Below are 409,479 nucleotides of genomic sequence, written 5' to 3'. Positions count from 1 at the left end.
ATCGGAGGAGACCCGCCCTGCCTTCACATCCGCGCCTGACGCTGCCGCGTCCATCGCCTCCCGCCCCGCGGATCGTGACGATCGCGAAACGCCCCCCTCATCGGGGCGGGATGTCATGGGTATACGATCCTATAGGAATTTTGTCAAGAGGCGTCGATCGGGTGTGCCGTTGTCCATAAGAGCCTCGGCCGCGCATGTGATGAACGGGTCCGATTTATACTTAAGGATAATTACGTAAGTACCTGTCCGCCTTGTGCAGCCCGGATGAGCGTGCTTAACCGGCCGCAGTACCGGTGCCTCTCGAAGGAGGGGTGAAACGGGAATGCGGTGCGGGACGCTTGTCCCAATGCCGCAGCTGCCCTCGCAACTGTGGGCGGATCGGAGTGTCCTTGATGCCACTGGCCAATGGCCGGGAAGGCGGACGCTCCAAAGATCCGCGAGCCAGGAGACCGGCCGGTACCTCTGAAAGAACTCGTTCGGCGATGGGCCGACGGAGGATGTAGCCGTGAAGAAAATGTTTGCGTCGCGCTGCGGCGGGGAATGCCGTGCGCGTTGCTGAAGGTGCAGCCGCCCCGCTGATCCTCGCGAGTGGCGTGATCGTATTGTTCCTGCTGTCGCTCAGCATTGGCCCGGTCCGGCTTCCGATTGGCGTGGTGGTCGACGCCTTGCTCGGCGGAGGGACGGACGCGGAGCGGTCGATCGTTCAGGAGATCCGTCTGCCGCGCGCGATCCTCGCGGTCGCAATCGGCGCGATGCACGGCCTGGCCGGGGCGGCTTTGCAGGGCCTGCTGCGAAATCCGCTTGCCTCGCCTTCGTTGTTCGGCGCGCCTCAGGCCGCCGCATTCGGGGCCGTGTTGGTGATTTCGGCAGGCCTGGCGGACGCGCTGTCCTTCCTGTTGCCGCTCGCGGCGATCGCGATGGCCTTCGTCTCGGTTTTCATCTTGATCGCGGTCGCGGGGCGCAACGCCAATTTGTTGCTGCTGATCCTGGCCGGTCTGGCGCTATCGAGCCTCGCCGGCGCCGCCACCTCGCTGGCGCTCAATCTGGCGGCTAATCCGTTCGCCGCACTCGAAATCTCGTTCTGGCTGCTTGGTTCGCTGGAGGACCGGAGCTTCCAGCACGTCACTTTGGCGCTTCCTTTCATCGTCTGCGGAGCGGCGTTGCTGTTCACGCGCGGCGAAGCATTCCGTGTGCTCAGCCTCGGTGAGGAAGCGGCGCAGAGCCTCGGGGTCGATGTCGGGCGGCTGCGGCTGCAGGTGATTATGGGGGTTGCGCTGGGAGTCGGCGCGTCGGTCGCGGTATCAGGCACGATCGGTTTCATCGGCTTGGTCGTGCCGCATCTGATGCGGCCGTTTGTCGGGCACGATCCCGGGCGCCTGCTGCTCCCGAGCGCACTCGGAGGCGCTGCCTTGCTGCTCGCTGCGGATATCTCCGTGCGCCTCATCCCATCCAGCAGCGGAATCAAGGTCGGCGTGCTCACGGCTCTGATCGGCGTTCCGTTCTTCCTCTATCTCGTCGTGCGCGAGCGGCGCACGCTCAGCAGCAGCATGACATGACCGAGGCTGACGATTTCGCCGTCAACGGATTATGTGTCCGACTCGGCGGCCGCGAAGTGGTTCGTGACGTTTCGTTCAGCCTGCCGCGCGGCTGCATCGCCGCGATGGTCGGCCCCAGCGGCGCCGGCAAGACGACGCTGCTACGCGCGCTCGCAGGTCTGGTGCCGAGCCGAGGACGCATCCTGATCGGCGGCGAAGACGTCGGCCGGATGCCGGTGCGTCGGCGTGCCCGGCATCTCGCTTACGTGCCGCAAGGCGAGGCCGTGCATTGGCCCTTGCCGGTTCAGGATGTCGTGGCGCTGGGGCGCTATCCGCATGGCTCGGCGGACCCCCGCCGCCTGGGTGCGGGCGATATCGAGGCGGTCGACCGCGCGTTGGACGAAGTCGAGCTGAGGCCGATGAAGGATCGCCGCGTGACCGAGTTGTCCGGCGGCGAGCGGCGACGGGTTGCGATCGCACGGGCGCTGTCGACAGGCGCGCCGATCCTGCTGGCCGACGAGCCGATTGCGTCGCTCGATCCCTATTTTCAGCTCTCGGTGATGGCGCTGCTGCAGCGTCAGGCCCGTGCCGGTGCGCTGGTCATTGTTGTCACGCACGATATCGGTTTGGCGGCACGGTTCGCCGATCAGATTCTGATGTTGCGCGACGGTCATCTTGCCGCAATGGGGCCGCCGAACGCGGTGCTGGCGCCTCCCAGCCTGGCCGAGGTGTTCTCGATCGACGCCTACCGATCCAGTCACGAGGCGCAGCCGGTTCTGGTGCCGTGGGCGATGCGATGACTGGGGTGCTCCAACGCCTTCGGCTGTTGGCGCCGACGCTCGTCTTGTTGGCCCTGGTGATCACCTTGCGACCAGCGGATGCTGCGCCCAAACGGTTCGCGTCCATCAACATGTGCACCGATCAGCTTCTGCTGACGCTGGCGGATCCCGAACAAATCGTCGGGCTCGGCCCCTATGCGCGGGATCCGCACATGTCCTGGCTGGCCAAGGAGGCCGAGCGCTATCCGAAGCTTTCGGGAGAGGCGGAAGATCTCCTGATGCTGGCGCCGGACGTCATCCTGGCCGGGCGATACGGCAAGCGCGCCACCCGTGAGCTGCTGCGGGCGAAGCGATTGCCGGTCGAAGAGTTCGATTCGCCGCGCACCATCGACGACGTCAAAGCGCAGATTTTGCGGGTCGGCCAATTAGTCGGGCATCCGGAACGATCCGAAGCCTTGATTGGCGATATCGACCGAGCCAGCGCGCGGGCAACGGCGATGGCATCGCGGCGCCAAGCGCGCGTCCTGGCGCTGTCGCGGCGCGGCTGGGTGACGGGCGGCGACAGCCTGATCAGTTCGCTGTTGAAGACCGTCGGTCTGTCGAACGCCGCGTCCGAACTCGGACTCGCTTATGGCGGGTTCGCTTCGCTCGAAGCAATCGTTGCCTCCCGACCGGACCTGCTGCTGGTCGCGGAAGACCGACCTGAGGCGGAAGATCAGGGCAAGGCGTTGCTACTTCATCCATCGATCCAGAATGCGTACCCACCGAGCCGCCGAATTGTTGTGCCGGAGCAACTGACGATCTGCGGCGGCGCCATGCTTCCGGTCGCGCTCGATCGCCTGGCGCGGGCGATCGAGCGGATCGAGCGGACAAGGTCCGCCGTCGACGTCGGCTTGCAACGCTGAGCTTCCGGGCTTCGGCGACAGCGTCGCCGACGGGTCATTCAGATGGAGCGTCTTTGATCCGCTTGGGATCCTGATCGCTCCCGTCCCAGATGCGCGGCCGTTCCAGCCATCGTTGAATGAAATTCCAGGAGCGGCGATAGCCATCATGCGGCAGCGTGCAGGCGCTGCAATCCTTGCGTTTCATGCCATTGCGATCAGTAAAAACCTGATACGGCCCCGGACACTCGTAGGCGATCAGTGGGCAGTAGCAGAACAGGCAGTTGAACTCGCGTTCGACGCCCTTGTGGCAGGGAAGGAACGGGCACGCCTCGTTCGTCAAGCCTTTGAAGGCTTCGTTCGTTGTTGTGTCCTTTGGTTCCATGTCGGCCGGGTCCGAGAAATACTTGGTGGAGTTCAATCAGCCACGCTCGCTGCGCGTAGCACGCGCGGCGGGGTGGTGATCTTGAAATGGAGCACGGCCCGACGAAGCCCGCGCCTCGACGACACAAATCGTCGGACGAGAGCTTTTTCGATTCTGATCGAATCAGAATCGGCGCTCTAACTCTTCGGTCTGACGCGTCTTCTTCGCGCGAGCCGGTTCCACGTCGCTCGAAAACGCTCTAGCTGCGCGTGTACATGAAAAGCTCCATCGCCGACCCACCGTCGATCCGAGTTGAACAACGCCTTCGGCCGGTCTCCTGGCTCGCGGAGATTGTCCGGATCGCCTTCCCAAGCATCACTTAGAAGCTCAGTGGCAGTTTGATCCGGACCTATTCCGCTCACAGTTGCGGGGGCAGCTGCGGAATTGGCGATCTCTCGCCGCACCGCATTCCCAGTTTCACCTCTCCGACGAGAGGCACCGTAGGCTGAAGCGACTTCAGCACGCCACGTGACGGCGTGCAAGGCGAATAAGCAGCTGACGCCATCGACAAAGAGCAGTCGATCCCAATCCAGCGCGCCGCCGTTGTGATACTCGATGACACGCGTCTCGATGACGTTTTTTCCTTCTTCAGGTCCATCGTCTCCGACATCCATGGCAACGGGTTGTCCGTCTCCAAATGCGAAACCGACAGACCGACACGCGGCACAGCGATCAAGCGAATGCCGTCGATCTCCCGGATCATTGTTCCGGCTCGCACCGGTTTGATCATTGTCAATGTTGCGCTCCGCAGGATTGGCAATGTGCGCGCATCGACCTTCGGTGCCCTTCTTGGAAGGGTGAAACGGGAATGCGGTGCGGCGAGCAATCGCCTAGTCCGCAGCTGCCCCCGCAACTGTAAGCGGATCGTCTCCGGTCAAATGCGCCACTGAGTTCGGCTCCAGCCACTTGGGAAGGCGATCGGGACATTCTCCGCGAGCCAGGAGACCGGCCGAGGGTCGTTTTGGATGCCATTCGACGGTGGGTCGAAGAAGGACAAAGACATGCAACCACGACGCCTCGCCTGACACGATCCTCATCGGTTTTCGCAGCCGACGCCGCATGATCCGCGCGTGTGAGTTCTCACGCGACAGGTAGTTGCGCGTCGGACGACCGCCATTGCCCCGCTTTGCGGCGGCGGCAGATCCTTGGCATTTTTCGAGACAGCCTCATGCACGTAGATTGCCGGCGCAAGCCACGGTCAGATGTGATGGGCGGACCGTCGATTCCGCGAGAGCGGCAATTCGAATGGGCTGGCGTCCCCGTCGACGTCGCATCCACGCCCGATGCGCGCGATCGCATCGACCATGCGTCCGCCACGGCACAGATAATCGTCCGCCAGGGCGACGATCAGCCGGTTCGGCGTCGCCGTGGGCGAGCGACGCCGCAGATCGTCGGCGATGAGCTGTTCGTCGCCCGGCGCGCGCTCGCAGGCGATCGCATACGCCGCGGCCGGCGACCGGCTCACGCCCATCCAGCAATGGATCAGGATGTCCTGATCGTCCCCACAGCCTCGCCCGAACTCGATGATCTTGCGAACAATGGTTTCGTCCGGCGCGACATGCACGGATGCGGCGACGTCGACATCGTTGAAAGCCAGGATCAGCCGCTCGGCCGGCAGCCAGCTCTCGTCGAACACCACCTTCTGCCACGGCGCCAGCAACGACAGCGACCGAGCCGGGCTGCGTTCGGCAACGAGGCGGGGAGCATTATCGAGTGCGCTGATGAGGATCATGGCGGCGTGCTATCGGCGCGATTGCGTCTGACGTCAAGTCGTTCCGAGGCGACGCTGCTTCATCCTCGTGGCGCGCGGCCTGTTCGCCGCTCGCCACCCAACGCCCGCTCTTTCCACACCCACCGAGTATCAAAATGACGACTGTCGATGTCGATGAACTGGTATCCCGCATTCAATTCTCGCCGCGCCCGCATTCGGGACCGCGACGCGCGCGCGCGCTGATGATCCAGGGCACGAGTTCGGACGTCGGCAAGAGCATGGTGGTCGCAGGACTATGCCGGGCGTTTGCGCGGCGCGGCCTCGTTGTGCGCCCGTTCAAGGCGCAGAACATGAGCAACAATGCGGCGGTCGCCTCCGACTCGGATCTTCCGCCGGGCGCCGACGGGACGCGGATTCGTGGCGAGATCGGCCGCGCGCAGGCCTTGCAGGCGCGCGCCTGTGGCGTGGCTCCGTCGATCCACATGAACCCCGTGCTGCTCAAGCCGCAGACCGATATCGGCGCGCAGGTGGTGCTGCGCGGGCGGGTGCTCGGCAATTGCCCGGCGCGGATCTATCATCACATGCGGCAGCGGTTGATCCCGGCGGTGCTCGACAGCTTCGAACGCCTTGCGGCCGAAGCCGATCTGGTGCTGGTGGAAGGCGCCGGCAGCGGCGCCGAGGTTTATCTGCGTGCCTCCGATATCACCAATATGCGGTTCGCCGAGGCCGCCGATCTGCCGGTGGTGTTTCTTTCCGATATCGACCGCGGCGGGACGATGGCGGCGCTGGTCGGCAGCTACGTGCTGCTCAACGAAGGCGATCGCGCGCGCGTCGTCGGCTATCTCATCAACAAATTCCGCGGCGACTTCTCGCTGTTCGAACCGGGCTGCCGCACCATTACCGAGCAGACCGGCTGGCCGTTCCTCGGCGTGCTGCGGTGGTTTCCCGGCGCCGACCGATTGCCTGCGGAGGATTCGCTTGCGCTCGAACGCGCGGCGGCGGCGAGCCGGGGCCGGCTCAAGGTCGCCGTGCCGCGTCTGCAACGCGTGGCCAATTTCGACGATCTCGATCCGTTGGTGGCCGAGCCCGACGTCGACCTGCGATGGATCCAGCCGGGCTCGCCGATCCCGGGTGATGTCGACGTGGTCGTGCTGCCAGGTTCGAAGGCGACCCGTATCGAACTCGATCTGATCAGGCGCGAGGGATGGGACGTCGACATCCACGCGCATGTGCGTCGAGGCGGGCGTGTCGTCGGCTTGTGCGCCGGCTTCCAGATGCTCGGGCGCGTCGTTCGCGATCCGATGGGGATCGAGGGGCCACCGGGCGAAACGGCGGGCCTCGGACTGCTCGACATCGAGACTGAAATCTCCGGCGACAAACGTCTGGTCGAGATCGATGCCCGTGATCGGCTCAGCGGACGGCGCGTCGCCGGCTACGAAATGCACATGGGAAGGACCATCGGTGCGGGTCTCGATCGGCCGTGGTTGTTGCTCGAGGAGGGCGCCGGCGAGCCTCGTCCGGAAGGCGCGGTGTCTGCGGATGGCCGCGTCATGGGCGGATATCTGCACGGCCTCTTCGGTGGCGACGATTTCCGTTCAGCCTGGTTGACGCAGATCGGTGCGGCGACCTCGGGCCTCGATTTCGAGCACCGCGTAGAACAGACACTCGAAGCCTTGGCCGATCATTGCGAAAGCAATTTGGATCTGGATGCGCTCCTCGCGCTGGCGCGGTGAAGGAGGGTGTGAGCTGCTACCGGTTTGCTGTTCGCACGTGCGACGCTCGTCCCGTCACCTGCGCAGCAGCGCCGTCATGTCCTTCCAATGATAGATCCGCAGCTTGGTCGCGTCGGTCTGCGCCGCCGCGATCATCGCCTGCGCAACGGCGTCGGCGTCGATCCCGCGATAGCGATCGGCGGCGCCGCGCAGCAGCGGGTTGATAACGAGCGCTGCGGCGACCAGCAGCCGTTCCACCGGGCGGCGTTCGGCGCGCTCGCCCATGATCATCGACGGGCGGAAGATGTGCGTCTTGTCGAAATCGAGCGCGATGATGTCGCGCTCAGCCTCGCCCTTGGTACGGAGGTAGAACTGCCCCGACGCGGCATTGGCACCCACCGCCGAGACCAGCAACACCGCTTGCGCGCCGTTCTGCCTGGCGATGCGCGCGGCCTGCACCGGATAGTCATGGTCGATCCGGTAGTACGCCGCCTGGTCGGGCGTTTTCGCGCGCGTGGTGCCGAGCGCGATGAACACCTCGTCGGCCACCAGCTGCGGGGCCAGCGCGGGCAGGGCGTCGAGATCGCCGATCAGCACCGTCAGCCGCGGATCGCTCAGCGTCAGCGGCCGGCGCGCCACCGCGGTCACCCGCGCGTAGTCCGGGCTCGCCAGCAGGCCGCGGACGAGAAGCGAGCCGATCAAGCCGGTCGCTCCGAACACCAGCGCTGTTTTCAGGACGGGGTTTTCGCGGGACGTGGACATGGTGGGGAGGATCGCATGGGGGAAGGGCGAGGACAATGGCGAGGGCGGGCGTTACAGCGGGCGCCGGTGCGGCATCGCCGGCACTTGTAGCCCGGATAAGCGAAGCGCTATCCGGGGCGATGATTCCGCGGCGCGTCCCCGGGTGTCGCCGCGCTCACCCGGGCTACGCTCGCTCGCAATTCGTAGGGCGCAATAGCGAAGCGTATTGCGCCACCGCGTGGTGAGCGGCGGATGACGCTGCGCTAATCCGCCCTACGGGCTACGGTTGCTGCACCAGCCAGGCAGATCAGTTCCAGAACAACCGGACGAGTGCGACGATCGCGGTGGGGACCGTCGAGGCTCCGATCAGAAACATCGCGAGCACGCTGAGGATCGCATTCGCAATCCACCAGCGGCGTTCCGGCGTTGGCAGGCCGAGGGCCGACACGCCCAGATTCATCGCGAATGCCGCCCAAGCAAGATAGTGCGTGGAGCTGATGATGCCCCAATTCCGGAGCTGCGTCGCCACGATCACGATCGCCACGATCACGATCGCCACGATCACGCCCAAGGCGCCCAGCAGCGCGACGGACCGGCGAGACACGGAGTCGAGGAATCGTTGCATGCGGCGACTCTCGCAATTCGGAAGGGCAACAGCGAAGCGTGGTGCCTCGCCGCGCGTTAAGCGGCGGATTACGCTCCGCTAATCCGCCCTACGGGCTACGTTTGCTAACGAATTTCTGCCCGACTCTGTCCATGTTCCTCAAATAGCGACGCGATTTTGGACCAGCTGAGCTTGTATCCGTACACGTTGCCATTCGGGAACCAAACGGCCGATCCATGTGATACTTTTAGTTCTCCAAGCTTTTCGTCGTTTCGTCGAATTTCAAGGCAAACATCTGCCCGACCAATTTCTAACGGAGGCGTCGTTAACAATACTCGGTGAGTAGCCATTCAAATTCTCCAACTGGTCGACAAATATGTCTTTGATTGTAAAAGGATTTGCGTTCGTTCGCAGGTGGCAAATGCATCATACGCAGACTGTGATGAAATTCTGAGCCAATTCAGAAAATTTCGAGTTTAGCAGTCTGATCTGTTCGATTTAATTGTCTGCCCATTTCTTTCGATCGCGTAGTGAGGCTACTTGCTCATGTCTATCCAGATCTCCAAGTGGAACATTTAGCCAGAGGCTATTTTGAATAAGTACGTTAGCGTCTTCGATGTCGCCAATTCGGTAATCGGGCTTTGCTTCCTTGGCGATTGGATCGTAGCGCGTAGGGCGCAATAGCGCAGCGTATTGCGCCACCGCGTGTTGAGCGGCGGATTACGCTGCGCTAATCCGCCCTACGGGCTGTGCGCGCTCTACGCCCGCCTTAAAGCCCGAGGCTACGCACACAACTACGCCCTCGTCGCCTGCGCTCGCAAGCTCCTCATCTACGCAAACACCGTCGTCCAGCGCGGCTCGCCATGGGTTAAAAGCCAGACGGCGCTTTAATGGTTGCTACGGGCTCAAGTATCGCCTTGATGAGATTTTTCAAATCACTCGCCACCTCGAAATTGCTAGGAATAGTAAATCCATCAAGAAGTTTAGGGTCCTTCTTGCTATTCTTTACTTCGACCTTCAATGCCGCCAGAAGCGCTTTTCCTTTCACGGTCGCCGGCGTCTTGCCGCCTGCCTCTTCCCACATTGTCTCAGAATTTGGAGACCCTCCGTTGGGCCAGAGAGTTCTAACTACGGCTTTCCGCTTCTCCAAAAAGGTCTCGCGCGCCTTCGTTACCGATTGAGCCGCTGCATTGCGCCAATGGTTTGCCTCATCAAACGTCACCGAAAACAAGGCAACCAAATACTCAGACTCGCAGAAATACGCCTCGACATCGCAACCCCTCGTTACCCACGGAAAAACACGATCCGTTTTGAAGCTTCGACACCATTTTTCTGTCTCTTCGGCTGTCATAAAATCGCGATCGCGGTGCAAGAAAGCGTCAACCTTTAGCTCGCCGTCCACAAGCAGGCCGCGCAAAAATTTGTCACGTGGCAGATTGTCGATCCCAAAACAGCGACATAGGCTGATCTGGCGAAACAATTCCGGCCATTGACGTAATATTGCACGAAGCGGTTTGTCGTCTTCGTCCTCAATAAAAAAGAGCGCCGCTTTATCGAGGCCGCCCCAGCCCAGAAGGCGCCGGATAGCATCATCATCGTCTGTTTCAATAATGCCGTTCCTCATCCACACAAGTCGCGCCGAGGGGCTGGCTGCCCGAACAATATGAGGGCTATGCGTGGTAAGGATAATTTGAGTCTCGAACTCTGGAGCCGCGCGTTCGAGGGCTTCTATCAGGCGTTCTTGCTTGTCAGGGTGCAGGTGCGCGTCAGGCTCGTCAATCAACATCACCTTCGGCTCAAAAAGAATAAGATAGGCAAAGATCTGTACTACTTGCAAAACGCCGGTTGCCGCGGTCTCCAAGGGGCGTGATTGGCTGATCGTCGAAATTGAGGCTGTGATGTGGTAGTCTTCGCGCTCGTCAAACGAGACATTGATTTCAACGCCGGGATGCACTTGACGGATGAGTTCGTTGAGACGTCGAAGTCTCTCTTTGCCCTGAGTGTCGTCGGTTTCATTAACTCTTCGACTTCTCAGGTTTAACAAGATGTTTCGAAGTACCCCGCCGGCGTCGCCGCTGGCTGCTTGGCGGCGCAACGTCGGCTGTGCCAATATTGATTCTTTCTCAGCCAGGCCAGCGAGGCCGGGAATGTAAGCGGTTATAAATTGATAGCGTTGCTTGTACGGAGTGACGGCGCTTCCCCCATCCATGTACGCCGTGATGCCCCCTCGATTTCGAGCTGCTCGAATGCGGACCGTGGCCTGTGTTACCTCTTCAGCGATGGGGCGGTGTGTAAAGATCACTTCAACAGGGGTCGAGCTTCCATCTGATTTCATTTCGCCGTTGTGAAGCGTGGTCAGGGGGTCACTAGAAGGGACATAGTCCAGTCGCTCAAATGAAATCATCTCTTTGGTGTTTTTAGGCAAAACGTAGCTAGCCGATCGCGCGGCCCAATGTATCGCCTGCAATACAGATGATTTTCCGCAGCCGTTGGGGCCGACCAATATAGTGACGTCTCGGAGGGGGATTGAAGCTTCCTTGGTTGCTTTGAAGTTCTTTACGCAGATTGTCTCCAAGGGGCTCCATCGACGCGCACGGGTAGACCGGGTGTCCGCTATTCCGAGTGTGGACCCATCTGATGGTGCTGATTCGTCGGCGGAAGAATTGGTGAGGTCGCTTTGTAGCGGAGAAACGCTCTCGACGTGACCTTGGGCACTGGCCAGCGCTGGAGCTGGTTTCAGTTCCTGAAGGTCATCAGGCTTGTCAGTAATCATTTGGAGAAACGTCTTTCCTAAGAATGCGAATGCCGAATAACTTCAACATGTCATGAATAGGCCCGACAGCGAGCTTATCGCCGTCGGGCCAAAGTCCTCAAGCGGATAAAAAGTCTCAGCTACACCCCGTCGTGCTTCCGCAAGTATCACACTTCATACAAGTCCCGTTCCGCACCAGCGTGAAATTCCCGCATTCGCCGCAGCTGTCGCCCTCGTAGCCGCGCGCTTTGGCTTCGGCGCGGCGTTCGGCTTTGGAGGCGACGGGCTGCGTGGCGGCGGTGTTGGCCTTGCTCCATTGCAGCGCTTCGAGCTTTTCGGTCGGCGACAGATCGGTCTGGACTTCCTGCTTCAGCGCGGTGGCGCCTTCGAGGACGTCGCCGATGCGGGAGGTCGACTTGGCGTGGGTCTCCGGCTGGGAGTAGGCCATCTTGACCGGAGCCGAGCCGCTGTCGGGCGAGGCCGGCACGCCGCGCATCACCACCAGATTGTCGGTGCGCGAGCGGGTCAGGCCCTTCGACAGATATTTGGTCGCGGCGTGGCTCGACGGCGTGCCTTCCGGCGCCTTGCCTTCGTCGACGCCCTTGCCGATGGCGTCGAAGCCGGTCTCGCTCGGATCGACATGGGCGAGGTCGAACCGGCCCATGTAGCTGACCGCGAGTTCGCGGAACACGTAGTCGAGGATCGACGTCGCATACTTGATCGAGTCGTTGCCCTGCACCGGGCCGGCGGGCTCGAAGCGGGTGAAGGTGAAGGCGTCGACATATTCCTCGAGCGGCACGCCGTATTGCAGGCCGAGCGACACCGCGATCGCGAAGTTGTTGATGAACGATCGGAGGGCGGCACCCTCTTTGTGCATGTCGATAAAGATCTCGCCGATCCGGCCGTCGTCATATTCGCCGGTGCGCAGATAGACCTTGTGGCCGCCGACCACCGCCTTCTGGGTGTAGCCCTTGCGGCGATCCGGCATCCGCTCGCGCTCGCGCATCACCACGATGCGCTCGACCAGACGCTCCACCACCTTTTCGGAGACGTGGGCGGCGCGCGCCGCCATCGGCTTCTCCAGGAAGGCGTCGAGCGCATCATCATCCTCGTCGTCGTCGGAGATCAGTTGCGACGACAGCGGCTGCGACAGCTTCGAGCCGTCGCGATACAGCGCGTTGGCCTTCAGCGCGAGCTTCCACGACAGCATGTAGGCGGACTTGCAGTCCTCCACCGTGGCGTCGTTCGGCATGTTGATGGTCTTGGAGATCGCGCCCGAGATGAACGGCTGCGCCGCCGCCATCATCCGGATGTGGCTCTCGACCGACAGATAGCGCTTGCCGATCTTGCCGCAGGGATTGGCGCAATCGAACACCGCGTAGTGATCCGCCTTCAGATGCGGCGCGCCTTCCACGGTCATCGCGCCGCAGATGTGGATGTTGGCGGCCTCGATCTCGCGCTTGGAGAAGCCGAGCGCGGCGAGCAGGTCGAAGTTCGGCGCGGCGATCGCGTCGGCCTCGATCTTCAGGGTCTGGCGCAGGAAGTCCTCGCCGAACGTCCATTTGTTGAAGGCGAATTTGATGTCGAAGGCGGTCGGCAGCGCCGCCTCGACCTTGGCCAGCGCTTCGTCGGTGAAGCCCTTCGCCTTGAGGGTCGAATGGTTGATCGCCGGCGCGTTGGACAGCGAGCCGTGGCCGACCGCATAGGCCTCGATCTCGGCGATCTGGTTTTCCGGATAGCCGAGGATGCGCAAGGCGGCGGGCACCGCGCGGTTGATGATCTTCCAGTAGCCGCCGCCGGCGAGCTTCTTGAACTTCACCAGCGCGAAGTCGGGCTCGATGCCGGTGGTGTCGCAATCCATCACCAGGCCGATCGTGCCGGTCGGCGCGACCACCGAAACCTGCGCGTTGCGATAGCCGTGCAGTTCGCCGAGTTCGAGCGCTCTGTCCCACGCCGCCTTGGCGTGCGTGATCGCTTCGGGGATCGGGCAGCCGGCGTGGTCGAGCGGGACAGGGGCGACCGACAGCGCCTCATAGCCGCGGCTTTCGCCATGGGCGGCGCGGCGGTGATTGCGGATCACCCGCAGCATGTGCGCGGCGTTCTTCTTGTAGCCGGGGAACGGGCCGAGCTTCGCCGCCATCTCGGCCGACGTCGCATACGACACGCCGGTCATGATCGCCGACAGCGCGCCGCACAGCGCGCGGCCTTCCTTGGAGTCGTAGCTGAGCCCCATGGTCATCAGCAGGCCGCCGATATTGGCGAAGCCGAGGCCGAGGGTGCGGAACTCGTAAGACAGCTCGGCGATCTGCTTCGACGGAAACTGCGCCATCAGCACCGAGATCTCGAGCACGACGGTCCACAGCCGGCACAGATGCTCATAGGCGCCGAGGTCGAACACGTTCGCCGTGGTGTCGTAGAAGGTCAGCAGGTTGGCCGAGGCGAGGTTGCAGGCGGTGTCGTCCAGGAACATGTATTCCGAGCACGGATTGCTGGCCCGGATGTCGCCCGAGGCCTTGCAGGTGTGCCAGTCGTTCATCGTGGTGTTGAAGTGCAGGCCGGGATCGGCGCTGGCCCAGGCGGCGTAGCCGATCTTCTCCCACAGATCGCGGGCCTTCAGCGTCTTCATCACCTTCTTGGTGGTGCGGCCGGTGAGGTTCCAATCCCCATCCGTTTCGACCGCGCGCAAGAAGTCGTCCTTCAGCGACACCGAATTGTTGGAGTTCTGGCCGGAGACGGTGAGGTAGGCCTCCGAATCCCAGTCGGTGTCGTAGATCGGGAAGTCGATCTCCTTGTAGCCCTGCTTGGCGTACTGGATGACGCGCTTGATCATCGCGTCGGTCACCAGCGCGCGGCGCGCGAGCTTGACCTCGCGGCGGAGCGCAGGGTTCTTCTCGGGGTCGAAGCAGTCGTCGCCCGAGCCCTGGCAGTTGACGCAGGCCTTCAGGATCGCCTTGAGGTGCTTCTGATTGAGTTTGGAGCCGGTGACGAGAGCCGAGACCTTCTGCTCCTCCTTCACCTTCCAGTCGATATAGGCCTCGATGTCCGGATGGTCGGCGTCGACCACCACCATCTTGGCGGCACGCCGCGTGGTGCCGCCGCTCTTGATCGCGCCGGCGGCGCGGTCGCCGATCTTCAGGAAGCTCATCAGGCCGGAGGAGCGGCCGCCGCCGGACAGGCGTTCGCCTTCGCCGCGCAGCCGCGAGAAATTGGAGCCGGTGCCGGAGCCGTATTTGAACAGCCGCGCCTCACGCACCCACAGGTCCATGATGCCGCCCTCGTTGACGAGGTCGTCCTCGATGCCCTGGATGAAGCAGGCGTGCGGCTGCGGATGCTCGTAGGCGGATTTCGACTTGGTCAGCTTGCCGGTCTTGTGATCGACGTAATAGTGGCCCTGGCCGGGGCCGTCGACGCCGTAAGCCCAGTGCAGGCCGGTGTTGAACCATTGCGGCGAATTCGGCGCGACCATCTGCGACGCCAGCATGTAGCGCAGCTCGTCGTAGAAGGCGCGGGCGTCGTCTTCGGACGAGAAGTAATCGCCCTTCCAGCCCCAATAGGTCCAGCAGCCGGCGAGGCGGTCGAATACCTGCTTGGACGAATGCTCGCTGGTGAAGCGCTCGCTATCGGGCAGGGCGGCGAGCGCGTCGGTGTCGGGCACCGAGCGCCACAGCCACGACGGCACGGTCTCTTCCTCGACCTTCTTCAGGCGCGCGGCGACGCCCGCCTTGCGGAAATATTTCTGCGCCAGCACGTCGGAGGCGACCTGCGACCAGCTGTCGGGCACTTCGACATTCTCGAGGCGAAACACCACCGACCCATCGGGATTGCGAATCTCGCTCGTCGTCAGCCGGAACTGAATCGCCGCATAGGGTGACTGGCCGTCAGTGGTGTAGCGCCGCTCGATCTTCATCTCGTGCCCCGTTCTGTGCCGGACCCCGCTGGGCCCGAAAGTTGTTGGTCGCGAACCCAAAATTCAATCGGGTTCGCCATGCGAGCCGGTGGTCCGGCCCTGTTGTGTCTCAAAGGGCGACGCGCGATTGCCTTCAATCGCGGCCTCTACCCTACGCAAGTCCCACGCTTTGACGCGAGCCCGTTACGCGGCCCGTCTGTTGCGCCCAAACAGTCGATTTTGAGCACAGATGACCCCACGCCCCGGTGCCGCTCAGGCTTGTCGGAGGTGGTCGGCTCGGTACCCTTCTGGGAGTGTTCGGCGGGACCAAAAACTACCCTCGCTGAACAGTCCTGAAGCTAGGCCGACTCCGTCTGACCCGTCAAGCAATAGTGCGGGTTCCTGAATCAAATACTAAATATGGTGGAACTACGTGGAAAACAGGGGGTGGGGTGGCGTCCTGACGGGGCCAAGTATCGGTGAGTCCTCACGGAATCCAAACAGCAAAAACCCGGCGGCGCGGCCCGGATTCCAGCCTGCACCCGCTGTTCACAGGGCAGGTATTTTTTCGCTCCGGGGGCTTGCCACGCGCGACTCAGCCCGGAATGGCCCGCCGCCGTTTTTGAGGGTGGTGACGGGACGCCAATACCGGCATGGTGAGGCCCGTCCATCCTGCCGGGTGCCCCCATGTCCGACCGATCCTCCGCCGCGGCGCCGCCGCGCGTCGCGACCAGCGGTCTGGTGCTGCTCGCCGTCACCTCGGTGTCGTGGGGGCTGAGCTGGCCGATCACCAAATACGTCATCTCGCAATGGCCGCCGCTGCCGGCGCGGGGCCTCACCGGGCTTGCGGGCGCCCTGACGCTGTTCGCGATCGCCTGGCTGCGCGGCGACAGCCTCGCGGTGCCGCGCAGCCAGCGGCTTCGGCTGGTGATCTCGGCGTTCTTCAACGTGACGGTGTGGATGGCGGTGATGGGCCTGGCGCTGCTCTGGCTGCCGGCCGGCGAGACCGCGGTGATCGCCTACACCATGCCGGTGTGGACGGCGCTGCTGGCGTGGCCGCTGCTCGGTGAGCGGATGACCCTGCTGCGCGTCCTGGCGCTGGCGATGGCGTTCGGCGGCATCGTCGCGCTGCTCGGCGCCCACGGCTTCGCCGCCAGCGTCGCCAAGCTGCCCGGCGTGCTGCTGGCGCTGTCCGGCGCGGTCGGCTTCGCGCTCGGCACCGTCTTCCTGAAGCGGTTTCCGATCGCTTTGCCGGGCACCACCTCGGCGGCGTGGCAGATCGGGATCGGCAGCTTTCCGGTGGTGGTGATCGGATTGGCGTTCGAGGTGCCGCAGCTCGACGCGTTGTCGCCGCTCGGCTGGGCCGGGCTGGTCTATCTGATCGTGATCCAGTTCTGCGTCGCTTATCTGTGCTGGTTCGCGGCGGTGCAGCGATTGCCGGCCTCGGTGGCGGCGATCGGGACCATGGCGGTGCCGGTGATCGGCGTTGTGGCCTCGGCGATCGCGCTGCACGAGCCGCTCGGCCTCGGCCAGATCGCGGCGCTGGTGCTGACGCTCGCCGGCGTTGCGCTGGCGACGCGCTCATAGGCCGACAATTGCGCGACGGGTGCGGCAATTGCGCCGCGTGCCATGCGGCAAACCTCGCCGCCATCGTCATGCAGATGCGGCGCAGTGCAGATGCGAACGCACGTGCGAGCCTTTGCGTAGCACAATTTCCGCGGTGCACCGCGCGGCGATGCTGCTGTGCAAACAACTCCAACTAATCGTCTGATCAACTAACCAATCTGATTTCTCGACAGTTGCTGACAATTCTGATCAGATCGTCGTGACGACAGATACTGCTTCCGTGGCAAAAGCGGCCTTCAGAGTCGCGCCATCAAGAACAAGCGCTTCAAAGCCCAGACCATCGCATTGGCTCACCAGGGAGGAACGCCATGTCTCATGATGACACGTCTCATGATGCCGGTTCTTATGATGCCAAGCCTCATGACGCCAGTTCTCATGACATCAAGCCTCATGACAGTAAGCCTCATCACACCAAATTATCTGCTACGTCTCTTGATGCAATGTCCCGGAGAAGGCTGACCCGACGTCAGTTCGTCGCCGCCACCGCCGCCACAACGGCCGCGCTCGTCACCGCGCCTTACGTCCGCGGCGCCCACGCCGCCGGCAAGCTGACGATGGGCTTCTGGGATCATTGGGTGCCCGGCGCCAACAACAGCTGCACCGAACTCGTCAAGCAATGGGGCGAGAAGGAAAAGGTCGAGGTCTCGATCGACTACATCCCGAGTCAGGGCAACAAGAACCTGCTGACCATCGCCGCGGAAGCGCAGGCGAAATCCGGCCACGACATCCTGTCGATGCCGACCTGGTGGCCGCACGCCAACGCCGAACTGATCGAGCCCGTCAACGATCTGATGGAAGACCTGATCAAGCAGAACGGCAAGGTCAACAATACTGTCGAATATCTCGCCAAGCGCGACGGCAAATGGCTCGCGGTGCCGTCCTGCATCGGCAGCCAGATCAAGGGGCCGTGCACGCGCATCGATCTGCTGAAGAAGCACGCCAATCTCGACATCCAGGCGATGTATCCCGCGGGCAGCGAGCCCAAGGATGACGACTGGACCATGGAGACGTTCCTGAAGGCGGCGGAAGCCTGCCACAAGGCCGGCGTGCCGTTCGGCATCGGACTCGGCGAGACCTCGGACAGCGTCGACAGCGCCGGCGCGTTCTTCCAGGCGTTCGGGGCGCAGCTCGTCAACGCCAAGGGCGACCTGACGGTGAAGACCGACGAGGTCCGCCAGGTGCTCGACTTCTACAAGAAACTGATGGCGTTCCTGCCGCCGGACGTCCCCGCCTGGGACGATTCCTCGAATAACAAATGGATCGTGTCCGGCCGAGGCGCGATGATCATGAACCCGCCGAGCGCCTGGGCGGTCGCCAAGCGCGACGCGCCGCAAGTCGCCGAGCAGCTCTGGACCCACGGTTTCCCGAAAGGTCCAAAGGGGCGCTACGCGCCGTTCCTGCCGTTCTTCTGGGCCACCTGGACGTTCTCCAAGAACAAGGAGGCGGCCAAGAGCCTGCTGCGGCATCTGTCGCAGCCGGAGTCGATCGAGAAGCTGGTCGCGGCCAGCGGCGGCTACGATCTGCCGGCGTTCGCGAACCTCACCAAGCTGAAGGTCTGGGCGGAGCAGGCGCCGCCGGCCGGAACGCTGTTCAGCTATCCCGATCCGTATCAGCGCCAGACGTTGTCGATCGCGGCGTCGCCGGCGCCGCCGAAGATCGCCCAGCAGATCTATGCCCAGGCCACGCTGACGAAGATGTGCGTGCGCCACTACCAGGGCGAGGCGATGGAGAAGACGCTCGCCTGGGCCGAAGGCGAATGCGAGGGCTTCATGCGGAGCTGACGCCGCTCGTGCGGCTGCTGCGGGATGATCTCCGCGGCAGCGCCGACCGGCGCAATGCGTCATCGCCCGGAGCCGCGGATCGCGTCGGCTCCGGGCTCGTTCCCAGCCATTTCGCGCGAGGACGACGCCATCATGGTCGACATTCCGTATCAGCCCGGCCGCGTCGCCGCGGCGTCAACCCGCCGCAAGCGAAGCGGGCTTGCGGCGATGATGCACCGCAAATCCACCATCGCTTTCCTGATGGCGCTGCCGCTGCTCGTGCTGATCGGCGTGCTGGTGGTCTATCCCGCGCTCTACGCGATCCATCTGTCGACGCTGAACAAGACGATGCAGCGCTTCGTCGGGTTCGGCAACTTCCAGTTCCTGTTCAAGCGCGACACGTTCTGGCTGGTCGTGCAGCAATCCTGCCTGTTCGCGATCACCGCGGTGTTCTTCAAGGCGCTGCTCGGCTTCATCGTCGCGCATTTCGTCCACAACGTGCCGGCCAAGGGCCAGCGCAAATGGCGCGGCATGTTGCTGGTGCCGTGGGTGATCCCGCCCGCGATGTCGACGCTGGCCTGGCTGTGGCTGTTCGATCCGTCCTATTCGGCGTTCAACTACACGCTCGGCCTGTTCGGCGCCGGGCCGATCCCGTGGACCGGCGACGCGGCGTGGGCGCGGTTCTCCGTGATCCTGGTGAATATCTGGTACGGCGCGCCGTTCTTCATGATCATGTATCTGGCGGCGCTGAAATCGGTTCCGGAGCAGCTCTACGAGGCGGCGTCGATCGACGGCGCCAATTGGTGGCAGCGGCTGTGGTACGTGACGCTGCCGATGATGCGCAACATCATCGCCATCACCACGCTGTTCTCGCTGATCGTCACCTTCGCCAATTTCGACATCGTCCGCATTCTCACCGCGGGCGGCCCGCTCGACCACACCCACATCTTCGCCACCTGGGCGTTCCGGATCGGAATCGAGGGCTCGGATATTCCGCTCGGCGCCAGCGTCTCGCTGTTCATGCTGCCGATCCTGGCGGTCGCGGCGATCTTCATCCTACGCGACATCAACAAACGCGGGAACGAAAGCTGATGGCCACGCTCACGATCGACAAGACCGGGCCGCGACGCAACCCCGCTTACGGCAGCATGAGCCGCGACCGCGCATGGGCGCTGAAATGGTCCTATGTCTTCCTGACGATCTTCGCGGCGTTTTCGCTGGTGCCGCCGCTGTACATGCTGATCACCTCGCTGAAGAGCAGCCGGGAGATTTCGGCGGCGACCAATCCGTGGTGGGTGTTTCACCCGACGCTGGACAATTACATCCAGTTGCTCACCTCGAACCAGTTCCTGACCTTCTTCTTCAACTCGGCGATGGTCTCGATCTTCGTCGTCACCATCACCATGCTGATCAGCGTGCCTGCCGCGTTCGCGCTGGCGCGGATGCGGTTCTGGGGCTCGGCGACGCTCGCCACCGGCGTGTTCCTGACCTATCTGATCCCGGACACGCTGCTGTTCATCCCGCTGTTCAAGATGTTCGCGTCGTTCGGCGACTGGAGCGGCATCCCGCTGATCAACCGCTGGTACGTGCTGCTGATCATCTATCCGACGCTGACCGTGCCGTTCTGCACCTGGATCATGATCGGCTATTTCGCCTCGATCCCCAAGGAACTCGACGAAGCGGCGATCATCGACGGCGCGTCGTGGTTCCAGACGCTGACGCGGATCTTCATCCCGGTGGCGATGCCCGGCATCATCGCCGCGACGATCTTCGCCTTCACCGTGTCGTGGGCACAATTCCTGTATCCGCTGGTGTTCACCACCTCGGTCGACCAGCTCGTGCTGCCGGTCGGCATCATCACCACGCTGATCAAGGGCGACGTCTTCAACTGGGGACAGATCATGACCGGGGCGCTGCTCGGCGCGGCGCCGCCGCTGATCATCTACGCGTTCCTGATGGACTATTACGTCGCGGGGCTCACCGCGGGCGCAACGAAAGGGTGAGGGAATGGCCGAAGTCAATCTGCGCAAGGTGGTGAAGCGCTACGACGACGTCGAAGCGGTCCGCGGCATCGATCTCGACATTCCGGACAAGGAATTCGTGGTGTTCGTCGGCCCCTCGGGCTGCGGCAAGTCGACCACGCTGCGGATGATCGCGGGGCTCGAGGACATTTCCGACGGCGACATCGTGATCGGCGGCGACGTCGTCAACGACGTGCCGCCGAAGGATCGGGACATCGCCATGGTGTTCCAGAACTACGCGCTGTATCCGCACATGACGGTGGCGGAGAACATGTCGTTCGGGCTGCGGCTGAAGAAATATCCCAAGGCCGAAATCAAGCAGCGCGTCGACGAGGCGGCGCGGATGCTCGACATTACCGACCTGATCAACCGCAAGCCGAAGCAGCTCTCCGGCGGCCAGCGCCAGCGCGTCGCGATGGGCCGGGCGATCGTCCGCAATCCCAAAGTGTTCCTGTTCGACGAGCCGCTGTCCAATCTCGACGCTCAGCTCCGCGTGCAGATGCGGTTCGAGATCAAGCGGGTGCATCAGAAGGTGCGCACCACGACCGTCTACGTCACCCACGATCAGGTCGAGGCGATGACGCTGGCCGACCGCGTTGTGGTGATGAATCAGGGGCGGATCGAGCAGGTCGGCACGCCGAACGAACTGTACCATCGGCCGGCGACGCGCTTCGTCGCCGGCTTCATCGGCTCGCCCTCGATGAACTTCATTCCCTGCACGCTGGAGGACAATTCCGGCAGATTGCAGATCAGGCTGTCGGACACGATCGCGATGCCGATGCCGGAGCAGAAGGCCGCGCATTATCGCGGGATCGCGCGCGACAAGAAATTGCAGCTCGGCATCCGGCCCGAGCACATCACCGATGCGAGGGCGACGCTGGAACCCGGCGTCGCGGCGTTCGACGCCGTGCTCGACATCACCGAGCCGATGGGGATGGAGACGCTGATTTATTTCAATCTCAACGGCAGCGAGGTCTGTGGCCGCGTCAGTCCGAATGCCGGTGCACGGGATGGCGGCATGTTGCGATTGGCGGTGGACCTCAACAATATGCACCTGATAGATGAAGGGACCGGTCTCGTCATTTGAAGGCCGGACAAGAACGATCTGTCCTGGGGCCGGAAATGACGACCAACAAGAAGAAACTGCTGGTGACGGAATCGCTGTCGGAACGGGGCAGGGCGTTGTTCCAGGAGCGCGGCGACATCGAGGTCGTCGAATTCCCCAACATGATTTCCGCCGCCGATTTCGAGACGCTGCTGCACACCCAGGCGCCGGTGCACGGCGTCGCGCTCGGCGCGACGCGGTTCGGCGAGACCGAACTCGCAGCCTCCAAGGACATGAAAGTGGTGGCGCGGATCGGCGTCGGCTACGACGCCGTCGACGTCCATGCGCTGAGCAGGCGCAAGGTGCCGCTGATGGTCGCCGGCACCGCGAATTCGCCATCGGTCGCCGAGCAGGCGCTGTTCATGATGCTGACGCTGGCCAAGCGCGGCGTCGAACTGCATGCGCTGGTCAAGACCGGCGCATGGGCGACGCGGCTCGGGCTGTTGCCGTTCGACCTGTTCGGCAAGACAGTGCTGATCGTCGGGTTCGGACGGATCGGCACTCGCACCGCGAAGCGCTGCCTCGCGATGGAAATGACCGTGCTGGTGTACGATCCGTACAAATCCGTGGATGGGATCGAAGCCGCCGGTTGTGAGAAGGTCGACGATCTCGATGCGGCGTTGCCGCGTGCCGATTTCGTCAGCCTGCATTGCCCGAAGACGACGGAGACCACCGGTCTGTTCGACGCCGTACGGCTGTCGAAGATGAAGGCGACGGCCTATCTGATCAACACCGCACGCGGCGGTATCATCGTCGAAGCCGCGCTGTACGACGCGCTGGTCGCGGGCCAACTCGCCGGCGCCGGGCTCGACGTGTTCGAGCAGGAACCGCCGCCGCTCGGCCACAAGCTGTTCGACCTGCCCAATGTGATCATTGCGCCGCATGTCGCCGGCGTCACCCGCGAGGCGCTCGACCGGATGGGCGAGCAGACCGCGCGCAACATGCTGAGTGCGCTCGACGGCCAGCCGATCCGCGCCAATGTGATCAATCAGGACGTGCTCGGCTGACGCAGCGCTAACACGCCTCCCGCCGTCATTCATCCCATCGGAAGAGAAACCCATGGCCATCAAGGATTACAGCGAGCACGACGGCGTCGGCCTCGCCGAGCTGGTGCGCAACAAACAGGTCAGCGCGCGCGAATTGCTGGATGAGGCGATTGCCCGCACCGACGCGCTCGATGGCAAGCTCAACGCCGTGGTGGTTCGCCACGACGACTACGCACGACAGCAGATCGACGCCGGGCTTCCGGACGGGCCGTTCACCGGCGTGCCGTTTCTGCTGAAGGATCTCGATCTGCTCGCCGGCACGAAGACGACGTTCGGCGCCAGCGTCTACAAGGATTTCGTCGCGCCTCACACCGGCACGCTGGCGCAACGCTTCCTCGCCGCCGGCGTGACGATCTACGGCAAAAGCGCCAGCCCGGAATTCGGCCTGATGCCGACGACGGAATCGCGGCTGCATGGCCCGACGCGGAATCCGTGGAATCTCGATCATTCCTCCGGCGGCTCGTCGGGCGGCGCCGCGGCCGCGGTGGCGGCGCGCATCCTGCCGGTGGCACATGCCAGCGACGGCGGCGGTTCGATCCGGATTCCGGCCTCGGCCTGCGGCGTGTTCGGGCTGAAGCCGACCCGGGCGCGCAATCCGATCGGGCCGGATCGCGGCGAGGGCTGGGGCGGCTTCGCCTGCGGCCATGTCGTGAGCATCAGCGTACGCGACAGCGCCGTGATGCTGGATGCGCTGCACGGTCCCGAACCGTCGAGCCCTTACGTTGCGCCGCCGCCGGAGCGTCCATTCGCGCAGGAGGTCGGCCGCGATCCGGGGAAGCTGCGGATCGCTTTCACCGATGTCTCGACCTATGGCGATCCGATTGATCCCGAGATCGCCGCCGCGGTGCGCGACACTGCGCGGCTGCTGGAGGGCCTCGGGCACCATGTCGAACAGCACGCCCCGAAGCTGCCGGCCGATCCGGCCGCTGTGATCGCGACCATCGTCGCCTGCAACACCGGGCTCACGGTCAAGCTCGCCGAACAGGCGCTCGGCCGCGCCATCACCGATCGCGATTTCGAAGTGTTGACGCTGGCCAGCGCCGCGAATGCCGGTCGCTCCAGCGGCCTCGACTATTGCGCAGCTCAACTCGCCGCATTTCAGATCTCGCGCAGCCTCGCCGATTTCTTCGCGACCTGCGACGTCTTCCTGTCGCCGACGCTGTGCACGCTGCCGCTCAAGATCGGCGAGCTCGATACGATGGCGAGGGATCTGTCCGGGATCAGCCCGCTTCTGCAGCGCTACATTCCCGGCACCAGCCTGTTCAACATGTCGGGCCAGCCGGCGATGTCAGTACCGCTGGCGTGGAGCGGAAGCGGACTGCCGATCGGTATGATGTTCGCGGGTCGGTTCGGCGACGAGGCGACGCTGCTGCGTCTGGCGTCCCAGCTCGAGCAGGAACGGCCGTGGAAAAACCGCCGGCCGCCGCTCTGCGCCTGAATTACCCCGGCTTTTCGCCCGATTTCCCGGAAACAAGCGACCAAGGTCGGCGTTGACGCGCCGGCCCTGTCGTCATTTCGTATTGCTACTCCCAGGGGACTTTGACGTGACTGGAAACGATCCGACCGATCAAGCGCTTGCAGTTATCGCAAGCATCTTCGACAGGCCGGCGCCGAAGCCGGAGCCGCACGGCGAGGAAGGGCCGGACGCATCTGCGCGGGACGCCGCGATGCATGGCGACGCTGCTGTCGATGCGCCGGACAATGACGAGCCCCGTGAATCCGTGGCCGCAATCGAGCGCATCACCGCGGTGAAAATCGAGACCATCGAGATTGTCGACGTCAGCGTCGCGCCGGCCGCCGATGCGGAGCATGAGCACGCGCACGAGCATGAGCATGAGGATCAGCCCGAGCCGACGGTGGCCGCAGCCGTCAGCGATGATGGACCAGAGGATCTCGACGCGTTGACGCGTCACGGCCCCGGGCCGCTCGAGGCGCTGCGCTTCCGATGGAGCGTCCGTCGTGGCGACGACGGCTACTATGTCGACGAGACCATCGGCACCGCGTCGCAGCCGATCACCACCGGCCCGCTGTCGCGCGCCGAGGCGATCGGCTTCATCGACACCCGCGAACGCAGAACCCGCCAGCGCTTCGAACGGCTGCGCAACGAAATCATTTCCGGCCCGTCGGAGCGCGGCGACGAAGACGACGACAGCGAACTGTAGGATGGTGTGCGCAGCCATCGCATCAGCGAGGCTGTGCAGTGGTCCGGAAGGACAAAGGCGCCGCAACGGCGCCTTTGCTGTTCATGATCCCAGCGTGTGCTGTCGGCGATCCGGTGCCGATGATCGGTCAGCTCTTCGAGAACGCCTGAGCGATCCTGCTCCAGGTCTTCTCATAGACCGCTGCCGTTTCATTGAGCCCGGTCTTCAGCGCGCTCCAGGTCTCATCGCCTGCGGCGGAGAGTTGGTTGAGCTTCGGGCCCAGGGTCTTTTCGGTGTCCTCGGCCCATTGCCGCAACGCGGCCTCGACTTCTTTGCGGCCTTGCTCTGCCGCGGCGGCGGCGTTGGCCTGGAACGATTGCATCGAACTCTGGAAAGACTGGCGTTGCGCTTCGGCGCGCGCCATCAGCGCGTCCTTGACGAGGCCGGCTTGATCTCCTGACGTCTTGAGGAATTGCTGGAAGGCCAGTTCGACTTCGGTCCACTGCGCGGTGACTGCCGCGGTCGCTGCCTCGGCGTCCTTCTTGGAGGCGCTGAGATCGGCTTGCAGCGTGTCGACCTTGGTCTGGAAGGCGTCGCGGGCGCTGCGGAACTGGTCGAGGGCCAGCTTGGCCTTGGCGCTGGCCTCGTCGCCGAGTTTGGCCGCCGCTTCATCGAGCTTGGCGAGGGTCGCGGTCGTTTCATCGAGCTTCTGTTTGGCCCATTCGAGGTAGCCCTGGGTGAATTCTGTCGTTGGCATCGGATGTCCTTTCGAGGTTACGCCGAAGGCGGATGTCCACCATCGGCGAGGGAGTGAGAGGCGTGCCGCGGAATGGCTCGGTCTGTCGGCCGATTGCCGAGCAAATGGGCGAGGGCAAATTGCCGGATCGCCGTCTCGAGCCGTGTCCGTCGTTCGACATCGAGCTTGTCCCAGCCGAGTGAACTGAGCATGACGTTGCGCAACGTCCGGAAATTGGCGATCGAGCCGAGCACGATGACGACGCGGATATTCAGGTCCTCATCGGTCGGCGGGACTCCGGTGGCCTGAGCGATCGCCTCGATAAGCTGGGCCTGAAACCGCGCAACGGCCTGGTGATAGATGATCTCGAAAGCGTCGTCGGCGTCGCGCTCGCTGCGGACGAAGAATTCGGTCCAGGCTTCCGGATCGTCGCCGGCGAGGAGTTGAAAGAAGTCGATAATCGACCTTTCGATCCGGCTGACGGGATCGGTCCCCCGATCGTCGCGCAGGGCTGCGATGATCGGATCGACCCGCGTCTGGATGTTGTCGGCGATCGCGCTGGCAGCGGCGAGGTACAGCTCGCGCTTGCCGCCGAAATGGTACGGAATGGCAGCCTGATTAACGCCGGCGTGTTTGGCCAACTGCCTTGTGCTGGCGCCGGCATAACCCAACGATCCGAACACCTCGATCGCGGCCTGGATCATCCGACTTTGGGTGTCCGAACCGGATACAGGTGAAACAAACAGGTAGTCTGCTTGTTCGTCGCGCATGTCTCGAGCCTTTCGAGGCATGTTATTCATTCGAATGAATTAATCTTTGATGTGGATCAAGCGTCCGCCATGTTGGCGGGGCCCAGCAATCGGCCGGCCGCGGATACGCGATTGCGACAGGCGCAGCGGCAACGAAAAAGGCGCCCCGTTGCCGAGGCGCCTGATCCGTCGTCGAATATCGTCCGCGGCGCGGGCCGCGAAGACTGACTTACTGCGAGTAGTACATCTCGAACTCGACCGGGTGCGGCGTCATTTCGAAACGCATCACTTCGGTCATCTTCAGCTCGATGTAGGCGTCGATGAAGTCGTCGTCGAACACGCCGCCGGCCTTCAGGAACGCGCGGTCCTTGTCGAGGCTCTCGAGCGCTTCGCGGAGCGAGCCGCAAACCGTCGGGATCGACTTCAGCTCTTCCTTCGGCAGGTCGTAGAGGTCCTTGTCCATCGCCGGACCCGGATCGATCTTGTTCTTGATGCCGTCGAGGCCGGCCATCAGCATCGCGGCGAAGGCGAGATACGGATTGGCCATCGGGTCCGGGAAGCGGACTTCGACGCGCTTGGCCTTCGGCGAGGTGGTGTAGGGGATGCGGCAGGAAGCCGAACGGTTGCGGGCCGAATAGGCCAGCAGCACCGGGGCTTCATAACCCGGGACCAGACGCTTGTAGGAGTTGGTCGACGGATTGGTGAAGGCGTTGATCGCCTTGGCGTGGCTGATGATGCCGCCGATGTAGTGCAAGCAAGTCTCCGACAGGTCGGCGTACTTGTTGCCGGCGAACATCGGCTTGCCGTCCTTCCAGATCGACTGGTGCACATGCATGCCCGAGCCGTTGTCGCCGAACACCGGCTTCGGCATGAAGGTCGCGGTCTTGCCGTAGATATGGGCGACCTGATGGATGCAGTACTTGTAGATCTGCATCTGGTCGGCCATGTGGGTCAGGGTGTCGAACTTCATGCCGAGCTCGTGCTGGGCGGAAGCGACTTCGTGGTGATGCTTCTCGACCTTGACGCCCATCCGCGCCATCGCGCCGAGCATTTCCGAGCGCATGTCCTGCACCGAGTCCTGCGGCGGGACCGGGAAGTAACCGGCCTTGGTGCGAATGCGGTGGCCGAGGTTGCCGCCCTCGTATTCGGTGTCGGAATTGGTCGGCAGTTCCGACGAATCCAGCTTGAAGCCGGTGTTGTACGGGTTCGCCGAATAGCGGACGTCGTCGAACACGAAGAATTCGGCTTCCGGACCGACGAACACGGTGTCGCCGATGCCGAGCGCCTTGACCTGGGCTTCGGCCTTCTTGGCGATGCCGCGCGGGTCGCGGTTGTAGGGTTCACCGGTCGACGGCTCGAGAATGTCGCAGGTGATGACCATGGTGGTCTCGGCGAAGAACGGATCGATGACGGCCGTCGACGGATCCAGCATCAGCATCATGTCGGACTCGTTGATCGCCTTCCAGCCGGCGATCGAGGAACCGTCGAACATCGTGCCTTCGGCGAAGATCTCTTCGTCGATCATCGAGACGTCGAAGGTGACGTGCTGCCACTTGCCGCGCGGATCGGTGAAACGGAGGTCGACGTATTTCACGTCGTTGTCCTTGATGGATTTCAGGACTTCTTTGGCGGTGGTCATGAGTACCCCTTGTGCTTACGGTCGTCGTGAGTTCGCGGCCGCGATCGGCCGTTTGGTGATGCAACCCGGCGGCAGGTGATAGGCCGGCGGATCAGATGGCGTCCAGTCCGGATTCGCCCGTCCTGATGCGGATGGCTTCTTCGATATTGGAAACGAAAATCTTGCCGTCGCCGATGCGTCCGGTCTGGGCGGCGCGGCGGATCGCGTCGATGGCCTTCTCGACGAGATCATCGGCGATCACGATCTCGATTTTCACCTTGGGCAGGAAGTCGACGATGTATTCCGCTCCGCGATACAGTTCGGCATGCCCCTTCTGCCGGCCAAAGCCCTTGGCTTCGGTGACGGTGATCCCCTGCAATCCCACTTCCTGAAGCGCTTCCTTGACCTCGTCGAGCTTGAACGGCTTGATGATGGCTTCAATCTTCTTCACTTAGAGTCTCCCCGGACTTCCACATCGTAACTCGACATTTGTATGCCAGATTGCGCAGCGCTGCGCAGGACATCGATAACACCGCGGCCGAATGGGTGAGCAGCTCCGTCCGCGGTCGGGACAGGCCCGGAACCGGAAACGGTCGCGCGCAGACCCCGCCAGAACGGCGAGCGCGAGAGATCGAAACATGGCTTACGTAAAAGCAGGGTCCATGCCAAGTTGCCAGGGAGGCTGATTGTGCAGCGTTATCAGTTTATTAAGGCGGCGTCGGCGTCAGATGCGGAGCGCCTGCCTGACTAATACATGGGCAGACAGCTCGTTTATTGGGCAGTCCGGAACGAGCCGTTGGCCGCAAATGAAGCGCTGGCTGCCTCAAGGCGAGGCGAACCTATCGGGAATTGACCATGGAACTGCTGACGCCAGCTGAAATGGACCGCGCGGACCTGTTGACGATCTCCGGCGGATCGTCCGGCTTCGCGTTGATGCTGCACGCCGGACGGCACGTCGCCCAGGCGGCGATCCAACTGGTCGAGACCGGGCCGATCCTGGTGGTCGTCGGGCCGGGCAATAATGGCGGCGACGGCCTGATCGCGGCGACCGAACTGGTTGCGCTCGGCCGTACCGTCCATGTGATGCTGCTCGGCGAGCGCGACGCGCTGAAGGGCGATGCGGCGCTGGCGGCGCGGGAGTGGCGGGGACCGCTGCTGCCGTTCCTGCCGCAATCGATCGGCATGCCGGCGCTGATCATCGATGCACTGTTCGGCGCCGGCCTCAATCGCCCGGTCAAGGATCAGGCGCTGGAGATGATCGAGGCGGTCAACGCCAGCGGCGTGCCGGTGCTGAGCGTGGATCTGCCGAGCGGCATCAACGGCGCCTCCGGCGCGGTGATGGGCGCCGCGATCAAGGCGCGCGAGACGGTGACCTTCTTCCGCCGCAAGCCGGGGCATCTGCTGGTGCCGGGGCGGCTGCATTGCGGCAAGCTGCGGGTGGTCGATATCGGCATCGATCCGGCGGTGCTCGACGAGATCAGGCCGCAGGCGTTCGAGAACGATCCGGATCTGTGGCTGCAGCATTTTCCAGTGCCGCGCGCCGACGGCCACAAATACGGCCGCGGCCATGCCGTGGTGATCTCCGGCGAGCTGTCGCAGACCGGGGCCGCGCGGCTGGCGGCGCGCGGCGCGCTGCGGGTCGGGGCCGGGCTGGTGACGCTGGCGTCGCCGCGCGAGGCGCTGGCGGTGAATGCCGCGGCGCTGACCGCGGTGATGGTTCGCGCGATCGACACGCCGGACGAACTGGCCGGAATGCTGGCCGACCGCCGCTTCAACGCTGTCGGCATCGGTCCGGGCGCCGGAATCGACGATCGCACCCGCGGCAACGTGTTGGGCGCGCTGGCGGCAGGCGCCGGGACAGTGCTCGACGCCGACGCGCTGACGGCCTTTGCGGGCAATCCCGAGGCGCTGTTCGAGGCGATCAAATCCGGTTCCAATCCACAGGTTGCCCTCACCCCGCATGAAGGTGAATTCCCACGCCTGTTCAGTGACATGAGCAACAAAAATCCACTTCGCTCGAAACTTGAAAGAGTCCGCGTAGCCGCACAGCGCTCCGGCGCCGTGGTGCTGCTCAAGGGACCGGACACGGTGGTCGCTTCGCCGGACGGCCGCGCCGCGATCGCCTTCAATGCGCCGCCCTGGCTCGCCACCGCCGGCTCCGGCGACGTGCTGACGGGAATCATCACAGGGCTGCTGGCGCAGCGGGTGACGGCATTCGAGGCGGCCTGCATCGGAGTGTGGATGCATGGGGAAGCGGCCTGCGAGGCGGGGCCGGGCCTGATCGCCGAAGATCTGACCGAGACGCTGCCGGCGGTGATCCGTCGGGTCTATGACGAACTCGGCGTCGAATATTAGAAGCGCGTCCGTCCGAGCCGCATGCGCCGCCGCCGGCAAGCTGCGTCGCCGCCGCCGAGCATCAGTCGTACAGCTTGGCCAGAGCTGCGGGGGACTCGACCACGCCGAGCGGACGGTCGTCGAGATGCGACACCGGCGTGATCCCGAGGCTATTGGTGAGGACCGCCGCATCGACGCTGCGCAGCGCCGACGCCTCGATCGACCTCTGTTCGGCGCCAAGCGCGACCAAGGCTCTGGCGCGGGCGAGCCCCGGCAGCGCACCGTCGTCCAGCGGCGGCGTCGCCCAGCCGTTGCGGTCGCGGACGAAGATGTTGCCGACCGTGCTGCAGGCGACATGGCCGCGGGTGTTCAGCAGCACCGCGTCGGTGGCGTTGCGGTCGCCGGCCTCGCGCCGCGCCAGCAGTGCATCGCCATATGAGAGGTGCTTGACCCGGGTCAGCGGCGAGAACTCGTTGCGGCGGGTGCTGCGGCAGATCACCAGACGCGCCGCCGCCGGCATCGGCACGGCGGCGATCGGCGCGATGCTGCCGAGCAGGGTCGGCTGCACCGGATCATCCGGCGGCCACAGGCCCCGCCGCCGCCCAGGCCCACGCGTCAGGGTCAGGCGCAGCGCGGCCAACGGCGCGGCCGCCCGGTCGGTCAATTCGAGAAGACCCTCGGCGATGCTGTCGTCCGGGAACGGGACCGGAATCCCGAGCAGCGCCGCGCCGGCGCGCAGCCGCGCCAGATGATCGGACAGCCACAGGATTCTCCCGGCCTGCGCCCGCATTGTTTCGAACACGCCGTCGGCCAGCAGCAGGCCGCGATCGGCGGGCGAGATGCTCACCTGCCGCGCTTCGACCACCTCGCCGTTGAACCACAACCACTCCGCCATCGCCGTCACCGTTATTTGTTTGTGCGAGGCGCGATGCCCTCGACCTCGAACAGTTCGTCGGCGAAACCGCCGGTCGCGGCGGTGACGATGGCGCGGATCGAGGCCTGCGCCTTCAACATCATCTCGTCGAACTCCCCCTCGGGCGTCGATTGCGCGACAATGCCGGCGCCGACGCCGAAGCTCAGCTCGTCGCCGCTCTGCACGATCGTCCGGATGACGATGCTGAGATCGGCCGCGCCGTCGAAACCGAACCACCCCAGCGCCCCCGAATACACCCCCCGCGCGCGTCCCTCGAGCTGGTCGATCAGCGCCAATGTCCTCGTCTTCGGCGCGCCGGTCATCGAGCCGCCGGGGAACGCTGCCCTGATCAGATCGATCACAGTGTTGTCCGGCTGCAGTTCGCCGCGGACGGTGCTGACCAATTGGTGCACGGTGGCGTAGGATTCGACGTCGCACAGCTTGGGAACGACCACCGAGCCCGGTCTGCACACCCGCGACAGGTCGTTGCGGAGCAAATCGACGATCATCACGTTCTCGGCGCGGTCCTTGGCGCTGCCCGCCAGTTCGCGCGCAAGCTGCGCATCGCGGATCGGGTCGGGGTCGCGCCGGATCGTTCCCTTGATCGGTTGCGCCTCGACCATTCCGCGGTTGTCGACCTGCAGGAATCGCTCCGGCGAGGCGCTCAGCACCGCGCCGCCCGGCCAGGCGAAATACGCGGCGTAGGGCGCGGGGTTGATCGATCTCAGCACGCGATACAGCGCCAGCGGATCGAGCGCGAGCCGGGTGCGGATGCCGTTGGTCAGGCAGACCTGATAGGTCTCGCCGGCGCCGATCCATTCCAGGCACTGGCTGATGTCGGCGAGGCAGCGGTCGCGGTCGCGGTCGAGGCGGAAGCGAACCGGCGTTGCAACGGCCGGACTCTGCGGCGGATGCTCCGCCCCGTCGCCGATCGCCTGCAGGGCTGCGGCGATCGCCGACAGCCAGCGATGTTCCACGTCGCCATCCGCGGTCGCGACGACGCAGACCGCATACATCCGCTGGTGCTGGTGATCGAAGGCGATGAAGCGATCGACCGACTGCAGCATCATGTCCGGCAACGGGCTGCGGCCGGTGATGGCGCCGCCGAAATCCCGGCCGAGTTCATAGCCGAGATAACCGACCCATCCGCCGGTGAACGGGCAGGGTGGCGGATTGTCGATCTCCGACCGCAACCGCGGCGCCAGCTCGTCCAGCAGCTTGCCGGCGGCGCCGTTATCGGCCTCGCGCGCGATGCTTTCGCCGGACGCGGCGCCGAAATACGACCATCTCGCCCGGCCGGGCTCGGCCAGGCTGCTGTCCAGCCAGAACGCGCACGGCTTGTCGGCGAACAAAAGCGGGAAGGCGGCGGCCGGCGGCGGCGGATTGCGGATTTCGGTCCATGCCAGCCGAACCCGAGGCCGCGGCGCAGCCGGGCGCTGTGGCGCGGGCGCAAAGCCGCTGACCGGTCGTGGCTGTCGCGCAGACGCGAGGTCGCGGAAATTGCGTAGGAGGCGATCGCCATGTTCAGTGATGATCGACTCGGGATGGAACTGCACCCCCCATTGCGGCCGCTCGCGGTGCATCAAGCCCATCACCAGGCCGTCCTCGCTCCAGGCGAGTTCGACCAGGTCGGCCGGCAAGGGGCGATGGACGGTCAGCGAATTGTAGCGGGCCGCCAGGAACGGCGATGGGATGCCGTGGAACAGACCGGCGCCGGCATGGCGGACAGGCACCGCCTTGCCATGGATCGGCTGCGGCGCGCGCCCCACCTGTCCGCCCGCCGCCGCGGCGATCCCCTGATGGCCGAGACAGACCCCCAGCACGGGCTTGGTGGTCTCGTTCAGAAACCGACGGCAGATCCCGAAATCGCCGGCGCGCGTGGGATGGCCGGGGCCGGGCGAGATGATCGCGCTGTCGAAGGCGAGGCCGGCCAAGGCGTCCCAATCGAGTTCGTCGTTGCGGACGACGATCGGCTCCTCCTGGTTCACCACGGCGACCAGATGCGCCAGGTTCCGGGTGAACGAGTCGTAATTGTCGATGATCAGTGTTCGCATCGCAGTCGCCCTGGCGATCGCTTGGCGTGCCGGTGTCGGCGCGGCGCTAGCTGACCAGATAGCTGCGCAGCAGCCGCGGCGCCGACCATTTCGCCGCCATCGCCTCGATCAGCCACAGGCCGGGATGCTCGGCCGCGAAGGCGATTCGCTGGGTCTGGCCGGCGTCGATCGCCAGCGTGTCCAGCCAGAACGGCTTCCAGCCGTCGTCGAGCCGGTCGAGCAGGCGGAAATGATGGCCGTGCAGGTGGAAGACCATCGGCTGCGTGGCGCGGTTGGTCAGCGCCAGCACCACAGTGCGGCCGCGCTTGACCTGGAACGCGGGGCCGGAGGCGGGCGTGAATTTGCCGGGCGCAAACCAGTCGAGCTGAGCCGAGGTCAGGGCGCCGAGCGGAAGCTCGACCCGCAGCGCCGAGCCGAGCGGGAGCTGGGCGGGCAGGCCGCTGTCGGGCAGCGGCGTGGGGAGCGGCAGCGGCGCGCCGCGCAACGGCGGCTCGCCGGAATAGACCAATCGGGCGATCGGAATCGGCTTGCCGCCGTCGAGCAGATTGACCGCCGAGGTCGAGCCGGGCGGCCGGGTCGCGTCGATCAGCGCATCGACGCGGCCGCCGGGCGCCAGCACCAACGTGCCGCCGCGCGCCAAAAACGGCTCCGCCGGCTGGCTGTCGAGGGCGATCACCCGGACGTCGTGATCGTCGATTTTCAGAGCGATCACATTGCGCTGGCAGGCATTGATGACGCGGAGTCTGAGCCGGCCATTGGCGCGCAGCGCGATGTCTGCGGTCGGCTTACCATTGATGGTGTAGAGCCACGGCGTGTCGCCGGAGTCGACGCCGGCGGCGAGCGGCTGGCCGTCCTTGCCGAGCCGGGCATCCTCGATCAGCACCAGTTCGTCGCCGTCGACCTGTGGCGGTGTGGCCTCTCGCACCACCAGCGGCAGCGCCGGCATCGGCGATGGTCCGGCGTCGGCAAGGAGGCGCAAATCGGCGAGCAGGGTGCCGGCGGAGCGCAGCGGCAGCACGAAACTGTCATGGCCGCCCGGCGGGACCGGCTGCCGGCCGACCAGCGGCTCGGCGGCTGCCACGCCGTCGAGGCCGCGCCAGCTCAGGAGCGCCGGCTGCTTCAGCTCGTTCTCGAACCGCACCGAGACCTCGTCGCCGCGGTGCAGCGCAACCGCCTCCGCGAGCGCGAGCACCGGCCGCGCCACCGGTTCGCCGCCGGCTCTCAGAATCGTCTGGCCCATCGTCGCGCGCAGCGTCAGCGCCTTGCGCGGCGCGGCCGCATGGACAGGAGCTCGCAGCGTCAGCCCGGCGAGCGCGACGCCGCCGAGGCTTGCGAGAAGGGTGCGGCGCGATAGAGACGTGAGGTCATTGGTCATCGCCGATGCGGACCATGTTCGGGCCGGCCTGTCCACTGCGGCGGCCCGCCGCGGAGCTTCACAACAACGGGATTTTCTTGATGCACAACCTGTTTGTCATGTTATAAGCCCGCCGCCCGCGGCATCGCGGCCGGACAATGATGCTCTTGCGGGCGTGGCGGAACTGGTAGACGCGCTGGATTTAGGTTCCAGTGACGAAAGTCGTGGGGGTTCGAGTCCCTCCGCCCGCACCACGCAAGTGCTCTTGCTCAAGACGAATTTCCGGTGGGCCGAGTCCGCAAGGACACGCGCCCGCCAAACCACCGGTGCAGGCTTGTCGCTGCGCATCGCAACATTCGACACTTCCAGCCGCCCGGCTGGATCAAGCGGAAGAAGATCGACGCCATGCAGGTCAAGGAAACCGTCGCCGACGGGTTGAAGCGCGAATTCGAAGTCAATGTCCCGGCTGCGGACATCGACGCCCAGGTCGATGCGCGGCTGGTCGATCTCAAGGACAAGGTGAAGCTGAACGGCTTCCGCCCCGGCAAGGTGCCGGTCAGCCATCTGAAGCGGGTCTATGGCCGCTCGGTCGCTGCCGAGACCATCGACAAGCTGGTCCGCGAGACCAATGACGGCATCTTCGCCGAGCGCGGCTTCCGCCTCGCCACCGAACCGAAGATCACGATGCCGCAGGACCAGAAAGTCGTCGAGGACATCCTCGCCGGCAAGTCGGACCTGAACTACACCGTCGCGATCGAAGTCGTGCCGACCATCGAACTCGCCGACTTCAAGAGCTTCTCGGTCGAGAAGCCGGTGGTCGACGTTGGCGATTCCGACGTCGACGAGGCGATCAAGCGCATCGCCGAAGCCAACCGCGCCTATGCGGACAAGGCCGAAGGCGCCAAGGCCGAGACCGGCGACCGCGTCACCGTGTCGTTCAAGGGCACCATCGACGGCGTCGCCTTCGATGGCGGCACCGGCGAGGACATTCCGGTGGTGATCGGCTCGGGCAGCTTCATTCCGGGCTTCGAGGACCAGCTCGCCGGAATCGCCGTCGGCGAGACCCGCACCATCAAGGTGTCGTTCCCGGCCAATTACGCCAGCGACACGCTCGCCGGCAAACCGGCCGAGTTCGAGACTACTGCGACCAAGGTCGAGGCGCCGCAGGACGTCACCATCGACGACGAATTCGCCAAGACCCTCGGCATGGAATCGCTCGACAAGCTGAAGGAAGCCGCACGCGCCCGGCTCGGTGCCGAATATGCCGGCGCCACCCGTCTGCGGGTCAAGCGGCAGCTGCTCGACCGCCTCGACGAGACCCACAAGTTCGACGCGCCGCCATCGCTGGTCGAGCAGGAGTTCGAGGTGATGTGGCGCTCGATCAACGCCGAGATGCAGCAGAACGGCAAGAGCTTCGCCGACGAGGACACCACCGAAGAGGCGGCGCGCGAGGAATATCGCAAGATCGCCGACCGCCGCGTCCGTCTCGGCCTGGTGCTGTCGGAGATCGGCGAGAAGAACAAGATCCAGGTCACCGACGACGAGGTCAGCCGCGCCGTGATCGAGCGCGCCCGGCAGATGCCCGGCCGCGAGAAGGAAGTCTGGGACTTCTACCGCAGCAACAACGAGGCGCTGGCCCAGCTCCGCGCCCCGATCTACGAAGACAAGGTGGTCGATTACATCCTCGAGCTCGCCAATGTGACCGAGAAGAAGGTCACCCGCGAGGAGCTCTACAAGGACGACGACGCCGACAAGACGGCGGCCTGAGCCAGTCTTTCATCTTTTGAGCTTTGATCGCTTTGATCGGCCGCTGTGACCCCGTCACGGCGGCCGTTTCGCATCGTGAGGCGGCGTTAACGATGCGCCATGAAAGCCCGGCGATTCGATCCTGAATCGGCTCTGACGGTTTTGCCGCGACCGGCCGAATCAGTATCAACTCGGCTCAGAAACGGGGCTCGCCCTTGTCGCCGCGCAATCGGCCCATATGTGAGCACTCGCTTCATGTCCTGCATCACGGGACGATCGCTCGCTGCGGAGCCTATATTTTCGGCCCCTCGAGCAGTCGTCTTCGACAACCTCAGGTGAATTATGCGCGATCCGGTGGAAACCTATATGAACCTCGTGCCGATGGTGGTCGAGCAGACCAACCGCGGCGAGCGAGCCTACGACATCTTCTCGCGCCTCCTGAAAGAGCGGATCATCTTCCTGACCGGACCGGTCGAGGACGGCATGTCGACGCTGGTGGTCGCCCAGCTGCTGTTCTTGGAAGCCGAGAATCCGAAGAAGGAAATCTCGATGTACATCAACTCGCCGGGCGGCGTGGTGACATCGGGTCTGGCGATCTACGACACCATGCAGTTCATCCGCCCGCCGGTCTCGACGCTGTGCACCGGCCAGGCCGCTTCGATGGGCTCGCTGCTGCTCGCCGCCGGCCACAAGGACATGCGGTTCTCGCTGCCGAACGCGCGGATCATGGTGCATCAGCCGTCGGGCGGGTTCCAGGGCCAGGCCACCGACATCATGCTGCACGCCCAGGAGATCCTGAACCTGAAGAAGCGGCTGAACGAGATTTACGTTCACCACACCGGCCAGACCTACAAGGCGATCGAGGACGCGCTGGAGCGCGACAAGTTCCTCACCGCCGAGATGGCGCGCGAATTCGGCATCGTCGACAAGGTGATCGACAAGCGCGCCGAAGAGACGGCCTCGGCCTCGGGTCCGAAGGCGCCCTGATCGAGCGGCTGGCTCGGACAAGAGCCTCGTGGAATCCTCAGGAACAGCCTGGATGTTCCGCTTTCGTGCCGATTCACGCGTGGCAAAGGCGCAACTCTGCCCTGATTTCCGTAATGCGGGGTCGCGCAATTGCAGCAAATCACGCTATTGTCACGCGCTTCGGCGTGCTGTCGATTAGTGAATTCTTGATAGACGGGTGACAGCATGGTTGGCTGAACCTGATCGACGAAAGTGTTTGGGGGATTCGAAACGGCCGCGATTGGTGCGGCCACAGAAGTGCGGGGGGTCTTTTCTGGTACGGAATTTGCTCCATTTATACCAAATCTGCCGGGTCCAGCCGGGAGACACGGTCACCAGAGAAGACCGAACTGCGGACGGAGAACGAAATGAGTAAGGTCGGTACGAGCGACTCCAAGAACACCCTGTACTGCTCGTTCTGCGGAAAGAGCCAGCACGAGGTCCGCAAGCTGATCGCCGGCCCCACGGTATTCATCTGTGATGAATGCGTGGAACTGTGCATGGACATCATCCGCGAAGAGAACAAATCTTCGCTGGTGAAGTCGCGCGACGGCATCCCGACCCCGAAGGAGATCTGCAAGGTCCTCGACGATTATGTGATCGGCCAGGGCCATGCGAAGAAGGTGCTCTCGGTCGCGGTGCACAACCACTACAAGCGGCTGAATCACCAGACCAAGCACAACGACGTCGAGCTCGCGAAGTCGAACATCCTGCTGATCGGTCCGACCGGCTCGGGCAAGACGCTGCTGGCGCAGACGCTGGCGCGGATTCTCGACGTGCCGTTCACGATGGCGGATGCGACGACTCTGACCGAAGCCGGCTATGTCGGCGAGGATGTCGAGAACATCATTCTGAAGCTGCTGCAGGCTGCCGACTACAACGTCGAGCGGGCGCAGCGCGGTATCGTCTATATCGACGAAATCGACAAGATTTCGCGCAAGTCGGACAATCCCTCGATCACCCGCGATGTGTCGGGCGAGGGCGTCCAGCAGGCGCTGCTGAAGATCATGGAAGGCACGGTGGCTTCGGTCCCGCCGCAGGGCGGCCGCAAGCATCCGCAGCAGGAGTTCCTGCAGGTCGACACCACCAACATTCTGTTCATCTGCGGTGGTGCGTTCGCGGGCCTTGAAAAGATCATCTCGGCGCGCGGCCGTTCGACCTCGATCGGCTTCGCGGCGCAGGTGCTCGCGCCTGAAGATCGCCGCACCGGCGAAATCTTCCGTCACGTCGAGCCGGAAGACTTGCTGAAGTACGGCCTGATTCCGGAATTCGTCGGCCGTCTGCCCGTCGTGGCAACGCTCGAGGATCTCGATGAGGCCTCGCTGAAGAAGATCCTGACGGACCCGAAGAACGCGCTGGTCAAGCAGTATCAGCGGCTGTTCGAAATGGAGAACATCGAACTCACCTTCGCCGACGAGGCGCTTGGTGCGGTGGCGCGCAAGGCGATCGAGCGCAAGACCGGCGCCCGCGGCCTGCGGTCGATTCTGGAGAGCATTCTGCTCGAGACGATGTTCGATCTGCCGGGTCTCGAAGGCGTCGAGGAAGTTGTGATCTCGCGCGAAGTCGTCGATGGAACAGCGCGTCCGCTCTACATTTATGCCGACCGTTCAGACCGGGCGGCGGAGAGCAGCGCCAGCGCGTAATGGTAACCGACCGCACGGCGTCGTCCGGGCGAATGGGTTTTCAAGACCGGGCTGCCGAGACCTCTCGGCAGCCCGATTTCGTCTGCGCTTCCACGCGCACACGCACGCGTACACGCCGGATTAATCAGCGCCTTTTCCATGACTTGACACCCCCCGGGTGGATAGCCACCTAATGTTCTCGGCGATGACAAGCGTTACCAGGATTCGCCTTCAAACCCGGACGAGTGGGGCCTGAGCCGGCCGAAACGCGCCGGTACACTCGGCACCTTGTGGTGGCTGCGCCGGGGGGCGGGCCGCGTGCAAGGGGGCATAACGAAAGGAACGGGCCATGACCGCCACGAAACCAAGGCCAACCATCGTTTTCGGCGAAAGCCACTCTTATCCAGTTCTTCCGCTGCGCGACATCGTCGTCTTTCCGCACATGATCGTGCCGCTGTTCGTCGGCCGCGAGAAGTCTATCCGCGCGCTCGAAGAGGTGATGAAGAACGATGCGCTGATCATGCTCGCGACGCAGAAGAATGCGTCCGATGATGATCCGGCACCGGGCTCGATCTACGAGATCGGCACCCTCGCCAGCGTGCTGCGGTTGCTCAAGCTGCCCGACGGCACCGTGAAGGTGCTGGTCGAAGGCCTGGCGCGCGCCAAGGTCGAGAACTACACCGATCGCGCCGAGTACTATGAAGCGCAGGCCCAGTCGATCGCCGACACCGACGCGACCAGCGTCGAGGCCGAAGCGCTGTCGCGGTCGGTGGTGTCCGACTTCGAGAGCTATGTGAAGCTCAACAAGAAGATCTCCGCTGAGGTCGTCGGCGTGGTGCAGTCGATCACCGACTTCGCCAAGCTCGGTGACACCGTGGCTTCGCATCTCGCCGTCAAGATCGCCGATCGCCAGGGCATCCTGGAGACGTTGTCCGTCACCGCGCGCCTCGAGAAGGTGCTCGGCCTGATGGAGAGCGAAATCTCGGTGCTGCAGGTCGAGAAGCGGATCCGCTCGCGCGTCAAGCGCCAGATGGAGAAGACCCAGCGCGAGTACTATCTCAACGAACAGATGAAGGCGATCCAGAAGGAACTCGGTGACGACGAGGGCCGGGACGAACTCGCCGATCTCGAAGAGAAGATCGCCAAGACCAAGCTGTCGAAGGAAGCTCGCGAGAAGGCCCAGCACGAGCTGAAGAAGCTGCGCCAGATGTCGCCGATGTCCGCAGAAGCGACCGTCGTGCGCAACTATCTCGACTGGCTGCTGTCGATCCCGTGGAACAAGAAGTCCAAGGTGAAGAAGGATCTCGAGGCGGCGCAGGCCACGCTCGATAGCGATCACTACGGGCTGGAAAAGGTCAAGGAGCGGATCGTCGAGTATCTTGCGGTGCAGTCGCGCGCCAACAAGCTGTCGGGCCCGATCCTGTGCCTCGTCGGCCCGCCCGGCGTCGGCAAGACCTCGCTCGGCAAGTCGATCGCGAAAGCGACCGGGCGCGAGTTCGTGCGCGTGTCGCTCGGCGGCGTGCGTGACGAGGCCGAGATCCGCGGTCACCGCCGCACCTATATCGGCTCGATGCCCGGCAAGATCATCCAGTCGATGCGCAAGGCCAAGACCTCGAACCCGCTGTTCCTGCTGGACGAGATCGACAAGATGGGCGCCGATTTCCGCGGCGACCCGTCCTCGGCCCTGCTCGAAGTGCTGGACCCCGAGCAGAACTCGACCTTCAACGACCACTATCTCGAGGTCGACTACGATCTGTCCAACGTGATGTTCATCACCACGGCGAACACCCTGAACATTCCGGGGCCGCTGATGGACCGCATGGAAATCATCCGGATCGCGGGCTACACTGAGAACGAAAAGGTCGAGATCGCGCGCAAGCATCTGATCCCGCTGGCGCTGACCAAGCATGGTCTGGATTCCAAGGAGTGGTCGATCGACGACGACGCGCTGCTCCTGATGATCCGCCGCTACACCCGCGAAGCGGGCGTGCGTAACCTCGAGCGCGAACTGTCCACGCTCGCCCGCAAGGCGGTCAAGGACCTGATGCTCTCGAAGAAGAAGTCGGTGAAGGTCACCGAGAAGTCGATCGAGGAGTATCTCGGCGTGCCGAAGTTCCGGTTCGGCGAGATCGAGCTGGAAGATCAGGTCGGCGTGGTGACCGGCCTCGCGTGGACCGACGTCGGCGGCGAGCTGCTGACGATCGAAAGCGTGATGATGCCGGGCAAGGGCCGCATGACGGTCACCGGCAATCTGCGCGACGTGATGAAGGAATCGATCTCGGCCGCGGCGTCCTACGTCCGCTCGCGCGCGATCACCTTCGGGATCGAGCCGCCGTTCTTCGAGCGGCGCGACATCCACGTCCACGTGCCGGAGGGGGCGACCCCGAAGGACGGCCCATCGGCCGGCGTGGCGATGGCGACCACCATCGTCTCGGTACTGACCGGGATCCCGATCCGGCGCGATATCGCCATGACCGGCGAGATCACGCTGCGCGGCAGGGTTCTGCCGATCGGCGGATTGAAGGAGAAGTTGTTGGCGGCGGCCCGAGGCGGCATCAAGACGGTGCTGATCCCCGAGGACAACGCCAAGGACCTCACCGAGATCTCGGACGCGATCAAGGGTGGTCTCCACATCATCCCGGTCGCGCGGATGGACGAGGTGATCGCCAACGCGCTGGTTCGCGCGCCGGTGCCGATCGTGTGGGAAGAGGAGACCCCCTCCAAACTCCCCGGCAAGCCGGAGAGCCAGGAGGGCGACGAAGCCGCCGGCGGTCTCACCGCCCACTGAGCGGCGCGAGCCTCATAACGACATCAGCGGCGCTCCTCAGGGGGCGCCGCTTTGGTTTCCGGAGAGGAGAGACGGACAGGAGGGGCGTGGTGGGCGGCGAGAGATTCGAACTCCCGACCCTCTCGGTGTAAACGAGATGCTCTAACCAGCTGAGCTAGCCGCCCGCAGGGCCTATCTAGCCCGCCGGTCGTGGTCTGTGCAAGGCGACCGGGTCGTCCTGCGGCCTGTTGGCGTCGCGGTCGGCGCGGTGATATGCAGGCCTCGCCTGATTGGGAGAACAGCATGAGAGTCTTGTGTGCCGTCGCGATGATCGCTTTGCTGGCCGGGCCCGCTTACGCGCAAACCGCGCCGATCCAGAAATACGGCGATCCCGACAAGGAAAAAACGCAGGGCGAGATCGAGGCCGAGAAGCGCGCGGAAAAGGCCTATCAAAGGTCGCTCGGCAATGTCCCGAACGCCTCCGGACCTGTCGATCCTTGGGGCAATGTTCGCGGTGGCGACGCGCAAAAGACGGCTGCAAAGCCCGCACCGGAAAAGCGCAGCAAACCCGCCAATCCGCCGAACTGAGGCTCGCGCTTTTTCGGTTCTGATCGAATCAGAACCGAAGCTCGAACTTGATGTTCTGCCGCGTTCTCTTGACGCGAACCGGTATCCACTTCGCTCGAAAACGTTAGAGCATGATCCCGAAAAGGGGATACCGGTTTTCGGAAAAGATCATGCTCGAACAAGAACCTAGAGCGGGATGACGATTCGAAGATAAGTCATCCTGCTCTAGAACGCGGCTTACGCCTGCTCCTCGAAGATCATCGCCAGATGCACGATGGTGCGAACGGCGGCCTCCATGTCCTGGCGGCTGACCCATTCGAGCCTTGAATGGAAGGCGTGTTCGCCGGCGAAGATGTTGGGGCAGGGCAGCCCCATGAACGACAGCCGCGAGCCGTCGGTGCCGCCGCGAATCGCGGTGGTGACCGGCGTCAGGCCGGCGCGTCGAATCGCCTCGCGGGCGTTCTCGACCAGCTCGGGATGGCGGTCGAGCACCTGCTTCATGTTGCGATACTGCTGCTTGATCTCGATCGTCGCGGTCGAGCGCGGATAATCGCGCATCACTTCGTCGACGATTCGCTGCAGCAGCGCTTCCTTCTGCTGCAGTCCGGCCTCGGTGAAGTCGCGGACGATGAAACTCAGCGTGGTCTGCTCCAGCGCGCCGGTGATGCCGACCGGATGCAGGAAGCCCTCGCGGCCCTCGGTGGTTTCCGGCGAGCAGGCGTCCCTGGGAAGCCGTTCCACGATCGCCGCAGCGATCTTGATGGCGTGCTCCATCTTGCCCTTGGCGAAGCCCGGATGGGCGCTCACGCCGGTGATGGTGACGACCGCCGAATCGGCGGAGAAGGTTTCGTCCTCGATATTGCCCGCGGTCTCGCCGTCCATGGTGTAGGCGAAATCGGCGCCGAGTTTGGCGAGGTCGACCTTGTCGACGCCGCGGCCGATCTCCTCGTCGGGCGTGAACAGGACTTTGAGCGTGCCATGCCTGATCTGCGGATTGGCGATCAGGAATGCCGCGGCGTCCATGATCTCCGCGATTCCGGCCTTGTTGTCCGCCCCGAGCAAGGTGACGCCATCGGTCGTGACGATGTCATGGCCGATCTGCTGCGCCAGCGCCGGATGCTCGGTCGCGCGGATGACCTGCGTCGGGTCCGCCGGCAGGACGATGTCGCCACCCTGATAGTTCTTCACGATCTGAGGCTTGACGCCTTCGCCTGAACAATCGGGTGAGGTGTCCATATGCGCGCAGAAGCAGATCACCGGGACGTTTTTGTCAGTGGTCGCCGGGATCGTGGCGTAGACGTAGCCGTGCTCGTCGAGATGGGCGTCCGAAAGCCCGAGATCGCGCAGCTCCTGCACCAGCAAGGCGCCGAGGGTCTTCTGCTTCGCGGTCGAGGGGCAGGTCGAAGAGGCGGGATCGGACTGGGTGTCGATCGCGACATAGCGCAGAAAGCGCTCAATGACGCTGTGGCTGAAATCGATTTGGCTGGAGCGGATCGGTGAAGAGTTCACTGCAGGACCGCCAGACCTCACAAAGACCGAAATACCGGGATCGTTACAAATCGCCATCCCGGGCAGCCGCGAGGCGGCCTCCCGGGATCGCGTGGATCGTCCGAAGGGGAAACTTCAGATGGCTTCCTTGAGTTCCTTCGCGGCGCGGAACGCGACCTTCTTGCTGGCCTTGATCTGGATGGTCTCGCCGGTGGCGGGGTTGCGGCCGGTGCGGGCAGCGCGCTTGCGGACCTGCAGGATGCCGAGGCCGACGATGCGGATGCGCTCGCCCTTCTTGAGGTGCTTGGTGATGCGGGCGACGAGGTCGCCGAGGATGGCTTCGGTCTGCTTCTTCGACAGCTCGTGCTCTTCGGCGAGCGCCGCGGCGAGATGCTTCAGGGTGACGGTTGTGGGTGTCGCGGCTTTCGCAACTGCTTTCTTCGCCATATTTAGCCCTCCGGGTTTTGTAGCGGCTTAGGAAACTAAGACGTAGCAGGCCTTAGATGATTCGGGTGGGGACTGCATACGCTGTTTTGCCCGTAAACAGCCCATTATTCGCATCGCGTGCCTGAAAACCGCCGGGATCAAAGGACAACCGCGATCCCGTGTGGGCGGAAACGCAACCTCTCGCGCAACCCGCTTGACTCGGGAGGAACGCCCCGTTAGATCGACCGCCTGCGCGGGACGCAAACCACGCGGGAGTAGCTCAGTTGGTTAGAGCGCCGGCCTGTCACGCCGGAGGTCGCGGGTTCGAGCCCCGTCTCTCGCGCCATTCAGCCTTGTCATTCAGGCGTTTGGCGAAAACTCGCAAATCCCCGAAATCAATCTGTTGATGCATGGTGCCGCTTCGCGCGTTTGCAGGCAGCCTGGTGCTGTTTGAACGTGACCGCCCGCGTCGACTCCGGCCGTGCGCGGGTGGTTCTGCGCCCTGGCCGGTACGGCAGCGTCGACGAGGTCAGATTCGGTTCAGCACGTTGTGGAGAAGTCGCGGCAGCCGCGACGCTTCGTCGCTCTTCGAAATTGTCCGAGGGTGGATGAATCAAAAAGGCCGCTCGAAGGCGGCCGATCTCGACATTCTGTGAAAGGCGTTGCGGGCAGGCGACCCGCCGAAATTATCTCACGATCGAGCTTTCGGAACTCGTGACGGTGATCTGCTTTGTTGCCTTCACGACATGAGCGGTCTGGCTGTAGTCGGCGCTCACCCGGGCGCTGATACCGAACGCGGCGACACCGATGCCGGCAACCAGAGCCACCACGACAATCTTCAGATGGGTCGCCCGATCCGCTGAATGAATTGAGTGATTCATCTGACGCCTCCGCGCGGGGTCTCGTTGCCTTCTTCAATGCACACAGACTTACCCGGCGTGTGTTTCAGGATAGTTTCGCGGGTTCCGAAAATGGTTTCGTTTGACCCAGCTATGGTTTCCGGAAGGTATACGGGGCAATTTCGGGGAGCTGGCGTCGAAGCTTTGAACGTGCGTTTGAAACCGTGTTGCGATCAGCCACGCGGTGTCCACATGGCGAGGTACCTAGGTGTCAACACAGCTTGTCTTGCGCCCCCTGTTGCACTGCGCTAAGCGGTAGAACAATTCAAATGCAAACGAGTCTTCGGCGGTGCAACAACCGCGGGATAGGGAACGGTGATGAGCGGCATTCTGCCGAACTATCTGCCAATCGTTGTGTTCATTCTTGTTGCGGCTGGACTGAGCTTCGTGCTCCTGGTGGCGCCCTTTGCCGTCGCCTATCAACAGCCCGACCCTGAAAAACTCTCAGCCTATGAATGCGGGTTCAACGCTTTCGGCGACGCCCGCATGAAATTCGACGTCAGGTTCTACCTGGTCGCCATCCTCTTCATCATCTTCGACCTCGAGGTCGCGTTCCTGTTCCCTTGGGCGGTTGCTTTCGGCAAGCTAGGCGCCACCGGCTTCTGGTCGATGATGGTGTTCCTCGGCGTGTTGACTGTCGGCTTTGCATACGAGTGGAAGAAGGGCGCGCTGGAATGGGATTGAGTTCATCCTCCATGCAACAGCAAGCGTCGGCACTGCGCCCCGAAGGCGCGCAGCCGCTGATCGCGCGCGCGCCGAGCGGCATCATCGATCCGAACACCGGAAAGCCTGTTGGCGCAGATGATCCGTTCTTCCTGGGCGTCAATCGCGAGTTGTCCGACAAGGGCTTCTTCGTTGCAGCGACCGACGATCTGATCACCTGGGCGCGCACCGGCTCGCTGATGTGGATGACATTCGGTCTTGCCTGCTGTGCGGTCGAGATGATGCAGTTGTCGATGCCGCGATACGACGCCGAACGTTTCGGCTTTGCGCCGCGCGCCTCGCCGCGCCAGTCCGACGTCATGATCGTGGCCGGAACGCTGACCAACAAGATGGCCCCGGCGCTGCGCAAGGTCTACGACCAGATGCCGGAGCCGCGTTACGTGATCTCGATGGGATCATGCGCCAACGGCGGCGGCTATTATCACTACTCCTATTCCGTGGTGCGCGGCTGCGATCGCATCGTCCCGATCGACATCTATGTTCCGGGCTGCCCGCCGACCGCAGAAGCTCTGCTGTACGGCGTGATGCTGCTGCAGAAGAAGATCCGTCGGACTGGCACTATCGAACGCTGAAGAAAGCTGCTTCATGGACGACAACGGGCTCGACACCCTGGGTCAGACGATCGTCGGCGCCTTGCCGGGTGCTGCGATCGGTCACGTGGTCACGTATAGCGAACTGACCGTGACGATCGACGCCACGAAGGTGGTGGATGTGGTGCGGTTCCTGCGCGACGATCCGCGCTGCCGCTTCATCAATATCGTCGACGTCACCGCGGTCGACTATCCGGGCCGCGTGCCGCGCTTCGATCTGGTGTATCACTTCCTGTCGCCGACGCTGAATGCGCGAATCCGGCTGCGCGCCGAAGTCGGCGAAACCACTTTGGTGCCGTCGATCATCAGCGTGTTTCCGGGCACCGACTGGTTCGAACGCGAGGTCTACGACCTCTATGGCATCATCATCACCGGCCACCCCGATATGCGCCGGTTGCTCACCGATTACGGCTTCGACGGCCACCCGCTGCGCAAGGATTTTCCGCTCACCGGCTTCGTCGAAGTCCGCTACGACGACGACCAGAAGCGGGTGGTCTACGAGCCGGTGCGGCTCAACCAGGAATTCCGCAAATTCGATTTCCAGTCGCCGTGGGAAGGAGCGGACTATCCGATCCTGCCGGGCGACGAGAAGGCCGGGGTGAAGCCGTGATCGCATTCGCCACCCGTCATTCGCCGTTGTTGGTCTGCAAGCGGAGCGTGTCCCATGGCTGAAGCTCCCATGGCTCAAGCTCCCACGGCTCAAGCTCCCACGGCTGAAGCCGCTGCCGAGGCCCCGGGCCTGCGCAACTTCACGATCAATTTCGGACCGCAGCACCCGGCGGCGCATGGCGTGTTGCGATTGGTGCTGGAACTCGATGGCGAAGTGGTCGAGCGGGTCGATCCGCATATCGGCCTTCTGCATCGCGGCACCGAGAAGCTGATCGAGCACAAGACCTATCTGCAGGCGATCCCGTATTTCGACCGGCTCGACTACGTCGCGCCGATGAATCAGGAGCACGCGTTCTGCCTCGCGGTGGAGAAGCTGCTCGGCATCGCCGTGCCGCGCCGCGCGCAGCTGATCCGCGTGCTGTATTGCGAGATCGGCCGCATCCTGTCGCATCTGCTCAACGTCACCACTCAGGCGATGGACGTCGGCGCGCTGACCCCGCCGCTGTGGGGGTTCGAGGAACGCGAAAAGCTGATGATGTTCTACGAGCGCGCCTCCGGCAGCCGGATGCACGCGGCGTATTTCCGCGTCGGCGGCGTGCATCAGGATCTGCCGCCGCAGCTCGTCGCGGATATCGACAGCTGGTGCGACAGCTTCATTCAGGTGGTCGACGATCTCGAGACGCTGCTCACCGACAACCGCATTTTCAAGCAGCGCAACGTCGACATCGGCGTGGTGACGCTGGAGCAGGCGTGGGAATGGGGCTTCTCCGGGGTGATGGTGCGCGGCTCCGGCGCCGCCTGGGATCTGCGCAAGTCGCAGCCCTACGAGTGCTACGCCGAGATGGATTTCGACATTCCGATCGGCAAGAACGGCGACTGCTACGACCGCTATTGCCTGCGCGTCGAGGAGATGCGGCAGTCGATTCGGATCATGAAGCAGTGCATCGCCAAGCTGCGCGCGCCGGACGGGCAGGGCCGGGTGGCGATCGACGACAACAAGATCTTCCCGCCGCGCCGTGGCGAGATGAAGCGCTCGATGGAATCGCTGATCCATCACTTCAAGCTGTACACCGAGGGCTTCCGCGTGCCGGAAGGCGAGGTCTATGTCGCGGTCGAGGCGCCGAAGGGCGAGTTCGGCGTGTATCTGGTCTCGGACGGCAGCAACAAGCCGTACAAGTGCAAGATCCGCGCGCCGGGCTTCGCGCATCTGCAGGCGATGGACTTCATCTGCCGCGGCCATCTGCTCGCCGACGTTTCGGCGATTCTGGGTTCGCTCGACATCGTGTTCGGAGAGGTCGATCGGTGATCGCGCCAAAGCCCATTCAGTTCGACCGCGCCACCGGCGCTCTCGAGGGCGCGAACGCTCTCGAGCGCCTGGCTGCGTGCGCGCTGGTGATGGGCGCGCGGGTGTCGTCGGGGTTCTCGTATCGCGGCTACAACGCCGCGGCGAACTTGATGCGCAAGGCGTTGCCGCAACGCGACATCGCCATCAAGCTCAACCCTGACGCCACCTTCGTGTTTCCTTACGGCGACGGCTACTGGAGCAAGCTGCTCGAGCTCTCGTATCGTTACGAGATCGAACTCGATCTGCTGTTCGAAGGCTCCGCCGATGTCGACTACACGCTGATCGATTGCGGCGCTAACTACGGCTACTGGTCGGTGCTGGTGTCGAGCAAGCCGTTCGGCGCGCATCGAGCGATTGCGATCGAACCGTCGCGCGCCAACTTCGCCCGGCTCGCACACAACGCGCATGTCAACAGCGACCGTTTCGAAGTGATGAAATGCGCGATCGGTGCGCAGCGCGGCACCGCGACGCTGTCGGGCACCAAGCACGAAGCGCTCAGCATCGTCGGCAGCGCCCGCGCGGCCGGTGAGGACGTTCCGGTGATCCGCCTCGACGACCTGCTCGACGAAGGCCGGATCGCGCACGGCGGCAAGTATCTGGTCAAGCTCGACGTCGAAGGCGTCGAGATCGACGCGATCCGCGGCGGCGAGCGGCTGCTGCAGGGCGACACCGCAATCATTTGCGAGGAGCACGGCAGCGACCGCGATCATACCGTGTCGCGCTTCATCCTCGAACACACCCCGATGAAGCTCGTGGTCTACGATCCCGGCAGCAACCAGTTCGAGACCGTCGTCGACCTCGCGATCCTCGACCGCATCAAGGTCGCGTCGAATGTCGGCTACAACGTCGTCGGAACTGCGAGCGCGTTCTGGCAGACCCGTATTGAAAACCTGAATGCGAGCGCGGCCAAGCGCTCGATGAGAAACTGATCATGTCCGTTCGTCGTCTGGCTCCCAAGGAGCTGCAGCCCGAAAGCTTCGCCTTCTCCGAGGAAAACCTCGCATGGGCCAAGCGTGAGATCACGAAATACCCGCCCGGCCGGCAGTTCTCGGCGGTGATCGCCATTATGTGGCGGGCCCAGGAGCAATGCGGCGGCTGGTTGCCGGAAGCGGCGATCCGCGTCATCGGCGACATGCTCGGGATGCCGCACATTCGCGCCCTCGAGGTCGCGACCTTCTACACGATGTTCCAGCTCAACCCGGTCGGCAAGAAGGCGCATGTGCAGGTCTGCGGCACGACGCCGTGCCGGCTGCGCGGCGCCGGCGAGCTGATCGAGGTCTGTAAGAGCCGTATCCACCATGACCCGTTGCATCTGTCCGCCGACGGCGATTTCAGTTGGGAAGAGGTCGAGTGCGCCGGCGCCTGCGTCAACGCGCCGATGGTGCAGATCTGGAAAGATACCTACGAGGACCTGACGCCGGAGAGCCTGAACAAGGTGCTCGACGGGTTCGTCTCCGGCAACAAGCCGAAGCCCGGCCCGCAGAACGGTCGCCAGTATGCAGCGCCGATCAGCGGTCCGACGACGCTGAAGACCGGCGGGATCAATGTCGCGACCGACACCCATGACGGGCCGGCGCTGACCGATCAGGAACCCAAGAAGGCGAGCGAATCCGCCAATACGCAGGAGCGTCCCGCGCCGAAGGCGCCGGTTGCCGACGCGACTGAAAAGAACCCGCCATGACCGAGCCGAGCAGGGCGGCCTCGCGCCGCGCGGAGAGGGCCGAAACGATGCGCCAGCCGATCTATATTGCGATGCACGCGGTCATCGCCGCGAGCTTCATTTTTCTACTGCAGCGCTACGCGCTGAGTGCGACACTCGAATCGAGCCTGCTTTGGGCGCTTACCTTCGGTGTCTGCGCCGCCGGCCTGGCTTACATGCAATCCAATCGCTGACAGGGAACGCCGCAAGCCATGCTGGACGACAAGGACCGCATCTTCCGGAACCTGTACGGGCTCGACGACTGGGGCCTCAAAGGCGCGCGCCGTCGCGGCCAATGGGAAGGCACCAAGGCGATCATCGACAAGGGCCGCGACTGGATCATCAGCGAGATGAAGGCGTCGGGCCTGCGCGGCCGCGGCGGCGCCGGCTTCCCGACCGGCCTGAAATGGTCCTTCATGCCGAAGGACAATGCCGACGGCCGGCCGAGCTATCTCGTCGTCAACGCCGACGAGTCGGAGCCCGGAACCTGCAAAGACCGCGAGATCATGCGGCACGATCCGCACACGCTGGTCGAGGGTTGCCTCGTCGCCGGCTGCGCGATGGGCGCCCATGTCGGTTACATCTACGTCCGTGGTGAGTTCATCCGCGAGCGTGAGCATCTGCAGGCGGCGATCGATCAGGCCTACGAGGCCAAGCTGATCGGCAAGGACAACGTCCACGGCTTTCCGTTCGACCTCTATGTCGCGCACGGCGCCGGCGCCTATATCTGCGGCGAAGAGACCGCGCTGCTGGAGAGCCTCGAAGGCAAGAAGGGCCAGCCGCGGCTGAAGCCGCCGTTCCCGGCCAATGTCGGCCTGTATGGCTGCCCGACCACCGTCAACAACGTCGAGTCGATCGCGGTGGCGCCGGACATCCTGCGCCGCGGCGCATCCTGGTTCGCCGGCATCGGCCGGGCGAACAATGTCGGCACCAAGCTGTACGGCATCTCCGGCCACGTCAACACGCCCTGCGTCGTCGAAGAGGCGATGAGCATCCCGTTCCGCGAACTGATCGAAAAGCACGGCGGCGGCATCCGCGGCGGCTGGGACAATCTGCTGGCGATCATTCCCGGCGGCGCGTCGTGTCCGCTGATCCCGGCAGCCGATTGCCAAGAGCTGATCATGGATTTCGACGGCACCCGCGCGGTGAAGTCGAGCTTCGGCACCGCCGGCGTCATCGTGATGGACAAGTCCACCGACATCGTCGCCGCGATCGCCCGCATCAGCTACTTCTTCAAACACGAGAGCTGCGGCCAGTGCACGCCGTGCCGCGAGGGCACCGGCTGGATGTGGCGCGTGCTCGACCGGATGGTGCACGGCCGCGCCCACAAGCGCGAGATCGACATGCTGCTGGAGGTCACCAAGCAGGTCGAAGGCCACACCATCTGCGCGCTCGGCGACGCCGCGGCCTGGCCGATTCAGGGCCTGATCCGCGCCTTCCGCCCGGAGATCGAGCGCCGCATCGACGATTTCTCGCGCAAGGCCACGCTCGACGATCAGGGCGTGCTCGATCCGGCGCATATGGTGGCGGCGGAGTAACAGCCATGATCAAGATCATCGTCGACGGCAAGGAAGTCGAGGTTCCGCCGGAATACACGCTGCTGCAGGCCTGCGAACAGGCCGGCGCGGAGATTCCGCGGTTCTGCTATCACGAGCGGCTGTCGATCGCCGGCAATTGCCGGATGTGTCTGGTCGAGCTGAAGGGCACGCCGAAGCCGGTGGCGAGCTGCGCATGGGGCGTGCGCGATTGTCGGCCCGGCCCGAACGGCGAACTGCCTGAGATCAACACCAAATCGCCGATGGTGAAGAAGGCCCGCGAGGGCGTGATGGAGTTCCTGCTGATCAACCATCCGCTCGACTGCCCGATCTGCGATCAGGGCGGCGAGTGCGACCTGCAGGATCAGGCGATGGGCTACGGCGTCGACTCCAGCCGCTTCGCCGAGAACAAGCGCGCGGTCGAGGACAAGTACCTCGGCGTGCTGGTCAAGACCTCGATGAACCGCTGCATCCAGTGCACCCGCTGCGTGCGCTTCGCCGCCGAAGTCTGCGGCGTGCCGGAAATGGGCGCGACCGGTCGCGGCGAGGACATGGAGATAACCACCTATCTCGAAAGCGCTCTGACCTCGGAGCTGCAGGGCAATCTGGTCGACATCTGCCCGGTGGGCGCGCTGACCTCGAAGCCTTACGCGTTCGCGGCGCGTCCCTGGGAGCTCGGCAAGACGCAGTCGATCGACGTCATGGACGGCTTGGGCTCGGCGATCCGGGTCGACACCCGTGGCCGCGAGGTGATGCGGATCCTGCCGCGCATCAACGAGGCGATCAATGAGGAGTGGATTTCCGACAAGACCCGCCATGTCATCGACGGACTGCGCACCCAGCGCCTCGACCAGCCCTATGTCCGCGAGGGCGGCAAGCTGCGTCCGGCGAGCTGGCCGGAAGCGTTCGGCGCCATCAAGGCGAAACTCGCCGGCGTCGGCGGCAAGAAGATCGGCGCGATCGCCGGCGATCTCGCCGCGGTCGAGGAGATGTTCGCGCTGAAGCAGTTGCTCGAAAAGCTCGGCTCTTCGAACCTCGCAGCCCCGAGCGTCGCGGCGTTCGATCCGAAGGCGGGACGGGCGTCCTACATCTTCAATCCCACCATCGCCGGCATCGAGCAGGCCGACGCGCTGCTGATCATCGGCTCCAACCCGCGCAAGGAAGCGGCGATTCTCAACGCCCGCATCCGCAAGCGCTGGCGCAGCGGCGGGATGCCGATCGGCGTGATCGGCGAGCGGGCGGATTTGACCTATCCGACCGACTATCTCGGCGCCGGCGCCGAGACGCTGGCCGACATCGCGTCGGGCAAACATCCGTTCGCCGAGACGCTGAAGAAGGCCAAGCACCCGATCGTGCTGATCGGCGCCGCGGCGATGCCACGCCGCGATGGCGCAGCGCTGCTGTCGGCGGCCGCCAAGCTCGCCGTCGATGTCGGCGCGCTGGCCGACGGCTGGAACGGTTTCGCCGTTCTGCATCCGGCGGCATCGAGCGTCGGTGCGCTGGACATCGGCTTTGCGCCCGGCGCAGGCGGCATGGACGCCACGCAGATGACGACGCAGGGCGCGATCGACGTGCTGTTCTCGCTCGGCTCCGACGAAGTGAAGCTGCCGGACGGCGCGTTCGTGGTCTATATCGGCACCCATGGCGACCGCGGGGCGCATCGCGCCGACGTCATTCTGCCGGGCGCGGCCTATACCGAGAAGTCGGGCATCTACGTCAACACCGAGGGCCGTGTGCAGATCGCCAATCGCGCGTCGTTCCCGCCGGGCGAGGCGCGCGAAGACTGGTCGATCATCCGCGCGCTGTCGGAAGCGCTCGGCCACAAGCTGCCCTACGACTCTCTGGCTGCGCTGCGAAAGGCGATCTTTGCCGCCGTGCCGCATTTGATGCGGGTCGACCAGATCGAGGCCGGCGACGCCGGCGCCGTGCGCACGCTCGCCGCCGTCGGCGGCAGCGTCGACAAGGCGCCGTTCAAGCCGGCGATTTCCGATTTCTACATGACCAACCCGATCGCGCGGGCCTCGGCCGTGATGGCGGAATGCTCCCGCCTTGCGTCGGGGCAGTTGCTGACGGCGGCGGAGTAGGCGAGACAAATGGCTGAATTCTTCGCGACCAACCTGTGGCCGCTGATCATCGTGATCGGGCAGAGCGTGCTGCTGCTCGTGCTGTTGCTGATCTCGATCGCCTATATCCTGCTTGCCGACCGCAAGATCTGGGCGGCGGTGCAGTTGCGGCGCGGACCGAACGTGGTCGGGCCGTGGGGCCTGCTGCAATCCTTCGCCGATCTTCTGAAGTTTGTCGTGAAGGAGCCGACGGTTCCGTCAGGCGCCAACAAGGGCGTGTTCCTGCTCGCGCCGCTGGTGACCTGCGTTCTGGCGTTAGCGGCCTGGGCCGTCATCCCGGTCAATGCCGGCTGGGTGATCGCGGACATCAATGTCGGCGTGCTGTACATCCTCGCGGTGTCGTCGCTGTCGGTCTACGGCATCATCATGGCCGGCTGGTCGTCGAACTCGAAATATCCGTTCCTGGCCGCGCTGCGCTCGGCGGCGCAGATGGTGTCCTACGAGGTCTCGATCGGCTTCGTGGTGATCTGCGTGCTGCTGTGCGTAGGTTCGCTCAATCTCACCGCGATCGTCGAGGCGCAGAATTCGCAATGGGGCATGCTCGGCTGGTACTGGCTTCCGCTGTTTCCGATGTTCGTGGTGTTCTACGTTTCGGCGCTGGCGGAAACCAACCGCCCGCCGTTCGACCTCGTCGAAGCCGAATCCGAGCTGGTCGCCGGCTTCATGGTCGAGTACTCGTCGACGCCGTATCTGCTGTTCATGCTCGGCGAATACGTCGCGATCGTCACGATGTGCGCGATGGGGACGATCCTGTTCCTCGGCGGCTGGCTGCCGCCGGTGCCTTACGCCCCGTTCACCTGGGTGCCGGGGATCGTGTGGTTCGCGCTCAAAGTCCTGTTCATGTTCTTCCTGTTTGCGATGGCCAAGGCGATCGTACCGCGCTACCGCTACGACCAACTGATGCGGCTCGGCTGGAAGGTGTTCCTGCCGCTGTCGCTGGCGATGGTGGTGATCGTCGCAGCTGTCCTGCAATTCGCGGGGCTCGCGCCGAAATGAGGCCCTCATGAATATCAACGCAACCGCCCGTTCGCTGCTGCTGACGGAATTCGTATCGGCGTTCTTCCTCGCCATGCGCTATTTCTTCAGGCCGAAGCCGACGATCAATTATCCTTTCGAGAAGAACCCGATCTCGCCCCGCTTCCGCGGCGAGCACGCGCTGCGCCGCTATCCGAACGGCGAGGAGCGCTGCATCGCCTGCAAACTGTGCGAGGCGATCTGTCCGGCGCAGGCGATCACCATCGAGGCCGGTCCACGGCGCAACGACGGCACCCGCCGCACCGTGCGCTACGACATCGACATGGTGAAATGCATCTATTGCGGGCTGTGCCAGGAAGCCTGTCCGGTCGACGCGATCGTCGAGGGGCCGAACTTCGAGTTCGCCACCGAAACACGCGAGGAACTCTACTACGACAAGGCGAGGCTGCTGGCGAATGGCGACCGCTGGGAGCGCGAGATCGCGAAGTCCATCGAACTCGACGCGCCGTACCGGTGAGCTGACGCCATGTCCATGCCTGTTCTGTTCTTTTATCTCTACGCCGGGGCCGCAATCGCCGCCGCCGTGATGGTCGTCGTTGCGCGCAATCCGGTGCATTCGGCGCTGTTCCTGATCCTGGTCTTCGTCAACGCCGCCGGCATGTTCGTGCTGATGGGCGCCGAATTCCTGGCGATGATCCTGATCGTGGTCTATGTCGGCGCAGTCGCCGTCCTGTTCCTGTTCGTGATCATGATGCTGGACGTCGATTTCAGCCGGCTGCGCGAGGGCTTCCTCGAATATCTGCCGTTCGGCCTCCTGATCGGAGCGATCTTCCTCGCCGAACTGCTGTTGCTGGCCGGCGGCTGGGTGATCACCCCGACCATCACCAAGACGATCACGGCGCCGATCCCGACCAATGTCAGCAACACCGAGGCGCTCGGCCTGGTGCTGTACACCCGCTACATCCACTACTTCCAGATCTCGGGTGTGATCCTGCTGGTGGCGATGATCGGCGCGATCGTGCTGACGCTGCGCCACAAGAAGTCGGTGAAGCGGCAGAACATCAACGAGCAGAACGCCAGGACCAAAGAGGCCGCGATGGCGATCCGGCAGGTCAAGCCGGGGCAGGGGCTGTCCGAAAGCGACTCCGCGGAGTGGGTGCGATGAACGAGATCGGTCTGGGACACTTCCTGTCGGTCGCCGCGGTGCTGTTCACGCTCGGCACGCTCGGCATCTTCCTCAATCGCAAGAACGTCATCATCATCCTGATGTCGATCGAGCTGATGCTGCTCGCCGTCAACATCAACCTGGTGGCGTTCTCGATCTATCTCAACGACATCGTCGGCCAGGTCTTTGCGCTGTTGGTGCTGACCGTCGCCGCGGCCGAGGCCGCGATCGGCCTCGCGGTGTTGGTGGTGTTCTTCCGCAACCGCGGTTCGATCGCGGTTGAGGATATCAACTTGATGAAGGGCTAGGGCATGATCGGCAATCACCCGTCGCGGGCTCGCGGCGCGATCCGGCTCCGAGCGAAGGCGCGAGCATGATCGAGGCTATCGTTTTCCTGCCGCTGATCGGCGCACTGATCGCGGCCGTCATCGCCCTTGCCGGCGCCCATGCCCGACACCCGAGCGGCGACACCGTCGAGCACACCGATCATGGCCACGGCCATGGCGCCGACGCGCACGGTCTCGATGCTCACGCACACGGCGATACAGCGCATGAAGCCGGACCTGACGATCGCGGCCATCATCATGGCCCGGTCGAGCCGATCGCGATGGGATCGCGCACCGCCGAGGTGATCACCACCGCGCTGCTGCTGGTCTCGGCCGCGCTGTCCTGGGTGACGCTGGTCGATGTCGGCTTCATGCATCACGACGCCCGTGTCGCGCTGTTCCCGTGGATCAACTCCGGCGACCTTCAGGTCGCATGGTCGTTGCGGGTCGACACCCTGACCGCGGTAATGCTGGTGGTGGTGACGACGGTGTCGTCGCTGGTTCACCTGTATTCGATCGGCTACATGCACGAGGATCCGCATCGGCCGCGGTTCTTCGGTTATCTGTCGCTGTTCACCTTCGCGATGCTGATGCTGGTGACCGCCGACAATCTGGTGCAGATGTTCTTCGGCTGGGAAGGCGTCGGTCTGGCGAGCTATCTTCTGATCGGATTCTGGTATCAGCGGCCGTCTGCGAACGCCGCAGCAATCAAGGCCTTCGTCGTCAACCGCGTCGGCGATTTCGGATTTTACCTCGGCATCTTCTCGGTCTTCATGCTGGTCGGCTCGACCGATTTCGAGACCATTTTCGCAGCCGCTCCCGGTCTGACCGGTAAGACCATCAACTTCTTCGGCTGGCACGCCGATGCGCTGACCCTGATCTGCCTGCTGCTGTTCATGGGCGCGATGGGCAAGTCGGCTCAGTTCCTGCTGCACACCTGGCTGCCGGACGCGATGGAAGGCCCGACCCCGGTGTCGGCGCTGATCCACGCCGCGACCATGGTCACCGCCGGCGTGTTCATGGTGGCCCGGCTGTCGCCGCTGTTCGAGCTTGCGCCGAATGCCCAGGCCTTCGTGATGCTGATCGGCGGCACCACCGCGCTGTTCGCGGCGACCGTCGGTCTGGTGCAGAACGACATCAAGCGGATCGTGGCGTATTCGACCTGCTCGCAGCTCGGCTACATGTTCGTGGCGATGGGCGCCGGCGCCTATTCGGTCGGCATGTTCCATCTGTTCACGCACGCCTTCTTCAAGGCGCTGCTGTTCTTGGGCGCGGGCTCGGTGATTCATGCGATGCATCACGAGCAGGACATCCGCCACATGGGCGGCCTGAAGAACCGCATCCCGTTCACCTACATCGTGATGGTGATCGGCACGCTGGCGCTGACCGGCTTCCCGCTGACCGCCGGCTATTTCTCCAAGGACGCGATCATCGAGGCGGCCTACGTCTCGAAAAATCCGATGGCGTTCTACGGCTTCGTCATGACGGTCGTGGCGGCCCTGCTGACCTCGTTCTATTCGTGGCGGCTGATCTTCAAGACCTTCCACGGCGAGCCGCACGACCAGAAGCACTATGAAGCCGCGCACGAAAGCCCGCTGACGATGACGATCCCGCTGTTCGTCCTCGCGGTCGGCGCGCTGGCGGCCGGCTATCCGTTCAAGGAGCTGTTCGCCGGTCACGGCATCGAGGAGTTCTTCCGCACCTCGCTGAAGATGCATCCGGGCATCATCGAGGAGATGCACCACATCCCGGCCTCGATTGCCTTGCTGCCGACGGTGATGATGGTGGTGGGCTTCCTGGTTTCGTGGCTGTTCTACATCCGCCGACCGTATCTGCCGGTCGAACTCGCGACCCAGCACCCGCTGCTGTACAAATTCCTGCTCAACAAGTGGTACTTCGACGAGCTTTACGAGGTGATCTTCGTGCGGCCGGCGAAGTGGATCGGCCGCCAGCTCTGGAAGAAGGGCGACGGCATGTTGATCGACGGCATCGGCCCGGACGGCGTCTCCGCCCGCGTGCTCGACGTCACCCGCGGCGTCGTCAAGCTGCAGACCGGCTATCTCTACCACTACGCGTTCGCGATGCTGATCGGCGTCGCCGGTCTGATCACCTGGTTCATGCTCGGCGGGGGAGGCCGGTAATGTCGGCTTCAATCATGACCTGGCCGGTCCTCTCGGTCGTCACCTTCCTTCCGGTGGTCGGTGCGGCGCTGGTTTATCTCAGCCGCGGCGACGACGAGGCGGCGCGCCGCAATGCGCGCTGGATCGCGCTGTGGACCACGCTCATCACCTTCGCGGTGTCGCTGATCCTGTTGTGGCGCTACGACGCCGCCAATCCGGGCTTCCAGTTCGTCGAGAAAGCGCCCTGGCTCGCCAGCGGCATCGGCTATCACATGGGCGTCGACGGCATTTCGTTGCCGTTCGTGATCCTCACCACCGCGCTGATGCCGTTCTGCATCATCGCGAGCTGGAAGTCGGTCACGATGCGCGTGCGCGAATACATGATGGCGTTTCTGGTGCTGGAAACGCTGATGATCGGCACCTTCTCGGCGCTGGATCTGGTGCTGTTCTATCTGTTCTTCGAAGGCGGCCTGATCCCGATGTTCCTGATCATCGGCGTCTGGGGCGGTCCGCGCCGGGTCTATGCCAGCTTCAAGTTCTTTCTCTACACGCTGCTCGGCTCGGTGCTGATGCTGCTGGCGATCATGGCGCTGTACTGGACCGCCGGCACCACCGACATTCCGACGCTGATGAACACCGCCGTTCCGCGCAATCTGCAGACCTGGGCGTGGCTCGCCTTCTTCGCCTCGTTCGCGGTCAAGATGCCGATGTGGCCGGTGCACACCTGGCTCCCGGATGCGCATGTCGAGGCGCCGACCGCGGGCTCCGTGGTGCTGGCCGCGATCCTGCTGAAGATGGGCGGCTACGGCTTCCTGCGGTTCTCGCTGCCGATGTTCCCGGAAGCGTCGCTGTATTTCGCGCCGCTGGTCTATGCGCTGTCGGTGATCGCGATCGTCTACACCTCGCTGGTCGCGCTGATGCAGGAGGATATCAAGAAGCTGATCGCGTACTCCTCGGTCGCGCATATGGGCTTCGTCACGATGGGCATTTTCGCCGGCAACACTCAGGGCGTCGCCGGCAGCGTGTTCCAGATGATCTCGCACGGCATCGTGTCCGGCGCGCTGTTCCTTTGCGTCGGCGTCGTCTACGACCGGATGCACACCCGCGAGATCGCGGCCTATGGCGGCCTCGTCAACCGGATGCCGATTTACGCCTTCGTGTTCCTGGTGTTTACCATGGCGAATGTCGGCCTGCCGGGCACCTCGGGCTTCGTCGGCGAATTCCTGACGCTGCTGGGGACCTTCCGGGTCAACATTCCGACCGCGACCATCGCCACGCTCGGCGTGATCCTGTCGGCAGCGTACGCGCTGTGGCTCTATCGCAAGGTGGTGTTCGGCACGCTGACCAAGCCGGCGCTGGGCACTATCAAGGACCTGACCTGGCGCGAGGGGATCACGCTGGCCCCGCTGGTCGTGCTGACCATTCTGTTCGGCTTCTACCCGAAGCCGGTTCTGGATATGTCGGCCGCCTCGGTCCAACAGCTCGTCAACAATTACGCCGCCGCCGTGACTGCCGTAAAGGCAGCCGCGCTTCCGTAACCGGCAAGGACTGCACGCTATGAACTTCGAAACCGCCGGTTATTCGTTGCAACCGATCATGCCGGAACTCGTGCTGGTGATCGGCGCGATGCTTCTCCTGATGCTCGGCGCCTATCGTGGCGAGCGCACCACCGGCCTCATTACGACGCTTGCGGTCTTGCTGCTGGTCGCGACCGGCGCGCTCGAACTGATGCTGCCGGCCGGCAAGCTGGTCACCTTCGGCGGCAGCTTCATCGTCGACGACTTCGCCCGCTTTCTGAAGGTGCTGGCGCTGATCGGTTCAGCGGTCACGCTGATCCTGTCGGCCGAAATCCTGTCGAATCCGTCGCGGCGGATTTTCGAATACGCGATCCTGGTGCTGTTGTCGTCGGCGGGCATGATGCTGCTGATCTCGGCCGGCGACCTGATCATGCTGTATCTCGGTCTCGAACTGATGAGCCTCGCGCTCTACGTCGTTGCGGCGAGCAACCGTGAGGATGCCAAGTCGAACGAGGCCGGCATGAAGTACTTCGTGCTCGGCGCGCTGTCGTCGGGCATGCTGCTGTACGGCGCCTCGCTGATCTACGGCTTCACCGGCACGGTGCAGTTCGCTGGCATAGCCGCCGCCGCCAAGGACGGCAGCGTCGGCCTGGTGTTCGGTCTGGTGTTCCTGCTCGCCGGCCTGTGCTTCAAGGTCTCGGCGGTGCCGTTCCATATGTGGACGCCGGACGTCTATGAAGGCGCGCCGACCCCGGTCACCGCGTTCTTCGCCTCGGCGCCCAAGGTCGCGGGCCTTGCGGTGTTCACCCGCGTGACGCTGACGGCGTTTCCCGGGATCGTGCCGCAGTGGCAGCAGATCGTGGTGTTCGTCGCGATCGCCTCGATGGCGCTGGGCTCGTTCGCGGCGATCGGGCAGAAGAACATCAAGCGCCTGATGGCGTATTCGGCGATCGGCCATATCGGATTCGCGCTGGTCGGCCTGTCGGCCGGAACGGTCGAAGGCGCGCAGGGCGTCATCATCTACATCTCGATCTATGTCGCGATGACGCTGGGGGCGTTCGCGGTGATCCTGGCGATGCGCCGCAACGGCCTGCATGTGGAGAACATCAGCGACTTCGCCGGTCTGTCGCGCACCAAGCCGGCGCTGGCGTTCTTCTTCGCGATGCTGCTGTTCTCGATGGCCGGCATCCCGCCGCTCGCCGGCTTCTTCGCCAAATTCTACGTGTTTATGGCGGCGATCAAGGCCGGGCTGTTTGCGCTGGCGGTGATCGGCGTCGTAACCAGCGTGGTCGGCGCCTATTACTATCTCGCGATCATCAAGGTGATGTATTTCGACGAGCCGGCGCCGGGCGTTGATCCGATGCGGCTGGAGCTGCGCGGCGTGCTGGTGATCGCCGGCCTGTTCAACATGCTGTTCTTCATCTATCCGGCGCCGCTGGTGAACGCCGCGACGGCGGCAGCCAAGTCGCTGTTCTAGATGGCTCTGCAACTCGGGCCGAGAGCAAAGGCGGCGGGATATCGTCTCGCCGCCTTCGATGCGATCGGCTCGACCAATTCGGAGGCTCTGGCGCAGGCGCGCGCCGGCGAGCGCGGACCGATGTGGTTCGTCACCACCGAGCAGACGGCAGGCCGCGGCCGACGGCAGCGCGCGTGGATCGCGCCGCGGGGTAATCTCGCCGCCACCGTTCTCGAAGTGTTGGCTGTGCCGCCCGGCGTTGCCGCCACGCTCGGCTTTGCTGCGGGGCTGGCGCTGGAGACGGCGCTGCAGCAGGTCAGCTTCGAAGCGCGGGCGCGGGCAGGCGGGGCGGATTTCGGCTTCCGCCTGAAATGGCCGAACGACGTGCTGGCGGGCGGCAAGAAGCTGACCGGCATCCTGCTTGAAGCCGAAAGCGTCGGCGCCGACCGTCTCGCCGTCGTGGTCGGCATCGGCACCAACGTGGTGGCGGCTCCGGACGATACGCCTTACCCCGCTGCGTCGCTGCACGGCCTCGGCATTCACGTCAGCGCCGAAGACCTGTTCGCGGCCTTGTCGGATGCCTGGGCAGAGACGCGCGCGGTGTGGAACGAGGGGCGTGGATTCGGCGAGATCCGTCGGCAGTGGCTCGCGCGCGCCGCTGGACTCGGCGGGCCGGTGTCGGTCCAATCAGGATCAACGACCATCGACGGCATTTTTGATACGATTGACGAAACAGGCTGCCTGATCGTGCGCACCTCCGACGGCAGACGTGTGCCGGTTTCGGCCGGCGACGTGTATTTCAGAACGGCTGCATCAGCAGGAGCGAATTGATGGCGCGGCCGGACGAACTTACTTTTGCGCCCTTGGGCGGTGTCGGCGAAATTGGGATGAATCTGTCGATCTACGGGCTCGGCAACCGCCATCAGCGGAGCTGGCTCGCGGTCGATCTCGGCGTGTCGTTCGGCGACGAGGAACACCTGCCCGGCATCGATTTGATCATGCCGGATGTCCGGTTTCTCGAGAAAGAGAAGAAGAATCTGGTCGGGCTGGTGCTGACCCACGCCCACGAAGACCATTTCGGCGCCATCATCGACCTGTGGCCGAAGCTGCGCTGCCCGATCTATGCGACAAAGTTCAGCGCGGCGCTGTTCGCCGCCAAGCTCGCGGCCGAGCGCACCACGCTGAAGATCCCGATCACCGAGGTGCCGTCCGGCGGTCGCATCGATCTCGGGCCGTTCAACATCGAGTTCATCCCGGTCGCGCATTCGATTCCCGAATCGCACGCGCTGGCGATCCGCACCTCGGCCGGCCTCGTGCTGCACACCGGCGACTGGAAGATCGACCCGACGCCGGTGGTCGGCCCGCCCACCGACGAAAAGCGGCTGCGCGAACTCGGCGACGAGGGCGTGCTGGCGCTGATCGGCGATTCCACCAATGCGGTGCGCGACGGACGTTCGCCGTCGGAGACCGAGGTGGGCGCGTCGCTCACCGGCCTGATCAAGGCCGCCAAGGGCCGCGTCGCGGTGACGACCTTCGCCTCGAATGTCGGTCGCATTCATGCCGTCGCCCAAGCCGCTAAGGCGGCTGGGCGGGAAGTGGTGCTGGTCGGTCGCGCGATGGACCGCGTCTCGAACGTCGCGCGCGAATGCGGCTATCTCGACGGCATTCAGGGTTTCCGCGGGCCCGAATATTATGGCCATTTCCCGCCGGACAAGGTGCTGGCGCTGTGCACCGGCAGCCAGGGCGAGCCGCGCGCGGCGCTGGCGCGGATCGCGCGCGACGATCATCCCGAGATCACCCTGAACAAGGGCGACTGCGTGATCTTCTCGTCGCGCACCATTCCGGGCAACGAGAAGGCGGTCGGCAGCATCATCAACGGGCTGGTCAACCAGGGCATCGAGGTGATCACCGACCGCGATCATCTGGTGCACGTCTCCGGCCATCCGCGCCGCGAAGAACTGCGCGAGATGATCTCCTGGGTGCGGCCGCAACTGCTGATTCCGGTGCACGGCGAGGCGCTGCATCTCAACGAGCACGCCAAGCTGGCGCGGCAGATGGGTGTGCCCAAGGTGATGGTCTGCCGCAACGGCGATCTGGTCCGGCTCGGGCCGGGTGACCCTGCGATCATTGAACAATTGCCGTCGGGCCGGCTCTACAAGGACGGCACCATCCTCGAAGAGGAAAAGTCGCGCGCGGTGGTCGAACGTCGCAAGATGGCGTTCGCCGGCTGCGCCTTCGTGACGCTGGCATTGACCCAGGCCGGCGAGCTGGTCGACGATCCAGAAGTCGAACTGATCGGCATTCCGGAAAACAATAGCGCCGGCGAGCCGCTCGACGACATTGTGTTCGACGCCGTCGTGTCGACGGTCGAAGGGTTGCCGAAGGCGCGCAGGCGCGATCCCGATGCGGTCGCGGAATCGGTGCGGCGCACGGTGCGCTCTGTGGTGCAGACGGAGTGGGGCAAGAAGCCGTTGTGCTTCGTGCACGTGCTGAAGGTTTAGCGAGCGTTTTCGAGCGAACCGGAGACCGGCTCGCATGAAGACAGCGCTTCAAGGTTAGGAGCTGGAGCTTCGGTTCTGTTTCGATCAGACCGAAGCTCCGAGGATCGAACAACAAGAAACAACAAAGGAGACGTAATCATGCTGGGCCGGCTCAATCATGTGGCCATCGCGGTGAAGGATGCGGAGCAGGCGGCGAAGATCTACGGCGCTGCTTTCAACGCGGAGATTTCCGCGGCCGTGCCGTTGCCGGATCACGGCGTCATCACCGTGTTCGTGACGCTGCCGAACACCAAGATCGAATTCATCCAGCCGCTCGGCGAGGCGTCGCCGATCGCGAAGTTTCTGGAGCGAAACGCCGACGGCGGGATCCATCACGTCTGCTACGAAGTGCCGGACATCATCGCGGCGCGTGACACGCTGATCAAGGAGGGCGCTCGCGTGCTCGGCGACGGCCAGCCGAAGATCGGCGCGCACGGCAAGCCGGTGCTGTTTCTGCATCCGAAGGATTTCTCGGGCGCGCTGGTCGAAATCGAGCAGTCGTAAATGGTCGCCCAGGTCGCGAGTCTGCTGGCGATCTACTTTGTACTGTGGTGGGTCGTGCTGTTCATGGCCCTGCCATTCGGCGTGCGCAATCGCGCCGAGACCGGCGAGACGGACGGCGATGTTGCCGGCGCTGATCCCGGCGCACCGGTGAAGACGCTGATGGCCCGCAAGGTGCTGTGGACCACGCTGATCTCGGCAACGATCTTCGCCGCCGCGCTGTACGCCTATCGCTCCGGCTGGCTCGGCGTCGAACGGCTGTCAAAGCTGATGGGATTTCCGCTGTAGAACCCGCGCGCCAAGTCGATTCGCAGCGCTCATCATCGACCGACGACAATGGGTTCGTCGCGCGAATCGTGTGTGTCGCGTGAGCTGTCCGATGTGCGCGATTCGCTGTTCTGAACACGCCGTCCAAACGACAGGCGCTGAAGCAAAACAACGATAAGCGAGGCTGGAAAAAGAAAAGCAGGGCGGGTGCCCTGCTGAAAACTGTGTCGACCCTAATATTTTCCCGAATGATTTGAAGTTATTGTTTTGTTTGCCGGGCGACGCTGCATTTTTGCGCGTCAGGGTTCCTCCCGAGACTTGGACCACCAGACTTTCGCCCTAGGGCTATGCCTGTTGCTATATTCGTAACCGAAGTTTTTTGACTTGTCACCATTTTCGGCAACGAATGTTCAAATTTAAGGCGCGCGGTGAAATGAACGAAAACTCCCCATTTGCGGTCGGTTGTCGATTGCAGCTGTTATTGCTGGCTTAGAGGCGAGGGGATCTGACCGCGATCGACAGCGGTAAACCTGCGTGTTATTTCGCCACGATGGAGGACAGGCCGTGATGCGCCGACGTCTCTGGCGAGTGATTCCGATCTTTGCAGTTGCCCTGCTGGTGCAGCTGCTGTCGCCGATCGGAGCGTTCCGTTTCGTCGCCTCCGCGATCGCCGATCCCTCATCCTCCGTTCACCTTTGTTCCGTGATGGCGTCCGCCGATAATGGCGAGACCAGCCCGACCGGTGTGCCGCATGACGGCGGGTGTTGCGCGGTTTGCGCCGTCGGCCTCGGCGGAGCGCCGATGCCTGCGGCTGCGCCGCGGGAGTTCGCGGTGGTCGAGCGCACGTACCAGCGGCTGGTCTGGTCGGTGTCCGAACAGGCGCCGCCTGTCGCGCGCGCCGGGCTCAACGCACGGGCCCGCGCACCTCCGTCGCGGGTCGCCGCCTAGATTCTTGATGGAGCATGATCTTTTCCGAAAACCGGCATCCACTTTTCGGGATCATGCTCGAGCGTATTTTCGCCAAGTGCATTCGCAGCGTTCGCGCTGCCATCTTCTGAAGAGTTCATCGGACCGGGGCGGGGACGGATGCGTCGTGCATCCGCGCTGTCGTCGGACCGTTTCATCCCCAGCAAGTCCCATCGAGGATTCGATCATGAACAGACTCATTCGTACATTCGCCTCCGTTGCCGCCGTCAGCCTGCTGTCCGTCGCCGCCGTACAGGCGGCCGAAATCAAGGCCGGCGATCTGGTGATCACCGAAGCCTGGAGCCGCGCGACGCCCGGTGGCGCCAAGGTCGCCGGCGGCTTCCTGACCATCGACAACAAGGGCGCTGCGGCCGACCGGCTGGTGTCGGCGACGGCCGACGTCGCCGGCAAGGTCGAGGTCCACGAGATGTCGATGGACAACGGCGTGATGAAGATGCGGCTGCTGGACAAGGGCCTTTCAATCGAGCCGGGCAAGACCGTCAAGCTCGCGCCGGGCGGCTATCACATCATGCTGATGGACCTGAAAGGCCCGCTCAAGGAAGGCGAGAAGGTGCCGGTGACGCTGCAATTCGAAAAGGCCGGAAAGGTGCCGGTCACGCTCGATGTCGCGGGCGTCGGCGCCAAGGCGCCGGGCGATGCCGGCGGCAGCATGACGAAGACGGACCACAAGGGGCATTCCGGCCACTGAGGCAACCGCAGTGATGAAACGGAATGGGCACGCGTCGCGACCGCTTGGGCGGTCGCGGCGTTGATGGGCGGACCTGCCCCTTGAGCCGGGGCTTGCCCGGTCACGACGCTGGCGTCGCACCTGATCGACGCCAGCCGCCGCTCCAGCGCCGCGACCGACATCGCACGCTGAATCAGTGGTTTTCGCAAAGTTGCGCGGCCTTGCCCTTGTGTTTTGGCGTCCGATCCGGTTTCACTGGCGCAAACCTGATTTCCCCTGATTCTTGAGCAAATCCCATGCGTTTGTCGCGATTCTTCCTGCCGATCCTGAAGGAAAACCCGAAGGAAGCCGAGATCGTCTCGCACCGGCTGATGCTGCGCGCCGGGATGCTGCGCCAGGAAGCCGCCGGCATCTATGCCTGGCTGCCGCTCGGTCACCGGGTGCTGAAGAAGATCGAGCAGATCGTGCGCGAAGAGCAGAACCGCGCCGGCGCGATCGAGCTGCTGATGCCGACGCTGCAGCTCGCCGATCTGTGGCGCGAGAGCGGTCGCTACGACGCCTATGGTCCGGAGATGCTGCGGATCGCCGATCGCCACAAGCGCGAGCTGCTGTACGGGCCGACCAACGAGGAAATGATCACCGAGATCTTCCGCGCCTACGTCAAGTCGTACAAGAGCCTGCCGCTCAACCTGTATCACATCCAGTGGAAGTTCCGCGACGAGCAGCGCCCGCGCTTCGGCGTGATGCGCGGCCGCGAATTCCTGATGAAGGACGCCTATTCGTTCGACGTCGACGAGGCCGCCGCGCGCAAGTCGTATAATCGGATGTTCGTCGCCTATTTGCGGACCTTTGCGCGGATGGGGCTGAAGGCGATTCCGATGCGCGCCGAGACCGGACCGATCGGCGGCGACCTCAGCCACGAATTCATCGTGCTGGCCGATACCGGCGAGTCCGGCGTGTATTGCGATCGCGACGTGCTGAACCTGCCGGTGCCGGGCGAGGACGTCGACTATGATGGCGATCTGACGCCGATCATCCAGCAGTGGACCTCGGTCTACGCCGCGACAGAAGACGTGCATGACGCGGCCCGCTACGAGAGCGAAGTGCCCGAGGCCAACCGGCTCAACACCCGTGGCATCGAGGTCGGCCAGATTTTCTATTTCGGCACCAAATATTCCGACTCGATGAAGGCCAATGTCGCCGGCCCCGACGGCGCCGATGCGCCGATCCACGGCGGCTCCTACGGCGTCGGCGTGTCGCGCCTGGTCGGCGCGATCATCGAAGCCTGCCATGACGAGAACGGCATCAAGTGGCCGGAAGAGGTCGCGCCGTTCCGGGTCGCGATCCTCAACCTGAAGCAGGGCGATGCCCAGACCGATGCCGCGTGTGAGCAGCTTTATCGTGAGCTCGCGGCGAAGGGCGTCGATGTGCTGTATGACGACACCGACCAGCGCGCCGGCGCGAAGTTCGCGACCGCGGATCTGATCGGCATTCCGTGGCAGGTGCTGGTCGGGCCGAAGGGCCTGGCAGACGGCAAGGTCGAGCTGAAGCGGCGCAGTGACGGCTCGCGCGAGACGATCGCGTTGGCGGAGGCGGTCGCACGGCTTGCGCCGTAGAATTTATCCACCGGGGGCTCGGCTAGAATTAGCCTGAATCGTGTGAAATTCGGAGCCTGGATCACAGCATGACCGAGCCTGTTCGAACTCCTCCTTTCGCGCCATTCGAATGGCTCCTGTCCGGGCGCTATTTGCGTGCGCGTCGCCGTGAGGGGTTCATCTCGGTGATCGCCGGCTTCTCGTTCCTCGGCATCATGCTCGGCGTCGCCACGCTGATCATCGTGATGGCGGTGATGAACGGCTTCCGCAAGGAATTGCTCGACAAGATTCTCGGCCTCAACGGCCACCTGTTGGTGCAGCCGCTGGAAAGCCCGCTGACCGACTGGAAGGACGTCGCCGATCGCATCAGCGGCGTGCAGGGCATCAAGCTCGCGGCGCCGGTGATCGACGGCCAGGCGCTGGCGTCGTCGCCGTTCAACGCCTCGGGTGTGCTCGTGCGCGGCATCCGCGCCGACGACCTCAACAATCTCTCCTCGATCGCCAACCACATCAAGCAGGGCACGCTCGAAGGCTTCGACGACGGGCAGGGCGTCGCGATCGGACGCCGGCTGGCCGATCAGCTTTCGCTGCACGCCGGCGACAGCGTCACCCTGGTCGCGCCGCGCGGCGCGGTGACGCCGATGGGCACCACGCCCCGGATCAAGCCGTACAAGATCACCGCGGTGTTCGAGATCGGCATGTCGGAATATGACTCGACCTTCGTGTTCATGCCGCTGAAGGAAGCGCAGGCCTATTTCAACCGTAACAACGACGTCACCGCGATCGAGGTCTACACCACCAATCCGGACCGGATCGACGCGTTCCGCAAGAGCGTGACCGAGGCTGCAGGGCGGCCGGTGTTTCTGGTCGACTGGCGGCAGCGCAACTCGACCTTCTTCAACGCGCTGCAGGTCGAACGTAACGTGATGTTCCTGATCCTGACATTGATTGTGCTGGTGGCGGCGCTGAACATCGTTTCCGGCCTGATCATGCTGGTGAAGGACAAGGGCAGCGACATTGCGATCCTGCGCACCATGGGCGCGACGCAGGGCTCGATCATGCGTATTTTCCTGATCACCGGCGCAGCGATCGGCGTGGTCGGCACGCTGTGCGGCTTCGCCGTCGGTCTCCTGATCTGCATGAACATCGAGTCGATCCGGCAGTTTCTGTCCTGGGTCACCAACACCGAACTTTTCTCGCCGGAGCTGTATTTCCTGTCCAAGCTGCCGGCCGAGGTCGATTTCGCCGAGACCAGCGCGGTGGTGATCATGGCGCTGACGCTGTCGTTCCTCGCGACGCTGTATCCGTCGTGGCGCGCGGCGCGGCTCGATCCCGTCGACGCGCTTCGGTACGAGTGAGGCGCGGATCATGGAGCAGGGCGCGGAAGACATCCCGGTTGTCTACCTTCACGACATCAAGCGGCAATACACGCAGGGCGAAGCCACGCTGACGATCCTCAACGGCGCCAAGCTGGCGCTGTGGGCGGGGCAATCGGTGGCGCTGGTCGCACCATCGGGCTCCGGCAAGTCGACGCTGCTGCACATCGCCGGCCTGCTCGAGCATCCGGATGAGGGGGAGGTCTATGTCAGCGGCGCCGCGACCACGGCGCTGACCGACGCCGAGCGCACCCAGATCAGGCGCACCGACATCGGCTTCGTCTACCAGTCGCACCGGCTGCTGCCGGAATTCACCGCGCTGGAAAACGTGATGATGCCGCAGATGATCCGCGGCCTGAAGCGCAGCGAGACGGTCAGCCGCGCCAAGGAGATCCTGGCCTATCTCGGCCTCGGCGACCGCATCACCCACCGGCCGTCGGAATTGTCGGGCGGCGAGCAACAGCGCGTCGCGATCGCGCGCGCGGTTGCCAATGCGCCCCGCGTTCTGTTCGCCGACGAGCCGACCGGCAATCTCGACCCGCACACCGCCGATCACGTTTTCAAGGCGCTGACGCAGTTGGTGAAGGCGACCCAGGTGGCGATGCTGATCGCTACCCACAATATGGAGCTGGCGGGCCGGATGGATCGCCGGGTATCGATCGAAGACGGCGTCATCATCGAACTGGAATAGTGCCGGTCGCATCCAGCGCCGCGCCGGATTCGCCTTCGCAGCCAGCGGGTTTGTCGGCTCAACGCTGCTGGTGATGTCGCCGGTGAGGGCGCGTCTTCTTGCGTGGCTCCGGGGCTTTGTACCACGGATTGACGATGCACTCGGCGGCGCGTCCCGAGGCCGACATCCGGCACTGCGGGATCGAGGTGTAGCTGCACTCGTCGTACCAGTCGCGGTAGTTGTGGTAGACCCGCAGGCAGACCGGATAGTCCCGCGCCTCGGCGATTCCGGTGAGCCCGAGCAAAGCGAGCATCCCGACCAGCAATGGTTTGCGCATCTTGAACTCCGTCTGATCTGCCGCCGCGCTCAACGCGCGCGATGCCGGCGCGTCGGCTCGGCGGGCGGCTGATACCATGGATTGGTGACGCATTGACCGGCGATGCCCTGTGCGCTCGGCCGGCATTGCTCGATCGAGGTGTAGCGGCACTGGTCGTAACGCACCGGGCCATAAATCCGCAGGCAGACCGGATAGTTGTCGTAAGGCTGAGCGGCGGCCGCGGCCGGCGCGGCGAGGACGGCCAGCAGGATCAAGGGCAGGGTGCGCATCGCATTCTCCCGTTCAACTGATGGTCGCCGTGGCCGATCACCGATCGATGGCGGTGGCACGGCGAGACTGAGCATGTCCGCGATGGCGGTGTGGCGGCTTCGATTTCACCCAGCAACTCGTGCTCCCGGTGCAGGTTCCCGTCAAGGCGCGGATTGGCGGCGCGCGATTCCGCGACCAACCGTTGATCGGGAAGCCATTGCCGGATGGCTGCGCGGTGTACACTGCGACCGAGATTCTGGCCTCAGGCGAGCATCGCCAAATCCTGCGGATCCGAAAGCGACACTCGAATGCCCCGACCGAAACTGCACAGCGACGACGACATTCTCGACACGGCCCAGCTTGTGCTGCTGCGACAGGGGCCATCCCACTTCACGCTGTCCGATGTCGCCAAGGCCGTCGGAATCTCCAGGGCCGCGCTGATCCAGCGCTTCACCGACAAGGCGACGCTGCAACGCAGGATCATGGAACGGATGACGCAGGAGGTTCGGGACTACTTCGATGCCGCGCCATCGCATACCGGGCTCGCGCCGCTTTGGACCATGCTCAAGGACCTGATCGGCGGAATGGGAAGCGGTGAGGATGCTGCCGGCCATCTGCTGTTGTATTGGGGGGACACCCAGGAACCGGCACTTCGGGCGCTGGCTCTCGAGCGAAACGAGTTGGTTCGCGGGGCGATTGAGCGACGTCTCCCATCGGAGCCGCACAACCCGGAACAGGCATCCGGGTTGGTCCAGGCTGTCATTCAGGGGGCCTGCATGCAGTGGCTGATCGCCCGAAACGGACCGCTTGACGCGTTCATGACGGAGCAGACCCGACAGGTTCTGAGCGTTCTCTACCCCGGTCATACGTTCGAATAGGACGCGTTTCATTCTGGCTTGTTTATAACCGTCGCGACGGTTATAAACATCCCGCTACCGCAGCGGGGTCCAGGATGGCAAGCGCACAACGACATTCGACGCCAGATCTGGTCCGCCAGCGCAACCCGGCCGGGGTGTCCGGGCTCTCGCTCGGTCTGACCTCGTCCGAGTTCGCCGGCTTGCATGAAGGTGCTGTCCCCGACGTCACTTACCGGGAGCTGTTCTTCCCTCATGCCGATCCTCCGCGCCGATTGCAGAATTGGGCCCGGTCTCGCGGGGTCCGGCTTCGCACCCTGACCAGGATCGGACGGGACCAGGGTGGCCGCTCTGAAAAGATGCTGTTCGGGCTTCACGACGGCTATGCCGTCGAGAGTGTTTTGATCCGGCGTTTCGATGGCCACACCGCCTGCATTTCATCGCAGGTCGGTTGCGCATTTGCCTGTCGCTTCTGCGCGTCGGGCCAAGCCGGATTGATGCGCAATCTCGAAGCGGGTGAGATCGTCGAGCAGGTCGTCCGCCTCGGGCCAAAGGTCAACCGCATTGTCTTCATGGGAATCGGCGAGCCGCTCAACAACTACCAACAGGTCCTCAAGGCCATCAGGATCCTGCGAGACCGGCAGGGGATGAACTTCCCCACGACCGGCATCACATTGTCGACGATCGGCATTCCGAAGGCGCTGAAGCAACTGCGCGAGGAGCATCTGGCGATCAATTTGACGATCTCGCTGCACGCGACAACGCAGGAGGTTCGCGACCGCCTGATTCCGGGAGCGCGGAAGCACCCTCTTGGTGAAGTGGTCGAACGCGCGTGCGCTTGGGCGAGGCGGCACAATCGGCCGGTGACGTTCGCCTATCTGGTCCTGCCGGGCATCAACGACAGTATCGCAGATGCAAGGCGCCTTGCGGCGATGCTGCGGGATTCTCCGGCCCGCGTGAATCTGATGAGATGGAATCCGGTCGACGGCGTCGGGTTGCAAAGAACGCCCGATCGAAGCCTCGCGCATTTCAGGACGACGCTCGAAAATGCGCTTGTTCCCGTCGTCGTGCGGGATACCCAGGGTCGCGACATCTCCGCGGCCTGCGGCCAGCTCTGGCTGCGCGATCTCAAGGGCCTTCCGGTCGGAAACCGACCTCGGCAAGGCCGGATGACGTGATCGCGGCTCGTATTTTTCCGCTGGGAACGCCGGATCGCGATTGAGGCAGCGCCAAACGTTGGAAGGTCGTGCGGCGTCGATTAACCACGGCGCATGGTTCGGGATGATTGTCAGCTTCGTCCAGATACCGCTGCTTGACGATCGAACATAAAGAGAACATTGTTCTGCTTATGTTCACGTGTCCAGGGAGCGGACGATGTTGAAGATCTTCATCCAGGAAGCTGCAGCGCTGACGTCGATTGCTTTGTTCATCGGGATGGTGGCGGTTTGGGCTCAGGTGCTGCCGCAGCTCTGAATGCAGCGGCGGGGAGCGCTGCGCCAACTACGGGGAGCGCTGCGCCGATAGCGGGGATAAGGTTGCCCGACTGACTTGCGCGGCCGCGTCGGTCGGACCACCATTTCGGTCGAGTCGGCTGCGCTCCGCGCGCCGGCCCTCCACCTTCACCGCTGATCGCCCCCACGATTTGCCGCCCGATCGAGAGCCGCCACGCCGATGAGCAATGCCGGATTCGTCCATTTGCACGTTCACTCGGCCTATTCGCTGCTGAAGGGCTCGATGAAGATCGCGCGGCTGGCGGAACTTGCCAAAGCCGACCACCAGCCGGCGCTGGCGTTGACCGACACCGATAACATGTTCGGCGCGCTGGAATTCTCCGATAAGCTCGCCGGCAGCGGCATCCAGCCGATCGTCGGCCTCGAGCTCGGGATCGATTTCGGCGACCAGGACCCGAACTCGCGCAACACCGCGGTGGCGGCGCCGTCGCGGATCGTATTGCTGGCGACGCGCGAGCGCGGCTATCGCAGCCTGATGCGGCTGAATTCGCGGGCGTTCCTCGAAACCCCGGTGAACCAGCCGCCGCACATCAAGTTCGACTGGCTCGACGGCGAGACCGAGGACGTGATCGCGCTGACCGGCGGGCCGGACGGGCCGATCTCGCTGGCGATGCTGACCGATCCGGCGCTGGGACGGCTGCGCTGCGAGCGGCTGGCGCAGGCGTTCGGCGACCGGCTCTATATCGAGCTGCAGCGCCACAACACCGATTTCGAGCGCCGCGCTGAAGCAGGGCTGATTGACGTCGCTTACGACATGGGGCTTCCGCTGGTCGCCACCAACGAGCCGCATTTTGCGACCTCCGATGATTTCGAGGCGCACGACGCGCTGCTGTGCATCGCCTCCGGCAAGCTGATCGCCGAGACCGATCGCGTCCAGCTCACGCCCGACCACCGCTTCAAGACCCGCGCCGAAATGGCGGTGCTGTTCGCTGATCTGCCGGAGGCGCTGGCCTCCACCGTCGAGATCGCGCAGCGCTGCGCCTATCGGCCGCTGACCCGCAAGCCGATCCTGCCGCTGTTCACCGTCGGCGCCAGCGTCAACGACGCCGAGGAGGCGGCGGCTGCGGAAGCCGCCGAACTGCGTCGCCAGGCCGAGCAGGGGCTCGCCGACCGGATGCGCATCCACGGCCTGTCGCAGGGCATGTCCGAGGAGGACTATCGCAAGCGGCTCGCCTTCGAGCTCGATGTCATCACCCGGATGAAATATGCCGGTTACTTCCTGATCGTGTCCGACTTCATCAAATGGGCCAAGGCGCACGGCATTCCGGTCGGCCCGGGCCGCGGCTCCGGCGCGGGCTCGCTGGTGGCGTATTCGCTGACCATCACCGATCTCGATCCGATCCGCTTCGGCCTGCTGTTCGAGCGCTTCCTCAATCCCGAACGCGTGTCGATGCCGGACTTCGACATCGACTTCTGCCAGGACCGCCGCGGCGAAGTGATCGAATATGTGCAGCAGCGCTACGGCCGCGATCAGGTCGCCCAGATCATCACTTTCGGTACGCTGCAGGCGCGCGGCGTGCTGCGCGACGTCGGCCGCGTGCTGCAGATGCCGTACGGGCAGGTCGACAAGCTGACCAAGCTGGTGCCGCAGAATCCAGCCGCGCCGGTGTCGCTGAAGCAGGCGATCGAAAGCGAGCCGAAGCTGCAGGCCTTTCGCGACGAAGACCCGGTGGTGGCGCGCGCCTTCGACATCGCGCAGAAGCTCGAGGGCCTGACCCGCCACGCCTCGACCCACGCCGCCGGCATCGTGATCGGCGATCGGCCGCTCAGCGATCTGGTGCCGATGTATCGCGATCCCAAATCCGATATGCCGGTGACCCAGTTCAACATGAAATGGGTCGAGCCGGCGGGTCTGGTGAAGTTCGACTTCCTCGGCCTCAAGACGCTCACCGTGCTCGATGTCGCGGTGAAGCTGCTCAAGCAGCGCAATATCCATATCGATCTGGCGACGCTCGGGATCGAGGACGCTCCGAGCTATCAGATGTTGGCGCGCGGCGATGTGGTCGGCGTGTTTCAGGTTGAAAGTCAGGGCATGCGCCGCGCGCTGGTCGACATGCGCCCCGACCGCTTCGAGGACATCATTGCGCTGGTCGCGCTGTATCGCCCGGGTCCGATGGCGAACATCCCGACCTATTGCGCGCGCAAGCACGGCGACGAGGAGCCGGAATATCTGCATCCGATGCTGGAGCCGATTCTCAAGGAGACGTTCGGCGTCATCATCTACCAGGAACAGGTGATGCAGATCGCGCAGGTGATGGCCGGCTATTCGCTCGGCGAAGCCGACCTGCTGCGCCGCGCGATGGGCAAGAAGATCCGCGCCGAGATGGAGAAGCAGCGCGCGATCTTCGTCGAGGGCGCCACCAGAAACGGCGTGCCCAAGGACGCCGCTGACACGATCTTCGATCTGCTGGCGAAGTTCGCCGACTACGGCTTCAACAAGAGTCACGCGGCCGCCTACGCGCTGGTGTCGTATCACACCGCCTATATGAAGGCGCATTATCCGGTCGAGTTCATCGCGGCGTCGATGACGCTCGATCTCAACAACACCGACAAGCTGTCGGAATTCCGCGCCGAGGCGCAGCGACTCGGTATCAAGGTCGAAGCGCCCTCGGTCAATCGGTCCGGCCCGACCTTCGAGGTCGGCGAGAATACGATCTACTACGCGCTCGCTGGCCTGAAGGGCGTCGGCCAGCACGCGGTTCAGATGATCGTCGAGGCGCGGGGCGACAAGCCGTTCAGCTCACTCGCGGACTTCGCCGCCCGGGTCAATCCGCGGGCGATCAACAAGCGGGTGATCGAAAGCCTCGCGGCCGCCGGCGCGTTCGACTGCCTCGATCCCAATCGCGCGCGGGTGTTCGCCGGCGCCGACGCGATCATCGCCGCCTGCCAGCGCAGCCACGAGGCGGCCACCAGCGGCCAGAACGACATGTTCGGCGGACTTGCGGATGCGCCATCGATCGTGCTGCCGCAGGTCGAGCCGTGGCTGCCGGCGGAGCGGCTGCGGCGCGAATACGACGCCATCGGTTTCTTCCTGTCCGGTCACCCGCTCGACGACTACGCCACCGCGCTGAAGCGGCTGCGGGTGCAATCCTGGTCGGATTTCTGCAAGGCGGTGAAGTCGGGCGCGACGGCGGGGAAGGTTGCGGCCACGGTGGTGTCGCGGATGGAGCGCCGCACCAAGACCGGCAACAAGATGGGGATCATGGGCCTGTCCGACCCGACCGGCCATTTCGAGGCGGTGCTGTTCTCCGAGGGGCTCGCGCAGTATCGGGAAGTGCTGGAGCCGGGCGCCGCGGTGCTGCTGCAGCTCGGCGCCGAGCTGCAGGGCGAGGACGTTCGCGCCCGCGTGCTGCACGCCGAGCCGCTCGACGCTGCTGCCGCCAAGACCCAGAAAGGGCTGCGGATTTTCCTGCGGGACACCAAGCCGCTGGATTCGATCTCGAAACGGCTGCAGCCGCCGGAGACCAAGGTCGCGGGAGGCAATATCGCCCTGGTGCTGCGGCTCGACCCGCAGACCGAGGTCGAATTCGAAATTCCCGGCCGGTTTCAGGTGTCGCCCCAGATCGCCGGGGCGATCAAGGCGGTGATCGGGGTCGAGCACGTCGAGACGCTCTGAGTCCGGTCGCTGCTGAAAGCTTGCCCGACCCGTCGGCGGGAGGGGCGGAATTCCTTGCTTTGCTGGGGAATCCGGCTATAACCCGCGCCATCTCACACGGAAGCATGGCTTAAACGCCGTCCGGTGGCACCGGGCCGGAAGGCAGGATTGTCCTGTCCCAACGCCCCTTGCTCACACGCTTCCGGAGGAACAACCGGAGAATAAACCTATGGCGATTCCTGAATTCACGATGCGTCAGTTGCTCGAAGCTGGCGTGCACTTTGGTCACCAGTCGCACCGCTGGAATCCGAAAATGGCTGAGTACATTTTCGGCGCCCGCAACAACATCCACATCATCGATCTCGCCCAGACCGTGCCGTTGATGCATCGCGCGCTGCAGGCGATCAGCGACACCGTCGCCAAGGGCGGCCGCGTCCTGTTCGTCGGCACCAAGCGGCAGGCGCAGGACGCCGTCGCCGACGCCGCCAAGCGTTCGGCGCAGTACTTCGTCAATTCGCGTTGGCTCGGCGGCACGCTGACCAACTGGAAGACGATCTCGGGCTCGATCAAGCGGCTGCGTCATCTCGATGACGTGCTGAACTCGGGCGACGCCAGCGCCTACACCAAGAAAGAGCGGCTGACGCTGCAGCGCGAGCGCGACAAGCTCGACCGCTCGCTCGGCGGCATCAAGGACATGGGCGGCCTGCCGGACCTGATCTTCGTGATCGACACCAACAAGGAAGACATCGCGATTCAGGAGGCCCAGCGCCTCGGCATCCCGGTCGCGGCGATCGTCGATACCAATTGCGATCCGAAGGGCATCACCTATCTGGTCCCGGGCAATGACGACGCCGGCCGCGCCATCGCGCTGTATTGCGATCTGATCGCGCGCGCGGTGATCGACGGCATTTCGCGCGCTCAGGGCGATTCCGGCATCGACATCGGCGCGGCTTCGCGTCCGCTGCGCGAGGATCTGCCGGCTGCGCAGGCGACCGGCTTCCAGGGCCTGTCGGGTCCGCGCGGTACCCCGGATGATCTCAAGAAGCTCACCGGCGTGTCCGGCGATATCGAGAAGAAGTTCAACGACCTCGGCATCTTCCACTACTGGCAGTTCGCCGAGCTCGACCATGACACCGTGCTTCAGATCGGCGAAGAAGTCGGTCTGCCGGGCCGCGCCGACGGCTGGGTCGCCCAGGCCAAGGGGCTGACCGCCGAGGCGGAGTAATGCGAGACGCTGCGGCCGGTCCGTCCGGCCGCAGCTTCGTCCATTGATCGACAGCATTTCCGGCAAGTCGAATTCCAAGGCGCCGGGGAAATGTTCCGGTCGTCGAAATCTGTGATGAATTCCTGATCGCGTGCCGCGGGCTCCAGCCGCGCGGTGCGCCCTGACAGGCAAAGGACTACGAGCATGGCAACGATTACTGCAGCGATGGTCAAGGAGCTGCGTGAGACCACTGGCGTCGGCATGATGGACTGCAAGCAGGCGCTGGCCGAGAACGACGGCAACATGGAAGCCGCGGTCGACTGGTTGCGCAAGAAGGGCCTGTCGAAGGCCGCCAAGAAGGCCGGCCGCGTCGCTGCCGAAGGCCTGATCGGCGCGCTGACCGACGGCACCAAGGGCGTCGTGATCGAGGTCAATTCCGAGACCGACTTCGTCGCGCGCAACGAGCAGTTCCAGGGCCTCGTCAAGATGATCGCCCAGGTCGCGCTCAAGGTCGGCGCCGACGTCGACAAGATCAACGCCGCGCCGGTCGGCTCCTCGACGGTCGCCGGTGCGATCTCGGATGCGATCGCCACCATCGGCGAGAACATGACGCTGCGCCGCGCCGCCGCGCTGGAAGTCACTCAGGGCGTCGTGGCGAGCTACATCCACAACGCGGTGATCGACGGCGCCGGCAAGATGGGCGTGATCGTCGCGCTCGAATCGACCGGAAAGGCCGACGAACTCGGCGTGCTCGGCCGTCAGCTCGCGATGCACATCGCCGCCACCAATCCGCAGGCGCTCGATCCGGCCGGGCTCGACCCGGAGGTCGTCCGCCGCGAGCGCGAGGTGATGGCCGACAAGTATCGTCAGCAGGGCAAGCCCGAGAACATGATCGAGAAGATCGTCGAGAACGGCCTGAAGACCTACTACAAGGAAGTCTGCCTGCTCGAGCAGGCCTACATCCACGACGAAAAGGGCAAGGCCGTCGGCCAGGCGGTGAAGGATGCCGAGGGCAAGGTCGGCGCGCCGATCAAGATCACCGGCTTCTTCCGCTACGCGCTCGGCGAAGGCATCGAGAAGCAGACGTCGGACTTCGCGGCGGAAGTCGCGGCGGCCAGCGGTCAGAAGTAATCGCTTTCGATATGACGTACTCCCGGCCGCTCGGGCCGGGAGCTTAAACCCACCGAGGGGCGCGACCGCATCATGGGTGAGCCGATCTATCGTCGTGTGGTCGTCAAGTTATCGGGCGAGTATTTCGCCGGTCCCCAAAGCTACGGCATCGATCAGTCCACCATCGATCGCGTCGCCGGCGATTTGATCGCGGCGCGCGGTCTCGGCGTCGAGATCGCTGTCGTGGTCGGCGGCGGCAATATCTTCCGCGGCGTCGAAGTCTCCGCGCGGGGCGTGTCGCGACCGACCGGCGACACCATGGGGATGCTGGCGACGGTGATGAACTGTCTTGCGCTCGGCGAGGCGCTGCAGCGCCACGGCCAGAAAGCGCGGACGCTGTCATCCTTCGTGATGCCGCAGGTCTGCGAGCTCTACACCCGCGCAGCCGCGCAGCAGACGCTGGGCGAGGGCGGCATTGCGCTGCTCGCCGGCGGCACCGGCAATCCGTTCTTCACCACCGACACTACCGCTGTCCTGCGCGCCGCCGAGATCGGCGCCGACGCGGTGCTGAAAGCGACCAATGTCGATGGGGTCTATAGCGCCGATCCGAAGCGCGATCCGAAGGCGACGCGTTTCGAGCGGCTGACACATTCGGAAGCGCTCGCCGGCGGCTACAAGGTCATGGATGCGACTGCTTTCGCGCTTGCCCGCGAAACCTCGCTGCCTATCATCGTGTTCTCCATCGCCGAGCCGGGTTCGATCGGGACCGTGCTGGGCGGCGCGGGCAGGGCCACTGTCGTGGCTGGCTGATACGCGGCCGCCATGGCGATGATGGATTGAAATTCTGGAAGGAGTGACTGGCATGCAGTCCGAAAAATTCGATATCAATGAAGTGAAGCGCCGGATGCACGGCGCGTCCCAGGCTTTGCAGCACGAACTCGGCGGTCTGCGCACCGGCCGCGCCTCGGCTTCGATGCTCGAGCCGGTTCAGGTCGATGCCTATGGCACCCACATGCCGCTCAATCAGGTCGCCACCGTCTCGGTGCCGGAGCCGCGATTGCTGTCGGTTCAAGTGTGGGACAAGTCGATGGTCAAGGCGGTCGAAAAAGCGATCGTCGATTCCAACCTCGGCCTCAGCCCCGCGACCGAAGGGCAGGTGCTGCGGCTGCGGATTCCCGAACTGAACCAGGACCGCCGCAAGGAGCTGGTGAAAGTCGCGCACAAATATGCCGAAGCCGCGCGCGTCGCGGTCCGTCACGTCCGCCGCGACGGGCTCGACATCATCAAGAAGCTCGAGAAGGCGCACGAAATTTCCGAGGACGATCAGAAGCGTCTCGACCATGAAGTGCAGAAGGCCACCGACGCCACAATTTCCGAGATTGATCAGTTGCTCGCAAACAAGGAAAAAGAAATCCTGACCGTCTAGCTTTCTGCTTCGGTGCTGATCCGGCCGGCGCAGGAAGCGAACATGCCACGGGGCTGGGCGGCGGTCGGATGTCCGGGACGTGCCTTTGCTGCGATCGCTGCCCCAGCGAGGCATTCGCTAATGCGCGAGAATCAGGCCTAGTGCGATGACGGCGGCATCGAGTCTTGTGATTGAGGCCGCTATAACTTATTGATCTGGAAGAATTTCTGGCGGCGAACGGGTACTTCTTCGCGGGATGACGCTTCGGGAATTGACCTATGTCGAAAGCTGCCGCCACCGCGACCGACCGATCGGATCCTCCCGTCATACCTGCGCATGTCGCCATCATCATGGACGGCAACGGCCGCTGGGCCGCAGCGCGCGGCCTGCCACGCGCCGAAGGTCACCGCCGCGGCGTCGAGGCGCTGCGCCGCGTCGTCCGGGCGGCGAATGAAATCGGCATCCAGTACCTCACCATCTTTTCGTTCAGTTCGGAGAACTGGGCTCGGCCAGCCACTGAGATCGGGGATCTGTTCGGGCTGCTGCGCCGGTTCATCCGGAACGATCTGGCATCGCTGCACCGCGATGGCGTGCGTGTTCGGGTGATCGGGGAGCGCGACCGTCTGGACCGGGACCTGTGCGCGATGCTCGACGAGGCCCAGGAACTGACCCAGAACAACACCAAGCTCAATCTGGTGGTCGCTTTCAATTACGGCTCGCGGCAGGAGATCGCCAACGCCGCGCAGCGGCTGGCGCGCGAGGTTGCCGAAGGCAAGCGTGATCCGGCGACCATCGATATCGAGACGCTCGGCCGCTACCTTGACGCCCCCGACATTCCCGATCCCGACCTGATCATCCGCACCAGCGGAGAGCAACGATTGTCGAATTTCCTGATGTGGCAGGCGGCGTACAGTGAACTGGTGTTCGTGCCGATCCACTGGCCGGACTTCGACAAGGCCGCGCTGGAAGGCGCGATCGCCGAATATGCCCGGCGCGAGCGCCGTTTCGGCGGCTTGGCCGCAAAAACAGGATCGTGACACGCGTGAGCCAGGACAAGGCGGCGCCAGCGCCGGTAGCCGAGCAGGGCTCCCGGAATTTCTTGCTGCGAGTCGCCGCAGCACTCGTTCTGGCGCCGACGGCGATCGCGATCGCTTATGTCGGCGGCTGGGCCTGGGCCGCGCTCGGCACCGCCGTCGCGATCGGTCTGTTCCTGGAATGGCTGTCGATTGTCGGCGCGGCGCGGGACTTCCGCGTGCTGGTGATCGGCTGCCTGACGCTGCTGGTTTGCGGAATCGGGCTGATGTTCGACAAGACCGGGCCGGCAATGCTGGCGGCCGCGCTCGGCGTCGGCGGGCTTGCGGTGCTCGGCGATCAGCCGCGGCGCTGGACCACCTCCGGGCTCGGCTACGCAGCGACGGCGCTGATCGCCTCCATTCTGATCAGGCTCGACCCTGAGTACGGATTTACCGCGCTTGTGCTGGTTCTGCTGATTGTCTGGGGCTCCGATATCGGCGGCTATTTTGCCGGCCGCAGTATCGGCGGCCCGAAACTCTGGCCCCGTGTGAGCCCGAAAAAGACCTGGGCCGGCGCGATCGGCGGGCTGGTCCTGAGCCTGCTGGTGGGGCTCGGATTCGCGCTGGCCGGATTTGGAAAAGTGCTTCCGCTGCTGATGCTTGCGGCAGTTCTTTCAACGGTTTCGCAACTTGGCGACCTGTTCGAATCGGCGGTGAAACGCCGGTTCGGCGTGAAGGATTCCAGCCACATCATCCCCGGCCATGGCGGCTTGCTCGACCGGCTCGACGGTTATGTCGCGGCCGTTGCGCTTGCCGTCCTGATCGGGCTGACGCGTGGATCGCTGGATGGTATTGGTCGCGGTCTTATGGTGTGGTGATCCGATGAGTGCAGTCCCTTTGAAGAATGACGGCGCCGCCCATGCTGGCGTGCGCACCATCAGCGTTCTCGGCGCCACCGGCTCGATCGGCGACAGCACGATGGACCTGCTGCGCGCTGCGCCCGAGAAGTATCGGGTCGAGTCGCTGACCGGCAACGCGAATGTCGCCGGCCTTGCAAAGCTGGCGAAGGAGTTCAGCGCCAAATTCGTCGCGGTGGCCGATCCGGCCCGGCTCGGCGAATTGCGCGCCGCGCTGGCCGGCACCGAGATCGCCTGCGGGGCTGGCGAGAGCGCGGTCATCGAGGCAGCTTCGCGGCCGGCCGATTGGGTGATGGCGGCGATCAGCGGCGCGGCCGGTCTCAAACCTGCCTTGGCAGCGGTCGACCGTGGCGCCACCGTCGCGCTGGCCAACAAGGAGTGTCTGGTCTGCGCCGGCGACTTCTTCATGAGCCGGGCGGTCGCGGCGGGCGCGCGGATCCTGCCGGCCGATTCCGAGCACAACGCGCTGTTCCAGGCGCTGGCCTCGGGCAACCGCCACGAACTCACCCGCGTCATCATCACTGCCTCCGGCGGGCCGTTCCGGACCTGGGCCGCCGCTGATATCGAACAGGCGACGCTGGCGCAGGCGCTCAAGCATCCGAACTGGAGCATGGGCCAGAAGATCACGATCGACTCGGCCTCGATGATGAATAAGGGCCTCGAGGTGATCGAGGCGTCGTATCTGTTCGCGCTGTCGCCCGATGAGATCGACGTGCTGGTGCACCCGCAGTCGATCGTTCATGGCCTGGTCGAGTTTGCGGATCATTCCGTGGTGGCGCAACTCGGCGCGCCGGACATGCGGATCCCGATCGCGCATTGTCTGGGCTGGCCGGACCGGATCGCCGGCCGCGCGGCCAGACTCGACCTTGCCAAGATCGGCCAGCTCACCTTCGAGGCGCCGGACTTCGTCCGTTTCCCGGGGCTGCGGCTGGCTTACGATGCGCTTCGGACCGGCAACGGAGCCACCACGGTCTACAATGCGGCGAACGAGATGGCGGTCGCGGCCTTCATCGCCCAGAAAATCCGGTTTGGAGCAATCGCCCGGCTGGTCGAGGACACTCTCAACGGGTGGGTCCGGGCCGGCAATCTGGCGCCGCTCAGCAGCGCCGACGACGCCATCGCCGTTGACCATAACGCGCGAAAAATGGCTGCCACCCTATTGCCTCAAATTGCCGCAAAGGCATCCTAGAGGTTTGGGGAACAGGGCCGTCGGTTCTGCTTGAGAGGAATGGGATGGCCGATATTTTTATGAATGGGTTCAGCACGTTGAGCCACGGAATCGTGGGTTACGTGGTGCCCTTTTTGTTCGTTCTGACGATCGTCGTGTTCTTCCATGAGCTCGGCCATTTTCTGGTGGCGCGCTGGAACGGCGTGAAGGTGCTGACGTTTTCGCTCGGCTTCGGTCCGGAGATCGCGGGCTTCAACGACCGTCACGGCACGCGCTGGAAGCTCTCGGCGATTCCGCTCGGCGGCTACGTTAAATTCTTCGGCGATGACAGCGAGGCCAGTACGCCGTCGAACGATTCTCTGTCGAAAATGAGCGCGGACGAGCGCTCGGTCAGCTTCCATCACAAGGGCGTCGGTCCGCGTGCGGCGATCGTCGTCGCCGGGCCGCTGGCCAATTTCATCCTTGCAATCGTGCTGTTCACCTTCCTGTTCGCGGTGTTCGGCGTGCCGAGCACCTCGGCTCGGGTCGATGCCATCCAGCCGGGCAGCGCCGCGGAGGCGGGCGGCTTCCAGGCCGGCGACGTGATTCTGGCGATCGACGGCAGCCCGATTCACAGCTTTCTCGACATGCAGCGCAAGGTCGGCGGCGACGCCGGCCGGGAGATGAAATTCACGGTCCAGCGCGGCAGCTCGACCATCGATCTGAAGGCGACGCCGGAGCTGCGCGAGATCAAGGACCGGTTCGGCAACGTCCAGCGCCTCGGCATCCTCGGCATCAGCCGCTCCACGACCGCAAACGAGGCCACGACCGAGCGGGTCAACCCGGCCGTCGCGGTCTGGATGGGAATCAAGGAGACCTGGTTCGTCGTCGACCGGACCTTCTCCTATATCGGCGGCCTGTTCGCCGGCCGCGAGGCGGCCGACCAACTCGGCGGTCCGTTGCGAATCGCCCAGATCTCTGGACAGGTCGCGACCATCGGCTTTACGCCGCTGCTCCATCTGGCTGCGGTGCTGTCGATCTCGATCGGTCTTCTCAACCTGTTTCCGGTTCCGTTGCTCGATGGCGGCCACCTGATGTTCTATGCGATCGAGGCCGTTCGCGGACGTCCGTTGTCCGAGCGGGCTCAGGAAATGGGCTTCCGGATCGGGCTGGGATTGGTGCTGATGTTGATGGTTTTCGCGACCTACAACGACATTCTTCACCTGGCGTCGTCGTAACGCGGGACCCGATCGTGGCCGATGGGCAACGTGTTGGAATGAAAATGAAATCGCAGTGCGAAAGGACGTTTGCCCCGTTGGCAAAATTGTCTACAAGCAAGGCAAGTTGGGGATTCTGCCGGCGCGGGGGCTGCGCGTCGGCAATGGAATGACAAGGGCGCGTTGCGCATGAATGCTGGAATGCGAGTGTTGCGGGGGGGAGTTCTTGCCGCCCTGGTGTTTTTCGCCGTACCGGTTGCCACGACGGCGACCGCTGTATTGACGGCGTCGCCTGCGGCCGCGCAGTCTGCTTCCTCGATTCAGGTCGAGGGCAACCGCCGGGTCGAAGCCGATACCATTCGCTCCTACTTCAAGCCGGGCCCCAGTGGCCGGCTCGACCAGGGCAGCATCGACGATGGCCTCAAGGCGCTGATCGAGACCGGCCTGTTCCAGGACGTCCGGATCAATCAGGGCGGCGGTGGCCGTCTGGTTGTCAGCGTGGTCGAGAATCCGGTGATCGGCCGGCTCGCGTTCGAGGGCAACAAGAAGATCAAGGACGAGCAGCTTTCGGCTGAAATCCAGTCGAAGCCGCGGGGCACGCTGTCGCGTCCGATGGTCCAGTCCGATGCGCTGCGCATCGCCGAAATCTACCGCCGGTCGGGCCGTTACGACGTTCGCGTCGACCCGCAGATCATCGAGCAGCCGAACAATCGTATCGACCTCGTGTTCGTGGTCGACGAGGGCGCCAAGACGGGCGTGAAGTCGATCGAGTTCATCGGAAATCAAGCGTATTCGTCCTACCGGCTGAAGGACGTCATCAAGACCCGCGAATCCAACCTGCTGAGCTTCCTCGGCTCGGGCGACGTCTACGATCCGGACCGGGTCGAGGCCGACCGCGACCTCATTCGCCGCTTCTATCTGAAGAACGGCTATGCCGACGTGCAGGTGGTCGCCGCGCTGACCGAATACGATCCGGGTCGCAAGGGCTTCCTGGTGACCTTCAAGATCGAGGAAGGTCAGCAGTATCGCGTTTCTTCGGTGACGTTCGACTCGGCCATTCCGAACTTCGACGCCAATTCGCTGCGGAGCTATTCGCGCGTGAGTGTCGGCTCGCTGTACAACGCCGAGGCGCTCGAAAAGTCCGTCGAGGAAATGCAGATCGAGATGTCGCGTCGCGGTTATGCTTTCGCGACGGTGCGGCCGCGTGGCGACCGTAATTTCGAGTCCCATACAGTTTCGATCGCGTTTTCGATCGAAGAGGGGCCGCGGGTCTATATCGAGCGCATCAATCTGCTGGGTAACACCCGGACCCGCGACTACGTCATTCGGCGTGAGTTCGACCTGTCCGAAGGCGATGCCTACAACCGCGCTCTAGTCGATCGTGCCGAGCGACGGCTTAAGAACCTCGACTTCTTCAAATCGGTGAAGATCACCACCGAGCCCGGCTCGTCGAGCGACCGCGTGATCCTGGTGGTCAACCTCGAAGAGAAATCGACCGGCGACTTCTCGGTGTCGGGCGGCTATTCGACCAGCGACGGTGCGCTGGGCGAAGTCAGCGTCTCGGAGCGCAACTTCCTCGGCCGCGGCCTGTTCGCCAAGGCGACCGTGCAATACGGCCAGTATGCCCGTGGCTATTCGCTGTCGTTCGTCGAGCCCTATCTGCTCGACTATCGCGTCGCGCTCGGTCTCGACCTGTATCAGCGGGAACAGCTGGCCAACCGTTACATCTCGTACGGCACCAAGACGCTCGGCATCAGCCCGCGGCTCGGCTTCGCCCTGCGTGAGGACCTGTCGCTGCAGTTGCGCTATTCGCTGTATCGGCAGGAGATCACGCTGCCGGGCTACCTGAACAATTGTAACAACAATCAGTTCCTCGCCGATGGGACTGCGAATCCGCTTTACAATCCGACGCCCCAGTACATGAACTTCATCGCGAACAATCCGAACGGGAATCCCGGGTTGGGCTGTTTGGCTGACGGCGAAGCCTCGTTGCCGGTCCGCATCGGCCTCTCCAACGCCGCGTACTGGACCTCGTCGATCGGCTATACGCTGACCTACAATACGCTCGACAACACCCGGAACCCGACCAACGGTTTGCTGGTCGACTTCCGTCAGGATTTCGCGGGCCTCGGTGGCGACGTGAAGTTCATCAAGTCGGCGTTCGACGCGAAGTACTACACCCCGCTGGTTTCGGAAGTGGTCGGCATCATCCGCCTGCAGGCCGGCAACCTCAGCAGCTATGGCGACAACCAGCTCCGGATGCTCGATCACTTCCAGATGGGTCCGAACCTGGTCCGCGGCTTCGCGCCGAACGGCATTGGTCCGCGCGACATCGGCCAGTACGCCTTCTACGGCTATGGCGGCGACGCGCTGGGCGGCACCAATTATTGGGGCGCATCGGTCGAAATGCAGATGCCGTTCTGGTTCCTGCCGAAGGAAGTCGGGCTCAAGGGCGCCGTCTATGCCGACGCCGGTTCGCTGTTCGACTACAAGGGCCCGACGTCGTGGACGCTCACCAACGAAGTCAACGGGGCGGGCTGTTCGAGGGCGACCGAGACATCGATCGGTTCGTGCGCCGGCTTGAACTACGACGACACCAATCTGGTCCGCACCTCGGTCGGTGTCGGCCTGATCTGGGCCTCGCCGTTCGGTCCGCTGCGGTTCGACTATGCTATCCCGATCACCAAGGGTAAGTACGACCGCGTCCAGGAATTCAAATTCGGCGGCGGGACGACGTTCTAAGTCCCGCGGTCGGGACTGCGAACGCAGGATGACCTCGACTTTGTTCTTCAAACCGCGTCCTTCGTCCACGCTGGCTGAAATCGCCGCGTTGACGAAGGCAGAGCTGATCGACCCTTCACAGGGCGACCGCGTCATCACCGGCATCGCCTCGCTCGACGAGGCGGGGCCGATGCATCTCGGATTTTTCGAGAACCTCAATTACGTTGCGGAACTTGAGCAGACCTGCGCTGGTGCCTGCCTGGTGACGCAGCGGCATGAGGGCCGCGTGCCGTCACATGTGGCCGTGCTGCGGGTGAAAAGCCCGGTCCGCGCTTTCGTCACCTATGCGCGGCACATCCACGAAGATGCGATGCGGCCGATGTCGGGCTTCGGCAGCGCCGGCATCGCTCCGTCGGCGGTGATTCATCCCACGGCCCATCTCGAGGACGGCGTGATCGTCGATCCGCTGGCTGTAATTGGTCCAGAGGTCGAAATCGGCGCGGGCAGTGTGATCGGCGCGGGCAGCGTGATCGCGAGCGGTGTCAAGATCGGTCGCGACTGCAATGTCGGCGCCAACACCACGATCCAGTTCGCGCTGATCGGCAACAACGTTCTGATTCACCCCGGCTGTCACATCGGGCAAGACGGGTTCCGCTTCATCTTCGCCCAAACCCATCAGAAGGTGCCGCAGGTCGGCCGGGTGATCATCCAGAACGACGTCGAGATCGGCTCCGGCACCACGGTCGATCGGGGCGGCCTGCGCGATACGGTGATCGGCGAGGGCACCAAGATCGACAATCAGGTCCAGGTCGGCCACAACGTAACAATTGGTCGACATTGCGTGATCGCGGCGCAATGCGGCCTTGCCGGCAGCCTGACGCTGGGCGACAACGTGGCGCTGGGCGCCAAGGTCGGCGTCAACAATCACGTTACGATCGGCGATGGCGCGCAGATCACCGCGATGAGCGCGGTCAAGGACAGTGTGCCGGCTGGCGAGCGCTGGGGCGGGTTCTTCGCGAAGCCGACCAAGCAGTGGTTCCGGGAGATCATTGCGGTCGAGCGTCTGCTGCGGAGCGGTGCAGCGCCGAAGTCCGACGACGGAAAAAATGGGGAACGGGGCTGATGGAATCGCCGATACGTTTCGAGAATGTAGATATCAACACCATCCTGAAGACCCTCCCGCACCGCTTTCCGTTTCTGCTGATCGATCGCGTCAGAAACATCCGCGAGGACTACAGCGGCATTGGCGTCAAGAACGTCACATTCAACGAGCCAGCGTTTCAGGGACACTTCCCGGATCGGCCGGTATTTCCCGGCGTGCTGATGATCGAGGGGATGGCTCAAACCGCTGGCGTGATCGGAATCATGTCGGTCTCCGGCACCGAGAAGCCGCGCGCGGTGTATTTCCTGACCATCGACAAATGCAAGTTTCGCAAGCCGGTGCTGCCGGGCGATACCGTCGAGTATCACATGACGAGTATCGGCCGCCGCAAGACGATGTGGTGGTTCCACGGCGACGCTCTCGTCGACGGAAAGACCGTTGCGGAAGCCGACGTCGGCGCGATGCTGACGGATTGATCGCCATTTCATGAGCAGTATCGACCCAACCGCGCGAATTGAAGACGGCGCCGTGATCGGCGACGACGTGTCGATCGGGCCGTATTGCGTGATTGGTTCGAACGTCAGCATCGGTGCGGGGTCGAGGCTGGTCGGCCATGTCAGCGTGACCGGTCACACCACGATCGGCGACAATTGTACGATCCACCCGTTCGCGTCGCTGGGCGGCGCGCCGCAGTCGACGGGATACAAAGGCGAGCCGACGAAGCTCCTAATCGGCAGCGCCTGCGTGATCCGCGAGAACGTGACGATGAATACAGGCACGGTCGGCGGCGGCGGGGTGACCCGGGTCGGCGACCGCGGCTTCTTCATGGCGGCGAGTCATGTCGGTCACGACTGCATCGTCGGTGACGACGTGATCTTCGCCAACATGGCGACGCTCGGCGGTCATTGCGAGATCGGCGACTACACCTTTATCGGCGGCATGACGGTGCTGCAGCAATTCACCCGGGTCGGTCCCCAGGTGATGATCGGCGGTATGAGCGGGCTGCGCGACGATGTCATTCCCTACGCCCTCGCCAGCGGCATCTATGCGCGGCTCTCCGGGTTGAATATCGTCGGGATGCGCCGGCGTAAATTCACCAGGGAGCGGCTGTCCGTTGTTCGCTCGTTCTTCAGCGATCTGTTCTACAGCCCGGGGCTGTTCGTCGAACGGCTTGAGCGGGTGCGTCCGCGCGCGTCCGAAGACCCGGCCATCGCCGAGATCATCGCCTTCATCGACGACGGCCAGAGCCGCAAGCGTCGCCGCCCCCTGTGCATGGCGGCCGACGGCGCGCGCAGCAGCGACGACCACGATCACGACGACGCCTAGACCAGCAGCGGACGCGCCATGACGGCTCCCGGCCTGCAGATCGGTTCGCCCGTCGGCGTCATCGCCGGCGGCGGCGTATTGCCGTTCGCCATCGCGGACTCGATGCAGGCGAGGCAGATCACGCCGCTGCTGATCGGGCTGCGCGGCTTCTGCGATCCGAGCGGGATTGCGCGCTTTCGCCACCACTGGATCTCGATCGGCCAGTACGGCCGTTTGAAGCGGCTGTTGCGGGCCGAGCATTGCCGCGACGTGATGTTCATCGGCTCCGTGGTGCGGCCGTCGCTGGCGTCGGTTCGGCTCGACTGGGGCGCGGTGCGAGTTCTGCCGAGCGTGATGGCCGCGTATCGCGGCGGCGACGATCATCTGCTCACCAGCATCGGCCGGATCTTCGAGGGCGAAGGCTTTCGCCTGCACGGCGTCAAGGACGTCGCGCCGGAGCTGCTGATGCCACGGGGCGAACTCACCCGGGCTGCTCCCGATGAGGGACATCTCGCCGACATCGCCAAGGGCATCGCGGTGCTGGCGGCGCTCAGCCCGTTCGATATCGGGCAGGGCGTGATCGTGATCGACGGCCATGTCGTGGCGGTCGAGGATATCGGCGGCACCGATGCGCTGCTCGCCAATCTGGCGCGGCTGCGGGCGCAGGGCGCCATCCACGCGAAACCCGGTCGCGGCGTCCTGGTGAAGTCGCCCAAGAGCGGCCAGGACCTCCGCTTTGACCTGCCGACGCTCGGCCCGCGCACCGTCGAAGGCGTCGCGGCCGCAGGGCTCGCCGGCATCGCGGTTGCAGCCGGCAACACGCTGGTCGCCGAACCGCAGGAGACGATCAAAGCCGCAGACGCGGCTGGCCTGTTCGTCACAGGTGTGCCGGCATGATGGCTGCGCGTTCGAGCCCAGGCGCGCAGCACAGGCTGTTTCTGATCGCCACCGAGGAATCCGGCGATCGCCTTGGTGCGGCGCTCATGAAGGAGCTGCAGCAGCGGCTCGGCGTCTCCGTTCGGTTCGAAGGCGTCGGCGGCCGGGCGATGGCGGAGCAGGGGCTGGTCTCGCTGTTTCCGATCGAGGAGCTGTCGATCATGGGAATCTCCGCCGTGGTGCGACGGCTGCCCTCGATCCTCCGCCGGATCCGCAGCACCGCCGAGGCGGTGCATCGCGCCCGGCCCGACATGCTGATCATCATCGACAGTCCCGACTTTACCCATCGAGTCGCCAAGCGGGTGCGGGTGCGTGACCCGTCGATCGCGATCGTCAACTACGTATCTCCGACGGTCTGGGCATGGCGGCCGGGCCGGGCGCGCGCGATGCGGCCCTATGTCGATCACGTGCTGGCGCTGTTGCCGTTCGAGCCGCAGGAATATCGCAGGCTGCGCGGTCCGCCCTGCACCTATGTCGGCCATCCGCTGACCGAGCAGATCGACAGTCTGCGTCCGAGCCCGGCCGAGCAGGCCCGGCGCGATTCCGATCCGCCGGTGCTGGTGGTGCTGCCTGGCAGCCGGCGCAGCGAGATCTTCCATCAGATGGCGGTGTTCGGCGAGACGCTGGGGCGGCTTCAGGCGGAGCAGGGCAATCTCGAACTGATCCTGCCGACGGTTCCGCATCTGCGCGACGCGGTCGAGGCCGGGGTGCGTGACTGGCCGGTGCAGCCGACCATCGTGGTCGGCGATGCCGAGAAAAAGGCCGCGTTCCGGATCGCGCGGGCGGCGTTCGCAAAATCCGGCACGGTGACGCTCGAACTGGCGTTGGCGCATGTGCCGATGGTGGCGGTCTACAAGGCCGGGGCGATGGAGGCGTGGATCGGCAAGCGGGTGATCCGCTCGGCCTCGGTGATCCTCGCCAATCTCGTCGTCGGCGAAAACGTCATCCCGGAGTTCATCCAGGAAGACTGCGTGCCCGACAAGTTGGTCCCGGCATTGCGGGAGGTGCTGGCCGACTCGCCGATGCGGACGCGCCAGCTCGAAGGCTTCACCCGGATCGACGAGATCATGTCGACCGGCGCGCAAACGCCGAGCGCCTGCGCGGCGGATGTCGTGCTGGCGGTGCTGCGCAAGGCGTGACGCCGGCGGGCGGGCAGGGCCACGCTCTCCGCCCTGTTCAGGACTCTCCAAAGCAAAACGGCGAACCGCGGGGCGGTTCGCCGTTTTTTGTCGAGCTACGGTCGAAGCGGATCAGCCGCGCTTGTCGATCGCGACATATTGGCGGCTCGGCGAGCCGGTGAAGAGCTGGCGCGGACGGCCGATCTTCTGCTGCGGATCCTCGATCATCTCGCTCCACTGGCTGATCCAGCCGACGGTGCGCGCCACCGCGAACAACACGGTGAACATGTCGGTCGGGAAGCCCATCGCCTTCAGGGTGATGCCCGAATAGAAGTCGACGTTGGGATACAGCTTGCGGTCGATGAAGTACTGGTCGCTGAGCGCGATCTTCTCGAGCTCCATCGCCACCTTCAACAGCGGGTCGCCGTGATGGCCGGTCTCGGCCAGCACTTCATGGCAGGTCTGCTGCATGATCTTGCCGCGCGGATCGTAGTTCTTGTAGACGCGGTGGCCGAAGCCCATCAGCCGCACCGTGGAGTTCTTGTCCTTCACGCGCGCGATGAAGTCGGGAATGTTCTCGACCGAGCCGATTTCCTTCAGCATCGCCAGCGCAGCCTCGTTGGCCCCGCCATGCGCCGGACCCCACAGACAGGCGATGCCGGCAGCGATGCAGGCGAACGGGTTGGCGCCGGAGGAGCCCGCGATGCGGACCGTCGAGGTCGAGGCGTTCTGCTCGTGATCGGCGTGCAGCGTGAAGATCTTGTCGAGAGCTTGCGCCAGCACCGGATTGACCTTGTACTCCTCGCAAGGTGTGGCGAAGCACATGTGCAGAAAATTGCCGGCAAAGGTCAGCGAGTTCTTCGGGTACATGAACGGCTGGCCGACCGAGTATTTGTAGGCCATCGCCGCCAGCGTCGGGATCTTGGCGATCATCCGGATCGAGGCGATCATCCGCTGGGTCGGATCGTTGATGTCGGTAGAGTCGTGATAGAACGCGGCCAGCGCGCCGACCGACGCGACCATCACCGCCATCGGATGCGCGTCGCGGCGGAAGCCCTGGAAGAATCGGGCCATCTGCTCGTGCACCATGTTGTGGCGCGTGACCCGGTAGTCGAAATCTTCCTTCTGCGCCTTGGTCGGCAGTTCGCCGTACAGCAGAAGATAGCAGGTCTCGAGGAAGTCGCCCTGCTGGGCGAGTTGCTCGATCGGATAGCCGCGATATTCGAGAACGCCGGCATCGCCGTCGATATAGGTGATCTTGGACTGGCAGCTCGCCGTCGACGTGAAACCAGGGTCGTAAGTGAACAACCCCGCCTGGGCGTAAAGCTTGCCGATGTCGACGACATCGGGGCCCACCGTTCCGGTCAGAATGGGAAGATCGTAAGCGTTGTTTCCAACCGTAAGCGTTGCTGACTTGTTGTTTGTCGTTGCGTCCATCGTGTGGTCCCCGATGTTCGTTGTCGAAACCAGCGGCGGCGCACCGAAGATGCGAGCGAGACTGGTTGGCCTAAAAGCGCACGCGGAATGGGTAGCTTATTGCTGTGTGCACCGCAAGACGGCGCATCTCTGTGCCAATCCCGGGGCGCGCTACGCGGCCTGATCGGCGAGGCGGGACAGGCATTCCTCCCGCCCCAAAACCGCCAGAACGTCGAATATTCCGGGTGACGTGGTCCGCCCGGTGAGCGCAACGCGCAGCGGTTGCGCCACCGCGCCGAGCTTCAGCCCGGTCTGTTCGGCAAAAGTCCGCATTGCCGCCTCGGTATTCGCCGCGGTCCATGGCGAGACATCCTCCAGCGCCGCACGCAGACGTCCGATCAGAGCGCGTGTTTCCGGCGTCAGAACCGTCTGGCCCTTGGTGTCGACAGCGAGCGGGCGGTCGGCGAAGATGAAGCCGGCATTGTCGAGCAGTTCGAGCAGCGTCTTGGCGCGTTCTTTCAGCCCCGGCATCGCCTGCAAGAGCTGGGCGCGGGTGGTATCAGTGAGGCGGGCGGCGATCGCCGGCCCCTGCGGGACATAGTGCAGCAGATCCTCCAGCAGGGTCACGAGAGATTGATCGTCGGTCTGACGGATGTAGTGGCCGTTGAGGCTTTCCAGCTTGGCGAAATCGAACCGCGCCGCCGAGCGTCCGATTGCGGACAGATCGAACGCATCGATCATTTCCTGCGTGGTAAAAAGCTCCTGATCGCCATGGCTCCAGCCCAGCCTGACCAGGTAGTTGCGCAGCGCCGCCGGCAGGTAACCCATTGCGCGATAGGCGTCGACGCCGAGCGCGCCGTGGCGCTTCGAGAGCTTCGATCCGTCCGGGCCGTGGATCAGCGGGATGTGCGCCATCACCGGCAGCTCCCAACCCATCGCGTCGTAGATTTGTTTCTGCCGCGCAGCGTTGATCAGATGGTCGTCGCCGCGAATGATATGGGTGACGTCCATGTCGTGGTCGTCGACCACCACCGCGAGCATGTATGTCGGCGTGCCGTCGCCGCGCAGCAGCACCAGATCGTCGAGGTTTTCGTTCTGCCAGACCACGCGGCCCTGGACCTGATCCTCGATTACGGTCTCGCCGGTGAGCGGCGCGCGAAGCCGGATCGTCGGCTTGAGGTCCGCTGGCGCATCGGACGGATCGCGATCGCGCCAGCTGCCGTCGTACAGCTTCGAGCGGCCCTCGGCGCGGGCCTTGTCCCGCATCGCCGTCAGTTCCTCGGCGGTCGCATAGCAGCGATAAGCCTTGCCCTCGGCCAGCAATTGCTCGGCGACCTCGCGGTGCCGCGCGGCGCGCGCGAACTGGTAGACGGTGTCGCCATCCCATTCGATCCCGAGCCATTTCAGCCCGTCGAGGATGGCGTCGATTGCCGGCTGGGTCGAGCGCTGGCGATCGGTATCTTCGATTCGCAGCAACATCTTGCCGCCGTGCTTGCGCGCGTACAGCCAGTTGAAAAGGGCGGTGCGGCCGCCTCCGATATGGAGGAAACCGGTGGGCGAGGGCGCGAAGCGGGTGACGACAGGTCGGGTCATTCGGAGCTGGGTTTGCAAGCGGGCCGGAGCGGCGCGGAGGGTGTATAGCAGGATCGGCGCATAACTAAAGTGGTCCGCGCATCCTTCGGGGGTTGGCGCGGGGCCTCGGATTTGGCAGATACCGCTTCGGGTTCCGACCAGAGCTCGGGTTCTGATAGAACCGGAGCTTCAGGTTCAATTTTCGACGCGTTTTCTTCACGCGAGCCGGCATCCACTTCGCTCGAAAACGCTTCCAGGCAGAAAGATGGATTCATGACGACGGCAGACGCAGCGACTGGCGAGGCAGGGCGCGACTTCATTCGCGATATTGTCCAGGCCGATCTCGAGGCCGGCAAGCACCGCGAGGTCGTGACGCGGTTCCCGCCCGAGCCGAACGGCTATCTGCATATCGGCCATGCCAAGTCGATCGCTCTGAATTTCGGCATCGCCCAGGAATTCGGTGGCCGCTGCAACCTGCGCTTCGACGACACCAACCCGACCAAGGAAGAGCAGGAATACATCGATTCGATTCAGGCCGATGTGCGCTGGCTGGGCTTCGACTGGGGCAGGAATGTATTCTACGCCTCGGACTATTTCGAGCGGCTGTATGAATGGGCCGAACTGCTGATCCGCAACGGCGACGCCTATGTCGACGACCAGTCGCAGGAGGAAATTCGAACGAGCCGCGGCACGCTGACCGAGCCGGGACGCAACAGCCCGTTCCGCGACCGCTCGGTGGAGGACAATCTCGACCTGTTCCGCCGCATGAAGGCCGGTGAATTCCCGAACGGCGCAAGGGTGCTGCGCGCCAAGATCGACATGGCGTCGGGCAACATCAATCTGCGCGATCCGGTGCTGTACCGGATCCTGCACGCGCATCATCCGCGCACCGGGGACGCTTGGTCGATCTATCCGAGCTACGATTATGCGCACGGCCAGTCGGACGCGATCGAAGGGGTGACCCATTCGATCTGCACGCTGGAATTCGAGGATCACCGGCCGCTCTACGAATGGCTGCTGTCGAAGCTGCCGGTGCCGTCGCAGCCGAAGCAATACGAATTCGCACGGCTCAACATCACCTATACGCTGCTGTCGAAGCGGGTGCTGACGGAGCTCGTCCGCGGAGGTCATGTCAGCGGATGGGACGACCCGCGGATGCCGACGATCGCCGGCCTCAAGCGCCGCGGCGTGCCGCCGGCGGCGATCCGTGAATTCGTGAAGCGGATCGGCGTCGCCAAGGCCAACAGTGTGGTCGACGTCGGAATGCTGGAATTCTGCATCCGCGAGGAGCTCAACCGCACGTCGCAGCGCCGGATGGCAGTGCTGCGGCCGCTGAAGGTGGTGATCGAAAACTATCCGGAAGGCCAGACCGAGGAACTCGAGGCGATCAACCATCCGGACGATCCCTCCGCCGGCACCCGCAAGATCACGTTCGGCCGCGAGCTGTATATCGAGCAGGACGACTTCATGGAGACGCCGCCGAAGAAGTTCTTCCGGCTGTTTCCCGGCAACGAAGTACGGTTGCGCTACGCGTACTTCATCAAGTGCCGCGAGGTGGTGAAGAACGACAAGGGCGAGATCGTCGAGCTGCGCTGCAGCTATGATCCCGAGACCCGTGGCGGAAACGCGCCGGATGGCCGCAAGGTCAAGGCGACGATGCACTGGCTGCCGGCGGCCCAATCGGTGCCGGCTGAGATTCGCGTTTATAATCAGCTGTTCGCCAATCCGGCGCCGAGCGCGGCTAATTTCGTAGCCGACCTCAATCCGCAATCGCTTGAAGTGCTGACCAACGCGCGGATCGAACTGTCGGTGGCGGCGAGCAATTCCGCGGAACCGATCCAATTCGAACGTCAGGGCTATTTCGTCCGCGACGCGGATTCCACCGCCGACAAACCCGTGTTCAATCGCACCATCGGACTGCGCGATACCTTCGCCAAGGAAGTCAGCGGCAAGAGCTGACGCTACGCGTCGGCTGTTGCCGGCGATCCCGATCTGCGCCACTCTGGGCGTCGCGCCTCATCAGGAGCGAGCGCCGTGGAGCGGGGCGATCGAGCCAGAGTACCAACCAAGGCACGGACTTGGCCGACGCGCGCCGCGACCCGGGTCGGCGCGCTCGCGTCGTTGGGGGCTTTCTGGGGAGCTTCGTTCTGGCCGGCGCTGTCGGACAGGCTACGCGCATGGGTTCGCGCCGAAGCTGGGCCGGGCCGGCTATTGCCCTTCGTGCCGGTGGCGTTCGGCGCCGGGATCGCGCTGTACTTCGCCGCGGCGCATGAGCCGGTGGCCTGGGTTGTTTGCCTTGCGGCTGGCACTTTCAGCGTCGCCGCCTTTCTGCTGCGCCGGAATCGTGCGTTTCCGCTTGCGCTGCTGATCGCGGCCTTCGCCGCGGGCTTTGCCACCGTTTCGCTGAAGGCGCAGCGGATCGCGCATCCGGTGCTGGCGAAACCGGTGCCGGCGGCGACCCTGAAAGGCTTCGTCGAGACCCGCGAGGAGCGCGAGCGCACTGATCGTTTCGTGCTGCGCGTCACCGAGATGGAGACCGCGGGCCGCGCGCCGACGCTGGAGCGTGTCCGGCTGTCGGTGCGCAAGGGCACAGCGCCGGCAGTCGGCAGCTTCGTGTCGCTGAAGGCGCGGCTGCAGCCGCCGCTGTCGCCGTTGCGGCCAGGCTCCTATGATTTCGGCCGCGATCTGTATTTTCAAGGCATCGCCGCGTCGGGCTTCGCGTTGGGCGCGATCACTGCGCTCGATCCGCCCGGCGACGGCGGTTGGCGGCTGCGCTACACAGCGATCATGCAGGGGCTGCGCGACGCGATCGACGCGCGGATCCGGATGTCGCTCGGCGGCGATCAGCGTGCGATCGCGACCGCGCTGCTGACCGGGCGGCGGGACGCGATCTCGACGCCGGTCAATGATGCGATGTTCGTCTCGGGCCTCGGCCATGTGCTGTCGATCTCCGGTTATCACATGGCGGTCGTCGCCGGCGTGGTGTTCTTCGCGGTCCGCGCGCTGCTGGCGCTGATCCCGGCGCTGACGGTGATTTTTCCGATCAAGAAAGTCGCGGCCGCGGCCGCGCTCGCCGCCGCGGCGTTCTACTTGTTGCTGTCCGGCGCCGAGGTCGCGACGCAACGATCGTTTCTGATGACGGCCGTGGTGCTGATCGCAGTGATGGTCGATCGCCGCGCCATCACTTTTCGAACGCTGGCGATTGCGGCGCTGGTGGTGTTGCTGATCGCGCCGGAAGCGCTGGTGCATCCGAGCTTTCAGATGTCGTTCGCCGCAACGCTCGGGCTGGTCGCGCTGGTGCAGATTGGAATGCCGGCGTTGTTCGCCACGCCGGATAGTTCGACGACCGCGCGCGCCGCGCTGTGGGGCGGGCGCGAGATCATGATGCTGGCGCTCGCTTCACTGGTCGCAGGCCTCGCGACCACGCCTTACGCGGCGTTTCACTTCCACCGCGTCACGCCCTATGGCGTGATTTCCAATCTGCTGGCGATGCCGGTGGTGTCGGTGATGGTGATGCCCGCGGGTCTGCTCGGGCTCGCCGCGATGCCGTTCGGATTGGACGGCGTGTTCTGGCGGATCATGGAAGTCGGCATCGACTGGATGATGATCGTCGCCTTGTGGGTCGCGACGTTGCCGGGGGCGATCGGCAAGATTGCCGCTTTCGGCAGCGGGCCGCTGCTGCTGGCCTCGCTCGGCATCATCCTGCTCGGCTTGTTGCGCACGCCGCTGCGCTATGGCGGACTCATCATAATGATGGTCGCGACCGGCTGGGCGCTGCTGACGCCGCAGCCGGACATCCTGATTGCCGGTGACGGTCGGCAGGTCGCGCTGCGCGGGGCGGATGGCCGGCTGCGGGTGATGCAGAGCGGTGCTGATCACTTCAGGCTGAAGGAATGGCTTGCGGCCGATGCGGATTCGCGCGCGGCCGATGCGGCCTCGCTGCGCGAGGGCGTATCCTGCGACGCCGATGGCTGCGTCGCGGCGCTCGCCGATGGCGCCCTGGTGGCGCTGTCGTTCCGGGCGGACGGTGTCGCGGACGATTGCGCGCGGGCGACGCTGGTGATCGCGCTGGCGCAGCCGCCGCCGGATTGCGCCGCGCGTCTGATCAGCGCCGAGTTGCTCAAGGACAGCGGCGCGCTGGCGCTGTGGCGAAACCGGGGCGGTGATGGCGGATTTGTGATCGAGGCGGCGCGGCCGAAACGGCTCGACCGGCCGTGGTCGCCCGCGCCCGCCGAGGCGTCGGCCAACGATCCGTCGCAGCCCCGCACGCCGCGTCCCGCATTGGTCGACGCCACGCCGGCGCCGCAGGACCAGGACGCCGACGACTGACGACAGCGAGCGAATGACCGCGCGGGCGTCGGCTTAGTACTTGCGATACAACCCGATCAGCTTGCCCTGAATCCGGACGCGGTTCGGCGGCAGGATGCGGACTTCGTAGGCGGCGTTGGCTGGCTCCAGCGCGATCGATGCGCCGCGGCGGCGGAAGCGCTTCAGAGTTGCTTCCTCCTCGTCGATCAGCGCCACCACGATGTCGCCGGTCTCGGCGCTCTCGTTGCGCTGGATCAGCGCCATGTCGCCGTCGAGAATGCCGGCCTCGACCATCGAATCGCCGCGCACTTCGAGCGCGTAGTGCTCGCCGGAGCCGAGCATGTCGGGCGGCACGCTGATGGTGTGGCTGCGGGTCTGCAGCGCCTCGATCGGAGTGCCGGCGGCGATCCGGCCCATCACCGGCACCGCGACATTGCGATCGGACTCGTCCTCGGCATGGGAGTGGCTCGGCGGGCGGACCTTGCCGAGGGTGCCTTCGATGACGCTCGGGGTGAAGCCGCGGCGGCCGCCGCCGGTGTTGCCGCCGAGATCAGGCAGCTTGATCACTTCGATGGCGCGGGCGCGGTTGGGCAGGCGGCGAATGAAGCCGCGCTCCTCCAGCGCCGTGATCAACCGGTGAATGCCCGACTTCGAGCGCAGGTCCAGCGCGTCCTTCATCTCGTCGAAGGAGGGCGGCACGCCGGCTTCTTTCAGCCGCTCGTTGATGAATTTCAACAGCTCGAATTGTTTGCGCGTCAGCATCTCGACCATTCCCCAGTCTGGCGACGATCGCCGCGTCGTCGTGCCGTTCGTTCATCGCGCCGAGAAAAATGGTGACAGGCGAGCGCGATTACTCGAAACAAATCATGAACGAACACTATATGTTCAGTATGTGTTCCGCAACCTCTTAATTTGAGGTCAACGAATTCGCGGATCGCTATAGCGGCAGCTTAAGGATGAGACAGGTCGCGCCCGCCGTCATCGCCGGCGCGAAAGGCGGTCGGACGATCAGGGCCTGCGCCGCGGAGAGCCGCGCCAGCAGCGACGAATCCTGACTGTCGACCGGGGTCGCCGCCCATCGCCCGTCGTCGCGCAGACGCAAATCGGCGCGCAGATAGTCCTCGCGCTGATCGTTGGCGGGAAGGTCGGCGCCGAGCAGCGCCGGCTCGCGGCGGTGCATGACCTCGCGCATTCCCGACAACGCCCGGATCAACGGCACCATGAACAGGAAGGCGCAGACGTAGGACGACACCGGATTGCCGGGCAGGCCCATCACCCGCATCGGGCCGAGCCGGCCGTGCATCATCGGCTTGCCTGGGCGCATCGCGATTTTCCAGAATGCGATCTCGGTGCCCTCGGCCTCCAGCGACTGCTTGACCAGATCATGGTCGCCGGCCGAGGCGCCGCCGGTGGTGACCAGCAGATCGGCGCCGAGTTCGCGGGCGCGCCGGATCGCGGCGGTGGTGGCGTCGACGGTGTCGGCGGCGATGCCGAGGTCGATCACTTCGGCGCCCTCGGCGCGCGCCAGCGCGCGCAGCGCGTAGCCGTTGGAATAGACGATCTGGCCGGGCGCGGGCGTGCTGCCGGGCATCACCAGCTCGTCGCCGGTGGCGAGCATCGCCACGCGTGGCCGCCGATGCACCGGCAGCGACGGGTGATTCATGCCGGCCGCCAGCGAAAGGTCACGATCGCTGAGCCGCGCGCGCGCGCGCAGCAGCACATCGCCCGCGTTGAAATCGATGCCGGCGGGCCGGATGTGGCGGCCGGGCCGCGTCGCCTCCGTGATGGTGACCCGATCGCCGTCGCGCAGCGTATCTTCCTGGATCACGACGGTGTCGGCGCCGTCGGGAATGACGCCGCCGGTGAAGATCCGCAGCGCCTGGCCGGGGCCGATGGATTGTTCCGCGGGGCGGCCGGCGGCGATCTCGCCGATTACGATCAGCTGCGCCGGCGCGGTTGCGACGTCCGCGCCGCGCACCGCATAGCCGTCCATCGCCGACATCGGCTGCGGCGGCTGGGTCCGCAGCGCTGCGAGGTCGCGCGCGAGCACCCTTCCATGCGCCTGATCCAGCGCGATCATCTCTTCAGCAAGCCCGGCGGCGCCGTCGAGCACCGCGGCCAGCGCGTCGGCAACCGGCATCAACGCCATTGGGGCGCTCCGGGACGAGGGACGGACCGATGCGGTCCGGCAAGGCTGGGGCAGCGTGTCATGATCCGGCTTTAGGTGGCTCGCGGCGGTTGCGCAAGACGCACGGCAGCGCACGCTTTCGGTGGCGTCGGGCGGTTGCGTCGCACCGGTCAAACGAAATCATTATTGTGGCCGGCGTGGAGCCGGCGCTAGGACCAATGGGTCGGACGATTCCGGCAGGGCTGGGAGAGTGCGCAGATGGATGATTTTCCGAAATGGCTGTTGCGGATCGTCGGCGTCATCGGCCTGATCGCCTTCGGCACCACCTATGCGATCCGGCACGACTGGAGCAGAGGCTGGATGCCGTCCGCCAATCCGGATTATGCGCCGCCGCCCGTGAGTATGCCTGAGATCGCCGCGCCCGCGGCGCCATCGGCTGCGCCCGCGCCCCAGGCCGGCGTCAGCGTGCAGCCATCCGCGCCTGCCGCCGCCGCACCACCGGCCGCAAGCAGCGCCCGCGCCTATGTGCCGTGCCAGCCGATCGGACGCACCGCCAGGGGCGAACTGGTCTATTCGATGGACTGCCGAATGCAGCCGGCGCAGTAACACGCGCCGCGCGGCTACGCCGGATCGGCTGCCGCCGCGCGTCCGGCTTCGTCCTCCGGCCTCACCATCACCGGCAGATAGACGGCGGCGAATTCCGGCGGCAGGCGGCGCGGGCGGCCGCTCGACATCTCGATGCAGACGAGCTGCCAGCGTCCGCGCATCACGGTGGCTCCGTCGCGCAACCGGATCAGCTGGAAGCGGCGCTCCATCAGCAGCTTGCCGTCGCTGCCATAGACCCAGGTGCCGAGCAGCAGCTCGTCGCCGAGATGGCTCGGCAGCAGATAGTCGTATTCGCCGCGGCGGATCGCCATCGCGCGGTCGATCCGCTGCCAGTCGACGAGCGACAGACCGAGCGCTTCGGAATGCGCCCAGCCGACGCTGTCGCACCAGCGCACATAAACCGAGTTGTTGGTGTGGTTCAGTCCGTCGATATCGGCAGGACCGGGCGCCATCTTCAGCGTGAACGGGTGCGGGTGGTCCCAGTCGAGGGCGGTGGCGCTCATCACTATACGTCTGCAATCGTTCGAGCGGGCGACTACAGCCCGAGTTGATCCAGCGCTCGCGCCACATCCGCGCTGGAGCGGACATGGACGGCCTGCAGCCCGCGCTTGCGCGCAGCCTCGATATTTTCGGCCAGATCGTCGAAGAACACAATGCGCGACGGCGCAACGCCGATCGCGTTCACGACGAAGTCGAAAGCCTCGGCGTTCGGCTTGCGCAGTCCGATCTGCGACGACAGGAACAGTTCCCGAAACGGCTTCAGCAAGCCGCTGTAGCGCTCCGAGAAATGCGCGATGTGCGCATCGTTGGTATTGGAGAGCGCATACAGCGGCAGACGACTCGCGGCCCGTGCCAACAGCGGCGCGATGCCCGCAATTTCGCCGACGAAGATCGCGTTCCAGCCCTCGCGCAGTTGATCGTCGCTGAGATCGAGCCGCAGCGCCGCGCGTACGGAGGCGAAGAATTCCGCGTCGGTGACGTGGCCGGTCTCATAGCGATGGAAAGTGTCGTTGCGCGCCAGCGTCGCCAGCATCGCAGAGGGATCGTTGCCGAGTTCGACCGCCCAGGCTTTGAGCGTGCGCGCGAGATCGAAGTCGATCACGACCCCGCCGAGATCGAACAGCAGTGCGTCGGCGGCCGAGGGAGCGAGAGGACTGGTCATGTAGCCTGCCTAACAGGAACGGACCGTAATGGCGAGGCGGGCAGAAGCGCATAATCGTTAAGAAACATTGTCGCCAATCGACAACCGTTTCTTCATGTGTGCTGTCTAGAACAGACGAGGTAGCGCCGCGACGCACGGATATTTCTCCGAAGGCGTGGCACGGGAAGAGATCAGCGGCGATCCGCTCATGCGCATCGACAGTGACGATAGAGACGGCTCGTCGACAGCGTTGGACTCAGGCCGATGCTGAACGGAAACGGCCGGAATCTCTCGTCCGGCAAACGGAAAAGCACCGAAGAGGCGCATCTCGGCCACGGCTGGTTCGTGACCTTCGCCGACTTGATGGCGCTCCTGGTCAGCTTCTTCGTCATGCTGGTGTCGTTCTCGACGCAGGATCTGCAAAAGCTGCAAATCGTCGCCGGCTCGATGCGCGAAGCTTTCGGCGTGCAGCAGGACTCCCGTTTCGCCGGCGTGGTCGAAACCGACGGCGTGCCGGTGCAAGGCAAGATCCGCAGCAAGACCAACGTCGCGCCCGATCAGGCCAGTAACACGCCGCATCTGGAGGAGACCGGAGGTGCGGGCAGTTCGGCGTCCAAGGCCAAGGCCGAACGTGAGTTCGCCTTGGCGTCGGCGTCGTTGCGCCAGGCGCTGCAGGACGTGCCCGAACTGGCCGAGCTCTCCAAGAACGTGGTGTTCGAGGAAACGCCGCTCGGTCTCAATCTGGAGCTTACCGATCAGGATGGCCGTCCGATGTTTCCGGAAGGCTCGGCGGTGCCGTATGAGCGCACGCGGATGCTGATCGCGCGACTCGCGGCGCCGCTGCGCGCCACCGCGCTGCGCGTCTCGATCGTCGGCCATACCGCGGCCGCGCCGGTCAACGCCGACGACGAATACGATGCCTTCGATCTGTCGACGAGCCGCGCCAACGCGGTGCGTCAGGTCCTGAAACGCGAAGGGCTGGCTACGAGCCGCATCATGTTAGTGGCCGGCAAGGGCGACGGCGAACCGCTGTTTCCAGAAGCGCCGACGCTCGCCGCCAACCGCCGGGTGACGATCAGTCTGCTGCGGGAGAACCCGCCGCTGCCGCCTAGTCTGCAGCGCTGAAAACGCGAGCTCTTCCGGTGCTGATTGAATCAGCAACGAAGTGACTTCGCTCGACAACGCGATAATTTCCAGGATCAGGCTGTCGTCCCGCCGCTTGTCTCGCGCGACATATCAGAACGATACGCCGATCCGGCGCCCGCGCTTCCAGACCATCCGGCACTTCTTCTTGGTGCCGCCGTGGAGCAGCTCGAATCTCGGCGGCAGCGTCGCGTCGGCATTCAGCTCGACGCAGGCGCCGCCGGCAGAGTAGTCCACGACAGAGCAGGGGACCACCGGCAGTTTGGGGCCGACGATCAGGCTGGCCTGGCTTGATACCAGCCCGCTCGGGCGTACGCGTGCAAATCGTCTCGGCTGGGTCATTGCAAAGTCTCGCGTTACCGAAGCTCCGCCATGATCGGCGATTCTGCGGATTGCATCGCAGACTTGTTAAATTCAGGTTTGCAGTCGGCGAAAAATACGCACCATTCCGCGCAGCCGGGCAGTCGGCCCGGGTGTGCGTTCCAGCATCCGGGCCGTTCTGTCGCTGATTGCAACTATCAGTGGTAACGGTCCTTGGTCCGACCGGATCGCGATCCGCTTCGACGTCGACGTCGACGCGACCGGCTCGGCCGAGCCGGTGCACGGATGCCCCGGACCTGAGAAATTTTCGGCAGGCCCCTTGAAAACGTTCCGGCTATTTCTAATTCTCGTTGCGTCCCGTCATGAAAGGAGTAGTTCGGGAGGATTGATATGCACTCGAGGACGATTGAATTTAGGAGACGGCCCCGCGCGATCGCGGGACCGCAAAACGCGGTCACGGTCCACGACCATCCCGATCAGGTGCTGCGCGACGACGCGCTCTGCGCCGCGGAAAAGCGGGCCATCCTCTCCTCATGGGCGTCCGACGCCAACGCGGTCGAGCACCAGCCGTGGCTGCGGTCGTTGCCGGGCTCCGGCCGGACCGTGCCGCTGGCGTCGATCCTGGCGGCCTTGCGCAGGCTCGACGACGACGACGATCCGCCGCCGAAGGGCGGGGCCGCGATCAGGCTGTCCGGTTTCAGCCGGGGCACTGATGGCGACGTCACGTTCGAGCGATTTCGGCCAATGGGGAGGAAGTATTATGGTCTGGGGAAACGACAGATTGACGTTCGATCCCGCGCGCTGCCCGGTCTGCGGCGCGACCATGCAACTCGCGAGGGTCGAGCCGCGGCCGGTCGGACGTAGCTTCGAGTTCGAGCGTCACATCTATCGATGCGTCGACTGCGACAACACCAGCCGGTTTGTCATCGACCGCTATGCCGACGCGCGAATCTCGGCATAGCGGCGGCGCGATCTTCTCCGAAAACCGCGGGCCACTTTTCGGGATCATGCTCGAACAAGCGGCGATCAGCCTCGAGACTGTACTTGGACGGGGCGCTGCGACGCGGCGCTTCCGATCCGGCCGCGCCATAGCGGCTTGATCAGTTCGAGGATGATCAGCGGCGCGGCCGCGGCGAGGGCGGTCAGACCGAGATCCTCCCACGACAGCGGTCCGAACTTGAACAGATCGCGCAGCCACGGCCAGGCGAGGCTGAGGCCGAGCACGCCCGCAACGATCAGCAACACGACCGCGAGCATCGGGTTCGGCCGACGCAGCGCCGTCAGGATCGAGGTGCTGAACGAGCGGTTGACGAAGATCAGGCCGACGAAGTTCAGCACCAGCGCGAAGAAGGTCAAGGCGCGCAGCTCGGTTTCCGGCATCGCATGGGACTGGCCGATCACGAACACGCCGGCGACGACCGCGAACACCAGCAGCCCCTGCACCAGACCCCAACCGATCAGCGCACCGGTGAACAGCGGCTGGTCGGGATCGCGCGGCGGCCGTCGCATCACGTCGTCCTCGGCGGTCTCGGCCTCGAACACGATCGAGCACACCGGATCGATGATCATCTCCAGGAATGCGATGTGGATCGGGCCGAGCAGGATCGGCAGGCCGAACAGCAGCGGCAGCAAAGCGAGGCCCGCGATCGGGACATGCACGGCGAAGATGAAACCCATCGCCTTGACGAGATTGTCGTAGATCCGCCGGCCGAGCCGGATCGCCTTGACGATCGACGCGAAGTCGTCGTCGAGCAGCACGATCGAGGAGGCCTCGCGCGCGACGTCGGTGCCGCGGCCGCCCATCGCGATGCCGATATGCGCCGACTTCAGCGACGGCGCGTCGTTGACGCCGTCGCCGGTCATCGCGACGACTTCGCCGTCGGCTTTCAGCGCCGCGACGATGCGCAGCTTCTGCTCCGGCATGATCCGCGCGAACACGGTGGCGTCGCGCAGCCGCTGCGCCAATGCGGCGTCGTCGAGCTGCGCAATCTCGTCGCCGCTGACGACGGTGTCGGCCGCGATGCCGGCCTGGCGCGCGATCGCCTGTGCGGTCGCCGGATAGTCGCCGGTGATCATCACCACCCGGATGCCGGCGGTGCGGCAATCGGCGACCGCAGCCGGTACCGCCTCGCGCAGCGGATCAGCCAGGCCGACGAGGCCGACAAACTTGAAACGGAAGCCGAGCTGGGTCTCGGGCCAGTCCTCGTCGGGATGGGCGGCGCGGGCGACGCCGAGCACGCGCAGGCCATCGGCGGCCATCGCATCGACGATGCCTGACAATCGGCCGCGTTCGGCGTCGTCGAGGCCGCATATCCGCGCGATCGCTTCCGGCGCACCCTTGGCGGCGACAATGAAATCGCCCGGATCGTCGTGATCGCGCCAGACCTGGGTCATCGCCAGCAGATCGCGGCGCAGGCCGTAGGAATGCACCATGCTGCGTACGCCGCTGCGGTCGGGGAGGTGATCGGCGGAGAGTCGATGCAATGCGCGGTCCATCGGATCGAACGGGTCGGGCGCGGAGGCGAGCAGGCCGGTCTCGAGCAGCAAACCGAACGCGTCGGGCAGATCGCCGACCTCGCGCGGCCGGAACGCCGCGCCGGATGCGAGCCGCAATTCGGCGACCGACATCCTGTTCTCGGTCAGCGTGCCGGTCTTGTCGGTGCACAGCACGGTCGCCGAGCCGAGCGCCTCGATCGCGGCGGCGCGGCGGGTCAGCACGCGGGCCTGCGAGATTCGCCATGCGCCCATCGCCATGAACACCGCGAGCACGACGGGGAATTCCTCGGGCAGCATCGACATGCCGACGGTGATGCCGGCGAGCACCGCGTCGAGCCAGCTTCCGCGCAGCAGGCCGTACAGCACGACGACCAGCAGACTGAACGCGCCGCCGACCACAGCGAACACCCGCACCAGCTTGCGCGTCTGCGTCTGCAACCGCGGCGGTTCGGCCTCCAGCGTGCCGAGCGCCTGGCCGATCTTGCCGATCTCGCTGCGCGGTCCGGTGGCGATCACCTCGGCGATGCCGCCGCCGCGCACCACCAGCGAGCCGGAATAGACGGTGGGTTGATCGTCGCCGCCGGGACGGCCCTGCGGTGCGGCGTTGGCTTCGTCGCGCGCGATCTTGCGCACCGGCACGGATTCGCCGGTCAGCAGCGACTCGTCGGCCTGGATGTCGTCGGCCTGCAGCAGCACGGCGTCGGCGGCGACGCGGTCGCCTTCCGACAGCACCATCAGATCGCCCCGCACCACTTCGCGTCCGGCGATGCGCTGGCGCTCGCCGTCGCGGATCACCAGCGCGCGCGGGCTGGTGAGGTCGCGCAGCGCTTCCAGCACGCGTTCGGTGCGGCTCTCCTGCACCACGGTGATCACCACCGAGAGGCTGGCGAACACCAACAGGATCAGAGCTTCCTTGAGGTCGCCGAGCGCGAGATAGACCACGCCGCCGCCGAGCAGCAGCGCCAGCATCGGTTCGCGCAAGACCTCGAACACGATCCGGAACAGCGTGCGCCGGTCGGGACTCGGCAGTTCGTTGGGGCCTTCGTTGGTCAGCCGCTCGATGGCCTCGGCTTGGCTGAGGCCGGTCAGCGGGGTGGGGCGCGATGGGACTGTCGACATTGGCGTGGTCTGACTCCCGACTACCGCCAATGCTATCCTATTTGGACCTCGCGTCTGCGACGTAATGCCCCGACTTGCCGCCGGTTTTCGCAATCAGATGGATCGCCTCGATCCGCACGCCGCGTTCGACGGCCTTGATCATGTCGTAGATCGTCAGGCAGGCGACCGACACCGCGGTCAGCGCTTCCATTTCGACGCCGGTCGGTCCTGTGACCTTGACGGTGGCGCGGACGATGCAGCCGGGCAGCTTCTTGTCGGGCGTGATGTCGACCGTCACCTTCGACAGCGCCAGCGGATGGCACAGCGGGATCAGCTCCGAGGTGCGCTTGGCCGCCATGATGCCGGCGATCCTTGCGGTGCCGAGCACGTCGCCCTTTTGGGCGTCGCCGTTCAGGATCAGATCGAGCGTGGCCTTCTTCATCACCACGCGGCCTTCGGCGACCGCGACGCGTTCGGTCGCGGGCTTCTCGGAGACGTCCACCATCCGCGCCTCGCCGCTGGCGCCGATATGGGTGAGGGCGGGCGGGGCCGCCTTTGCTGTCTTCGCCATGAGATCGTCAGGCCGCGCGGGCGAGCAGCGTGCGGGTGGCGGCGGCGACGTCCTGCTGGCGCATCAGGCTTTCGCCGACCAGGAAGGTCGACATCCCGACCCGTGCCAGCCGCGCCAGATCGTCGGGCGTGAAGATGCCGCTCTCGCCGACCATCAGCCGGTCCGAGGGGATCAGCGGCGCCAGCGCCTCGCTGGTCGCGAGCGTGACCTCGAAAGTGCGCAGATTGCGATTGTTGACCCCGATCATGGGGGAGCGCAGCGCGAGCGCGCGGTCGAGTTCGGCATGGTTATGGACTTCGAGCAGCACGTCCATGCCGAGATCCAGCGCGGCGTCCTCGATGTCCCTGGCCTCGGAATCGTCGAGCGCGGCCATGATGATCAGGATGCAATCGGCGCCATGGGCGCGGGCTTCGACCACCTGATAGGTGTCGTACATGAAGTCCTTGCGCAGCGCCGGCAGCGACACCGCCGCGCGCGCCGCGACCAGATAATCGAGATGGCCCTGGAATGACGGCGTATCGGTCAGCACCGACAGACAAGCCGCGCCGCCTTGCTGGTAGGCTTTCGCCAACGCCGGCGGATCGAAATCGGGGCGGATCAGCCCCTTCGACGGCGACGCCTTCTTGATCTCGGCGATCAGCGCGTAGTCGCCATCCGCGAGCCTGGCGCGCAATGCGCTGACGAAGCCGCGCGGCGGCGGCGCGGCGCGCGCGTCGGCCTGCAACGCGGCGAGCGGACGCTCGCGCTTGGCGGCGGCGATCTCCTCGCGCTTATAGGCCTCGATCTTGTTCAGGATGTCCGACACCCGATGCTCCTTCACGCGGCCGCGGTAACCGCGATCAGCCGCCGCAGCCGGCCTTCGGCCGCGCCGCTGTCGATCGATTTGGCGCCGAGCGCGACGCCTTCTTTCAGGTCCTTCGCCTTGCCGGCCACGACCAGCGCCGCCGCGGCGTTGAGCAGGGCGACGTCGCGATAGGGGCTGGGCATGCCTTCCAGCACCGAACGCAGCGCCACCGCGTTGGCTTCGGCGTCGCCGCCGCGCAGCGCCTCCGCATGGGCGCGCGGCAGGCCGGCTTGATCCGGAGTGACTTCGAAGGTTCTGATCTCGCCGTTCTTCAGTTCGGCGACCGCCGTCGGGCCGGACAGTGTGATCTCGTCGAGCCCGTCGGAGCCGTGAACCACCCAGATCGACTCCGAGCCGAGATTCTTCAGCACCTGCGCCAAAGGCTGCACCCATTGCCGCGAGAACACGCCGATCATCTGGCGTTTGACCCCGGCGGGGTTGGACAGCGGCCCGAGCAGATTGAAGATGGTGCGGGTGGCGAGTTCGACGCGGGTCGGGCCGACGTTCTTCATCGCCGGATGATGCGTCGGCGCGAACATGAAGCCGATGCCCGCCTCCGTCACGCAGCGCCCGACATGTTCGGGGGTGATGTCGATCCTGACGCCGAGCGCATTCAGCACATCGGCGGCGCCGGACTTCGACGACAGCGCGCGGTTGCCGTGCTTGGCGACCGGGACGCCGCAGCCGGCGACGATGAACGAGGCGCAGGTCGAGACATTGACCGAGCCGGAGCCGTCGCCGCCGGTGCCGACGATGTCGACCGCGTCGGCCGGCGCATCGACCGTCAGCATCTTGGCGCGCATCGTCGACACCGCGCCGGTGATCTCGTCGACGGTCTCGCCGCGGACCCGCAGGCCCATCAGCAGCGCGCCCATCTGCGACGGCGTCGCGTCGCCCGACATCATGCCGTCGAACGCGCTCGCCGCTTCGTCCCGAGTCAGCGTGGCGCCGGTCGCGACCTTTGCGATAATTGCCTTGAAATCAATCATTGTCCGCCATCGGCGACCTGACTCCGGCTCACGCCGTCGTCAATTGGTCGCCGCCCCCGTCGCCTGCGCTACCGCCTGCTGGTTGATCTTGGTGCCGATATCCCGCTCGAGCCAAGCGATATATTCGCCGACCTGTTCGTCGTTCATCCGCTGCAGCAAAGCGTCCTTCAGCTTCTTCGCATCGTCGGAGGCGAGATCGACGGGCGGCACCGTGACGTCGGTGACGCGATAGACGAACCACTCATTGCCGTTGCCGCCCGGGCTCTGGCCGACTCCGTCCTTCGCCGTGCGGAACACCGCCTCGACCACCGTGGCCGGTACGCCCGGCGTCGCGCCCTCGCGCTTCAACCCGGACGCCGTCTCGACCTTGACGCCTTGCGGCGCGACCTCGGCGAGCTTGCCATTGGCGCCGAGCTTCTGCACCAGTTCGGCGGCCATGGTCCGCAGCCGGCTCGTGACCTGTTCGGTGCGCCAGCGCGCCTCGACCTGATCCTTGACCTCGGCGAGGCTGCGCTCGCGCGACGGCGTCACGCCGAGCACGTCGAACCAGACATAGCCGTTCTGATAGTTGATCTGCTCGGTGTCGACGCCGACATCGCTGTTGAACGCCGAGGTGGCGAGTTCGAGACCCTGCGGGATGTCCTTCACCGGCTGACCATCCGGGCCGCGGCCGGAGCGGTCGACCGCCTCGATGGTCACCGCGTTGAGGCCGAGCATCTTGGACGCCTCGATGACGTTGGCACCGCCGGCGCGGGCGTCTTCCATCTTATCGTGCTGGGCCATCACCTGGGCGCGGGCGCGCTCCAGCGCGACGTCGCGCTTGATCGTCGGCGCCACGCTTTCATAGCTCGGTTGCACGCCGGGCTCGATCTTGGCGACCTTGACCAGCGCGGTGCCGAACGCGCCCGGGATCGGCTGGCTGACCTCGTTGAGCGGCAGTGCGAACGCGACTTTCGCCACCGCCGGATCGAGCATCTCGGCCTTGCCGACCAGACCGAGTTCAACGTCCGCCGGTTTCAGCCCGCGCTGATTGGTGATGTCCTCGAACGAGGCGCCTTCGGTGATCCTGGCGCGCGCCGCCTGCGCCTCCTCGGCATTCGGGAAGACGATCTGCAAGACCTGGCGCTTCTCCGGCGTCGACAGTTTGTCCTTGCGCTCGTCGAACAGTTTTCGCGCGTCCGCGTCGGACACGTCGGTCCATTTGGCGATCGACTCCGGCGTCAGCGCGACGAATGCGACCTTGCGATATTCGGGCGCGCGGAATTGCGCCTTGTGATCCTCGTAGAACGCCGCGAGCGCTTCAGCGGAGGGCGGCTCGATCGTTCCGACCTGGGCATCGGTCAGCTTCAGATAGTCGATCGCGCGCTGCTCGTTCTGGAACTGGCTCGCGACCAGCAGCATCGTGTTCGACGGCGCGAGGCCGGCCGTGATGGTGCCGGCGATCTGTCGCCGCAGCGCGACCTTGCGCTGCTCGGCGATGTAACGCTGCTCGGTGAAGCCGAACTGGCGGATCACCTGCTGAAAGCGGCCTGGATCGAATGCGCCATTGGTGCCTTTGAAACTCGGATCGTTGAGGATGCTGCGCATCGTCTCGTCGTCGGACTGGCCGAGCTGGAGCCTTCGCGCGTCCTCGTCGAGCGCCGCTTCCGCGATGACCTGCTGCAGCACCTGGCGATCGATGCCGAAGGCGCGCGCCTGGTCCGGGGTCAGCGGCCGGCCGAACTGGCGGCCGATCTGCTGCAGACGGTCGTTGTAGGTCTGCCGGAATTGTTCGGTGGAAATCTCGGTGCCGCCGATCTGGGCGAGCGTCGACCGGCCGAACCCGCGGAAGATGTCGGCAATGCCCCAGACCGCGAAGCTGATGATCAGCACGCCCATCACGATGATCATGACGGTCTTGCCGAACCAGTTGGATGAGGCGTTGCGTATTCCTCGAAGCATGGAGTCACTTTTGGCAGGAGGGAACCGGCCGCGCTGAAGCGCGCGGAGGCGCAAATTAGCGTCGCCAGCTTGAAAATCCATCATAAAGTGGCGGTGCCAGCGTCGCAACCGGAAGCGGCGCCGCAGTCGAGCTGTTGCCGCCGCATTGCAAGGCAGTCTCGAAGGTAACTTTCGAAGGCGGCTCGTAAGGCGGCTCTTTGGTCGCAGTCGGACGCTGTATGATCACGCGCCCTTGAGCATCGCAAACGGCTCTGCTAGCGGGATTGTGCAACCCCATAACGTGAGAGTGTCCATGCCGGTCCCCGCCGTTCGTTCGCTGATTGCCGGAAACTGGAAGATGAACGGCCTCAAGGCCGCGTCGTCGGAGTTCGACGCCATGCTGGAGGGCGCGACCGAGCTGTCATCGGGGATCGATCTGCTGGTGTGCCCGCCGGCAACGCTGATCGCCGCGTTTGCCGACAGGCTTGCCGCCGCCAACGAGAAGGGCGCGCTTGCGGTCGCGATCGGCGCCCAGGATTGCCATGCCAACGCCACCGGCGCCCATACCGGCGACATCTCGGCCGAGATGCTGGCCGACGCCGGCGCCCGCGCGATCATCGTCGGTCATTCCGAGCGCCGCGCCGATCACGGCGAGACCGACGCGATCGTCCGCACCAAGGCGCAGGCGGCGTGGCGGGCCGGGCTGGTCGCTATCGTCTGCGTCGGCGAGACCCAGGGCGAACGCAACGCCGGGCACACTCTGGACGTTGTCGCCGGCCAGCTCGCCGGCTCGCTGCCCGATGGCGCCACCGCCGCCAATCTGGTGGTGGCCTATGAGCCGGTCTGGGCGATCGGCACCGGCATGACCCCGACCGCGGCTGATGTCGAGGAAGTTCATGGCTTTATTCGCCAGACTCTGACGCAGCGCTTTAACGCCGAAGGCGACCAGATGCGGTTGCTGTATGGCGGCTCGGTGAAGCCCTCGAATGCCCGCGAACTGATGTCAGTCCCGCATGTCAACGGCGCGCTGGTCGGCGGCGCCAGCCTGAAGGCGTCGGACTTCCTTGCGATTGCCGCCGGGTGTCCCTAACTGAGTGACGCGACGCGCATATCCGTCGCGGTTTGGAAGCCGTCCGGGGGTGACAATGCCCCCATCGATCGTGTAGACACCGCGCGACTTCGTTTATCCCGCAAGCCTGTCGAGCAGCCGCGCGCTGGCGCCATGTCGGCCTTTCGGCGATCCGGGCTTGTGATGGAAGGGTACCATGCAGACTGTTATTATCGTCATCCACCTGATGTTGGTTCTCGGCCTGATCGGCAGCGTCCTGCTGCAGAAGTCCGAGGGCGGCGGCCTTGGCGTCGGTGGGGGTGGCGGCGGCGGCTTCATGTCGAGTCGCGGCACAGCTAATCTGCTGACCCGGACCACGGCGATTCTCGCGGCCGGCTTCTTCGTCACCAGCCTGCTGCTGTCGTGGCTGGCCACCTATAACCGCAAGCCGACGATGCTCCCGACGTCGGTGCCGACTCAGCAATCCCCGGCGACTCCGGCCCCGCCGGTATCTCAGGGCGGTGGTCTGCTCGACACGTTGAAGCAGACCGATCAGCAGCAGAACCAGCAGCCGGCAGCCCCGAGCCCGCCGCGATCGCAATAAGCATTGCCGGTATGCACTGACGGCACCTGTCTACGAATCTGAAGTGTCGTCCGTAATCGCATGAAGGCGCTGATCTTTCGGCGTCACCCACAGGCATTCTGACGTTCGCCCGATGGGACCGAATCGCTTTTGCGAATCGGACCGAGGGCCTTAAAGGTAGCCTCCCATGGCGCGGTACATCTTCATCACCGGCGGCGTGGTTTCCTCGCTCGGCAAGGGTCTGGCATCGGCGGCGCTCGGCGCGCTGCTGCAGGCGCGTGGCTACAAAGTCCGGCTTCGCAAGCTCGATCCCTATCTCAATCTCGATCCCGGAACGATGTCGCCGTATCAGCACGGCGAAGTGTTCGTGACCGACGACGGCGCCGAGACCGATCTCGATCTCGGCCATTATGAACGCTTCACCGGCCGGCCTGCGACCAAGCAGGACAACATCACCACCGGCCGGATCTACCAGGACATCCTGACCAAGGAGCGCCGCGGCGACTATCTCGGCGCCACCATCCAGGTGATTCCGCACGTCACCAACGCCATCAAGGAATTCGTCCTCAGCGGCAATGACGGTTACGATTTCGTGCTGGTCGAGATCGGCGGCACCGTCGGCGACATCGAGGGCCTGCCGTTCTTCGAGGCGATCCGTCAGATCAGGAACGATCTGCCGCGCGGCGACGTGATCTATATCCATCTGACGCTGCTGCCCTACATCCCGAGCGCCGGCGAGCTGAAGACCAAGCCGACCCAGCATTCGGTGAAAGAGCTGCGCTCGATCGGCATCCAGCCCGACATCCTGCTGTGCCGCACCGACCGGCCGATCCCGAAGGAGGAGCGGCGCAAGCTCGGGCTGTTCTGCAACGTCCGCGAAACTGCGGTGATCGAGGCGCGCGACGCCGACAGCATCTATGCGGTGCCGGAGGCGTATCACGCCGCCGGCCTCGACGACGAAGTGCTTGCGGCGTTCGCGATCGCGGCCGAAGCGCCGCCGGCGCTGGAGCGTTGGCACAAGATCAACGAACGCATCCGCAATCCCGAAGGCGCGGTGACAATCGCCATCGTCGGCAAATATACCGGGATGAAGGACGCTTATAAATCTCTGATCGAGGCGCTGTCGCATGGCGGCATCGCCAACAAGGTCGAGGTCAAGCTCGACTGGATCGAGAGCGAAGTGTTCGAGAACGAGGACCCGGCGCCGTTCCTCGAACATGTCAACGGCATCCTGGTGCCGGGCGGCTTCGGCCAGCGCGGCGCCGAGGGCAAGATCGAGGCGGCGCGATTCGCCCGCGAGCGCGATGTTCCGTATTTCGGCATCTGCTTCGGGATGCAGATGGCGGTGATCGAGGCAGCGCGCAATCTCGCCGGCATCGCCGAAGCCAATTCGACCGAGTTCGGGCCGACGTCGGAGCCGCTGGTCGGCCTGATGACCGAATGGCTGCGCGGCAACGAGCTGGAGCGGCGGTCGCAGGCCGGCGATCTCGGCGGCACGATGCGGCTCGGCGCCTATCCGGCGGCGCTGAAGCGCGGCAGCCGGGTGTCGCAGGTGTATGGCGGCGCGCTGGAGATTTCCGAGCGCCACCGCCATCGCTACGAGGTCAACACCGCCTACAAGGACCGGCTCGAACAGCACGGCCTGCGTTTCTCGGGCATGTCGCCGGACGGCGTGCTGCCGGAGATCGTCGAATACGAAGATCATCCGTGGTTCATCGGGGTGCAATTCCACCCCGAGCTGAAGTCGCGGCCGTTCGAGCCGCACCCGCTGTTCTCCTCGTTCATCGAGGCGGCGCTGGTGCGTAGCCGGCTGGTCTGAGACCGATTACTTCGGGCAGCCCGCGGTGGCGTCGCCAGCGCGCGCCATCGGCTTGCCGTTGATCAAGACGTTGCCGCCACCGCCGCCGACGATCACGCCGCCGCCAATCCCGCCGCCGCCGCAATGGGTCTGGCCGCCGATGACCGCGGCAGGCTTGCCGTTGATGAACACGTTGTTCGAACCCTCGACGACCGCGCCGTCAGAGGTGGTGTCGGCGGCGCGGGCTGCCGGCTTACCGTTGACCATAACGTCCTTGCTGCCGCCGGTGATCATGCCCGGCGTCTGAGCCGCGGCCGGCGCAATGGCCCATACCAGCAGGGCGAGGCCAGGGAAGCTGCGCATCGGCATTGCTCTCTGTTGCGGCCAAGCGATCGCATCGTATCAAGCAGGTATTCACTGACCGGCACGGTGCAAGATTACCCCGGATTGTTTCGAATTCACGCTGTTCGAACGCCGAATTCCGACTTTCTGGGCAGACATTCGCTCAATGGTGGGGGATGATCTGAAATTCAACCAGTGCGTGTATTGGGCTGATTGGTCGGGGACTGGAAATGACACTGCTTGGCAAGCTCTACGCGTGGGCCATTCCTGCCTGGGAGTCGGAATCGCCTGTCGATCATACCTGGGTCACCAGCTACGACAATCGGATCAACGGTTATCCGACGATCGACGAGGTCAAGGGCGCTCACCAATTCTTCTGGTATTGCTGGGGATCGTTCCACGCCACCGGGGGCACGCCGGTCGATCCCGACGGCGCCTTGGGTCAGCAAGCCGGCGACCTCTCAGTTGCGCAGTGCCTCGTGCTCCCCAACGTCGACTCGCGGACGTCGCTTGCGGCGCGCGGAACCATCTTCGTCTACGGCGTCGAGGGCGTTTGCCACCAATTGGCCAATCAGGTGCTGTACGCGACCCGGGACGGCGCCTCCCATGCGCCCCCCCTGACGGTCTGCAATGCGCGTGGCTATCTGCTGAGCAGCTTCATCTATGGAACCTATGGCCTCAGTCACATCTCATGGGCGGCCAAGGCTGCGTCGTGCACCGGGGCCCATCTGGCGGCGCGGACGGCGCGGTCTGGAGGACTGACGATGGCGAGCGACGCCCCTGAGCCGGACGAGTTCGAGAAGCGGGCCGCCGAAGTGCTGGCGGACGACCCGGCCAAACTGAGCCGCCTGCTGCATCTGCGCGGCGAAGTGCAGCAATTCGCGGCGCGGGCCTGGCCGGGGACCAGCCAACCCCATGCTGTGGCGCTCAACGCCCGCAACCAGCATTTGATCGACGAAGCAGCGAAGCTGCTTGGGCCGGAAAATTTCAAGCGGCTGTTTGGCGTCGATCCCGTCGCGAAGGTCAATCTGGTCGATCCGCATATCGCCGGCTCGGCCGCGGAGATTCCACCCCCGAAGGCGCGGTGAAAATCGACGCGAGTGCTGCGGCCGCGATCGGTCCGCGCGTCATGCAGCGGGCGCGGTGCTGTCCGCCGCGCCCATCGCTTTGACCTTGCCTGCAATTGTTGCCACAAGACGGCTTGGGCCGCGCGTGGCGACAATCGCGGGAGGTTTCGCCATGATCCACGAATCCCCGACGTGTCGTTGCGTGCCCGGCCGTCTGCCGGCGCTGCGGGCGCCGACCGCGGTTTCGGCGATGAAGTAATCGCCGACCGCAACGATGAAAGCGCTGATCTGATGCCCGGCGGACTCGACCATATCGTTCATGCGGTGCGCGATCTCGATGCCGCGGCGGAGGCGTATCAGCGGCTCGGGTTCACCGTCGGCGCGCGTAACCGCCATCCCTGGGGCACGCATAATCGCATCGTGCAGGTCGACGGGTTCTTCGTCGAGATCCTCACGGTCGCCGAACCGGAGAAGATCGCGCCGCATCGCGCGCGCGCATTTTCATTCGGTGCGTTCCACCGCGACTATCTGGCGCGGCGCGAGGGGCTGTCGATGCTGCTGCTCGCCAGCGCCGATGCCAAGGCGGATGCAATGGCCTACGCCGCGGCCGGGATCGGCGATGACGAGGTGTTCAGCTTCGGACGCGACGGGCAGCGGCCCGACGGCAGCGTCGTCAAGCTCGGCTTCTCGCTGGCCTTCGCGCGCGATCCTCTGTCGCCCGACGCCGGCTTCGCGGCGTGTCAGCATCATCATCCCGAGAATTTCTGGAACCCGTCGTTTCAGACCCACGCCAACGGCGCATGCGCAGCGGCGGCTGTGGCGATGGTGGCCGACAATCCGACCGATCATCACATCTTCCTCGGCGCCTTCACAGGTTTGCGCGATCTGCATGCGTCGTCGATCGGCGTGACCGCGCGGACCGAACGCGGCGACATCGACATCGTCGAGCCGGTGTCGTTCCGCGACCAATACGGCGTCAGCCTTGCGACCGACGCCGAGGGCGCGCGGTTCGCCGGATTGCGGATTGCCGTGGAGGACCTCGCCGTGGTTGAACGCCTGTTGAAGCAGAACGGGATCGTGGCGACGCGCCACATCGACCGGCTGATCGCGCCGGATCTGTGCGGCGCGACGCTGATCTTCGAACAAGGAATGGTCCGTTGAACAAGAGCATTGCGCCCGCGCCGGTGGTGGCCGCGGGGGACGTCAAATTCGGCAATTCGCTGCCGCTGTCGGTGATCGCGGGGCCCTGCCAGCTCGAGAGCCGGGCCCATGCGCTCGAGGTCGCCTCGGCGTTGAAGGAGATCGCGACGCGGCTCGGCATCGGCCTCGTCTACAAGACGTCGTTCGACAAGGCCAACCGCACCAGCGCCGCGAGCGCGCGCGGCATCGGGCTCGACGCGGCGCTGGCGATCTTCGCCGAGATCCGCGACAGCGTCGGACTTCCGGTGCTGACCGATGTGCACGAGGCCGAGCAATGCGCCCGCGCCGCGGAGGCGGTGGACATCCTGCAGATACCGGCGTTCCTGTGCCGGCAGACCGATCTGCTGCTGGCGGCCGCCGCCACCGGCAGGATCGTCAACGTCAAGAAGGGCCAGTTTCTGGCGCCGTGGGACATGGGCAACGTCGTCGCCAAGATCACCACCGCAGGCAACCAAAAGGTGCTGGTGACCGAGCGCGGCGCGTCGTTCGGTTACAACACGCTGGTATCCGACATGCGCGCGTTGCCGATCATGGCCAGGACCACCGGCGCGCCGGTAATCTTCGACGCGACCCATTCGGTGCAGCAGCCGGGCGGCAAGGGCACCTCGTCCGGCGGCGAACGCGAATTCGTGCCTGTGCTGGCGCGCGCAGCGGTCGCGGTCGGCGTCGCTGGCGTTTTCATCGAGACCCATCCCGATCCGGATCACGCGCCGTCCGACGGCCCGAACATGGTGCCGCTGCGCGACTTCGAGGCGCTGTTGCGGACGCTGATGGAGTTCGACGCGCTGGCCAAGAAGCGCCCGGGGGCCGGAACGATCTGATGCCGCAGGGCGGCGTGGCAGGCGTTCAGCCGGGCCTGCCGCCCGCGCTCAATATCATTGCGCTGTCGGGCTTCGCGGCGAGCCTGTCGACGCGTGCGCTCGACCCGGTGCTGCCGCGGATCGCCTCCGAATTCTCGGTCTCGATCGCCACCGCCGCCGGTCTCGCGGCAATCACCGCCTTCACCTTCGCCGTGGTGCAGCCGGCGATCGGCGCGCTCGCCGATCTGTTCGGCAAGGCGCGGCTGATGATCGTCTGCCTCGCGCTGCTCGGCTTCGCCAGCCTGCTCGGCGGGATGTCGTCGTCGTTCGAGGTGCTGTTTCTGTGCCGGATTCTCGCCGGCATCGGGGCGGGCGGGGTTTTTCCGGTGGCGCTCGGGCTCACCGCCGATCTGGTCGAGCCGGAGCGGCGGCAGGTCGCGATTGGACGCGTGCTCGGCGGCGCGATGACCGGGAATCTGCTCGGGGCCTCGGCCTCCGGCGTGATCGGCGACGTGCTCGGCTGGCGCGGCGTGCTGCTTGTGCTCGGCCTGCTGGTGATCGTCGCCGCGCTGGCGGTGGCGTTCGGATTTCGCAACAAGCCGATGCGCCCAGGCGCGCCGATGGATCTGGCGTCGCTGCGTCGCGGCTATCGCACCATCTTCAGCAATCCGAATGCGCTGATCTGCTTTGCCGCGGTGCTGGTCGAAGGCACTTGCGTGATGGGCGCGTTTCCCTATGTCGCAGCGTTTCTGCACGAACTCGGGCAGGAGTCGCTCGCGATCGCCGGGCTGGTGATCGCCGGCTTCGCCGTTGGCGGGCTGCTCTACACGCTCACCGTGGGCCGGCTGCTGCCGCGGCTCGGCGTCAACGGCATGATGATCGGCGGCGGCGCGCTGGTCGGGCTTCAACTCGCGATCATCGCCTTCGGGCCGCCGTGGCAGGCGCAGGCTCTGGCCTTCATCGCGATGGGCATGGGCTTCTACATGCTGCACGGCTGCGTGCAGGTGTTCGCCAGCGAACTCAGCGAGACCGCGCGCGGCACCGCGATGTCGCTGCACTCGTTCTTCTTCTTCATTGGTCAGACCACCGGCCCGATCGCCTACGGCTTCGGCCTCGCGCATCTCGGCAAGACGCCGACGCTGCTGATCGCCGGGGTGACGATGCTGGCGCTCGGCCTGGCGCTGGCCGCGCTGCTGCGGCCAAGGCCGCCGGGGGATGCAGTGGGGACCGCCGAGCGGGCCAGCTAACCTCCCTCGAGGTTGATTTCAGCCGCGAACCGCTTGCGCGGGCTGTCGTCGACGAGAGAATCGCGACTAGAATGTGCCGTTCTCCTCGAAGTCGGCGTCGTCGATCGTGCGGTGTTCAGCCAATCAACGATCGCGAGCTGTCATTCTTGCAGGGCCAATGCGGCGGGCAATCCAATCGAGGCAAGGCGTGGGGATTCGATCCAACACTAAGCTGCACGCCATGACGGACCGGCGTATCGGAATTGCGGCCGTCGCAACGTTCGCCGCCTTGGTCACGTGGATCGCGCTGACCGGCGACGCGCTCGCCAAGCGCGCGCGACCGGCTCCGCCGGTCGAGGCGACGGCGCCGCGCGAAGCGGGCGAGCCGATCATGGCGATCGTCTCGATCAAGTCGCAGCAGGTCACGCTGTACGATGCCGACGGCTGGATCCTGCGCGCGCCGGTGTCGACCGGCACTTCGGGGCGGGAGACGCCGGCCGGCGTGTTTGCGATCCTCGAGAAGCGCAAGGACCATCGCTCCAGCATGTATGACGACGCCTGGATGCCGAACATGCAGCGCATCACCTGGAACGGCGTCGCGCTGCACGGCGGCCCGCTGCCGGGCTACGCCGCCTCGCATGGCTGCGTACGGATGCCTTACGGCTTTGCGGAGAACCTGTTCGACAGGACCCGGATCGGGATGCGGGTGATCGTCTCGCCGAACGATGCGGCGCCGGTCGATATCGCGCATCCCGCGCTGTTGACGCCGGACCCGGCCGCGATCGCCGCCGTTCCGACGCGCGCCGTGACGCTGAGCCGCGAGGCCGAGGACGCGACCAAGGCGGCGGACGACGCAAGGAAGGCCGCCAAGGCCGCGGCCCGCGAAATCGCGCCGCTCAAGGCCACGCTCCGCGGGTTCGAACGGGCCAAGGCGCGCGCCGATGCCGAGCTGACGCGCGCCGACCGGTTGCTTGCCGGCGCGAAAACCGACGAGGCCAAGGCGCGGGCCGAAGCGCTGCAGCAGAACGCCGCGCAGCAGGCCGGGGAGGCCGCGGCGCGACTCGCCACCGCCACGGCGGACGCCGAGGCGAAGCGGGCGCTGGCGGACGCGACCAGGGACGCCGCCAAGGCTGCCGAGGCCAAGAAGGCCGACACCGCCAAGGCGGCGCTGGACGCGAAGCTCGCGCAGGAGCCGGTCTCGATCTACATCAGCCGCGCGACGCAGAAGCTCTACGTCCGCCGCAACACCCACAAGCCTGCGCCGGACGGCGGCGGCGAGGTGTTCGACGCGACCATCGAGGTTCCGGTCACGATCCGCGAATCCGACAGACCGATCGGCACCCATGTGTTCACCGCGATGGCGAAGAGCGACGCCGGCCTGCGCTGGAGCGCGGTGACCATCGACGGTCCCGACGACGCCAGAGAGGCGCTCGACCGCGTCACCATTCCGCCGGAGGTGCTGGACCGGATCGGCCCGACCGCGTTGCCGCGCAGCTCGATCGTCATTTCCGACGAGCCGCTGAGCGCCGAAACCAACTACCGCACCGAATTCGTCGCGGTGCTGAGCCATCAGCCGCAGGGCGGCTTCATCACCCGCAAGCCGACGCCCAACGTCGTCGTCGCCGACCGCGACGACCATTGGGACGGCGGTTTCGGTTCGTTCTTCTTCCCGCGCGCGCCTGAGCCGCAGCCGCAACCGCGAAACCCGCGGCAGCAGCGCGGCGGCAGAGGCTATCCGCAGCCGATGCAGCAGCAGGGCTGGCAGCCGGGGTGGCAACCGAGCTGGTAGCAGCCGCCGGGCGAAGTACCGAGCGTATCGAACGAACGCGCGCGCCAGGCGTGCGAACCGGGCCGCTCAGCCCCGCCCGCGATACGGCGCGACGCCCTGGTCAGGCACCCACATGCCCTTCGGCAGTTTGCCGGTCTGCCAGAACACGTCGATCGGAATGCCGCCGCGCGGATACCAATAGCCGCCGATGCGCAGCCATTTCGGCTTGATCTCGGCCGCGATCCGCTTGCCGATCGACACCGTGCAGTCCTCGTGAAATCCGCCATGGTTGCGGAAGCTGGCGAGATACAGCTTCAGCGATTTGGACTCCACCAGCCAGGCGCCGGGCGCGTAGTCGATCACCAGATGGGCGAAATCAGGCTGGCCGGTGACCGGGCACAACGAGGTGAATTCCGGCGCGGTGAACCGCACCAGATAATCGGTGCCGGCTTGTGGATTGGGCACGCGGTCGAGCCTGGCCGCGTCCGGCGTGGCCGGCCATTCGACCGCCTGGCCGAGCTGCAGGGAAGGGGATTTCGGCGTTTTGCGGGGTGATCTGGACATACGCGTCTCCGTTGCCGCGGTCTTAGCCTTTCGTTACGCGCGCGTCATCTGTGCGGTGGCCTTTTCCGGCCCGAAACCATGCTGTAGAAGCGGCGCAAACCTAGTCCCCCAATCCGCAGTGAGGCTTCCATGACCGCCATCGTCGACATCATCGGCCGCGAAATTCTCGATAGCCGCGGCAACCCGACCGTCGAGGTCGATGTCGTGCTCGAAGACGGCTCGGTCGGCCGCGCCGCGGTGCCGTCCGGCGCCTCGACCGGCGCCCACGAGGCGGTGGAACTGCGCGACGGCGACAAGGCCCGCTACCTCGGCAAGGGCGTGCTGAAGGCGGTCGAGGCGGTCAATGGCGAACTGTTCGACGCGCTGGGCGGCATGGACGCCGAGCAGCAGGTGCAGATCGACCAGACCATGATCGAGCTCGACGGCACCCCGAACAAGGGCCGGCTCGGCGCCAACGCCATTCTCGGCGTCTCGCTCGCGGTAGCCAAGGCGGCCGCGTCGTCCTACGACCTGCCGTTGTATCGCTATGTCGGCGGTACCTCGGCGCGGACGCTGCCGGTGCCGATGATGAACATCATCAATGGCGGCGCGCACGCCGACAATCCGATCGACTTCCAGGAATTCATGATCATGCCGGTGGGCGCCGCGAGCTTCAGCGAAGCGCTGCGCTGCGGCTCGGAGATCTTCCACACCCTGAAGGGCGAGCTGAAGAAAGCCGGCCACAATACCAATGTCGGCGACGAGGGCGGCTTCGCGCCGAACCTGCCGTCGGCGGACGCCGCGCTCGACTTCGTCATGGCCGCGATCGGCAAGGCCGGTTACAAGGCCGGCGAGGACGTGATGATCGCGCTCGATCCGGCCTCCACCGAGTTCTTCAAGAACGGCAAATATGTCTACGAAGCGGAGGGCAGGAGCCTCGGCCCGCAGGAGCAGGCGAAATATCTGGCCGATCTGGTGGCGCGCTATCCGATCGTGTCGATCGAAGACGGCATGGCCGAAGACGACATCGAAGGCTGGAAGGCGATCACCGACCTGATCGGCGACAAGTGCCAGCTGGTCGGCGACGACCTGTTCGTCACCAATGTCACGCGGCTCGCCGACGGCATCAAGAATGGCTACGCCAATTCGATCCTGATCAAGGTCAACCAGATCGGCACGCTGACCGAGACGCTCGCCGCCGTCGAGATGGCGCACAAGGCCGGCTACACCGCGGTGATGTCGCATCGCTCGGGCGAGACCGAAGACTCGACCATCGCCGATCTCGCGGTCGCCACCAATTGCGGGCAGATCAAGACCGGCTCGCTGGCGCGCGCCGACCGTACGGCGAAGTACAACCAGCTGCTGCGGATCGAGCAGGAGCTGGGCGCGCAGGCGCATTACGCCGGCAAGGCGGCGCTGAAGGCGTTCCGCTGACAGCGCTGGCGCTGGCGCGACATGTGATCGCCGCGGCGGTCGCATCGTCTTGAACCCTGGGCGCGGCTGCAGCAATCTGCGGCCGCGCTGACAACAACAGGGAGAAGACGCGTGACCGACGCCACCACCGGACTGCAACTGCGCTCGCTCATCAAGGCCAGCGGGGAACTCGAAGTGTCGCTGGCGACGGTCGACATCCCGGAGCCCGGTGCAGACGAGGTCGTGGTCCGGGTCGAGGCGACGCCGATCAATCCGTCTGATCTCGGCCTGCTGTTCGGCGCGGCCGACATGACCACCGCCAAGGCGTCCGGCTCGCCGCAGGCGCCGGTGATCACTGCGAAGGTTCCCGACGCGGCGATGAAGGCGATGGCCGGGCGGCTCGACCAGGCGATGCCGGTCGGCAATGAAGGCGCCGGCACGGTGGTCAAGGCCGGCAGCTCGGCCGCGGCGCAGGCGCTGCTCGGCAAGACGGTGGCGATGATCGGCGGCGCGATGTACGCGCAATTTCGCCTGATCAGGGCCGCCGACTGCCTGCCGCTGCCGGCGGGCACCACCGCCGCAGAAGGCGCATCCTGCTTCGTCAATCCGCTGACGGCGCTCGGCATGGTCGAGACCATGCGCCGCGAAGGCCACAAGGCGCTGGTGCACACCGCGGCGGCGTCCAATCTCGGCCAGATGCTGAATCGGATCTGCCTCAAGGACGGCATCGATCTCGTGAACATCGTGCGCAGCGAAGCGCAGGCGAAGCTGTTGCGCGACATCGGCGCGAACTACGTCGTCGACTCGACGTCGCCCGATTTCATGGCCGACCTCACCAAGGCGCTGGAAGCCACCGGCGCGACCATCGCGTTCGACGCGATCGGCGGCGGCAGGCTCGCCGGGCAAATCCTGACCTGCATGGAAGCGGCGATCAGCAAATCCGCCAAGGAGTACAGCCGCTACGGCTCGAACGTGATGAAGCAGGTCTACATCTACGGCGGCCTGGACACGCGGCCGACCGAGATCGTGCGCAATTTCGGGATGATCTGGGCGGTCGGCGGCTGGCTGCTGTTTCCGTTCCTGCAGAAGATCGGCGCCGCCGACGCCGCGAAGCTGCGCGCCCGCGTCGCCGCCGAGATCAAGACCACCTTCGCCAGCAACTACACGCAGGTCGTGTCACTGCAGCAGGCGCTTACGCTCGACGCGATCGCCGTGTACAACAAGCGCGCGACCGGCGAAAAATTCCTGATCGATCCGAGCAGGTAGTCAGCGCTGTCAGCGCTCCGCCGTCGCCAGTTTCGCGCCGAGCGCGACGAAGGCGGCGGCGAAGCCGCGGCGCATCCAGGTCAGCACCTTCGGCCGGGTGATGACATGGTCGCGCAGCCAGGCGGCGAACAATCCGTAGATCGCGAAGACGACGAACGTCATCAGCATGAAGATGCCGCTGAGTTCGACCATCCGCCCCAGCGGGTGCGCTTCGTCGGCGGCGACGAATTGCGGCAGGAAGGCGAGAAAGAAGATCGACAGCTTCGGATTGAGGATGTTGATCAGCACGCCGGTCACGGTCATTTGCAGCGCCGAGCGCGCGCCGACCTCTTTCTCGATGCTGAGCGGCCCGCGCTCGCCGAGCGTCTTCCACGCCATGTACAACAGATAGGCGACGCCGAGATATTTGAAGGTCTGGAACGCCACGGCGCTGGTGTGGAGCAGGGCGGCGAGGCCGAGGATCGCCGCGGCCATGTGAGGCACGATCCCGATCGTGCTGCCGAACGCGGCAATGACGCTGGCGCGCGAGCCGCGCGAGAGCCCGGCCGCCACCGTATACAGCGCGCCGGTCCCGGGCGAGGCGACGACGATCAACGAGGTGATGAGAAACTCGGGACTGACCATGGCTGTGGTTCCGCTCGTGAAATGGACTTGCAGTCTTCGTCCCGGCGCGGAAACAGTGCCGCGCCGACCGACGCAACGATATCGAAACGGAAATGAAAATGGCGGGGCCACTCGCCGTGGTCAAGGTGATCGAGATCGCGCAGGCGCTGACCAGGCTCCCCCGAAACGCTGACGCTCGCAAGGCGGCGTTAGCCCAGCATTAACCGCGCTGTTCCATGGTCGATCCATGGTCTCCCGCAGCCGCCTCAAATCGATCCTCGCCGGAATCGCGCTCTACGCGATCGCCGCGGCGGCGATCGGTTATTTCGGCATCAACGCCTATACCGGGCGCTACGGGCTCACCGCGCAGCAGGAGCTCGACCAGGAGATCATCGCGCTGACCTCCGAATTGGTGCGGCTGAAGAACGAGCGGGCCGAGGGCGAGAAGCGCGTGGCGCTGCTGCGGTCCGAACGACTCGACCCCGATATGCTCGACGAACGCGTGCGCTATCAGCTCGACTTCGCCAATCCCGCCGATCTGGTCCGCAAGATTCCGGCGCGCTGATCCGCATATTCCAAAAACCCGCACGAACGATTTCGAAAGTTTCACTTCGTTGCAGTGCGGCATACTGATTTGCGTAACGCGGCACAGCGATGCTTTCACGGCCGAATAAGTTACGCTAGAGAGGCTCATCTACTCTCTCATCGGACGAGCCATGGCCGCACCAAAAAAGAGCGCCGCGAAAGAGACGGGGCAGGACAGGAACTCCGGATCGACCAAGTCGAAGGTCCCGGACTTCACCAAGGAGCAGGAGCTGCACGCGTTCCGCGACATGCTGCTGATCCGCCGCTTCGAAGAGAAAGCCGGTCAGCTCTACGGCATGGGTGCGATCGGCGGCTTCTGCCATCTCTACATCGGCCAGGAAGCCGTCGTCGTCGGGATGCAGATGGCGTTGCGCGAGGGTGATCAGGTCATCACCGGCTATCGCGACCACGGCCACATGCTCGCCTGCGAGATGGACGCCAAGGGCGTGATGGCGGAACTGACCGGACGCCGCGGCGGCTACTCCAAGGGCAAGGGCGGCTCCATGCACATGTTCAGCATGGAGAAGCACTTCTACGGCGGCCACGGCATCGTCGGCGCGCAGGTCTCGCTCGGCACCGGCATCGCCTTCGCCAACCGCTATCGCGACAATGGCAGCGTCTGCCTCGCTTATTTCGGCGACGGCGCCTCCAATCAGGGCCAGGTCTACGAGAGCTTCAATATGGCGGAGCTGTGGAAGCTCCCGGTGGTTTACGTCATCGAGAACAACCGCTACGCGATGGGCACTTCGGTGACGCGCTCCTCGGCGCAGACCGACTTTTCCAAGCGCGGCGTGTCGTTCAACATTCCCGGCGAGCAGGTCGACGGCATGGACGTCCGTGCGGTGAAAGCCGCCGGCGACAAGGCGGTGGCGCATTGCCGCGCCGGCAATGGACCCTACATCCTCGAGATGCAGACCTATCGCTATCGCGGCCACTCGATGTCCGATCCCGCGAAGTACCGGACCCGCGAGGAGGTCGACAAGATCCGCAACGATCAGGATCCGATCGAACAGGTGCGCCAGCGTCTGCTCGGCTCGGACATGACCGAGGACGATCTCAAGAAGATCGACGCCGAGGTGCGCAAGATCGTCAACGAGGCGGCCGACTTCGCGCAGAACGATCCCGAGCCCGACCCGTCCGAACTCTACACCGATGTCTATCGCTGACGTATCTCGCGCTGACAGCGCTCTCGTGCCGCCACGCGGCGATCACGCGCATGATTGAATGACTGCGGAGCCCAAATGCCAATTCAAGTTCTGATGCCCGCGCTGTCGCCGACCATGGAGAAGGGTAACCTTTCGAAATGGCTGAAGAAGGAAGGCGACAAGGTCAAAAGCGGCGACGTGATCGCGGAGATCGAGACCGACAAGGCGACGATGGAAGTCGAGGCCGCCGATGAAGGCACGCTCGGCAAGATCCTGATCCCCGAAGGCACCAACGACGTCGCGGTCAACACCCCGATCGCCACCATCCTCGGCGACGGCGAGAGCGCCTCGGACGCCGACAAGGCCGCCGAACCTGCGGCGCAGAACAAGAGCGCGCAATCGGCGCCGCCCGCTGCTGCGCCGGACACCGGCGAGGCGAAATCCGCGCCCGCGCCCGCGCAGGACGCTCCGGAAGCGCCGGCTGTGTCGGTGGCGGACGATCCCGACATTCCCGCCGGCACCGAGATGGTCACCGTCACCATCCGCGAAGCGCTGCGCGACGCGATGGCCGAGGAGATGCGGCGCGATCCCGACGTGTTCGTGATGGGCGAAGAGGTCGCCGAGTATCAGGGCGCCTATAAGGTGACGCAGGGCCTGCTGCAGGAATTCGGCGCGCGCCGCGTGATCGACACCCCGATCACCGAGCACGGCTTCGCCGGCGTCGGCGTCGGCGCGGCGATGACGGGGCTGAAGCCGATCGTCGAATTCATGACCTTCAACTTCGCGATGCAGGCGATCGACCAGATCATCAACTCCGCCGCCAAGACGCTGTACATGTCCGGCGGCCAGCTCGGCTGTTCGATCGTGTTCCGCGGCCCGAACGGCGCGGCGTCGCGTGTCGCCGCCCAGCACAGCCAGGACTACTCGTCCTGGTACGCGCAGATCCCCGGCCTCAAGGTGGTCGCGCCGTCGACCGCCGCGGACTACAAGGGTCTGCTCAAGGCCGCGATCCGCGATCCCAATCCGGTGATCTTCCTCGAACACGAGATGATGTACGGGCAATCCGGCGAAGTGCCGAAGCTCGACGACTACGTGATCCCGATCGGCAAGGCGCGGGTCGCGCGGCAGGGCCGGCACGTCACGCTGATTTCGTGGTCGCACGGCATGAGCTACGCGCTGAAAGCCGCCGAGGAACTCGCCAAGGACGGCATCGAGGCCGAAGTGATCGATTTGCGCACGTTGCGGCCGCTCGACACCGAGACGATCATCGCGTCGGTGAAGAAGACCGGCCGCGCTGTCGCGATCGAGGAGGGCTGGCAGCAGAACGGCGTCGGCGCCGAGATCGCAGCAAGGATCATGGAGCACGCGTTCGACTATCTGGACGCGCCGGTGGCGCGCGTCTCGGGCAAGGACGTGCCGATGCCCTATGCGGCCAATCTGGAGAAGCTGGCGCTGCCCAGCGTCGCCGAAGTCGTCGAGGCGGCCAAAGCCGTCTGCTATCGGTAGATCGATGGCTGGCCCCAAGCAACAGCCGCTGCCGCCCGACGTCGAGGGCCGCGAGGACGCCACCGAGGTGCTGCGCGCCTTCGTGCTCGACGGCGGCCTGTCGATTGCGTTCATGCGCGCCTTCGAGGAGCCCGACATGTGGGGGCTTCTGCTGGTCGATATCGCCCGCCACGCCGCGCGCGCTTATTCGCGCGAGAGCAACTACACCGAGGACGAGGCGCTCGAGCGCATCGTCGAGATGTTCGAATCCGAGATCTCGCGCCCGTCCGATACGGGTCGCACCACCGAACGGCCGCAGTAAGGTTCCCCGTCATGCCGATCAACATCCTGATGCCCGCGCTCTCGCCGACCATGGAGAAGGGCAACCTTGCGAAGTGGCTGAAAAAGGAGGGCGACAAGGTCAAGAGCGGCGACGTCATCGCCGAGATCGAGACCGACAAGGCGACGATGGAAGTCGAGGCCTCCGACGAGGGGACGCTGGCGAAGATCCTCGTCCCGGAAGGAACCCAGGATGTCGCGGTCAATGCCGTGATCGCCGTGCTCGCCGGCGACGGCGAGGACGTCGAGGCGGCCGGGGCAGGGGCCGGCAAGACGGAGGCGCCGAAGGCTGAGGCTGCAAAGGCCGAGGACGTGAAGAAGCCCGCGGCGTCATCCTCGGAGACGGCCGCTGCGCGGGCTCCTCAGGATGACGGCGGTGCGGGCGGCAAGGGCGCTGCAGATGCTGCCCCTCGGCCTGCGGAGGGCGCGAAAGCGCCCGTCTCGAAGGGCGACGCCATGCAGGCCAAACCCGCGCAATCCAGCGACGCCCGGGTGTTCTCCTCGCCGCTGGCGCGGCGGCTCGCCAAGGATGCGGGCATTGATCTGGCGCGTGTCGAGGGCACCGGCCCGCACGGCCGGGTGATCGCCCGCGACGTCGAGCAGGCGAAGGCGGGAGGCGGACTGAAGGCGCCCGCGGCGGCGGCATCGTCCGCTGCGTCGGCGGTCGCGCCGTCGATGTCGGACCAGCAGATCCGCGCGCTGTATCCGGAGGGCAGCTACGAGGTCGTGCCGCACGACGGGATGCGGCGGACGATTGCGCAGAGGCTGACGCAATCGACCCAGACCATCCCGCATTTCTACCTGACGATCGACTGCAACCTCGATCGGCTGATGGCGGCGCGCGAAGACATCAACGCCGCTTCGCCGAAGGACAAGGACGGCAAGCCGGCCTACAAGCTGTCGGTCAACGACTTCGTCATCAAGGCGATGGCGGTGGCGCTGCAACGCATTCCCGACGCCAATGTGTCGTGGACGGAAGCCGGTATGCTCAAGCATAGGCATTCCGACATCGGCGTCGCGGTGGCGATGCCGGGCGGATTGATCACCCCGATCATCCGCAGCGCCGAGACGGCGTCGCTGTCGGCGATCTCCAAGCAGATGAAGGATTTCGCAGCCCGCGCCCGCGCGCGAAAACTGAAGCCGGACGAGTATCAGGGCGGCACCACGGCGATCTCCAACCTCGGCATGTACGGCATCAAGGACTTCACCGCGGTAATCAACCCGCCGCACGCCACCATCCTGGCGGTCGGCGCCGGCGAGCAGCGCCCGATCGTCCGGGACGGCAAGATCGAGATCGCGACGATGATGAGCGTGACGCTGAGTTGCGATCACCGCGCCGTCGACGGCGCGCTCGGCGCCGAACTGATCGGCGCGTTCAAGACGCTGATCGAAAATCCCGTGATGATGATGGTGTAGCTTTTCTTCCCTCTCCCCTTGTGGGAGAGGGTGGCCGCCGCAGGCGGCCGGGTGAGGGGGCATGATCCAGCGTGTGCCGCATCAACAAAGAGCTTTTGCGAAGACGCTTCGCGCGGGCGCTACCGATGCGGAACGCGCTCTTTGGCGGCTCTTGCGGTCGCGACGGCTGGCTCACCTGAAGTTTCGCCGCCAGGTGCCCATTGGCTCTTGGATAGTCGATTTTGTCTGTTTCGAGCAACGGTTGATCGTGGAAGCCGATGGAAGTCAGCACGCTGATAGCGAGAGGGATCAAGCGCGCGATCAGGACTTGATGGATCGCGGCTTTCGCATCCTTCGCTTCTGGAACAACGATATCCTCGCGCGTTCGCAGGCCGTGCTCGAGTCGATTTGGGATGCCGTGCCCGACCCCTCACCCGGCTGCGCGCCTGACGGCGCGCATCCACCCTCTCCCACAAGGGGAGAGGGGAAGACAACAAAGAGCGAGTAGTTATGTCCGACACCGCCTTCGACGTCATCATCATCGGCTCCGGCCCCGGCGGCTATGTCGCGGCGATCCGGGCGGCGCAGCTCGGGTTTAAGACCGCGATCGTCGAGAAGTCGTATCTCGGCGGCATCTGTCTGAACTGGGGCTGCATCCCGACCAAGGCGCTGCTGCGCTCGGCCGAGATCTATCACTACATGCAGCACGCCAAGGATTACGGGCTGTCGGCCGACAACGTCTCGTTCGATCCGAAGGCGGTGGTGGCGCGCTCGCGCGGGGTGTCGAAGCGCCTCAATGACGGCGTAGGCTTCCTGATGAAGAAGAACAAGATCAGCATCATCTGGGGCGCGGCCACGATCGACGCGCCCGGCAAGGTCACGGTCGCCGCGTCCAAGACCGAGGCGCCGAAGGGCGCGCTTCCACCCGGCAGCTATCAGGCCAAGCACATCATCCTCGCCACCGGCGCGCGGCCGCGGGTGCTGCCGGGGCTCGAGCCGGACCAGAAGCTGGTCTGGACCTATTTCGAGGCGATGGTGCCGGAGAAGATGCCGAAGTCGTTGCTGGTGGTCGGCTCCGGCGCGATCGGCATCGAGTTCGCCTCGTTCTTCCACACCATGGGCGCCAAGGTCACCGTGGTCGAGGTGCTGCCGCAGATCCTGCCGGTCGAGGATGCCGAGATCGCGGGGCTCGCCCGCAAGCGGTTCGAGAAGCAGGGCATCACCATCATGACCGGCGCCAAGGTCACCCGGCTCGACAAGAAGGCCGACAGCGTGGTCGCCACGATCGATCCCGGCAACGGTAAGCCCGAGACGCAGGAATTCGACCGGGTGATCTCGGTGGTCGGCGTGGTCGGCAATGTCGAGAACCTCGGGCTGGAAAAGCTCGGCCTGAAGATCGAGCGCGGCACCATCGTCACGGACGGTCTGGGCCGAACCAGCGTGCCCGGCATCTACGCGATCGGCGACGTCGCCGGCCCGCCGATGCTGGCGCACAAGGCCGAGCATGAGGGCGTGATCTGCGTCGAGGCGATCAAGGGCCTGCATCCGCACCCGCTCGACAAGAAGCTGATCCCGGGCTGCACCTACTGCAATCCGCAGATCGCCTCTGTCGGCCTGACAGAGGCCAAGGCGAAGGAGGAGGGGCGGGAGATCCGGGTCGGCCGCTTCCCGTTCGCCGGCAACGGCAAGGCGATCGCGCTCGGCGAGGATCAGGGCCTGGTCAAAGTGATCTTCGACAAGAAGACCGGCCAGTTGCTCGGGGCGCATATGATCGGCGCCGAAGTCACCGAGCTGATCCAGGGTTATGTGGTGGCGATGAACCTCGAAACTACCGAGGAAGAGCTGATGCACACCGTCTTCCCGCACCCGACGCTGTCGGAGATGATGAAGGAAGCCGTGCTCGACGCCTACGGCCAGGTGCTCAACGCCTGACGCTATCCGTCACTAACCGTACATAAGGGTGTCCGCGCGGCAACGCTTGTTGCTGACACGCCACAGTTCCTGATCATTTAACCGTCTTCGACGGTCGCTCTTGCGTGCGCCGCTTTTTAGCCACACCGCTCAATGAGATCATCATCCCCAGCAGAGCCGAGCAACAAAGCGGCTTAGGCGGTTGATTAAATCATCCCCGTCTCGGGCGGGGCCAGACCAGAACGGGTCTGGAAGCGGGTAAGCGATGGACGCGAAGACAACGCTCAAGTCGAAGCTCCCCAGCCGGCACGTGACCGAAGGGCCGGCGCGCGCGCCCCATCGCTCCTACCTCTACGCCATGGGCCTCACCACCGAGCAGATCCACCAGCCGTTCGTCGGGGTGGCGTCGTGCTGGAACGAGGCCGCGCCCTGCAACATTTCGCTGATGCGGCAGGCTCAGGCGGTCAAGAAGGGCGTCGCCTCCGCCGGCGGCACCCCGCGCGAATTCTGCACCATCACCGTGACTGACGGCATCGCCATGGGCCACGAGGGCATGCGCTCATCGCTGCCGTCGCGCGAGGTGATCGCCGACTCCGTTGAGCTCACAATCCGCGGCCACTCCTATGACGCGCTGGTCGGGCTGGCCGGCTGCGACAAGTCTCTGCCCGGGATGATGATGGCGATGGTCCGGCTCAACGTGCCGTCGATCTTCATCTATGGCGGCTCGATCCTGCCGGGCACCTTCCGGGGCCAGCAGGTCACCGTTCAGGACATGTTCGAGGCGGTCGGCAAGCACTCGGTCGGCGAGATGTCGGACGACGACCTCGACGAAATCGAGCGGGTCGCCTGTCCGTCGGCCGGCGCCTGCGGCGCGCAGTTCACCGCCAACACCATGGCGACCGTGTCCGAGGCGATCGGCCTGGCGCTGCCGTATTCGGCCGGCGCACCTGCTCCTTACGAAATTCGCGATGCGTTCTGCACGGCGGCCGGCGAGAAGGTGATGGAGCTGATCGCCGCCAACATCCGGCCGCGCGACATCGTCACCCGCAAGGCGCTGGAGAATGCAGCCGCGGTGGTAGCAGCGTCCGGCGGCTCGACCAATGCTGCGCTGCACCTACCAGCGATCGCGCATGAATGTGGTATCAAGTTCGATCTGTTTGATGTCGCCGAAATCTTCAAAAAGACACCATATATCGCGGATTTGAAGCCAGGCGGCCGTTATGTCGCCAAAGACATGTATGAAGTTGGCGGCATACCGCTCCTGATGAAGACCCTGCTCGATCATGGCTTCCTCCACGGCGACTGCCTGACCGTCACGGGACGGACGATTGCCGAGAATCTGAAAGCCGTGAAGTGGAATCCGCATCAGGACGTGGTGCGGCAGGCGAACCATCCGATCACCGTGACTGGGGGCGTCGTCGGGCTGAAGGGCAACCTCGCACCAGAAGGTGCGATCGTGAAGGTCGCGGGAATGTCGAACCTGAAGTTTTCCGGGCCTGCCCGCTGCTTCGATCGCGAGGAAGACGCGTTCGAGGCGGTGCAGAAGCGGACCTACAAGGAAGGCGAGGTCCTCGTGATCCGCTACGAGGGGCCGCGGGGCGGCCCCGGAATGCGGGAAATGCTCGCCACCACTGCGGCGCTGACCGGCCAGGGTATGGGCGGCAAGATCGCGCTGATCACCGACGGCCGGTTCTCCGGCGCCACCCGCGGCTTCTGCATCGGCCATGTCGGCCCGGAAGCGGCGCTGGGCGGTCCGATCGCGCTGCTGCGCGACGGTGACATCATCGTCATCGACGCCGAGGCCGGAACGCTTGACGTAAATTTGACCGACGACGAACTGGCCGCGCGCAAGTCCGAATGGGCGCATCGCGCGACAAACCACACGTCGGGTGCGCTTTGGAAATATGCCCAGCAGGTCGGGCCCGCAGTCAGCGGCGCTGTGACTCATCCGGGCGGGGCGGCCGAGAAGCAGTGCTATGCGGATGTTTGAGCGTACCAGTCTTGTTGCGTTGGTGATGGCTGCCACGGCCGCCATGGCGCCGGCTTTCGCCTTCGAGGGCACTCCGGTCAATCCGGAGAACACCGCGATCCCGGTGGCCTCGTCGCAGCCCGGCACTGCGCCTGCGCTGAAGAAGGCGATCCCGTCGGAGACCACAACGACCTCGCTCACCGCGCTGCAATACGCCGCCGAAGGCGGCCACCCGATCGCGCAGTGGCGGCTCGGCCGGATGTATGCCGACGGCAACGGCGTGGCGCAGGACGATCTGCGCGCCTTCGATTATTTCAGCAAGATCGCCAATGCCCACGCCGAGGACAGCCCGTCCGCGCCGCAGGCTGCCGTGGTCGCCAATGCCTTCGTCGCGCTCGGCCGCTACTACCTCGACGGCATCCCCAATTCGAAGATCAAGCGCGACCCGGAGCGGGCGCGGGAGATGTTCTCCTACGCCGCCTCGTATTTCGGCAATGCCGACGCGCAATACGATCTGGCGCGGCTGTATATCGACGGCATCGGTATGCCGCGCGATTTCCGCTATGGCGCGCGCTGGCTCGGCCTCGCGGCGCAGAAGGGCCAGCATCAGGCCCAGGCGATGCTCGGCCAGTTGCTGTTCAATGGAGACAAGCTGCCCCGGCAGGCCGCTCGCGGTCTGATGTGGCTGACCCTCGCCCGCGACAGCGCGACGCCGGACGAGATCTGGATCAGGGAAAGCTACAACAGGGCTTTCGCCAAGGCTTCCGACGACGACCGCGCCATGGCTCTGCAGATGCTCGAGCACTGGGTGCAGGGACGGCGGGACTGAACTCGAGCATGATCCCGAAAAGTGGATACCGGTTTCCGGAAAAGGTCATGCTCAAACAATAACCTAGAGCGGTCGCTGTCGCCCCGAGTGTCTCGTTCGACATTCGAAACTGGACGCTCAAGCGGTTTCGAAATCGAAATCCGCCCACACCGGCACGTGGTCCGACGGCTTTTCCCAGTTGCGAACGTGGCTATCAATTCCGACCCCGACCAACCGGTCGGCGGCCTGCGGCGACAGCAGCAGGTGGTCGATGCGGATGCCCCAATTCTTCTGCCAGGCGCCGGCCTGATAGTCCCAGAAAGTGTACTGACCCGGGGCGTCGGTGGTGGCGCGCAGGGCGTCGGTGAGGCCGAGGCCGAGCAGGGCCTGGAAGCTCTCGCGGGTCTGCGGCCGGAACAGCGCATCGTCGACCCAGCCGGCCGGATTGTAGACATCCGAGGCCTGCGGGATGACGTTAAAGTCGCCGGCCAGGATCAGCGGCTCCTCGGTCTTCAGTCGTTCCTTTGAATACTGAAGAAGTCGCGACATCCAGCTGAGTTTGTAAGGATATTTCTCGGTTTCAACCGGGTTACCATTGGGCAGATAGAGGCAGGCGACGCGGACCACGCCGCGCTTCAGCGACACCACGCCTTCGAGGAATCGGGCGTGGACGTCGGTCTCGTCACCGGCCAGACGCGGGGTGGCTTCCTCGAGCGGATATTTGGAGAGCAGCGCGACGCCGTTGAAGGTTTTCTGGCCGTGGGTGACGATGTTGTAGCCGAGCGCCTCGATCGGCTCGCGCGGGAACGCCTCGTCGACGCATTTGATCTCCTGCAGGCAGACCACGTCCGGCTCGCACGCCTTCAGCCAGCTCACCAGATGATCGATCCGCTGCCTGACCGAGTTCACGTTCCAGGTGGCTATCCGCATGTCGTGATCCGTTGAATCAAAATTTCCGAACGCTGGCATACCACGCCTGTCGGGGGTGTGGTAAGTCTCAGAAAAATCGGGCGGATTGACGCCCTGGGAGCGCGCATACGGGCGATGCCGCCCGGCGCGGCAAGAACGCGGGGTGGCATGAGAATACGTCGCTGGATCATCATTGCGATCGTGCTGGGCGCAGCCGCCGTCGCCTTCGTCGCGCTTCGACCGTACTTCTCCGAAAAGCAGATCGCGACCAAGGGCGCGCAGCGTCCGCGCGTGGTGGCGGTCGACATGGTCAAAGCGGTGCGCAAACCGGTCCCGGTCGACGTCGACGCGATCGGCACGGTGACGCCGATCTCCAGCGTGGCGCTGAAATCACGGCTCGAAACCACGATCCTCGCTGTGCATTTCGAGGACGGCGCGCGGGTCAAGGAAGGTGACCTGCTGTTCACCCTCGACGCACGGCAGATCGACGCCCAGATCGAACAGGCCGAGGGCAATCTCGCCCGCGATCGCGCGCAGCTCGCCGGCGCTGAACGCGATCTGCGCCGCTATGGCGAACTGATCGCGAAGGGTGCCACCACCCAGGTCAATCTCGACAACGCCAAAACCCAGGCCGACATCCTGGCCGGCACGATCAAGGGGGCGCAATCGGCGCTGGACAATCTCAAGGTCCAGAAGAGCTTCACGATGATCCGCGCGCCGTTCTCCGGCCGTATCAGCGCGGCCAACGTCAAGATTGGAAACTTCGTTCGCCCCGCCGACACCGCGTCGCTGGCAACCATCAACCAGATGGCGCCGGTCTACGTCACCTTCGCGGTACCTCAGCGCGTGCTGGTCGATCTGCGCGACGCGATGAAGGCGGAATCCACCAAGGTTGTCGCCACCATTCCGGGCAGCGGCCGGTCGGAGGTCGGCAAAATGGCGATGGTCGAGAACAGCGTCGACGCCACCACCGGCATGGTCACGGTCCGCGGCATCATGGACAATGGCAACGAGACGCTTTGGCCCGGCACGCTGGTCAATACCAAGCTGACGATCCGGACCGAGGACGCCGTCGCCGTTCCGACCGTCGCGGTGCAACGCAGCCAGACCGGCAACTTCGTGTTCGTGGTCAAGGATGGCGCCGCGCATGTTCAGCCGGTCACCGTCAGCCGCACCTTCGAGGGCGAAACCGTGATCGCCGCAGGCCTCGCCGGCGGCGAGGATATCGTGACCGACGGCCAACTGCTGCTGTCGGAGGGCACCAAGGTCGAGTCCCGCAGCCGCAAGGCCGGAGCCTGAGACCATGACCCTCTCGGAGCTGTGTATCCGCCGGCCGGTGATGACCACGCTGATCACGGCGTCGATCATCGTCTTCGGGATTTTCGGCTACCGCCTGCTGCCGGTCTCGGCGTTGCCGAAGGTGGATTTCCCGACCATCGCGGTGAGCGCGACGTTGCCCGGCGCCAGCGCCGACACCATGGCGGCTTCGGTCGCCGGCATCATCGAGCGCCAGCTTTCGACCATCGCCGGCATTTCCTCGATGTCGTCGAGTTCGTCGCAGGGCACCTCGGTCATCACCATCCAGTTCGACCTCGGCCGCAACATCGACGCCGCCGCGCTCGACGTGCAGACCGCGCTGACGATCGCGCAGCGGCGATTGCCGATCGAAATGACCACGCCGCCGAGCTTCCGCAAAGTGAACCCGGCGGAGTTTCCGGTGCTGTTCGTGGCGCTGAGCTCGTCGACGCTGCCGCTGTCGGCCGTCAACGAGTATGGCGACATCACGATCGGGCAGGCGTTGTCGCAAATCCCGGGCGTCGCCCAGGTGGTGATCTACGGCACGCAGAAATTCGCGGTGCGGGTTCAGGCCGATCCGGTTGCGGCGGCGGCCCGCGGGCTGTCGCTCGAGGACATCCGCACCGCGGTGTCGCGCGCCAACTCCTCGACGCCGGTCGGCACCATGAGCGGGCCCAAGCAGGACATCGCCCTGCAGGCCTCCGGCCAGATGGACAAGGCTGCGGACTATCGCCACGTCGTGGTGGCGTGGCGCAACGGCTCGCCAGTGAAGCTCGACGAGGTCGCCAAGATCTACGACAGCGTCGAGAACGACCGACTCGCGACCTGGTTCAACGGCGAGCGCGCGATCGTGCTCGCGATCCAGAAGCAGCCCGACGCCAACACCGTGGCCGTCGTCGATGGCGTCCGCGCGATGCTGCCGTCGTTGCGGGCGCAGATCCCGCCCTCGGTCGAGATGAACGTGATGATGGACCGCTCGGTGTCGGTGCGCCAGGCGGTGTTCGACGTTCAGGAGACGCTGGCGATCGCCGTCGTCCTGGTGGTGATGGTGATCTTCCTGTTCCTGCGTAAGGCCTCGGCGACCTTCATTCCAGCGCTCGCGGTGCCGATCTCGCTGCTCGGCACCTTCGCCGTGATGTACATGCTCGACTTCTCGATCAACAACATGACGCTGCTGGCGCTGACGCTGTCGGTCGGCTTCGTGGTCGACGACGCCATCGTCATGCTCGAGAACATCATGCGCCATGTCGAGCACGGGATGCGGCCGTTCGAGGCGGCGCTGAAGGGCGCGCGCGAGATCGGCTTCACCATCATCTCGATCACCTTCTCGTTGATCGCAGTGTTCATTCCGGTGTTGCTGATGGGCGGCATCGTCGGCCGCGTGTTCCGCGAGTTCTCGGTGACGATCGCGGTGGCGATCCTGGTGTCGGGCTTCGTGTCGTTGACACTGACGCCGATGCTGTGCGCCCGTATGCTCAAGGCGCACGATCCGGCGAAGAAGGAGAACATCATCCTGCGCGGCTTCGAGGCGATGTTCAGCGCCTGGCTGCGCGGCTATGAATGGGCGCTCGACCACGTCCTGGCGCACAAATTCCTGATGTTGCTGGTGACCTTCGCGACGCTCGGCGGCACCATCTATCTCTATATGATCGTGCCGAAGGGGTTCTTTCCGCAGGAGGACACCGGCTTCCTGATCGGCGTCACCGAGGCCGCGACCGACACCTCGTTCGAGGCGATGAAGGACCGCCAGCTCGCGCTGGTGCAGGTACTGAAGAGCGATCCCGCGGTCGACTACATCAACAGCACCGTCGGCGCCGGCGGTCCCAATCCCACAGCGAATTACGGCCGGCTGTTCATCGCGCTGAAGCCGATCAAGGAGCGTGACGACGCCGCCAAGGTGATCGCCCGGTTGCGCCAGAAGGCCGGGCAGGTCCCGGGAATGCAGGCGTTCTTTCAGAGCATCCAGAACCTGTCGGTCGGCGGCCGCATCTCCAAGAGCCAGTATCAATACGTGATGCAGAGCGGCGACACCGAAGCGCTGTACCGGCTGGCGCCGGAGATGCGCGACAAGATCGCCAAATTGCCGGGGCTGCTCGACGTCACCACCGACCTGTACATCAAGAACCCGCAGATGACGGTCGAGATCGACCGCGAAAAGGCGGCGGTCTACGGCATCACCGTCGATCAGGTGCGCAACCAGCTCTACAACGCCTACGGCTCGCGCCAGGTCGGCACCATCTACATGCCGTCGAACGACTACCAGATCATTCTCGAAGTGCAGCCGGAGTTCCGCGGCGATCCAAACGACATTTCCAAGCTCTATCTGAAGACGGCCAACAACCAGACGATCCCGATCGACGCGGTGGCGAGGATGGTGCCGAGCGTCGGTCCGCTGCAGATCAATCACCAGGGCCAGCAGCCGGCGGTGACGATCTCGTTCAACCTCGCCGAAGGCCAGTCGCTCGGCGCTGCGGTCGACCGCATCACGCAGATCGAGCAGGCCTCCAATCTGCCGGTGACGATCGTGACCGGCTTCTCCGGCACCGCCCAGGTGTTTCAGGAAAGCCTGCGCGGGCAGGGCGTGCTGATCCTCGCCGCGGTGTTCGCGGCCTACGTCATTCTCGGCATCCTGTACGAGAGCTTCATCCACCCGATCACGATTATCTCCGGCCTGCCGTCGGCCGGCATCGGCGCGATCCTGACGCTGATGCTGTTCAACATGGAGTTGTCGGTGATCGCGATGATCGGCATCGTGATGCTGGTCGGCATCGTCAAGAAGAACGCGATCATGATGGTCGATTTCGCGCTGGAGCGGCGGCGCGTCGGGCTGTCCGCCGAGCACGCGATCCGCGAGGCGGCGCTGCTGCGGTTCCGGCCGATCATGATGACCACCTTCGCGGCGATCTTCGGCACGCTGCCGGTCGCGCTCGGCACCGGCGCCGGCGCCGAACTGCGTCAGCCGCTGGGCGTCGCCGTGGTCGGCGGCCTGTGCGTCTCGCAATTGCTGACGCTGTTCATCACGCCGGTGATCTACATCTATCTGGACAAGATCGACCGGAAGCTGAAGCGCCGGCTCGAACCGCAGCTCGAGGAGCTGGCCGATGGCGAGCGGCGGCGCGCGGTCGCGGCGGAGTAGGACCGGCTCCGGTCTTCTGGCTTGCGAGCCCGGGTGCCGATCCGCGGAGCGGCGTCTCGAGCCGGCCGTGCAGCAGGTGTTGCGGCCGCGAAATCGGCCCGACGCTCCGCGATGACTTGCCCACGCATATCTGTCTCACCCACCTATTGGCGCGCCGTCGTTGTCTCGGGCGTGACGACTTGGTCGGTGGCTGCAGCGTAATAATCTCAGTTCGAACGCGATGAGCAGGCTGCGGAGTATTTGCATGTCGAATCGAGGGGAGAGAATGGTCGAGGCGATGCAACTGCGGGGGATGACAAAGCAGCACGCGCTGGCCTTCGCCATGGGCGTCAACGAAAGCACGATCACCCGCTGGAAGAACAACCGACCGATGTCGATCGACCATGCCGTGCTGCTGTGCCGGACACTCGATGTCTCGCTCGATTGGCTGCTGACCGGGGCAGGCCGGATAGATGCCGTCAGGCCGTGCCGACAGCAGCAGACGCCGGAAGGCGAATCCAGCTTCCTGTCGTGTATGCGCCGCGCGGAAGCGGCCCTCACCGAACAATCCAGCGCGCTGCTGGTCTCTTTCGTCAACTCCCTCCTGGACGAACGCGGTCGACCCTGACCGCGAAAGCAGTCGGCCCTGACCGAGCCGGCCCTTGCGCCTGGCGCAAGTGGTTTCGGATGCAACTTGCTCAACGTGCAACTCAGAGTGGCGTTAACCCTAAATATTCTCGTTAAAGTTGCACAACCTCTGGTTGATTCCGACCGGAGGGAACCGAGGCCGGCGGGGCCGGCGGGAGGTACAAATGACGACGACCATCACCATCAATGTGACGAACAACAGTAACTCGCTGCAGAACTTCTTCTTCTTCCAACAGCCGGCGTCGTATTCCGGCGGGCCGCAGGTCTACACCAACAGCCTGTATAGCCAGGCCCTGTTGCCCTACAGCACGTCGGGCGCGGTGCTCACCTTCACGATGATCCTGCAGTATTATGCAGGCGTCCAACAGCAGGTGGCGCCGCCTGAGGTCGGACAACCCTCGGGTCAGTTGGCCGCCATTCAGGCGATCAATCTGACTTCGGCGGCCGGCGGTCCGCAGACCAACAACACTACGAATATGACCGTCTCGCCCTCGTTGGGGCTGTCCGTTCCGGCCTGGACGGCGGGGCCGCAGTCGGGGTCGTTCCGGATCGTGACGCCGACCTTCAATCCGGTGCTCGCGAACTACAATGCGGGGTCGGCCGTGCAGTCGCTGTCCGGCGCGATCACCCTGTCGAACTTCGTGACGGCTCAGCCGACCTCCAATCTCGACTGTCAGCCGGTCATCAAGTTCTACGTGCAGACGGGGACCTACACGGCGGGCACCGTGATGAATTTCACGAACTCGTCGATCAACGCCGCGATCTGCGACGCGACTCCCGGCTTCACGACGTTCAACGTGACCTACAATATCGACGGCACCTGGACGGTGAAGAACATGGCGGTGAGCCAACTGGCCAACGGCGCGCTGGGCCTGGTCGAGCGGTCCGTCAATTCCTTCGGGCGGGTCCTGGCGGACGCGCTCAATGCGCAGGTCCTGAACGAAGCCGGAACCGGCGTGATCTCGACCGGCACTGCCGGGAACTTCAATCTGCCCACGACGATCACCAACCTCAACAACCCGGGCGGCCTTGCGGTGTTCAAGGAGTATCAGGTCGGGCCGACCGGCGGCCCCTACAAGGGCGCGATGTGTACGGCGCTGGCGGGGACGACGGGTACGTTTTCGTAGCGTCCGCAAGACCCGTCTACGCTGTCGCCCGTTGCGCAGCTAAACCGCCATAGACTATCGCCGGGAGCACCTGATCAAGGCTCCCGGCTTTGTCTCGTTCGCGGCCAGCTCACGCAGGCAGTCCGCGCACCACCAGCGCCAGACAGACGATCACCATGATCGAGGGCAGCGCCCATCGGCTATGCGAGCGTAAGCCGGATGCGAGTTCGTGAAACCGCGAAGCGGGATCGGAGCGCGGCTTCCACAGAAGTGCGTCGATCAGCACCACGATCACCAGATAGAAATAGCCGAGTGAGATGATCTTCGCGATCGGGGTGTTCAACGAGATCGAGCCTGGGAAGCTCGCCTCATAGGTGAAACTGATCGCTGCGAGCGCGAGCAGCGCCGAGAACACCAGGCCGCCATGGTCCTTGGGCGCCGTACCGGGAATCCACAGCACGAACAGCGACACCGCCAGCGTCGACACGATGGGAATGAACAGCCGCAGCAGATAGCGCTCCGACAGCCGTTCGATGCCGACCGTGACGTTGAGCCGCGAATAGCTGCGCGCGTTCCAGCCGGCGGCCTCGTCGTAGAAGAAGCTCAGATCGAGCGGCCGCCAGTCGATCACCGACAGCTTGCTTTCGATCCGCGAGAACAAACGGTCGGATTCGGTGGTGACCAGCATCGCATCCTGCTTGGCGTAGCGCGGCAGCGAAAACGACAGCGGCAGTTTCTGGCGATCGAACGGAAACGCCGACATGTTGATCGGCACGCGGAAGTCGGCCTCATAACGTTCGACCAGCACGATGCCGCCGTCGGCGTAAGCGGAGACCGCCTCGGTCTTGGAGCGCGGCTCGCCGATCTGGTTGTCGATCGCGACACCCGGCGTCCAGATCGAGGCGATGAACTGCGCCGCCTCGTCGCCGACGCGATCGATCCGCGCGGCGCCGACCTGAATCGGGTCGAACCGCCGGCGCGGGTCGGTCCAGCGTTGGGTGACCTCGATAGAGAGCCGGGCGCGGCCGGCGACTTCCTTGACCTCGGTGATGTCCAGGACGCGCAGTCCGATCCGCACCTGCACCGGCAATTCGACGCCGTCCGGCAAGCCTTCTTTGTCGGCGCCGGCCCGAACCGGACCGGCGAGCAGTCCGGCCGCCAACACCAGCAGCAGCGCGAGAACCGTCCGCATCCTAAGACTGACCGCGCATCGCGATCATCCGCGCCAGGACTGAGAAAACGACGAAGGCGAGAATAGCGCCGATCATCGCCGCCGCGATCAGTTCGGTGCGAGTTCGCTGCAGCGCGGCGCCGTGCGCGGGGAAGGTTTTCACCGCAGCGATGTTGCCGATCATCCGGCCGGAGAAATCGATCAGCGGCTGCACCAGGACGGCGGCGCTGCCGCCCTGGAGTTGGTGCGCGCTGACGTCCCGGGTGCGCGTCAGCCGGATCGCGCCGTCACGCAACAGGCCGTTGAAAAGCTGCGTGTCGGTGGAGGCCAGCGCCATCAGGTCGCCGAATGTTTCGCCCGCGCCGTTCTGGCTCGCGCCGCGTGGCGGCAGATCTGCGAGCGACTGGCTGAGCACCACGGCGATATCGGCGTTGGTCAGCGCCTTCACCTGCTCCAGGATCGGTTCGAGGTTGAGGCCGGTCTCCACCGTGCCGACGAAGCGGTCGCCGTCGCGGACCACGGCGATGCCGCGCACGAAGGTGCCGGCGATGCCGATCTCGAGGCCGACCTGCGAGCGGCCGGTCTTGTTGGCCGCGAGCACCATCGGCCGGATTTTGGTCAGGTCGTCGCCGAACTTGTCCGGCAGATGCAGACGGAGCAGGTAGGTCATGTCTGCGGCGTGAAAGCCGAACACCGGAACGCCCTGGGTTTTGAGGTAGGCGTAAGTGCCGCCGGCTAGCTCCGACAGCGCGGCGCGATCGCCGGCCGCCAGGGCTCGGGCGACGGCAGCATGCCGCGCGGTGGTCTCGGCTTGCGTCAGCGCGAAGCGTCCGGCCTGGTCGAGCGCCGCGGTGATCGCCTGGCTGATCGCGCCCATCTGATCGTCGCGGTCATGCGCGATCACCTCGTTCTGCATCGAGAAGGTGATCGCGATCATCGCCCCGAACACAAGCGACAGCACCAGCGCGGTGATCAAGCCGACGCGAAATCCGGTGAGGAGGCGGGGGCGCTGCGAAACCTCAGAGGTCACTGACATCGACATCGACAATTCCACCACGCAAGACCCGTCATCGGCCTGCGCGGGTGACGCAAGCCGTGTCCGTCAAACCTGCTGTCTGGCGATGATCGATGGGCGGGTTGTTTGGGTTCCGCCATAATGGAAGCGGGAACCATCAGCAAGCGCGGGAGATGCAGACGCGTCGTTTCTCTTGACCCAGCGTCTCAACGTCGAAGAACTTTCGGCGCGCGGCCTTCGGACCATCAAGGCAGTCGGACGCCGCGCTGCGTCGCGGCGTTCAAGTCGGCGTCCAACTTACTGTGTCACATCGAGAAGCTGGTGCCGCAGCCACAGCCGGAAGTGGCGTTCGGATTGTTGACGCGGAACGACGCGCCGATCAAATCGTCGACGAAGTCGACTTCCGAACCGGCGAGGAACGGCACCGAGGCGGAGTCGACCAGCACCACCGCGCCGTCGCGCGCGATCACCAGATCGTCGTCGGTCTGGGCGCGATCGACGTCGAATTTGTACTGAAAGCCCGAGCAGCCGCCGCCTTCGACGCTGATCCGCAGCATCGCGCCGTTGCCTTCACCTTTCAGAATTTCGCCGATCCGGCGCGCCGCCCGTTCGCTGATGGTGACGCTGCTGTCCGTCATTTGTCGCTCCATATCCCTGCAGGGGATTGTGCCGTCATTGGATTTCCGTGCAAGCCATAGTTAAGTGCACTGTGCCGCAGAATCAAACAGGTCAGGGATAGCTTCAGCGTGTCGGTCGGAATGGCAGCTCCTCGCGCAGCCTATGGTTGCGATCCGGACCGCAGCCGCGGCCGGCAGTTCGCCGAGCCGCCGAGCAACAACCGCAGTGCTTTTCGGCGTGATTGCGACCGGGTGATCCACTCCAACGCCTTCCGCCGGCTCAAGCACAAGACCCAGGTCTTCGTGTTCCACGAGGGCGATCATTACCGCACCCGTCTGACCCACAGCCTCGAAGTCGCCCAGATCGCCCGGGCGATCGCGCGCCAGCTCGGGCTCGACGAGGATCTGACCGAGACGCTGGCGCTGGCGCACGATCTCGGCCATCCGCCGTTCGGCCATGCCGGTGAGCGCGCGCTCGACGCCTGCCTGCGCGCCCATGGCGGCTTCGATCACAACGCTCAGACCCTGCGGGTGCTGACCGCACTCGAGCACCGCTATCCGGAATTCGACGGGTTGAACCTGACCTGGGAAACGCTCGAAGGCGTGGTCAAGCATAACGGCCCGCTCACCGATCGCGCCGGCCGGCCGCTGCCGCGCTACGCCGAGCGCGGCGTGCCGATCGGGATTGTCGAGTTCAGCCAGCGCTTCGACCTCGAGCTGTGGAGCTTTGCCTCGCTCGAGGCCCAGGTCGCGGCGATTGCCGACGACATCGCCTACGACGCCCACGACATCGACGACGGGCTGCGCGCCGGGCTGTTCCGCGTCGACGATCTGCGCGCCGTGCCGCTGATCGCATCGATCATCGACGGCATCGCGCGGCGCTATCCGGCGCTCGACGAAAGCCGGCGCGGCGCCGAGCTGGTGCGCGAGCTGATCTCGCATTTGATCGGCGCGGTGACCGCCGAGACCATGCGGCGACTGGGCGAGGCCGCGCCGCGCTCGGCCGAGGAGGTGCGTCACGCCAGTTCGGCGATGGTGGCGTTCCCGATCGAGACGGCCGCCGCGGAAGCCGAGATCAAGGCATTCCTCTGGACCCACATGTATCGGGCAAACCGCGTCATGGCGGTGATGCGCGACGCCGAGGCGATCGTCGCCGACCTGTTCCAGCGCTATTGCGACCATCCGGCCGATCTGCCGCCGGACTGGCTGCCGACCGATGGGCCGGTCGCCGAGTGCGAAGCCGACCGGCTGCGACGGATCCGCAATTTCATCGCCGGCATGACCGACCGCTATGCGCTGACCGAACACCAGCGGCTTTTTGACTCGACTCCGGATTTGCGTTAGGCGGCCGGACCGGCCGACAATGGCCATCCCCCAATCAAAACTGCAGCCATGCCCGATCAACCGATCTCGACGCATCTTTTCGCCCATGTCCTCGCGCGCGTGCACGCCGTCTGCGCCGTGCTGACCGACGAGGGCGTGCTGCCCGCGGGGATCAATCTCGCGCGCATCGTGGTCGAACCGCCGAAGGACGCCTCGCATGGCGACATGGCGACCAACGCCGCGATGGTGCTGGCGAAGGACGCCAAGGCGAAGCCGCGCGATCTCGCCGACAAGATCGCCGAGAAGCTTCGGGCCGAGGACCAGATCGCCGAGGTTGCGATCGCCGGTCCCGGCTTCATCAATCTGACCCTGAAACCGGCGGTGTGGGCGCAGGCGCTGCGCGCGGTGCTCGACGAGGGCTCCGCCTACGGCCGCAGCCGGGTCGGCGGGGCCGAGAAGGTCAACGTCGAATACGTCTCCGCCAATCCGACCGGGCCGATGCATGTCGGCCATTGCCGCGGCGCGGTGTTCGGCGACGCGCTGGCGAATTTGCTCGACGCGGCCGGCTATGACGTCACCCGCGAGTACTACATCAATGACGCCGGCGCCCAGGTCGACGTGCTGGCGCGCTCCGCTTTCCTGCGCTACCGCGAGGCGCTCGGCGAAGACATCGGCGCCATTCCGGACGGGCTCTATCCGGGCGACTATCTGGTCCCGGTCGGCGCGGAGCTGGCTGCCGAGCACGGCTCGGCGTTGAAGGAAATGCCTGAGCCGCAATGGCTTCCGCTGGTACGCGCGAAGTCGATCGCGATGATGATGGAGATGATCAAAGGCGATCTCGCCGCGCTTGCGATCACCCACGAAGTGTTTTTCTCGGAGCGTTCGCTGATCGAGGGTGATCGCAATCGCGTCGCCGACACGATCGATTTTCTCCGCGCCAAGGGCGACGTCTATCAGGGCCGGCTGCCGCCGCCGAAGGGCGCGCCGGTCGAGGACTATGAGGACCGCGAGCAGACCCTGTTCCGCGCCACCGCCTATGGCGACGACGTCGATCGTCCGCTGCTGAAGTCCGACGGCTCCTACACTTACTTCGCCTCCGACATCGCCTATCACAAGGTGAAGTTCGACGCCGGCTTCGGCAATATGGTCGACGTCTGGGGCGCCGACCATGGCGGCTACATCAAGCGGATGCAGGCGGCGATCACCGCGGTGACCGAAGGCAAGGGCGCGCTCGACGTCAAGATCGTCCAGCTCGTCCGGCTGTTGCGCAACGGCGAGCCGGTGAAGATGTCGAAGCGGGCCGGCGACTTCGTCACGCTGCGCGAGGTGGTCGACGAGGTCGGTTCCGACGCCGTCCGCTTCATGATGCTGTTCCGCAAGAACGACGCGGTGCTCGATTTCGACCTCGCCAAGGTGATCGAGCAGTCGAAGGACAATCCGGTTTTCTACGTCCAGTACGGCCATGCCCGCGGCCATTCGATCTTCCGCAACGCCCGGGAGGCGTTCCCGGACCTGCCGGAATCGACCGACGCCCGGATCGCGTTCCTGAAGGATGCCAAGACGGAGCGGCTGACCGACCCGGCGGAGCTCGATCTGCTGCGGCGGCTGGCGCTGTTCCCGCGCACCGTGGAGGCCGCGGCGCTGGCCCATGAGCCGCACCGGGTCGCCTTCTATCTGTATGATCTCGCCAGCGAATTTCACGCGCTCTGGACGCGCGGCCGCGATTTGCCTCATTTACGCTTCATTATCAATAATGATGCAGAGATTACCAAGGCGCGACTGGCGATGGTCCAGGGCGTCGTCTCGGTTCTGGCATCTGGGCTTGCCATGCTCGGCGTCACAGCGCCGGACGAGATGCGGTAGGGGGACAGCCGGTCAGATGGGGATCTGGAGCGGCTTTTTGAGAGCAGTCTATCTTCTGCAGTAGCGGGTTTGGCGGCTTTCCCGAATGGGACGCAACAACACATGACCGATCGATATCAGCACCGACCTTACCCGGCGGACGACGACGAGACCGGCTCGGCTCATGCGCAACGCAAGACCGAAACCGACCCGCTCGCCGAACTCGCCCGCCTGATCGGTCAGAACGATCCGTTCGGCAATCAAGCTGCGGCTGGTCGGCAGCACTCCCGCGCGACCGACTTCCGCCCGAGCAATCAGGCGCCGCCGATCGAGGACGATGCGCCGCCGCCGCCGATGCCGGCCTGGATGCAGCATCGCCGCGCCGCCACTCCTGAACCGGCGCCGGAGCCCGAGCCCGATTTCCGCCGTCCGCCGTCCTTCGTCACCGCCGCCGCGCCGCGGCTGGCGGATGCGGGCGGCTACGCTCAGACGCCGTTCGACCCAAGTCCTCTCGATCAAGGTCCTCTTGATCAACGTCCTCTCGATCAAGGTCCTCTCGATCAGAGCCGTCTCGATCAGAGCCATTTCGATTCCAGCCCTCTCGATCCGAGTCATTTCGATCCGCGGCACGTTACCCAACCGCCGCTGCCGCTGCCGTTGGATCAGCCGCATTATGCGCAAGGTCGATATGACGACGCGTTATATGGCCAGCTCGATCCCGCCCAGGTGCGCCCGGACGCGAATTATCCCGAAGCGCCTTACGGCTATGACGACGGCTATGCCGAGGAGCCGGACAGCCGCGCCTACAAGCCCCGCCGCAACAACATGATGACCGTGGCCGCGGTGCTGGCGCTTGCCGTCATCGGCACCGGCGGCGCATTCGCCTATCGCACGTTCAGCGGCGGCGGCCGCAGCGGTGAGCCGCCTGTAATCAAGGCCGATACGAGCCCGACCAAGGTGATGGCGACGCCTTCGGCCTCCGCGGACGCCTCCGGCAAGCCGATCCAGGACCGGCTCGCGGCCGCCAACAACATCGAAGCGCTGGTGTCGCGCGAAGAGAAGCCGGCCGATCCGTCGCGTGCCGGGCAGGGTGCGCGGGTGGTGCTGCCTCAGCTCAATCAGAATCCCAATCCGCCGGGCGTCGCCAGCGTCGCGCCGGGACCGAAGCCGAACCTGCCGCCGAACAATGGCACGATCTCCGGCGAGGAGCCGCGCAAGATCAAGACCTTCAGCATCCGTCCGGATCAGGCCGATCAGGCCGCGGCGCCGGTCAACGCCGCTGCGCCTGCGCGGCAGGCAGCGCGGACGCCGCCGCCGACTCCGGCTGCTCCCGCGCAACGTCCGGCGGCTCGCCAGGTCGAGGACGCCAATGCGTCGGCCGGCAACGCGCCGCTGTCGCTGGCCCCGAACGCGGCCCCTGCGCCGTCGTCCAACCAGCGCGTCGCTTCGCTGCCGCCTGCTGAATCGGCCGGAGCTGGTGGCTACGTGGTGCAGGTGTCGTCCCAGAAGAGCGAGGCCGACGCCAAGGCGTCGTATCGGGCATTGCAGAGCAAGTTCCCATCGGTGCTCGGTCCGCGCGCGCCGTTGATCAAGCGCGCCGATCTCGGCAGCAAGGGCGTGTATTACCGCGCCATGGTTGGCCCGTTCGGAAGCCCCGACGAAGCCCAGCAACTCTGCGGCAACCTAAAAAGTGCCGGCGGACAGTGCGTCGTCCAGAGGAATTAACGGCCGTTTCCTTGACCCTGGAGGCGCGCGCGGGCTAAGCGGCCCTTATGACTTCGCGCGCTTTCATCACCGGCATCTCCGGCCTGGGCCTTACCGACGAGGAGCGCGAGTTTTTGCGCGAAACCCGTCCGTGGGGCTTCATCCTGTTCAAACGCAACGTCGACAATCCCGCGCAAGTCGCTGGATTGGTTTGTGAACTGCGCAAGGAAGTCGGCCAGCCCGACGCCCCGGTCCTGATCGATCAGGAAGGCGGGCGGGTTCAGCGTCTCGGGCCGCCGCATTGGCCGGTCTATCCGCGCGGCGCGGTGTTCTCGGCGCTATACGATATCGATTCGCAGCTCGGGCTCACCGCGGCGCGGCTCAGCGCGCGTCTGATCGCAGCCGATCTGGCCGATCTCGGCATCACCGTCGACTGCCTGCCGCTCGCCGACGTGCCGATCGCCGGCGCCGATGCGGTGATCGGCGATCGCGCTTACGGAACCGACCCCGCCAAGGTGGCGGCGATCGCCCGCGCGGTGACTGAGGGCCTGGAGCAGGGCTCGGTGTTGCCGGTTCTCAAACACATCCCCGGCCACGGACGGGCGACGGCGGACAGCCATTTCCGGCTTCCGACCGTGGATACGGCGCGCCAGGAACTCGAGCGTTCCGACTTCGCGGCGTTCCAGCCGCTCGCCGATCTGCCGATGGCGATGACTGCACATGTTGTGTTCAGCGATCTCGATCCCGCCCAACCCGCGACGACATCTGCGACAATCATCGATCAGGTGATTCGCGGACGAATCGGGTTCCAGGGACTGCTGATGAGCGACGACGTCTCGATGAATGCGCTGGAAGGCACGATCGCCGATCGCACTCGGGCCATCGTCGCGGCGGGATGCGACGTCGTCCTGCATTGCAACGGCAAGCTCGACGAGATGCGGCAGGTCGCCGCCGAGACGCCGGAGCTGGCAGGCCAGGCGCTGCAACGCGCCGAGGCGGCGCTGGCGTCGCGCAAGCCGCCGCAGATGTTCGACCGCGCCGCCGCGCGCGCCGAACTCGAAGCCTTGATCGGCCGCGCAGGGATGAGCGCATGACCGCTGAAATTCTGTCGTTTGAAACCGGGCGGCCCGCTGAGCAGGTCGAACAGGAAGATGCGCTCGTCATCGATGTCGAGGGCTATGAAGGTCCGCTCGATCTGCTGCTGACGCTCGCCCGACAGCAAAAGGTCGACCTGCACAAGATTTCGATCCTGGCGCTCGCCGACCAGTATCTGCAGTTCATCGAGGAAGCGCGCAAAATCCGCCTCGAACTGGCCGCCGACTATCTGGTGATGGCGGCGTGGCTGGCGTTCCTGAAATCGCGCCTGCTGTTGCCGGAGCCGCCGGCGGCGGAAGGCCCGAGCGCCGAGGAGATGGCGACCGCGCTCGCCAACCGGCTGCGCCGGCTTGAAGCGATCCGCGAAGCGGCGGACCGGCTGATGACGCGGCCGCAATTGCAGCGCGATATCTTTCCGCGCGGCATGGCGGAAGCGATCGACGAGGTCCGGCATCCGAGATTCACGGCGACGCTGTACGACCTGCTCAGCGCCTATGCGACGCAGCGCCAGTCGCGCGTGCTCGCGAGCGTGCATTTGGCGCGGCGCACGGTGTGGTCGTTGAGCGAGGCGCGCGCGTCGCTGGAGCGTCTGGTCGGCCTTGCCGAAGACTGGAGCCGGCTCGACGAATATCTGCTCCGCTACCTGGCCGATCCGACGCAGAAGGCGACGGTGCTGGCGTCGAGTTTCGCCGCGGCGCTCGAACTCGTGCGCGAGGGCGAGGTCGAGCTGCATCAGGCCGGGCCTCTGGCGCCTTTGTATTTTCGTAAGCGTCCGCCGTCTCCAGCGATGGAAGCGGCAGCCGTGCCGGAAGTTCCGGCAGGGTAGTGAGTGGAAGAAGGAGAGCGAGCCATGGCAAGTCTGGCGGAGAAGCGCATCGTGGAGTTCGAACCCAAGGTCGAACAATTCGAGGCCGGCACCGAACAGCAGCCGCAAACCCGGCCCGAGGAACTGCGCCTTCTCGAAGCCCTGCTGTTTGCCTCGACCGAGCCGCTCGATCAGTCCGCCCTCGCCAAGCGGATGCCGGACGGCGTCGACATCAAGGCGGCGCTTGCGCAACTGCAGGCGGACTACGCGCATCGCGGCGTCAATCTGGTGCGCATCGCCAATAAATGGACCTTCCGCACCGCAGGCGATCTCGCCTGGCTGATGACGCGTGAGACCACCGAAACCCGCAAGCTGTCGCGCGCCGCGATCGAAATGCTGGCGATCATCGCCTACCATCAACCGATCACCCGCGCTGAGATCGAAGACATTCGCGGCGTGGTGACCTCGAAGGGCACGCTCGACGTGCTGCTGGAGACCGGCTGGATTCGCCCGCGCGGCCGCCGCAAGACGCCCGGCCGGCCGCTGACTTTCGGCACGACCGAAGCGTTCCTGTCGCAATTCAGCCTCGAGGCGCTCGGCGATCTGCCGGGGCTCGAGGAACTGAAGGGTTCGGGCCTGCTCGATACCCGCTTGCCGACCGGCTTCAACGTGCCGACGCCGTCGGACGATCCGACGTTGCGTGAGGACGAGGATCCGCTGGAATCCGGCGATCTCGAACTGGCGCTCGCGCCGATCGCCGACCCGGAGACCGATGAGGCGGCTGCCGGTGGCGCCACCGCCGAGGCCGGGCAGGCCGAGGGGGAGGTGGAGACAGCGTCGATCGGGACCGCTGAAGCGGCCGAGCCGGAAACCGCCGAGCCGGAAACCGGATTCGCCGAGGCCGTTGACGGGGATATCGTCGACGATGAGGTCCGCGACGCCGAGGCCGGCTTGGTTGAGACGGTCGATGAGGCGTCGGCCGATGCCGGGATTGGTCTCGCCGCGACTGATGACGCCGAATCGGACGAGGTTGCTGGAGCCGCCGAACCGGAAGAGGCTGCGTTCGAGTCGCTCGATGACGATCTCTCCGGTGGCGAAGTTGCGGAGTCCGAGCAAGTGGACGAGGAGCCGGCGGAGCCTGATACCGATGAGCCGGACTCAGTTGCGAGCGACGACGAAGACGACGTGCGCAACGGCGATCACGAGCCGAGCTGATTACCGTCGATTGCGATCCGGAACCACTGCCGCGATGGTGATCACGTCGACGTTGTCGCGGCTTAAATCCTTGTTTTTGGCGGCCTTTGCCCCTAGTTTCTTCGACAGGGCAAGGGCTGGCACGCCGGTCGAGTTTCGGGAGATTGCAGGATGGGTTCACTCAGTATCTGGCACTGGATCGTCGTGATTGCGGTCGTCCTGCTGCTGTTCGGTCGCGGCAAGATCTCCGACCTGATGGGCGACGTCGCGCAGGGCATCAAGTCCTTCAAGAAAGGCTTGCAGGACGATGAAAAGACTGCCGAAAAGCCCGATCCGGTGAAGTCGATCGACCACAACGCGCCGACCGCCGCTGCGCCGACCCGCACCGACGTCGGCAGCAAAGCGGTCTGACGCGGGCGTCGCTCGCCGGGCGGCGCCGGGCCACCCTGAAGTGGCGCGACGGCGGTGTGGCGAAGCAAAGGCGCTTGTGGCAGACGACACTTGTCGTCGAGGCACTTGTCGTTGAGGGCACTTGTCGTCGAGGTTACTTGTCGTTGACGGCTCTTGTTGTCGACGGCTCTTGTGGTTGAAGGCCGCCTCGGGCAGGAGTGATCGCTGAGGCGGCTGCCGATGTCGGCCCGCAAGCGCAGTTTGGCATGTTCGGCATTTGTCATGTTCGACATCGGGTGGAGTGAACTGGTGGTGATCGGCGTCGTCGCACTGATCGCGATCGGCCCGAAGGAGTTGCCCGGCGTGCTGCGCACGATCGGGCAATGGATGGGCAAGGCCCGCAAGCTCGCCTCCGAATTCCAGGGCCAGTTTCAGGAAGCGATGCGCGAAGCCGAAATGGCCGACCTCAAGAAATCCTTCGACGAGGTCAAGGAAGCCACCACCGGCCTGTCCACCAACAACATGCTGACCAAGCTCAGCGACGACGTCGCCAGTGCGATGGCGATCGACAAGAAGGACACGATCGACACGCCGCCGGTGATGCCGACCACGCCGGAGCCGCCGACGCCCGAGACTTTCATCGAAGCCGAGACTCATCAGGCGACCGCGGGCGCGCCGCTCGCGATCGTCAGCGAAGCGCAGGCCGCTTCGACGGCCGGGCACAGCACGCTCCCGGTGCCGGCTGAAACCCACGCGCTCGCCACGCCCGATCTGGCGCCGCCCGATCTCGCCCATCCTGCACCCACTCATCCCGACCCCGCCAAGGACGCCAAAGCTTCATGAGCGCCGAGGATATCGAGGCCTCCAAGGCGCCGTTGATGGATCATCTGATCGAGCTGCGCTCGCGGCTGATCAAGGCGCTGCTCGGCTTCGGCGTGGCCTTCATCTTCTGCTTCTTCTTCGCCAAGCAGATCTACAACGTGCTGGTGTGGCCGTTCGTCTGGGTCGCCGGGGCGGAGAATTCGAAATTCATCTACACCGCGCTGCTGGAGTACTTCCTCACCCAGCTCAAGCTGGCGATGTTCGGCGCCGGCTTCATCTCGTTCCCGATCATCGCGACCCAGATCTACAAATTCGTCGCGCCGGGCCTCTACAAGCACGAGAAGAACGCCTTCCTGCCTTATCTGGTGGCGACGCCGGTGTTCTTCGTGCTCGGCTCGCTGCTGGTGTATTTCATCGTGCTGCCGATGCTGGTGCGGTTCTCGCTCGGCATGCAGCAGATGGGCGGCGACGAGACCGCGCAGATCCAGCTGCTGCCCAAGGTCGGCGAATATCTGTCGCTGATGATGTCGCTGATCTTCGCCTTCGGCCTCGCGTTCCAGCTACCGGTGATCCTGACGCTGCTCGGCCGCATCGGCGTGCTGACCTCGAAGCAGCTCCGCGAGAAGCGGCGCTATTTCATCGTCGGCGCTTTCGTCATCGCCGCCGTGCTGACGCCGCCCGACGTCATCAGCCAGATGTCGCTGGCGCTGCCGCTGATGATTCTCTACGAGGGCTCGATCTACGCCGTCGCGATCGTCGAGAAGAACCTGAAGGCGAAAGCGGCGACGGCCGAAGCGAGCGACTCCAAGCCGGCCGAGTAAGGCTCGATCTTCGGTCGTCATGCTCCGCGGATGCGGAGCATCCATTACCGCGGAGCGGTGCGGCTGAAGTCGGGCGCTCTGGGATACGGGGTCGCCCGCCTTCGCGTGCGATGACGGGAGAAGGTGCGGCTGACGCCTTTCAAATCCCGCTTATTCGGGGTACTTGAGCCGCTCTGGCCGACGCGCCTTCAGGACTTGACCCATGCACGACATCAAAGCGATCCGCGATAATCCGACTGCGTTCGACGCCGCTTACACGAGGCGAGGGCTCTCGCCGATCGCGGACAGTCTGATCAAGCTCGACGAGACCCGCCGCACGGCGATTCTCGCCTCGGAGCAGGCGCAGGCGCGGCGCAATGCGGCGTCGAAGGAGATCGGCGAGGCCAAGAAGGCCAAGGACAATGCGCGCGCCGAGGTGCTGATGGCCGAGGTCGCCGAGCTCAAGACCACGATGCCGGCGCTGGAGGCCGCGGTGAACGAGGCCGACGAGGCGCTGAAGACAGCGCTGTCGGAAATCCCCAATTTGCCGCTTGCCGACGTGCCCGAGGGCGCCGACGAGCACGGCAATGTCGAGCGGCATCATTTCGGCGCCAAGCGCAGCTACACGTTCACGCCGAAGCCGCATGACGATCTCGGCGAAGCGCTCGGCATGATGGACTTCGAAGCCGCCGCGAAACTCTCGGGCGCGCGTTTCGTCGTGCTGAAGAACGGCCTCGCCCGGCTCGAACGCGCGATCGGTCAATTCTTTCTCGACGTCCACACCGGCGAGCATGGGTATACGGAAGTGAACCCGCCGCTGCTGGTGAAAGACGACGCGATGTTCGGCACGGCTCAGTTGCCGAAGTTTCGGGATGATCAGTATCTCGCGCGGGCGCCTCTGGGAAGGGAAGTGTTATTTGATGAGTTGTCGCAAGAGCTGAAGAAAAATCCTGAACCAATAGCTCGAATGGCCCTTGCGGCACTAGCGGGCCTCGACCTCGAAGAGCAGTCCAATATGGCTGCGGGAACGATGGATGATTACGTCAAGTTTCGCGAACAGCTGATGTTTAAAGGTCTTTGGCTCATCCCCACCGCCGAGGTCTCGCTCACCAATCTCGTCCGCGAATCCATCCTCGACGAGAAAGAGCTGCCGATGCGCTTGACCGCGTTGACGCCGTGCTTCCGCGCCGAGGCGGGAGCTGCGGGACGTGATACGCGCGGGATGATCCGGCAGCATCAGTTCACCAAGGTCGAGCTGGTGTCGATCACCACGCCGGAGAAGTCCAAGGACGAGCACGAACGGATGCTGAGCTGCGCCGAGGAGGTGCTGCGCCGGCTCGGGCTGCACTACCGGGTGATGACGCTGTGCACCGGCGATATGGGCTTTGCGTCGCAGAAAACCTACGACATCGAAGTCTGGATGCCGGGACAAGGTGAGGGCGGCGCGTATCGCGAGATTTCATCGTGCTCGGTGTGCGGTGACTTCCAGGCGCGGCGGATGGATGCGCGGTCGCGCGGCCCGGACGGCAAGCCGCGTTTCGTGCACACGCTGAACGGCTCCGGCACCGCCGTCGGCCGCGCGCTGATTGCGGTGATCGAGAACTATCAGCAAGAGGACGGCTCGATCGCCGTGCCCGACGTGCTGCTGCCCTATATGGGCGGGCTGAAAGTGATCGCGGCCGCGTGAGGATTCTTCGCACAACGCTGCGCCTGGGGCTGGCTTCGCTGGCGCTGTTCACCTTGCTGATCGCGCCGCCTGGGCCGGCGCTGGCGCAATCCTCGCCGGCTGAATTGATCTCGCAGTTCCGCGCCAAGAACGGCGAGGGCGCGGTGACGATGGACGCGACGCTGAACGCGATCGCGCAGGAGCAGGCCGCGGCGATGGCGGCGAAGGACGTGCTGGATCACGACGTCGCCGGCGGATTTACGTCGCGCGTCGCGCGATCGAAGGCTGCCAGCGCGGCCGAGAACATCGCCTATGGCTACGCCGATTTTCCACGAACGCTCGGGCAGTGGATCAATTCGTCCGGGCATCGTCGCAATCTGCTGCTGAAAGGCGCCTCGAAAGTCGGCATCGCCAATGCCAAGAGCGCCAGCGGCAAGACCTATTGGGCAATGGTGATCGCCGGCGGTTATGACAAGCCGAAACCCAAACCCGATCCCAAGACCAAGCCCGCGAAAGACAAGGCCGGCAAGGATGCTTCAAGCAAGCCGAAGCCGACTGCGCCGCGCGACTGCACCATCCGGATGTTGGGGATGTGTATCTGAGCGCGGCACCCCGATTGCAGCGCTGAGCGCTGCGCCGTTCTCGCGGCGCAGCGACATCGAACTACTGCGCCGCCACCTTGTGCGCCTTCTCGGCGGCGAGGTCGCGGTCCATGACGGCGCGGCAGCCGGTCGAGAGCTTTGTCCGATTGCTGCGCATGCAGGCGGTGATCTTCGGGATGCTCGGGATTTCCGAGGCGCACAGTTTGAAAGCGTCGTCGGTGCACATCTGGGCGGCTTCCGAGCTGTAGGCGAAGCTCGCGGTCGAGGTCACCGGCAGCATCGCAACGACGATCAGCGACAATGCGATACGGCGAATCATGCTGGTGCGGGTGGCGGTCATGGTCGCGGTCCCTTTGCCTGGCCGCTGGTTGCGGCTGTTGATGGCAGAGCCTCCCACGCGCGCGGTCCGGGGACTGTGATACCGGTCACGCGGACCGGCGAGCGACGATTGTCCGGCAATGCGGACCAGTCGGCATCGGCATTCCGGCCGGTATTTGCCTCTGGCACCCGGTGCGGATAAGACGGCGCCCAGATCAACGACCGGAAAGGCGCCGAGCGACATGCGGATTCTGTGCACCAATGACGATGGCATCCACGCGCCGGGGCTGAAGGTGGTCGAGGAGATCGCGCGGGCGCTGTCCGACGACGTCTGGGTGGTGGCGCCGGAGCTCGACCAGTCGGGCGTGTCGCACTCGCTGTCGCTGAACGATCCGCTGCGGCTGCGCGAAGTCGGCCCGCGGCACTTCGCGGTGCGCGGCACGCCGACCGATTGCGTGATCATGGGCGCGCGGCACATTCTCGCCGACAAGGCGCCGGACCTGGTGCTGTCCGGTGTCAACCGTGGCCGCAACGTCGCCGAAGACGTGGTCTATTCCGGCACCATCGCCGGCGCGCTGGAAGGCACCATTCTGGGCCTGCCGTCATTCGCACTGTCGCAGGAATTCACGCTGGAGACCCGCAACGCGCCGCTGTGGGACACGGCGAAGGCGCATGGCCCGGAAATCCTGCGCAAGGCGATCAAAGCCGGCGTGCCGAAGAATACCGTGATCAACATCAACTTCCCGGCCTGCGCGCCGGACGAGGTCGCGGGCGTGATGGTGACGCGGCAGGGCAAGCGCAATCAGGGATTTCTGCGAATCGACGAACGCCACGACGGCCGCGGCAATCCGTATTTCTGGATCGGCTTCGAACGCATCGCCGTCGTCGACATGCCGGCGGAAGGCACCGATCTCGCCGCGCTCGCCGCGAAGTACGTCTCGGTCACGCCGCTGCGGCTCGACCGCACCGACGAAGCGTTTTCGGCGACGCTGGCGAAGACGCTGGGATAGTTCTTGCGGTCGTCCTTGAGGTGCGAGCGCAGCGAGCCTCGAAGGAGACGGCGACACATGCGGAGCGGCGGCCCATCCTTCGAGGCCGCCGCAACAGCGGCGGCGCCTCAGGATGATGTCGAATGCGTTGAGCGTCTGAACTAGGCCGCGCCGCGCAGCGTGGTGGCGAGGGCCTGTTTCAGCGACTCGATCTGGAACGGCTTCTGCAAGGCCGGGCGGTCGCGATATCCTTCCGGCACGCCCTGGGTGCCGTAGCCGGTGGCGAAAATGAACGGGCGATTGCGCGCCTTGAGCACATCGGCGACCGGCGAAATCACCTTGCCGTTGACGTTGACGTCGAGGATCGCGACGTCGAACTCGGTCGTGCCGGCCAGCATGAGGGCTTCGTTGATCTCGCCGGTCTCGGCCGCCACGCTGAAACCGAGCTCTTCCAGCATGTCGACGACCATCATTCGGATCATGGTCTCGTCCTCCACCAGGAAGACGGAGCCGGTCGTCTTGTTGATCGTCATAGCTGCCCCCTTGGCGCCGACCCGGACGATGGGTCGCCTTTTCGGCATTAAGCTCGCAAAAATGACGGTGCAAAGCAATTGCAACCTGCGACCGTCACAATGCAGTGAATCACAGGCTTGCCAGAAATCCGGCGGCAATCCAACAATTTGATCTTATCGGGCGAGTCGGCGATGGAACTCGCGCCGCGCCACACCGGCTCGAGCGAAAGGACGATGGTTAGTTCCGTGGCGCCGCCCCCTGAAAAAATGATGTTCCAGTTGAGCTTGCGGCGTCGCGGCATCAGCGATCGCGCCGTGCTGCAGGCCATGGAGGCGGTGCCGCGCGACCGCTTCGTCGATCCGGTCCACCGCGACGGCGCGTGGCGCGACACCGCGCTCCCGATCGCCTGCGGCCAGACCATCAGCCAGCCTTTCGTCGTCGCCTACATGACCGAGCAGCTCCGCCTCGAGGCCGGTCATCGCCTGCTCGAGATCGGCACCGGATCCGGCTACCACGCCGCGGTGCTGTCGCGTCTGGTGCGCGATGTCGTCAGCGTCGAGCGCTTCAAGACGCTCGCCGATCGCGCCCGCGCCCGTCTGAAGGAATTGAACTACGCCAATGTCGAGGTGCTGCTCGGCGACGGCTTCGCGATTCCGGAGGGGGCAGGGACGTTCGACCGCATCATCGTCACGGCGGCGATGACAGAACTGTCGCAGCCGCTGCTCGATCTGCTCGACCCCGGCGGCATCCTGATCGCGCCGATCGGACCGGCGAATGGGAGGCAGACGCTGATCCGGGTCGAGCGCAAGGACGACGGTTTTATCCGCAAGGCGCTGGTCGACGTCCGCTTCGTGCCGGCGCTGACCGGGATCGCGCGCGAGCTCTGACGGCCGCACGTCAATACCCCTCGTGCCGCAAGGTTAAACGCTTGTTTACTGGGAACGTGTTTACTCAATTTACCTTGTGTTGCGTATGAGTGAGTAACCATGTCCCGCGTAGTCGAGTTGCTTTGCTCGCGTCGAGCGCCGCAGATGGCGGTGCTGACGTTGATATCGGTCGGATTCAGCGCGTGCAGCGCGGACATGCAGACCCGTTTTCAGCAGGCCCCGTTCGGGCCGGTCGAAACCACCGGGTCGGTGCAGCAGCCGCGTTACGGCGAGCGCCGCGAACTCCCGCAATATGCGCGCCCGCAATATCAGTCTGCGCAGCCGCAATATCAGCCCGCCCAGCCGCAATACCAGTCGCAGGCGTTGCCGCCGATCGCGGCTCCGCCGTCCTATCCGGTTGCGGGTGGGGGTAGCGGCGTGTCCAGCGGCGGACGCGGCGTCGCGTCCTATGAACCGCCGCAACGCGCGCCGATCGAGACGACCGGCACGGTGGCACCGCGCTCGGTCGCGGCAGCTCGCCCGGCGCCCGCGCCGGCCGCTGTTCCGGCCACCGGCACCACCATCATCGTCGGCACCAGCGATACGCTGGAAGGCCTGGCGCGGCGCTACAACGTCGCCACCGCCGACATTCTGCAAGCCAACGGCTACAAGGGGCCGCGCCGCCTCCAGCCGGGTCAGTCGCTGGTGATTCCGCAGCGGACCGCCAGCCTGCAGGCTCCGGTCGCAGCGCCGCCGGTGGCGCGTCCGCTCGCGGCTGCGCCCGCTCCGATGCCGGTGGCTGCCGCAGCCCCGCCGCGGGTGCACTATGTCAACAGCGGCGACACGCTGATGAACATCGCCCGCCGCAACAACATCTCGGCGGCCGAGTTGGCGCGCTACAATCGCATCGACGCCAACGCCAGGCTCCAGCCCGGCATGAAGATCAATGTGCCGGGCGCCCAGTCCGCCGCGCTGGCCGCGCCGCCCTTGGCTGCCCCGGCGACGGCTCAGCCCGCCGCGCAGCCGGCGGTTTCCGCCGCGCCGCCGGTGCGGATGGCGGTCGCCGCGCCGGCCGATCCGGTGCAGAAGGCGCGCATGGTCGCGCCGACCGAAACACCCGCTGCGGCCGAACCCGCCGAGGCGTCGCCGGTGAAGTCGGCTGAAGCGACCGGCGCGCTGCCGAGCTTCCGCTGGCCGGTCCGCGGTCGCGTCATCACCGCCTACGGCGCCAAGACCAACGGCAAGTCCAATGACGGCATCAACCTCGCGGTGCCGGAAGGCACTCCGGTCAAGGCGGCCGAGGACGGCGTGGTGGCCTATTCGGGCAACGAGCTGAAGGGCTACGGCAATCTGGTGCTGGTCCGCCACTCCAACGGCTACGTCACCGCCTACGCCCATGCCAGCGAACTGATGGTCAAGCGCGGCGAGACCATCAAGCGCGGCCAGACCATCGCGAAATCCGGACAATCGGGCGAAGTCGGCTCACCGCAGCTGCATTTCGAGATCCGCAAGGGATCATCCCCGGTCGATCCGCTGAAGTTCCTCAACGGCGCCTGAGCAACGCCGTCTGGAGACGACCTGACGACGACGACAAATGCCCGGCCGAAAGGCCGGGCATTTTTTTTGAAACTCTGTTGCGGCGAAAGCTGCCGCGATCCGACCGCGTCGGGGCCCGGAATCGCGCAGCGCCGGTCGCCGGATAGGTCAGCGTTTCCCGGCCGGCGACGGCGTCGAGGACGGCAACGTCAGGTTAGCGGACGTCGAACTTGTAGGAGGCCTGCAGGAAGCTGCCGTATCTCTCCACCCGGATCGGGAGCAACTGGGTCGGCACCGGGCTGCCGAACCCCGCCGTCAGCACATCGGTCGCCCACATCGCCCAGTAGCGGCCGCCGACACCGACGTTGAAACGCGGCGTGACGTCGTAGGTGAGGATCGCTTCCAATTGAACGCCCTGTCCGACGCCCCAGGCCGGGGAGTCCTTGTTGGCTACATCGGTCCGGTTGTGGTGGACGTCGAGCGCCGCAATATGCGTATAGGGCAGATAGGCGGCATCGAGTGCGAGCCTGGCGCCCGGCGCGACGGTGAAGCTGCCATTCGCGCCGATCCGCAGCGAGTGCCAATCTTCGTGTTGGGAGATCGCGATCTGGGTCGTCGGAAATGCGACCGAGCAGGGTGAGGGGAGCCCGACCAGCGCGATCTGCTGGCAGCCGAACGCATCCTTTCGATCGCGATAGAAATTGTAGCCGGCGAACACGCCGATCTTGCCATTGGAATTACCGAGCAGATCGATGCCGGCGTCCAAAGTGGCATAGGCGATCGTGCCGGTGACCTTGCCGTGATAGGTGTTCGAATAGGCGGCTGCGAAGTCCGGGTCGGTCGGAAACCAATCCTCGTCGTTCATCTTGCCCGCGACCAACCCGCCGCCGCCGGCAAATCCCTTCACGAACAGCTTTCTCGGGCTGTCGATCCGCCAGAACACTTCGCCCGAATGGCCTTCGCTTTCATAGGTGAGGCGCGAGACGAGATGCTCCTGCTGCGGCGTGATGGTGTTGAGCGTCAGATCATTCTGATAACGGCCGTGGCTGTACCAATATCGCGCGCCGACATCGAACTGCCACGCCGACCACGGGCGCGCCGCCGGCGCTTTGACCGGAAGCAGTGCGGCCGATTCGGCGGTGACGCCGGTGCGCCCGAAATAGTAGTTCAATCCGAGCTTGATCAGATGCGCATCCTGCCGCGCGCGCGTCGGCGCGCCGAGGGTATCGATCAGACTGTTGGGGTTGCTCGGGATCTGAAGAAATCCGCCATTGGGGCTGTCGATGCCCCGCGTTCCGAAATCGGCGTAGTCGTATTCGGCTCGCACGGCCCAACCCGAGGACAGCGCGTGCTCGATCCCTGCGCCGACTGTCCAGCCCCAGCGCGTCTCTTTGAGTTCCGCCGCTGGCCGGTTCAGATAGTCGACCGCGTTGGTGGTCATGGTCAGGTCGCTGGTGAGAAAGGCAGCGCCGCCTTTCACATACATCAGCGAGCGACCCTGCGATCCGAACGCGTGGCCGATCCGCCCGGTCAGGGTGCCCAGGACATGCTCGCGAACACGGCAGTTCGCGGAGACGAATTGGCCTGAGTAAGCCAGACAGGTGTCGGTGCCGTCGGCATCGAGCGCCGAGGCATCCGCCTCGACACCGAGCACCCAGGCCGTGCCCGGCGCCTGCCAATTGTAGCCTGCCTGCAAGCCTGCGAGCGCTTTCGGCACGCGGACCGTATCGCCGTAAATCGACGGGCCGTAGGGATTATCGACCTTCGTCGTGCCAAATCCGGCGCCCAGATGCGCGCCGAGATAGAAGCCGGTCCAGTTCAAGGCCGCGATCGGATCGGCGGCCGGCGGCCGCGCGATATCCGCTGCGTGGGCCGTGCCGCACGAGGCAAAAAGCACCGCGGAAAGACAGGTCATGGAGTTGCGCATGGCGGACGTCCCCAAAATTCGCCTTCGAATCGAGGGGGCAGTTTGCGGCGAACGGCGTCGTTTGCGAAGCAGAACGGATGTGGGACGATTACTTGGTTTCGAGCCGTACCCTGAGCCGGCCGGCGAGATCCTGCACGAACTGCCAGGCGACGCGGCCGGAGCGGGAGCCGCGCGTCGTCGACCATTCCAGCGCTTCGCGCTCGAGCTGCTCGTCGTCGATCGCGACGCCGAAATGCTTGCAATAGCCGCGCACCATCGCGAGGAATTCGTCCTGGCTGCATTTGTGGAAGCCGAGCCACAGGCCGAAGCGGTCCGACAGCGACACCTTTTCCTCGACCGCTTCGCCGGGATTGATCGCGGTCGAGCGCTCGTTCTCCATCATGTCGCGCGGCAACAGATGCCGGCGGTTGGAGGTGGCGTAGAGAATCACATTGTCGGGCCGGCCTTCGATGCCGCCCTCCAGCACCGCCTTCAGCGATTTGTAGGATGCGTCGTTGCCGTCGAACGACAGGTCGTCGCAGAACACGATGAAGCGATACGCCGAGGCCCGCAGCAGCGTCATCAGCGCGGGCAGGCTTTCAATGTCCTCGCGATGGATCTCGATCAGTTTCAGCGTACCGGCGACATCGGGCCGCGCATTGACGCTGGCATGGGCGGCCTTGACCAGCGACGATTTGCCCATGCCGCGGGCGCCCCACAACAAAGCGTTATTGGCGGGCAGGCCGGTTGCGAACCGTTCGGTGTTTTCGATCAGCGTATCGCGCATCCGGTCGATCCCCTGCAGCAGGTCGAGATCGACCCGGCTGACCTTGGGAACCGGTGCGAGCCGGCCTTCCGGATGCCAGACGAAAGCCTCCGCGCCGGCCAGCGCGGTGTCGGCCGGTTGCGCGGAACTCCCCGCCAAATGCGCGGAAATGCCTTCCAGAGCGCGGGCAATCCGGTCCAGCGTGGTCGAATCCGGTAGCGGGGCCACCGTCTTGGCCGCGGGGCTGCGGCGACGGGCGGCTGCTTTTTTCGCCGTGGGCCGGGCCGGGCGGGAAGGTTTGGGTTTGGTTTTCTTGGCCATGCTTGCACTTCCTGTTGCGGCAGCCATATCGGGCTGTTGCAGCCCCGGCAAGCCGCGGAAATGAGGGGCAAATGAGAGGGTTGGCAGCGTTGCAATTGGGACCGCGGCCGCTATAGTCCGCGCGAATTTGCGCCCCCCGGACGTCGCCCCCGCGCCGCGCCGGCTCGCTTTTTTTCACGGGGAATCCGGATGTTTGTTACTCCTGCGTTTGCTCAGGCCGCTGCCGCCGGCGGCGACGCCAACAGCATGATGATGTCGCTGCTGCCGTTCGCCCTGATCTTCGTCATCATGTATTTCCTGATTCTTCGCCCGCAGCAGCGCAAGGTGAAGGAGCACGCCGAGCTGGTGAAGAACATTCGCCGCGGCGACACCATCATCACGTCGGGCGGCTTGGTCGGCAAGGTCACCAAGGTGGTCGACGACGACCAGATCGAGTTCGAAGTCGCTGACGGCGTCCGCGTCCGGCAGATGCGCCAGATGATCACCGGCGTCCGCACCAAGGGCGAGCCGGTCAAGGACGTTCCCGAGAAGGGCAAGGGCAAGGGCAAGGATGGCGAGGCCAAGACTGAGACGGCCAAGACTGAAGCTTCCAAGACTGAAGCGTCCAAGGACGACACCGCGTCGAGCTGACGCGATACGCCGCCTCTCCGGTTTCTGACGGGACAACTCGATGCTGTATTTCACTCGGTGGAAGGCGCTGGCGGTCATTCTGACGGCGCTGGCGGTGTGCCTTTGCGCCGTTCCGAATTTCTTCCCGGAGAGCACCGTCAAGACCTGGCCGAAATGGGCGCAGCGCCATCTGGTGCTGGGCCTCGACTTGCAGGGTGGCTCGCACATCCTGCTCGAGGTCGACGCCAATTCGGTCAAGAAGGACAAGCTCGAATCGGTGCGCGACGATGCGCGCCGCGTGTTGCGTGAAGCGCGGATCGCCTACACCGGCCTCGCGCAGAAGGGCGACGTCGTCGAGGTCAAGATCAGCAAGGACACCGAGGTTCCCGCAGCGCTCACCAAGCTGCGCGAACTGTCGCAACCGCTCGGCGGATTGCTCGGCTCCAACGGGCAGCGCAGCCTCGAGGTCTCCGACGCCGGCGGCGGCGTGATCCGGCTGGCCGTGCCGCCGGCGGCGATCGCCGACCGCATCCGCCAGTCGGTCGATCAGTCGATCCAGATCGTCGAACGCCGCGTCAACGAACTCGGCACCGTCGAACCGCTGATCCAGCGCCAGGGCGCCGACCGCATTCTGGTCCAGGTGCCGGGCCTGCAGGACCCGACCCGGTTGAAGGAGCTGCTCGGCAAGACCGCCAAGCTCGACTTCCGCATGGTGGATTCCTCGGTGTCAGCGGATCAGGCCCAGCAGGGACGGGCGCCGCCGGATTCCGACGTGCTGATGAGCGCGCAGACGCCGAAGCAGCCTTATGTGATCAAGAAGCAGATTCTGGTGTCCGGCGGTGATCTCACCGACGCCCAGCCCGGCTTCGATTCGCGCACCAGCGAGCCGATCGTCAGCTTCCGCTTCAACACCAGCGGCGCGCGCAAATTCTCCCGCGCCACCACCGAGAATGTCGGCCAGCCGTTCGCGATCGTGCTCGACAACGAGGTGATTTCGGCGCCGGTCATCCGCGAGCCGATCACCGGCGGCTCCGGCCAGATCTCGGGCAGCTTCACGGTGCAGCAGGCCAACGACCTCGCGATTCTGCTGCGCGCCGGCGCATTGCCGGCGCCGCTGACGATCATCGAGGAGCGCACCGTCGGTCCCGGCCTCGGCCAGGATTCGATCGAGAAGGGCGAACTCGCCGCCTATGTCGGTTCGATTCTCGTCATCATCTTCATGCTGCTGACCTACCGGCTGTTCGGCGTGTTCGCGAACCTCGCTGTCGCGGTCAACGTGGCGATGATCTTCGGCGTGCTGTCGCTGCTCAATGCGACGCTGACGCTGCCGGGAATCGCCGGCGTCGTGCTCACCGTCGGCATCGCGGTCGATTCCAACGTGCTGATCTACGAGCGCATCCGCGAAGAGCTTCGTGCCGGCCGCAACGCGATCTCCGCGATCGACGCCGGCTTCAAGCGGGCGCTGTCGACGATTCTCGATTCCAACATCACCACCTTCATCGCCGCCGCGGTGCTGTTCTACATCGGCACGGGCCCGGTGCGCGGCTTCGCGGTGACGCTCGGTATCGGCATCATCACCACCGTGTTCACCGCCTTCACCGTGACCCGGCTGATCGTCGCCACCTGGGTGCGGTGGAAGCGGCCGCAGACCGTGCCGATCTGACGTCCCCCATCCGAGAGAGCTGCAAGTGACATCGACACAGTGGATTTTGATCGGGCTGGGCGTGCTGATCGTGGCGCTGACAATCGTCAGCATCATGGACTGGCTGCCGTCGCTGCGGATCGTGCCCGACGATACTCATTTTGACTTCACCCAGTTCCGCCGCATCAGCTTTCCGATCTCGGCGGTGCTGTCGATCGCCGCGATCACGCTGTTCTTCACCCACGGGCTGAATTTCGGCGTCGACTTCAAGGGCGGCACGTTGCTCGAGGTCAGGGCGCATTCCGGCACGGCCGATATTCCCGGGATGCGCGAGACGCTCGGCAAGCTCGGGCTCGGCGACGTCCAGCTCCAGCAGTTCGGCGGCCCGGCCGAAGTCCTGATCCGCGTAGCTGAACAGCCCGGCGGTGACGCCGCGCAGCAGGAGGCGGTGCAGAAGGTCCGCGGCGCGCTCGGAAATTCCGTCGACTATCGCCGCGTCGAAGTCGTCGGCCCGCGCGTCTCCAGCGAGCTTCTGGCCTACGGCATGCTCGGCCTGATGCTCGCGATCCTCGGCATCCTGGTCTATCTCTGGTTCCGGTTCGAATGGCAGTTCGCGCTCGGCGCGATGATCGCCAACGTCCACGACATCGTGCTGACGATCGGCTTCATGTCGATCAGCCAGGTCGATTTCGACCTCACCAGCATCGCGGCGCTGCTGACGATTCTCGGCTATTCGCTGAACGACACCGTCGTGATCTACGACCGTATCCGCGAGATGCTGCGGCGCTACAAGAAGATGCCGATGCCGCAGCTTCTCAACGAGTCGATCAACTCGACGCTGTCGCGCTCGATCATCACCCACGTCACCGTGACGCTGGCGCTGTTCGCGCTGCTGCTGTTCGGCGGCCATGCGATCCACTCCTTCACCGCGGTGATGATGTTCGGCGTGGTGCTGGTCGGCACCTACACCTCGATCTTCATCGCCGCGCCGATCCTGATCTATCTCGGCGTCGGCACCCACCGCATGGACGAGCCGGACGACAAGCCGGCGAAGCCGGAGCCGGCCGAAAAGCTCGAAAAGGTCGAGGCCGTCGCGGCGCTGCCGCCGCCGCCGGCTGAAAAGTCGAAAAAGGCTGCGAAGTCCAGGAAGCGCTGAACTTTGGCGGAACGCTCCGAAATCCCGCACTTTCCGCGTACGGCTTCGGTCGAGGCGTACGGCAAGGGCGGGTTCTATTTCGGCGACATGTCGCATGTCGGCTCGCTGCTGTTTTTGCCCGAGGCGGTGTGGGGATGGGACGTCACGCGCCCCGACCAGATCGACCGCGCCTCGCTGAAGCGCGTGTTTGACAACGCCAACGCGATCGACACGCTGATCATCGGCACCGGCACCGACGTCTGGATTGCGCCGCGGCAATTGCGGGATCAGTTGCGCGCTGCGGGCGTGGTGCTGGAACCGATGCAGACCGGGCCGGCGGTGCGGACCTACAACATCATGATCGGCGAGCGCCGCCGCGTCGCCGCGGCGCTGATCGCGGTGCCATGAGCGAGAGCGGCGACGGCGACGCGGCGGCGGCGTTCTGCGCCGAGCTGGTGCGCAGCCATGATTTCGATCGCTACGCCGCGACGCTGTTCGTCGACCCCCCGTGCCGCCGCTCGCTGCTCGCGCTCTACGCCTTCAATACCGAGATCGTGCGCGTCCGCGATCAGGTCAGCCAGCCGCTGCCCGGCGAGATCCGCTTGCAATGGTGGACCGATACCCTCGCCGGCACCGCGCATGGCGGCGTCGAAGGCAATCCGGTCGCGGCCGAATTGCTGCGCGCGGTCCAGCAGCACGCGTTGCCGGTGGCCGCGCTGTCGCAACTGATCGAGTCGCATCTGTTCGACCTCTATAACGATCCGATGCCGACGATGGCGGCGCTCGAGGCCCATGCCGCCGACACCGACGGCGCGCTGTTCGCGCTCGCGGCGCGGATCCTCGACCAGGGTTCTGAGCCGGTCGATCATCTCGCCCGCCATGCCGGGCTGGCGCAGGGATTCGCGCGGGTGATCGCACGGCTGCCGCTGGACGCGTCGCGGCGGCAATGTTTCGTGCCGGTGGAGCTTCTGGAGAAGAACGGCAGCGGCGAGGCCGACGCCTATGCCGGGCGCGAGACGCCGGCCTTGCGGCTGGCGCTCAACGAGCTGATCGCCGAGGCGCTGCGCCATCTCGACATCGCGCAGCGGCTGCTCGGCGAGCTGACGCCGGCTGCGCGCCGCGCGATGCTGCCGCTCGCTTTGACGCGGCGCGATCTCGACCGCATGGCGCAGTCCGAGACCGACCTGTTCGCCCCGCACGAACGCTCGCGGCTGGCAACGCTGTGGACGCTGTGGCGGGCGTCGCGGACGAAGGCGTTCCGGCAATCATGACACGCACGGAGTCGTGGTGCTGAGGTGCTCGCCGTCTCCGGCGAGCCTCGAAGGATGACGGCGTGATCGGCGCAGCGGCCATCGATGCAGTTGCGTCGGCGGAGGTTAGGCCGCAGCAGGCAGCTTCAGGCTGTCGCCGATCCAGCCGTCGAGATCGGCCAGCGCGCGGGCGCTCAGTGCCTGCTTCTTGGCGACCGACTTCTCCGGGCCGCGCAGCTTCTTGCCGTCCGGGCCGTGGGTCGGGGCCGTCGCCAGCGGCGGGAACAGGCCGAAATTGATATTCATCGGTTGAAACGAGCGCGGGCCGGCGTCGATGGTCTCGATATGGCCGCCGGTGATGTGGCCGAGCAGGGCGCCGAGCGCCGTTGTCGGCGGCGGAGTCGCCAGCGCCTGTCCGAGCGCATCGGCGGCGGCGCAGAGCCCGGCGACCAGGCCGATGCCGGCCGATTCGACGTAGCCCTCGCAGCCGGTCATCTGGCCGGCGAAGCGCAGCCGCGGCGCGGCGCGCAGCCGGAGCTGCGGATCGAGCAATTTCGGCGAGTTCAGAAACGTGTTGCGATGTAGGCCGCCAAGCCTTGCGAATTCAGCATTTTCCAGGCCCGGGATGGTGCGGAAGACGCGCTGCTGCGCGCCGTAGTTCAGCTTGGTCTGGAAGCCGACCATGTTGAACAGCGTGCCGAGCTTGTTGTCCTGGCGGAGCTGGACGATGGCGTAGGGCTTGACTAGCGGATTGTGCGGATTGGTCAGCCCGACCGGCTTCATCGGCCCGTGGCGCAGGGTCTCGCGGCCGCGCTCGGCCATCACTTCGATCGGCAAACAGCCGTCGAAATACGGCGTGTCGCGCTCCCAGTCCTTGAAATCGACCTTCTCGCCCTCGATCAGCGCATCGACGAAGGCGTCGTATTGCTCGCGCGTCATCGGGCAGTTGAGGTAGTCCGCGCCGCTGCCGCCCGGGCCGGCCTTGTCGTAGCGCGACTGGAACCAGGCGACCGACATGTCGATCGAGTCGCGATGCACGATCGGCGCGATGGCGTCGAAGAAGGCCAGCGCTGACTCGTCGGTCAGCGCCCTGATCGCTTCCGCCAGCGGCGCGGATGTCAGCGGGCCGGTGGCGATGATGACGTTGCCCCAATCCTCCGGCGGCAGGCCGCCGATTTCCTCGCGGCGGATCTCGATCAGCGGATGTTCGGCGAGCGCCTTGGTCACGGCGGCGGAGAAGCCGTCGCGATCGACCGCAAGAGCGCCGCCGGCCGGCACCTGGTTGACGTCCGCCGCGCGCATCACCAGCGAGCCGAGCTTGCGCATCTCGGCATGGAGCAGGCCGACCGCATTGTTGGCGGCGTCATCGGAGCGAAACGAGTTGGAGCAGACCAGTTCGGCAAGGCCGTCGGTCTTGTGCGCCTGCGTCATCCGGTCGGGCCGCATCTCGTGCAGCACGACGCGAATGCCGGCGCGCGCGACCTGCCAAGCGGCTTCCGAGCCGGCGAGGCCGGCGCCAATGATGTGGACGGGTTGGGTAGTCAAAACAGCGCTGATCATGCGCTACAGCTAGCGCGTTTCGGCGGCGGGGCAAATCCGTTTCGGCGGCGCCGGCCGAGTTCCCGCAGGCAGATGAGCGAGGTCCGGATACGACAACGCCCGCAATGATGCGGGCGTTATCCGTGAACAGGTCGGTCCGGACGGTCAGCCGTGATAGTGACCGGACGCCACGCGCGGGATGTCCGAGCGGTCGAGTCCGATATCGGCCAGTTCGCGATCGCTGAGCTGCGAGAGTTCAGCGAGATTCCGCTGATAATCCCGAAACGCCCGAAGGGCGCGAATGAGCGAAAGCAACATGACAGTTCTCCTTAGTGGGCGGTTCAGTCCTTACGGAAGGCCCGAACCGTTGAATGCAATATAGGGGAGAGTCGGTGGATTCAGCAGCGTAAATGCTGCACCGCAGCTAAGCGGTTCGCGCATACCGAGTGCAAGAAATGATTAAGACTTCGATCCCGCGCGGCGAAGTCGCCGGCCCGTCACCCGCGAGAATGAAACCTGGTTGCAGTCGCGTTATGCTTCAGAATAATAGCAATATAGTGCAGAATCGGGAGGAGGCGGCGCGTTTCGTATTCTCTTCCAATTCATGGTCCGGAGCATGAAGGACCACAAGCACTACCGGAGTGAGTAATTTTCGATCGCGTCCTATGCATAATCGCGCGAAGCCGATTAAATATGAATTTTCATTCAGTCGACTTCCCTGTCTTGATCTATCGCAATGCACAATAGCGCCGCCGGCCGGCTGCGGCCGACGGCTGGAGTGCGAAGCGCGTTGGTGGGACCTCAGCCTTTGTCGCGCTTCCACTGGAACAGGGTCGCCGGAAAATCCGCGGCCGAGCGCTTGATCGGGTTCGGCTGGGGAATCGCCGGGGGATTTGGATTGGGCTCGATCACCTTGCGATAGAGATGCCAGGTGGCGTGGCCGAGCAGGGGAATCACCACCGCGAGACCCAGGAACGCCGGCAGCGAGCCGATCACCAGCAGCGCGGCGACGATCAGACCCCAGGCGGCCATTTCAAGCGGATTGCGGGCGACGACCCGCAGCGATGCGGCTACCGCCTCGCCGACGCCGGCATGGCGATCCAGCATCATCGGAAACGACACCACGCTGACGCACAGTGCCGCGACCGCGAACAGGAAGCCGACGCCGCAGCCGAGGACGATCAGCGTCCAGCCTTCCGGCGTGGTCAGAACGCGCGTGACGAAGTCGGGGATCGCGGCCGCCGGCGCATTGCCGAAAGTGGAGACGTAGATCGCCTGGGCGGTAGCGATCCAGACCACGAAGACTGCGAGCAGCATCGCGCCGAGCCCGAGCATGGCGCCGAACGATGGCGAGCGCAGCACATCGAACGCATGCCATGCCGAGGCGTCCTGGCCGATCTCGCGGCGACGGCTCAACTCATAAAGGCCGAGCGCTGCGAACGGTCCGATCAGCGCAAAGCCGGCGGCAAGGGGAAACAGCAGCGGCAGCACGGAATAGCCGAGCACCAGCCGCGCCAGCACCAGACCGAGCACCGGATAGATCACGCACAAGACGACGGCGTGACTCGGCACCGCCTTGAAGTCGTCCCAGCCGCGCCGCAGCGCATCGTGAAGGTCGGCGAACGCGATGCGGCGGACCGGCGGTTCTGCGGCCGCACCGATCGGGCGGACATTGGGGGCTTTAGCAGGGTAGGTTGTGGCCATGTTCGTTTCTCCCATGTTGACACAGCGAACCGGGTCCTTCGCCGTGCGACGGCGGGCCGGGCCTTGTTTCGCGGAAACGATCAGGACGACCAGACGCGAGAGCAACGAACCAACTGGTCTTGTGACCTGAGAACTTGCCGCGACCTGTCAAGCTAACCTAACGCCGATCGCATCCGTCGGTTGCTCACGCTTCGGTGAGAAGCTGCTAGGTGCGGCCTGTTTTGTTAGTTGCCAGCAGAATTAGTTGGCGCGACGGTTGGTGCGACCTGTGCGTGCAAGTGCGAACAGATGATTAGTATCGCACAGCAGCATGGCGTTCATCGCTCTGCCATATTTGGCAAGCTCACTGCAACGCGGTAGCTTCATTTGCGGATCGCGTCGGGTCGACGAGATCCGGCCACGAGTCCATTACCTGGAGAGACGAATGAGCATTTTCGGCAAGATCATGAGCGCCATTTTCGGCAGCAGCGCGGATGCCGCGCCGGGTGGCACCGCGGGTACGGCAACGACTGCTCCGGGAACCGCGCCGGGGCAGGCGACTTCGGCCGCAACCGTCGACGTCGGTCCGATCCTCGACCAGGCGGTCAAGGCCAAAGGCGAGAAGCTGGAATGGCGCACCTCGATCGTCGACCTGATGAAGGCGCTGGACATCGATTCCAGCCTGTCTGCGCGCAAGGAACTCGCCAAGGAGCTGGGCTACACCGGTGACACCGGAGATAGCGCCACGATGAACATCTGGCTGCACAAGCAGGTGATGGCCAAGCTCGCCGCCAATGGCGGCAAGTTGCCGGCCGACATCAAGCACTGATCCGGCAGCGTCCGTCCGCGTTTCAGGCCCGCTTCGGCGGGCTATGTTGAAAGTCAAAGGCTCCGGTTTTCCGGGGCCTTTTTCTTGGTTCATGCGGCCGGTTCACTTGGTAGCAGCGGCGACGAGGCTGATAGCTCGGATGATGTTGAAGCCAACTACGCCGGAGGCAGCGCCGCCTGCCTGCGATCATGCGAACGTAGTTCATGGAACGGGCCCGAGCGGTGCAACGATCGAACGGCACGTTCGCCATCGTCGCGCAGGGTTACGAGTTCTTTCCATTGGCGCCCGTCATCGACCGGCAGCTAGGCCGCGCGCTCAGCGGTATCGTTGAGGGCGGATCGATGCGTGTCTGTTGGGGCGGCAAGGGGGCTTTAGGTCAAAGCAGTTTCAGGCTCATTGACGATAATAAGGTGCCATACTATATGTTGCCTTATGAAATTGATGGAACAGAAGCACCTGGCGTTGTTGGAAGAGGCCGAGCGGAGAGCCGTCGCGCCGACCGACAATCTGCGCGCCTGCTTCGAGTTGCTGGCATTGGCCGGCGCGATCGACAGGGATTGTGCCGCGCGGCTCGCACCGCATCGGCTGTCCGAAGGCAAGTTCGTGCTGCTGTTTCTTCTGCACGGCCAGTCCGAGGGTCTGTCGCCGCATGAATTGGCGGATCGAGCCGGTGTGACGCGAGCGACCATCACCGGCCTTCTCGATGGTCTTGAACGCGATGGCTTCATCGCCCGCCGTTCCGGCCTTGAAGACCGGCGCAAGATCGCAGTCGTGCTGACCGATCTCGGACGGAAGACGGCCCACGAGCTGTTCGACGAACACGCCAAATGGATCGCGGCTCTGTTCGCCGGCTTCGGCGCTGACGAGCGCAGCACGCTTAACGGCTTTCTGCAGCGTATCCGGCGCAACCTCGACACCGGTCCTGCGGATACGCCAAGGCCGGAGACGCGGACATGACCGCGCTCAAGGCGAAGGGACGCGGCGTCAAGGACATTGCCGCCGAACGTCTCGCGCAGCTCAACGCCGGCGCCGAAGCAGCCACGTTGACGGAATGCCTCGCGGTCGATTTCGCGGTGCTGATGGCAACCATCCTGCCCGATATCGGCAACGACGCCCTGGCGGAAATCAGGAACAATGCGTCGACCGGGATTCTGCGACGCATGTCGTTGGCGGCCAGCGTGATCACCGACCGGTTCGGCCCTGCCGCTCTCGAACAGATAGCGCGGCATCCGTCGGACACGGCGCGCGGTTGGGCTTGCTTCATGATCGGCCGAGACGGGGCGATGGACCTTTCGGCGCGGCTCACCGCGATCCGGCCCTATGCCGACGATCCGCATTTCGGGGTGCGCGAATGGTCATGGATGGCGGTTCGCCCGCATCTCTCCGCCGAACTGGAGGCGGCAATTGACTTGCTGGCCGCATGGACGGCGGACCCCTCCGAGCGCATTCGCCGCTTCGCCTCGGAGGCGATCCGGCCGCGCGGCGTCTGGTGCGCGCATATCGGCGTGTTGAAGCAGCAGCCTGACATCGCGCTGCCCGTCCTCGAACCGTTGCGCGCTGATCCGTCGGTCTATGTGCAGGATTCCGTCGCCAACTGGCTGAACGACGCCAGCAAGGACCGTCCCGCTTGGGTGCAAAGCCTATGCGCCCGCTGGTCCGCCGAAAGCGCCACGCCCGAGACGGCGCGCATCTGCAAACGCGCACTCAGGTCGATCCGTCCCAAACCCTGATGTCGATTGGAAACCAAACCATGGCCCACTACCTCGCCGAACTCTACACCCCGAAACAGGCTTGGCTCGATCTCTCGGAAGCAGAGCGTCAGCAGTTCTTTGCCCGAGTAGGTTCGGCAATGCCCGCTTTGTCGGCGCTCGGTGTTGAAGCCCTCTCGCTCGGCAAGGTCGATCAATCCAAACTACATGCGTCGAAGCACGCGTTCTTCGCCGTTTGGCGCTGTCCCGACGATGCGGCGCTGGAAGCGCTGGTCTCAGGCATCGCGCAATCGGGCTGGCACGATTACTTCGACGCGATCAACGCCGGCGGCGAAGGCACCGACTTCATGGGCCATCTCGTGCAACTCGGCCAAGCCGCATAAGGCTTTCCCGATGCGGCGTCGCACGCGATCGCGCGCGGCGCGCCATCGACGGCGCTGTGCGGCAGACCTCCGATCCGTCGAAGATGATCGCGCGCGTCGCCGAGCGGATCGCAATGCCGGGCTAGGGCTTTTTATTCTGACGCGCTTTCTTCACGCGAACCGGTTTTCGGAAAAGATCATGCTCAAACAAGAAGCTAGAGCGGGATGACGATTCGAAGATAAGTCATCCTGCTCTACGACTCGAAAATCCGGAACACCGCGCTGGTCGTGACCAGCAGCTTGTCGTCAGCGCAGGCTTCGGCGTCGATGAAGGCGAGGGTGCGGCTGATCTTCTTCATCGTGGTGCGGCCGGTGATCCAACCGCCCGGCGCAATCGTCGCGAGGAAACGGCTGTCGAGCGACACCGTGGCGCAGCGGCGTTGCGCCGCCAGCACCACGGTATAGCCGAGGATGGTGTCGAGAAACGCAACGATCGCGCCGCCGTGCAGCACGCCGTTCGGATTGCCGTGGCGGTCGTCACTGAGAAAGCCGAACTCCGGCCGTCCGTCGGCGTTCTGGCGCCAGTAATAAGGCCCGTTATGGCCGATATAGCCGTCCGCGACGGCGAACGGCTGAAAGCCGTCCGGCGGATTGGTCGTCATGGTGATGCCCCCAGCGCTGCCCGCCCCAGCGATGCCACAGCAGCGCGCGGCGGGCAACGACGCGAGGGTCAAGCATGACGGGCTATCGGGTCAGATCGGCATATTCCGGATGGGTGTCGAGGTAGTCGGCGACGAAACCGCATCCGGCGGTGACCTTCAGCCCCTCGGCGCGGATCAGATCCAGCGCGCCCCGAACCAGTCGCGAGGCGATGCTGCGGCCGCGCAGCGGCTCCGGCGTCTCGGTATGGGTGATGATCACGCGGCCATTGGCGCGGCGATAATTCGCGAAGGCGACCTCGCCATGGGAATCGAGTTCGAAGCGATTCATCGCCTTGTTGTTGCGCACGCCGGCTGCGGTTGTGGTGCCGTTCATGGCGTCCCCCTTTTCTTGGTTGATTGCTTGATCTGCCACCCCGGCAGCGCCAATGGCCTTCAGGTGTTGTCGCGCCCGTGGTTTTCAAGAGTGGTGCGGCATTACGAGACCGCCGCCGCGGCACACGCTGCTGTAGATCGACATCCGCGCGCTTCAAGCCATAGCAAAATGCCGGACGCAATCCGTGAAATCCCTGAGGGGATACCGTACATACGATCCGGACAATCCCGGGCCTCAGCTCTTGAGCGAGTCGGCCAGCAGCTTGCGGATCGACCAGGGCTCGCCATCGACAGCGCCGCGGATGTCGTCGATCCGCCAATGCCCGCCGTCGCGGACGAAATCGTAACGGATTACGCTGTCGTTAGGTTTGCTCCGCGGCTGGCTGCCGATCAGTGCGACCGCCAGCGTCGCGCTGCTGTCGTCTTGCGTCTCGACCTTGATCGCGAATGATTTGATGTCGGGGTCTTGCGAATTGCTCACCGGGTCGAAATCGATCGGGCCGACGTCACCCTTGGGCGTTTTCGCCTCGGCCTTGGTCCACAGCGCCGCGAACGCCTTCGACAGATACTTCGCCCGCGATTTCGGCGCGTTGACGAAATCGCCGCCGGCATTGTCCTTCGCTGCCTTGGCGTAGAGCGCGGTCAAAAGCGCGGCGGGATCGTTGGCCGGCGGCTTCGCCTGCGCCAGCGCGGCGGCGGGACAAGCGAGGGTCGCGAGCGAGGCAGTGGAGATCAAAAGGAGACGGCGGCTGAGCATGGTCGACCTCGGACAGGATCACGCGGCGCTTATACCGCAAACGCGCTGGCTGTTCGATATCTCCCGCATCGGCCGCATCGATGCTATGAGCACGCCAGCGCCGCGCCGGCCGCCATCGTTCAGGAGATCACCATGGCCAATGAAAAGGGCCCGAACATCAAGAAGAAGCAGAAATGCAAGAATTGCGAAGGCAAGGGCACGCTGAAGAAGGGCGACAAGGTGGTGACCTGCCAGCGCTGCAAGGGAACGGGGCTGCGGTAGCGCGTTCTCGCGCGACGGGAAGCCCGGTTCGCGCGTGAAGACCATGCGTCGATCGAGTCCAGGCCATGCCGGTTCCGATTCGATCAGAGCCGGACAGGCGCGGGCCGCTACGCCAGTCCTTCGTCCGGAATGTTCAGCACGGTGCCGCAGGCCTTGCAGTGCACCGCATCGGCATCGTGACGCTGCAGGCCGCAGGTCGGGCAGGGAAAGCGCACCTTGCTCGGGCTGAGCAGCGCGCGCGCCAGATTGAAGAACAGCGTGACGCCGAAGATCATGATCACCACGGTGATCAGGCGGCCCGCGGTGCCCGGCAGCGTGATGTCGCCGAAGCCTGTCGTGGTCAGCGCCGTGACGGTGAAATACAGCGCGTCGGCGTAGTGGGCGATCTGCGGATTGTGCGAGCGCTGGGTCTCGTAGACGATCGCCGTCATCACGAAGATGAAGACCCCCAGATTGGTCACGGCGATCACGACGTCCTCGTTGCGTCGGAAGAAGTCGCTGTCGTTGCGCAGCCGCGACAGCATCTGGTAATCGTGCAGCAGCCGCAGCGTGCGCAGGATGCGCAGGAAGCCGCCGCCCTCGCCGGTGAGCGGCGCCAGAAACGACACGATCGCGACGATGTCGGTCCAGGTTGCGAGCTTGGTGAACTCGTGCAGCCGGCGCCGGCTGATCAGCAGCCGCGCCGCAAAATCGATCATGATCAGCCCGCCGAACACCACATCCAGCGCTTCGACGATGTCGTTCGAGGGCAGGAACGAGGTGCCGACGATGAACAGCACCGTGACGATGTCGAACGCCAGCACGCCATAGCGAAACGCCACCCCACGCGGCGACGCGCCTTGATAGAGCTCGCGCAGAAAGGTCCTGAATTCGGCATAGGCCATGGCGGCAGTATTGGACCGGAGGGGGCGGGGGAGGCAATGGGGTTTCTGATTGATACCCAGCGCCGTGGGGCGGATCAGGCGCGAAGCGCGTCATACGCCGAGAGCTATTCCCCGTCGCGAGGCGGTGGCGGATGACGGCGCTGCGCGCCTGATGCCCTACCAAGCCGCTCTCGGCTGATCCCCTCAGCCGCAGTTCCAGATCGGCCCGATCGGCGTCTGGGTCCAGCACGGCCCGAAGCTGCCGCCATTGTAGCGGCCGCGATAGAAGCCGGGTCGGCCGAGATAACGCCATTCGCCGGCCCAGCCGCCGTTCCAGCGATAATATTCCGGCGTCGGGTCGATGTACCACGGCCGCTTCGGCCGCAGCATCGCCCGCTGCGAGCGGGACAGCTTCTGCATGAACAGCGGCACCGAATTGCTCGGCGGCTGCACATAGCCGGGCAGGCCGCTGCTCTGCGCCCGCTTGGCCTTCTTGGGCGAAGCCGCCGAGGCGGCGAGGGGGAGGAGGGCGAGGGCGACGGCGAGCGTGAGGGAGGTGAGGCGGGTCATCGGGGGAGTGTAAACGGACGGGGGCGGGAGGGCGATTCAAATTCGGGTGCGGCGCGGGGGTGGCGTGCGGTCGCGGCCAGTAGCCCGCATGAGCGCAGCGACATGCGGGAGCGCCGAAGCCCCGGGTGTCGCTGCGCTCACCCGGGCTACGGCGGCCTCGTCGCCACGCTGACAATCGTCACCGCCGATGCTAAGGTTGGTGCGGAGGATTTCGATGTCGGACCTTCTCGCACGCATCACCATTGATCCGAACGTGCTCCACGGCCGCCCCTGCATTCGCGGCATGCGGATCAGCGTCTCCGACGTGTTGGCACAGCTTTCCTCGGGAGCGTCGCGCGACGATATCCTGTGCGACTATCCGTATCTGGAAGACGCCGATATCGACGCGGCGCTGGCCTTCGCAGCACGGCAGGCGGATCACCCGATCATCGCGGCGGAATGAGTGCGCAAACCGTTAACTAAGAGTCGTCATGCCCGCGCTTGTCGCGGGCATCCACGTCTTGAAGGCCGAACACGGTAGAAGACATGGATGGTCGGGACGAGCCCGGCCATGACGCGTGGATAGGGTGGGCAGGAGGTCACCGGCACGCTGCCGGCGATCCTCGCCGCGATCGCACGGCAAGAGCCTACGCTCGCCACTAAGCCGTTTGTTCTTTGTCGAGAAAGCCCTTCAGATGATTCTCTACGAAAAAATGAGGCCTCCACTTCATTCCCAGCCGCTCAACCAAGAAACTATCAACGAGTCCTGTTGCTACACTGGCGCCAGGGAAAACCACATCGGCTACGGCTCCGGCGCCGTTGAAAAGCCCGAAGCGCATAGCTTTCACAGGTAAGGAATCCAGCCAACTCTCGCGAGCCTTTTCTCTAAGCATCTCTTTCACAAGATCAGCGTTAGGGTTCTGTTTTGCCATCCAACCCCGAAACGAGTCTGCGTTTGCCAACAGTTTGATAAATTCTGCAGTACTGCGTTCATTGCTATTGATCACTTCCCTGATGCTCGGAACAGAGAGGGATATAAAGTCATAGATCTCTCTACAGGCCTTTTGACTATTGAAGCTTCCTCCAAGGCTGCGGTTCAGAATCATACTGACGATTAATTGATTCTGTTCATTGCCAACGAAGGCAGCGTTATGGGTCGCGGCCAATCCCACATCAAACCGCGCATCGCTTATTGCTGGGAACAGATAATGAGGCCCGAATTCAGCGCGGTCCGCTTCAGGAATAAAGCGTCGAAGTCGATCGAAATCGATATCTGTGGAGATAGCAAACTTGAAATCACCAAGAGGAAGAACGTCAATCTTCGAAAAAGAAATTTCTTGTGGAGGTACGCCGTGGCGTAACAATGCCATTGTGGCGACTTGTTTCGCAATTTGTGGGTCGCAGAGATCGCTGCGCCCTAGGGTTGGAACGCCATTGTCCCCAAGGTCATCGAAAGTTATCAAGTCTGCTAGCTGCCTGAAGTACCTCCTTGCTTTTGATTTATCGTTCCACTGTCGTTGAAGTTGTTGTTCGAGCAGCTCCGGATTGCGCATCTTTGGGTTGGATTGATCTCCACCAAACCTTACGACAGTGAAGAAATGTTCCCGTATTCCGTTCTCGTTGTTGGTATGCATTACGGCTGCTTGGGGAGAGTAATTCCCTGTGAGGCGCCCGTCTTTCAGCAGTATGATGAGGTCGTCGAGGAAGTTGTCTTGAGCCATATGCGACAGAGTCGCCAAGTCGATCAAAAGGTGTGCGCGTTCAAAGAACAGAAGCGCTTCGCAGAGTGAGCCTCTATCAAACGTCCCTTGAAGGGTGGCTGGATTTCTGAAAATGCAATTGCCGAGCATGGCGAGACTCTTATCGAAGAGAGGAATGCATTGCTTGGTCGATTGATTACTCCGCCGCCTCGTCCGTCTTCCGCTTCCCCGCCGCCGGTCCCTTCTTCTCCAGCACCGGCTTCAGGAATTTCCCCGTGTAGCTCCGCGGCGCCTTGACGATGTCTTCCGGCGGGCCCCAGGCGACGATTTCGCCGCCGCCGTCGCCGCCTTCGGGTCCGAGGTCGATCACCCAGTCGGCGGTCTTGATCACTTCGAGATTGTGCTCGATCACCACCACCGTGTTGCCCTGCGCCACCAGCTCGTGCAGCACTTCGAGCAGTTTGGCGACGTCGTGGAAATGCAGGCCGGTGGTCGGCTCGTCGAGAATGTACAGCGTGCGGCCGGTGGCGCGCTTTGATAGTTCCTTGGCGAGCTTGACGCGCTGCGCTTCGCCGCCACTCAATGTGGTGGCCTGCTGGCCGACATGGATGTAGTCGAGGCCGACGCGGTGCAGGGTCTTGAAGGTCTCGCGGACGCGCGGCACCGCCTTGAAGAAATCGGCGGCTTCCTCGACCGTCATGTCGAGCACGTCGGCGATCGACTTGCCCTTGAACAGCACTTCCAGCGTTTCGCGATTGTAGCGCTTGCCCTTGCAGACGTCGCAGGTGACGTAGACGTCGGGCAGGAAGTGCATCTCGATCTTGATGACGCCGTCGCCCTGGCAGGCCTCGCAGCGGCCGCCCTTGACGTTGAAGCTGAAGCGGCCCGGCTCGTAGCCGCGCGCCTTGGACTCGGGCAGGCCGGCGAACCACTCGCGGATCGGCGTGAACGCGCCGGTGTAGGTCGCCGGATTGCTGCGCGGGGTGCGGCCGATCGGCGACTGGTCGATGTCGATGATCTTGTCGATGTGCTCGAGGCCCTCGATGCGGTCGTGCGGCGCCGGCGGCTCGCTCGCGTTGTTCAGCTTGCGCGCAATCGCCTTGTAGAAGGTGTCGATCAGCAGCGTCGACTTGCCGCCGCCGGACACGCCGGTGACGCAGGTGAACAGGCCGAGCGGAATCTCGGCGGTGACATTCTTGAGATTGTTGCCGCGGGCGTTGACCAGCTTGAGGGTGCGGCGATGGTTCGGTGGCCGGCGCTCCGGGATCGGCACCGAGAGTTCGCCGGTGAGATATTTGCCGGTCAGCGATTTCGGATTGGCCATCACCTCGGCGGGCGTGCCCTGCGCGACGATGTGGCCGCCATGCACGCCGGCGCCGGGGCCGATATCGAGCACGAAATCGGCCAGCCGAATGGCGTCCTCGTCGTGCTCGACCACGATCACGGTGTTGCCGAGGTCGCGCAGCCGCTTCAGCGTGTCGAGCAGACGGGCGTTGTCGCGCTGGTGCAGGCCGATCGACGGCTCGTCCAGCACGTAGAGCACGCCGGTCAGGCCGGAGCCGATCTGCGAGGCGAGGCGGATGCGCTGGCTTTCGCCGCCGCTGAGCGTGCCGGCGGCGCGCGCCAGCGTCAGATAGTTGAGGCCGACGTCGAGCAGGAACGACAGCCGGTCGCGGATCTCTTTCAGGATCCGGGTGGCGATCTCGTTCTGCTGCTTGTTGAGTGAGGCCGGCACGGCTTCGAACCACTCACCGGCGCGCCTCACCGACAATTCGCTGATGTCGCCGATGTGCTTGCCGCCGATCTTGACGCACAGCGCCTCGGGCTTGAGGCGGTGCCCATGGCAGGCGTCGCAGGGCACGTCGGAGAAGTACTTGCCGAGCTCCTCGCGCGCCCATTCGCTCTCGGTCTCGCGGAAGCGCCGCTCGATGTTGGTGACCACGCCCTCGAACGGCTTCTTGGTGTCGTAGGAGCGGACGCCGTCCTCGTAGGAAAACTTGATCTCGTCGTCGCCCGAGCCATAGAGCAGGGCGGTCTGGACCTTCTTGGTCAGGTCCTTCCATTTGGTGTCGAGCGTGAATTTGTAGTACTTCGCCAGCGCCGTCAGGGTCTGCAGATAATAAGGCGACGACGACTTCGCCCACGGCGCAATCGCGCCTTTGCGCAGCGTCAGCTCCTTGTCGGGAACCACCAGATCGGCGTCGATATGCTGTTCGATGCCGAGCCCGCCGCAAGCCGGGCAGGCGCCATAGGGGTTGTTGAACGAGAACAGTCGCGGCTCGATCTCCGGAATGGTGAAGCCGGACACCGGGCAGGCGAACTTCTCCGAGAACAGGATGCGTTCGGCGCCGGTCTTGTCGTGAATCTTGGCGACCTTCTTGTCGGCCTTTTTCTTCTTGTCGCCGGGCTCGTCCTGACCGGGTTCGGCTGGCGCCGAGGAGGCGGCGGCCGGCGCATCGGCATATTCGATCACCGCCAGCCCCTCGGCGAGCTTCAGCGCGGTCTCGAAGCTTTCCGCCAGGCGTTGGCCGATGTCCGGCCGCACCACGATGCGGTCAACCACGACGTCGATGTCGTGCGGGAATTTCTTGTCGAGCGTCGGCGCCTCGGCCAGCTCGTGGAACGCGCCGTCGATCTTGACGCGCTGGAAGCCTTTCTTGAGCCACTCGGCGAGCTCCTTGCGGTACTCGCCCTTGCGGCCGCGCACCACCGGCGCCAGCAGATACAGCCGCGTGCCTTCCGGCAACGCCAGCACGCGGTCGACCATCTGCGAGACGGTCTGGCTCTCGATCGGCAGGCCCGTCGCCGGCGAATAGGGCACGCCGACGCGCGCCCACAACAGCCGCATGTAATCGTAGATCTCGGTGACGGTGCCGACGGTCGAGCGCGGGTTCTTCGAGGTGGTCTTCTGCTCGATCGAGATCGCCGGCGACAGCCCGTCGATCTGGTCGACGTCCGGCTTCTGCATCATCTCGAGGAATTGCCGGGCATAGGCCGACAGCGATTCGACGTAGCGGCGCTGGCCCTCGGCGTAGATGGTGTCGAACGCCAGTGACGACTTGCCGGAGCCGGACAGGCCGGTGAACACCGCCAGCTTGTCGCGCGGGATGACGACGTCGACGTTCTTCAGATTGTGCTCGCGGGCGCCGCGAATGGTGATGGCCGTCCGGCTCGAGGCCACGGCCTGTTGTTGGGACTGCTGGCGCTTCGCCTTGATCACTTCGTCCATGCGGGATGTCCAGACGCGAAGACGCGCAGGTTGCGGTGTCGTCGCCGGATCATCCGGGCCGACGCCAGTGGGGAGCTGAAGCTGGAACATAGGAAGAACGGCAAGCGATTTCCAGAGCCTGGATACCGCCATCAACCGATTGTTGACGGCCGCGACCACCAAAGCCGTGCCGCCCAGCGCCGTTCCACCACGATCGACGATCGTTGCAGCAAAATGACCGTGGACACGGTTGAGACGGTTGGCCCGAACACCGAGCCGCAAACGCAGAAAAGCCGGCGCGAGGCCGGCCTTTCGTGTCTCAAATTAGTTTGGCGAAGATCAGTACCTCGCGACGACCGGGCCACCCCAGCGATAGTTGATGCGGGCGGTCACGATGTCGGCGTCCTGCTTGATCCGCTCGACCGCCGTGTTCGTGAAGGTCACGTCCTTCTTGTCGAGGAACAGATGATCGTACTCGACCGCGAACGACCAGTTCGGCGTGAAGCCATATTCGAAGCCGGCGCCGACAGCCGCGCCCCAACGGGTCTCCGAAGCCGTGCCGGTCACGAAACCATCAGCGCGACGAATGAAGTCGTACTTGTCGTTGACCACGGCAGCGCCGCCCTTGGCGTACAGCAGCGCGTTGTTCCAGGCGTAACCGACGCGGCCGGTGAACAGGCCGAAAGCGTCGATCCGGGACTGGTTGTCAAAGAGACCCCCGAGAAGCGTCACGTTCGAGCCTTTGAAGTCGGCCCAGTTGCCCTGCGCTTCCAGACCGAACACCCAGCTGCCAGCCTGCCAATTGTAGCCGATCTGGCCACCGGCGGTCGCTCCGGACGCGTCGTGCGAGCCTTCAGCGGCCAAGCCGCCAACTGTATAGAAATCCCAGCTCTTGCGGCTGGTGCCCCAACCGCCGTTGGCGCCGATGTAGAAGCCCGACCAGTCATAGACCGCGGCGATGATCGGCGGAGCCTTGGCGTACGGACGAGCCGCGAGATCGGCAGCCATCGCCGGCGCCGCACCCAATGCAATCAGAGCAACGCTACCCAGCAAAAATTTCTTCATGGTAATGTCCCCGGTTATCCGTGAATGGTTCCGCTCTGCTTTGTCCCCGCTGCAGATACGGCCGGCGCGAGCGCCTTCTCAATTCCATGATGGAACTATACGCGAGTCTGCGGAATATGCCGTCTCCCAAAAGTCACACTGGCGGAGGAAGTGAGATCGCGGAACGCGATGATTTGATTAGGATAATTCACCTGTCTCGGCATCTAAGTACCAATTACTAGGCGCTCGGCCCCGGGGGCGAGCGCCCTCGAAATCGAAAATCCCCATGACTCTCGCGGTTTACGCTTTTGCCACGAACAAAAATAGAACATACTCCGTGCAAACCCGGTGGATAACGGGGGCAGGCGCGATCTTTGCGGCCCCAACAGGATGGGCGGCGCGCGGCTGACAGCGTAAGCGCTACCGGGACAATCCGTGGGGCGCGAGAGGCGCAGCTCCCGCTGGTGCGATGGCGATTTGGGTTCGATTCGAAGGAGACGGCGATGGCGGGAAGCGTGAACAAGGTGATCCTGGTTGGGAATCTCGGCGCTGATCCGGAAATCAAGCGGACGCAGGACGGAAGGCCGATCGCCAACCTGAGGATTGCGACGTCGGAGACCTGGCGCGACCGCGCGAGCGGCGAGCGCAAGGAAAAGACCGAGTGGCATCGCGTGGTGATTTTCAGCGAAGGGCTTTGCAAAATCGCAGAGCAGTACCTCAAGAAGGGCTCGAAGATTTACCTCGAAGGTCAACTGCAGACACGGAAATGGACCGACCAGAGCGGCGCCGAGCGTTACAGCACGGAGGTCGTTCTGCAGAACTTCAATTCGGTGCTGACGATGCTCGATGGTCGTGCTGGCGGGGGCAGCGGAGGCGGAGGCGGCTACGGGGCCGACGATTCGTCCGGAGGCGATTTCGGCTCCAGCGGTCCGTCGAGCAGCGCGCCGCGCCGTCCGGTGCCGGCGAGCGGCGGTGGCGGCCGTGGCAGCGATATGGACGACGATATTCCGTTCTGAGTTTTCGGCGGGTGGGGACCTGCGCGGCTGCCTGGGCAACCGGGCGGCCGTTGCCGTTTCAGGGGGGCGGTCAGTCGGTGATCAGCGCGTGCCCCAGCAGTAATTGCGTTGCGGCGAACAGCGTGCCGAAGATCAGCCTGTTATGGCGGGCCAGCCAAATCGGCAGATAGATGTCGAAATTGTCGGCACGTTCCTCGGTGTAGCGCGCCGCGACCGCCGTCAGCGGGCAGCGCATCCCGTTCAGCAGCAGCACCAGCACCTCGCCCCAGACGAACAGGCTCATCCACAGCGCAGCGGTAAGCTGGCCGAGCAGGGTGACGATCGGAATCAGTACGATCGAACTGGCGAAGAACGCCCAGATCACGGCGTGCAGCGCGCGCACTGCGGTCAGCGCCCGGGCGCTGCTCCCGGCCGTGCCGGGAGGCAGCGGCGGTGTCACGCCACAGCCTCCGCGTTGGCGCTCCGGGTCGCCATGATCTTGTCGATCCGCCGGCCGTCGAGATCGAGAATTTCAATCTCCCAGCCCTCATAGTCAAACCTGTCGCCGACCACCGGCAGCGCGCCGAAATGCTGCAGAATGAGGCCCGCGACGGTGTGGTAGTCGCGATTCGGCGGGATCGAGACTGGCAGCAGATCGCCGAATTCATCCACCGGCATCCAGCCCGCGATCAGATAGGAACCGTCCTGGCGGAGCACCGCGGCGGGCTCGGGCGGACCGTCTTCCGACCCGAATGCACCGACAATGGATTCGAGGATATCGGCGGTCGTGACCACGCCCTCGAACGCGCCGAATTCGTCATAGACCAGCGCCATATGCACCGACGATTGCCGCAGCGTCGCCAGCACGTCGCGAGCGTCGGCGGAGGACGGGATCACCGGCGCGTCGCGCACCGCCGCGCGCAGATCCGGCTTGTCGCCGCGCAGATAGATTCCCAGCATGTCCTTGGCCTGGATGATCCCGATCGGATTGTCGCGATCGCCGTCGGTGACCGGCAGCCGGGAATGCGGGCTGTTGAGGAAGGCGTCGCGGATCACATCGGGCGGATCGCCGAGATCGATCAGGTCGACATCCGGCCGCGGCGTCATCACCGCGCCGACCGGCCGGTCGCCGAGCCGCATGACGCCGGCGATCATCTCGCGCTCGCCGGGCTCCAGCACACCGGCGGTCTCCGCTTCCATCACCAGATTGTGGATCTCTTCCTCGGAAACCTTCTCCTCGGCTGCGCCGCCCTGACCGAGAATCTTCAGGATCGCCTTGCCGGAGAGATCGAGGACGAACACCACCGGCCGCGAGACCTTGGCGATCAACGTCATCGCCGGTGCGACCTTGACCGCCACAGCTTCGGGATCGCGCAGCGCGACCTGCTTCGGCACCAATTCGCCGACGATCAAGGTCGCGTAGGTGATCAGCGTGACCACCAGGCCGAAGCCGATGACGTCCGGGAACGGCACATTGTGCTCGCTCAGTTGTTCGGTCAGGCGCTGGCCGAGCGTGGCGCCGGAGAACGCGCCGGACAGCACGCCGACCAAAGTGATGCCGATCTGGACGGTGGACAGGAATTTGCCGGGGTCTTCGGCCAGCTTCATCGCCTGCCGGGCACCGCGCACGTTCTTCTGAGCCAGAAGCGCAAGCCGGGCCGGGCGTGACGACACGATCGCCAGCTCAGACATCGACAGCAATCCGTTGGCGACGATCAACCCGACAACGATTGCCAATTCCACCGATAGCATGGCGCTTGCGCCGCCCCCTTTGTTGGTCACACTGCTGAGACAGATAGGGGGCCGCTGGCCCGAACGGAACCGGGCGGGCCGGGTTTATCGTTGGTTTTCGCCCGGCGTCTCGGCCCGCTTCGCCTCGTCCCACAGCGCATCCATTTCGGCCAGGGTGGCGGTGTCCGGCGACTTCCCCCGCGCCGCCAGCGCCTGCTCGATATAGCTGAAACGGCGTTCGAATTTGGCGTTGGTTCCGCGCAGCGCCATTTCCGGGTCGGCGCCGGTGTGGCGGGCGAGGTTGACCAGCGCGAACATCAGGTCGCCGGTCTCTTCGGCGATGTGGTCCTTGTCGCCGCGATCGAGCGCGACCTCGATCTCGTCGGCTTCCTCGCGGATCTTCTTCAGCACCTCGCGCGGATCGTTCCAGTCGAACCCGACCTTCGACGCCTTGCGCTGCAGCTCCATCGCCCGCGACAACGCCGGCTGCCCGGCCTTTACGCCGGCGAGGACGGAACTCTGCGGCGCCACCGGCTCGCCGCGGCGAGCAGCGCGCTCGGCCTTCTCCTCTGCCTTGATCCGGTCCCACACGCCCTCGACATGCGACGGGGCCAGCCGCCCCTCGCTGTCGGTGAACACATGGGGGTGGCGGCGGATCATCTTTCCGGTCACCGCCTCGACAACATCGCCGAACGCGAACGCGCCGCGCTCCTCGGCGATCCGCGCATGAAACACGACCTGCAGCAGCAGATCGCCGAGTTCCTCGCGCAGATCGTCGAGATCGTTGCGGGCGATCGCCTCGGCGACCTCGAAGGCTTCCTCGATGGTGTAGGGCGCGATCGTCGCAAAATCCTGCTCCAGATCCCACGGGCAGCCGGTCTCGGGCGTACGCAGCTGCGCCATGATCTCGAGCAGGCGGGCGATGTCGCGGGAAGGGGTCATGATGGCGTCCGGGGCTTGAGTGGGTCCGCCTCCTATGCCGCAACCAGGCCGTCCGTCCCAGCGAAAACCGCGGCGATTTGGCGGGCGCGGCGCGCGATGCTAGATCGAACCGCATGACCGAAGCATCTTCAGATCACACCGCGCTGGTGCTGTTTTCCGGCGGCCAGGATTCCGCGACATGTCTCGCCTGGGCGCTGTCGCGCTTTGCGCGGGTCGAGATGATCGGCTTCGACTACGGCCAGCGCCACGCCGTCGAACTCGACTGCCGGGCGAAGCTGCTCGATGGGTTTCGCGCGATCAGTCCCGAATGGGCCGCCAAGCTCGGCGACAGCCACACGCTGGCGATCCCGACCCTGAGCGCGATCTCCGACACCGCGCTGACCCGCGACGTCGAAATCGCAATGGGCGCCGATGGCCTGCCCAACACGTTCGTGCCGGGCCGCAATCTGATCTTCCTGACATTCGCCGCGGCGCTCGCCTATCGACGCGGCATCGCCGACATCGTCGGCGGGATGTGCGAGACCGATTACTCCGGCTATCCGGATTGCCGCGACGACACCATCCGGGCGCTGCAAAGCGCGATCAGCCTCGGCATGGCCCGCGACGTCAAACTGCACACGCCGCTGATGTGGCGCGACAAGGCCGCGACCTGGCAGCTCGCGCAAGATCTCGGCGGCAGCGCGCTGGTCGACCTGATCGTCGAGCACTCGCACACTTGTTATCTCGGCGAACGCGGTGCGCGGCACGATTGGGGCTATGGCTGCGGCGAATGCCCGGCCTGCGCGCTGCGCGCCAAGGGGTGGCGCGAATATTCGGCGAAGGCTCGTTAGGATGCCGAGAGGCGGCGGGTCTGAGGCCCGACTGATCGGCCGCGCCGTGATGCGTATCGGCCAATCGATGTTGGCATCGGCGTGGCTGTCGATCGCGCCTGCGGCGGCGGCTGATTGCATGGCCGATGCGCCTTCGCCGCCGGCTCACCGGTTCGCACCGATCAACGCCTTCTTCGATCATGAGGTCGCAACCGGAAAACTGCCCGGCGCCGTCATATTGATCCAGCAGCGTGGCAAGCCGCCTTATCTGCAATGTTTCGGCGTTCGCGACGTGACGCGCCACAGCCCGATGACGGCGGACACGATCTTCGCGCTGCATTCGATGACCAAGCCGATCACCAGCGTCGCGGCGATGATGCTGATCGACGCCGGCAAGATCGCGCTGGATGATCCGGTCTCGAAATTCATCCCGGCCTTCGCCGACGTCGAGGTCGGCTTCGAATCCATGGCGGACAATGGTAAGCCCGCGCTCGAGCGCGTCGCCGCGAACCGGCCGGTGACGATCGCGGATCTGCTGCGGCACACCTCCGGCATCACCTACAGCTATATCGGCGGCCCGTTGATCCGGCAGGCCTATCGGGACGCCGACATCTTCGCCGGCGCGTTCGACAACGCCGCCTTCGCCGAGCGGATTGCGCGGCTTCCACTGGCGCGGCAACCCGGCACGCTGTGGCGCTACGGCCATTCCACCGACGTGCTCGGGCGCGTCATCGAGATCGTCTCGGGCCAGACGCTGTATCAGTTCGAAAAGCAGCACATTTTCGATCCGCTCGGCATGACCAGCACGAAATACGTCCTCGACAGCGACGACGAGCGCGCAAGGATGGCCGAGCCGCTGCCGGGCGACACCGTCCTGGTCGTCTCCGAGCGCAAGCGCCGCGCCCATCCGGAGTGGCAGTCCGGGGGCGGCGGCCTGGTCACGACCATCATCGACTATGCGCGCTTCGCCCGAATGATCCTCAACGGCGGCGAACTCGACGGCAGGCGCTATCTGAGCCCGGCGGCGTTCAAGGCGATGACGACGGATCAAATCGGTCCCGAGTCGGGCGTCGCGCGCGACTACTTCTATTTCCCCGGAGACGGCTTCGGGTTCGGTTATGGCCTTGCGGTGCGGGTCGAACCGGGCGCGGCGAAACCGCCACCTCCAGGCTCGATCGGCGAGCTGAAATGGGATGGCGGCAGCGGGACCTATTTCGGCGTCGATCCCAAGCGGGACCTGATCTTCATCCTGATGCAGCAGACCGAGAGCGAGCGCGGGCGCGTCGTGCCTGCGTTCAAGAAGCTGGTCTACGACGCCTTGGCGGCGAGCGACTGAATCAGCGATCGCCGGCCGGCGAAAGTGGTCCAGGCCGACAGCGCCATGCGGCCCTTGATGCTCATCGCTTTTTCCAGCGCCAGCAGCGGCTGCGCTTCGCAGCCGAGCCGTTTTTTGTAGTCATAGCCGCCGGCGCCGAGATCGAATGTCTCCACACCGTTCTCGATCATCCAGCGGATCATCTCGCTCGCCAGAACGATGCCCGGGGAGCAGCGGCTCCATTGCTCGCCGAGATGGGCGAGCCGCACGGTGGTGCAGGTCCGCTGATGCAACAGGCTGTAGGCGATCGCGACGACGGTGTCGCCGGATTCGAGCACCGACAGCATCGCGAAGCGATCCGCGCGGCCGTGCTCGAACACGTTGCGATAGAAATTCGAATAGGCAGGGCGGTCCAGCACGTAGCGCTTGCCGCGCGCCGCGATCCGCGCGCGCTGCAAGCTGTCGAGACGGTCCAGCAGGCGGCCCGCTTCGGCGCCGCTTGTGATCATCCGCGCGGTCGCGCCGCCGAGCGCATCGAGTGCGCGGTGGTGCTGGCGCAGCGCCTTTCGGAATTTGCGCGATCGCAAGGCGAGATAATCGTCCCAATTTGTGGGCAGGGCGGTGACGTTGCGCACCGAGCCCTGCGACAAACCGGGCAGCAGCGCCAGCGGATTGATGCGGCCGTTCACGGCCAGCGGGAGATTGCACAGCCGGATCACGTCGACCGGCGGCATCACCGCCAGCGCGGCGTCGAACGCCTCGGCGGCTTTTTCCGGGGTGGTCGGCGCCGCGGGGCCGAGCAGCGGGATATTGTAATCGGAAACCGACAGATCGGCGAACTCGACGAGCGTCAGTCCATAGAACCGGCGCAGCACCAGCGGCAGCAGCATCGCGATCTCACCGCGCACGCTGTCGCGAACGGTAATCAGCAGCGGTTCCACATCGGCGGCTGGCGCCAGGCCTTTGAGCCAGGGCGACAGCCAGTTTTCGGATTGGAACGGCGTCACCGCCGCCTGCGGGCCGAGCGCTGCGGCGCGGCCCAGGAACCTGCCGACGTCACGCGTGCATTCCGCAACATAGCGGTCGGTCGTCTCAGCCACCCAGTCGATGGTTCGCTCGCACGCTTCGATCTGCACCGTCCGCACCCGTCTCACCGCAGTTGCCGGATCGGTTTATGGCCGGCGAAACCGGCACAATGATGGATGATTTACCGATCGTCGTTGATCCGGTACGGTTTTGGAGCAATTTTGCATCAGCAACGTTAACGCGGCTTTTGCCGAAGCCGGCTGCTCTGCGGTATGACGTCGCGCGCGCCCCGAAATGACCGGCGCGACGCGTCGCGATCATGGCTGCGGGATGAAATCGCCCGGCAGGAGTTCGATCGGCTGACCGTGCGGCGTGCGATCCGCGGCGTGATCCCACGCATGGCGATAGCGCATTTGCGTCGCCGTGCTGGCGACGCCCTTGTCGGCGATCAGCCGTTCCAGCGTGGCGAGCCAATGCTGATAATAGGTATCGCCGCTGTCGGGATCGCCGCGCTGCTGCGCGCGCTTGATCTCGTCGGCGAGCGCCGCCGCCCATTCCGGCCAGGTGAACAAGCCGCGCGCATGCAGCGTCACCGCCATCGCAAAGGCATGGGCTTCCCACGGTTCGCGAAACACCGGGCCGTCGTCGTCGCGCGGCACGCCCGGCACAGCCTGCGCCGTAACTGCCGCTGCTTCGGTATCGGCGGTCATCAGGCCGGCTCCAGATAGCAGTCCCAGGCGTCGACCGAGATCCGTACCGACGCGTCGCAATCGTCGCCCCACAATTCGCGGCCGTCGAACGTCACGGTGTAGAGCCATTGCGCCTGTTCGCCGGCGCCGAGCGCATGGCTGTCGGGATAGACGTGCACGCCGTGCAGCAGCTCGATCACCCCGACATGGCCGCGGACATAGCGCGGCAGTCGGGTGTGGGTCGGCGGATGGATGTTTCTGGCGCGCACGCGGTCCCCGATCGCGAACCGGGCAGGGGCTGTCGCCGGGCGATCGGTCGGTGCGCCGCGCGCCAGCATCGGCGCGACGTCGTTGGCAGATAGCGCCGCAACATTGCGGCGCGGATGCAGCGGTCGCGCGGCGGCGATCTCGTCGGGCGCGACGAGGTCGCGCTCGGCCATCAGCCGCTCGAGACCGGCGAGCCAGATCTGATAATAGCTCTTCGACAGATAGTCCGGCGGCGCGCGGTTCTCGCGGGCGTACCGCGACATGTCGATGTTCCAGCCGCCGGGCCGCGCCATCGCCAGCGTCAACGCGAAGGCGCGGCGTTCCCATTCGGCATGAAACATCGGCTCGTCGGTTTCGGGCACGACCGGGCCGAAGCCGTCGACGCCGCCCATATCGTGCGCGCCGTTCATCACGCGGTCTCCGCCGGAGCGTGCGCGAGGCCGGTGCCGATCATGCTGTCGCGGGTGACGAGATCGGCGAGACGCTCCTCGCTGAAGCCGTCGGTCCCCGCCGGTCGCATCGGGATGACGAGGTAGCGAATTTCCGCCGTCGAATCCCACACCCGGATCGCTGTGTCGTCGGGCAGCGTGACGCCGAAATCGGCCAGCACCGCGCGCGGCTCCTTCACCACACGGGAGCGATACGGCGCGGATTTGTACCAGACCGGCGGCAGACCAAGCACCGGCCACGGATAGCAGGAGCACAACGTACAGACGACCATGTTATGCGTCGCCGGCGTATTTTCGACCGCGACGATGTGCTCGCCCTGACGGCCGGTGTAGTCCAGCTCGGCGATTGCGGCGGTGGCGTCCTTGAACAACCGCTCGCGAAACGCGGCATCAACCCAGGCCTTCGCCACCACGCGCGCGCCATTGCGCGGGCCGACCCGGGTCTCGTAGGTCTCGATCAGCAGGTCCAGCGCGGCTGGATCGACGTAGCCTTTTTCGGTCAGGATCGTCTCGAGCGCGCGCACCCGCAATTCGGTCTCCGATAACTCGGAGTGGTCATGGTCGTGGTGATGATCGTGTCCGGACATGCCGAAGGATAGGCGGAAGTGTGGCGCGCTGTCGAGCGCGGACTCTGCTAACGTCGTTCCGATGATGCCGCTTCTGATCGGCCGGCGCGAACCAAGCATGGGCGATCCTCACCGAAGACAAGATCGGCGCGGACCAAGCCTGCGAATGGGGACTGGTCGAGCAACCGGCCGATCCCGGGCAAGCGTTCGCCGTGACGATGACACTTGCCGACACGGTGGCGGCGCAGCCGCCGATGGCGGCGGCGATGACCAAGCTGACCGTCAGCTGATTGGCGCACGCGCTGGACGATCTCGCCAGCCACATGGACATCGGCCAGTTCGCGCTCGCGGGTATGAGCGAGCACCACAAGGAGGGGGTCGCAGCCTTCCTGCAACCGCAGCAAACCACAGTTTCACGAAAAGTGAGCGGCGACGCCGCGGATTCTGCGTTAGGATGGGTGCAAACGAACTGGGGAGGTTTTGATGATCACGACGATCGTGCAGTTTGCGCTGGCCGAACCGATCAGCCTGGAGGAGGCGGCGAAGCGCTTTCAAAGCAGCGCGCCGAAATACCACAAGCTTCCGGGGTTGATCCGCAAATACTATATCCGCTCAGAGGACGGCTGCACCGCCGGCGGCGTGTATCTATGGGAATCGCGCGAGGCCGCGGAAAAGGTTTATGCTGGCGAATGGCGCGCGCGGGTGGCGCAGCTCTATGGCGCTGAGCCGGTGATCTCCTGGTTCGACAGCCCGGTGATCGTTGACAATGCATCCAGCGGCACGATCACGGCTGCGGCCTGAAGCGCAAAGCCCACGTCAGCGCCACATTCCGCGCATCCGCGCGCCGATATCGATCGGCGGCGCTTGCCGGGTGGGATAGCCGGCGGTGGATGGCGCGACGTGTGGCCAGCTCACGCGCTCGAACAGAGTCAGCAGCCTGTCGGGAATGAAGCGGCTGCGCGCGGCGTAGACGTGGCGATCGCCCATCGCATTCTGGCCGTGCGTGAAGAAGCGCTGCGGCACCACGAGATGCAGATCGTCCCGCGCCCTCGTCATCGCGACATAGAGCAGGCGGCGCTCCTCCTCGATTTCGGCGGATGTTCCGGTGCCGAGATCGGACGGCATACAACCGTCGACAACGTTGAGCACAAACACCGACTTCCATTCCTGGCCCTTGGCGGAATGGATCGTCGACAGGATCAGATAGTCCTCGTCGAGCAGCGGCACACCGGCCTGATCGGACGTCGCGTCCGGCGGGTCGAGCGTCAGCTCGGTGAGGAAGCGCTCGCGTGACGGATAGCCGGAGGCGATCTGCGCGAGCTGCACCAGGTCGGCACGGCGCGTCGCGACGTCGTCGTGAATCCTGTCGAGATGCGGCTCGTACCACAGCCGTGCGCGTTCGATCTCGGCCGGCCAGCCGGCGACACCGTCGCGCAACTCGCGCACCGCATCGATGAAGTCGCGCCAGTCGGCGCCGGCGCGCGGCGGCGAGGGGACATTGGCGAGCGCGGCGAGCGGATCGGCGGCGGCGCTGATGGCGTCGAGCGCCTTCTGCGCCGAGGCGGGGCCGATGCCGGGTATCAGCAGCATCACCCGGAAGCCGGCGACCCGGTCGCGCGGGTTCTGCACGAAGCGTAGCAGCGCCAGCATGTCCTTGACGTGTGCGGCGTCGAGAAATTTCAACCCGCCGAACTTCACGAAGGGAATGTTGCGGCGGGTCAGTTCGAGTTCGAGCGGCGCGGAATGCGACGAGGTGCGAAACAGCACCGCCTGTTGCTTCAGCGTGGTTCCGCTTTCGCGATGCTCGAGCACGCGCTCGACGATATAGCGCGCCTGATCGGCCTCGTCGCGCACGCCGACGAGCTGCGGTCGCGCTCCGATGGCGCGGTCGGTCCAGAGATTCTTGGTGAAGCGCTCGGCGGCGAGATCGATCACGCCGTTCGCCGCGCCGAGGATGGCTTGCGTTGACCGATAATTGCGGTCGAGCGTGACGATGCGGGCCGGCGGGCTGAACGCCTTCGGGAAGTCGAGGATGTTGCGCACGGTGGCGGCGCGGAACGAATAGATCGACTGCGCGTCGTCGCCGACCACGGTGAGGCCCCGGCCCTCGGGCTTGAGCCCCAGCAGGATCGACGCCTGCAGCGCGTTGGTGTCTTGATATTCGTCGACCATCACATGGTCGAACCGGCTGCCGATCTCGTCGGCCAGCGCCGGCTCGGTCATGGTCTGCGCCCAGTACAGCAGCAGATCATCGTAATCCAGCACGTTGTGGCGCTGCTTGGCGTCGACATAGCCGGCGAACAACTGCTTCAGCTCGGCAGCCCAGCCGGCGCACCACGGATAGTTCGCGCCGAGCACCTGATCGAGCGGCAGCCCGGCATTGACGCAGCGCGAGTAGATCGACAGGCAGGTCGCCTTGGCGGGGAAACGGCTTTCCGTCTTCGAGAAACCGAGGTCGTGCCGGACCAGATTCATCAGGTCGGCGGAGTCCTCGCGGTCGTGAATCGTGAAGGCCGGATCGAGGCCGATGCGCTCGGCATGTTCGCGCAGCAGCCGCGCGCCGATGCCGTGGAACGTTCCGGCCCAGCTCAGCGCGCCGTAACCTCCGCGTGCGCCATCGCCCATCACGCGGCGCGCGATCCGCTCGACACGCCGGGTCATCTCGGCGGCGGCGCGTCGCGAGAATGTCATCAGCAGAATGCGATGCGGATCGGCGCCGTTGACGACGAGATGCGCGACGCGATGCGCCAGCGTGTTGGTCTTGCCGGAGCCGGCGCCGGCGATCACCAGCAGCGGCGGGCAGGGACCTGCACCCACGCCATGTTCAACGGCGCGACGCTGCTCCGGATTGAGGCCGTCGAGATAGGTTGCGGGCAGAGACACGAATCAGCGCCTGTCGGGATGAAGGCCGACGCTCCCTGATTCCTGCTTTGTTCGCAACGCCGTTCATGGCCCGGCGCAGTGCACTGCGCCGTCATCCACGGAACTTGCGTGACGTATCGAAAATGTCGCGTTCGCGCGGCTATGCTGGCGGCAGCGTTCGGTTATCCTCGATCGCGGCGGTCGCGGATGAGCCGCGCCCGTCAGGCAACGCGCATTTGGCGTTCGGCGCCGGTCGAACCACGCAGGGGGTAAGCTTTATGGCAAGACGATCCATTCTCGTTGGGACCGCGATTCTGATGATGACCTCGGGGACCGCGATGGCGCTCGAGCTCGACAGTCTGTCGATCGAGAGCGGCCGGCTGCTGATCATCGGCAAGACCACCAAACCCAACCAGGAAGTCGAAGTCGTCGGCACCGGTGACAAGGTCAAGAGTTCGTCCTCGCGACGGTTCCGGTTCGCCCTGTCGTATTTGCCGGAGACCTGCAAGATCGACCTCAAATCCGGCGCCGAGACCTTGACCGATCGACTGATCGCCAATTGCGGACCGCGCGGGCCGAAGGGTGAACCGGGCGCGGCAGGACCAGCGGGGGTTGCCGGCTCCGCAGGCCCGGCTGGTCCGACTGGCCCCGCCGGACCCAAGGGTGAGGCCGGTCCGGCAGGACCTGCTGGTCCTGTTGGTCCTGCCGGTCCTGCAGGACTGAGAGGCGATGCGGGACCGGCCGGTCCCGCGGGTCCCGCGGGTCCCAAGGGCGAGCCGGGCGAGGCTGCCGCCAAGAACTGAGACGCCGCCCCGGCGGTTCCGCAACGCCGCGCAACACCCACCGGCGCCGCTCAGCGGCGCCGGATCGTCCAATTGCTCTCCAGCCAGGTTAGCTCGACACCGCGCCTGCCTCGGGCATGAATGGTCGCTGGACGCCCCCCAAAGTCGCACGGCGCTCCTCACGCCGCTGCGTTGCCTTGCTTCGGCAGCCGGAATCCCTTGATCAGGCCGTAAATCGCGGGGATGACGATCAGCGTCAGCAAGGTGGACGAGACCATGCCGCCGATCATCGGCACGGCGATGCGCTGCATGATCTCGGAGCCGGCGCCGGTGCTCCACAGGATCGGCAGCAGGCCGGCCATGATCGCGACCACCGTCATCATCTTCGGACGAACGCGGTCGACGGCGCCCTCCATGATCGCTGCGTGCAGATCGCTCAGCGACAGCGGCCGGCCTTCCGCGGTCCGCTTCGCTTTCATCGCGTCGAGTGCGTGATCGAGATAGATCAGCATCACAACGCCGGTCTCGGCCGCCACGCCGGCGAGTGCGATGAAGCCGACGGCGACCGCGACCGACAGGTTGAAGCCGAGCGCCCACATCATCCAAAGCCCGCCGACCAACGCGAACGGCAGCGACAGCATCACGATCAGCGTTTCCGTCAGCGACCTGAAATTCAGGTAGAGCAGCAGGAAGATGATCATCAGCGTCACCGGCACGACGACCTTGAGCCGCGCCGCGGCGCGCTCGAGGTACTCGTATTGGCCGCTCCAGACGACGTATGACCCTTGCGGAAACGCGATGTTGGCCTGAACCGCCTGCTTTGCGTCGGCGACGTAGCCGCCGAGGTCGCGGTCGCGGATGTCGACATAGATGTAGGTCGCAAGCTGGCCGTTCTCGGTGCGGATCGAGGTCGGTCCGCGTGTCGGCGTCACCGTCGCGACCTCGCCGAGCGGCACCGCCCCGCCGCCCGGCAGCGGCACCAGAACGTCGCTGGCGATCGCCTTCGGATTGTCGCGTAGCTCGCGCGGATAGCGCATGTTGACGCTGAAGCGCTGGCGGCCCTCGACTGTCGTGGTGACCGTCTGACCGCCGAGTGCGATGGCGATGGCGTCCTGCATGTCCTGGATCAACAGACCGTAGCGCGCCAGCGCTGCGCGGTCCGGGGTGATCTCCAAGTAATAGCCGCCGATCGCGCGTTCGGCATAGGCCGATGACGTCCCCGGCACGGCTTTCAGCACCCGTTCGATCTGCTTGGCGAGCTTGTCGATCTCGACCAGATCGGTGCCCATCACCTTGACCCCGACCGGCGTCCGGATGCCGGTCGAGAGCATGTCGATGCGGGCCTTGATGGGCATGGTCCAGGCGTTGGACACGCCGGGGAATTGCAGCGCCTTGTCGAGTTCGGCGATCAGACCATCGGTGGTGAGGCCGCTGCGCCATTGCTCCTTCGGCTTCAGATTGATCACCGTCTCGAACATCTCGATCGGCGCCGGGTCGGTCGCAGTCGCAGCCCGGCCGGCCTTGCCGTAGACCGATGCGACCTCCGGGAAGCCGCGGATGATGCGGTTCTGCATCTGAAGCAGCTCGCCCGCCTTGGTGATCGAGATGCCGGGCAGGGTGGTCGGCATGTACAGCAGCGTGCCCTCGTCGAGCGCCGGCATGAATTCGGTGCCGAGCTGCCGCGCCGGCCAGATCGATACGCCGAGCACAACGAGCGCGAGGAGGATCACCGCGACCTTGGCGCGGAGCACGCCGCTGATCACCGGACGATAGACGAAGATCAGCGCGCGATTGATGATGTTCTTGTGCTCAGGGACGATCCGCCCGCGGACGAAGATCACCATCAGCGCCGGCACCAGCGTGACCGACAGCAGCGCGGCGGCGGCCATCGCGAAGGTCTTGGTGAAGGCGAGCGGGCTGAACAGCCGGCCCTCCTGCGATTCCAGCGTGAAGATCGGCATGAACGACACGGTGATGATCAGCAGGCTGAAGAACAGCGCGGGTCCGACTTCGGACGCGGCCTCGATCAGCACGCTCACGCGCGAGCGGCCCGGCTCGGCGCGCTCGAGATGCTTGTGGGCGTTCTCGATCATCACGATCGCAGCATCGACCATGGCGCCGATCGCAATCGCGATGCCGCCGAGGCTCATGATGTTGGAGCCGAGGCCGATCAGCTTCATCGCTCCGAACGCCATCAACACGCCGACCGGCAGCATCAGGATGGCGACGAGCGCGCTGCGCACGTGCAACAGGAACACGATGCACACCGCCGCCACCACGAGGCTCTCCTCGAACAGCGTGGTCTTCAAGGTCTCGACCGCGGCGTAGATCAGGTTGGAGCGATCGTAGACCGGAACGATCTCCACCGATTTCGGCAGGCTGCTCGCGATCTCCTTGAAGCGCTTCTTGACGTTCTCGATGACGTCGAGCGCATTGACGCCGAAGCGCTGCAGCACGATGCCGCTCGCAACCTCGCCTTCGCCGTTCAGCTCGGCGATGCCGCGCCGCTCATCGGGGCCGAGTTCGACTCGTGCAACGTCGCGCAGCAGCACCGGCGTGCCGTTGCTGGTCTTCAGCACGATATTGCCGAGATCGTTGATGTCCTTCAGATAGCCCTTGCCGCGAATGACATACTCGAATTCGGACAGTTCGACAGTGCGGCCGCCGACGTCGGCGTTGCTGGAGCGGATCGTCTCGCGCATCCGCTGCATGGTGATGCCGCGATCGCGCATCCGCTGCGGGTCGAGCACGACGTTGTACTGCTTGACGAAGCCGCCGATGCTCGCAACTTCGGCGACGCCCTCGGCCTTGGCGAGCGCGAAGCGAAGGGTCCAGTCCTGAAGGCTGCGGGTATCGGCGAGATTCAGCTCCTTGGAAACGACGGCGTACTGATACACCCAGCCGACGCCGGTGGCGTCCGGACCGATCGTCGGAGCGACGCCGGCCGGCAATCGCGCCGCGGCGCCGTTGAGGAACTCGAGCACGCGCGAACGCGCCCAATAGATGTCGGTACCGTCCTCGAAGATCACGTAAACGAACGACGCGCCGAAGAACGAGAAGCCGCGCACCACTTTCGACTTCGGCACCGTCAGCATCGCCGTGGTCAAGGGATAGGTGACCTGATCCTCGATCACCTGCGGCGCCTGGCCGGGATACTCGGTGTAGATCACGACCTGGGTGTCGGAGAGGTCGGGGATCGCGTCGAGCGGGAGATGGAGCAGGGCGTAGAGGCCCGCCGCTGCGGCGAATCCGGCGCCGAACAGCACCAGCAGCAGATTGTGCGCGGACCACGCGATGACGCGGGCGATCATGGCCGCGCTCCTGCATCGGAGCGGCCGTCCGTTGCAGCGGATTTAGCCGCCTCTGCGAATCCACTCAGCGCGGCCCTGAGATTGCTCTCGGCGTCGATCAGGAAGTTAGCGGAGGTTACGACGGCCTCGCCATCCTGCAAACCTTCCGTGATCTCGGTCATGCCATCGCCGCGGCGGCCGAGCTTGACGGCCCTCGGTTCGAAGCGTCCGTCCCCCTTGTCGACGAGCACGACCTGACGGGTGCCGGTGTCCAGAATTGTGGAGTTCGGAACGGTGAGCACCGGGCCCGGATCGGCGATGTCGATCTCGGCATCGACATACATGTCGGGAAGCAGGGCGAGATCCGGATTATCGAGTTCGATCCGGACGCGCACCGCCCGGGTCTCCCGGCTGACCTGCGGGTAGATCACCTTGACCGCTCCGGCGAAGATGCGGTTGGCGAAAGCGCGCGCGCGGATCCTCACCGCTTGTCCGACCGCGATGCTGCCGAGGTCGCGCTCGGCGACGTCGACCACCGCCCACACCGCCGACACATCAGCGATCCGAAACAACACGTCGCCGACATTGGCGCGCATCCCTTCGATCGCGCTGCGTTCGAGCACGACGCCGTCGCGGGGCGCCGTCCATTGCACGGTGACCGGCGCGATCCTGGTTTGCTCCAGCGCGGCGATCGCCGCTTCGGGCACGTTCAGATTGATCAGGCGTTGCCGCGAGCCGCGGCCGAAGGTTTCATTGCCGGCGGTCGTTTTGGACGCGATGGTGGACAGATAATCGGCCGCTGCCGCGGCAATTGCGGCGCTGTAGATCTCCATCAGCGGCTGGCCGGCCTTGACGCGCGTCCCTGTGGTCACGTCTTCGACTTTGCGCACGAAGCTCTCGCTGCGCATCGCGATCACCGAGACGCGGCGCTCGTCGAGCTGGATGACACCCGGCGCTTTCACCGAGACCAGCACCGGCCGGCGCTGGACCAACTCTGATTTGACGCCGGCGCGCTGGATCTTGCCGGGCGAGAGCTTGATCGTACCGTCGTCGGTGTCGTCGCCCTCATAGACGGGGATGTGGTTCATCCCCATCGGGTCCTTCTTCGGGACCGGGGAGGTGTCCGGCAGGCCCATCGGATTGCGGTAATAGAGAATCTTCCGCGTCGGATCGGCCGCAGCGGCTTTCGGCTTGGGCGACTGAGACGACGTGTCGTCCTCGTCGTAAACCGGCACATAGTCGCGGCCGCTGGCATCCTTCTTTGGCGTCGCTGACCATTGCGGCGCGCCGGTCGGATCGCGGTAGTACAACGGCGGTCGATCGACAGCTTGCGCGGTCGACACCACCGACGAAGAGAGCCCCAGCCCGACGAGGGCGAGCAATGTGAATGGACGCAGCAAAACCATGGCATGCACCGTCAAGCGCCCCGAGGGCGCGCTGAATTGAAATCCGGAAGGAAAGGGCGCCCCGCGGCGGGCGGCGCCCTCCGGCCTACTTGACCGCCTTGACGATGACCTTGCCGGTCACCGTCTCCGCCTCGCCCTGGATCTTGGCGGAGAGCGTGATCAGATAGCGCCCGGCCATCGGCAGATCGGTCTTGAAGGCGTAGACGCCGGGCTCCGGCGCAGGCAGCGGCGTCACCGCGGATTCCATATCCGCCATGTTGTCCGGCGCCATATCGACGCGAGTCCGGAAGATGACGGCGTCGGCCACCGGTTTGCCGGTGGCCTTGTTGGTCAGGCGCACGGCGACCGTCACGTCGTCGCCTTTCTTCATTTCCGGCTTGACCGCCTCGAACGCGTAGTCGGTCGCAGCCGCCTCTGCGGCGGACATGGACAGGCAGATCGCCACGGCAACAGCCGCAGCGCTGGCAAAATTCGCAATCATGATGGTCTCCAAACGTGTCTGATCTCGAGCCGCGGCCGCGTGGCGTGCGACATCCAAATGCGGGCCAACCAATGGTCCGCGTTCAGGGTTGGGAGAGATCAGGCGCGGGGAGGCCGGAACAGGCGACTGCCGGCGTGGGAAGGGACGAAGCGATCCGTCACCGCAGGCAAAGGGCCTTCCTTGAAGGACATCAGCTTGAACGGGACGACGACGGTCGGTCCGAGCGCAGCTGCGCTCCCCACACAGCAGAAACCAAGCGGGCACTTGTAGTCATGCTTCGGAGCAGGCGCGGGACTGGCGTTGGGTGCGAGCTCGGCCTGATGGCAGGGTTCTGCCACCGCCGACATGCCCGAACCATGGCCCGTTACGTCGTGATAGCTCGTTATGTCGTGGGCGGCCATTCCCGACATGGCCCCGCCCGTCGCCGCCATGGCCGATGACCCGACCGGAAGCGCCGCGAGCGAGATCGCGATCATCAGCGCGAGTATGGTCCGAAACAGCCGCATGCGTTGAAGCGCGTCTCCGTCCAGCCCGTCCACAGGCTAAATCTATCGGGTGTAAGCTATCATAGGCTGCAACCGGCTGCGACACTTGATTAGCCTCAAGCCCGGCACACGCGATCTTTGCCCGATTGCGCCATGTAGGCGTTCGTCGTTGTCGTATCGGCGCCGGTTTTCCAATTTTGTCCGGGCGTCTTCAAGCTTCAGAAAACAGCGGATGTTGAGATCCTTCGCGCGAAGGTTCGTTTGAAGCTCTCGACGAAGCCGTTCTGCATCGGGTGCGGTGAAGTGCCAGTCGATGCCACCATGATTGTAGCGAGCCGCGCGCGGACCTGAAGGTCTGCGCTGCTTGCCTCCAGCGGACCGAGGTCCGGTCGCAGGAGGCAAGTCATGATCATCTCGCTCGCAGTTTCCTGGCTCCATGCGCTCGCCGCGGCCCGTCAACAAGGAGTTGGCGTCCTGTTCGTGCCGAGCGGCGGCGCGCCTCGGCGTTGCGCGAATAGCTGCTTTCTCGCCAGAGTCGACCAGCCCGTAACAGGGTCAGCGAGATCACGGTGAAGGTCCGCTGAGTCCTCTGATGCGCAAGATGGGAGCGAAGACGCGACCTGATTGTCAGGCTTCAGGCTTCTCGCTGCAGCGGTCCAGATCCGATGGCCTGGCCGGGCGACAATCCAGGATTCGCATAAGGTATATTATGGAATTATCTAGCGTCTTGAGATTGTTGACGTTTTCGAATCTTGGACACCTCCAGCAGGATCTAAGACCTCGTTGGGAGCCGCAGTCCGCTGCATCGGTGCTCTCATATCGATCTCCTCATGGACACCGTTGCAAGGCGTCGATCGGCGGGCGGCGCCTTCGCGCAAGTTGGCCGACGTTAAGATGAAGCTCAATGCCGGCACGGTGGCGGTGGATCGCGTCCCTCCGGAGCTCCTGGCTGGCTGTAAGTTGGACATCGAGCCCTTCGTCGGCATCCTGTAAGCCAGCCCACAATGAATTCGATATGGGCGGCAAGGGCTCGACCTGGGAAATGGCGGGGCATTCGTCACGGCCCCATGCTTGCGCCTCGGGACCAGCGCCGCCCGATTTGGGAAGCAGCGGACACGATCGTTCACCGCTGATTCCGCTCGGCATGAGCCGGTCACCCGCGCCGACGTCGGTGCAACCTTCGCCAAGGCGTTCAAAAGCCAAAACTTTCAAGAACGACGGCTTTCAAACTTAGAAACATAGACGGACGCTACCAAGTCTTGCTACTGTACAAATTCCGTACTTTTAGCGCAATTAATGCCCATGAATTGCGAATCTTGCTTATTGATTTTCATGCGCATCTGCCCATTTACAACCCGAGAATTCTGGGGAATTCAGATTGAAAAAGGTGCGTCAATCTTGAATTGGACAAATAGACCGTAAAAGCTCGTGAAAAATCCAGGAAAAAAGAGTGAATCGAAAAGGTCGATCGCGATTCAGTTGGAAGGTCACAGGATCGATAGCGATTCCGAAAAATCTGGTAGCAACCGCGGCGCCGGGCAGCGTTCAAATGTCATGAACAGAAATCGGTCAGCGGATTTAATCCCGAGCCGATTGGAGGGAGCCGTGAAGGATATCGACCCAGACGCAATGACGGTTGATGAGCTCTGGGAGATTCACGAACGGATCAGCCAGGTGCTGTGCAACAAAATCCAATCCGAGCAGCGGAAACTGGATGGTCACCTGTCTCGGCTGCGGCTCGGAGTGACCAGCGGCGCAAATCAACAGTCCGATGACGAATCAGGTCCGAAGCCGGCACGACGGCCCTACCCCAAGGTTTATCCGAAATATCGGAGCTTGAAGGATCCTTCCTTGACCTGGGCGGGCCGCGGCAAGCAGCCGCTTTGGCTGATTGACGAACTAAAGTCCGGAAAATCGATTGATGATTTCTTGATCCGCGCCAAGCCTTCGAATGTGCGCAAGAAGCGTCGTTAGAGAAGGATGATTTATCTTCGAATTGTCATCCGGTTCGAGCTTGATGTTGGAGTTTGATCTTTCCCGAAAACAGGCATTCCACTTTTCGGGACCGGGCTCTGATATCAAGTCGAACGCAGTGGTCAACGGTCCTGGTGCATCGGTGAATTCAACCCCCGAAGTCGCTAGCCGACACGTCGGCTCCGGGCACATCCTCCGAAACCGCAATCACTGATCTTCCCACGCAATCGGCTCCGCCGATCTCGTCACGAGCCGTCGGCATCGCATGGCGCCGCGACGGTTACCGATTGGTTCTGTTGGTGTCTTGCATTTTCACCTTCGTCTCAGTGGTTGGTTACCCGCCTTTGTAGGTCCCCCCCGTGACTTAAGGTTTCGATGAGCACTGCCCGCCATCCTGCGCGCAACAAAAGGAGGCGTCATGTACTCACCGACACAAGACCAGGCCGCGCGCGCCAACCATACGTTCTGCGCGATTGTCGAAAATCGAATGTCGATGGACAAACGTACTAATCTGATCGGCGACGCGATTGTAATCGCAGCCGGATGGATTGCCTTTTTCATTCTCAGCGGATCTCCTGAGGCTCAGGTGATGGCGCTGTTGTTCTTCGGGCTCGGGCTGGTGGTGCGTCGAAGCGCTGGCCGGGCGTCACAGAGCACCAGCGCGCAAGTCGAGACCGCACTCGCCTCGTCCTGAGGCTTGGTATCGGACACGCAATCGAACGGCGCCCGTTGATCGGGCGACCGGGCTGCGTCAGCTGATTATCGTCTGATACGCATTTCAGACGCATGACCCGCGACTGGCTGGGCCGGTCCGTGCTGACAGACCGCGGCCGCCGGTGGCTGCTGCGTTTCGTATTTGGCGTATTGTAGGCTCCTACCGAGCGGCGCCCCCGCGCACTGGCCGGGACAAGTGTAATCGTTGAGAGGACGCGTCCGAATGGCCTCTTAAATCCGCGGTTTTCACTGCGCGGCTATTTACAGTCGTATATTTTTCGATCCACTCTGCGGGAGGCCATCATCCAGCCGAGTGAAGATCTGTCATGCAGGATAAATTCAATCTGCCCGGGCAATCGAAACTGACGTCGGCGCTGGCATCGGTGTTGGTCCTGATCCAATTAGCCGCGTTCGTCCTGATCCTGCTGATCGTCGCGCCGCTCCCCCTCTCCTACGTCGAGAATGCGCGAGGTTACCCGGCAACCCGGATTGTTCTGGAGCAGAGCGACAAGATTCTGAAGACCGTTTCTCCATTCGTCCGGCAAACCATACCGACGCGGATCGGCGGTAAGGATCAGACCGTCTGGATCCTCGTTGCCGGCCTGCTCGCATCGATCGTCGTCGTCGGAGCCATCCGCGGCCGCGTGCAACGCGCGTCGATGGCCCGCCAGGTTCGCCGGCAGGTCGCTGCCTGGAAGCGCGATCTGCACATCGCTGACAACTCGAAAGCGGCGCTCGAACTGGATCGGCAGATCAAGCGGATTGGCGAGGCGCCGCCGTCGAGCCGGTCCGAACTATTGAAAATTTTCGCCGATACCAAAAAGAAGCTTGATGCATGGGGCCGCGAGATGGCCTTTCTCGCGATCGACGTGGTCGGCTCGACCTCCATGAAGGAAACGGAAGACAAAGCCGCCGTCCAGTATGATTTCATTGAATACAGGAAGCTGGTCGAGGAAGTGTTCAAGTCGAACGGCGTGCTGAAGTCGACGTGGACTCCGGATGGCGTGATGGCCTGTTTCTCGAGCGTTGACGAGGCCGTCGCCGCAGGCAAGGACGTTATCCGCGGCCTGGCGCATTTCAACGCCAACGTCCGGCTGATGAAGCGCGAGTTCGCCGTGCGCTGCGGCGTCAATGCCGGCTACGTGCATTTCGATCCGGACACGCCGCTCGAGCAGATGTCCGACCGGATCATCGATATCGCCGGTCACATGCAGAAATACGCGGAGCCAAACACGGTCGCGGTGGCGCGCATGATCGTCGAGCCGTTACGCGATACCGCCGGTTTTCAACCCACGGAGAAGGTCGTGGATGGCTACGAAGTCCTGCATTGGACGCCGACTGCAGGCTGATCCGATTCCGCGCGCGGCTGACGCGGATCAGCGCTGGCTGATGATGGCGAGGTGTCCGGCGCCGCTCTGATTGACGACGGCAAGGTTTGCGCTTCCGAGTTGTGACAGCACCACCATGTTGTTCTGTCCGGATTGCGCAACGCTGAAACCGTTCGGTCCGGTCATCGACTGCTGCACAACGGTCTCGGCAGTCAATTGCTGATCCGTGCGAATCAGTAAATAGCCGCCAAAATCCTCGGCGCGGCATGACGACGCCACGACGATGGATAGCATCAATACGAGAATGAGCGCCATGTGGGAACCTGTGCTTCCCACATGCTATGGACGGCGAATTAAGATATGCTTTCGCACGCGACGACGGACGGATTCACGCTTATGCGCAAGATTGCCTGGACCGCATTCATCCTGACGGCTGTTTCGCTGAACACGCCCGCGTGGGCGCAGCTCACGCCCTCGCCCCGGGCTGTGAACGACTGCACCCAGCTCACGGACCCGACGCTGCTTCGCCAATGCCTCGAGGCGCAGGCAGGCGTGCTGTCGCAGCCCGAGGCGCAGTATCCGAGCGAGACCCCTGCTCCGCCGCAGCCCGATCCCTATCGCAGGCTCGACAGCAGCTCGCCGACGACCTTTCCGAAACGCAGCCAGCCGCCATAGTCAGTAGACGGTCTGAAGGATGCAAGCGCGCGCTGCGGTGCTCACGGCGGCGCAGAGTTCGGCCTCCGTAGTCTTCTTCTTTGGTGACGGTTTTGGTCCCGCTTCGGCCTTCAGCGCGTGGAGCTGCGGGATCGCCGCTGATGGCGGCGCGGCCCGCAGCGCGGCAGCATCCGGCTTGTTCGCAGCCCAATCCTCGGCGCTGAAGCCGGTAATGCGCATCACGTAGGCCCGCGTCTCGGCGGGCAATTCCGACGTGCCGCTCAGCCACGCGCTGACCCGCCCCGATCCTGCATTGTAAGCCGCGGCTGCGAGGCCAAGATTGCCGAACTGACGGCGCAGATCGCTGAGATAGCGCGCGGCGGCGGGGATTGCCTTTTGCGGATCGAACGGGTCGTCGAGGCCGCGCGCTGCAGCGGTGCGCGGCATGAACTGGGCAATACCCATCGCGCCGGCGCGGCTCACCGCCAGATTGAACATCGTGCTTTCCTGATGGAGCAGCCTGCGCAGGAAGACCGGCGGCAGGCCGTTTTCGCCCGCGGCCTGTTCGATGGTGGCCGCCCACGGCGCCGACACGCTGACCGCGTCGAAGGCCGAAGGCGCGGCCGGCCGCGTCGAGACGACCAGCAAGGCGGCTGCGTCGGACAGCCTTTCCTGAGCCTGCCCGGCGCCGTTCGCGACGATCAGTGCTGCGGCGGCGGTCGCCACGGCAAGGATCATCCTGGGCGCGAAAAACTTGGCCATCGTCAGCTGTGCGGCGGATCCCACTCGGACGGCTGGTCGGCGCGCCAGCGCTCGATACGCTCTTCCGGCGCGAGACCCGGCTTCATGAAAGCCGGCTGCGGCTTGTCGCGTTCGAGGTAGTTGCGGATCAGATCGGCCTGTGCGGTCGGATTGGCGAAGCGCCACAGCTTGCGCTGCGCGCCTTCCATGATCGTGGAATAGACCGCAAGATCGATGGCCTGCCGCACCGCGAGCTGGGTCGGTTCGTTCCTGGTGATGCCGGCCTCGATCTGAAGCAGCTTGTCGATCGCGACGAATTTGTAGGTGCTGCCCTGCAGCGCCACCGAATACACCGTCTTGGTGGTCGTCACGCTGACCAGAACCTCACCGGACTGCACCGAGATCACCCGCATGCCGACCGTGACGATGTCGCGGCGGAACTTGGTGTCGGCGCCGATGCCGAGATAGTTCGCTCCGATGCCACCGGTGAGATAGTTGGCGTCGAAGGTGAGAATACCGCCTTCGATGATCAGGCCCGCGAACCGGATCGGCGGCAGCGGCTTGGCGGCCTCCTTGTCGAATTCGGTGCGCGTGGCGCGGATCAGCTGCCGCTCCTGCAGCAGGTCGTTCAGACCATTGCGCTCGACCACCCGGAACCAGCTGCCGTTGCCCGCGCGCTTCAGCGCGTCGATCGCGAGGCCGGCGCCGCCCTGGGTGACGGCACGCGAGAACACCGCGACATTGTCGTTCGGTTCGTTCTTGCCGGTCAAATCCGGGAATTGATAAATGGCGATGTCGATCTTTTGCCGCGGCGGCGGCAGCATTTCGAGATTGACCGCGGTCGGCGACGGCGGCGTCACCACCGGCGCTTCCTCGAGCGCTTCGCGAAAGCCCGGCCGTGTGCAGCCGGCCAGCAACGCAAGCGCCGCCGCGAGCCCAATGAATGATCGGAAGTTCAAACCCACCCTCGAATTCCCCAATTCGTCCGATCAGTTCACGGTCGGCAAGCTGATCTGCGTGATTGTCGTGCCGTCGTTGATGGTAATGTTGGTCTGCCCATTGGCCTTCGTGAAGCTGATCGTCGTCCCTTCGAAGCTGAATGTGCCGCTCTGCTGCGCGTTGACCCCGAAGATCGCCTGCGTGATCTGGTTGGCGAGGGATGCGTAGAGCTGGCTCTGCAGTTGCTGAGCGAAGATCTGCGACTGGGTGAGTTGAGTCGACGTCGTCGTCGAAGCGCGGTTGAAGTGATTGCCGGCCGTCGCCTGCTGCATGATCCACGAACCGTTCAGCGGGCTGCCTCCGAACGCCGGATTGACCGGTGTGTAAACCAGACTTCCGGCGATCGCGGTTCCTGCGCTCGCCAAAGTTGCCAGGACGGCGAAGATGCCGGCACGCTTCATCGACCAACTCCAATCTGGGTGATCGAGACGGACTTGCCGTTGCCGATCTGATTCACGCCGATGCCGAGATTGCTGCCTATCTGCGTATTGGTAATATTGTTGTTGTTCCCGGACACCGTGATGTCCGCTGAATTACCACTGCCGATCTGAGTCTCTCGTACTCTGTTCTGATTTCCCGTCAGAAGGATACTCGACTCATTGTTGACCCCGGTCTGGGTCTGCAGCGTAGTATTCCGCGAGCCCTGCACGTCGACCACTGCGGAGTTGTTACTTCCAACCTGCGTCACGGTCGCGGAGTTTTGTCCCGCTGAATTTCCGGAGTACACGGTCTCGCTCGGGATGACCTGTCCCGAAGGTGCGACGAGGTAGCCGGAGAGATCGGTGAATGGGTCCCTGCTCTGTGCCGGGCAGGCTTCGACGCCGCCGAGCAGCGCCATCATCGCGATCGAAAATGCCTTGAACCGAATCATCCGAAACCGCGTCTCGTAATAAAATGACGTAATCATTTCAAACTCCTGGGAGCGAGGTCGCATTTAAAAACGGCGCCCTCGAATGACACGTCCAGTTCTGCCGTGTATCGAGTGCCATTTTGGTAGTCAAGAACGACCGAACCGACCGACACCGATTGATCGGCCTGTGTGTTAAATCCGCCAGCCTGTTTAATTGTGGACGTACCCGAGGCGCCGGATTTTTTGACCATCAGCGTGTAGCTGCCTGCGCCGCCGCGAACGGCGGTGATGAGACCGCGCAAGGTGACGTGGTCGCCGTTGACGTTGGCGTCGACTTCGCAGTGCAGCGCGGGCGGAGCCTGATCAGCAACCATCGACAGCCTCCTATGATATCGGGAGGCCGCATCTCGGTACCTTTGTGCAAGACCGAGGTGCGGCGACCCGTCGTTAATGCTGAACGATCTTGATGCTGTTGTTCGATCCCGTCTGGCTGGTATTGGCGAGATTACCGTTGCCGATCTGGGTCAGCGTCAGAACGTTGCCGCTACCAATCTGCGTATACAAACCGATATTGCCATTGCCGTTCTGTATGACGGTGGCGAGGTTGCCGAGGCCGCCGGCCTGCGCGCCGACAATGGTGTTGTTGTTGCCGATCTGGGTGAGATCGGCATGGTCGGAGCCGCCCGACTGCGTGCTCCGGATGGTATTGCCGATCAGATAGGAGGTCTGCGAGTAGCTTAGCACTTCGCCGTTTCCGCTCTGAAACGAGGTCACGCCGTTGCCGAAGCCGGTCTGGCTGCCCGACAGATCGTTGCGCGTTCCGGTCTGGCTGGTCCAGACGTCGTTGCTGTTGCCGGTCTGGGAGCCGTTGGCGCGGTTGCCGTAGCCGGTCTGGTAGGCGAGATAGGAGTTGCGGTCGCCGAATTGCCGGATCGGCGTGTCGGGGCCGGCATTGCCCTGCAGGCCGATATTGTTGCTGTCGCCGCTTTGGACCGCATTAAAGCGGTTGTCGAAGCCGGACTGGCTGACGCCCGCGCCGAGATAGGAACCGTTCTGACCGATGTTGACGATGTTGCCGCTGCCGCCGCCCTGCGCCACGGCGGCGTAGGTCCAGCCCGCAATGGTCGTCTGATTGACGTCGACCGTGCTGTTGCTGCCGTAGGACGAGGCGTAGCCGTTCTGAGGTGGGAAATTCGTGTCTGCGAGTGAGGTGCCCTGACGGACATAAACGAATCCGTTGGCGCCGCTCTGTTTGACGGTGGTGCGGTTCGAGGCGCCGCCCTGGGCGATGTCGAACACGTTGTTGGCGCCGTTCTGGCTGAGATCGACCGCGCTGGCCTGCGCGGTTTGGTCCTGGCGAATACCGTCGAAGATCGGGCCATTGGTCCAGCCGATGTTCTTCACGCCGTTGCCTGTGCCGGTTTGCTGCAGATCGACGCTGCTGCCTGAGCCGGCCTGCGAGATGTTGGCGGAGTTTCCGCTGCCGGACTGAAAGCCGGCTTTGTTGACGCCCAGCAGATTGTTGTCGCCGGACTGGGTCACCGTCAGCGAATTGCCGCCGTTGCCGCCGCCGTTGAGTTGCGCAAACCGATCGGCGAAGGTGCCGATCTGATTGCCCGAGTGCGACTGGTCGACAGACGCCGTCTGGCCGTCGCCGGTCTGGTCGAGATAAATCGTATTGGAGTTGGCGAAAGCCGCCGCGGCGCTCAGCGCCAGCGCGCTGGCCGAAATCAGGAATAACGAACGCTTCACAGCAATCACTCCCGGACAAACTCACACTACGCAGCGCGGACGAGAGGCGATCGCTTACGCGGCCGCCCGCGCCCGGACGAGGGGCGAGGCGCGCACGCCTCACCCCCCGAGCCAGATCAGCGATTAGTGTTGAGTGATCGTGGCGATGTTGCCGCTGCCGTTCTGATTGACGTTGGACAGGTTGGCGTTGTTGGTCTGCGTCACAGTGAGGACGTTGGTGCTGCCGGTCTGAACATAGGTCGACTGGTTGCCGACATTCGACTGATCGATCGTCGCAGTATTGCCCGTGCCGCCGCTCTGCGTGCCGGTGCTGGAGTTCCACGTACCGTTCTGGGTGACCGTTGCTGTCGCGCCACCCGATTGACTGTTGTAGAGATAGTTACCAAAGCCCGTGGAGTTTGCGGTCAATACCGCAGCATCGCTACCCTGATAGTTGTAGGCGACGTTGAAACTACCGCTCTGGTTGATGGTAGCCCGCGCGGTGTCTCCGTACTGACTGCTGTAGATATAATTCCAGCCGCCAAACGAGCTCTGACCGTCCTGGTTGTAAGTCAGACTGTTACCGTTGTGGGATTGGGAGGTATCGACCCTATTACCAGCGCCGCGTTGCGTGCCGTAGAGAGTATTGTTGGTGTCCGACTGATTGTTGGTCACCGAGTTGAAGCTGCCCGTCTGAGTTCCGTTTGCAAGGTTGCGGCTTCCCGACTGATTGTTGTTGTACGAGTTCGCGCTACCGTCTTGGACGATCGGAGTGTCAAGGCCCGCACCGGTAGTGAGACCCGCGAGATTCCAGCTTCCGGTCTGAACCGATGTGAACCTGTTGGCGTTGCCCTTCTGGTTCACGTCGAGACCAAGATTCCCTCCGGTTTGGCTGGCGTTGATCGAGTTGAAACTTCCACGGCCTTGAGCGAGGGCCATATAGTTCCAGTTGTTCGAGGTCATCGTTTGCGAGACGTCGATGGTGTTGTTGCTTCCGCCCCCGGCGGACTCCAGCGCAATAATATCCGACGTAACCGTGGTCGCTTGGCGAACGAAGAGCTGGCCATTGTTTCCGCTCTGGAACGCCGTGGTGCGGTTACGCGAGCCACCCTGCCCGATATCGAAGCTATTTCCGTTCCCGTTCTGGCCGAGGTCGACCTTGCTCCGGTTGGACGTAGTGTCCTGCAAGATTACGTTAGTGCTCTGTGAATTGGTCCAGACCGAGCCGAAGGGAACGTTGCCATTGTTGGTGCCGACCTGCTGCAGCTCAACGTCGCTGTTGTTGCCTTGCTGAGTGATGGCGGCGGAGTTGGTCGAGCCGGACTGGAAGCCCTTCTTGTCCTTGCCAACCGAGTTGCCGTTGCCGGTCTGGGTGATGGCGAGCTTATTGTCGCCAGTACCACCACTTTGTCCATTCCCTTGATCGAAGCCCGTGTTGTTGTTGTAGGCGCCGACCGAGTTGTCGTCGCCGGTCTGGGTGATCGTGGCGTCCTGGCTCGAGTCGTACTGATTCAGATACACCGTGTTCGAATCGGCCATCGCCGCAGTGGCGGAAAACGCCAGAACGCTGGCGGAGACGAGAAGAAGGTTACGCTTCATTGAAAACACTCCCTGTTGAAAGCATCACGCCTGTGTCCGGGGCGATTGAATTGGCGCTTCGGAACGATGGCTTTTTAAACTGTTTTTAAAGGTTAAACAATGGTTAAAGTGTGCCATTATGAATCTCGGGGTAGGCGTTTTTTCTCCCGAATCTATGCAATTTTATACATGTCAGCGTATATATTTAAAATTCCGCGGCTCTGACTGAAAATTAAATCGAGTGTACTGCCTAGTTACAGTAATGGTCACCGCGGTTGACAGTCATATCCGGTTAAAGACGGTTAAAACCAAGATCGGGGTGGCGCGAACCAACTAACCGGCATAGAGAAAACTTCGTATTTGCCCGAGGAGTGTTCGAGATGCGATCTTTGTTCTCCGCAGCTGCGATGGTCGGCTGCATCCTCAGCGTGGTCCCGGCCCTGGCGCAGCAGCCGTCGCCCGAGGTCGCTCCCTCTGCATCGCCGGCCCCCGCAGACAAAGCGCCGTCGGCCGAGGCCGATCAGGCCGCGCGCGAGACGCCGAAATGCAACGAGGCCTGCGTTCGCGCCAGCACCGACAAGGCGTCGGCGATCTGCGCGCGCAAGATCGAGGCGCAAGCCCCGGCTGATTTCGAATGGATCACGCGGCCGTTCACCGGGATCTTCCAGCAGGCCGACCCTTCAACGAGCGGCGACGCGATCGTCACCTATCGCGGCGATTCGATCCGCTTCATGAGCCCGCAAAAGGAATGGGTGCGGGTGTCGTACGAATGCGCGTTCGACGTCGAGAAATCGACGGTCGCCGGCGTCCGCGTTCGCCCCGGCCGGCTCGACAAGCCGATCGCGCTCCAGGCGCCCCCTGCCCCCAACGGCCAGCCGCAACAGCCGACCGCACCGGTCGCGGCGGGGCCGCTCGCCGAGGCGATCTTGAAGGCTGCGAAGCAGAAGTCGGAACCGCCGCCGAAGCCGTTGCGGGAGCGGGTCGGAGAGCCCAGCCCGATCGATATTTCGCAGATCAACCCGCGCCGGGGCAGTTGGTAGTTCGCACGGCAGGCTGACGAAAAGCGCCGACGGCGCGCCGAAAATTGGGCCCCGCCGGTCGCATGCAGCGATCCGGTCGGGCTCTCGATCCGGATCAGGAAGATCAGAAGTAAAGGATGATCTTGCCGCGCCAGCCCTGCTGGCGCTTGGTGTCGCCGACCGCGGTGACGTAGCCGAGCTGGAATTGCAGCAGGCCGTCATAGGAGCGGTACTGGTCGCCGCCGATCCAGATCCGGCCGAGCAGGCTCGGCCCGACGCCGAACGCCCACGGATCGGTCGCGGCGCTGTCATAGGCGGCCATGCCCCACAGCGTGGGACCAATCGCGCTTTTGAGCTTGTCCGATCGCGCGCCGAACATCACGCCGACATTGCCGACGGCATCCTGCAGGTAGCGGTGATCGGCGGTGCGCCAGGTGCCGAGCATGGCGAAGTCCCAATACGGATCGGTCGCCGCACCCTCGAATTTCGCCTGATAGGGATAGGCCGCGCCGCCGAGGCCGAGGCCCCAGTTCAGCGCGAGTTGCGTCCTCACGTCCGGCTCGAATCGCTGCAGCAGCGAAGGCCCGATCGAGAAGTCGATGTCGCGGAACGGCCGCCAGCGGACGCCGATCTGCGCGTTGGTCTCGGCGAAGCCGGTCTGGTCCTGGCCGTGATAACCCGACAGATAGGCCTCGACGCCCTCGATCGCCGGCAGATAGCGGCCGTCGAACCGCACCGTCGCCTCGCCGCCGTAATCGAACGCGCTGCCGCCGGCGCCATAGGGCCGGTTGGTGATGCCCGTCGTCGACAACGTCACGCGAAAACTCTGGTCGGCCCGCACCACATTGTTCTTGATCTGCTCGATCTCTGTCGCGGTCCGCGGCGGGTCTTCCGGCTTCTTCTGCGCGACGCCGTCGAGGCCGTTGCGGAACAGCTTCGACGCCAGCGGCGCGTCGGTCAGGATGAAGGTGCCGGCGGCGTCCAGATAGCCGGACGTGGTCGGCTTGATGTTGATGGCGTTGAGCAGCGCCGGCCCGGCCTCGTTGATGCGCTTCTCGGCCAGCAGCAGATAGCCGAGCTTGTACCAGCCATCGGCGTATTTCGGATGCGCCGCGACGAAGCTGCGATAGATCGCGAGCGCGCCTTCGATGTCGTGGGCGCGCTTGCGCAGTTCGGCGCGGCAATCGGCCTCCCAGAACTGCACATTGAGGATCTGGCCGGGTTCCAGCAGATGCGACGCGAGCGCGCGGCGGAACACCGTGGCGGCCTCGGCGAAGCGGTTCTGCTCGCGATAGATCAGTCCGCGTTGGACCAGGATCCACCCCTTCGGTCCGACCTCGGCCTCGATGGCGGCCAGCCCGCGCAGCGCCTCATCGTAGCGTTTCTGCCGGGCGAGTTGTGCGATCCGCTTCAGCGCCTCGTCTTCCTTGCTGACGGCGGCCGTGCGCTGTCCCGGCGCCGTGGCGGTGTCGATCTCGGCCACCGCCTTCTTGACGTTGTCGACCATCGCGGCGTCGGTCAGCCGGTTGAGCGCCTCTATGAAATCCGCCCGCGCGCCGGCGAGGTCCTGGATACGCCGCTTGTAGTAGCCGCGCTGGGCGTAGATGTCGCCACGGCCGGGGTCGCGGGCGAGGATCGCGTCGAGTTCAGCGATCGCCTCCTTGATCTTGTTCTGGCGCGCCAGCGCCGTGCTCAGCAAGCTGCGTGCGGTCTCGGAATCGGGTTTGCGCGCCAGCAGGCGCTGTGCGCGCTCGATCGCCTCGCCCGGTCGGTCGTCGTTCAGCGCGCGTGTCGCCTCGTTGAGCGTCGCCTGATCCTGCGCATCGTTCGCCTCGGCTTCCGCTGCAGCGTAGCGCCGCCGCTCCTCGTCGCTCAGCGCGGGGTCTTGAGCAGCGATGTGGAAATCCTCGGCTGCGCCCGCCAACGCGCCCTCGCGCCGGCGAATATAGCCGCGCTCCGCGCGGAATTGCGCGCCCGCTCTGCCGCTCGCGATGAAGCGGTCAGCAGCCGCCAGCGCCTCGGCTGTCCGGCCTTGCCGCAGCAGCGACTCGACCAGGATCCGGTTGACAGGCTCGGACTCCGGCAACCGCTCCCGGAGCTTGGCGGCCCTGGCTTCGGCCGCGGCGAAATCATTGCCGTCGAACGCCGATTGCGCGGCTGCGATGTCGCCCGCGACGATTGCGGTATTGGCCTCTGCGATCGCTTCATCCAGCGTCCGACGCTGTGCATCCGTGAGGTTGCCGTTGCCTGCTCGCCGCGCCCGCTCGAAATCTGATACTGCCGCTTCCAGCCGGCCGGCCTTGCGCCGCAGAAAACCGCGCTGGCTCAGCAGCACGCCGCTGGCCTCGGACGCCGGGATCAACCGGTCTGCCTCGGACAACGCCTGAGCTTCGTTGCCGTTCTGGATCAGCGCGTTGAGCAGAATGCTGATCGCGGCCGTGGAGGACGGCTTGATTTCCAGCGCCAGCCGCGCCTCACGAACGGCCTCATCGAACGACTTTCGATCGAGCGCTGCTTGAGCGGCATCGAGATGCTGATTGAGCGGTTGCGACGCTTGCGCCTGAGCCTGCGCGGTCCGCACCTTCGGCTGCGCCTGCACCGCCGGCGGCGCCATCAGAAACACCGCACACGCCAGCCCGATGATCGATGCTAATCGACCGTGATTGAACTCAGCGCGCCCGGCGTCGATCGGTCTCGTCACGTAATGGCATCCGCTATTTGGCGCTGTCGGCTTCCCGCAGCTTCGTTCCGGGCCCCAAATCGAAGGCGTGCAATCCGGTCGGATATTGATGTTCGGTTTTATCCCAAACCAGCCGCGTGCCCAACAAACTATGGGATAAATACAGCCGGCAAGCACGCGCAACGGCAAAAAAGTTGAGGAAATTGCCCAGCGGTAGCCGCGGGATCGACATTAAACCGTGACGCAGTCCATAAATCCGGTTGGTAAAATAAAACCTGTGTAGCAGACGCCAGATCAAAAACGCGAAATTCAACCACAGCAATTGCTGCACCAGCGGTTCTTGCAGAAGGGGGAATCGATTCACCTCATCAGGCAGATACCACCGGAAGTACAAGTTCACCGAAACCAGGCCAAACAGCACCAGATACGCCAGCATGATCAGCGGAGCGGTCAGGATGCTCTTCCGGTCGCGAAGGAGCGCGTACTTGATTCCCGTCGTCCCGCGCCAGCCGAACGACCGCGTCCCCTGGAAAACAATTCCCATCAGCCAACGCGCACGCTGACGCTGGGCCGCCACGAAGCTGTTCGGAAAAAACTCGCGGGTTGCGATCGGCAGCTTTCGACCGACGATCTCGGGGAGATCTGTGCTGCTCGAAATATCGATCGTATAGGATGCAGGCGCGATGACGAAGTTGACCCGCGCCCCGAGCAGGCCGAGCCGCAAGGCGAAATCATAGTCCTCGGTCAGGCTGTCGCTCCTGAACAGGCTGCCGGCATTGTCGGCCATCGTCCGCAGCGCGATATCGCGGCCGAAGAACGCGGCAACTCCGGCGCAGGGCACCAGACCACTGATCATCCGCCGAACCGGAATGTCCTTGAGGTGCGATTCCGCGAACTCGTCCATGTAGACGCCGCCGACCAGTTCACGCAGCGGCCGCTTGAACGAAAACACCGGCAACTGAATGAAGTCGTTGTCATGGGCCATGAAGTTGAACAAGACCAGCTCGTAAGGATGGATCAGGTCCTCGGCGTCGTGCAGCACGAGGCCGGCAAATTTTATCCCCTTGGCCTGCTCGAACGCGAACACGCCGTTAGCGACCACGTTCAGGCAATCCGCCTTGCTGGTCGGCCCGTCGCGCGGCACCACGACCAGATGCACGCGATTCGACTGCGCCTCCGCGCGGCGGACTTCCGTTAGCGTTGCCGCATCGTTCTGATAGGCGCCGACGAACAAATGATAGTTGTCGTATTTCGTCGTCGCCTGGTTGGCCGCCAGCATCGAGAAGATGACCTCATGCTCCTGCCAGGCCGGGATGATCACGGCGATCGGCGCCTGCGGGATCGCCTCCATGGTTGCGAGATCCGCCGTGGCATCGAACGCATTGGGCCGAGTCAGGCGCCGGCCCCAATACAGCAGGTCGACGACGAGATCGTCGATGCTCGACAGCGCGACGAGGACCGCCGTGACGACGAGCATGATCTCGACGACATCGCGGAAGGCGACAATGCTGGTAGTGAGACTTCCCATGGCGCTTGAACGATCGGCTAGAGGATGCTGGGCAGCAGCCCGACAATCCGGCCGGCGGAGTTGCCCTTGCCGTAGGGAAACGCCGGCCGCGCCATTCGCTGATAGGTGGCGCTCGACTGCGCCAGTTCGCTGAGCGCGCCGATCACGCTGGCTCGCCGCGTTCCGACGATGCGCGCCGCGCCCGCCTCGACCATTTCCGGCCGCTCGGTGCTGTCGCGCAGGATCAGCACCGGCTTGCCCAGCGCTGGCGCCTCCTCCTGCAACCCGCCGCTGTCGGTCAGCACCACCCAGCTTTTCTGCATCGATGCGACCAGGTCGCGATACGACAACGCCGGGTTCAGCACCGCTTGCGGATGCGACCCCAGCACATCGAGCGCGACGTCGCGCGCGGTCGGATTGGGGTGCACCGGAAAGAACACCGACACGTCCGGATTGGCATCGAGGAATGACCGCACCGCCGAAAGCGCCTCGCGCATCGGCTGGCCGAAGCTCTCGCGCCGGTGCGTGGTCAGCAGGATGGTCTTGTCGCCCTTCGGAAACTGAGCCGGGATCGGCGGCTTGGCCCGCGCCGTCTGCAGCAGCGCGTCGATCACCGTGTTGCCGGTCACGTGAATCGTATCCCTGCTGACTTTTTCGTTGATCAGGTTCTGGGCGGCTCTTTCGGTCGGTGCGCAGTTAATTGCCGCCGAAATCGCGATCATTCGCCGATGATACTCCTCGGGATATGGTGAATTCAGTTCGCCCGAGCGCAGCCCGGCCTCGACATGAACGAACGGGATCCGCCGATAGAACGCCGCCATGCAAGCGGCCAGCGCGGTCGTGGTGTCGCCCTGCGCGATCACGATCTGCGGCCCAATCCGTTGGAATGTTTGATCAAGTCGCTCGATGATCCGGGCGAGATTGGATCCGAGGTCCAGTGGCGTTTCGTATGGAATGCCCACATCGGACTGAATGCCAAAACCGCAGAGCGTGTTGTCCAACAGGTCGCTCTGCTGACCGGTGGTGACAGTCACCGGTTTTGCCCAAGGTGTCCGCGCTAGCAGCTTGATGATCGGGGCTAATTTGATGGCTTCGGGACGGGTGCCGACGACGCATACGCAACACGCAACAGATGAGGCCATTTGACACTCATTCTACTAAGTAAAATTTCCAGGGTGTTTTATACGATTAAATCGAATGCTGAGTCTGTTTTATTGGGGGATGGGCGGTTATAGTAAATCTGAGTGAGATTTGAGTGACTTAGATCACTCTGAGGTAGCCAGCAGATTTAAACTGACGTGGGTGTATGCAGCCTGCAAATCATGCAGGTCATGGCGACAGCAGTGCTGGTTGCTGTTGGGTGCGGCCGCGCTGAGCGGCCAGCGGCTTCCGACTTCGCCAAATGCTGCGTCCTGCCCGGCGACAGCCATCAACTCGCCACGTCCCGACGCGGACACGCGGTCAGTACGAAAAACCGATAATGCGAATTATTTCAATAAACTGCGTGAATTGCTTCACCTTGCCGTGCAGCCCAAACGGATATCCATCGCCAGGGTCGCCGACCGGGCCTCGACCGCGACACTCCCGCCCTTCCAGCCAGTTGCCGGCCGCGCCTGTGCTTTGACCGCCGCGGGAAATCGCTTGACCCCGCCGGGCCGAAATGATGACCAGAGACCAGTCGACTTGGTGGGTCGGTTCTGACGACAAGACCATCTGGCAGGAGGAATCGGAATGAGCGTTTCACGCAGGACGTTGTTGAAGGCATCGGCGGCAGCGGCTGCGCTGGGTGGTATCGGAATGCCGAGCGTCGCGCGCGCGGCGGAGGCTGAGTTCGTCTACAAATATGCCAATAACCTGCCCGACACCCATCCGCTGAATGTCCGTGCGCGCGAGATGTCGGCGGCGATCAAGGCCGAGACCAACGGCCGGTTCGACCTTCAGATCTTCCCGAACAATCAGCTCGGTTCCGACACCGACATGCTGAGCCAGATCCGCTCCGGCGGCGTCGAGTTCTTCACGCTATCCGGCCTGATCCTGTCGACCCTGGTGCCGGCGGCCTCGATCAACGGCATCGGCTTCGCCTTCCCGGATTACGACACGGTCTGGAAGGCGATGGACGGCGAACTCGGCGGCCATGTCCGTGGCGAGATCACCAAGGCCGGCCTCGTCGTGATGGACAAGATCTGGGACAACGGCTTCCGCCAGACCACCTCCTCGACTCGACCGATCAACGGCCCGGAAGATTTCAAGGGTTTCAAGATCCGGGTGCCGGTTTCGCCGCTATGGACCTCGATGTTCAAGGCGTTCGACGCCTCGCCGGCCTCGATCAATTTCAGCGAAGTGTATTCGGCGCTGCAGACCAAGGTGGTCGAGGGCCAGGAGAATCCGCTGGCGCTGATTTCCACCGCCAAGCTCTATGAAGTGCAGAAGTACTGCTCGCTCACCAACCATATGTGGGACGGCTTCTGGTTCCTGGCGAACCGCCGGTCCTGGGAGCGGCTGCCGGTCGACGTCCGGGAGATCGTCGCCAGGAACATCAACGCCGCCGCGGTCAAGGAGCGCGAGGACACGGCCAAGCTGAATGCCACGGTGCGCGAGGAACTCGCCGGCAAGGGCCTGATCTTCAATCAGCCGACGGTGACGCCGTTCCGCGACAAGCTGCGGTCGGCCGGGTTCTACGCCGAGTGGAAGGGCAAATACGGCGACCAGGCGTGGTCGCTGCTCGAGAAGTCCGTCGGCAAGCTCGCGTAATCCGCGACGATGGCCCACGCCGAACTCCCGCAGCTGGCGGCTGGCGACCCGCTCACGATTCCAACGCGCAAGTCGCTGACGAGCACGTTGGAATCCACGCTCGGTCTGCTGGTCGAGATCCCCGCGGCCATGCTGGTGGTCGCGGAGATCGTCGTGCTGTTTGCCGGCGTGGTGTCGCGCTACGTGTTTCACAGTCCGTTGATCTGGTCGGACGAACTGGCCTCGATCCTGTTCCTGTGGCTGGCGATGTTCGGCGCGGCGGTGGCGTTCCGCCGCGGCGAGCACATGCGGATGACCGCGCTGGTGGCCAGCGCTTCGCCCCGGATGCGTGCGTTTCTCGATCTCGTTGCGATCTGCGCGGCGCTGGCATTCCTGCTGCTGATCGCAGCGCCCGCGGCTGAATATGCCTATGAGGAAAGCTACATCACCACCCCGGCGCTTTCGCTCTCCAACATCTGGCGCGCCGCCGCGCTGCCGGTTGGCACCGCGCTGATGGCGATGTTCGCGCTGCTGCGACTGGTGCGGTTCGGCGATTGGCGGCTGGTGGTGGGCGCCGCCCTCACCGTCGCGGTGCTGATCGGCCTGTTCTGGCTGGCGCAGCCGTTGCTGAAGCCGCTTGGCAACATCAACCTGCTGATCTTCTTCGTCGGCGTCGCCGGCCTGTGCGTGTTCGCCGGCGTGCCGATCGCGTTCGGGTTCGGGCTGTCGATCTACGGCTATCTGGCGCTGACGACGCGGACGCCCCTGATGGTGCTGGTCGGCCGGATGGACGAAGGCATGAGCCACCTGATCCTGCTGTCTGTGCCGCTGTTCGTGTTCCTCGGTCTGCTGATCGAGATGACCGGGATGGCGCGGGCGATGGTGGCGTTTCTCGCCAGCCTGCTCGGTCATGTCCGCGGCGGTCTGCATTATGTGCTGGTCGGCGCGATGTATCTGGTCTCCGGCATTTCCGGCTCCAAGGCCGCCGATATGGCGGCGGTGGCGCCGGTGCTGTTTCCAGAGATGAAGGAACGCGGCGCCAAGCCGGGCGATCTGGTCGCCCTGCTCGCTGCGACCGGCGCCCAAACCGAGACCATTCCGCCGAGCCTGGTGCTCATCACCATCGGCTCGGTGACCGGCGTGTCGATCTCGGCGCTGTTCACCGGTGGCTTGTTGCCTGGTGTGGTGCTGGCGATCACGCTGTCGATGCTGGTGTGGTGGCGCTATCGCGGCGAGGACCTCAGCCACATCAGGCGCGCCTCGGCGAGCCAGATCGGCAGAACCCTGATCATTGCCCTGCCCGCGCTGGCGCTGCCGTTCGTGATCCGCGCCGCCGTTGTCGAAGGTGTCGCCACCGCGACCGAAGTGTCGACGATCGGCATTGTCTACGCCGTGCTCGCCGGGCTTCTGATCTATCGGAAATTCGACTGGCGGCGCTTGATGCCGATGCTGATCGACACCGCGGCGCTGTCCGGCGCGATCCTGCTGATCATCGGCACCGCCACCGCCATGGCCTGGGGGCTGACGCAATCCGGCTTCTCGCGGGCGCTCGCTACCGCGATGACCGGCCTGCCCGGCGGCCCGGCGGCCTTCCTCGCAGTGTCGATCGTCGCCTTCATCATTCTCGGCAGCGTGCTCGAAGGTATTCCGGCGATCGTGCTGTTCGGGCCTCTGTTGTTTCCGATCGCGCGTGCGGTCGGCATCCACGAGGTGCACTACGCCATGGTGGTTATTCTGGCGATGGGCATCGGATTGTTCGCGCCGCCGTTCGGGGTCGGCTATTATGCCGCCTGTGCGATCGGCCGGGTCGATCCGGCCGAGGGCGTGCGTCCGATCTGGGGATACATGCTGGCGTTGCTGGTCGGCTTGATCATCGTCGCAGCGTTCCCATGGATTTCGATCGGATTTTTGTAAGGCGCTGCGGGTGTTTCGGAGCGCCGCCATTGTGAAGTGAGAGGCAGGTCGTCATGAGCTCCCCGCAAGGTCACTACAGCATCGGGCTGGACAAGACGCCGGCGAATTACGTGCCGCTGTCGCCGCTGAGCTTCCTAGAGCGCACCGCCAACGTCTATCCGGACCTGACCAGCGTGGTCTATGAGGGCCGGCACTACACCTGGAAGGAAACCCGCGCGCGCTGCCGCCGCTTCGCCTCCTGGCTCGTGCGCAACGGCATCGGCCCTGGCGATACGGTGGCGGCGATGCTGCCGAACGTGCCGGCGATGGTCGAGGCGCATTTCGCTGTGCCGATGGCCGGCGCCGTGCTGAACGGGCTGAACATCCGGCTCGACGCCCCGGCGATCGCATTCCAGCTCGAGCATGGCGGCGCCAAGATCATCCTGGTCGACCCGGAATTCGCCGCGGTGATCGCCGACGCGCTGAAACAGATGAAGGGTCCGAAGCCGCTGGTGATCGATGTCGACGACAAGATGTTCCCCGGCAGCCACCGCATCGGCGAGCTCGAATACGAATACGCCGTCGCCTCGGGCGATCCGTCGTTCGCAGGCGAGCGGCCGAAGGACGAGTGGGACGCGATCGCGCTCGGCTACACCTCGGGCACCACGGGCAACCCGAAGGGCGTGGTGACCCATCATCGCGGCGCCTATCTCAATGCGGTCAGCAACATCCTTGCGGCCAATCTCGGCGCGCATCCGGTGTATCTGTGGACGCTGCCGATGTTCCACTGCAACGGCTGGTGCTTTCCCTGGACGATGGCCGCGGCGGCGGGCATCAATGTCTGCCTGCGCAAGGTCGATCCCGCCAAGATCTTCGACCTGATCCGGCGCCACGGCGTTACCCACATGGCCGGCGCGCCGATCGTCTACAACGCGCTGATCAATGCACCCGAGGCGCCGAAGGGCGCGGCTGCGCGTCCGGTGGTCGGCCTGATCGCGGGTGCGGCGCCCCCGGTCGCGGTGCTGGCCGGCGGGGAATCGATCGGCATCAAGCTGACCCACGTCTATGGCCTCACCGAAGTCTACGGCCCCGCCTCGGTCTGCGCCGAGCAGCCCGGCTGGGACGATCTCAGCGTCGCTGATCGCGCCCAGCTCAAGCGCCGGCAGGGCGTGCCCTACCCGCTGCAGGAAGCCGTCACCGTGCTCGATCCCGAGACGATGCAGGAAGTGCCGCGCGACGGCGAGACCATCGGCGAGGTGATGTTCCGCGGCAACATCGTGATGAAGGGCTATCTGAAGAACGAGAAGGCGACCAAGGAAGCGCTCGCCGGCGGCTGGTTTCACACCGGCGATCTCGGCGTGCTCGATCCGCACGGCTACGTCATCATCAAGGACCGCTCCAAGGACATCATCATCTCGGGCGGCGAGAACGTCTCATCCGTCGAGGTCGAGGACGTGCTCTACAAGCACCCGGCGATCCTGTTCGCCGCGGTGGTCGCCAAGCCAGACCCGAAATGGGGCGAAGTGCCCTGCGCCTTCGTCGAACTGAAGGAAGGCGCTAGCGCCACCGAGGCCGAGATCATTTCCTATTGCCGCGAACACCTGCCCGGTTTCAAGACGCCGAAGACCATCATGTTTTCGGCCATCCCGAAGACCTCGACCGGCAAGATCCAGAAATTCATGCTGCGCGATCAGGTGAAGTCGGCGAAGGCGATTTCGGACTAACGCCCGCGTCATTCCGGGGTGCGCGGAGCGCGAACCCGGGATCTCGAGGTTGTTGTGTGGGGCAGTCCGGCGGCGCGTGGCGCGTTCCAGATTCCGGGTTCGCGAGCGACGCTCGCGCCCCGGAATGACGGGGCCGGAGCGATCAGCCCGCGACGTCGAGCCGCATCCCGTCGAACCCCGGCACGACGCCCTCCGGTAGCTCCCGTCGCAGCGTTTCGTAGTCCAGATCGGCGTGCATGTTGGTGATCACCGCGCGCTTCGGCTTGAAGCGGTCGATCCACCTCAGCGCGGCTTCGATGTTGAAGTGACTGGCGTGGTGCTTGTAGCGCAGGCCGTCGATGATCCACAGATCGAGGCCTTCGAGCTGCGCAAAGCTGGATTCCGGAATGTCGTGGACGTCGGGCGTATAGGCGGCGGCGTCGATCCGGAAGCCGAGCGCCGGGATGTCGCCGTGCTGCAGCAGGAACGCCGTCAGCGTCAGCTCGCCGCCTGCGCCCGCGATACTGCGGCTCTCGCCGGCCTCGATGCTGCGGGAGTCCAGGATCGGCGGGTAGGAACTGCCGGGCGCTCGCGTGAAGCAATAGGCGAACCGCAGCAGGACGTGGTCCGCGGTCGACTTGTTGAGATAGACCGGGATGCGCTGCTTCATGTGCAGCACCACCGAGCGTAGATCGTCGATGCCGTGGGTCTGGTCGGCGTGCTCGTGGGTCAGGAACACCGCGTCGAGATGATCGACGTCGGCGTCGATCAGTTGCTCGCGCAGATCGGGCGAGGTGTCGATCAGCACCCGTGTGATGCCGTCCGGCGTCACACGCTCGGCCAGCAGCGAACAGCGGCGGCGACGGTTCTTGGGATTGCTCGGATCAGCCGCGCCCCAGCCGAGCGCCGGGCGCGGCACGCCGGCGGAAGAGCCTGAGCCGAGAATGGTGAGCGTCAGCGTCATGCGGTGAAGTTCATCCGGATCTGGTCATGCGGTTGCGGTGGGCGCCGGCACTTTTCCGAACAGGCGAAAGAAATTCTCCGTGGTCTGCCGCGTGATCTCGTCGAGCGTGACGCCGCGGATTTCGGCCAGAACCTTGGCGGTCTCGACGACGTAAGCCGGCTCGTTGCGCTTGCCGCGATATTTGCCGGGCGCCAGATACGGCGCGTCGGTCTCGACCATCACGCGGTCGGCCGGCAGCTCGGCGGCGAGGTCGCGCAGGCTTTGCGATTTCTTGAAGGTGAGAATCCCGGTGAACGAGATCGACAGTCCGAGATCGATCGCCTGCATGGCGAGGTCGCGACCGCCGGTGTAGCAATGCAACACCGCGCGAAACGCGCCCTTCCCCATCTCGTCGGCGAGGATCTTGCCGCAATCGGCGTCGGCCTCGCGGGTGTGAATCACCAGAGGCAAACCTGTGGCGCGTGCGGCGGAAATGTGTTCGCGGAATCCCCGCTCCTGCGCGTCGCGCGCGCCGTGTTCGTAGAAGTAATCGAGCCCCGCCTCGCCGAACGCGACCACCTTCGGATGCTGCGCCAGCGCCACCAGTTCGTCGGCGCTGATGCCGTCTTCCTCGTCGACGTGATGCGGATGGGTGCCGACCGAGCAGTACACGTTCGGAAACCGCTCGGCGATCGCCAGCAGCTCAGGCAGCCGGCGCACCCGCGTCGAGATCGTCACCATCCGTCCGACGCCGGACGCCGCCGCACGCGCGACGATGCCGTCGAGGTCGTCGGCGAAATCCGGAAAGTCGAGATGGCAGTGACTATCGATCAGCATCGCGTCACGCCGTCGCCGGCTCGACATAGCGCGGGAAGATCGGCGTCGGGGCCGGCAATGGCGTGCCGGGCTTGATCCGTGTCGCCAGAGCCGCGAAGTCACGCGCATCCGCGGCGACGCCGAGAATGTCGAGCAGCTTCGTCGCCGAGCCGGGAATCGCGGGTTGCGCCAGAATGCCGATCTGGCGAAGCACCTCGGCGGTGACGTAGAGCACCGTCTTCTGCCGCGGCGGATCGGTCTTGGCCAGCGCCCACGGCGCTTCGCCGGCGAAGTAGCGATTGGCTTCCGCCACCACCGCCCACACCGCGTTCAGCGCCTGATGGATCTGCTGCGTCGCCATCGCGGTCCGCGCCAGCGCGATCATGCCGTCGGCCATCGCCAGCATCGCCTTGTCGGCGTCGCTGAAGTCGCCGTGCTCCGGCACCTTGGCCTCGCACTGCTTGGCGATCATGGTCAGCGAACGCTGCGCCAGATTGCCGAGATCATTGGCGAGGTCGGCGTTGATGCGGTTGACGATCGCCTCGTGATTGTAGCTGCCGTCCGAGCCGAACGGCACCTCGCGCAGGAAGAAGTAGCGCACCTGATCGACGCCGTATTGGTCGGCGAGATTGAACGGGTCGACGATGTTGCCGACCGACTTCGACATCTTCTCGCCCTTGTTGAACAGGAATCCGTGGGCGTAGACGCGCTTCTGCACCGGGATGCCCGCCGACATCAGGAACGCCGGCCAGTACACCGCGTGGAAGCGGATGATATCCTTGCCGATGACGTGGACGTCGGCCGGCCAGTAGCGCCAGTTGGCGTCGGTCTCGTCGGGGAAGCCGACGCCGGTGATGTAGTTGGTCAGGGCATCGACCCAGACATACATCACATGCTCGGGGTCGCCCGGCACCTTGACGCCCCAGTCGAAAGTGGTGCGCGAGACCGAGAGGTCCTTGAGCCCGCCCTTGACGAAGCTGATCACCTCGTTGCGGCGCGAGTCGGGGCCGATGAAATCCGGTTGATCCTCATACAGCTTCAGCAGTCTGTCCTGATAGGCCGACAGTTTGAAGAAGTAGCTCTTCTCCTCGACCCACTCCACCGGCGAGCCCTGCGGGCCGCGGCGCACCTTGTCCTCGCCGACAATGGTTTCGTCCTCGGCGTAATAGGCCTCGTCGCGGACCGAGTACCAGCCGGCATAGCTGTCGAGATAGATATCGCCGTTCGCCTGCATCCGCTTCCAGACCTCCTGGACCGAGCGATGATGCTGCTCCTCCGAGGTGCGGATGAAGCGGTCGTAGGACACGCCGAAGCGATCGTCCATGTCGCGGAAGCGGCCGGCGTTGCGGGCGGCGAGAACGTGGGTCTCGATCCCCTCCTTCTGCGCGGTCTGGATCATTTTCAGCCCGTGCTCGTCGGTGCCGGTCAGGAAGAACACATCCTTGCCGTCGAGCCGCTGGAATCGCGCCAGCGCGTCGGTCGCGATCGCCTCATAGGCGTGGCCGATATGCGGCGCGCCGTTCGGGTAGGAGATCGCGGTGGTGATGTAGAATGAATTTCGCTGCGCCATGTGCGCGGACGCCTTTCAACAACAGGATCGAGTGAGGGCGACGGCGCTGACCATCAGTCGGTGTGATCGCCCAAGCGCATCAGCGCACCGCCTCCGCGAGGAGCCCGAACACCGAAAACACCAGCGGCTTGCGCTCGAGATTGTAGGCTTCGGTGTCGCGCGCGGCGCGGCCGATCTTTTCCCACACCTCCGCCAGCCGTGCAAGGCGCGGCAGGTTCGCGTTGGCGTCGCCTGCGCGCAGCCGCTGCGCGATCCAGCGGTCGACGCCGTCGACGAAGGCCGCGAGCGTCGCGCGGTCGGTGCCGCCGATCGCCTCGCCGAGCGCATGCAGCGCGCGCGGATCGACATTGGGCAGGCTGTCGAGCAGCGCCGTGGTCTTCTGATGCAGCGTCAGCGCATCGCCGCCGAGCAGCGTGAGCGCCCGCGACACGCTGCCCTCCGACGCGGCGGCGGCGTCCGCGAGCTTCGGATCGCCGGGCGCGAGATCGGTCGCTGCCACGGCGGCGGCGATCACATCGGCGGTGGCGAGCGGCCGCAGCATCAGCTTGCGGCAGCGCGACTGGATGGTCGGCAGCACCCGCGCCGGCGAATTGCTGACCAACAGAAACAGCGAGCGCTGCGGCGGCTCCTCGATCACCTTCAGCAGTGCGTTGGCGGAGGAGGCGTTGAGGTCGTCCACGGTGTCGACGATGCACACTCGCCAGCCTTCAACCGCCGCGGTCGAGCCGAAGAAGCCGATGGTCTCGCGCGACTCGTCCACGGTGATGACGTTGCGCAGCACGCCCTTGTCGTTGACCGAGCGCTCCAGCGTCAGCAGCCCGCCATGGGCCTCGGCGGCAACGTGGCGCACCACCGGATGCGATGGGTCGAGGTCGAGCGACGCGGCACCCTGCACCGCATCCGCCAAGGGATCGCGATGGGCCAGCACGAAGCGCGCCATCCGGTAGGCGAGCGTCGCCTTGCCGATGCCCTGCGCGCCGCCGATCAGCCAGGCATGGGCGATGCGGCCGCCACGATAGGCGTCGAGCAGAGCCTGCTCGGCGACGTGATGCCCGAACAGCGCCGTGGTTTCGCGTGGCGGTTTTGCGACGATGTCGGTCGCAGCCTTGCGCGCGCTCATGCCGATTTCGCCTTTGCCTTGGACTTCGTCTTTGCCTTGGATTCTGCCTTGGACTTTGCCTCGGGCTTGACCTCCACTTTGGCCTGCGGCCACCCCAGCAGCCGCTCCTGCACCGTCAGCCAGATCCGGGCGGCGACCACATGCGGCTCGGCATTGGCGTCGATCACCACGCAGCGCTCCGGCTCGGCGGCGGCGATCTGCCGGTAGGCGTCGCGCAGCCGGCGATGAAAATCGATGCTCTCCGATTCGAACCGGTCGGGGGCTTCGCTGCCGCGACGCACAGCGGCCCGCGCCAGGCCGATCTCGACCGGCACATCCAGGATCACGGTCAGGTCCGGCTTCATGGCGCCGATCGTCACGTCCTGCAGCGCGTTCAGCATTGCAGGGCTGACCTCGCCGAGACGGCCCTGATAGACTCGGGTGGAATCGAAGAACCGGTCGCAGAGCACCCAGACTCCGCTCTCCAGCGCCGGCTGGATCAGCGTCCGGACGTGGTCGTCGCGGGCGGCGGCGAACAGCAGCGCCTCGGCCTCCGCGCCGCCGATCAGCCGGCCGACGCCAGCCAGCAGCAAGTGGCGGACGATCTCCGCGCCGGGCGAGCCGCCCGGCTCGCGCGTGACCACACTGCGCAAATTGGCCCCCTCCAGCCGTTTCGCCAGCAGCTTGATCTGGGTCGATTTGCCAGAGCCTTCACCGCCTTCGAAGGTGATGAAACGGCCGTGCGTTGAGTTCGTTCTCGGAGTTTTTTCAACCATTCTCAGAGCTTTGCAATTCCCGCCCGGAACACCCCGATCATCAACTCGCTGGCGCCGTCCAGCGCCCGCCGCATCGTCGATCCGACCGGATTGACCTCGGCTGCCTGCAGCGGCACCTCGACCGCGAGGTTGGGGCCGCGCCACACCCGCACCACACCGATGCGATGGCCGGCCTCGACCGGCGCCGCGATCGGCCCGGTATAGACGATCCGCGCCAGCAGCTTGTCGCTGCCGTTCTTGCGCACCATCACCCGCACCGGCTCGACCGGCGTCAGGCCGACATAGCGCTTCTCCCCGCCGAATACCCGCGCATAGCCGACAGTGGCCTGGGCCGCGAACAGCGGGCGCGATTCGAAGTTGCGAAAACCCCATTCCAGCAGCTTCTTGGCCTCGCTGGCGCGGTCGTCAGCGTCCTCGACGCCATTGACGACCACGATCAGCCGCGTCCCGTTCTGCACCGCGGAGCCGACCATCCCGTAGCCGCCGTCCTTGGTGTAGCCGGTCTTCAGGCCATCGGCACCGGGCATCGTGTTGAGCAGCGGATTGCGGTTGGTCTGCCGGATCTTGTTCCAGGTGAATTCCTTCTCGCCGAACAGCCTGTAGTAGTCCGGATAGGTCTGGATGAGGTGGCGCGCGAGCCGGCCGAGTTCGCGCACGCTCATCTTGTTGCCGGGGTCGGGCAGACCGTTGGAATTGGCGAAGGTGGATTGCGCGAGCCCGATCTCCCGGGCGCGCTTGGTCATCCGCTCGGCGAACGCCTGTTCGCTGCCGGCGATGCCCTCGGCGAGCGCGATGCAGGAATCATTGCCGCTCTGGATGATCGCGCCGCGCAGCAGGTCGTCGATCGATACGCGGCTGTGGATTTCGGCGAACATCGTCGAACTGCCGGCCGGCGCGCCGCCACGGCGCCAGGCGTTCTCGCTGATCCGGTAATCGTCGGTCAGCTTGATCTCGCCTTTGCTCAGCAGGTGAAATACCAGCTCGACCGTCATCAGCTTCAGCATGCTCGACGGCGGGCGCAGCTCGTCGGCATTCTTCTCGAACAGCACGCTGCCGCTCTCTGCGTCGATCAGGATCGCGGTCGGCGCTTCGGTCTCGTAACCACCCGCAACTTCTTCCTTCTTGGCGCCCTGCACGCTCTGGTTCGCGGCGTACACCGCGCCCGAGCCGATCGCCATCGCCAGCACGCCGGCCAGCAGCACGCGCCAGCCCCGCAGGCGGCGCGATCGGACGGGCAATGATGGTGCGAACAGAGCCATGAAGTGTGTTCCGGAGCGGCTTTCAACGGGCGCGCGGACCATCCCGACCTATCCGGCGGAGTGGTAGCGGCGGACCGTTTTCGATTGTGGCGACGGCTGATCGATCCTATCGTGCGCGCCGCTGGGCTTCCACATAAACTCCAATCAATTCAGGGCGGAAACGCGATGGAAACGACCAGGACCGTTGCGGTCAACGGGATCGAGCTGTTCTTGCGCGAACAGGGCGAAGGCCCGCTGGTGCTGCTGTGCCACGGCTGGCCGGAACTGTCGTATTCGTGGCGGCATCAGATTACTGCGCTGGCCGAGGCCGGTTTTCGCGTCGTCGCGCCCGACATGCGCGGCTTCGGCCGCTCCAGCGCTCCGCAGCCGATCGAGGCCTACAGCATCTTCGATCTGGTCGGCGACATGGTCGCATTGGTGGCGGAGCTCAAGGAGACGCGCGCGGCGATCATCGGCCACGACTGGGGCGCGCCCGTCGCGTGGCATGCGGCGTTGTTTCGGCCGGACCTGTTCACCGCGGTCGCGGGCTTGAGTGTGCCGCCGCCCTGGCGCGGCCGCGGCCGCCCGCTCGAAACGCTCCGCAAGGGTGGCGTCACCAATTTCTATTGGCAGTATTTCCAGGCGCCGGGCGTTGCCGAATCCGAACTGGAGCGCGACGTCGCGCTGACGATGCGTGGCATCCTCGGCGGCGGCTTCTCCGATCCGGTGCGCTCGCTGTTCATCCCCGAAGGCGGCGGCTTCCTCGGCGAAGTCGCGCCCGATCGGTCCCTGCCCGACTGGCTCAGCGAAGCCGAGCTGGCGCTCTTCGTCGAGGCTTACAAGGCGAGCGACTTTCGCGGTGGTTTGAATTGGTATCGCAATATCGACCGGAATTGGGACCTGACCGCGCCGTGGCACGGCGCCCAGATTCGTCAGCCGTCACTGTTCATCGCCGGCTCGAAGGATCCGGTGATTTCGGACGCGATGAGCGGCAAGCAGGTGGCGGGAATCGAGCGCGTGTTGCCGAACATCCAGCAGAAGCTGATCATCGACGGCGCCGGCCATTGGATTCAGCAGGAGCGGCCGAACGAGGTCAACGCGGCGCTGATCGCGTTTCTGAAGAAGGTGCTGTGAGCCTGCCTGCTCAGTACAGCCCGCGCGCCGACAGCAGGCTGCCGATCTCGTCATTGCCGCGAGCCGGCGTCTCGCTCTCGGTCGCGCGGGACGCGACGTCGGCATAGTTGCCGTCATTGTCGTAGGACACCGCGCGCTGATTGCGGGCCAGCGTCCGTCCGGCCGAACGCGAGCTGCGCGAGGCGGAGATTTCCGAAGTTGCGCTGACCGACGCCATGTCCACCGACGTGTTGCCGAGCGAATACGGCCGCCCTTCCGGGAGCGGAACGTCGCCGCGAACCGCATGTCCGCCGCCGGCGAACTGCGGGACGAACGCACTCGCCGACGCGATCCGAACGGTCGACGGCGCTGGCGCGGGTTCGTTGCTGCGCAAGGTCGCGACCAGCTGGCGATCGTCGGAGCCTTCAAGCGGCGCACGGCCGACATATTCAACCCGCACGCGCGCGGTACCATTGCGTTTAAAATCAAGCAGATCCGCGGCACGGTTCGACACGTCTATGAGCCGATTGCCGTGATACGGGCCGCGGTCATTGACGCGCACGACCAGCGACCGGCCGTTGCCGAGATTGGTGACGCGGGCGTAGGACGGGATCGGCAGGGTCGGATGGGCCGCCGACAGCGACGCCATGTCGAACACTTCGCCATTGGCGGTCAGGCGGCCGTGGAAATCGTTGCCGTACCAGGAGGCCAGACCTTCGGCGCGATAGCTGGTGTTCTCTTCGGGGACGTACATCCGCCCCGCAACCATATAGGGCTTTCCGACCCGATAGGCCCCGCCGCCCTTCGGCACCGGCTCGCCCGGACCCACCACACGCGGGCTCGATGATACGCCGTATTTCGGATCGACACGGCTGAGCTTGCCGTTCTGGGTGCAGTTGGCGAGAACCAAGCACGCACCCGCAGCGGCAACCGCTCGCGCGGCGCGGCCATACGAATCTCGCTCGCGAATCCCCATAGATCCCCAGATACCATTGCCGCGGCCAGCTGCCCACTACGGACCTGCACGAGCCGCGCCGTCGCTGCCTTGCCCACATCGGCACCGAACTTTGACCATATCGCAGACCGATCACGGCGAAAATGGGGACGCCTGCCACATGGTTAATGTGCGACTAAAAATCATCCCTCGCGAGCGCCCTCCACTGTCGCGCGGCCGGCTTGCTTCGTACGCAATTTGACGGAATGCTCGGCCGACCAAAAAAGGAACAGCCCGTGACCATCCCTTTGCTCGATCGTGTTCAGGCTCGCAACGATCTCGCCTGGGCGATCGCCGTTGGCGGCATCAGCACCGTCGCCTTCGGCGCGTTGCTCTATGCCGCTTGGCATTTCGCCGGCACGCTGTTTCTGATCTTCGCCGGCATTCTGTTCGGCGTATTTCTCAACGCGCTGACGGAACTCGCCGGCAAGGTCGTTGGCGGCCCGCACGGCCTGCGACTGGGGTTGGTTTGCTTCCTGCTGACGGCGATGTTCGTCGGCATCGCGGTGCTCGGCGGCAGCACCATCGGCCAGCAGGCGACCGCGCTGTCGGGGACGATCAAAACCCAGATCGTCAACGTGAAGACGTTTCTGGAGAGGCAGGGCGTCGACACCAGCTTCATGGAACTCAGCCTGGCCAATGCCGGCGGGCCCTCGGCGGAAACGCAGGCGCCGCCACAGCCGCGCAACCTGCCGAGCGCCGGTGAACTCGCTTCCGGCGGCGGCGCAATCGTCAGCCAGACGCTGAAGCTGATCCTCGGCACCATCGGCGCGGTCGGCAACTTCTTCATCGTGATGTTTCTCGGCCTCGCCTTCGCGGCGCAGCCCGACGTCTACCGCCGAGGCCTCGAGCGGGTCGCGCCGCTGCGCTATCGCCCGCAGGCCAGCCGAATCGTCAACGACACCGGCGAGATGCTGAAGCGTTGGCTGCTGGCGCAGCTCATCACCATGACCGCCGTGTTCGCGGTGACGGCGACCGGCCTGTCGATGATCGGGATTCCCGGCGCCTTCATTCTCGGCATCCAGGCCGGCCTGCTCGCCTTCATCCCGACCGTCGGCGCGATTCTCGGCGGCCTGATCATCGTGCTGGCCGCGATCGCTTCGGGCTGGTTCGCCGTGCTCTGCGCGTTCGCGCTTTTCCTCGGCGTCCACGCGCTGGAAAGCTACATTCTGACGCCGCTGATCCAGCGCCAGGCGATCGACATTCCACCGGCGACGTTGTTCGCGATGCAGATCCTGCTCGGCATCGTGTTCGGCCTGTGGGGATTGGCGATGGCGCTGCCGCTGATGGCGATCGGCAAGGTGGTGATCAATCACTTGCGCGCAGAAGGCCCCGCCAACGAGGTGGTGACGACGGCGCCGCCGATCGTGCTCGCCGCTACCCCGGAATCGTGACCACCGTATTGGTGTGCTCGACCTCGGGCGGCGCGGCGAAAAAGCCGCTGACCAGGCCGCGCCACTCGGTGAAGTTCTCGGAGCCGCGGAAATCGACGGTGTGGTTCTCGAGCGTCTCCCACTTCACCAGCAGCCGGTAGCGCTGCGGCTTCTCGATCGAGCGGTGCAGTTCGAAACCGTGAAAACCCTTGGAGCGGCCGAACGCAGCGCCGGCCTTGGCGACGGCTGCTTCGAAGTCGGCCTCGCTGCCCGGCTTGACGTCGATCTGTGCGATTTCGGTGATCATGCGCTCCACCCTCAATGTGTTGTCGGGCAAGCGTCTTATCGCACTCCGCGCGGCAATTGAAGCCGACCGCGCGGCCCCTGTCAGGCGCCGATGCTCATCGCGCTACGGACGATCACCGGCTGGCGGGGTTCCTCGCGCTGGGCGGCGCGGCGCCGACCCTGCTCCAGCGACAGCGGCTGTTCGGCGGTCGCCACCACGCGGTTACGACCGCCACGCTTGGCCTGATACAGCGCTGTGTCGGCCGCGGCGAGCAGCACTTCGAGCTCGATATTGGCCGGTCCACCGGCGACGCCGATGCTCACCGTGGTTGCAATCGGCGCACCATCGACTTCCAGGCCGCAGCCCTCGAATGCTTCACGCACCCGCTCCGCGGCGGTCATCGCCTCTTCGATCGAGCACGGCAGCAGCGCCGCGAATTCCTCGCCGCCGATCCGGCCGCACAGATCGGACATCCGCAGCGAGCCAGAGACGATCGTCGCGAACAGCTTGATCACCTCGTCGCCGGCCGGGTGGCCGAAGCGGTCATTGATCGATTTGAAGTGATCGAGGTCGAAGATCATCACCGTGACCGGACGCCCGGCTTCGGCTTCGCGTTCGATCATCCGGCCGGTCGCTTCCGAGAAGCCGCGGCGGTTGAACAGGCCGGTCAGCGGATCGAGCGAGGCCGCCGTCTTGTGGGCGCGCACGGTGCGCTCCGACACCAGCATGAAGATCACGAACACCGTGCCGATCGCGTAGAGCACCAGCTCGATCGCGAAGATCATAATCCAGACGTTATTGGTAGAGCTTGTGCCTTGTGCCGGCAGAAGTTCGGCGAGCACGATCGGCAGCATCAGCACGCCGCCGTGCAGCAGCGGCACCAGCATCGCCGGCCAGCGTCGCGTCATTGACTTGCGACGCTCGGCAAACAGCTCACTCGCGGTCAGCCCGGCATAAATCGCGACAAGTCCGGCGCCGATATTCATGCGCAGCCACGACAGTTCCGGCGGCAGGCTGACGACCGCCGCGACCCAGGCGATCGCGCCGAGGACGAGGCCCGGCCAATTCGGTTTGTGACCATGGAACACACGCGCCGCGTTCCACATCATGCCGCAGGCGATGAAACCCACGCCGGCCAACGACAGCACGACGTTCTCGGGCAGAAATGCACCCAGGATCTGCCATTGCGCCACAGAAGCCGCGCCGATCAGATAAGCGCAACCCCACCAGTAGAGCGCCGGGATCTTCTCCTGTCGGCCGAAATGAAGCAGCATTCCTCCGAGCAGCGTGCAGATCAGCGTCGCGACCAGGAATAACGTAGAAGAATCGAGCGACATGATGCGGGTGACCCGGGAGTAGCCGAATGTGCGGTTTTGCAACGCTGCCGAAGCGGCAGAGGTGCCCCTGCTCGTTGCAATCTGGCCCCGCCGCGTTGAGATCAGGTGTCTTCAACTCTTCGCTTTGGTGGCGAAATTTCTGAAAATGAAGCGAAAAATTGCGGTGCAGTGCGCCCAAACAAAAAGGGCGCCCCGAAGGACGCCCTTTCCGAATGACGATGAAGCGAAGGATCAGCGCTTCGAGAACTGGAAGGAACGACGGGCCTTCGCCTTGCCGTACTTCTTGCGCTCGACGACACGCGAATCGCGGGTCAGGAAGCCACCCTTCTTCAGCACGCCGCGCAGCTCGGGCTCGAAATTGGTGAGCGCCTTGGAGATGCCGTGGCGCACCGCGCCGGCCTGACCGGACAGGCCACCGCCCGCCACGGTGCAGATCACGTCGTACTGGCCGGCACGCGCCGCGGCGACCAGCGGCTGCTGGATCATCATGCGCAGCACCGGACGGGCGAAGTAGACCTCGACCTCACGTGCATTGACCGTGACCTTGCCGGCGCCCGGCTTGATCCAGACACGGGCGACCGCGTCCTTGCGCTTGCCGGTGGCGTAGGCGCGGCCCTGCTTGTCGACCTTCTTGGTGTAGGTCGGGGCGTCCGGCTGCGTCGTCTTCAGCGCCGAGAGCTGATCGAGAGACTGCATGGTTTCGGACATCTTATGCGGCCCTCATGTTCTTGCGATTCATCGCGGCGACGTCGAGCGGTTCGGGTTGCTGGGCCTCGTGCGGATGCTCAGCGCCGCCATAGACACGCAGATTGCCCATCTGCACGCGACCGAGCGGCCCGCGCGGGATCATGCGCTCGACCGCCTTCTCGACGACGCGCTCCGGAAAGCGACCTTCGAGAATCGATTTCGCGGTGCGTTCCTTGATGCCGCCGATGAAGCCGGTGTGGTGATAGTAGACCTTGTTGTCGCGCTTGCGACCGGTCAGCACCACCTTGGCGGCGTTGATGATGATGATGTTGTCGCCGCAATCGACATGCGGCGTGTAAGTCGGGAGATGCTTGCCGCGCAGCCGCATCGCGACCAGCGTGGCGAGCCGGCCGACCACGAGACCGGTGGCGTCAATAATGACCCACTTCTTCGTGACTTCGGCGGGCTTGGCCGAAAACGTCTTCATGAGAATGATCCATGACAGGGGGAAATTCGGCGCAGTGCACCGGACTTGGCGCGCTTGTAGATAAGCCCCACGCCGTCGTCAATCCCCCGTCATGCAAAAATATGCAGCGAAATCATCGGCTTAGAAATATGGTGCTATATTACCTTCAAAAAGCTCAAACTATCGGAATGGAGTAGGTCGATGTGACGTGTGCGATCGGATCGGGCGACGTTCCGGACAGCAGCGACACCTCGCCGACCGCGAGTCGCTTGCCGAGCTTCAGCAGTCGCGCCACCGCGACCACATCCTGCCCGGGCTGGCCCTTGCGCAGGAAATTGATGTTGAGATTGGTCGTGACCGCGAGCGCCACCGGGCCGATCGCAGACAGCAGCACCACGTACATCGCGAAATCCGCGAGCGCCATCAGCGTCGGTCCCGACACCGTGCCGCCGGGCCTCAACATGCGGTCGTTGAAGCGCTGCCGCAGCAGGCTGGTGCGGCCGTCCGCGGTCTCGATTGAAATATCGCCGTGACTGAAAGCCTGCGGGAACTCACGATGCAGGAGATCCTCGATTTCGGCTACACTCATTCTCGCATGTGTCATGTCGTTCCCGCCCTGCACTCGCTTCGCCGGGTTTGTTACAATATGGTGACGCCTATTCCCAGCGCTGGATTCTCGCCCCGGATGGTTTCATGACTGCTCTGCCCGCCTTCACGGCGACCTCGCCGTCGCCAATTCTGCTGCGCGAAACAATCGACGGCGGCGTCGCTGTGCTGACATTGAACCGCCCGGCCGCCCGCAACAGCCTGTCACTCGAACTGATCAACGATCTGCACGCCGCGCTCGATCTGATCGGTCGCGACGACGGCGTTCGCGCGGTGGTGATCGCCGCCAACGGGCCGGCTTTCTCGGCCGGTCACGACATGAAAGAGTTGACCGCGCATCGCAACGACGCCGATCGCGGACGCGCCAGCTTCACCCGGATCATGACCGCATGCAGTGCGATGATGCAGGCGGTCGTTCTGCTGCCGAAGCCGGTGATCGCCGCGGTTCAGGGCGTCGCTACCGCGGCGGGCTGCCAGCTGGTAGCGAGCTGCGATCTCGCGGTCGCTTCCGAGCAAGCGACGTTCGCAACGCCGGGCGTTGATATCGGGCTGTTCTGCTCGACGCCGATGGTGGCGCTGACGCGCAACGTGCCGCGCAAGCACGCGATGCACATGCTGCTGACCGGCGAGCCGGTGAGCGCAGAGGACGCCCGTGCGATCGGACTGATCAATCGTGTCGTGCCGCATGGCGGCGAGCGCGACGCTGCGATCGCGCTCGCCAGTCAGATCGCGAGCAAGTCGTCCCACACCATCAAGATCGGCAAGGAAGCGTTCTATCGTCAGGCCGAGCTCAGCCTGGCCGACGCCTATCACTACGCGTCGCAAGTGATGGCTGAGAATATGATGGCCCAGGACGCCGAAGAAGGCATCGGCGCCTTCCTCGACAAGCGCAAGCCGGAATGGAAAGACTGCTGATGCGGCCACCCGCCGCATTCTGGATTGCTTCGTCGCCTCGCTCCTCGCAATGACGGTTTCTTGACGTGAACCACGACGCATATCCCGACAGCTACATCCGCGAAATCCTCAACGACGTGAAAACGGTCGCTGTCGTCGGCGCCTCGCCGCTGAATGTGCGGCCGAGCTACTTCGTGTTCAAATATCTCGCCGAGCGCGGCTACGATATGATCCCGATAAATCCCGGTCAGGTCGGCAACAGCCTGCTCGGCAAGCCGTTCGTCGCCTCGCTGCGCGACATCGACCGCCCGGTCGATATGGTCGATATCTTCCGCGGCTCGGCGCATGTGATGCCGATCATCGAGGCGGCGCTGGCGATGACGCCGCTGCCGAAGGTGATCTGGATGCAGATCGGCGTCCGCAACGATGAGGCCGCCGCGCTGGCCGAAGCCGCCGGGCTGAAAGTGGCGATGAATCGCTGCCCCAAGATCGAATACGGCCGGCTGTCCTCCGAAATTTCCTGGATGGGCGTCAATTCCCGGACGCTGAGTTCGAAACGCGCGCCGGCTCCGGTCAAGGGGATGCGGCTGTCGCTCGACCGCACCAGCCTCGCCGGCGCCGATACCGCCGCCTCGGACCGCGCCGCCCGCAACCGCGGCGAACCGACCTGAGCCCGGCCGCCGCTCCCTGCCGCCTCGTCGGCGTCGGCGCGAGCTTGCTTGACGTTCCGTCGGGTTGCGCTCAGATATCGCGAAACCATCAACCAGACCGGAGGGATCGACCATGACCGAACGCAGCCCGGGTTTTGCCACGCTCGCGGTCCACGCAGGCGCGCAGCCCGATCCCACCACAGGCGCACGAGCGACGCCGATCTACCAGACCACCTCGTTCGTCTTCAACGACGCCGACCATGCCGCCTCGCTGTTCGGGCTGCAGGCGTTCGGCAACATCTACACCCGCATCACCAACCCGACGACCGCGGTGCTGGAAGAGCGCGTCGCCGCGCTCGAGGGCGGCACCGCGGCGCTTGCGACCGCGTCCGGCCATGCGGCGCAGCTCGTGGCGTTTCAGCAGCTGCTGCGGCCCGGCGACGAGTTCATTGCCGCCCGCAAACTGTACGGTGGCTCGATCAACCAGTTCACCCACGCCTTCAAGAGCTTCGGCTGGAACGTGGTGTGGGCCGATCCCGACGATCTCGGCAGCTTCCAGCGCGCGGTGTCGCCGAAGACCAAGGCGATCTTCATCGAGTCGATCGCCAATCCCGGTGGCAGCATCACCGACATCGAGGCGATCGCCGAGGTCGCGCGCAACGCCGGTGTGCCGCTGATCGTCGACAACACGCTGGCGACGCCCTATCTGATCCGCCCGATCGACCATGGCGCCGACATCGTCGTGCATTCGCTGACCAAATTTCTCGGCGGCCACGGCAATTCGCTGGGCGGAATCATCGTCGACGCCGGCACCTTCGATTGGTCGCGCGACGGCAAATATCCGATGCTGAGCGAGCCGCGGCCGGAGTATCACGGACTCAAGCTGCAGGAGACGTTTGGAAACTTCTCCTTCGCGATCGCCTGCCGCGTGCTCGGCCTGCGCGATCTCGGTCCGGCGCTGTCGCCGTTCAACGCCTTCCTGCTCATGACGGGAATCGAGACGCTGCCGCTGCGGATGCAGAAGCATTGCGAGAACGCCAAGGCGATCGCCGAATTCCTCTCGACCCACAAGGCGGTGTCCTCGGTGAACTATGCGGGGCTAGCGTCGAGCAAGTACAACGCGCTCGCGCGCAAATACGCGCCGAAGGGGGCCGGCGCGGTGTTCACCTTCGGCCTCAAGGGTGGTTATCAGGCCGGCGTCGATCTGGTCTCGAAGCTGAAGCTGTTCTCACACCTCGCCAATGTCGGCGATACCCGTTCGCTGATCATTCATCCGGCCTCGACCACCCACAGCCAGCTCGACGATGCGCAGAAGACCGCCGCCGGCGCCGCGCCCGACATGGTGCGCGTCTCGATCGGCATCGAGGACAAGGAAGACCTGATCGCGGATCTCGACGAGGCGCTCGGCGGTTGACGCCGGGCCGCGGCCGGAGGCGGCCATGAGCGGCGGCCATCTCGAAATGCGACGCTTGGAGGCACTGAGCAACACCGTGTTCGGTGTTGCGATGACTCTCCTCGCCTATCAGGCGCCGCGCGAGAAATTCACGAGCGCCGATCCGCAATGGCGCGAGATCTGGCATCTGTACGGCGCCTATCTGTCGACCCTGCTGCTCAGCTTCATCGTCGCCGGGATGTTCTGGTACAGCCACCAGCGCCGGCTCGCTTACGCGACCCACGCCGGCCGCGTCGAAGTGCTGGTCAACCTGTTCTTCCTGCTCTCGATCATCCTGCTGCCGGTGACCTGCGGGCTGTACGGCAATAATTACGACTCCCCCAACGTCACCACGCTGTACAGCCTCAATCTGCTGCTGATCGCACTGTTCAACACCGCGCTGTGGGCGATCGCCGTGGCGCGGCGGCAAGACTGGCTGACGCTGATCACGCCGGCCTTCGCGCTGGTGCTGTTCGGCGCCGCGCTGCTGGCGTGCCTGATCAACCCGCATTGGCCGAAGTTCATCTGGCCGGTCGCGTTTCTGTCGCCCATGATCAGCGCCTACATCGAACGGCGCAAGACTCTCGGCTCCGCATCGGAGCAGCCGTAAGGCCGGTGTTTCTCGATCAGCCGCGCTGGCCGGCCGGCGTCGGCATCACGCGCGGCGCCTCGTTCGATTTCGACGCGGTCAACCGCTCGACCTGCAACACAGCGAGCGTCAGCACGACGATGCCGACGGCCTGATGCGCCAGCGCCAGACCGATCGGCACTTGATACAGCAACGTCAGAATGCCGAGCACGGCCTGCAGCGACAGCGCCGCGAACAGCCACAATGCGCCGCCGGCCGCGCCACCGGCCCGCGCCCGCAACGCGTCGATCGCGTGCCACGCCGCCAGCGCCCACAGCGCATAGGCCATCATGCGATGATCGAACTGCACGGTGAGGTGATTGTCGAACAGGTTCTTCCACCACGGTTGTTCGAACCACAGCCGCGAAGCCTCCGGGATCATTGCGCCGTCGATCAGCGGCCAGGTGTTGAACATCCGCCCGGCCCGCAGCCCCGCGACCAGCGCGCCGAGGAAGAGCTGAACCAGCGTCAGCGCCAGCAGCGCGATCGCGGTGAATTTCAGCCGCGCCGCCGCGACGATCGGCGGGTTGCCCGCGAGCCGCCGCAGCGTCCAGACGATCGCGGCGTAGATCACCAACGCCAATGTCAGATGGATCGCGAGGCGCACCTGCGACACTTCGGTCCGCTGCGACAGCCCCGACGCCACCATCCACCAGCCGACCGCGCCCTGCAGCGCGCCGAGCGCGAAGATCGCCCATAGCGCGCGCTTCCATTCCGGGTCGATCGCGCCGCGCCACAGGAACCACAGCAACGGCAGCAGATAGGCGATGCCGATCACCCGCCCGAGCAGGCGATGGCCCCACTCCCACCAGAAGATCGTCTTGAACTCGCCGAGCGTCATTCCGGCGTTGAGTTCGCGATATTGCGGGATGGTCTTGTAGCCCTCGAACGCGTCGCGCCACTGGGCATCGTTGAGCGGCGGCAGCGTTCCGGTGACCGGCTTCCATTCGACGATCGACAGGCCGGACTCGGTCAGCCGGGTGGCGCCGCCGACCAGGACCATGACCGCGATCAGCATGGCGACGAGCGTCAGCCAGATCCGGACCGGACGAACGCGGCGAGGACGAAGCTCCGCGGCAGCGGTCATAAAGCATACCTTGAACGGATTTTTGCGATCCTTATAGTCCGGCCGTTCCGACGCGCAAGGCGGCGCGAGAACGCATCAAGCGCGTGTGACCTGATCATGAATATCCGAACCCGAAAATTGATTGGAACCATCGCACTGCTGGTGCTCGCGATCGTGTGGTCGCTGATGGCGATGGCGATTGCGCAAGCGCCGTTGATCGTCGAGTCGAAGTGGGTGCAGGTGGCCTATTACGCCGTCGCGGGGCTCGGCTGGGTGGCGCCGGCGATGCCGATCGTGACCTGGATGTCGCGGCCCGACCCTCAATAGCGCCGGCCGAGCTGCGCCGCCGCGCCCGGCATCAATCCCGACAGAACCACCCGCAGCCCGCGCAGCGAGCGGCGGCGGCCGTCCCATGCGATCCGCGGCAGCATCCAAGGCTGCGACGGCGAGCGTCGATGGATCACGCCGGGGATGGCGGTCACCGCGCTGGCAAAGCCCGCCTCCTCGACGATCTTCACGTCGCGCGGCGTGAAGCTGCCGCGCTCGCCATACGGATAGGCGAAATGCACAGCGTCGCGGCCGAGCGCTGCGCACAGCACGGCGCGGCCCATCGCGATTTCGCGATGCGCGACCACGTCGCTCGCATTGGCGAGCAGCGGGTAGTTCACCGTGGCGCTTCCGATCGTGACGTGCGGATCGGCGGCGAGCCTGGCCACCTCCTCCCAATTCATCACCGCTTCGCTCGTCAGTCCTGCGATGTCGACGCCGTAGCGGGCGCAGAGATCGCGGATCGCCGCGGCGAGATCAGGCGGCGGCAGCGCACACAGCCAGGTGCCGAGGAAGTGGAAAACGCGGTACTTGTCGTCGGTGCTCGCGGTGTCGAACCGCCGCTCGCTGTTGTCGATCATCAGAGCGATGCGATCGTTGCCGGCGATCACCTGCTCCAGCGCGAGCCACCATGCTTCGCCCAGACCGTCGGGAAAAGCCGTCGGCAGATAGATGGTGAAAGGCACGCCGTGCCGAGCCAGCACAGGATGACCATAGCTGATCAGGTCGCGGGACCCGCCGTCGAAAGTGAGGCAGACGAAGCGGCCCCCAATGTCCGCGCGCGCGATGCGATCGAGGACTTCGTCCTGCGAAACGACGGCGCAATCCCAGCGTCGCAGGGCGCGTAGCAGGCGATCCAGGAATTGCGGCGTGATCTCGTGGCTGCGCAGCGGCTGAAACCTGTCCTTGCGTGTCGGGCGCACGCGCTCGAACCGCAGGATGACGCCGGCGCCGCCGCTGCCGAATTGCGCGAGCCGCGCGAGCCCGCTGAAATAGGCCAACTCCAGCCCGGCCGCCGCCCACCAACCACGCGATGACAACGAACGCTCCCCGGCTGCACGGCGCCCCGCCCCGCTTGATGGATTGTCATTACTGTTTGTTGAGATTTCTTTGTAAAGGTCCGCACAAGCCGAAAAGCGTAAAGAATTGTCTAAAAGGATTTGCGATGACGATGATGGCCGTGCTGAGCGAAGGCCGGTCCGCGGGCCACGCGGCGTCGTCGGCGCAGCCCGGCCGGATTGCGCGTGTCGAAATTGTCCGCGAGATGGCGGCGGCGGAAGCGATCTGGCGTTCGCTCGAGCAACCCGAGCAGTTCTTCACGCCCTATCAGCGCTTCGATTTCCTCGATGCCTGGCAGCGGCACGTCGGCGTTGCGGAACAACTTGAACCCTTCATCGTGGTGGCGCGTGATGCCGAGCTTCGGCCGTTGATGTTGCTGCCGCTCGGACTCGAGCGCCGCTTCGGCCTGCGCATCGCGCGCTTCCTCGGCGGCAAACATGCCACGTTCAACATGCCGCTGTGGCGTCGCGACGCGGCGCAGACTGCCGATTCGCGCGAACTCGATGCGCTCATCGCGGGCCTGCGCGCACAGCCGGACGGCGCCGACGTGCTGGCGCTCCGCCAGCAGCCACTGCGCTGGCGCGACCTCGCCAATCCGCTGGCGCAACTACCGCATCAAGCCTCGGTCAACGAATGTCCGGTGCTGTTGCTCGATCCCGCAGCGTCCCCGAGCGATCGCATCAGCAATGCGTCTCGCCGCCGTCTCAAGACCAAGGAAAAGAAGCTGCAGGCGCTGCCCGGCTATCGTTACAGTCAGGCGACCAGCGACGACGATGTTCGGCGCGTGCTCGATGCGTTCTTCCGGATCAAGCCGGTCCGGATGGCGGCGCAGAAGCTGCCGAACGTGTTCGCCGATCCCGGCGTCGAGGATTTCATCCGCCGGGCGTGCCAGACCGAACTCGCCGGCGGCGGCCGTGCGATCGAAATCCACGCGCTGGAATCCGACGACGATATGATCGCGATGTTCGCCGGCGTCGCCGACGGCCACCGCTATTCGATGATGTTCAACACCTACACGTTGTCCGAAGCCGCGCGCTACAGCCCCGGCCTGATCCTGATGCGCTCGATCATCGATCACTATGCCGACCTGGGCTACAGTCGGCTCGATCTCGGCATCGGCTCCGACGATTACAAGAAGCAGTTCTGCAAGGATGACGAGCCGATCTTCGACAGCTTCGTCGCCCTGACGCCGCGCGGCCGGATTGCGGCTTCGGCGATGGCGTCGATCGACCGCGCCAAACGCACGGTCAAGCAGACCCCTGCCCTGATGCAGATGGCGCAGGCGCTGCGCGGCGCGCTGTATCGCTGAGCATCCATTCGTCGTTTCCGACGAAACTCACGAGTATGATCGCGGACGACAAACAACAATGCCCGGGACCTGCCCGGGCATCTTGCTTGCCATTGACGAAGGGACGATCCGGCTCAGGCGGCGACGGTGTGTTCACCCGGAACGGCCGTGCTTGAGGGGCGTACCAGCGCGGTCACCATCGCGACTTTCGAGAAGCCGACCGCCGCGAGCTGCTCGGCCATCTTGGCGCGCGCGTCCGCGGGCATCGTCGGCGCCGGCACCACCACAGCCTGGGCCTGCGCGGTCAGCAGCTCCGCGGGCAGATCGGCCGCGGTGCCGGCATCGAGCAGCACGTGGTCGTACACCCGCAGCAGCGCGTCCAACGCCAGGATCAGCCGCGGCGATTGCAGCAGCGCACGGTCGAACCCCGGTCGGCCGGCGCTGACGAGGTGCAGCGCGGTGCTGCGATCCCTGGTAATCACCTGGCCGAACGATGCCTCACCCTGCATCAACTCGGCCAGTCCCGGCGCAACAGGATCCGCCGAAGCGCTCTTCAGCATCGCGGACGATTCCGACAGATCGACCAGCACCACCTTGGCCTCGCCGGCCAGTCGTCGCGCCAGGGTCAACGCCGCCGCGGTGACATTGTCGGTATCACCGGTGCCGAGCACCGCGACCTTGCGCGCCGCGTTGCCTTCACTTCTCAGCCGCTGCGCCAACGCCTCGATCTGGTCCGTCCCAGCAGCCTGCTCGGTGATGCGCTCACTTGCCGCAAACACCGGCGCGGGTGGCGACGCGGGCGTTGCAACGGTGGCCGCCGCAAAAGGTGCGGCAGGCGCGAAGGCGGGTTCCGAGGCCGCCGTCTCGGCATCGCGAGGCTGCGTCATCCGCAGCAGTTCGCCGGTCGCGATCGCGCCCGCGCTCAACATCAGCGTTGCGAGCGTTGCAATCAGAACGATCGGCAGCTTCTTCGGATAGGCCGGTGTGTTCGACACGATGGCGCGGGAGATGATCCGGCCATCGGCCGGGGCTTGATCGATCGATTCGCGCGTGGTCGCCTCGCGATATTTGGCGAGGTAGGATTCCAGCAGATCGCGCTGCGCCTTCGCCTCGCGTTCGAGCGCGCGAAGTTGGACGTCCTGCCCGTTGGTCGAAGACGCCTGCTTTTTCAGTTGTTCGAGGCTCGCGGTGAGATTCTCGACGCGGCCACTGGCGATCCGCGCATCGCTCTCGAACGAGCGCGACAACTTCATCGCCTCGTCGCGCAATTGCCGGTCGAGATCATTGAGCTGAGCCTTCAGCTCCTTGATCCGCGGATGATTGTCGAGCAGCGTTGAGGATTGCTCGGCGAGCTGGGTGCGGAGCGTCACGCGCTGCTCGGAGAGCCGGCGCATCACGTCGGAGTTCAAAACTTCGGAGGCTTCGATCGGACGCCCACCCTGCAGCATTTCCTTGATCAGCCGCGCTTTGGACTCGGCATCTGATTTCAAGGCGCGCGCATTGCCGAGCTGGGTGTTGAGTTCGCCGAGCTGCTGATTCGACAGCGAGGTGTTGTTGGTGCCGATGAACAGGCTGGATTTGGAGCGGAAATCCTCGGCCTTCGATTCGGCTTCGGCCACCTTCTTGCGCAGCGAATCGATTTCGCCGGACAGCCACTGGCCCGCGGCGCGCGCCTGCGCCTGCCGTGCGTTCTGCTGCAGCACCAGATAGTTGTCGGCGATCGAATTGGCCACGCGGGCAGCCAGATCAGGATCGCGCGATTGGAATTCGATCACCATGACGCGCGACTTGTCGACCGCATAGGCCGACAGCCGCTCGTAATAGGCATCGAGTACCCGCTCTTCGGGCGTCATCGAGAACGGATCGCGGCCGATACCGACCAGCGCGAGCAACGACTTCAGCGGATTGATTCCCTGCAGCACGGGGTCGAACTCAGGACGCTCTGCGAGCTTGTTTTTCTTGATCACATCGAGCGCGAGATCGCGCGACAGCAGCAACTGCACCTGACTGGTGACCGCCTCCGGATCGATCGCGTTGCGCTGCTCGTCGCGCTCGCCGGTCGGCCGCAAGAATGTGTTTTCGCGGCCGTCGATCAGGATGCGCGCTTCCGATTTGTAGCGGGGCGTGATCAGGTTGACGATGGCGAGCGACACGACCAACGCCAGCAGCGTCGGCGCGATGATCAGGTGTTTCTTGCGCGCCATCGCCCGGCCGATCAGCCGCAGATCGATGTCGCCGTTGGTGGGTGGCGCGATCGGAGGCTGCCTCGGCTTGGTTCGCGTGATGATCGGCTGTTCGGTCAGCGCCTTGCTGAACACCGGCTCTCTGGCCGCAGCCTTGATGCGCTCGGATTTCGAAGGAGCGGCCGCGACGGCGCTGCCCGGCGACGCGGCATCGCCGCTTTCCGCCTTGTCCTTCGTCCGGCGCCAGAACGCGAACCGCATTGCACACTCCTACTCGACGCGAAGAGCTCTGATGATGTCCGATTACAAACGATTAAGGTTGCTGGGGCGTTAAAATCACACTCTCGCCCGGCTCGAAACCTGTACCGCGCGAGGTCAAAATCATCGTTTATTAACCATGAAAGCCCTTAATCCGAATCGAGAATTCTGTCCGGACTCCTCCGATGCACCGTGGCCGCACCTTCGTCGTTTGTCTGTTGGGCGCGCTCGCGCTCGGCGGCTGCATGCGACGTCCCGCTCCGGTTGCGGTCGTCCAGCCGATGGCCTATGCGCCGCCCTCTTCCGTGGCCGTGTCCCCGGACTATCTGCTTGGCGCCGGAGACCGGCTGCGCGTGGTCGTCTACGGCCAGGACGCGCTGACGAATACTTACGCAATCGACGCGTCCGGTTCGATTGCCTTGCCGCTGATCGGCCGGGTGCCGGCGAGTGGACGCTCCGCCTCCGGTCTCGCCGGCGAGATCGCCGCGCGGTTGCGCGGCGGCTTCATTCGCGAGCCATCGGTCGCAGTGCAGATCGAGTCCTATCGGCCGTTCTTCATCCTCGGCGAGGTCGCCGCTCCCGGTCAGTACCCCTATGTGCCCAATATGAGTGTCGAAAGCGCCGTCGCCATCGCCGGCGGTTTTACACCGCGGGCGCAACGCGATCGTGTCGTCCTCACTCACCCGGAGGGCGGCGCCGCGGTTCGCGCCACGGTGCCGCTCGGAACCCCTCTCAGACCCGGCGACACCGTCCTCGTCGGGGAGCGCTGGTTCTGACATGACGCCCCGACCAGACCAGCCGTTGCGGATTGTCCACGCGGTGCGTGCTCCGGTGGGCGGCATCATCCGCCATATCCTCGACCTCGCCAACGGCCAGGCCGATCGCGGCCACCAGATTGCGCTGATCACCGACAGTCTCACGGGCGGCGAACGCGCCGAAGCCGCGCTCGCCGAGATCGCGCCGCGCCTGAAACTCGGCCTTTACCGGATGCCGATCCGGCGCGAGCCGTCGCCGAGCGATCTGGTGATGTGGGGCAGGTTCGCGCGCCTGATCGGCGAGTTGAAGCCCGACGTGCTGCACGGTCACGGCGCCAAGGCCGGTGTGTTCATGCGGATCGTGCCCAGGCCGCCGCATGCGATCCGTGTCTACACCCCGCATGGCGGCTCGCTGCATTATCCGAAGACGACTCTGAAGGGGCAGCTCTACAGCCGGATGGAGCGGCTGCTGATGAACCGCACCGAACTGTTCCTGTTCGAGAGCGAGTTCGCGCGCCGCACCTATGAGCGCATGATCGGCACGCCGAACGGCCTCGTGCGATGCGTCTTCAATGGCGTCACCGCCGGCGAATTCGATCCCATCAAGCTCGCTGAAGACGCCACCGACGTCGCCTATGTGGGCGAGTTCCGCAAAATCAAGGGCGCCGACCTCCTGATCGATGCGATCGCAAAGCTGCGCGCCGATGGCCTCCGCCTGACGCTGACGCTCGGCGGCGACGGCGAGGAATCCGAAGCGTTGAACGCGCAGGTGTCGCGACTCGGCCTGACCGAGGCGGTGCGCTTCGTCGGTCACGTCAAGGCGCGCGCCGGCTTCGCCAACGGACGGCTGCTGGTGGTGCCGTCGCGCGGCGATTCGATGCCTTATGTCGTGATCGAAGCCGCCGCCGCCGGCGTGCCGATGGTGGCCGCCAATGTCGGCGGCATCCCGGAGATCTTCGGCCCGCAGCACGCCGATGCGCTGTTCGCGCCGAGCCAGCACGCCGCGATGGCCGACGCGATCACGGCCGCGCTGGACCATCTGCCGGCCGCGCAGGAGCGCGCCCGCGTTCTGCGGGAGCGGATCTTCCTGCATTTTTCCCAGAAGGCGATGGTCGAGGGCGTGCTTTCCGGATATCGCGACGCTTTCACAGATCGTTAAGCTTTAGCGCCTGCGCTAACGGTTTTTTGCAATTTACCGTTTAACCCGGTCGCGGAGAATTCGCGCGCGGCTTTGTCGCGCGCCGGTGTGACAACGGAATCGTGACGTGGAACCGATCAGCGCCCGCTCCATGATCGAAGCCGCCGCAGGTGCCGCGGCAACGATCGAACCCAACCGCCCGATGGTCGAGCGGCGCAAACGGCTGTCGCCGGCCGCGCTCGCTGTGGCCAATGAGAAAGTGCAGCCCGCCTACTCGCCGATCGTGATCGCCGGCCTGGTGCGGCTGACGGATTTCGTGCTGATCGCCGCTGTCGGGATCGCGCTGTACCTCGGCTATGTCGCCCGTCGCGACGGGCTTCAATGGGAATACATCGCTGCGATTCTCGGCATGACGATCACCGCCGTGATCAGCTTCCAGGCCGCCGACCTCTACGAGGTCCAGGTGTTTCGCGGCACGCTGAAGCAGGTGACCCGAATGATCTCGGCGTGGACGTTGGTGTTTCTGCTGTTCATCGGCGCGTCGTTCTTGGCCAAGCTCGGCGGCGAAGTCTCGCGACTGTGGTTGTCGTCGTTCTATCTGCTCGGCCTCGCGGTGCTGATCGCCGAGCGCCTTGTCCTGCGCAACATGGTGCGGCACTGGGCGCGCCAGGGCCGGCTCGATCGACGTACCATCATCGTCGGCTCCGATGCTAACGGCGAGAAGTTGATCAACGCGCTGCGAGCGCAGCAGGACGACGACACCGACATCCGGGTTCTCGGCGTGTTCGACGACCGCAACGATTCCAGGGCGCTCGCGACCTGCGCCGGCGCGCCGAAGCTCGGCAAGATCGATGACATTCTCGAATTCGCTCGGCGCACCCGGGTCGATCTGGTACTGTTCGCGTTGCCAATTTCGGCCGAAACCCGCATCCTCGATATGCTGAAAAAGCTGTGGGTGCTGCCTGTCGATATCCGGCTGTCGGCCCACACCAACAAGCTGCGCTTTCGCCCCCGCGCCTATTCCTATCTCGGCAACGTGCCGACGCTCGACGTCTTCGAGGCACCGATCACCGATTGGGATCAGGTCACCAAGCGATTGTTCGATCACGTCGTCGGCGGGCTGATCCTGCTCGCGGCCGCGCCGGTGATGGCGCTGGTCGCGTTGGCGATCAAGCTCGACAGCCCAGGCCCTGTGCTGTTTCGCCAGAAGAGGTTCGGCTTCAACAACGAGCGCATCGACGTCTTCAAGTTTCGTTCGCTGTATCACCACCAGGCCGATCCGACCGCGTCGAAGGTGGTCACCAAGAACGACCCGCGCGTCACCCGCGTCGGCCGATTCATCCGCCGCACCAGCCTCGACGAACTGCCGCAGTTCTTCAACGTGGTGTTCAAGGGCAATCTGTCGCTGGTCGGCCCGCGCCCCCATGCGGTGCAGGGAAAGCTGCAGAGCCGGCTGTTCGACGAAGCGGTCGACGGTTACTTCGCCCGGCACCGGGTCAAGCCGGGCATCACCGGCTGGGCCCAGATCAACGGCTGGCGCGGCGAGGTCGACAGCGAAGAGAAGATTCAGAAGCGCGTCGAGTTCGATCTGTATTACATCGAGAACTGGTCGGTGCTGTTCGATCTCTTCATCTTGCTGAAGACGCCGTGGGCGCTGCTCAAGGGCGAGAACGCGTATTAGAGCGTTTCCGGTTCTGATTCTATCAGAACCGAGAAAGCTCTACGTTTCCCCATACGATACGCCCATGCCGGCGCGGACATCGGCCTGGATGCCATAGGGCGCGATCGGGTAGCGCAGGCCGTTCTTGGCGAGCTGTTTCATCCCGTCGATCGCCTTGACGAGATGCGCCGGCTGCAGCGCCATCAGCATCTCTTCGTCCGGCACGCCGCCGTAGCGGCGCTCGGCAAAACACGGCAGCGACAGGCTGGGTTCGCCGGTGAGCAGCGCCCTGCCCCAGGAATCCGCGCAAGCCGTCTCGCCGACGACGCCCCATTCGAACTTCTTGTAGCCGGAATATTGCAGGCCGTTGATCAGGATGATCATCTGTCCCGGCGTGGCGTAGACCAGGCAGATGTCGGGGTTCAGCCGGCCGCTTGCGAGCGGCGAAACCGCCATCGCCTGATACTTGCCGAACGGAACCACGCTCAGCGCGTGCTGCCGCTTGCTCGCGTCGTCCTTCGTGGCGTGCCAGACGCCGACATAGGAGCGCCCGGCGAGCCACTGCTCGTCCTGCGGCCCCAGTCCGATCACCGCGCGGCACTGCGCGCCGACCAGATCGTCGCCGGTGATGCCGACGGTCCAGCCCAGCCGCGACGCCATGCTGACGATCTGATCCGTGGTGTGGATCGCGTTCGGCCGGCGGATTTTCGGGATCGCCTCCATCTCGGCGGCGGTCGCGAACATCTTCATCCCGATCACGGTGGTTTTCAGCCGCAGCAGCGTGTTGAGGTCGGCGACGATCGTCGCGAAGTCGAAAGTTTCGTCCTGCATCGTCGCCGCATCGTCAGACATTGATCTGCATCCCCACCTCGACCGCGCGTCCGGTCGGAATTCGGAAATAGAGGCTGGCATCGTCGGCCCATTTCGCCATGTTGGCAAACAGCTGGCTCTGCCAGCGCGGCATCTCGGATGGCACAGCCGGACGGATCACCCGTCGCGACAGAAAGAACGACGTACTCATGATGTCGAAGCTGAAGCCACGGTCCGCGCAGGCGGCCAGCGCCTTCGGCACGTTGGGGCTTTCCATGTAGCCGAACCGCAGTTCGATCCGCGAGAACAGGTCGTTGACGATCTCCACCGAGGATCGTTCGGCCTCCGGCACGCGTGGCACGTCTTCTGTCACGACGCGCAGGATCACGTTCTTTTCGTGCAGCACCTTGTTGTGCTTCAGATTGTGCATCAGCGAGGTCGGCGTCGAGTTCGGGTTGCCGGTCAGAAACACCGCGACCCCGCGCACACGGCTGATCGACGAAGATCCGGAGATCGACTTGATGAAATCGCCGAGATCGACTTCGTCGCGGACGGTCTTCTTGGCGACGATCTTGGTGCCGCGTCGCCAGGTGATCATCACGCCCATCAGGCCGCCGCCGATCACCAGAGGAATCCAGCCGCCCTCGAAGATCTTCAGCATGTTCGCCATCAGGAAAATCAGGTCGACGGTGAGGAACGGCGCGATGATCAGCGCCGAGGTGGCCACCGACCACTTCCAGCATTTCCGCATCACGAAGTAAGCCATGACGCTGGTGATCACCATCGTTCCGGTCACCGCGATGCCGTAGGCCGAGGCCAGCGCGCTCGAGGACTTGAACGCGAACACCAGATACAGCACTGCGATCAGCAGCAGCCAGTTGGCGCGCGGAATGTAGATCTGGCCCTTCTCGGTCTCCGAGGTGCGGCGGATTTCCATCCGCGGCAGCAATCCGAGCTGGATCGCTTGCTGGGTCAGCGAATAGGCGCCCGAGATCACCGCCTGACTGGCGATGATCGTCGCCGCTGTGGCGAGCCCGACCATCGGCAGCAGCGCCCACTCCGGAAACAGGAAGAAAAACGGGTTCTCCAGTCGTTCCGGATGCGACATCAGCATCGCGCCTTGCCCGAGATAACAAAGCGCGAGCGCCGGGAACACCACCGCGAACCATGCAAACTGGATCGGCCTGCGGCTGAAATGTCCCATGTCGGCATACAGCGCTTCCGCGCCGGTCACGGTGAGGAACACCGCGCCGAGCGCCAGCAGCCCGGCGCGGCCGTGATGCAGCAGGAAGTCGACGCCATACAGCGGATTGATCGCGCGCAGCACGGAGAGATCGGTGATCAGGTTCATGATGCCGCCGAGCGCCATCACGGTGAACCACAGCAACATGATCGGCCCGAACCAGGCGGCGACCGCCGCGGTGCCGCGAAACTGAACGACGAACAGGCCGATCAGGATCGCCATCGACAGCGGCAGGATGTACGGGTCGAACGCCGGCGCGACCAGCTTGAGACCTTCCACCGCCGACAGCACCGAGATCGCCGGCGTGATGATGGCGTCGCCGTAGAACAGCGCGGCGCCGGCCATGCCGAGCAGCGAGATCGCCGCGAAGCGCCGGTGCATCACATGCTGCAGCAGCGCCATCAGCGTCAGTGTGCCGCCCTCGCCGTGGTTGTCGGCGCGCATGATCAGCAGCACGTACTTCAACGTGACGATGATGACGAGCGTCCACAGCATCAGCGACATCACGCCGAGCACCATGGCTTCCGTCAGCGCGTTGCCGGCGGTCGCGGCGTTCAGACTTTCCTTGAGCGCATAGAGCGGGCTGGTGCCGATGTCGCCATAGACCACGCCGATCGAGCCGAGCGACAGCGTCAGGAAAGGAGTCGGGCGTTGGGCCGGCAATGCGACCTGCGGCGTGGAGAGAGCGTCGCTCATCGAAGGAACCTCTGAAACGTCAGTGCCGTATTCTGCGGCAGCTATAGTCAAGTCGATCGACCTGAGTATCGCACGTCTCACGACGCATTGCTGACAAGGGGGGCACCGAGGTGAAATGAACGGGGACCATCCTGTCGGGTTTTGTACTTCTCATACGGATTTCGAGCGAACGTCGTAGCCCGACCGCATTACCCGAGCTTCCAGCCGACTTCGGTCGCGAAACTCTGGTAGAAATCGACTTCATAGGCGCGCTCCGGCGCGGTGCGCACGCGCTGGTCGAGCAGATGCGCGTCGTCGCCGACCAGGATACGCCAGCGCTCCTCACGCACGCCGTCGAGGATGCTGCGCGCCGCAGCCGCTGCGCTTGTCGGCGCGTCCTCGAGGAAGCTGCGCGCCCGCTCGTTCACCATCGCGCGAATGTCGTCGTCGGAGGTCTGCGACAGGTCCATTCCGGCCGCCGACAGCCGGCGCCGGGCGGCGGCGATCTCGTCGGCGCTGAGGTCATCGGCGGCAGCGTTGTTCTGGATCTTGCGCGAGTTGGCGACGATTGACGTGCCGATATGGCCCGGCATCACCACCGAACATTTGACGTGCGGCGCGTTGAGCCGCAGATCGCCGATCAGCGCTTCGGAAAACCCCTTCACGGCGAATTTCGCCGCGCTATAGGCGGTGTGCGGCGTGGTCGGTCCGATCGAGGCCCAGAAGCCGTTGACGCTCGAGGTGTTGACGATGTGGCCCTCGTCCGCCGCGATCAGCATCGGCAGAAAGATCCGCGTGCCGAGATACACGCCGCCCCAGCAGATCGCGAAGGTGCGCTCCCATTGCTCGCGGCTGTTGGCGATCATGCTGCCGCCGCCGCCGATCCCGGCATTGTTGAACAGAAGATGGATGCAGTCGGTCTGGTGCTGCGCCGCGACCTCATCGCGGAAACGCGTCATCTGCGCTTCGATCGCGACGTCGACGAGGTGGGTGGTGACACGCAGCCCCTGCGGCAGGCCGTCGGCCTCGCACAGCCGTCTCGTCTCCGCCATCGCCTCGGCCGAGACATCGCAGATCGCAACGTGGCAGCCCGCTGCGGCGAGATGGCGGGCGAGTTCGCGGCCCATGCCGGTGCCGCCGCCGGTGATCACAGCAATCCTGCCGGCAACATCCTTCATGGCCGCGCGTTTCCTTCCCCTGATGTCGTCGCGCCGCGATTCGAGCCGCGGCTGCAGGGTCGCAGCTTAAAGGTCGGAGCGCGCGAGTCCATCGCAAGCTCCGTGGGGCGGATCGGGGTGCGCGCCGGCCTGCCGTTCGTCGTCAGGCGCGTTCCTGACATCGCCGCTGCTTCCGCGCTGTACGGAATCGTCCTAGTCTTCACCTCTGTTCGTAGCGAGGAGATTGACGATGCTGGCAGCCACCTTTCAGACCGCGGCCTTCCTGTTTCTGCTGCTGGTCGCGGTTCTGACCGTCGCGGTGTTCATCGCCTTCACCGCCCCGCCTCTGACCGGTTCGTCGCGGCCCGGCTTTACGACGGTGCTGCTGTATCTCGCCGCCGAACTCGCGGCGCTGATCGTGGCGATCTGGCTGGTGGTGCAGGTCAGCGAACTCGAATTGCTGCCGGTGCTGATTGCGCTGGGGATCGCGGCGGTGGTGTTCGCGCCGCAACTCGTCGCCCGGATCCCGCTGCCGGCGGCGGTGACCGGCTTCCTCGGCAAGAAGTAGCCAACGCCACCGCTCGTCCGCCCCTTTTCATCGCGGCGGCGGGCGTCCTCCCCGGCTTGGTTCTGACAACCGCCCTCCTCGCGAGGGCGGTTCGTTGTCGGCTGGAATTTCCGCGCGCAGAAGGCCGTCGCGATTCAGCGTCGCATCCGCGCGATGGCGCCGGCGACGATCTGCATCGTCACGCCGCCGAGCCAGCCGATGATGATCAGCCCGGTCCAGAACACGTGCGAGGACAGGTGCAGCACGACCAGGCTGACAGACGCGAACGCCGCGAGCGTCGCGAAGAAGGTGCCTACCGCGCTGAGGAATTCGGCTGCGTCGACCTTGCCCCGCTCCGCGTGCTCGGCCTCGCTCTCGCCGGCCTGGAACGGCAGCGGCGGAATATCGATACCGAGGTAGAACCCGATCGCGCCGACCGCGATCATCGCCAGCAGAAACGCGACCGTGGTCAGCGCCCCGACACTGGTGCCGACATGCGCACCGACGAACGTCCCGCACGCCGCCCCTGCGAGCGCCAGCCCGGTGCGTTCGAGAAAATGAGCGGCCTTTCGCACACGGAGTCGCATCGCTTGTTCTCCTGAAGGCGGCGAAGGCGGTGACGCTATGACATTTTGATGAATCGCGGAAGCTGCGCGAACGTCGACGATGACCCGCAACAGGGGAAACAATGCAGCGATCACGGTGATTGGGTTTAAAGTTGCGCGATCGCCGCCGGTGGCGAAATGGTCGGAGCGAAAGGATTTGAACCTTCGACCCCTAGTCTCCCAGACTAGTGCGCTAACCGGGCTGCGCCACGCTCCGATGCCGTTTCGGCCCTGATGCTGTAGCTTCGATCGACGTTGCGCGCAAGGCGCGCGGCGTCAAATCGCTGATTTCCGGCGGGTGAATCCGGGGGCCTCAGCTGTCCTTGATCGCAGCGTCGAGCGCCTCGCGGCAGGCGATCAGGTCGTGCAATACGGCCCGCAGCGGCGCCAGATCGACCGGCGGGCGCGCGGGTGCGTCATTGACAGGCGGCAATTCAAGCGGCGGGAGATTGAGCCGCGGCGCTGGCGCCGCCATCGCCGGCAGATCATCCTCGTCCTCCGGCTCGAACGCCGGGGCACGTCGCGCGGCCGGCGCTTCGCCGCCGCGGTTCGGCGCGGGCGCGGCGCGCAGGTCCGGCTCCTCCATCATCGCATGGAGGTCAGCCCCCGCATGGTCGCCCTCGTAATCGTCATCGTCGAGATCGACGCCGCCTCCCGCCGACGGTTCGTAATCCTCCTCGGCGACGGTGCGGCCGATCGCTTCTTCGACTGCGCCAAAGGTGGCGCTGGTTTCGTTGTCGGCCAGCCGCTGCACCGACTTGATGCCATGTTCCTTGAGGATGCGCTGCACGCCGCGAATGGTGTAGCCCTCGCCGTACAACAACCGGCGGATGCCCTTGAGCAGGTCCACGTCGTCCGGCCGGTAGTAGCGCCGGCCGCCCGAGCGTTTCATCGGCTTGATTTGAACGAACCGAGTCTCCCAGAACCGCAGCACATGCTGCGGAATGTCCAGTTCGTCCGCGACTTCGCTGATGGTTCGGAATGCATCCGGCGCTTTGTCCAAATGCAATCTCCTCGTCAGGTCCTGGATGCCGACTCGGATTTGTCATCATCCACGGCGCTGGCGGACGACGACATCGAGGGCGCGGAACCGTTGGCGTTGATGCGTTGCTTGAGGATCGCGGACGGCTTGAACACCATCACACGGCGCGGCGAGATCGGCACTTCAGTCCCGGTTTTGGGATTACGGCCGATACGCTGTCCCTTCTGCCGAACCAGAAACGAACCAAACGACGACAGCTTCACCGTTTCGCCCTTCTCGAGGCAATCAGTGATCTCTTTCAGTACCAGTTCGACAAATGCCGACGACTCCGTGCGCGACAGACCTACCTTTTGGTAGACCGCCTCACAAAGATCGACACGTGTGACTGTTCGTCCGGTCCCGGTCATCGCCTGCCCACCTCACGGCGAAAGAAAAATCTATACTGAAACTATGAGTTTAACCACCGGCGGTCAACCTCCGCCGACATTCAGAATAGCATGGAACGCAATGGAAATGCTGTTAAAAACTTACACGCTCAACTACCAGCGCAGCAGCGCGGCGCCCCAGGTGAAGCCGCCGCCCATGGCTTCCAGCAGCACCAGATGCCCCTTTTGAATGCGGCCGTCGGCGACCGCCGCCGCCAGCGCCAGCGGAATCGACGCTGCCGAAGTGTTGCCGTGGCGGTCGACGGTCATCACCACCTTCTGCGGTGCAATATGAAGTTTTTGCGCCGAAGCATCGATGATCCGCTTATTGGCCTGATGCGGCACGAACCAGTCGACGTTGTCGGCGCTTGTGCCGCTGGCGTTGAAGGCGTCGATGATCACGCCGGTGATCATCCCGACTGCATGCTTGAAGACTTCGCGGCCTTCCATCCGCAGATGCCCGACGGTCTGCGTCGTGCTCGGTCCGCCGTCGACATACAACTTGTGCTTGTGGCGGCCATCGGAGCGCAGATGCGTGGTCAGCACGCCGCGATCGGCGGAGGTGCCCCATCCTTCCTGCGCTTCCAGCACGATCGCGCCGGCGCCGTCGCCGAACAGCACGCAGGTGCCGCGATCGTTCCAGTCGATGATGCGCGAAAACGTTTCGGCGCCGATCACCAGCGCGCGTTTTGCAGATCCGGCGCGCAAAAAGTTGTCGGCGGTCGCCACGGCGAAAACGAAGCCCGAGCAAACCGCCTGGAGGTCGAACGCGACGCCGTGGTGGATGCCGAGCGCAGCCTGCACCGCGACTGCCGTGGCGGGAAAGGTATTGTCCGGCGTCGAGGTCGCCAGCACGATCAGATCGATCGACTGCGCGTCGATGCCGGCATTCTCCAGCGCCGCCTGCGCGGCCTTGATGGCGAGATGCGAGGTGTACTCGCCCTCGGCGGCGATGTGGCGCTCCCGAATGCCGGTGCGCTGCACGATCCATTCGTCCGAGGTGTCGACCTTTGCGGCCAGTTCGGCGTTGGTGAGGACCTTCTCCGGCAGATAGGAACCACAGCCCAGGACAACCGAACGAACCATCGTCACGAGACAGCCTCCTGCGCGGACGGCGTCGAGACCAGCGCGCCAGTTTCACGATTGAGCGTTTGATTGATCTTGGTCAGGAGATCGTAGCGGACCATGTCATAGCTAACATCCACCGCATAGGCAAAGCCGTCGGCATTGGTTCCGCCGTGGCTTTTGACCACGATTCCGTTAAGTCCGAGGAAGACGCCGCCATTGGATTTATTCGGGTCGATCTTGTCCCGCAGCGCCCGGAAAGCGCCGCGCGCGAACAGATAGCCGATCTTGGCGCTCCACGTCCGCGACATCGCATCGCGCAGCAATTGAATGATCTGTCGGGCGGTTCCCTCCGCCGCCTTGAGCGCGATATTGCCGCTGAACCCTTCGCTGACGATCACGTCGGCGGCGCCCGAGCCGATGCCGTCGCCTTCGACGAAGCCGATGAACTCGAATGGCGGCGACTGCATCGCGCGCAGCAGCTCGGCGGCCTCCCGGATCTCCTCGCCGCCCTTGATCTCCTCGACGCCGATATTGAGCAGGCCGACGGTCGGTCGCTCGAGGTCGAACAGCACGCTGGCCATCGCCGCGCCCATCACCGCCAGCGCCTTGAGATGCGCCGCGTCGCCGCCGATCGTGGCGCCGAGATCGAGCACCACCGAATCGCCGCGCACGGTCGGCCAGGTCGCCGCGATCGCCGGGCGGTCGATTCCGGGCAGCGTCCGCAGGCAGAATCGCGCCATCGCCATCAGCGCGCCGGTGTTGCCGGCGGAGACCGCGACGTCGGCCTCGCCTTTCTTCACCGCCTCGATCGCCAGCCACATCGACGACACCTTGCGGCCGCGACGCAGCGCCTGGCTCGGCTTGTCGTGCATGCTGACGGCGACGTCGGTATGGACGACGCGCGACACTTTCTTCAGCGCCGGATGCGCCGCCAGTTCCTTGTCGATCAGCGCGCTGTCGCCGAACAGCAGGAATTCAGCGTCGGGGTGACGGCCGAGCGCGATGGCGGCTCCTGGAATGACGACTGATGGACCGAAATCACCACCCATTGCGTCAAGCGCGATTCGAACCTTCTGGGGCATGCGTTTCGGAAACCCGTTCGCTTGCGGCCTGATGCGCTTGGCCGCGACTTGATCATACCCCGGAGGGGCGCTCGAGCGTGCAGCGCTGCACGCCGATTGAGCCGGACAATAGCCGTTCTCCGCCCCGATACAACATCTTGAGCGGGCAGATTTAAGTCGCATTCGCCTGTGGAAAATGCGGCCTCACTTGCGAATTCGACGCGTTCGACGCGGTTATCCGTCCGCGCCGGCGTCAATCGCCCTTCGGCTTGCGCGAGCGCGGCGGCTTTGCGGGTGTCTTCAGGGCCTGCAGCGCCGCAAACGGGTGCTCACCCGGGTCATCCGGCTCGACGATCGGCTCGAACACCGCCGCGGGTTTGCGCGGATAAGGATCGATGCCGAGAAACAGAGCATCGGCGGCGACCCGTCCGAGGTCGATCATGCCCCGCTCGATCGCCTCCGGCGGATCGCCGGGATCGGGCTCGCCGTCGTCATCGACCGTTTCGGACAATTCGCGAATCTGCTCCGGCGGCACGAAGGTCAGGTCGACCGTCTCGTCGATCGTGCTCTCGATCGGATCGAGCGTCACCACGCAGGTCTGACCGACCTTCGCCTGCACCCGACCGGTGACCCGGACCCGGCCGCCGCTCTCCGGCGTCAAATCGAACGCAGCCCTGGCCGATACGATCTCGCGCAGATCGCCCAGCACGGCCATCGCCGCACGTTCGGCCTCGCCCGCCTCGATCTCGCGATGCAACCCGATCTCCGGAATCTGCATCACCACGATCGGCACGCGCCAGGGATTATCGCCGCTCATCATCTTTCCTTCCGCGCTCAGGCCGCAAGCGGCTTGGGAAACCGCAATTCGCCGCTGCGCAGCTTGGACGGCTCGATACCGTCGAGTGTCTTGATGACCTGCCCGACATAGGCCGCGAGCCGACGCGCGTTTTCAATGTCGGCGCCGTAGAGAACGTTCCGGTCGAGCGCCATCGCCAGCGCCTCGTCGCCCTCGGTCAGCGCCAGATCGTATGCCGCCGAGCGGCCGTAGAACGCCTCGCCGAACGCCTGCATCCGCTTCGGCACCGTCAGGTCGCCGACGCCGATTTCGCGCAGATTCGCATCGAGATCGCTGCAGAAATAATCGAACAGCGCCTGGGCGAAGGTCGAGGCGTCCTTAATGGCGCGAATCCGACGCAACACCAGCCACAGATGCACGACGAGCATCTCGAATCGGCCATTAACCGTATCGGCGACGCCATAGTGCTGATAAAACGCCGGTTCTCGCGCCTGCGTCACGATCATGCCATAGATCGCTTCAATGGTGCCGCGCGGCGGCGTCCGGGGCATACGGAAGTGATTGAACGGCCAAATCATTACGGGTTCCTGACGCAGTCGCTTCGGGATTGCAATCCGAATGTCTGCCCGGTACGTCAACGCCCTGCGCGTTGCAAGGGGATGGAGCCAGCTTCCGAATGAGACATTCGATCGAACGACGCCGTCCCGACGGCCTCCGCGCGATAGCCCGTCGTCGGCTCGGCCCGGCGCTGGCGCTGGCGCTGCTGGGCGCCGGACTGTCGGCCTGCACCTCCGAGCAATTCCAGAAGGGCTATATCATGCCCAATGGCGCGCTCGAACAGATTCCGATCGGCGCGAGCCAGGATCAGGTGCTGATCGTGATGGGCACGCCGTCGACGGTGGCGACGCTGAACGGCGAGGTGTTCTACTACATTTCGCAACGCGCCGAGCGCATGGTCGCGTTCATGCCCCAGAAGGTCGTCGATCAGCGGGTCATCGCGATCTATTTCGATCAGAACCGCCAGGTCCGCCGCATCGCCAATTATGGCATGCAGGACGGCAAGATCTTCGACTTCATCAGCCGCACCACGCCGACCTCCGGTCAGGAGATGAGCTATCTGGCGCCGCTGTTCAAGCTGATCAGCTTCCGTTAGAGCGTTTTCGAGCGGCCGATCGGCTCGCAGCCAGCATCGCACCGGTTCTCTCTCGATCAGAACCGGTGTTGGTGGGCGCCGCCGCGGCGGTTAGCTCGCGAGGTGCCCACCCGGCTCCCGATCACGACGATTGGCTCGGCGATGTCGGCAACGCGTCCGCGCTCGAGGCCTGCGCGTCCTGTTGCCGCGTGAAAAACCGCATCACCACGACGAAGAACACCGGGACCCAGAACACCGCGAGCACGGTCGCGGTGATCATGCCGCCGAGCACGCCGGTGCCGAGCGCCTGCTGACTCGCGCCGCTGGCTCCGCTGGCGATCACCAGTGGCACCACGCCGAGAATGAAGGCGAGCGAGGTCATGATGATCGGCCGGAAACGTAGTTCGGCTGCGGTGATGGTCGCTTCCACCAGCGGGGTTCCGTTGGCGCGCAGCTCCTTGGCGAATTCGATGATCAGGATCGCGTTCTTTGCGGACAGGCCGATGATGGTGACGATTCCGACCGTGAAATAGACGTCGTTGGGCAAGCCGCGCAGCATCGCCGCGGCGACCGATCCGACCACGCCGAGCGGCACCGCAAGCATCACCGCGAAGGGGATCGACCAGCTTTCGTACAACGCCGCCAGGCACAGGAACACGAACAGGATCGACAGTCCGAGCAGGAAGGCCGCCTGCGAGCCGGCGAGCTTCTCCTGCAACGACTGCCCGGTCCAGGTGTAGCCGAAGCCGCCGGGTAACGCCCGCATCAGCCGCTCCATCTCGGCGATGGCGTCGCCCGAACTGTAGCCGGGCGCCGGATTGCCGGTGAGACGCACCGACGGATAGCCGTCGAAGCCGACAACCTGAGTGGGCCCGACCACCCAGGCGACGCGGGCGAATGACGAGAACGGCACCATCTCGCCGGTACTGTTCTTTACGCTGTAGCTCAACAGATCCTCAGGCTTGACGCGCTTGTCGTCGTTGGCCTGCACGATCACACGCTGCATCCGGCCGAGATTGAGGAAGTCGTTGATGTAGCTCGATCCGAGATTGGTCGAGAGCGTCGAGTTGATGGCGGCGAACGTGACGCCGAGCGCCGCGGCTTTTCGCCGGTCGATATCGAGACGGACCTGTGGAGCGGGCGGCAACCCTTCCACCGCGACATTGGTCAGCACCGGCGAGCGGGCTGCCGCGGCGAGCAATGCGTCCTTGGCGCCCATCAGCGCTTCGTAGCCGCGCTGCGAACGGTCCTGAAGGCGGAAGCTGAAGCCGCTGGTGGTGCCGAGATTGTCGATCGGCGGCGGCGCCAGCATCGACACATCGGCGTCCCGGATCTTGGCGAATTCCGGATTGACGCGGGCGATCAGCGCGTCGGCAGTTTCGTTTCGCCCGCGCTCCGACCAGTCCTTCAACGTGACGAAGGCTTGCGCCGTGTTCGCGCCCTGGCCGAAAAAGCTGAAGCCGGTGATGAAGGTGATCTTGTCGATGCCGGGCGTGGCCGCGAGGGTCTTTTCGACGCTTTGCACCACATCGGCCGTGCGGTTCGCGCTGGCGTCGGGCGGAGCGAGCACGTCGACCATCACGAATCCCTGATCGTCGATCGGCACGAAGCCGCCGGGCAGACGCCACAGCGCAAAGCCGACTCCGACGAGCAGCGCCAGATAGACCAGCATGAAGCGCCCACCCCGTGCCACCATCCAGCGGGTCGCACGGCCGTAGCTGCGGGTCGCCCGATCGAGCCGGCCATTGAACCAACCGAAGAACCCGCGCGTGGCGTGGCCATGGCCCTTTTCAACCGGCTTCAGCAGGGTCGCGCACAGCGCCGGCGTGAGCGACAAAGCCAGGAACGCCGAGAAGCCGATCGACACCACCATGGACGCCGAGAACTGCTTGTACATGATGCCGACAGAGCCCGGGAAAAACGCCATCGGAACGAACACCGCCATCAGCACCAGCGTGATGCCGATCACTGCGCCGGTGATCTGCTCCATCGCCTTCTCGGTCGCGGCGCGTGGCGACAGTCCTTCTTCGGACATGATGCGTTCGACATTCTCGACCACCACGATAGCGTCGTCGACCAGAATGCCGATCGCCAACACCATTCCGAACATGGTGAGCACGTTGATCGAGAAACCCAGTGCGAACAGCACCGCGCAGGTTCCGAGCAGCGCGATCGGCACCACGATGGTGGGTATCATGGTGTAGCGGATGTTCTGCAGAAACAGGAACATCACCAGGAACACCAGCACCACCGCCTCGCCGAGAGTCAGCAGCACTTTCTTGACCGATGCGGCGATCACCGGGGTGACGTCGTAGGACACTTCGTACTTCACGCCGGGCGGAAAAAACGCAGCCAATTCCGTCATCCGGGCCTTCACGGCTGCCGAAGTCGCGAGGGCGTTGCCGGAGGGAGCGAGCTGAACGGCGACAGCGGCGGCCGGGCGGCCGTCGAGACGGGTCGAGAACGAATAGGACAGGCCGCCGACCTCGAGCCGCGCGACGTCGGCGAGGCGCACGGTCGAGCCGTTCGGATTGGCGCGCAGCACGATGTCGCCGAACTCGTCGAGGGAATCCAGCTGGCCTTTCACCAGCACCATGTTCTGCAGGCGCTGCCGGGTCGGCGTTGGTTGCACCCCGAGCTGGCCGGAGGCGACCGGGGCATTCTGCGCCTCGATCGCGGCGTCGACGTCCTGGGCGGTCAGGCCGAGGCCGAGCAGCTTGTCGGGATCGAGCCAGATGCGCATCGCCCGCTCGGTCGAGAACAGCCGGACGCGGCCGACGCCGGCCAAACGCCGAAGCTCCGGCAGCACATAGCGGGTGGCGACGTCGCCGAGGCCGATCTCGTCGAGACTGTTGTCGCTCGAGGTCAGCGTCACGAATTGCAGGATGGCGCTGCTCGCCTCTGTGATGGCGATGCCCTCCTGGCGCACCGGCTCCGGCAGCCGAGGCTCGATCCGCTTGATGCGATTCTGGACGTCGACCGACGCCTTTGAGATGTCCGTTCCGGGCTGGAACGAGGCGATGATCTCGACCTCGCCGGTGGTGTCACTGGTCGACTCGTAGCTGAGGATGCCGGCGGCGCCGTTCAGCTCCTCTTCGATCAGCCGGGTGACGCCGTAGTACAAGTTCTGGGTCGAGGCGCCGGGGTAGACCGTCGCGATCGAAATCGATGGCGGAGCGATGATCGGATACTGCGCGACCGGGAGGAACGGCAGCGCCAGCACCCCGGCGAGGCAGATGAAGATCGCAACGACCCAGGCGAAGATCGGACGGGCAATGAAAAAGCGCGACATCGGGATAGTCTCCGGGGATGGGGGCTGCGGTCAGTTCGGCTTGCTCCGCGCATCCGCGCCGGCGCTCTCCCACGGCACCGGCTTGACCGCGGCGCCCGGCGAAAATTTCTGAAAGCCGTCGACGACGATCCGCCAGCCCGGCTTCAGCCCCTCCTCGATCAGGATTCCGTTTGCGAGCGTCCGGCCCGCCCGCACCGGCTGCAGCATCGCTCGCCCGACATCGTTGACGACGAAAATTGCGGCGGAGCCAGCCGTTGTCCGCTGAACCGCCTGGGCCGGGACCACGATGCCGTCGATGTCGATCCCCTCCTCGATCTGCACCCGCACATACATGCCCGGCAGCAGATCGGCCTGGGGATTGGGGAATTCGCCGCGCAGCGTCACCCTGGCCGTGCCGGGATCGACGCTGACGTCCGAGAACAGCAGCCGGCCGACGTGATCGTAGGGCGTGCCGTCGTCGAGCACCAAGCGGACCCGCGCCGCTTCCGAAGACACTTTTTTCAGACGGCCTTCGGCGAGATCGTGCTTGAGTTGGCTGAGCTCGCCGACCGATTGCGTGAAGTCGGCATAGATCGGATCGAGCTGTTGAATGGTCGCCAGCTGCGAGGTCTCGTTGGGGTTGACCAGCGCGCCTTCGGTGACCAGCGCCCGTCCGATGCGGCCTCTGATCGGCGCCCTCACCGTCGCCAGATTGAGGTTGAGCTGCGCCTGGTCGACCGCGGCCTTCTGGGCCGACACCTCGGCCTCGGCCTGGCGCTCGGAGGCGACCGCGAGTTCGTACTGCGCCTGGGTCGTGGCCTGCCCGGTCAGAAGGTTCTTCAGACGGTCTTCCTGGCGGGACGCCTGATACAGCACCGCTTCCGCCTTCGCGAGCGCCGCGCGGGCCTTGTCGAGTTCAACCTGGAATGGCGCGGGATCGATCCGGTACAGCACTGTCCCGGCCTCGACCAGGCTGCCCTGCTGAAAGGCGCGTTCGGTCACGATGCCGGTGATGCGGGGCCTGACCTCTGCGATTCGCATCGGCGTGATGCGCCCGGGCAGCTCCTTGGTGAGTGTCACCGGTCTCGCCTCGACCGTGACGACGCCGACCTCGGGGAGAGCCGCTGCAGTCGCGGTGGGCGCAGCGCCCTGGTCGGTGCAGGACGTCAGCGACATCACGGCGATCGCGCAAGCGATTAAACCGGTCGAACGACGCGAATGATCTTTCAACATGTCACCTGAATAGGTTTGCCGTGATCGATATGTTTGGTCGAGCAGCGTCGGCCTCAATCGCGACGAGGCACGCAACCTCTCAGTGGACCACCGAGGGCTATCGCACCGCCGAATGTCGCCGCACAACAACCTGAATCGCCGGCGCCGCCAAGATGTCGACTTGCCACAGCCGTTAGCAACGAAAATGTGTCCAACACAAGAACGCCGCCGGACCATGACGTCGCACCCGAACCCAGCGGGCTCGCGCTATCGACCGCTCCTCGTACCGGCCCGGCTCCGGTATCGCAGCCGCCGCAACTACTTGTGCGGATCGATTTTCTCCAGAGCCGCCCGCAAATTGCGGCGTCGCCTGTGGGGACAGATCGCCGCGTTTGCGCCGCTCACGCCAGCCCCTTTTGCCGTGCCCAATCTGCGATCAGTGCGTTAACCTCGTCGGGCGCATCCTGCTGTACCCAATGCGACACGCGCGGCAATTTGTGCAGGGTGAAGTCCTCGACATAGGCCTCGTTGCCGTCCGTCAGTGCGATGTCGAGCGCGAGGTCATCCTTGCCCCAGATCATCAGCGTCGGCACCGTGATCGTCGGATTGCTGCCCGCGCCGCCGCCGAGACCGGAGATGTTGGCGCGGTAATAGTTCAGCATCGCGGTCGCCGCGCCGGGCTGAATGGCGTTGCGGCGATAGATCTCGAGCTGCTCGGCCGGGATCTTGCGGCTTTGGCTCCTGAACATCTTCACCAGCGCCGCGCCGTCGTCCCGCGTCATCAGCCATTCCGGCAGCCATGGCAGCTGAAAGAAGGCGACGTACCAGGACCGCAGTCTCTGCCGCCAGCTGTGGCGAAGCTCGCGGGCGAACACGTCGGGGTGCGGCGCGTTGAGAATGATCAGCCCGTCGAGGTGGATCTTGCCGCGCAGAGCGGTCTGCCACGCGATCACTCCGCCCCAATCGTGGCCGATCAGCACCCTGTGTTTGCCGCCGAGCGCCGCGAACATCGCGGCAACGTCGTCGGTGAGGCGCTCGATCGTGTAGGCGGCCCTGCCGTGCGGCCGGCTCGAGCCGCCATAGCCCCGCAGATCAGGCGCGACGGCGTGCCAGCCGAGTTCGGCCAAAAAAGGCAATTGCAGGTGCCACGACGCGCGGCATTCCGGAAAACCATGCAGCAGCAGCGCGACCGTGCTGCCCTGTCCCGCCTCGTCGATGGCGAAATACAGGCCATTGGCCTCCAGTCGCCTGGTTTCGATCGGCACCACCGCGCGCCTCCCTGCGAGTGTGCGCATCTTATCAGTCCAGCCCAAAACAAAAACCCCGCGGCTCGCGCCGCGGGGTTTTGTTTTGGAGCGTTTGCTTGACGCTTAGTGCGCCAGGACCGCCAGCAGCAGCAAAGCCACGATGTTGGTGATCTTGATCATCGGGTTCACCGCGGGGCCCGCGGTGTCCTTGTAGGGGTCGCCGACGGTGTCGCCGGTCACCGCGGCCTTGTGGGCGTCAGAGCCTTTGCCGCCGAAATGGCCGTCCTCGATGTACTTCTTGGCGTTGTCCCAGGCGCCGCCACCCGAGGTCATCGAGATCGCGACGAACAGGCCGGTGACGATGACGCCGAGCAGCATCGCGCCGACTGCGGAGAACGCCGCCGACTTGCCGGCCGGCCCACCACCCGCGATCGCGTAGATCGCGAAGTAGACGAAGATCGGCGACAGCACCGGCAGCAGCGACGGAATGATCATTTCCTTGATCGCCGCCTTGGTCAGCAGGTCGACCGCCTTGCCGTAGTCCGGCTTGTCGGTGCCCTTCATGATGCCCGGCTTCTCGCGGAACTGGCGACGCACTTCCTCGACGATCGCGCTGGCGGCGCGGCCGACTGCGGTCATGCCCATCGCGCCGAACAGATACGGCAGCAGGCCGCCGAACAGCAGACCGACCACGACGTAGGGGTTGGTCAGCGAGAAGTCGGGCGCGACGCCGACGAAGTATGGGTTCTTGGCGGCAATGAAGAACTTGAGGTCTTCATTGTAGGCCGAGAACAGCACCAGCGCGCCGAGACCGGCGGAGCCGATCGCGTAACCCTTGGTGACCGCCTTGGTGGTGTTGCCGACGGCGTCGAGCGCGTCGGTGGCCTTGCGCACTTCCTTCGGCAGGCCGGCCATTTCGGCAATGCCGCCGGCATTGTCGGTGACCGGACCGAAGGCGTCGAGCGCGACGACCATGCCGGCCAGCGCCAGCATCGTGGTGGTGGCGATCGCGATGCCGAACAGGCCCGCGAGGCTGTAGGTGATCAGGATGCCGGCGATGATCACGATCGCGGGAAGCGCGGTCGATTCCATCGAGATGGCGAGGCCCTGGATCACGTTGGTACCGTGGCCGGTGACCGAGGCCTGGGCGATCGACTTCACGGGACGGAAGTCGGTGCCGGTGTAGTACTCGGTGATCCAGATGATCAGGCCGGTGACGGCGAGACCGACGATGCCGCACTGGAACAGCGCCATGCCGGTGTAGCTGACGCCCGGCAGCGCGCCGAAGCCGACCAGCCAGTAGATCGCGCCGGCGACGCCGAACAGCGACAGCACGCCGGTGGCGATCAGGCCCTTGTAGAGCGCGCCCATGATCGACTGCGAGGCGCCGAGCTTGACGAAGAAGGTGCCGATGATCGAGGTGATGATGCAGATACCGCCGATCGCGAGCGGCAGCGTCATCACATTCTGCAGCGCCATCTTGTCGGCGGTGCCGAAGAAGATCGCGGCGAGCACCATGGTGGCGACCGCGGTCACCGCATAGGTCTCGAACAGGTCGGCGGCCATGCCGGCGCAGTCGCCGACGTTGTCGCCGACGTTGTCGGCGATCGTGGCCGGGTTGCGCGGATCGTCTTCCGGAATGCCGGCTTCGACCTTGCCGACGAGATCGCCGCCGACGTCCGCACCCTTGGTGAAGATGCCGCCGCCGAGACGGGCGAAGATCGAGATCAGCGAGGCGCCGAAGCCGAGCGCGACCAGCGCGTCGATCACGGTGCGGCTGTTCGCAGCCAGACCCAGAAAGTGGATCAGGTAGATGAAGTACAGCGTCACGCCGAGCAGCGCGAGACCGGCCACCAGCAGGCCGGTGATCGCACCCGCCTTGAACGCGAGTTCCAGGCCGCCGGCGAGCGAGGTGGTCGCGGCCTGCGCGGTGCGGACGTTGGCGCGGACCGAGACGTTCATGCCGATGAAGCCGGCAGCGCCCGACAGGATCGCGCCGACCGCGAAGCCGACCGCGACGAGGAAGCCGAGGAAGTACGCGAGCAGCGCGAAGATCACCACGCCGACGACGGCGATGGTCATGTACTGGCGCTTCAGATAGGCCTGCGCGCCTTCACGCACCGCGGCGGCAATTTCCTGCATCCGCGCATTGCCCTGGTCGGCAGCGAGCACCGACGTGGTCGCCCAGGCGGAGTATACGATCGCAAGCGCTCCGCAGAGCACGATCACCCATAATGCTGTCATTACTGATGCCTCAGTCCCGAGTTTCACCCCCGTGCCTCCGGCGGTGATGCCGCAAGCGCGCAAAAAGATGGCTTGCTCTCTCGCGGAGCAGCCCCAAATCGCGGCGGACCATGCCAAAATCGTGGTTGCTCCGCAATCGCTGCGAAGGGACTAAGCGGGGCTTTTCCCGCGATCCAGGCGAATTTCAGCCGTATCCCTTGCGCCGGAATACCTGCGACTAAGCGCTAGAAGTGACTGAATGACAGGGCGGTGAGCGAGACTTCCCGACGGTCGGCGTCGAACCAGCGGGGCGCTGCGGTTCCAGCCTCGGCCGTACCGATCACCGTCGCCGGCACACCGGCACGTTGCGCTGCAGCAAGGAACTGATCGAGTTGCGCGGGATCGACGCCACATAGCACCTCATAGTCATCGCCGCCGCCCAGGATGCGCGCCAGCTTCGCTGGATCGCGCGCGAGCATCGCCCGCCCCGCGGCCGACACGGGCACCGCGCTCGTATCGATCGTGGCGGTGACGCCGGAGGCTGCGCACATCTTGGTGAGGTCGCCCGCCAGCCCGTCGGAGACGTCCATCGCCGCGCCGGCATGGTCGCGCACCGCCTGCGCCAGTTGCAGCCGCGGCTGCGGCACGCGGTAGCGTCCGACCAGGAAGGCGCGGTGATCTTCGGAGATGTTGGCGGCAGCGCCTTGCAGCAGGTCGAGGCCGAGCGCGGCGTCGCCGATCGTGCCGCTGACGACGATACGGTGGCCGGCGCGCAGCGTGTTGCGTCGCACCATGCGCCCCGGCGACACCCGGCCGAAGGCGGTGATCGAGATCATCACCGGTCCGGGCGTCGAGACCGTGTCGCCGCCGAGGAGCGGGCAGCCGAAGCTCTCGGCATCTTCGCCGATCGCGCGCGCAAACGGCGCGAGGAAGTCCTCGTCGACATTGCGCAGCGCCAGCGTCAGTAGAAAGCCCGCCGGCTCCGCGCCCTTGGCCGCAAGGTCGGACAGGTTGACCCGCAGCGCCTTGCGGGCGATCGCGTCTGGCGGATCGCCGGGCAGATAATGCACGCCCTCGACGATGGCGTCGGTGGTGAGCACCAGATCGTCCCCCGACGCCGACAGCACGGCGGCGTCATCGATCAGCCCCAGCGCGCCGGGCGCAGTGGCGAGCGGCTTGAAGTATCGGGCGATCAGATCGTCTTCACCGGAGGGCATGACACATCCACAAACACGTCGTCATTCCGGGATGCGCCCCTCGGGGCGCAGGCCCGGAATCCATACTCCCTGCAGGGGTTATGGATTCCGGACTTGCTCGCTTCGCTCGCAATCCGGAATGACAACCGAAATGCGCTCGGATCGATTACTTCGTAAACTCATCGGCACGAAACTGCCGCGCGATCTGGTCGAGCACGGCGTTGACCATGCCGGTTTCGTCCTTCTCGACGAAGGCGTGCGCGACGTCGACATATTCGGAGACGACGACGCGGGCCGGAATATCCTTGCGGTGTTCGAGCTCATAGGCGCCGGCGCGCATCACCGCGCGGATGATGGCGTCGATCCGCGCCAGCGGCCAGCCTTTCGCCAGCGCCTCGTCGATCAACGGATCGAGTTTGGTCTGGTCGCGGACCACGCCGGAGACGATGTCGCGGAAGAACGCGGCTTCGGCCGGCAGATATTGATCGCCCTCGACCTCATTGCCGATCCAGTGGCTCTCGAACTCGGCGAAGGTGTCGTCGATGCCGGCGCCGCCGATGTCCATCTGGTACAGCGCCTGCACCGCCGCGAGCCGCGCCGCGCCGCGGCGGTTGGCTTTCCTGTCGCCTGGCTTCTTGTCGCCGTTTTTGGGCGGCGGCTTGCGCATGAACGGCTTTTTCGGCTCGACCATCATCAGCCCCGCGCCAGCCGACGCTTGATCCGCAGCATCGCCAGTGCGGCGCGCGCGGCGTCGCCGCCCTTGTTGAGGTCGCCTGGCTTCGCCCGCGCCCAGGCCTGCTCGTCGGTGTTGACGGTGATAATACCGTTGCCGAGCGGGAACTTCCGCGCAACCGACAGGTCCATCAGCGCCCGCGCGGATTCCATCGAGACAATCTCGAAATGGATCGTCTCGCCGCGCACCACGCAGCCGAGCGCGATCGCTGCGTCATAGGGCTTGCCGTGGGCCTCGGCGGCGTCGATCGCGATCGCAACGGCGGCGGGAATCTCCAATGCGCCCGGTACGGTGAGCACGTCATGGCTCGCGCCGGCGGCCTTCAGCTCGGCCACCGCGCCTTCGAGCAGCGCGTCCTGGATGTCGTCATAGAACCGCGCCTCGACGATCAGCACGCGTGCGCCGGAGATGTCGGTCTGGTCTTTCAGGGGGGCGCGCCGCGCGTCTGCCATTCTGGTGCCTTGCCTTTGATCGTCATTGCCGGGCTCGACCCGGCAATCATCTTGTTCGGAAAGAGTATGATGCGTTCTTGTTAAGAGGATGGGTGCGCGGGTCAAGCCCGCGCATGACGAGCCGGGTTCCGGCTGCCACCTATTTCATTTCGCTCAACCGCGCGGCATAGCGCGCCATCAGGTCGACCTCGAGATTGACCTCGCTGCCCTGCTGCCAGCCCGACAGGATCGTCGCGCTCAGCGTGTGCGGAATGATCAGCACCGAGAACCGTGTGTCGTCGACGGTATTGACGGTCAGCGAGGTGCCGTCGAGCGTCACCGAGCCCTTGGCGGCGATGAAGCGCGCCAGCTCGCGCGAGGTCGACAGCGTGAACCGCGCCATGTCGGGCAGCTCCTCGCGCGACTCGATGGTGGCGATGCCGTCGACATGGCCGGTGACGATGTGGCCGCCGAGCTCGTCGCCGATCTTCAGAGCGCGCTCGAGATTGAGCCGCGTGCCGACGCCCCAATGCTTCGCGGTAGTCAGGCCGAGCGTCTCGGCGCCGGCGTCGACCTCGTACCAGGTGCGGCCGCCGGCGACGCCGGAGCCGACCACGGTCATGCAGACGCCGTTGCTGGCGATCGAGGCACCGTCGGCGATCGTGCTCTGGTCGAAGCTGCACAGAATGCGCAGCCGGTGCAGCTGGCCTTGCGCCACCGGCGTCAGTTTTTCGATCTCGCCGATGTCGGTGACAATGCCGGTGAACATAAGATGCGGGCTCTCAGGTGGGATCGTAAATCGTGAGGGTATCGGGCCCGAGGCGCTCGCTGTCGCGCACCCGCCAGCCGGACGATTGGGTGATGGTCGTGAGCGGCAGCCGGTCCAGCGCGTCGACGCCGTCGGCGCCGATCGTGGTCTCGCCGCGCAGCAGCCAGATTTCGTCGGCGAGGTTTTCCGAGACCAGGGCGCTCGCGACCCGCGCGCCGCCTTCGACCAGGAGCCGCGTGACGCCCTTTTCCGACAGCGCCGCCAGCACCGCGGCGAGATCGAGTCCGGGCCGGCTCTGTCCGTCTGTAATGCTCGGCCGGTCGGCGACGTGGATCACATGCGCCCCGGCCGCGCCGAGGCGCGTTGCGGCCGCCGCTTCCGCGACCTCGGAGGCGATCAGCCACAGCGGCGTCTGCCGCGCCGAATGCACCAGCTTACTGCCGCCGGGAATCCGCAAGCTGGGATCGAGCACCACGCGGATCGGCGACTGCTTCTCCATCCCGGGGAGCCGCACCGTCAATTCCGGATCGTCGGCCAGCACGGTGCCGATCCCGACCAGGATCGCGTCGGACTGCGCGCGCAGCAGGTGCACCCGCGCCCGGGTCTCCTCGCCGGTGATCGCCACCGGCTTGTGGCCGGCGCGCGCGATCTTGTCGTCGGTGGACACCGCGAGCTTGAGCACGACATGCGGCCGCCGGTCGCGCACGCGGCGAAAATGCCCGGCGTGATCGCGCGCGGCCTCCGCGGCGCAGAGGCCGACATCGACCGCGATCCCGGCGGCGCGGAGCTTGTCGTGGCCCTGGCCTGCCACCAGCGGATTGGGATCTTCGATCGCCGACACCACGCGGGTGATTCCTGCCGCGATCACGGCGTCAGCGCAGGGCGGCGATCGGCCGACATGCGAGCATGGCTCCAGCGTGACGTACAGCGTCGCCCCGCGCGCGGCCTCGCCGGCGCGCGCCAGCGCCTCGACCTCGGCATGGGGCCGGCCGCCGACCTCTGTCCAGCCGCGGCCGAGGATGACGCCGTCCTTCACGATCACCGCGCCGACCGCGGGGTTGGTGGCGGTGCGGCCGAGCCCGCGGCGGCCGAGTGTCAGCGCAAGCTGCATGAAGCGCAGATCGGCCGCGGCGGCTGCCGCCTTCCCGGCCTTTTCGACCCTGGCGCGTTCGGCATATTGGTCTTCGAGGATCCGGAAGATCATTTGCGGACCAGCGTCGGACGGGCCTCTTCCTCGCCGGACAATTCGCCCAGCACGGCTTCGAAGTCCTTCGCCTCGCGGAAATTGCGATAGACCGAGGCGAAGCGGACGTAAGCGACGTCGTCGAGCTTGCGCAAATGGTCCATCACGATCTCGCCGATGGTCTCCGACGAGATATCCGCCTCGCCGCTGCTCTCGAGTTCACGCACGATCGCCGAGACCAGCTGCTCGACCCGCTCCGGTTCGACCGGCCGCTTGCGCAAACTGATCTGCACCGAACGCACCAGCTTGTCGCGGTCGAACGGCACCCTTCGACCGTTGCGCTTGATCACCGTCAGCTCGCGCAACTGCACCCGCTCGAACGTCGTGAAGCGGAAGTTGCAGGCGATGCAGACGCGCCGCCGCCGGATCACCGAGGAATCCTCGGTGGGCCGGCTATCCTTCACCTGGGTGTCGAGGCTGTTGCAGTTCGGGCAGCGCATCTTCTAACCCCTGCTGTCATTGCCGGGCTTGACCCGGCAATCCATCATTTTGGGAAGAGAGATGGATGCCCGGATCAAGTCCGGGCATGACGCAGTCCATGCGGCGACGCATGCGCGTCCCATCAGCTCTTACTGATAAATCGGAAACCGGTCGGTCAAATCCTTCACCCGCTCCTTCACCGACGCCTCCACCAGCGGCGCGGTGCCATCGGGGGATTGTGCAATGGCGTTCAGCACTTCGGCGATCAGGTTCCCGACCTGCTTGAACTCGGCGACGCCGAATCCGCGGGTGGTCGCCGCCGGTGTCCCGAGCCGCAGACCCGAGGTCACGAACGGCTTCTCCGGGTCGAACGGAATACCGTTCTTGTTACAGGTGATGGCGGCGCGGACCAACGCCTTCTCGGAGACGTTGCCCTTCAGCCCCTTCGGCCGCAGATCGACCAGCATCAGATGGTTGTCGGTGCCGCCCGAGACCAGATCGAAGCCTGCTGCACGCAGCGTTTCCGCAAGCGCTTTAGCGTTCTCGATGACGTTCTTCGCGTAGACCTTGAAGTCCGGCTGGAGCGCTTCCTTGAACGCCACCGCCTTGGCGGCGATGACATGCATCAGCGGGCCGCCCTGCAGGCCGGGGAAGATCGCCGAGTTGAACTTCTTGGCCAGTGCCTCGTCATTGGTGAGGATCAGGCCACCGCGCGGGCCGCGCAGCGACTTGTGGGTGGTGGTGGTGCAGACATGGGCGTGCGGCACCGGCGAGGCATGGGCGCCGCCGGCGACCAGACCGGCGAAATGCGCCATGTCGACCATGAAATAGGCGCCGACGCTGTCGGCGATCTCGCGGAAGCGCTTGAAGTCCCAGGCCCGCGAATAGGCCGAGCCGCCGGCGATGATCAGCTTCGGCTTGGCCTCCTCGGCCAGCTTGGCGACCGCGTCCATGTCGATGATGCCGTCCTCGCGGCGCACGGTGTAGTGCACCGGCTTGAACCACTTGCCGCTCATATTGACGGTGGCGCCGTGGGTCAGATGCCCGCCGGCGGCGAGGTCGAGGCCCATGAAGGTGTCGCCGGGCTGCAGCAGCGCCAGGAACACCGCCTGGTTCATCTGGCTGCCGGAGTTCGGCTGGACGTTGGCGAAATTCGCGCCGAACAGCTTCTTGGCGCGCTCGATCGCCAGATTTTCGGCGACGTCGACGAATTCGCAGCCGCCGTAATAGCGCGCGCCCGGATAGCCCTCGGCGTATTTGTTGGTCATCACCGAGCCCTGCGCTTCCAGGACCGCGCGGCTGACGATGTTCTCGGAGGCGATCAGCTCGACCTCGTGGCGCTGACGGCCGAGTTCGCCCTTGATCGCCGCGGCGATCTCGGGATCAGCCTCAGTAAGCGAGGCGGAAAAGAAGCTGTCGGGCGCGGACGCGGTCTCGGCTGAATTGCTCATGGGCAAATATCTCCACCGCCGCCGCCCCTCCGGGGCGCGGGCGGTCATCAGGTGCGGTACGGAAGCGGCGGCTGCGCAATAGCATAGAAGGACCGGCGGGCCAAGGACACGGAACCAAGCATTTGCGGCAACCAGCCCCACGCAGCCCAGATATGGTGGATGAGAGGGGCTTGCAGGAGGGGTGAAATATCCGCGATCTCTTGCCGGGCGAGCGCACATGGAGTAGGTATATCCCGTACGGATATGCCACGGAGATCGGCAATGGCCAGTTCGACCGTTTTCACCAGCAACCGCAGTCAGGCGGTTCGCCTGCCCAAGGGCGTTGCCTTCCCCGACGGCGTGCACAAGGTCGACATCCTCAAGATCGGCCGCAGTCGCGTGATCGTTCCGCAAGGGCAACGCTGGGACGATTTCTTCCTGAACGGCCCGCGTGCCAGCGGCGACTTTCTCATCGAGCGCGAGCAGCCGCAGGCCGAAGAGCGCGAGCCGCTGTGATGCTCACCTACATGCTCGACACCAATATCTGCATCTACGTGATGAAGACCCACCCACCCTCCTTGCGCGAGAAATTCAACGCGCTGGCGGAGCAGCTCTGCATCTCGAGTATTACGCTCGGCGAACTGTTCTACGGCGCGGAGAAATCCGCTCGTCGTACCGAGAATCTCACCACGATCGCACATTTCACGGCGCGTCTGGAAGTTCTGCCCTTCGCCGACAAGGCCGCCGCGCATTATGGCCAGGTCCGCGCCGAACTTGAACGCGCCGGCACGCCCTGCGGCCCTCACGACATGCAGATCGGCGGCCACGCGCGCAGCGAGGGACTGATCGTTGTCACCAACAACATGCGGGAGTTTGCGCGAATGCCGGGGGTGCGGACGGAGAATTGGGTGTGAATGTCGTAGCCCGCATAAGCGAGGACAGGATTGTGTTTTCTGACCTACCCCTTCGGCAATAACTCAAACCGACTCTCGGAATTGATGGGTTACGCCAACGTTGTGTGCGCCACGCCCCTCACCCCATCCGATAAGCCCCGCCCTTCTCCACGCTCCGCCGGAACGCCGGCCGCGCGTGCATCCGCGCGATCCAGGCGGCCAGCTCCGGATACGTCCCGAGCCGGCCGAACGATCCGGCGAGTTCGGCGACGAAGCTCATCATGATGTCGGCGCCGGTCAGGCTGTCGCCGACGAAGAACTGCCGGCCCTTCAGCGCTCCCTCGATGAACTCGAGGTGGTTGGCGATCTCGCTGTCGATGCGGGGCTGCAGCGGGGCGGCGGCGTCTTTCAGGCGGCTGGTGTAGAGCTGCAGCATCAGCGGCAGCATCGCCGAGCCCTCGGCGTAGTGCAGCCATTCCTGATAGGCCTCGAACGCAGGCGTGCTTTCCGCGGGCCGCAGCCCGCTGCCCGCGCCGTAGCGGCGCAGGATGGCGTCGACGATCGCGCCGGACTCCACCAGCGTCAGATCGCCGTCGGTGATCACCGGCGACTTGCCGAGCGGATGCACCGCTTTCAGCTCCGGCGGCGCCAGCCGGGTCGTGGCGTCGCGCTGATAGCGCTTCAGCTCATACGGCGTGCCGAGTTCTTCCAGCAGCCAGAGGATGCGCTGCGAGCGGCTATCGTTGAGATGGTGAAGCGTCAGCATGGGGACCTTCCGGGATGTCGGCGGAGGGCCGCGCGAACGCCGCGGCCGTCGCATCCAACGCGGCGCGGCCTCACATCGTTTCCTGCTTCGCGCCGCATTCCTTGCAGACATAGGCGACGCGGGTGACGCCCTTCGGCGCCTTGACCTTGTTGGGCGCGCCGCATTTGCCGCAGGTCACCATCAGCACGGTGTCGCCCTGCTTCACCGTCACGTTGCGCTTCGCCATCGCCTCGCGCATCAGCCGTTCGGCCTCCTCGCGCATCGCCTTCTTGTCCATGCCGCAACCTTGCTCCTGAAATGTCCCGGGCCTTTTAGCGCACCGATGCGACGGCGCGGCATGAATCTCGGGCGGCGTCACGAAATCCGGTTGACAGACGGCGCAAACTAGGATTATTTACCCATTGTCGTGTCCGTGAGGGGCGCTTCTCGAGGGCGCTTGTGAAGCGGGACAGATCACGCGGCTGGGCAACCAGCCGGGTCAATGGCCGGGCGGAGCCATCTGTGGCGAAGCCTGGTTGGATGCGGCGCCTGCGGTCGTGCCTCGCAAGCATGATCCCCGGCGGCTTTGGGGAGCGGTCCGGGCCCACTATTGAGGCTCTGCCACTCACGATGGCTGTACGCGCCCAGCAAGCGGCGGGGAAACCTGTCGGGACGCTGCGGCCGGAAGAACCGTCCCGAAGCCGGAAAAAGCCGCGGTGGGCGCGCCGTCGAGGCGAGCGCGAAAGGCTCTCGAGCCGATCGCGAGAACCACCATCATCCGCGCCTCGCGGCGCGCCCCCCGCCCCTCGCGACTGCGAGGGGTTCAAACCTCGGGCTCATCAGAGCCGCGGGAAGGCTTCGGCATGGCTGTTTGACAATCTGATCGCGATCGTGTCGAGCGCCCGCCCGACCACGCCGTCATCATCAGGCGTGATTGCCGCGGGCCTCAGAGGATGGGCCGCGCAATCGGCCACCACAGCGCTCTTGAAGCGCCTCAGTCGAGGCTCCTGCAAAGACGCCGATCGCCGGGAGGATTTCAACCAACCCGGCGACCAGACGCATCATCATATCACGGTGACCGGTTTAGAGGCCGGTGTAGCCAGCTTTGACCGGGTCATTGCTGCCGTCGAGTTCGCGCAGATACACGAGACCGCACACGGTCAGACGATTGTCGTCGGTTTCTCCGGCCTCGAACAGCGTGCGGATGTAGTTCTCAACCTTGGCTTGCGCGTCCTGCGCGGCTTCGCTGCTGGTCAGCAGGCCGTAAGTCTGGATCACGCGGTCGATAGCTCGTTGCATGCAGGCGCCTCTCAATTCATGCCGCGATCTTCGCGGATTCGAAAACGGAAATGGCCTTGTTGGCCAGCTTGATCGGGTTGGTCTCGCCGCGATGGAACATCTGCACGATCAGCTCCAGCAGCGGATCGAAGGTTGTCGTGTTGTCGGCAATCGCTCCGGTGCGGCGCAGATAATTGGCCGCGATGTCATATGCTCGTCCGATCACATCGATGTTCATGATCCGCAATCCTCGTTCGACCAGCATCGCCCTCTCCAGCGGCTTTGCAGTTGACAAGCCTCGGCGGCCCGAAAAGTTCCCGTCCGGGGCCCGGGAAATTTCCGCGGCGCAAGAAAAAATCGGCTCCCCTTGCGGAGAGCCGATGACGAAGACGACGGACCTGGAGATGAACGAGAGCGCGCGTGCCTGCCTCGTTTGGGCAGCGCCTGGCGTGATGCCGGCGGCGTCGGCGCGCTCCCGGATCGGGAGACTCAGAGGCGGTACAGAATCTGGTCGGTCCAGAACCGCTCGAGGCGGTGCAGCGACTTGTTCAGCGTGGCGAACTCCTCGCTGGAAATGCCGCCGACCTGCTCCACCGTCCTGACGTGCTTCTGATACAGCGCGTCGACGATGTGGCGGACCTCCTGGCCCTGCGCGGTCAGCCGGATCCGCACCGAGCGTCGGTCGACGCGGGAGCGCTGATGATCGAGGAAGCCGAGTTCGACCAGCTTCTTCAGATTGTAGGAAACGTTGGAGCCGAGGTAGTAACCGCGCGTGCGTAGTTCGCCGGCGGTCAGCTCCTTGTCGCCGATGTTGTAGAGCAGCAGCGCCTGCACCGAGTTGATATCGGCGCGACCGCGGCGATCGAACTCGTCCTTGATGACGTCGAGCAGCCGGCGGTGCAGCCGCTCCACCAGAGTGAGAGCCTCGAGATAGAGCGGCTGGACCGGCGCTTGTCCTGCAACTGCAGGCGCGGCGGTTTCGGCTGCCGTGGCAACGGCTTTGATCATGACACGTCCCCTGTCGTCTTTTTTGATCGACTTATTCGACGAAACTTGTGTCCCGTCTGATAGGTCCAACTTAAGGGGCGCGTTTGAACATCAGCTTAAATAAGACAATAAAGAGATCATGAATTTAAGAGAGTGAATCGCGGATTAAGCCTGCAAATCGGCCACTTCTCGCAACCTTTCATTGACGGATGAGGCCGGATTCGAGGGTCTCATCGCCGCCGCTGTCGCATTTGAGAACAGCTTCATTCGAATTCGAAAGATTCCTGTAACGGACATGACCGAACCCTTTAAGGTGACCGGAACCTTACCTTTCGCAATTCGACGAAAACTTTACGCGACGCCGCGCGTGCGTCCTTCCCAATACGGCGCGCGCAAGACCTTGCGATCGATCTTGCCGAGACCCGTCACCGGAATCGTCGCGACGAACTCGATCGATTTCGGCGACCACGGCGCGCCGCGCTTGGCCTTCACATGCGCTTGCAGTTCCGCGGCGTCGTTGTTGGCGCCGGGCTTGAGCACGACGTAAGCCTTCACCGCCTCGCCCCATTTGTCGTCGGGCACGCCGATCACCGCGGCGGAGGCGACGGCGTGATGCGCCATCAGCGCGTCCTCGACTTCGCGCGGATAGATGTTGAAGCCGCCGGAGATGATCATGTCCTTGGTGCGATCGACGATGTACAAGTAACCATCGGCGTCCTTCACAGCGACGTCGCCGGTGTGCAGCCAGCCGCCGCGGAACGCCTCTTCGGTGGCGTCGGGACGTTTCCAGTAGCCGTCCATCACCAGCGTGCCGCGCACGCAGATTTCGCCGGGTTCGCCGATTCCGACCTCGCGCATCTCGGAATCGAACAGCTTGACGTCGAGCAGCGGGCTCGGACGTCCGCACGATCCGAGCCGGCCGGGCTTGGAATCATCGTGATCGATCTTGCGCATCGTGGTGATGCATTGCGGCGCTTCGGTCTGGCCGTAGAGCTGCACGAACACCGGACCGAAGATCTTGATGCCTTCGCGCAGCCGGTCGGGCGACATCGGGGCCGCGCCATAGACGATCATGTCGAGCGACGACAGATCATGGCGCGCCCTCACCTGCGGCGCGTCGATCAGCGCGTAGATCAGCGTCGGCACCAGGAAGGCGGCAGTGATCTTCTCTTCGGCGACGACACGACAATAGGATTCGATCTCGAAGCCCTGCACCAGCCGTGTGAACCCGCCGCGCATCATCACCGGATAGACGGTCACGCCGGCGGCATGGCTGATCGGGGTCGCGGCGAGATAACGGATCTCCGCCGGCCAGTCCCAGTCGGTATAGAGGATCACGGCCATCGTCGTCAGCGCGCGATGCGGGATCATCACGCCCTTGGAGCGGCCTGTAGTGCCGCCGGTGTAAGCGAGCCAGGCGATATCCGACGTCACGCTCTCGTCGACCAGCGGCGCCGCTTCGACGCTGTCGAAGCCGGCCAGCAGATCCCGCGCGCCCTCGACCGCGCCGAACGACAACAGATGCTTCAGACCGGGCACACGGCTGCGGATCGTCAGCCCGCGCGCGGCGAACTTGCCGCTCTCGACAATCAGCGCGTCGATCTCGGCATCCTCGATGATGAAGGCGTGGTCGTCCTCGGCGGCCATCGGATGCAGCGGCGTGTAGCGCAGGCCCATCACCGTCGCGGCCGAAATCGCAGCCCAGGATTCGGCGCGGTTCGACGACAGAATCGACAGCGCGCTGCCTTTGGTGAGGCCGACGGCGCGGAACAGCGTGATGAAGCGGCCGACGGCCTCGCCGAATTCGCGATAGGTCCAGCGCAGATTGTCGTCGGCGATCGCCGGCCGGTCGCCATAGCGCGCGACCGCGTTGACGATCAGGCTGCCGCCGGTTCCGCCGGAATGAAGCTGGTTCATGGTGCCCTTCCCCTTTTCTTCTTGTGAATTGTTGTTGTCCGTGCCGCCCGGTACGTTGCGGCCGCGGCGGAATGCATCGCTTGAGCTCTATGGCGGCCGTTCGCGGGCGGCCATCCAGGCCAGCGCCAGATAGGCCGCGAGCAGCAGCGCCTCGGCCGAGACGATCAGCAGGCTGCCGCCATAGATCGCCGGGAACATCAATTCGATCACCGCCATCGACACCACTGTGGTCAGCCACACGACGGCGCCCCAAGGCGTCGCCAGCCACAGCCCGATCGCGGCAACCAGTTCGATCACCGCGAAATAGACCGTCGCGGTCTGCCAGGCCATCGACTGGACCTCGAAGGCGTCATCCTCGCCGCCGATGAAGCCGGTGATCTGCGCCCAGTGATAGAGTCCCTTGCAGATCGAGATCACCGCCATCACGCGCAGGAACAGGACGAGCCGCTGGGTCCAGTCGTTCTCGTGCTGCTCGTCGCGCTCGGGCGCGATCGCCGCGACCCCGATCGAGGGGTCGCGCGGGGCGTGTTCGCGCGACGACGACTGGGTTTCGGACATGCGGCTCGCTGCTCGGCGGTGGTCGATGGGCGAGTCTTGGCCCGCCGTGGCGGCAAAATCAATCGGCTGTGATCGCAGCGGGCGCGGCCTATTGCGCCAAATCAACAGCGCAGTGACGCGGCAATGCCAAAATGCTAGTTTGAAGCATCAGTTGGACGCCTGCAGGGAGAGTTGGCAACATGGCGATCAAATTCGGCCGTCCCATCGAAATGCGCGACCCCGCCCCCCGGCCGTCCGCCCCTGCCCTCGATCTGACTGTGCGCCCGCGGCGCAATCGCAAGACCGAATGGGCCCGCCGGCTGGTTCGCGAGAATTGCGTCACCACGGATGACCTGATCTGGCCGCTGTTCGTCGTCGAAGGCAGCAACCAGCGCGTCCCGATCCCCTCGATGCCCGGCGTCGAGCGGCTCAGCATCGACCAGGTGGTGCGTGCCGCAGAGCGCGCGGTCCGATTGGAGATCCCTTGCCTCGCGCTGTTTCCCTACACCGACCCGACGCTGCGTGACGAGCACGGCACGGAAGCGACCAACGCCGAGAATCTGGTGTGCCGCACCGTGCGCGCCATCAAGAACGAATTCCCCGAACTCGGCGTGCTGTGCGACGTCGCGCTCGACCCGTTCACGAGCCACGGCCATGACGGGCTGATCCAGGACGGCTGCATCCTCAACGACGAGACCGTCGCGGTGCTGGTCCGGCAGTCGCTGGTGCAGGCCGAGGCCGGCTGCGACGTGATCGCGCCGTCGGACATGATGGACGGCCGCATCGGTGCGATCCGCGCAGGCCTCGACGCCGCCGGCTTCCAGGACGTGCAGATCATGGCCTATGCGGCGAAATACGCCTCCGCGTTCTACGGCCCGTTCCGCGATGCGATCGGCTCGGCCAAGGCGCTGACCGGCGACAAGCGCACCTATCAGATGGATCCGGCCAACACCGACGAGGCGATCCGCGAGGTCGAACTCGATCTCGCCGAGGGCGCCGACATGGTGATGGTCAAGCCCGGCATGCCTTATCTCGACATCGTGCGTCGCGTGAAGGAGACCTTCGCGGTGCCGACCTTCGCCTATCAGGTGTCGGGCGAGTACGCGATGATTGCTGCGGCGGCGAACAATGGCTGGCTCGACGGCGAGCGCGCGATGATGGAAAGCCTGCTCGGCTTCAAGCGCGCCGGCGCCGATGGCGTGCTCACCTACTTCGCCCCGCAAGCGGCCGAGAAGCTGAAGAAGCAGGGCTGAACTCCCGATTGATTGCTTCCCGCGTCCGGTTTCCCGCGGTCGATTGCTGCTTTGTAATGTTGTGACGGCCTTGCAAGGTGTGCGGGCCGTCGCCATGTCGAACGGCGTTGTCGTTTTCCTAGCGGGGAGCAAGGGTCATGTCTGACGACGGTTCGAACGGGCCTGGTGCGCGTGGAAATGCCGGCTGGAGCGGCGGTGAAGACGACGGGCGGTCGGATGCCTTCGATCCCTGGCGCAATCCCGAGCTGTTCCAGGGCGTGCTTAGCAAGCGCGTATTCGCCTTCCTGATCGATCTGGTTGTGCTCTCGATCCCGGTGGTGCTCGCAATCGTCTTCATCACGGTGTTTGGCGTGATCACGCTGGGCCTGGGCTGGACGCTGTTCTGGATCGTGTCGCCGGCCTCGGTGATCTGGGCGCTGATCTACTACGGCGCTTCGCTCGGCGGGCCGCATTCAGCGACGATCGGGATGCGGGCGCTCGGCATCGAGATGGCGACCTGGACCGGCGAGCCCGGCTATTTCGTGCTCGGCGCCGTGCACGCCTTCCTGTTCTGGCTGTCGCTGTCGATGCTCACCCCGCTGGTGCTGCTGGTCGGACTGTTCAACGGCCGCCGCCGGCTGCTGCACGACATCTTGCTCGGAACCGTAATTATCAACAGCACGGCGCTGGCGCCGCAGACCGCGCGCTCATATTGAGCCGCAAAGGCGATTGACCGAACACGGCCGTGGCGCGATGCTGTGTCACGTTGGAGGTTGACGGACCGACGTGACTCAGCACTCGCGCGACACCCCGCAGTTCTATCTGACGGCCCCCTCGCCATGCCCGTATCTGCCGGGCCGGCACGAGCGCAAGGTGTTCACCCATCTGGTCGGCAACAAGGCCGGCGAGCTCAACGACCTTCTCACCCACGGCGGCTTCCGGCGCAGCCAGTCGATCGCCTACCGGCCGGCCTGCGACCAGTGCCGGTCCTGCGTCTCGGTCCGGGTGATCGCCAACGAATTCCGGGCCTCGCGCAACCAGCGCAAAATTCTTGCCCGCAATGCCGACATCGTCGGCGAGCAGCGCAATCCGGTGCCGACCTCCGAGCAATATTCCGTGTTCCGCGCCTATCTCGACCAGCGCCATCGTCATGGCGGCATGGCCGACATGACTGTTCTGGACTACGCGATGATGGTGGAGGACAGCCACGTCGAGACCCGGATCATCGAATATCGCAAGCGCACCCTCGACACCGGCATCACCGGCCGCGGCGGCGATCTGGTCGCGGCGGCGCTGACCGACGTGCTCAATGACGGGCTGTCGATGGTGTACTCGTTCTACGAGCCCGGCGAACAAAACCGATCGCTCGGCACCTTCATGATCCTCGATCACATCGCCCGCGCCCGCCGGCTCGGCCTGCCTTACGTCTATCTCGGCTACTGGATCGAAGGCTCGAAGAAGATGGACTACAAGGGCCGCTATCTGCCGCAACAGCGGCTCGCGCCGAGCGGCTGGATCCGGGTCGATGCATCGGGCGAGTATCCCGAGCCGCAGGACTGATACCAATCAATTTCGCTCGCTGCGCATTTGCGCGGCGTCATCCTGAAGTGCGAGCGAAGCGAGCCTCAAGGATGACGATGTGCACAGTGTCACGACCCGCCGGTGGCGAAGTCGTAGACCAGCTTCATATTCAGCGCGATGATGATGACGGCGATCACGACCGCAGCGGCTGTCAGCCAGCGCGGCGCGACGAATACGCCCATCTTGGCCCGGCTTGCGGTGAACAGCACCAGCGGCACCACGGCAAACGGCAGCTGCAGGCTCAGCACCACCTGACTGAGGATCAGCAACTGGCCGGTCGCTTTCTCGCCCGCCCACAGCGTCACGCCGACAGCCGGCACGATCGCGATCATCCGCGTCACCATCCGGCGCAGCCACGGCGCGATCTTGATCTCGATGAAGCCTTCCATCACGATCTGCCCCGCCAGCGTCGCGGTGATCGTCGAGTTGAGGCCGCAGCAGAGCAGCGCGATGCCGAACAGCGTCGGCGCCAGCGTCGAGCCGAGCAGCGGCGCGAGGAAGGCGTGCGCCTGATCGAGTTCGGCGATGTCGGTCTTGCCGGCGTGGTGGAAGGTCGCCGCCGCGAGGATCAGGATCGAGGCGTTGATGGTCAGCGCAAGGCACAGCGCCAGCGTCGAGTCGATGGTCGCGAGCTTGATGGCTTCGCGCTTCGACGCGACATCGTCGCGATAGCCGCGGGTCTGCACCAGTCCGGAATGCAGGTACAGATTATGCGGCATCACCGTGGCGCCGAGGATGCCGAGCGCCAGATACAGCATCTCCGGATTGCGCAGGATCTGTGTGGTCGGTGCGAAGCCGCGGATCACCGCGCCCCAATCCGGATCGGCCATCGCGATCTGGATCGCGAAGCAGGCCGCGATCACGCCGAGCAGCGCGACCACGAAAGCCTCGATCCAGCGGAAGCCGAACGCCTGCAGCGCCAGGATCAGGAACACGTCGGCAGCCGTAATGATGACGCCGAGTTCGAGCGGAATGCCGAATAGCAGGTTGAGCCCGATCGCGGTGCCGATCACCTCGGCGAGATCGGTCGCGGTGATCGCGATTTCCGCCGTGAGCCATAGCGGCCAGGACGCCCATTTCGGATAGGCGTCGCGGCAAGCCTGGGCGAGATCGCGTCCGGCGCCGACCCCGAGCCGCGTACACAGCGACTGCAAGATGATCGCCATGATGTTGGAGACCAAAGCGACGGTCAGCAGCGCGTAGCCGAACTTCGAGCCGCCGGCGAGCGACGTGGCCCAGTTGCCGGGGTCCATATAGCCGACCGCGACCAGATAGCCGGGGCCGAGAAAGGCGATCAGCTTGCGTCCGAACGAGCCGCTCGCCCGGGTCGGGACGGAGCCGAACATGCCCGACAGCGACGGCTCGCTGCGAGCCGAGCGCCACCCGCCCGGTGCAGCCTCAGGCGGCAGCAGCGGCGGATCCGGGCTCGGTCGAGGCGTTCGCGCGTCCATCCCATCAGACTGGATGATTCTGATCCTTTTTGCAAGTGACTTGCAACTGCAACTGAATACCTATCCTTCCATTTGACCCGCGATTCGTCCGAACATGGTGGTAAACCCGCCGGTGCAGTTCAATGATCCGCAACAACGATTGCGAGGGGCCCTGAGTTGCTTGAGCGACGAACGCTCATTCGCGCGCAGTTTTCACCGACGCCATTGCGCTTTCCTCGAGGCGCTTTTTTGCGCACAACAGCGGCCATGCAAAACCAGCCCGACCAGCCCATATCCTTCGGCGGCCTGCTGCGCTGGGCGATCACGCCCCCGCAATCCTACGTCGTCTATTTTCTCTGCGTCGTGCTGGTCGGCGGTCTGTCGTTCTATGTCGGTACGCTAAAGCCGAACCGGCATCCCACCCTCGTTCCGCCGCCGGCGAGCGCTCCACATTCCAAATAGCCGAAGTTCAAAACAGCCAATGCCCTAAAGAGTGATCACGCCGCTGGCGCCGCGATCACTCGATGCCGCGGCCGAATTTGTTCGACTTCGGGAAGCCCTTCGGCGGCAACCGGCCGGCGTCGGCGCGATTGCCGCGCCACTCGGCCAAGTCCTTCATGGTCGCGCTGAACTCGCGTCCGGCGGAATCGCGCCAGCTCAGACCCTGCTTGGACACGAAAGTGGCGATGTCGGACAGGCCGCCGTCCTTGTACTTCTGCAGCCGCACGCCGCGGCCACGGGTCATTTCCGGCACCTGATCCATCGGGAAGATCAGCATCTTCCGGTTCTCGCCGATCACCGCGACACTGTCGCTGCCTTCGCCGACGACGGTCAGCGCCCTCGCCTCGTTCGGCATGTCGACATTGATGATCTGCTTGCCCTTGCGGGTGGTGCCGACGCAATCATCCTCGCCGACGATGAAGCCCTGGCCGTCATGGCTGGCGATCAGGAATTTGCGGCCGCCCTTGTACACGAACACCGCGACGATCGCGGCGTCCTGCTCCATGTCGATGAACATCCGGATCGGCTCGCCGTGCCCGCGGCCGCCCGGCAGCTTGGCGACGTCGAGCGAGTAGAAGCGACCGTTGGTCGCCAGCAGAAGCAGCTTCGAGGTGGTTTCTGCGAAGAACGATTGCCCGAGCCTGTCGTCCTGCTTGAAGTTCAACCCCGACAGATCTTCGACATGGCCTTTCAGCGTGCGCACCCAACCCTTGTCGGAGATCACGACAGTGACCGGCTCGCGCTCGACGAAGGCCTCCTCGATCGCCGCCAGATCATGCTCGGGCGCGTCCGCGAACTGCGTGCGGCGCTTGCCGAGCGGCGTCTTCGGTCCGAAAATCTCGCGCACCTTGCGGACCTGCTCGCCGACCTTGGCCCACTGCTCGGTCTCGGATTTCAGAATCGCGTTGATGCCCTTGAGCTCCGCGCGGAGGTTCTTGTCCTCGGTGCGGATCTCGAATTCCTCGAGCTTGCGCAAGCTGCGCAGCCGCATGTTGAGGATCGCTTCGGCCTGGATGTCGGTGAGACTGAAGGTCTTCATCAGGACGGGCTTGGGCTCGTCCTCGTTGCGGATGATCTTGATCACCTTGTCGATGTTCAGATAGGCGATCAGGTAGCCGCCGAGCACTTCCAGCCGGTGCTCGATCTGCGCCTTGCGATAGTTCGAGCGGCGCAGCAACACGTCGCGCAGGTGGTCCAGCCATTCGCGCAGGCACTCGGCGAGGCCGAGCACCTTGGGGATGCGGCCTTTGACCAGCACGTTGAGATTGAGCGGGATGCGGCTCTCGAGCTCGGTCAGCCGGAACAGCGACTCCATCATCAGTTCGGGATCGACCGTGCGCGACTTCGGCTCGATCACGACGCGGACGTCCTCAGCGGATTCGTCGCGGATATCGCCGACCAGCGGCAGCTTCTTCTCGTTGAGGAGTTCGGCGATCTTTTCGATCAGTCGAGATTTCTGCACGAGCCACGGAATCTCGGTGACCACCACCGCCCAGGTGCCGCGCGCGCCCTCTTCCTGCGCCCATTTGGCGCGGGTGCGGAATGCGCCGCGGCCCGTCGTATAGGCCTCGGCGATGCTCTCCTTGGAGTCGATGACGATGCCGCCGGTCGGGAAGTCCGGTCCCTTGACGAAGCGCAGCAGCGCCTTCGATTTGGCGTCCGGCTTTTCGATCAGATGCAGCGCGGCGTCGCAGAGTTCGGCGGCGTTGTGCGGCGGGATCGCCGTCGCCATGCCGACCGCGATGCCCTGCGCACCGTTGGCGAGCAAATTCGGGAAGCCTCCGGGCAGCACCATCGGCTCTTTCGACTGGCCATCGTAGTTGGGCCGGAACGCAACGCCGTCCTCATCGATGCCGTCGAGCAGAAGCCGCGCGACGTCGGTCATGCGCGCTTCGGTGTAGCGATAGGCGGCCGGATTATCGCCGTCGATATTGCCGAAATTGCCTTGGCCGTCGACCAGCGGATAGCGCGACGAGAAGTCCTGAGCGAGCCGCACCAGCGCGTCGTAGATCGACTGGTCGCCATGCGGATGGAACGAACCCATCACGTCGCCGACGATCTTGGCGGATTTCTTGAATGGCGTGCCGGGATCGAGCCGCAGCAGCCGCATCCCGTAGAGGATGCGGCGATGCACCGGCTTCAACCCGTCGCGGGCGTCCGGCAATGCGCGATGCATGATGGTCGAGAGCGCATAAGCGAGGTAGCGCTCTTCGAGCGCCTCGCGAAGCTGCACGTCGTGAATCTCCGCCGGCTCCGGCGGAATCAGTCGTTTTCCCATGGCGACGGGTTAGCCTCTGGTTGCGAATCGGGCAAGAAACGAATCGCGAGCCCGCGTCAGCCTCCACCGGTCCGGAGGCGCAGACCAGCGCAGACGGAGCGGAATCAGGGGATCGCGGTCCGCGCCAGATGCCGCGTCACCGCGTTGATGAAGCCGTCGCGGGCGTCGGAATGGCCCTGCCCGCGCGGCTCCAGCACGTTGCGCAGCAGGAACCGGCCGGTCAGGTCGAACCCGTCGCGCAGATCCTGATCGGACCAGCCGTTGCGGCCGTCATTGTCGTCGCGCAGGAACGCCGGCAGCCGCAGCAGCTTGTCGCGCCACGGCTCGCCGGCGGCGCGCGACACGGCGCTGCCGGATTTCGGGGAGACATAGATCAGCTCCACCGTCGCACCTGTCGCCGCGCAGGCCGACAGATCGAGGCCGAAGCCGAGCTCGGCCAGCATCGCCAGTTCGAACCGGATCAGATGCGTCGCCGCGTCGCCGACGTCGTCGAAATCGTCCAGCGTGCGCTCCAGCATCTCGTAGATGTCTTCGTGCGGGTCGCGCTCCGGCAGCAGCCGCGCCAGCGAGGCGAGATGGGTGACGCCATAGACCGCGTGCGAGGACGCCAGCATGGTCGCGGCGCGCATCCGCGTGCCTTCGAGCTGGTAGTATCCCAGATGTTCGTCGAGCCGCGCCCGCCACACCGCGAGCACACTGTTGCCCGGCTGAAGCAACGGCCGCATCCGCGACGACGCGCCGCCGCGCACCAGGCCCAGATGACGGCCATGGCTGCGGGTCAAAAGCTCGACGATCGCGCCGGCCTCTCCGTGCCGCCGCACCCCGAGAATGATCCCTTCGTCGCTCCACTCCATCTGCGAATCGTACAAGCTTTCTGGTCCGCGCGCAGCCGCGGCTGCGGCGCTATCCGGTGAACCAGCCGCGAGCGTCGCCGGTGTAGGACAGGTAGATCCCCGCTCCGGTCAAGGCACAGGAGACGATATCAATCAACAGGCCGGCATCGAGCCCGCTGTCGCCGACGATCTGCGCCAGCGCCACGACCGAGAACACCAGCGACGCCGTCAGCACAGCCCGCGCCCAGTTCTTGCGGCCATGAGCAGCGAGCCAGACCAGATAGGCCAGCAGCATGATCAGCCCGGCCGCGATGGTGTTGGCGGCGGCCACGACGGAGGAAGACAACTCGGCGTCCATCGTGCGGTCCTGGAACGCCACGGAGATGCAATCGAGCATCAGCGAAACCAGCAGCAGAACCTCGAACCAGTACACATTCTTGGGAACGCTCATCGCGGCGCCGCTATTCCTTCGGAAATTCGAGGCCCATTTCGCGGTAGCGGTCCGGGTCGTTCTCCCAGTTCTCGCGCACCTTCACGAACAGGAACAGGTGGACCGTCTGCTCGAGGATCTCGCCGATCTCCTTGCGGGCCTCGGCGCCGATCGACTTTATGGTGGCGCCGCCCTTGCCGAGAACGATCTTGCGCTGGCTTTCGCGTTCGACAAAGACCGTTTGCTCGATCCGCACCGAGCCGTCCTTTCGATCAGTCCAACTATCGGTCTCGACCGTCGACTGATACGGCAGTTCCTGATGCAGCTTGCGGAAGATCTTCTCGCGGGTGATCTCGGCCGCGAGATGGCGCAGCGGCGCGTCCGACATCTGATCTTCAGGATAGTGAAACGGACCCGCCGGAACCCGCGCGGCCAATCCGCGGCGCAGATCGTCGACGCCGTCTCCGGACAACGCCGACACCATGAACGTCTCGTCGAAGTGCAGCCGTTGGTTGGCCGTTTGCGTCAGCGCCAGCAACTTTTCGCGCGGCACCAGATCGATCTTGTTGATGACCAGCACCTTCGGATGGCCGACATTCGCGAGGTTACCGAAGATCGTCTCGGCTTCTTCATCGAGGCCGCTGCGTGCGTCGAGCAACACGCACACCAGATCGGCGTCATGCGCGCCTGTCCATGCGGTCTTGACCATGGCGCGGTCGAGCCGGCGCTTCGGCGCGAAGATGCCGGGCGTATCGACCAGCACGATCTGCGAGCCGCCTTCGATCACGATGCCGCGGATCAGGGCGCGCGTCGTCTGCACCTTGCGCGACACGATGGTGACCTTGGAGCCGACCAGCGCGTTGACCAGCGTGGATTTGCCGACATTCGGAGCGCCGATCAGCGCGACGAAGCCGCAGCGGGTGGCGGCCGGAGCCGCGTCAGTGGTTTCAGGCATCGTTGCCGCCAGTGCTAACGCCCTCGCGGGCCAGCATTACCGAAGCTGCGACCTTTTCGGCCGCGCGTTTGCTGCCGCCGACGCCTTCCGCGGGCTCTAACCCCGGCAGGCTGACGGCGACGCGGAATTGCGGATCGTGGTGAGGACCGGTTCGTTCGACTTCGCGATACATTGGCGTTGGAAGCCCCTTGCCCTGCGCCCATTCCTGCAACACGGTCTTGGGGTCGCGTAGCGAGCGCGCCGGCTTGCGCATTCGCTCGGTCCAGTTGCGCTGCACGAAATCCGCCGCGGCCGGATAGCCGCCGTCGAGAAACACCGCGCCGATCACAGCCTCGCAGATGTCTCCGAGTACGGATTTGCGCAGCCGCGCGCCGGCGCCCGCGCCGACTGTGCCGAGCTTGATGCCATCGAGCAAATCGAGACTGCGCGCGATGTCCGCGCACGTCTCCTTGCGCACGAGGTCCGCGAGCCGCTTCGACAACTCGCCTTCGTCGGCATTCGGAAAAGCGCGGTACAGCATGTCCGACACCACCAGGCCGAGAACATGGTCGCCGAGAAACTCCAGCCGCTGATAGCTATCGGCGCGATTGCGCGCCGATTTCAGCGCCGAGACGTGGGTCAACGCAGTGTTCAGCAACGACGGGTCGGCGAAGGTATGTCCGATCCGTTGCTCGATCACCTCCGCTGTCGCCTTCGCCTTCGACTTGCTACGCCGCTTGCGGCCTGCAGGCTGCTCTCCTGTCGGCGGCGGCGGAGTCGGGTCTGTCGCGGTCGACGAACTGTCGATGTCTGTCACGTCCACAATCATCGCACGATCGAGAAGATTCGGCTCCAGCGGACCGCGGTCGGCCAGCGCCAGATCTGCCAAGCGTGCTCGCCTTCGGCGATGGAGAAGAAGATCATCTGGGCGCGGCCGATGATGTTCTCGAACGGAACATAGCCGACCGCCGACAACACGCGGCTGTCCGTGGAATTGTCGCGATTGTCGCCCATCATGAAGAAGTGTCCGGACGGCACGGTGTAGACGTTGGTGTTGTCGTAGAAGCCGTTGTCGACGCAATCCAGCGTTTCATAGGTGACGTTGTTCGGCAGCGTCTCCTTCCAGCGTTTGACGCGCGCGGTGGCATCCGAGCCGCACGGATCTTCGCCGACATAATCGGGCAGCCGCTCGCGAACGACCGGCTTGTCGTTGATGTAGAGCAGCCCTTCGCGCATCTGGATGCGGTCCCCCGGCATTCCGATCACGCGCTTGATGTAGTCCGTGGAGTCGTCCTTCGGCAGCCGGAACACCACGACGTCGCCGCGGTTCGGCTCGGAGCCGAAGATCCGGCCGGAGAAGATCGGCGGCGAGAGTGGAATCGAATAGTGGCTGTAGCCGTAGGAGTATTTCGACACGAACAGATAGTCGCCGACCAGCAATGTCGCCTTCATCGAGCCCGACGGAATGTTGAAGGGCTGGAACAGGAACGTCCGGATCACCAGCGCGATGATGAGGGCATGGATGACGACGCGGATCGTTTCGCCGATGCCGCTCTCAGATTTCGTACCGGATGTCACGCTCATCGCTTTCCCGATTCCCGTCGCGAATGCCGCGCGGTGGACGACTATTCTCAGGTGAAGCGGATCCGCTTCGCGATGAGAAGCTCAATTTGGCAGGAACGGCCCGAAGTGAAGGCGCCGCTCGCCATAGATTCGACCCGCGAAGGGGTTCCGCGCGGTTGTAGACCGTTGTCGCGAAGCGCGCAATCAACCGTCCAGACAAAACTAGCTAATGCTATGACGAATCAGCGCCTTTTCCGTTCCGCGGGGGCGCTGCGGCAGCCGTCAGGATGCCGTCGCAGGAATCGCCGAAATGACCACGAAGGCCTGCGCCAGCGGCCATTCGTCGGTAATCGAGAGGTCGATCTGGGCGATCATCCCGGCCGGCGTCAGGGCATCGAGCCGAGCTTTCGCGCCGCCGGTCAGCGCCATGGTCGGACGGCCGCCCGGCAGATTGACCACTCCCATGTCGCGCCACCAGACGCCCTGGCGGATCCCGGTTCCGAGCGCCTTGGAGCAGGCCTCCTTGGCGGCGAACCGCTTGGCATAGGTAGCGGCCACCAAATTCGGCTGCTTATCGCGCCGCCCGGCCCTCGCCCGCTCGGTTTCGGTGAAGATCCGGTCGAGAAACCGCTCGCCGTGTCGTTCGATCACCTTGGCGATGCGGGTGATGTCGATCAGGTCCGAGCCGATGCCGATGATCATGCTGCGATCACCCGTGCGCGGCCGCGGTCCATCGTCACCCGCATCGCCTTGACGGTCTCGCCGAGGCCGACGAACAGCGCCTCGCCGATCATGTAGAAGCCGATGTTGAGCTCGACGATCTGCGGCAGCGCCGCGATTGTTTCGGCCGTGGCGTAGTCGAGGCCGTGGCCGGCGTGGACTTCGAGCCCGGCCGCTTGCGCGAGCGCGGCGCCGGCGACGATCCGCCGCCACTCCTCGGCCGCCTTCGCCGGCTCGTCATCGGTGATCGCGTCGCACCAGGCGCCGGTGTGGATTTCGATCGCCGGCGCTTTCAGCCTCGCGGCCATCTCGATCTGCGCCGGATCGGCGGCGATGAACAGCGACACCCGAATGCCCGCGTCGTTGAACCGCGCAATCGAAGGCGCCAGCGACTCGCGTTGGCCGACAACGTCGAGGCCGCCTTCCGTGGTGAGCTCCTCGCGCCGCTCGGGCACCAGGCAAACCGCGTGAGGCTTGATGCCGAGCGCGATGCGGACCATGTCCGGCGTCGCCGCCATCTCGAAATTGAGCGGCTTCGAGATCTCGGCCTTGAGCCGCTCCATGTCGTTGTCGCGGATGTGCCGGCGATCCTCACGCAAATGCGCGGTGATGCCGTCGGCGCCGGCCTCGATCGCGGCCAATGCAGCGCGCACCGGATCGGGATGGCGACCGCCGCGCGCGTTACGCACGGTCGCGATGTGATCGATGTTGACCCCGAGACGCAGAGGAGGAGTTTTCGGCATGTTGGACCTGCGGGACGTACTTGCGGAACGACGTATTAGCGGAGCGACGTAGTTACGGAAAGCTCAGCGACCGAATGCTATCCATTGACGCGCTCGACGTGGGCCACGACCGCCTTGGCGCGGAGCTGGGCGATGATCGCACTGAGATGCTTGAGGTCGTAGACCTCGAGATCGATGGTGAGTTCGGTGAAGTCCGGCGAGCGGCGGCTCATATTGATGTTGTCGATATTGCCGTCATGCTCGGCGATCACGCTGGCGATCTGCGCGAGGCTGCCAGGCTCGTTGACATTCTGCAAGAACAGCCGCGCGGGGAAGCGTTGCGGCGTGGTCTCGTCGATGTCCCATTTCACGTCGAGCCAGCGCTCCGGCATCTCCTCGAAATCCTTCAAGGCCGGTGAATGGATCGGATAGATGGTGATGCCCTCGCCCGGCGTGACGATCCCGATAATGCGATCGCCCGGCACGGCGCCGCCGTTCGGTGCGAATTTCACCGGCAGTCCCGAGTGGATGCCGCCGATCGGGATCGCAGCGCCGATCTTGCCCGGCTCCGCAGCGGATCTCGTCACGGGTTTGTCCGGCTTCTTGCCGCCGAACCGCGCGGTGCGCTCTTCCTTGTAGTCGGGATACATCGCACGGGCGACGTCGGATGCTTTCATTTCGCCACGGCCGACCGAGGCCATCACGTCCTCGATCGAGGCCCGCGCCAGCCGCGGCAACGCGCCCTTCAGCTTGTCGTCGGCGTATTCGATCTTGGCGCGTGCGAACAGGCGCTCGACGATGCGGCGGCCGAGACCCGCATATTGATCGCGCATCGCGGTGCGGGTGGCACGACGGATCGCTGCGCGCGCCTTACCGGTTCTCGCCAGCGACTCCCACGCCGCCGGCGGCGCCGATTGCACGCTCGACGTCAGCACTTCGACCTCGTCGCCGTTCTGGAGCTCCGACGACAGCGGCGCGAACTTGCCGTTGATCTTGCAGCCGACCGCACTGTTGCCGACGTCGGTGTGCACCGCATAGGCGAAGTCGATGACGTTGGCGGCGCGCGGCAGCGCGATCAGCTTGCCCTTCGGCGTGAAGCAGAACACCTGATCGTGGAACAGTTCGAGCTTGGTATGCTCGAGGAATTCTTCCGGGTTCGAACTCTCCGACAACATCTCGATGGTGTGACGCAGCCAGGCGAAGGCATTGGATTCGCGGTTGAGCAATTCGGTCGGCGAGCCGACGCCGTCCTTGTAGAAGGCGTGCGCCGCGATGCCGTATTCCGCGATCTGGTTCATGTCCTGTGTACGGAACTGCAGCTCGACGCGCTGCTGGCCCGGGCCGATCACCGTGGTGTGCAGCGAGCGATAGTCGTTCTGCTTCGGCGTCGAGATGTAATCCTTGAACCGTCCCGGCACCATCGGCCAGGTCGTATGCACCACGCCGAGCGCGCGGTAGCAGGCCTCGACGTCATTCAGCACGACGCGAAAGCCGTAAATGTCCGAGAGCTGCTCGAAGCCGACCGACTTGCGCTCCATCTTGGTCCAGATCGAAAACGGCCGCTTGCGCCGGCCGGTCACTTCCGCGGTGATGCCATTCTTGCCGAGGTTGGCGGAGAGCTGGGTTTCGATCTCGCCGATCAGATTGCGGTTGCGTTCGGCGAGCGCATCGAGCCGCTGCATCACCACCGTGAAGGCTTCAGGATCGAGCGTTCGGAACGACAGATCCTCCAGCTCCTCTCGCATCTCCTGCATACCCATGCGGCCGGCGAGCGGCGCGTAGATATCGAGAGTTTCCTCGGCGATCCGTTGGCGCGATGCGGGCGGCACGAAGTCCAGCGTCCGCATGTTGTGCAGGCGATCGGCGAGCTTGATCAGCAGCACGCGGACGTCGTCGGCGATCGCCAGCAGCAGCTTGCGGAGATTCTCCGCCTGCTTGGCCTCGCGCGACACGAGCTCGAGTCGCTTCAGCTTGGTGAGGCCCTCGACCAGCGCGCCGATCTCATGGCCGAACAGCTTGTCGATCTCGGTCCGGGTCGCCTCGGTGTCTTCGATCGTGTCATGCAGCAGCGCTGCGACGATGGTCGCGTCGTCGAGCTTCAGGTTGGTGAGAATCGCGGCGACTTCGAGCGGATGCGAGAAGTATGGGTCGCCTGAGGCGCGAGTCTGCTCGCCATGCGCCATCATCGCGTAGACATAGGCGCGGTTGAGCATGTCCTCGTCGGTATTCGGATTGTAACTCCGGACCCGCTCGACGAGGTCATATTGTCGCATCATTCGGGCCCGCGTTCCACGCGGCTTCGGCTGCGCCGAAGCTGGCCCTGCCACAGTTGCTGCCGAATCGGCCATGGCCTCCATCTGCCTCGGAATGCGGCGTCCTGGCGCCATATTGCGAACCTCGATTGCGGCGCAATGCGCCGCAAATGTCACTGGTGAATTGCTTCAGATCTGCTGGAAATCCGAGCCGCCAACAGTAGAGGCTTTTGCCATGATGGGAAGATGGACGATCGCGAAAACCAGCCATGTGGCAAAGGTTTGATCGATCGCAAGGATCTCTCGCGGCAAAAACCAAACGGCCCGGACTGATCCGGGCCGCGAAGCTGTTTCGTAACGTCTGACGTGAAAGGAGACGAGCGTTACTCGTCTTCCTCGGGCTGCTCTTCCGGCGGCGCGAGGCCTTCCAGGCCCTTCAGGAGCTCTTCCTCGGTCATGCGCTCCAGCGCGACCTCGGTATCGTCTGCGTCGACACTGGCGCCAACCGACCCGATGAGAGGAACGGTGTCCTGCTCCGGCTCGTCGACTTCGACGAACTTTTGCAGGGAGTGCACCAGCTCTTCCCTGAGATCTTCGGGAGACACCGTCTGCTCGGCGATTTCACGCAGCGAAACAACGGGATTCTTGTCGTTGTCACGGTCGATTGTGAGCTGCGAACCCGACGAAATCATCCGCGCACGGTGCGCCGCCAGCAGGACCAGGTCGAACCGGTTGTCGACCTTATCAATACAATCTTCCACGGTGACGCGCGCCATCGCCAGTCGCTCCGTTCAAAAGGACCAAAATGCGGGTTATCGGCCGTAGGTATAGGGGGTTGACGCGATGCGCAAGAACCAAATTGTCATTTGGCCGTGAACCCACACTCTGATAATGCACCAAAAGTCCGGCGATGGGCGCAACCAATCACTGGGACAAACACGGATATGACAAGAAAAGGCTTCTTTTCAGAAAGAAAAGTATAGAATACCGGTCGATGCTTCGTGCGGTTGAAGATTGTGCCGGCTGCCAAAGCCGACGGCTATTCGTGCAAATTGACTTTAATGCGCGACCATTTCTGTCGCGCCAAAAACCTAACGACTGAAAAACGAGAGATCTGGATGTCCACCTCTGCGAGCAACAAAATCGCGCTGTTTATCGATGGCGCCAATCTTTATGCGACTGCAAAAACCCTTGGTTTCGATATCGATTACAAACGACTGCTCAAGGAATTCCAGAGTCGCGGGACTTTGATCCGCGCCTTCTACTACACCGCCATCATCGAGGATCAGGAATACTCTTCGATTCGTCCTCTGATCGACTGGCTCGACTACAATGGCTACACCGTGGTCACCAAGGCGACCAAGGAGTTCATCGATGCCAGCGGCCGTCGCAAGGTCAAGGGCAACATGGATATCGAGCTCGCGGTCGACGCCATGGAATTGGCCGAGCACATTGACCAGATGGTTCTGTTCTCCGGTGACGGCGACTTTCGGTCGCTGGTCGAGGCAGTGCAGCGTCGCGGCGTCCGTGTCACGGTGATCTCGACGATCTCCAGCCAGCCGCCGATGATCGCCGACGAGTTGCGCCGTCAGGCCGACACCTTCACCGACCTGGTCGAACTGCAGTCCAAGATCGGTCGTGATCCGGCCGATCGGCCGCCGCCGCGCGAACCGCGTCATGCACCGCAATTCCTGCAGCGTTCGGTGGCGATGGCGCCGAGGGGCGCGGACGACGATTTCGAAGACTGACATGACTGCAACGCGCGGCCCCCTCGCCGCGGTATCTCGTCCAATCGCCGAACCCGATCGTGATTGCCCAGACTGTCCGAGGCTCGCGGCATTCCGCCGCGAGCAGCGGCTGCGTGAGCCCCTCTGGCACAATGCGCCGGTGCCCTCGTTCGGCGATGACGACGCAACGCTACTGATCGTCGGGCTCGCGCCGGGCTTGCAGGGCGCCAACCGAACCGGCCGGCCATTCACCGGCGATTACGCCGGCGACCTGCTCTACGCGACGTTGATCGAGTATGGCTTCGCCAAGGGCAACTACGAGGCCCGGCCGGACGACGGGCTGCGGCTGGTCCGCTGCCGGATCAGCAATGCGGTGCGCTGCGTGCCGCCGCAGAACAAGCCCCTCCCTATCGAGATCAACACCTGCCGGCGGTTTCTCGCGACGACGATCGAAACCATGCCGAAGCTGCGCGCGCTGGTGCTGCTCGGCCGCATCGCGCACGACTCGACGTTGAAAGCCGTCGGCCTTCGAGCATCGCAAGCGCCGTTCGGGCACGGCGCGGTCCACCAGGCCGGCGCGCTGCGGCTGTACGACAGCTATCACTGCTCACGCTACAACACGAACACCGGCGTGCTCACCCCGAAGATGTTCCACGCGGTGTTCGCCCGCGTTCGCGCCGATCTGGACCAGCCGAACTAGCCGTCGCGCGCCTCGAAGGATGGCCGCGCGCCGGGCTTCGGCCCGCCGGTCGCTTGCTTCGAGGTTCGCCCGCGGCGAGCACCTCAGCATGATGAACCCGCGTGGCAAAGCCTTGAAGCTCGCGGCGAAGCCTCAGCGCGGATTGGCCCGCAGCCAGGCCAGCACGTCGCCGGCATTTCGATCCGGCGGAAACACCGGATAGAATATGTGGGTGATGTGGCCGTCATCGATGATCATCGCCATCCGCTTGAGCAAAGTGAGCCCGGCGACGCGCATCGTCGGCAGATTGAGCGCCCTGCTCAGCGCCAGCTTCTCGTCCGACAGCACCGGAAACGGCAGATGCAGCCGCGTCGCCATTTCGGACTGATAGTCGGTGCCTTGGGTCGACAGCCCGAACACCTGAGCCGCGCCGGCGGCTTTCAGCTCGGCGAACAGATCGCGGAACGAGCAAGTCTGCGGCGTGCAGCCCCGCGCGCCGGGGATCATGTCCCAACCGTCAACCGGCGCGATCTTGCCGGGTTGGCCGGTCCGCGGATAGCCGAATACGACGGTCCGGCCGTGCAGCGCCGACAGATCGACGTTGCTGCCGTCTGTCGCCGGCAATGCAATCGAAGGCAGCATCTGCCCGGGAAGATGCGCTGCGCCCCCGTCATCGGTCGGCGCAGGGATCAGGGTCCAGTCGACGTCGGTCAGGTGGCCTTGATTCATGCTTCTGCTCCCCACGGTCGAGCTGGATCATTCGCGATTCCGACAAGCTCAGAACCGAAGCTATCCAATTGTGGACTGATACGCATTCCTCTTGCGAACCAAATCACGTCGCATCAGCCGCGCGCGCGCAACAGCCGGCCTTTCTCGCGACTCCAGTCGCGCTTCTTTTCGGTTTCGCGCTTGTCGTGCAGCTGCTTGCCCTTGGCCAGCGCCAGCAGCAACTTGGCGCGGCCCTTCTCGTTGAAGTACAGCTTCAGCGGAATGAGAGTCATACCCTGACGCTCGACCGCGCCCATCAGCTTGTTGATCTGCTTTCGGTGCAGCAGCAGCTTGCGCGGCCGCTTTGGCTCGTGGTTGAAGCGGTTGGCCTGCAGATATTCCGGGATATTGGCATTGATCAGCCAGATCTCCCCGCCGCGGGAATCCGCATAGGATTCGGCGATCGTCGACTTGCCGCTGCGGACCGACTTGACCTCGGTGCCGGTCAGCGAGATGCCCGCCTCGATCGTGTCTTCGATTGCGTAGTTGAACCGCGCCTTGCGGTTCTCCGCGACCACTTTGATCGCGCGTTCGTTCTTGTCGGCCATTGCGGCTGAACCTCGTTAACGCCGCTCCGCCGAAGGCCTAGACCTGCGTGCGGATGCCGCTCTTCAGAATATCGCGGATCTCCGTGAGAAGTTCCTGCTCGCGGGTCGGCTTCGGCGGCGCCGCTGCGACGGCCTCGTCGTTGCGCTTCAGCCGGTTCATCGCCCGGATCACGCCGAACAGGACGCCGGCGACGATCAGGAAGTTGAGCGTGATGGTGAGGAAACTGCCCCACGCCAGCACCGCGCCCTGCTTCTTCGCCTCGGCCAGCGAATTCGCCGTCACCGCCTTCGACAGCGGTGTGAAGTAGTTCGAGAAGTCGAGGCCGCCGGTGACCGCGCCGATCACCGGCATGATCAGATCGCCGACCATCGAGGTCACGATGGCGCCGAACGCGGCCCCGATGATGACGCCGACCGCAAGATCGACGACATTGCCCTTCATCGCGAATTCGCGGAACTCCTTGAGCATCGACCCTCGCAGTTTCTTTGTGGAGCGGCCTGGTTGGTACAGGTCCGCGTGAATGGGTCAGCAGCCGTTAGTTCAGCAACCCGGCGTGAATCATGGCGGCGCGGATGGCTTTGCCCGTCGGTTCGGTCACCGGCATCAGCGGCAGCCGCACTTCTTCCTGAATCCGGCCGAGCAGCGTCAAGCCATGTTTGGCGCCGGCCACGCCGGGCTCCTTGAAGACCGCATCGTGCAACGGCACCAGCCGGTCCTGGATCTTCAGCGCGCCGGGATAGTCGCCGGCAAACACAGCCGCCATCAGGTCGGCACAGAGCTTCGGCGCCACATTCGACACCACCGAGATGCAGCCGTGGCCGCCCGCGGCCATATAGGCCAGCGCGGTCATGTCCTCACCGGAGAGCTGGATGAAATCCGCCCCCATCGCGTGGCGCTGCTGCGACACCCGGCCCAGATTGGCCGTCGCGTCCTTGACGCCGACGATGTTCTCCAACTCGTACAGGCGACTCATGGTGTCGACCGACATGTCGACCACGGATCGCGGCGGGATGTTGTAGATGATGATCGGAATCCCGATCGCGTCATTGATCGCCTTGAAGTGCTGATACATGCCCTCCTGGGTGGGCTTGTTGTAATAAGGCGTCACAACCAGGACCGCATCCGCGCCCGCCTTCTCGGCATGTCTGGCGAGCTCGATGGCCTCACGGGTGGAATTCGATCCAGCCCCGGCGATCACCGGCACCCGTCCCCCGGCCTCTTCGACGCACCATTCCACCACCTTGTTGTGCTCGTCATGGCTCAGCGTCGGGCTCTCGCCCGTGGTCCCGACCGGCACCAGTCCGTTGGTCCCTGCTGCGATCTGCCATTTGACCAAATCGCGAAAGGCCTGCTCGTCGACCGAACCGTTCTTGAACGGCGTGACCAAGGCGGTAAACGACCCCCGGAAATTCGTCTTGGCTGCCATAGTGCTCTCCTGACGCGCAGTCCCAATCTGTTGGCCTTTCATATCGGGTCAAGAGCGGCCGCGAAAGGCCCGGATTCGGCCGTCCGGGACGAGTTCCAGGCTTCGCGGGTGCCAGGCAGCGGCGCGCCGAGCGCCTTTCCTTTGCCGACCGGTCTTTGAACCTTTGCCGGGCGGCCACGTCTCATCCTCGATGCGTGATCCCTATCACGCTGGAAAACTTCGTCCGGGCGCAGATTGGCGGCACTTCACGCGATTGCAGGAGGAAGTCATGAAAAGCTTGATCGCGCTGGCGGCGCTGCTTGTGGCAAGCACGGCGGCACAGGCTGGGGAAACCTATTCGTTCGACATCGGCGGTCATTCGGTCCGGATCGAAAAGCCACGCGATTGCAACGATGCGTCCTGCGTCTCGATTTCGATCCCTGGTGTCTACGAATCCGGCCCGAAGCGCAGCAAGCGCCCGCGAATCGAGCCGGACGACGACGTCGATGAACGCCCGGCCACCCAGAAGCCGGTTCAGGAAACGCGCAAACCGCCCGGCCAGCCTGCGACCGCCAATGACAGGGCGGCAACGCAGGAAGCGCTGGAGCCGGCCAAAGGCTCACCCAAGGTCGCGCCGGCGCCTCCGGCCGCTCCCGCAACGACCGCCAGCCGGATCCAGGAACCCGCTCCGGCGCCGGCCGCCAGTCGCGCATCGGAGCCAGCCGCCTCAGTTGCAAATCCGGCGCCGCCGGACAGCGCGCCAGCCAAGCGACTTGACCCGGTGGTCGCCGCCGCGCCCCCGTCAGTCCCGGCCCAGGAGCAGGCCCCGGCGGCGCCCGACAAGCTCTCGCCGCTCGGCGTCTGGCTGACCGAGGAGAAGGAAGGCAAGGTCCGGATCGAACAATGCGGAGCCAGTCTCTGCGGTTACTCGGTCAACGCCCGGTCGAACGAGAACGGCGAGAAGATCCTGATCAACATGAAGCCGGGCGGCGACAACAAATGGAGCGGCCGGATCCACGACCCGAAAAGCGGCAGCAATTATGACTCGACAATCGCCCTGAAGGGCCCGGATCGGCTCAAAGTCCAAGGCTGCGCGTTCGGCGGCATGTTCTGCGGCGGCCAGACCTGGAGTCGCGTGAACTAGCAGACGATTAGCGCGATATCTTGAACCAGAACGACAAGGGCCCTGCCGTCGCGGCAAGGCCCTTGTCAAACCAGTTCCGCGGTTGCCGTTAGGCCGATGGGACGGCGGCATAATCCGCATCAGAGACATGCTCCATCCAGGTCGCGAAGCTGCCGTCGAGCGCTTCCTGCATCGCGATGTGGGTCATGCCATTGGTCGGCGAAGCGCCATGCCAGTGCTTCTCGCCTGGCGGTATCCAGACCACATCCCCAGCGCGAATCTCCCGGACGGGTCCGCCTTCGGTCTGAACGCGGCCGATTCCGGTGACCACATAGAGCGTCTGGCCGAGCGGATGGGTATGCCACGCCGTCCGCGCGCCGGGCTCGAACGCCACACGGGTCGCCGCCAGCCGCGCCGGAGCCGGCGCGGAGACGATCGGGTCCTGCCAGACAGTGCCGGTGAAATAATCCTTCGGCGCGCGGAGGGTCGGCCGCGAACCGGCTGAGAAGATATCCATGTTTCCGACCTCCGGGGTTACGCCTTGCCCGCCTTTTCCTTGAACGCGGCATAGCGGGCCTTGGTTTCTGCGTTCATCGGATAAAGCCCCGGCAGCACCGCGCCGTTGTTGACCTCCTCGACGATCCAGCCCTCCATCCGCTCCTGCTCCGGGCCTTCCGCCAGGACATGGTCGAGCTGCGCCTGCGGGATCAGAACCGCGCCGTCCTGGTCGGCGACGATCACATCCTTCGGGAATACGGCGACCCCGCCGCAGCCGATCGGCTCACCCCAACCGACGAATGTAAGCCCCGCCACCGAGGGCGGCGCCGCGGCGCCGTTGCACCACACCGGCAGGCCGGTGCCGAGTACGCCTTCGAGATCGCGCACCACGCCGTCGGTGATCAGCGCCGTAATGCCGCGCTTCACCATCCGCGCGCAGAGAATGTCGCCGAACACGCCGGCGTCGCTGACGCCCATCGCATCGATCACGGCGATGCAGCCTTCCGGCATCGCCTCGATCGCGGCGCGGGTCGAGATCGGCGAGGCCCAGGATTCCGGCGTCGCAAGGTCCTCACGCGCCGGCACGAAGCGCAGCGTGAACGCCTCGCCGACGAGCCGCGGCTGGCCCGGCCGCAGCGGCCGCGCGCCACGCAGCCAGACATTGCGCAGCCCCTTCTTCAGCAACACCGTGGTGATGGTCGCGGTCGAAACGCGCGCAAGGGTGGCAATGGCTTCGGGGGTCAATGACATGGACACGCAGCTCCTCGAGAGATTTGCGCTGCATCTTGCTGGCGCGACCTCCCCCGTCAAGTCGCAAGCCACGCCCGGCAGCCTTTCGCGGATTGACTGATCATCACGCCTTATCGGCCGGCTCGGCGGCGCTTTATCGCTAACAGTATGAGCGGGAAGTGATTTTCACGCGCGTGCAAAACGCGCTATGGCTAGATCTGGTGCTGATGAGATCAGAGGGACATGGCGCTCACCACCCCACGCATACTGCACAGCGGCGACGCCGCAATCACGGTCGACTTCGGCCGCGAGATCAGCAACGACGCCAATCAGCGCGTACTCGCACTCGACCACATACTGACACGGCACGCCATCGCAGGTGTGCGTGAAACAGTTCCGACCTATCGCTCGCTTCTGGTGCACTACGACCCGGAGCAGATCGGCTTCGCTGCGCTGGCTGAACGACTGAACACCTTGGCGCAATCGCACGTTCAAGCCGAAGCGACGACCCGGCGTCGCTGGCGGATTCCGGTGTGCTACGGCGGCGAACACGGCATCGATCTCGAGGACGCGGCGGCCGCGTTGAAGATGACACCCGACGCCCTCGTCGCGCGTCACGCCGGCGGTGACTATCGCGTCGCGATGATCGGCTTCACCCCCGGCTGGTCGTATCTGTCGGGTCTCGATCCGGCGCTTGCATTGCCGCGGCGACAGGCGCCACGCGTGCTCACCCCCGCGGGCACGATTTCGATCGGCGGCGCGCAGGCCGGCGTGCAGTGCCTTCCCGGCCCGAGCGGCTGGCACCTGTTGGGACGCACGCCAGTGCGAACGTATCAGATGCATCGCGATCCGGTTTTCCTGCTCGAGCCAGGCGACGCAATCAGCTTCAGCCGGATCGACGCCAAGGAATTTGCTGAGCAGGATCGTGCCGCCGAGCACGGCGAGATCATCGCCGAGTTGTTGGCCTCATGAGCAGGCTCGTCATTGACATCGTCGGCCCGGCCACCTCCGTGCAGGATGCGGGCCGCCACGGCGCGCAACGCTATGGGCTGACCCCGAGCGGCGCGATGGATCGATGGTCGTTAGCCGCGGCGAACACGCTGGTCGGCAACCCCGCATTCGCCGCTGCGATCGAACTCGGGCCGCTCGGCGCGGCGTTCACCGCGCGCGACGGCGCGGTGCGGCTGGCGTTGTGCGGCGCGGAACGTCCCGCCGCGATCGGCAGCAGAGCAATTGCGCCCAACGGGTCGTTTCTGCTCGCTGAGGACGAGACGCTGACGCTCGGCGTCGCGCGCAACCATGTGTTCAGCTATCTGGCGATCGCAGGCGGCATCAGCGGCGAACCGATGTTCGGCAGTCTCGCGGTCAATGCCCGCGCCGGTCTCGGCAGCCCCTACTCGCGGCCGCTGCAGCCCGGCGACGTCATTCCGGCAAAGCCAGCGACGATCGCTGCCGAACGCCGTCTCGATCTGCCGAGGCCGCCTGAGGCGCCGATCCGCGTCGTGCTCGGTCCGCAGGACGATGAATTCGGCGACGCCGTCGCAACGTTTCTCAATGGCGAATGGAAAATCTCCGCGACCAGCGACCGGATGGGCTATCGACTCGAAGGGCCGGAGATCAGGCATCTGCACGGCCATAACATTGTCTCCGACGGCACCGTCGACGGCAGCATTCAGGTTCCCGGCAACGGCCAGCCGATCGTGTTGATGCCCGACCGCGGCACCAGCGGCGGCTACCCGAAGATCGCGACCGTGATCTCCGCCGATCTCGGTCGTCTCGCGCAATTCCAGCCCGGGCGGCCGTTCCGTTTCAAGGCGGTGAGCATGGACGAGGCGCAGGCCGAGTATCGTGCGATGGCGAAGTTGATCCGCGCTTTGCCAGATCGTTTGCAGGATGCGCAACAGGGGATGCTCGACCTCGACGCGCTGTTCACCGCCAACGTCGCGGGCGCGGCGGCCAATGCGCTCGACGGCTGAGTGATCCAACGTTCCGATGGGAAGACGACGATGAAGATCGATCTGAATTGCGACCTCGGCGAAGGCTATGGCGCGTGGCAAATGGGCGATGATGCGGCGATGATGAGCATCGCCACGAGCGTCAATATCGCCTGCGGATTCCATGCCGGCGATCCCGATATCATGCACAAGACCGTCACGATGGCGAAGGCGCTTGGCGTTTCGATCGGGGCGCACCCCGGCTTCCGCGATCTGCACGGCTTCGGCCGTCGCCCGGTGCCGGGCATCACCGCTGCGGAGATCGAGAATCTCGTCGCCTATCAGATCGGCGCGCTGCAGGCGGTCGCGGCGCTCGCCGGCCACGAGGTGACCCACGTCAAGGCGCACGGCGCGCTGTCGAACGTCGCCTGCGAGGACGACATGACCGCGCGCGCCGTCGCGGCGGCGATCAAGGCGGTCGATCCGAAACTGATCTTCGTGGTGCTGGCGAACTCGAAGCTCGTCGATGCCGGCGAAGCCGCCGGCCTGGCAATGGCCCACGAAGTGTTCGCCGATCGCGCCTATGAGGATGACGGCAATCTCGTGTCGCGCCGCAAGCCGGGCGCGGTGCTGCACGACGCAAGAGAGATCGCGCAGCGGGTGGTCAGAATGGTGCAGGACGGCGCAGTCGTGTCGGTGACAGGCAAGATCATCAAGATGCGGATCGACACGGTCTGCATCCACGGCGATACGCCCGGGGCCGTGGACATCGCGCGGGGGGTTCGCTTGGCCCTTGAGGAGCGTGGGGCCACCGTTGTCCCCTTTGCGCGGCGCTGAAACGCGCCAGGGAGATCCGAAGAAGGAACTATAGCAGCCGCAGTTGCGGAGCGCCGAACGCGACGGCTGCGATCAATCCCAGCGCCGCGCCGAGAGCGATGATGTCGGCAGTGAGGAACAAGGCCGGCCAGGCCAGGGCCCGGCGGATGCCTCGGGTATGGTCCTGATTTTGCAGTCGCATCGTTTGACTCCCGAGCTCGTGCGGAACAAGAAAAGCCTGAACGCGCCGACCCGCAAGGCGGCCGACGAAATAACAACGTCCATGCCATCCGGGTCCCGGAACCGGCAAAAATTCTCTCTTTTGGAACCGAGGCCGCGGCCTTCATTCTCACGGATTCCGGCCCGGAACCGCCTTGTCAGCGCCTCCGAACGGGTTTAGCTCGGGACCATCAATCAGGCAGTTTCAAACCAATGCAGCAGGCCGCCGCGCCAAAGATCAGTTTTGTCTCGCTGGGATGCCCCAAGGCGCTGGTGGATTCCGAGCGGATCATCACCCGGCTGCGCGCCGAGGGATACGAGCTCGCGCGCCAGCATGACGGCGCCGATCTGGTGATCGTCAACACCTGCGGATTCCTCGACAGCGCCAAGCAGGAATCGCTCGCTGCGATCGGCGAAGCGATGGCCGCCAACGGCAAGGTGATCGTCACCGGCTGCATGGGCGCCGAGCCCGAGCAGATCGAAGCCGCCTATCCGGGCGTGCTGTCGATCACTGGCCCGCAGCAATATGAGAGCGTGCTGGAAGCGGTGCATCGGGCCAAGCCGGCGCTGCACAATCCGCATCTCGATCTGGTGCCCGAGCAAGGCATCCGGCTGACGCCGCGGCACTACGCCTATCTGAAGATTTCCGAGGGCTGCAACAACCGCTGCAGCTTCTGCATCATTCCGAAGCTGCGTGGTGATCTCGTGTCACGCTCCGCTGACGACGTGTTGCGCGAGGCCGAGAAGCTGGTCGCCGCCGGCGTCAAGGAACTACTGGTGATCTCGCAGGACACTTCGGCCTACGGCGTCGATCTGAAATACGCCGAAAGCCCGCGGAAAGATCGCACGGTCCGCGCCAAATTCATCGATCTTGCGCGCGAACTCGGCGAACTCGGCGCATGGGTGCGTCTGCACTACGTCTACCCCTACCCGCATGTCGACGAAGTGATCGGGCTGATGGCCGAGGGCAAGGTGCTGCCCTATCTCGACATCCCGTTCCAGCACGCCAGCCCCGACGTGCTCAAGCTGATGAAGCGCCCGGCGGCGCAGGACAAGACGCTCGACCGCATCAAGCGCTGGCGCGCGGACTGCCCGGATCTGGCGCTACGCTCGACCTTCATCGTCGGCTTCCCCGGAGAGACCGAACGCGATTTTGAGTTCCTGCTCGACTGGCTCGACGAGGCCGAGATCGACCGCCTCGGCGCGTTCAAATACGAACCGGTCGCCGGCGCGCCGTCGAATGCCCTGCCCGACCAGATCAGCGACGAGGTCAAGCAGGAGCGCTGGAATCGGCTGATGGCGCGGCAGCAGGCGATCTCGGCGCGGCGGCTGAAGCGCAAGGTCGGTACCCGCCAGCAGATCATCATCGACGAAGTCGGGCCGACCGTCGCCAAGGGCCGCTCCAAGGCCGACGCGCCGGAGATCGACGGCAGCGTTTATCTCTCGAGCCGACGCCCGCTCCGCGTCGGCGAGATCGTCACCGCCAGGATCGACCGCGCCGACGCGTATGATCTGCATGGGACGGTCGCGGGGTTCTGAAGCGAATAGCGGGTTCTGAGGATCGCGCCGGCGCGTGACGCACGGCCGTCATCCCACAACCATCAGTCATCGCCCGGCTCGACCGGGCGACCCAGTATCCCAGAGTGCCGAGTATCAGCCACCAGTTCTCTGCAATACTGGACCCCCCGCTTTCGCGGGGGATGACGGCAGATATCAACCATGCGGCCGCGGAATACTTACGGCTTCAGGATCGACGCGCCGGTCGTGACGCGGCCTTCCAGATCGATATGCGCCTTCGCGGCGTCTTTCAGTGCATAGGCATGGTTGATCGGAACATGCAGCTTGCCCTCGATCACCGCGGAGAACAGCGTGTCCGCGCCCTCGATCAGTTCCTTGCGGGTGCCGACATAGTCGTTCAGCTTCGGTCGCGTCGCGAACAGCGAGCCGTGGTTGTTCAGTTCAGCCAGCGCGAACGGTGGCACCGGGCCCGAGGCGTTTCCAAACGAGACGAACAGCCCGCGCGGCTTGATGCACGACAGCGATCCCGGGAACGTCGTCTTGCCGACGCCGTCATAGACCACGTCGCACAATTCGTTGCGGCTGATCTGCTTCACCCGCGCGACGAAATCTTCCTCGTTGTAGAGGATGACGTGATCGCAGCCATTGGCGAGCGCGAGATCGGCCTTGGCCTTGGAGCCGACGGTGCCGATCACATGAGCGCCGAGCGCCCGCGCCCACTGGCAGGCGAGCAGGCCGATGCCGCCGGCCGCGGCGTGGATCAGCACGCGATGGCCCGGCTCGACCTTGAAGGTCTTGTGCAGCAGGTACCACACCGTCAGCCCCTTGAGCATCAGCACCGCGCCCTGCTCGTAGGTGATGTGGTCGGGAAGCTTCACCAGCTTGGTAGCTTCAATGTTCCGCTCGGTGGCGTAACCACCGAGGTTCGAGTAGTACGCAACGCGATCGCCGGGGTGGAAATTAGTGACGTGCGGTCCGACCGCGACGACCTCACCGGCCGCCTCGTTACCGACGATGAACGGCTTCGTCGGCGCTTTGTACAGGCCGGTGCGAAAGTACACGTCGATGAAGTTCAAGCCGACGGCGTACTGACGAATGCGGACCTCGCCGTCTGCGGGCGGCGGCAGCTCGATGGCCTCGTAGACCAGCGCCTCCGGACCGCCCACCTGATGCACCCGCACCGCTTTCGTCATCATCGCCCCCTGGGGAATCTACGCAACGCGCAACGAATGCCATCCTCGCGGCGTTGTCAACCGACCGCGGCTAGCCCGCGCGGCAAGCCATGGCACAACATCATTGCGGTTTGACGCGGTTACGCTTGGCGAGCACGTTGAAGAACTCGACCGCCCCCGAAAACAAGATGGCAAAATAGATGTATCCCCGGGGAATATGAAACGCAAAGCCGTCGGCGACCAAGGCGACGCCGATCAGCACCAGGAAAGCCAGCGCCAGCATCTTGGTGGTTGGATGTTCGGAGACGAACCGCGCCACTGGCCCGGACGACACGTACATGATCAGCATCGCGATCAGCACCGCGGCGACCATGATCTCGATGTCCTTGGCCATCCCGATCGCGGTGATGATCGAGTCGATCGAGAACACCAGATCGACGATCACGATCTGGACGATCACCCAGGCGAACGCAGTGCGCACGTCCGGCCCCTTGTGCCCGGCCTCGCGCGCTTCGACCTCGGCATGAATCTCGTGCGTCGCCTTGGCGATCAGGAACAGGCCGCCGGCGATCAGGATGATGTCGCGCCAGGAGAACGACTGCCCGGCGATGCTGAACACTGGTGCAGTCAACCCGATCAACCAGACCAGCACGCTCAGGAGCAGGAGGCGGAAGATCAGCGCCAGCGCCAGACCGATCTGCCGCGCCCGCGTCGCCTGCGGCTCGGGAATGCGCGAGACCAGAACCGAGAGGAAGATGATGTTGTCGATGCCCAGCACGATTTCGAGCGCCGTCAGCGTCAGCAGTGCAGCCCAGGCTTCCGGACTGTAAATCAGATCAATCATTGTCGGACTCTCTGGAACAGCCGAATGGCTGCATCAGCGCAGCCAATGTAGAGCGCAATTGCGCACAATGTGACGGTGACCGGGGCCGCCACGTCGAAATTTCGTACGATCACATAGACCGAAAGCATCGCCCAGACAGCAATCAGCGTGAGGTTGAGCACACGTAGCCGCACGACTCGGACCGGATGCAGGACGTTGAAAGGCACGAAGGTGAAGACGATCAGCGCAGCGATGCCGATGCTCGCGGCGATCGGCGGCGGATGCAGCAGAAACAGGTAGAACGCCGCGGCATTCCACAACGCCGGAAAACCTCGGAAGTGGTTGTCGGCGGTTTTCATCCGGCGATCGGCGAAATACAGCGCCGAGGTGATGATGATCCCCACCCCGAGCACGGGAGCCGCGATCGGCATCAGCAAGCCGCTTGCGGTGATCGCATAGGCCGGCACAAACACGTAGGTGACGAAATCAACCACTAAATCCAGCGCGTCACCCGACCAATCCGGGTGCAGCCGCGCCACATCCAGCCGCCGCGCCAACGGCCCGTCAATCCCGTCGATCAAGGGCGCCACGCCGAGCCAGCCGAACATCGCCGCCCAATGCTCGCGGACGGCTTCCAGCAGCGCCAGCAGCGCGACGCCAGCGCCGGCGGCGGTGAACAGATGCACCGAGAACGCGGCCATGCGCTCGACGCGCGATGCCGGAGGGGATCGTGGCGGGTCCAACGGGGTCATCAGGCGGTTTGCATATCAGGACTCGGTCGCGCCTGCATATCAATGTTCACATCATTAAAGTTCGCGACGTTCGGTCGCGCAACCTGCGGGAAGCGCTAAAGTTTCATTCCGGGCTTGAAATCGAGGCGGCGACTGACGATTGTCTTTCTATGACCCAAAGCCTGCTCGAGCCAAACAGTTACGATGTCATCGTTGTCGGCGGTGGTCCCGCCGGTCTGGCCGCCGCGATCGCGGTCGCCGAAACCGGGGCGATGACGGCCCTGATCGCCCGCAAAGTGCCATATGCGGACAACCGCACGACGGCGCTGCTCGGAGATTCCATCGACCTTCTGGAGAAACTCGACGTCTGGCGCCGCTGCTCCAGCAAGGCCGCCGCGCTGCGGACGATGCGGCTGGTCGATGACACAGGCCGGCTTATCCGGGCGCCGGAGGTGCGGTTCGCTTCAGACGAAATCGGCATGGATGCGTTCGGCTATAACATCGAGAACCGCAACCTGATGGTTGCACTGGAAGAGCGCGCCGCGGAAATCGCCAATCTCGACCGGTTCGACGATGAGGCCGAATCCGTCGCTCCCGGCGATGAGTCGACGTTGGTCCGCACCCGGAAGGATCAGACCCTGTCGGCGTGCCTGGTGGTCGGCGCCGACGGCCGTCACTCGCGATGCCGGGAAGCAGCCGGCATCACTGTCAGCAGCCGCGCGCTCAACCAGTCAGCGCTGACCTTCAACGTCACCACGGCCCGATCGCATCAAAACGTCTCGACCGAGTTTCACACGACCGAGGGACCTTGCGTGTTCGTGCCCCTGCCCGGCCGCCGCATGAGCGTCGTCTGGGTCGCCGCGCCGAAAGAGGCCCAGCGGTTGATGGCGCTCGACGACGACGCCCTCTCTGTGGCCGCCGAAAAGCAGTCGCATTCGATCTTTGGCCGCGTCACGGTCGAGCCCGGCCGGAATATGTTTCCGCTCGCGATCGAGAAGCCGAGCCATTACGGACGGCGCCGCATCGTGCTGGTCGGCGAAGCCGCTCATGTCGTGCCGCCGATCGGCGCCCAAGGCCTCAATATGGGTCTGCGCGATGCCGGCGATATCGCCGAGATCGTCCAGGACGCGATGGCGGGCGACCAGGACGTGGGCAGCGATGCTGTGATCGGGCGGTTCGGCCGCGCCCGCGGCGCCGATGTCGCCAGCCGCACCTTCGCGATCGACATCGCCAACCGCACCCTGCTCAGCGACCTGCTGCCGGCGCAGGCCGCGCGCGCGGTCGGCATGCAGTTGATCAGTTCGGTCGGGCCGCTGCGGCGTCTGGCGATGCGCGAAGGGCTATCCCCGTTCTGGCGATCGCTGTGAGTGCGAGAGTTGCGGTTCTGATTGAATTAAAACCGCAACTTTCTATTCCTGTTCTGACGCAATCTCTTCATGACAACCGGCCTCTAGTTCGCTCGACAACGATTTAGAGCAGCGGCATCTGCCCGGTCCTGATCAGCCACATCACCGTCGTCAGGGTTACTACCGAGACGAAGGTGCCGATCAGCACCGCGACCGAGGCCGGTTCGACCCAGGTGTTGTATTGCCGGGCGATCACGAACACGTTGAGCGCCGGCGGCAACGACGCCATCAATACAGCGGTGGCCGCCCATTCCAGGGTGAACGGTCCGAACGCCAGCATCAGGCCGAGCACGATCAGCGGATGCAGCAGCAGCTTCACACCGATGATGGCGGGGACCTCCCACGGCACCCGACCGAACGGGCGCAGCGCCACGGTCACCCCGAGCGTGAACAGGGCCACCGGGGCCGCGGCGTTCTGCAGAAATTGCAGCGTACTGTCGACCGCGACCGGCAATTGCAGATGCAACGCCGCGGCCGCAGCGCCGCAATAGGCGGCGACGATCAAGGGATGCAGCACGATCTCGCGCGCCACATGGACGATGGTCGGCAGCAGCGGGCGGCGTTCGCCGGAGGTCAGCGCCATCGCCAGCGGCACGATCGAGAACAGGAAAATGCTGTCGAAGCAGAAGATCAGCGCGACCGGCACCGCGGCCTTGGCTCCGAGCACGGCGAGCGCCAACCCCGGCCCCATGTAACCGATATTGCCGTAACCGCCTGCGAGGCTCGCCATCGTCGCTTCCCGCAGCGACAGGCCGCCCACCGCCCGCCCGATGAGCCCGGAGACGAAAAACGCGCACGCAGTGCCGAGCGTGGTCGCCAGCACGAATGGCAGGTTGTTGAGTTCCTCGAACGGCGTCTTCGACATGATCCGGAAAAACAGCGCCGGCAGCGACACGTAGAGCAGGAAAAAATTCATCCAGGCCAGGCCATTCTCCGGCAGCCGCTTCAGCCGGCCACAGGCGAAGCCGACGAAGATCAGCCCGAAATACGGTAGCGCGAGGTTTAAAATATCGATCATGGGGGGCCGCTGAAGGGACCGTCGGTCAGGGAAAAACGACCGGTAACCGGGAAATCGGCGCCGGGCCAATGGGAACGGAAACCCGGTTTCGCACTAGCATCAGCCGCAATCCTGGTCTATGCGACTCAGATGATCAAGACGAGAACCGCCAAGTTTCAGATCGGCCAGATCGTTCGCCACCGGATCTTTTCGTTCCGCGGGGTGGTGTTCGACATCGATCCGGAATTCAACAATACCGAGGAATGGTGGCTGTCGATTCCTGAAGAGGTCCGGCCGCACAAGGACCAGCCGTTCTATCACCTCCTCGCCGAGAACGCCGATTCCGAATACGTCGCTTATGTCTCGGAACAGAACCTGCTACCGGACGATTCCGGCGAGCCGATCCGGCATTCGCAGGTCGCCGAAATCTTCGTCAAGGACAAGGCCGGCGGCTATCGCCCGCGCAATCCGTCGTTGAATTAGTTCGGCGCATTGCTTCACGCCCATCCAGCGTAGCAATCCGACAAAGCCCCCGAATAACACAGCAACCCAAACGCAAAGGGCGCCCGACCGGGGCGCCCTTTTCGTTCTGCGGAAAAACGCTTGTTACTTCGGGGCCGGATTGGCGCCTGCCGGGGCCTGCGCCTCGAGCTTCTTGCGCTGCTCTTCGGCGCGCTTCTGCAATTCTTCCTGCAGCTTCTTCTGGGTCTCTTCGAACTGCTTCGGATCGGTCGGCGGACCGTCATAGGCCTTGGCGAACTCGGCCAGCGGCAGCGGCAGCGTCAGCGGCGCACCGTTGGAGTTGATCGCCTGCACGACCAGGTTCTGACCCTTCTTCATGCTGGCCAGCATCTCCGCGGTCGCCTCATAGTCCGACATGCAGCCGTTGGCGAAACAGATCACGTAAGGACTCTGCTGCGGCGCGTTGCTGTCGACGATGATTCGGGTGCCATGAACGAGTTGCATGCCGAGCGGCAGCGTCACGCGCAGGATCTTCTTCGGCTCGCCTTCCGGCTCGATGATCACCGCCGCAATCACCGGCTGGCCGGACTCAATGCGGCCGTCCTTGCCGGTGAAGCAGACCTGCTTCGCATTGGCGTCTTGGCCCTTGAGGCAGAACTTGGTCCACGGCGCGTAAATCAGCTGAACCTGCTGGTCCGGCTGCGGCGCGGCGGCGGGCGCCTGCGCGGCGGGGCCGGCTTTCGGAGCCGCCTTCGGAGGAGCCTTTGGCTGGGCGGGGGCTGCCGCCTTCGGAGCGGCCGGCTGCTGCTGCGGCTGCGGGGCTTGCGCTTGCGCTGCGGAAGCGACGGTCAGAGCGGTAAAGGCCGCTGCCGTGAGCAGAGCGAATGCCTGCCCGCGCGGCCCGGCCGTCGCGACCAAGTTGCAAGACTTCATTGCAAAAAACCCTTTCTGAAACGGTCGCGCACCCCGCGGCGACGCGGGAGCTGACATCGTGCCGTTTGGCCGGTGTCTCGGAGCCAATTGAGGCAGTTACGTGACAAGCCGATCAAGCTACGCCGCGTGATCGCCTTCAATACATCGGCGCACGAAAAGATCAATGGCGACAATCATCCCCGGCCCGTTTCATCACTCCCTTGTGGTAAATTCCAGCGGTGGACAACAACGAATCAAACCGCCGGTTCGTGCACCTGATGGCCCTGCGCGCGGGCGCGCTGGCGGCGGTGATGGTCGTTGGCGTCGTCGCTTTGTTCAGCGGCGTCGCGCAGGCCGGAGCAGAGGACGCGGCGAAACCATCGCATGCGCTGGCGATGCACGGCGAGCCTGCTCTGCCTGCCGACTTCACCGCGATGCCCTATATCAACCCCGATGCGCCGAAAGGCGGTCGTCTGGTGGAAGGTCTACTCGGCACCTTCGACAGCCTCAATCCGTTCATTGTCAGGGGCATCGCGGTGCAGAGGATGCGCGGCTACGTCGTCGAGAGCCTGCTGGCGCGCGGCAACGACGAAGCGTTCACGCTTTACGGCCTGCTGGCGCAATCGGTCGAGACCGACGATGCGCGCAGCTACGTCACCTTTCGCATCGATCCGCGCGCGCGGTTCTCGGACGGCAAGCCGGTGCTGGCGCAAGACGTGCTGTTCTCCTGGCAATTGCTGCGCGACAAGGGCCGCCCCAATCATCGCATCTACTACGCCAAGGTCGCGCGCGCCGAGGCGCCCGATCCGCGCACGGTGCGGTTCGATTTCGGCGACGTGAACGATCGGGAACTGCCGCTGATCCTCGGCCTGATGCCGATCTTTCCCAAACACGCGGTCAACCCCGACACCTTCGAGGAGACGACGCTGGCGCCGCCGATCGGGTCAGGTCCGTACCGTGTCGGCGCGGTGAAGGCCGGCGCCAGCGTCACGCTGATCCGGAACCCCGACTATTGGGGGCGCGATCTTCCGATCAATCGCGGACTATGGAACTTCGACGAGATCCGGATCGATTATTTCCGTGAGGCTAACTCACATTTCGAAGCCTTCAAACGCGAGCTGTATGACTACCGCGTCGAAAACGAGCCGCTGCGCTGGCATGACGGCTATGACTTTCCGGCGGCCCGCAACGGCGACGTGATCCGCGACGCCTTCAAAATCCGCATGCCGCAGCCGACCGAATTTCTGGTGTTCAACACCCGCCGTCCGGTATTCGCCGATATCCGGGTCCGCGAAGCGCTGTTGCAATTGTTCGATTTCGCATGGATCAACCGCAACTACTTTTTCGGCCTGTATGCGCGCGCAGGTGGCTTCTTCGCGGGTTCGGAGCTCTCCGCCTACACCCGCCCGGCGGAAGCCGGCGAACTTCAACTGCTGAAGCCCTATCTGGCGCGACTGCGCGCCGACGTCATCGACGGCAGCTACCGCCTGCCCGTCAGCGACGCCTCCGGCCGCGATCGCGCCACGCTCGGCCGGGCGCTGTCGCTGCTGGCGGAGGCCGGCTATCAGCTCGACGGCACGGTGCTGCGGCGGCGCGACAATCACCAGCCGCTGACCTTCGAAATCCTGGTCACCACGCGCGATCAGGAACGCATCGCGCTGGCCTTCGCCCGCGACGTCAAGCGTGTCGGCATCCAAACCTCGGTCCGCGTGGTGGACGCGGTGCAGTTCGATCAGCGGCGGATCTCTTACGACTTCGACATGATCCCCAACCGCTGGGACCATTCGCTGTCGCCGGGCAATGAGCAATCGTTCTATTGGGGTGCGGAAGCGGCCGACACCCAGGGCACCCGCAACTACATGGGCGCGAAGGATCCAGCGATCGACGCCATGATCGCGGCCATGATCGCGGCGCGCGGGCATCCGGAATTCGTCGATGCGGTGCGGGCGCTCGATCGCGTCCTGACCTCGGGCTTCTACGTGATCCCGCTCTACAACATCCAGGAACAATGGATCGCGCGTTGGAATCGGATAGAACGGCCGAAAGCGAACGCACTGACCGGCTACCTGCCCGAGACCTGGTGGGCCCGGCCACCGACGCAGCAAAGGTGATGATGTGAGCCAGCCCAACGCTTCGCCGACACTCGACGGACTGTTCCGGCGCATTCTGGCGCGTCAGCCGGATGCGATTGCGCTGATCGATCCCGCCGACAAGCAACGCGTCACCGGCCAGCCGCCGGCCCGTCTCACTTATGCGCAGGCCGACAGAGCGATCTCCGCGCTCGCGGCGCATTTCACCTCTTCCGGCCTTCCGGCGAATTCGGTGATTGCGCTGCAACTTCCCAACACCATCGAGTTTCCGCTGACGATCCTGGCCGCGCACCGCGCCGGGCTGGTCGTCGCCCTTCTGCCGCAGCTCTGGCGACAGGCGGACATCACCACGGCGCTGAACCGCACCGGCGCGCGCGCGATCGTCTCGACGCGCTGGATCGATGGCGTCAGCCATGCCGATCTGGCGATGAACGCCGCGGCCGAGGCGTTCTCGATCCGCTATGTCGGCGGCTTCGGCGACGATTTGCCGGAAGGCATGGCGTCGCTCGACATCGCAATGACCGAGGATGTTCCGGCGGCGGCTGCGCCTTTCGCTCAAGATGCGCGCCGCGCCGCGATCATCTCATTCGACTCCATGCCCGAGGGCGTGAGAACGGTTCCGCGCACGCATTTGCACATGATTGCCGGTGGTCTGGCGGTTTTCCTCGAGGGTCGCGTGCCGCAGGGCGCTATGCTGCTGTCGGCGCAAACCCTCTCCTCCTTCGCCGGCCTCGCGTCGTCGATGGTGACTTGGCTGTTGAGCGGCGGCACGCTGGCGCTGCATCACCCCTTCGACGAGGCGGTGCTCGAGGCCCAGATCCGCGACCTCGGCTGCGATACGCTGGTGGCTCCCGGGCCGCTGGCGTTGCGGCTGGGCGAGACCGGCCTGGCTGCCGGGATGCCGACGCTGCGCAACCTGATCGGACTGTGGCGGGCGCCTGAACAAGTCGCCGCCAGTCCGGCCTGGACTGCTACGCCCGCGACCTTCACCGACATCTACCTGTTCGGCGAGGCCGGCCTTTTCGGCGCGCGTCGCGGCGCGAACGGCGTCCCCGTTGCGATCATGCCCGGCCCGCACACGGCTCCGCGCGACCAGCCCGGATCGTCGGCTGCCGGCGAAACCCTGATCACGCCTCACGGAACGCTGGGATTGCGCGGTCCGATGGTCACGCTGGCCGCCTACGCGCCGCTGCCTCCGCTCAACAGCGCGACGCCGATGCCGCCGGCACCTGACTATGTCGACACCGGCTTCGCCGCCCGTCTCGACCGCGCCACTGGCACAATCTGCATCACCGCGCCGCCCTCCGGCGTGCTGGCCGTCGGCGGCTATCGCTTCCTCGCGCAGGATCTGCAGGAATGGGCGAAGCGGCTCGGTCAGGGCGCGCTGCTCACCGCTTTGCCCGATCGCTGGAGCGGATATCGCCTCGCCGGCCGCGCCCAGGACAACGCACGAGCTCGTGAAGCACTTTCAGAACTCGGCCTAAACCCTCTAATGGTCGAGGCCTTTCGGGATGGTCCGGCGCGCAGCGAGGAAATCGCGGGTCAGCATTGACGCCGCATTAAGGGTGCCGAACTAGGGTCGGACGCTATCGACAGCGGAGTACCGGCTCTCAGAGATGTCGTATCATGCGCCCATCCTCGTCGTCTCAGACGACGAAAACTCGCCGATCCTGTCGGCCCTCTCGGCAGCCCGACTCTTTCCAGCGGTGACTGCCGGCTGGTCCGAAGCGGGCGACGCTGTCGCACGGCTGCAGCCGTCGGCAGTGATCGCGACCGAAGCGGCCGGCTCGTCGCTCGCGACGCTCGCCAAACAGGTCGCAGCGATCGAACCCTACGTGCCGCTGATCGCGCTCGATCCGCGCTGCGCGTTGCCCGACAATGCGATCGGGTTCGAAGGCGGCGATCTCGATCGTCTCATCGCCCGACTGAGCGCAGCGCTCCGCGTCCGCAGCTTGCACGCGACCACGCTGCGCAGGTTGCTCGACGCCGGCGATCTCCCTCGCACACCGGATAGCGACCCGATCCAGGACGCCACGGTGTTGCTGATCGGGCGCGGCGCGGCCTACCCGGCGCTTTCGGTTGCGCTCGGCGAACGCGTCGGCGTGGTCGGCGCGCTGTCGATCGAAGCGGCGGCGAAGCATCTCAATGCTCGCGATCTCGATGGCATCATCCTCGCTGAAGGCTTCAGCCCGCGCGTGGTCGATGCGTTTCTCACCGTGCTGTCCGAGGACGCCCGGTTCCGCAGCCTGCCGGTGGTGGTCACCGTGCCGGCACCGGAGCGGCGCTTCGACCTGCCGAATCTCGATTTCACCCAGGGCGATCCGGCGCGGATCGTCGGCGATGCGCTGCCGCTGATTCGTCAGCACGCCTTCGAGGCGAGGCTCGGACGCACGCTGCGCTCGCTCGACGCCGGCGGCCTGATCGACCCGCGCAGCGGATTGCTCACCCCTGCTGCATTCGAACGTGATTTCGCGACCGCCGTCTATCACGCGCAGTCGCGCGGCGATGGGCTGTCGGTGGCGAAGTTCACCCTCAACCGCGCCGATCACCGCGCGCTGTTCGACACCGCGCGCATCGTCAGCCGGCTGATGCGCAAGATGGATTTCGGTGTGTTGCAGGCCGACAGCAGCATCGTCGTGGTGTTTGCCGAGACTGATCTGCGCAGCGCGCAGGCAATCGCGCGGCGTCTCACGGCTGTGATGAAGCAGACCTCGCATTCCAGCCGGCGCGAGGGGCGGATCGATCCGGATGTGGCGTTGGCAACACTGATGCCAGGCGACTCTGCCCGCGCGATCCTCGCCCGTCTGACGAAGCTCGACACGCGGCGCGCGGCGTCCTGACGCCACGCAGGCGGCCGTCAGGCCGCCTTGCGGGTTTCGGCGAGCTCGGCGAGCTGCTTCATAATGTCGGTGGTGCCTGCCAGCCGCTCCTCCGGCGTCTTCCACACCTGGAAGAACACGACCTTCATGTCCGGCCGGACCTTGGCGGCCTCGCCATGGCGGCGGATGAAGGTGACGAGACGATCGGGCTGCGCGAAGGAATTGTCGCGGAAGGTGATGACGACGCCCTTCGGCCCGGCATCGACCTTCTCGACATTGGCGCGCCGGCAATACGCCTTGATCGCCGCGACCTTGAACAGATAGCGCACCTCGTCCGGCAGCGGCCCGAACCGATCGCGCAGCTCGGCGGCGAAGTTCTCGATCTCCTCGTCGGTGTCGAGATCGGCGAGCCGGCGATACAGCGACAGCCGCACCGACAGATCGTTGACGAATTCCTCCGGGATCAGCACCGGCATCCCGATGGTGATTTGCGGCGACCAGCGGTCGGCGACCGGCTCAGAGACGCCGGCCTTGAGGTTGGTGATCGCCTCCTCGAGCATCGATTGATACAGCTCGAAGCCGACTTCCTTGATGTGGCCGGACTGTTCCTCGCCGAGCAGATTGCCGGCGCCGCGGATGTCGAGGTCGTGTGAGGCGAGCTGGAAGCCCGCGCCGAGCGTCTCCAGCGATTGCAGCACCTTCAGCCGCCGCTCCGCCTGCGGCGTGATCTTGTGCTGCGACGGCAGCGTGAACAGCGCATAGGCGCGCAGCTTGGAGCGACCGACGCGGCCCCGAAGCTGATACAGCTGAGCCAGACCGAACATGTCGGCGCGGTGGATGATCAGCGTGTTTGCGGTCGGAATGTCGAGGCCGGATTCGACGATCGTGGTCGACAGCAGGATGTCGTATTTGCCGTCGTAGAACGCCGACATGATGTCCTCGATCACCGTCGGCGGCATCTGGCCGTGGGCGACCGCGACTTTCATCTCCGGCACGTGCTTGTCGAGGAAGTCTTTCACCTCGGCGAGGTCGTCGATCCGGGGGCAGACGTAGAACGCCTGGCCGCCGCGATAGCGCTCGCGCAACAGCGCCTCGCGAATCATCAATGGATCATGCGGCGCGACAAAGGTGCGGACCGCGAGCCGATCGACCGGCGGCGACGCGATGATCGACAGGTCGCGCACGCCTGTCATGGCCAACTGCAGCGTGCGCGGAATCGGCGTCGCACTCAGCGTCAGCACATGGACCTCGGCGCGAAGCTGTTTCAGCCGCTCCTTGTGGGTGACGCCGAAATGCTGTTCCTCGTCGACCACCACCAGGCCGAGATCCTTGAACTTGATCGCCTTGCCGAGCAGCGCGTGAGTGCCGACCACGATGTCGATCTGCCCATCGGCGATGCCCTTCTTGACCTGCGTCAGCTCCTTCGGCGACACCAGCCGCGACGCCTGGCCGACGTTGACGGGGAAGCCGCGGAAACGATCGGCGAAGGTCTTGGCATGCTGCCGCGCCAGCAGCGTGGTCGGCACCACGACGGCGACCTGCTTGCCGTCGAGCGCCACCGCAAAGGCAGCGCGCAGCGCGACCTCGGTCTTGCCGAAACCGACGTCGCCGCACACCAGCCGGTCCATCGGCATGCCGCGCCCGAGATCGCCGAGCGCAGCGTTGATCGCCGCGAGTTGATCCTCGGTCTCGTCGTACGGGAAGCGCGCGCAGAACTCGTCGTAAAGATGCGGCTCGACCTGCAGCTTCGGCGCCTCGCGCAGGTGCCGCTCGGCCGCCACCTTGATCAGTTCGCCAGCGATCTGGCGGATGCGGTTCTTCAGCTTGGCCTTGCGCGCCTGCCAGCCCGAGCCGCCGAGCTTGTCGAGTTCGACATTCGTGCCGTCGGAGCCGTAGCGCGACAACAGCTCGATATTCTCGACCGGCAGAAACAGTTTGGTGTCGTTGGCGTAGTGCAGTTCGACGCAGTCGTGCGGCGCGCCCCCGACTTCGAGTGTCTGCAACCCGATGAAGCGGCCGATGCCGTGTTCGACGTGGACGACGATGTCGCCGCTGGCGAGACTTGTGACTTCCGAGATGAAGTTGTCGAGCTTCTTGCTCGACTTGCGTTGCCGCACCAGGCGATCACCGAGAACGTCCTGTTCGGTGATCACCGCGAATGCGTCGGTCTCGAAGCCGGATTCGAGGCCGACCACCGCCAGCATCGCCTCATTGCGCGGCGTCGCCTGCACCGTGCGCCAGGAATTGACGCTGGTGAGATGGACGAGCTTGTGGTCCTTCAACATGCTCGCCATGCGGTCGCGCGAGCCTTCGCTCCACAGCGCGATCACCACTTTCTTGCGCGTCGCCTGCAGCGCCTGCACATGCGCGACCAGCGTCTCGAACACGTTCACGGCGGTGTCGGCGCGCTCCGGCGCGAAATTGCGCCCGGCCCGCGCGCCGGCGTCGATCACCGAACCGCCATCGTCGGGCACCGCGAACGGCGTCAGCCGCGCCAGCGACGCGCCTTCCAGCCGCGCGGTCCATTCGCTGTCGGTGAGATAGAGCTGATCCGGCGGCAACGGCTTGTAGATCGCGCCGGAACCAGGCTGGTCCATCGCCTCGCGCCGCGCCTCGTAATAGTCGGTGATCTGCTTGAACCGCTCGCGTGCCGCATCCTCGCTTTGCGGCTCGATCGCCACCGGCGCGCCGGGAAGATAGTCGAACAGCGTGTCCATCCGCTCTTGGAACAGCGGCAGCCAGTGCTCCATGCCGGGATGGCGACGCCCCTCGCTGACGGCGCTGTAGAGCTGGTCATCGCGATCCGGGGCGCCGAAGGCGGCGACATAGCCCATCCGGAAGCGGCGAATGGTCTCGGAGATCAGCTGGAATTCCGACACCGGCACGAGATCGAGGCCGCGCATGGCGTGCAGCGTGCGCTGGGTCTCGGCGTCGAAGGTGCGGATCGATTCGAGCTGGTCGCCGAAGAAGTCGAACCGCACCGGCTGATCGAGCCCGGCCGGAAACAGATCGAGGATGCCGCCGCGCACCGCATATTCGCCGGGCTCGCGCACGGTCGAGGCGCGGCTATAGCCGTTGTGCTCGAGCCAGGCGACGATCGAATCCATCGGCACGACGTTGCCGGGCGCGACCGACAGCGCCTGCGCGGCGATCACCTCGCGCACCGGCACCCGCTGCACCGCCGCGTTGACGGTGGTCAGCACGATCAGCGGCTTGTCGCTGCCGGCAAGTCGCGACAACCGCGCCAGCGCGGTGACGCGCTGCGCGAGAATGCCGGAATGCGGCGAGACCCGGTCATAGGGCTGGCAGTCCCACGCCGGAAACTGCATCACCGCGACGTCGGGGGCGAAGAATTCGAGGCTGCGCGCGAGCTGTTGCATCCGCGGTCCGTCGCGGCAGATCACCGCGAGGCTGACCGCCGGCGGCTTCGGCCGCGCCGCCACTGCGCGCGCGAGATCGGAGATGATCAGCCCCTCGGCGCCCTCGGCGACATTGGCGAAGGTCAGCGCCTTGCCGGTCGTCAGCAGTTCCGCGGGCGATCGATGCGGCGTCTTCATGCCTCGTGATCCCGATGGCCGTAAGTCTTGATCCGCTCGAACAGGCCGCCCTGGAATTCGGCCGGCAGCGTGTCCGCGCCGGCGACGGCGTTGTAGAGGTCGTGATCGTTGAGCTCGATCAGCCGCTCGAGCTCGTCCAGCTCGGCGTCCTCCAGCGTCCCGATTTCGGCGTCGGCGAACTGACCGAGAATCAGGTCCATCTCGCGCGTGCCGCGGTGCCAGCAGCGGAACAAAAGCCGCTTGCGGCGGTCGTCGAGCCCGCCGCTCGATCGTGTCGTACCGGTCATCGTTGGAAACCTTGCTGAACGCCGAAAGCCCGGACATGCCGGGCGGGGTTGATATAGCCCCGCCCGATGGCAATGTCAGCCCGCGTCGGTGCATTGCAATTGCCGCAAAATGCATCCAAGCCTGCACTGCGTTACCCACCAGTCCGAGCCGGTTCGATGCGTCCCGCTTTGCTCAATCCTCTGTTTGCGCCCATCACCACCCTGCCCGGGGTCGGCCCGAAGCAGGACAAGCTGTTTCGCTATCTGCTCGGGCGAAACGAGACCCCGCGGCTGGTCGACCTCTTGCTGCACCTGCCGGTCAGCGTGATCGACCGCCGCTCCCGGCCCAAAATCCGCGACGCCGAGCCCGGCACCGTGGTGACGCTGGAAGTCCATGTCGACCGCCATCGTCCGCCGCCGCCCGGCCGCTCGCGCGCGCCCTATTTGGTCTATGCCAGCGACGACACCGGCGACGTGATCCTGACGTTCTTCAGGGCCAAAGCGGACTACATCGAGAAATTGCTGCCGGTCGGCGAGAAGCGCTACATCTCCGGTACGGGCCAACTCTATGACGGCACGCTGCAGATCGTGCACCCGGATCGCGTCGTCGACGAAGCCGGCTTCGCCAAGCTTCCGAAGATCGATCCGGTCTATCCGCTGACCGAGGGGCTCGCGATCGGCTCGCTGCGCCGCGCAGAGGCGCAGGCGCTGACCAAGCTGCCGGCGATGCCCGAATGGATCAGCCCGGAGGTGCTGCGGCGCTGCCGGTTTCCGTCGTTGGCCGACGCCTTGAATCGGGTTCATGTGCCGGTCGAACCGACCGACATCCTGCCGGACGGGCCGTATTGGTCCCGCCTCGCTTATGACGAACTGCTCGCCGGCCAGCTCGCGCTGGCGCTGGTGCGGGCGCAGCTTCGACGTCCTGCGGGTACGCGTAACGCCGGGGACGGCCGGCTGCGGCACAGGATCATCGACGCGCTGCCCTATTCGCTGACCACCTCGCAGCAGGAGGCCGCCGCCGCGATCGCCGAGGACCTGCGCCAGCCGGTCCGGATGCTGCGGCTGCTGCAGGGCGACGTCGGCTCCGGCAAGACCGTGGTCGCTCTGCTCGCGGCCGCCGCCGTCACCGAGGCCGGCAAGCAGGCGGCACTGATGGCGCCGACCGAAATCCTCGCGCGCCAGCACATCAAGACCATCGCTCCGCTCGCCGAGCGCGCCGGGCTCAGCGTCGCGATCCTGACCGGCCGCGAAAAGGGCAAGGAGCGCCGCGACCTGCTGGCGCGCCTCGCCGCCGGCGAGATCGATTTTCTGGTCGGCACTCACGCGCTGATCCAGGACGACGTCGTGTTCAAGTCGCTGGCGCTGGCGGTGGTCGACGAGCAGCACCGTTTTGGGGTCCGCGAGCGCCTGGCGCTGACCTCGAAGGGCGACACCGTCGACGTCTTGGTGCTGAGCGCCACGCCGATCCCGCGCACGTTGGTTCTGACCTATTTCGGCGACATGGACGTCTCCGAACTGCGCGAGAAGCCGGCCGGGCGTCAGCCGATCGACACCCGCGCTCTGTCCGACGGTCGCCTGCCCGAGGTCATCGACGCCGTCGGCCGCGCCGTGACCGCCGGCAAACGCGTTTACTGGATCTGCCCGCTGGTCGAGGAATCCGAGAACGTCCGGCTCACCGATGCCGAGCAACGTTTCGAAAGCCTGCAACAACGCTTCGGCGACAAGGTCGGCCTGGTCCACGGCCGGATGCGCGGCGCCGACAAGGATCGCGTGATGGCGCAGTTCGCCAGCGGCGAGATCAGCGTGCTGGTCGCAACCACAGTGGTCGAAGTCGGCGTCGACGTGCCCGCCGCCACCATCATGGTGATCGAGAACGCCGAGCGGTTCGGACTGGCGCAACTGCATCAGTTGCGCGGCCGCGTCGGCCGCGGCAGCGAGGCCTCGACCTGTCTGTTGCTGTACCGCGAACCGCTCGGCGAGATGTCGGCTGCGCGGCTGCGGGTGATCCGGGAGACGACCGACGGTTTTCGGATCGCCGAGGAGGATTTGAAGCTGCGCGGCGAAGGCGACGTCCTCGGGACCCGCCAGAGCGGCCTGCCCGGCTACCGGATTGCGCGCTCCGATGTGCACGGCCAGCTCATCACTCAGGCCCGCGACGAAGCGCTGCGCATCATGAAGGACAATCCGAAGCTCGAAGGCGCTTCGGGCGAAGCGCTGCGTTGCCTGCTGTATCTCTACGAACGCGATGAAGCACTGCCGCTGATCGGCGCGGGGTAATGAACGATGCCAAGGGCGCTCATTCTCGACCTGTTAGGCGCCATCCGCCGAGGCAACATTTGAATGCCGGCGACGAACGCAGGCATGACGCGTTGAGGAACTAATCGACCTTGTCGGGCGCCTTGATCCTGCGGCGGGAGAATGCCGATTCGGGTTCACCGGCGGCCCTCTTCGCGGCGAGTGCGGTGGCTGCCAGCGCTGCGATCTTCCGTTGCGGATCGGATCCCGGCTGCACCACGCCTGCGGACATGATGAGGGTCGCAGCCTCTTCGGCGCTCATATCGATCGGGATCACCTTGTTCTTCGGGACGTAGAAGAAGAAGCCGGTGGTCGGGTTCGGTGCGCACGGCAGGAACACCGAGATGTGCTCGGCCCCGCCGGGAATCCGAGACGCGACCTCTTCGTTCGGCGGGAGCGAGATCAAGACGATCGACCACATCCCCGGCGATGGAAACTCCACCAGGCCGACTTTGCGTAAGCTCGAACCATTGCCCGAGAACAGCGTCTCGAATACCTGTTTCAGGCCGCGATAGATCGCGCGCACCACCGGCATCCGACCGAGCAGCCGTTCGCCGAGATCGACCAGCGTTCGCCCGATCAAATTGGCGGTGAGGAAGCCGAGCAGCGTCAAAGCCACGAAGGCGACGACCAGACCTGAACCTGGCACCGCGAACGGCAGGTAGGTTTCGGGACGGTAGTCGACCGGAACGAACGGCCGGACGAAGCCGTCGACCCAGTTCACGAACCACCAGGTCAGATAAAAGGTGATCGCAATGGGGCCTGCGACCACAATGCCGGTCAGGAAGTAATTGCGGACGCGCCCCATGAATCCACGCGGCGGGTCCGGTATGGTCTCACCGAGATTCGGGCTAGGTTGATCGTTCATCAGGCGTCCAGGTCGGTAACATCCAAATTCGCGGCAAAGCCGCGATGCGCGCGTCCAGTCTAGCAGAACTCGTCACGTGAGGCAGAGAATGACCGGCTCCGTTCGAGTCGATCGTACCCAACCACCCGGACGAGGCCCGATGACCCCGACGTCGAATGTTCCGATATAGGCGCTTCGCGCCGCCTCAACAACAGGCCGGTGTGGATAGAACGGCCCGCGCCTGCCTATTCGACGGTCACCGACTTCGCCAAATTGCGCGGCTGGTCGACGTCCGTGCCCATGACGACGGCCGTATGGTAGGCAAGCAGTTGCACCGGGATCGCATACACCAGCGGCGTGAATGCCGCGTTCATGTCCGGCAGCACGATCGTCACCAGCGAATCCACCGTCGCCTCCTCGGCCCCCTTGGCGTCGGTGATCAGGATGATTCGGCCACCTCGGGCGGCGACCTCCTGCATGTTCGACACGGTTTTGTCGAACACCCGATCGTAGGGCGCGATCACCACCACCGGCATCTTCTCGTCGATCAGCGCAATGGGGCCGTGCTTGAGCTCGCCGGCAGCGTAGCCTTCGGCGTGGATGTAAGAGATTTCCTTGAGCTTCAACGCGCCTTCCAGCGCCAGCGGATAGCTGGTGCCGCGGCCGAGATAGAGCACGTCCTGCGACTTGGCGATGTCGCGCGCCAGCCGCTCGACCTGATGCTCGGTGGCGAGCGCCGCCGCCATCAGTCGCGGCAGTTCGATCAGGCCGTGCACCAGTTTGGTTTCGTCCTCCTCCGACAATTCGCCGCGCGCCCGGCCGGCCGCTACGGCGAGCGCAGCGAGCACGGTGAGCTGGCAGGTGAACGCCTTGGTCGAGGCGACGCCGATCTCCGGCCCGGCCAGCGTCGGCATCACCGTTTCGCTGTCGCGAGCGATCGTCGAGGTCGGCACGTTGACGACCGACAGCGTGTGCAGCCCCTGCTCCTTGGCGTAGCGCAGCGCCGCCAACGTATCGGCGGTTTCGCCCGACTGCGAGATGAAGATCGCCAGATCGCCCTTGCGCAACGGCGCTTCCCGATAGCGGAACTCCGACGCGATATCGATCTCGACGGGCAGCCGCGCGAACCGTTCGAACCAGTACTTGCCGATATAGCCGGCGTAGTTCGCGGTGCCACAGGCGGTGATCGAGATGCGCTGGATATCCTTGAAATCGAACGGCAGTTTCGCCGGCAGCGACACCCGTTCGGTCGCCATGTCGAGATAGCGCGCGAGCGTGTGACCAACGACTTCCGGTTGCTCGTGAATCTCCTTCGCCATGAAGTGGCGATAGTTCGCCTTGTCGACGACGAACGACGACGCACCGGACTTCATCACGCCGCGATGGACGATATCGCCCTTGGCGTCATGGACTTCCGCACCGGTCCGGGTCAGCACGACCCAGTCGTCGTCGTCCAGATAGCTGATATCGTCGGTCAGCGGCGCCAGCGCGATCGCGTCGGAGCCGAGATACATCTCGCCGTCGCCATAACCGATCGCCAGCGGCGAGCCCTTCCGGGCGCCGATCATCAGATCGTCGTGATCCCTGAACAGGAAAGCCAGCGCGAATGCGCCGCGTAGCCGCGGCAGCGCCGCCTTCACCGCATCGACCGGCGATGCGCCCTTGCGGATCGCGGCGTTCACCAGATGCGCGACGACCTCGGTGTCGGTCTCGCTCGCGAATTTCGCGCCGTCCGCCTCGAGCTCCGCGCGGAGTTCGCGAAAATTCTCGATGATGCCATTGTGAACCACGGCGACGCCGTCGGCCGCGTGCGGATGCGCGTTGGTCTCGGTCGGCTTGCCATGCGTCGCCCAGCGGGTGTGGCCGATTCCGGAATGACCGCTCAGCGGCTCTTTCTTGAGGCGCGCCTCGAGATTCTTCAGCTTGCCTTCGGCGCGCCGCCGTTCGAGATGCGTTCCTTCGAGTGTCGCAACGCCGGCGGAATCGTAACCGCGATACTCGAGCCGTTTCAATGAATCGACCAGTCGATCGGCGACCGGTCCGCGTCCCAAAATCCCGATGATTCCGCACATGCGGTTGATTATCTCCCGAAGGCCGGCAATGCCCGGCGTCATTGATATGTAGCGAGTTCCGCAAATACAAAGGTAGTCAAGAATTATTGCGGATTACGACATCTGAAGCGATATCGCGTTAACCACGCGTCCGAACTCGACCGAACTCAACTGGTCTTTGGTTTCCTGGCGCGCGCACTGGTTTCGCGAAACCGCTTCGCCCAACCGACACGGACCGTCTGATCATTGCGTTCGACCGCGAGGGAATCGTCCGGCACGTTCTTGGTGATCACGGAGCCCGACCCGACATACGCGCCGACACCAATCTTGATCGGCGCGACCAGCGATGAATTGGACCCGATGAAAGCGCCTGCGCCGATCTCGGTGCGATGCTTGTTGAAGCCGTCATAGTTGCAAGTAATCGTTCCGGCGCCGATATTCGCGCCCTCACCGATATGCGCATCGCCGATGTAAGTGAGATGATTGACCTTGGCGCCGGCGTCGATCCTTGCCGCTTTGGTCTCGACGAAGTTGCCGATCTTGGCGCCGTCGCCGAGCGACGTGCCCGGCCGCAGCCGCGCATAGGGGCCGACCGACGCGTTGCTGCCGACCGACGCGCCGACGATGTGCGAGAACGAGTGGATCACCGCGCCGTCCGCGATGCTGACGCCGGGGCCGATCACCACGAACTGTTCGATCGTGACGTCCTTGCCGAACCTCGTATCGGCCGCGAGATGAATCGTCTCCGGCGAAATCAGCGTCACGCCGGCGGTCATCGCCGCCTGCCGCAGCCGCGTCTGCATCACCGCTTCGGCTTCGGCGAGTTGCGCTTTGGTGTTGATGCCTCGGACTTCGTCTTCGTCAGTCTCGATCACGCTCGCGCGCAGGCCGCGCTCGCGCATGATTCCGACCGCGTCGGTCAGATAGTACTCGCCCTTCTTGTTGGCGTTGCCGATCCGCTCGAGTACGTCGAGCGCGATACGACCGTCGATCGCCATCACACCGGCATTGCACAGCGTGATCTTCAGCTCGTCCGCGCTGGCGTCGGCCTGCTCGCGGATCGCGGCCAACTGATCGCCTTCGACCACCAGCCGGCCATAGCCGGTCGGATCGGCGGCGCGAAAGCCGAGCACCACCAGCGCCGAACCGTTGCGCAATGGTTCGCGCAGCCGGACGAAGGTCTCGGCCGAAATCAGCGGCGTGTCGCCGAACGCGATCAGAAGATCGTCCGCGCCGCGCACGATCGCCTGCTTCGCCGCGAGAACCGCATGGGCCGTGCCGAGCCGCTCGCTCTGCACAAAGGTCTCCGCATCGGGCCGGATCCGTTTGGTCTCATCGGCCACCGCCTGATGATCTGGGCCGATCACCACGGCGAGCTTGTCGTCTGCGCCGTGCGGCGCGGCGGCGAGCACGTGAGCGAGCAGCGGCCGGCCGGCCACCGGGTGCAGAACCTTCGGCAGCGACGACCGCATCCGCGTTCCCTCGCCGGCGGCGAGCACGATGGTCAGGCTGGTTCTCGTCGTCATATCAAATCCCGTGAGGTCTGTTTGCAGCCCTCATAAATGGTTTTCCGGCGAAGGGGAAACGGCTTTCGGGACGCGAAAATGCCTCGTTGGCGGCATCGAGCGGAGATTTCCCTGTTAATGTCAGCCATATGATTCGCTTCGGCGGCTGGGACCTTTGGACGTTCGAATGGCGAGGAAAAAGAGCGATGATCTGGCGGACAGCTTCGCGACCGAGGAATCGGGCGGCTGGCTGACGCGTTTCCTGGCGGACGAGGAAGAACTCGACAACCAAGCCAAGTGGCGGCTGGCGTCATGGGCGGCCGGCTCGCTCGGCGCATTGGTGATCGCGATCCTCGCCAGCCAGACCGCGACCGACCGCCGGCGCGACCAGGTCGCCGCCGCCGACCTGGCGCGGCAGTCTCAGACGATCCAGCAACTCGCCAAGCAGAGCCAGAGCGAAGCCAGCCGGCTCGCGGCGGCGATCGAGACGCTCAACGGCGACCGCGACCGGCTGTACGCACGGCTCGGCTCCATCGAGCAGGGACTCGATTCGGTGACGGGCTCGATTGCGCGGGTGCAGGCTGCGGCCAAGCCCTCCGGCTCTGAAAAGTCCGACAAGGCTTTTGTGGCGACGCTTCCTGAAATCCCGGTCAAAGAACCAGCGCATGCAGCCCCGCCGATCGCCGCTGTCGATTCCAAGGCGAGTCTGCCTGCGCCGTCCTCGACCAGCTTGGTGCAGCCGACGCCCTCTGCATCGAAACGTCCAGCCGCGGTGAACGCTACGGAATCGGCCACTCCGCCGGCAGCAGTCTCGGCGCCGGAACCACCGGCTCCGATCCTCGCCGCAGTGCCGCCTCCCTCGGCTCCGACTTCCACAACACCGCCCCCCGCGGCGCCACCTACCGCATCATGGTCCGCAGCGATGCCGGCGTTGCCGCCCGCCCAGGAGGCCGAGACCAAGCGGGGCGACAAGGCCGCCATGGCCGCGATCTCACCGGCCATGCCCCTGATGCCGCCACGCTCGATGCTGGCGCCACCGGATTCCGCCGCCGGTAAGCTGATCGAGCCGAGAGCGGCCACGCCCCCGGTCAGCCCGGCGGCCGAGCCAGAGGTCGATTCCGCGGAGGAGACGCCGGTCGCCGTGCCCCACACCGAATTCGGCGTCGAATTGGGGGGGGCCAATTCGGTGGAGGGGCTGCGCAGCCTGTGGCGGCGAGTGTCGAAGGCTCACAAGCAGCTGAAGGACATGCGGCCGATCATCATGGTCAAGGAGAGCGCCAGCGGCGGACAGCTCCGGCTGGTGGCCGGACCGCTCAACGACGCCGCTGCGGCGGCGAGGCTCTGCGCCATGATCGACGCGGCCGACCACTCCTGTGAAACCTCGCTGTTCGACGGCCAGCGTCTGCCGCTGATTTCGACGACGCCGCCGGCGCGGACTCAGCGCAAGCGACCGCCCAAGGTGACCGCCGCGCCGGAGCCGCCCGCCGCGCCGGAGCCGCCGGCCCCCGCCCCGGCTCCGAAGCCGGCGTCGCTGACGTCGATTCTGGGCCTCCGCTGAAAATCAGGCTGACAAGCCGCGCTTCGGCGGGTTGTTCAGGGCGGCAATCCGCAGCATAATCGCGCCATGAAGAAACAACCGTTCCGCCTCTCCCCGTATCAGGTGCAGTGGCTCCTGATCGTCGGATTCCTCACCGTCGGCTATGCGCTGTATCTGCGCTATCTTGCGATCGAACTCTCGACCGTGGCGCTCGCCTGCGACGCCGGTCTGCAATCGATGCTGTGCAAGACCCGGCTCTTGATGACCTACCTGTTCCGCAATTCGGTTTTCGGAATCGCGGCGGTGGTGATCGCCATCCTGCACTTCATCCGGCCGTCGATCGTGCTGTTGACCGCGGGACTCGTCGCTGCCGGCTTCGGCATCGTGCTCTACAATATCGGCCTGTCGGGGATCGCGATCGGGCTGCTTATTTTGGGGTTTGCGCGGCCCGCGCCTGCCACAGCGTGAGCGCCATCATCGCATAGACCGCGCAGGTCCACAGCGACTGCCAGTTCTTCGGCCCCTCGTTGAACACCGTGTAGAGCGCGGACACTGCGAACACCCCGGCGAACACCGCTTCGGCAATCGGCCGCACGCCCTGCTGCGGCCGATTGAGCAGCATCAGCAGAAACAGCGGCAGCACCGCCATCGTCAGCGAGGCGAACGGGAAGTCGCGATAGCGCGGATCGAACGTGAAGCCGAGCGCGCTCTGCGCGCCGATCAGGGTGGTCACCACCACCGACAGACCGAGCGCATAGGTCAGGAACGACCGGCTGCGATCTTCGCGCGGACCGAACAGTTCGAGGAAAGTCGGCAGCGCCCGTCCGGACACCAGCGCAATGGCGGCCAGGATCGGCGTCAGCACCCCGCTCGCCAGCAGCAAGCCCCATTGCAGCCATCGGCCCCAGCCGTAGCTCTCGACCAGCATCTTGTCGACGGCGACGCCGAGCAGCACGCCGCCCGCGGTCGCGGACGCCCCCACTGCGAGCCAGGCTACCAGCCGCGGCGGCCACGGCTTCCGGCGCAGCGTCAGCATCGCGGCGGCGAATACCAGCACGCTCAGCACCATGCCGGCAGCCATCGACAGCTTCCACTGCGGGAAATTGCTGATCGGCAGGCCCGCCGGATATTTCAGCTCCCGATTGTCGGCGTCGATCAGACCCCAATAGCCTCCCACGGTGCCCTCGAGCTCCCGCTTCCAAGGCTGATCGTAGGCTTCGATCAGATTGACGCGGAAGTTCTCGAGCTTCGCAAGGCCGAGGATTTCCGACACCACGCGCGCTTGGTTGGCGCGAGACGGCAGTGCGCCCTCGCGCATCCGCCCGGCGCTGGGCCAGCCGGTCTCGCCGATCAGGATCTCCTTCGACGGAAATGCGACAGCGACGCGCTTGCGGATCTGATCGACGTGGCTCGCGGCATTGCGCGCGCGAATCGGCAGATCCTCCCAATAAGGCAGGATGTGAATCGTGACGAAGTCGACCGCGTCGTAGATATCGCGATTGCGCAGCCAATATTCCCAGACATCCGCATAGGTGACCGGCACCTTGACCTGCGACTTCACCAGACGAATCGTCGCGGCAAGGTCTGCTGCCGTCATTTCGCCCCGCAGCAGCACCTCGTTGCCAACCACCAGCGAACTGATGACGTTCGGATGATCCTTCGTCAGGCCGACCGCCACGGCGATCTGCGCCAGGTTCTTGGCGCGTTCGTTGCCGAGCCAGATGCCCTGAAGTACCTTGAGTCCGACCTTTCCGGCAATCGCCGGCAACTGCTCGAGGCCGTTGTCGACCGAGTAGGTCCGCACGCATTTCGAGATCTTGGCGAGTTGCGTCAGATCCTGCTCGATCTGTTCCGCGCCGATCCGAGTCGTCGGATCGAGCGGCGTCTGCTCGCCGCGGAATGGCGCATACGAGACGCATTCGAGCTTGTCGCTCGGGTCGATCGGAGCGCGTGCCAATGTGACCGGCGTGGCGATCCACCACCAGACGCCGAAGATGATGCCGAGAGAAATCGGGAGAAGCGCCAGCGGCGTGCGAAAAGAAATGGGTTCCGTCCTCCAGAAGCATCGTCGATTACCCGCTCGCAGGCGATCTGCCAAGGGCATAAGGTGACGCAAAATTTCCCGGACCGGAATGAACGAATGTTAAGCAACGTGAATTCGTCGTCATGTCGCTGGCGATCAATTGTCATTGCTGGACAAATCCTGAAATGTCCGTCATGGGAAATCGTGCAGGGTCACGCCGCATCGGCGACGAAATGCGGCGGCGTCGGGCGGATGGGGACCGAGGCCGTTGTGACCCGGACAACAGATCGGGGACGCTATGCGACGAGTATTCCTTGAGTTCCAGAACGCGCTGTTGCGTGGCCTGGCCGCGACCGGACTTGCCCTGCTGATCGGGATCGGCGGCGCGATTGCCCAGAGCGGCGACCTGCGTGCTCAGGACCAGAACAACAAGCCGCCGGCCAACGCCAACCAGCCCGCCCAACCGCCCGCGGACCCTCTCAAGGAGAGCCAGCGCAAGACCGACGAATTCGTCGAGGCCGCGCAGGCGATCAACGGTCCCGCCGGCAATCCGGAATGCGTCTGGCTCGGCCGCCGCGTGGTGGTGCTGATGTGGCGCGATGACCTCGACACCGCGTTCCGCCATCTCGATCTGTACGACCGCTTCGGTTGCCCGACCGGCCACATCCAGGCCGCGTTCCGCTGCCTTGTCCGCTCCGGACCGATCGATCCGAAGGTGCCGGAAGGCCTCAGCGGACGTGTCCACGCCTGCTGGATCAATCCGACCGCGCAACAGCAGCCGGCGGCAGCGACTGCTGCTCCTGCAGCGCCGTCCGGGAAGCCGGCCGCGAACACGCAACCTGCTGCTCCTGTGCCCGGTCCCGCGACGCCGGCCCCTGCGACTGCTCCCTCTTCTGCGCCGGCGAAATAGTCCGGCGCAGTTTCGGAACGTTCAGAAATTTTTGCGGTTGGCTTGTAACCGCCCTTAATTCGCCACGGCGTCGTATGAATTCATCGTCGACGGGGCCGAGCTGTATGCTTGAATTGCTACCGCCTTGGTCGGACCTCGGGGACGGGTCCGCTGACCAGCCATCTAGGCCCCGTATGGTTTAGTCGCGATGCGCGCCGTCGTCGCTGTTCTGCTTTTCGTCACCGCCGCTCACGCTGGTCTCTGGGGTATCCTCCGGGACAAACAGAAAGCCCCCGACTTCAGCGGCATGCTGCCGAGCGTGTCCTACGCGCCGTTCGACGGCTCCGCCCACCCCGACGTGGATAATATCCCGAGCGCCGAGCGCATCCGCAGCGACTTGAAGACGCTGGCGCCGATGACCAGGGCGATCCGTCTCTACTCGTCGACCGGCGGCGTTGAGCTGGTGCCCCCGATCGCCAACGAAGTGGGCATCAAGGTCACGGTCGGCGCCTGGATCGACAAGTTCAGCGACCGCAACGAACGGGAAATGCAGGCGGCCGTCGACCTCGCCAAGCGCAACGGCAACGTCAACGGCATCGTCGTCGGCAACGAAACGATCTACCGCGCCGACCAGAAGGTCGAGGATCTGATCAAGTTGATCCAGCGTGTGAAGAGCCAGGTCAATGTGCCGGTCACCACAGGCGAGATCTGGAACATCTGGCTCGAGAACCCCGAGCTCGCGTCGTCGGTGGACTTTATCGCCGCGCACATCCTGCCCTATTGGGAAGGCTTCTCGGACAAGCAGGCGGTCGATCAGGCGCTGATCATCTACCAGAAGCTGCGCGACGCTTTCCCCGGCAAGCGCATCGTGATCGCCGAATTCGGCTGGCCGAGCGCCGGCTACAATCTCAAGGCGGCGATCCCCGGGCCGTTCGAGCAGGCGGTGACGCTGCGCAACTTCGTCAGCCGCGCCGAAGCCATCGGCATGGAATACAACATCGTCGAAGCGATCGATCAGCCCTGGAAGTACTTCGAAGGCGGCGTCGGTCCGTACTGGGGCATCCTCGACGCGTCGCGGCACCCGAAATTCGCCTGGACCGGTCCGGTGGTCGATCCGGCGTATTGGAAGCTGGCCGGCATCGCGCTGCTGGTCGGCATCTTGCTGTCACTGCCGATTCTGCAGCTCGCCACCCCGACGGCGATGCAGACCCTGTTGCTGTCCTCGGCCGCGCACGGCGTCGGCGCCTGGGCTGCGACCGTGTTCGCCTATTGGACGGGGCATTATTTCGTGTTCGGCTCGGCCTTCGCGCTGACGCTCGGCATGACCCTGCTGGTTCCACTGGTGCTGATCGCACTGGCGCGCATTGAGGAAATCTCGGTCGTTGCATTCGGTCACAAGCCGCGCCGGCTGATCACGCGCGCGATGACCGACGCCCAGCAGGCTGAGGCGAAGGCTTCCGGCGCCGTCAGCTACCCCAAGGTGTCGATCCACGTCCCGGCCTATTTCGAACCGCCGGAGATGCTCAAGCAGACGCTCGATGCGGTCGCGCAGCTCGATTATCCGAACTTCGAATGCGTCGTGATCATCAACAACACCCCGGATCCGGCTTTCACCCAGCCGATCCAGGACCATTGCCGCGAACTCGGCGAGCGCTTCAAGTTCATCAACGCCGAGAAGGTCCAGGGCTTCAAGGCCGGCGCGCTGCGGATCGCGATGGAGCGCACCGCCGTCGACGCCGAGATCATCGGCATCATTGACGCCGACTATGTGGTGACGCCGGACTGGCTGAAAGATCTGGTGCCCGCCTTCGACGATCCGCGGGTCGGCCTGGTCCAGGCGCCGCAGGAGCATCGCGACGGCGACCGTTCGCTGATGCACTACATCATGAACGGCGAATATGCCGGCTTCTTCGACATCGGCATGGTCCAGCGCAACGAATCCAACGGCATCATCGTGCACGGCACGATGTGCCTGATTCGCCGCGCCGCGATGGACATGGCCGGCGGCTGGTCGAGCGACACGATCTGCGAGGACTCGGACCTCGGCCTCGAGATCATGGAGCACGGCTGGCTCACTCACTATACGAACACGCGCTACGGCTACGGCCTGCTGCCGGACACCTATGAGGCGTTCAAGAAGCAGCGCCATCGCTGGGCCTATGGCGGCTTCCAGATCATCAAGAAGCACTGGCGCCGCTTCCTGCCCGGCAACAGCCGGCTGAGCCAGGACCAGAAGCGCGAATTCGGCCTCGGCTGGCTGAACTGGCTTGGCGCCGAAAGCCTCGGCGTGGTGGTGGCGATCCTCAATCTGATCTGGGTGCCGATCGTCGCCTTCGCAGACATCGCCATCCCAGACAAGATCCTGACCCTGCCGATCATCGCCTCGTTCGTGGTGACGCTGGCGCATTTCCTGGTGCTGTACCGGCTGCGGGTGAAGATCAACGTGCCGCAGATGCTGGGCGCGATGATCGCGGCGATGTCGGTGCAGTGGACGGTGTCCCGCGCCGTCGCACAGGGCCTGATCACCGAACACCTCGCCTTCGCCCGCACCTCCAAGGGCGGCCTGACGCTGATGTCGGTCGAGTTCCAGGCGTTCTGGGAGGCCGTGATCGGGGTCCTGCTGCTGATCGGCGCGGGGGTGCTCGTGGCGTCCAACTCCTTCCGCCAGATCCACGAGATCTACATCTTCGCCGGGGTGCTGGTGCTGCAGAGCCTGCCGTTCCTGTCGGCGGTGGCGATCGCGATCCTCGAGAATTCGCGAATCAACGCGTTTACGTGGTGGACCGACACCCGCGTCCGCACCGCCGAGCTGATCGGCCTGCGGCCGGTGGCGCTGCCGCCGGCGCTCCCGGCACGGCAGAAGGTGGCCCAGGAAATCCACCACGACGCCGCCTGAGAAGATTTCAGCCGTCATCGACGGCTGAATGGTTGGACGAGGATTAGGCCGTAAATATCTGTGCGCCTGACCAAATCCGGCGCCACAGGGGTGCATTTGCTCGGCCCTCGGCTATTGACCAAGCCGTGCCAGCCCCCTACACAGCGCGGCACGTGAGCGCGTAGCTCAGACGGTAGAGCACGTGACTTTTAATCATGGGGTCGAGGGTTCGAGTCCCTCCGCGCTCACCATTGCTGCCTTGCCCGGCCTTGCGCCGGCGCAGTCCTGCCGTTTCAACAAAAGATAAAAGACCTCATGCGCATCACCCTCGTCGGCTCACGACATTTTGGCGTGGCCACCTTGGAGATGCTGCGCGGGCGCGACATTGCTGTGCCGCGGGTCGTGGTCGCCGATGGCGGCGACCGTCTGGCGCTGGCGGCCGAGGCGGCCGGAATCGCTGTCACGGTGCAAGCAAGCCCGAAGCTCGTGACCGCCGCGGAGATCGCGCCGGACACTGATTTGATCGTCGCCGCTCACAGCCACGCAAGAGTCGGCCGCGATGCGCTGGCGGCCTCCCGGCTGGGCGGAATCGGCTATCACCCGTCGCTGCTGCCTCGACATCGCGGAATTGCCGCGGTGGAATGGACCATTCGCGAAGGCGACCCGATTGCCGGCGGCACGGTCTACCACCTCGCCGACCGAATGGACGCCGGCGCAATTGCGTTGCAGGAATGGTGCTTTGTGCACAAGGGCGAGACCGCCCGCGAACTGTGGGAGCGCGCGCTGGCGCCGCTCGGTCTCTCTTTGCTAGCGCGTGTGATCGAGCACGCCCGGACCCATACGGCCCTGCCCGCCGAGCCCCAGGACGAGCAGTTCGCGACCCAGGCGCCACGATTAATCGGCTGATTACCTACCAAAATACCGGCGTCACCAGATCTACGACTTTTGAAATCACGAAAAATTGTTCCTGCGCAATGTTCTTGGCGATGGTTCCGATCATAGTGCCCCCATCGAGCGCTGCAGTGCGGCTGTTCGATTCACAGCACAACTCAGTATTGAGGTTTATTAAAATGGCTGAAAAGACACTGACCGGTCTGTCGGTCGAGGAGTCCGAAGAGCTCCACAAGCACGTGATCGATGGCACCCGTATTTTCGGTGCGATCGCGATCGTCGCTCACTTCCTCGCCTACGTTTACTCGCCCTGGCTGCACTAAGGAGGATTGACCATGAATCAAGGTAGAATTTGGACTGTGGTCAGCCCGACCGTCGGCCTGCCCCTGCTGCTCGGCAGCGTGACTGTCATCGCGATCCTGGTGCACGCTGCTGTTCTCAGCAACACCACCTGGTTCCCGAAGTACTGGAACGGCAAGACCGCCGCGATCACGTCGACCGTCAACGTCGGCTGATACGGCTCAATCGAGCTACGCGACAAGAGACCGGGCTCCCATGGAGCCCGGTCTTTGCTTTTGAGAGCGGCCTTTTGAGCTCTGCCATGGTCTGCAAGAATGGTGCGCAAGAAAAATGCGCCCAGGAATGAAACCTCCGGGGCGCACGATCGAGAGCCTCAGACCTTGAACAGATCCGGACGTTCAAAAGAAAATATCATTTCCAAACATTGATACGACCCGATCAATCGGGACTATAGCGTTTCGAGCGAAGTGGGTACCGGTTCGCGTGAAGAAAACGTGTCAGAACAAAAAGTTAGAGCTCCGGTACTGATTCTATCAAAACCGGAAGATCTCTAGGAGTCGAACGGTCGACCGATTCTTGTCGAAACGCGCGCCGCTCCATCACCCATCACGCTGATCGAAAAGCTCCACGCCGAGAGGCCTGCGGCTCACGCCTGACGTTTTGGCGCGACCAGTTGAGTCGCGGTGCGCTTCATCGTCTTGGCGACCAGCAGCGCCTGTTCCTTGGTCAGCGCGAAGTCCTGCACGCCGTTCTGCGTGGTCAGCGACAGGATCAGTACGTCAGGCTGATTCTCCGGCCAGCCGGTGGCGAAGGCCGTCACGAAATTGGCCGAGATGGAACGCTGCGTCATCGATCGAACTCCTTGCAATCAGGCGGCTTGTTGGCCGAAACCCGCCCGCCTTGCAAGGCCCGCAGCATCGCTATCTGGCCGGCACGAACGCCGTCACTTCGATTTCGACCTTGGCGCGCGGATCGACCAGCCCGGAGATATAGAGCAGGGTCGAGGGCGGGAAATGCCGTCCCAGCGTGTCGCGCCAGGCTGCGGCGATGCCAGCGCCCGCAGCCGCGTAGTCGTCGCGGCTGGTGAGATACCAGGTTAGCCGAACGATGTGTTGGGGTCCTGCGCCCGCCTCGGCCAGCAGCGTCACGATCCGCTTCAGCGCGGCGCCGACCTGGGCGGCGAGGTCGTCCGATTCGTACTCGCCGTTGTCATTGGTGCCGGTCTGGCCGGCCAGCACCAGCCACTGTCCCGGGCCGATGAACGCAACGCCGTGCGAGAAGCCGCGGGGTTTTGACCAATCGGCCGGCTGCAAGGTCCGCATCACTCGTCCTCCCTTTGTCACCTGCGAGCCGGCTTGCGCGGCTCTTCCTACCGATCGGGGCACAGCAGCAGCAGGAAATCAACCATCACGATCCGCGCAGCGGGTTGCCAAGGGCAGCGGGCTCGCCGATAGAGCAGCAGGAAACGCTTGGCAAAAAAACTGCAGAACAGCCGCCGATGACCCGACAGCCTTCGAAAAGCCTGGCCGCGCTATGGATGGCGGGCTGGCTCAGCCTGATGGTGATCATCGCGGTTGCCGGCCGCGAGGCGTCGCGCGAACTCAACGTGTTCCAGATCATGGAGCTGCGTTCGGTGATCGGCTTCGTCATGATGGTTCCGCTGATCCTGGGCGCCGGCGGCTTCGCCGCGATGGCGACGACCCGACCGCTGCCGCACCTCGCCCGCAATCTGGTCCACTACGGCGCCCAGCTCGGATGGTTTTTCGCGCTGACGCTGATTCCGATTGGCCAGGTCGTCGCGATCGAGTTCACCATGCCGATCTGGATCGCGATTCTGGCGGCGAGCTTCCTGGGTGAGCGTCTCAACCTCTGGAAGATCGCGGCTGTCGCGCTCGGCCTCGTCGGGGTCGTCGTCATCGTGCGTCCCGCCACGGGCGCGGTCGAACCGGGCCAATTGATCGCCCTCGCCGCGGCGGTCGGCTTTGCGGTTTCGATCACCTTGGTCAAATCACTGACCAGAACCGAGAGCACCATGACGATCATCTTCTGGATGCTGGTCATCCAGTCCGTGCTCGGCTTGCTGCCGTCGGTGTATGTCTGGCAGTGGCCGTCCGCCTATGTGTGGGCCTGGATCGTCGTGATCGCATTCTGCGGCACGTTTTCGCATTACTGCCTGACGCGGGCGCTGTCCTATGCCGACGCCACCGTGGTGGTGCCGATGGACTTCCTGAGGGTCCCGCTGAGCGCGACGGCCGGCTGGCTCATCTACGGCGAGCGTCTCGACGCCTACACCGTGCTCGGCGCCGCGCTGATCCTCACAGGCAATCTGCTGAATCTGCGCACTGTCCGGCCGGAGGCGACCGCGCGCGACCGCAGCTAGTGGCTGCGTTAAAGCCCGGCAGCCTTGCGCAGCGCTGCGTTGATGCGGTCCTGCCAGCCGGGACCGTCGCCCTGGAAGTGCTCGAGCACATCCTGATCGATCCGCAGCGAGACCATTTCCTTGATCCCAGGTAGCGCCTGTTTCTTCACCGAAGGCGCTTCCACCGGCTTGGTCGTCACCTTCTTGAAGGCGGCTTCCGCTTCGGTGCGGGCATCGTTCAATGTGCGCGGGCGGCGTGGCGGCTGAGACATGGAGTCCTCTTCACTGAGTGATTGAGTCAGAAGCACTGACGAATTGACGGAGCAAAGACGCGTCTGCGCACGCGTTGCTGCGGTCACAACTTGACGTGGTAACGAACCGTTCACGATGCATTGCACGCGGCAAGGCCAGATGAATCACATCGATGGGTGCACGCAGCTCACAGGATCGCAACATTTTCGACGCGGTCACATCGGCGCTGCATTGCAGAATCGATTTCTCAGAACGAACGCATTTGTGTTGCGACATCGTCAGAGTTCCTGGTGTATAGTTCGTGCAACTCGGATAGTTCGACCACTGAATGCTGAGGAGGTCACGATGCCAGCAATTGCTGAAGTCCTGTCGACCAATGCCTCTCGTCCTGCACCGCGTGGAAGCGATCTGCCGACTTGCCCGGTCTGCGCAGATTCGATGGTCGCAGCGGAAGCCTCCGCATTTGTGAAAGAGAGCATCGTCAGCTATCTCTGGACCTGCGACACCTGCGGTTACGGCTTCGTGACGAAGCACTCGCTGAAGCGGTTCGCCTGCAACTAGTTGCGGCCTGGCCGCCGTCATCTTTACGCGCTGCCTCGTGGTGAGATGTCGCCCTGCGCCCAGCCCGCACGGGTCTGAGCGCGAAATGTCCCGAATGAGCCGTCTGCAATTGCGCCACGCATATCGCGCATGAGCCGCTGATAGTACGCGATGTTGATTTCCGACAGCAGCATCGCGCCCAGCGTCTCGCCGGATTTCACCAGATGATGCAGATAGGCCCGTGAGCAGTTGCGGGTCGAGGGCCAGTCGCTATCCTCGTCGAGTGGCCGCGGATCGTCAGCGTGGCGGGCGTTGCGCAGATTCACCGGTCCGAACGGGGTGAACGCGACGCCGTGGCGTCCGTTCCGGGTCGGCATCACGCAATCAAACATGTCGATGCCGCGCGCTACCGCTTCGAGAATGTCTTCCGGCGTGCCGACGCCCATCAGATAGCGCGGCCGGTCGGCAGGCAGGATCGGCGCCGCCTCCTCGATCATCGCCAGCATCACCTCCTGCGGCTCGCCGACCGCGAGACCGCCGATCGCGTAGCCGTGGAAGCCGAGGTCGACCAGACCGCGTGCGCTGGCATGGCGCAGCTCCGGCACGTCGCCGCCCTGCACGATGCCGAACAGCATGTGGCCGTCCGGCGCTTGCTCGAACGCGCGCTTGCAGCGCTCGGCCCATCGCAGCGACAATTGCATCGCGCGCTCGATGTCGGCGCGCTCCGCCGGCAGTCGTACGCATTCGTCGAGTTGCATCGCGATGTCGCTGCCGAGCAGCAGCTGCACCTCGATCGCGCGCTCCGGCGACAATTCGATTGCGGCGCCGTCGATATGCGAGCGGAAGTTCACCGCCTTCTCTGAGACTTTGCGCAGCTGCGCCAGCGACATCACCTGAAAGCCGCCGGAATCGGTCAGCATCGGTCCGTTCCAGGTGGTGAAGCGCTGCAGCCCGCCGAGAGCCGCGATCCGCTCCGCTCCGGGACGCAGCATCAGATGATAGGTGTTGCCGAGCACGATATCGGCGCCGGCGTCGCGCACCTCGCGCCAATGCAGCCCCTTCATTGCACCCGCGGTGCCGACCGGCATGAAGGCCGGTGTCCGCACCACGCCGTGCGGCGTGGTCAGCCGACCGGTGCGCGCCGCGCCGTCGCGACCGAGCAGTTCGAAATGGTTCGGTACGCTCATCTGGAGGCAGGTTCCCGGAACAGCAGGCTGGCGTCGCCATAGGAGTAGAAGCGATAGCCGGAGTCGATGGCGTGGCGATAGGCCGCCTGCATCGTCTCGAGCCCGCAAAATGCCGACACCAGCATGAACAGCGTCGATCGCGGCAGATGGAAGTTGGTCATCAGCACATCGACCGCACGAAATCTGTAGCCGGGGGTGATGAAGATCGCGGTCTCGTCGGCAAACGGCGCGATCGTGCCGTCCTCGCGCGCGGCGCTCTCCAGGAGGCGCAGCGAGGTGGTGCCGACCGCGACGATGCGGCCGCCTTGCGCCCGCGCCGCGTTCAGCGCGTCCGCGGTGGCCCTGCTGATCGTGCCCCACTCGGCGTGCATCTTGTGCTCGGCGGTGTCGTCGACCTTCACCGGCAGGAACGTCCCTGCCCCGACATGCAGCGTCAGGCGGTGCAGCGTCACGCCGCGCGCCTTCAGCGCCGCGTCGAGCTCCGGGGTAAAATGCAATCCCGCTGTTGGCGCTGCGACAGCGCCCTCATTGGCCGCAAACATCGTCTGGTAGTCGGCTGCATCCTGATCATCGGGCGTGCGTTTGGAGGCGATGTAAGGCGGCAGCGGCGTCGCGCCGAGTTCGGCGATCGCCTGATCGAGCGCTGGCCCATGGAATGTAAACGCCAGCGTCACCTCGCCGGCGTCGCCCTTGGCTTCGACGGTCGCGTCGAGATGGCCGAGCAGACAGACCCGGCCGTCATGGCCGAAGCGAACGACGTCGCCCTCTGCGAGTTTCTTGGCCGGCTTGACCAGCGCTTGCCAGCGCGAGCCGTCGAGCCGCTTGATCAGCGTCGCCTCGATCCTGGGCTCTGTTGCGCGACCGATCCGCCGGCCGGTGAGCTGCGCGGCGATCACCCTGGTATCATTGACGACGAGCTGATCGCCGGGCTGCAACAGCGCCGGCAGGTCGCGCACGGCGCGATCCTCGAGGGTCGCGCCGGGACGCACCACCAGCATCCGCGCGGCATCGCGCGGGCTTACCGGCCGCAGCGCGATGCTGCTCGCCGGCAGATCGAAATCGAACAATTCGGTGCGCATCGTAAGGACCCGTCATTGCCGGGCTCGCCCGGCAATCCATCGCTCTCAAAATGATGGATGCCCGGGTCAAGCCCGGGCATGACACCTTTCTTGCTGAGGCCGTCCGCGGATCAGGCCGCTGCGTCGGCAGCGATCTGCGCCTTGACGATCTTGTCCGGGTTCTGCACCGGCTCGCCGCGCTTGATCTTGTCGACGTTCTCCATGCCCTCGATCACCTTGCCCCACACCGTGTACTGGTTGTCGAGGAAGCGGGCGTCGTCGAAGCAGATGAAAAACTGGCTGTCGCCGGAATCCGGGCTGGCGGCGCGCGCCATCGAGGCGGTGCCACGAACATGCGGCTCCTTGTTGAACTCGGCCTTGAGCTTTTTGCCCGAGCCGCCGGTGCCGGTGCCCTGCGGGCAGCCGGTCTGGGCCATGAAGCCCTCGATCACCCGATGAAACACGATGCCGTCGTAAAAGCCCTCGCGCACCAGTTCCTTGATGCGGGCGACGTGGTTCGGCGCCAGATCGGGGCGAAGCTCGATCTTGACGGCGCCCTGCGTGGTTTCGAGGATCAGGATGTTCTCGTTGTCAGCCATGCTCTCTTCTCGTTTGGTTTGGGAAGTGTTCTGCGATCGTCGAACCGCAGCGTGAAGGGGCGTCCGGCGACGGCGTTGCCCATGCTCTTCGTGAATGGCAAGGGCGTGCACCGTTGCAAAGTTTCCATCACCGCGATCCGATAGACAAGACTGTCGGCCCCCGGCGTATTCGCACTCTCGAAGGTGATCCGCGGCTTGCCGAGGATCTCGCCGTCGCGCTTGAAGCTCACCAGCACCGTGATCTGCATGCCGGGATCGCCCGGCGTGAGCTGAGGCGGACGCCAGCATTGTTTCAGCGCCGCGAATAACTCGTTCAGATTGTCGATCGGCGTAGCCTGCGCAAGCGCAACCCGGCTCGATAGGCCGATCGCGACAGCGATCAACACCGCCGCGACAGCAACCTGTCGGCGCGGCGGCATTGTGGCCGGTTACTTTGCGTCAGCGGCGACCTGGACCTTGACCATCTTGTCGGGGTCGGTCACCGAGCCGCCGGGCGAGCCAGCCGAGGCCTTCTTCAGCTTGTCGACGACGTCCATGCCGGACACCACTTCGCCGATCACCGTGTACTGCCCATTCAGGCTCGGGCCGTCGTCGAACATGATGAAGAACTGCGCGTTGGCGGTGTCGACGCTGTCGCCGCGGCGGGCCATGCCGACGATGCCGCGCTTGAACGGCACCTTGGAAAACTCCTGCTTCAGATTCGGATATTTCGAACCGCCGGTGCCGTTGAAGTTCTGGCCGTCCCCGGTTTGCGCCATGAAGCCGGCCATTACGCGGTGGAACGGCACGTTGTTGTAAAAGCCGTCGCGGGCGAGCTGCTTGATCCGCTCGGCGTGCTGCGGAGCGATGTCCGGCCGGAGCTGGATCACGATGCGACCCTTGGTGCTGTCGATGACGATGGCGTTCTGCTTGTCGAGGCTGGCGGGAAGCGGCTGCGCCAGCGCGGGCAGCGCGAACACCAGCGCGGCGATGATGCCCATCAAACGGATCATGGAAACTCCGAATTGGAAAAGCCGGCTAGCCGGCGAATTTGGATTTCAGGCTCGCCGCGACGTCCGGCGGCACGAAGGCGGAGACGTCGCCGCCCATGGCAGCGATTTGCCGTACCAGTGTGGCGGTGATCGGGCGTACCCCGACCGAGGCCGGCACAAACACGGTGTGGATCTCCGGCGCCATCGTCTCGTTCATGCCGGCGATCTGCATTTCGTAGTCGAGATCAGTGCCGTCGCGAAGGCCGCGGATCATGAGGGTGGCGCCGACCTGCTGCGCCGAGGTGACCGTGAGATTGTCGTAAGTGGTGCAATCGAACGCACAGCCGGCCGCATTCGCGACCGGCTCGAACACCGATTTTACCATCATCAGCCGCTCCTCCGTCGTGAACAGCGGCTTTTTGCCTGGATGAATTCCGATCGCGACCACCAGCCTGTCGCACAACGCGACCGCGTGGCGGACGACGTCGAGGTGGCCGTTGGTGACGGGGTCGAAGGAACCGGGATACAGCGCGATACGGGACATACTTCCGTCTAGCGCGGCGGCAGGACGGCCGCAAGCCGATCTGGTTCCAGCCGGATCCGGCATTTTATTTCACTGGACGGATCGAACCGAAAGCGGGGTTGGCGCGTCTGTCTCAGGAGAGCTGAGCCGCTGAAAACATGATGGTTTTTAGCGAATTGTTTCACGGAACTTTGCCGGAGAAACAAACCCCCTCAGCGACGAAACCTGAATTAGGCGGGAAGAAGACATTCTGAAACCAGGCTTGGGTAAACCCGCGACATTGGGAAGCGACAATAACCGGGTCAAAAGGCCCGCCGACAGGGGTCCGTCATGATCAAGGCTCTTTCCGCAGTTGCCATTGCCGCGTTCGTGGCTGCTGCCCTCACCATTCTCCCGGGTTTTGCCCCGCGGGTCGAAGCCAGCGTTCCGGTCGCGCTCGCCAAGGCTGACCGGCTGGACATCCGCGCGCTCGGCTCCAATTGCTCGGAACAGGCCTGGCCGAACTTCGAGCCGTCCTGCCTGCGGAACGCGGAAAGTCGCAAAGCCCCGGTGCGCCAAGCCCGCTTGGTCACCGCGGAACGTCCGTAAGGTTTTTGCGTTAGCATCTCAGAACCACCCAAGCGCTATCCCTCCAGGAGCGCTCTTCGAAGGCCCCCGGTGTGCCCGCCGGGGGCCTTTCGATTCGTGGAAGCGAGTTTCCCGGCGGCCAATCAGCCGCCGTTGCCGTTTTCGGCCTCCTCAGCCTCCGGAATGTGCTCGACCGAGACCACTTTTTCGTCATCGGCGGTGTCGAACACGATCACGCCCTGGGTCGAGCGGCCGGCAACGCGGATGCCCTCGACCGGGCAGCGGATCAATTGACCGTTATCGGTCACCAGCATGATCTGGTCCGAATCCTCGACCGGGAAGGACGCCACCAGCTTGCCGTTGCGGTTGTTGACCGACATCGCGCCGATGCCTTTGCCGCCGCGGCCTGTTGTGCGGTACTCGAACGACGACGTGCGCTTGCCGTAGCCGTTCTCGGAGATCGTCAACACGAACTGCTCGGACGCCGACATCTCGGCGTAGCGATCCGACGACAGCGCAGTCAGGCCCTCCGCCTCCTCGCTCTCGGCCTCCGCCGTCACCTCGGAGACCTCGGACACATCGGTATCCTCCCCGATCGCAGCGCGTCGGAACGCGCCGGATTGCTTGAGATAGGTCGTGCGCTCCGCTGGCGTCGCCTCGAAATGGCGCAGGATACAGAGCGAAATCACCTTGTCGCCGGAAGCCAACGCAATGCCGCGAACACCCATCGAGGTGCGGCCCGTGAACACCCGGACGTCGGGCACCGGGAAGCGGATGCACTGGCCGCCGGCGGCGGTCAGCAGCACGTCGTCGCGCTCGGTACAGATCTGGACGTCGACGATCGCCTCGCCGTCGTCGAGCTTCATCGCGATGATGCCAGAGCGGCGCACATCGACGAAGTCGGACAGCTTGTTGCGGCGAACATTGCCGCCGGTGGTCGCGAACATCACGTCGAGCGCGGCCCAGGACTGTTCATCCTCGGGCAACGGCATGATCGTGGTGATGCGCTCGCCCTGCTCCAGCGGCAGAATGTTGATCAGCGCCTTGCCGCGGCCGTTCGGCGGCGCGATCGGCAGCCGCCAGACCTTTTCCTTGTAGACCTGGCCGCGCGACGAGAAGAACAGCACCGGCGTGTGCGTCGAGGCGACGAACAGGCGGCTGACGAAATCCTCCTCGCGGGTCGCCATGCCGGAGCGGCCTTTGCCGCCGCGGCGTTGAGCGCGGTAGGTCGAGAGCGGCACGCGCTTGACGTAGCCGGCGTGCGACACCGTCACCACCATGTCCTCGCGCTGAATCAGGTCCTCGTCTTCGACCTCGCCTTCCTGCTCGATGATCATGGTCTTGCGCGGCGTGGCGAATTCCGTCTTCACCGCGATCAGTTCATCCTTGACGATGGTCTGCACCCGCGCCCGCGAACGCAGGATGTCGAGATAGTCGGCGATCTCGAGGGCGAGCTTGTCGAGCTCTTCGGAGATTTCCTCGCGGCCCAGCGCCGTCAGGCGCTGCAGCCGCAGATCGAGAATCGCCTTGGCCTGCTCGAACGACAGCCGCGCGGTGCCGTCTTCATTGAGCTTGTGCCGCGGATCATCGATCAGCGTGATCATCGCCGCGACGTCGGCCGCCGGCCAGTCGCGCGACATCAGGGTTTCGCGCGCCGTGTTCGGATCGGGCGAATTGCGGATGACGCGGATCATCTCGTCGATATTCGCCACCGCGATCGCGAGACCGACAAGGATATGGGCGCGGTCGCGCGCCTTGCCGAGGAGATATTTGGTCCGCCGGGTCACCACCTGTTCGCGGAACGCGACGAACAGCGTCAGCAGATCCCTGAGGTTCATCAAATGCGGACGGCCGGCATCCAGCGCCACCATATTGGCGCCGAAATTGGTCTGCAGCGGCGTGAAGCGGTAGAGCTGATTCAACACCACGTCCGGCACCGCGTCGCGCCGCAGTTCGATCACGACCCGGAAACCGTCGCGGTCGGACTCGTCACGCAGATCGGAGATGCCCTCGATCTTCTTCTCGCGCACCAGCTCGGCGATCCGCTCGACCATGGTGGCCTTGTTCACCTGGTACGGGATCTCCGAAACGATGATCGCCTCGCGGTCCTTACGGACGGTCTCGATCTCGACCTTGCCGCGCATCACGATCGAACCGCGGCCGCTGTGGTAGGCGAGACGGATGCCGGCCCGGCCGAGAATGATGCCGCCGGTCGGGAAGTCCGGTCCCGGAATGATGTTGATCAGATCGTCAATGCCGAGCGCCGGATCTTCGATCAGCGCGATGCAGGCGTCGATCACTTCGCCGAGATTGTGCGGCGGAATGTTGGTCGCCATGCCGACGGCGATGCCGCCGGCGCCGTTGACGAGAAGGTTGGGGAACTTCGCCGGTAGAACCCGCGGCTCGCGGAACGAGCCGTCGTAGTTGTCCTGGTAGTCGACCGTATCCTTGTCGAGATCGTCGAGCAGCAATTGCGCGATCTTGGTCAACCGCGATTCGGTGTATCGCATCGCGGCCGGCGCGTCGCCGTCGACGGAGCCGAAATTGCCCTGACCGTCGATCAGCGGCACGCGCATGGAAAAGTCTTGCGCCATGCGCACCATCGCGTCGTAGACCGACTGGTCGCCGTGCGGGTGATACTTACCGATGACGTCGCCGACGGTGCGCGCCGACTTCCGGTACGGCTTATTCCACTCGAACCCGTTCTCGTACATACCGAACAGAATCCGGCGATGCACCGGCTTCAATCCGTCACGCGCATCCGGCAGCGCACGCGCTACGATCACGCTCATCGCGTAATCGAGATAGCTGCGCTTCATCTCGTCGAGAATGGATATGGGGCGGATATCCGAGGGCGCCTTGGGCTCCCCGGGCTTCTCGTCGTCTTTGTCGGACAAGGGTGGTTTCCGGTCAGATTCTGATAAGAATCATATAGCGCATCGAGGTCGCGCAAGCCACCCTCGCCCGCCCCTTTTCGCGGCTTTTTCCCGCCTATTTTCCAATGACTTAACCGGGGTTTCGAGGGAGGCCTCGTCCGCTCTCGCGGAGCCGCCGGAAACGCCGGCCGCGCGGCCTGCTCAGTCGTCGCGCGGCACTGCCTTGAAACGCTCGACGACGATGTCGCGCTTGGTCTCGTCGACCCGCACCGTCATCGTATAGCTGCCGTCCTGGAGTTCCTTGGAGAGCACTTCGGCGTTGCGATGCAGCCAGCTCACGCCGGCGCCGTCGGCGGCGTCGATGGTCAGATCGAGCACCGTGCGCGCCATCGCCAACCGTTGCTCGATCGCCAGCAGAACGTCGTCGACCCCCTCGCCGCTCACCGCCGACACCAGGAAGCACGGATGATCGGGCGATCGCCGCCCCGCGATGTTGCGAAGCTCATCGAGCTGCTCCGGCTCGAAACGATCGATCTTGTTCCAGATTTCGAGAATCCGGCCGCTGTCGGCCTCGACGCCGAGCTGACGCAGCACCGCATCGACATCGCGGTCCTGTGCTTCGGCGTCCTCATGCGCGATGTCGCGGACGTGCAGGATCAGATCCGCTTCCAGCACTTCCTCCAGCGTCGCGCGGAACGCCGCAACGAGCTGCGTCGGCAGATTGCTGATGAAGCCAACCGTGTCCGAGAGCATCGCCTTGCCGCCATGCGGAAGGCTGAGCGCGCGCAACGTCGGATCGAGCGTCGCGAACAGCATGTCGGCAGCCTGGACGTCGGCCCGGGTCAGCCGATTGAACAGCGTCGATTTGCCGGCATTGGTGTAGCCGACCAGAGCGACGACGCGATACGGCACGCGCTGCCGGCCGGCGCGATGCAGCCGCCGTGTCGCTTGCACCTTCTTCAGCTCGTTCTCGAGTCGCGTGATGCGATCGCCGATCAGCCGGCGGTCGGCTTCGATCTGGGTCTCACCGGGGCCGCCCATGAAGCCGAAGCCGCCGCGCTGGCGTTCGAGATGGGTCCACGACCGCACCAGCCGCGAGCGCTGATAGTTCAGATGCGCCAGCTCGACCTGCAGCGAGCCTTCCTTGGTCTTGGCGCGACGACCGAAGATTTCCAGAATCAGCCCGGTGCGATCGAGCACCTTGGCGCTCCAGGCCTTCTCCAGATTACGCTGCTGGATCGGCGACAGCGCACAATCCATCACCACGAGGTCGGCTTCGTGGCCTTTGATGATCCCGAGGATTTCCTCGACCTTGCCCTTGCCGAGATAGGTCGCCGGTCGGATCTGGCTGATCGGTGTCAGCACCGCCTCGGCGATCTCCAGATCGATGGCGCGCGCGAGCCCCGCCGCCTCGTCGAGGCGGGCGTCGCTGTCACGAATTGCACGGACGCTGGCGGCATCGGGGTCGGTCTTGCGCACACGAAGGTACGGCCCGACGACGATCACTCGCCCGGTTTGCCCATCTGCTGCCGACCGCGGGCGGTCGGAGCCCCCGTCAAAGGTCCGGGGTTCCAATCAGTGCCGTCTCAAGCTGGTGCATCCTCGCCGCCCTCGAACAACTGGATCGGCGCACCGGGCATGATCGTCGAGATCGCGTGCTTGTAGACCAGCTGCGAATGGCCATCGCGCCGCAGTAACAGGCAAAAATTATCGAACCAGGTGACAATGCCTTGCAACTTGACTCCGTTCACCAGGAAGATCGTCAGAGGAGTCTTCGTTTTTCGAACATGGTTCAGGAAGGTGTCTTGTAGGTTTTGTGCGCGGTCTGCCGCCATTTTTATTCCCGCAATTGGAATGGGTATTTTCTTGCCGAAATGCGTCTCTCTGCGGAGCTCCATTTCGGTTGTCAGTTCCCCTGAGATCCCCCTCCGGAAACTGACGGAGAGATTAGACGGCACGCGTGCTTTTTAGGCAAGCAGCTAAATCGGAAGCTGTGCCGCGTTGGCTGCAAAAATCAGGAAAAGGCCGAAAAGCGATGGAATTGCTCGCGCAGGCGGCGAGCCACCGGCCCCGGCTTGCCACTTCCGATCGCATGACCATCGATCGTGACCACCGGCATCACGATCATGCTCGACGCAGTGATGAACGCTTCCGCTGCGTCAACCGCCTCGGCCGGCGTGAACGGACGTTCCTCGAAGCGGATCTGCAGCGCCTCCAGCGCTTCGATCAGAACGCCTCGGGTGACCCCGGACAAAATGCCGGAGCTGTCCGGGCGCGTCACCACACGCCCCTCTTTGGTGACGATCCAGGCGTTGCTCGACGAGCCTTCGGTCACGAAGCCGTCGCCGTCGACGTACCACGCCTCATAGGCGCCGGCCTCGCGCGCCGCCTGTTTCGCCAGCACGTTCGGCAGCAGCGCCGTTGATTTGATGTCGACCCGCGGCCAGCGATTCTCCGGAACGGTGATCACCTTGATACCGCGCGCCGCATTGGCGGCGCCCTTGGCCGGGTCGATCGTCCGCGCGGTCACCACGACGCTCGGCCTCACCGGCTTCAGCGGAAATCCATGATCGCGTCGGGCCACGCCACGACTGATCTGCAGATAGACGATGCCGAAACGAACACGATTGCGCCGCACCACCTCGTGCAGGATCACCGCCAGCGACGACAGCGGCATCGGCAGCGCGATCCGCAGTTCGCGCAGTGATCGCTGCAACCGTGTCAGGTGCCGCGGCATGTCGACGAGCTTGCCGGTCCGCACCTCGCAGACTTCGTAAACCCCGTCGGCGAATTGATAGCCGCGGTCTTCGATGTTCACGCTGGCGTCGCGCATGTCCTGGTAACGGCCGTTCACATAGGCGATGCGCGACATCAAACAGATCCGGTGGTGCGTTCAGATGGACGATGCTCAGCCGACGCCGAGCGCCTTGAGCTTGCGATGCAGCGCCGAGCGCTCCATGCCGACGAACTCGGCGGTGCGCGAGATGTTGCCCGAGAACCGGCTGATCTGCGCGATCAGATAATCGCGCTCGAACACTTCGCGGGCCTCGCGCAGCGGCAGGCCCATGATGTGCTCGCCATTGTTGCCGGTCGGCATCGTCGGCACCATCGAGCCGACGTCTTGCGGCAGCATGTCGGCAGTGATCACCGAGTCGGGTCCGCCGCCGGCGAGAATCATCACGCGCTCGACGTTGTTGCGGAGCTGGCGGACGTTGCCGGGCCAGACATGCGACTGCAGCACCGCCATCGCGTCCTGCCCGATCTGACGTTTCGGCAGGCCGGTCGCCGCCGAAATCTGCTCCATGAAGTATTCGATCAATTCGGGGATATCCTCGCGCCGCTCCGACAGCGGCGGCACCCGGATCGGCACCACCGACAGACGATGATACAAATCCTCGCGGAAGCGTCCTTCCGCGATCTCCTCTTCGAGATTGCGCGCAGTCGACGAGACAATACGGACGTCGACATTGACCTTGGCGGTGCCGCCCGAGCGCTGGAAGGTCTGCTCGACCAGCACACGCAGAATCTTGTTCTGGGTCTCGCGCGGCATGTCGGCGATTTCGTCGATGAACAGCGTGCCGCCATGCGCTTCTTCCAGCGCGCCCGCCTTGCGCGGATGCTCGCCGTTCGGCTCGACGCCGAACAGCTCGACCTCCATTCGCTCCGGCGTGATCGCGGCGGCGTTGATCACCACGAACGGGCCGTCGGTGCGGCCCGAGGCGTTGTGCAGCGTGCGAGCGGCGAGTTCCTTGCCGGCGCCTGACGGGCCGACGATCAGGATGCGGCTGTTGGCCTTGGCGGCGCGCTCGATGGTCTGGCGGAGCTGATTCATGCAGGCGGAGCGGCCCATCAGCGTCGAGGCGGACGGCGCCTGCTGCTTCAACTCGCGCACTTCGCGTTTGAGCCGCGAAGTCTCAAGCGCCCGTGTCGCCACCAGGATCAGCCGGTCGGACTTGAACGGCTTCTCGATGAAGTCGTAGGCGCCGCGCTTGATCGCAGCCACCGCGGTTTCGATGTTGCCGTGGCCGGAGATCATCACCACTGGAACTTCGGCGTGATCCTTCTTGATCTGTTCGAGCAACTGCAGGCCGTCGAGCTTGCTGCCCTGCAGCCAGATGTCGAGGAAGATCAGGTTCGGACGACGATTCGAGATTTCCGCCAGCGCGGAATCGCTGTCCCGCGCGGTGCGCGTGGTGAAGCCTTCGTCCTCGAGAATCCCGGCGACGAGATCGCGAATGTCCGCCTCGTCGTCAACGATCAGGATGTCATTAGCCATGTGTCACGCCTGTCAATGTCAACCGCTGCTCGCAGCTTCTATTCTTGGTTCGTTGCCGACTTTGCTTTTTGGTTCACCGGCTGGCGGTGCCACGGGTTGCCCGGACATCGCGAATCGCAATCGCATCCAGGCGCCGCGTTGCCCGGGCCTGATATCGGATGCGTCGTTGAGTTCGATTCCCCCGCCGTGATCCACCAGCACCCGCCCGACGATCGCGAGCCCGAGTCCGGTGCCCTTCTCGCGCGTCGTCACGTAGGGTTCGAGCAGCCGCGAGCGGCTTTGTTTGGGCAGGCCGATGCCGTTGTCGATCACATCGATCACGACGTCTTCGCCGTCGCGCGCCGCGACCACTTCGATCTTGCCCTTGCCGAGTTCCTCGGGCGGCACGGCCTCGATCGCTTCGGTCGCGTTCTTGATGATGTTGGTCAGCGCCTGCGAAATCAGGCGGCGGTCGAACCGCGCCCGCAGCGGATCGTCCTTGATCTCTGCTTCGATGTCGACGTCGGGATGCCCGACGCGCATCAGGAACACGACTTGACGAATGGTGTCGGCGACATCCTCGCCCTCGATCACCGGCTTCGGCATCCGCGCGAAGCGCGAGAATTCGTCGACCATGCGCCGGATGTCGTCGACCTGGCGGACGATGGTGTCGGTGCACTGCTCGAAGATGCCCTTGTCTTCGATGATCACCTTGCCGAACTTGCGCTTGATCCGCTCCGCCGAGAGCTGGATCGGCGTCAGCGGGTTCTTGATCTCGTGTGCGATCCGGCGAGCGACATCGCCCCAGGCGGAGGTCCGCTGCGCCGAGACCAGCTCGGTGATATCATCGAGGGTGATGATGTAGCTGTCCCGCGTATGGCCGGTCTGCTCGGCCGTGACCCGCACCGACAGGATGCGCTCGCGGCCGTCGCGGGTGATGGTGATCTGCCCCTGCACCAGCCGTTGCGCGCCGTCGCAGGCAGCCGCCATCATCTCGTCGAGTTCGGGAAGAACCTCGGACAGCGGATGGCCGAGCGTTTCCGACTCCGAATGCCCGATCAGCTTCTCCGCCGAACGGTTGAGAATGCCGATGCTGAGCGAACCGTCGACGCCGATGATGCCGGCGCTGGCCGACGACAGCACCGCCTCGATGAAACGGCGGCGGCTGTCGATCAGGTCGCTGGCGCTGACCAGCTCGTCGCGCTGGGTGCGCAGTTCCTTGGTCATCTTGTTGAAGGTCTCGCCGAGTTGCGAGAGATCGCCTTCGGACTTGAACACCGGAACCTGCACGTGCAGATCGCCGGTCGAGACCATCTTGGCCGCGCCCATCAGGCGGCGGATCGGCGCCACCAGCCAATTGGCGAAGTTCAACCCGATCAGCACCGACGACATCAGCACCGTCAGCGCGATCACCGTGAACATCAGCGCGAACGCCACCTGCACGCCGAGCCGGCGCGCTTCGATCTCGGCATATTCAGCGACGCTGGCCTGGGTCTGCCGCAGCTGCGCCACCACCCGCGGGTCGAGCAGCCGGGCGACATAAAGGAAGGTGTCGTCGAAACTCTTCAGCCGGATCACCGCGGCGACGTAGTTGGCCTCGATGAACACGGCGATCTGCGGCTCGGTGTCGTCGACATTGCCGAGAAACTCGGGCGCAGGAGTATCGAAATCGCGCTGGATGCCGGTCTGCGCCGATTCCAGGATATTGCGGTCCTTATCGATCAGCATCGCGCCGGGAAGATTGCGCGACGCCGCATTGGTGGTGAGGAATTCGCGGAACGACTTGCGGTCCTGATCGAACAGCGGTCGGGCATGTGAGATGTCGCTCGCCATGCCGAGAATATCGCCGCGGATCAGCTGGCCGTGCTCATGCAGATAGGCGTTGGCGACGATCAGCGAGTTCTGGATCACCGCGCGGGTCGGCCCGGAGAACAGCCGGTCGAGGCCGCGGTCCAGCGTGACGTTGGCCACGATCGACACCAGCGCCGCCGGCAGCGCCGCGATCACCGAAAACAGGCTGACGATCTGGACATGCAGCCGCGCCGCTGCCCGGCCCCGACGCCGGGCCTGGATAATTTTCCAGACTTCGCCGGCAATGATCGCCACCAGCAGCAGAACAGTGGCGGCGTTGATCAGCAGGAACGTCACCACGACGTCCCGGGTCGGTGAGATCGGCGCCAGCCCGGTCAGGACGACGAACGTCAGAAACGCCGACAGCAGCGCCACGCCCACGGCGATCGGCGGCAACAGCCTACGCCACGTCGCCGTGCGCGGCTCGGCGATCGACGGGTCGTCAACGGTTTGGGTCGACGTCTCTGCGCTGGTCATCTGGCAATAATCAATGAATGCGACGGGCCGCCGCAGCCGAGCTAGCGGTGATGCATTCCTACAACATTGTTGCTCAATTGCGACAATATCGCGGCGTGCCGCCCACAACACCTCGGGCGACTACGCGGTCCACAGGCAAAGAAACCGCCGAACGGTCAACCGCCGGTCCGATAAACCTGAATATCGAGGTCCCGGATCTTCTTCCGCAGCGTATTGCGGTTGAGCCCGAGCAGATCGGCAGCCCGAATCTGGTTGCCACGGGTGGCCGCCAAAGCGGCGGTCAATAGCGGCACCTCGATCTCGCGCAGCACGCGATGGTAGAGGCCCGGCGGCGGCACGCCATTCGGGAAACCCGAAAAATGTGACGACAGGTACATTTCGACCGCGCCACCGAGATTATCGACGGTGTGGGCGACGCTGCCGCCGGACACGACGGCCGGGGGCGCCAGCTCGCCATCGATCACCGAAGCGGTGATGACGTCCTGCGGGTAAAGTGCCGCGAGACGCCGCGCCAGATTCTCCAGTTCGCGGACGTTGCCCGGCCAGCGATGCTGCTTCAGCCGCTCCAGCGCTGCGCTGTCGAGCTTCTTGGCCGGCAGCCCATCCTTTTCTGCCAGCGCAAAGAAGTGCCGCACCAGATCGGGAAGGTCCTCGATGTGTTCGCGCAGCGGCGGCAGCCGAAGCGGCACGACGTTAAGGCGGAAGAAAAGATCCTCGCGGAAAAGGCCCTGCTGGATCAGGATTCGCAGGTCCTTGTTGGAGGCGGCGACGATCCGGACGTCGGTCTTGATCGGGGTGCGGCCGCCGACGGTGGTGTATTCGCCCTGCTGCAGCACCCGCAGCAGACGTGTCTGCGCTTCCATCGGCATGTCGCCGATCTCGTCGAGAAACAGGGTGCCGCCCTCGGCCTGCTCGAACCGCCCGGAGGCGCGGGTGTTGGCGCCGGTGAACGCGCCGCGCTCGTGGCCGAACAATTCCGACTCGATCAAGTCGCGCGGGATCGCCGCCATGTTGACCGCGACGAACGGGCCGTTGCGGCGCTTGCCATAGTCGTGCAGCGCCCGCGCCACCAATTCCTTACCGGTGCCGGATTCGCCCGAGATCATCACGGTGAGATCGGTCTGCATCAGCCGCGCCAGCACGCGGTAGATTTCCTGCATCGCCGGCGAGCGGCCGACCAACGGGATCGAGTCGAATTCGTTTTCGTCGGTCTGGTTGCTGGAGCGTTCTTTCGGTTCGGCCAGCGCGCGGCCGACAATCGCAATCAGCTCCTTGAGATCGAAAGGCTTCGGCAGGTACTCGTAGGCGCCCTTCTCCGACGCGCGGATCGCGGTCATGAAAGTGTTCTGTGCGCTCATCACGATGACCGGCAGGTTCGGCCGCATCTTCTTGATCCGCGGCAGCAGGTCGAAGGCGTTCTCGTCCGGCATCACCACGTCGGTGATCACCAGATCGCCCTCTCCCTGGCTGACCCAGCGCCACAGCGTCGCCGCGTTGCCGGTCAGCCGCACCTCGTATCCGGCGCGCGACAGCGCCTGGTTGAGCACCGTCCGGATGGCGGTGTCGTCATCAGCGACAAGAATACTACCTGCGGGCATTGCTAGTCCTCATCTTGCAGTCTGAGAGGCATGGGATGACGCCGGCACGTCCTCGCCGTTGCTTTGATTGCCGTTCTTCGCCGTGCTGAACATCGGCAGCAGCACGCGGAACGAGGTCTTGCGTGGCTGCGATTCACACTCGATGATTCCGCCGTGATCGCCGACGATCTTGGCGACCAGCGCGAGCCCGAGCCCGGATCCCGACGCCTTGGTGGTGACGAACGGATCGAACAGATTCGGCAACAGGTCTTCCGGCACGCCGGGACCGTTGTCCTTGACGCAGAATTCCAGCGGCAGTGACACACGAGTCTTTTTGCCCGGCACCGACAGCCGCACGCCGGGACGAAACGCGGTCGTGAGATGAATCTCGGCGTCGCTCCCGAGATCGACCACGGCTTCGGCGGCGTTCTTCACCAGGTTGAGAAACACCTGAATCAGCTGATCCTGATTGGCGAGCACCGGCGGCAGCGACGGGTCGTAGTCCTCGACGAATTTGATGTTGCGTGCGAAGCCGGACTGCGCCAGCCGTTTGACGTGATCGAACACGGAATGAATGTTGACCGGCCCGCGCGCCACCGGGCGGTCGTCGCCGAACACTTCCATGCGATCGACCAGGGTGACGATGCGGTCGGCCTCGTCGCAGATCAGCCGCGTCAGCATCCGATCTTCCGACGACGCCTGCTGCTCGAGCAGTTGCGCCGCGCCGCGGATGCCGGACAGCGGGTTTTTGATCTCGTGCGCGAGCATCGCCGCCAGCGCGATCACCGAGCGCGCGGCGCTGCGATGGGTGAGCTGCCGGTCCATCTTGTCCGCGATGGTACGCTCCTGCAGCATCACGACAATATGCCCCGGACGCTCGTTCAGCGGCGCGACGTGCAGATCGACCTGGCGATCGGAACCGATCCGCGGCGTGCCGAGATCGACCTTGTACTCGTTGACCGGCGAATTGCCGCTGCGGACCTGGTCAATCAGCGCCAGGAGCGGACTGCCGAACGGCACCAGCTCTGTCAGCGATTGCCGCCGTAAGAGCTGCGTCGAAATCTCGAAGAACGATTCCGCCGCCATGTTGGCATCGATGATCTTGCCGTCCGGCCCGATCAGCAGCACGGGATTGGGCAGCGCGTTGAGGATCGCATCGCTTTCGGTCGGCTTGGCGTGGCGCTGTTCAAGGAACACGGTCATGCTGCGGCTCTCCAGGCGAAATCGTCGTAGGCATCGGCAAGCGCACGATGCACACGGACCGGATTTTCCTCGGTCAGGATCTGGGCCCGCCAACTTTTCAGCGCCGCCGGCGGCGCGCCGCTCGCCGCTGCGGCGACGTCGAGCGACCAGCCGAGATGCTTGCGAGCGTGGCGCAGCCCAATGCGTTGTCCGTACAAACTCAGCACGCCGTCATAGAGGCTGCGGAGATAGTCGAACTGTTCGGCGAGCGACGGCATCGCCTCGGCGATCCCGGTCTGCAGCCGCCGGCCGATCTGGCCCGGCAGCCAGGGCTGCCCCTGCGCACCGCGGCCGATCATTACCGCGTCGGCGCCGGACTGGTCGAGCGCTTCGACCGCCATGTGATACGTCGTAATATCGCCGTTGACGACCAGTGGAATGCTGATCGCCTCGCGAACGGCGCGGACCGCGCGCCAGTCGGCCTCGCCTTTGTAGAACTGACTGCGGGTGCGGCCGTGAACCGTCACTAATTGGACGCCGGCGGCCTCAGCCCGCCGCGCCAATTCCGGCGCGTTGAGCGAGCGCTCATCCCAGCCGAGCCGCATCTTCAGCGTCACCGGCACGCGCACTGCGTCGATCGTGGCCTCGATCAGCGTCAGTGCGTGATCGAGATCACGCATCAACGCCGAGCCGGATTGGCCGCCGGTCACATGCCGCGCCGGGCAGCCCATATTGATGTCGATGATGTCGGCGCCGCCCGCCTCAGCGATCCGGGCGCCTTCCGCCATCCAGTGCGGTTCGCAGCCGGCGAGCTGGACAACGTGCGGGGCACCGTCGATGGCGTCGCAGCGGCGGACCGACATTGCGCGCCCCTGGACAAGGTCTTCGCTCGCGGTCATCTCGGACACCACCAATCCGGCCCCGAGAGCTGCGACCTGTTTGCGGAAAGGAGCGTCGGTAATGCCGGACATCGGCGCCAGCAGCACCCGATTGGCCACCGCAATATTGCCAATCCTCAAAGCCGGCAAAGCTGTTACTGTTGGGTGGATCACAAGCTGCTCATTCTGTCGCCACCGCATGATTGCGACTGGCCTAGCTCAATGTTTGAGCATGTTATGCCATTGCCTACAGTTTAGCCAGTAATTGCAGACATGCAAGTGCATTGCAGCAATTCCCTCCTGTGGGAGAAGACGGAAACATGCTGAATCCACGCCGGTCGTGGTAAGGGCTGTCCACCACGCTTCCAATTCCAACTTTCAGTAAGCTGATCCCGACACCTATGCCGAATCCCCCCCGCACTGCCGCCATCATCGTCGCCGCCGGCCGCGGCCTCCGCGCAGGCGCGGGCGGCCCCAAGCAATACCGAACGCTGGCCGGCCGACCGGTTATCGCACGTGCTTTGCAGCCGTTTTGCACTCACCCGGAGGTGTTTGCGGTCCAGCCGGTGACTAACCCGGACGACACCGCGATCTTCAACGACGCCGTGACAGGCCTGAACTTCCGTCCCGCGGTCGGCGGCGGCGCGACCCGACAGGGCTCGGTTCGCGCCGGGCTGGAGGCGCTGGCGGAGTTGAACCCTGACATCGTGCTGATCCACGACGCAGCGCGTCCCTTTGTCACGCCCGATCTGATCTCGCGCGCGATCGTCGCCGCAGGTCAGACCGGCGCCGCGCTGCCGGTCGTCGCGATCAACGACACCGTCAAGCAGATCAACGCCGAAGGCTGCGTCGAGGCGACGCCGGACCGCGCGCGGTTGCGAATCGCGCAGACCCCGCAGGCGTTCCGCTTCGACGTCATCCTCGATGCGCATCGCCGCGCCGCGCGCGACGGCCGCGACGATTTCACCGACGACGCCGCGATCGCCGAGTGGGCAGGATTGACGGTCTCAACCTTTGAAGGCGATGCTGCCAACATGAAACTGACGACGCCGGACGATTTCATCCGCGAAGAGAGTCGCCTCACCGCGCTGCTCGGCGACATCCGCACGGGCACCGGCTACGACGTTCACGCCTTCGGCGACGGCGATCACGTCTGGCTGTGCGGGCTGAAGGTGCCGCACAATCGCGGCTTCCTTGCGCATTCCGATGGTGACGTCGGCTTGCACGCGCTGGTCGACGCGATCCTCGGCGCGCTGGCGGACGGCGACATCGGCTCGCACTTCCCGCCGACCGATCCGCAATGGAAGGGCGCGGCCTCCGACAAGTTCTTGAAGTACGCGGTCGAGCGTGTCGCCGCGCGCGGCGGCCGCATCGCCAATCTCGAAGTGACGATGATCTGCGAACGGCCGAAGATCGGCCCGCTGCGCGAGGCGATGCGCGCCAGGATCGCCGAGATCACCGGGCTTACCGTGTCGCGCATCGCGGTCAAGGCCACCACCAGCGAAAGGCTCGGCTTCACCGGGCGCGAGGAAGGCATCGCCGCCACCGCGTCCGCCACCATCCGGCTGCCCTGGGGCGCCGAAGGACTGGCCGGCTGAGATGAGCAGCAACGACGCCCGTGCCCTCGCCCGCGCGTTGCTCGACCTTTGCCGCTCGCGCAAACTCACCATCGCGACGGCTGAATCCTGCACCGGCGGCCTGGTCGCCGGCGCGCTCACCGACATTCCCGGCTCGTCGGACGTGATCGACCGCGGCTTCGTCACCTATTCGAATGAAGCCAAACACGCGATGCTCGGCGTCGACACCGCGACGCTTGCGACCTTCGGCGCGGTCAGCAAGGAAACCGCGCTGGCGATGGCGGTCGGCGCACTGGAGAATGCCGACGTCGATCTCGCAGTGTCGATCACCGGCATCGCCGGTCCAGGCGGCGCGACCCCCGGCAAACCGGTCGGGCTGGTGCATTTCGCGGTCGCTGCGCGCGACGGCAGGATCGCGCATCGTGAGCAGCGATTCGGCGCGATCGGCCGCAGCAACGTGCGACAGCGCTCGGTGGTGGAAGCGCTGCGGATGCTGCTGGACGTCGCCCGCGGCCCGAAGCCGGCACCGAAAACAAAGCGCGCGCCGGCCGCCGACTTGCACAAGCGCGTCGCCCGCTCGCCACGACGCGCGGCGGCGAAACGGCCTCAGCCGAAGAAGGCGGTCAAGCCGAAGCCGGACAAGACGTAGTCCGGCGACCACCTCCGCCATTGCGAGCGGCGCAAAGCAATCGAGACGACGTGTGCAGCCTGGATTGCTCCGCGGCTTCGCTCCTCGCTACGAGGGAGCAAACATCAATCAAACCCGGGACAGCTTCGGGGCGCCGCCATAGACCTGATCGGCGCGAGTCTCGAACGCCTCGGCGAAGCGATGGAACGCGGTATCGAACATCGCCCCCATCAGCGTCGCCAGAATCCGGCTCTTGAACTCGTAGGCGATGAAAAAGCCGACGTCGCAGGCGCGCTCGGTCTTCGCCACGAAGGTCCAGCGATTTTCGAGATTGCTGAACGGACCCTGCAGATACTCGACCAGGATCTTCAGATTGGCGCGGTCGAGCGTGACGCGGCTGGTGAAGGTCTCCTGCACCAGCTTGAACGACACCGTCATGTCGGCGATCACCACTTCGGTGCCGTCATCCTGCACCGTGCGCTGGCGGATCCGCAGCGCCTTGCACAGCGGCACGAATAGCGGATAGCGCTCGACGTCGGCGACGAGGTCGAACATCTGTTCCGCACTGTGCGGCACCCGGCGCTTGCTGGAAAATTGCGGCATCGTCCCGGACTCAGCGCGACAGCGCCGCGCGCGCCGCCCGCAGCTTGGCGAAATCGTCGCCGGCATGGTGCGAGGAGCGCGTCATCGGGCTCGCCGACACCATCAGAAAGCCCTTGGCATAGGCGGTCTTGCCGTAGCCGCCGAACTCGTCCGGCGTGACATAGCGCATCACCGCGTGATGCTTGCGGGTCGGCTGCAGATACTGCCCGATGGTGAGGAAATCGACCTCGGCGGAGCGCAGATCGTCCATCACCTGCAGCACTTCGTGGCGCTCCTCGCCGAGCCCGACCATGATGCCGGATTTGGTGAAGATCGTGGGGTCGAGTTCCTTCACCCGCTGCAGCAGCCGGATCGAATGGAAGTAGCGCGCGCCGGGCCGCACCGAGAGATAGCGCGACGGCACGGTTTCCAGATTGTGGTTGAACACGTCTGGCTTGGCGGCGACCACGACGTCCAGCGCGCCGTCCTTGCGCAAGAAGTCCGGCGTCAGAATCTCGATCGTGGTGGTTGGGCAATGCTCGCGCACCGCCCGGATCGTCGCGGCGAAATGCGCCGCGCCGCCGTCGGCGAGATCGTCGCGATCGACCGAGGTGATCACCAGATGCTCCAGGCCGAGCTTGCGGGTGGCCTCGGCGACATAGGCCGGCTCGTTCGGATCGAGCGCGCCGGGGAGCCCGGTCTTGACGTTGCAGAACGCGCAAGCCCGGGTGCAGGTGTCCCCCATGATCATGAAGGTCGCGTGCTTCTTGTCCCAGCACTCGCCGATATTCGGGCAGCCGGCCTCCTCGCACACTGTAACGAGGCCGTTTTCCTTGACGATCGAACGCGTCTCGCCGTAGCCGCGGGTGGTCGGGGCCCGGACGCGAATCCAGTCCGGCTTCTTCGGCGACAGCGAATCCGGGCGCGCCGCCTTCTCCGGATGCCGGGGGCGGACGGGCGTGGATGAGACCGTATCGACGAGAACGACCATGCTGGATCCGGTTGCGCGAGAACCCTACCTAATCCGCCCGCCAGCGTCCCGCAACCCGCCCGGCTTGCTGGCGGTTATCCCTTGGAATAATGCTGAAATTCCGATCAACGCGCCCCGCGCATCATCCGATCCGCCCAGTGAATCGATGGCCCGCTCCCGTGTTCCGGCCGCTGCGTCGCCCGCCAAGCTCGGTCCGCTGCTGAGCCGCCGCTTCTTCGCCCGCAGCGTCCACGAGGTCGCGCCCGAACTGATCGGCGCGACGTTGCTGGTCGCAGGCGTCGGCGGCCTCATCGTCGAGGTCGAGGCCTATCACCACACCGACCCGGCGGCGCATTCCTATGGCGGCGAGACCCCGCGCAATCGCGTGATGTTCGGGCCGCCGGGCTTTGCCTATGTCTACCGCTCCTATGGCATCCATTGGTGCGTGAACTTCGTCTGCGAAGCCGAAGGCTCCGCCAGCGCCGTTTTGATCCGGGCGCTGGCGCCGACCCATGGGCTCGGCGTGATGCGCAAGCACCGCGGCCTCGACGACGAGCGCAGTCTCTGTTCAGGCCCCGGCAAGCTCACCCAGGCGCTCGGCATCACCATCGCCCACAACGGCGCGCCGCTGGATATAGAACCGTTCGCGATCCATCGGCGAACCGTCGAGCCCGACATCGTCACCGGCCCGCGCATCGGCATCAGCAAGGCGATCGAGCTGCCGTGGCGCTATGGGCTGAAGGGCTCGCGGTTTCTGAGCAAGGCCCTTCCAGGTTGATGGCTGAATCTGACGTTCCCGATCCACCCAGGGCCGGGTCTGACACAGACTCCAGCCCGGGATTTTGCAAGTCATAGGCCGCCCGTCGACGCCGCCCGCACAGGGCCTCAGTATTTCATCATTTCCTGATAGAGCCTCTGATACTCGGCGCAATCCTTTTGCATATTCGGGTTGTTCCGATCGCGGCATCTCGCATTTAACGCGTTCAATTCGGCGTATTTCTTAGTGATCGCCTCGTTGCCGCCACTCGACCGACTCGGCGGGACTGGCGGCGGAATGATTTGTGGGCCCGGCGCCGTGACCTTCGGGACCACAGGAGCGGTCCCGGCGGGCGTGCTCGGCGGCGCTAACGGGTTGCCCGACCAGTCGCTCCATTGTCCGACATCCTCCTGGAGCTCCTTGTGAAGATCCGCCACCTTGGATTCACTCTCCCACAGGCCCTGCCCTTCGTTGATCACCGGCGCCTGCGGCATTCCGCTTTCGTCCGCGGCGATCTTGATGATGCCGTGGTAGAACTTCTGCGTTTCGCCGGGCATCCATTTCTTCGAGACCAGGGCGCCGTCGAACTCGGCGATAGTAATCCAGCCGATCTTGGGATTGTAGACGCGCACAAGATTGTAGAGCCGGACGCGCGGACTGCTGAAGTCGTTCGTCGCCAGCTCTTTCTGCTTCGCGATAAAATCAGCAACGACCTCGCGAAGCGACACTTCCGCCTGCTGTTCCGAAATTCCATGGTTGGCCGGCTGCGCCGAGGCGGGACTGCAGGGCCAGAGCGCCGCCAGCGCAAAAACCGCCGCGAGGCATTGCGGCACAAGTCTCAAATTGATCATGAAATCCTCCACCGAAGCACCGCTGCGGCGATCGAGGCCTCCGCCAGCGATGAGCTCAGGCTAGCACAGGATCATCCGACGACAAGCTAGCAGAAAGCAGCGAACAGAACGGCACGTCACCGATTATCGATGATTAGTTCGCTTGCTCCTGATTTCAGAGACTGGTCACCGATTACCAATCAATCAGCACTGCTCATCCCTGTGCCACACCCCATTGCGCCATTCGCGGAACGACGAGGACGCATGTCCTGTCGGCCTCGCGGCGATGCGGGCTTCCGGAATTGACACAGAAGGACGATCAGCGCGCCGGCCACCGATTGTGGAAGCTCAGCGGGTTCATTCCAAGCGTATGGCGGACCGTCTCAAGCCGGTTACCATCGATCGGCTAGAAGCGCCGCATAGTCACTTGATGATAGTCGCGCAAGCCAGCTGCACCCTGATCGGTGCCGCCGGTCGTAAGGCCCGCATGCCAGAACGCGTCGACGACAGCACGGCTCGACGCCTTGAAGCACCAATGCCGGCGACAGGCCGGCTCCGGCAAGCTCACCCAGGCGCTCGGCATCACGATCGCGCACAACGGCGCGCCGTTGGATAAAGAGCCGTTCGCGATCCATCGGCGGACCACCGAGTCCGACATCATCACCGGCAAACGCATCGGCATCAGCAAGGCGATCGAGCTGCCGTGGCGCTATGGGCTGAAATGCTCGCGTTTTTGAGCAAGGCCTTTCCAAGCTGAACGCGGTCATCGTCCGGCTTGACCGGACGACTCAACATTTCAGAGCATTCATTGTTAACCGAAGCGCTCTGCAGTACTGCGCTCTCCGCTTTCGCGGAGGGTGACGGCGGTGCGGTTATAACGCAGCCCGTGCGCGGCGCAGGTGCTCCGGATACCAAGCCGTAAAGATCGCCGTGCTAATCAGGATCGCGTAGGAGATCAGCTCGTAGCCAAGCTCCGACAATGCGAATTGCTCCATCTTGCCGAACGCCAGCACGGCGCTGACGGTGAAGGCCGACGCCCAGACAGCGGTCATCAGCACGTTGATGCGGATGAATTTGGGATCGTTCCACAGCGACGGATCGACGTGCTCCTTGGCGTAGTCGAGCGTGAACGGCTTGCCGAGCGCGATCGTCAGCCAGGCGCCGAGCGCGAGCGCGCCATTGGCGAGTACGCCGAGATGGCGCAATGTCCAGCTGTCGTTGAACCCGATCACCGCGATCGTCGCGCCGCCGAAGAACGCCACGCCGACCCACAGGATGATGCCGCGATGCAGCCGCAGCAGGCCCATCAGCACCGTCAGCGCCAGTGCTACCGACAATCCGATCTCCACCCGCAGCAGCGAGTCGCGGGCGATGATCAGAAAAGACAGCCACGGTGCGAAGGAGATCAGTATCTTGAAGAAGGCGAGCATGGCGAGGCATCCCGTGGAGCCTCAGAAACTAGGACAGCCGGGTCACGGACGTCCTTGCCGCCGATCAACGCGGCTCAGCAAAGCGCGACTGCCTACCATCCCGGAACGTCATCCTGAGGTACATGCCGGGCCGCGCTCTGGCAGGTCCCGGCATGCCTCGAAGGATCGGCCGCACGCCCGCAGCTGTCATCCTTCGAGGCGCGCAACGCGCGCACCTCAGGATGACGGCTGGGCACCGTGATAACGGCGATGTGGTTACGTCGCGTTCTTCAACCGCAGCAAGGCTTCGAGGATCTTGACCTTGCGCGCGACGGCGGCCTCTCGCTTTTCCTTCTCTTCCTCGACGATCTCCTCCGGCGCGTTGGCGACGAACTTCTCGTTCGAGAGCTTGGCGTCGACACGCTTGATGTCGGCCTCCGCCTTGGCCAGTTCCTTGTCCAGCCGCGCCTGCTCGGCGGCAAGATCGATCACGCCCTTCAGCGGCAGCGCCGCCACCTCGCCGCGGACCAGGAGCTGCACCGCGCCCTGCGGCGCGGCATCGGTGAAAGAAATCTCGCCGACCCGTGCCAGCCGCTTGATGACGTCGCTCCAGCGTTCGGCACGGGCGCGGGTCTCCGCCGACGCGCCGGCCAGCACCAGCGGCGTCAGTGTCGACGGCACGATGTTCATCTCGGCGCGCACCGAGCGGATCGCGGTGACCAGATCGACCACCCAGCCGATCTCGGCTTCCGCAGCCGGATCGCTGAATTCGGCGTCCTGCCGCGCCGGCAGGATCACCGGCGGCACCATCGGATCGGTGAGCACTGGGCTCGCGAACACCTCGACGCTGAGTTCGGCCTTGCGCGACCACGGCGCCAACACCAGAAGGCCGTCGCGCTGGGCCGTCACCGCCCACAATTCCTCGGTGATGAACGGCATGAACGGATGCAGCAGCTTCAGAATCTCGTCGCGCGCCCACGCCACCATCGCGCGGGTCTCGGTCTTCGCCGCGCTGTCCTCGCCCATCAAGACGGGCTTGGCGAGTTCGAGATACCAGTCGCAATACACGTTCCAGACGAAGCGATAGGCCGCGCCCGCGGCATCGTTGAAGCGATACGACTCGATCGCCTCGGTGACGTCGCGGACCGCCCGCACCGTCTCGTGCGCGATCCAGCGGTTCAGGGTCTCTTTCGCCGTCGTGTGATCGAATCCGGTCGGCGCGGCGCAGGCGTTCATCTCGGCGAAGCGGCAGGCATTCCACAGCTTGGTCGCGAAATTGCGATAGCCCTCGACCCGGCTCGACGCGAGCTTGATGTCACGGCCCTGTGCCGCCATCGCCGCCAGCGTGAAGCGCAGCGCGTCGGCGCCGTAGTCGTCGATCAGATGCAGAGGATCGATGACGTTGCCTTTCGACTTCGACATCTTGGCGCCCTTCTCGTCGCGGACGAGGGCGTGGATGTAGACCGTCGGGAACGGCACGTCGTTCTTGAAATGCAGGCCCATCATCATCATCCGGGCGACCCAGAAGAAGATGATGTCGAAGCCGGTGACGAGAACGTTTGTCGGGTAGTAGCGCTCGAGTTCGGGCGTCTCGTCGGGCCAGCCGAGTGTCGAGAACGGCCACAGCGCCGAGGAGAACCAGGTGTCGAGCACGTCTTCATCGCGGGTGATGAAGCCGTCGCGCTTGCTGGCGTCCTGCGTCATCTCGTGCGCCTGCGCGGGCGTGATGACTTCCTGCTCGACGTAATAGCCGAGCGCGTTGCCGATTGCCTCTTCCTCGGTCTCGGCGACGAACACCTTGCCATCGGGGCCGTACCAGGCCGGAATTTGGTGGCCCCACCACAATTGCCGCGAGATGCACCACGGCTGGATGTTTTCCATCCACTCGTAATAGGTCTTCTCCCAGTTCTTCGGCACAAAGGTGGTGGCGCCGGAGCGCACCGCGGCGATCGCCGGCTGCGCCATCGTCTTGGCGTCGACGTACCACTGGTCGGTCAGATAGGGTTCGATCACCACGCCGGAGCGGTCGCCATGCGGAACCATGTGGACGTTGGGCTCGATCTTTTCGAGGAATCCGAATTCGTCGAGCCGCCCCACGATCAGTTTGCGCGCGGCGAAGCGGTCGGTGCCATCGATCTCTTCGGCGAATTCCCGCGCGCCCTCGGGTAGGCCTTCGAGATAGGCGCTGTTGTCGGCGATCGCGATCTTGCCCTCGATGTCGAGCACATTGATCTGCGGCAAATGATGCCGCTTGCCGACCTCGAAGTCGTTGAAATCGTGCGCCGGCGTGATCTTCACCGCGCCGGAGCCCTTCTCCGGATCGGAATATTCGTCAGCGACGATCGGAATCCGCCGGCCGACCAGCGGCAGAATGACGTGCTTGCCGACCAGATCGACATAGCGCTCATCGTCCGGATTCACCGCCACCGCGGTGTCGCCGAGCATCGTCTCCGGCCGGGTCGTCGCCACCACGATGTAGCTCGCCGGATTCTCCGGATCGAAACTGACGCCCTCGATTGGATAGCGCAGGTGCCAGAGATTGCCCTTGACCTCAATCTGCTGCACTTCGAGATCGGAGATCGCGGTGAGCAGCTTCGGGTCCCAATTGACCAGCCGCTTGTCCTTATAGATCAGCCCCTGCCGGTGCAGCTCGACGAACACCTTGACGACGGCGCGGGACAGCCCCTCGTCCATCGTGAAGCGCTCGCGCGACCAGTCGCAGGAGGCCCCGAGCCGCTTCAGCTGGTTGACGATGACGCCGCCGCTCTCGGCCTTCCACTGCCAGACCCGCTCCAAAAACTTGGCACGGCCCATCTCGCGACGGCCCGGCTCCTGCCGCTCCATCAACTGCCGCTCGACGACCATCTGAGTCGCGATGCCGGCGTGGTCCGTGCCTGGTTGCCACAGCACGTCACGGCCGCGCATCCGCTCGAACCGGCACAGAATGTCCTGCAGTGTGTTGTTGAGCGCGTGTCCCATATGCAGCGAACCGGTCACGTTCGGCGGCGGGATCACGATCGAATAGGGTTCGGCGTCGCGGCGGTCGGGGCGTCCGGCCTTGAAGGCGTCGGCGTCCTCCCAGGCGCGCGCGATGCGGCCTTCGATCTCGGCGGGCTGGTAGGTTTTCTCGATCATGGCCATGCAATCAAAAAAGGGCGCTTCGCCAAAGGCGAACGCACGCATCCGTTACGCGGCTAGAAACCTTCCAGCGCGCCGCAAGTCAACGGCGCAAGTCAACGCCGCAAGTCAACAATGGGGGGACCAGCCGTTCGTACCGGCGTCCGCCGTATGCGCCCCGGTCATCCTCACCCGGAATTGAGCGCTTTCGAACGAAGCGGCACCGATTTGCCCGCAGAAAACGCGTCAAGACAACAAGCCGGAGCTTTGGTTCTGATTCGATCAGAACCAAATTGCTCTAGCGTCCGCGCGACACCCGCTCGATTTCCTGGCGCACGATCCGCTCGACCAAGGTCGGCAGGTTGTCGTCGAGCCAGGATTTCAGCATCGGCCGCAGCATTTCCTTGACGAGATCCTCGAGGGTGCGGGCGTTGTTGCTGAGCACCGTATTGGCGAGCGAATTGAACGCCGATTCCACCGCCGAGACGGTCGCGCGCGACATGATCGGCGGCTGCGGTTCCTCCGCGGACCAGGACGGCGGCGGTGGCTGATAGGCCGGCTCCTGCGGCCGCGATTTCGGCGCAGCGGCCTCGGCGAATTCGAGATCGTCCTCGATCGGCCTCTGGAACGCTGCTTGCGGCAGCGGGGTCGGGGTTGGGGGCGGCGGCGGCGGAGCAGGCTCCGGCTCCGGATCGGGCAGCGCCATCTCGTCGGTCAACTCGAACACGTCGCCGTCAGGCTGCGGCGGCCGCACCTCTTGCTCGGTGGTCGAGGAATCGAGCCCTGCGAGCAGCGCGTCGATGTCGTCCTGGCTGTTGCTCACCTCGGCCGCGGCGGGCGCCGGCGCCGGCTTCGGTGGCGCGGCTGGCTTCGGCGCAGCAGCTTGTGGAGCCGGACTCGGTGCGGGCGGAGGTGGGGTCATGGCCGCGGGCTTGCTCGGCGTTGGAGCCGGTTTTGGCGGCTCCGGCTTCGGGGCGACGGCGACCGGCGGTTTGGCCGCAGTCGCGGGCTTGGCTTCGTCATCCGCGATGATACGACGAATCGACGCGAGAATCTCCTCCATGGAAGGCTCTTGGGCCTTTGCAGGCTGCGTCATATCCGACTCCACATCATCACGCCCTGGTCGGCGTTGTATACCAAAGCTCTGCAGGATGGCCCGGTTCCGGATCGGCGCGCGCGGCTTTCATCCGCGAACGCCCGACTTGTCCCCAGCTCAAGTCTCGTCCCAAGCTCGAGTGCCGCATCATCCGCCGCTAACACATTGCGCATCGTGACGCTCGCGCGGCGAGCCGCGCCCCGCATCGGTGGCACGAATCGCCCTGATCCTGCGAAACACGCTACGGCACGCGACGAATTGATTGCAAGTAATCGCCGGTAAAGCGCGCCAAATCGGCGCGCCTCAGGCGCAGGAGATCAGCGACCGTCTGGCGTGCGAACGCCGACCCAGCTGTCGCGGACCTGCTGATAGTGAACGCTGGGATCATAGATGTCGGTCTTCAGTCCGAGCACCTGGGGCGCAAGCCGGCCGACGGCGCTCAGCACCGCGTAAGACGCCACCACGCGGTCGTGCTGGGCAGTCACCAACGACACACGCGCATTGACCAGCGCCTGCTGCGCATTGAGGACGTCGAGCGTGGTGCGCTGCCCGGCCCTCGCCTCTTCGCGCACGCCGTTCAATGCGATCTCCGAGGCCTTGACCTGGGATTGTGCCGAGGCAACCTGCGCCCGGCCCGCCTGCAACTGGCCCCAGGCCTGCACGATGCTGGCGCGGGCCTGGTCGCGGACCTGTTCGAGATTGAGACGCTGCTGAGACAGCGACTCCTTCGACTGTCTGATCAGCGCGTATTCGGCGCCGCCCTGAAAGATCGGCACAGACACCTGGGCGATCGCCGAAGCGACGAACTGCCTCGGCGACGTGATCGACTGCTCGTACCCCTGCTGCGCATTGGCCTGCAGCGAGACGGTCGGGAACAGCGCACCTTCGTTGATCTTGACGTTGAGATAGCTGACGTCGATGCCGAACATTGCCGCAGTGACGTTCGGATTTTCGGTCAGCCCGAGGTCGACAGCCTGCGCCAGCGTCGCTGGCAGGAAGCGATCCACCGGCGACCCGGGGGCCAGCCCCGTCGGCTCGCTGCCGATGATGCGGCGATAGTTCGCGCGCGTGGTGGTGAGATTGGACTCGGCGGTGAGAAGCTGGGTGTTGCCTGCTGCAAGCTGCGCTTGCGACTGCGCCACGTCGGTGCGGGTGACCTCGCCGACGTTGAAGCGATCATTGGTCTGCTTCAAGGTCTGTTCGAGCACGCGAACGTTGGACTTCTGCACCTCGACGGTGGCCGAGTCGCGCAGATAGTCCATGTAGATCGTGGCAGCCGACAACAGCACCGACTGTTCCAGCACGCGCAGACCTTCACGCGCCGACGACACCTGGCTCTCGGCAGCGCGGGTCCGGTTCGCAGTCTGGTTGCCGTTGAACAGCGTCTGCGACACCGTCGCCCCGACGGTGCGCGGATAGTTGCTGCCACTCAGATGGATCTGGTTGCCGCCGAAGAGCGAATTGACGTCGGTGTATTGGTAGCCGCCGCTCGCGGTGATCGACACCTTGGGCCGGTAGCCCGAGAGCGCCTGCGGAACCTGTTCGTCGGTCGAGCGCACCGAAGCGCGCTGCGCGTTGAGCTGCGGATTGGTCTGATAGGCGCGAATCAGCGCCGATTCGATCGTTTCGGCCGAGACCGGGGCCGGGCCCAGACACACCAGAACGATGCCGGCAGTCACAAGGCCGGAGAACCGCTTCACCCCATCCATTCTGGCATCCAATTTTGCAGTTCGATTTGTCGCCCAGCTGACGGTCGCAGATATCAAGCGAGCCGCGTCAGCCGAAGTGAGTCCCATTGCACAATAAGGCACGCAATCCAACGAAGGAACCCCTGGCTTCACTCTCCGAGTGAAACTTGTGCGATGGGGCCTTCGGGCCACACTCATGATTCGAAACAGGAAATCGGTCGACCGCGCTAGAAGACAAAGGCCGGCGCCCGCGTCAGACTCGGCAGCACCGGAACCGAAGCATCGAACAGGACCCGGGTGCCGAAGTCGCAATGCGAACGGGTAACCACGGTGGCCCGCTGCGGCCGGGTGGTGGCGAAGGCGCCGACCAGGCGGCCGCCGATTCGAAGCTGCTCGTACAGCTTGGTCGGCTCTATCTCGGTGGCGCCGTTGAGAATAATCGCATCGAACGGCCCGTCGGACGCAGCCCCGTCGGCGCACTGCGCCACCCGAACCACGACGTTGCGAAGGCCGAGCGCCGCCAGTGTCGCGGTAGCCCGCGCCGCCATCGATTCGTCGTCGATCGTGGTGACGACACGCTCGGCGAGCTTGGCCGCCAGCGCGGCGACATAGCCGGTGGCGCCGCCGGCGACCAGAACGCGGTCGCCCTGACTGATCTCGGCGGCCTGCAGCATGCGCGCCGTAAAGGTGGGATTCAGCAAAAAGTGGTGATTCGCGCCGGTTCCGCCGACATCGAGATCGAGGTCGAGATAGGCCATCGCCTTCTGCGCGTCGGACACGAAGGCCTCGCGCGGAACCGCTCGCATCGCATCGATGATCCGCCAATCCGTCACGCTGCTCGGCCTGATTTGACCATCGACCATGTTCTGGCGCGCGCGCGCGAAATCCAACATCGGTGTTCCCTGCTGAGGTGGATGCGAGGCCATCCATGATGCAATGCAGTTGAAAACGCAACAACCGGCGAAACCGGAGAATCCAGGTCTGCGCCGCCTCCCGATCGCGGGGGCCGACATCAAAGGATGCCGGCCCCCGCGATCGGGAGCCGCGACATTGATTGTTCACGAAGTGCGGATTTCCGCTTTCCATTGTCGGACGGCTTTGTTATAGGCTGCCCCGCGAAGTTCGCTTCGGCTCGTTCCCTGGTAGCTCAGTGGTAGAGCAACCGGCTGTTAACCGGTTGGTCGCTGGTTCGAATCCGGCCCGGGGAGCCAAACTGTATTCTCAGCAAAATTCCGCCCTTTTGAGCCGCCTTGCGCGGCAACGGCGACGGCTGTTTCCAAAATCAGGTCAAAGGGTTGTCTGAGGGTCGCGTTGAGCTGCCCTTCCTTCCAGACCGAGTTCGATATTACGAAATTGAGAAGCCGACGCTTCTCCGGAGCGGTTTGCCTGGCGAACAGCTTCCCGGCGCTTTGGGCGATGGCCAGGAGCTGGACGCCCTCTTGCAGGTATGACTGGTCGGCCGACTGGTGCCAGCCGATTTCCCGGAGGCAGCGGTCCTGTTCCGAGCGCCATTCAGCAGACATGCGCTCGAAGAAGGCGCTGTCGATTTTTCCGTCCAGCTTGTCGACATAGATTCCGTGGATCCGGTGCTGGAGCCGATCGTATTCGGTCTGAAGGCGAGTAATGGCTGCGTCGTGCTCGCGCCGCTCGTCGGCGTGGCTCTCCAGGAGAGCGGAACTCAGCCAGTCGACCACAGGCTCTCCGAAGTCGAGTTGGGTCAGGAGAGCGGAGAACCGCTCTGACAATACCTCCTCCCGCACATAGGGTTCGGGGCATTTCCCCTTCCAGCCACTGCAATGATAGTAGACGTACCGCCCCTTCTTGATCTCGGCGGTCATAGCGCACCCGCAATGCCCGCAGGTGATCAGGCCCACGAACGCAAATTCGGGCTTACCGCTCTTTGGCTTCTTGGCATTGCGGCCATCCAGAATGCCCTGGACGCGCTCCCAAAGCTCCCGCGGAACCAGAGGCTGATGCCGCCCTTTGTAAAGGCGGCCCCTCCATTCGAATTCGCCCATGTAAATGCGATTGCGAAGAACGGCATGGATGCTGCTCTGCGGAAGCGCCTTTCCCGCCCGCTCATGACATAGGCCCGCTCTTTGCGCCTGCTTCGCCAATTCCTTTACCGAGAGCGTGCCTGTCGCATACCACCCAAAAAGATGGGTGATCGCACCGGCCTTCTTTGGATCAGGAACGATGATCTTCTTGCCGTCCGGACCAGTCGTGTTGAGATAACCGAGCGGCGCCCTCGTGGGCCAGATGCCCTGCTCTGCCTTTTCCTGTTGCCCCTTGCGCGTTTCCTCGGAGAGATTGTCGATGTAGTTCTTCGCCATCAGCACCTTGATGCCGTGAACGAACTTCTCCGACGACTTGGAATCCCGCGATAGGACGACGCCTTCCTTGACAAGGTGAATCTCGATGTCGAGCTCATCAAGGGTCACCCAGTCTTTCAGATTTCGGTAAAGGCGATCGGTTTTTTCAACGAGCACGATGCGAATACTATCGTGCCGCTTCAGGAAGCGTACCATCTCCTCAAAATTCAGGCGGCCCGATTGCTTTGCCGTTTCAACATCGACGAATTCGCGTTCAACGGCGATGCCGTTCTGTACCGCGTAGGCCTGCAAGAGTTTTTGCTGGGCAGGAATGGAGAAGCCTTCTTTCTCCTGTTCCTTTGATGATACGCGCGCGTAGGAGAGCGCTTTCTTCGCGACAGGAAGCACGTTACCGGAGATCGGTTTTCTGCTGGTCATAGTTGTGCTCCCCGTTCAAAAGCCGGGTCGAATCATAGGAAATACGTGCACGGGGGGGAAGCAAATTCAGGGTTGAGCGTCATCATCCGAAACGGGGCACAATTGTGACGCCTGCGTTTTGACCGGAGACGCAGTCTCGTCTTTTGGAAATACCCTCTCCGATTTCTCCCACTCAGCCAAAACAGCAAAGAAGCCGGAGACGTTGTGAATGATCTCGCGAGCATCCTCCCGACTGAGGGGTCGGCCGTAGTACGGCTGCCAAAATGCGATCGTTTTATCGAGAAAGGGTGTTGGGACAGCGCTGATACCGGCGTGAACCGGGTGGCACAGCGCATCAGAATGCAGCACTTCTGCTACCTTCCTCCTGCGCCGTTTGCCGCCCCTCGAAGCCATGTCATCCCTCGGTTGTCTTGCGAACCAGAACCTGGTCCGGACATCACAATGGATAGGGACACCCTGCTTCAATCGAATGCTTTGTTGAAAACAACTTTCTTCCGGGCGAAGCGTGTCCCGACGTCTTTGATTGTCAGACACGCCCTGTAAGATTGGGAGCTGGTTCGGGAGAACTCGTTTACAGCCGGCTCAGATGCGGATTTCGGGTAGATGGCGAAGAGAACCGCTCAGGTAATTGGGCGCCGATCGGAAAAGCAAATATCCGGCGACCGACTGTTCAACGAACAAGCCCTCACTCTGTACAGTGAGCTTGTCACCAGCCGCGACCGCCTTGCACCTCTGCCTCCCGTAACAAGCCGCGATCTGACACTCAGTCAGATGGCCCTGCACGAAGTTGTCTGGTTGTTTATGACGCCGCCCAAGGGCGCGGCCACGACGTTACAGCTACCTGATCGGCTCAAGGATCAGCTCAGGGAGTTGGCCCAGTCGAGATCGCTCGATCTGTACGCGACAGTCATCGCGCTGGTTGCCGTCAAACTCGCTCGCGAGCGAGCCGGATTGAATTGGGCCGACGATCTCGACAACTTCAACGATCTGCTGGACACACTAACCTTCGATCATCGGAGACCCAAGCGCGCCGTGATTGACACTTTGCGCAAGTTGAAGACCGAGATTGATGCGCGTATTGCTTTTGTGGTCGCGGAGCGGGCGAAAGGCTTCACGTTTCCGTCGAGCGTCGAACTCTATTCTGATCGAAAGAATAAAAGAGAGACGCCCGACCAGTTCTTCCGCCGTGTTTACGCGAAACATGTAGCGCAGGGTATGACGCAGGCCGATTTGCGGAAGGCAGATCCGGCCTTCTACAATGTGTTTCACGTCTGGTGTTCCCGGAATCGACGTCGCACCGAGAGTTTTCTGCCCGCGACACGTCCGCGGCGCATTTAACCGGGCAGCTTGCCATCCTTTCGTCGGGTCCTTCGATCCAGGAAGCGGGCAAGCCGCACCGATACCTGTCTCCGCCGCGACCTGGCTTTGCGAGACACCTCTCGGGTCGATTGTCTCCCCTCGCTTCGTTCGTCGCGTGCGATCGCCTTAAGCGCTGCGGAACGCTCCTGCTTCAAAGCTGCGAGGATGTCCGCCAGTTGGTCGCGAGGTGCATTCTCGAACGCCTCGGCAATTCGTGCCGCGAAGCTGGCAACAACGATCGCACGGATTGACCGGTAGTGAACGACTGCTTCAGGAGACATCCCCCTCCCGGTCACCTTTGGTTCGTCGGAAAGTGACAACTCGACGACTTCCCGGCGCACCGGACGAAATCCGACTTCGCGCGCCGCTCTTGCGTAGGTCATACGAAAAGTCTTCCGCTTCCTGTCGCGATGAACTGTCTTCCGGACCTCCGATACCGAGGGCAATTCGCTGAGCTCTACTCCCGCCAAGGACGCTCGGACCGTTCTGGCGTCGGCAACTTCAATTCGCCGTGTTAACGAATGCACCTCTCCGGCCCTATCGATCACGACAAACACGCGGCGATCCCCCCGAGCGAGAATATAACCGGCATCGGCAAGCCTCTTGCGGAATCCCGCGCCATCTGGTGACGCCAGCCAAAGAGCCGAGATTTCTTTGCTCACTTGTTGCGACGGCACCCCCGAGCGCTCCGCCTGTTGCAGCTCATAATCCTTGATGCTCCGACGCCGGCGCGTGTGCTGTGACCGCGATCCTTGCAAATGGCGGTGCCCGAACAACTCCTCCAGCTCGCGCGCCGCCTGCTCATGCCGGCGATAGTTCCAGGAGTCCGAAATCGTACAACGCTTCTCCACATCGACCCGCGACCAGACGACGTGCACGTGGTCGCGCCTGTTTTTCCGATGAAGCACGATCATTCGTGGCTGTTCACGAAACCCCAGCTTGCTCTCCAGAAGGTCGGCGGCAATGCGCACCTGTTCATCCGTCAGCGGCGCGTTTTTCTCCGGACTGATCGAGGCATGATAGAGAGGCCGCCTGCTGGCTACTGCCTTGCCAAGCGCTTCCATCTCGGCAAGTCCCGAGGCGACCTCATCCGAAACCGTTCCACGGCATTCAAACAGTCGCACCGTCTCATTCTGGTCAATTCGAAGGAGATGTTTAGCCAACTGCTGCGAACGCCCTCTTGCTCGTCCCTTGATGATCATCGGTCGAGCGCTTTCTTGCCTAGCGCCTCAAGCAACAACGTCCGGCACGGTTTGAGATCGTTGATAACGCGAAGCAGATCGCGCTCAAGGAACGGCGTCAGCATACCGCGGCGCTCGGGGTCGCGCGCTGCCCTGGCCACCGCCGTCAGATCGCTGGCAAGCTTGCCGAGCTCGGAGAGGACCCTGGCCAGCAACGTCATTTCCACTGTCGGCCGCTTCATGGCAGGAAGAGGCTGCAAATCCGTGAGGACGCAGCGAACGTAGTCAGACAGGCTGATGGCGGAATTGTTGGCAGCTGCGTCGAGCCTGTTCCGTTCCTCGGTCGAGAGACGGATCGTGATACGAGACCGGCGAGTGAGCCCCTCAACTCGGTTCATAGTCAGCCCTTCATGCCAAAAAGTGCAGCAGGCGGCCTACGGGGGATGCAACGGGGCGGAGCCCCTTGCCAAGCGTGCTGTCATCCGGCGAACGGCTGACGGCGCATGGCTTGCCTGCTCTCAAACTCAACGCAGCTTCATTTTACCGATTTGGCTGCGTGTGTGTGAGCACGTTCGCTTTTTAAAGAGTGAAAGTTGATCAGCGGTCGATCTCAAGTCCTTGCTCGTGATCGCGCTCGCGCTGCTGCTCCATCGTCTCGCGCATGGCACGCCCCATGTCCGACATTCGCGATTCCCAAATCTCAGCCTTCGAGTCCGTAGTTTCACGTCGAGCTTCCTTATTCACACGCTCGACAGCCCTATCCGTCATGTGTTCGCGGACGAGCATGGCATCCGCTGGATCAGCGTCATCCGTTGTCTGACCATTGCTCATGCGCTCGTAGAGCAGCTCCGCACGTTCGTTTGCCTTATGCACCCATGAGATGGCAGACCACTGCTGAGCGACCATTCCGCCTCGATGCGTCCAGTCGGCATCTTCGGCATTTGCAGGGAGTTCGCGGGCACGGTTGCGAGCGATGCGCTCTTCATTTTCGTCGAACCGGGTCCGCCCCTGATCGATCGCGGGATAATTGATGGTGACGGTCGTCGGCTCCCCGGAAATGATCCGGGTGACTTCCTTCTGATTGCTCTCGAACTCGTAATTCTGCCGTGCCAGCTCCATCGCTGCGGCGCCGACATGGATTTGAGGTTCGCGGTCGATGCCCTGCTCTTCCAGGCTGCGGCGATCGACGGAGATGTCCAGTCCGGCGCGCTCAAGGGCAATATTGACCTCTTGCTCCCAGCCCTCCCGGAGGCGCCCCGTGCTGCCCTTCTCCGTCGTGAGCATCACGCGTTTGTCGGTATCAGGGTCTCTATCCCGGAAGATGATGTGAGCGTGAGGATTGTCGGCATCCCCGGGCCCGTCATGAATGGCGGCGACCCAGGAGGCTCGCCCCTCGGTCATCCGGTCGCAGAAATCGTGAAGCAGCTTGGCGTTGTCTTCGTGCGAGAGCTCGATCGGTAGGGCGACGATGACCTTGTCGATGACCCGGGCGTTCTTACGATCGCCCTGCTCCTGTTCATCGAGCCAGGCCATCAACTCCTGGCGCTCGGTTGGCATCCGCTCGCCTGTCAGTTGGGTGCAGGCCTCGGGCCGAGAAATGTACCGGGCGTAAAAGCTGGCGGCCCTCGGCGGGTGTTTGCTCCGGCCGATGAAGCTGTGGTTGAGGCTGAAAATCGCCATTGACCCCTGGCCCCTGCTCGATCAAAAAACGCCTGAAAAATCAGCGCCCCTCTTCAAACCCATAAGTGCGCCTGAACGAATTCCGCTCCCGAAATGACCTTAGCATATTTCCGCGATATTGCCGTTAGTCTGTTGCTTCGATCCCGTTCTTTGCTACCCCGCCCGGTCTTCCGTTTGTGTCACCAGCGCCTTTGTCAGCCATCGCCAGCCATCCCGCTCTGCGACCGCCCCCGACGACAACAGCCCGCGCCAGAGTACCGCAGGCTGCTGATCGCCGGTGATGCCGTTGGCGTCAGCCGGTGTCGGACGGCTCCGGCGGATCGTCGCGCCCGGTCACCGCGATGGAGGCGGTCACGGCGACGAAGAGCGGCTGCACCCAGAGCTTCCGCCCCCGTCCTTTGGTGAGGGCGATACAGGCGGAGGGCTCGCCATTGACCCGGCAGGGGACGAGGGCAAACGGTGCATCGGTAAAGGCGGAGCGGATCAGTTCTCCGAACGAGGCGACAATCCAGGGATCGAAAACATCCTCCTCCTCCGATGCCTCGTCCACCTCCTCCGGTGGGGCTTCCTGCTCGTCCGGGGCTTCGTGGGTGGCTTCCTCGATATCCTTGCAGAGAGGCTGGTAGCTGCGCTGGACCCTGCGGCGGGTCACGTCCACGGCGTTGGTGCGCATCTCTTCGCGGAGGGTGCTGGTCATGGCGTCCCCCTCAACAGACGATGCGTTCGTTGCGGCGTGCCTCGTCGGCGTAGGCCGAGAGAGTTTTGTCGGCCCGGAAATGCAGATCGCGTTCGACGCGAAGGCCGCCCGGTCCCCGCACGGCTTCCAGTTCCGAAATCCGGACGCTGCCGAGTTCGGGGAAGCCGAGGCCGAGGTCGCAGAGGCCGAAGGCGATGTCGGGGTCTTCGGGGTCGAGTTCGGTCAGGAGCCACGTTGCGCCCGTCCATGGGCAGAACAGTTTGACCACGGGCATGAAGTCCGTTTCGGGTTTGCCTTCGGAGGTGCGGGTTGCATTGAACTGGCCGTTGGCGCGCAGCCGGGTATTTTGTTCTTGGGTCAAGAGTAACATTTGGAGGTCTCCTAATTGGTCAGGGGTTCAGCGCAGCACTTCGCTGCGCCTGAACCCCTGGCGTCGCCGAGACCGGGGGTAGCAAGTGCAAGGAGGCTCCGGACGCGGCCCGCCGAGGCTCCGCACGAGGGGCCCCGTCACCCCGACAGGGGTGCCGGGGATGCGTGTGGATGCGGCGGGACGTGTCTGGATGCCTTGCGCGCGCGAGGGGCAGCGCCCCTTAGCACTGACGCGCGTCTGCGCGTATACATGCCGGGCAAGGGATCGTTACCCGAAGGGCCGAGACGGAGGCGTAGCTCTTGCGGAGCCGGAGACTCGGTGCCGCGTAGCCGAAGGCGTAGCGGCATAGAGCCCGGTCCGGCGCAGCTTTTGCGGAGCCGGATGCCTCCCACCGAATTTGTTTCAGATCCCTGCACGGTTGCTGATCGTCTGGCATACTCCTGCGGCTGGCAGGTAGGGGTTGGGGCTATGGGAGTGCATGGGACTGCGCGCTTTGCGTTCCGCCAGGAGCTGGAAGCGGCCGAGCTACTTTCGCCGTGGCAGCCGGGTTCGGTGCCCGAAGGCCTGCTGGTCGGCTGGTGGTACGAAAACGAATATGAATTCGCTCCGATTACCTACAAGGGCGACCTGCATCAGCTGATCGTTGGCGGTATCGGCGGCGGTAAGTTCACGACTTGCATCGCGCCGCTGTTGCTGGGCAGCGGGCTTGAGGATCAGGCCGTCGTGGTCGTCGATCCCAAGGGCGAGATTGCCAAACTCGCCGGGCCGTTCTTCCAGCGGCCCTTTGAGGACGAGCCGTCGGTGCATCTCCTCGATCCCTGGGACATTTGTGACACCGGCCAGACGGCGGTCCTGACATTTCTTGACCAGCTGACGGCGGACAATCCGAACTGCACGGATGATGCGCGGGCGATGGCCGATGCGATGATCATTCCATCCGGGGCGGAAGACAGCCATTGGGAAAACACGGCGCGGAACTTCCTGACCGGCCTCCTGCTCTATCTGGCGCTGGACCCGGCGGAGGAAGGCAAGCGCGATCTGGTGCGCCTGCGCGAGCTGGTGACGCAGCCATGGGCGATGCCGAAAGCCTATGTCGGCAAGGCGAAGGAGAACCTCTCCACCCTGCTCTACAGCTATATGGAGAATGACCTGGGCGGCGGCGTGATCAGGCGCAGCTTCACGAGCATGCTGAACCGCGAGGACAAGGAGCGCTCCGGCATCATCAGCATTCTGGAGCGTGAGACGGCGTGGATCGACAGTCCGAGCATGACCCGGACGCTGCGGGGGACCAGTCTGGATTTGGGGGCGGCGGCGCGGGGCGGCGGCAAATATTTCATTGTGATACCGCCGGACTATGTGATGACGCACCGGGCATGGCTCCGTTTGTGCGTCACGGCCTTTGCGCGTGCTTTCAAGCGGGTGAAGGCATCCGCCGACCGCCCGCTTCACAAGCGCTGGCGGCACATCATCATCGACGAGTTCCCGAGCCTCGGCCAGATGCGCATGCTGCTGACCGAGGTGGCCATCGCCCGCGGTTACGAGGTCAAGTATCATCTGACCGTGCAGGACCTCCCCCAGCTCCGGGCGGTCTATGGCGAGGGTTGGGAAAGCTTCATCAACAATTCATTCCAGAGGGTGTTCGCGGTGAACGTCCAGTTCACCGCCGAATACATTTCCAAGATGCTTGGCACCGCCACGGTGGAAAGCCACGGGCGGAGTATTGGAGAGTCGAAAAGTCAGGGCACCAGCCACGGCGTTTCGCGTGGCTTCAATGCCAGGAGCATTGGCGGCGACGGCAATCCGTACCCGAGCAACATGACGCAGGGCTTTTCCGACAGCCAGTCGGAAACCACGTCCCAGAACTGGAGTGAGTCCGTCAGTGAGGTGGCGCGCCCGTTGCGGACGCCGGATGAGGTGCGGCGTCTGCCCGCCTCCGAGCAATTCATGATCTTCCGGGCGATGCACGGGGTGCAAAGCTGGCGTCCGCCCTATTGGGACGTGTTTCCGAGCCTGCCGGAATTCAGCTTGAAGGAGGTGCTGGGGACGGTGGGGCGCAACCCGGCGAACACCTGGGAGCGGCGGCGGTTTGAGCACTGGAGGCCTGCGCGGCTGCTGATGGCGCCAAAACTGTTGCCACCACCTGCCCCGGAGCCTGTGCTATTGCCGCCGCCCGCGCCGGTAATCGAGCCGCCTGCACCCGCTGCAGGATTGTCGCTGCGAACCAAATTTCTTCTGGGAGCGGCAGCGCTGGTGTTACTCGGATGGTGGCTGTGGCCAGGCGGACCATCGACCGAGCGGCCTTCGCCGCCGCCTGTCACGACAGCGCCGCCACCGGCACCCGTTGTTAAAGACGCACGCTTCACGGTTCTGGACAGTTTTGTCAGTAAGTTGAAGGTCCAGCGTCGCGTCGATCTGCCCGGCGTGGGCGATGTGCGTGTCGCGCTCGTTCAATCCGACAATCAGCCGATGGTGCTGGTTTACGCGCCGTCGGCACCTCGGAAGATTTCGGTGGTGGATAGCCGTGATGGCGCGGAGCTGGCCTTCAGCGACCAATTTAGCGCAAGCAAGGTGAAGGCCTATTTTGGGTTCACGCCGGAGAAGGACGCCCCCCAAGCTTTCATTATCGACAGCATAACCTTTGCGCCCTGGGGCTATGCGCCCGATCGTTTGCGCATCGCCTTTCCGGCTGGCGCGCCCTATGAGGTTGATCTGCGCCGTTATCCGGAAGTTCTTGTGCTGTGGTCCACGTCGTTCCCGCTCTTTGTCCCCGGCAAGGTCGTGCCACGCTTACCCGTTCCTTGTGACCCGGCGGTGATGGCCAAGGCAGGTTTGAAATGCCCAAAGCGATAACGCTTGGGCATTCCATTGGAGAAGCGCGATGGCGCAGTGGGCGGGAGAACTACGAAGGCTGCCCTGCGGGTAGCTTGCCGCGTGCCGGTCGTTTGCTGCGCCGGGATTTCGTCGCTTGGCCGCTGCCAGCAGACGGCGCATCGGCAAGCGGCGTACCGTCGGTGATCAGCTCCAGGACCATCTCGGGGCTGGTCAGCAACAGCTTGCTCTGGTCGTTGCCATCGAGGTCCCGCCAGCGCAGCCGCGAACAAAAGGGCTTTGACGGACGAAAGTCCTCGCCGGGCGCGAACAATTCGACGCCGAAGCGGATGGCGGGGTTGATCGCGGTCTGATCCTCAGGGAGGAGCAGAAAGCGATTGGCGACGGCGAAGTCGGTGACGCTGTCCTCGATCAGGATACTGTCGCGATTGAGTAGGACAACGCGAGCCTGAAAGCTGCGGCTGGTCTGGATCGGCGACGGATCGGTGGGAACGTAGGGCTCAACGAAAGCCAGCTGGTTGCGTGGGATCAGTCGTTTTCCAATGGTGAACGTGTCGGTCATGGTCTCTCCTTTGTTGGAAGTGTCCATGCCAGCACAACTCAAGACCGGCCCCTCGCACAAGACAGCCCGCTTCTTCAAACAAATTATGGCGGCGCGCTCCTGATCATTCCTGACTCAAAAAAGTCCGGATCGCGCATTTACGTTCCTGACCAGTGGTGTTGCGTAGAGTATGGAGGCCGTCAATGCTTAGAAAGAGCCGGAGGCCGATCCGATCAGCTGCGTTGATGTTGGACATGATGCGCGAGCACATGCCGAGCATTCTCATCAGTGACGTAGACGGGAGATATTTCATCGCGCAGTTTGACCTTAGCGATATCGACCGGTTTCCAACGTTCATTGCAGAGGTGAAAGTGATGAGCGAGGCCGGAAGGCTGATCGACGACGCTTTCGGCGCGTGCGTCGAGGAAGACGAAGAAAAGTTCTTTGCCTTGCCTCTCCGGTTTGGTCCGACGGCCACGACGTGGGTGCTGGCCGAAGCTTCTTATGCGCCGGGAATGATTGACGATGAGAGCGGAACCGACCAAAGGGCCCTGTTTCTTCCATTCTATGGGCGTGGCGGCAACACTGATTAGTGTGACGGCAGGTGTAGCAGGTAAAGCACTTATGAAAGGAAGGCTGCTCGAACCCCTTCGGCCCGGACGGCAATCGTGCACAACACGCAAAGTGACCTCAGCTTCAGAACTCGAACTGGTCGTGTTTGCCGTACAGCGAAAGCTGCCGCAGCGCCGCGAGCGTGCCTCGGGGCGAACCGCAATGGCGGCAACTTATTGAAGTGTCAGACGGAGCGTTTGTCCGGCCATCAATGGCGATGCCGAGTCCACCGCACTTCCTACAGACAATCTCGAACCGGGAAATATCTTTCGAACAAATAGCCGGCATGCGTGACCGTTCAGCATTTCAACAAGGCCGCCAAGCAGAGTATTTTTTGCCTGACGGCCTTGGCATGGTGGACCCGGACCTGCTCAAATTGCCCGGTGCTTAAGGCTATTCTGAATCCAGCGGTTGGCAACAAGACTTACTTGTTAAGCTTGATATCGCAGGTGCGGATCGCACTACCGGGGAGCCGAATTCAGGTTTTCTGTTACCGGTCCCGTTTGCCGCCGCTTTCCTCCGCGACACAGTGCCCGGCATTGCTTGGTGGCAGCGCCGTCTGTTGGTGCCTGTCTCGATATTGTGGCTTGATCGGCAGGAGCTTTCCTTTGAGGTCCCGGACGATGTGCGCCGTTATCACGTTGCGCACGAACTGGTCCGGCGTGAGGTTGGGCTGCAAGTCGCCGGACAGACCAAGGAAGCTGCGATAGCCGGTTTCGCTAAGGAAAGGTCTGTTCCAGTCGATGGCGCGCGCCGCAAAGCCCGGCCACGGACAAACCGACGCGCAAATCCCGAACAGGCCTTCAAGTTCGATCAGCACGCGCATGTCCAGCACGCAGATTTCAAAGCACCCCGCCTGCCCCCAAAGCGGCACGGTGCCATCACTTGCCCTTGTTTCCCGGTCGAGCCTGCAGCCGGGCGCATCGGGACCTGCCAGAATGCCGAGCTCGAAGCGGTTCAGCTTGGTGGCCAGCAAATCCGCCTCGGCGCGAAGAGCCATGGCGGTGGCCGCATCAGCGGCGAGCATCGCCGCATGATGCTTGGCAATGAGGCCGTGCAGGTAGGGCACGGCCTCGTCCATGGTGCCGGGCAGATGCGCGGTCTCACGGTCTTGGCGCTGGCAATCGTTTTGGCGCTCGGCCTCGGCGAGCAGATCGCCGAAGCCCAGTTGGTCGGTGCGGGAGGTCATGCGGCCTCCGCTTGCGCTTGCTGGGGCTGGAGCCCGTGCAGGAAGTCCGCGGCGCGCTGGGCGTGAGCGGCGGCGGTGAAAATTGCGCGGCGGTCGCTCTTCAGGACGGTGAGCCAGTGCGCCAGATAACTGGCGTGGTCCTCGCGAAGCTCGGGCGTAAGTTCAAGACCGGCGCAAAGGAAGGCCGCGCCGAGTTCGGCGACCAGTTCTTCCATGGCGTAGCCTTCATCACCCCAGCGTTTGCGCCCGAATTCGCGGGCGAGGCGTGAGGGGTGTTTGGTCCAGTGCGTGCATTCGTGCGCAAGCGTGGCGTAGTAGGATTCCGCGCTTTCAAATGCATCGATGCACGGCATGTGGATATGATCGTGCCGCTCGATATAGCATGCGTTGCTGCCGCCATGGACGATCTCGGCGCGGGTTGCAGCGAAGAATGCATCAGCACGGGCAATGCGCGGCAAGGGTTCCAACCGTAACGCGGGCCGGTCATAATACTGATCGGGCAAGCCGTCGATCTGTTCGACGTTGAAAACGGTATAGCCTTTGAGGAAGTGAATTTCGGTGGGGGTCTCCTCGCCGCTGGCGGCGTCGGTCTCGGTGCGGGTGATGGTGTCGGCATAAACCGTGAGACTGCCCTTTTCGCCTTTGCGGACGCAGCCGCCGAGCTCAAGGGCTTGTTTGAAGGTCATCCAGCGCGGCGCGCTGTAGCCTTTGGCGATGCCTTGCATCCACAGCGCGATGATGTTGACGCCGCGATACGGGGTGCCGTTGTAGCGCAACGGAAGCGAGACGCGCCCCGCGAGATGGGCGGCGCTCCATGGCTTGAGCCACGGGCGCACGCCCTGCTCCAGTTGCTCGACGATCTGGTCGGTGATGCTCTGATAGAGGTCCTTGCGCATGTTGGGACTCCTTCAGGCGACGATTGCGCCTGCCCGATAAGCCTCATCGGCGTATTCGGTCAGGGTCTTGGTGGCGTTGAAATGAATGTCGCGTTCGATGGTGAGGCCTCCGGGGCCGCGCACGCCTTCAATTTCCGAAAGGCGAACATTGCCGAGTTCGGGGCAGCCGAAACCGAGATCGCAGAGGCCGAAGGCTAGGTCCGGGTCTTCGGGGTCCAGTTCGCTGATGAGCCATGTGGCTCCGGTCCACGGGCAGAAGATCTTCACGACGGGTTTGAAGTCTTCGGTCTTGCCGTCGACGCCGATATGGGCAGCATTGACGCGCCCATTGTTGAGTAACTGTTCGGTCTGGGTGTTGGTTAGAAGTTTCATGTTCTTCTCCTTTGGGCTTGGGGTGCAGCTGCTGCTGCACCCCTGCCCTTCGGCGAGAACGGGGGTAGCAAGTGCAAGGAGGCTCCGCGCTGGCGACGCCGAGGGTCCGCACGAGGGGCCCCGCACTTCTTCAAAAAATCAAAATGTGCGGGGATACGTGTGGAGGCGGCGGCGCCTGCGTGGATGCCTTGCGCGCGCGAGGGGCGGCGCCCCTTAGCCCTTCAACAAACCAGGTGCATGGCCTAAGCCATGCTCAACATTGCGCGAGGGATTGAAGCCCGAAGGGCCGAGACCCCGGCCTCTTTGCCGGGGGCTCGGTTCACGAAAGCCCGGCCCGCTCTTTTGCGGGCGCGCCCTCGCCCTTCGCGACGGGAGACTTTTCGCTCATCGCGACCCATTGCCGACTACAAACCGCCATCAAGCGGCACAAAGCTGGGGGCAGATTTCAATAGTCCGCAGGGGCGGCAAATGAGATTACGGCCAGAACTCGATCCCGACGTGGATGGTGAGGCTCCCACTCACGACCGGGTGACGCCCTACGATGAGCTTCATCTGACCACCTACCTGCGGCTGCTCGATGCCGATGCCGAAGGTGCTGACTGGCGCGAAGTTGCAAAGATCGTCCTGCATCTCGACCCGGACCGCTATCCCGCCGCGTCACGACGCAGCTTTGAGAGTCACCTGGCCCGCGCACGATGGATGACAGCTGTTGGCTATCGGCAACTATTGCGACCGTGACCACCACCTGCATGCAATAGCACGCTCATGCAATTGATCGTTTCGCAATCGATGCATTCATGCAGTTAGCTGAAACAACAACTTATGACGATGCAGACCAGAAACGTTTTTTCTAAAAGCGGTTTCACTTGCGTGAGGGAGTGCATTTGCGCTGAAGATGACGAAGATCAAACCCACGACCACGGAGCCCTCCGGTCCGTTCCGTCGGCAATCACCCCCCTTCAAAACCGCATAAGCAGCGGGGAAAGGTATGTGATGGTCGAGCACGAAACAATCACCGGAAACGCGCCGTCTGGCACGGCTTCCAAGGAATTCCCACCGGCCGGGCGGGCATGTCAATTAGGGCAGCCTGAGCAAGTGCGTCTTGAGGGCGCCGCAGCCACTTGTGCGCGTCAGAGCGCCCGGCCGGACGAAACTCCCGCTGCACCGTCCACCACACAAGGCGGCGGCGGCGAACAGGCCGATCATTCTGCTCCCGATGTCGCTGGTCCCGTCGGAAAGCCCCGCGCGCCCGACACGCTTAGCCGCAAGGGCTCAATGGCCTTGGCCAAACGATTGGAGAAATTCTGGCACGACAAGGGCTATCCCACGGCCCGTTTCTGGGCGGAGCCGATTGCAGAGCGTTTCGAGAAGGTTGGCACTTATGAGATTCACCGCGTCGTCTGCAATCTGGTGAATGGGATGCCGCCACGCTACCGCGAAGAGCCGCCGCGTCGTCGCTAATCAACTTCGGGACTCTGCTACCACCCCAAAACCGACGAAACAGAATTTCTTAGTCTGTTCACGGTTTCGACTCTTTACGGGAGATTCCAGAGCCCTGTAGGATTCATTCGGCAGGACGTGCCGCGCACGACGCAGATTTTTCGAAATACCAATTTGTTTCAGATGGATGGGGGGCGATATGCCGGGCCTCACACGAACAACTGCGCCTGAAAACTGGGAAACGGCGGCGCTGTTCGCCGCCTCGACGTCGGAATTGGGAGCGGCGCTGCCGCCGCCTCCCCTTGATATCGAAGCGATATTTCCGGCGGACGTCATGCGGCGGCTGCGGCTCGGCTGGATCGGGGCAAAGGCCACCGACGCCGATTGGGGCCATGCGCCACAGCTGTTCACTGAAGACGACCGGTTCAATCTCTCTCCGTCATTCCGTTATGCATTGGCAAAGCTGCTCAATGACGGCGAGGACGCGCTGTGCCCGGCGGAGCCGGAACACCATCAAACCTACGCCCTGCTACTAGCGGCGTTCGGCAGATTCCTCGGCCCCGTGGTTCAAGGCTATGTCGGCGAACTGGCCAAACCACCCCACCCCATTGTGCTGTTGCTGACGCGTGACTGGTGGGTGATGGATCTGGCGCGCAAGGAATTTGTGATCGAGCCCCTTCGATCTTACCAAATGCTTGGCCCGAGCGGGGCGCTGTCGCTCATGCGCCCTGTGCGCGCAGCACCGTCACGCCCGGCAAACCTGCCCGCGCCGGTTGGCCGCTACATCAGCATGCAGGAATTGCACGATCTGGCAGGAGGGCCGCGTCAGCGGCAGGAGCCATGATGTCAGCTCTATCAAGACGAACCGTCTTAACCGGCCTTGGCGCGGCGGCGCTGTCCACGGCACTGCCCGCAACTCCCATGGCGTCCTACAGACCATCCCGCCCTTCGGTCGAAGGCTTGCTTGGCCCGAAGAGAATGGTCGCGCTGCGGGAGATGTTCAGGGCGCAAGACGACAGGATCATCAACTCGATCAATGAGACCGCTTTGCTGGACGACCACAACCGCTTCCGCGTGTCACAGGATTTTCGGGACAAGTGGGTGCAGTTTGTGCTGCATGACACGCCATTCGAGCAGCTTGTGGATTTTGACGACCTGATCGAGGCATCCGACGGTCAGCGCTATGTTCAAGCGAAGATCGAGGAAAGCCTTATCATGGTCTTTCATCGATTTGAGATGATCGATCCTGAATTTGAAGACAGCGTCCCGGAACCCTACCCATGGCGGATTTGCTGGTGGCGCGGTGACGACTGGAAAAAGGCCGGTTGGCATGATCCATCGGACGACCGGTACTGGCTTCGCTCCCCGATGCTCTACAGCTTCAAACTGGCCTATTGGGGCCAGTATTTAAACGCATGAGCATCTCACGGCGAAAGGTCCTGGCGGGTCTGGGCGGAATAGTGGCAACCGCCGCCCTGCCCCATGCTCCCGCCGTCGCAAGCGAACTGGCGATGCCGACGCTGGAAGAGGCCTTCGGAGAGCCGCGCATGGCATGGCTCAACGGGCTGTTTCGGGCGCGCTATCTTCCGCTGATCAGCGACGCGGTCGAAGAGGCGATCTTTGATCGGCTCGGGCATTTCCGGGCTTCCCCGAAATTCCGGGCTGGCATGACGCGCTTTCTCTATGACGGCAAACCGGTTCAAATCCTCATCCATTTCGACAACCCAAGTCTAACCCTGCCAAGCGGACGCACGGCTGATCAGTTTTCAGTCGATTGCATGATTTCGTTCGTCCTTCGCAAGGCAAAAGTCCTCCCACCCACGACCGGACATACCTTCACTGAGTTCAGAGCCGATTCCGATTCAGTTTGGTGGCGTTGGTGGCAAGGTGACGATTGGCAAAAAGTCGGCTGGGAGGCTCCTCCCAAGAAACGCAACAGGCGATCGCCGGGATACCAGTGGCCTGAACCACCTGTGTGACAAGAGGCTTCGAAGGCTATCTCAGCGGACTCACTAAAGGACAGACCTCCAAGTCAGCGCGAAAGGCCCCACCTTTCTCCCACGCTTCCTTTGCCCTATTCGTTGCGACTGGGATTTTTGGCTTGGGGGATAAATTCCCCTGTGCTATGTTCTTTATTTGTTCTAGAGTTGGGCATGGCCGACGCAACTGCAATTGAGTGGACTGACGCGACGTGGAATCCTGTCACGGGTTGCACAAAGATAAGTGCTGGCTGCGACAACTGCTATGCGGAACGCTTCTCCGAGCGTTTCCGTAACGTGCCGGGCCATCCATTCGAGAGCGGCTTCGATCTCACTTTACGTCCGGAGCGTTTGGATCAGCCGCTTCGCTGGCGAACTCCGCGAATGATATTCGTGAATTCGATGAGCGATCTCTTTCACAAAGAGATCCCTACCGAGTTTGTTTCGCGCGTGTTCGACACGATGGAGCGAGCGCAATGGCACACATTTCAGATCCTGACGAAGCGCTCCTCGATCATGCGCAAATTCCTGCGCACACGCTACGGGTCGTCGCGTGGGCCAAAGCACATGTGGTTTGGCGTATCGGTGGAAGACGGCTCAAGGAAATCACGCATCGATCATTTGAGGGAAAGTCCCGCCGGTGTGCGTTTCCTGTCGCTTGAACCGTTGATCGCTCCCGTGGGGCAGCTCAATTTGCAAGGAATTGACTGGGTAATTGTTGGCGGCGAAAGCGGCCCTCGGGCACGGCCCATGGATGCTGAGTGGGTACGCGAAATACGCGACCAATGCACAGCATCCGGTGTCGCATTCTTTTTCAAGCAGTGGGGCGGCTTTAGACCAAAATCCGGTGGCCGCAACCTCGATGGGCGAAAGTGGAACCAGTTTCCGAAAGTCACTTCAAGCTGTGCCGTTGCGGCGGAATAACATGGTTTCCTTTGAAGATTACAAAGGGCGCGAGCAATCTTACGTAAAGCACGTACTTCTTGAGCAATATCTTGAGGCCCTGATCCACAAGACAGCAAGCGCATATCCGAAAATCGTTTACGTAGACGGGTTTGCAGGCCCGTGGCAGAGCGCGAACGAAGATTTTAAGGACACATCCTTCGGCATTGCCCTTGACAAATTGCGCAGGGCAAAAGCTTCTTGGAAAGAAAGAGGAAGAGATGTTCAGATGACGGCCCTGCTTGTCGAACGTAATTCAACCGCGTTCAGCAAGCTTCAGGCGCTCCCTTCCAAATTTCCTGAAATCGCAGTCAAGCCTTACAAGGGAGACTTCATCGAACTAATTCCGACTATCTTAAAAGACATACCGCACGATGCGTTTGCCTTCTTCCTGATTGATCCGAAAGGTTGGCACATCCCGCTAAAAAAATTGCAACCGTTGCTGACACGGCCGAAATCGGAAATCATTTTCAATTTTATGTTTGAATTTATCAACCGTGCTGCAAGTATGAAGGATGCAAACATCGTTGCTGGATTGGATGAACTCATCCCATCTGGCGACTGGCGCACCCGGTTGGACGGGGCGCATAACGCCGAGGAACGGAAGGCAATCCTGACCGATACGTTCAGCGAATGCCTGAAGAAGGCGGGAGGCTATGCCCATGTTTGCGAGACCACAATTCTAAGGCCGCTTAAGGACCGAGCGTTATATTGCCTATTCTATGCAACGCGACATGAGACGGGCCTCGAAGTATTCCGCGATTGCCAAGTGAAGGCGTTGGAGACACAATCCATCACCCGCGGGCTTACTAAGATAGACCACGCTGAGCAAAAGACTGGACAAACTGAACTATTCCAGTCGCTGAACGATATGAACTCCGAAGAAGTTGCGCCACTTCTTGCAGAGCATCGCAGCAAGGCGGAATTACTGCTTCTGGAATTCACTCCGACCGCACCCAATGCAATTCTTTACAAGAAGCTTTGGCCGCTGATTCTCGCGCAATGCGTTGTGAGGAAGACTGACGTAAACAGGATTACGGCTCGTCTGAGGAAGGAAGGCAAGCTCATCTTTCCAGATTGGGAGCTGCGAAAACAGGTCCCGCAGGCCGACTACCGGGTTCAACGGCCTTGAGCCTGCCTACTCGAATGCCCGGCAGACTACCGAAATGTGCCGCGGCCATGACAGCCTGCCGCAGGGGAGAACGTGCGCCCAAGATGGAAAAGGCGCTCAACCGTTACCGGGAGCGCCTTTCCAATGGATGGGAGGGGTCACAAACCCAGCCACTACGTTCGTTGCGATCGCCCATAGCGTTTCACTAAAAGCGAGCATTGTTCGAAGTAAACCAAGTTTCACATGCGCCTTGCGGCAAGTTTTCGTTGTTCTCATAGAGGCCTCCTTTCTGTTGTCGATCCAAAAGCGAACCATTGTCAGAAAGGCGACCGCAACAAACCATGTGGTCGGATTTGCGCCGACACCCACCCCCGAAGCTGTTGTTGTTAATATAGGAACCAGAATTCCGCCTCGCAAGGGGACAGCTTTTGAACGGTAATGCTGTCCTAAGCATTTGGGCTTCGCCTACAATGGCCGCATGTGCAATCTCTACAGCCTTACCAAGGGACAGGCCGCGATCATTGCCCTGACGCGCGCCATGCGGGACATCACTGGCAATCTTCCGGTTTTCCCCGGCGTATTTCCGGACTATCTGGCTCCGGTGGTGCGCAACGCCACCGACGGCGTACGCGAACTGGCGATGGCGCGATGGGGGATGCCGGGTCCCCCGCAATTTGGCGGTGCGCCAGTCACGAACATCCGTAACGTCAAAAGCCTGCATTGGCGGCGCTGGCTCAACCCGGCGAACCGCTGTGTCGTGCCGTTCACGTCGTTCTGCGAATACGCGGACACCAAACCCAAGAAGACGCCAAGCTGGTTCGCCTTCGACGAGAGGCGTCCGCTCGCGGTCTTTGCCGGAATCTGGACGCCGTGGAACGGTACGCGTGGTACCAAGGCCAATCCGGTTGAAGGCGAACATCAGTTGTTTGGCTTCCTGACCACAGATGCAAATGCAGAGGTTGGCGCGGTGCATCCCAAAGCTATGCCGGTCATCCTTCGCACCGAGGTCGAAATCGACGCATGGCTCACAGCTCCGGCGGCAGACATCCCGAAGCTGCAACGGCCCCTGCCCGATGCATCCCTTCGCATCATCGCGACCGGTAAGCGTGAGGACGGGTCGGTCGAGTGAATTGCAGGTCGCACCACGGTGTTGCAGACGGATCGAAGATCAGGCCGACCTAACATCCACATTCGCCGCGGCTCTTCACGAGACAAATCTCAATCCCGACCTCTTTGCAGCACAAGTCTCTGCGCAAGTGAAAGTGTTTGCTCCTAGAGAAGCATGGCAAACCTGCTTGTCACGAGGGCGTTGCCATGAGAAGGCCGACCGTTTCACAGTGCCCACGATCAAGTTTGATATTTGGCCGACGTACCTAGAGATCGTCTGGTTGTCGGCTTCGAGCAGACCGGCGCACAAGACTGAAGGCAGACGTGCCAGCCTCATTCGCTCTCAAATCCGTGGTTTTTGAATTTCAATGTGCGACTGTTTTCTGTGACCGTTCGCACAACGTTGTCCGGGACGCCGCCCTGCACTCTCGCTTCAATCTCCAAAGTAACTGTTACCTCAGATCCCACTAGCCCCGAAAGGTGTGCGATGACCTCTTCAGCAATACGACCCGCATCTCGTCCAACCCGGGAGGCATCTAGAGCCACAGTTCCAAAATAGCGCTGCGGTTTCAAAGGCATCGTGGGCGAGATACCCGCGCCTGTGGTTTGGACGCCGGGATCGGCTTCCCTGTCCTTGTTCAGCGCTCCGGCTGCCCCCACTCCGGTGCTGGTTGGGGGTCTTGCGCTTGCAACGTCTGCTTCTTGTTGCTTAAGCGCGACGTCTGCTCGAACAATTAAGCCGTCGCCGGTATCATGAAATACATCGACACGCTGGCCGCAACGTAAGCCACGATACCGCCCGGTCGCTTCGTCAAATCCATCCGCGTAAGCGAACGACTCTTGGTACCAAAGAAGCAGGCCAAGCCCGTCCTGAATTGCAGATGTAAGGACAGCCGGGTCACGCAGGCGTGGCAGATAGACATAGCGCGTAAAGTCCTCCGCTAGCTGTTTCACTGGAACATGATTTCCCCGCCACAGCGGAACGCGGTCGAGTTCCATCCGGAGCCGTGTGCCTGCCAATGATGGAACAAATAATTCCTCGCTGCGAAGTTTCTTGCTTGCGCGCACGGCAAGGCCATCCTGTCCAGTCAAACGGAAGGTTTGCCATTGCAATGGGTCCTGCGGCGTGCGCTGCACGGGAACGAGGAGCCACTGATAGGCTTCGGGAAGCCGCGCGACCACTGCTCCGTCCGCCGCTTTCAACTGTGTCTCGGCCTGCTTAACCTGGTGGGGATCGAGGTTGAGGCCATCCTTCTCATCGAGTACGGAGGACCAGGCGAGATATCGCCGGACCGACTCATCGAGGTCTTGCAGGCGAGTTTGATCGATCGCCAAAAATACCAGTGAGTTCTGGAAAATACGGGGTCCGCTACCGCGCTGTTGAAGGATCTCAATCGCTGCAGCTTGGGCCTTGTTGGCAGCGTCCTTGCTGTAGGGGTGATCGATCCCCAACACGACAAGCCGTGCCTCCATATCATCGGGCACGTCGGCACCGGAGTGCGGAACGGGGTGAATGCGGCGGAAATCCCCGGTTACCCGTAAGTCAGTTCGCAGCCGCTCTTCAATCGCTGCTACGACCGGATCGGTATTACGTTTTAGCTGTTCTGCGCGATCTTCAGCCAGCTTTGTCACAGTCGGCTGCGTCGAATACCAATAACGAGCGCCATCTTGGTATAGGAACGTCGCGGACGAACTCAAGCGCCGCAAGGCATCGCCAAACACAGCGGGTGATTCACCCGGCATCACGCAGCCAAGCTTGATACGCCGATCCTCGACGCCGCGGTTGGCAGCTTTTGAAGTAGGGGCTGATCCTAAGTAAATGGTCCTCGCAACACGCCTGCACGCAGCAAATTTGCCGAGGTTTGGTACTTCGCCGTCGATCCGCAACGGCAAGGCATTCGGCCCGTCAACGTCTTTTTCGATGATGGGTTTCCACTGATCGGGCAAGTACCGGGTCAACTCGTCGCGAACGCGTGGGTCGTCAATGGGTATGTTCGAGGGCATGATTAGGGGATTGCGATCGCCCTTTTCCCAAAGACTGTGGATGACAGCCGCCATAAGCCGAAGGACGCCGCGTGTTCGCTGAAACTTCACAAGGGTCGACCAATCCGTATAGAGGCGGTCGAAGACTTCGGGGTGAATTGGGTAAGCGGCCTTCAGCCGGTTCTCATAGTCTGAATCGCGGCACTCCGGCGGGAATTCCTGATGTTGCGTCCGGTACAGATCAAAAAATGATCGCGCAATGCTGTCACGAGCGACGAATTGAACCTTTTCGATCAAAGGCTCAAACAACCGGCGGCGGACAATTTCGAATCCTTCCTCGGTGCTGGCTGGCGCCCAGGACGACTCAACTCGCCCGATCACATTGCGAAGGCGGGCGAGTGCTGCGCGCCCGCGCGCGCCTCCAACTTCCTCGTCGTCGCCTTGTGCATGTGGGGATATGGCGGTGTCCGATGACGGCAGACTGATAACCAAGAGGCAGTGGTTGGCAAGCTTGGCGGACTCGGTCAGCGCTTGTGCGAACGAGAAATGCGTTTCGAAGCTCCCGGCCGGGAGATCGGAATCGTCGTGAAGTTGGCGCGCGTAGGCCACCCACTCGTCAATCAAAATGAGGCAAGGGCCATAGGCATTCATCAGTTCCCGGAGAGTATCCCCGGGACTGGTAGCCCGCTCGTCGTCAGCGCGAACTTTATCAAAGGCAGGTTTGCCGCCCAATTGCCATGCCAATTCACCCCACAAAGTCTTGACGATCGTGCCATCCGCTTTTACCGACGGATTACCCGGCGAAATCTTATTGCCGACAAGCACCACGCGCTTCACGTGTTCGGGCAGCTTCCCGATGCCCGCGTCTGCCAGAACCGGATCGATCCCCGCAAGGTCACCTGGCTTGGTCCCCGAGAACAGGTGATAAAGCGCCAGCATTGAATGCGTCTTGCCGCCACCAAAGTTTGTCTGAAGCTGAACAACCGGGTCACCGCCATTACCCGTCAAGCGCCGCATCGCGCCTGCAAGAAGCTCCTTTAAGCTATGAGTGAGATAAGTCCGCCGAAAGAATTCAACCGGGTTGCGATATTCGTCCGATCCTTCGCCAATATGAACCTGCCACAAATCGGCGGCGAACTCGGCTTGCTGGTAACGTCCGCTGGCCACATCCTTGTGCGGATTCACGACCTCGCGCCATGGCTTAAGGCTGCCGGTAACCTGGCTTTCAATAGCGGTCCCGGCTCCCTTGCGGCGCTCGGAGCGCATCTGCTCGTCGAAGATAAGTCGCCGCAGCTCCATTTTCATCTTGCCGATTTCGTCGGCTTCAGGAGCAGAGATCGCCGTTAGCAATCGCGCCATGGAATCGAGCGCACGGTCAGCATCATCGCTTGTAAACGGCTGTTGGTGGGCCCAGCGGTTGCGAATATCAATCAATTCATTGATGAGACTGCGCTCTGCTTTCCCAAGGGTGTTGCGGAATACATCCGCCCACTTCCGATCCATGATCACAAGCTGAACCGAAACGTCCTGGAGCACGTCTCCCTTGCTGGTGCCGAGGCGCGTATCGCGCAAAATGTCCTGCGCTTCCGAAGGCCACTTTGCACCAAACTTCGAATTCATCTCGCGTTCGACAAAGGGCCGAAGTCCCGCCTTGAGGAGATCAAGAGCCTTTCCGACGCGTTCCTGATTCGTAACTGCCATGACTAGGCCCTCCCAAACATTTCGGATTGAGCGGAGGCCTCGCCCGTGGCTACCGCACTATCCCGCGCTAGCCGGTTGATTTCTGGCCAGCTTTGAACGAGGGCATTGTATGCAAGCGCCTCTGGCGACCGTTTCTTTCGCTCACATATTGTGTAAAGACGATAAGCAAGTTCACGCGCAACCTCCGCTTTTGCTCCGAGCTTCGCAACGAGCTCTCCTGCGGCCGTCTCACCGCTCGACTCCAAGACTTGGATCAGGTGGTGAACCATTTCCCAGACTGTTAACCGATCGTCGGTAGCAGGGTCCCAATCGGTTGAGAGCTCGGAAGGTCTTAGCAATCTCACTTTGCCACCTTTGGAGACGACAAACCCGTCCTGTGCAAGCGCGGCAACAGCCGTCACTTTGGCTCGCGCGAGCACATCTGCGATTCCGAAATCACCTTCGGCAAACCCCATCTGCTCAAACCACGCGACGGCCCATCGACTATCAGCATCAAAATCACCTTCCTGCTCGGCAAGCACCTCATCGAGAGTTTGATTGATCAGTGCGAGCGCTTCACGCACGGTGACAATATTACCCTCCGCGTCGACTACTTTCGCATAGCGCGTATAGACAGCCATGCCTGGTCCGATCGATGCTTGTGCTAGATCGACGGGTGCTATGTTTCCGCGCTGGAGGTGGGCCAACGCAGTTGGAAGTTCTGCTTTCAATGCGTTCATAAACTCACGTCGGGTTGCAGTAGTTGCACTTAGGGAACGCGGACGGCACACGAGCACAATGCTTGACGCCAGCGCGTTGCTGCCTGATCCAATCATTCGATTTGCGAGTTCAGTTCGAACGGGCCATGTACCGGTTAGTTCAAACCCGGCACGAATCACCGCGTCGAGGAACGTCTCCCACCCAGTGCTGGCTGTACCGTCAGCTCCATCTGTTTCAGATTGTTTGAAGGCGTAATATATCGTCGTCGGAAAAGCTGGGTGGGCCTGAGTCGAAAGCCCGTTCATAGCCTGCGTCATTCCCTCTAAGAAGAACGCTTCGGCCTTTTCTTTACTACCGTGGCGATATGGCGTCGCGACCAACTCTTGTTCTTTCGGAACGGCAAGTGTGCTGAAGAGATCGGGAAAGACAGGCTGGAGCGTGCGGCGTAACCAAAGATAGAAAAAATCCGAAAGATCAGCATATCCAATGTTGTCATAGTAAGGGGGGTCGGTCGAAATTACCTTCGACTGACTGACACGCTGCCTCTGTGCATCAGCCTGGTTAGCGTAGCCGACACGCGCACTTCGCGAAAAATAATCCAGCGGCACGCAAAGGGTTTTAAGAACGGTATCAGTACTGCCAACGGAATCACTGAAGAAATTGACCTCAGCAAAATCCCACGCCATTGGAAGAGCCTGCCGACCGAACGTGACACGTACAGTTGCAACGCGTGCAGACCGACCGGACGCCGTCTTGTTGGATGAAGGACCTGCATCCCACGTGCAAAGAGTCGACCCTTTGTCCGCGAGCTTGCTTACGAGAAACCCGAGATAAATGGAGATTGCGTCCGCGTAGGCGGCCGCGCCGACACCATCTTCTGCAAGCGATCTATTGTCTTCTGACAACGCTACTGCTTGAGCATCAACCAAGGCTAGTGCCCGTGCCTCGCGGACCAAATCCGAAAATGTCGTTAGCGCGACAAGCTGACGTGGAGTGAACAAATCCGCAAAGGTATCTAGTCCGTAATTTGGCGTCTTGAAGTCACGGGGATTGATAGGCAAATCGACTTCAGGTCGCCAAGTTGGGACGGCCGATCGGGCGATAGCCTCTACGTCGTCCGTTGGGGAAAGATAGACGCGACCTCTGTCGCCCTCCGCAACCACAGCTAAGAGCCGGGTGCCCATTCGGCCCGCCTTGCCTTCGGCTCGAATGTAATCGTATCCAATTGGGACGTCTGACATAATACAACGGAATGCCGCACGCTTTCCGGCACTTGTACCAAGCTTCGTTTCGTCGGCATCTTTAGGCTTTCCGACTTTTACTACGAAGGTGTAGCTGTCGCCATGAATTACTGGTTCAATGAAGACTTCCTTCCCGGTCATTGGTGACAAGATGAAACTGGATACAAGCGGCACGTCTATATTTGCAAAAGCCGGATTCGGACTCTTCACCGTTCGCGCCCAAAGCCAAGCGACTACAGTAAGTTTGCTTCCTACAAATACCTTGAGGTCGGGCCTTACGGCCGCCATTTTTGCCGAAACTTCAATCTTGGGATAGAGATGACCAATCCGTTTTTCTGCTTCTTCGCGCATCCAGCGACCATAGTATCGCACGTCCTCCGCAAGTCCCTGTGCGCCTTGCCAGTTGCGCAACTCCCCATGCTTTGCTTCCTTCCTCGCTTCCGGGTTGACAGCGGGATTTCCGGAGAATTTTGGAGGAACTTCGATCATAGCTTTGTTGATCATTACGGCGACTGGATTCAGGTCCGTTGCATAGCTCTCCAGGCCAAGCCTTTGCGCCTCCAATGGCAAAGCTCCCCCACCTGCAAAAGGATCATGAAATGCTGGCAACCTATTGCGATCGAATAGTTCTTTCGCGCGAGGATGATCAGCATTTGCAGCGCACGTCCTTCGCCAACTTTGCCAGATCTCGGCGCGGGCGCGATCGAGTACAACTTCGTTCGTCGTACTTTCCCATTTGACTAATTGTTCGATGATTCCGAATAGCCGCTCGCGTTCGATGTCAGCCGCGCAGTCCTCAAGTGTCGGCTTCGGTCCAGGCTCTGGTACCGCAACAACCTCCCCTCCTGTCGCAGCCTGAAAAGCGGATGTTCTCTTTTGCCAAAGCTCTAAACGTTTCTTCAATTCACGTTGTGCTGCACGCTTCGTTGTCGGCTCTCCAAGAAGAGTATCCACATAAGCAGTTGGGTCATCGACCATTTGAGCGAAGATGACGGCGCGGGCTGCAGCTAGCGGACGTCGCGCCCACCATAAATGCAGCGTCGACGGGTGCCCATGCCGGATGGATTTCTCGCGTGCTGAGGCTATGTTGATGGCCTCAAGCGGCAATGCCACCTCAATCAGCTTCTTATTGATCTTATTCTGCAGCGTCATGAACTAGCCTATAAGTCGCAGGAAACAGGTTCACCCTACCAGCGCGGAGCAATTCCAACAGCGCGTTTCCGGTGAGTTCGGTGGGTGAGTCGTCAGGGCGTGTTGCGATCAGCGAGTAAGTGTTTGGGTGCTGATTTAGCAATCCCCAAACTTCAGCTTTGATCTCCAAAGGGTCGCGCTCAAGACACCACGGTATCGGGAGATAGGTTCGAACCAAGTCACCTGAGCGATTCCGTAGTTCCCAGGGGAAAATCGAACCTTCGGCTCGACCGATCCAGCTTCCGTTTTCATGAAAGAAACGCTCTTCTCCATCTTTCTTGAACCCTTCGGCCTTAGCGAAGCGCTCAATCAGGCTCGGCCTGGCCGGTTTTGGCGCGTGTCGCGGACGCAACTCAGGCGTCTCCGCTACAGTGTCGCTCGCCAACGCATCGCCCTCTTTTTCTGAGAAGGGCTCCTCGCCACCATTGAATTCAACAATAACGTTCTCATTGTCGAGCTGGTTCGTGTTCGCGGCTTCAGTAGGCGGCTCAAGATGTAAGTCCGGCCTTGGACGCTCAGGCTGCTGGTCGTCTAACGGGTTTACAGGATCTGCTGGCTCTGCGGCGCGGGGTGCCAGAATGAAATTTTCTTGGAGGTAGTCGCGTATATCCGGAGGAGATCGTTCAAAGCTGTAGTCTAGAGCAGCCTTAATGTCCGGACGGCCGAAGGCTTTTCCAACCTCTTCGGGAACGCGTCGTGCGAGCTTCGCCAGCGGCTGGTTACCGACATACAATGCGCGACCAAGCCAAACCACATCAGCCTTTCGGGGCGTTCCCGCAGGCGTGCCGCCGATGTAGGGAATGATCTCCAATTCATCTTTCGTATGCCATTGGGTTTCGGCAAGGGCAACCGCCAATGCGCGAACCCGTTGGGTCTCGTCGTCCCGCTCCAATTCTACCCGGAGCAACTCTTCGCCAAGCACGGCAAGCCATTCTTTGTGCTCTGGCGCAGCGCATGGGAACAGTTCGCGGTGAAGGCGTTCTTCGACGCGGCTTACGAGAGAGGGAAGCTCAGAAAATGGAGCGTTGCTGGTCACCTCCACAGGCAAACGGCGGAAGTCTGCCGTTTTTACCTTTACCCATTGATGCAAATGGCTCCAGGCGGTCAGGGATTGCATAGTGAGCGCGTAGGACAGTTGTTCAAACGGAACCCATCCCCCCGCAAGGCTCAGCCAATGCTTGCATTCATCTAATATTCGGATCGGGTATCGGACCAACAAGGCTCCCACGCGCCGTGCATCTTCTTGAGAGAGTACTTTGCCGGAAGGCAGCGTCTCCAGCCATGCAATGGCGAGTTCAGCTGTCGGCCGTTCGGCAATTCCTATCTTTCGCCAAAGCGTGAGATCGGTGACCGACTGTCGTATGACAGCGGCCTCAGGAACGTCATCATCATTGGACGAAAGAAAAACGGCAGTGGCACTCGTCCATGCGCCTTCCTGCGTGAAGATCAGCGCCTCCGTCCGGAAGGCCTGCCTAATCCTGTAAAGGTCCGTCGAGGAGCATGTTTCGATCAACTGGTCAAGGCGACGATACCACTTATCGACTTCATGGATCGGAGGCCTTTCGGCCTTAGAAATTGCGCGCAAGCGGTCCAACATCCCATCGGGTCCGGTCGGCGTGCTCCGAACTCCCAGCAGATCGAGCAAAGGACGCGTTGTCTCCCGATCAAGGAGTGCGTGAACAAATGGTTCGACATCCATCAGCGCTTCTGTTTGGTGCGTGCGTCTCAGAAGCTCGTCGGGTCGGCGGCGAAAACCCCGGCTATCAGATAGGCATGGCAACTCTCGAAGGCGAAGGCACCATGACGGCATAGCCTGAAGATGCGTGATGGATTGTCTTCGGCCCGTGGTTGCAACCTGAAGGAAACGGGCGCTCTTGGCTGAACTCCAATAAGAATCGCGCTGCGCGATCAGGCGATCTACAACTTTGCACCACAGCACTTCATCTTGCGAAGCAAGTTTACGCCAATGGCTCCATACATCACTCTCGAAATCCCAATCTTCAATGATGAATTCATGAGTAACGTATGGATAGTTCATCTCGGCATGGTGGCCGCGTTTGCGGGCTTCTTGTTCAATTGCGCGTTTTCCAAAAAGGCGCATATCGCTCTGGACCAGTGGAACGAACGTAAGCAGCCCGGCGCGGCCGGAAGCAACCCATCTCTGCCAGTCTTCACTCGAACATGAATGAAATGTCGACGTGTAGTCTGGATGGAGAACGTTTGTTTCAAGTTGCTCATCGGGCAGGAGATCTTCGAGCTTTCCATCTTCGTCAAAGTAAATTGGCGAGCTTATAGCCCTGAGCCGCCTGTCTCTCGTTGCGAAACGAAACGCCTCCGTGACGCTGGTGCCAAGCTTCGCCGCAATTTGCGCCAGCTGAACGCAGCCCTTCAGGGGAACGCTTTTCTCGGCAAACACTCCCTGCGCGACCTGATCGATTACTCTGTTCACGTCGCTGGTGTCGTCGAGCCCGATTGTCTTTAGGACGTTATAGGTCCGTTCGACGGCTTCTCGCGTCAAGGCGTCCGATTTTTCCACCGCATTGCGGCGTTCTTCGGCAAGAAAGCGCGGCCAGTTTTGATTCAGGACAAGCAAATGTGACGCCAAGAACTCCCAATCGTCGTCCGACTGCAGAAGCTTCTTTTCGCCGAGGCGCACAACTTCACTAGCGGCATAGAGCACATCCTTGCCCTGAACAGGGACAATGCGAACGTCTTCTGGATTTGCAAAGTAGCGATAACCAGCAATATCTGGTGTGATATAGGCCCACAGGTTCATTAGTTGTCGCCAGGTGTCAGGCCTTGGCAGATGCTTGCTCTTGAGGATTGTGAGAAGCTTTTGCTTGTCAATTTCCTCGACCAGACCCCAGCGAACCATTTTCTGCCGGTCGCCGATTTCCACATGCCGGGCGAGAACCGGACGGCCAGTTTCATCAAGCAGAGACACCGCTTGCTTTGGGGACCAGACATCAAAGAGAGGGCCCGGAATGGCTGTACAATCGCCTTGCGGTACAAGGCTTCCATCTTCGCTCAATAGAAATGAGACGCCCTCAATCGCCGCGGCAAAGGATTCTTCGACAGCGGTGCCGCACACACCTTCAAGCGAGTTATCCTCCCGATTGACATCTGGCAGCAAGCGGTAAGCACGCGAGCGCTCGGCGATCGATGCGTCTGCATCTCTGACCCACGTGAGCATTGCAGAAGCGGCCAGCTTGCCAGCTCGTTCAAGCAGCCATCGATTGGTCGGTGAAATCTCAGGGTCTTTGATTTTGACGCGAGCAGGGTCCTGGATAAAGGGCGCGTTGCATGCAAATGGCAAACCGGTCTCAACTCCGGTCGGGAGCACGACATATAGTCGGCCCTTGGCTCCAAGAACGATCTCAACCTTGCACGGGGGGAACTCTGAGCTGTCGCCGCTTCCAACCATGCGCTCTTGCTGAATCTCTGCAAGCGCGTCCGCAGGAAACGGTTCATCGGGCGAACGGACAAGCAAATAGGCGTCATCTTGCTTATCGTATAGGGCCATCCACTCGCTGTCGGGAATCGGGCCTGGACCTAGGCTCCCCCAGCGGACCTCGCTCCCCGCTATATGGATGCATCGTACGTTCCGGAAGAAGAGAAGGGAGACGGGGCTCTTGAGCCATTCATCAAGATTTTTTTCAACTTCCTTTCTGCGCTTTTGATCGCTGAGCCTGACCCGGATCCGTGTCAGATTTCCCGTGGCGGCCTTCTCTAAAAGCCAGTGCGGCTCGGTGAAACGCCGCCGCTGAAAACAAACGGCGAGAGACGGCGTAAAGAGCTCCACAGTCTCGCCGAGACTGAACGTGCTCTTGAATCCGATCCCCCGAAACCCGATTGTGTGCAGCGCACGTTTGTTGGAATAGCCAAACCCACAAAGTGAAGCAAAATGCTCGGGCGCAAAATCCTCGCCGTTGTGCTCGAAAACGAACGCATCATCCTCAATTCGAACGGATGCTTCGCTCGCACCAGCGTCATCGGCGTTCTGGAGAAGTTCAGAGAGTATATGCCGAGGGCTTTGAACCTGACTGAAGAGCTGATACCACGGCCCGGCCAATTCCGGGTCTTGTTCTAGCTGGTCCCATCGACTTGCAGCCTTCTTTCTGATGGCCTCGAAGTAAGCCGGTTGCGCACTCATCTAGGGTGCTCCGCGGCGGCCAACAGCTCCTTGAACTCATAATTCACGCTCGCAGCGCCGAAATCCGGCTCGCGTTGAAATGGGCGGCGAACGTAGTGAACTTTGTGCGTTCCACCATCGAAGAATTCAACGATGGCGAGGATAAAGTCGTCCGGCTTGTTGAGAGAATAGAGAATTTCGTTCCGCGTAACCGTTATTGTCGCGGCACCCGACACGCGCCCCTTCACTTCAAGGAAGCGGAGGCGGCCTGTATTGGGAATGGCGCTTTCGATGTCGTAGCCAAGCTTGTCAAACTCTCGGTCGACCGGAATGAAGCCAAGTCCGCGCTCGATTTCCATAATGATTTCCCGGGCCCGAGCGGCGGCAGCCTGTGTGTCAACAGGCGAAGAAACCCTTGAAATTGCAGCTCCCTCCATTGCTGCAATGAGCCCGCCGGGTATGACCAATAGGCCTCCAAGCACAACGGGCGGCAACGGTGAAATCTGGCGTTCGCGCTTGATCTCATCCATCCGCTTCTCCAGCCGACCCTGAAGATTATCTGCGCGCTTACGTGCTTCGCCGGAATTGACGCGTGCGTTGACCTTGCCGGCGGCTTCCTGCTCTTTAAGTTGCTCCGCGCGAAAGTCCCAGTAATTGATTTCTTTGGTGAGCCGGTCCTTGACGGCTGCCTCTGTCTTATCGAGAAGCTCTAGTTTACGCGTCCGGACCTCTGTTACGTGCTCGGGAACAACGTGAGCGATCGCGTAGCCCTGGGCGCGCACTTCCAAATCTCGGCTAATCCACTGGCACTCGGGCCGCGCTAGAATTTTTTCAAGACCCGGCTCGCCGTCGTTGAGGGGGCGATAATCGAGGTAAGGGGCGTAGTTCAAGTGCCGGGCGGAACCACTCTGGTCAATTTCAACGAACAGCAACCGCTTTGAGACAACGCGTCTCTCTCCGCTCTTGGTGAGACTGGCATCCTGAAGGGCGTGCTCCAAATAGAGCAAGACCCGCGGAGTGGTGCTCGAATCTCGCTCATCGACAAGGATCGTTCCACGGCGCATCAAGTCGCGGTGACGTTCGAGAGTCAGATCTATGGCGGCATCGAGCAAGGGGTGCCCGGGGCAAATGAAGGCCGCGAGAGGTTGTCCGGGGGGAGCGATCAGGCCTTTTTCGAATGCGATGCGCTCATATCTTGGGAGGACGGGCTCACGAATGCCTATCAGCCGGTCTCGGTTCCTGATGGGGGCCGGCACGTTGGTGATTTCAAAACGACTCGGTTCACGCTTCTTGACGGTGCCGCCAAGGCGCTGAAAGGCTTCCAGGAAGAACGATTCAATGTAGTGTGGTTGGAGGCGTCTAGCCTCAGCGCGCTCCATTTCTTCGCGGATACGATAAACTCGGCTGGCGTCCATCGCATCGTGTGCCAGCGCGCGTTCCTCCAGCATGTCCTGTATCGCTTCCTTGTCGAAGGCGTTCTCGACAACGCGACTCAGTCGCGCACGCACGTCAGGTTGCTCGCCGTACCGGATGGCATCAATCAGAAGTTCTCTGAGCGGGCGTCCCTCGAAATGGAGTTTGCCGAGCACATCGAATACCTGTCCCCCAAGGGACTGCCTAGCCTGTTCAAGCTTTTCGAGAAGCTTCCGGTAAACGTCTCCTTCGCGCGTGCCTTCTGCGACCAAGTTCCAAAGGTGACAGACCTCGGTCTGACCAATGCGGTGGATGCGTCCAAAACGTTGCTCCAGCCGGTTGGGATTCCAGGGCAAATCGTAATTGACCATGAGATGCGCGCGCTGAAGGTTAATGCCCTCCCCTGCGGCGTCTGTTGCAAGAAGCACTTGAACCTCGGGATCGTGTCTAAAGGCCTCTTGTGCCTTCAGGCGATCTTCGCGACCCATTCCGCCGTGGATCATAACAATCGCGCTGCGGCGGCCAAGAAGCGTGGCGATGCGCGTTTCAAGATAATTCAGCGTATCGCGATGCTCAGTGAATATAACTAGCTTCTGGTGAGGCGACGGAACTGGTCTGGGAATTTCTGGTCTGCCAGCATTGTAAGGCTCTTGATCTTCGGCAAGCTGGTTCGATATTGCGGCGGTCGTAAAGATTTCAGTAAGGAGGGAAGAAAGCTCGCGCCACTTCTTATCGTCTCCGCTGCGCCGGATCGAGAGCGCCATTGCTTCTAGGCGTTTCAGCGTTTCGATCTCAACGCGGAGTTCCGCCATGCTGCGCGCTGCTGTCGCCTCATCAAGAACTTGCTCTTCGGCTTCCTCGATTTCATTCTCGGGCGCGTCTTCGAGATCCTCCACGTCATCAGCATCTAGCGCTGCCGAACTTGAGCTCATCGCCGCCAGAGCGTGGCCCCCGCGCTGAAGGGTTTCCAGCTCGCTCAACCGGCTTTCGAGACGTTCGCGGCGGCGGCGTAGGGATTGATAAATAGCTTCTGGTGAAGACGCTAGTCGGCGCTGCAAGATGGTCAGTGCAAATCCAACTGTTCCGGCGCGCTTGTCGTTTTCAAGTGCTTCAGCTCGATTGAATTCCTCACGTACATAGTCGGTTACCGCCTTATAGAGCGCCTCTTCGTGATCAGACAGCTTGTACGGAACGGTATAGGCGATGCGTTCCGGAAAGAGCGGCGTTGCATCGAACTTGAGCAGGTTTTCCTTCACCATCCGGCGCATGAGATCGGATACGTCCGCAGCATGAACACCGTCGCGAAACTTGCCCTCAAACCTGTCCCCATCGAGCAACGCCATAAAGAGTTGGAAGTCTTCTTCCTTTCCGTTATGGGGAGTTGCAGTCATCAACAGAAAGTGCCGTGTCAGTGATGAAAGAAGTTGAGCAAGCCGGTAACGCTTTGTGTATTTGACCTCGCCGCCGAAGAAGGTTGCCGAGAGCTTATGAGCCTCGTCGCAGACCACCAGGTCCCAGCCGCAATCAGGCGCCTGCAATTTCAGTTGAACATCTTCGTTTCGTGAAAGTTTGTCGAGCCTGGCGATGACGAGATTTGTTTCAAGAAACCAGTTTCCGGTGCGGGCTGCCTCAAGCTTATCGTTGGTCAATATCTCGAAGGGCAGATTGAAACGTTTGTACAGTTCGTCCTGCCATTGCTCGGCCAAACTTCCTGGGCACACGACGAGACAACGCTGAAGATCGCCGCGCGCAATTAGCTCTTTCATCAACAATCCAGCCATAATTGTCTTGCCCGCGCCCGGATCGTCGGCCAGCAGGAACCTTAGAGGTTGCCTAGGCAACATCGATTCATAGACCGCAGTGATTTGGTGGGGAAGCGGATCAACAACGGACGTGTGAACGGCTAACACTGGATCAAATAGATGAGCCAAGCGGATGCGTTGGGCTTCTGAAACGAGGCGAAATAAAGCGCCATCGCCATCAAAGCTCCAGGGTTGCCCTTGTTCGACGATTTCGATGCGAGGCTCGTCATACCGATAGAGTAATTCGTTAGCGACTTTGCCAGCCGCATCTTTGTACGTCAGTTCCAGCGCTTCTGATCCAAACCACTGCACGCTGACAACGGAAGCTAGTCCGCTAGGGAGAATGCCGCGAACAGATGCACTCGGCTGAAGATCCTCTAGGCGCGCCATTTTACCATCCACATTCTAATAAGTCTGAATCGAGCATCGCTGAACATTGACCATGCCGAGATGTGGCGGACTTGCCAATGGACGGGTGCATTCACAAAATATCATGTTCGGTAACCTGACGGGTTGCAGCTGTAAAACGCTTGGGATTGAGCTTGTTGGACAATACTCGTTGTAGAGACAACGGAAGTACGCCTTACAAAGCTAGCAGACTGTTGAAGAAGTCCTGCATTCATTGGGATTGAAGGTTGCAGTCGTTCGACATGCGACGGCTTCAGCTTTGAGTGCGGATGGCCTCGCTGTCTTGGGGAGCTTCACGCCGCTGCTCTCAGGAGCTTTGGTAGGCGGATCAGATTGTAGGCCGCCAGCGCCAGGTTGAAGGCGGCGTCGACCCGGTCGCGGCCTCGCAACTTGACCTTGGCGA

372 protein-coding genes, 6 tRNA genes, 3 pseudogenes and 3 riboswitches are annotated in these 409,479 nt (G+C 64.1%); of the genes and pseudogenes, 190 read left to right on the top strand and 191 right to left on the bottom strand.

Annotated features, from left to right (window positions below):
• Positions 1 to 274: 274 nt before the first annotated feature.
• Positions 275 to 472: riboswitch (cobalamin riboswitch) on the top strand.
• A gap of 124 nt (positions 473 to 596) precedes the next feature.
• Genes BMY71_RS12950 through BMY71_RS12940 form a run of 3 tightly spaced genes read left to right on the top strand, consistent with a single transcriptional unit; the run spans position 597 to position 3,219 of the window.
• A complete protein-coding gene (locus tag BMY71_RS12950) occupies positions 597 to 1,556 on the top strand; it encodes a FecCD family ABC transporter permease (RefSeq protein WP_430715329.1) in 960 nt (319 codons plus the stop codon).
• Positions 1,553 to 2,335 (top strand): ABC transporter ATP-binding protein, encoded by a 783-nt coding sequence (locus BMY71_RS12945; RefSeq protein ID WP_092684173.1) that lies wholly within the window; start codon positions 1,553 to 1,555, stop codon positions 2,333 to 2,335. The genes BMY71_RS12950 and BMY71_RS12945 overlap by 4 nt, the downstream gene beginning before the upstream one ends.
• On the top strand, positions 2,332 to 3,219 hold the full coding sequence (locus BMY71_RS12940; protein ID WP_092684231.1) for an ABC transporter substrate-binding protein: 888 nt from the start codon (positions 2,332 to 2,334) through the stop codon (positions 3,217 to 3,219). Before BMY71_RS12945 ends, BMY71_RS12940 begins: the two co-directional genes overlap by 4 nt.
• Positions 3,220 to 3,253: 34 nt before the next feature.
• On the opposite strand, the gene BMY71_RS12935 is transcribed toward BMY71_RS12940, so the two are convergent.
• The 3 genes and pseudogenes from BMY71_RS12935 to BMY71_RS12930 form a co-directional block, all read right to left on the bottom strand.
• A complete protein-coding gene (locus BMY71_RS12935) occupies positions 3,254 to 3,580 on the bottom strand; it encodes a cysteine-rich small domain-containing protein (RefSeq protein WP_041805349.1) in 327 nt (108 codons plus the stop codon).
• Between the two features lie 289 nt (positions 3,581 to 3,869).
• A riboswitch (cobalamin riboswitch) is annotated at positions 3,870 to 4,077 on the bottom strand.
• A gap of 63 nt (positions 4,078 to 4,140) precedes the next feature.
• Positions 4,141 to 4,256, bottom strand: a pseudogene (locus BMY71_RS25275) (ribonucleotide-diphosphate reductase subunit beta); the annotation flags it as partial.
• 124 nt (positions 4,257 to 4,380) lie between these two features.
• Positions 4,381 to 4,587, top strand: a riboswitch (cobalamin riboswitch).
• A 230-nt stretch (positions 4,588 to 4,817) separates the two neighbouring features.
• Positions 4,818 to 5,351: a tyrosine phosphatase family protein gene (locus tag BMY71_RS12930; RefSeq protein WP_175557665.1), complete on the bottom strand. Its 534-nt coding sequence runs from the start codon at positions 5,349 to 5,351 to the stop codon at positions 4,818 to 4,820.
• Positions 5,352 to 5,485: 134 nt separating this feature from the next.
• Between BMY71_RS12930 and BMY71_RS12925 the strand changes: the two genes are divergently transcribed.
• Positions 5,486 to 7,063: a cobyric acid synthase gene (locus BMY71_RS12925; protein ID WP_092684171.1), complete on the top strand. Its 1,578-nt coding sequence runs from the start codon at positions 5,486 to 5,488 to the stop codon at positions 7,061 to 7,063.
• Positions 7,064 to 7,117: 54 nt separating this feature from the next.
• On the opposite strand, the gene BMY71_RS12920 is transcribed toward BMY71_RS12925, so the two are convergent.
• The 4 genes from BMY71_RS12920 to BMY71_RS12900 all read right to left on the bottom strand — a co-directional run bounded on the left by BMY71_RS12920 (position 7,118) and on the right by BMY71_RS12900 (position 15,046).
• Complete coding sequence (locus tag BMY71_RS12920; RefSeq protein WP_092684170.1) at positions 7,118 to 7,804, bottom strand: NAD(P)H-binding protein; 687 nt, start codon at positions 7,802 to 7,804, stop codon at positions 7,118 to 7,120.
• A 286-nt stretch (positions 7,805 to 8,090) separates the two neighbouring features.
• Positions 8,091 to 8,408, bottom strand: a complete 318-nt coding sequence (locus tag BMY71_RS12915) for a hypothetical protein (RefSeq protein ID WP_092684168.1) — start codon at positions 8,406 to 8,408, stop codon at positions 8,091 to 8,093.
• 847 nt (positions 8,409 to 9,255) lie between these two features.
• Entirely contained in the window at positions 9,256 to 11,160 is a 1,905-nt protein-coding gene (locus tag BMY71_RS12905) for an ATP-dependent nuclease (protein WP_092684164.1), read from the bottom strand.
• 115 nt (positions 11,161 to 11,275) lie between these two features.
• Entirely contained in the window at positions 11,276 to 15,046 is a 3,771-nt protein-coding gene (locus BMY71_RS12900; RefSeq protein ID WP_092684162.1) for a vitamin B12-dependent ribonucleotide reductase, read from the bottom strand.
• Positions 15,047 to 15,712: 666 nt separating this feature from the next.
• On the opposite strand from BMY71_RS12900, the gene BMY71_RS12895 reads away from it, so the two are divergent.
• The 8 genes from BMY71_RS12895 (at position 15,713) to BMY71_RS12860 (ending at position 24,745) form a co-directional block, all read left to right on the top strand.
• A complete protein-coding gene (locus BMY71_RS12895; protein ID WP_092684160.1) occupies positions 15,713 to 16,612 on the top strand; it encodes a DMT family transporter in 900 nt (299 codons plus the stop codon).
• Between the two features lie 479 nt (positions 16,613 to 17,091).
• A complete protein-coding gene (locus tag BMY71_RS12890) occupies positions 17,092 to 18,432 on the top strand; it encodes an ABC transporter substrate-binding protein (protein ID WP_041805347.1) in 1,341 nt (446 codons plus the stop codon).
• 132 nt (positions 18,433 to 18,564) lie between these two features.
• Positions 18,565 to 19,503: a carbohydrate ABC transporter permease gene (locus BMY71_RS12885; protein ID WP_041806012.1), complete on the top strand. Its 939-nt coding sequence runs from the start codon at positions 18,565 to 18,567 to the stop codon at positions 19,501 to 19,503.
• Positions 19,503 to 20,414 (top strand): carbohydrate ABC transporter permease, encoded by a 912-nt coding sequence (locus tag BMY71_RS12880; protein WP_011503311.1) that lies wholly within the window; start codon positions 19,503 to 19,505, stop codon positions 20,412 to 20,414. The genes BMY71_RS12885 and BMY71_RS12880 overlap by 1 nt, the downstream gene beginning before the upstream one ends.
• A gap of 4 nt (positions 20,415 to 20,418) precedes the next feature.
• Positions 20,419 to 21,519: an ABC transporter ATP-binding protein gene (locus tag BMY71_RS12875; RefSeq protein WP_092684158.1), complete on the top strand. Its 1,101-nt coding sequence runs from the start codon at positions 20,419 to 20,421 to the stop codon at positions 21,517 to 21,519.
• A gap of 35 nt (positions 21,520 to 21,554) precedes the next feature.
• Positions 21,555 to 22,544, top strand: a complete 990-nt coding sequence (locus tag BMY71_RS12870; RefSeq protein ID WP_011503309.1) for a hydroxyacid dehydrogenase — start codon at positions 21,555 to 21,557, stop codon at positions 22,542 to 22,544.
• A gap of 52 nt (positions 22,545 to 22,596) precedes the next feature.
• A complete protein-coding gene (locus BMY71_RS12865) occupies positions 22,597 to 24,021 on the top strand; it encodes an amidase (RefSeq protein WP_092684156.1) in 1,425 nt (474 codons plus the stop codon).
• A 106-nt stretch (positions 24,022 to 24,127) separates the two neighbouring features.
• Positions 24,128 to 24,745 (top strand): hypothetical protein, encoded by a 618-nt coding sequence (locus BMY71_RS12860; protein WP_092684154.1) that lies wholly within the window; start codon positions 24,128 to 24,130, stop codon positions 24,743 to 24,745.
• A 127-nt stretch (positions 24,746 to 24,872) separates the two neighbouring features.
• On the opposite strand, the gene BMY71_RS12855 is transcribed toward BMY71_RS12860, so the two are convergent.
• The 4 genes from BMY71_RS12855 to BMY71_RS12840 form a co-directional block, all read right to left on the bottom strand.
• Entirely contained in the window at positions 24,873 to 25,481 is a 609-nt protein-coding gene (locus BMY71_RS12855; protein ID WP_011503306.1) for a hypothetical protein, read from the bottom strand.
• 17 nt (positions 25,482 to 25,498) lie between these two features.
• Positions 25,499 to 26,230, bottom strand: coding sequence for a CerR family C-terminal domain-containing protein (locus tag BMY71_RS12850; protein ID WP_049760700.1), 732 nt, complete (start codon positions 26,228 to 26,230; stop codon positions 25,499 to 25,501).
• Positions 26,231 to 26,438: 208 nt separating this feature from the next.
• The gene (glnA, locus tag BMY71_RS12845) at positions 26,439 to 27,848 is read right to left on the bottom strand and encodes a type I glutamate--ammonia ligase (protein WP_011503304.1); all 1,410 of its coding nucleotides are present in this window, start codon (positions 27,846 to 27,848) and stop codon (positions 26,439 to 26,441) included.
• A gap of 91 nt (positions 27,849 to 27,939) precedes the next feature.
• Positions 27,940 to 28,278 (bottom strand): P-II family nitrogen regulator, encoded by a 339-nt coding sequence (locus BMY71_RS12840; protein WP_011158515.1) that lies wholly within the window; start codon positions 28,276 to 28,278, stop codon positions 27,940 to 27,942.
• A 404-nt stretch (positions 28,279 to 28,682) separates the two neighbouring features.
• Between BMY71_RS12840 and BMY71_RS12835 the strand changes: the two genes are divergently transcribed.
• Positions 28,683 to 30,182 carry an NAD(P)H-hydrate dehydratase gene (locus tag BMY71_RS12835; RefSeq protein WP_092684152.1) on the top strand — a complete coding sequence of 500 codons (1,500 nt, stop codon included), beginning with the start codon at positions 28,683 to 28,685 and terminating at the stop codon, positions 30,180 to 30,182.
• A 61-nt stretch (positions 30,183 to 30,243) separates the two neighbouring features.
• On the opposite strand, the gene BMY71_RS12830 is transcribed toward BMY71_RS12835, so the two are convergent.
• Genes BMY71_RS12830 through BMY71_RS12820 form a run of 3 tightly spaced genes read right to left on the bottom strand, consistent with a single transcriptional unit; the run spans position 30,244 to position 34,503 of the window.
• A complete protein-coding gene (locus BMY71_RS12830; RefSeq protein WP_092684150.1) occupies positions 30,244 to 31,056 on the bottom strand; it encodes an aminotransferase class IV in 813 nt (270 codons plus the stop codon).
• Positions 31,057 to 31,067: 11 nt separating this feature from the next.
• Positions 31,068 to 33,128, bottom strand: a complete 2,061-nt coding sequence (gene pabB / locus BMY71_RS12825; RefSeq protein ID WP_092684148.1) for an aminodeoxychorismate synthase component I — start codon at positions 33,126 to 33,128, stop codon at positions 31,068 to 31,070.
• Positions 33,129 to 33,174: 46 nt separating this feature from the next.
• Positions 33,175 to 34,503 carry a multicopper oxidase family protein gene (locus tag BMY71_RS12820; protein WP_092684146.1) on the bottom strand — a complete coding sequence of 443 codons (1,329 nt, stop codon included), beginning with the start codon at positions 34,501 to 34,503 and terminating at the stop codon, positions 33,175 to 33,177.
• 148 nt (positions 34,504 to 34,651) lie between these two features.
• Between BMY71_RS12820 and BMY71_RS12815 the strand changes: the two genes are divergently transcribed.
• The 5 genes from BMY71_RS12815 to lon all read left to right on the top strand — a co-directional run bounded on the left by BMY71_RS12815 (position 34,652) and on the right by lon (position 41,643).
• Positions 34,652 to 34,736 (top strand) — tRNA-Leu (locus BMY71_RS12815).
• A 151-nt stretch (positions 34,737 to 34,887) separates the two neighbouring features.
• Positions 34,888 to 36,249: a trigger factor gene (gene tig / locus BMY71_RS12810; protein ID WP_092684229.1), complete on the top strand. Its 1,362-nt coding sequence runs from the start codon at positions 34,888 to 34,890 to the stop codon at positions 36,247 to 36,249.
• Positions 36,250 to 36,570: 321 nt separating this feature from the next.
• Positions 36,571 to 37,215 (top strand): ATP-dependent Clp protease proteolytic subunit, encoded by a 645-nt coding sequence (locus BMY71_RS12805; protein ID WP_011503298.1) that lies wholly within the window; start codon positions 36,571 to 36,573, stop codon positions 37,213 to 37,215.
• Positions 37,216 to 37,601: 386 nt separating this feature from the next.
• Positions 37,602 to 38,876, top strand: a complete 1,275-nt coding sequence (gene clpX / locus BMY71_RS12800; protein WP_011503297.1) for an ATP-dependent Clp protease ATP-binding subunit ClpX — start codon at positions 37,602 to 37,604, stop codon at positions 38,874 to 38,876.
• 328 nt (positions 38,877 to 39,204) lie between these two features.
• A complete protein-coding gene (gene lon / locus BMY71_RS12795; protein ID WP_092684144.1) occupies positions 39,205 to 41,643 on the top strand; it encodes an endopeptidase La in 2,439 nt (812 codons plus the stop codon).
• Between the two features lie 87 nt (positions 41,644 to 41,730).
• On the opposite strand, the gene BMY71_RS12790 is transcribed toward lon, so the two are convergent.
• Positions 41,731 to 41,807: transfer RNA gene (locus tag BMY71_RS12790), tRNA-Val, on the bottom strand.
• A 118-nt stretch (positions 41,808 to 41,925) separates the two neighbouring features.
• On the opposite strand from BMY71_RS12790, the gene BMY71_RS12785 reads away from it, so the two are divergent.
• Entirely contained in the window at positions 41,926 to 42,210 is a 285-nt protein-coding gene (locus BMY71_RS12785; RefSeq protein ID WP_092684142.1) for a hypothetical protein, read from the top strand.
• Between the two features lie 216 nt (positions 42,211 to 42,426).
• Here BMY71_RS12785 and pepT read toward each other — a convergent pair whose 3' ends face one another.
• Both pepT and BMY71_RS12775 read right to left on the bottom strand, forming a co-directional pair.
• Positions 42,427 to 43,719 carry a peptidase T gene (gene pepT / locus BMY71_RS12780; protein WP_430715328.1) on the bottom strand — a complete coding sequence of 431 codons (1,293 nt, stop codon included), beginning with the start codon at positions 43,717 to 43,719 and terminating at the stop codon, positions 42,427 to 42,429.
• 93 nt (positions 43,720 to 43,812) lie between these two features.
• A complete protein-coding gene (locus BMY71_RS12775) occupies positions 43,813 to 44,124 on the bottom strand; it encodes an HU family DNA-binding protein (RefSeq protein ID WP_011503293.1) in 312 nt (103 codons plus the stop codon).
• 248 nt (positions 44,125 to 44,372) lie between these two features.
• Here BMY71_RS12775 and BMY71_RS12770 point away from each other — a divergent pair.
• Positions 44,373 to 44,449 (top strand) — tRNA-Asp (locus BMY71_RS12770).
• Between the two features lie 340 nt (positions 44,450 to 44,789).
• On the opposite strand, the gene BMY71_RS12765 is transcribed toward BMY71_RS12770, so the two are convergent.
• Positions 44,790 to 44,984, bottom strand: coding sequence for a hypothetical protein (locus BMY71_RS12765; protein ID WP_011503292.1), 195 nt, complete (start codon positions 44,982 to 44,984; stop codon positions 44,790 to 44,792).
• 336 nt (positions 44,985 to 45,320) lie between these two features.
• On the opposite strand from BMY71_RS12765, the gene BMY71_RS12760 reads away from it, so the two are divergent.
• From BMY71_RS12760 to BMY71_RS12640, 25 genes are all read left to right on the top strand, one after another.
• Positions 45,321 to 45,686, top strand: coding sequence for an NADH-quinone oxidoreductase subunit A (locus BMY71_RS12760; RefSeq protein WP_011441460.1), 366 nt, complete (start codon positions 45,321 to 45,323; stop codon positions 45,684 to 45,686).
• An 11-nt stretch (positions 45,687 to 45,697) separates the two neighbouring features.
• Entirely contained in the window at positions 45,698 to 46,297 is a 600-nt protein-coding gene (locus BMY71_RS12755) for a NuoB/complex I 20 kDa subunit family protein (protein ID WP_092684140.1), read from the top strand.
• Between the two features lie 13 nt (positions 46,298 to 46,310).
• Entirely contained in the window at positions 46,311 to 46,925 is a 615-nt protein-coding gene (locus BMY71_RS12750; protein WP_092684138.1) for an NADH-quinone oxidoreductase subunit C, read from the top strand.
• A gap of 69 nt (positions 46,926 to 46,994) precedes the next feature.
• Complete coding sequence (locus BMY71_RS12745) at positions 46,995 to 48,230, top strand: NADH-quinone oxidoreductase subunit D (RefSeq protein ID WP_049760699.1); 1,236 nt, start codon at positions 46,995 to 46,997, stop codon at positions 48,228 to 48,230.
• A complete protein-coding gene (locus tag BMY71_RS12740) occupies positions 48,227 to 49,198 on the top strand; it encodes an FkbM family methyltransferase (RefSeq protein WP_092684136.1) in 972 nt (323 codons plus the stop codon). Before BMY71_RS12745 ends, BMY71_RS12740 begins: the two co-directional genes overlap by 4 nt.
• Positions 49,199 to 49,200: 2 nt before the next feature.
• On the top strand, positions 49,201 to 49,950 hold the full coding sequence (gene nuoE / locus BMY71_RS12735; RefSeq protein WP_092684134.1) for an NADH-quinone oxidoreductase subunit NuoE: 750 nt from the start codon (positions 49,201 to 49,203) through the stop codon (positions 49,948 to 49,950).
• Positions 49,947 to 50,162 (top strand): hypothetical protein, encoded by a 216-nt coding sequence (locus tag BMY71_RS12730; RefSeq protein ID WP_041805345.1) that lies wholly within the window; start codon positions 49,947 to 49,949, stop codon positions 50,160 to 50,162. Before nuoE ends, BMY71_RS12730 begins: the two co-directional genes overlap by 4 nt.
• 18 nt (positions 50,163 to 50,180) lie before the next feature.
• Positions 50,181 to 51,506 carry an NADH-quinone oxidoreductase subunit NuoF gene (nuoF, locus tag BMY71_RS12725; RefSeq protein WP_011503285.1) on the top strand — a complete coding sequence of 442 codons (1,326 nt, stop codon included), beginning with the start codon at positions 50,181 to 50,183 and terminating at the stop codon, positions 51,504 to 51,506.
• 5 nt (positions 51,507 to 51,511) lie between these two features.
• Positions 51,512 to 53,587: an NADH-quinone oxidoreductase subunit NuoG gene (gene nuoG, locus BMY71_RS12720; RefSeq protein ID WP_092684132.1), complete on the top strand. Its 2,076-nt coding sequence runs from the start codon at positions 51,512 to 51,514 to the stop codon at positions 53,585 to 53,587.
• Between the two features lie 9 nt (positions 53,588 to 53,596).
• Entirely contained in the window at positions 53,597 to 54,622 is a 1,026-nt protein-coding gene (gene nuoH / locus BMY71_RS12715; protein ID WP_011503283.1) for an NADH-quinone oxidoreductase subunit NuoH, read from the top strand.
• 7 nt (positions 54,623 to 54,629) lie between these two features.
• A complete protein-coding gene (gene nuoI / locus BMY71_RS12710; RefSeq protein WP_011503282.1) occupies positions 54,630 to 55,118 on the top strand; it encodes an NADH-quinone oxidoreductase subunit NuoI in 489 nt (162 codons plus the stop codon).
• Between the two features lie 9 nt (positions 55,119 to 55,127).
• Positions 55,128 to 55,766 (top strand): NADH-quinone oxidoreductase subunit J, encoded by a 639-nt coding sequence (locus BMY71_RS12705; protein ID WP_011503281.1) that lies wholly within the window; start codon positions 55,128 to 55,130, stop codon positions 55,764 to 55,766.
• Positions 55,763 to 56,074, top strand: coding sequence for an NADH-quinone oxidoreductase subunit NuoK (gene nuoK / locus BMY71_RS12700; RefSeq protein ID WP_011503280.1), 312 nt, complete (start codon positions 55,763 to 55,765; stop codon positions 56,072 to 56,074). The genes BMY71_RS12705 and nuoK overlap by 4 nt, the downstream gene beginning before the upstream one ends.
• 65 nt (positions 56,075 to 56,139) lie before the next feature.
• Positions 56,140 to 58,233 (top strand): NADH-quinone oxidoreductase subunit L, encoded by a 2,094-nt coding sequence (nuoL, locus tag BMY71_RS12695; protein ID WP_092684130.1) that lies wholly within the window; start codon positions 56,140 to 56,142, stop codon positions 58,231 to 58,233.
• The gene (locus tag BMY71_RS12690) at positions 58,233 to 59,750 is read left to right on the top strand and encodes an NADH-quinone oxidoreductase subunit M (RefSeq protein WP_011503278.1); all 1,518 of its coding nucleotides are present in this window, start codon (positions 58,233 to 58,235) and stop codon (positions 59,748 to 59,750) included. The genes nuoL and BMY71_RS12690 overlap by 1 nt, the downstream gene beginning before the upstream one ends.
• Before the next feature lie 19 nt (positions 59,751 to 59,769).
• Positions 59,770 to 61,206, top strand: a complete 1,437-nt coding sequence (gene nuoN, locus BMY71_RS12685) for an NADH-quinone oxidoreductase subunit NuoN (RefSeq protein ID WP_011503277.1) — start codon at positions 59,770 to 59,772, stop codon at positions 61,204 to 61,206.
• Positions 61,207 to 62,016: a biotin--[acetyl-CoA-carboxylase] ligase gene (locus BMY71_RS12680; RefSeq protein ID WP_092684128.1), complete on the top strand. Its 810-nt coding sequence runs from the start codon at positions 61,207 to 61,209 to the stop codon at positions 62,014 to 62,016. It begins immediately after the preceding gene.
• Positions 62,016 to 63,686: a ribonuclease J gene (locus BMY71_RS12675; protein ID WP_092684126.1), complete on the top strand. Its 1,671-nt coding sequence runs from the start codon at positions 62,016 to 62,018 to the stop codon at positions 63,684 to 63,686. Before BMY71_RS12680 ends, BMY71_RS12675 begins: the two co-directional genes overlap by 1 nt.
• A 138-nt stretch (positions 63,687 to 63,824) precedes the next feature.
• Entirely contained in the window at positions 63,825 to 64,229 is a 405-nt protein-coding gene (gene mce / locus BMY71_RS12670; RefSeq protein WP_092684124.1) for a methylmalonyl-CoA epimerase, read from the top strand.
• Positions 64,230 to 64,514 (top strand): DUF1467 family protein, encoded by a 285-nt coding sequence (locus BMY71_RS12665; protein WP_011503273.1) that lies wholly within the window; start codon positions 64,230 to 64,232, stop codon positions 64,512 to 64,514. It begins immediately after the preceding gene.
• 546 nt (positions 64,515 to 65,060) lie between these two features.
• A complete protein-coding gene (locus BMY71_RS12660) occupies positions 65,061 to 65,441 on the top strand; it encodes a DUF2946 family protein (RefSeq protein ID WP_244526043.1) in 381 nt (126 codons plus the stop codon).
• A gap of 205 nt (positions 65,442 to 65,646) precedes the next feature.
• Positions 65,647 to 66,168: a copper chaperone PCu(A)C gene (locus tag BMY71_RS12655; RefSeq protein WP_092684120.1), complete on the top strand. Its 522-nt coding sequence runs from the start codon at positions 65,647 to 65,649 to the stop codon at positions 66,166 to 66,168.
• A gap of 275 nt (positions 66,169 to 66,443) precedes the next feature.
• A complete protein-coding gene (gene proS / locus BMY71_RS12650; RefSeq protein WP_092684118.1) occupies positions 66,444 to 67,763 on the top strand; it encodes a proline--tRNA ligase in 1,320 nt (439 codons plus the stop codon).
• Positions 67,764 to 67,831: 68 nt separating this feature from the next.
• Positions 67,832 to 69,100 (top strand): lipoprotein-releasing ABC transporter permease subunit, encoded by a 1,269-nt coding sequence (locus BMY71_RS12645; RefSeq protein ID WP_011503269.1) that lies wholly within the window; start codon positions 67,832 to 67,834, stop codon positions 69,098 to 69,100.
• A 10-nt stretch (positions 69,101 to 69,110) separates the two neighbouring features.
• Entirely contained in the window at positions 69,111 to 69,809 is a 699-nt protein-coding gene (locus BMY71_RS12640) for an ABC transporter ATP-binding protein (RefSeq protein ID WP_092684116.1), read from the top strand.
• A 58-nt stretch (positions 69,810 to 69,867) separates the two neighbouring features.
• Here BMY71_RS12640 and BMY71_RS12635 read toward each other — a convergent pair whose 3' ends face one another.
• Complete coding sequence (locus BMY71_RS12635) at positions 69,868 to 70,125, bottom strand: DUF3551 domain-containing protein (protein WP_092684225.1); 258 nt, start codon at positions 70,123 to 70,125, stop codon at positions 69,868 to 69,870.
• A 29-nt stretch (positions 70,126 to 70,154) separates the two neighbouring features.
• Complete coding sequence (locus tag BMY71_RS12630; RefSeq protein ID WP_092684114.1) at positions 70,155 to 70,394, bottom strand: DUF3551 domain-containing protein; 240 nt, start codon at positions 70,392 to 70,394, stop codon at positions 70,155 to 70,157.
• Between the two features lie 288 nt (positions 70,395 to 70,682).
• On the opposite strand from BMY71_RS12630, the gene BMY71_RS12625 reads away from it, so the two are divergent.
• The 17 genes from BMY71_RS12625 to lpxB all read left to right on the top strand — a co-directional run bounded on the left by BMY71_RS12625 (position 70,683) and on the right by lpxB (position 91,550).
• A complete protein-coding gene (locus BMY71_RS12625; RefSeq protein WP_041805343.1) occupies positions 70,683 to 71,252 on the top strand; it encodes a TetR/AcrR family transcriptional regulator in 570 nt (189 codons plus the stop codon).
• A 74-nt stretch (positions 71,253 to 71,326) separates the two neighbouring features.
• Positions 71,327 to 72,406 carry a 23S rRNA (adenine(2503)-C(2))-methyltransferase RlmN gene (gene rlmN, locus BMY71_RS12620; protein ID WP_092684112.1) on the top strand — a complete coding sequence of 360 codons (1,080 nt, stop codon included), beginning with the start codon at positions 71,327 to 71,329 and terminating at the stop codon, positions 72,404 to 72,406.
• Between the two features lie 493 nt (positions 72,407 to 72,899).
• Positions 72,900 to 76,355 carry a DNA polymerase III subunit alpha gene (dnaE, locus tag BMY71_RS12615; protein WP_092684110.1) on the top strand — a complete coding sequence of 1,152 codons (3,456 nt, stop codon included), beginning with the start codon at positions 72,900 to 72,902 and terminating at the stop codon, positions 76,353 to 76,355.
• A gap of 208 nt (positions 76,356 to 76,563) precedes the next feature.
• Positions 76,564 to 77,559, top strand: coding sequence for a 30S ribosomal protein S2 (locus tag BMY71_RS12610; protein WP_011503262.1), 996 nt, complete (start codon positions 76,564 to 76,566; stop codon positions 77,557 to 77,559).
• Positions 77,560 to 77,742: 183 nt separating this feature from the next.
• Positions 77,743 to 78,669, top strand: coding sequence for a translation elongation factor Ts (tsf, locus tag BMY71_RS12605; protein ID WP_011503261.1), 927 nt, complete (start codon positions 77,743 to 77,745; stop codon positions 78,667 to 78,669).
• A 72-nt stretch (positions 78,670 to 78,741) separates the two neighbouring features.
• Positions 78,742 to 79,458: a UMP kinase gene (gene pyrH, locus BMY71_RS12600; protein ID WP_092684108.1), complete on the top strand. Its 717-nt coding sequence runs from the start codon at positions 78,742 to 78,744 to the stop codon at positions 79,456 to 79,458.
• Between the two features lie 52 nt (positions 79,459 to 79,510).
• Positions 79,511 to 80,074, top strand: coding sequence for a ribosome recycling factor (gene frr / locus BMY71_RS12595; RefSeq protein ID WP_011503259.1), 564 nt, complete (start codon positions 79,511 to 79,513; stop codon positions 80,072 to 80,074).
• Positions 80,075 to 80,331: 257 nt separating this feature from the next.
• Positions 80,332 to 81,090: an isoprenyl transferase gene (locus tag BMY71_RS12590; protein WP_011503258.1), complete on the top strand. Its 759-nt coding sequence runs from the start codon at positions 80,332 to 80,334 to the stop codon at positions 81,088 to 81,090.
• Positions 81,091 to 81,095: 5 nt separating this feature from the next.
• The gene (locus tag BMY71_RS12585) at positions 81,096 to 81,944 is read left to right on the top strand and encodes a phosphatidate cytidylyltransferase (RefSeq protein ID WP_011503257.1); all 849 of its coding nucleotides are present in this window, start codon (positions 81,096 to 81,098) and stop codon (positions 81,942 to 81,944) included.
• A gap of 4 nt (positions 81,945 to 81,948) precedes the next feature.
• Complete coding sequence (gene dxr / locus BMY71_RS12580) at positions 81,949 to 83,172, top strand: 1-deoxy-D-xylulose-5-phosphate reductoisomerase (RefSeq protein WP_092684106.1); 1,224 nt, start codon at positions 81,949 to 81,951, stop codon at positions 83,170 to 83,172.
• A gap of 44 nt (positions 83,173 to 83,216) precedes the next feature.
• Positions 83,217 to 84,368 (top strand): RIP metalloprotease RseP, encoded by a 1,152-nt coding sequence (rseP, locus tag BMY71_RS12575; protein ID WP_011503255.1) that lies wholly within the window; start codon positions 83,217 to 83,219, stop codon positions 84,366 to 84,368.
• 168 nt (positions 84,369 to 84,536) lie between these two features.
• A complete protein-coding gene (bamA, locus tag BMY71_RS12570; RefSeq protein ID WP_092684104.1) occupies positions 84,537 to 87,089 on the top strand; it encodes an outer membrane protein assembly factor BamA in 2,553 nt (850 codons plus the stop codon).
• 28 nt (positions 87,090 to 87,117) lie between these two features.
• Positions 87,118 to 88,191: a UDP-3-O-(3-hydroxymyristoyl)glucosamine N-acyltransferase gene (gene lpxD / locus BMY71_RS12565; protein ID WP_092684102.1), complete on the top strand. Its 1,074-nt coding sequence runs from the start codon at positions 87,118 to 87,120 to the stop codon at positions 88,189 to 88,191.
• Entirely contained in the window at positions 88,191 to 88,646 is a 456-nt protein-coding gene (fabZ, locus tag BMY71_RS12560) for a 3-hydroxyacyl-ACP dehydratase FabZ (RefSeq protein WP_092684100.1), read from the top strand. Before lpxD ends, fabZ begins: the two co-directional genes overlap by 1 nt.
• Positions 88,647 to 88,656: 10 nt before the next feature.
• A complete protein-coding gene (gene lpxA, locus BMY71_RS12555; RefSeq protein ID WP_092684098.1) occupies positions 88,657 to 89,496 on the top strand; it encodes an acyl-ACP--UDP-N-acetylglucosamine O-acyltransferase in 840 nt (279 codons plus the stop codon).
• Between the two features lie 18 nt (positions 89,497 to 89,514).
• On the top strand, positions 89,515 to 90,372 hold the full coding sequence (locus BMY71_RS12550) for an LpxI family protein (RefSeq protein ID WP_092684097.1): 858 nt from the start codon (positions 89,515 to 89,517) through the stop codon (positions 90,370 to 90,372).
• Positions 90,369 to 91,550 (top strand): lipid-A-disaccharide synthase, encoded by a 1,182-nt coding sequence (lpxB, locus tag BMY71_RS12545; protein ID WP_092684095.1) that lies wholly within the window; start codon positions 90,369 to 90,371, stop codon positions 91,548 to 91,550. Before BMY71_RS12550 ends, lpxB begins: the two co-directional genes overlap by 4 nt.
• Before the next feature lie 111 nt (positions 91,551 to 91,661).
• Here the strand turns inward: lpxB and gltA are convergent, their stop codons facing one another.
• Positions 91,662 to 92,966: a citrate synthase gene (gltA, locus tag BMY71_RS12540; protein WP_092684093.1), complete on the bottom strand. Its 1,305-nt coding sequence runs from the start codon at positions 92,964 to 92,966 to the stop codon at positions 91,662 to 91,664.
• Positions 92,967 to 93,116: 150 nt separating this feature from the next.
• Entirely contained in the window at positions 93,117 to 94,538 is a 1,422-nt protein-coding gene (gene gltX / locus BMY71_RS12535; protein WP_092684091.1) for a glutamate--tRNA ligase, read from the bottom strand.
• 252 nt (positions 94,539 to 94,790) lie between these two features.
• Here gltX and BMY71_RS12530 point away from each other — a divergent pair, with 252 nt between their 5' ends.
• Positions 94,791 to 96,476 (top strand): glutamine--tRNA ligase/YqeY domain fusion protein, encoded by a 1,686-nt coding sequence (locus BMY71_RS12530; RefSeq protein WP_011503246.1) that lies wholly within the window; start codon positions 94,791 to 94,793, stop codon positions 96,474 to 96,476.
• Positions 96,477 to 96,551: 75 nt separating this feature from the next.
• Positions 96,552 to 98,846, top strand: coding sequence for a ComEC/Rec2 family competence protein (locus BMY71_RS12525; RefSeq protein ID WP_092684089.1), 2,295 nt, complete (start codon positions 96,552 to 96,554; stop codon positions 98,844 to 98,846).
• Between the two features lie 33 nt (positions 98,847 to 98,879).
• Here the strand turns inward: BMY71_RS12525 and lexA are convergent, their stop codons facing one another.
• Together lexA and BMY71_RS12515 are read right to left on the bottom strand one after the other, a co-directional pair.
• Positions 98,880 to 99,587: a transcriptional repressor LexA gene (lexA, locus tag BMY71_RS12520; protein ID WP_011503244.1), complete on the bottom strand. Its 708-nt coding sequence runs from the start codon at positions 99,585 to 99,587 to the stop codon at positions 98,880 to 98,882.
• A gap of 175 nt (positions 99,588 to 99,762) precedes the next feature.
• Positions 99,763 to 100,974, bottom strand: coding sequence for a molybdopterin molybdotransferase MoeA (locus tag BMY71_RS12515; RefSeq protein WP_092684087.1), 1,212 nt, complete (start codon positions 100,972 to 100,974; stop codon positions 99,763 to 99,765).
• A gap of 237 nt (positions 100,975 to 101,211) precedes the next feature.
• Between BMY71_RS12515 and BMY71_RS12510 the strand changes: the two genes are divergently transcribed.
• Entirely contained in the window at positions 101,212 to 101,559 is a 348-nt protein-coding gene (locus BMY71_RS12510) for a hypothetical protein (protein WP_092684085.1), read from the top strand.
• A 14-nt stretch (positions 101,560 to 101,573) separates the two neighbouring features.
• On the opposite strand, the gene BMY71_RS12505 is transcribed toward BMY71_RS12510, so the two are convergent.
• A complete protein-coding gene (locus BMY71_RS12505) occupies positions 101,574 to 102,062 on the bottom strand; it encodes an acyl-CoA thioesterase (protein WP_092684084.1) in 489 nt (162 codons plus the stop codon).
• A gap of 32 nt (positions 102,063 to 102,094) precedes the next feature.
• A complete protein-coding gene (locus tag BMY71_RS12500; protein ID WP_092684082.1) occupies positions 102,095 to 102,721 on the bottom strand; it encodes an HAD family hydrolase in 627 nt (208 codons plus the stop codon).
• A 243-nt stretch (positions 102,722 to 102,964) separates the two neighbouring features.
• Between BMY71_RS12500 and BMY71_RS12495 the strand changes: the two genes are divergently transcribed.
• Positions 102,965 to 103,825 (top strand): OmpA/MotB family protein, encoded by an 861-nt coding sequence (locus BMY71_RS12495; protein ID WP_092684080.1) that lies wholly within the window; start codon positions 102,965 to 102,967, stop codon positions 103,823 to 103,825.
• Between the two features lie 111 nt (positions 103,826 to 103,936).
• Here BMY71_RS12495 and BMY71_RS12490 read toward each other — a convergent pair whose 3' ends face one another.
• Both BMY71_RS12490 and BMY71_RS25505 read right to left on the bottom strand, forming a co-directional pair.
• Positions 103,937 to 104,185 carry a PilZ domain-containing protein gene (locus BMY71_RS12490; protein WP_011503238.1) on the bottom strand — a complete coding sequence of 83 codons (249 nt, stop codon included), beginning with the start codon at positions 104,183 to 104,185 and terminating at the stop codon, positions 103,937 to 103,939.
• Between the two features lie 455 nt (positions 104,186 to 104,640).
• Positions 104,641 to 104,889, bottom strand: a complete 249-nt coding sequence (locus BMY71_RS25505) for a hypothetical protein (RefSeq protein WP_175557664.1) — start codon at positions 104,887 to 104,889, stop codon at positions 104,641 to 104,643.
• Positions 104,890 to 104,945: 56 nt separating this feature from the next.
• Between BMY71_RS25505 and BMY71_RS24905 the strand changes: the two genes are divergently transcribed.
• The gene (locus BMY71_RS24905) at positions 104,946 to 105,125 is read left to right on the top strand and encodes a hypothetical protein (protein WP_175557663.1); all 180 of its coding nucleotides are present in this window, start codon (positions 104,946 to 104,948) and stop codon (positions 105,123 to 105,125) included.
• Positions 105,126 to 105,190: 65 nt separating this feature from the next.
• Here the strand turns inward: BMY71_RS24905 and BMY71_RS12480 are convergent, their stop codons facing one another.
• The 5 genes from BMY71_RS12480 to BMY71_RS12460 are packed head-to-tail and all read right to left on the bottom strand — an operon-like array spanning position 105,191 to position 112,103.
• On the bottom strand, positions 105,191 to 107,779 hold the full coding sequence (locus BMY71_RS12480) for a cation-translocating P-type ATPase (RefSeq protein WP_092684076.1): 2,589 nt from the start codon (positions 107,777 to 107,779) through the stop codon (positions 105,191 to 105,193).
• 37 nt (positions 107,780 to 107,816) lie between these two features.
• On the bottom strand, positions 107,817 to 108,329 hold the full coding sequence (gene moaC, locus BMY71_RS12475; RefSeq protein WP_011503235.1) for a cyclic pyranopterin monophosphate synthase MoaC: 513 nt from the start codon (positions 108,327 to 108,329) through the stop codon (positions 107,817 to 107,819).
• A 7-nt stretch (positions 108,330 to 108,336) separates the two neighbouring features.
• Positions 108,337 to 109,134 (bottom strand): indole-3-glycerol phosphate synthase TrpC, encoded by a 798-nt coding sequence (gene trpC, locus BMY71_RS12470; RefSeq protein ID WP_092684223.1) that lies wholly within the window; start codon positions 109,132 to 109,134, stop codon positions 108,337 to 108,339.
• A gap of 11 nt (positions 109,135 to 109,145) precedes the next feature.
• Complete coding sequence (gene trpD, locus BMY71_RS12465; RefSeq protein ID WP_092684074.1) at positions 109,146 to 110,162, bottom strand: anthranilate phosphoribosyltransferase; 1,017 nt, start codon at positions 110,160 to 110,162, stop codon at positions 109,146 to 109,148.
• Positions 110,163 to 110,201: 39 nt separating this feature from the next.
• Positions 110,202 to 112,103: a peptidylprolyl isomerase gene (locus BMY71_RS12460; protein ID WP_092684072.1), complete on the bottom strand. Its 1,902-nt coding sequence runs from the start codon at positions 112,101 to 112,103 to the stop codon at positions 110,202 to 110,204.
• Between the two features lie 292 nt (positions 112,104 to 112,395).
• Here BMY71_RS12460 and tpiA point away from each other — a divergent pair, with 292 nt between their 5' ends.
• From tpiA to pyrG, 3 genes are all read left to right on the top strand, one after another.
• Positions 112,396 to 113,172 (top strand): triose-phosphate isomerase, encoded by a 777-nt coding sequence (gene tpiA / locus BMY71_RS12455; protein ID WP_092684070.1) that lies wholly within the window; start codon positions 112,396 to 112,398, stop codon positions 113,170 to 113,172.
• A 175-nt stretch (positions 113,173 to 113,347) separates the two neighbouring features.
• Complete coding sequence (secG, locus tag BMY71_RS12450; RefSeq protein ID WP_092684068.1) at positions 113,348 to 113,734, top strand: preprotein translocase subunit SecG; 387 nt, start codon at positions 113,348 to 113,350, stop codon at positions 113,732 to 113,734.
• A 166-nt stretch (positions 113,735 to 113,900) separates the two neighbouring features.
• Positions 113,901 to 115,532 (top strand): CTP synthase, encoded by a 1,632-nt coding sequence (gene pyrG / locus BMY71_RS12445; protein ID WP_092684066.1) that lies wholly within the window; start codon positions 113,901 to 113,903, stop codon positions 115,530 to 115,532.
• A gap of 6 nt (positions 115,533 to 115,538) precedes the next feature.
• On the opposite strand, the gene BMY71_RS12440 is transcribed toward pyrG, so the two are convergent.
• Entirely contained in the window at positions 115,539 to 115,880 is a 342-nt protein-coding gene (locus BMY71_RS12440; RefSeq protein ID WP_092684064.1) for a PAAR domain-containing protein, read from the bottom strand.
• Between the two features lie 203 nt (positions 115,881 to 116,083).
• On the opposite strand from BMY71_RS12440, the gene BMY71_RS12435 reads away from it, so the two are divergent.
• The 5 genes from BMY71_RS12435 to BMY71_RS12410 all read left to right on the top strand — a co-directional run bounded on the left by BMY71_RS12435 (position 116,084) and on the right by BMY71_RS12410 (position 121,935).
• Positions 116,084 to 116,941, top strand: coding sequence for a hypothetical protein (locus BMY71_RS12435; RefSeq protein ID WP_011503227.1), 858 nt, complete (start codon positions 116,084 to 116,086; stop codon positions 116,939 to 116,941).
• Positions 116,942 to 117,211: 270 nt separating this feature from the next.
• Positions 117,212 to 118,081: a VOC family protein gene (locus BMY71_RS12425; RefSeq protein WP_092684060.1), complete on the top strand. Its 870-nt coding sequence runs from the start codon at positions 117,212 to 117,214 to the stop codon at positions 118,079 to 118,081.
• Positions 118,078 to 118,941 (top strand): 3-deoxy-8-phosphooctulonate synthase, encoded by an 864-nt coding sequence (gene kdsA / locus BMY71_RS12420; protein WP_011503225.1) that lies wholly within the window; start codon positions 118,078 to 118,080, stop codon positions 118,939 to 118,941. Before BMY71_RS12425 ends, kdsA begins: the two co-directional genes overlap by 4 nt.
• Positions 118,941 to 120,167, top strand: coding sequence for an MFS transporter (locus tag BMY71_RS12415; RefSeq protein WP_092684058.1), 1,227 nt, complete (start codon positions 118,941 to 118,943; stop codon positions 120,165 to 120,167). Before kdsA ends, BMY71_RS12415 begins: the two co-directional genes overlap by 1 nt.
• 220 nt (positions 120,168 to 120,387) lie before the next feature.
• The gene (locus BMY71_RS12410; protein WP_175557662.1) at positions 120,388 to 121,935 is read left to right on the top strand and encodes a L,D-transpeptidase; all 1,548 of its coding nucleotides are present in this window, start codon (positions 120,388 to 120,390) and stop codon (positions 121,933 to 121,935) included.
• Between the two features lie 66 nt (positions 121,936 to 122,001).
• On the opposite strand, the gene queF is transcribed toward BMY71_RS12410, so the two are convergent.
• On the bottom strand, positions 122,002 to 122,478 hold the full coding sequence (gene queF, locus BMY71_RS12405) for a preQ(1) synthase (RefSeq protein WP_011503222.1): 477 nt from the start codon (positions 122,476 to 122,478) through the stop codon (positions 122,002 to 122,004).
• Between the two features lie 129 nt (positions 122,479 to 122,607).
• On the opposite strand from queF, the gene eno reads away from it, so the two are divergent.
• Positions 122,608 to 123,891, top strand: a complete 1,284-nt coding sequence (eno, locus tag BMY71_RS12400) for a phosphopyruvate hydratase (protein WP_011503221.1) — start codon at positions 122,608 to 122,610, stop codon at positions 123,889 to 123,891.
• 111 nt (positions 123,892 to 124,002) lie between these two features.
• Complete coding sequence (locus BMY71_RS12395; RefSeq protein ID WP_092684053.1) at positions 124,003 to 125,136, top strand: zinc-binding dehydrogenase; 1,134 nt, start codon at positions 124,003 to 124,005, stop codon at positions 125,134 to 125,136.
• Positions 125,137 to 125,145: 9 nt separating this feature from the next.
• Here BMY71_RS12395 and BMY71_RS12390 read toward each other — a convergent pair whose 3' ends face one another.
• A complete protein-coding gene (locus tag BMY71_RS12390; protein ID WP_092684051.1) occupies positions 125,146 to 125,760 on the bottom strand; it encodes a LysE family translocator in 615 nt (204 codons plus the stop codon).
• A 226-nt stretch (positions 125,761 to 125,986) separates the two neighbouring features.
• On the opposite strand from BMY71_RS12390, the gene BMY71_RS12385 reads away from it, so the two are divergent.
• The 9 genes from BMY71_RS12385 to BMY71_RS12345 all read left to right on the top strand — a co-directional run bounded on the left by BMY71_RS12385 (position 125,987) and on the right by BMY71_RS12345 (position 135,397).
• Positions 125,987 to 126,304 (top strand): septum formation initiator family protein, encoded by a 318-nt coding sequence (locus tag BMY71_RS12385; RefSeq protein ID WP_011503218.1) that lies wholly within the window; start codon positions 125,987 to 125,989, stop codon positions 126,302 to 126,304.
• 151 nt (positions 126,305 to 126,455) lie between these two features.
• The gene (pdhA, locus tag BMY71_RS12380; RefSeq protein ID WP_092684049.1) at positions 126,456 to 127,490 is read left to right on the top strand and encodes a pyruvate dehydrogenase (acetyl-transferring) E1 component subunit alpha; all 1,035 of its coding nucleotides are present in this window, start codon (positions 126,456 to 126,458) and stop codon (positions 127,488 to 127,490) included.
• A gap of 75 nt (positions 127,491 to 127,565) precedes the next feature.
• On the top strand, positions 127,566 to 128,975 hold the full coding sequence (locus BMY71_RS12375) for a pyruvate dehydrogenase complex E1 component subunit beta (RefSeq protein ID WP_092684047.1): 1,410 nt from the start codon (positions 127,566 to 127,568) through the stop codon (positions 128,973 to 128,975).
• A gap of 4 nt (positions 128,976 to 128,979) precedes the next feature.
• Positions 128,980 to 129,276 (top strand): DUF5076 domain-containing protein, encoded by a 297-nt coding sequence (locus tag BMY71_RS12370; protein WP_092684045.1) that lies wholly within the window; start codon positions 128,980 to 128,982, stop codon positions 129,274 to 129,276.
• Between the two features lie 11 nt (positions 129,277 to 129,287).
• A complete protein-coding gene (locus BMY71_RS12365; protein ID WP_092684043.1) occupies positions 129,288 to 130,709 on the top strand; it encodes a pyruvate dehydrogenase complex dihydrolipoamide acetyltransferase in 1,422 nt (473 codons plus the stop codon).
• 61 nt (positions 130,710 to 130,770) lie between these two features.
• Positions 130,771 to 131,196, top strand: coding sequence for an endonuclease domain-containing protein (locus BMY71_RS12360; protein ID WP_011503213.1), 426 nt, complete (start codon positions 130,771 to 130,773; stop codon positions 131,194 to 131,196).
• 2 nt (positions 131,197 to 131,198) lie between these two features.
• The gene (gene lpdA / locus BMY71_RS12355; protein WP_092684041.1) at positions 131,199 to 132,620 is read left to right on the top strand and encodes a dihydrolipoyl dehydrogenase; all 1,422 of its coding nucleotides are present in this window, start codon (positions 131,199 to 131,201) and stop codon (positions 132,618 to 132,620) included.
• A 244-nt stretch (positions 132,621 to 132,864) separates the two neighbouring features.
• Complete coding sequence (gene ilvD / locus BMY71_RS12350; RefSeq protein ID WP_092684039.1) at positions 132,865 to 134,589, top strand: dihydroxy-acid dehydratase; 1,725 nt, start codon at positions 132,865 to 132,867, stop codon at positions 134,587 to 134,589.
• Positions 134,576 to 135,397, top strand: coding sequence for a tetratricopeptide repeat protein (locus tag BMY71_RS12345; RefSeq protein ID WP_011503210.1), 822 nt, complete (start codon positions 134,576 to 134,578; stop codon positions 135,395 to 135,397). Before ilvD ends, BMY71_RS12345 begins: the two co-directional genes overlap by 14 nt.
• Positions 135,398 to 135,514: 117 nt before the next feature.
• Here the strand turns inward: BMY71_RS12345 and xth are convergent, their stop codons facing one another.
• Positions 135,515 to 136,306 (bottom strand): exodeoxyribonuclease III, encoded by a 792-nt coding sequence (xth, locus tag BMY71_RS12340; RefSeq protein WP_092684221.1) that lies wholly within the window; start codon positions 136,304 to 136,306, stop codon positions 135,515 to 135,517.
• Between the two features lie 147 nt (positions 136,307 to 136,453).
• On the opposite strand from xth, the gene BMY71_RS12335 reads away from it, so the two are divergent.
• From BMY71_RS12335 to BMY71_RS12320, 4 genes are all read left to right on the top strand, one after another.
• Positions 136,454 to 137,584 (top strand): efflux RND transporter periplasmic adaptor subunit, encoded by a 1,131-nt coding sequence (locus BMY71_RS12335; protein WP_092684038.1) that lies wholly within the window; start codon positions 136,454 to 136,456, stop codon positions 137,582 to 137,584.
• A 4-nt stretch (positions 137,585 to 137,588) separates the two neighbouring features.
• Complete coding sequence (locus BMY71_RS12330; RefSeq protein WP_092684036.1) at positions 137,589 to 140,717, top strand: efflux RND transporter permease subunit; 3,129 nt, start codon at positions 137,589 to 137,591, stop codon at positions 140,715 to 140,717.
• A 265-nt stretch (positions 140,718 to 140,982) separates the two neighbouring features.
• Positions 140,983 to 141,324, top strand: a complete 342-nt coding sequence (locus BMY71_RS12325; RefSeq protein ID WP_244526042.1) for a helix-turn-helix domain-containing protein — start codon at positions 140,983 to 140,985, stop codon at positions 141,322 to 141,324.
• A 184-nt stretch (positions 141,325 to 141,508) separates the two neighbouring features.
• On the top strand, positions 141,509 to 142,471 hold the full coding sequence (locus BMY71_RS12320) for a hypothetical protein (RefSeq protein ID WP_011503205.1): 963 nt from the start codon (positions 141,509 to 141,511) through the stop codon (positions 142,469 to 142,471).
• A 109-nt stretch (positions 142,472 to 142,580) separates the two neighbouring features.
• Here BMY71_RS12320 and BMY71_RS12315 read toward each other — a convergent pair whose 3' ends face one another.
• The 3 genes from BMY71_RS12315 to erpA form a co-directional block, all read right to left on the bottom strand.
• Entirely contained in the window at positions 142,581 to 143,642 is a 1,062-nt protein-coding gene (locus BMY71_RS12315) for a ligand-gated ion channel (protein ID WP_092684032.1), read from the bottom strand.
• A gap of 1 nt (position 143,643) precedes the next feature.
• Positions 143,644 to 144,663, bottom strand: a complete 1,020-nt coding sequence (locus BMY71_RS12310; protein ID WP_092684030.1) for a cache domain-containing protein — start codon at positions 144,661 to 144,663, stop codon at positions 143,644 to 143,646.
• A gap of 278 nt (positions 144,664 to 144,941) precedes the next feature.
• The gene (erpA, locus tag BMY71_RS12305) at positions 144,942 to 145,274 is read right to left on the bottom strand and encodes an iron-sulfur cluster insertion protein ErpA (RefSeq protein ID WP_011503202.1); all 333 of its coding nucleotides are present in this window, start codon (positions 145,272 to 145,274) and stop codon (positions 144,942 to 144,944) included.
• A gap of 108 nt (positions 145,275 to 145,382) precedes the next feature.
• On the opposite strand from erpA, the gene BMY71_RS12300 reads away from it, so the two are divergent.
• The 11 genes from BMY71_RS12300 (at position 145,383) to BMY71_RS12250 (ending at position 157,496) form a co-directional block, all read left to right on the top strand.
• The gene (locus tag BMY71_RS12300; protein ID WP_092684028.1) at positions 145,383 to 146,597 is read left to right on the top strand and encodes a deoxyguanosinetriphosphate triphosphohydrolase; all 1,215 of its coding nucleotides are present in this window, start codon (positions 145,383 to 145,385) and stop codon (positions 146,595 to 146,597) included.
• A 48-nt stretch (positions 146,598 to 146,645) separates the two neighbouring features.
• The gene (argS, locus tag BMY71_RS12295) at positions 146,646 to 148,439 is read left to right on the top strand and encodes an arginine--tRNA ligase (protein ID WP_092684026.1); all 1,794 of its coding nucleotides are present in this window, start codon (positions 146,646 to 146,648) and stop codon (positions 148,437 to 148,439) included.
• A 102-nt stretch (positions 148,440 to 148,541) separates the two neighbouring features.
• Positions 148,542 to 150,143, top strand: a complete 1,602-nt coding sequence (locus BMY71_RS12290; RefSeq protein ID WP_092684024.1) for an SPOR domain-containing protein — start codon at positions 148,542 to 148,544, stop codon at positions 150,141 to 150,143.
• Positions 150,144 to 150,190: 47 nt separating this feature from the next.
• Positions 150,191 to 151,216: a beta-N-acetylhexosaminidase gene (gene nagZ / locus BMY71_RS12285; protein ID WP_092684022.1), complete on the top strand. Its 1,026-nt coding sequence runs from the start codon at positions 150,191 to 150,193 to the stop codon at positions 151,214 to 151,216.
• Complete coding sequence (locus BMY71_RS12280) at positions 151,213 to 152,043, top strand: segregation and condensation protein A (protein WP_092684020.1); 831 nt, start codon at positions 151,213 to 151,215, stop codon at positions 152,041 to 152,043. The genes nagZ and BMY71_RS12280 overlap by 4 nt, the downstream gene beginning before the upstream one ends.
• A gap of 24 nt (positions 152,044 to 152,067) precedes the next feature.
• Positions 152,068 to 153,237 carry an SMC-Scp complex subunit ScpB gene (scpB, locus tag BMY71_RS12275; RefSeq protein ID WP_092684018.1) on the top strand — a complete coding sequence of 390 codons (1,170 nt, stop codon included), beginning with the start codon at positions 152,068 to 152,070 and terminating at the stop codon, positions 153,235 to 153,237.
• Between the two features lie 150 nt (positions 153,238 to 153,387).
• On the top strand, positions 153,388 to 153,627 hold the full coding sequence (locus BMY71_RS12270) for a twin-arginine translocase TatA/TatE family subunit (protein WP_011503195.1): 240 nt from the start codon (positions 153,388 to 153,390) through the stop codon (positions 153,625 to 153,627).
• A gap of 261 nt (positions 153,628 to 153,888) precedes the next feature.
• Complete coding sequence (gene tatB, locus BMY71_RS12265) at positions 153,889 to 154,449, top strand: Sec-independent protein translocase protein TatB (RefSeq protein WP_080506365.1); 561 nt, start codon at positions 153,889 to 153,891, stop codon at positions 154,447 to 154,449.
• Complete coding sequence (gene tatC, locus BMY71_RS12260; RefSeq protein ID WP_092684016.1) at positions 154,446 to 155,249, top strand: twin-arginine translocase subunit TatC; 804 nt, start codon at positions 154,446 to 154,448, stop codon at positions 155,247 to 155,249. Before tatB ends, tatC begins: the two co-directional genes overlap by 4 nt.
• A 202-nt stretch (positions 155,250 to 155,451) precedes the next feature.
• The gene (gene serS, locus BMY71_RS12255; protein WP_092684014.1) at positions 155,452 to 156,915 is read left to right on the top strand and encodes a serine--tRNA ligase; all 1,464 of its coding nucleotides are present in this window, start codon (positions 155,452 to 155,454) and stop codon (positions 156,913 to 156,915) included.
• Positions 156,912 to 157,496, top strand: coding sequence for a CAP domain-containing protein (locus tag BMY71_RS12250; RefSeq protein ID WP_011503191.1), 585 nt, complete (start codon positions 156,912 to 156,914; stop codon positions 157,494 to 157,496). The genes serS and BMY71_RS12250 overlap by 4 nt, the downstream gene beginning before the upstream one ends.
• 61 nt (positions 157,497 to 157,557) lie before the next feature.
• On the opposite strand, the gene BMY71_RS12245 is transcribed toward BMY71_RS12250, so the two are convergent.
• Entirely contained in the window at positions 157,558 to 157,836 is a 279-nt protein-coding gene (locus BMY71_RS12245) for a hypothetical protein (RefSeq protein ID WP_092684219.1), read from the bottom strand.
• Positions 157,837 to 158,056: 220 nt separating this feature from the next.
• Here BMY71_RS12245 and surE point away from each other — a divergent pair, with 220 nt between their 5' ends.
• The gene (gene surE / locus BMY71_RS12240) at positions 158,057 to 158,824 is read left to right on the top strand and encodes a 5'/3'-nucleotidase SurE (protein ID WP_011503189.1); all 768 of its coding nucleotides are present in this window, start codon (positions 158,057 to 158,059) and stop codon (positions 158,822 to 158,824) included.
• Between the two features lie 140 nt (positions 158,825 to 158,964).
• Here the strand turns inward: surE and BMY71_RS12235 are convergent, their stop codons facing one another.
• Positions 158,965 to 159,336 carry a response regulator gene (locus tag BMY71_RS12235; protein ID WP_011503188.1) on the bottom strand — a complete coding sequence of 124 codons (372 nt, stop codon included), beginning with the start codon at positions 159,334 to 159,336 and terminating at the stop codon, positions 158,965 to 158,967.
• A gap of 213 nt (positions 159,337 to 159,549) precedes the next feature.
• Here BMY71_RS12235 and BMY71_RS12230 point away from each other — a divergent pair, with 213 nt between their 5' ends.
• Together BMY71_RS12230 and BMY71_RS12225 are read left to right on the top strand one after the other, a co-directional pair.
• Positions 159,550 to 160,203 carry a protein-L-isoaspartate(D-aspartate) O-methyltransferase gene (locus BMY71_RS12230; RefSeq protein WP_092684217.1) on the top strand — a complete coding sequence of 218 codons (654 nt, stop codon included), beginning with the start codon at positions 159,550 to 159,552 and terminating at the stop codon, positions 160,201 to 160,203.
• 99 nt (positions 160,204 to 160,302) lie between these two features.
• Positions 160,303 to 161,739 (top strand): LysM peptidoglycan-binding domain-containing M23 family metallopeptidase, encoded by a 1,437-nt coding sequence (locus tag BMY71_RS12225; RefSeq protein WP_092684012.1) that lies wholly within the window; start codon positions 160,303 to 160,305, stop codon positions 161,737 to 161,739.
• 193 nt (positions 161,740 to 161,932) lie between these two features.
• Here the strand turns inward: BMY71_RS12225 and BMY71_RS12220 are convergent, their stop codons facing one another.
• Both BMY71_RS12220 and BMY71_RS12215 read right to left on the bottom strand, forming a co-directional pair.
• The gene (locus tag BMY71_RS12220; protein ID WP_092684009.1) at positions 161,933 to 163,645 is read right to left on the bottom strand and encodes an outer membrane beta-barrel protein; all 1,713 of its coding nucleotides are present in this window, start codon (positions 163,643 to 163,645) and stop codon (positions 161,933 to 161,935) included.
• Positions 163,646 to 163,733: 88 nt separating this feature from the next.
• Positions 163,734 to 164,711 carry an ATP-binding protein gene (locus BMY71_RS12215; protein ID WP_011503184.1) on the bottom strand — a complete coding sequence of 326 codons (978 nt, stop codon included), beginning with the start codon at positions 164,709 to 164,711 and terminating at the stop codon, positions 163,734 to 163,736.
• Between the two features lie 189 nt (positions 164,712 to 164,900).
• Here BMY71_RS12215 and yajC point away from each other — a divergent pair, with 189 nt between their 5' ends.
• From yajC to BMY71_RS12190, 5 genes are all read left to right on the top strand, one after another.
• On the top strand, positions 164,901 to 165,341 hold the full coding sequence (gene yajC, locus BMY71_RS12210; RefSeq protein WP_011503183.1) for a preprotein translocase subunit YajC: 441 nt from the start codon (positions 164,901 to 164,903) through the stop codon (positions 165,339 to 165,341).
• A 40-nt stretch (positions 165,342 to 165,381) separates the two neighbouring features.
• Positions 165,382 to 166,983: a protein translocase subunit SecD gene (secD, locus tag BMY71_RS12205; protein WP_011503182.1), complete on the top strand. Its 1,602-nt coding sequence runs from the start codon at positions 165,382 to 165,384 to the stop codon at positions 166,981 to 166,983.
• Positions 166,984 to 167,077: 94 nt separating this feature from the next.
• On the top strand, positions 167,078 to 168,118 hold the full coding sequence (secF, locus tag BMY71_RS12200; protein ID WP_244526045.1) for a protein translocase subunit SecF: 1,041 nt from the start codon (positions 167,078 to 167,080) through the stop codon (positions 168,116 to 168,118).
• Between the two features lie 3 nt (positions 168,119 to 168,121).
• Positions 168,122 to 168,505: an Mth938-like domain-containing protein gene (locus BMY71_RS12195; protein ID WP_092684005.1), complete on the top strand. Its 384-nt coding sequence runs from the start codon at positions 168,122 to 168,124 to the stop codon at positions 168,503 to 168,505.
• Positions 168,502 to 169,368 carry a phytoene/squalene synthase family protein gene (locus tag BMY71_RS12190; RefSeq protein WP_092684004.1) on the top strand — a complete coding sequence of 289 codons (867 nt, stop codon included), beginning with the start codon at positions 168,502 to 168,504 and terminating at the stop codon, positions 169,366 to 169,368. Before BMY71_RS12195 ends, BMY71_RS12190 begins: the two co-directional genes overlap by 4 nt.
• A gap of 105 nt (positions 169,369 to 169,473) precedes the next feature.
• Here the strand turns inward: BMY71_RS12190 and trmFO are convergent, their stop codons facing one another.
• From trmFO to BMY71_RS12175, 3 genes are all read right to left on the bottom strand, one after another.
• Entirely contained in the window at positions 169,474 to 170,907 is a 1,434-nt protein-coding gene (gene trmFO / locus BMY71_RS12185) for a methylenetetrahydrofolate--tRNA-(uracil(54)-C(5))-methyltransferase (FADH(2)-oxidizing) TrmFO (RefSeq protein ID WP_092684002.1), read from the bottom strand.
• Positions 170,908 to 171,051: 144 nt separating this feature from the next.
• Positions 171,052 to 171,204: a DUF1127 domain-containing protein gene (locus tag BMY71_RS12180; RefSeq protein WP_011503177.1), complete on the bottom strand. Its 153-nt coding sequence runs from the start codon at positions 171,202 to 171,204 to the stop codon at positions 171,052 to 171,054.
• 483 nt (positions 171,205 to 171,687) lie between these two features.
• Entirely contained in the window at positions 171,688 to 172,590 is a 903-nt protein-coding gene (locus BMY71_RS12175) for a DUF2189 domain-containing protein (RefSeq protein ID WP_011503176.1), read from the bottom strand.
• Positions 172,591 to 173,014: 424 nt separating this feature from the next.
• Here BMY71_RS12175 and BMY71_RS12170 point away from each other — a divergent pair, with 424 nt between their 5' ends.
• The 4 genes from BMY71_RS12170 (at position 173,015) to BMY71_RS12155 (ending at position 175,490) form a co-directional block, all read left to right on the top strand.
• On the top strand, positions 173,015 to 173,398 hold the full coding sequence (locus BMY71_RS12170) for a DUF3597 domain-containing protein (RefSeq protein WP_092684000.1): 384 nt from the start codon (positions 173,015 to 173,017) through the stop codon (positions 173,396 to 173,398).
• A gap of 432 nt (positions 173,399 to 173,830) precedes the next feature.
• A complete protein-coding gene (locus tag BMY71_RS12165) occupies positions 173,831 to 174,355 on the top strand; it encodes a MarR family winged helix-turn-helix transcriptional regulator (protein WP_092683998.1) in 525 nt (174 codons plus the stop codon).
• A complete protein-coding gene (locus tag BMY71_RS12160) occupies positions 174,352 to 175,128 on the top strand; it encodes a HEAT repeat domain-containing protein (RefSeq protein WP_092683996.1) in 777 nt (258 codons plus the stop codon). The genes BMY71_RS12165 and BMY71_RS12160 overlap by 4 nt, the downstream gene beginning before the upstream one ends.
• A gap of 20 nt (positions 175,129 to 175,148) precedes the next feature.
• The gene (locus BMY71_RS12155) at positions 175,149 to 175,490 is read left to right on the top strand and encodes a DUF6616 family protein (protein ID WP_092683994.1); all 342 of its coding nucleotides are present in this window, start codon (positions 175,149 to 175,151) and stop codon (positions 175,488 to 175,490) included.
• Positions 175,491 to 175,723: 233 nt separating this feature from the next.
• Here BMY71_RS12155 and BMY71_RS12150 read toward each other — a convergent pair whose 3' ends face one another.
• From BMY71_RS12150 to BMY71_RS12140, 3 genes are all read right to left on the bottom strand, one after another.
• Positions 175,724 to 176,131 carry a PaaI family thioesterase gene (locus tag BMY71_RS12150; protein WP_011503171.1) on the bottom strand — a complete coding sequence of 136 codons (408 nt, stop codon included), beginning with the start codon at positions 176,129 to 176,131 and terminating at the stop codon, positions 175,724 to 175,726.
• 82 nt (positions 176,132 to 176,213) lie between these two features.
• Positions 176,214 to 176,504: a GNAT family N-acetyltransferase gene (locus BMY71_RS12145; RefSeq protein WP_092683992.1), complete on the bottom strand. Its 291-nt coding sequence runs from the start codon at positions 176,502 to 176,504 to the stop codon at positions 176,214 to 176,216.
• 234 nt (positions 176,505 to 176,738) lie between these two features.
• Positions 176,739 to 177,260: a YqhG/Tai3 family protein gene (locus tag BMY71_RS12140; RefSeq protein ID WP_092683990.1), complete on the bottom strand. Its 522-nt coding sequence runs from the start codon at positions 177,258 to 177,260 to the stop codon at positions 176,739 to 176,741.
• A 132-nt stretch (positions 177,261 to 177,392) separates the two neighbouring features.
• On the opposite strand from BMY71_RS12140, the gene BMY71_RS25445 reads away from it, so the two are divergent.
• Positions 177,393 to 177,521 (top strand): hypothetical protein, encoded by a 129-nt coding sequence (locus tag BMY71_RS25445; protein WP_011503168.1) that lies wholly within the window; start codon positions 177,393 to 177,395, stop codon positions 177,519 to 177,521.
• 107 nt (positions 177,522 to 177,628) lie between these two features.
• Here the strand turns inward: BMY71_RS25445 and BMY71_RS12135 are convergent, their stop codons facing one another.
• Positions 177,629 to 178,405: a potassium channel family protein gene (locus BMY71_RS12135; protein ID WP_092683988.1), complete on the bottom strand. Its 777-nt coding sequence runs from the start codon at positions 178,403 to 178,405 to the stop codon at positions 177,629 to 177,631.
• Positions 178,406 to 178,588: 183 nt separating this feature from the next.
• Positions 178,589 to 178,954, bottom strand: a complete 366-nt coding sequence (locus BMY71_RS12130; RefSeq protein ID WP_092683986.1) for a hypothetical protein — start codon at positions 178,952 to 178,954, stop codon at positions 178,589 to 178,591.
• A 214-nt stretch (positions 178,955 to 179,168) separates the two neighbouring features.
• Here BMY71_RS12130 and BMY71_RS12125 point away from each other — a divergent pair, with 214 nt between their 5' ends.
• Positions 179,169 to 179,396: a DUF433 domain-containing protein gene (locus BMY71_RS12125; protein WP_092683984.1), complete on the top strand. Its 228-nt coding sequence runs from the start codon at positions 179,169 to 179,171 to the stop codon at positions 179,394 to 179,396.
• 196 nt (positions 179,397 to 179,592) lie between these two features.
• Here the strand turns inward: BMY71_RS12125 and BMY71_RS24395 are convergent, their stop codons facing one another.
• The 3 genes from BMY71_RS24395 to BMY71_RS12100 form a co-directional block, all read right to left on the bottom strand.
• Positions 179,593 to 180,783 carry a hypothetical protein gene (locus BMY71_RS24395; RefSeq protein ID WP_139202637.1) on the bottom strand — a complete coding sequence of 397 codons (1,191 nt, stop codon included), beginning with the start codon at positions 180,781 to 180,783 and terminating at the stop codon, positions 179,593 to 179,595.
• 46 nt (positions 180,784 to 180,829) lie between these two features.
• A complete protein-coding gene (gene uvrA, locus BMY71_RS12105) occupies positions 180,830 to 183,862 on the bottom strand; it encodes an excinuclease ABC subunit UvrA (protein WP_092683976.1) in 3,033 nt (1,010 codons plus the stop codon).
• A 318-nt stretch (positions 183,863 to 184,180) separates the two neighbouring features.
• Positions 184,181 to 184,906, bottom strand: coding sequence for an outer membrane protein (locus tag BMY71_RS12100; protein ID WP_011503161.1), 726 nt, complete (start codon positions 184,904 to 184,906; stop codon positions 184,181 to 184,183).
• Positions 184,907 to 185,388: 482 nt separating this feature from the next.
• On the opposite strand from BMY71_RS12100, the gene BMY71_RS12095 reads away from it, so the two are divergent.
• Positions 185,389 to 185,901 carry a single-stranded DNA-binding protein gene (locus tag BMY71_RS12095; RefSeq protein WP_092683974.1) on the top strand — a complete coding sequence of 171 codons (513 nt, stop codon included), beginning with the start codon at positions 185,389 to 185,391 and terminating at the stop codon, positions 185,899 to 185,901.
• 70 nt (positions 185,902 to 185,971) lie between these two features.
• On the opposite strand, the gene BMY71_RS12090 is transcribed toward BMY71_RS12095, so the two are convergent.
• The 3 genes from BMY71_RS12090 to mazG all read right to left on the bottom strand — a co-directional run bounded on the left by BMY71_RS12090 (position 185,972) and on the right by mazG (position 188,553).
• Positions 185,972 to 186,340, bottom strand: a complete 369-nt coding sequence (locus BMY71_RS12090; RefSeq protein WP_092683972.1) for a hypothetical protein — start codon at positions 186,338 to 186,340, stop codon at positions 185,972 to 185,974.
• The gene (locus BMY71_RS12085; protein ID WP_011503158.1) at positions 186,337 to 187,632 is read right to left on the bottom strand and encodes a hemolysin family protein; all 1,296 of its coding nucleotides are present in this window, start codon (positions 187,630 to 187,632) and stop codon (positions 186,337 to 186,339) included. Before BMY71_RS12085 ends, BMY71_RS12090 begins: the two co-directional genes overlap by 4 nt.
• 84 nt (positions 187,633 to 187,716) lie before the next feature.
• The gene (gene mazG / locus BMY71_RS12080; protein WP_092683970.1) at positions 187,717 to 188,553 is read right to left on the bottom strand and encodes a nucleoside triphosphate pyrophosphohydrolase; all 837 of its coding nucleotides are present in this window, start codon (positions 188,551 to 188,553) and stop codon (positions 187,717 to 187,719) included.
• Between the two features lie 113 nt (positions 188,554 to 188,666).
• Here mazG and queC point away from each other — a divergent pair, with 113 nt between their 5' ends.
• A complete protein-coding gene (queC, locus tag BMY71_RS12075) occupies positions 188,667 to 189,383 on the top strand; it encodes a 7-cyano-7-deazaguanine synthase QueC (protein WP_092683968.1) in 717 nt (238 codons plus the stop codon).
• 118 nt (positions 189,384 to 189,501) lie between these two features.
• Positions 189,502 to 190,698 (top strand): serine hydrolase domain-containing protein, encoded by a 1,197-nt coding sequence (locus tag BMY71_RS12070; protein WP_244526044.1) that lies wholly within the window; start codon positions 189,502 to 189,504, stop codon positions 190,696 to 190,698.
• Here BMY71_RS12070 and BMY71_RS12065 read toward each other — a convergent pair.
• Entirely contained in the window at positions 190,671 to 191,813 is a 1,143-nt protein-coding gene (locus tag BMY71_RS12065; protein WP_092684215.1) for a GNAT family N-acetyltransferase, read from the bottom strand. The two genes, BMY71_RS12070 and BMY71_RS12065, sit on opposite strands and share 28 nt — an antisense overlap.
• 38 nt (positions 191,814 to 191,851) lie before the next feature.
• Here BMY71_RS12065 and BMY71_RS24900 point away from each other — a divergent pair, with 38 nt between their 5' ends.
• Complete coding sequence (locus BMY71_RS24900) at positions 191,852 to 192,001, top strand: hypothetical protein (protein ID WP_175557661.1); 150 nt, start codon at positions 191,852 to 191,854, stop codon at positions 191,999 to 192,001.
• Positions 192,002 to 192,020: 19 nt separating this feature from the next.
• Here BMY71_RS24900 and BMY71_RS12060 read toward each other — a convergent pair whose 3' ends face one another.
• From BMY71_RS12060 to nthA, 3 genes are read right to left on the bottom strand one after another with little or no spacing between them, the layout of a single operon-like run.
• On the bottom strand, positions 192,021 to 192,413 hold the full coding sequence (locus BMY71_RS12060; protein ID WP_092683963.1) for a nitrile hydratase accessory protein: 393 nt from the start codon (positions 192,411 to 192,413) through the stop codon (positions 192,021 to 192,023).
• Positions 192,413 to 193,069, bottom strand: coding sequence for a nitrile hydratase subunit beta (gene nthB, locus BMY71_RS12055; RefSeq protein WP_092684213.1), 657 nt, complete (start codon positions 193,067 to 193,069; stop codon positions 192,413 to 192,415). Before nthB ends, BMY71_RS12060 begins: the two co-directional genes overlap by 1 nt.
• Complete coding sequence (nthA, locus tag BMY71_RS12050) at positions 193,069 to 193,695, bottom strand: nitrile hydratase subunit alpha (protein WP_092684211.1); 627 nt, start codon at positions 193,693 to 193,695, stop codon at positions 193,069 to 193,071. The genes nthB and nthA overlap by 1 nt, the downstream gene beginning before the upstream one ends.
• Positions 193,696 to 194,157: 462 nt before the next feature.
• Here nthA and BMY71_RS12040 point away from each other — a divergent pair, with 462 nt between their 5' ends.
• Positions 194,158 to 194,475: a YdhR family protein gene (locus BMY71_RS12040; protein WP_092683961.1), complete on the top strand. Its 318-nt coding sequence runs from the start codon at positions 194,158 to 194,160 to the stop codon at positions 194,473 to 194,475.
• 15 nt (positions 194,476 to 194,490) lie between these two features.
• On the opposite strand, the gene BMY71_RS12035 is transcribed toward BMY71_RS12040, so the two are convergent.
• Complete coding sequence (locus BMY71_RS12035; protein WP_092683959.1) at positions 194,491 to 196,557, bottom strand: ATP-dependent helicase; 2,067 nt, start codon at positions 196,555 to 196,557, stop codon at positions 194,491 to 194,493.
• Between the two features lie 257 nt (positions 196,558 to 196,814).
• Between BMY71_RS12035 and BMY71_RS12030 the strand changes: the two genes are divergently transcribed.
• A complete protein-coding gene (locus BMY71_RS12030) occupies positions 196,815 to 197,339 on the top strand; it encodes a collagen-like protein (protein WP_092684209.1) in 525 nt (174 codons plus the stop codon).
• A gap of 158 nt (positions 197,340 to 197,497) precedes the next feature.
• Here BMY71_RS12030 and BMY71_RS12025 read toward each other — a convergent pair whose 3' ends face one another.
• The 4 genes from BMY71_RS12025 to BMY71_RS12010 form a co-directional block, all read right to left on the bottom strand.
• Positions 197,498 to 200,629 (bottom strand): efflux RND transporter permease subunit, encoded by a 3,132-nt coding sequence (locus tag BMY71_RS12025; RefSeq protein ID WP_092683957.1) that lies wholly within the window; start codon positions 200,627 to 200,629, stop codon positions 197,498 to 197,500.
• The gene (locus BMY71_RS12020) at positions 200,626 to 202,014 is read right to left on the bottom strand and encodes an efflux RND transporter periplasmic adaptor subunit (protein WP_092684207.1); all 1,389 of its coding nucleotides are present in this window, start codon (positions 202,012 to 202,014) and stop codon (positions 200,626 to 200,628) included. The genes BMY71_RS12025 and BMY71_RS12020 overlap by 4 nt, the downstream gene beginning before the upstream one ends.
• 85 nt (positions 202,015 to 202,099) lie before the next feature.
• The gene (locus BMY71_RS12015; RefSeq protein WP_011503145.1) at positions 202,100 to 202,495 is read right to left on the bottom strand and encodes a FixH family protein; all 396 of its coding nucleotides are present in this window, start codon (positions 202,493 to 202,495) and stop codon (positions 202,100 to 202,102) included.
• Positions 202,496 to 202,593: 98 nt separating this feature from the next.
• Complete coding sequence (locus BMY71_RS12010) at positions 202,594 to 203,034, bottom strand: hypothetical protein (protein WP_244526041.1); 441 nt, start codon at positions 203,032 to 203,034, stop codon at positions 202,594 to 202,596.
• Between the two features lie 1,551 nt (positions 203,035 to 204,585).
• On the opposite strand from BMY71_RS12010, the gene BMY71_RS12005 reads away from it, so the two are divergent.
• From BMY71_RS12005 to BMY71_RS11995, 3 genes are all read left to right on the top strand, one after another.
• Positions 204,586 to 204,954, top strand: coding sequence for an H-NS histone family protein (locus BMY71_RS12005; protein WP_175557660.1), 369 nt, complete (start codon positions 204,586 to 204,588; stop codon positions 204,952 to 204,954).
• Between the two features lie 493 nt (positions 204,955 to 205,447).
• Positions 205,448 to 205,648 carry a hypothetical protein gene (locus tag BMY71_RS12000; RefSeq protein WP_139202635.1) on the top strand — a complete coding sequence of 67 codons (201 nt, stop codon included), beginning with the start codon at positions 205,448 to 205,450 and terminating at the stop codon, positions 205,646 to 205,648.
• A 406-nt stretch (positions 205,649 to 206,054) separates the two neighbouring features.
• Positions 206,055 to 207,017: an adenylate/guanylate cyclase domain-containing protein gene (locus tag BMY71_RS11995; RefSeq protein WP_139202634.1), complete on the top strand. Its 963-nt coding sequence runs from the start codon at positions 206,055 to 206,057 to the stop codon at positions 207,015 to 207,017.
• Between the two features lie 27 nt (positions 207,018 to 207,044).
• On the opposite strand, the gene BMY71_RS11990 is transcribed toward BMY71_RS11995, so the two are convergent.
• On the bottom strand, positions 207,045 to 207,311 hold the full coding sequence (locus BMY71_RS11990; protein WP_092683952.1) for a curlin repeat-containing protein: 267 nt from the start codon (positions 207,309 to 207,311) through the stop codon (positions 207,045 to 207,047).
• An 81-nt stretch (positions 207,312 to 207,392) separates the two neighbouring features.
• On the opposite strand from BMY71_RS11990, the gene BMY71_RS11985 reads away from it, so the two are divergent.
• Positions 207,393 to 207,671, top strand: coding sequence for a hypothetical protein (locus tag BMY71_RS11985; protein ID WP_139202633.1), 279 nt, complete (start codon positions 207,393 to 207,395; stop codon positions 207,669 to 207,671).
• Here the strand turns inward: BMY71_RS11985 and BMY71_RS25440 are convergent, their stop codons facing one another.
• The 7 genes from BMY71_RS25440 to BMY71_RS11950 form a co-directional block, all read right to left on the bottom strand.
• Positions 207,672 to 208,412: a lytic transglycosylase domain-containing protein gene (locus BMY71_RS25440; RefSeq protein ID WP_011503139.1), complete on the bottom strand. Its 741-nt coding sequence runs from the start codon at positions 208,410 to 208,412 to the stop codon at positions 207,672 to 207,674.
• 2 nt (positions 208,413 to 208,414) lie between these two features.
• On the bottom strand, positions 208,415 to 209,356 hold the full coding sequence (locus tag BMY71_RS11975; protein WP_011503138.1) for a CsgG/HfaB family protein: 942 nt from the start codon (positions 209,354 to 209,356) through the stop codon (positions 208,415 to 208,417).
• A gap of 24 nt (positions 209,357 to 209,380) precedes the next feature.
• Entirely contained in the window at positions 209,381 to 209,791 is a 411-nt protein-coding gene (locus BMY71_RS11970; RefSeq protein ID WP_092683950.1) for a curli production assembly/transport component CsgF, read from the bottom strand.
• Positions 209,788 to 210,297 carry a curlin subunit CsgB gene (locus BMY71_RS11965; RefSeq protein ID WP_244526040.1) on the bottom strand — a complete coding sequence of 170 codons (510 nt, stop codon included), beginning with the start codon at positions 210,295 to 210,297 and terminating at the stop codon, positions 209,788 to 209,790. Before BMY71_RS11965 ends, BMY71_RS11970 begins: the two co-directional genes overlap by 4 nt.
• Entirely contained in the window at positions 210,294 to 210,614 is a 321-nt protein-coding gene (gene csgH / locus BMY71_RS11960) for a curli-like amyloid fiber formation chaperone CsgH (protein WP_011503135.1), read from the bottom strand. Before csgH ends, BMY71_RS11965 begins: the two co-directional genes overlap by 4 nt.
• 73 nt (positions 210,615 to 210,687) lie before the next feature.
• Positions 210,688 to 211,992, bottom strand: coding sequence for a curlin (locus tag BMY71_RS11955; RefSeq protein WP_175557659.1), 1,305 nt, complete (start codon positions 211,990 to 211,992; stop codon positions 210,688 to 210,690).
• Positions 211,993 to 212,115: 123 nt separating this feature from the next.
• Positions 212,116 to 213,570, bottom strand: a complete 1,455-nt coding sequence (locus tag BMY71_RS11950; protein ID WP_092683946.1) for a beta strand repeat-containing protein — start codon at positions 213,568 to 213,570, stop codon at positions 212,116 to 212,118.
• Between the two features lie 359 nt (positions 213,571 to 213,929).
• Between BMY71_RS11950 and BMY71_RS11945 the strand changes: the two genes are divergently transcribed.
• Complete coding sequence (locus BMY71_RS11945; protein ID WP_092684201.1) at positions 213,930 to 214,589, top strand: hypothetical protein; 660 nt, start codon at positions 213,930 to 213,932, stop codon at positions 214,587 to 214,589.
• Between the two features lie 103 nt (positions 214,590 to 214,692).
• Here the strand turns inward: BMY71_RS11945 and BMY71_RS11940 are convergent, their stop codons facing one another.
• From BMY71_RS11940 to wecB, 3 genes are read right to left on the bottom strand one after another with little or no spacing between them, the layout of a single operon-like run.
• On the bottom strand, positions 214,693 to 217,269 hold the full coding sequence (locus tag BMY71_RS11940; RefSeq protein ID WP_139202632.1) for a tetratricopeptide repeat protein: 2,577 nt from the start codon (positions 217,267 to 217,269) through the stop codon (positions 214,693 to 214,695).
• Between the two features lie 13 nt (positions 217,270 to 217,282).
• A complete protein-coding gene (locus BMY71_RS11935; RefSeq protein WP_092683942.1) occupies positions 217,283 to 218,776 on the bottom strand; it encodes a glycosyl transferase family protein in 1,494 nt (497 codons plus the stop codon).
• A 17-nt stretch (positions 218,777 to 218,793) separates the two neighbouring features.
• Positions 218,794 to 219,897: a non-hydrolyzing UDP-N-acetylglucosamine 2-epimerase gene (gene wecB / locus BMY71_RS11930; RefSeq protein ID WP_092683940.1), complete on the bottom strand. Its 1,104-nt coding sequence runs from the start codon at positions 219,895 to 219,897 to the stop codon at positions 218,794 to 218,796.
• Positions 219,898 to 220,486: 589 nt separating this feature from the next.
• Between wecB and BMY71_RS11920 the strand changes: the two genes are divergently transcribed.
• The 3 genes from BMY71_RS11920 to BMY71_RS11910 are packed head-to-tail and all read left to right on the top strand — an operon-like array spanning position 220,487 to position 225,102.
• Entirely contained in the window at positions 220,487 to 221,506 is a 1,020-nt protein-coding gene (locus BMY71_RS11920; protein ID WP_092683938.1) for a TRAP transporter substrate-binding protein, read from the top strand.
• 9 nt (positions 221,507 to 221,515) lie between these two features.
• The gene (locus tag BMY71_RS11915) at positions 221,516 to 223,399 is read left to right on the top strand and encodes a TRAP transporter large permease (protein WP_092683936.1); all 1,884 of its coding nucleotides are present in this window, start codon (positions 221,516 to 221,518) and stop codon (positions 223,397 to 223,399) included.
• 53 nt (positions 223,400 to 223,452) lie between these two features.
• On the top strand, positions 223,453 to 225,102 hold the full coding sequence (locus tag BMY71_RS11910; protein ID WP_092683934.1) for an acyl-CoA synthetase: 1,650 nt from the start codon (positions 223,453 to 223,455) through the stop codon (positions 225,100 to 225,102).
• 142 nt (positions 225,103 to 225,244) lie between these two features.
• On the opposite strand, the gene BMY71_RS11905 is transcribed toward BMY71_RS11910, so the two are convergent.
• The 6 genes from BMY71_RS11905 to BMY71_RS11880 form a co-directional block, all read right to left on the bottom strand.
• On the bottom strand, positions 225,245 to 226,045 hold the full coding sequence (locus tag BMY71_RS11905; RefSeq protein ID WP_011503125.1) for an MBL fold metallo-hydrolase: 801 nt from the start codon (positions 226,043 to 226,045) through the stop codon (positions 225,245 to 225,247).
• Positions 226,046 to 226,069: 24 nt separating this feature from the next.
• Positions 226,070 to 226,861: a TatD family hydrolase gene (locus BMY71_RS11900; protein ID WP_092684199.1), complete on the bottom strand. Its 792-nt coding sequence runs from the start codon at positions 226,859 to 226,861 to the stop codon at positions 226,070 to 226,072.
• Positions 226,862 to 226,865: 4 nt separating this feature from the next.
• Complete coding sequence (gene metG, locus BMY71_RS11895) at positions 226,866 to 228,410, bottom strand: methionine--tRNA ligase (protein ID WP_092683932.1); 1,545 nt, start codon at positions 228,408 to 228,410, stop codon at positions 226,866 to 226,868.
• Positions 228,411 to 228,489: 79 nt separating this feature from the next.
• Entirely contained in the window at positions 228,490 to 229,530 is a 1,041-nt protein-coding gene (locus BMY71_RS11890) for a DNA polymerase III subunit delta' (RefSeq protein WP_092683930.1), read from the bottom strand.
• Positions 229,527 to 230,285, bottom strand: a complete 759-nt coding sequence (gene tmk / locus BMY71_RS11885; protein WP_092683928.1) for a dTMP kinase — start codon at positions 230,283 to 230,285, stop codon at positions 229,527 to 229,529. The genes BMY71_RS11890 and tmk overlap by 4 nt, the downstream gene beginning before the upstream one ends.
• A gap of 2 nt (positions 230,286 to 230,287) precedes the next feature.
• A complete protein-coding gene (locus BMY71_RS11880) occupies positions 230,288 to 231,544 on the bottom strand; it encodes a D-alanyl-D-alanine carboxypeptidase family protein (protein WP_092683926.1) in 1,257 nt (418 codons plus the stop codon).
• Between the two features lie 165 nt (positions 231,545 to 231,709).
• Here BMY71_RS11880 and BMY71_RS11875 point away from each other — a divergent pair, with 165 nt between their 5' ends.
• The gene (locus tag BMY71_RS11875) at positions 231,710 to 232,657 is read left to right on the top strand and encodes an alpha/beta fold hydrolase (protein ID WP_092683924.1); all 948 of its coding nucleotides are present in this window, start codon (positions 231,710 to 231,712) and stop codon (positions 232,655 to 232,657) included.
• Positions 232,658 to 232,667: 10 nt separating this feature from the next.
• On the opposite strand, the gene BMY71_RS11870 is transcribed toward BMY71_RS11875, so the two are convergent.
• Positions 232,668 to 233,612 (bottom strand): septal ring lytic transglycosylase RlpA family protein, encoded by a 945-nt coding sequence (locus BMY71_RS11870; RefSeq protein ID WP_011503118.1) that lies wholly within the window; start codon positions 233,610 to 233,612, stop codon positions 232,668 to 232,670.
• Positions 233,613 to 233,866: 254 nt separating this feature from the next.
• On the opposite strand from BMY71_RS11870, the gene BMY71_RS11865 reads away from it, so the two are divergent.
• Entirely contained in the window at positions 233,867 to 235,024 is a 1,158-nt protein-coding gene (locus tag BMY71_RS11865; RefSeq protein WP_092684197.1) for an AI-2E family transporter, read from the top strand.
• On the opposite strand, the gene BMY71_RS11860 is transcribed toward BMY71_RS11865, so the two are convergent.
• The 5 genes from BMY71_RS11860 to BMY71_RS11840 all read right to left on the bottom strand — a co-directional run bounded on the left by BMY71_RS11860 (position 235,008) and on the right by BMY71_RS11840 (position 238,383).
• On the bottom strand, positions 235,008 to 235,310 hold the full coding sequence (locus BMY71_RS11860) for an antibiotic biosynthesis monooxygenase family protein (RefSeq protein WP_092683922.1): 303 nt from the start codon (positions 235,308 to 235,310) through the stop codon (positions 235,008 to 235,010). The genes BMY71_RS11865 and BMY71_RS11860 overlap by 17 nt on opposite strands.
• Before the next feature lie 80 nt (positions 235,311 to 235,390).
• Positions 235,391 to 236,626 carry a GGDEF domain-containing protein gene (locus BMY71_RS11855; protein ID WP_092684195.1) on the bottom strand — a complete coding sequence of 412 codons (1,236 nt, stop codon included), beginning with the start codon at positions 236,624 to 236,626 and terminating at the stop codon, positions 235,391 to 235,393.
• A gap of 231 nt (positions 236,627 to 236,857) precedes the next feature.
• Positions 236,858 to 237,334 (bottom strand): 30S ribosomal protein S9, encoded by a 477-nt coding sequence (gene rpsI, locus BMY71_RS11850; protein ID WP_011503114.1) that lies wholly within the window; start codon positions 237,332 to 237,334, stop codon positions 236,858 to 236,860.
• Position 237,335: 1 nt separating this feature from the next.
• A complete protein-coding gene (gene rplM / locus BMY71_RS11845) occupies positions 237,336 to 237,800 on the bottom strand; it encodes a 50S ribosomal protein L13 (RefSeq protein WP_011503113.1) in 465 nt (154 codons plus the stop codon).
• Positions 237,801 to 237,954: 154 nt separating this feature from the next.
• Complete coding sequence (locus BMY71_RS11840; RefSeq protein WP_011503112.1) at positions 237,955 to 238,383, bottom strand: PaaI family thioesterase; 429 nt, start codon at positions 238,381 to 238,383, stop codon at positions 237,955 to 237,957.
• 89 nt (positions 238,384 to 238,472) lie between these two features.
• Here BMY71_RS11840 and BMY71_RS11835 point away from each other — a divergent pair, with 89 nt between their 5' ends.
• From BMY71_RS11835 to BMY71_RS11820, 4 genes are all read left to right on the top strand, one after another.
• Positions 238,473 to 239,300, top strand: a complete 828-nt coding sequence (locus tag BMY71_RS11835; protein WP_011503111.1) for an enoyl-CoA hydratase — start codon at positions 238,473 to 238,475, stop codon at positions 239,298 to 239,300.
• A gap of 65 nt (positions 239,301 to 239,365) precedes the next feature.
• Entirely contained in the window at positions 239,366 to 239,950 is a 585-nt protein-coding gene (locus tag BMY71_RS11830) for a CoA-binding protein (RefSeq protein ID WP_092683920.1), read from the top strand.
• Positions 239,951 to 240,062: 112 nt separating this feature from the next.
• Entirely contained in the window at positions 240,063 to 241,343 is a 1,281-nt protein-coding gene (locus BMY71_RS11825; protein ID WP_011503109.1) for an O-acetylhomoserine aminocarboxypropyltransferase, read from the top strand.
• Between the two features lie 25 nt (positions 241,344 to 241,368).
• Positions 241,369 to 241,971 carry a TMEM175 family protein gene (locus BMY71_RS11820; RefSeq protein WP_092683918.1) on the top strand — a complete coding sequence of 201 codons (603 nt, stop codon included), beginning with the start codon at positions 241,369 to 241,371 and terminating at the stop codon, positions 241,969 to 241,971.
• A 16-nt stretch (positions 241,972 to 241,987) separates the two neighbouring features.
• On the opposite strand, the gene BMY71_RS11815 is transcribed toward BMY71_RS11820, so the two are convergent.
• Positions 241,988 to 243,076: a COX15/CtaA family protein gene (locus tag BMY71_RS11815; RefSeq protein WP_092683916.1), complete on the bottom strand. Its 1,089-nt coding sequence runs from the start codon at positions 243,074 to 243,076 to the stop codon at positions 241,988 to 241,990.
• Between the two features lie 96 nt (positions 243,077 to 243,172).
• On the opposite strand from BMY71_RS11815, the gene BMY71_RS11810 reads away from it, so the two are divergent.
• Positions 243,173 to 243,382: a DUF2842 domain-containing protein gene (locus BMY71_RS11810; RefSeq protein WP_011503106.1), complete on the top strand. Its 210-nt coding sequence runs from the start codon at positions 243,173 to 243,175 to the stop codon at positions 243,380 to 243,382.
• Here BMY71_RS11810 and BMY71_RS11805 read toward each other — a convergent pair.
• Positions 243,376 to 244,422 (bottom strand): polysaccharide deacetylase family protein, encoded by a 1,047-nt coding sequence (locus BMY71_RS11805; protein ID WP_092683914.1) that lies wholly within the window; start codon positions 244,420 to 244,422, stop codon positions 243,376 to 243,378. The genes BMY71_RS11810 and BMY71_RS11805 overlap by 7 nt on opposite strands.
• Positions 244,423 to 244,547: 125 nt before the next feature.
• On the opposite strand from BMY71_RS11805, the gene BMY71_RS11800 reads away from it, so the two are divergent.
• Positions 244,548 to 245,750, top strand: a complete 1,203-nt coding sequence (locus BMY71_RS11800; protein ID WP_092683912.1) for a GNAT family N-acetyltransferase — start codon at positions 244,548 to 244,550, stop codon at positions 245,748 to 245,750.
• 113 nt (positions 245,751 to 245,863) lie between these two features.
• Here the strand turns inward: BMY71_RS11800 and BMY71_RS11795 are convergent, their stop codons facing one another.
• Complete coding sequence (locus tag BMY71_RS11795; RefSeq protein ID WP_092683910.1) at positions 245,864 to 248,173, bottom strand: GumC family protein; 2,310 nt, start codon at positions 248,171 to 248,173, stop codon at positions 245,864 to 245,866.
• Positions 248,174 to 248,355: 182 nt separating this feature from the next.
• Between BMY71_RS11795 and BMY71_RS11790 the strand changes: the two genes are divergently transcribed.
• The 3 genes from BMY71_RS11790 to BMY71_RS11780 all read left to right on the top strand — a co-directional run bounded on the left by BMY71_RS11790 (position 248,356) and on the right by BMY71_RS11780 (position 251,744).
• Positions 248,356 to 248,946 (top strand): polysaccharide biosynthesis/export family protein, encoded by a 591-nt coding sequence (locus BMY71_RS11790; RefSeq protein ID WP_092683908.1) that lies wholly within the window; start codon positions 248,356 to 248,358, stop codon positions 248,944 to 248,946.
• A 1-nt stretch (position 248,947) separates the two neighbouring features.
• Positions 248,948 to 250,084 carry a glycosyltransferase family 4 protein gene (locus BMY71_RS11785; protein WP_092683906.1) on the top strand — a complete coding sequence of 379 codons (1,137 nt, stop codon included), beginning with the start codon at positions 248,948 to 248,950 and terminating at the stop codon, positions 250,082 to 250,084.
• Between the two features lie 106 nt (positions 250,085 to 250,190).
• Positions 250,191 to 251,744, top strand: a complete 1,554-nt coding sequence (locus tag BMY71_RS11780) for an undecaprenyl-phosphate glucose phosphotransferase (protein ID WP_080506336.1) — start codon at positions 250,191 to 250,193, stop codon at positions 251,742 to 251,744.
• Between the two features lie 39 nt (positions 251,745 to 251,783).
• Here the strand turns inward: BMY71_RS11780 and BMY71_RS11775 are convergent, their stop codons facing one another.
• The 3 genes from BMY71_RS11775 to BMY71_RS11765 form a co-directional block, all read right to left on the bottom strand.
• Positions 251,784 to 252,575, bottom strand: a complete 792-nt coding sequence (locus BMY71_RS11775) for a DUF169 domain-containing protein (protein WP_244526039.1) — start codon at positions 252,573 to 252,575, stop codon at positions 251,784 to 251,786.
• Positions 252,568 to 254,472 carry a potassium transporter Kup gene (locus tag BMY71_RS11770; RefSeq protein WP_092683904.1) on the bottom strand — a complete coding sequence of 635 codons (1,905 nt, stop codon included), beginning with the start codon at positions 254,470 to 254,472 and terminating at the stop codon, positions 252,568 to 252,570. Before BMY71_RS11770 ends, BMY71_RS11775 begins: the two co-directional genes overlap by 8 nt.
• A gap of 188 nt (positions 254,473 to 254,660) precedes the next feature.
• A complete protein-coding gene (locus tag BMY71_RS11765) occupies positions 254,661 to 255,629 on the bottom strand; it encodes an SDR family oxidoreductase (protein WP_011503097.1) in 969 nt (322 codons plus the stop codon).
• A 229-nt stretch (positions 255,630 to 255,858) separates the two neighbouring features.
• Here BMY71_RS11765 and BMY71_RS11760 point away from each other — a divergent pair, with 229 nt between their 5' ends.
• Positions 255,859 to 256,176, top strand: a complete 318-nt coding sequence (locus BMY71_RS11760) for a hypothetical protein (protein ID WP_011503096.1) — start codon at positions 255,859 to 255,861, stop codon at positions 256,174 to 256,176.
• 134 nt (positions 256,177 to 256,310) lie between these two features.
• Here BMY71_RS11760 and BMY71_RS11755 read toward each other — a convergent pair whose 3' ends face one another.
• The 8 genes from BMY71_RS11755 to BMY71_RS11720 all read right to left on the bottom strand — a co-directional run bounded on the left by BMY71_RS11755 (position 256,311) and on the right by BMY71_RS11720 (position 261,670).
• On the bottom strand, positions 256,311 to 256,742 hold the full coding sequence (locus BMY71_RS11755) for a hypothetical protein (RefSeq protein WP_011503095.1): 432 nt from the start codon (positions 256,740 to 256,742) through the stop codon (positions 256,311 to 256,313).
• 157 nt (positions 256,743 to 256,899) lie between these two features.
• A tRNA-Pro gene (locus BMY71_RS11750) sits at positions 256,900 to 256,977 on the bottom strand.
• Positions 256,978 to 257,073: 96 nt separating this feature from the next.
• Positions 257,074 to 257,763, bottom strand: a complete 690-nt coding sequence (locus tag BMY71_RS11745) for a MerR family transcriptional regulator (RefSeq protein WP_092683902.1) — start codon at positions 257,761 to 257,763, stop codon at positions 257,074 to 257,076.
• Positions 257,764 to 257,777: 14 nt separating this feature from the next.
• Positions 257,778 to 258,149, bottom strand: a complete 372-nt coding sequence (locus BMY71_RS11740; protein ID WP_011503093.1) for an integration host factor subunit alpha — start codon at positions 258,147 to 258,149, stop codon at positions 257,778 to 257,780.
• Positions 258,150 to 258,281: 132 nt separating this feature from the next.
• On the bottom strand, positions 258,282 to 259,259 hold the full coding sequence (locus tag BMY71_RS11735) for a beta-ketoacyl-ACP synthase III (RefSeq protein ID WP_011503092.1): 978 nt from the start codon (positions 259,257 to 259,259) through the stop codon (positions 258,282 to 258,284).
• Positions 259,256 to 260,317 carry a phosphate acyltransferase PlsX gene (gene plsX, locus BMY71_RS11730; RefSeq protein WP_011503091.1) on the bottom strand — a complete coding sequence of 354 codons (1,062 nt, stop codon included), beginning with the start codon at positions 260,315 to 260,317 and terminating at the stop codon, positions 259,256 to 259,258. The genes BMY71_RS11735 and plsX overlap by 4 nt, the downstream gene beginning before the upstream one ends.
• A 232-nt stretch (positions 260,318 to 260,549) precedes the next feature.
• Complete coding sequence (locus BMY71_RS11725; protein WP_092684193.1) at positions 260,550 to 261,113, bottom strand: YceD family protein; 564 nt, start codon at positions 261,111 to 261,113, stop codon at positions 260,550 to 260,552.
• Positions 261,114 to 261,130: 17 nt separating this feature from the next.
• Positions 261,131 to 261,670, bottom strand: a complete 540-nt coding sequence (locus BMY71_RS11720; protein WP_092683900.1) for a ubiquinol-cytochrome C chaperone family protein — start codon at positions 261,668 to 261,670, stop codon at positions 261,131 to 261,133.
• A gap of 98 nt (positions 261,671 to 261,768) precedes the next feature.
• Here BMY71_RS11720 and BMY71_RS11715 point away from each other — a divergent pair, with 98 nt between their 5' ends.
• Positions 261,769 to 262,245, top strand: a complete 477-nt coding sequence (locus BMY71_RS11715; protein WP_011503088.1) for an outer membrane protein assembly factor BamE — start codon at positions 261,769 to 261,771, stop codon at positions 262,243 to 262,245.
• A gap of 121 nt (positions 262,246 to 262,366) precedes the next feature.
• Here BMY71_RS11715 and BMY71_RS11710 read toward each other — a convergent pair whose 3' ends face one another.
• The 11 genes from BMY71_RS11710 to glyA form a co-directional block, all read right to left on the bottom strand.
• On the bottom strand, positions 262,367 to 265,516 hold the full coding sequence (locus BMY71_RS11710; protein ID WP_092683898.1) for a multidrug efflux RND transporter permease subunit: 3,150 nt from the start codon (positions 265,514 to 265,516) through the stop codon (positions 262,367 to 262,369).
• A 30-nt stretch (positions 265,517 to 265,546) separates the two neighbouring features.
• Positions 265,547 to 266,728 (bottom strand): efflux RND transporter periplasmic adaptor subunit, encoded by a 1,182-nt coding sequence (locus tag BMY71_RS11705; protein ID WP_011503086.1) that lies wholly within the window; start codon positions 266,726 to 266,728, stop codon positions 265,547 to 265,549.
• A gap of 380 nt (positions 266,729 to 267,108) precedes the next feature.
• Complete coding sequence (locus BMY71_RS11700; protein WP_244526038.1) at positions 267,109 to 268,002, bottom strand: alpha/beta fold hydrolase; 894 nt, start codon at positions 268,000 to 268,002, stop codon at positions 267,109 to 267,111.
• 75 nt (positions 268,003 to 268,077) lie between these two features.
• Positions 268,078 to 270,198 (bottom strand): sodium-translocating pyrophosphatase, encoded by a 2,121-nt coding sequence (locus tag BMY71_RS11695; RefSeq protein ID WP_011503084.1) that lies wholly within the window; start codon positions 270,196 to 270,198, stop codon positions 268,078 to 268,080.
• A gap of 224 nt (positions 270,199 to 270,422) precedes the next feature.
• Complete coding sequence (thiL, locus tag BMY71_RS11690; protein WP_092683896.1) at positions 270,423 to 271,394, bottom strand: thiamine-phosphate kinase; 972 nt, start codon at positions 271,392 to 271,394, stop codon at positions 270,423 to 270,425.
• 145 nt (positions 271,395 to 271,539) lie between these two features.
• On the bottom strand, positions 271,540 to 272,064 hold the full coding sequence (gene nusB / locus BMY71_RS11685) for a transcription antitermination factor NusB (protein WP_430715327.1): 525 nt from the start codon (positions 272,062 to 272,064) through the stop codon (positions 271,540 to 271,542).
• 2 nt (positions 272,065 to 272,066) lie between these two features.
• Positions 272,067 to 272,558 carry a 6,7-dimethyl-8-ribityllumazine synthase gene (gene ribH, locus BMY71_RS11680; protein ID WP_092683894.1) on the bottom strand — a complete coding sequence of 164 codons (492 nt, stop codon included), beginning with the start codon at positions 272,556 to 272,558 and terminating at the stop codon, positions 272,067 to 272,069.
• A 139-nt stretch (positions 272,559 to 272,697) separates the two neighbouring features.
• Positions 272,698 to 273,306, bottom strand: coding sequence for a riboflavin synthase (locus BMY71_RS11675; RefSeq protein WP_092683892.1), 609 nt, complete (start codon positions 273,304 to 273,306; stop codon positions 272,698 to 272,700).
• Positions 273,307 to 273,319: 13 nt separating this feature from the next.
• Positions 273,320 to 274,510: a bifunctional diaminohydroxyphosphoribosylaminopyrimidine deaminase/5-amino-6-(5-phosphoribosylamino)uracil reductase RibD gene (gene ribD / locus BMY71_RS11670; protein WP_092683890.1), complete on the bottom strand. Its 1,191-nt coding sequence runs from the start codon at positions 274,508 to 274,510 to the stop codon at positions 273,320 to 273,322.
• Positions 274,507 to 274,989: a transcriptional regulator NrdR gene (nrdR, locus tag BMY71_RS11665; RefSeq protein ID WP_011503078.1), complete on the bottom strand. Its 483-nt coding sequence runs from the start codon at positions 274,987 to 274,989 to the stop codon at positions 274,507 to 274,509. The genes ribD and nrdR overlap by 4 nt, the downstream gene beginning before the upstream one ends.
• Positions 274,990 to 275,118: 129 nt before the next feature.
• Positions 275,119 to 276,420 carry a serine hydroxymethyltransferase gene (gene glyA / locus BMY71_RS11660; protein ID WP_092683888.1) on the bottom strand — a complete coding sequence of 434 codons (1,302 nt, stop codon included), beginning with the start codon at positions 276,418 to 276,420 and terminating at the stop codon, positions 275,119 to 275,121.
• 261 nt (positions 276,421 to 276,681) lie between these two features.
• On the opposite strand from glyA, the gene vapB reads away from it, so the two are divergent.
• Both vapB and vapC read left to right on the top strand, forming a co-directional pair.
• A complete protein-coding gene (vapB, locus tag BMY71_RS11655; protein WP_011503076.1) occupies positions 276,682 to 276,915 on the top strand; it encodes a type II toxin-antitoxin system VapB family antitoxin in 234 nt (77 codons plus the stop codon).
• Complete coding sequence (gene vapC, locus BMY71_RS11650; protein ID WP_011503075.1) at positions 276,915 to 277,313, top strand: type II toxin-antitoxin system tRNA(fMet)-specific endonuclease VapC; 399 nt, start codon at positions 276,915 to 276,917, stop codon at positions 277,311 to 277,313. The genes vapB and vapC overlap by 1 nt, the downstream gene beginning before the upstream one ends.
• A 118-nt stretch (positions 277,314 to 277,431) precedes the next feature.
• Here the strand turns inward: vapC and BMY71_RS11645 are convergent, their stop codons facing one another.
• The 7 genes from BMY71_RS11645 to BMY71_RS11615 form a co-directional block, all read right to left on the bottom strand.
• Positions 277,432 to 278,058 carry a glutathione S-transferase family protein gene (locus tag BMY71_RS11645; RefSeq protein WP_092683886.1) on the bottom strand — a complete coding sequence of 209 codons (627 nt, stop codon included), beginning with the start codon at positions 278,056 to 278,058 and terminating at the stop codon, positions 277,432 to 277,434.
• A gap of 70 nt (positions 278,059 to 278,128) precedes the next feature.
• On the bottom strand, positions 278,129 to 278,335 hold the full coding sequence (locus BMY71_RS11640; RefSeq protein WP_011503073.1) for a hypothetical protein: 207 nt from the start codon (positions 278,333 to 278,335) through the stop codon (positions 278,129 to 278,131).
• Between the two features lie 785 nt (positions 278,336 to 279,120).
• Positions 279,121 to 279,336: a hypothetical protein gene (locus BMY71_RS11635; protein ID WP_011503071.1), complete on the bottom strand. Its 216-nt coding sequence runs from the start codon at positions 279,334 to 279,336 to the stop codon at positions 279,121 to 279,123.
• Between the two features lie 16 nt (positions 279,337 to 279,352).
• A complete protein-coding gene (locus BMY71_RS11630; protein WP_011503070.1) occupies positions 279,353 to 279,580 on the bottom strand; it encodes a hypothetical protein in 228 nt (75 codons plus the stop codon).
• A 224-nt stretch (positions 279,581 to 279,804) separates the two neighbouring features.
• Positions 279,805 to 280,323, bottom strand: a complete 519-nt coding sequence (gene ldtR, locus BMY71_RS11625; RefSeq protein WP_011503069.1) for a transcriptional regulator LdtR — start codon at positions 280,321 to 280,323, stop codon at positions 279,805 to 279,807.
• A gap of 330 nt (positions 280,324 to 280,653) precedes the next feature.
• On the bottom strand, positions 280,654 to 282,219 hold the full coding sequence (locus tag BMY71_RS11620) for an AMP-binding protein (RefSeq protein WP_092683884.1): 1,566 nt from the start codon (positions 282,217 to 282,219) through the stop codon (positions 280,654 to 280,656).
• A gap of 87 nt (positions 282,220 to 282,306) precedes the next feature.
• Complete coding sequence (locus BMY71_RS11615) at positions 282,307 to 282,777, bottom strand: DUF6163 family protein (protein WP_092683882.1); 471 nt, start codon at positions 282,775 to 282,777, stop codon at positions 282,307 to 282,309.
• Between the two features lie 179 nt (positions 282,778 to 282,956).
• Between BMY71_RS11615 and hemB the strand changes: the two genes are divergently transcribed.
• The 3 genes from hemB to BMY71_RS11600 all read left to right on the top strand — a co-directional run bounded on the left by hemB (position 282,957) and on the right by BMY71_RS11600 (position 285,548).
• Positions 282,957 to 284,009 (top strand): porphobilinogen synthase, encoded by a 1,053-nt coding sequence (hemB, locus tag BMY71_RS11610; protein ID WP_092683880.1) that lies wholly within the window; start codon positions 282,957 to 282,959, stop codon positions 284,007 to 284,009.
• Positions 284,010 to 284,146: 137 nt separating this feature from the next.
• Positions 284,147 to 284,704, top strand: a complete 558-nt coding sequence (locus tag BMY71_RS11605; protein WP_092683878.1) for an RDD family protein — start codon at positions 284,147 to 284,149, stop codon at positions 284,702 to 284,704.
• A gap of 70 nt (positions 284,705 to 284,774) precedes the next feature.
• A complete protein-coding gene (locus tag BMY71_RS11600) occupies positions 284,775 to 285,548 on the top strand; it encodes an arginyltransferase (protein ID WP_011503064.1) in 774 nt (257 codons plus the stop codon).
• A gap of 89 nt (positions 285,549 to 285,637) precedes the next feature.
• Here the strand turns inward: BMY71_RS11600 and BMY71_RS11595 are convergent, their stop codons facing one another.
• Positions 285,638 to 286,915, bottom strand: coding sequence for an Nramp family divalent metal transporter (locus tag BMY71_RS11595; RefSeq protein ID WP_244526037.1), 1,278 nt, complete (start codon positions 286,913 to 286,915; stop codon positions 285,638 to 285,640).
• On the opposite strand from BMY71_RS11595, the gene BMY71_RS25255 reads away from it, so the two are divergent.
• Positions 286,914 to 287,096, top strand: coding sequence for a hypothetical protein (locus tag BMY71_RS25255; protein WP_244526036.1), 183 nt, complete (start codon positions 286,914 to 286,916; stop codon positions 287,094 to 287,096). The two genes, BMY71_RS11595 and BMY71_RS25255, sit on opposite strands and share 2 nt — an antisense overlap.
• A gap of 170 nt (positions 287,097 to 287,266) precedes the next feature.
• Positions 287,267 to 287,461: a hypothetical protein gene (locus BMY71_RS11590; RefSeq protein ID WP_092683876.1), complete on the top strand. Its 195-nt coding sequence runs from the start codon at positions 287,267 to 287,269 to the stop codon at positions 287,459 to 287,461.
• Positions 287,462 to 287,516: 55 nt separating this feature from the next.
• Here BMY71_RS11590 and parC read toward each other — a convergent pair whose 3' ends face one another.
• The 10 genes from parC to rpoZ all read right to left on the bottom strand — a co-directional run bounded on the left by parC (position 287,517) and on the right by rpoZ (position 298,008).
• Positions 287,517 to 289,778, bottom strand: a complete 2,262-nt coding sequence (gene parC / locus BMY71_RS11585) for a DNA topoisomerase IV subunit A (RefSeq protein WP_092683874.1) — start codon at positions 289,776 to 289,778, stop codon at positions 287,517 to 287,519.
• 104 nt (positions 289,779 to 289,882) lie between these two features.
• A complete protein-coding gene (gene recO / locus BMY71_RS11580) occupies positions 289,883 to 290,632 on the bottom strand; it encodes a DNA repair protein RecO (RefSeq protein ID WP_011503060.1) in 750 nt (249 codons plus the stop codon).
• Positions 290,633 to 290,681: 49 nt separating this feature from the next.
• A complete protein-coding gene (locus BMY71_RS11575; RefSeq protein ID WP_092683872.1) occupies positions 290,682 to 291,062 on the bottom strand; it encodes a hypothetical protein in 381 nt (126 codons plus the stop codon).
• Positions 291,063 to 291,072: 10 nt separating this feature from the next.
• Positions 291,073 to 291,996, bottom strand: coding sequence for a GTPase Era (era, locus tag BMY71_RS11570; protein WP_011503058.1), 924 nt, complete (start codon positions 291,994 to 291,996; stop codon positions 291,073 to 291,075).
• Entirely contained in the window at positions 291,989 to 292,804 is an 816-nt protein-coding gene (rnc, locus tag BMY71_RS11565) for a ribonuclease III (protein ID WP_092684187.1), read from the bottom strand. Before rnc ends, era begins: the two co-directional genes overlap by 8 nt.
• Positions 292,801 to 293,559, bottom strand: coding sequence for a signal peptidase I (lepB, locus tag BMY71_RS11560; protein ID WP_011503056.1), 759 nt, complete (start codon positions 293,557 to 293,559; stop codon positions 292,801 to 292,803). Before lepB ends, rnc begins: the two co-directional genes overlap by 4 nt.
• Before the next feature lie 261 nt (positions 293,560 to 293,820).
• The gene (gene acpS, locus BMY71_RS11555; RefSeq protein WP_011503055.1) at positions 293,821 to 294,240 is read right to left on the bottom strand and encodes a holo-ACP synthase; all 420 of its coding nucleotides are present in this window, start codon (positions 294,238 to 294,240) and stop codon (positions 293,821 to 293,823) included.
• Positions 294,237 to 295,001: a pyridoxine 5'-phosphate synthase gene (locus BMY71_RS11550; RefSeq protein WP_092683870.1), complete on the bottom strand. Its 765-nt coding sequence runs from the start codon at positions 294,999 to 295,001 to the stop codon at positions 294,237 to 294,239. Before BMY71_RS11550 ends, acpS begins: the two co-directional genes overlap by 4 nt.
• Before the next feature lie 77 nt (positions 295,002 to 295,078).
• Positions 295,079 to 297,367, bottom strand: coding sequence for a RelA/SpoT family protein (locus tag BMY71_RS11545; RefSeq protein WP_011503053.1), 2,289 nt, complete (start codon positions 297,365 to 297,367; stop codon positions 295,079 to 295,081).
• A 248-nt stretch (positions 297,368 to 297,615) separates the two neighbouring features.
• Positions 297,616 to 298,008 (bottom strand): DNA-directed RNA polymerase subunit omega, encoded by a 393-nt coding sequence (gene rpoZ, locus BMY71_RS11540; protein ID WP_011503052.1) that lies wholly within the window; start codon positions 298,006 to 298,008, stop codon positions 297,616 to 297,618.
• A gap of 342 nt (positions 298,009 to 298,350) precedes the next feature.
• On the opposite strand from rpoZ, the gene BMY71_RS11535 reads away from it, so the two are divergent.
• Entirely contained in the window at positions 298,351 to 298,980 is a 630-nt protein-coding gene (locus BMY71_RS11535) for a LabA-like NYN domain-containing protein (protein WP_041805325.1), read from the top strand.
• Between the two features lies 1 nt (position 298,981).
• Positions 298,982 to 299,659, top strand: a complete 678-nt coding sequence (locus BMY71_RS11530; RefSeq protein ID WP_092683868.1) for a uracil-DNA glycosylase — start codon at positions 298,982 to 298,984, stop codon at positions 299,657 to 299,659.
• 132 nt (positions 299,660 to 299,791) lie between these two features.
• Here the strand turns inward: BMY71_RS11530 and BMY71_RS11525 are convergent, their stop codons facing one another.
• The 4 genes from BMY71_RS11525 to dapA all read right to left on the bottom strand — a co-directional run bounded on the left by BMY71_RS11525 (position 299,792) and on the right by dapA (position 302,381).
• Positions 299,792 to 300,367 carry a peroxiredoxin gene (locus tag BMY71_RS11525; RefSeq protein WP_092683866.1) on the bottom strand — a complete coding sequence of 192 codons (576 nt, stop codon included), beginning with the start codon at positions 300,365 to 300,367 and terminating at the stop codon, positions 299,792 to 299,794.
• Between the two features lie 113 nt (positions 300,368 to 300,480).
• Positions 300,481 to 300,954, bottom strand: a complete 474-nt coding sequence (smpB, locus tag BMY71_RS11520; protein ID WP_011503048.1) for an SsrA-binding protein SmpB — start codon at positions 300,952 to 300,954, stop codon at positions 300,481 to 300,483.
• Between the two features lie 37 nt (positions 300,955 to 300,991).
• A complete protein-coding gene (gene mscL, locus BMY71_RS11515; RefSeq protein WP_092683864.1) occupies positions 300,992 to 301,423 on the bottom strand; it encodes a large conductance mechanosensitive channel protein MscL in 432 nt (143 codons plus the stop codon).
• Positions 301,424 to 301,490: 67 nt separating this feature from the next.
• Positions 301,491 to 302,381 carry a 4-hydroxy-tetrahydrodipicolinate synthase gene (dapA, locus tag BMY71_RS11510; RefSeq protein WP_092683862.1) on the bottom strand — a complete coding sequence of 297 codons (891 nt, stop codon included), beginning with the start codon at positions 302,379 to 302,381 and terminating at the stop codon, positions 301,491 to 301,493.
• Between the two features lie 268 nt (positions 302,382 to 302,649).
• Here dapA and BMY71_RS11505 point away from each other — a divergent pair, with 268 nt between their 5' ends.
• A complete protein-coding gene (locus BMY71_RS11505) occupies positions 302,650 to 303,504 on the top strand; it encodes a DUF2147 domain-containing protein (protein ID WP_092683860.1) in 855 nt (284 codons plus the stop codon).
• Positions 303,505 to 303,592: 88 nt separating this feature from the next.
• On the opposite strand, the gene BMY71_RS11500 is transcribed toward BMY71_RS11505, so the two are convergent.
• Positions 303,593 to 304,000 carry a (R)-mandelonitrile lyase gene (locus BMY71_RS11500; protein WP_011503044.1) on the bottom strand — a complete coding sequence of 136 codons (408 nt, stop codon included), beginning with the start codon at positions 303,998 to 304,000 and terminating at the stop codon, positions 303,593 to 303,595.
• Between the two features lie 17 nt (positions 304,001 to 304,017).
• Positions 304,018 to 304,731: a ribonuclease activity regulator RraA gene (locus tag BMY71_RS11495; RefSeq protein WP_092683858.1), complete on the bottom strand. Its 714-nt coding sequence runs from the start codon at positions 304,729 to 304,731 to the stop codon at positions 304,018 to 304,020.
• A 222-nt stretch (positions 304,732 to 304,953) separates the two neighbouring features.
• Here BMY71_RS11495 and pxpB point away from each other — a divergent pair, with 222 nt between their 5' ends.
• From pxpB to BMY71_RS11480, 3 genes are read left to right on the top strand one after another with little or no spacing between them, the layout of a single operon-like run.
• Positions 304,954 to 305,682: a 5-oxoprolinase subunit PxpB gene (gene pxpB, locus BMY71_RS11490; RefSeq protein WP_092683856.1), complete on the top strand. Its 729-nt coding sequence runs from the start codon at positions 304,954 to 304,956 to the stop codon at positions 305,680 to 305,682.
• A complete protein-coding gene (locus BMY71_RS11485) occupies positions 305,679 to 306,686 on the top strand; it encodes a 5-oxoprolinase subunit C family protein (protein WP_092683854.1) in 1,008 nt (335 codons plus the stop codon). The genes pxpB and BMY71_RS11485 overlap by 4 nt, the downstream gene beginning before the upstream one ends.
• 30 nt (positions 306,687 to 306,716) lie before the next feature.
• A complete protein-coding gene (locus tag BMY71_RS11480; RefSeq protein WP_092683852.1) occupies positions 306,717 to 307,481 on the top strand; it encodes a LamB/YcsF family protein in 765 nt (254 codons plus the stop codon).
• A 28-nt stretch (positions 307,482 to 307,509) separates the two neighbouring features.
• On the opposite strand, the gene BMY71_RS24895 is transcribed toward BMY71_RS11480, so the two are convergent.
• On the bottom strand, positions 307,510 to 307,662 hold the full coding sequence (locus tag BMY71_RS24895; RefSeq protein ID WP_175557657.1) for a hypothetical protein: 153 nt from the start codon (positions 307,660 to 307,662) through the stop codon (positions 307,510 to 307,512).
• 230 nt (positions 307,663 to 307,892) lie between these two features.
• Between BMY71_RS24895 and rimO the strand changes: the two genes are divergently transcribed.
• A complete protein-coding gene (gene rimO, locus BMY71_RS11475) occupies positions 307,893 to 309,218 on the top strand; it encodes a 30S ribosomal protein S12 methylthiotransferase RimO (protein WP_092683850.1) in 1,326 nt (441 codons plus the stop codon).
• Positions 309,219 to 309,415: 197 nt separating this feature from the next.
• Here the strand turns inward: rimO and BMY71_RS11470 are convergent, their stop codons facing one another.
• The 3 genes from BMY71_RS11470 to pcsA all read right to left on the bottom strand — a co-directional run bounded on the left by BMY71_RS11470 (position 309,416) and on the right by pcsA (position 311,944).
• Positions 309,416 to 310,390, bottom strand: a complete 975-nt coding sequence (locus BMY71_RS11470) for a quinone oxidoreductase family protein (protein WP_011503038.1) — start codon at positions 310,388 to 310,390, stop codon at positions 309,416 to 309,418.
• 100 nt (positions 310,391 to 310,490) lie between these two features.
• Positions 310,491 to 311,213, bottom strand: coding sequence for a TerC family protein (locus tag BMY71_RS11465; RefSeq protein ID WP_011503037.1), 723 nt, complete (start codon positions 311,211 to 311,213; stop codon positions 310,491 to 310,493).
• Positions 311,210 to 311,944, bottom strand: coding sequence for a phosphatidylcholine synthase (pcsA, locus tag BMY71_RS11460; protein WP_092683848.1), 735 nt, complete (start codon positions 311,942 to 311,944; stop codon positions 311,210 to 311,212). Before pcsA ends, BMY71_RS11465 begins: the two co-directional genes overlap by 4 nt.
• A gap of 149 nt (positions 311,945 to 312,093) precedes the next feature.
• On the opposite strand from pcsA, the gene BMY71_RS11455 reads away from it, so the two are divergent.
• A complete protein-coding gene (locus tag BMY71_RS11455; RefSeq protein ID WP_092683846.1) occupies positions 312,094 to 313,290 on the top strand; it encodes a UbiH/UbiF family hydroxylase in 1,197 nt (398 codons plus the stop codon).
• A 103-nt stretch (positions 313,291 to 313,393) separates the two neighbouring features.
• On the opposite strand, the gene BMY71_RS11450 is transcribed toward BMY71_RS11455, so the two are convergent.
• Positions 313,394 to 314,347, bottom strand: a complete 954-nt coding sequence (locus BMY71_RS11450) for an AEC family transporter (RefSeq protein ID WP_041805324.1) — start codon at positions 314,345 to 314,347, stop codon at positions 313,394 to 313,396.
• A 129-nt stretch (positions 314,348 to 314,476) separates the two neighbouring features.
• On the opposite strand from BMY71_RS11450, the gene hspQ reads away from it, so the two are divergent.
• Positions 314,477 to 314,809, top strand: coding sequence for a heat shock protein HspQ (gene hspQ, locus BMY71_RS11445; RefSeq protein WP_011441732.1), 333 nt, complete (start codon positions 314,477 to 314,479; stop codon positions 314,807 to 314,809).
• Between the two features lie 123 nt (positions 314,810 to 314,932).
• On the opposite strand, the gene BMY71_RS11440 is transcribed toward hspQ, so the two are convergent.
• Entirely contained in the window at positions 314,933 to 315,721 is a 789-nt protein-coding gene (locus tag BMY71_RS11440; RefSeq protein ID WP_011503033.1) for an invasion associated locus B family protein, read from the bottom strand.
• A 257-nt stretch (positions 315,722 to 315,978) separates the two neighbouring features.
• Here BMY71_RS11440 and BMY71_RS11435 point away from each other — a divergent pair, with 257 nt between their 5' ends.
• The 3 genes from BMY71_RS11435 (at position 315,979) to BMY71_RS11425 (ending at position 320,630) form a co-directional block, all read left to right on the top strand.
• Complete coding sequence (locus tag BMY71_RS11435) at positions 315,979 to 317,811, top strand: extracellular solute-binding protein (RefSeq protein ID WP_092684185.1); 1,833 nt, start codon at positions 315,979 to 315,981, stop codon at positions 317,809 to 317,811.
• Between the two features lie 4 nt (positions 317,812 to 317,815).
• Positions 317,816 to 319,342 (top strand): AMP-binding protein, encoded by a 1,527-nt coding sequence (locus tag BMY71_RS11430; RefSeq protein ID WP_092683843.1) that lies wholly within the window; start codon positions 317,816 to 317,818, stop codon positions 319,340 to 319,342.
• 64 nt (positions 319,343 to 319,406) lie between these two features.
• Positions 319,407 to 320,630 (top strand): hypothetical protein, encoded by a 1,224-nt coding sequence (locus tag BMY71_RS11425; RefSeq protein ID WP_092683841.1) that lies wholly within the window; start codon positions 319,407 to 319,409, stop codon positions 320,628 to 320,630.
• A 17-nt stretch (positions 320,631 to 320,647) separates the two neighbouring features.
• Here BMY71_RS11425 and mfd read toward each other — a convergent pair whose 3' ends face one another.
• Entirely contained in the window at positions 320,648 to 324,166 is a 3,519-nt protein-coding gene (mfd, locus tag BMY71_RS11420) for a transcription-repair coupling factor (protein WP_092683839.1), read from the bottom strand.
• Positions 324,163 to 324,453 (bottom strand): FAD assembly factor SdhE, encoded by a 291-nt coding sequence (locus BMY71_RS11415; RefSeq protein WP_011503028.1) that lies wholly within the window; start codon positions 324,451 to 324,453, stop codon positions 324,163 to 324,165. The genes mfd and BMY71_RS11415 overlap by 4 nt, the downstream gene beginning before the upstream one ends.
• A 156-nt stretch (positions 324,454 to 324,609) precedes the next feature.
• Between BMY71_RS11415 and recG the strand changes: the two genes are divergently transcribed.
• A complete protein-coding gene (recG, locus tag BMY71_RS11410) occupies positions 324,610 to 326,709 on the top strand; it encodes an ATP-dependent DNA helicase RecG (protein WP_092683837.1) in 2,100 nt (699 codons plus the stop codon).
• A 100-nt stretch (positions 326,710 to 326,809) separates the two neighbouring features.
• On the opposite strand, the gene BMY71_RS11405 is transcribed toward recG, so the two are convergent.
• The 3 genes from BMY71_RS11405 to glmU form a co-directional block, all read right to left on the bottom strand.
• Positions 326,810 to 327,595 carry a DUF502 domain-containing protein gene (locus BMY71_RS11405; protein ID WP_092683835.1) on the bottom strand — a complete coding sequence of 262 codons (786 nt, stop codon included), beginning with the start codon at positions 327,593 to 327,595 and terminating at the stop codon, positions 326,810 to 326,812.
• Positions 327,596 to 327,819: 224 nt separating this feature from the next.
• On the bottom strand, positions 327,820 to 329,646 hold the full coding sequence (gene glmS, locus BMY71_RS11400; protein WP_092683833.1) for a glutamine--fructose-6-phosphate transaminase (isomerizing): 1,827 nt from the start codon (positions 329,644 to 329,646) through the stop codon (positions 327,820 to 327,822).
• 146 nt (positions 329,647 to 329,792) lie between these two features.
• A complete protein-coding gene (gene glmU / locus BMY71_RS11395; protein ID WP_092683831.1) occupies positions 329,793 to 331,151 on the bottom strand; it encodes a bifunctional UDP-N-acetylglucosamine diphosphorylase/glucosamine-1-phosphate N-acetyltransferase GlmU in 1,359 nt (452 codons plus the stop codon).
• A 166-nt stretch (positions 331,152 to 331,317) separates the two neighbouring features.
• Between glmU and BMY71_RS11390 the strand changes: the two genes are divergently transcribed.
• Complete coding sequence (locus BMY71_RS11390) at positions 331,318 to 332,688, top strand: hypothetical protein (protein ID WP_092683829.1); 1,371 nt, start codon at positions 331,318 to 331,320, stop codon at positions 332,686 to 332,688.
• A gap of 66 nt (positions 332,689 to 332,754) precedes the next feature.
• The gene (locus tag BMY71_RS11385) at positions 332,755 to 333,135 is read left to right on the top strand and encodes a hypothetical protein (protein ID WP_011503022.1); all 381 of its coding nucleotides are present in this window, start codon (positions 332,755 to 332,757) and stop codon (positions 333,133 to 333,135) included.
• On the opposite strand, the gene BMY71_RS11380 is transcribed toward BMY71_RS11385, so the two are convergent.
• The gene (locus BMY71_RS11380; protein WP_092683827.1) at positions 333,095 to 334,771 is read right to left on the bottom strand and encodes a glycoside hydrolase family 17 protein; all 1,677 of its coding nucleotides are present in this window, start codon (positions 334,769 to 334,771) and stop codon (positions 333,095 to 333,097) included. The genes BMY71_RS11385 and BMY71_RS11380 overlap by 41 nt on opposite strands.
• Before the next feature lie 217 nt (positions 334,772 to 334,988).
• Here BMY71_RS11380 and BMY71_RS11375 point away from each other — a divergent pair, with 217 nt between their 5' ends.
• The 6 genes from BMY71_RS11375 (at position 334,989) to BMY71_RS11350 (ending at position 339,860) form a co-directional block, all read left to right on the top strand.
• A complete protein-coding gene (locus tag BMY71_RS11375) occupies positions 334,989 to 335,600 on the top strand; it encodes a beta-1-3, beta-1-6-glucan biosynthesis protein (RefSeq protein WP_092683825.1) in 612 nt (203 codons plus the stop codon).
• A gap of 187 nt (positions 335,601 to 335,787) precedes the next feature.
• A complete protein-coding gene (locus BMY71_RS11370; protein ID WP_092683823.1) occupies positions 335,788 to 338,475 on the top strand; it encodes a glycosyltransferase in 2,688 nt (895 codons plus the stop codon).
• A gap of 154 nt (positions 338,476 to 338,629) precedes the next feature.
• Positions 338,630 to 338,705 (top strand) — tRNA-Lys (locus tag BMY71_RS11365).
• Between the two features lie 64 nt (positions 338,706 to 338,769).
• Positions 338,770 to 339,360, top strand: coding sequence for a formyltransferase family protein (locus BMY71_RS11360; RefSeq protein WP_092683821.1), 591 nt, complete (start codon positions 338,770 to 338,772; stop codon positions 339,358 to 339,360).
• A gap of 164 nt (positions 339,361 to 339,524) precedes the next feature.
• Positions 339,525 to 339,668 (top strand): light-harvesting antenna LH1, beta subunit, encoded by a 144-nt coding sequence (gene pufB, locus BMY71_RS11355; protein WP_011441749.1) that lies wholly within the window; start codon positions 339,525 to 339,527, stop codon positions 339,666 to 339,668.
• Between the two features lie 12 nt (positions 339,669 to 339,680).
• Positions 339,681 to 339,860: a light-harvesting protein gene (locus tag BMY71_RS11350; RefSeq protein WP_011503017.1), complete on the top strand. Its 180-nt coding sequence runs from the start codon at positions 339,681 to 339,683 to the stop codon at positions 339,858 to 339,860.
• Between the two features lie 431 nt (positions 339,861 to 340,291).
• On the opposite strand, the gene BMY71_RS11345 is transcribed toward BMY71_RS11350, so the two are convergent.
• Complete coding sequence (locus tag BMY71_RS11345) at positions 340,292 to 340,495, bottom strand: hypothetical protein (protein WP_011503016.1); 204 nt, start codon at positions 340,493 to 340,495, stop codon at positions 340,292 to 340,294.
• 70 nt (positions 340,496 to 340,565) lie between these two features.
• A complete protein-coding gene (locus BMY71_RS11340; protein ID WP_092683819.1) occupies positions 340,566 to 340,967 on the bottom strand; it encodes a RidA family protein in 402 nt (133 codons plus the stop codon).
• A 176-nt stretch (positions 340,968 to 341,143) separates the two neighbouring features.
• Here BMY71_RS11340 and BMY71_RS11335 point away from each other — a divergent pair, with 176 nt between their 5' ends.
• Complete coding sequence (locus tag BMY71_RS11335; RefSeq protein ID WP_092683817.1) at positions 341,144 to 342,025, top strand: DMT family transporter; 882 nt, start codon at positions 341,144 to 341,146, stop codon at positions 342,023 to 342,025.
• An 8-nt stretch (positions 342,026 to 342,033) separates the two neighbouring features.
• Here the strand turns inward: BMY71_RS11335 and BMY71_RS11330 are convergent, their stop codons facing one another.
• Entirely contained in the window at positions 342,034 to 342,276 is a 243-nt protein-coding gene (locus BMY71_RS11330) for a BrnA antitoxin family protein (RefSeq protein ID WP_092683815.1), read from the bottom strand.
• Between the two features lie 325 nt (positions 342,277 to 342,601).
• Between BMY71_RS11330 and BMY71_RS11325 the strand changes: the two genes are divergently transcribed.
• On the top strand, positions 342,602 to 342,817 hold the full coding sequence (locus BMY71_RS11325) for a hypothetical protein (RefSeq protein ID WP_092683813.1): 216 nt from the start codon (positions 342,602 to 342,604) through the stop codon (positions 342,815 to 342,817).
• A 23-nt stretch (positions 342,818 to 342,840) separates the two neighbouring features.
• Here BMY71_RS11325 and tgt read toward each other — a convergent pair whose 3' ends face one another.
• The 6 genes from tgt to coaD all read right to left on the bottom strand — a co-directional run bounded on the left by tgt (position 342,841) and on the right by coaD (position 347,155).
• A complete protein-coding gene (gene tgt / locus BMY71_RS11320; RefSeq protein ID WP_092683811.1) occupies positions 342,841 to 343,983 on the bottom strand; it encodes a tRNA guanosine(34) transglycosylase Tgt in 1,143 nt (380 codons plus the stop codon).
• On the bottom strand, positions 343,980 to 345,062 hold the full coding sequence (gene queA / locus BMY71_RS11315) for a tRNA preQ1(34) S-adenosylmethionine ribosyltransferase-isomerase QueA (RefSeq protein WP_092683809.1): 1,083 nt from the start codon (positions 345,060 to 345,062) through the stop codon (positions 343,980 to 343,982). Before queA ends, tgt begins: the two co-directional genes overlap by 4 nt.
• A 110-nt stretch (positions 345,063 to 345,172) precedes the next feature.
• On the bottom strand, positions 345,173 to 345,640 hold the full coding sequence (locus tag BMY71_RS11310) for a peptidylprolyl isomerase (protein ID WP_011503009.1): 468 nt from the start codon (positions 345,638 to 345,640) through the stop codon (positions 345,173 to 345,175).
• Positions 345,616 to 346,059 (bottom strand): energy transducer TonB, encoded by a 444-nt coding sequence (locus tag BMY71_RS11305; RefSeq protein WP_092683807.1) that lies wholly within the window; start codon positions 346,057 to 346,059, stop codon positions 345,616 to 345,618. The genes BMY71_RS11310 and BMY71_RS11305 overlap by 25 nt, the downstream gene beginning before the upstream one ends.
• A 9-nt stretch (positions 346,060 to 346,068) precedes the next feature.
• A complete protein-coding gene (locus BMY71_RS11300; RefSeq protein ID WP_092683805.1) occupies positions 346,069 to 346,632 on the bottom strand; it encodes a peptidylprolyl isomerase in 564 nt (187 codons plus the stop codon).
• A 25-nt stretch (positions 346,633 to 346,657) separates the two neighbouring features.
• Positions 346,658 to 347,155, bottom strand: a complete 498-nt coding sequence (gene coaD, locus BMY71_RS11295; protein WP_092683803.1) for a pantetheine-phosphate adenylyltransferase — start codon at positions 347,153 to 347,155, stop codon at positions 346,658 to 346,660.
• 309 nt (positions 347,156 to 347,464) lie between these two features.
• On the opposite strand from coaD, the gene BMY71_RS11290 reads away from it, so the two are divergent.
• Positions 347,465 to 347,722, top strand: a complete 258-nt coding sequence (locus BMY71_RS11290) for a hypothetical protein (RefSeq protein WP_011503005.1) — start codon at positions 347,465 to 347,467, stop codon at positions 347,720 to 347,722.
• A gap of 122 nt (positions 347,723 to 347,844) precedes the next feature.
• Here BMY71_RS11290 and gyrA read toward each other — a convergent pair whose 3' ends face one another.
• The 9 genes from gyrA to dusB all read right to left on the bottom strand — a co-directional run bounded on the left by gyrA (position 347,845) and on the right by dusB (position 360,998).
• Positions 347,845 to 350,598 (bottom strand): DNA gyrase subunit A, encoded by a 2,754-nt coding sequence (gene gyrA / locus BMY71_RS11285; RefSeq protein ID WP_092683801.1) that lies wholly within the window; start codon positions 350,596 to 350,598, stop codon positions 347,845 to 347,847.
• Between the two features lie 180 nt (positions 350,599 to 350,778).
• Positions 350,779 to 352,152, bottom strand: coding sequence for a GTPase HflX (gene hflX / locus BMY71_RS11280; RefSeq protein WP_092683799.1), 1,374 nt, complete (start codon positions 352,150 to 352,152; stop codon positions 350,779 to 350,781).
• Between the two features lie 11 nt (positions 352,153 to 352,163).
• On the bottom strand, positions 352,164 to 352,412 hold the full coding sequence (gene hfq, locus BMY71_RS11275) for an RNA chaperone Hfq (RefSeq protein ID WP_006020546.1): 249 nt from the start codon (positions 352,410 to 352,412) through the stop codon (positions 352,164 to 352,166).
• 179 nt (positions 352,413 to 352,591) lie between these two features.
• Positions 352,592 to 353,449 (bottom strand): D-amino-acid transaminase, encoded by an 858-nt coding sequence (locus BMY71_RS11270; RefSeq protein WP_092683797.1) that lies wholly within the window; start codon positions 353,447 to 353,449, stop codon positions 352,592 to 352,594.
• Positions 353,450 to 353,485: 36 nt separating this feature from the next.
• Positions 353,486 to 354,853, bottom strand: a complete 1,368-nt coding sequence (gene ntrX / locus BMY71_RS11265; protein WP_011503001.1) for a nitrogen assimilation response regulator NtrX — start codon at positions 354,851 to 354,853, stop codon at positions 353,486 to 353,488.
• 18 nt (positions 354,854 to 354,871) lie between these two features.
• Positions 354,872 to 357,160 (bottom strand): sensor histidine kinase NtrY-like, encoded by a 2,289-nt coding sequence (locus BMY71_RS11260; protein ID WP_092683795.1) that lies wholly within the window; start codon positions 357,158 to 357,160, stop codon positions 354,872 to 354,874.
• A 155-nt stretch (positions 357,161 to 357,315) separates the two neighbouring features.
• A complete protein-coding gene (gene ntrC / locus BMY71_RS11255) occupies positions 357,316 to 358,758 on the bottom strand; it encodes a nitrogen regulation protein NR(I) (RefSeq protein ID WP_092683793.1) in 1,443 nt (480 codons plus the stop codon).
• 9 nt (positions 358,759 to 358,767) lie between these two features.
• On the bottom strand, positions 358,768 to 359,940 hold the full coding sequence (locus BMY71_RS11250; RefSeq protein ID WP_092683791.1) for a two-component system sensor histidine kinase NtrB: 1,173 nt from the start codon (positions 359,938 to 359,940) through the stop codon (positions 358,768 to 358,770).
• The gene (gene dusB / locus BMY71_RS11245; RefSeq protein ID WP_011502997.1) at positions 359,937 to 360,998 is read right to left on the bottom strand and encodes a tRNA dihydrouridine synthase DusB; all 1,062 of its coding nucleotides are present in this window, start codon (positions 360,996 to 360,998) and stop codon (positions 359,937 to 359,939) included. The genes BMY71_RS11250 and dusB overlap by 4 nt, the downstream gene beginning before the upstream one ends.
• 200 nt (positions 360,999 to 361,198) lie before the next feature.
• Between dusB and BMY71_RS11240 the strand changes: the two genes are divergently transcribed.
• Both BMY71_RS11240 and BMY71_RS11235 read left to right on the top strand, forming a co-directional pair.
• Positions 361,199 to 362,395, top strand: a complete 1,197-nt coding sequence (locus BMY71_RS11240; protein WP_092683789.1) for a bifunctional 2-C-methyl-D-erythritol 4-phosphate cytidylyltransferase/2-C-methyl-D-erythritol 2,4-cyclodiphosphate synthase — start codon at positions 361,199 to 361,201, stop codon at positions 362,393 to 362,395.
• A 1-nt stretch (position 362,396) separates the two neighbouring features.
• Positions 362,397 to 363,023 (top strand): CinA family protein, encoded by a 627-nt coding sequence (locus BMY71_RS11235; protein WP_011502995.1) that lies wholly within the window; start codon positions 362,397 to 362,399, stop codon positions 363,021 to 363,023.
• A gap of 108 nt (positions 363,024 to 363,131) precedes the next feature.
• Here the strand turns inward: BMY71_RS11235 and BMY71_RS11230 are convergent, their stop codons facing one another.
• Together BMY71_RS11230 and lipA are read right to left on the bottom strand one after the other, a co-directional pair.
• Positions 363,132 to 363,605, bottom strand: a complete 474-nt coding sequence (locus tag BMY71_RS11230; protein ID WP_011502994.1) for a type II toxin-antitoxin system RatA family toxin — start codon at positions 363,603 to 363,605, stop codon at positions 363,132 to 363,134.
• Between the two features lie 10 nt (positions 363,606 to 363,615).
• On the bottom strand, positions 363,616 to 364,575 hold the full coding sequence (gene lipA, locus BMY71_RS11225) for a lipoyl synthase (RefSeq protein WP_011502993.1): 960 nt from the start codon (positions 364,573 to 364,575) through the stop codon (positions 363,616 to 363,618).
• Between the two features lie 145 nt (positions 364,576 to 364,720).
• On the opposite strand from lipA, the gene BMY71_RS11220 reads away from it, so the two are divergent.
• Positions 364,721 to 365,332, top strand: a complete 612-nt coding sequence (locus BMY71_RS11220; protein WP_092683787.1) for a DNA-3-methyladenine glycosylase — start codon at positions 364,721 to 364,723, stop codon at positions 365,330 to 365,332.
• Positions 365,333 to 365,439: 107 nt separating this feature from the next.
• On the opposite strand, the gene BMY71_RS11215 is transcribed toward BMY71_RS11220, so the two are convergent.
• The gene (locus BMY71_RS11215; protein WP_092684183.1) at positions 365,440 to 366,162 is read right to left on the bottom strand and encodes a hypothetical protein; all 723 of its coding nucleotides are present in this window, start codon (positions 366,160 to 366,162) and stop codon (positions 365,440 to 365,442) included.
• Positions 366,163 to 366,689: 527 nt separating this feature from the next.
• Here BMY71_RS11215 and BMY71_RS11210 point away from each other — a divergent pair.
• Positions 366,690 to 366,878: pseudogene (locus BMY71_RS11210) on the top strand (DNA-3-methyladenine glycosylase); the annotation flags it as partial.
• 135 nt (positions 366,879 to 367,013) lie between these two features.
• Here BMY71_RS11210 and BMY71_RS11205 read toward each other — a convergent pair.
• From BMY71_RS11205 to BMY71_RS11185, 5 genes are all read right to left on the bottom strand, one after another.
• Positions 367,014 to 367,571, bottom strand: coding sequence for a hypothetical protein (locus BMY71_RS11205; RefSeq protein ID WP_092683785.1), 558 nt, complete (start codon positions 367,569 to 367,571; stop codon positions 367,014 to 367,016).
• A 255-nt stretch (positions 367,572 to 367,826) separates the two neighbouring features.
• A complete protein-coding gene (locus tag BMY71_RS11200; protein ID WP_092684181.1) occupies positions 367,827 to 370,685 on the bottom strand; it encodes a valine--tRNA ligase in 2,859 nt (952 codons plus the stop codon).
• Positions 370,686 to 370,965: 280 nt separating this feature from the next.
• Positions 370,966 to 371,763, bottom strand: coding sequence for a PopZ family protein (locus BMY71_RS11195; protein WP_092683783.1), 798 nt, complete (start codon positions 371,761 to 371,763; stop codon positions 370,966 to 370,968).
• Between the two features lie 317 nt (positions 371,764 to 372,080).
• A complete protein-coding gene (locus tag BMY71_RS11190; RefSeq protein ID WP_041805318.1) occupies positions 372,081 to 373,472 on the bottom strand; it encodes a TolC family outer membrane protein in 1,392 nt (463 codons plus the stop codon).
• Positions 373,473 to 373,678: 206 nt separating this feature from the next.
• The gene (locus BMY71_RS11185) at positions 373,679 to 374,344 is read right to left on the bottom strand and encodes a protein-L-isoaspartate O-methyltransferase family protein (RefSeq protein ID WP_092683781.1); all 666 of its coding nucleotides are present in this window, start codon (positions 374,342 to 374,344) and stop codon (positions 373,679 to 373,681) included.
• 243 nt (positions 374,345 to 374,587) lie between these two features.
• Between BMY71_RS11185 and BMY71_RS11180 the strand changes: the two genes are divergently transcribed.
• Together BMY71_RS11180 and BMY71_RS25250 are read left to right on the top strand one after the other, a co-directional pair.
• Positions 374,588 to 374,662 (top strand) — tRNA-Asn (locus tag BMY71_RS11180).
• A gap of 255 nt (positions 374,663 to 374,917) precedes the next feature.
• Positions 374,918 to 375,193, top strand: a complete 276-nt coding sequence (locus tag BMY71_RS25250) for a hypothetical protein (protein ID WP_244526035.1) — start codon at positions 374,918 to 374,920, stop codon at positions 375,191 to 375,193.
• Positions 375,194 to 375,235: 42 nt separating this feature from the next.
• Here BMY71_RS25250 and BMY71_RS25245 read toward each other — a convergent pair.
• Positions 375,236 to 376,201 (bottom strand): annotated as a pseudogene (locus BMY71_RS25245) (recombinase family protein); the annotation flags it as partial.
• 603 nt (positions 376,202 to 376,804) lie between these two features.
• Between BMY71_RS25245 and BMY71_RS11170 the strand changes: the two are divergent.
• Entirely contained in the window at positions 376,805 to 377,539 is a 735-nt protein-coding gene (locus tag BMY71_RS11170) for a hypothetical protein (protein ID WP_092683779.1), read from the top strand.
• On the opposite strand, the gene BMY71_RS11165 is transcribed toward BMY71_RS11170, so the two are convergent.
• The 5 genes from BMY71_RS11165 to BMY71_RS11145 all read right to left on the bottom strand — a co-directional run bounded on the left by BMY71_RS11165 (position 377,536) and on the right by BMY71_RS11145 (position 381,488).
• On the bottom strand, positions 377,536 to 378,762 hold the full coding sequence (locus tag BMY71_RS11165) for a relaxase/mobilization nuclease domain-containing protein (RefSeq protein ID WP_092683777.1): 1,227 nt from the start codon (positions 378,760 to 378,762) through the stop codon (positions 377,536 to 377,538). The two genes, BMY71_RS11170 and BMY71_RS11165, sit on opposite strands and share 4 nt — an antisense overlap.
• A complete protein-coding gene (locus BMY71_RS11160) occupies positions 378,759 to 379,139 on the bottom strand; it encodes a plasmid mobilization protein (RefSeq protein WP_092683775.1) in 381 nt (126 codons plus the stop codon). The genes BMY71_RS11165 and BMY71_RS11160 overlap by 4 nt, the downstream gene beginning before the upstream one ends.
• Before the next feature lie 199 nt (positions 379,140 to 379,338).
• Positions 379,339 to 380,421, bottom strand: coding sequence for a MobA/MobL family protein (locus tag BMY71_RS11155; RefSeq protein ID WP_092683773.1), 1,083 nt, complete (start codon positions 380,419 to 380,421; stop codon positions 379,339 to 379,341).
• A gap of 292 nt (positions 380,422 to 380,713) precedes the next feature.
• Positions 380,714 to 381,118 carry a hypothetical protein gene (locus tag BMY71_RS11150; protein ID WP_092683771.1) on the bottom strand — a complete coding sequence of 135 codons (405 nt, stop codon included), beginning with the start codon at positions 381,116 to 381,118 and terminating at the stop codon, positions 380,714 to 380,716.
• A 10-nt stretch (positions 381,119 to 381,128) separates the two neighbouring features.
• Complete coding sequence (locus tag BMY71_RS11145) at positions 381,129 to 381,488, bottom strand: DUF2958 domain-containing protein (RefSeq protein ID WP_092683769.1); 360 nt, start codon at positions 381,486 to 381,488, stop codon at positions 381,129 to 381,131.
• A gap of 381 nt (positions 381,489 to 381,869) precedes the next feature.
• Here BMY71_RS11145 and BMY71_RS11140 point away from each other — a divergent pair, with 381 nt between their 5' ends.
• Positions 381,870 to 384,338 carry a type IV secretory system conjugative DNA transfer family protein gene (locus BMY71_RS11140; protein WP_175557656.1) on the top strand — a complete coding sequence of 823 codons (2,469 nt, stop codon included), beginning with the start codon at positions 381,870 to 381,872 and terminating at the stop codon, positions 384,336 to 384,338.
• Positions 384,339 to 384,387: 49 nt separating this feature from the next.
• On the opposite strand, the gene BMY71_RS11135 is transcribed toward BMY71_RS11140, so the two are convergent.
• Positions 384,388 to 384,879, bottom strand: coding sequence for a hypothetical protein (locus BMY71_RS11135; protein ID WP_139202631.1), 492 nt, complete (start codon positions 384,877 to 384,879; stop codon positions 384,388 to 384,390).
• 182 nt (positions 384,880 to 385,061) lie between these two features.
• Between BMY71_RS11135 and BMY71_RS11130 the strand changes: the two genes are divergently transcribed.
• Positions 385,062 to 385,451, top strand: coding sequence for a hypothetical protein (locus tag BMY71_RS11130; RefSeq protein WP_139202630.1), 390 nt, complete (start codon positions 385,062 to 385,064; stop codon positions 385,449 to 385,451).
• Between the two features lie 509 nt (positions 385,452 to 385,960).
• Here the strand turns inward: BMY71_RS11130 and BMY71_RS11125 are convergent.
• From BMY71_RS11125 to BMY71_RS11115, 3 genes are read right to left on the bottom strand one after another with little or no spacing between them, the layout of a single operon-like run.
• Complete coding sequence (locus BMY71_RS11125) at positions 385,961 to 386,659, bottom strand: hypothetical protein (protein ID WP_092683761.1); 699 nt, start codon at positions 386,657 to 386,659, stop codon at positions 385,961 to 385,963.
• Positions 386,656 to 387,555: an ArdC family protein gene (locus BMY71_RS11120; RefSeq protein WP_092683759.1), complete on the bottom strand. Its 900-nt coding sequence runs from the start codon at positions 387,553 to 387,555 to the stop codon at positions 386,656 to 386,658. Before BMY71_RS11120 ends, BMY71_RS11125 begins: the two co-directional genes overlap by 4 nt.
• A gap of 12 nt (positions 387,556 to 387,567) precedes the next feature.
• Positions 387,568 to 387,927: a DUF2958 domain-containing protein gene (locus BMY71_RS11115; RefSeq protein ID WP_092683757.1), complete on the bottom strand. Its 360-nt coding sequence runs from the start codon at positions 387,925 to 387,927 to the stop codon at positions 387,568 to 387,570.
• A gap of 468 nt (positions 387,928 to 388,395) precedes the next feature.
• Here BMY71_RS11115 and BMY71_RS11110 point away from each other — a divergent pair, with 468 nt between their 5' ends.
• The 8 genes from BMY71_RS11110 (at position 388,396) to BMY71_RS11080 (ending at position 394,528) form a co-directional block, all read left to right on the top strand.
• Positions 388,396 to 388,665: a DNA -binding domain-containing protein gene (locus BMY71_RS11110; protein WP_092683755.1), complete on the top strand. Its 270-nt coding sequence runs from the start codon at positions 388,396 to 388,398 to the stop codon at positions 388,663 to 388,665.
• 255 nt (positions 388,666 to 388,920) lie between these two features.
• Positions 388,921 to 389,388 (top strand): hypothetical protein, encoded by a 468-nt coding sequence (locus BMY71_RS24390; protein WP_139202629.1) that lies wholly within the window; start codon positions 388,921 to 388,923, stop codon positions 389,386 to 389,388.
• A 178-nt stretch (positions 389,389 to 389,566) separates the two neighbouring features.
• Entirely contained in the window at positions 389,567 to 390,211 is a 645-nt protein-coding gene (locus tag BMY71_RS11105; RefSeq protein WP_139202628.1) for a hypothetical protein, read from the top strand.
• Entirely contained in the window at positions 390,211 to 390,786 is a 576-nt protein-coding gene (locus BMY71_RS11100) for a hypothetical protein (protein WP_139202627.1), read from the top strand. The genes BMY71_RS11105 and BMY71_RS11100 overlap by 1 nt, the downstream gene beginning before the upstream one ends.
• Positions 390,783 to 391,346: a hypothetical protein gene (locus tag BMY71_RS24385; RefSeq protein WP_139202626.1), complete on the top strand. Its 564-nt coding sequence runs from the start codon at positions 390,783 to 390,785 to the stop codon at positions 391,344 to 391,346. The genes BMY71_RS11100 and BMY71_RS24385 overlap by 4 nt, the downstream gene beginning before the upstream one ends.
• Positions 391,347 to 391,520: 174 nt before the next feature.
• Complete coding sequence (locus BMY71_RS11090) at positions 391,521 to 392,270, top strand: DUF5131 family protein (protein ID WP_092683747.1); 750 nt, start codon at positions 391,521 to 391,523, stop codon at positions 392,268 to 392,270.
• A 1-nt stretch (position 392,271) separates the two neighbouring features.
• The gene (tcmP, locus tag BMY71_RS11085; RefSeq protein ID WP_175557655.1) at positions 392,272 to 393,420 is read left to right on the top strand and encodes a three-Cys-motif partner protein TcmP; all 1,149 of its coding nucleotides are present in this window, start codon (positions 392,272 to 392,274) and stop codon (positions 393,418 to 393,420) included.
• 457 nt (positions 393,421 to 393,877) lie between these two features.
• A complete protein-coding gene (locus tag BMY71_RS11080) occupies positions 393,878 to 394,528 on the top strand; it encodes an SOS response-associated peptidase (RefSeq protein ID WP_092684177.1) in 651 nt (216 codons plus the stop codon).
• 311 nt (positions 394,529 to 394,839) lie between these two features.
• Here the strand turns inward: BMY71_RS11080 and BMY71_RS11075 are convergent, their stop codons facing one another.
• From BMY71_RS11075 to BMY71_RS11060, 4 genes are read right to left on the bottom strand one after another with little or no spacing between them, the layout of a single operon-like run.
• The gene (locus BMY71_RS11075; RefSeq protein ID WP_092683743.1) at positions 394,840 to 398,190 is read right to left on the bottom strand and encodes a Swt1 family HEPN domain-containing protein; all 3,351 of its coding nucleotides are present in this window, start codon (positions 398,188 to 398,190) and stop codon (positions 394,840 to 394,842) included.
• Positions 398,191 to 398,192: 2 nt separating this feature from the next.
• On the bottom strand, positions 398,193 to 401,282 hold the full coding sequence (locus BMY71_RS11070; RefSeq protein ID WP_092683741.1) for a DUF1156 domain-containing protein: 3,090 nt from the start codon (positions 401,280 to 401,282) through the stop codon (positions 398,193 to 398,195).
• A complete protein-coding gene (locus BMY71_RS11065; protein ID WP_092683740.1) occupies positions 401,266 to 405,474 on the bottom strand; it encodes a sacsin N-terminal ATP-binding-like domain-containing protein in 4,209 nt (1,402 codons plus the stop codon). Before BMY71_RS11065 ends, BMY71_RS11070 begins: the two co-directional genes overlap by 17 nt.
• A complete protein-coding gene (locus BMY71_RS11060; protein ID WP_092683738.1) occupies positions 405,471 to 409,058 on the bottom strand; it encodes a helicase-related protein in 3,588 nt (1,195 codons plus the stop codon). Before BMY71_RS11060 ends, BMY71_RS11065 begins: the two co-directional genes overlap by 4 nt.
• Between the last annotated feature and the right edge of the window lie 421 nt (positions 409,059 to 409,479).

The sequence above is a fragment of the Rhodopseudomonas pseudopalustris genome (genome assembly GCF_900110435.1).
In the GTDB taxonomy this organism is placed as follows: domain Bacteria; phylum Pseudomonadota; class Alphaproteobacteria; order Rhizobiales; family Xanthobacteraceae; genus Rhodopseudomonas; species Rhodopseudomonas pseudopalustris.
This window is presented reverse-complemented; position numbering and strand designations above follow the sequence as displayed.

Coding starts and splice junctions, on each gene's coding strand:
- BMY71_RS12945 (WP_092684173.1), top strand. CDS start 1,553: ATGACCGAGGCTGACGATTTCGCCGTCAACGGATTATGTGTCCGACTC.
- BMY71_RS12940 (WP_092684231.1), top strand. CDS start 2,332: ATGACTGGGGTGCTCCAACGCCTTCGGCTGTTGGCGCCGACGCTCGTC.
- BMY71_RS12935 (WP_041805349.1), bottom strand. CDS start 3,580: ATGGAACCAAAGGACACAACAACGAACGAAGCCTTCAAAGGCTTGACG.
- BMY71_RS12930 (WP_175557665.1), bottom strand. CDS start 5,351: ATGATCCTCATCAGCGCACTCGATAATGCTCCCCGCCTCGTTGCCGAA.
- BMY71_RS12925 (WP_092684171.1), top strand. CDS start 5,486: ATGACGACTGTCGATGTCGATGAACTGGTATCCCGCATTCAATTCTCG.
- BMY71_RS12920 (WP_092684170.1), bottom strand. CDS start 7,804: ATGTCCACGTCCCGCGAAAACCCCGTCCTGAAAACAGCGCTGGTGTTC.
- BMY71_RS12915 (WP_092684168.1), bottom strand. CDS start 8,408: ATGCAACGATTCCTCGACTCCGTGTCTCGCCGGTCCGTCGCGCTGCTG.
- BMY71_RS12905 (WP_092684164.1), bottom strand. CDS start 11,160: ATGATTACTGACAAGCCTGATGACCTTCAGGAACTGAAACCAGCTCCA.
- BMY71_RS12900 (WP_092684162.1), bottom strand. CDS start 15,046: ATGAAGATCGAGCGGCGCTACACCACTGACGGCCAGTCACCCTATGCG.
- BMY71_RS12895 (WP_092684160.1), top strand. CDS start 15,713: ATGTCCGACCGATCCTCCGCCGCGGCGCCGCCGCGCGTCGCGACCAGC.
- BMY71_RS12890 (WP_041805347.1), top strand. CDS start 17,092: ATGTCCCGGAGAAGGCTGACCCGACGTCAGTTCGTCGCCGCCACCGCC.
- BMY71_RS12885 (WP_041806012.1), top strand. CDS start 18,565: ATGGTCGACATTCCGTATCAGCCCGGCCGCGTCGCCGCGGCGTCAACC.
- BMY71_RS12880 (WP_011503311.1), top strand. CDS start 19,503: ATGGCCACGCTCACGATCGACAAGACCGGGCCGCGACGCAACCCCGCT.
- BMY71_RS12875 (WP_092684158.1), top strand. CDS start 20,419: ATGGCCGAAGTCAATCTGCGCAAGGTGGTGAAGCGCTACGACGACGTC.
- BMY71_RS12870 (WP_011503309.1), top strand. CDS start 21,555: ATGACGACCAACAAGAAGAAACTGCTGGTGACGGAATCGCTGTCGGAA.
- BMY71_RS12865 (WP_092684156.1), top strand. CDS start 22,597: ATGGCCATCAAGGATTACAGCGAGCACGACGGCGTCGGCCTCGCCGAG.
- BMY71_RS12855 (WP_011503306.1), bottom strand. CDS start 25,481: ATGCCAACGACAGAATTCACCCAGGGCTACCTCGAATGGGCCAAACAG.
- BMY71_RS12850 (WP_049760700.1), bottom strand. CDS start 26,230: ATGCGCGACGAACAAGCAGACTACCTGTTTGTTTCACCTGTATCCGGT.
- glnA (WP_011503304.1), bottom strand. CDS start 27,848: ATGACCACCGCCAAAGAAGTCCTGAAATCCATCAAGGACAACGACGTG.
- BMY71_RS12835 (WP_092684152.1), top strand. CDS start 28,683: ATGGAACTGCTGACGCCAGCTGAAATGGACCGCGCGGACCTGTTGACG.
- BMY71_RS12830 (WP_092684150.1), bottom strand. CDS start 31,056: ATGGCGGAGTGGTTGTGGTTCAACGGCGAGGTGGTCGAAGCGCGGCAG.
- pabB (WP_092684148.1), bottom strand. CDS start 33,128: ATGCGAACACTGATCATCGACAATTACGACTCGTTCACCCGGAACCTG.
- BMY71_RS12820 (WP_092684146.1), bottom strand. CDS start 34,503: ATGACCAATGACCTCACGTCTCTATCGCGCCGCACCCTTCTCGCAAGC.
- tig (WP_092684229.1), top strand. CDS start 34,888: ATGCAGGTCAAGGAAACCGTCGCCGACGGGTTGAAGCGCGAATTCGAA.
- BMY71_RS12805 (WP_011503298.1), top strand. CDS start 36,571: ATGCGCGATCCGGTGGAAACCTATATGAACCTCGTGCCGATGGTGGTC.
- clpX (WP_011503297.1), top strand. CDS start 37,602: ATGAGTAAGGTCGGTACGAGCGACTCCAAGAACACCCTGTACTGCTCG.
- lon (WP_092684144.1), top strand. CDS start 39,205: ATGACCGCCACGAAACCAAGGCCAACCATCGTTTTCGGCGAAAGCCAC.
- BMY71_RS12785 (WP_092684142.1), top strand. CDS start 41,926: ATGAGAGTCTTGTGTGCCGTCGCGATGATCGCTTTGCTGGCCGGGCCC.
- BMY71_RS12775 (WP_011503293.1), bottom strand. CDS start 44,124: ATGGCGAAGAAAGCAGTTGCGAAAGCCGCGACACCCACAACCGTCACC.
- BMY71_RS12765 (WP_011503292.1), bottom strand. CDS start 44,984: ATGAATCACTCAATTCATTCAGCGGATCGGGCGACCCATCTGAAGATT.
- BMY71_RS12760 (WP_011441460.1), top strand. CDS start 45,321: ATGAGCGGCATTCTGCCGAACTATCTGCCAATCGTTGTGTTCATTCTT.
- BMY71_RS12755 (WP_092684140.1), top strand. CDS start 45,698: ATGCAACAGCAAGCGTCGGCACTGCGCCCCGAAGGCGCGCAGCCGCTG.
- BMY71_RS12750 (WP_092684138.1), top strand. CDS start 46,311: ATGGACGACAACGGGCTCGACACCCTGGGTCAGACGATCGTCGGCGCC.
- BMY71_RS12745 (WP_049760699.1), top strand. CDS start 46,995: ATGGCTCAAGCTCCCACGGCTCAAGCTCCCACGGCTGAAGCCGCTGCC.
- nuoE (WP_092684134.1), top strand. CDS start 49,201: ATGTCCGTTCGTCGTCTGGCTCCCAAGGAGCTGCAGCCCGAAAGCTTC.
- BMY71_RS12730 (WP_041805345.1), top strand. CDS start 49,947: ATGACCGAGCCGAGCAGGGCGGCCTCGCGCCGCGCGGAGAGGGCCGAA.
- nuoF (WP_011503285.1), top strand. CDS start 50,181: ATGCTGGACGACAAGGACCGCATCTTCCGGAACCTGTACGGGCTCGAC.
- nuoG (WP_092684132.1), top strand. CDS start 51,512: ATGATCAAGATCATCGTCGACGGCAAGGAAGTCGAGGTTCCGCCGGAA.
- nuoH (WP_011503283.1), top strand. CDS start 53,597: ATGGCTGAATTCTTCGCGACCAACCTGTGGCCGCTGATCATCGTGATC.
- nuoI (WP_011503282.1), top strand. CDS start 54,630: ATGAATATCAACGCAACCGCCCGTTCGCTGCTGCTGACGGAATTCGTA.
- BMY71_RS12705 (WP_011503281.1), top strand. CDS start 55,128: ATGTCCATGCCTGTTCTGTTCTTTTATCTCTACGCCGGGGCCGCAATC.
- nuoK (WP_011503280.1), top strand. CDS start 55,763: ATGAACGAGATCGGTCTGGGACACTTCCTGTCGGTCGCCGCGGTGCTG.
- nuoL (WP_092684130.1), top strand. CDS start 56,140: ATGATCGAGGCTATCGTTTTCCTGCCGCTGATCGGCGCACTGATCGCG.
- BMY71_RS12690 (WP_011503278.1), top strand. CDS start 58,233: ATGTCGGCTTCAATCATGACCTGGCCGGTCCTCTCGGTCGTCACCTTC.
- nuoN (WP_011503277.1), top strand. CDS start 59,770: ATGAACTTCGAAACCGCCGGTTATTCGTTGCAACCGATCATGCCGGAA.
- BMY71_RS12680 (WP_092684128.1), top strand. CDS start 61,207: ATGGCTCTGCAACTCGGGCCGAGAGCAAAGGCGGCGGGATATCGTCTC.
- BMY71_RS12675 (WP_092684126.1), top strand. CDS start 62,016: ATGGCGCGGCCGGACGAACTTACTTTTGCGCCCTTGGGCGGTGTCGGC.
- mce (WP_092684124.1), top strand. CDS start 63,825: ATGCTGGGCCGGCTCAATCATGTGGCCATCGCGGTGAAGGATGCGGAG.
- BMY71_RS12665 (WP_011503273.1), top strand. CDS start 64,230: ATGGTCGCCCAGGTCGCGAGTCTGCTGGCGATCTACTTTGTACTGTGG.
- BMY71_RS12660 (WP_244526043.1), top strand. CDS start 65,061: ATGCGCCGACGTCTCTGGCGAGTGATTCCGATCTTTGCAGTTGCCCTG.
- BMY71_RS12655 (WP_092684120.1), top strand. CDS start 65,647: ATGAACAGACTCATTCGTACATTCGCCTCCGTTGCCGCCGTCAGCCTG.
- proS (WP_092684118.1), top strand. CDS start 66,444: ATGCGTTTGTCGCGATTCTTCCTGCCGATCCTGAAGGAAAACCCGAAG.
- BMY71_RS12645 (WP_011503269.1), top strand. CDS start 67,832: ATGACCGAGCCTGTTCGAACTCCTCCTTTCGCGCCATTCGAATGGCTC.
- BMY71_RS12640 (WP_092684116.1), top strand. CDS start 69,111: ATGGAGCAGGGCGCGGAAGACATCCCGGTTGTCTACCTTCACGACATC.
- BMY71_RS12635 (WP_092684225.1), bottom strand. CDS start 70,125: ATGCGCAAACCATTGCTGGTCGGGATGCTCGCTTTGCTCGGGCTCACC.
- BMY71_RS12630 (WP_092684114.1), bottom strand. CDS start 70,394: ATGCGCACCCTGCCCTTGATCCTGCTGGCCGTCCTCGCCGCGCCGGCC.
- BMY71_RS12625 (WP_041805343.1), top strand. CDS start 70,683: ATGCCCCGACCGAAACTGCACAGCGACGACGACATTCTCGACACGGCC.
- rlmN (WP_092684112.1), top strand. CDS start 71,327: ATGGCAAGCGCACAACGACATTCGACGCCAGATCTGGTCCGCCAGCGC.
- dnaE (WP_092684110.1), top strand. CDS start 72,900: ATGAGCAATGCCGGATTCGTCCATTTGCACGTTCACTCGGCCTATTCG.
- BMY71_RS12610 (WP_011503262.1), top strand. CDS start 76,564: ATGGCGATTCCTGAATTCACGATGCGTCAGTTGCTCGAAGCTGGCGTG.
- tsf (WP_011503261.1), top strand. CDS start 77,743: ATGGCAACGATTACTGCAGCGATGGTCAAGGAGCTGCGTGAGACCACT.
- pyrH (WP_092684108.1), top strand. CDS start 78,742: ATGGGTGAGCCGATCTATCGTCGTGTGGTCGTCAAGTTATCGGGCGAG.
- frr (WP_011503259.1), top strand. CDS start 79,511: ATGCAGTCCGAAAAATTCGATATCAATGAAGTGAAGCGCCGGATGCAC.
- BMY71_RS12590 (WP_011503258.1), top strand. CDS start 80,332: ATGTCGAAAGCTGCCGCCACCGCGACCGACCGATCGGATCCTCCCGTC.
- dxr (WP_092684106.1), top strand. CDS start 81,949: ATGAGTGCAGTCCCTTTGAAGAATGACGGCGCCGCCCATGCTGGCGTG.
- rseP (WP_011503255.1), top strand. CDS start 83,217: ATGGCCGATATTTTTATGAATGGGTTCAGCACGTTGAGCCACGGAATC.
- bamA (WP_092684104.1), top strand. CDS start 84,537: ATGAATGCTGGAATGCGAGTGTTGCGGGGGGGAGTTCTTGCCGCCCTG.
- lpxD (WP_092684102.1), top strand. CDS start 87,118: ATGACCTCGACTTTGTTCTTCAAACCGCGTCCTTCGTCCACGCTGGCT.
- fabZ (WP_092684100.1), top strand. CDS start 88,191: ATGGAATCGCCGATACGTTTCGAGAATGTAGATATCAACACCATCCTG.
- lpxA (WP_092684098.1), top strand. CDS start 88,657: ATGAGCAGTATCGACCCAACCGCGCGAATTGAAGACGGCGCCGTGATC.
- BMY71_RS12550 (WP_092684097.1), top strand. CDS start 89,515: ATGACGGCTCCCGGCCTGCAGATCGGTTCGCCCGTCGGCGTCATCGCC.
- lpxB (WP_092684095.1), top strand. CDS start 90,369: ATGATGGCTGCGCGTTCGAGCCCAGGCGCGCAGCACAGGCTGTTTCTG.
- gltA (WP_092684093.1), bottom strand. CDS start 92,966: ATGGACGCAACGACAAACAACAAGTCAGCAACGCTTACGGTTGGAAAC.
- gltX (WP_092684091.1), bottom strand. CDS start 94,538: ATGACCCGACCTGTCGTCACCCGCTTCGCGCCCTCGCCCACCGGTTTC.
- BMY71_RS12530 (WP_011503246.1), top strand. CDS start 94,791: ATGACGACGGCAGACGCAGCGACTGGCGAGGCAGGGCGCGACTTCATT.
- lexA (WP_011503244.1), bottom strand. CDS start 99,587: ATGCTGACGCGCAAACAATTCGAGCTGTTGAAATTCATCAACGAGCGG.
- BMY71_RS12515 (WP_092684087.1), bottom strand. CDS start 100,974: ATGGCGTTGATGCCGGTTGCCGACGCGCTGGCCGCGGTGCTCGACGGC.
- BMY71_RS12510 (WP_092684085.1), top strand. CDS start 101,212: ATGGATGATTTTCCGAAATGGCTGTTGCGGATCGTCGGCGTCATCGGC.
- BMY71_RS12505 (WP_092684084.1), bottom strand. CDS start 102,062: ATGAGCGCCACCGCCCTCGACTGGGACCACCCGCACCCGTTCACGCTG.
- BMY71_RS12500 (WP_092684082.1), bottom strand. CDS start 102,721: ATGACCAGTCCTCTCGCTCCCTCGGCCGCCGACGCACTGCTGTTCGAT.
- BMY71_RS12495 (WP_092684080.1), top strand. CDS start 102,965: ATGCTGAACGGAAACGGCCGGAATCTCTCGTCCGGCAAACGGAAAAGC.
- BMY71_RS12490 (WP_011503238.1), bottom strand. CDS start 104,185: ATGACCCAGCCGAGACGATTTGCACGCGTACGCCCGAGCGGGCTGGTA.
- BMY71_RS12480 (WP_092684076.1), bottom strand. CDS start 107,779: ATGTCGACAGTCCCATCGCGCCCCACCCCGCTGACCGGCCTCAGCCAA.
- moaC (WP_011503235.1), bottom strand. CDS start 108,329: ATGGCGAAGACAGCAAAGGCGGCCCCGCCCGCCCTCACCCATATCGGC.
- trpD (WP_092684074.1), bottom strand. CDS start 110,162: ATGATTGATTTCAAGGCAATTATCGCAAAGGTCGCGACCGGCGCCACG.
- BMY71_RS12460 (WP_092684072.1), bottom strand. CDS start 112,103: ATGCTTCGAGGAATACGCAACGCCTCATCCAACTGGTTCGGCAAGACC.
- tpiA (WP_092684070.1), top strand. CDS start 112,396: ATGCCGGTCCCCGCCGTTCGTTCGCTGATTGCCGGAAACTGGAAGATG.
- secG (WP_092684068.1), top strand. CDS start 113,348: ATGCAGACTGTTATTATCGTCATCCACCTGATGTTGGTTCTCGGCCTG.
- pyrG (WP_092684066.1), top strand. CDS start 113,901: ATGGCGCGGTACATCTTCATCACCGGCGGCGTGGTTTCCTCGCTCGGC.
- BMY71_RS12440 (WP_092684064.1), bottom strand. CDS start 115,880: ATGCCGATGCGCAGCTTCCCTGGCCTCGCCCTGCTGGTATGGGCCATT.
- BMY71_RS12435 (WP_011503227.1), top strand. CDS start 116,084: ATGACACTGCTTGGCAAGCTCTACGCGTGGGCCATTCCTGCCTGGGAG.
- BMY71_RS12425 (WP_092684060.1), top strand. CDS start 117,212: ATGCCCGGCGGACTCGACCATATCGTTCATGCGGTGCGCGATCTCGAT.
- BMY71_RS12415 (WP_092684058.1), top strand. CDS start 118,941: ATGCCGCAGGGCGGCGTGGCAGGCGTTCAGCCGGGCCTGCCGCCCGCG.
- BMY71_RS12410 (WP_175557662.1), top strand. CDS start 120,388: ATGACGGACCGGCGTATCGGAATTGCGGCCGTCGCAACGTTCGCCGCC.
- queF (WP_011503222.1), bottom strand. CDS start 122,478: ATGTCCAGATCACCCCGCAAAACGCCGAAATCCCCTTCCCTGCAGCTC.
- eno (WP_011503221.1), top strand. CDS start 122,608: ATGACCGCCATCGTCGACATCATCGGCCGCGAAATTCTCGATAGCCGC.
- BMY71_RS12390 (WP_092684051.1), bottom strand. CDS start 125,760: ATGGTCAGTCCCGAGTTTCTCATCACCTCGTTGATCGTCGTCGCCTCG.
- BMY71_RS12385 (WP_011503218.1), top strand. CDS start 125,987: ATGGTCTCCCGCAGCCGCCTCAAATCGATCCTCGCCGGAATCGCGCTC.
- pdhA (WP_092684049.1), top strand. CDS start 126,456: ATGGCCGCACCAAAAAAGAGCGCCGCGAAAGAGACGGGGCAGGACAGG.
- BMY71_RS12375 (WP_092684047.1), top strand. CDS start 127,566: ATGCCAATTCAAGTTCTGATGCCCGCGCTGTCGCCGACCATGGAGAAG.
- BMY71_RS12370 (WP_092684045.1), top strand. CDS start 128,980: ATGGCTGGCCCCAAGCAACAGCCGCTGCCGCCCGACGTCGAGGGCCGC.
- BMY71_RS12365 (WP_092684043.1), top strand. CDS start 129,288: ATGCCGATCAACATCCTGATGCCCGCGCTCTCGCCGACCATGGAGAAG.
- BMY71_RS12360 (WP_011503213.1), top strand. CDS start 130,771: ATGATCCAGCGTGTGCCGCATCAACAAAGAGCTTTTGCGAAGACGCTT.
- lpdA (WP_092684041.1), top strand. CDS start 131,199: ATGTCCGACACCGCCTTCGACGTCATCATCATCGGCTCCGGCCCCGGC.
- ilvD (WP_092684039.1), top strand. CDS start 132,865: ATGGACGCGAAGACAACGCTCAAGTCGAAGCTCCCCAGCCGGCACGTG.
- BMY71_RS12345 (WP_011503210.1), top strand. CDS start 134,576: ATGCGGATGTTTGAGCGTACCAGTCTTGTTGCGTTGGTGATGGCTGCC.
- xth (WP_092684221.1), bottom strand. CDS start 136,306: ATGCGGATAGCCACCTGGAACGTGAACTCGGTCAGGCAGCGGATCGAT.
- BMY71_RS12335 (WP_092684038.1), top strand. CDS start 136,454: ATGAGAATACGTCGCTGGATCATCATTGCGATCGTGCTGGGCGCAGCC.
- BMY71_RS12330 (WP_092684036.1), top strand. CDS start 137,589: ATGACCCTCTCGGAGCTGTGTATCCGCCGGCCGGTGATGACCACGCTG.
- BMY71_RS12325 (WP_244526042.1), top strand. CDS start 140,983: ATGGTCGAGGCGATGCAACTGCGGGGGATGACAAAGCAGCACGCGCTG.
- BMY71_RS12320 (WP_011503205.1), top strand. CDS start 141,509: ATGACGACGACCATCACCATCAATGTGACGAACAACAGTAACTCGCTG.
- BMY71_RS12315 (WP_092684032.1), bottom strand. CDS start 143,642: ATGCGGACGGTTCTCGCGCTGCTGCTGGTGTTGGCGGCCGGACTGCTC.
- BMY71_RS12310 (WP_092684030.1), bottom strand. CDS start 144,663: ATGTCGATGTCAGTGACCTCTGAGGTTTCGCAGCGCCCCCGCCTCCTC.
- erpA (WP_011503202.1), bottom strand. CDS start 145,274: ATGACGGACAGCAGCGTCACCATCAGCGAACGGGCGGCGCGCCGGATC.
- argS (WP_092684026.1), top strand. CDS start 146,646: ATGCCCGATCAACCGATCTCGACGCATCTTTTCGCCCATGTCCTCGCG.
- BMY71_RS12290 (WP_092684024.1), top strand. CDS start 148,542: ATGACCGATCGATATCAGCACCGACCTTACCCGGCGGACGACGACGAG.
- nagZ (WP_092684022.1), top strand. CDS start 150,191: ATGACTTCGCGCGCTTTCATCACCGGCATCTCCGGCCTGGGCCTTACC.
- BMY71_RS12280 (WP_092684020.1), top strand. CDS start 151,213: ATGACCGCTGAAATTCTGTCGTTTGAAACCGGGCGGCCCGCTGAGCAG.
- scpB (WP_092684018.1), top strand. CDS start 152,068: ATGGCAAGTCTGGCGGAGAAGCGCATCGTGGAGTTCGAACCCAAGGTC.
- BMY71_RS12270 (WP_011503195.1), top strand. CDS start 153,388: ATGGGTTCACTCAGTATCTGGCACTGGATCGTCGTGATTGCGGTCGTC.
- tatB (WP_080506365.1), top strand. CDS start 153,889: ATGTTCGACATCGGGTGGAGTGAACTGGTGGTGATCGGCGTCGTCGCA.
- tatC (WP_092684016.1), top strand. CDS start 154,446: ATGAGCGCCGAGGATATCGAGGCCTCCAAGGCGCCGTTGATGGATCAT.
- serS (WP_092684014.1), top strand. CDS start 155,452: ATGCACGACATCAAAGCGATCCGCGATAATCCGACTGCGTTCGACGCC.
- BMY71_RS12245 (WP_092684219.1), bottom strand. CDS start 157,836: ATGACCGCCACCCGCACCAGCATGATTCGCCGTATCGCATTGTCGCTG.
- surE (WP_011503189.1), top strand. CDS start 158,057: ATGCGGATTCTGTGCACCAATGACGATGGCATCCACGCGCCGGGGCTG.
- BMY71_RS12235 (WP_011503188.1), bottom strand. CDS start 159,336: ATGACGATCAACAAGACGACCGGCTCCGTCTTCCTGGTGGAGGACGAG.
- BMY71_RS12230 (WP_092684217.1), top strand. CDS start 159,550: ATGGTTAGTTCCGTGGCGCCGCCCCCTGAAAAAATGATGTTCCAGTTG.
- BMY71_RS12225 (WP_092684012.1), top strand. CDS start 160,303: ATGTCCCGCGTAGTCGAGTTGCTTTGCTCGCGTCGAGCGCCGCAGATG.
- BMY71_RS12220 (WP_092684009.1), bottom strand. CDS start 163,645: ATGCGCAACTCCATGACCTGTCTTTCCGCGGTGCTTTTTGCCTCGTGC.
- BMY71_RS12215 (WP_011503184.1), bottom strand. CDS start 164,711: ATGGCCAAGAAAACCAAACCCAAACCTTCCCGCCCGGCCCGGCCCACG.
- yajC (WP_011503183.1), top strand. CDS start 164,901: ATGTTTGTTACTCCTGCGTTTGCTCAGGCCGCTGCCGCCGGCGGCGAC.
- secD (WP_011503182.1), top strand. CDS start 165,382: ATGCTGTATTTCACTCGGTGGAAGGCGCTGGCGGTCATTCTGACGGCG.
- secF (WP_244526045.1), top strand. CDS start 167,078: ATGGACTGGCTGCCGTCGCTGCGGATCGTGCCCGACGATACTCATTTT.
- BMY71_RS12190 (WP_092684004.1), top strand. CDS start 168,502: ATGAGCGAGAGCGGCGACGGCGACGCGGCGGCGGCGTTCTGCGCCGAG.
- trmFO (WP_092684002.1), bottom strand. CDS start 170,907: ATGATCAGCGCTGTTTTGACTACCCAACCCGTCCACATCATTGGCGCC.
- BMY71_RS12180 (WP_011503177.1), bottom strand. CDS start 171,204: ATGTTGCTTTCGCTCATTCGCGCCCTTCGGGCGTTTCGGGATTATCAG.
- BMY71_RS12175 (WP_011503176.1), bottom strand. CDS start 172,590: ATGGCCACAACCTACCCTGCTAAAGCCCCCAATGTCCGCCCGATCGGT.
- BMY71_RS12170 (WP_092684000.1), top strand. CDS start 173,015: ATGAGCATTTTCGGCAAGATCATGAGCGCCATTTTCGGCAGCAGCGCG.
- BMY71_RS12165 (WP_092683998.1), top strand. CDS start 173,831: ATGAAATTGATGGAACAGAAGCACCTGGCGTTGTTGGAAGAGGCCGAG.
- BMY71_RS12160 (WP_092683996.1), top strand. CDS start 174,352: ATGACCGCGCTCAAGGCGAAGGGACGCGGCGTCAAGGACATTGCCGCC.
- BMY71_RS12155 (WP_092683994.1), top strand. CDS start 175,149: ATGGCCCACTACCTCGCCGAACTCTACACCCCGAAACAGGCTTGGCTC.
- BMY71_RS12150 (WP_011503171.1), bottom strand. CDS start 176,131: ATGACGACCAATCCGCCGGACGGCTTTCAGCCGTTCGCCGTCGCGGAC.
- BMY71_RS12145 (WP_092683992.1), bottom strand. CDS start 176,504: ATGAACGGCACCACAACCGCAGCCGGCGTGCGCAACAACAAGGCGATG.
- BMY71_RS12140 (WP_092683990.1), bottom strand. CDS start 177,260: ATGCTCAGCCGCCGTCTCCTTTTGATCTCCACTGCCTCGCTCGCGACC.
- BMY71_RS25445 (WP_011503168.1), top strand. CDS start 177,393: ATGGCCAATGAAAAGGGCCCGAACATCAAGAAGAAGCAGAAATGCAAG.
- BMY71_RS12135 (WP_092683988.1), bottom strand. CDS start 178,405: ATGGCCTATGCCGAATTCAGGACCTTTCTGCGCGAGCTCTATCAAGGC.
- BMY71_RS12130 (WP_092683986.1), bottom strand. CDS start 178,954: ATGACCCGCCTCACCTCCCTCACGCTCGCCGTCGCCCTCGCCCTCCTC.
- BMY71_RS12125 (WP_092683984.1), top strand. CDS start 179,169: ATGTCGGACCTTCTCGCACGCATCACCATTGATCCGAACGTGCTCCAC.
- BMY71_RS24395 (WP_139202637.1), bottom strand. CDS start 180,783: ATGCTCGGCAATTGCATTTTCAGAAATCCAGCCACCCTTCAAGGGACG.
- uvrA (WP_092683976.1), bottom strand. CDS start 183,862: ATGGACGAAGTGATCAAGGCGAAGCGCCAGCAGTCCCAACAACAGGCC.
- BMY71_RS12100 (WP_011503161.1), bottom strand. CDS start 184,906: ATGAAGAAATTTTTGCTGGGTAGCGTTGCTCTGATTGCATTGGGTGCG.
- BMY71_RS12095 (WP_092683974.1), top strand. CDS start 185,389: ATGGCGGGAAGCGTGAACAAGGTGATCCTGGTTGGGAATCTCGGCGCT.
- BMY71_RS12085 (WP_011503158.1), bottom strand. CDS start 187,632: ATGCTATCGGTGGAATTGGCAATCGTTGTCGGGTTGATCGTCGCCAAC.
- mazG (WP_092683970.1), bottom strand. CDS start 188,553: ATGACCCCTTCCCGCGACATCGCCCGCCTGCTCGAGATCATGGCGCAG.
- queC (WP_092683968.1), top strand. CDS start 188,667: ATGACCGAAGCATCTTCAGATCACACCGCGCTGGTGCTGTTTTCCGGC.
- BMY71_RS12070 (WP_244526044.1), top strand. CDS start 189,502: ATGGCCGATGCGCCTTCGCCGCCGGCTCACCGGTTCGCACCGATCAAC.
- BMY71_RS24900 (WP_175557661.1), top strand. CDS start 191,852: ATGGCCGGCGAAACCGGCACAATGATGGATGATTTACCGATCGTCGTT.
- BMY71_RS12060 (WP_092683963.1), bottom strand. CDS start 192,413: ATGACCGCCGATACCGAAGCAGCGGCAGTTACGGCGCAGGCTGTGCCG.
- nthB (WP_092684213.1), bottom strand. CDS start 193,069: ATGAACGGCGCGCACGATATGGGCGGCGTCGACGGCTTCGGCCCGGTC.
- nthA (WP_092684211.1), bottom strand. CDS start 193,695: ATGTCCGGACACGATCATCACCACGACCATGACCACTCCGAGTTATCG.
- BMY71_RS12040 (WP_092683961.1), top strand. CDS start 194,158: ATGATCACGACGATCGTGCAGTTTGCGCTGGCCGAACCGATCAGCCTG.
- BMY71_RS12030 (WP_092684209.1), top strand. CDS start 196,815: ATGGCAAGACGATCCATTCTCGTTGGGACCGCGATTCTGATGATGACC.
- BMY71_RS12025 (WP_092683957.1), bottom strand. CDS start 200,629: ATGATCGCCCGCGTCATCGCGTGGTCCGCGCACAATCTGCTGCTGGTG.
- BMY71_RS12020 (WP_092684207.1), bottom strand. CDS start 202,014: ATGGTTTTGCTGCGTCCATTCACATTGCTCGCCCTCGTCGGGCTGGGG.
- BMY71_RS12015 (WP_011503145.1), bottom strand. CDS start 202,495: ATGATTGCGAATTTTGCCAGCGCTGCGGCTGTTGCCGTGGCGATCTGC.
- BMY71_RS12000 (WP_139202635.1), top strand. CDS start 205,448: ATGGACAAACGTACTAATCTGATCGGCGACGCGATTGTAATCGCAGCC.
- BMY71_RS11990 (WP_092683952.1), bottom strand. CDS start 207,311: ATGGCGCTCATTCTCGTATTGATGCTATCCATCGTCGTGGCGTCGTCA.
- BMY71_RS11985 (WP_139202633.1), top strand. CDS start 207,393: ATGCGCAAGATTGCCTGGACCGCATTCATCCTGACGGCTGTTTCGCTG.
- BMY71_RS25440 (WP_011503139.1), bottom strand. CDS start 208,412: ATGGCCAAGTTTTTCGCGCCCAGGATGATCCTTGCCGTGGCGACCGCC.
- BMY71_RS11970 (WP_092683950.1), bottom strand. CDS start 209,791: ATGAAGCGTGCCGGCATCTTCGCCGTCCTGGCAACTTTGGCGAGCGCA.
- BMY71_RS11965 (WP_244526040.1), bottom strand. CDS start 210,297: ATGATTACGTCATTTTATTACGAGACGCGGTTTCGGATGATTCGGTTC.
- csgH (WP_011503135.1), bottom strand. CDS start 210,614: ATGGTTGCTGATCAGGCTCCGCCCGCGCTGCACTGCGAAGTCGACGCC.
- BMY71_RS11950 (WP_092683946.1), bottom strand. CDS start 213,570: ATGAAGCGTAACCTTCTTCTCGTCTCCGCCAGCGTTCTGGCGTTTTCC.
- BMY71_RS11945 (WP_092684201.1), top strand. CDS start 213,930: ATGCGATCTTTGTTCTCCGCAGCTGCGATGGTCGGCTGCATCCTCAGC.
- BMY71_RS11935 (WP_092683942.1), bottom strand. CDS start 218,776: ATGGGAAGTCTCACTACCAGCATTGTCGCCTTCCGCGATGTCGTCGAG.
- wecB (WP_092683940.1), bottom strand. CDS start 219,897: ATGGCCTCATCTGTTGCGTGTTGCGTATGCGTCGTCGGCACCCGTCCC.
- BMY71_RS11920 (WP_092683938.1), top strand. CDS start 220,487: ATGAGCGTTTCACGCAGGACGTTGTTGAAGGCATCGGCGGCAGCGGCT.
- BMY71_RS11915 (WP_092683936.1), top strand. CDS start 221,516: ATGGCCCACGCCGAACTCCCGCAGCTGGCGGCTGGCGACCCGCTCACG.
- BMY71_RS11910 (WP_092683934.1), top strand. CDS start 223,453: ATGAGCTCCCCGCAAGGTCACTACAGCATCGGGCTGGACAAGACGCCG.
- BMY71_RS11905 (WP_011503125.1), bottom strand. CDS start 226,045: ATGACGCTGACGCTCACCATTCTCGGCTCAGGCTCTTCCGCCGGCGTG.
- BMY71_RS11900 (WP_092684199.1), bottom strand. CDS start 226,861: ATGCTGATCGATAGTCACTGCCATCTCGACTTTCCGGATTTCGCCGAC.
- metG (WP_092683932.1), bottom strand. CDS start 228,410: ATGGCGCAGCGAAATTCATTCTACATCACCACCGCGATCTCCTACCCG.
- BMY71_RS11890 (WP_092683930.1), bottom strand. CDS start 229,530: ATGAGCGCGCGCAAGGCTGCGACCGACATCGTCGCAAAACCGCCACGC.
- tmk (WP_092683928.1), bottom strand. CDS start 230,285: ATGGTTGAAAAAACTCCGAGAACGAACTCAACGCACGGCCGTTTCATC.
- BMY71_RS11880 (WP_092683926.1), bottom strand. CDS start 231,544: ATGGCTCTGTTCGCACCATCATTGCCCGTCCGATCGCGCCGCCTGCGG.
- BMY71_RS11875 (WP_092683924.1), top strand. CDS start 231,710: ATGGAAACGACCAGGACCGTTGCGGTCAACGGGATCGAGCTGTTCTTG.
- BMY71_RS11870 (WP_011503118.1), bottom strand. CDS start 233,612: ATGGGGATTCGCGAGCGAGATTCGTATGGCCGCGCCGCGCGAGCGGTT.
- BMY71_RS11860 (WP_092683922.1), bottom strand. CDS start 235,310: ATGATCACCGAAATCGCACAGATCGACGTCAAGCCGGGCAGCGAGGCC.
- BMY71_RS11855 (WP_092684195.1), bottom strand. CDS start 236,626: ATGTCGCTCGATTCTTCTACGTTATTCCTGGTCGCGACGCTGATCTGC.
- rpsI (WP_011503114.1), bottom strand. CDS start 237,334: ATGTCCGAAACCATGCAGTCTCTCGATCAGCTCTCGGCGCTGAAGACG.
- rplM (WP_011503113.1), bottom strand. CDS start 237,800: ATGAAGACGTTTTCGGCCAAGCCCGCCGAAGTCACGAAGAAGTGGGTC.
- BMY71_RS11840 (WP_011503112.1), bottom strand. CDS start 238,383: ATGACACATGCGAGAATGAGTGTAGCCGAAATCGAGGATCTCCTGCAT.
- BMY71_RS11835 (WP_011503111.1), top strand. CDS start 238,473: ATGACTGCTCTGCCCGCCTTCACGGCGACCTCGCCGTCGCCAATTCTG.
- BMY71_RS11825 (WP_011503109.1), top strand. CDS start 240,063: ATGACCGAACGCAGCCCGGGTTTTGCCACGCTCGCGGTCCACGCAGGC.
- BMY71_RS11820 (WP_092683918.1), top strand. CDS start 241,369: ATGAGCGGCGGCCATCTCGAAATGCGACGCTTGGAGGCACTGAGCAAC.
- BMY71_RS11815 (WP_092683916.1), bottom strand. CDS start 243,076: ATGACCGCTGCCGCGGAGCTTCGTCCTCGCCGCGTTCGTCCGGTCCGG.
- BMY71_RS11810 (WP_011503106.1), top strand. CDS start 243,173: ATGAATATCCGAACCCGAAAATTGATTGGAACCATCGCACTGCTGGTG.
- BMY71_RS11800 (WP_092683912.1), top strand. CDS start 244,548: ATGACGATGATGGCCGTGCTGAGCGAAGGCCGGTCCGCGGGCCACGCG.
- BMY71_RS11795 (WP_092683910.1), bottom strand. CDS start 248,173: ATGCGGTTCGCGTTCTGGCGCCGGACGAAGGACAAGGCGGAAAGCGGC.
- BMY71_RS11790 (WP_092683908.1), top strand. CDS start 248,356: ATGCACCGTGGCCGCACCTTCGTCGTTTGTCTGTTGGGCGCGCTCGCG.
- BMY71_RS11785 (WP_092683906.1), top strand. CDS start 248,948: ATGACGCCCCGACCAGACCAGCCGTTGCGGATTGTCCACGCGGTGCGT.
- BMY71_RS11775 (WP_244526039.1), bottom strand. CDS start 252,575: ATGTCTGACGATGCGGCGACGATGCAGGACGAAACTTTCGACTTCGCG.
- BMY71_RS11770 (WP_092683904.1), bottom strand. CDS start 254,472: ATGAGCGACGCTCTCTCCACGCCGCAGGTCGCATTGCCGGCCCAACGC.
- BMY71_RS11765 (WP_011503097.1), bottom strand. CDS start 255,629: ATGAAGGATGTTGCCGGCAGGATTGCTGTGATCACCGGCGGCGGCACC.
- BMY71_RS11760 (WP_011503096.1), top strand. CDS start 255,859: ATGCTGGCAGCCACCTTTCAGACCGCGGCCTTCCTGTTTCTGCTGCTG.
- BMY71_RS11755 (WP_011503095.1), bottom strand. CDS start 256,742: ATGCGACTCCGTGTGCGAAAGGCCGCTCATTTTCTCGAACGCACCGGG.
- BMY71_RS11740 (WP_011503093.1), bottom strand. CDS start 258,149: ATGACCGGGACCGGACGAACAGTCACACGTGTCGATCTTTGTGAGGCG.
- plsX (WP_011503091.1), bottom strand. CDS start 260,317: ATGCCCCAGAAGGTTCGAATCGCGCTTGACGCAATGGGTGGTGATTTC.
- BMY71_RS11725 (WP_092684193.1), bottom strand. CDS start 261,113: ATGAGCGGCGATAATCCCTGGCGCGTGCCGATCGTGGTGATGCAGATT.
- BMY71_RS11720 (WP_092683900.1), bottom strand. CDS start 261,670: ATGATTTGGCCGTTCAATCACTTCCGTATGCCCCGGACGCCGCCGCGC.
- BMY71_RS11715 (WP_011503088.1), top strand. CDS start 261,769: ATGAGACATTCGATCGAACGACGCCGTCCCGACGGCCTCCGCGCGATA.
- BMY71_RS11710 (WP_092683898.1), bottom strand. CDS start 265,516: ATGTCGCGCTTTTTCATTGCCCGTCCGATCTTCGCCTGGGTCGTTGCG.
- BMY71_RS11705 (WP_011503086.1), bottom strand. CDS start 266,728: ATGTTGAAAGATCATTCGCGTCGTTCGACCGGTTTAATCGCTTGCGCG.
- BMY71_RS11700 (WP_244526038.1), bottom strand. CDS start 268,002: ATGCGCACACTCGCAGGGAGGCGCGCGGTGGTGCCGATCGAAACCAGG.
- BMY71_RS11695 (WP_011503084.1), bottom strand. CDS start 270,198: ATGACAGCATTATGGGTGATCGTGCTCTGCGGAGCGCTTGCGATCGTA.
- thiL (WP_092683896.1), bottom strand. CDS start 271,394: ATGCCCTCCGGTGAAGACGATCTGATCGCCCGATACTTCAAGCCGCTC.
- nusB (WP_430715327.1), bottom strand. CDS start 272,064: ATGGTCGAGCCGAAAAAGCCGTTCATGCGCAAGCCGCCGCCCAAAAAC.
- ribH (WP_092683894.1), bottom strand. CDS start 272,558: ATGGCAGACGCGCGGCGCGCCCCCCTGAAAGACCAGACCGACATCTCC.
- BMY71_RS11675 (WP_092683892.1), bottom strand. CDS start 273,306: ATGTTCACCGGCATTGTCACCGACATCGGCGAGATCGAAAAACTGACG.
- ribD (WP_092683890.1), bottom strand. CDS start 274,510: ATGATCTTCCGGATCCTCGAAGACCAATATGCCGAACGCGCCAGGGTC.
- nrdR (WP_011503078.1), bottom strand. CDS start 274,989: ATGCGCTGCCCGAACTGCAACAGCCTCGACACCCAGGTGAAGGATAGC.
- glyA (WP_092683888.1), bottom strand. CDS start 276,420: ATGAGCAATTCAGCCGAGACCGCGTCCGCGCCCGACAGCTTCTTTTCC.
- vapB (WP_011503076.1), top strand. CDS start 276,682: ATGGCCAGTTCGACCGTTTTCACCAGCAACCGCAGTCAGGCGGTTCGC.
- vapC (WP_011503075.1), top strand. CDS start 276,915: ATGCTCACCTACATGCTCGACACCAATATCTGCATCTACGTGATGAAG.
- BMY71_RS11645 (WP_092683886.1), bottom strand. CDS start 278,058: ATGCTGACGCTTCACCATCTCAACGATAGCCGCTCGCAGCGCATCCTC.
- BMY71_RS11640 (WP_011503073.1), bottom strand. CDS start 278,335: ATGGACAAGAAGGCGATGCGCGAGGAGGCCGAACGGCTGATGCGCGAG.
- BMY71_RS11635 (WP_011503071.1), bottom strand. CDS start 279,336: ATGCAACGAGCTATCGACCGCGTGATCCAGACTTACGGCCTGCTGACC.
- BMY71_RS11630 (WP_011503070.1), bottom strand. CDS start 279,580: ATGCTGGTCGAACGAGGATTGCGGATCATGAACATCGATGTGATCGGA.
- ldtR (WP_011503069.1), bottom strand. CDS start 280,323: ATGATCAAAGCCGTTGCCACGGCAGCCGAAACCGCCGCGCCTGCAGTT.
- BMY71_RS11620 (WP_092683884.1), bottom strand. CDS start 282,219: ATGAACCAGCTTCATTCCGGCGGAACCGGCGGCAGCCTGATCGTCAAC.
- BMY71_RS11615 (WP_092683882.1), bottom strand. CDS start 282,777: ATGTCCGAAACCCAGTCGTCGTCGCGCGAACACGCCCCGCGCGACCCC.
- hemB (WP_092683880.1), top strand. CDS start 282,957: ATGGCGATCAAATTCGGCCGTCCCATCGAAATGCGCGACCCCGCCCCC.
- BMY71_RS11605 (WP_092683878.1), top strand. CDS start 284,147: ATGTCTGACGACGGTTCGAACGGGCCTGGTGCGCGTGGAAATGCCGGC.
- BMY71_RS25255 (WP_244526036.1), top strand. CDS start 286,914: ATGCCCGACAGCGACGGCTCGCTGCGAGCCGAGCGCCACCCGCCCGGT.
- BMY71_RS11595 (WP_244526037.1), bottom strand. CDS start 286,915: ATGTTCGGCTCCGTCCCGACCCGGGCGAGCGGCTCGTTCGGACGCAAG.
- BMY71_RS11590 (WP_092683876.1), top strand. CDS start 287,267: ATGCAAAACCAGCCCGACCAGCCCATATCCTTCGGCGGCCTGCTGCGC.
- parC (WP_092683874.1), bottom strand. CDS start 289,778: ATGGGAAAACGACTGATTCCGCCGGAGCCGGCGGAGATTCACGACGTG.
- recO (WP_011503060.1), bottom strand. CDS start 290,632: ATGGAGTGGAGCGACGAAGGGATCATTCTCGGGGTGCGGCGGCACGGA.
- BMY71_RS11575 (WP_092683872.1), bottom strand. CDS start 291,062: ATGAGCGTTCCCAAGAATGTGTACTGGTTCGAGGTTCTGCTGCTGGTT.
- era (WP_011503058.1), bottom strand. CDS start 291,996: ATGCCTGAAACCACTGACGCGGCTCCGGCCGCCACCCGCTGCGGCTTC.
- rnc (WP_092684187.1), bottom strand. CDS start 292,804: ATGATTGTGGACGTGACAGACATCGACAGTTCGTCGACCGCGACAGAC.
- lepB (WP_011503056.1), bottom strand. CDS start 293,559: ATGAGCGTGACATCCGGTACGAAATCTGAGAGCGGCATCGGCGAAACG.
- acpS (WP_011503055.1), bottom strand. CDS start 294,240: ATGATCATCGGCATCGGCTCGGACCTGATCGACATCACCCGCATCGCC.
- BMY71_RS11550 (WP_092683870.1), bottom strand. CDS start 295,001: ATGCCGAAAACTCCTCCTCTGCGTCTCGGGGTCAACATCGATCACATC.
- BMY71_RS11545 (WP_011503053.1), bottom strand. CDS start 297,367: ATGGCGCCAGGACGCCGCATTCCGAGGCAGATGGAGGCCATGGCCGAT.
- rpoZ (WP_011503052.1), bottom strand. CDS start 298,008: ATGGCGCGCGTCACCGTGGAAGATTGTATTGATAAGGTCGACAACCGG.
- BMY71_RS11535 (WP_041805325.1), top strand. CDS start 298,351: ATGTCCACCTCTGCGAGCAACAAAATCGCGCTGTTTATCGATGGCGCC.
- BMY71_RS11530 (WP_092683868.1), top strand. CDS start 298,982: ATGACTGCAACGCGCGGCCCCCTCGCCGCGGTATCTCGTCCAATCGCC.
- BMY71_RS11525 (WP_092683866.1), bottom strand. CDS start 300,367: ATGAATCAAGGCCACCTGACCGACGTCGACTGGACCCTGATCCCTGCG.
- smpB (WP_011503048.1), bottom strand. CDS start 300,954: ATGGCCGACAAGAACGAACGCGCGATCAAAGTGGTCGCGGAGAACCGC.
- mscL (WP_092683864.1), bottom strand. CDS start 301,423: ATGCTCAAGGAGTTCCGCGAATTCGCGATGAAGGGCAATGTCGTCGAT.
- dapA (WP_092683862.1), bottom strand. CDS start 302,381: ATGGCAGCCAAGACGAATTTCCGGGGGTCGTTTACCGCCTTGGTCACG.
- BMY71_RS11505 (WP_092683860.1), top strand. CDS start 302,650: ATGAAAAGCTTGATCGCGCTGGCGGCGCTGCTTGTGGCAAGCACGGCG.
- BMY71_RS11500 (WP_011503044.1), bottom strand. CDS start 304,000: ATGGATATCTTCTCAGCCGGTTCGCGGCCGACCCTCCGCGCGCCGAAG.
- BMY71_RS11495 (WP_092683858.1), bottom strand. CDS start 304,731: ATGTCATTGACCCCCGAAGCCATTGCCACCCTTGCGCGCGTTTCGACC.
- pxpB (WP_092683856.1), top strand. CDS start 304,954: ATGGCGCTCACCACCCCACGCATACTGCACAGCGGCGACGCCGCAATC.
- BMY71_RS11485 (WP_092683854.1), top strand. CDS start 305,679: ATGAGCAGGCTCGTCATTGACATCGTCGGCCCGGCCACCTCCGTGCAG.
- BMY71_RS11480 (WP_092683852.1), top strand. CDS start 306,717: ATGAAGATCGATCTGAATTGCGACCTCGGCGAAGGCTATGGCGCGTGG.
- BMY71_RS24895 (WP_175557657.1), bottom strand. CDS start 307,662: ATGCGACTGCAAAATCAGGACCATACCCGAGGCATCCGCCGGGCCCTG.
- rimO (WP_092683850.1), top strand. CDS start 307,893: ATGCAGCAGGCCGCCGCGCCAAAGATCAGTTTTGTCTCGCTGGGATGC.
- BMY71_RS11470 (WP_011503038.1), bottom strand. CDS start 310,390: ATGACGAAAGCGGTGCGGGTGCATCAGGTGGGCGGTCCGGAGGCGCTG.
- BMY71_RS11465 (WP_011503037.1), bottom strand. CDS start 311,213: ATGATTGATCTGATTTACAGTCCGGAAGCCTGGGCTGCACTGCTGACG.
- pcsA (WP_092683848.1), bottom strand. CDS start 311,944: ATGACCCCGTTGGACCCGCCACGATCCCCTCCGGCATCGCGCGTCGAG.
- BMY71_RS11455 (WP_092683846.1), top strand. CDS start 312,094: ATGACCCAAAGCCTGCTCGAGCCAAACAGTTACGATGTCATCGTTGTC.
- BMY71_RS11450 (WP_041805324.1), bottom strand. CDS start 314,347: ATGATCGATATTTTAAACCTCGCGCTACCGTATTTCGGGCTGATCTTC.
- hspQ (WP_011441732.1), top strand. CDS start 314,477: ATGATCAAGACGAGAACCGCCAAGTTTCAGATCGGCCAGATCGTTCGC.
- BMY71_RS11440 (WP_011503033.1), bottom strand. CDS start 315,721: ATGAAGTCTTGCAACTTGGTCGCGACGGCCGGGCCGCGCGGGCAGGCA.
- BMY71_RS11435 (WP_092684185.1), top strand. CDS start 315,979: ATGGCCCTGCGCGCGGGCGCGCTGGCGGCGGTGATGGTCGTTGGCGTC.
- BMY71_RS11425 (WP_092683841.1), top strand. CDS start 319,407: ATGTCGTATCATGCGCCCATCCTCGTCGTCTCAGACGACGAAAACTCG.
- mfd (WP_092683839.1), bottom strand. CDS start 324,166: ATGAAGACGCCGCATCGATCGCCCGCGGAACTGCTGACGACCGGCAAG.
- BMY71_RS11415 (WP_011503028.1), bottom strand. CDS start 324,453: ATGACCGGTACGACACGATCGAGCGGCGGGCTCGACGACCGCCGCAAG.
- recG (WP_092683837.1), top strand. CDS start 324,610: ATGCGTCCCGCTTTGCTCAATCCTCTGTTTGCGCCCATCACCACCCTG.
- BMY71_RS11405 (WP_092683835.1), bottom strand. CDS start 327,595: ATGAACGATCAACCTAGCCCGAATCTCGGTGAGACCATACCGGACCCG.
- glmS (WP_092683833.1), bottom strand. CDS start 329,646: ATGTGCGGAATCATCGGGATTTTGGGACGCGGACCGGTCGCCGATCGA.
- glmU (WP_092683831.1), bottom strand. CDS start 331,151: ATGACGACGAGAACCAGCCTGACCATCGTGCTCGCCGCCGGCGAGGGA.
- BMY71_RS11390 (WP_092683829.1), top strand. CDS start 331,318: ATGGCGAGGAAAAAGAGCGATGATCTGGCGGACAGCTTCGCGACCGAG.
- BMY71_RS11385 (WP_011503022.1), top strand. CDS start 332,755: ATGAAGAAACAACCGTTCCGCCTCTCCCCGTATCAGGTGCAGTGGCTC.
- BMY71_RS11380 (WP_092683827.1), bottom strand. CDS start 334,771: ATGCCCTTGGCAGATCGCCTGCGAGCGGGTAATCGACGATGCTTCTGG.
- BMY71_RS11375 (WP_092683825.1), top strand. CDS start 334,989: ATGCGACGAGTATTCCTTGAGTTCCAGAACGCGCTGTTGCGTGGCCTG.
- BMY71_RS11370 (WP_092683823.1), top strand. CDS start 335,788: ATGCGCGCCGTCGTCGCTGTTCTGCTTTTCGTCACCGCCGCTCACGCT.
- BMY71_RS11360 (WP_092683821.1), top strand. CDS start 338,770: ATGCGCATCACCCTCGTCGGCTCACGACATTTTGGCGTGGCCACCTTG.
- pufB (WP_011441749.1), top strand. CDS start 339,525: ATGGCTGAAAAGACACTGACCGGTCTGTCGGTCGAGGAGTCCGAAGAG.
- BMY71_RS11350 (WP_011503017.1), top strand. CDS start 339,681: ATGAATCAAGGTAGAATTTGGACTGTGGTCAGCCCGACCGTCGGCCTG.
- BMY71_RS11345 (WP_011503016.1), bottom strand. CDS start 340,495: ATGACGCAGCGTTCCATCTCGGCCAATTTCGTGACGGCCTTCGCCACC.
- BMY71_RS11340 (WP_092683819.1), bottom strand. CDS start 340,967: ATGCGGACCTTGCAGCCGGCCGATTGGTCAAAACCCCGCGGCTTCTCG.
- BMY71_RS11335 (WP_092683817.1), top strand. CDS start 341,144: ATGACCCGACAGCCTTCGAAAAGCCTGGCCGCGCTATGGATGGCGGGC.
- BMY71_RS11330 (WP_092683815.1), bottom strand. CDS start 342,276: ATGTCTCAGCCGCCACGCCGCCCGCGCACATTGAACGATGCCCGCACC.
- BMY71_RS11325 (WP_092683813.1), top strand. CDS start 342,602: ATGCCAGCAATTGCTGAAGTCCTGTCGACCAATGCCTCTCGTCCTGCA.
- tgt (WP_092683811.1), bottom strand. CDS start 343,983: ATGAGCGTACCGAACCATTTCGAACTGCTCGGTCGCGACGGCGCGGCG.
- queA (WP_092683809.1), bottom strand. CDS start 345,062: ATGCGCACCGAATTGTTCGATTTCGATCTGCCGGCGAGCAGCATCGCG.
- BMY71_RS11310 (WP_011503009.1), bottom strand. CDS start 345,640: ATGGCTGACAACGAGAACATCCTGATCCTCGAAACCACGCAGGGCGCC.
- BMY71_RS11305 (WP_092683807.1), bottom strand. CDS start 346,059: ATGCCGCCGCGCCGACAGGTTGCTGTCGCGGCGGTGTTGATCGCTGTC.
- BMY71_RS11300 (WP_092683805.1), bottom strand. CDS start 346,632: ATGATCCGTTTGATGGGCATCATCGCCGCGCTGGTGTTCGCGCTGCCC.
- coaD (WP_092683803.1), bottom strand. CDS start 347,155: ATGTCCCGTATCGCGCTGTATCCCGGTTCCTTCGACCCCGTCACCAAC.
- BMY71_RS11290 (WP_011503005.1), top strand. CDS start 347,465: ATGATCAAGGCTCTTTCCGCAGTTGCCATTGCCGCGTTCGTGGCTGCT.
- hfq (WP_006020546.1), bottom strand. CDS start 352,412: ATGGCGGCAGACCGCGCACAAAACCTACAAGACACCTTCCTGAACCAT.
- BMY71_RS11270 (WP_092683797.1), bottom strand. CDS start 353,449: ATGTCGCGCATCGCCTATGTGAACGGCCGTTACCAGGACATGCGCGAC.
- ntrX (WP_011503001.1), bottom strand. CDS start 354,853: ATGGCTAATGACATCCTGATCGTTGACGACGAGGCGGACATTCGCGAT.
- BMY71_RS11260 (WP_092683795.1), bottom strand. CDS start 357,160: ATGACCAGCGCAGAGACGTCGACCCAAACCGTTGACGACCCGTCGATC.
- ntrC (WP_092683793.1), bottom strand. CDS start 358,758: ATGCCCGCAGGTAGTATTCTTGTCGCTGATGACGACACCGCCATCCGG.
- BMY71_RS11250 (WP_092683791.1), bottom strand. CDS start 359,940: ATGACCGTGTTCCTTGAACAGCGCCACGCCAAGCCGACCGAAAGCGAT.
- dusB (WP_011502997.1), bottom strand. CDS start 360,998: ATGCGGTGGCGACAGAATGAGCAGCTTGTGATCCACCCAACAGTAACA.
- BMY71_RS11240 (WP_092683789.1), top strand. CDS start 361,199: ATGCCGAATCCCCCCCGCACTGCCGCCATCATCGTCGCCGCCGGCCGC.
- BMY71_RS11235 (WP_011502995.1), top strand. CDS start 362,397: ATGAGCAGCAACGACGCCCGTGCCCTCGCCCGCGCGTTGCTCGACCTT.
- BMY71_RS11230 (WP_011502994.1), bottom strand. CDS start 363,605: ATGCCGCAATTTTCCAGCAAGCGCCGGGTGCCGCACAGTGCGGAACAG.
- lipA (WP_011502993.1), bottom strand. CDS start 364,575: ATGGTCGTTCTCGTCGATACGGTCTCATCCACGCCCGTCCGCCCCCGG.
- BMY71_RS11220 (WP_092683787.1), top strand. CDS start 364,721: ATGGCCCGCTCCCGTGTTCCGGCCGCTGCGTCGCCCGCCAAGCTCGGT.
- BMY71_RS11215 (WP_092684183.1), bottom strand. CDS start 366,162: ATGATCAATTTGAGACTTGTGCCGCAATGCCTCGCGGCGGTTTTTGCG.
- BMY71_RS11205 (WP_092683785.1), bottom strand. CDS start 367,571: ATGCTCGCCTTCTTCAAGATACTGATCTCCTTCGCACCGTGGCTGTCT.
- BMY71_RS11200 (WP_092684181.1), bottom strand. CDS start 370,685: ATGATCGAGAAAACCTACCAGCCCGCCGAGATCGAAGGCCGCATCGCG.
- BMY71_RS11195 (WP_092683783.1), bottom strand. CDS start 371,763: ATGACGCAGCCTGCAAAGGCCCAAGAGCCTTCCATGGAGGAGATTCTC.
- BMY71_RS11190 (WP_041805318.1), bottom strand. CDS start 373,472: ATGGATGGGGTGAAGCGGTTCTCCGGCCTTGTGACTGCCGGCATCGTT.
- BMY71_RS11185 (WP_092683781.1), bottom strand. CDS start 374,344: ATGTTGGATTTCGCGCGCGCGCGCCAGAACATGGTCGATGGTCAAATC.
- BMY71_RS11170 (WP_092683779.1), top strand. CDS start 376,805: ATGGCGAAGAGAACCGCTCAGGTAATTGGGCGCCGATCGGAAAAGCAA.
- BMY71_RS11165 (WP_092683777.1), bottom strand. CDS start 378,762: ATGATCATCAAGGGACGAGCAAGAGGGCGTTCGCAGCAGTTGGCTAAA.
- BMY71_RS11160 (WP_092683775.1), bottom strand. CDS start 379,139: ATGAACCGAGTTGAGGGGCTCACTCGCCGGTCTCGTATCACGATCCGT.
- BMY71_RS11155 (WP_092683773.1), bottom strand. CDS start 380,421: ATGGCGATTTTCAGCCTCAACCACAGCTTCATCGGCCGGAGCAAACAC.
- BMY71_RS11150 (WP_092683771.1), bottom strand. CDS start 381,118: ATGACCAGCACCCTCCGCGAAGAGATGCGCACCAACGCCGTGGACGTG.
- BMY71_RS11145 (WP_092683769.1), bottom strand. CDS start 381,488: ATGTTACTCTTGACCCAAGAACAAAATACCCGGCTGCGCGCCAACGGC.
- BMY71_RS11140 (WP_175557656.1), top strand. CDS start 381,870: ATGCCTCCCACCGAATTTGTTTCAGATCCCTGCACGGTTGCTGATCGT.
- BMY71_RS11135 (WP_139202631.1), bottom strand. CDS start 384,879: ATGACCGACACGTTCACCATTGGAAAACGACTGATCCCACGCAACCAG.
- BMY71_RS11130 (WP_139202630.1), top strand. CDS start 385,062: ATGCTTAGAAAGAGCCGGAGGCCGATCCGATCAGCTGCGTTGATGTTG.
- BMY71_RS11125 (WP_092683761.1), bottom strand. CDS start 386,659: ATGACCTCCCGCACCGACCAACTGGGCTTCGGCGATCTGCTCGCCGAG.
- BMY71_RS11120 (WP_092683759.1), bottom strand. CDS start 387,555: ATGCGCAAGGACCTCTATCAGAGCATCACCGACCAGATCGTCGAGCAA.
- BMY71_RS11115 (WP_092683757.1), bottom strand. CDS start 387,927: ATGAAACTTCTAACCAACACCCAGACCGAACAGTTACTCAACAATGGG.
- BMY71_RS11110 (WP_092683755.1), top strand. CDS start 388,396: ATGAGATTACGGCCAGAACTCGATCCCGACGTGGATGGTGAGGCTCCC.
- BMY71_RS24390 (WP_139202629.1), top strand. CDS start 388,921: ATGGTCGAGCACGAAACAATCACCGGAAACGCGCCGTCTGGCACGGCT.
- BMY71_RS11105 (WP_139202628.1), top strand. CDS start 389,567: ATGCCGGGCCTCACACGAACAACTGCGCCTGAAAACTGGGAAACGGCG.
- BMY71_RS11100 (WP_139202627.1), top strand. CDS start 390,211: ATGTCAGCTCTATCAAGACGAACCGTCTTAACCGGCCTTGGCGCGGCG.
- BMY71_RS24385 (WP_139202626.1), top strand. CDS start 390,783: ATGAGCATCTCACGGCGAAAGGTCCTGGCGGGTCTGGGCGGAATAGTG.
- BMY71_RS11090 (WP_092683747.1), top strand. CDS start 391,521: ATGGCCGACGCAACTGCAATTGAGTGGACTGACGCGACGTGGAATCCT.
- tcmP (WP_175557655.1), top strand. CDS start 392,272: ATGGTTTCCTTTGAAGATTACAAAGGGCGCGAGCAATCTTACGTAAAG.
- BMY71_RS11080 (WP_092684177.1), top strand. CDS start 393,878: ATGTGCAATCTCTACAGCCTTACCAAGGGACAGGCCGCGATCATTGCC.
- BMY71_RS11075 (WP_092683743.1), bottom strand. CDS start 398,190: ATGGCAGTTACGAATCAGGAACGCGTCGGAAAGGCTCTTGATCTCCTC.
- BMY71_RS11070 (WP_092683741.1), bottom strand. CDS start 401,282: ATGACGCTGCAGAATAAGATCAATAAGAAGCTGATTGAGGTGGCATTG.
- BMY71_RS11065 (WP_092683740.1), bottom strand. CDS start 405,474: ATGAGTGCGCAACCGGCTTACTTCGAGGCCATCAGAAAGAAGGCTGCA.
- BMY71_RS11060 (WP_092683738.1), bottom strand. CDS start 409,058: ATGGCGCGCCTAGAGGATCTTCAGCCGAGTGCATCTGTTCGCGGCATT.